368 protein-coding genes, 6 tRNA genes, 3 rRNA genes, 6 pseudogenes and 2 riboswitches are annotated in these 461,373 nt (G+C 70.2%); of the genes and pseudogenes, 261 read left to right on the top strand and 122 right to left on the bottom strand.

Annotated features, from left to right (window positions below):
• Positions 1 to 19 precede the first annotated feature (19 nt).
• The 7 genes from ACN20J_RS33570 to ACN20J_RS33600 all read left to right on the top strand — a co-directional run bounded on the left by ACN20J_RS33570 (position 20) and on the right by ACN20J_RS33600 (position 8,127).
• Positions 20 to 1,033 carry an ABC transporter permease gene (locus tag ACN20J_RS33570; protein ID WP_189843679.1) on the top strand — a complete coding sequence of 338 codons (1,014 nt, stop codon included), beginning with the start codon at positions 20 to 22 and terminating at the stop codon, positions 1,031 to 1,033.
• A gap of 61 nt (positions 1,034 to 1,094) precedes the next feature.
• A complete protein-coding gene (locus ACN20J_RS33575) occupies positions 1,095 to 2,888 on the top strand; it encodes an ABC transporter substrate-binding protein (RefSeq protein WP_189843678.1) in 1,794 nt (597 codons plus the stop codon).
• A 117-nt stretch (positions 2,889 to 3,005) separates the two neighbouring features.
• Entirely contained in the window at positions 3,006 to 4,004 is a 999-nt protein-coding gene (locus tag ACN20J_RS33580) for an ABC transporter permease (protein ID WP_189843719.1), read from the top strand.
• The gene (locus tag ACN20J_RS33585; RefSeq protein ID WP_189843677.1) at positions 4,001 to 5,098 is read left to right on the top strand and encodes an ABC transporter ATP-binding protein; all 1,098 of its coding nucleotides are present in this window, start codon (positions 4,001 to 4,003) and stop codon (positions 5,096 to 5,098) included. The genes ACN20J_RS33580 and ACN20J_RS33585 overlap by 4 nt, the downstream gene beginning before the upstream one ends.
• A 23-nt stretch (positions 5,099 to 5,121) precedes the next feature.
• A complete protein-coding gene (locus tag ACN20J_RS33590) occupies positions 5,122 to 6,429 on the top strand; it encodes an ABC transporter ATP-binding protein (RefSeq protein WP_419667452.1) in 1,308 nt (435 codons plus the stop codon).
• A gap of 66 nt (positions 6,430 to 6,495) precedes the next feature.
• Positions 6,496 to 7,158 carry a trimeric intracellular cation channel family protein gene (locus tag ACN20J_RS33595; protein ID WP_189843675.1) on the top strand — a complete coding sequence of 221 codons (663 nt, stop codon included), beginning with the start codon at positions 6,496 to 6,498 and terminating at the stop codon, positions 7,156 to 7,158.
• Between the two features lie 108 nt (positions 7,159 to 7,266).
• Complete coding sequence (locus ACN20J_RS33600; protein WP_190232230.1) at positions 7,267 to 8,127, top strand: thioesterase family protein; 861 nt, start codon at positions 7,267 to 7,269, stop codon at positions 8,125 to 8,127.
• Positions 8,128 to 8,370: 243 nt separating this feature from the next.
• Here the strand turns inward: ACN20J_RS33600 and ACN20J_RS33605 are convergent, their stop codons facing one another.
• Both ACN20J_RS33605 and ACN20J_RS33610 read right to left on the bottom strand, forming a co-directional pair.
• Positions 8,371 to 8,601 carry a hypothetical protein gene (locus ACN20J_RS33605; protein WP_361901363.1) on the bottom strand — a complete coding sequence of 77 codons (231 nt, stop codon included), beginning with the start codon at positions 8,599 to 8,601 and terminating at the stop codon, positions 8,371 to 8,373.
• 263 nt (positions 8,602 to 8,864) lie between these two features.
• Positions 8,865 to 9,482 carry a TetR family transcriptional regulator gene (locus ACN20J_RS33610; RefSeq protein WP_190232232.1) on the bottom strand — a complete coding sequence of 206 codons (618 nt, stop codon included), beginning with the start codon at positions 9,480 to 9,482 and terminating at the stop codon, positions 8,865 to 8,867.
• Positions 9,483 to 9,676: 194 nt separating this feature from the next.
• On the opposite strand from ACN20J_RS33610, the gene ACN20J_RS33615 reads away from it, so the two are divergent.
• The 3 genes from ACN20J_RS33615 (at position 9,677) to ACN20J_RS33625 (ending at position 11,580) form a co-directional block, all read left to right on the top strand.
• Complete coding sequence (locus ACN20J_RS33615; RefSeq protein WP_419667453.1) at positions 9,677 to 9,841, top strand: hypothetical protein; 165 nt, start codon at positions 9,677 to 9,679, stop codon at positions 9,839 to 9,841.
• A 74-nt stretch (positions 9,842 to 9,915) separates the two neighbouring features.
• Positions 9,916 to 10,185 (top strand): DUF4190 domain-containing protein, encoded by a 270-nt coding sequence (locus ACN20J_RS33620; RefSeq protein ID WP_189843671.1) that lies wholly within the window; start codon positions 9,916 to 9,918, stop codon positions 10,183 to 10,185.
• Positions 10,186 to 10,410: 225 nt separating this feature from the next.
• Positions 10,411 to 11,580, top strand: a complete 1,170-nt coding sequence (locus ACN20J_RS33625; RefSeq protein WP_419667454.1) for a cysteine desulfurase family protein — start codon at positions 10,411 to 10,413, stop codon at positions 11,578 to 11,580.
• Positions 11,581 to 11,712: 132 nt separating this feature from the next.
• On the opposite strand, the gene ACN20J_RS33630 is transcribed toward ACN20J_RS33625, so the two are convergent.
• Positions 11,713 to 12,426, bottom strand: a complete 714-nt coding sequence (locus ACN20J_RS33630) for an N-acetylmuramoyl-L-alanine amidase (RefSeq protein ID WP_190232234.1) — start codon at positions 12,424 to 12,426, stop codon at positions 11,713 to 11,715.
• A gap of 60 nt (positions 12,427 to 12,486) precedes the next feature.
• Between ACN20J_RS33630 and mnmA the strand changes: the two genes are divergently transcribed.
• Positions 12,487 to 13,611, top strand: a complete 1,125-nt coding sequence (gene mnmA / locus ACN20J_RS33635) for a tRNA 2-thiouridine(34) synthase MnmA (RefSeq protein ID WP_419667455.1) — start codon at positions 12,487 to 12,489, stop codon at positions 13,609 to 13,611.
• A 41-nt stretch (positions 13,612 to 13,652) separates the two neighbouring features.
• Here mnmA and ACN20J_RS33640 read toward each other — a convergent pair whose 3' ends face one another.
• Complete coding sequence (locus ACN20J_RS33640) at positions 13,653 to 14,435, bottom strand: alpha/beta fold hydrolase (protein WP_142940576.1); 783 nt, start codon at positions 14,433 to 14,435, stop codon at positions 13,653 to 13,655.
• A 65-nt stretch (positions 14,436 to 14,500) separates the two neighbouring features.
• Entirely contained in the window at positions 14,501 to 14,824 is a 324-nt protein-coding gene (locus tag ACN20J_RS33645) for a DUF427 domain-containing protein (protein ID WP_142940575.1), read from the bottom strand.
• A gap of 135 nt (positions 14,825 to 14,959) precedes the next feature.
• Between ACN20J_RS33645 and ACN20J_RS33650 the strand changes: the two genes are divergently transcribed.
• The 16 genes from ACN20J_RS33650 (at position 14,960) to ACN20J_RS33725 (ending at position 35,321) form a co-directional block, all read left to right on the top strand.
• Positions 14,960 to 15,754 carry a class I SAM-dependent DNA methyltransferase gene (locus tag ACN20J_RS33650; protein WP_419667456.1) on the top strand — a complete coding sequence of 265 codons (795 nt, stop codon included), beginning with the start codon at positions 14,960 to 14,962 and terminating at the stop codon, positions 15,752 to 15,754.
• A gap of 105 nt (positions 15,755 to 15,859) precedes the next feature.
• Positions 15,860 to 16,399, top strand: a complete 540-nt coding sequence (locus ACN20J_RS33655; RefSeq protein WP_189843665.1) for a TIGR00730 family Rossman fold protein — start codon at positions 15,860 to 15,862, stop codon at positions 16,397 to 16,399.
• A 53-nt stretch (positions 16,400 to 16,452) separates the two neighbouring features.
• Entirely contained in the window at positions 16,453 to 17,151 is a 699-nt protein-coding gene (locus ACN20J_RS33660) for an SDR family oxidoreductase (protein WP_189843664.1), read from the top strand.
• A gap of 131 nt (positions 17,152 to 17,282) precedes the next feature.
• Entirely contained in the window at positions 17,283 to 18,302 is a 1,020-nt protein-coding gene (locus ACN20J_RS33665) for a methionine synthase (protein WP_189843663.1), read from the top strand.
• A gap of 15 nt (positions 18,303 to 18,317) precedes the next feature.
• Positions 18,318 to 20,525, top strand: coding sequence for an NAD-dependent DNA ligase LigA (ligA, locus tag ACN20J_RS33670; RefSeq protein ID WP_362296272.1), 2,208 nt, complete (start codon positions 18,318 to 18,320; stop codon positions 20,523 to 20,525).
• A gap of 261 nt (positions 20,526 to 20,786) precedes the next feature.
• Complete coding sequence (locus ACN20J_RS33675; protein ID WP_361920665.1) at positions 20,787 to 23,090, top strand: putative bifunctional diguanylate cyclase/phosphodiesterase; 2,304 nt, start codon at positions 20,787 to 20,789, stop codon at positions 23,088 to 23,090.
• Positions 23,091 to 23,299: 209 nt separating this feature from the next.
• Positions 23,300 to 23,596 carry an Asp-tRNA(Asn)/Glu-tRNA(Gln) amidotransferase subunit GatC gene (gatC, locus tag ACN20J_RS33680; RefSeq protein ID WP_003966094.1) on the top strand — a complete coding sequence of 99 codons (297 nt, stop codon included), beginning with the start codon at positions 23,300 to 23,302 and terminating at the stop codon, positions 23,594 to 23,596.
• A 5-nt stretch (positions 23,597 to 23,601) separates the two neighbouring features.
• Positions 23,602 to 25,107: an Asp-tRNA(Asn)/Glu-tRNA(Gln) amidotransferase subunit GatA gene (gene gatA / locus ACN20J_RS33685; protein WP_361901356.1), complete on the top strand. Its 1,506-nt coding sequence runs from the start codon at positions 23,602 to 23,604 to the stop codon at positions 25,105 to 25,107.
• The gene (locus ACN20J_RS33690) at positions 25,104 to 25,346 is read left to right on the top strand and encodes a hypothetical protein (RefSeq protein ID WP_055614821.1); all 243 of its coding nucleotides are present in this window, start codon (positions 25,104 to 25,106) and stop codon (positions 25,344 to 25,346) included. The genes gatA and ACN20J_RS33690 overlap by 4 nt, the downstream gene beginning before the upstream one ends.
• A 16-nt stretch (positions 25,347 to 25,362) precedes the next feature.
• Entirely contained in the window at positions 25,363 to 26,874 is a 1,512-nt protein-coding gene (gene gatB / locus ACN20J_RS33695; protein ID WP_419667457.1) for an Asp-tRNA(Asn)/Glu-tRNA(Gln) amidotransferase subunit GatB, read from the top strand.
• Positions 26,875 to 27,288: 414 nt separating this feature from the next.
• Entirely contained in the window at positions 27,289 to 29,544 is a 2,256-nt protein-coding gene (locus ACN20J_RS33700) for an MMPL family transporter (protein WP_419667458.1), read from the top strand.
• On the top strand, positions 29,522 to 30,088 hold the full coding sequence (locus ACN20J_RS33705) for a GNAT family N-acetyltransferase (protein ID WP_189843657.1): 567 nt from the start codon (positions 29,522 to 29,524) through the stop codon (positions 30,086 to 30,088). The genes ACN20J_RS33700 and ACN20J_RS33705 overlap by 23 nt, the downstream gene beginning before the upstream one ends.
• 120 nt (positions 30,089 to 30,208) lie before the next feature.
• Positions 30,209 to 30,820, top strand: a complete 612-nt coding sequence (locus ACN20J_RS33710) for a hypothetical protein (protein ID WP_190232240.1) — start codon at positions 30,209 to 30,211, stop codon at positions 30,818 to 30,820.
• 176 nt (positions 30,821 to 30,996) lie between these two features.
• Positions 30,997 to 31,191, top strand: a complete 195-nt coding sequence (locus ACN20J_RS33715) for a hypothetical protein (protein WP_359719938.1) — start codon at positions 30,997 to 30,999, stop codon at positions 31,189 to 31,191.
• A 581-nt stretch (positions 31,192 to 31,772) separates the two neighbouring features.
• Positions 31,773 to 34,823: a helix-turn-helix transcriptional regulator gene (locus tag ACN20J_RS33720; RefSeq protein ID WP_419669006.1), complete on the top strand. Its 3,051-nt coding sequence runs from the start codon at positions 31,773 to 31,775 to the stop codon at positions 34,821 to 34,823.
• 132 nt (positions 34,824 to 34,955) lie between these two features.
• Complete coding sequence (locus tag ACN20J_RS33725; protein WP_419669007.1) at positions 34,956 to 35,321, top strand: DUF6191 domain-containing protein; 366 nt, start codon at positions 34,956 to 34,958, stop codon at positions 35,319 to 35,321.
• Between the two features lie 20 nt (positions 35,322 to 35,341).
• Here ACN20J_RS33725 and ACN20J_RS33730 read toward each other — a convergent pair whose 3' ends face one another.
• Both ACN20J_RS33730 and ACN20J_RS33735 read right to left on the bottom strand, forming a co-directional pair.
• Positions 35,342 to 36,484 carry a PQQ-dependent sugar dehydrogenase gene (locus ACN20J_RS33730; protein WP_419669008.1) on the bottom strand — a complete coding sequence of 381 codons (1,143 nt, stop codon included), beginning with the start codon at positions 36,482 to 36,484 and terminating at the stop codon, positions 35,342 to 35,344.
• 217 nt (positions 36,485 to 36,701) lie between these two features.
• Positions 36,702 to 37,709 (bottom strand): aldo/keto reductase, encoded by a 1,008-nt coding sequence (locus ACN20J_RS33735; RefSeq protein WP_266754494.1) that lies wholly within the window; start codon positions 37,707 to 37,709, stop codon positions 36,702 to 36,704.
• Between the two features lie 75 nt (positions 37,710 to 37,784).
• On the opposite strand from ACN20J_RS33735, the gene ACN20J_RS33740 reads away from it, so the two are divergent.
• From ACN20J_RS33740 to serA, 6 genes are all read left to right on the top strand, one after another.
• Positions 37,785 to 38,726, top strand: coding sequence for a 2-hydroxyacid dehydrogenase (locus tag ACN20J_RS33740; RefSeq protein ID WP_189843652.1), 942 nt, complete (start codon positions 37,785 to 37,787; stop codon positions 38,724 to 38,726).
• A gap of 405 nt (positions 38,727 to 39,131) precedes the next feature.
• Complete coding sequence (locus ACN20J_RS33745) at positions 39,132 to 42,110, top strand: putative bifunctional diguanylate cyclase/phosphodiesterase (protein WP_361920661.1); 2,979 nt, start codon at positions 39,132 to 39,134, stop codon at positions 42,108 to 42,110.
• A 239-nt stretch (positions 42,111 to 42,349) separates the two neighbouring features.
• A complete protein-coding gene (locus tag ACN20J_RS33750; RefSeq protein ID WP_055615063.1) occupies positions 42,350 to 44,206 on the top strand; it encodes an acetolactate synthase large subunit in 1,857 nt (618 codons plus the stop codon).
• Between the two features lie 20 nt (positions 44,207 to 44,226).
• Positions 44,227 to 44,754 (top strand): acetolactate synthase small subunit, encoded by a 528-nt coding sequence (gene ilvN, locus ACN20J_RS33755; RefSeq protein WP_055615062.1) that lies wholly within the window; start codon positions 44,227 to 44,229, stop codon positions 44,752 to 44,754.
• Between the two features lie 130 nt (positions 44,755 to 44,884).
• Positions 44,885 to 45,883 carry a ketol-acid reductoisomerase gene (gene ilvC / locus ACN20J_RS33760; RefSeq protein WP_143640586.1) on the top strand — a complete coding sequence of 333 codons (999 nt, stop codon included), beginning with the start codon at positions 44,885 to 44,887 and terminating at the stop codon, positions 45,881 to 45,883.
• 292 nt (positions 45,884 to 46,175) lie between these two features.
• Positions 46,176 to 47,765 carry a phosphoglycerate dehydrogenase gene (gene serA / locus ACN20J_RS33765; protein ID WP_189843650.1) on the top strand — a complete coding sequence of 530 codons (1,590 nt, stop codon included), beginning with the start codon at positions 46,176 to 46,178 and terminating at the stop codon, positions 47,763 to 47,765.
• Positions 47,766 to 48,017: 252 nt separating this feature from the next.
• Here serA and ACN20J_RS33770 read toward each other — a convergent pair whose 3' ends face one another.
• Entirely contained in the window at positions 48,018 to 49,487 is a 1,470-nt protein-coding gene (locus ACN20J_RS33770) for an MFS transporter (protein WP_419669009.1), read from the bottom strand.
• 255 nt (positions 49,488 to 49,742) lie between these two features.
• Here ACN20J_RS33770 and ACN20J_RS33775 point away from each other — a divergent pair, with 255 nt between their 5' ends.
• Complete coding sequence (locus tag ACN20J_RS33775; protein ID WP_189843648.1) at positions 49,743 to 50,336, top strand: TetR/AcrR family transcriptional regulator; 594 nt, start codon at positions 49,743 to 49,745, stop codon at positions 50,334 to 50,336.
• Here ACN20J_RS33775 and ACN20J_RS33780 read toward each other — a convergent pair.
• The 5 genes from ACN20J_RS33780 to ACN20J_RS33800 form a co-directional block, all read right to left on the bottom strand.
• Positions 50,281 to 51,003, bottom strand: a complete 723-nt coding sequence (locus tag ACN20J_RS33780; RefSeq protein ID WP_190232246.1) for an ATP-binding cassette domain-containing protein — start codon at positions 51,001 to 51,003, stop codon at positions 50,281 to 50,283. The two genes, ACN20J_RS33775 and ACN20J_RS33780, sit on opposite strands and share 56 nt — an antisense overlap.
• Positions 51,000 to 52,019: an ABC transporter ATP-binding protein gene (locus tag ACN20J_RS33785; RefSeq protein WP_419667459.1), complete on the bottom strand. Its 1,020-nt coding sequence runs from the start codon at positions 52,017 to 52,019 to the stop codon at positions 51,000 to 51,002. The genes ACN20J_RS33780 and ACN20J_RS33785 overlap by 4 nt, the downstream gene beginning before the upstream one ends.
• On the bottom strand, positions 52,016 to 53,809 hold the full coding sequence (locus tag ACN20J_RS33790; RefSeq protein WP_419667460.1) for an ABC transporter permease subunit: 1,794 nt from the start codon (positions 53,807 to 53,809) through the stop codon (positions 52,016 to 52,018). The genes ACN20J_RS33785 and ACN20J_RS33790 overlap by 4 nt, the downstream gene beginning before the upstream one ends.
• Positions 53,810 to 53,814: 5 nt before the next feature.
• Positions 53,815 to 55,308 (bottom strand): ABC transporter substrate-binding protein, encoded by a 1,494-nt coding sequence (locus ACN20J_RS33795; RefSeq protein WP_419667461.1) that lies wholly within the window; start codon positions 55,306 to 55,308, stop codon positions 53,815 to 53,817.
• 67 nt (positions 55,309 to 55,375) lie between these two features.
• Positions 55,376 to 56,047 carry an HAD family hydrolase gene (locus ACN20J_RS33800; RefSeq protein ID WP_419667462.1) on the bottom strand — a complete coding sequence of 224 codons (672 nt, stop codon included), beginning with the start codon at positions 56,045 to 56,047 and terminating at the stop codon, positions 55,376 to 55,378.
• A 75-nt stretch (positions 56,048 to 56,122) separates the two neighbouring features.
• Between ACN20J_RS33800 and ACN20J_RS33805 the strand changes: the two genes are divergently transcribed.
• Positions 56,123 to 57,739 carry an FAD-dependent monooxygenase gene (locus ACN20J_RS33805; RefSeq protein ID WP_419667463.1) on the top strand — a complete coding sequence of 539 codons (1,617 nt, stop codon included), beginning with the start codon at positions 56,123 to 56,125 and terminating at the stop codon, positions 57,737 to 57,739.
• A 40-nt stretch (positions 57,740 to 57,779) separates the two neighbouring features.
• Positions 57,780 to 58,523 carry a DUF1963 domain-containing protein gene (locus ACN20J_RS33810; protein WP_189843641.1) on the top strand — a complete coding sequence of 248 codons (744 nt, stop codon included), beginning with the start codon at positions 57,780 to 57,782 and terminating at the stop codon, positions 58,521 to 58,523.
• A gap of 14 nt (positions 58,524 to 58,537) precedes the next feature.
• Here ACN20J_RS33810 and ACN20J_RS33815 read toward each other — a convergent pair whose 3' ends face one another.
• The gene (locus ACN20J_RS33815; RefSeq protein ID WP_259333973.1) at positions 58,538 to 60,022 is read right to left on the bottom strand and encodes a helix-turn-helix domain-containing protein; all 1,485 of its coding nucleotides are present in this window, start codon (positions 60,020 to 60,022) and stop codon (positions 58,538 to 58,540) included.
• 171 nt (positions 60,023 to 60,193) lie between these two features.
• Here ACN20J_RS33815 and ACN20J_RS33820 point away from each other — a divergent pair, with 171 nt between their 5' ends.
• On the top strand, positions 60,194 to 61,120 hold the full coding sequence (locus ACN20J_RS33820) for a proline dehydrogenase family protein (protein ID WP_189843639.1): 927 nt from the start codon (positions 60,194 to 60,196) through the stop codon (positions 61,118 to 61,120).
• Positions 61,121 to 61,227: 107 nt separating this feature from the next.
• The gene (gene pruA / locus ACN20J_RS33825) at positions 61,228 to 62,868 is read left to right on the top strand and encodes an L-glutamate gamma-semialdehyde dehydrogenase (protein WP_361901341.1); all 1,641 of its coding nucleotides are present in this window, start codon (positions 61,228 to 61,230) and stop codon (positions 62,866 to 62,868) included.
• A gap of 215 nt (positions 62,869 to 63,083) precedes the next feature.
• Here the strand turns inward: pruA and ACN20J_RS33830 are convergent, their stop codons facing one another.
• A complete protein-coding gene (locus tag ACN20J_RS33830) occupies positions 63,084 to 64,997 on the bottom strand; it encodes a glycoside hydrolase family 97 catalytic domain-containing protein (RefSeq protein WP_419667464.1) in 1,914 nt (637 codons plus the stop codon).
• Positions 64,998 to 65,150: 153 nt separating this feature from the next.
• Entirely contained in the window at positions 65,151 to 66,098 is a 948-nt protein-coding gene (locus ACN20J_RS33835; RefSeq protein WP_419667465.1) for an NADP-dependent oxidoreductase, read from the bottom strand.
• A gap of 146 nt (positions 66,099 to 66,244) precedes the next feature.
• Here ACN20J_RS33835 and ACN20J_RS33840 point away from each other — a divergent pair, with 146 nt between their 5' ends.
• Together ACN20J_RS33840 and ACN20J_RS33845 are read left to right on the top strand one after the other, a co-directional pair.
• Positions 66,245 to 66,784, top strand: a complete 540-nt coding sequence (locus ACN20J_RS33840; protein ID WP_419667466.1) for a GNAT family N-acetyltransferase — start codon at positions 66,245 to 66,247, stop codon at positions 66,782 to 66,784.
• A gap of 282 nt (positions 66,785 to 67,066) precedes the next feature.
• Entirely contained in the window at positions 67,067 to 67,195 is a 129-nt protein-coding gene (locus ACN20J_RS33845; protein WP_257678074.1) for a hypothetical protein, read from the top strand.
• 84 nt (positions 67,196 to 67,279) lie between these two features.
• Here the strand turns inward: ACN20J_RS33845 and ACN20J_RS33850 are convergent, their stop codons facing one another.
• The gene (locus ACN20J_RS33850) at positions 67,280 to 68,863 is read right to left on the bottom strand and encodes a purple acid phosphatase family protein (protein ID WP_189843634.1); all 1,584 of its coding nucleotides are present in this window, start codon (positions 68,861 to 68,863) and stop codon (positions 67,280 to 67,282) included.
• A gap of 142 nt (positions 68,864 to 69,005) precedes the next feature.
• On the opposite strand from ACN20J_RS33850, the gene ACN20J_RS33855 reads away from it, so the two are divergent.
• Both ACN20J_RS33855 and ACN20J_RS33860 read left to right on the top strand, forming a co-directional pair.
• Positions 69,006 to 70,049 (top strand): 3-isopropylmalate dehydrogenase, encoded by a 1,044-nt coding sequence (locus ACN20J_RS33855; protein WP_189843633.1) that lies wholly within the window; start codon positions 69,006 to 69,008, stop codon positions 70,047 to 70,049.
• Positions 70,050 to 70,303: 254 nt separating this feature from the next.
• Entirely contained in the window at positions 70,304 to 71,392 is a 1,089-nt protein-coding gene (locus ACN20J_RS33860) for a branched-chain amino acid aminotransferase (RefSeq protein WP_419667467.1), read from the top strand.
• A gap of 64 nt (positions 71,393 to 71,456) precedes the next feature.
• Here the strand turns inward: ACN20J_RS33860 and ACN20J_RS33865 are convergent, their stop codons facing one another.
• Positions 71,457 to 72,905, bottom strand: coding sequence for a cytosine permease (locus tag ACN20J_RS33865; RefSeq protein WP_419667468.1), 1,449 nt, complete (start codon positions 72,903 to 72,905; stop codon positions 71,457 to 71,459).
• 152 nt (positions 72,906 to 73,057) lie between these two features.
• Between ACN20J_RS33865 and ureA the strand changes: the two genes are divergently transcribed.
• From ureA to cimA, 7 genes are all read left to right on the top strand, one after another.
• A complete protein-coding gene (ureA, locus tag ACN20J_RS33870) occupies positions 73,058 to 73,780 on the top strand; it encodes an urease subunit gamma (protein WP_190232262.1) in 723 nt (240 codons plus the stop codon).
• Positions 73,777 to 75,468, top strand: coding sequence for an urease subunit alpha (locus ACN20J_RS33875; protein ID WP_419667469.1), 1,692 nt, complete (start codon positions 73,777 to 73,779; stop codon positions 75,466 to 75,468). Before ureA ends, ACN20J_RS33875 begins: the two co-directional genes overlap by 4 nt.
• 50 nt (positions 75,469 to 75,518) lie before the next feature.
• Positions 75,519 to 76,559: an agmatine deiminase family protein gene (locus tag ACN20J_RS33880; protein WP_419667470.1), complete on the top strand. Its 1,041-nt coding sequence runs from the start codon at positions 75,519 to 75,521 to the stop codon at positions 76,557 to 76,559.
• A 32-nt stretch (positions 76,560 to 76,591) separates the two neighbouring features.
• The gene (locus ACN20J_RS33885) at positions 76,592 to 77,086 is read left to right on the top strand and encodes a hypothetical protein (RefSeq protein WP_419667471.1); all 495 of its coding nucleotides are present in this window, start codon (positions 76,592 to 76,594) and stop codon (positions 77,084 to 77,086) included.
• Positions 77,083 to 77,688 carry a TetR/AcrR family transcriptional regulator gene (locus tag ACN20J_RS33890; protein WP_189843624.1) on the top strand — a complete coding sequence of 202 codons (606 nt, stop codon included), beginning with the start codon at positions 77,083 to 77,085 and terminating at the stop codon, positions 77,686 to 77,688. Before ACN20J_RS33885 ends, ACN20J_RS33890 begins: the two co-directional genes overlap by 4 nt.
• A gap of 123 nt (positions 77,689 to 77,811) precedes the next feature.
• The gene (locus ACN20J_RS33895) at positions 77,812 to 79,080 is read left to right on the top strand and encodes a hypothetical protein (RefSeq protein WP_419667472.1); all 1,269 of its coding nucleotides are present in this window, start codon (positions 77,812 to 77,814) and stop codon (positions 79,078 to 79,080) included.
• 321 nt (positions 79,081 to 79,401) lie between these two features.
• Entirely contained in the window at positions 79,402 to 81,042 is a 1,641-nt protein-coding gene (gene cimA / locus ACN20J_RS33900; RefSeq protein WP_189843622.1) for a citramalate synthase, read from the top strand.
• A 244-nt stretch (positions 81,043 to 81,286) separates the two neighbouring features.
• Here the strand turns inward: cimA and ACN20J_RS33905 are convergent, their stop codons facing one another.
• Positions 81,287 to 83,164 (bottom strand): ricin-type beta-trefoil lectin domain protein, encoded by a 1,878-nt coding sequence (locus ACN20J_RS33905; RefSeq protein WP_419667473.1) that lies wholly within the window; start codon positions 83,162 to 83,164, stop codon positions 81,287 to 81,289.
• A 252-nt stretch (positions 83,165 to 83,416) separates the two neighbouring features.
• Here ACN20J_RS33905 and ACN20J_RS33910 point away from each other — a divergent pair, with 252 nt between their 5' ends.
• Positions 83,417 to 86,437 (top strand): glycoside hydrolase family 3 protein, encoded by a 3,021-nt coding sequence (locus ACN20J_RS33910; RefSeq protein ID WP_362301504.1) that lies wholly within the window; start codon positions 83,417 to 83,419, stop codon positions 86,435 to 86,437.
• A 100-nt stretch (positions 86,438 to 86,537) separates the two neighbouring features.
• Positions 86,538 to 87,875, top strand: coding sequence for a hypothetical protein (locus tag ACN20J_RS33915; RefSeq protein WP_362301501.1), 1,338 nt, complete (start codon positions 86,538 to 86,540; stop codon positions 87,873 to 87,875).
• A gap of 168 nt (positions 87,876 to 88,043) precedes the next feature.
• Here ACN20J_RS33915 and ACN20J_RS33920 read toward each other — a convergent pair whose 3' ends face one another.
• From ACN20J_RS33920 to ACN20J_RS33930, 3 genes are all read right to left on the bottom strand, one after another.
• The gene (locus ACN20J_RS33920; protein ID WP_189843618.1) at positions 88,044 to 88,829 is read right to left on the bottom strand and encodes a S1 family peptidase; all 786 of its coding nucleotides are present in this window, start codon (positions 88,827 to 88,829) and stop codon (positions 88,044 to 88,046) included.
• A gap of 240 nt (positions 88,830 to 89,069) precedes the next feature.
• Positions 89,070 to 89,837, bottom strand: coding sequence for a response regulator (locus tag ACN20J_RS33925; protein ID WP_419667474.1), 768 nt, complete (start codon positions 89,835 to 89,837; stop codon positions 89,070 to 89,072).
• Complete coding sequence (locus tag ACN20J_RS33930; protein ID WP_419667475.1) at positions 89,834 to 91,462, bottom strand: sensor histidine kinase; 1,629 nt, start codon at positions 91,460 to 91,462, stop codon at positions 89,834 to 89,836. Before ACN20J_RS33930 ends, ACN20J_RS33925 begins: the two co-directional genes overlap by 4 nt.
• A 155-nt stretch (positions 91,463 to 91,617) precedes the next feature.
• Between ACN20J_RS33930 and ACN20J_RS33935 the strand changes: the two genes are divergently transcribed.
• The 3 genes from ACN20J_RS33935 to ACN20J_RS33945 all read left to right on the top strand — a co-directional run bounded on the left by ACN20J_RS33935 (position 91,618) and on the right by ACN20J_RS33945 (position 94,957).
• The gene (locus ACN20J_RS33935; RefSeq protein WP_419667476.1) at positions 91,618 to 92,562 is read left to right on the top strand and encodes an ABC transporter ATP-binding protein; all 945 of its coding nucleotides are present in this window, start codon (positions 91,618 to 91,620) and stop codon (positions 92,560 to 92,562) included.
• Between the two features lie 62 nt (positions 92,563 to 92,624).
• Entirely contained in the window at positions 92,625 to 94,157 is a 1,533-nt protein-coding gene (locus ACN20J_RS33940; RefSeq protein WP_419667477.1) for an ABC transporter permease subunit, read from the top strand.
• Positions 94,154 to 94,957 carry an ABC transporter permease subunit gene (locus ACN20J_RS33945; RefSeq protein ID WP_419667478.1) on the top strand — a complete coding sequence of 268 codons (804 nt, stop codon included), beginning with the start codon at positions 94,154 to 94,156 and terminating at the stop codon, positions 94,955 to 94,957. Before ACN20J_RS33940 ends, ACN20J_RS33945 begins: the two co-directional genes overlap by 4 nt.
• Before the next feature lie 62 nt (positions 94,958 to 95,019).
• On the opposite strand, the gene ACN20J_RS33950 is transcribed toward ACN20J_RS33945, so the two are convergent.
• The 4 genes from ACN20J_RS33950 to ACN20J_RS33965 all read right to left on the bottom strand — a co-directional run bounded on the left by ACN20J_RS33950 (position 95,020) and on the right by ACN20J_RS33965 (position 98,014).
• Positions 95,020 to 95,517: an N-acetyltransferase gene (locus ACN20J_RS33950; protein WP_419667479.1), complete on the bottom strand. Its 498-nt coding sequence runs from the start codon at positions 95,515 to 95,517 to the stop codon at positions 95,020 to 95,022.
• Between the two features lie 39 nt (positions 95,518 to 95,556).
• Positions 95,557 to 96,783 (bottom strand): Cmx/CmrA family chloramphenicol efflux MFS transporter, encoded by a 1,227-nt coding sequence (locus ACN20J_RS33955; RefSeq protein ID WP_419667480.1) that lies wholly within the window; start codon positions 96,781 to 96,783, stop codon positions 95,557 to 95,559.
• 269 nt (positions 96,784 to 97,052) lie between these two features.
• Entirely contained in the window at positions 97,053 to 97,397 is a 345-nt protein-coding gene (locus ACN20J_RS33960; RefSeq protein WP_419667481.1) for a hypothetical protein, read from the bottom strand.
• A gap of 74 nt (positions 97,398 to 97,471) precedes the next feature.
• Entirely contained in the window at positions 97,472 to 98,014 is a 543-nt protein-coding gene (locus tag ACN20J_RS33965) for a hypothetical protein (protein WP_361890520.1), read from the bottom strand.
• A gap of 85 nt (positions 98,015 to 98,099) precedes the next feature.
• Here ACN20J_RS33965 and ACN20J_RS33970 point away from each other — a divergent pair, with 85 nt between their 5' ends.
• Positions 98,100 to 98,735, top strand: coding sequence for a YdeI/OmpD-associated family protein (locus tag ACN20J_RS33970; protein WP_419667482.1), 636 nt, complete (start codon positions 98,100 to 98,102; stop codon positions 98,733 to 98,735).
• Between the two features lie 119 nt (positions 98,736 to 98,854).
• Here the strand turns inward: ACN20J_RS33970 and ACN20J_RS33975 are convergent, their stop codons facing one another.
• A complete protein-coding gene (locus ACN20J_RS33975) occupies positions 98,855 to 99,466 on the bottom strand; it encodes a YceI family protein (protein WP_189843609.1) in 612 nt (203 codons plus the stop codon).
• A gap of 205 nt (positions 99,467 to 99,671) precedes the next feature.
• Here ACN20J_RS33975 and ACN20J_RS33980 point away from each other — a divergent pair, with 205 nt between their 5' ends.
• From ACN20J_RS33980 to ACN20J_RS33990, 3 genes are all read left to right on the top strand, one after another.
• Positions 99,672 to 101,990 (top strand): polysaccharide lyase 8 family protein, encoded by a 2,319-nt coding sequence (locus ACN20J_RS33980; protein ID WP_419667483.1) that lies wholly within the window; start codon positions 99,672 to 99,674, stop codon positions 101,988 to 101,990.
• A gap of 154 nt (positions 101,991 to 102,144) precedes the next feature.
• Positions 102,145 to 103,737, top strand: a complete 1,593-nt coding sequence (locus ACN20J_RS33985) for an acyl-CoA carboxylase subunit beta (protein WP_189843607.1) — start codon at positions 102,145 to 102,147, stop codon at positions 103,735 to 103,737.
• A 60-nt stretch (positions 103,738 to 103,797) separates the two neighbouring features.
• Positions 103,798 to 103,992, top strand: a complete 195-nt coding sequence (locus ACN20J_RS33990; RefSeq protein WP_189843606.1) for an acyl-CoA carboxylase subunit epsilon — start codon at positions 103,798 to 103,800, stop codon at positions 103,990 to 103,992.
• Between the two features lie 402 nt (positions 103,993 to 104,394).
• On the opposite strand, the gene ACN20J_RS33995 is transcribed toward ACN20J_RS33990, so the two are convergent.
• From ACN20J_RS33995 to ACN20J_RS34030, 8 genes are all read right to left on the bottom strand, one after another.
• Positions 104,395 to 104,976: a GTP-binding protein gene (locus tag ACN20J_RS33995; RefSeq protein WP_026248371.1), complete on the bottom strand. Its 582-nt coding sequence runs from the start codon at positions 104,974 to 104,976 to the stop codon at positions 104,395 to 104,397.
• A complete protein-coding gene (locus ACN20J_RS34000) occupies positions 104,957 to 105,538 on the bottom strand; it encodes a DUF742 domain-containing protein (protein WP_055614001.1) in 582 nt (193 codons plus the stop codon). Before ACN20J_RS34000 ends, ACN20J_RS33995 begins: the two co-directional genes overlap by 20 nt.
• 92 nt (positions 105,539 to 105,630) lie before the next feature.
• Positions 105,631 to 106,044, bottom strand: a complete 414-nt coding sequence (locus ACN20J_RS34005) for a roadblock/LC7 domain-containing protein (RefSeq protein WP_033321188.1) — start codon at positions 106,042 to 106,044, stop codon at positions 105,631 to 105,633.
• A 10-nt stretch (positions 106,045 to 106,054) separates the two neighbouring features.
• On the bottom strand, positions 106,055 to 109,294 hold the full coding sequence (locus ACN20J_RS34010) for a nitrate- and nitrite sensing domain-containing protein (protein WP_189843605.1): 3,240 nt from the start codon (positions 109,292 to 109,294) through the stop codon (positions 106,055 to 106,057).
• Positions 109,295 to 109,677: 383 nt separating this feature from the next.
• Positions 109,678 to 110,253 carry a GTP-binding protein gene (locus tag ACN20J_RS34015; protein WP_055614002.1) on the bottom strand — a complete coding sequence of 192 codons (576 nt, stop codon included), beginning with the start codon at positions 110,251 to 110,253 and terminating at the stop codon, positions 109,678 to 109,680.
• Positions 110,234 to 110,632 carry a DUF742 domain-containing protein gene (locus ACN20J_RS34020; RefSeq protein WP_055614003.1) on the bottom strand — a complete coding sequence of 133 codons (399 nt, stop codon included), beginning with the start codon at positions 110,630 to 110,632 and terminating at the stop codon, positions 110,234 to 110,236. The genes ACN20J_RS34015 and ACN20J_RS34020 overlap by 20 nt, the downstream gene beginning before the upstream one ends.
• Positions 110,633 to 110,752: 120 nt before the next feature.
• A complete protein-coding gene (locus ACN20J_RS34025; RefSeq protein WP_044471908.1) occupies positions 110,753 to 111,166 on the bottom strand; it encodes a roadblock/LC7 domain-containing protein in 414 nt (137 codons plus the stop codon).
• Between the two features lie 9 nt (positions 111,167 to 111,175).
• Positions 111,176 to 114,973: a nitrate- and nitrite sensing domain-containing protein gene (locus tag ACN20J_RS34030; protein WP_419667484.1), complete on the bottom strand. Its 3,798-nt coding sequence runs from the start codon at positions 114,971 to 114,973 to the stop codon at positions 111,176 to 111,178.
• Positions 114,974 to 115,575: 602 nt separating this feature from the next.
• Between ACN20J_RS34030 and ACN20J_RS34035 the strand changes: the two genes are divergently transcribed.
• The 10 genes from ACN20J_RS34035 (at position 115,576) to ACN20J_RS34080 (ending at position 121,971) form a co-directional block, all read left to right on the top strand.
• Positions 115,576 to 115,791, top strand: a complete 216-nt coding sequence (locus ACN20J_RS34035) for a hypothetical protein (protein WP_361890538.1) — start codon at positions 115,576 to 115,578, stop codon at positions 115,789 to 115,791.
• A 105-nt stretch (positions 115,792 to 115,896) separates the two neighbouring features.
• Positions 115,897 to 116,685 (top strand): fumarylacetoacetate hydrolase family protein, encoded by a 789-nt coding sequence (locus tag ACN20J_RS34040; protein ID WP_189843602.1) that lies wholly within the window; start codon positions 115,897 to 115,899, stop codon positions 116,683 to 116,685.
• A complete protein-coding gene (gene gltX, locus ACN20J_RS34045) occupies positions 116,678 to 118,168 on the top strand; it encodes a glutamate--tRNA ligase (protein WP_189843601.1) in 1,491 nt (496 codons plus the stop codon). Before ACN20J_RS34040 ends, gltX begins: the two co-directional genes overlap by 8 nt.
• Positions 118,169 to 118,369: 201 nt before the next feature.
• On the top strand, positions 118,370 to 120,562 hold the full coding sequence (locus tag ACN20J_RS34050; RefSeq protein WP_419667485.1) for a FlgD immunoglobulin-like domain containing protein: 2,193 nt from the start codon (positions 118,370 to 118,372) through the stop codon (positions 120,560 to 120,562).
• Positions 120,563 to 120,598: 36 nt separating this feature from the next.
• Positions 120,599 to 121,366, top strand: a complete 768-nt coding sequence (locus tag ACN20J_RS34055) for an HAD family hydrolase (RefSeq protein WP_419667486.1) — start codon at positions 120,599 to 120,601, stop codon at positions 121,364 to 121,366.
• A gap of 89 nt (positions 121,367 to 121,455) precedes the next feature.
• Positions 121,456 to 121,527: transfer RNA gene (locus ACN20J_RS34060), tRNA-Gln, on the top strand.
• A 42-nt stretch (positions 121,528 to 121,569) separates the two neighbouring features.
• Positions 121,570 to 121,642, top strand: a tRNA-Glu gene (locus tag ACN20J_RS34065).
• Between the two features lie 62 nt (positions 121,643 to 121,704).
• Positions 121,705 to 121,777 (top strand) — tRNA-Glu (locus ACN20J_RS34070).
• Positions 121,778 to 121,797: 20 nt separating this feature from the next.
• Positions 121,798 to 121,869 (top strand) — tRNA-Gln (locus tag ACN20J_RS34075).
• Between the two features lie 29 nt (positions 121,870 to 121,898).
• A tRNA-Glu gene (locus tag ACN20J_RS34080) sits at positions 121,899 to 121,971 on the top strand.
• 155 nt (positions 121,972 to 122,126) lie between these two features.
• On the opposite strand, the gene ndgR is transcribed toward ACN20J_RS34080, so the two are convergent.
• A complete protein-coding gene (ndgR, locus tag ACN20J_RS34085; RefSeq protein WP_189843598.1) occupies positions 122,127 to 122,843 on the bottom strand; it encodes an IclR family transcriptional regulator NdgR in 717 nt (238 codons plus the stop codon).
• A 189-nt stretch (positions 122,844 to 123,032) separates the two neighbouring features.
• On the opposite strand from ndgR, the gene leuC reads away from it, so the two are divergent.
• The 4 genes from leuC (at position 123,033) to ACN20J_RS34105 (ending at position 126,372) form a co-directional block, all read left to right on the top strand.
• Positions 123,033 to 124,457 carry a 3-isopropylmalate dehydratase large subunit gene (gene leuC / locus ACN20J_RS34090; protein WP_190232283.1) on the top strand — a complete coding sequence of 475 codons (1,425 nt, stop codon included), beginning with the start codon at positions 123,033 to 123,035 and terminating at the stop codon, positions 124,455 to 124,457.
• Positions 124,458 to 124,462: 5 nt separating this feature from the next.
• Positions 124,463 to 125,056, top strand: coding sequence for a 3-isopropylmalate dehydratase small subunit (leuD, locus tag ACN20J_RS34095; protein ID WP_361998956.1), 594 nt, complete (start codon positions 124,463 to 124,465; stop codon positions 125,054 to 125,056).
• Positions 125,057 to 125,358: 302 nt separating this feature from the next.
• On the top strand, positions 125,359 to 125,589 hold the full coding sequence (locus ACN20J_RS34100; protein ID WP_055614012.1) for a hypothetical protein: 231 nt from the start codon (positions 125,359 to 125,361) through the stop codon (positions 125,587 to 125,589).
• Between the two features lie 138 nt (positions 125,590 to 125,727).
• Entirely contained in the window at positions 125,728 to 126,372 is a 645-nt protein-coding gene (locus ACN20J_RS34105; RefSeq protein ID WP_055614013.1) for an HU family DNA-binding protein, read from the top strand.
• A gap of 66 nt (positions 126,373 to 126,438) precedes the next feature.
• Here the strand turns inward: ACN20J_RS34105 and ACN20J_RS34110 are convergent, their stop codons facing one another.
• Positions 126,439 to 126,651, bottom strand: coding sequence for a hypothetical protein (locus ACN20J_RS34110; RefSeq protein ID WP_190232285.1), 213 nt, complete (start codon positions 126,649 to 126,651; stop codon positions 126,439 to 126,441).
• A gap of 72 nt (positions 126,652 to 126,723) precedes the next feature.
• The gene (cofC, locus tag ACN20J_RS34115) at positions 126,724 to 127,356 is read right to left on the bottom strand and encodes a 2-phospho-L-lactate guanylyltransferase (protein WP_190232286.1); all 633 of its coding nucleotides are present in this window, start codon (positions 127,354 to 127,356) and stop codon (positions 126,724 to 126,726) included.
• Between the two features lie 145 nt (positions 127,357 to 127,501).
• Here cofC and ACN20J_RS34120 point away from each other — a divergent pair, with 145 nt between their 5' ends.
• The 3 genes from ACN20J_RS34120 (at position 127,502) to ACN20J_RS34130 (ending at position 130,635) form a co-directional block, all read left to right on the top strand.
• Positions 127,502 to 128,365 carry a lysophospholipid acyltransferase family protein gene (locus ACN20J_RS34120; protein ID WP_419667487.1) on the top strand — a complete coding sequence of 288 codons (864 nt, stop codon included), beginning with the start codon at positions 127,502 to 127,504 and terminating at the stop codon, positions 128,363 to 128,365.
• On the top strand, positions 128,362 to 129,381 hold the full coding sequence (locus ACN20J_RS34125; RefSeq protein ID WP_189843593.1) for an NAD(P)H-dependent glycerol-3-phosphate dehydrogenase: 1,020 nt from the start codon (positions 128,362 to 128,364) through the stop codon (positions 129,379 to 129,381). Before ACN20J_RS34120 ends, ACN20J_RS34125 begins: the two co-directional genes overlap by 4 nt.
• Positions 129,382 to 129,474: 93 nt before the next feature.
• Positions 129,475 to 130,635, top strand: coding sequence for a D-alanine--D-alanine ligase family protein (locus ACN20J_RS34130; RefSeq protein WP_055614015.1), 1,161 nt, complete (start codon positions 129,475 to 129,477; stop codon positions 130,633 to 130,635).
• A gap of 43 nt (positions 130,636 to 130,678) precedes the next feature.
• Here the strand turns inward: ACN20J_RS34130 and ACN20J_RS34135 are convergent, their stop codons facing one another.
• Complete coding sequence (locus ACN20J_RS34135) at positions 130,679 to 131,188, bottom strand: DUF3515 domain-containing protein (protein WP_189843591.1); 510 nt, start codon at positions 131,186 to 131,188, stop codon at positions 130,679 to 130,681.
• Positions 131,189 to 131,208: 20 nt separating this feature from the next.
• Positions 131,209 to 131,442 (bottom strand): Lrp/AsnC ligand binding domain-containing protein, encoded by a 234-nt coding sequence (locus ACN20J_RS34140; protein ID WP_055614017.1) that lies wholly within the window; start codon positions 131,440 to 131,442, stop codon positions 131,209 to 131,211.
• Positions 131,443 to 131,648: 206 nt separating this feature from the next.
• On the opposite strand from ACN20J_RS34140, the gene ACN20J_RS34145 reads away from it, so the two are divergent.
• Entirely contained in the window at positions 131,649 to 132,614 is a 966-nt protein-coding gene (locus tag ACN20J_RS34145; protein ID WP_055614018.1) for a thiamine-phosphate kinase, read from the top strand.
• The gene (gene thiD, locus ACN20J_RS34150) at positions 132,611 to 133,429 is read left to right on the top strand and encodes a bifunctional hydroxymethylpyrimidine kinase/phosphomethylpyrimidine kinase (protein ID WP_419667488.1); all 819 of its coding nucleotides are present in this window, start codon (positions 132,611 to 132,613) and stop codon (positions 133,427 to 133,429) included. The genes ACN20J_RS34145 and thiD overlap by 4 nt, the downstream gene beginning before the upstream one ends.
• A gap of 113 nt (positions 133,430 to 133,542) precedes the next feature.
• Here the strand turns inward: thiD and rpmB are convergent, their stop codons facing one another.
• Entirely contained in the window at positions 133,543 to 133,728 is a 186-nt protein-coding gene (gene rpmB / locus ACN20J_RS34155) for a 50S ribosomal protein L28 (protein ID WP_004924906.1), read from the bottom strand.
• 248 nt (positions 133,729 to 133,976) lie between these two features.
• On the opposite strand from rpmB, the gene ACN20J_RS34160 reads away from it, so the two are divergent.
• Positions 133,977 to 135,824, top strand: coding sequence for a DAK2 domain-containing protein (locus ACN20J_RS34160; protein ID WP_419667489.1), 1,848 nt, complete (start codon positions 133,977 to 133,979; stop codon positions 135,822 to 135,824).
• A 113-nt stretch (positions 135,825 to 135,937) separates the two neighbouring features.
• Here ACN20J_RS34160 and ACN20J_RS34165 read toward each other — a convergent pair whose 3' ends face one another.
• A complete protein-coding gene (locus ACN20J_RS34165) occupies positions 135,938 to 138,886 on the bottom strand; it encodes a tetratricopeptide repeat protein (RefSeq protein ID WP_419667490.1) in 2,949 nt (982 codons plus the stop codon).
• Positions 138,883 to 140,730 carry an HSP90 family protein gene (locus tag ACN20J_RS34170; RefSeq protein WP_190232290.1) on the bottom strand — a complete coding sequence of 616 codons (1,848 nt, stop codon included), beginning with the start codon at positions 140,728 to 140,730 and terminating at the stop codon, positions 138,883 to 138,885. Before ACN20J_RS34170 ends, ACN20J_RS34165 begins: the two co-directional genes overlap by 4 nt.
• A gap of 163 nt (positions 140,731 to 140,893) precedes the next feature.
• Between ACN20J_RS34170 and recG the strand changes: the two genes are divergently transcribed.
• From recG to mutM, 8 genes are all read left to right on the top strand, one after another.
• Entirely contained in the window at positions 140,894 to 143,104 is a 2,211-nt protein-coding gene (recG, locus tag ACN20J_RS34175) for an ATP-dependent DNA helicase RecG (RefSeq protein WP_190232291.1), read from the top strand.
• 58 nt (positions 143,105 to 143,162) lie between these two features.
• Positions 143,163 to 143,927 carry a 16S rRNA (guanine(966)-N(2))-methyltransferase RsmD gene (rsmD, locus tag ACN20J_RS34180; RefSeq protein WP_419667491.1) on the top strand — a complete coding sequence of 255 codons (765 nt, stop codon included), beginning with the start codon at positions 143,163 to 143,165 and terminating at the stop codon, positions 143,925 to 143,927.
• A gap of 26 nt (positions 143,928 to 143,953) precedes the next feature.
• On the top strand, positions 143,954 to 144,433 hold the full coding sequence (gene coaD / locus ACN20J_RS34185) for a pantetheine-phosphate adenylyltransferase (protein ID WP_364191107.1): 480 nt from the start codon (positions 143,954 to 143,956) through the stop codon (positions 144,431 to 144,433).
• 110 nt (positions 144,434 to 144,543) lie between these two features.
• Positions 144,544 to 145,638, top strand: coding sequence for a cell division initiation protein (locus tag ACN20J_RS34190; protein ID WP_419667492.1), 1,095 nt, complete (start codon positions 144,544 to 144,546; stop codon positions 145,636 to 145,638).
• 128 nt (positions 145,639 to 145,766) lie between these two features.
• Complete coding sequence (locus ACN20J_RS34195) at positions 145,767 to 146,420, top strand: YceD family protein (RefSeq protein WP_189843584.1); 654 nt, start codon at positions 145,767 to 145,769, stop codon at positions 146,418 to 146,420.
• Positions 146,421 to 146,422: 2 nt separating this feature from the next.
• Positions 146,423 to 146,596, top strand: coding sequence for a 50S ribosomal protein L32 (gene rpmF, locus ACN20J_RS34200; RefSeq protein WP_028802425.1), 174 nt, complete (start codon positions 146,423 to 146,425; stop codon positions 146,594 to 146,596).
• A gap of 19 nt (positions 146,597 to 146,615) precedes the next feature.
• Positions 146,616 to 147,530: a ribonuclease III gene (gene rnc / locus ACN20J_RS34205; protein WP_419667493.1), complete on the top strand. Its 915-nt coding sequence runs from the start codon at positions 146,616 to 146,618 to the stop codon at positions 147,528 to 147,530.
• Positions 147,531 to 147,680: 150 nt separating this feature from the next.
• On the top strand, positions 147,681 to 148,541 hold the full coding sequence (gene mutM, locus ACN20J_RS34210; RefSeq protein ID WP_419667494.1) for a bifunctional DNA-formamidopyrimidine glycosylase/DNA-(apurinic or apyrimidinic site) lyase: 861 nt from the start codon (positions 147,681 to 147,683) through the stop codon (positions 148,539 to 148,541).
• On the opposite strand, the gene ACN20J_RS34215 is transcribed toward mutM, so the two are convergent.
• Complete coding sequence (locus ACN20J_RS34215; protein WP_189843581.1) at positions 148,514 to 148,903, bottom strand: winged helix-turn-helix transcriptional regulator; 390 nt, start codon at positions 148,901 to 148,903, stop codon at positions 148,514 to 148,516. The two genes, mutM and ACN20J_RS34215, sit on opposite strands and share 28 nt — an antisense overlap.
• 82 nt (positions 148,904 to 148,985) lie before the next feature.
• On the bottom strand, positions 148,986 to 150,119 hold the full coding sequence (locus tag ACN20J_RS34220) for a CAP domain-containing protein (protein WP_190232293.1): 1,134 nt from the start codon (positions 150,117 to 150,119) through the stop codon (positions 148,986 to 148,988).
• Between the two features lie 131 nt (positions 150,120 to 150,250).
• On the opposite strand from ACN20J_RS34220, the gene ACN20J_RS34225 reads away from it, so the two are divergent.
• The 5 genes and pseudogenes from ACN20J_RS34225 to ACN20J_RS34245 all read left to right on the top strand — a co-directional run.
• Positions 150,251 to 150,532 carry an acylphosphatase gene (locus tag ACN20J_RS34225; RefSeq protein ID WP_190232294.1) on the top strand — a complete coding sequence of 94 codons (282 nt, stop codon included), beginning with the start codon at positions 150,251 to 150,253 and terminating at the stop codon, positions 150,530 to 150,532.
• A 394-nt stretch (positions 150,533 to 150,926) separates the two neighbouring features.
• On the top strand, positions 150,927 to 151,124 hold the full coding sequence (locus ACN20J_RS34230) for a hypothetical protein (RefSeq protein ID WP_189843578.1): 198 nt from the start codon (positions 150,927 to 150,929) through the stop codon (positions 151,122 to 151,124).
• 202 nt (positions 151,125 to 151,326) lie between these two features.
• A complete protein-coding gene (locus ACN20J_RS34235) occupies positions 151,327 to 155,040 on the top strand; it encodes an AAA family ATPase (RefSeq protein WP_419667495.1) in 3,714 nt (1,237 codons plus the stop codon).
• A 331-nt stretch (positions 155,041 to 155,371) separates the two neighbouring features.
• Positions 155,372 to 155,923: pseudogene (locus tag ACN20J_RS34240) on the top strand (MFS transporter); the annotation flags it as partial.
• A 104-nt stretch (positions 155,924 to 156,027) separates the two neighbouring features.
• Positions 156,028 to 156,894, top strand: a pseudogene (locus tag ACN20J_RS34245) (MFS transporter); the annotation flags it as partial.
• A 147-nt stretch (positions 156,895 to 157,041) separates the two neighbouring features.
• On the opposite strand, the gene ACN20J_RS34250 reads toward ACN20J_RS34245, so the two are convergent.
• Positions 157,042 to 158,016: an LLM class flavin-dependent oxidoreductase gene (locus ACN20J_RS34250; RefSeq protein WP_190232297.1), complete on the bottom strand. Its 975-nt coding sequence runs from the start codon at positions 158,014 to 158,016 to the stop codon at positions 157,042 to 157,044.
• Positions 158,017 to 158,267: 251 nt separating this feature from the next.
• Between ACN20J_RS34250 and ftsY the strand changes: the two genes are divergently transcribed.
• Positions 158,268 to 159,479 (top strand): signal recognition particle-docking protein FtsY, encoded by a 1,212-nt coding sequence (gene ftsY, locus ACN20J_RS34255; protein ID WP_189843574.1) that lies wholly within the window; start codon positions 158,268 to 158,270, stop codon positions 159,477 to 159,479.
• Positions 159,480 to 159,596: 117 nt separating this feature from the next.
• On the opposite strand, the gene ACN20J_RS34260 is transcribed toward ftsY, so the two are convergent.
• Entirely contained in the window at positions 159,597 to 160,250 is a 654-nt protein-coding gene (locus ACN20J_RS34260) for a bifunctional DNA primase/polymerase (RefSeq protein ID WP_419667496.1), read from the bottom strand.
• A gap of 438 nt (positions 160,251 to 160,688) precedes the next feature.
• On the opposite strand from ACN20J_RS34260, the gene ACN20J_RS34265 reads away from it, so the two are divergent.
• The 6 genes from ACN20J_RS34265 to ftsH all read left to right on the top strand — a co-directional run bounded on the left by ACN20J_RS34265 (position 160,689) and on the right by ftsH (position 170,540).
• Positions 160,689 to 162,164, top strand: a complete 1,476-nt coding sequence (locus ACN20J_RS34265; protein ID WP_189843572.1) for a hypothetical protein — start codon at positions 160,689 to 160,691, stop codon at positions 162,162 to 162,164.
• A 312-nt stretch (positions 162,165 to 162,476) separates the two neighbouring features.
• Positions 162,477 to 163,817 carry an ammonium transporter gene (locus ACN20J_RS34270; protein WP_055616195.1) on the top strand — a complete coding sequence of 447 codons (1,341 nt, stop codon included), beginning with the start codon at positions 162,477 to 162,479 and terminating at the stop codon, positions 163,815 to 163,817.
• Positions 163,814 to 164,152, top strand: a complete 339-nt coding sequence (locus tag ACN20J_RS34275; protein ID WP_055510557.1) for a P-II family nitrogen regulator — start codon at positions 163,814 to 163,816, stop codon at positions 164,150 to 164,152. The genes ACN20J_RS34270 and ACN20J_RS34275 overlap by 4 nt, the downstream gene beginning before the upstream one ends.
• Before the next feature lie 25 nt (positions 164,153 to 164,177).
• Positions 164,178 to 166,637 carry a [protein-PII] uridylyltransferase gene (locus ACN20J_RS34280; protein ID WP_361890596.1) on the top strand — a complete coding sequence of 820 codons (2,460 nt, stop codon included), beginning with the start codon at positions 164,178 to 164,180 and terminating at the stop codon, positions 166,635 to 166,637.
• 233 nt (positions 166,638 to 166,870) lie between these two features.
• The gene (gene ffh, locus ACN20J_RS34285; RefSeq protein ID WP_364191055.1) at positions 166,871 to 168,424 is read left to right on the top strand and encodes a signal recognition particle protein; all 1,554 of its coding nucleotides are present in this window, start codon (positions 166,871 to 166,873) and stop codon (positions 168,422 to 168,424) included.
• A 172-nt stretch (positions 168,425 to 168,596) separates the two neighbouring features.
• Complete coding sequence (gene ftsH, locus ACN20J_RS34290; protein WP_189843569.1) at positions 168,597 to 170,540, top strand: ATP-dependent zinc metalloprotease FtsH; 1,944 nt, start codon at positions 168,597 to 168,599, stop codon at positions 170,538 to 170,540.
• A gap of 322 nt (positions 170,541 to 170,862) precedes the next feature.
• On the opposite strand, the gene ACN20J_RS34295 is transcribed toward ftsH, so the two are convergent.
• Positions 170,863 to 171,732: an SAM-dependent methyltransferase gene (locus ACN20J_RS34295; protein ID WP_419667497.1), complete on the bottom strand. Its 870-nt coding sequence runs from the start codon at positions 171,730 to 171,732 to the stop codon at positions 170,863 to 170,865.
• Positions 171,733 to 171,933: 201 nt separating this feature from the next.
• Between ACN20J_RS34295 and proS the strand changes: the two genes are divergently transcribed.
• The 19 genes from proS to ACN20J_RS34390 all read left to right on the top strand — a co-directional run bounded on the left by proS (position 171,934) and on the right by ACN20J_RS34390 (position 187,632).
• Positions 171,934 to 173,349, top strand: coding sequence for a proline--tRNA ligase (proS, locus tag ACN20J_RS34300; RefSeq protein ID WP_419667498.1), 1,416 nt, complete (start codon positions 171,934 to 171,936; stop codon positions 173,347 to 173,349).
• Positions 173,350 to 173,609: 260 nt separating this feature from the next.
• Positions 173,610 to 174,206 (top strand): hypothetical protein, encoded by a 597-nt coding sequence (locus ACN20J_RS34305; RefSeq protein ID WP_107021810.1) that lies wholly within the window; start codon positions 173,610 to 173,612, stop codon positions 174,204 to 174,206.
• Between the two features lie 318 nt (positions 174,207 to 174,524).
• Positions 174,525 to 174,944, top strand: coding sequence for a 30S ribosomal protein S16 (rpsP, locus tag ACN20J_RS34310; RefSeq protein WP_055614596.1), 420 nt, complete (start codon positions 174,525 to 174,527; stop codon positions 174,942 to 174,944).
• A gap of 2 nt (positions 174,945 to 174,946) precedes the next feature.
• Positions 174,947 to 175,186: an RNA-binding protein gene (locus ACN20J_RS34315; protein WP_003973401.1), complete on the top strand. Its 240-nt coding sequence runs from the start codon at positions 174,947 to 174,949 to the stop codon at positions 175,184 to 175,186.
• Between the two features lie 105 nt (positions 175,187 to 175,291).
• Positions 175,292 to 175,882, top strand: coding sequence for a ribosome maturation factor RimM (gene rimM, locus ACN20J_RS34320; RefSeq protein WP_189843566.1), 591 nt, complete (start codon positions 175,292 to 175,294; stop codon positions 175,880 to 175,882).
• Positions 175,882 to 176,703: a tRNA (guanosine(37)-N1)-methyltransferase TrmD gene (gene trmD, locus ACN20J_RS34325; protein ID WP_189843714.1), complete on the top strand. Its 822-nt coding sequence runs from the start codon at positions 175,882 to 175,884 to the stop codon at positions 176,701 to 176,703. Before rimM ends, trmD begins: the two co-directional genes overlap by 1 nt.
• A gap of 134 nt (positions 176,704 to 176,837) precedes the next feature.
• Entirely contained in the window at positions 176,838 to 177,188 is a 351-nt protein-coding gene (gene rplS / locus ACN20J_RS34330) for a 50S ribosomal protein L19 (RefSeq protein ID WP_067026952.1), read from the top strand.
• A gap of 47 nt (positions 177,189 to 177,235) precedes the next feature.
• Complete coding sequence (gene lepB / locus ACN20J_RS34335) at positions 177,236 to 177,994, top strand: signal peptidase I (RefSeq protein ID WP_364191063.1); 759 nt, start codon at positions 177,236 to 177,238, stop codon at positions 177,992 to 177,994.
• Positions 177,987 to 179,072 carry a signal peptidase I gene (gene lepB / locus ACN20J_RS34340; RefSeq protein ID WP_189843564.1) on the top strand — a complete coding sequence of 362 codons (1,086 nt, stop codon included), beginning with the start codon at positions 177,987 to 177,989 and terminating at the stop codon, positions 179,070 to 179,072. Before lepB (ACN20J_RS34335) ends, lepB (ACN20J_RS34340) begins: the two co-directional genes overlap by 8 nt.
• The gene (gene lepB / locus ACN20J_RS34345) at positions 178,957 to 179,922 is read left to right on the top strand and encodes a signal peptidase I (RefSeq protein WP_419667499.1); all 966 of its coding nucleotides are present in this window, start codon (positions 178,957 to 178,959) and stop codon (positions 179,920 to 179,922) included. The genes lepB (ACN20J_RS34340) and lepB (ACN20J_RS34345) overlap by 116 nt, the downstream gene beginning before the upstream one ends.
• 80 nt (positions 179,923 to 180,002) lie before the next feature.
• Positions 180,003 to 180,749: a signal peptidase I gene (gene lepB / locus ACN20J_RS34350; RefSeq protein WP_361909840.1), complete on the top strand. Its 747-nt coding sequence runs from the start codon at positions 180,003 to 180,005 to the stop codon at positions 180,747 to 180,749.
• Positions 180,750 to 180,861: 112 nt separating this feature from the next.
• Complete coding sequence (locus tag ACN20J_RS34355; RefSeq protein WP_419667500.1) at positions 180,862 to 181,413, top strand: NUDIX hydrolase; 552 nt, start codon at positions 180,862 to 180,864, stop codon at positions 181,411 to 181,413.
• Positions 181,414 to 181,468: 55 nt separating this feature from the next.
• Entirely contained in the window at positions 181,469 to 181,777 is a 309-nt protein-coding gene (locus ACN20J_RS34360) for a DUF2469 domain-containing protein (protein ID WP_055510545.1), read from the top strand.
• A 141-nt stretch (positions 181,778 to 181,918) separates the two neighbouring features.
• Positions 181,919 to 182,290 (top strand): YraN family protein, encoded by a 372-nt coding sequence (locus ACN20J_RS34365; protein ID WP_189843561.1) that lies wholly within the window; start codon positions 181,919 to 181,921, stop codon positions 182,288 to 182,290.
• A complete protein-coding gene (locus tag ACN20J_RS34370; RefSeq protein ID WP_419667501.1) occupies positions 182,290 to 183,915 on the top strand; it encodes a YifB family Mg chelatase-like AAA ATPase in 1,626 nt (541 codons plus the stop codon). Before ACN20J_RS34365 ends, ACN20J_RS34370 begins: the two co-directional genes overlap by 1 nt.
• Entirely contained in the window at positions 183,912 to 185,141 is a 1,230-nt protein-coding gene (gene dprA, locus ACN20J_RS34375; protein WP_419667502.1) for a DNA-processing protein DprA, read from the top strand. The genes ACN20J_RS34370 and dprA overlap by 4 nt, the downstream gene beginning before the upstream one ends.
• A 272-nt stretch (positions 185,142 to 185,413) precedes the next feature.
• Positions 185,414 to 186,250, top strand: coding sequence for an RNA polymerase sigma factor WhiG (gene whiG, locus ACN20J_RS34380; protein ID WP_189843558.1), 837 nt, complete (start codon positions 185,414 to 185,416; stop codon positions 186,248 to 186,250).
• 166 nt (positions 186,251 to 186,416) lie between these two features.
• Positions 186,417 to 186,974, top strand: coding sequence for a TetR/AcrR family transcriptional regulator (locus tag ACN20J_RS34385; protein WP_190232323.1), 558 nt, complete (start codon positions 186,417 to 186,419; stop codon positions 186,972 to 186,974).
• A gap of 169 nt (positions 186,975 to 187,143) precedes the next feature.
• On the top strand, positions 187,144 to 187,632 hold the full coding sequence (locus tag ACN20J_RS34390) for a PPOX class F420-dependent oxidoreductase (RefSeq protein ID WP_419667503.1): 489 nt from the start codon (positions 187,144 to 187,146) through the stop codon (positions 187,630 to 187,632).
• Here the strand turns inward: ACN20J_RS34390 and ACN20J_RS34395 are convergent.
• Positions 187,629 to 188,297: a peptidoglycan DD-metalloendopeptidase family protein gene (locus tag ACN20J_RS34395; RefSeq protein ID WP_419667504.1), complete on the bottom strand. Its 669-nt coding sequence runs from the start codon at positions 188,295 to 188,297 to the stop codon at positions 187,629 to 187,631. The genes ACN20J_RS34390 and ACN20J_RS34395 overlap by 4 nt on opposite strands.
• Before the next feature lie 281 nt (positions 188,298 to 188,578).
• Between ACN20J_RS34395 and rpsB the strand changes: the two genes are divergently transcribed.
• The 5 genes from rpsB (at position 188,579) to ACN20J_RS34420 (ending at position 193,312) form a co-directional block, all read left to right on the top strand.
• Positions 188,579 to 189,538 (top strand): 30S ribosomal protein S2, encoded by a 960-nt coding sequence (rpsB, locus tag ACN20J_RS34400; protein ID WP_190232306.1) that lies wholly within the window; start codon positions 188,579 to 188,581, stop codon positions 189,536 to 189,538.
• Positions 189,539 to 189,689: 151 nt separating this feature from the next.
• Positions 189,690 to 190,526 (top strand): translation elongation factor Ts, encoded by an 837-nt coding sequence (tsf, locus tag ACN20J_RS34405; protein ID WP_189843555.1) that lies wholly within the window; start codon positions 189,690 to 189,692, stop codon positions 190,524 to 190,526.
• Between the two features lie 189 nt (positions 190,527 to 190,715).
• Positions 190,716 to 191,486, top strand: a complete 771-nt coding sequence (gene pyrH, locus ACN20J_RS34410) for a UMP kinase (RefSeq protein ID WP_189843554.1) — start codon at positions 190,716 to 190,718, stop codon at positions 191,484 to 191,486.
• A 120-nt stretch (positions 191,487 to 191,606) separates the two neighbouring features.
• Positions 191,607 to 192,164, top strand: a complete 558-nt coding sequence (gene frr / locus ACN20J_RS34415) for a ribosome recycling factor (protein WP_055614581.1) — start codon at positions 191,607 to 191,609, stop codon at positions 192,162 to 192,164.
• Positions 192,164 to 193,312 carry a phosphatidate cytidylyltransferase gene (locus ACN20J_RS34420; RefSeq protein WP_189843553.1) on the top strand — a complete coding sequence of 383 codons (1,149 nt, stop codon included), beginning with the start codon at positions 192,164 to 192,166 and terminating at the stop codon, positions 193,310 to 193,312. The genes frr and ACN20J_RS34420 overlap by 1 nt, the downstream gene beginning before the upstream one ends.
• Positions 193,313 to 193,463: 151 nt before the next feature.
• Here the strand turns inward: ACN20J_RS34420 and ACN20J_RS34425 are convergent, their stop codons facing one another.
• Together ACN20J_RS34425 and ACN20J_RS34430 are read right to left on the bottom strand one after the other, a co-directional pair.
• Entirely contained in the window at positions 193,464 to 193,706 is a 243-nt protein-coding gene (locus tag ACN20J_RS34425; protein ID WP_419667505.1) for a hypothetical protein, read from the bottom strand.
• Positions 193,703 to 193,864, bottom strand: coding sequence for a hypothetical protein (locus tag ACN20J_RS34430; protein WP_419667506.1), 162 nt, complete (start codon positions 193,862 to 193,864; stop codon positions 193,703 to 193,705). The genes ACN20J_RS34425 and ACN20J_RS34430 overlap by 4 nt, the downstream gene beginning before the upstream one ends.
• Before the next feature lie 154 nt (positions 193,865 to 194,018).
• On the opposite strand from ACN20J_RS34430, the gene ACN20J_RS34435 reads away from it, so the two are divergent.
• The 6 genes from ACN20J_RS34435 (at position 194,019) to ACN20J_RS34460 (ending at position 200,859) form a co-directional block, all read left to right on the top strand.
• Complete coding sequence (locus ACN20J_RS34435) at positions 194,019 to 194,855, top strand: hypothetical protein (protein ID WP_419667507.1); 837 nt, start codon at positions 194,019 to 194,021, stop codon at positions 194,853 to 194,855.
• Positions 194,856 to 194,906: 51 nt separating this feature from the next.
• The gene (gene rlmN, locus ACN20J_RS34440) at positions 194,907 to 196,013 is read left to right on the top strand and encodes a 23S rRNA (adenine(2503)-C(2))-methyltransferase RlmN (protein WP_055614577.1); all 1,107 of its coding nucleotides are present in this window, start codon (positions 194,907 to 194,909) and stop codon (positions 196,011 to 196,013) included.
• Between the two features lie 24 nt (positions 196,014 to 196,037).
• Positions 196,038 to 196,143: riboswitch (TPP riboswitch) on the top strand.
• A 79-nt stretch (positions 196,144 to 196,222) separates the two neighbouring features.
• Positions 196,223 to 197,308, top strand: coding sequence for a thiamine ABC transporter substrate-binding protein (locus ACN20J_RS34445; RefSeq protein WP_189843550.1), 1,086 nt, complete (start codon positions 196,223 to 196,225; stop codon positions 197,306 to 197,308).
• The gene (locus ACN20J_RS34450; protein ID WP_189843549.1) at positions 197,284 to 199,011 is read left to right on the top strand and encodes an ABC transporter permease; all 1,728 of its coding nucleotides are present in this window, start codon (positions 197,284 to 197,286) and stop codon (positions 199,009 to 199,011) included. Before ACN20J_RS34445 ends, ACN20J_RS34450 begins: the two co-directional genes overlap by 25 nt.
• Before the next feature lie 2 nt (positions 199,012 to 199,013).
• Positions 199,014 to 200,057 (top strand): ABC transporter ATP-binding protein, encoded by a 1,044-nt coding sequence (locus tag ACN20J_RS34455; RefSeq protein ID WP_419667508.1) that lies wholly within the window; start codon positions 199,014 to 199,016, stop codon positions 200,055 to 200,057.
• Between the two features lie 10 nt (positions 200,058 to 200,067).
• Positions 200,068 to 200,859, top strand: coding sequence for a maleylpyruvate isomerase family mycothiol-dependent enzyme (locus ACN20J_RS34460; RefSeq protein ID WP_419667509.1), 792 nt, complete (start codon positions 200,068 to 200,070; stop codon positions 200,857 to 200,859).
• 274 nt (positions 200,860 to 201,133) lie between these two features.
• Here the strand turns inward: ACN20J_RS34460 and ACN20J_RS34465 are convergent, their stop codons facing one another.
• From ACN20J_RS34465 to ACN20J_RS34495, 7 genes are all read right to left on the bottom strand, one after another.
• Entirely contained in the window at positions 201,134 to 201,793 is a 660-nt protein-coding gene (locus tag ACN20J_RS34465) for an LAETG motif-containing sortase-dependent surface protein (protein WP_419667510.1), read from the bottom strand.
• Positions 201,794 to 201,958: 165 nt separating this feature from the next.
• Positions 201,959 to 203,092 carry an LOG family protein gene (locus tag ACN20J_RS34470; protein WP_361997752.1) on the bottom strand — a complete coding sequence of 378 codons (1,134 nt, stop codon included), beginning with the start codon at positions 203,090 to 203,092 and terminating at the stop codon, positions 201,959 to 201,961.
• A 24-nt stretch (positions 203,093 to 203,116) separates the two neighbouring features.
• Positions 203,117 to 203,524 carry a VOC family protein gene (locus ACN20J_RS34475; protein WP_361909805.1) on the bottom strand — a complete coding sequence of 136 codons (408 nt, stop codon included), beginning with the start codon at positions 203,522 to 203,524 and terminating at the stop codon, positions 203,117 to 203,119.
• 110 nt (positions 203,525 to 203,634) lie between these two features.
• Positions 203,635 to 205,308, bottom strand: a complete 1,674-nt coding sequence (locus ACN20J_RS34480) for a hypothetical protein (protein ID WP_419667511.1) — start codon at positions 205,306 to 205,308, stop codon at positions 203,635 to 203,637.
• Positions 205,290 to 206,030 (bottom strand): ABC transporter ATP-binding protein, encoded by a 741-nt coding sequence (locus ACN20J_RS34485; RefSeq protein ID WP_189843542.1) that lies wholly within the window; start codon positions 206,028 to 206,030, stop codon positions 205,290 to 205,292. Before ACN20J_RS34485 ends, ACN20J_RS34480 begins: the two co-directional genes overlap by 19 nt.
• A gap of 217 nt (positions 206,031 to 206,247) precedes the next feature.
• Complete coding sequence (locus tag ACN20J_RS34490; protein ID WP_189843541.1) at positions 206,248 to 207,645, bottom strand: aspartate aminotransferase family protein; 1,398 nt, start codon at positions 207,643 to 207,645, stop codon at positions 206,248 to 206,250.
• Positions 207,630 to 208,151 (bottom strand): Lrp/AsnC family transcriptional regulator, encoded by a 522-nt coding sequence (locus tag ACN20J_RS34495; RefSeq protein WP_055615113.1) that lies wholly within the window; start codon positions 208,149 to 208,151, stop codon positions 207,630 to 207,632. Before ACN20J_RS34495 ends, ACN20J_RS34490 begins: the two co-directional genes overlap by 16 nt.
• A gap of 163 nt (positions 208,152 to 208,314) precedes the next feature.
• On the opposite strand from ACN20J_RS34495, the gene ACN20J_RS34500 reads away from it, so the two are divergent.
• The gene (locus tag ACN20J_RS34500) at positions 208,315 to 209,754 is read left to right on the top strand and encodes a gamma-aminobutyraldehyde dehydrogenase (RefSeq protein ID WP_361903954.1); all 1,440 of its coding nucleotides are present in this window, start codon (positions 208,315 to 208,317) and stop codon (positions 209,752 to 209,754) included.
• 131 nt (positions 209,755 to 209,885) lie between these two features.
• Here ACN20J_RS34500 and ACN20J_RS34505 read toward each other — a convergent pair whose 3' ends face one another.
• Positions 209,886 to 210,446, bottom strand: coding sequence for a hypothetical protein (locus ACN20J_RS34505; protein ID WP_419667512.1), 561 nt, complete (start codon positions 210,444 to 210,446; stop codon positions 209,886 to 209,888).
• Between the two features lie 191 nt (positions 210,447 to 210,637).
• On the opposite strand from ACN20J_RS34505, the gene ACN20J_RS34510 reads away from it, so the two are divergent.
• From ACN20J_RS34510 to ACN20J_RS34520, 3 genes are all read left to right on the top strand, one after another.
• Positions 210,638 to 211,291 carry a response regulator transcription factor gene (locus ACN20J_RS34510; protein ID WP_055615118.1) on the top strand — a complete coding sequence of 218 codons (654 nt, stop codon included), beginning with the start codon at positions 210,638 to 210,640 and terminating at the stop codon, positions 211,289 to 211,291.
• Complete coding sequence (locus ACN20J_RS34515) at positions 211,288 to 212,514, top strand: sensor histidine kinase (protein ID WP_419667513.1); 1,227 nt, start codon at positions 211,288 to 211,290, stop codon at positions 212,512 to 212,514. Before ACN20J_RS34510 ends, ACN20J_RS34515 begins: the two co-directional genes overlap by 4 nt.
• A gap of 460 nt (positions 212,515 to 212,974) precedes the next feature.
• Entirely contained in the window at positions 212,975 to 214,138 is a 1,164-nt protein-coding gene (locus tag ACN20J_RS34520) for a polyamine ABC transporter substrate-binding protein (RefSeq protein WP_361901055.1), read from the top strand.
• Positions 214,139 to 214,205: 67 nt separating this feature from the next.
• Here the strand turns inward: ACN20J_RS34520 and ACN20J_RS34525 are convergent, their stop codons facing one another.
• From ACN20J_RS34525 to ACN20J_RS34535, 3 genes are all read right to left on the bottom strand, one after another.
• A complete protein-coding gene (locus ACN20J_RS34525) occupies positions 214,206 to 215,780 on the bottom strand; it encodes a hypothetical protein (RefSeq protein ID WP_419667514.1) in 1,575 nt (524 codons plus the stop codon).
• 592 nt (positions 215,781 to 216,372) lie between these two features.
• Positions 216,373 to 216,624 (bottom strand): hypothetical protein, encoded by a 252-nt coding sequence (locus ACN20J_RS34530; RefSeq protein WP_419667515.1) that lies wholly within the window; start codon positions 216,622 to 216,624, stop codon positions 216,373 to 216,375.
• Between the two features lie 257 nt (positions 216,625 to 216,881).
• A complete protein-coding gene (locus ACN20J_RS34535) occupies positions 216,882 to 217,529 on the bottom strand; it encodes a dihydrofolate reductase family protein (RefSeq protein WP_190232423.1) in 648 nt (215 codons plus the stop codon).
• 269 nt (positions 217,530 to 217,798) lie between these two features.
• On the opposite strand from ACN20J_RS34535, the gene ACN20J_RS34540 reads away from it, so the two are divergent.
• From ACN20J_RS34540 to ACN20J_RS34550, 3 genes are read left to right on the top strand one after another with little or no spacing between them, the layout of a single operon-like run.
• Entirely contained in the window at positions 217,799 to 219,580 is a 1,782-nt protein-coding gene (locus ACN20J_RS34540; protein WP_190232424.1) for a substrate-binding domain-containing protein, read from the top strand.
• 60 nt (positions 219,581 to 219,640) lie between these two features.
• Positions 219,641 to 220,534: a hypothetical protein gene (locus ACN20J_RS34545; RefSeq protein WP_419667516.1), complete on the top strand. Its 894-nt coding sequence runs from the start codon at positions 219,641 to 219,643 to the stop codon at positions 220,532 to 220,534.
• Positions 220,531 to 221,157 carry a hypothetical protein gene (locus ACN20J_RS34550; protein WP_419667517.1) on the top strand — a complete coding sequence of 209 codons (627 nt, stop codon included), beginning with the start codon at positions 220,531 to 220,533 and terminating at the stop codon, positions 221,155 to 221,157. Before ACN20J_RS34545 ends, ACN20J_RS34550 begins: the two co-directional genes overlap by 4 nt.
• A gap of 27 nt (positions 221,158 to 221,184) precedes the next feature.
• Here ACN20J_RS34550 and ACN20J_RS34555 read toward each other — a convergent pair whose 3' ends face one another.
• Positions 221,185 to 222,342, bottom strand: a complete 1,158-nt coding sequence (locus ACN20J_RS34555) for a serine hydrolase domain-containing protein (protein WP_419667518.1) — start codon at positions 222,340 to 222,342, stop codon at positions 221,185 to 221,187.
• Positions 222,343 to 222,644: 302 nt separating this feature from the next.
• On the opposite strand from ACN20J_RS34555, the gene ACN20J_RS34560 reads away from it, so the two are divergent.
• Positions 222,645 to 223,919 (top strand): alginate lyase family protein, encoded by a 1,275-nt coding sequence (locus ACN20J_RS34560; RefSeq protein WP_419667519.1) that lies wholly within the window; start codon positions 222,645 to 222,647, stop codon positions 223,917 to 223,919.
• 53 nt (positions 223,920 to 223,972) lie between these two features.
• Complete coding sequence (locus ACN20J_RS34565) at positions 223,973 to 225,664, top strand: RNA polymerase sigma factor (protein ID WP_419667520.1); 1,692 nt, start codon at positions 223,973 to 223,975, stop codon at positions 225,662 to 225,664.
• Here ACN20J_RS34565 and ACN20J_RS34570 read toward each other — a convergent pair.
• Positions 225,603 to 226,010, bottom strand: coding sequence for a winged helix-turn-helix transcriptional regulator (locus ACN20J_RS34570; RefSeq protein WP_419667521.1), 408 nt, complete (start codon positions 226,008 to 226,010; stop codon positions 225,603 to 225,605). The two genes, ACN20J_RS34565 and ACN20J_RS34570, sit on opposite strands and share 62 nt — an antisense overlap.
• Before the next feature lie 72 nt (positions 226,011 to 226,082).
• Between ACN20J_RS34570 and ACN20J_RS34575 the strand changes: the two genes are divergently transcribed.
• Entirely contained in the window at positions 226,083 to 226,682 is a 600-nt protein-coding gene (locus tag ACN20J_RS34575) for an NADPH-dependent F420 reductase (RefSeq protein ID WP_419667522.1), read from the top strand.
• Here the strand turns inward: ACN20J_RS34575 and ACN20J_RS34580 are convergent.
• Together ACN20J_RS34580 and ACN20J_RS34585 are read right to left on the bottom strand one after the other, a co-directional pair.
• Positions 226,679 to 227,371: a glycerophosphodiester phosphodiesterase gene (locus ACN20J_RS34580; RefSeq protein WP_419667523.1), complete on the bottom strand. Its 693-nt coding sequence runs from the start codon at positions 227,369 to 227,371 to the stop codon at positions 226,679 to 226,681. The genes ACN20J_RS34575 and ACN20J_RS34580 overlap by 4 nt on opposite strands.
• Positions 227,372 to 227,388: 17 nt before the next feature.
• A pseudogene (locus ACN20J_RS34585) lies at positions 227,389 to 228,481 on the bottom strand (adenosine deaminase).
• A 99-nt stretch (positions 228,482 to 228,580) separates the two neighbouring features.
• Between ACN20J_RS34585 and ACN20J_RS34590 the strand changes: the two are divergent.
• Positions 228,581 to 229,426 carry a DUF4190 domain-containing protein gene (locus ACN20J_RS34590; RefSeq protein ID WP_419667524.1) on the top strand — a complete coding sequence of 282 codons (846 nt, stop codon included), beginning with the start codon at positions 228,581 to 228,583 and terminating at the stop codon, positions 229,424 to 229,426.
• Positions 229,427 to 229,892: 466 nt separating this feature from the next.
• Here ACN20J_RS34590 and ACN20J_RS34595 read toward each other — a convergent pair.
• Positions 229,893 to 230,452 (bottom strand): annotated as a pseudogene (locus ACN20J_RS34595) (NADAR family protein).
• 207 nt (positions 230,453 to 230,659) lie between these two features.
• On the opposite strand from ACN20J_RS34595, the gene ACN20J_RS34600 reads away from it, so the two are divergent.
• From ACN20J_RS34600 to ACN20J_RS34635, 8 genes are all read left to right on the top strand, one after another.
• Positions 230,660 to 232,180 (top strand): gamma-aminobutyraldehyde dehydrogenase, encoded by a 1,521-nt coding sequence (locus tag ACN20J_RS34600; protein ID WP_189845642.1) that lies wholly within the window; start codon positions 230,660 to 230,662, stop codon positions 232,178 to 232,180.
• A 50-nt stretch (positions 232,181 to 232,230) separates the two neighbouring features.
• The gene (locus ACN20J_RS34605; RefSeq protein ID WP_189845643.1) at positions 232,231 to 233,475 is read left to right on the top strand and encodes a polyamine ABC transporter substrate-binding protein; all 1,245 of its coding nucleotides are present in this window, start codon (positions 232,231 to 232,233) and stop codon (positions 233,473 to 233,475) included.
• 161 nt (positions 233,476 to 233,636) lie between these two features.
• Entirely contained in the window at positions 233,637 to 234,788 is a 1,152-nt protein-coding gene (locus ACN20J_RS34610; RefSeq protein WP_143640713.1) for an ABC transporter ATP-binding protein, read from the top strand.
• Positions 234,788 to 235,717 (top strand): ABC transporter permease, encoded by a 930-nt coding sequence (locus tag ACN20J_RS34615; protein ID WP_189845645.1) that lies wholly within the window; start codon positions 234,788 to 234,790, stop codon positions 235,715 to 235,717. The genes ACN20J_RS34610 and ACN20J_RS34615 overlap by 1 nt, the downstream gene beginning before the upstream one ends.
• A complete protein-coding gene (locus tag ACN20J_RS34620) occupies positions 235,718 to 236,518 on the top strand; it encodes an ABC transporter permease (protein WP_055617187.1) in 801 nt (266 codons plus the stop codon). It abuts the gene before it with no gap.
• Positions 236,519 to 236,547: 29 nt separating this feature from the next.
• Positions 236,548 to 237,990, top strand: a complete 1,443-nt coding sequence (locus ACN20J_RS34625; protein WP_419667525.1) for an NAD(P)/FAD-dependent oxidoreductase — start codon at positions 236,548 to 236,550, stop codon at positions 237,988 to 237,990.
• Positions 237,991 to 238,107: 117 nt separating this feature from the next.
• Positions 238,108 to 238,566 carry a hypothetical protein gene (locus ACN20J_RS34630; RefSeq protein WP_189845647.1) on the top strand — a complete coding sequence of 153 codons (459 nt, stop codon included), beginning with the start codon at positions 238,108 to 238,110 and terminating at the stop codon, positions 238,564 to 238,566.
• 95 nt (positions 238,567 to 238,661) lie between these two features.
• A complete protein-coding gene (locus ACN20J_RS34635; protein ID WP_419667526.1) occupies positions 238,662 to 240,461 on the top strand; it encodes a chitinase in 1,800 nt (599 codons plus the stop codon).
• Here the strand turns inward: ACN20J_RS34635 and ACN20J_RS34640 are convergent.
• Positions 240,449 to 241,066, bottom strand: coding sequence for a phosphatase PAP2 family protein (locus ACN20J_RS34640; RefSeq protein ID WP_246575699.1), 618 nt, complete (start codon positions 241,064 to 241,066; stop codon positions 240,449 to 240,451). The genes ACN20J_RS34635 and ACN20J_RS34640 overlap by 13 nt on opposite strands.
• A 547-nt stretch (positions 241,067 to 241,613) precedes the next feature.
• Positions 241,614 to 242,948, bottom strand: coding sequence for a 4-aminobutyrate--2-oxoglutarate transaminase (gene gabT, locus ACN20J_RS34645; RefSeq protein WP_419667527.1), 1,335 nt, complete (start codon positions 242,946 to 242,948; stop codon positions 241,614 to 241,616).
• A gap of 375 nt (positions 242,949 to 243,323) precedes the next feature.
• Between gabT and ACN20J_RS34650 the strand changes: the two genes are divergently transcribed.
• The 3 genes from ACN20J_RS34650 to ACN20J_RS34660 all read left to right on the top strand — a co-directional run bounded on the left by ACN20J_RS34650 (position 243,324) and on the right by ACN20J_RS34660 (position 249,352).
• Complete coding sequence (locus ACN20J_RS34650) at positions 243,324 to 245,438, top strand: ATP-binding protein (RefSeq protein ID WP_189845651.1); 2,115 nt, start codon at positions 243,324 to 243,326, stop codon at positions 245,436 to 245,438.
• A 231-nt stretch (positions 245,439 to 245,669) separates the two neighbouring features.
• Positions 245,670 to 247,388 (top strand): PucR family transcriptional regulator, encoded by a 1,719-nt coding sequence (locus ACN20J_RS34655; protein ID WP_189845652.1) that lies wholly within the window; start codon positions 245,670 to 245,672, stop codon positions 247,386 to 247,388.
• Positions 247,389 to 247,906: 518 nt separating this feature from the next.
• Positions 247,907 to 249,352 (top strand): aldehyde dehydrogenase family protein, encoded by a 1,446-nt coding sequence (locus ACN20J_RS34660; RefSeq protein WP_419667528.1) that lies wholly within the window; start codon positions 247,907 to 247,909, stop codon positions 249,350 to 249,352.
• A gap of 80 nt (positions 249,353 to 249,432) precedes the next feature.
• On the opposite strand, the gene ACN20J_RS34665 is transcribed toward ACN20J_RS34660, so the two are convergent.
• On the bottom strand, positions 249,433 to 252,357 hold the full coding sequence (locus ACN20J_RS34665; RefSeq protein WP_419667529.1) for a glycoside hydrolase family 3 C-terminal domain-containing protein: 2,925 nt from the start codon (positions 252,355 to 252,357) through the stop codon (positions 249,433 to 249,435).
• 384 nt (positions 252,358 to 252,741) lie between these two features.
• Between ACN20J_RS34665 and ACN20J_RS34670 the strand changes: the two genes are divergently transcribed.
• From ACN20J_RS34670 to ACN20J_RS34700, 7 genes are all read left to right on the top strand, one after another.
• Positions 252,742 to 254,424 (top strand): extracellular solute-binding protein, encoded by a 1,683-nt coding sequence (locus tag ACN20J_RS34670; RefSeq protein WP_055618536.1) that lies wholly within the window; start codon positions 252,742 to 252,744, stop codon positions 254,422 to 254,424.
• A gap of 4 nt (positions 254,425 to 254,428) precedes the next feature.
• Positions 254,429 to 255,523, top strand: a complete 1,095-nt coding sequence (locus ACN20J_RS34675; RefSeq protein ID WP_189845181.1) for an ABC transporter permease — start codon at positions 254,429 to 254,431, stop codon at positions 255,521 to 255,523.
• Entirely contained in the window at positions 255,520 to 256,470 is a 951-nt protein-coding gene (locus tag ACN20J_RS34680; RefSeq protein ID WP_189845182.1) for a carbohydrate ABC transporter permease, read from the top strand. The genes ACN20J_RS34675 and ACN20J_RS34680 overlap by 4 nt, the downstream gene beginning before the upstream one ends.
• A gap of 182 nt (positions 256,471 to 256,652) precedes the next feature.
• Positions 256,653 to 258,878: a 1,4-beta-glucanase gene (locus ACN20J_RS34685; protein WP_419667530.1), complete on the top strand. Its 2,226-nt coding sequence runs from the start codon at positions 256,653 to 256,655 to the stop codon at positions 258,876 to 258,878.
• Positions 258,875 to 260,887: a beta-galactosidase gene (locus ACN20J_RS34690; RefSeq protein WP_419667531.1), complete on the top strand. Its 2,013-nt coding sequence runs from the start codon at positions 258,875 to 258,877 to the stop codon at positions 260,885 to 260,887. The genes ACN20J_RS34685 and ACN20J_RS34690 overlap by 4 nt, the downstream gene beginning before the upstream one ends.
• A complete protein-coding gene (locus ACN20J_RS34695; protein WP_419667532.1) occupies positions 260,884 to 263,163 on the top strand; it encodes a glycosyl hydrolase family 95 catalytic domain-containing protein in 2,280 nt (759 codons plus the stop codon). The genes ACN20J_RS34690 and ACN20J_RS34695 overlap by 4 nt, the downstream gene beginning before the upstream one ends.
• A 50-nt stretch (positions 263,164 to 263,213) precedes the next feature.
• A complete protein-coding gene (locus ACN20J_RS34700; protein ID WP_189845186.1) occupies positions 263,214 to 263,927 on the top strand; it encodes a glycoside hydrolase family 12 protein in 714 nt (237 codons plus the stop codon).
• Between the two features lie 120 nt (positions 263,928 to 264,047).
• Here ACN20J_RS34700 and ACN20J_RS34705 read toward each other — a convergent pair whose 3' ends face one another.
• Both ACN20J_RS34705 and ACN20J_RS34710 read right to left on the bottom strand, forming a co-directional pair.
• Complete coding sequence (locus ACN20J_RS34705; protein WP_189845218.1) at positions 264,048 to 264,800, bottom strand: ABC transporter permease; 753 nt, start codon at positions 264,798 to 264,800, stop codon at positions 264,048 to 264,050.
• 16 nt (positions 264,801 to 264,816) lie between these two features.
• Complete coding sequence (locus ACN20J_RS34710; RefSeq protein ID WP_190232445.1) at positions 264,817 to 265,854, bottom strand: ABC transporter substrate-binding protein; 1,038 nt, start codon at positions 265,852 to 265,854, stop codon at positions 264,817 to 264,819.
• 175 nt (positions 265,855 to 266,029) lie between these two features.
• On the opposite strand from ACN20J_RS34710, the gene ACN20J_RS34715 reads away from it, so the two are divergent.
• Positions 266,030 to 266,800, top strand: coding sequence for an ABC transporter ATP-binding protein (locus ACN20J_RS34715; protein WP_419667533.1), 771 nt, complete (start codon positions 266,030 to 266,032; stop codon positions 266,798 to 266,800).
• Positions 266,801 to 266,808: 8 nt separating this feature from the next.
• On the top strand, positions 266,809 to 267,735 hold the full coding sequence (locus ACN20J_RS34720) for an LLM class F420-dependent oxidoreductase (protein WP_419669010.1): 927 nt from the start codon (positions 266,809 to 266,811) through the stop codon (positions 267,733 to 267,735).
• Positions 267,736 to 267,768: 33 nt separating this feature from the next.
• Here the strand turns inward: ACN20J_RS34720 and ACN20J_RS34725 are convergent, their stop codons facing one another.
• The gene (locus ACN20J_RS34725; RefSeq protein ID WP_419667534.1) at positions 267,769 to 269,865 is read right to left on the bottom strand and encodes a TIM-barrel domain-containing protein; all 2,097 of its coding nucleotides are present in this window, start codon (positions 269,863 to 269,865) and stop codon (positions 267,769 to 267,771) included.
• Between the two features lie 116 nt (positions 269,866 to 269,981).
• Complete coding sequence (locus tag ACN20J_RS34730; protein ID WP_360763496.1) at positions 269,982 to 270,989, bottom strand: LacI family DNA-binding transcriptional regulator; 1,008 nt, start codon at positions 270,987 to 270,989, stop codon at positions 269,982 to 269,984.
• 301 nt (positions 270,990 to 271,290) lie between these two features.
• Between ACN20J_RS34730 and ACN20J_RS34735 the strand changes: the two genes are divergently transcribed.
• The 13 genes from ACN20J_RS34735 (at position 271,291) to ACN20J_RS34795 (ending at position 288,270) form a co-directional block, all read left to right on the top strand.
• A complete protein-coding gene (locus ACN20J_RS34735; RefSeq protein WP_372505543.1) occupies positions 271,291 to 273,237 on the top strand; it encodes an acyl-CoA dehydrogenase family protein in 1,947 nt (648 codons plus the stop codon).
• A gap of 659 nt (positions 273,238 to 273,896) precedes the next feature.
• The gene (gene secA, locus ACN20J_RS34740; protein ID WP_419669011.1) at positions 273,897 to 276,635 is read left to right on the top strand and encodes a preprotein translocase subunit SecA; all 2,739 of its coding nucleotides are present in this window, start codon (positions 273,897 to 273,899) and stop codon (positions 276,633 to 276,635) included.
• A 146-nt stretch (positions 276,636 to 276,781) separates the two neighbouring features.
• Complete coding sequence (gene dxr / locus ACN20J_RS34745; RefSeq protein ID WP_190232449.1) at positions 276,782 to 278,059, top strand: 1-deoxy-D-xylulose-5-phosphate reductoisomerase; 1,278 nt, start codon at positions 276,782 to 276,784, stop codon at positions 278,057 to 278,059.
• Positions 278,056 to 279,360, top strand: coding sequence for a M50 family metallopeptidase (locus tag ACN20J_RS34750; RefSeq protein WP_189845193.1), 1,305 nt, complete (start codon positions 278,056 to 278,058; stop codon positions 279,358 to 279,360). The genes dxr and ACN20J_RS34750 overlap by 4 nt, the downstream gene beginning before the upstream one ends.
• Before the next feature lie 165 nt (positions 279,361 to 279,525).
• Positions 279,526 to 280,683, top strand: a complete 1,158-nt coding sequence (gene ispG / locus ACN20J_RS34755) for a flavodoxin-dependent (E)-4-hydroxy-3-methylbut-2-enyl-diphosphate synthase (RefSeq protein WP_055616509.1) — start codon at positions 279,526 to 279,528, stop codon at positions 280,681 to 280,683.
• 374 nt (positions 280,684 to 281,057) lie between these two features.
• Positions 281,058 to 281,906: a GNAT family N-acetyltransferase gene (locus ACN20J_RS34760; RefSeq protein WP_190232450.1), complete on the top strand. Its 849-nt coding sequence runs from the start codon at positions 281,058 to 281,060 to the stop codon at positions 281,904 to 281,906.
• Between the two features lie 149 nt (positions 281,907 to 282,055).
• Positions 282,056 to 282,625 (top strand): GNAT family N-acetyltransferase, encoded by a 570-nt coding sequence (locus ACN20J_RS34765; protein ID WP_189845196.1) that lies wholly within the window; start codon positions 282,056 to 282,058, stop codon positions 282,623 to 282,625.
• A 138-nt stretch (positions 282,626 to 282,763) separates the two neighbouring features.
• Positions 282,764 to 284,458: a proline--tRNA ligase gene (locus tag ACN20J_RS34770; protein ID WP_189845197.1), complete on the top strand. Its 1,695-nt coding sequence runs from the start codon at positions 282,764 to 282,766 to the stop codon at positions 284,456 to 284,458.
• A gap of 165 nt (positions 284,459 to 284,623) precedes the next feature.
• Positions 284,624 to 284,983, top strand: a complete 360-nt coding sequence (locus ACN20J_RS34775; protein WP_189845198.1) for a hypothetical protein — start codon at positions 284,624 to 284,626, stop codon at positions 284,981 to 284,983.
• Entirely contained in the window at positions 284,983 to 286,260 is a 1,278-nt protein-coding gene (locus tag ACN20J_RS34780) for an FAD:protein FMN transferase (RefSeq protein WP_419667535.1), read from the top strand. The genes ACN20J_RS34775 and ACN20J_RS34780 overlap by 1 nt, the downstream gene beginning before the upstream one ends.
• The gene (locus tag ACN20J_RS34785) at positions 286,257 to 286,838 is read left to right on the top strand and encodes a ferric reductase-like transmembrane domain-containing protein (RefSeq protein ID WP_419667536.1); all 582 of its coding nucleotides are present in this window, start codon (positions 286,257 to 286,259) and stop codon (positions 286,836 to 286,838) included. Before ACN20J_RS34780 ends, ACN20J_RS34785 begins: the two co-directional genes overlap by 4 nt.
• Complete coding sequence (locus ACN20J_RS34790) at positions 286,835 to 288,055, top strand: NADH-ubiquinone oxidoreductase-F iron-sulfur binding region domain-containing protein (RefSeq protein ID WP_419667537.1); 1,221 nt, start codon at positions 286,835 to 286,837, stop codon at positions 288,053 to 288,055. The genes ACN20J_RS34785 and ACN20J_RS34790 overlap by 4 nt, the downstream gene beginning before the upstream one ends.
• A gap of 5 nt (positions 288,056 to 288,060) precedes the next feature.
• Positions 288,061 to 288,270 carry a ferredoxin gene (locus ACN20J_RS34795; RefSeq protein ID WP_055614790.1) on the top strand — a complete coding sequence of 70 codons (210 nt, stop codon included), beginning with the start codon at positions 288,061 to 288,063 and terminating at the stop codon, positions 288,268 to 288,270.
• Positions 288,271 to 288,314: 44 nt separating this feature from the next.
• Here the strand turns inward: ACN20J_RS34795 and ACN20J_RS34800 are convergent, their stop codons facing one another.
• From ACN20J_RS34800 to ACN20J_RS34810, 3 genes are read right to left on the bottom strand one after another with little or no spacing between them, the layout of a single operon-like run.
• A complete protein-coding gene (locus tag ACN20J_RS34800) occupies positions 288,315 to 289,208 on the bottom strand; it encodes an aminoglycoside phosphotransferase family protein (protein WP_190232454.1) in 894 nt (297 codons plus the stop codon).
• A gap of 27 nt (positions 289,209 to 289,235) precedes the next feature.
• Positions 289,236 to 289,718: a ferritin-like domain-containing protein gene (locus ACN20J_RS34805; RefSeq protein WP_419669012.1), complete on the bottom strand. Its 483-nt coding sequence runs from the start codon at positions 289,716 to 289,718 to the stop codon at positions 289,236 to 289,238.
• Between the two features lie 11 nt (positions 289,719 to 289,729).
• The gene (locus ACN20J_RS34810) at positions 289,730 to 290,275 is read right to left on the bottom strand and encodes a hypothetical protein (RefSeq protein WP_189845202.1); all 546 of its coding nucleotides are present in this window, start codon (positions 290,273 to 290,275) and stop codon (positions 289,730 to 289,732) included.
• 205 nt (positions 290,276 to 290,480) lie between these two features.
• Between ACN20J_RS34810 and rimP the strand changes: the two genes are divergently transcribed.
• The 9 genes from rimP to ACN20J_RS34855 all read left to right on the top strand — a co-directional run bounded on the left by rimP (position 290,481) and on the right by ACN20J_RS34855 (position 303,189).
• Entirely contained in the window at positions 290,481 to 290,999 is a 519-nt protein-coding gene (rimP, locus tag ACN20J_RS34815) for a ribosome maturation factor RimP (RefSeq protein WP_189845203.1), read from the top strand.
• 2 nt (positions 291,000 to 291,001) lie between these two features.
• Entirely contained in the window at positions 291,002 to 291,997 is a 996-nt protein-coding gene (gene nusA / locus ACN20J_RS34820) for a transcription termination factor NusA (protein WP_189845204.1), read from the top strand.
• Positions 291,998 to 292,189: 192 nt separating this feature from the next.
• Entirely contained in the window at positions 292,190 to 292,471 is a 282-nt protein-coding gene (locus ACN20J_RS34825) for a YlxR family protein (RefSeq protein WP_107102490.1), read from the top strand.
• A gap of 162 nt (positions 292,472 to 292,633) precedes the next feature.
• On the top strand, positions 292,634 to 295,810 hold the full coding sequence (infB, locus tag ACN20J_RS34830; RefSeq protein ID WP_189845205.1) for a translation initiation factor IF-2: 3,177 nt from the start codon (positions 292,634 to 292,636) through the stop codon (positions 295,808 to 295,810).
• Between the two features lie 385 nt (positions 295,811 to 296,195).
• The gene (locus ACN20J_RS34835) at positions 296,196 to 296,492 is read left to right on the top strand and encodes a DUF503 domain-containing protein (protein ID WP_055616319.1); all 297 of its coding nucleotides are present in this window, start codon (positions 296,196 to 296,198) and stop codon (positions 296,490 to 296,492) included.
• A 67-nt stretch (positions 296,493 to 296,559) separates the two neighbouring features.
• Positions 296,560 to 297,015 carry a 30S ribosome-binding factor RbfA gene (gene rbfA, locus ACN20J_RS34840; RefSeq protein ID WP_189845206.1) on the top strand — a complete coding sequence of 152 codons (456 nt, stop codon included), beginning with the start codon at positions 296,560 to 296,562 and terminating at the stop codon, positions 297,013 to 297,015.
• The gene (truB, locus tag ACN20J_RS34845; protein ID WP_361904604.1) at positions 297,012 to 297,917 is read left to right on the top strand and encodes a tRNA pseudouridine(55) synthase TruB; all 906 of its coding nucleotides are present in this window, start codon (positions 297,012 to 297,014) and stop codon (positions 297,915 to 297,917) included. Before rbfA ends, truB begins: the two co-directional genes overlap by 4 nt.
• Positions 297,918 to 298,230: 313 nt before the next feature.
• Complete coding sequence (locus tag ACN20J_RS34850) at positions 298,231 to 302,094, top strand: trypsin-like peptidase domain-containing protein (RefSeq protein WP_419667538.1); 3,864 nt, start codon at positions 298,231 to 298,233, stop codon at positions 302,092 to 302,094.
• A gap of 138 nt (positions 302,095 to 302,232) precedes the next feature.
• On the top strand, positions 302,233 to 303,189 hold the full coding sequence (locus tag ACN20J_RS34855; RefSeq protein ID WP_189845208.1) for a bifunctional riboflavin kinase/FAD synthetase: 957 nt from the start codon (positions 302,233 to 302,235) through the stop codon (positions 303,187 to 303,189).
• Between the two features lie 48 nt (positions 303,190 to 303,237).
• On the opposite strand, the gene ACN20J_RS34860 is transcribed toward ACN20J_RS34855, so the two are convergent.
• The 8 genes and pseudogenes from ACN20J_RS34860 to ACN20J_RS34895 form a co-directional block, all read right to left on the bottom strand.
• Complete coding sequence (locus ACN20J_RS34860; protein ID WP_419667539.1) at positions 303,238 to 304,275, bottom strand: ABC transporter ATP-binding protein; 1,038 nt, start codon at positions 304,273 to 304,275, stop codon at positions 303,238 to 303,240.
• A complete protein-coding gene (locus ACN20J_RS34865; RefSeq protein WP_364196684.1) occupies positions 304,275 to 305,282 on the bottom strand; it encodes an ABC transporter ATP-binding protein in 1,008 nt (335 codons plus the stop codon). The genes ACN20J_RS34860 and ACN20J_RS34865 overlap by 1 nt, the downstream gene beginning before the upstream one ends.
• Positions 305,279 to 306,226, bottom strand: a complete 948-nt coding sequence (locus ACN20J_RS34870) for an ABC transporter permease (RefSeq protein WP_327398575.1) — start codon at positions 306,224 to 306,226, stop codon at positions 305,279 to 305,281. The genes ACN20J_RS34865 and ACN20J_RS34870 overlap by 4 nt, the downstream gene beginning before the upstream one ends.
• A 23-nt stretch (positions 306,227 to 306,249) precedes the next feature.
• The gene (locus tag ACN20J_RS34875; protein WP_190232459.1) at positions 306,250 to 307,317 is read right to left on the bottom strand and encodes an ABC transporter permease; all 1,068 of its coding nucleotides are present in this window, start codon (positions 307,315 to 307,317) and stop codon (positions 306,250 to 306,252) included.
• A 62-nt stretch (positions 307,318 to 307,379) separates the two neighbouring features.
• Positions 307,380 to 309,218, bottom strand: coding sequence for an ABC transporter substrate-binding protein (locus tag ACN20J_RS34880; protein ID WP_419667540.1), 1,839 nt, complete (start codon positions 309,216 to 309,218; stop codon positions 307,380 to 307,382).
• Positions 309,219 to 309,598: 380 nt separating this feature from the next.
• Positions 309,599 to 312,664: an AAA family ATPase gene (locus tag ACN20J_RS34885; protein ID WP_419669013.1), complete on the bottom strand. Its 3,066-nt coding sequence runs from the start codon at positions 312,662 to 312,664 to the stop codon at positions 309,599 to 309,601.
• 1,119 nt (positions 312,665 to 313,783) lie between these two features.
• Positions 313,784 to 313,912: pseudogene (locus ACN20J_RS34890) on the bottom strand (SCO5717 family growth-regulating ATPase); the annotation flags it as partial.
• 410 nt (positions 313,913 to 314,322) lie between these two features.
• Positions 314,323 to 314,619 (bottom strand): DUF397 domain-containing protein, encoded by a 297-nt coding sequence (locus tag ACN20J_RS34895; RefSeq protein ID WP_151481659.1) that lies wholly within the window; start codon positions 314,617 to 314,619, stop codon positions 314,323 to 314,325.
• Between the two features lie 299 nt (positions 314,620 to 314,918).
• Here ACN20J_RS34895 and rpsO point away from each other — a divergent pair, with 299 nt between their 5' ends.
• The 5 genes from rpsO (at position 314,919) to ACN20J_RS34920 (ending at position 320,317) form a co-directional block, all read left to right on the top strand.
• Positions 314,919 to 315,206: a 30S ribosomal protein S15 gene (rpsO, locus tag ACN20J_RS34900; protein ID WP_019075416.1), complete on the top strand. Its 288-nt coding sequence runs from the start codon at positions 314,919 to 314,921 to the stop codon at positions 315,204 to 315,206.
• A 279-nt stretch (positions 315,207 to 315,485) separates the two neighbouring features.
• Positions 315,486 to 317,702, top strand: a complete 2,217-nt coding sequence (locus tag ACN20J_RS34905; protein WP_189845213.1) for a polyribonucleotide nucleotidyltransferase — start codon at positions 315,486 to 315,488, stop codon at positions 317,700 to 317,702.
• Positions 317,699 to 319,078 carry a M16 family metallopeptidase gene (locus tag ACN20J_RS34910; RefSeq protein ID WP_055615910.1) on the top strand — a complete coding sequence of 460 codons (1,380 nt, stop codon included), beginning with the start codon at positions 317,699 to 317,701 and terminating at the stop codon, positions 319,076 to 319,078. The genes ACN20J_RS34905 and ACN20J_RS34910 overlap by 4 nt, the downstream gene beginning before the upstream one ends.
• A 28-nt stretch (positions 319,079 to 319,106) precedes the next feature.
• Positions 319,107 to 319,859, top strand: a complete 753-nt coding sequence (gene dapB / locus ACN20J_RS34915; protein ID WP_055615911.1) for a 4-hydroxy-tetrahydrodipicolinate reductase — start codon at positions 319,107 to 319,109, stop codon at positions 319,857 to 319,859.
• Between the two features lie 5 nt (positions 319,860 to 319,864).
• Positions 319,865 to 320,317, top strand: coding sequence for a hypothetical protein (locus ACN20J_RS34920; protein WP_190232461.1), 453 nt, complete (start codon positions 319,865 to 319,867; stop codon positions 320,315 to 320,317).
• A gap of 97 nt (positions 320,318 to 320,414) precedes the next feature.
• Here ACN20J_RS34920 and ACN20J_RS34925 read toward each other — a convergent pair whose 3' ends face one another.
• Entirely contained in the window at positions 320,415 to 320,975 is a 561-nt protein-coding gene (locus ACN20J_RS34925) for a hypothetical protein (RefSeq protein WP_190232462.1), read from the bottom strand.
• Between the two features lie 120 nt (positions 320,976 to 321,095).
• Positions 321,096 to 321,335, bottom strand: a complete 240-nt coding sequence (locus tag ACN20J_RS34930; RefSeq protein WP_190232463.1) for a hypothetical protein — start codon at positions 321,333 to 321,335, stop codon at positions 321,096 to 321,098.
• A gap of 175 nt (positions 321,336 to 321,510) precedes the next feature.
• Here ACN20J_RS34930 and thyX point away from each other — a divergent pair, with 175 nt between their 5' ends.
• The 8 genes from thyX (at position 321,511) to ACN20J_RS34970 (ending at position 331,819) form a co-directional block, all read left to right on the top strand.
• Positions 321,511 to 322,263: an FAD-dependent thymidylate synthase gene (gene thyX, locus ACN20J_RS34935; protein WP_419667541.1), complete on the top strand. Its 753-nt coding sequence runs from the start codon at positions 321,511 to 321,513 to the stop codon at positions 322,261 to 322,263.
• A gap of 211 nt (positions 322,264 to 322,474) precedes the next feature.
• Positions 322,475 to 323,374 carry a 4-hydroxy-tetrahydrodipicolinate synthase gene (gene dapA / locus ACN20J_RS34940; protein ID WP_055615916.1) on the top strand — a complete coding sequence of 300 codons (900 nt, stop codon included), beginning with the start codon at positions 322,475 to 322,477 and terminating at the stop codon, positions 323,372 to 323,374.
• Between the two features lie 134 nt (positions 323,375 to 323,508).
• Positions 323,509 to 325,194 carry a ribonuclease J gene (locus ACN20J_RS34945; protein WP_361904575.1) on the top strand — a complete coding sequence of 562 codons (1,686 nt, stop codon included), beginning with the start codon at positions 323,509 to 323,511 and terminating at the stop codon, positions 325,192 to 325,194.
• 517 nt (positions 325,195 to 325,711) lie between these two features.
• Positions 325,712 to 327,239: ribosomal RNA gene (locus ACN20J_RS34950) — 16S ribosomal RNA — on the top strand.
• Positions 327,240 to 327,560: 321 nt separating this feature from the next.
• Positions 327,561 to 330,683, top strand: a 23S ribosomal RNA gene (locus tag ACN20J_RS34955).
• 88 nt (positions 330,684 to 330,771) lie between these two features.
• Positions 330,772 to 330,888, top strand: a 5S ribosomal RNA gene (gene rrf, locus ACN20J_RS34960).
• The 16S, 23S and 5S rRNA genes sit together here, the layout of an rRNA operon.
• A gap of 114 nt (positions 330,889 to 331,002) precedes the next feature.
• Positions 331,003 to 331,665, top strand: coding sequence for a DegT/DnrJ/EryC1/StrS family aminotransferase (locus ACN20J_RS34965; RefSeq protein ID WP_419669014.1), 663 nt, complete (start codon positions 331,003 to 331,005; stop codon positions 331,663 to 331,665).
• A gap of 81 nt (positions 331,666 to 331,746) precedes the next feature.
• Positions 331,747 to 331,819 (top strand) — tRNA-Thr (locus ACN20J_RS34970).
• A gap of 72 nt (positions 331,820 to 331,891) precedes the next feature.
• Here the strand turns inward: ACN20J_RS34970 and ACN20J_RS34975 are convergent.
• A complete protein-coding gene (locus tag ACN20J_RS34975) occupies positions 331,892 to 334,639 on the bottom strand; it encodes a SpoIIE family protein phosphatase (RefSeq protein WP_190227586.1) in 2,748 nt (915 codons plus the stop codon).
• 321 nt (positions 334,640 to 334,960) lie between these two features.
• Between ACN20J_RS34975 and ACN20J_RS34980 the strand changes: the two genes are divergently transcribed.
• The 10 genes from ACN20J_RS34980 to ACN20J_RS35025 all read left to right on the top strand — a co-directional run bounded on the left by ACN20J_RS34980 (position 334,961) and on the right by ACN20J_RS35025 (position 350,122).
• Positions 334,961 to 340,447, top strand: coding sequence for a HAMP domain-containing protein (locus ACN20J_RS34980; protein WP_361920213.1), 5,487 nt, complete (start codon positions 334,961 to 334,963; stop codon positions 340,445 to 340,447).
• 297 nt (positions 340,448 to 340,744) lie between these two features.
• Entirely contained in the window at positions 340,745 to 341,431 is a 687-nt protein-coding gene (locus ACN20J_RS34985; RefSeq protein ID WP_189841047.1) for a response regulator, read from the top strand.
• A 213-nt stretch (positions 341,432 to 341,644) separates the two neighbouring features.
• A complete protein-coding gene (locus ACN20J_RS34990; RefSeq protein WP_189841048.1) occupies positions 341,645 to 344,410 on the top strand; it encodes a DNA translocase FtsK in 2,766 nt (921 codons plus the stop codon).
• 289 nt (positions 344,411 to 344,699) lie between these two features.
• Complete coding sequence (locus tag ACN20J_RS34995) at positions 344,700 to 345,542, top strand: helix-turn-helix domain-containing protein (protein WP_189841049.1); 843 nt, start codon at positions 344,700 to 344,702, stop codon at positions 345,540 to 345,542.
• A gap of 112 nt (positions 345,543 to 345,654) precedes the next feature.
• Positions 345,655 to 347,145, top strand: a complete 1,491-nt coding sequence (rimO, locus tag ACN20J_RS35000; RefSeq protein WP_189841050.1) for a 30S ribosomal protein S12 methylthiotransferase RimO — start codon at positions 345,655 to 345,657, stop codon at positions 347,143 to 347,145.
• Positions 347,142 to 347,906 carry a CDP-diacylglycerol--glycerol-3-phosphate 3-phosphatidyltransferase gene (gene pgsA, locus ACN20J_RS35005; protein WP_189841051.1) on the top strand — a complete coding sequence of 255 codons (765 nt, stop codon included), beginning with the start codon at positions 347,142 to 347,144 and terminating at the stop codon, positions 347,904 to 347,906. Before rimO ends, pgsA begins: the two co-directional genes overlap by 4 nt.
• Positions 347,903 to 348,448: a CinA family protein gene (locus ACN20J_RS35010; RefSeq protein ID WP_419667542.1), complete on the top strand. Its 546-nt coding sequence runs from the start codon at positions 347,903 to 347,905 to the stop codon at positions 348,446 to 348,448. Before pgsA ends, ACN20J_RS35010 begins: the two co-directional genes overlap by 4 nt.
• A 109-nt stretch (positions 348,449 to 348,557) precedes the next feature.
• Positions 348,558 to 348,932 carry a helix-turn-helix domain-containing protein gene (locus tag ACN20J_RS35015; protein ID WP_055509692.1) on the top strand — a complete coding sequence of 125 codons (375 nt, stop codon included), beginning with the start codon at positions 348,558 to 348,560 and terminating at the stop codon, positions 348,930 to 348,932.
• A gap of 332 nt (positions 348,933 to 349,264) precedes the next feature.
• Positions 349,265 to 349,735: a Dps family protein gene (locus ACN20J_RS35020; RefSeq protein ID WP_190226813.1), complete on the top strand. Its 471-nt coding sequence runs from the start codon at positions 349,265 to 349,267 to the stop codon at positions 349,733 to 349,735.
• Between the two features lie 120 nt (positions 349,736 to 349,855).
• Complete coding sequence (locus ACN20J_RS35025) at positions 349,856 to 350,122, top strand: hypothetical protein (protein ID WP_246574937.1); 267 nt, start codon at positions 349,856 to 349,858, stop codon at positions 350,120 to 350,122.
• A gap of 138 nt (positions 350,123 to 350,260) precedes the next feature.
• On the opposite strand, the gene ACN20J_RS35030 is transcribed toward ACN20J_RS35025, so the two are convergent.
• The 3 genes from ACN20J_RS35030 to ACN20J_RS35040 form a co-directional block, all read right to left on the bottom strand.
• The gene (locus ACN20J_RS35030; RefSeq protein ID WP_055618805.1) at positions 350,261 to 351,025 is read right to left on the bottom strand and encodes an SDR family NAD(P)-dependent oxidoreductase; all 765 of its coding nucleotides are present in this window, start codon (positions 351,023 to 351,025) and stop codon (positions 350,261 to 350,263) included.
• A gap of 100 nt (positions 351,026 to 351,125) precedes the next feature.
• Positions 351,126 to 351,959, bottom strand: coding sequence for an Fpg/Nei family DNA glycosylase (locus ACN20J_RS35035; protein ID WP_419667543.1), 834 nt, complete (start codon positions 351,957 to 351,959; stop codon positions 351,126 to 351,128).
• 101 nt (positions 351,960 to 352,060) lie between these two features.
• The gene (locus tag ACN20J_RS35040) at positions 352,061 to 357,040 is read right to left on the bottom strand and encodes an ATP-dependent helicase (RefSeq protein WP_419667544.1); all 4,980 of its coding nucleotides are present in this window, start codon (positions 357,038 to 357,040) and stop codon (positions 352,061 to 352,063) included.
• Between the two features lie 178 nt (positions 357,041 to 357,218).
• Here ACN20J_RS35040 and ACN20J_RS35045 point away from each other — a divergent pair, with 178 nt between their 5' ends.
• From ACN20J_RS35045 to ACN20J_RS35055, 3 genes are read left to right on the top strand one after another with little or no spacing between them, the layout of a single operon-like run.
• The gene (locus ACN20J_RS35045) at positions 357,219 to 358,211 is read left to right on the top strand and encodes an AraC family transcriptional regulator (RefSeq protein WP_364183659.1); all 993 of its coding nucleotides are present in this window, start codon (positions 357,219 to 357,221) and stop codon (positions 358,209 to 358,211) included.
• Positions 358,112 to 358,843 carry an AzlC family ABC transporter permease gene (locus ACN20J_RS35050; RefSeq protein WP_419669015.1) on the top strand — a complete coding sequence of 244 codons (732 nt, stop codon included), beginning with the start codon at positions 358,112 to 358,114 and terminating at the stop codon, positions 358,841 to 358,843. The genes ACN20J_RS35045 and ACN20J_RS35050 overlap by 100 nt, the downstream gene beginning before the upstream one ends.
• The gene (locus ACN20J_RS35055; protein WP_419667545.1) at positions 358,840 to 359,148 is read left to right on the top strand and encodes an AzlD domain-containing protein; all 309 of its coding nucleotides are present in this window, start codon (positions 358,840 to 358,842) and stop codon (positions 359,146 to 359,148) included. Before ACN20J_RS35050 ends, ACN20J_RS35055 begins: the two co-directional genes overlap by 4 nt.
• A gap of 112 nt (positions 359,149 to 359,260) precedes the next feature.
• Here ACN20J_RS35055 and ACN20J_RS35060 read toward each other — a convergent pair whose 3' ends face one another.
• Entirely contained in the window at positions 359,261 to 360,205 is a 945-nt protein-coding gene (locus tag ACN20J_RS35060) for a hypothetical protein (RefSeq protein WP_419667546.1), read from the bottom strand.
• Positions 360,206 to 360,285: 80 nt separating this feature from the next.
• On the opposite strand from ACN20J_RS35060, the gene ACN20J_RS35065 reads away from it, so the two are divergent.
• From ACN20J_RS35065 to recX, 4 genes are all read left to right on the top strand, one after another.
• Positions 360,286 to 360,480, top strand: a complete 195-nt coding sequence (locus ACN20J_RS35065) for a DUF3046 domain-containing protein (protein WP_055618504.1) — start codon at positions 360,286 to 360,288, stop codon at positions 360,478 to 360,480.
• A 60-nt stretch (positions 360,481 to 360,540) separates the two neighbouring features.
• Entirely contained in the window at positions 360,541 to 361,800 is a 1,260-nt protein-coding gene (locus ACN20J_RS35070) for an AI-2E family transporter (protein WP_190226818.1), read from the top strand.
• 297 nt (positions 361,801 to 362,097) lie between these two features.
• The gene (gene recA / locus ACN20J_RS35075) at positions 362,098 to 363,225 is read left to right on the top strand and encodes a recombinase RecA (protein WP_189841060.1); all 1,128 of its coding nucleotides are present in this window, start codon (positions 362,098 to 362,100) and stop codon (positions 363,223 to 363,225) included.
• Between the two features lie 3 nt (positions 363,226 to 363,228).
• Positions 363,229 to 364,212 (top strand): recombination regulator RecX, encoded by a 984-nt coding sequence (recX, locus tag ACN20J_RS35080; protein WP_419667547.1) that lies wholly within the window; start codon positions 363,229 to 363,231, stop codon positions 364,210 to 364,212.
• Positions 364,213 to 364,792: 580 nt separating this feature from the next.
• Here recX and ACN20J_RS35085 read toward each other — a convergent pair.
• The 8 genes and pseudogenes from ACN20J_RS35085 to ACN20J_RS35120 all read right to left on the bottom strand — a co-directional run.
• Positions 364,793 to 365,209: pseudogene (locus tag ACN20J_RS35085) on the bottom strand (rhodanese-like domain-containing protein); the annotation flags it as partial.
• Complete coding sequence (locus ACN20J_RS35090; protein WP_189841062.1) at positions 365,200 to 365,745, bottom strand: cysteine dioxygenase; 546 nt, start codon at positions 365,743 to 365,745, stop codon at positions 365,200 to 365,202. The gene ACN20J_RS35090 and the pseudogene ACN20J_RS35085, both read right to left, overlap by 10 nt.
• A 79-nt stretch (positions 365,746 to 365,824) precedes the next feature.
• Positions 365,825 to 365,911, bottom strand: a complete 87-nt coding sequence (locus ACN20J_RS35095; RefSeq protein WP_313960178.1) for a putative leader peptide — start codon at positions 365,909 to 365,911, stop codon at positions 365,825 to 365,827.
• Positions 365,912 to 365,976: 65 nt separating this feature from the next.
• On the bottom strand, positions 365,977 to 367,572 hold the full coding sequence (locus ACN20J_RS35100; RefSeq protein ID WP_189841063.1) for an FAD-dependent monooxygenase: 1,596 nt from the start codon (positions 367,570 to 367,572) through the stop codon (positions 365,977 to 365,979).
• Positions 367,573 to 367,762: 190 nt separating this feature from the next.
• A complete protein-coding gene (locus ACN20J_RS35105) occupies positions 367,763 to 368,677 on the bottom strand; it encodes an amino acid ABC transporter permease (RefSeq protein ID WP_189841064.1) in 915 nt (304 codons plus the stop codon).
• Positions 368,674 to 369,339 (bottom strand): amino acid ABC transporter permease, encoded by a 666-nt coding sequence (locus tag ACN20J_RS35110; RefSeq protein WP_189841065.1) that lies wholly within the window; start codon positions 369,337 to 369,339, stop codon positions 368,674 to 368,676. The genes ACN20J_RS35105 and ACN20J_RS35110 overlap by 4 nt, the downstream gene beginning before the upstream one ends.
• An 89-nt stretch (positions 369,340 to 369,428) precedes the next feature.
• Positions 369,429 to 370,274, bottom strand: a complete 846-nt coding sequence (locus ACN20J_RS35115; protein WP_189841066.1) for a glutamate ABC transporter substrate-binding protein — start codon at positions 370,272 to 370,274, stop codon at positions 369,429 to 369,431.
• Positions 370,275 to 370,334: 60 nt separating this feature from the next.
• Positions 370,335 to 371,111 carry an amino acid ABC transporter ATP-binding protein gene (locus ACN20J_RS35120; protein ID WP_189841067.1) on the bottom strand — a complete coding sequence of 259 codons (777 nt, stop codon included), beginning with the start codon at positions 371,109 to 371,111 and terminating at the stop codon, positions 370,335 to 370,337.
• Between the two features lie 280 nt (positions 371,112 to 371,391).
• On the opposite strand from ACN20J_RS35120, the gene ACN20J_RS35125 reads away from it, so the two are divergent.
• Positions 371,392 to 372,078: a response regulator transcription factor gene (locus ACN20J_RS35125; RefSeq protein WP_055616841.1), complete on the top strand. Its 687-nt coding sequence runs from the start codon at positions 371,392 to 371,394 to the stop codon at positions 372,076 to 372,078.
• A gap of 9 nt (positions 372,079 to 372,087) precedes the next feature.
• Complete coding sequence (locus ACN20J_RS35130; protein WP_361920229.1) at positions 372,088 to 373,491, top strand: sensor histidine kinase; 1,404 nt, start codon at positions 372,088 to 372,090, stop codon at positions 373,489 to 373,491.
• 61 nt (positions 373,492 to 373,552) lie between these two features.
• Here the strand turns inward: ACN20J_RS35130 and ACN20J_RS35135 are convergent, their stop codons facing one another.
• A complete protein-coding gene (locus tag ACN20J_RS35135) occupies positions 373,553 to 374,551 on the bottom strand; it encodes a TAXI family TRAP transporter solute-binding subunit (RefSeq protein ID WP_190226826.1) in 999 nt (332 codons plus the stop codon).
• A 133-nt stretch (positions 374,552 to 374,684) separates the two neighbouring features.
• Here ACN20J_RS35135 and miaB point away from each other — a divergent pair, with 133 nt between their 5' ends.
• The 3 genes from miaB to ACN20J_RS35150 all read left to right on the top strand — a co-directional run bounded on the left by miaB (position 374,685) and on the right by ACN20J_RS35150 (position 377,396).
• Positions 374,685 to 376,205, top strand: coding sequence for a tRNA (N6-isopentenyl adenosine(37)-C2)-methylthiotransferase MiaB (miaB, locus tag ACN20J_RS35140; protein WP_361920233.1), 1,521 nt, complete (start codon positions 374,685 to 374,687; stop codon positions 376,203 to 376,205).
• Between the two features lie 44 nt (positions 376,206 to 376,249).
• Positions 376,250 to 376,516 (top strand): hypothetical protein, encoded by a 267-nt coding sequence (locus ACN20J_RS35145; protein ID WP_055616853.1) that lies wholly within the window; start codon positions 376,250 to 376,252, stop codon positions 376,514 to 376,516.
• A gap of 127 nt (positions 376,517 to 376,643) precedes the next feature.
• Positions 376,644 to 377,396 (top strand): class III extradiol dioxygenase subunit B-like domain-containing protein, encoded by a 753-nt coding sequence (locus ACN20J_RS35150; protein ID WP_419667548.1) that lies wholly within the window; start codon positions 376,644 to 376,646, stop codon positions 377,394 to 377,396.
• 583 nt (positions 377,397 to 377,979) lie between these two features.
• Here ACN20J_RS35150 and ACN20J_RS35155 read toward each other — a convergent pair.
• A complete protein-coding gene (locus ACN20J_RS35155) occupies positions 377,980 to 378,264 on the bottom strand; it encodes an antitoxin (RefSeq protein ID WP_190226828.1) in 285 nt (94 codons plus the stop codon).
• 24 nt (positions 378,265 to 378,288) lie between these two features.
• The gene (locus tag ACN20J_RS35160) at positions 378,289 to 378,504 is read right to left on the bottom strand and encodes a gliding motility protein (RefSeq protein ID WP_307887504.1); all 216 of its coding nucleotides are present in this window, start codon (positions 378,502 to 378,504) and stop codon (positions 378,289 to 378,291) included.
• 272 nt (positions 378,505 to 378,776) lie between these two features.
• Between ACN20J_RS35160 and miaA the strand changes: the two genes are divergently transcribed.
• The 6 genes from miaA to hflX all read left to right on the top strand — a co-directional run bounded on the left by miaA (position 378,777) and on the right by hflX (position 386,968).
• Entirely contained in the window at positions 378,777 to 379,715 is a 939-nt protein-coding gene (miaA, locus tag ACN20J_RS35165) for a tRNA (adenosine(37)-N6)-dimethylallyltransferase MiaA (protein ID WP_189841074.1), read from the top strand.
• 108 nt (positions 379,716 to 379,823) lie between these two features.
• Positions 379,824 to 380,345, top strand: a complete 522-nt coding sequence (locus tag ACN20J_RS35170) for a hypothetical protein (RefSeq protein ID WP_361895593.1) — start codon at positions 379,824 to 379,826, stop codon at positions 380,343 to 380,345.
• Positions 380,346 to 380,454: 109 nt separating this feature from the next.
• Entirely contained in the window at positions 380,455 to 381,324 is an 870-nt protein-coding gene (dapF, locus tag ACN20J_RS35175; RefSeq protein ID WP_419667549.1) for a diaminopimelate epimerase, read from the top strand.
• Between the two features lie 172 nt (positions 381,325 to 381,496).
• Positions 381,497 to 383,638: a RelA/SpoT family protein gene (locus tag ACN20J_RS35180; RefSeq protein ID WP_189841076.1), complete on the top strand. Its 2,142-nt coding sequence runs from the start codon at positions 381,497 to 381,499 to the stop codon at positions 383,636 to 383,638.
• Between the two features lie 87 nt (positions 383,639 to 383,725).
• Positions 383,726 to 385,291 (top strand): M1 family metallopeptidase, encoded by a 1,566-nt coding sequence (locus ACN20J_RS35185; RefSeq protein WP_189841077.1) that lies wholly within the window; start codon positions 383,726 to 383,728, stop codon positions 385,289 to 385,291.
• 183 nt (positions 385,292 to 385,474) lie between these two features.
• Positions 385,475 to 386,968: a GTPase HflX gene (hflX, locus tag ACN20J_RS35190; protein WP_189841078.1), complete on the top strand. Its 1,494-nt coding sequence runs from the start codon at positions 385,475 to 385,477 to the stop codon at positions 386,966 to 386,968.
• Positions 386,969 to 387,119: 151 nt separating this feature from the next.
• On the opposite strand, the gene ACN20J_RS35195 is transcribed toward hflX, so the two are convergent.
• Positions 387,120 to 388,319 (bottom strand): trypsin-like serine peptidase, encoded by a 1,200-nt coding sequence (locus ACN20J_RS35195; protein WP_189841079.1) that lies wholly within the window; start codon positions 388,317 to 388,319, stop codon positions 387,120 to 387,122.
• A 255-nt stretch (positions 388,320 to 388,574) separates the two neighbouring features.
• A complete protein-coding gene (locus ACN20J_RS35200) occupies positions 388,575 to 389,804 on the bottom strand; it encodes a trypsin-like serine peptidase (RefSeq protein WP_189841080.1) in 1,230 nt (409 codons plus the stop codon).
• A 371-nt stretch (positions 389,805 to 390,175) separates the two neighbouring features.
• Here ACN20J_RS35200 and ACN20J_RS35205 point away from each other — a divergent pair, with 371 nt between their 5' ends.
• The 5 genes from ACN20J_RS35205 to ACN20J_RS35225 all read left to right on the top strand — a co-directional run bounded on the left by ACN20J_RS35205 (position 390,176) and on the right by ACN20J_RS35225 (position 398,988).
• The gene (locus ACN20J_RS35205) at positions 390,176 to 391,645 is read left to right on the top strand and encodes a diaminobutyrate--2-oxoglutarate transaminase family protein (RefSeq protein WP_259333675.1); all 1,470 of its coding nucleotides are present in this window, start codon (positions 390,176 to 390,178) and stop codon (positions 391,643 to 391,645) included.
• A 217-nt stretch (positions 391,646 to 391,862) separates the two neighbouring features.
• Positions 391,863 to 393,923: an IucA/IucC family protein gene (locus ACN20J_RS35210; protein WP_189841081.1), complete on the top strand. Its 2,061-nt coding sequence runs from the start codon at positions 391,863 to 391,865 to the stop codon at positions 393,921 to 393,923.
• 39 nt (positions 393,924 to 393,962) lie between these two features.
• Positions 393,963 to 394,838 carry a GNAT family N-acetyltransferase gene (locus ACN20J_RS35215; protein ID WP_189841082.1) on the top strand — a complete coding sequence of 292 codons (876 nt, stop codon included), beginning with the start codon at positions 393,963 to 393,965 and terminating at the stop codon, positions 394,836 to 394,838.
• 57 nt (positions 394,839 to 394,895) lie between these two features.
• Positions 394,896 to 396,854: an IucA/IucC family protein gene (locus ACN20J_RS35220; RefSeq protein WP_373310726.1), complete on the top strand. Its 1,959-nt coding sequence runs from the start codon at positions 394,896 to 394,898 to the stop codon at positions 396,852 to 396,854.
• Positions 396,855 to 396,966: 112 nt separating this feature from the next.
• A complete protein-coding gene (locus ACN20J_RS35225; RefSeq protein ID WP_419667550.1) occupies positions 396,967 to 398,988 on the top strand; it encodes an ATP-dependent DNA helicase in 2,022 nt (673 codons plus the stop codon).
• 116 nt (positions 398,989 to 399,104) lie between these two features.
• Here the strand turns inward: ACN20J_RS35225 and lexA are convergent, their stop codons facing one another.
• A complete protein-coding gene (gene lexA / locus ACN20J_RS35230) occupies positions 399,105 to 399,884 on the bottom strand; it encodes a transcriptional repressor LexA (protein WP_055617269.1) in 780 nt (259 codons plus the stop codon).
• 521 nt (positions 399,885 to 400,405) lie between these two features.
• Here lexA and nrdR point away from each other — a divergent pair.
• Both nrdR and ACN20J_RS35240 read left to right on the top strand, forming a co-directional pair.
• Positions 400,406 to 400,957 carry a transcriptional regulator NrdR gene (nrdR, locus tag ACN20J_RS35235; RefSeq protein WP_189841084.1) on the top strand — a complete coding sequence of 184 codons (552 nt, stop codon included), beginning with the start codon at positions 400,406 to 400,408 and terminating at the stop codon, positions 400,955 to 400,957.
• A 148-nt stretch (positions 400,958 to 401,105) separates the two neighbouring features.
• Complete coding sequence (locus ACN20J_RS35240; RefSeq protein WP_189841085.1) at positions 401,106 to 404,000, top strand: vitamin B12-dependent ribonucleotide reductase; 2,895 nt, start codon at positions 401,106 to 401,108, stop codon at positions 403,998 to 404,000.
• An 85-nt stretch (positions 404,001 to 404,085) separates the two neighbouring features.
• On the opposite strand, the gene ACN20J_RS35245 is transcribed toward ACN20J_RS35240, so the two are convergent.
• Entirely contained in the window at positions 404,086 to 404,619 is a 534-nt protein-coding gene (locus ACN20J_RS35245) for a TerD family protein (protein ID WP_189841086.1), read from the bottom strand.
• A 154-nt stretch (positions 404,620 to 404,773) separates the two neighbouring features.
• On the opposite strand from ACN20J_RS35245, the gene ACN20J_RS35250 reads away from it, so the two are divergent.
• The 4 genes from ACN20J_RS35250 (at position 404,774) to ACN20J_RS35265 (ending at position 409,162) form a co-directional block, all read left to right on the top strand.
• Positions 404,774 to 405,379, top strand: a complete 606-nt coding sequence (locus tag ACN20J_RS35250; RefSeq protein ID WP_055617265.1) for a YdbC family protein — start codon at positions 404,774 to 404,776, stop codon at positions 405,377 to 405,379.
• A gap of 82 nt (positions 405,380 to 405,461) precedes the next feature.
• Positions 405,462 to 406,121: a histidine phosphatase family protein gene (locus ACN20J_RS35255; protein ID WP_189841087.1), complete on the top strand. Its 660-nt coding sequence runs from the start codon at positions 405,462 to 405,464 to the stop codon at positions 406,119 to 406,121.
• Between the two features lie 12 nt (positions 406,122 to 406,133).
• A complete protein-coding gene (locus tag ACN20J_RS35260) occupies positions 406,134 to 407,045 on the top strand; it encodes an ADP-ribosylglycohydrolase family protein (RefSeq protein ID WP_189841088.1) in 912 nt (303 codons plus the stop codon).
• A gap of 335 nt (positions 407,046 to 407,380) precedes the next feature.
• The gene (locus ACN20J_RS35265) at positions 407,381 to 409,162 is read left to right on the top strand and encodes a DUF4153 domain-containing protein (protein WP_419667551.1); all 1,782 of its coding nucleotides are present in this window, start codon (positions 407,381 to 407,383) and stop codon (positions 409,160 to 409,162) included.
• 146 nt (positions 409,163 to 409,308) lie between these two features.
• Here ACN20J_RS35265 and ACN20J_RS35270 read toward each other — a convergent pair whose 3' ends face one another.
• Entirely contained in the window at positions 409,309 to 410,856 is a 1,548-nt protein-coding gene (locus ACN20J_RS35270) for an MFS transporter (protein ID WP_189841089.1), read from the bottom strand.
• Between the two features lie 203 nt (positions 410,857 to 411,059).
• Here ACN20J_RS35270 and ACN20J_RS35275 point away from each other — a divergent pair, with 203 nt between their 5' ends.
• From ACN20J_RS35275 to ACN20J_RS35285, 3 genes are all read left to right on the top strand, one after another.
• Positions 411,060 to 411,683: a TetR/AcrR family transcriptional regulator gene (locus tag ACN20J_RS35275; protein WP_189841090.1), complete on the top strand. Its 624-nt coding sequence runs from the start codon at positions 411,060 to 411,062 to the stop codon at positions 411,681 to 411,683.
• Between the two features lie 97 nt (positions 411,684 to 411,780).
• Positions 411,781 to 412,482 carry a ribonuclease HII gene (locus ACN20J_RS35280; RefSeq protein ID WP_189841091.1) on the top strand — a complete coding sequence of 234 codons (702 nt, stop codon included), beginning with the start codon at positions 411,781 to 411,783 and terminating at the stop codon, positions 412,480 to 412,482.
• Between the two features lie 68 nt (positions 412,483 to 412,550).
• Positions 412,551 to 413,180, top strand: coding sequence for a hypothetical protein (locus ACN20J_RS35285; protein WP_189841092.1), 630 nt, complete (start codon positions 412,551 to 412,553; stop codon positions 413,178 to 413,180).
• A 554-nt stretch (positions 413,181 to 413,734) separates the two neighbouring features.
• On the opposite strand, the gene ACN20J_RS35290 is transcribed toward ACN20J_RS35285, so the two are convergent.
• The 4 genes from ACN20J_RS35290 to ACN20J_RS35305 all read right to left on the bottom strand — a co-directional run bounded on the left by ACN20J_RS35290 (position 413,735) and on the right by ACN20J_RS35305 (position 417,381).
• On the bottom strand, positions 413,735 to 414,361 hold the full coding sequence (locus tag ACN20J_RS35290) for a hypothetical protein (RefSeq protein WP_055617258.1): 627 nt from the start codon (positions 414,359 to 414,361) through the stop codon (positions 413,735 to 413,737).
• Between the two features lie 224 nt (positions 414,362 to 414,585).
• Positions 414,586 to 416,748, bottom strand: coding sequence for a RecQ family ATP-dependent DNA helicase (locus ACN20J_RS35295; RefSeq protein WP_189841093.1), 2,163 nt, complete (start codon positions 416,746 to 416,748; stop codon positions 414,586 to 414,588).
• A gap of 45 nt (positions 416,749 to 416,793) precedes the next feature.
• A complete protein-coding gene (locus ACN20J_RS35300; RefSeq protein ID WP_246574968.1) occupies positions 416,794 to 417,102 on the bottom strand; it encodes a hypothetical protein in 309 nt (102 codons plus the stop codon).
• 66 nt (positions 417,103 to 417,168) lie between these two features.
• Entirely contained in the window at positions 417,169 to 417,381 is a 213-nt protein-coding gene (locus ACN20J_RS35305) for a hypothetical protein (protein WP_419667552.1), read from the bottom strand.
• Between ACN20J_RS35305 and ACN20J_RS35310 the strand changes: the two genes are divergently transcribed.
• The 7 genes from ACN20J_RS35310 (at position 417,364) to ACN20J_RS35340 (ending at position 428,085) form a co-directional block, all read left to right on the top strand.
• Positions 417,364 to 418,770 carry a DUF4192 domain-containing protein gene (locus ACN20J_RS35310; protein ID WP_372505436.1) on the top strand — a complete coding sequence of 469 codons (1,407 nt, stop codon included), beginning with the start codon at positions 417,364 to 417,366 and terminating at the stop codon, positions 418,768 to 418,770. The genes ACN20J_RS35305 and ACN20J_RS35310 overlap by 18 nt on opposite strands.
• Positions 418,771 to 419,202: 432 nt before the next feature.
• The gene (locus ACN20J_RS35315) at positions 419,203 to 421,278 is read left to right on the top strand and encodes a glycogen debranching N-terminal domain-containing protein (RefSeq protein ID WP_189841094.1); all 2,076 of its coding nucleotides are present in this window, start codon (positions 419,203 to 419,205) and stop codon (positions 421,276 to 421,278) included.
• Positions 421,279 to 421,406: 128 nt separating this feature from the next.
• A complete protein-coding gene (locus ACN20J_RS35320) occupies positions 421,407 to 422,165 on the top strand; it encodes an NUDIX hydrolase (protein ID WP_189841095.1) in 759 nt (252 codons plus the stop codon).
• Between the two features lie 214 nt (positions 422,166 to 422,379).
• Positions 422,380 to 424,143, top strand: coding sequence for an ATP-binding cassette domain-containing protein (locus ACN20J_RS35325; protein ID WP_189841096.1), 1,764 nt, complete (start codon positions 422,380 to 422,382; stop codon positions 424,141 to 424,143).
• A gap of 162 nt (positions 424,144 to 424,305) precedes the next feature.
• Positions 424,306 to 425,193: a FadR/GntR family transcriptional regulator gene (locus ACN20J_RS35330; RefSeq protein WP_189841097.1), complete on the top strand. Its 888-nt coding sequence runs from the start codon at positions 424,306 to 424,308 to the stop codon at positions 425,191 to 425,193.
• 405 nt (positions 425,194 to 425,598) lie between these two features.
• Complete coding sequence (locus ACN20J_RS35335) at positions 425,599 to 427,137, top strand: RNA polymerase sigma factor (RefSeq protein WP_189841098.1); 1,539 nt, start codon at positions 425,599 to 425,601, stop codon at positions 427,135 to 427,137.
• 132 nt (positions 427,138 to 427,269) lie between these two features.
• Positions 427,270 to 428,085 (top strand): S1 family serine peptidase, encoded by an 816-nt coding sequence (locus ACN20J_RS35340; protein ID WP_190226837.1) that lies wholly within the window; start codon positions 427,270 to 427,272, stop codon positions 428,083 to 428,085.
• A 141-nt stretch (positions 428,086 to 428,226) separates the two neighbouring features.
• Here the strand turns inward: ACN20J_RS35340 and ACN20J_RS35345 are convergent, their stop codons facing one another.
• Positions 428,227 to 428,457, bottom strand: a complete 231-nt coding sequence (locus ACN20J_RS35345; protein WP_055513118.1) for a DUF7455 domain-containing protein — start codon at positions 428,455 to 428,457, stop codon at positions 428,227 to 428,229.
• A 440-nt stretch (positions 428,458 to 428,897) separates the two neighbouring features.
• Between ACN20J_RS35345 and ACN20J_RS35350 the strand changes: the two genes are divergently transcribed.
• From ACN20J_RS35350 to ACN20J_RS35375, 6 genes are all read left to right on the top strand, one after another.
• Positions 428,898 to 431,021, top strand: a complete 2,124-nt coding sequence (locus ACN20J_RS35350) for a DNA gyrase/topoisomerase IV subunit B (protein ID WP_189841100.1) — start codon at positions 428,898 to 428,900, stop codon at positions 431,019 to 431,021.
• A gap of 234 nt (positions 431,022 to 431,255) precedes the next feature.
• Positions 431,256 to 431,780, top strand: coding sequence for a DUF1453 family protein (locus ACN20J_RS35355; protein ID WP_190226838.1), 525 nt, complete (start codon positions 431,256 to 431,258; stop codon positions 431,778 to 431,780).
• Entirely contained in the window at positions 431,777 to 432,928 is a 1,152-nt protein-coding gene (locus tag ACN20J_RS35360; RefSeq protein ID WP_190226839.1) for a sensor histidine kinase, read from the top strand. Before ACN20J_RS35355 ends, ACN20J_RS35360 begins: the two co-directional genes overlap by 4 nt.
• Positions 432,925 to 433,611, top strand: a complete 687-nt coding sequence (locus ACN20J_RS35365; RefSeq protein WP_190226840.1) for a response regulator transcription factor — start codon at positions 432,925 to 432,927, stop codon at positions 433,609 to 433,611. Before ACN20J_RS35360 ends, ACN20J_RS35365 begins: the two co-directional genes overlap by 4 nt.
• 104 nt (positions 433,612 to 433,715) lie before the next feature.
• Entirely contained in the window at positions 433,716 to 434,204 is a 489-nt protein-coding gene (locus ACN20J_RS35370) for a DUF485 domain-containing protein (protein WP_246574864.1), read from the top strand.
• Entirely contained in the window at positions 434,201 to 435,793 is a 1,593-nt protein-coding gene (locus ACN20J_RS35375; protein WP_190226842.1) for a cation acetate symporter, read from the top strand. Before ACN20J_RS35370 ends, ACN20J_RS35375 begins: the two co-directional genes overlap by 4 nt.
• A gap of 101 nt (positions 435,794 to 435,894) precedes the next feature.
• On the opposite strand, the gene ACN20J_RS35380 is transcribed toward ACN20J_RS35375, so the two are convergent.
• Complete coding sequence (locus ACN20J_RS35380; protein ID WP_190226843.1) at positions 435,895 to 436,587, bottom strand: response regulator; 693 nt, start codon at positions 436,585 to 436,587, stop codon at positions 435,895 to 435,897.
• 160 nt (positions 436,588 to 436,747) lie between these two features.
• Between ACN20J_RS35380 and ACN20J_RS35385 the strand changes: the two genes are divergently transcribed.
• Together ACN20J_RS35385 and ACN20J_RS35390 are read left to right on the top strand one after the other, a co-directional pair.
• Entirely contained in the window at positions 436,748 to 437,248 is a 501-nt protein-coding gene (locus ACN20J_RS35385) for a hypothetical protein (RefSeq protein ID WP_190226844.1), read from the top strand.
• A gap of 174 nt (positions 437,249 to 437,422) precedes the next feature.
• Positions 437,423 to 438,478: an ABC transporter substrate-binding protein gene (locus ACN20J_RS35390; RefSeq protein WP_190226845.1), complete on the top strand. Its 1,056-nt coding sequence runs from the start codon at positions 437,423 to 437,425 to the stop codon at positions 438,476 to 438,478.
• 119 nt (positions 438,479 to 438,597) lie between these two features.
• Here ACN20J_RS35390 and ACN20J_RS35395 read toward each other — a convergent pair whose 3' ends face one another.
• The 4 genes from ACN20J_RS35395 to ACN20J_RS35410 form a co-directional block, all read right to left on the bottom strand.
• On the bottom strand, positions 438,598 to 439,278 hold the full coding sequence (locus tag ACN20J_RS35395; protein ID WP_189841109.1) for a response regulator: 681 nt from the start codon (positions 439,276 to 439,278) through the stop codon (positions 438,598 to 438,600).
• Positions 439,275 to 440,957 carry a sensor histidine kinase gene (locus tag ACN20J_RS35400; protein WP_190226846.1) on the bottom strand — a complete coding sequence of 561 codons (1,683 nt, stop codon included), beginning with the start codon at positions 440,955 to 440,957 and terminating at the stop codon, positions 439,275 to 439,277. Before ACN20J_RS35400 ends, ACN20J_RS35395 begins: the two co-directional genes overlap by 4 nt.
• Before the next feature lie 72 nt (positions 440,958 to 441,029).
• A complete protein-coding gene (locus tag ACN20J_RS35405; protein WP_190226847.1) occupies positions 441,030 to 441,980 on the bottom strand; it encodes a sucrase ferredoxin in 951 nt (316 codons plus the stop codon).
• A gap of 52 nt (positions 441,981 to 442,032) precedes the next feature.
• A complete protein-coding gene (locus ACN20J_RS35410) occupies positions 442,033 to 443,292 on the bottom strand; it encodes a citrate synthase (protein WP_190226848.1) in 1,260 nt (419 codons plus the stop codon).
• A gap of 98 nt (positions 443,293 to 443,390) precedes the next feature.
• On the opposite strand from ACN20J_RS35410, the gene ACN20J_RS35415 reads away from it, so the two are divergent.
• Positions 443,391 to 444,557: a citrate synthase gene (locus tag ACN20J_RS35415; protein WP_419667553.1), complete on the top strand. Its 1,167-nt coding sequence runs from the start codon at positions 443,391 to 443,393 to the stop codon at positions 444,555 to 444,557.
• Between the two features lie 275 nt (positions 444,558 to 444,832).
• Here the strand turns inward: ACN20J_RS35415 and ACN20J_RS35420 are convergent, their stop codons facing one another.
• Complete coding sequence (locus ACN20J_RS35420) at positions 444,833 to 445,069, bottom strand: hypothetical protein (RefSeq protein ID WP_361920283.1); 237 nt, start codon at positions 445,067 to 445,069, stop codon at positions 444,833 to 444,835.
• A 150-nt stretch (positions 445,070 to 445,219) separates the two neighbouring features.
• The gene (locus ACN20J_RS35425) at positions 445,220 to 445,762 is read right to left on the bottom strand and encodes a DUF6082 family protein (RefSeq protein WP_359943513.1); all 543 of its coding nucleotides are present in this window, start codon (positions 445,760 to 445,762) and stop codon (positions 445,220 to 445,222) included.
• 322 nt (positions 445,763 to 446,084) lie between these two features.
• On the opposite strand from ACN20J_RS35425, the gene ACN20J_RS35430 reads away from it, so the two are divergent.
• Positions 446,085 to 447,320 carry a CobW family GTP-binding protein gene (locus tag ACN20J_RS35430; RefSeq protein WP_419667554.1) on the top strand — a complete coding sequence of 412 codons (1,236 nt, stop codon included), beginning with the start codon at positions 446,085 to 446,087 and terminating at the stop codon, positions 447,318 to 447,320.
• Here ACN20J_RS35430 and ACN20J_RS35435 read toward each other — a convergent pair.
• Positions 447,317 to 449,767, bottom strand: coding sequence for a DNA gyrase/topoisomerase IV subunit A (locus ACN20J_RS35435; RefSeq protein ID WP_361895457.1), 2,451 nt, complete (start codon positions 449,765 to 449,767; stop codon positions 447,317 to 447,319). The two genes, ACN20J_RS35430 and ACN20J_RS35435, sit on opposite strands and share 4 nt — an antisense overlap.
• A 379-nt stretch (positions 449,768 to 450,146) precedes the next feature.
• Between ACN20J_RS35435 and ACN20J_RS35440 the strand changes: the two genes are divergently transcribed.
• The 4 genes from ACN20J_RS35440 to ACN20J_RS35455 all read left to right on the top strand — a co-directional run bounded on the left by ACN20J_RS35440 (position 450,147) and on the right by ACN20J_RS35455 (position 455,107).
• Positions 450,147 to 451,526, top strand: a complete 1,380-nt coding sequence (locus ACN20J_RS35440) for a M16 family metallopeptidase (RefSeq protein WP_419669016.1) — start codon at positions 450,147 to 450,149, stop codon at positions 451,524 to 451,526.
• Positions 451,523 to 452,911, top strand: coding sequence for a M16 family metallopeptidase (locus ACN20J_RS35445; RefSeq protein WP_361895451.1), 1,389 nt, complete (start codon positions 451,523 to 451,525; stop codon positions 452,909 to 452,911). The genes ACN20J_RS35440 and ACN20J_RS35445 overlap by 4 nt, the downstream gene beginning before the upstream one ends.
• Before the next feature lie 249 nt (positions 452,912 to 453,160).
• A riboswitch (cyclic di-AMP (ydaO/yuaA leader) is annotated at positions 453,161 to 453,321 on the top strand.
• 12 nt (positions 453,322 to 453,333) lie between these two features.
• Positions 453,334 to 454,107, top strand: a complete 774-nt coding sequence (locus ACN20J_RS35450) for a M23 family metallopeptidase (RefSeq protein WP_361895448.1) — start codon at positions 453,334 to 453,336, stop codon at positions 454,105 to 454,107.
• 304 nt (positions 454,108 to 454,411) lie between these two features.
• Positions 454,412 to 455,107, top strand: coding sequence for a GntR family transcriptional regulator (locus ACN20J_RS35455; protein ID WP_419667555.1), 696 nt, complete (start codon positions 454,412 to 454,414; stop codon positions 455,105 to 455,107).
• 309 nt (positions 455,108 to 455,416) lie between these two features.
• On the opposite strand, the gene ACN20J_RS35460 is transcribed toward ACN20J_RS35455, so the two are convergent.
• Positions 455,417 to 455,698, bottom strand: coding sequence for an HPr family phosphocarrier protein (locus ACN20J_RS35460; protein WP_003981826.1), 282 nt, complete (start codon positions 455,696 to 455,698; stop codon positions 455,417 to 455,419).
• Between the two features lie 290 nt (positions 455,699 to 455,988).
• Between ACN20J_RS35460 and ACN20J_RS35465 the strand changes: the two genes are divergently transcribed.
• Genes ACN20J_RS35465 through ACN20J_RS35480 form a run of 4 tightly spaced genes read left to right on the top strand, consistent with a single transcriptional unit; the run spans position 455,989 to position 461,354 of the window.
• A complete protein-coding gene (locus tag ACN20J_RS35465) occupies positions 455,989 to 458,829 on the top strand; it encodes a GNAT family N-acetyltransferase (RefSeq protein ID WP_419667556.1) in 2,841 nt (946 codons plus the stop codon).
• A gap of 41 nt (positions 458,830 to 458,870) precedes the next feature.
• Positions 458,871 to 459,458, top strand: coding sequence for a DUF5998 family protein (locus tag ACN20J_RS35470; protein ID WP_143638176.1), 588 nt, complete (start codon positions 458,871 to 458,873; stop codon positions 459,456 to 459,458).
• A complete protein-coding gene (locus tag ACN20J_RS35475; RefSeq protein WP_189841123.1) occupies positions 459,458 to 460,645 on the top strand; it encodes an alkaline phosphatase family protein in 1,188 nt (395 codons plus the stop codon). The genes ACN20J_RS35470 and ACN20J_RS35475 overlap by 1 nt, the downstream gene beginning before the upstream one ends.
• A gap of 52 nt (positions 460,646 to 460,697) precedes the next feature.
• Positions 460,698 to 461,354, top strand: a complete 657-nt coding sequence (locus ACN20J_RS35480; RefSeq protein WP_189841124.1) for a thymidine kinase — start codon at positions 460,698 to 460,700, stop codon at positions 461,352 to 461,354.
• The last annotated feature ends 19 nt before the right edge of the window (positions 461,355 to 461,373 follow it).

A 461,373-nucleotide genomic window follows, 5' to 3' on the forward strand; every position in this document is an offset into this window, starting at 1 on the left:
GAGAGGGGTCCCTGCCACGATGACGGCACCATTGCACGAGCCGACGGCCGAAGCCGCCCCGAGCGCGGCCGAGGAGGCGGCGCTCGTAGCCGGCTCCGCCGAGGCGAAGGCGGTACAGGGTCGTTCCCTCGGCCGCATCGCCTGGGAGCGCCTGAAGCGGGACAAGCTCGCCCTGACGGGCGGCGTCATCGTTCTCGTGCTGATCGCGATCGCGCTGCTCGCTCCCGTGATCACGAACCTGGTCGGGCAGGACCCCGAGACCCACCACGAGGACCTGATCGATCCGCTCTTCTCGACCCCCACCGGGTCCTTCGGTGGAATCAGCGGAGACCACCTTCTCGGCGTCGAACCGGTCAGCGGCCGCGACATCTTCGCCCGGATCGTCTACGGCGCCCGCATCTCGCTGCTCGTCGGCTTCCTGTCGGCCCTGGTGGCCGTGGTGCTCGGTACCGTGCTCGGCGTTCTCGCCGGCTACTTCGGCGGCTGGGTCGACGCCCTCATCAGCCGCGTGATGGACGGCCTGCTGGCCTTCCCGCAGCTGCTCTTCATCATCGCGCTGGTCTCGGTCATGCCGAACGAGATGCTGGGTCTGACGGGTACCGGCGTGCGCCTGTTCGTCATGATCCTGGTGATCGGCTTCTTCGGCTGGCCCTATGTGGGACGCGTGGTGCGCGGTCAGACGCTGTCCCTGCGTGAGCGCGAGTACGTGGAGGCCGCGCGCAGCCTCGGGGCCGGGCGGTTCTACATCCTGTTCAAGGAGCTGCTGCCCAACCTCGTCGCGCCCATCATCGTGTACACGACGATGATGATCCCGACCAACATCCTCACCGAGGCGGCGCTCAGCTTCCTGGGCGTGGGCGTCAAGCCGCCCACCGCCTCCTGGGGACAGATGCTCTCCTCCGCGATCGACTACTACGACTCGGACCCTATGTACATGGTGATCCCGGGTGTAGCGATCTTCATCACCGTGCTCTCCTTCAACCTCTTCGGCGACGGCGTACGCGATGCGCTCGACCCGAAGGGTTCCCGCTGAACTGCCGTACCCCCAGGGCCCCGTCATCTGTCGACGGGCCGCTACATATCGGAGGATCCGAGTGAGTACCCAACGCACCACAGGGCGGCGCAAGCAGGCCGCGGCCGCCGCAGCCGTGGTCGCTGCGCTGCTGTCCACGGCGGCGTGCGGCGGCGGCGGCAGCGACGACGACGGCGGCGGCTCGAAGAACGGCGCGGCCGGCTTCAACGCAGCCAACAACAAGGTCGCGCAGGCCTCCCTCGTCAAGAAGGGCGGCGAGCTGAAGTTCGCGGGCGCCCAGGACGCCGACTCGTGGGACACCACGCGCGGCTACTACGGCTTCGCCTGGAACTTCATGCGGTACTACAGCCGCACGCTGGTGACCGGCAAGGCGGAGCCCGGTGCCAAGGGCGCCGAGGTCACCCCCGACCTCGCCACCAGCACGGCGAAGATCTCCGACGACGGCAAGACCTACACGTACACGCTGCGTGACGGGGTCACCTGGGAGGATGGCAAGCCCATCACCTCCAAGGACGTCAAGTACGGCATCGAGCGCGTCTGGGCGCAGGACGTCCTGTCCGGCGGTCCGGTCTACCTGAAGGACGTCCTCGACCCCAAGGGTGAGTACCCGGGTCCGTACAAGGACAAGTCCAAGGACAAGCTCGGTCTGAAGGCCATCGAGACGCCGGACGACAAGACCATCGTCTTCAAGCTGCCCGAGGCCAACTCGGACTTCGAGGACATCCTCGGCCTGACCTCGGCCTCCCCGGTCCGCCAGGACAAGGACACCAAGTCGAAGTACGGCCTGAAGCCCTTCTCCTCCGGCCCGTACAAGTTCGAGTCGTACACGCCGAACAAGAAGCTGGTCCTGGTCCGCAACGAGAACTGGAAGCAGTCCTCGGACCCGGTCCGCAAGGCGTACCCGGACAAGATCTCGCTGACGCTGTTCACCAACGCCAATGACATGGACCAGCGTCTGATCAACGGCGACTACGACCTGGACATCGGCCAGACCGGTCTGTCCCCGCAGGGCCGCACCACCGCCCTGAAGCAGCACAAGGCCAACCTGGACAACCCGGTCTCCGGCTACATCCGCTACGCGGTCTTCCCGCAGAGCGTCAAGCCGTTCGACAACGAGCACTGCCGCAAGGCCGTGATCTACGGCGCCGACCACGAGTCGCTGCAGACCGCTCGTGGTGGCCCGGTCGCCGGTGGCGACATCGGCACCAACATGCTGCCGCCGTCCGTCCCCGGTTCCGAGGGTCAGAAGTACGACCCGTACGAGTCGGCCACGACGAACAAGAACGGCAACGTCGCCAAGGCCAAGGAAGAGCTCAAGGCCTGCGGTCAGCCGAACGGCTTCAAGACCACCATCGCGGTCCGTAACAACAAGCCGGTCGAGGTCGCCACGGCCGAGTCCCTCCAGGCCTCGCTGAAGAAGGTCGGCATCACCGTCGACATCGACCAGTTCGACGGTGCCCAGACCACCGGCATCATCGGTAGCCCCGCCAACGTGAAGAAGAAGGGCTACGGCATCATCATCATGGGCTGGGGCCCGGACTTCCCGACCGTCCAGGGCTACGGCATGCCGCTGTGGGACAGCAAGTACATCCTCGAGAGCGGCAACAACAACTTCGCCCTGATCAAGGACAAGTCGATCGACGGTCTCTTCGACGACTACGTCAAGGAGCTCGACGAGGCGAAGAAGGTCGAGATCTCCACGGAGATCAACCACAAGGTCTCGGAGGGCGCGTACTACCTGCCCTTCGTCTTCGAGAAGTTCATCAACTGGCGCTCCAGCCGGCTCGCGAACGTCTACACGACCGACAACTACAGCGGTCAGTACGACTTCGTGAACCTCGGCCTGAAGAAGTAACACCGACCGGCGCACCCGCCATACGGCACGAAAGGCAGGTGAAGGCCGGCGCGGCGTGACCCGCGGGCCACCGGAAGACCTCCGGTGGCCCGCGGCACCGCCGCCGGGCCGAGAGCAGTGCTCGCATACCTCATCAGGCGGCTCTTCGCCGCCGCAGTGATGCTGGTGGTCATCATTCTGGTGGTCTTCGGCATCTTCTTCCTCGTCCCCCGCTGGGCGGGCGTGGACCCGGCCACGATGTTCGTGGGCAAGCAGGCCGACCCCGCGGCGATCGAGGCCGTGCGGCAGAAGCTCGGTCTGGCAGACCCGATCTTCGTCCAGGTCTGGGAGTTCTTCAAAGGCCTCTTCGTCGGGCGCACCTACGCGGCCGGCGGCGACGTCACGAACTGCGCGGCCCCCTGCTTCGGCTACTCCTTCCGCAACGAGCAGGCCATCTGGCCGGTACTCACCGACCGCTTCCCAGTGACCCTGGCTCTCGCGCTCGGTGCCGCCATCCTGTGGCTGATCTTCGGTGTCGCGGCGGGCGTGCTCTCCGCGCTCAAGCGCGGTTCCCTCTGGGACCGTGGCGCGATGATCGTCGCCCTCGGCGGCGTCTCGCTCCCCATCTACTTCACCGGCCTGCTGTCGCTCGCGATCTTCAGTTACGGACTGGGCTGGATCGACGCCCAGTACGTACCCATCGAGGAGAGCTTCACCGGCTGGTTCGGCGGCATGATCCTGCCCTGGGTCACGCTGGCCTTCCTCTACGCGGCGATGTACGCCCGAATCACCAGAGCCACCATGCTGGAGGTCCTGGGCGAGGACTACATCCGCACGGCCCGCGCCAAGGGCCTGACCGAACCCGTCGTCATCGGCAAGCACGCGATGCGGTCCACCATGACGCCGATCCTCACCATGCTCGGCATGGACCTCGGCGCCCTGATCGGCGGCGCGATCCTCACCGAGACCACGTTCAGCCTTCCCGGCCTCGGGCAGGCGGTTCTCAAGGCGATCAGCGACAAGGACCTGCCCGTCATCCTGGGCGTCACGCTGATCACCTCGCTCGCGGTGATCGTCGCGAACCTCCTGGTGGACCTGCTGTACGCCGTGATCGACCCCCGCGTGAGGCTCTCATGACCGAACTCAGCAAGAGCGGAGCCGCGGTGGGCGAGCCCGTCAAGGACTCGCCCGCTCCCTCCGCCTTCCTCGAAGTCCGCGACCTGAAGGTGCACTTCCCGACCGACGACGGCCTGGTCAAGTCCGTCGACGGGCTCAGCTTCACGCTGGAGAAGGGCAAGACCCTCGGCATCGTGGGCGAGTCGGGCTCCGGCAAGTCGGTGACCTCGCTCGGCATCATGGGCCTGCACACCGCGGGTCAGTACGGCAAGCGCAAGGCGCAGATCTCCGGCGAGATCTGGCTCGACGGCACGGAACTGCTCTCCGCCGACCCCGACTACGTGCGCAAGCTGCGTGGCCGCGAGATGGCGATGATCTTCCAGGACCCGCTGTCGGCGCTGCACCCGTACTACACGATCGGCCAGCAGATCGTGGAGGCCTACCGGATCCACCACAAGGTCGACAAGAAGGTGGCACGCAGGCGCGCCATCGAGATGCTCGACCGGGTCGGCATCCCCCAGCCGGACAAGCGGGTGGACAGCTATCCGCACGAGTTCTCCGGCGGTATGCGCCAGCGCGCGATGATCGCGATGTCGCTGGTCAACAACCCCGAGCTGCTGATCGCCGACGAGCCGACGACCGCCCTGGACGTGACCGTCCAGGCGCAGATCCTCGACCTCATCCGGGACCTGCAGCAGGAGTTCGGCTCCGCGGTCATCATCATCACCCACGACCTGGGCGTCGTCGCCGAGCTCTCCGACGACATCCTGGTGATGTACGGCGGCCGTTGCATCGAGCGGGGCCCGGCCGAGAAGGTCTTCTACGAGCCCAGGCACCCCTACACCTGGGGCCTGCTCGGCTCCATGCCGCGCCTGGACCGTGAGCAGACCGAGCGGCTGATCCCGGTCAAGGGCTCCCCGCCCTCGCTGATCAACATCCCGTCGGGCTGCGCCTTCAACCCGCGCTGCTCGTACGCGGACGTCCCCAAGGACAACGTCACCCGCACGGTCCGCCCCGAGCTGACCGAGGTCGGCAGCCAGCACTGGGCCGCCTGCCACATGACGCATGAGCAGCGGGAACGGATCTGGACCGAAGAGATTGCGCCGAAGCTGTGAGTGACAAAGCAGAGGACAAACCCGTGGCCATCCCCGCGCAGAGCGACGGCACGGCGACGCTCACCAAGGACGCCGCCCCCGGCGAGACGCTCCTGAAGGTGACCGGCCTGCAGAAGCACTTCCCGATCCGCAAGGGCCTGCTCCAGCGGCAGGTCGGCGCGGTGCGGGCGGTCGACGGCATCGACTTCGAGGTCAAGTCCGGCGAGACGCTCGGTGTCGTGGGCGAGTCGGGCTGCGGCAAGTCGACCATGGGCCGGCTGATCACTCGGCTGCTCGAACCGACGGCGGGCAAGGTCGAGTTCGAGGGCAAGGACATCACGCACCTCAGCGTCGCGGGCATGCGCCCGATGCGCCGTGACGTCCAGATGATCTTCCAGGACCCGTACTCGTCGCTGAACCCGCGCCACACGATCGGCACGATCATCAGCGCCCCCTTCAAGCTCCAGGGCGTCTCGCCCGAGGGCGGCATCAAGAAGGAGGTCCAGCGGCTGCTGTCGGTGGTCGGTCTCAACCCCGAGCACTACAACCGCTACCCGCACGAGTTCTCCGGCGGCCAGCGCCAGCGCATCGGCATCGCCCGCGCGCTCGCGCTCAACCCGAAGATGGTCGTGGCGGACGAGCCGGTCTCCGCGCTCGACGTGTCGATCCAGGCGCAGGTGGTGAACCTGCTGGACGACCTCCAGCAGGAACTGGGCCTCACGTACGTGATCATCGCGCACGACCTGTCCGTCGTACGCCATGTCTCGGACCGTATCGCCGTGATGTACCTCGGCAAGATCGTCGAGCTGGCCGACCGCGAGTCGCTGTACAAGGCGCCGATGCACCCGTACACCAAGGCGCTGATGTCGGCGGTGCCGATCCCGGACCCCCGGCGCAGGTCGGCCAAGAGCGAGCGCATCCTGCTCAAGGGCGATGTGCCCTCGCCGATCTCGCCGCCGAGCGGATGCCGCTTCCACACGCGGTGCTGGAAGGCCACGCAGATCTGCACGACCACCGAGCCGCCGCTCCTGGAGCTGAAGCCCGGTCAGCAGGTGGCCTGCCACCACCCGGAGAACTTCGAGGACCAGGCCCCGCAGGACACCGTGCTGCTGACCGCCGCGAAGGAAGCGGCGGAGCTGGTGGCCGACGAGGTGCTCGCGGAGTCCGCGGCCACGTCGGCGGCGGTCGCGGCCGAGGTGGCGGCTGTCACGGAGACGCCGGCCGTCAAGGAGTCCCCGGCGGTTTCCAAGGAGGCTCCGGCCTCTACGGAGGCACCGGCGAAGGGCGCTGCCGGCGAGGCCGCTCCCGAGGCCGACGAAGCCTCCGCGGGTGACGCTCCCGCCAAGGAGTAGTAAGTATCACCGAGCCCCTGCCTTGCAATGGAAGGCAGGGGCTCAGTGCTGGGCGAGAATGTTCGGGTGATCCAGGAACTCTTCACCCCGTCCGTCCAGCACACACTCGACCTGGTCGGCATCTTCGTCTTCGCGATCTCCGGTGCCCTGCTGGCCGTCCGCAAGAACTTCGACGTCTTCGGCATCGCCGTCCTCGCCGAGGTCACCGCGCTGGGCGGCGGGCTGTTCCGCGACCTGGTCATCGGAGCCGTGCCGCCCGCGGCCTTCACGGATCTGGGCTACTTCCTCACCCCGCTGCTCGCCGCCCTCCTGGTCTTCTTCCTCCACCCCGAGGTGGAGCGGATCCAGCTCGGGGTGAACATCTTCGACGCGGCCGGACTCGGCCTCTTCTGCGTCGCGGGCACGACGAAGGCGTACGAGTACGGACTCGGCCTCACCGCCTCGGCGACCCTCGGACTCGCGACCGCGGTCGGCGGCGGTGTACTGCGGGACGTCCTCGCCAACGAGGTCCCCTCGCTGCTGCGCTGGGACCGCGACCTCTACGCCGTGCCCGCCATCGTCGGCAGCGCGATGGTCGCCCTGTGCATCCGCTACGACGCCCTGAACACCTTCACCTCCGCGCTCGCCGTCGTCACGGCCTTCGTGCTGCGGCTGCTCGCGATGCGGTACCACTGGCGCGCGCCCCGGGCGTGGCACCGGCGCTCGACGGCGGTCGAGGTGGCGGAGTGAGGGGGGGAGTGAGGGGCCTGAACCGGCGTGAGGCGGGCCACGGGGCGTTTCACGTGATCGAAACAGAAAAAGCTACTGCTTAGTAATCAACTGTTGTACCGTTCAGGCATGTCAGAAGCAGCTTCCGTGCACGCGGTAAAGGCCAGGATCGGCGACAGCGAGTTCGACCGCGACACCGCGGTCACCCGTCGCGCACCCGGCGTCTACGACATCGACCTGTCCGCCGGCTGGACGATCATCAGCGCCGTCAACGGCGGCTACCTGCTCGCCGTCCTCGGCCGCGCGCTCGCCGACGCCCTGCCGCACGCCGACCCGTTCACGATCTCCGCGCACTACCTCACCGCGTCCCAGCCGGGCCCGGCGGTCGTCCGCACCGACGTCGTACGCACCGGCCGCACCCTCTCCACCGGCCAGGCGTCCCTGTTCCAGTACGACGACCAGGGCCGCGAGGTCGAGCGGATCCGCGTGCTCGCCTCCTACGGGGACCTCGACAGCCTGCCCGACGACGTCCGTACGACGGCCCGCCCGCCCGCGATTCCGCCCATGGACCAGTGCTTCGGACCCGAGGACGGACCCGCCCCCGTCTCCGGCAGCTCCGCCATCGCCGACCGGCTGATGCTCAAGCTCGACCCCGCCACCCTGGGCTGGGCCCTGGGATCGCCGTCCGGCAAGGGCGAGATGCGGTCCTGGTTCGGCCTCGCCGACGGCCGCGACCCGGACCCCCTCTCGCTGCTCCTCGCGGTGGACGCGCTGCCGCCGACCGCCTTCGAACTCGGCCTGTCCGGCTGGGTGCCGACCGTCGAGCTGACCGTGCACGTCCGCTGCCGTCCGGCCCCGGGCCCCCTCCGCGTCTCCATCACCACCCGTAACCTCGCCGGAGGCTTCCTGGAGGAGGACGCCGAGGTGTGGGACAGCGCGGACCGACTCGTGGCCCAGTCACGTCAGCTGGCGAGGGTGCGGCTCGGCTGATCCGTACGCGGCCGGCTGCCTCCCGGCCTCTGTCACGGACCTGTACCAGCGCGGGAGTTGGGCCGAGCGGATGTAAGTGCAGGTCAGGGCGGGTTTTTTGAGGCGGTCTTTGCGCCGGCCACAGGCGGGCCACAGCGCGGGCCCAAGCGGGGCCCAGGGACGGTTGGTTGCATGCGGCTCTCAGATTCCGCTCATCCAAACGGGAGTTGCCCTCATGAAGCCTGTCCGCATGACGCGCGTACGTCACGTCCCCGCCATCGCCCTGCTGGCGCTGTCGCCGCTCCTGCTGACGGCCTGCGGCTCCGGCGACTCCTCGTCGTCCTCGGGCAATGGCAACGGCAACGGCGGCTCGGGGCAGCAGAGTTGCCAGGCGCCGTCGGGCGCGCCGAGCGGTGCCCCGTCGGGGATGCCGAGCGGAGCGCCGTCCGGGGGGTCTTCGGGAGCGCCCTCGGGGGCACCGTCGGGTGCCGCCACGGGGAAGGCCCCGTCGGGCGCACCCTCCGGGATGCCGTCGGGGGCGGCGAGTGGCGGTCCGGGCCAGGGTGGCGGTCCCGGCGGGGGCCAGGGAGGCGGCCCGGGCGGAGGCTGCGGGACCGGCGGCCAGCAGGGGCAGGGGCAGCAGGCCCAGGGCTGACCCGCTCGCGGCCGGTGGTGAAGGGCGCGAAGGGCGCGAGGGGCGCGTACGGCACTGTCGTACGCGCCCCTCGCGCGTGCGGGCCGAGTCGTGCCGCGGGGCGTCAGCCCAGCCAGTGACGGCGGCCGATGCTGATCAGCCGCATCCGCCGGGTGGCCACCCGGGCGACCTGGTCCTGTTCCTCGGGGGCGGCCTCCAGGAACGTACTGGCGGTCATCAGCATCTGGTCGACGTACAGGCCGGCGAGCATCAGCAGGTCGTCGTCGCTCCAGCCGGCGGACTCGGGCTGCTTGGCCAGTTCGGCCTTCACCTCGTCGGCGAACCGGGCCATCTGCTCCGCGATCGCCGACCGGACCTTCTGCACGCCGCCGTTGCGCTCACGGGCGATGAACCGGATGTGCGCGGGGTGCTCGCGCACATGACGGGCGATCAGGGCGACGGCACGGTCTATGCGTTCGTCGCTGTCGCCGGAGGCCGACACCGTGCCGGCGATCATCGGGTGCAGGCTGCCCAGCGCCTCCTCGACCAGGGCGACTCCGAGATCCGCGGTCGAGTGGAAGTGCCGGTAGAAGGCGGTCGGGGCGACGCCGACGGCCCGGGTGACCTCGCGCAGACCCAGACTGCTGAGGCTCTGCTCCTCCAGCAGGCTCAACGCGGCGTCCAGGAACGCCTGTCGGGTCTTCTGCTTCTGGGCCTGCCGGATGCCGAGGGTGTGACTCATGCCATGTAGTTAACAACTGTTCTCTGTAATGGGAAAGTCGTACGGCGCGCTAGACTAAGGAGTCAGTGAACAACTGTAACCACAAGCGTTCACCGAGTTGTCGGGTCCCGGAAACATCCGGGGACATTCGCCCCCGTACGGAGCTGTGCGGAGCGGACACGGCGGCTCGCCGGACTCACCACGAGAGGCATCTCATGCTGTTCCTCGTCGCAGCGCTCCTGCTGCTGGGCCTCATGCTCGGCACCGTGGCCCACGCCCCGCTGTCCTTCACCCTCGTCGCCGCCGCCGTCATCGGCGTGTGGCTGGCCGTCTTCGCGGTCCGCGAGCGCCAAGGCCGGCGCCGCGAGACGTCGAGCTGAATCAGCTCAACCGGCCGAAGCCCTCAACCACCCACGCCCCCCTGACTGTTCGACTGCCTGTTGGGAGCAGACACATGGAACTCACCACCGCCGCCCCGCGGCGCCGGAGCACCGTCCGTGACGCCGACGGCATGGCCGTCGCGTCGTTCATCCTCGGCCTCGTCGGCCTGCTGGCCCTGAACATCTTCCTCGGCCCCATCTCCATCGCCCTCGCCTCGGCATCCCTCTACCGCGGCACCACCCGCCGAGGCCGAGCCATCCTCGGCCTCGGCCTGGGAATCGCCGACCTCCTGGTCCTACTGGCGTTCATGTCGGCGGACAGCACGTTGTCTTGGAGCTTCTGAGGCTGACGGCCCACTACTGCTGTGGGCAGGCGTTCCGCAGGGCGATGGGGGTCCCCCCGCTCGAGCGAAGCCGAGAGTGGGGGAGGGTGGGCACAGCCCTAGGCTCCGGGTGCCTGGCCAAGAGGGGCTGAGGGAGAGCCCCGGTAGGGCACCCCGGCGTGCGCCCCGCAAACAACCCCCACCCGACCAGCCCATCAGACAGCGGGCCCTAGAATCGGGCCTACCATGGCATACCTCGACCACGCCGCGACCACCCCGATGCTCCCGGAGGCGGTCGAGGCAATGACCGCGCAGTTCTCCGTCACCGGCAACGCATCCTCCCTGCACGCCGCCGGCCGCCGCGCCCGCCGGACGGTCGAGGAAGGCCGCGAAACCCTCGCGGACGCCCTGGGCGCCCGCCCGAGCGAGGTGGTCTTCACCTCCGGCGGCACCGAGGCCGACAACCTCGCCGTGAAGGGCCTGTACTGGTCCCGCCGCGACGCGGACCCGGCCCGCACCCGGGTCCTCGCGAGCCCAGTGGAGCACCACGCCGTCCTCGACGCGGTCCACTGGCTCGGCGAGCACGAGGGCGCAACGGTCGAGTACCTCCCCGTCGACCGCTACGGCCGCGTCGACCCCGAAGCCCTCCGCGAGGCCATCGCACGCAACCCCGACGACGTCGCCCTCGCGACCGTCATGTGGGCGAACAACGAGATCGGCACGGTCATGCCGGTCCGCGAACTGGCCGATGTGGCAGGGGAGTTCGACGTTCCGCTGCACGCCGACGCCGTCCAGGCCTTCGGCCAGGTCCCCGTCGACTTCGGCGCCTCGGGCCTCGCCGCGATGACCGTCTCGGGCCACAAGATCGGCGGCCCGTACGGCATCGGGGCGCTGCTGCTGGGCCGTGAGTACAGCCCCGTACCGGTCCTGCACGGCGGGGGCCAGGAGCGGCACGTACGCTCCGGGACCCTGGACGTGCCCGCCGTCGCCGCGTTCGCCGTGGCGGGGCGGACCGCCGCCGAGCAGCGCGAGTGGTTCGTCCGCGAGATCGGCGGGCTGCGCGACGACCTGGTCGACGCCGTCCTCCAGGCCGTGCCGGACGCGATCCTCGGCGGCGACCCGGCGAGCGGGGGTCGCCTGCCGGCCAACGCCCACTTCACGTTCCCGGGCTGCGAGGGGGACTCGCTGCTCCTGCTGCTCGATGCGCAGGGCATCGAGTGCTCCACGGGCTCCGCGTGCACGGCGGGCGTGGCCCAGCCGAGCCACGTACTCCTCGCCACGGGCACCGACCCCGACCTCGCACGTGGCACCCTCCGCTTCTCCCTCGGCCACACCTCGACGGAGACGGACGTCGAGGCGGTCGCGAAGGCGATCGGTCCGGCGGTGGAGAGGGCCCGGACGGCGGGGCTGAGCTGAGCTGAGCGCTCCGCTGGATGTGCGGTTCTTCTCGGGTGCGGGCCGTTCGTAGCCGCGGGCCTGCCGTGGCTGAGCGCGCAGTTCCCCGCGCCCCTGAAGGGGCGCCGAGCCAGCCCGTCTCCGCGCGACCGTCTACGCGCTGCGCGTGGACGGCTCGGGCGACGGCGAGGCCGACTGCTCGGCCGCCTTGCGGACGAGGGGTATGTAGCGGCCCCAGTCCCAGTGCGGACCCGGGTCCGTGTGGTCCGTGCCCGGGACCTCGACGTGGCCGATGATGTGCTTCCGGTCGACCGGAATGTCGTACCGGGCGCAGATGCGGGCCGTCAGACGAGCCGAGGCCTCGTACATCGCGTCCGTGAAGTCCTTCGGGCGGTCCACGAAGCCCTCGTGCTCGATGCCGACGCTCCGCTCGTTGAAATCGCGGTTGCCCGCGTGGAACGCGACGTCCAGTTCGCGGATCATCTGTGTGACGCGGCCGTCCTGGCGGACGATGTAGTGCGTGGCGGCGCCGTGCGCGGGGTTCTGGAAGACCTTCACCGCGCTCGCGTAACTGCCCTGTGTGACATGGATGATCACGCGGTCTATACCGAAGTCGTCGGGCCGGTCGGCCATACGCCAGTTCGACGAGGAGGCCGCCACCCAGCGCGCGCCCCGGAAGTCGACCTCGCCCTCCGTGCGCGGCTTCTCCACGCTCGGCAGCCGCCACCACATGCGCCTCAGATCGTCCCCTGCCAGCACGGCCGTGCCCACGGCCGCCGCGGTGGCCACGGCCCCGCCGACGAGCAGCGCACGGCGCCCGATGCGCCGGTCCGAGTCCTTCGCCGTATCCCCACCCTGATCGTGCATGTCTAGTCGAACGGATACTCGTGGGCTCCGGTTCCCACGGACCCGTACCCTGGAAGGGTTATGACTGAGACCTCGCAGCGCCCCCTTCGCGTACTGGCCGCCATGTCCGGTGGTGTGGACTCCGCCGTCGCCGCCGCCCGTGCCGCGGAAGCAGGGCATGACGTGACCGGTGTCCACCTCGCCCTCTCGGCGAACCCGCAATCGTTCCGCACGGGCGCGCGTGGCTGTTGCACCATCGAGGATTCGCGCGACGCCCGCCGCGCCGCGGACGTCATCGGCATCCCGTTCTACGTGTGGGACCTCGCCGAGCGCTTCCGCGAGGACGTGGTCGAGGACTTCGTCGCGGAGTACGAGGCCGGCCGCACCCCGAACCCCTGCCTTCGCTGCAACGAGAAGATCAAGTTCGCGGCCCTGCTCGACAAGGCCCTCGCCCTCGGCTTCGACGCGGTCTGCACGGGCCACTACGCCAAGGTGATCGTGAACGACGACGGCACGCGCGAGCTGCACCGCGCCTCGGACATGGCCAAGGACCAGTCGTACGTCCTCGGTGTGCTGGACGACCGTCAGCTCGCGCACGCGCTCTTCCCGCTCGGCGACACGCTCACCACGAAGGACGAGATCCGCGCGGAGGCCGAGCAGCGGGGCCTCGCCGTCGCCAAGAAGCCGGACTCGCACGACATCTGCTTCATCGCCGACGGCGACACCCAGGGCTTCCTCGCGAACCGCCTCGGCAAGGCGGAGGGCGACATCGTCGACGAGACCGGCACGGTTCTCGGCAGCCACGAGGGCGCGTTCGGCTTCACGATCGGCCAGCGCAAGGGCCTGCGCATCGGCACCCCGGCCCCCGACGGCAAGCCGCGGTACGTGCTCGACATCTCGCCCGTGGACAACACCGTGACGGTCGGCCCGGCGGCCGCCCTGGACGTCTTGGCCCTGACCGCCGTCAAGCCCCGCTGGTGCGGTGCCGCTCCGGCAGGCCCGGGCACGTACACGGCCCAGCTCCGCGCCCACGGCGGCGAGACCACGGTCACCGCCGAACTCGTCGACGGCGAGCTCCAGGTCCGCTTCACCGAGCCCGTCCGCGGCGTCGCCCCCGGCCAGGCGATCGTCCTCTACGACGACACGCGTGTGGTGGGCTCGGCGACGATCACGACGACCACGCGCGCGGCGACCGCACTGGCCTGAGGCACCCCGGCACCGCCCGGCACGGCTGTGCGGCTACAGGGCTACACGGCGAAGAACTCCGCCAGCGCCGGTGCCAGGACCCCGGGATCCACCACGTGGGTCTGGCCCTCCAACACGCGGTACGTCCCGTCCGGCGCCGCCTCCGCGGTGGCCCGGGCGGACTCGCGCATCCACTCGGGGCTCGCGCCGCCCGCCAGGGCCAGAACGGGCACCGGGACGGAGGCGAGGCGCTTGCGGGGCACCAGTCCGTCGCCCATCACGGCGTTGTCGTACGCGAGGGTCGGGGCGACCGCCTCCAGGGCCGGCCACACCGCGGAGTGCCGCATGCCCCTGATGACCTCGGGGGGCGCCCCGGTCAGGGCGATGAACAGCTCCACCGCGTCTCCGCGCCGGTCCTGCGCCAGCAGCTGGGTGAGGCGCTCCGTGTACTCCGCGCGCTGTTTTTCGCCCCCCTCGTAGACGGCGAACGGCGGCTCGTAGACAGCCACTTTGCGGACCGGGAGCCCGCTCGCCGCCGCCTCCACGACCAGTGCGGCGCCCGACGACATGCCGTACAGGCCCGCGCTGCCGTCGCCCGTGGCCTCGATGAGGGCCGCGATGTCCTCGACCTCCCGGGCCACCTCGAAGGGCCCTGTGTCACCGCTCTCGCCGCGGCCCCTGCGGTCGTACACGACCGCGCTGAACCGGTCCGACAGGAGCGAGGCCAGGGGCGCGTCGGAAGCGCCCGTGGCCATGGCCCCGGTCACGAAGATGACCGCCGGGCCCTCACCACTGACTTCGTACGCGATGGGAGTGCCATCGCGCGAGATCGTCTTCTTCTCCATGCCTGTGAGGACTGCCGGGCGGCCCGGAACTCATCGGTGGGACGTGGGTCCGTTCGGAGACGGGGTCAAACGGCTTCTACTTCGTAGAAGCACAGGTGGTCCTTGATCTCGGCGACCTCCGGCTTCGGGTCGGGGTAGCTCCAGACGAGGTCGGGAGCGTCCGGCAGCGACCAGTAGGACGCGTCACCCTTGAAGGGGCAGTGGGTGCGGGTCTCCGACGGGGTCAGCAGATCCAGACGTACGTCCTCCGCGGGGAGGTAGTAGCGCACGGGCAGGCCCGTCTCGCGCAGCAGCAGCGGGCGTGTGCTCTCGGCGAGCACCTGTCCGCCGTGCACTACACGGACGTGCTCGGTGCCCTGCTCGATGGTGATGCGGTGGCCTTGGGTCACGGCTTTTGGGCCTCCTCAGGTAGCGGTCTCGCCCGGTACAGCGCAGGCTGCTGTCGTGTTCTTCCCCCTCGTCCCCGGCATTTCGTCCGTCTCCTCTCTCTGACTCTCTTTGACTGCTCTCCGGCGGAGGTCCTCATGGGAGCCACGCGACTGACCCGCAACCGCACGACCCTCGCCCACCAGGTGCGATACGCCCTGCGGTATCCCGAGAGGGTCCCCGCGCACGCGCGCCGGGTCACGCGTGACGCCTGGCTGCGGCTGCGGTACGGCCACGACCACATCGCGTACTACCGGGCCGTGATGGCCTCGGACACCGCGCGCGGCGCCGAGTCGGCGGTGGGGCACAACCCGTCACGCGACCGGTGGACACAGATCGGCCGGATGCAGTTCGACTACCTGGTGGGGCACGGGCTGAAGCCGGAGCACCGGATGCTGGAGATCGGCTGCGGGAACCTGCGCGCCGGGCGGCTCTTCATCGACCACCTGGAGAGCGGCCACTACTACGGGATCGACATCTCGCCGGACATCCTCATCGCGGCCCAGGACACCCTCGTACGGGAGGGTCTACAGGACCGGCTGCCGCATCTGACACTCACCGACGACCTGACGTTCGCGTTCCTGCCGGACGCGCACTTCGACGTGGTGCACGCGCACAGCGTGTTCTCGCACTCGCCGCCGCACCTCATCGAGGAGTGCTTCGCGCACGTCGGCCGGATCCTCGCGCCCGGCGGCTTCTTCGACTTCACCTTCGACCGGACCGAGGGCAGGGAACACCAGGTCCTGCACGAGGACTTCTACTACCGCACGGAGACCCTCGTCGCACTCGCCGCGACCCACGGCCTGTCGGCCCGCTTCATGGACGACTGGGAGGCCCTGCCGCACCGCCAGTCGAGGATGCGCGTGACGGCGATGCCGGATCCGGTGCCGTGATTCGCGATGACGGGCCCTGACGTGGGATCCGGCCCGTGATCCGCGATCAGGCTCGTGACGTGGGCTCCGGCTCGTGATGTCGGTGCCGGGTCGTAGCGTGGAGCCATGAATATCTGCGTCTTCCTCTCGGCCGCCGACCTCGACGAGCGCTACACCCGCCCCGCCCGCGAGTTCGCCGAACTGCTCGGCAAGGGCGGGCACACGCTCGTGTGGGGCGGTTCGGACGTCGGGCTCATGAAGGTGGTCGCCGACGGCGTGCAGGAGGCCGGAGGGCGGCTGCTGGGCGTCTCCGTGGAGTTCCTGGCGGCCAAGGCGCGCCCTGGCGCCGACGAGATGGTCATCGCGGGCGACCTCGCCGAGCGCAAGGCCCTGCTCCTGGAGAAGGCCGACGCCGTAGTGATCATGGTCGGCGGCACGGGCACGCTCGACGAGGCGACGGAGATCCTGGAGCTGAAGAAGCACGGGCACACCGACAAGCCGGTCGTCCTGCTCAACACCGCGGGCTTCTACGACGGCCTCAAGGAGCAGTTCCGCCGCATGGAGGACGAGGGCTTCCTGCCGCTGCCCCTCACGGAGCTCGTGTTCTTCGCCGAGGAGCCCGTCGGGGCGCTGGCCTACCTGGAGGAGAGCCAGGGCACGCAGTGAGCCGTCGGCAGCGGCCACAGGGCCCGGTGGGGGAGGGACACGCGCGTGCGAGCATGGCGGGCATGCCTACTCATCTGATCACCGGGGCCGGTTCCGGCATCGGCGCGGCCGTCGCCCGCCGCCTCCACGCGCGCGGGGACGAACTCGTCCTGCACGCGCGCGACGCGGGCCGCGCGAAGGAGCTGGCCGCCGAATTCCCCGGGGCCCGGACCCTCGTCGGCGACCTCGCGGACCCCGACCGGCTCTCCTGGGCGTTCTCGCACCAGACGCTGCCCGACCGAGTGGACTCGCTCCTGCACGTGGCGGGTGTGGTCGACCTCGGGCCGGTCGGCGAGCTGACCCCCAAGACGTGGCGTCACCAGCTCGACGTGAACCTGATCGCGCCCGCCGAGCTGACCCGCCACTTCCTGCCCCAACTCCGCGTCACCCAGGGCCATGTGATCTTCGTCAACTCCGGCGCCGGCCTGAGCGCCTCCGCCGGCTGGTCCGCGTACGCAGCCTCCAAGCACGGTCTGAAGGCCCTGGCCGACTCCCTGCGCAACGAGGAGCACGCGAACGGCGTCCGCGTCACGACCGTCTATCCCGGCCGCACGGCGAGCCCCATGCAGGCCAAGGTCCACCAGCAGGAGGGCAAGGAGTACGACGCCTCGAAGTGGATCGACCCCGAGTCCGTCGCGACGAGCATCCTCATGGCCCTCGACCTGCCCCGGGACGCGGAGATCAACGACATGACGGTACGCCCCGGCCGCTGACCGGGATCCGAACCCGGGTACGGACACGGACACGGCCCCGGACCCGCACCTGAGCCTGGACCCGAGCGCAAGCCCGAGCCCGAACACGGACTGTGGCGTCCCGTCCCGCGGGCATTCCGTAGGCTGCCCGGGTGAGCGAAAACAGCGAGTTCAGGCCCGGCCCCGCGACCGGTGTCGGGTCGATGCCGGGCGGGGACGCCCGGGAGGCCGCCAAGACCGTGGCCGGGACCTTCGAGGGCCCCGAGACGGGCATGCCGTTCCTGGCGGAACTGCCGGCGCGCGGCCCCGGCGCCGACATGATCGGGCGGACCGCCGGGATGCTCGCCGAGCTGTACGCGCGCGTGGAGCCCAGCGGCTGGCGGCTCGGGGACCGGCCGGGCCGGGACACCAAGCGGGCCAGGTCCTGGCTCGGCGAAGACCTCGACGCCATGGAGGAGTTCACCCAGGGCTACCAGGGCCCGCTGAAGGTCCAGGCGGTCGGCCCCTGGACGCTCGCCGCCGCGCTGGAACTGCGCAACGGCGAGGTGGCGCTCTCCGACCCCGGCGCCTGTCGCGACCTCGCCGGATCGCTCGCCGAGGGACTGCGCGAACACCTCGCCGAGGTACGCCGTCGCGTGCCCGGCGCGGACGTCGTCCTGCAGCTCGACGAACCGTCCCTCTTCGCCGTACTGAGCGGCCGGGTGAGGTCCGCGAGCGGCTACCGCACCCACCGGGCCGTCGACCGGCAGCTCGTCGAGGCCGCGTTGAGGGACGTCGTCGCAGTGCAGGCCGGCGGCCCGGTCGTCGTGCACTCGTGCGCCCCCGACGTCCCGTTCGCGCTGCTGCGCAGAGCCGGAGCCAGCGCCGTCTCCTTCGACTTCGCTCTCCTCACCGAGCGTGACGACGACACGATCGGGGAAGCAGTGGAAGGGGGGACCAAGCTCTTCGCCGGTGTCGTCCCGGGGACGGATGCCGCATTGTCAGACCCTGCCGGTAGCGTCATGGGTGTCAGGACGCTGTGGCGCAGGCTGGGGCTGAATCCGGGGCTTCTCACGGACGCGGTCACACTCACCCCGTCGTGCGGACTCGCGGGCGCTTCCCCCGAGTACGCGCGCCGGGCACTCGCCCACTGCGCCCGGGCGGCGAGATCCCTCGCGGACAACCCAGAGTAACGGGAGGACGACACGGTGGCCGGCGACAAGGACGCACAATTGGCCTCGGCTGCGGGGCCCGTGCCCGCCGAGGCTCGGGAGAAGCACGCGCAGCTCGCTGAGCAGATCGAGGAGCACCGCTTCCGGTACTACGTGAAGGACGCGCCGGTCGTCAGCGACGCCGACTTCGACAAACTCCTGCGCGCCCTGGAGGCGTTGGAGGACGAGCATCCCGAGCTGCGCACCCCCGACTCACCGACCCAGAAGGTCGCGGGGGCGTACGAGACGGAGTTCACGGCCGTCCAGCACCGCTCACGCATGCTCTCCCTCGACAACGCCTTCGACGACGAGGAGCTGGCCGGCTGGGCGGACCGCGTCGCCAAGGAGGTCGGCACCTCCGACCACCACTTCCTGTGCGAGCTGAAGGTCGACGGCCTCGCGGTCAACCTCACGTACGAGCACGGCCGTCTCACGCGCGCGGCGACCCGCGGCGACGGCCGCACGGGCGAGGACATCACGCCCAACGTCCGTACGATCACGGAGATCCCCGACCGTCTCCACGGCGACCGCATCCCGGACCTCGTGGAGATCCGCGGCGAGGTCTACTTCCCGATGGAGAAGTTCGAGGAGCTCAACGCCCGTCTGGTGGAGGCGGGCGACAAGCCCTTCGCCAACCCGCGCAACGCGGCGGCGGGTTCACTCCGCCAGAAGGACCCCCGGATCACCGCGACCAGGCCGCTGCACATGGTCGTCCACGGCATCGGCGCCCTTGAGGGCTTCGACGGCATGAGCCGCCTCTCCCAGGCGTACGAACTGCTGCACGCGTGGGGCCTGCCGACGACCCGCTACGGCAAGGTGGTCGACGACCTGGACGGCGTACGGGAGTTCATCGCCTTCTACGGAGAGAACCGCCACTCCGTGGAGCACGAGATCGACGGCGTCGTCGTCAAGCTCGACGAGATCCCCCTCCAGGGCCGCCTCGGCTCGACCTCCCGCGCGCCCCGCTGGGCGATCGCCTGGAAGTACGCGCCGGAGGAGGTCAACACCAAGCTGGTCAACATCCGCGTGGGCGTGGGCCGCACGGGCCGCGTCACTCCGTACGCGCAGGTGGAGCCCGTCACGGTGGCCGGCTCCGAGGTCGAGTTCGCCACGCTGCACAACCAGGACGTGGTGAAGGCCAAGGGCGTCCTCATCGGCGACACCGTGGTGCTCCGCAAGGCCGGAGACGTCATCCCGGAGATCCTCGGCCCGGTCGTCGACCTGCGGGACGGCAGCGAGCGGGAGTTCGTGATGCCCGCCGAGTGCCCCGAGTGCGGCACCCCGCTGGCGCCCGCCAAGGAGGGCGACATCGACCTCCGCTGCCCGAACGGCCAGACCTGCCCGGCCCAGCTGCGCGAGCGCCTCTTCTACCTCGGCGGTCGCAAGTGCCTGGACATCGAGAACTTCGGTTACGTCGCAGCCGCCGCGCTCACCAAGCCCCTGGAGCCCGCCGAGCCGCCCCTGAGGGACGAGGGCGACCTCTTCGACCTCACCATCGAGCAGTTGCTGCCCATCAAGGCGTACGTCCTCGACCAGGACAGTGGACTGCCCAAGCGGGACCCGAAGACCGGCGAGGAGAAGATCGCCACGGTCTTCGCCAACCAGGAGGGCGCCCCGAAGAAGAACGCCCTCGCGATGCTGGAGTTCATCGCGGCCGCCAAGGAGCGTCCGCTGGCCCGGATCATCACCGGCCTGTCCATCCGGCACGTGGGGCCGGTCGCGGCCGAGGCCCTGGCCCGTGAGTTCCGCTCGATCGACCGCATCCAGCAGGCCACGGAGGAGGAGCTGGCCGCCGTGGAGGGCGTCGGGCCCACCATCGCCGCCTCCCTGAAGCAGTGGTTCACGGTGGACTGGCACCAGGAGATCCTCCGCAAGTGGAAGGCCGCGGGCGTCCGCATGGAGGAGGAGAGCTCCGGCGAGGACGAGGGACCCCGTCCGCTCGAAGGGCTCACGGTCGTCGTCACCGGCACCCTGGAACATCACACCCGCGACGGAGCGAAAGAGGCACTCCAGAGCCGGGGAGCAAAAGTGACCGGTTCGGTTTCGAAGAAGACGGCTTTTGTTGTCGTGGGTGACAATCCTGGATCGAAGTACGACAAGGCAATGCAGCTCAAAGTGCCAGTTCTGAACGAGGAGGGCTTCGCCGTCCTGCTCGAACAAGGACCGGAGGCAGCGGCCGAAGTCGCGCTTCCGATCGAGGAGTAGCGGTTGAAGACCACCCGTTCGGCGCATACCAGATGCATACGGGTGGCCGGGTCGCATTCGGGCAACCGTCGACGACCGCTGCCCGTGGAAGCCTTCTGCGGCCTACTGTTGAGGTGTGCGCCTGCCGTGCCCAGCTGCGGTTGGGGCATCCCCTGCTCTTCAGGAGCTCTGGGGAAGGGTTGTCAGACGCGGTGCCGTTGAGGGATTAGTCGGGCATCGGGCCGCGTGGCGTGGGCACCGCCGGCTGTGAGAGGGACGGGAATGGAACCGACCGAGAGCGCCGCCCCGGACTCACGGCTGCGCCCACGCTGGGCGACCGGCGTGCGGCGATGGGGGCACCCCTTGCTGGAGCGAAGCCGGGGGCTCGGAGCGGGTCTCAGGGTCGCGCGGCCGACCGGGCGTCCGGGCGGGCAGGTGCGCGCCGCCGGACAGTACAGCTCGGCGGCCGGGAACGGCCCGGGCCGCCTCACCTCCGTCCCCGGATCCCCGTCCCACATCCCGGGCCACGAGTCCGAGAAGCAGACGTCCTGGCCCGCGCTGCCCGCGGCGGTCATCACCTCGGCCGCGTTCGTCCTGGGCGCGGGCTTCTACCGGGCGTTCACCGGGAACCACGCGCTCTTTCCGTCCGGTTCCACCGGCTGGGCGCTCGCGGTCCTGGTCGGCGTCATCGTCGGCCACCTGGTCGCGCTCGGCCGTTCCCGCTGGTGGGGCGGTACGGGCTCCGGCGCGGCCCTTACCCTCGCCGTGCTGCTGCTGTACGGCTGGGTACCGGCCGGGATGGTCAGCCTCACGGTCGTCGTCCTCGTCGGCATAGCCCGTCGTCATCGCTGGCGGCAGGGCGTGCTGCACGGCGCTGTGGACATCCTCGGCATCGGCGCCGGGGCGCTGGTGCTCGCCGTGTTCGGCCGCGTGCCGTCCGTCGAGACGCCCTGGAAACCGGAGACTTGGACGGTTTACACGGCTCCTTCGGTGGTGTTGGTGGCCGGGGCGTATCTCGTGGTCTCCCGCGCGCTGCTCTGGTACCTCCACGCGCCGCGTACGGCCGGACTGCCGACCGTGGCCCGTACGGCCCTGGTCAGACAGGGGCTGGTCGCCGTCGCGCTGCTCGGCATCGCCCCGCTGATCTGCGTCGTCGCGATCGCCCTCCCCGTCCTGCTGCCGCTCTTCTCGGTCCCGCTCATCGCTCTCGACTCCACGCTCTGGATAGCGCGGGCGCGGGCCGAGGAGCAACTGCGTGACCCCCTCACCGGACTGCCCAACCGGCAGTGGCTGCTCGAACGGACCTGGCGGGCGCTGGACGACGCCGAACGAATCGGCGCACGTTCCGCACTGATGCTGATCGACCTCGATCGCTTCAGGGCTGTGAATGACACCCTCGGCCACCTCGCCGGAGACCGCCTGCTGTTGCAGATAGCGGACCGGCTGCGGGTGGCGCTGCCGCGCGGGGCGGAGGCCGCGCGGCTCGGCGGGGACGAGTTCGCCGTCTTACTGCCCATCGTCGACTCGACGACGTCCGCGGCACGGGTGGCCCGCAATCTCGTGGCCGCGCTCGGGTCACCGCTCGACCTCGACGGGCTCACGCTCGTCCTGGAGGCCAGCGCCGGGCTCGCCGTCTTCCCCGATCACGCGCTGGACGCGGAGGGGCTGCTGCGACGGGCGGACGTCGCGATGTACCAGGCGAAGCGCGACCGCACGGGCGTGGAGGTGTACGAGTCCAAGCGGGACTCCAACACCCCCGACCGGCTCGGACTGCTGGGGGACCTGCGGCGGGCGCTCGACGCGGGAGACGTCGAACTGCACTACCAGCCCAAGGTCCGTTTCGACGGACAGGTGGCAGGGCTTGAGGCGCTCGTGCGGTGGGTGCACCCCGAGCGCGGGAAGGTGCCGCCGGACGAGTTCATAGCCATCGCCGAGTCGTCCGGGCTGATGCCGCATCTCACCGAGTACGTGCTGGAGACGGCGCTCGCCCAGGTGGCGCGGTGGCGGGCCCGGGGGCTGCGGGTCCCGGTCGCCGTCAATGTGTCACCGCGGGACGTCCACACGCCCGGGTTCGCCGGAGCGGTCGCCGCGCGGCTCGCCCGGCACGGGGTCCCCGCGGGGGCGCTTCAGCTGGAGATAACGGAACACGTGCTGCTGGAGGACCCGCAGCGGGCCGCGGACACCCTGGCGGGGCTGACCGGGCACGGCGTGAAGATGTCGCTCGACGACTTCGGGACCGGGTATTCGTCGCTGGTGCATCTGCGGCGGCTGCCCGTGAGCGAGCTGAAGATCGACCGGTCCTTCGTGGCGCGGCTCGCCGTGGACACCGAGGACGCCGAGATCGTGCGGTGCACCATCGATCTCGCCCACTCGCTCGGGCTGTTGGTCGTCGCCGAGGGTGTCGAGGACGACGAGACGTGGGAGCGGCTCCGGGACCTCGGGTGCGACGCGGTCCAGGGGTGGCTCGTCGCGGCGGCGATGCCTCCGGAGGAGGCCACGGCGTGGCTGCTGGCGCGCGGGTCCCGGGGGTGGCAGCGGCCCAAGGCGGCCCTGCCCGCGGCGTTGCCTGCGGCAGCTGACGAGTAGTCGGGTGCGGGTCGGTGGTTTTTGCTTTCCCGCCCGCACCACCCGTTTCTGGCACACCTGACATGTGAACGTTTCCCGCTGGGGTCCTGACCGTCGGCGGCCGTCCGTCCCGCCTCCGCGGCGGTGCCCGGGAAACCGATGTACGGGGATCTCCGTGTGACCCATAGGATTGGGCCAAACCACACACACTCACCCCTGAGGATCGCTGCATGCCTGGCATCACGCGCGAGGAGGTCGCCCACCTCGCCCGGCTGGCGCGTCTGGAGCTGAAGGGCGAAGAGCTCGACCACTTCGCCGGCCAGCTCGACGACATCATCGGCGCGGTCGCCCGCGTCAGCGAGGTCGCCGACCAAGACGTACCGCCGACCTCCCACCCGCTGCCGCTGACGAACGTCATGCGCGCGGACGAGGTCCGTCCGTCGCTCACCCCCGCGCAGGCGCTCTCCGGCGCCCCGGCCCAGGAGCAGCAGCGTTTCAAGGTGCCGCAGATCCTGGGGGAGGACTAATCACCATGACGGACAGCAACGTCAACATCATCAAGCTCACCGCCGCGGAGATCGCGTCCAAGATCGCCGCGGGCGAGCTCACCGCCGTCGAGGTCACCGAGGCGCACCTCGCGCGCATCGAGGCCGTCGACGAGAAGGTGCACGCCTTCCTGCACGTCGACCGGGACGGGGCGCTCGCGCAGGCCCGTGCCGTCGACGAGAAGCGCGCGAAGGGCGAGAAGCTCGGCCCGCTCGCCGGCGTCCCCCTCGCGCTCAAGGACATCTTCACCACCGAGGGCATCCCGACCACCGTCGGCTCGAAGATCCTCGAAGGCTGGATCCCGCCGTACGACGCGACGCTCACCAAGCGGCTGAAGGCCGCCGACGTCGTCATTCTCGGCAAGACCAACATGGACGAGTTCGCCATGGGGTCCAGCACCGAGAACAGCGCCTACGGGCCGACCGGGAACCCGTGGGACCTCACCCGCATCCCCGGCGGCTCCGGCGGCGGTTCGTCCGCAGCCCTCGCCTCCTACCAGGCGCCCCTCGCCATCGGCACGGACACCGGCGGCTCCATCCGCCAGCCCGCCTCCGTCACCGGCACGGTCGGCGTGAAGCCGACGTACGGCGCCGTCTCGCGGTACGGCATGGTCGCGTTCTCGTCCTCCCTCGACCAGGGCGGGCCCTGCGCCCGTACGGTCCTCGACGCCGCGCTCCTCCACGAGGTCATCGCCGGGCACGACCCCCTCGACTCCACCTCCATCGACGCGCCCGTACCGGCCGTCGTCGAGGCCGCCCGCAACGGCAGCGTCGAAGGCATGCGCGTCGGTGTCGTCAAGCAGTTCCGCGGCGAGGGCTACCAGGCCGGTGTCGTGCAGCGCTTCGACGAGTCCGTCTCGCTCCTCAAGGAGCTGGGCGCCGAGATCGTCGAGCTGGACTGCCCGTCCTTCGACCTGGCCCTTTCGGCGTACTACCTCATCGCCCCGTCCGAGTGTTCGAGCAACCTCGCCCGCTTCGACGGCCTGCGTTACGGCCTGCGCGTAGGTGACGACGGCACGCACTCCGCGGAGGAGGTCACCGCCCTCACCCGTGAGGCGGGCTTCGGCGACGAGGTCAAGCGCCGCATCATGCTCGGCACGTACGCGCTCAGCTCCGGCTACTACGACGCGTACTACGGCAGCGCCCAGAAGGTCCGTACGCTCATCACGCGCGACTTCGAGAAGGCGTTCGAGCAGGTGGACGTGATCGTGTCGCCCACCACGCCGACCACCGCCTTCCCGATCGGCGAGCGCGCCGACGACCCGATGGCGATGTACCTCGCCGACCTGTGCACCATCCCGACGAACCTCGCGGGCAACGCCGCGATGTCGCTGCCCTGCGGTCTCGCGCCGGAGGACAACCTGCCCGTGGGCCTGCAGATCATCGCCCCCGCGATGCAGGACGACCGCCTCTACAAGGTCGGTGCTGCTGTCGAGGCCGCGTTCGTGGAACGCTGGGGGCACCCGCTGATCGAGGAGGCTCCGTCGTTGTGAGTGCCACGGCCAACAAGGCAAAGAACTTCAAGAAGTCGAAGAAGGGGCTGTACCTGTCGCTCGGCAGTACAGCGTTCGGCGCGATCAGCGTCGCCAAGCAGGCCAAGCTGGCCCGCAGCGACGGGGACACCCTGAGGCTCATCGACGCCGCCGTTTCCGCCGCCGCCATCGTCACCGGCCTTGCGATCATCTACCGGGAGCTCAAGCGCCTCGGTGACGACGACGTCCTGCTGGGCTGAGAGGGAAAGTTTCACCGTGACTGTCACGACTGACCTGGTGTCGTACGAGGACGCGCTGGCGTCGTACGACCCCGTCATGGGCCTCGAAGTCCATGTCGAACTCGGCACCAAGACCAAGATGTTCTGCGGCTGTTCCACCGAGCTGGGCGCCGAGCCCAACTCGCAGACCTGCCCGACCTGCCTCGGCATGCCCGGCGCGCTGCCGGCCGTCAACGCGATCGGCGTCGAGTCCGCGATCAAGATCGGTCTCGCGCTGCACTGCGAGATCGCCGAGTGGTGCCGCTTCGCCCGGAAGAACTACTTCTATCCGGACATGCCGAAGAACTTCCAGACCTCCCAGTACGACGAGCCGATCGCCTTCAACGGCTATCTGGACGTCCAGCTGGAGGACGGCGAGGTCTTCCGCGTGGAGATCGAGCGCGCCCACATGGAGGAGGACACCGGCAAGTCGCTGCACGTCGGCGGCGCGACCGGCCGAATCCACGGCGCCTCGCACTCGCTCCTCGACTACAACCGCGCCGGCATCCCCCTCATCGAGATCGTCACCAAGCCGATCGAGGGCGCCGGGGAGCGTGCTCCCGAGGTCGCCAAGGCGTACGTCGCCGAGCTGCGCGAGCTCATCAAGGCGCTCGGTGTCTCCGAAGCCCGCATGGAGCAGGGTCAGATGCGCTGCGACGTGAACCTGTCGCTGCGCCCGCACGGCCGCGAGAAGTTCGGTACCCGGAGCGAGACCAAGAACGTCAACTCGCTGCGGTCCGTCGAGCGCGCCGCCCGCTTCGAGATCCAGCGGCACGCCGCGGTGCTGAACTCCGGCGGAACGATCATCCAGGAGACCCGCCACTTCCACGAGGACACCGGGTCCACGACCTCGGGCCGCGTGAAGGAGGAGGCGGAGGACTACCGGTACTTCCCGGAGCCCGACCTGGTTCCCGTCGCCCCGTCCCGCGAGTGGGTCGAGGAGCTGCGCGCGGGCCTGCCCGAGCAGCCGCTGGCCCGGCGCAACCGGCTGCGCGAGGAGTGGAGCATCACCGCCCACGACATGCAGTCGATCCTCAACGCCGGTGCGATCGACTCCATCGTCGCCACCATCGCGGCGGGCGCCGACGCGGCCTCCGCCCGCAAGTGGTGGATGGGCGAACTGGCGCGTACGGCCAACGAGTCGGGTGTGTCCCTGGACGCGCTGGACATCACGCCCGAGCAGGTCGCCCGGGTGACCGCCCTGGTCAACGAGGGTTCCCTCAACGACAAGCTGGCCCGCCAGGTCATCGAGGGCGTCCTCAAGGGCGAGGGCACCCCGGACGAGGTCGTCGAGAAGCGCGGTCTGAAGGTCGTCTCCGACGAGGGCGCCCTGACGACGGCCGTCGAGGAGGCCATCGCAGGCAACGCAGCCATCGCGGACAAGATCCGCGGGGGCAAGGTCGCCGCGGTCGGCGCCCTGGTGGGCGCGGTCATGAAGGCCACGCGCGGGCAGGCCGACGCGGCCCGCGTCAAGGAGCTCATCCTGGAGAAGCTGGGCGTCGAGGGCTGAGCCCTCGCTCCTTCTCCGGCGAAGGGGGCGTGCATCTGAGTTTCAGGTGCACGCCCCCTTCGGCGTTCGTCGCCTCGCGGGCTGCGCCTGTGGCGGGGCGCTCACCGAGGGCACGAACTGAACGCCGTAGGGGTCCCGTGCGTACAACTCTCTGAGGCCGCTCACTCCTACCGCGTGTAGGGCGATCGGGGGGTGCATCGGGACCGATGTACCCCCCATTGGCGTGTCTGCGGGGGTCGTGCGGGGCGACAGAGTTCATTGGATTGTCGTGTGAACTGCCTCGCATTCCTGTGAGTAAGCCCACGAATGAGGCCAACGATCACTTTCGACTGTAAGAGTGATAACGAATTGGTCATGCGTTCTTTGCGGGCAGTTCCCGATAAAGATCCACAAAACACCCAGGGGAGCTCGTCCGTGGCAGCTCTAGCACGTTGGTGTGTCCAGCACCGCCTCGTCGCCGTACTTCTCTGGCTCCTCGCCTTCGGCGGGATCACCGCCGCCGCCGCCGTCACCGGAACCGCGTACTCGAACGACTACGAGGCGCCCGGCACCGAATCGGGCCGCGCCAGCCAGCTCCTCCAGGACGGCTTCCCCGGCCTCGGCGGCGACAGCGACACCGTTGTCTGGCACACCACCGCCGGCACGGTCCGTGCCGCGGACGTCGAGCAGACCATGAGCCACACCCTCGACAAGATCGCCGACCTGCCCGGGGTGGCCGACGTCGCCAGCCCGTACAAGGGCCACGGCGCGGGCCAGATCAGCGGCGACGGACATACGGCCTACGCCACCGTGACCTTCGACGACCCGGCCGAGGACATCGACCAGGGCGAGGCCACGGCCGTCGTCGACACCGCGAAGGCCGCCGGGACCGACGGACTCCAGGTGGAGATGGGCGGCCAGGCCGTCGCCCTCACCGAGTCGTCCGGCGGCCACATCGCCGAGGTCGTCGGCGTGATCGTCGCCGCCGTGGTCCTCTTCCTCGCCTTCGGCTCCCTCGCGGCCTCGCTGCTGCCCATCGCCACGGCCCTGGTCAGCGTCGGCACCGCGTACGCCGGGATCGCGCTCCTCGGACACGCGATGACCGTCGCCGACTTCGCGCCGATGCTCGGCATGCTGATCGGACTCGGCGTCGGCATCGACTACGCGCTGTTCATCGTCACCAGACACCGACGCGGCCTGAAACGCGGACTCTCCGTGGAGGAGGCCGCACGGAACGCTGTGGCCACCACCGGACGTGCGGTCGTCTTCGCGGGCGCCACCGTCTGTATCGCCCTGCTCGGCATGCTCATACTGCGGCTCGGCTTCCTCAACGGCGTCGCGATCGCCGCCTCCCTCACCGTGGTCCTCACCGTCGCGGCCTCCGTGACCCTGCTGCCCGCGCTCCTCTCCTTCATCGGCATGCGCGCCCTGAGCCGCCGTGAGCGCCGCCGCCTGGAGGAGCACGGCCCCCAGCCGGAGATCCCCACCGGGCTCGCCGCCCGCTGGTCCGCCTTCGTCGAGAAGCACCCCAAGCTTCTGGGCGGTGTCGCCGTGGCCGTCATCGCCCTGCTCGCGATCCCGACCTTCTCCCTGCACCTGGGCACCTCCGACCAGGGCAACAACCCGGAGACGGCCACCACGCGGCAGGCGTACGACCTGCTCGCCGACGGCTTCGGACCCGGACTGAACGGGCCGCTGACCCTCGTCACACACGTCGGCGGGGCCCAGGACCGGGTCGCCCTCGACAACCTCGACGCCACGCTCAGGGCGACCGAGGGCGTCCGGACGGCGACCCCGGTGACGTACAACAACGCGGGCGACACCGCCTACCTCAGCGTCGTGCCGACGTCCTCGCCGCAGTCCGAGCGGACCAGCGACCTCGTCGACCGGCTGCGTGACGACGTGCTGCCGCGGGCCGAGGCCGGGACCACGCTCGATCTGCAGGTCGGCGGCATGACCGCCGGGTACGACGACTTCGCCGACGTCATCGTCGGCAAGCTGCCCCTCTTCGTGGGCGTGGTCATCGGCCTCGGCTGCGTCCTGCTGCTGCTCGCCTTCCGCTCCATCGGCATCCCCCTGAAGGCCGCCGCGATGAACATCGCGGCCGTCACCGCCTCCTTCGGAGTCGTCGTCGCGATCTTCCAGTGGGGCTGGGGCAGCGAACTGCTGGGCCTCGGCCGCGCCGGCCCGATCGAGCCCTTCCTGCCCGTGATCATGGTCTCCGTGCTCTTCGGGCTCTCCATGGACTACCAGGTGTTCCTGGTCAGCAGGATGTACGAGGAGTGGCTGGAGACCGGCGACAACCGGCGGGCCGTCCGCGTGGGCCTCGCCGAGACCGGCCGGGTGATCAACTCCGCCGCCGTGATCATGATCTCGGTCTTCCTGGCCTTCGTCCTCAGCGGCGACCGCGTCATCGCGATGTTCGGCATAGCGCTCGCCGCGGCCGTCGCCCTCGACGCCTTCGTGCTGCGTACGCTCCTGGTGCCGGCCCTGATGCACATGCTGGGCGGCGCCAACTGGTGGCTGCCCCGCTGGCTCGACCGGCGCCTGCCGCGCATCAGCATCGAGCCGCCGGAAACCCGTACCGTCGACGCCGAGGGCCGTGCGAGGATCCCGAGGGCGCGCGAGGACGCGCTCGTGGAGGTACTCGTGAAGGAGCAGCAGCAGGATGTACGCGATATCCCTGGGTGACGACGGCGCCGAACTGCGGCCCCTGGAGCCGTGGCACGCGGAGGAGTTCCTGGCGCACCTCGACCGGGGACGCGAGTTCATCGGGCAGCACATTCCGTTCGGGACCAAGGCCGTCGACGTCGACTCCGCGAGGGAGCTCCTTCAGGCGTACGCCGACAAGCGCGCCACCGACAGCGGCAGCCTGCACGGGCTGTGGCTGGAGGGGAAGCTGATCGGCGGTGTGCTGTTCCTCCACTTCGACGCCGAGCGGGGCACCTGCGAGGTCGGCTGCTGGCTGGAGCCGGAAGGCGCGGGACGCGGACTGGTCACGCGCGCCATGCGGATCCTCATCGACTGGGCGGTCGAGGAGCGGGGCATCCACCGCGTCGAGTGGCAGGCGTCGTCCGCCAACGAACCGAGCATCAACGTGGCGCGGCGCCTCGGCATGAACCGCGACGGGGTGCTCAGGGAGAGCTTCCCGTACCGGGGCGTACGCCAGAACCTGGAAGTGTGGTCGGTGCTCGCGCCCGAGTGGCGTGCCGCACGCGCGCGTGCCTGGAAATGACGTCCCGACCGCGCTCGGGGCGGTGGATTACGGGCGCCGGGTAGGGCGAAAAGCCGCCCGGCGCGTGAGGATCTTGGGATCTTTAAGAAATTCTCAGACAGCGTCCGTACGGTGCGGAGCATGGGAACCAAGACAGAGGACGAAGCCGGAGCCAAGACCGGCACCGAGGCACAGCGCGACGAGGAGGCCGTGAAGCTCAGCAAGGGCGAGGAGACGGCCGCGATCGGGGAGGTCGAGGAGGCCGAGGCCGCCGAGACGGCCGACGACCAGGCCGACTCCGAGGTCCTCGGTGAGGACGAGGACGACGAGGCCGTGGTCGCGGCCGAGCGCGGTTCCGGCGTGGGCATGGGTGCCGCAGCCGTCGTGTCCGCCGGACTCGGCGTCGTGTCGCTGACCGGCAGCTGGGTCGGCACCATCGCGCAGGCGCGCGACGGGCTGTTCGGCCAGCTGGAGACCGCGCAGAGCGCCGGTGTGGCCGAGCAGATCAAGCAGGTCTACTCCGACTCCTGGAACGCCAACGCGCTGGTCGCCGGGATCTTCGCGCTGACCGCGCTGATCGTCGGCGTCGTGGTGCTGGCCCGGCCCGCGTTCGGCAACCCCGACCGGATTCCGGCGCAGGCCCCGTGGGTCAAGTCGGTCGCCTGGGCGGGTGTCTCGCTCGGTGTCATCGGCCTCCTGCTGGCCGTGCTCAAGTACTCGAACATCCTGCTCGACATGCCGTCCCCGAGCTGACGAAACCGCACGTCTGAGGGGCCTTAGGCCCGCCGTAGGCAATCCACGGCGGGACTAAGGCCCTTCGTGCGCTCAAGATGCGGAACTCTCCCGATGTGGCGCACCCCCCTTGGAGACGAAGGTTGAGGCATCGCAACAGAGCGAAGCCGGAAACAACACTTCACGAGGGGTACGAGATGTTCGAGTACGAGCTCCAGCAGATCCGCACCGCGGAGATGATCCGCGAGGCCGACAACTACCGACTGGTCCGCGAGGCCGTCCGCAGCCGCCGCGCCGCCAGGCGCGAGGCCGCACGATCCGGCCGCGACGAAGCCGAGGGGCGGGTGCATAGCCGGCACCACCGCGGGTCCCGGTCCGCCCGCGTCGCGTGAGCACCGGGGCGGGTGAGGGCGGCCACACGGGGGTGGGCCGCCCTCACCGGGACGGCGCCACTGTGACCGCCCTCCCGACCACGAACACCTCCTCCGGAACCACGGGCCCGTCCGCTGCCGCGGGCGGGCCCGAGGTTTTGAGAGGGGCGGACGGGGTGGCCGGGGCCGGGGCCGTGGGTGCGGCTGAGGTTGTGGGCAAGCCCGAGAGCACGGGCAGGACCGGAGGGGTGGGTGGCTCGGGGATCATGGGCACGTCCGAGGTTGTGGGGGATCCTGAGGTTGCGGGCGGGCTGGAGGCCGGGGACAGGTTCGGAGCGGTCGGTGGACCCGAGGCCGTGGGCACGTCCGAGTTCGTGGGCGGGACCGAGGCCGTGAGCAGGCTCGTAGCCGTGGGCAGGTCCGAGGTCGTGGGCGGGCCCGAGGGCGCGGGCAAGCCCGAGGGCGCGGGCAAGCCCGAGGGCATGGGCAGGTCCGCGGTCCCCGGTGGGCTCGCGGCCCGGGCCAGGTCCGAGGCCCCGCACCGGGCCGAAGCTGCGGCCAGGCCCGCGATAACCAGTGCCGTTGTGTCAGAGGGCTGTGCGATGCTCGGCGTTGTGGAGACCAGGTCCGTCAGTCCGGTGTTCGTCGGCAGGGTCGACGAGCTGGGCGTGCTGAACGACGCGCTCGCCCGTGCTGCCGCGGGCGAGCCGCAGGCGTTGCTGCTCGGTGGTGAGGCGGGGGTCGGAAAGACCCGGCTCATCGAGGAGTTCGCCACCGCGGCCTGCCGCGAGGGTGCCGTCGTGGCGCTCGGTGGATGCGTCGAGATCGGCGCCGACGGCCTGCCCTTCGCGCCCTTCTCCACCGCGCTGCGCGCCCTGCGCCGCCACCTGCCCGACGAGCTGGCCGCCGCGGCCGCGGGGCAGGAGGAGGAACTGGCCCGGCTGCTGCCCGAGTTGGGCGACACCTCACGCGGGCGGCACGACGAGGACGGCATGGCCCGCCTCTTCGAACTCACCGTCCGGCTGCTGGAGCGCGTCGCCGCCGACCGCCCGGTCGTCGTCCTCCTGGAGGACCTGCACTGGGCCGACGCCTCGACCCGCCACCTCCTCGCCTACCTCTTCCGCACGCTCCGCAGCGGCCGGCTCCTCGTCGTCGCCACCTACCGCGCCGACGACATCCACCGCCGCCACCCCCTGCGCCCACTCCTCGCCGAACTCGACCGGCTGCGCACCGTCCGCCGTATCGAACTCGGCCGTTTCAGCCGCGCCGAGGTCGGCCGCCAGATCGCCGGAATCATCGCCACCGAACCCGACCAGACCCGGGTCGACGAGATCTTCACGCGCTCCGACGGCAACGCCTTCTTCGTCGAGGAACTGGCCGTGGCCGCCAATGACGGCTGCCGCACCGGCCTCACCGACTCCCTGCGCGATCTGCTCCTCGTCCGCGTCGAGAGCCTGCCCGAAGGATCCCAGCGGGTCGCCCGGATCGTCGCCGAGGGCGGCTCCACCGTGGAGTACCGGCTGCTCGCCGCCGTGGCCCGGCTCTCCGAGGACGACCTCATCGAGGCACTACGGGCCGCCGTCGGCGCCAACATCCTGCTCGCGACGCCCGACGGTGACGGCTACCGCTTCCGCCACTCCCTCGTGCGCGAGGCCGTCGGCGACGACCTGCTGCCCGGCGAACGCTCCCGCCTCAACCGCCGCTACGCGGAAGCGCTGGAGGCCGACCCCACGCTCGTCCCGGCCGACGAGCGCGCCGCCCGCCTGGCCAGCCACTGGTACCACGCACACGACGCGGCCAAGGCCCTCCCCGCCGTCCTCGACGCGTCCGTCGCGGCCCGCCGCCGGCACGCCTACTCGGAGCAACTGCGGCTCCTGGAGCGCGCGATGGAGCTCTGGGACACGGCCCCCGACTCCGTACGCGCCGAACTGCGGCCCGTCGACTACACCGAGGTCTATCCGCCGTGCGGCTGCGACCCGGCCACCACGCCGCTGCGCTACCTCGACCTGATGGCCGAGGCCGCCGTCGCGGGCCGGTTCTGCGGCGAGCGCGAGCGTGCCCTGAAGATCACCAAGCGCGCTCTGCACCTCCTGGAGGACGAGGACGATCCGCTCCGCGCGGCCTGGTTCTGGATCCAGCGCTCCCGTCTCATCGAGGCGGTGGCCCGAGGCGACGGGTGGAAGGAACTCGCCACCGCCCAGGAGCTGGTGCGAGGGCTGCCGCCGTCCGAGGTGCACGCCGACGTCCTCGCCAATGTCGCCAACTGGTCGATGATGCACAGGCCGGGACCGGAAGCCCTCCAGGCCGCCGAGCGCGCCGTGGAGTACGCCCGGATGGTGGGCGCCCGCGACATCGAGCTGAACGCGCGCCTCACCCTGGGCGGCCTCCTCGTCGAGTCGGGCGACATCGAGGCGGGGCTCGCCGAGGTGCACGAGGTCAAGGAGCGGGCTGGAGAGATCGGCGCCGCCTATGTCGTGGGCCGCGCCCACGTGAACCTGCCCTCCCACCTGGAAGGCATCGGCCGCTCCCAGGACGCCGTCCGGATCCTTGAGGAAGGCGTCCAACTCGCCCGCAAACTCGGCCTGTTGGACACCGAAGCCTGGGTGTGGGGCAATCTCGCCGAATCCCTCTTCTCGCTCGGCCGCTGGGACGAGGCCGGTGCGGCCGGGTTCAACTCCGACCGCGTGGGCCAGAGCGCCAAGCCCCGCGGCTTCCGCACCACCCTCCACGCCCATCTCGCGCGCGCCCGGGGCGACCTCCCCGAGGCCGGCCGCCAACTGGCCGCCGCGCGGGAGCACTTCGGCACCCACGACACCGTGCCCCAGCACGCGCTGCCGCTGACCACCCTCGCGATCGGCATAGCCGCCGCCGAGGGCCGCCTCCTCGACGCCCGTGCCGAACTGGACGAGGCCCTGTGCACCGGCTTCCCGCCGGGCACCCAGCGCTACGCCTGGCCCCTGCTGCTCGCCGCCGCGACCGCGGAGGCCGACGCCCGCGGACTGCCCCTCGCCGAACAGGGCCGCCCCGACGTCCTGGAACGCCTGCGCAAGGCCGCCAAGTCCCTCGCCACGAACGTGCCCGTCTGGCAGGCCCACGAGCACTGGGTACGAGCCGAACTGCTGCGCGCCGAGGGCCGGGACACCCCGGACGAGTGGTCCGAAGCCGTCACCGCCTTCGAACCCCTTGAGCGCCCGTACGACCTCGCCCGGGTGCGGCACCGGCTCGCGGAGTCCCTGCTCGCCTCCGGAGGCGGTGAGGAGGAACGGGACCGCGCCACGGAACTGCTGCGACTTGCTCGCGCCGTGGCCGACCACCTCGCCGCGCGCCCGCTCGCCGATGCCGTCGCCCTGCTCGCCCAGCGCGCACGCCTCACCCTCGCCCGGGCTCCGGAGCGGTCCGCCCCCGCTCCCGCCGACCCGGTCGAGGCGCTCGGCCTGACCAGCCGCGAGCGCGACGTCCTCCGTCTGGTCGCCGCCGGGCGCACCAACCGCCAGATCGCCGAGGAGCTCTTCATCTCCCCGAAGACGGCCAGCGTCCATGTCTCCAACATCCTCGGCAAGCTCAGTGTCTCCGGCCGCGGCGAGGCGGCAGCGCTCGCGCACCGGATGCGGCTGTTCCCGCCGCACCAGGCCGGCGCCCGGACGGCCGGGTGAGATCCACGCGGACAGGGGTACGCAGACGGACCCACCCCGTGGGATCCATCCCATGGGATGCACCCCGTGGGATCCACGCCGTGAGGTCTACGCTGTAAGAGACCCCGGGCCGAGGGAGGCACCGTGTTCAACATGATCGACGAGCTCTTCGCACCAGGCCGCAAGCACACCGACGAGGAACGCAAGCGGCTGGAACTGACCCGCGTGGACCTGAACGACGGGGACCCCGGACGAGGCCCGATAGACCTCGCCTCCGGCAAGGTGGTCGTCCGCCTGCCGACACAGACCGGGGATGAGCCCGAGGCCCAGACCGAAACCCGGGTCGAGACCGAGGCCGAGTCGGACCCGGCCGCGACTCCGGACCACTCTCCGCCCGGAGGTCAGGCCCCAGCTCCACAGCGGGCCGCGGCTCAGGCTCAGGCCCCAGCGCCGAACCAGGCCCCCGCCCCAGCTCCGGACCCAGCCGCGGCCCCGGCCCCCGAGGAAGCCCCCGAATAGCTGTCCCTGCCGCGGGCGTCCTACGTGACCTCCAGTTCCAGAATCTTGTCGTCTCCCGACTCCGGGGTCCCCCGGCCGTCCGTCTCGCTCGTCATCAGCCACAGCTTGTTGCCGCCCGCCGAGACCACCGTGCGCAGGCGGCCGTAGTCGCCCTCCAGGAAGGCCTGGGGCTCCGCCGACTCCTCCGTGCCGTTGAGCGGGATGCGCCACAGCCGCTTGCCGCGCAGCCCCGCCATCCAGATCGAGCCCTCCGCGTAGGCGATGCCGCTGGGGGAGGCCTCGTCGGTGCTCCACTGGTCGATCGGGTTGTGGTACTTGGAGTCGTCGGACTGGCCCTCCGCCTCCGGCCAGCCGTAGTTGTCGCCCGGCTTGATGTGGTTCAGCTCGTCCCAGGTGTCCTGGCCGAACTCGGAGGCGAACAGCCGCTGCTTGGAGTCCCAGGCAAGGCCCTGGACATTGCGGTGGCCGTACGAATAGACCGGTGAGTTGAACGGGTTGCCCGGGGCCGGCTCGCCCTCCGGGGTCAGCCGGAGGATCTTGCCGCCGGTGGACTTCTTGTCCTGCGCGAGCTCGGTGACGTAGGTCTCGCCCGTGCCCACGTACAGCATCTTGTCCGGGCCGAAGGCGATCCGGCCGCCGTTGTGGTTGGTGCCCTTGGGGATGCCCCGGAACACCGTGTCGGGTGCGCCCAGCTGGTCACCGGCCGGCTTCTTCGCGTCGTACAGCATGCGCACGATGCGGTTGTCGGAGTCCGAGGTGAAGTACGCGTAGACCATGTGGTCCGACGCGTACGAAGGAGAAAGAGCCAGGCCCATCAGGCCGCCCTCGCCGGCGGGGGCCACTCCGGGCACGGAGCCCAGCTCGGTCTTCTTGCCTGTCTTCTCATCGACCCGGGTGATCGTCCCCTCGTCCCGCGAGGACACCAGGAGGCCGCCCTCGGGCAGCGGCGCCAGGCCCCAGGGGCTCTTCAGACCCTCGGTGACGGTCCGCACGACCTTCACGGAGCCCTTGGCGGGCGGGGTCTCCTCGGCCGACGGCCCGGAGGCCGGGGCCGAGGCGCCGGGCTCCGAGCTGCCCGGAGACGTGCTCCCGCCGCCGCCCGACTCCTCCCCGTCCCCCGAGGAGCACCCGGCCGTCACCAGGAGCGTGGCCGCGGCCAACATGGCCGTCACAGCTCGACGTTGCACGATCTGGATCCCTTCGACGCGGCAGGTTCTACTTTTCATACACCGCTCGCGCCTCATGGGTTCCCGATCACCGAATACCGAAGCGACGGACCCCGATACGCCGGACCCCGCGCGAACCGTGCCGTTCAGTCCCAGAGGCCTCCGGCCGGTGCCGGGCGGGGCTCACTCAGCTCCAGGATCCCGGAGGACCCTCTCAGTCCCAGGATCCCCGTGCCGAAGGCAGTCCCGCCACCTCCGCCAGATCCTCCGTCGTCAGACGCAGTCCGGCCGCCCCCGCGTTCTCCGCGGCCCAGCACTCCCGTTTGGTCCCCGGCACCGGCACCACGTGCCGCCCCCGCGCGAGCACCCACGCGAGCGCCACCTGCGCGGGAGTGACGTCCGCTCCCTGCGCCGAGTGCCGGGCCGCTATGCGCCGCAGACCGGCGACTATCGGCTGGTTCGCGGCCATCATCTCGGCGGTGAAGCGGGGGTGCCGGGCCCGTACGTCGTCGGGCTCGAAGCCCTCGCCGGGGGTGAGCGTCCCGGTCAGGAAGCCGTTGCCGAGCGGCATCGCCGCCAGGAAGCCGACGCCGCGCGCCTCGCACCACGGCAGCAGACCCTCCAGCGCCTCCGGCGACCACACCGACAGCTCGGCCTCCACCGTGCTCACCGGGAAGACCTGCTGCACCCGCTCCAGCTGGCGGATCGTTCCGTCGTGCAGCCGGGCTCCCGAACGGCGGTGGGAACGCGCACCCACCGCGCACAGCCCGAGCGCCCGCACCTTGCCGGCCGAGACGAGGTCCGCCATCGCGCCCCATGTCTCCTCGACCGGTATCTCCGGGTCCGCGCGGTGCAGTTGGTACAGGTCGATGACATCGGTCTGGAGGCGGCGCAGCGAGGCGTCGCACGCCCGCTTCACATAGCCGGGGCGGCCGTTGGCCACGATGTGCTGTTCGCCCACCAGGAGGCCGACCTTGGTCGACACGAACGCCTCGGAGCGCCGCTCCTTCAGTGCCCGCCCCACCAGCAGCTCGTTGGTGAACGGCCCGTACATGTCGGCTGTGTCCAGGAGCGTTGCGCCCCGGTCGAGGGCCGTGTGCACGGTCCGCAGCGACTCGTCGCCCCGCTGCCGCGAACCCGAGTACGCCCAGCTCATCGGCATGCACCCGAGGCCGACAGCCCCCACCTCGAGCGCCGCCGCCCCGATCGTCCTGCGCTCCACCTGGCCGTGCCCTCCATTTCCTGGCACCCCAAACTAACCTCTGCGTCCCCAGGTGCTTCGCATAGCCTCCTGACCATGACGTACGAAGTGTGGCTTCCGTTTCACCCGGACGAACTCGACGGCCTCCCCGACGGCCCCAACTACCTCTACTGGAACGGTGAGCAGGACTATCCCGCCGACCCCGCGGACTGCTCCTTCTATGTCGTGCCCTACATGAAGGGCGGCGACGTCTCGGTGCGCCCCCTGGCCGAAATGACGTCCGTCCAGGTCGTGCAGACCCTGTCCGCCGGTATCGACCACGTACAGCCGGGCCTGCAACTGCTTCCCGGGGGCGTGCAGTTGTGCAACGCACGCGGGGTGCACGACGCGAGCACCGCCGAACTCACCCTCACCCTGATCCTCTCCTCGCTGCGAGGCATCCCCGACTTCGTCCGTGGGCAGGACAGCGAGGAGTGGCGGTCCGGATTCCGTCCCGCGCTCGCGGACAAGTCCGTACTGATCGTCGGCTACGGAGCGGTCGGTTCGGCCATCGAGGACCGGCTTGTTCCCTTCGAGCTCGCGCGGGTGGCGCGCGTCGCGCGCTCCGCACGCGAGACGGCGCGCGGTCCAGTGCATCCGATCACCGCCCTGCCCGAACTACTCCCGGAGGCCGATGTGGTGGTGCTCATCACGCCCCTCACCGAGCAGACGAAAGGCCTGGCGGGGGCCGAGTTCCTGGCCCGGATGAAGGACGGCGCCCTGCTCGTGAACGTCTCCCGCGGCGGAGTCGTCGACACCAAGGCGCTCCTCGCCGAGCTGGAGAGCGGCCGGATCACGGCCGCCCTGGACGTCACCGATCCCGAACCGCTGCCCCCGGGGCACCCCTTGTGGCATGCGCCGGGCGTCCTCATCAGCCCCCACGTGGGCGGCCCGACCTCCGCGTTCTTCCCGCGCGCCAAGCGGCTCCTGGGCGACCAGTTGAACCGTTTTGTGAACCGGGAGCCGCTGCGGAACGTGGTCCTTACGACGGGCTCCTAGTCCTCCTCCACCCTCGGCCGCGCCCGAGCGGGGACCCCGCCGGGCACCCTCCGCAGTCCTTCGAATGCGGCACGTGTCCGTATTCCCGCTGGTCGTCACGGAGCGTAGAGAGACTATGTCCCTGAGTGACGAGACTGGTGTATCGTCCCGACAGGGGCTGCGCCGCGCACGTTCGGCGCCGGGGAGCGACAGACAGCAAGAGCGAGGGGGGCGACGGGCGATGCACGGCCTATGGACCAACGATCCGACGCGGCGGGGCCGCCGACGGCGACCCTGGCGCGTACCGACGCACAGACGCGGTCACAGCGGCCACCACCACCGAAGGCCCGGCGGTCGCAGGAGGCACGCACATCCGGCACGCCGGGACCAGAGGGACTCGGGGGCGGCACGGTCCGGAGAGACACAGTGAGCTCCCCGGCGGCGCTGCTCGCCCGTCGTCCGGTCTCCGGGGGCGGAGTGGGTGTCGTACCGCAACTCGTGCTGGCCCTGGTGTGCGCGGGATACGCCGTCGGTTCCGCGCTCGGCTGGGGCTCACCACGACTCGCCCTGATCATGGGCGACTTCGGGCTGAGTGCGGCGGCCGCCACCGCGGCCGTCTCCTGCTTCCTCTGCGCCCGCACCCGGCGCAGCCGCTTTCGACCCGCATGGCTGCTCTTCGCGCTCTCCTCCGCCATGGCGGCGGCGGGCAACCTCGTCTGGGGCTGGTACGAGGTCGTCCTGGAAGCCCCGGTGCCCAGCCCGAGCTACGCCGACCTGTTCTTCCTGTGCTTCGCCCCACCGGCCATCGTGGGACTGCTGGTGCTCGCCAAACGGCCGGTGAGCAAGGCCGGCTGGGTCTGTCTGGGCCTGGACGCCTGGCTGATCGGCGGCTCGCTGCTCACGCTCTCCTGGAGCCTCGCGCTCGCCCAGGCGGCGAAGGCGGAGGGTCCGAGCGTCCCGCACACCGCGCTCTCGCTCGCGTATCCGCTGCTGGACATCGCCCTGGTGAGCATGGTGCTCGCACTGCACTTCAGGCGCTCGGCCGTGAACCGCTCCGCGGTGAACACCGCGATCGGCGCCCTGGCCCTGACGGTCATGTGCGACGCCCTGTTCACCTCACCCCTGATGCACAACGACTACCGCTCCGGGCAACTGCTCGACGCGGGCTGGTTCGCCGGATCACTACTGCTCGCGTACGCCCCCTGGGTGGGGCAACGACGCGGACACACGGAAGAAGAGGGGCACACGCGCGTGGTGTACGGCTACGTGCCCGGGCCCCAACAGGGACAAGCGGCACACGTGCCCCTCCAGGAAGGAGGTCACAGTCGGTATCCGGCCAGCCGGCCCATCAGCAGTTCACTGGCGGCACTCACTCCCTACCTGGCCGCCGCCGTCTGCACACTGGGCATCCTCTACAACGTGCTCAACGGTCGCAGCGTCGACCGCGTGGTGCTCGTCACCGGCGGCACGGTCGTGCTCGCCCTCGTCGTGCGCCAGGGCATCATGCTCCTCGACAACATCACCCTCACCCAGGAACTGGCCCAGAAGGAGAACCACTTCCGCTCCCTGGTGCAGGGTTCCAGCGACGTCATCATGATCGCCGCCCCGAACGGCATCCTCCGGTACGTCAGCCCGGCCGCGGCCGGGGTCTACGGCCGGCCCGCCGAGGAACTCGTCGGCTCCGAGCTCGCCTCGCTGATCCACCCGGAGGACCTGGGCTGCGTGGTGCACGAGGTGCGCCGCTTCCTCGCCGCCAGCCCCGGCGAGGAACCCACCACCCGCATCGAGTGCCGCTTCAAGTCCGGCAGCGGGGGAGGCTCCGGCGGTGGAGGAGGCTGGCTCAACGTCGAGTCGACCGTCAACCGCCACCACGGCGGCCTCATCTTCAACAGCCGTGACGTGACCGAACGGGTCCGCCTCCAGGCACAGCTGCAGCACAACGCCGAGCACGACCCGCTCACCGACCTGCCCAACCGCGCCCTGTTCACCAAGCGCGTCGGACAGGCGCTTTCCGGCCGCCGTTCCTCCGACCGCGGCACCGCCGTCCTCTTCATCGACCTCGACGGCTTCAAGGCCGTCAACGACACCATCGGGCACCAGGCGGGCGACGAACTGCTCGTCCAGGCCGCCCGCAGACTCCAGGACGCCGTCCGCAAGAGCGACACCGCCTCCCGGCTCGGCGGCGACGAGTTCGCGGCCCTGATCGTCGGCGACGGCGGCCGCGACCGCACCGCGCGCGAGCACCAGATCTTCGAACTCGCCGACCGGCTGCGCGTGACCCTCTCGCAGCCGTACACCATCGACGGCAACGATGTCCGGGTCGCCGCCTCCATCGGTGTCGCCTTCTCCGAGCCCGGCCTCGGCGCGGGCGAGCTGCTGCGCAACGCGGACCTCGCGATGTACCGAGCGAAGGCCGCGGGCAAGGGCCGCGTCGAGCTGTACGCGCCCCAGATGCAGCAGGACGTCGTACGGAAGGCCCAGCTCGCCACCCGGCTGCGGGCCGCCCTGCACGACGGCGAGTTCGCGCTGCTGCACCAGCCCGTGGTGTCCCTCGACACCGGCCGGATCACGGCGGTCGCGGCCCAGGCGCGCTGGCGCTCGGCCCAGGGCGTGCTGTTCACCCCCGCCGAATTCCTGCGCGTCGCCGAGGACAGCGACCGCACCGCCGAGCTGGGCCGCTGGATGCTGGAGGAGGCCGTCGAGCAGGCAGCTGAGCGTGCCGCCACGGGGCTCGCCGTGCCCGTCGCCGTCCGGATGACCGCCCGCCGGCTCCTCGACCGGTCCATGCCCCTCGGCTCCGTCGAGGCCCTGCTGACCCGGCACGGCCTGCCGTCCGGCGCCCTGGTCATCGAACTGGCCGAAACCGATCCCAAGATCTCCCTCGACGAGCTGGAGCGCCGCCTCAACGCACTCAGGCGGCTGGGCGTCCGGATCGCCCTGGACGGCTTCGGCAACGGCTACGCCACGATCACCGCACTGCGCCGCCTCCCCGTCGACGTACTGAAACTGGACCGCGGTCTGGTCGAGGGCGTCGTCGAGTCCGCCCGGCTCCACAAGATCACCAGCGGGCTGCTGCGTATCGCGAACGACCTGGGCCTGCAGACCGTGGCCGCCGGTGTGGACCTGCCCGAGCAGGTCATCGCCCTGCGCTCGATGGGCTGCACCCATGGACAGGGCAACGCGTTCTCCGGACCGCTGGACGAGTACCGACTGCGCCGCGCCCTGGCGGCCGGCGCCTACCCCGTGCCCCACGGTCCCGTCGAACCGATCTTCGTGGGAGGTGGCAGCAGCGGTGTCTACGCAGGTGGGAGTACCAGTGCGTACGTGGCCGGAGTGTCCTCGGCCGCGTACGGAACCGGTACGGCCCTCCGCTCACATGATGAGACTCCCGTCCCACCCACTTGACACGCACTGCGTGCCGGGGGGAGGGTCTGTGCCATGCGCACCCGAATTCTCGTACTTGGAAAGCGCGTCGGCTGAGCTGGGAAGCACCGGATCGATGACCCGGAACTCCCAGCGACCGCACCCGGCGCGCTCCCCTCGCTTGCCTCACGGCACGAGGGGTTTTTTGTTGCACAGGTGCAGGCCGAGCAGCAACTGAACACCGCACAAACCTCGCAAAAACCCTCAGCATCGAGAAGAGAATGCCGATGACCGAGCAGGCCACCGGGGCCCACCACCCGCAGCCGCGGCCCCGTTCCGGAGGACAGCAGTCCGCCCCCGAGCAGGTGACGGGAGCGCAGTCCCTCATCCGTTCTCTCGAGGAGGTCGGGGCCGAGACGGTATTCGGCATTCCCGGCGGTGCGATCCTTCCGGCCTACGACCCGCTGATGGACTCCCGGCGGGTGCGCCACGTGCTCGTCCGCCACGAGCAGGGCGCGGGCCACGCTGCCACCGGTTACGCGCAGGCCACCGGCAAGGTCGGCGTCTGCATGGCGACCAGCGGCCCGGGCGCCACCAACCTGGTGACGCCGATCGCCGACGCGCACATGGACTCGGTGCCGCTCGTGGCGATCACCGGCCAGGTCGCGTCCAAGGCGATCGGCACGGACGCCTTCCAGGAGGCGGACATCGTCGGCATCACGATGCCGATCACCAAGCACAACTTCCTCGTCACCAAGGCCGAGGACATCCCGCGGACGATCGCGGAGGCCTTCCACATCGCCTCCACCGGCCGCCCGGGCCCCGTCCTCGTCGACATCGCCAAGGACGCACTCCAGGCGCGCACCACCTTCCAGTGGCCGCCCGCCCAGGACCTGCCCGGCTACCGCCCGGTGACCAAGCCGCACGCCAAGCAGATCCGCGAGGCCGCCCGGCTGATCACCCAGGCCAAGCGGCCCGTCCTGTACGTCGGCGGCGGCGTCCTCAAGGCCGGTGCCACCGCCGAGCTGAAGGTCCTCGCAGAACTCACCGGAGCGCCCGTCACCACCACACTGATGGCGCTCGGCGCATTCCCCGACAGTCACGAGCTGCACGTGGGAATGCCGGGCATGCACGGTGCGGTCACCGCCGTCACCGCGCTGCAGAAGGCCGACCTGATCGTCGCCCTCGGAGCCCGCTTCGACGACCGCGTCACCGGCAAGCTGGACAGCTTCGCCCCGTACGCCAAGATCGTCCACGCCGACATCGACCCGGCCGAGATCGGCAAGAACCGTGCCGCCGACGTGCCGATCGTCGGTGACGCCCGCGAGGTCCTCGCCGACCTGGTGCAGGCGGTGCAGAAGGAGCACAGCGAGGGACACCGGGGCGACTACACCGCCTGGTGGAAGGACCTCAACCGCTGGCGCGAGACGTACCCCCTGGGCTACGACCAGCCGGACAACGGCTCGCTCTCGCCCCAGCAGGTCATCGAGCGGGTCGGACAGCTCGCCCCCGAAGGCACGATCTTCGCGGCGGGCGTCGGCCAGCACCAGATGTGGGCCGCGCACTACATCCAGTACGAGAAGCCCGCGACCTGGCTGAACTCCGGTGGCGCCGGGACGATGGGCTACGCGGTTCCGGCCGCGATGGGTGCCAAGGCCGGCGCACCGGACCGTACGGTCTGGGCGATCGACGGCGACGGCTGCTTCCAGATGACCAATCAGGAGCTCACCACCTGCGCCCTGAACAACATCCCGATCAAGGTCGCCATCATCAACAACGGCGCCCTCGGGATGGTCCGCCAGTGGCAGACCCTCTTCTACAACCAGCGGTACTCCAACACCGTGCTGCACTCCGGCCCCGAGGCGGACGGAAAGCAGCCGAGCGCCGGCACCCGCGTCCCCGACTTCGTCAAGCTGTCGGAGGCCATGGGCTGTTACGCGATCCGCTGCGAGTCCCCGGACGACCTCGACAAGTGCATCGAAGAGGCGAACTCGATCAACGACCGTCCCGTCGTGATCGACTTCATCGTCCACGAGGACGCCATGGTGTGGCCGATGGTCGCCGCCGGCACCTCCAACGACGAGGTCATGTTCGCCCGGGACGTCCGCCCCGACTTCGGCGACAACGAAGACGACTGAGAGAGAGCCGAGTCAGACCCATGAGCAAGCACACCCTCTCCGTCCTCGTCGAGAACAAGCCCGGTGTCCTCGCCCGGATCACCGCCCTGTTCTCCCGGCGCGGATTCAACATCGACTCCCTCGCCGTCGGCGTCACCGAGCACCCCGACATCTCCCGCATCACGATCGTGGTGAACGTGATCGAGGAACTCCCCCTCGAACAGGTCACCAAGCAGCTCAACAAGCTCGTCAACGTGCTGAAGATCGTCGAACTGGAGCCGGGTTCCGCGGTTCAGCGCGAACTCGTTCTGGTGAAGGTGCGCGCCGACAACGAGACGCGCTCCCAGATCGTCGAGATCGTCCAGCTGTTCCGCGCCAAGACCGTGGACGTCTCCCCGGAGGCCGTCACCATCGAGGCCACCGGCGGCAGCGAGAAGCTGGAGGCCATGCTCAAGATGCTGGAGCCGTTCGGCATCAAGGAGCTCGTCCAGTCCGGCACGATCGCCATCGGCCGCGGCGCCCGGTCCATCACCGACCGTTCGCTGCGCGCCCTCGACCGGTCCGCGTAGGCCTTGTACGACGTCACGTACGGCTCGTACGTGACGTCGTACGCGCCCGTATTCCGAGACCCCGAAACGTCCCTTCCCCCTCCCGCCGTACGGTGGGACGCAACACCCAGCACACATAGGAGAGAACCCAGTGGCCGAGCTGTTCTACGACGACGACGCCGACCTGTCCATCATCCAGGGCCGCAAGGTCGCGGTCATCGGCTACGGCAGCCAGGGCCACGCCCACGCGCTGTCGCTCCGTGACTCGGGTGTCGACGTCCGGGTCGGTCTGCACGAGGGCTCCAAGTCCAAGGCGAAGGCCGAGGAGCAGGGCCTGCGCGTGGTGACCCCGTCGGAGGCCGCCGCCGAGGCCGACGTCATCATGATCCTCGTCCCGGACCCGATCCAGGCCCAGGTGTACGAGGAGTCCATCAAGGACAACCTCAACGACGGCGACGCGCTGTTCTTCGGCCACGGCCTGAACATCCGCTTCGGCTTCATCAAGCCCCCGGCCGGCATCGACGTCTGCATGGTCGCCCCGAAGGGCCCGGGCCACCTGGTCCGCCGCCAGTACGAGGAGGGCCGCGGCGTTCCGTGTATCGCGGCCGTCGAGCAGGACGCGACCGGCAACGGCTTCCCGCTGGCGCTCTCGTACGCCAAGGGCATCGGTGGCACGCGTGCGGGCGTCATCAAGACGACCTTCACCGAGGAGACCGAGACCGACCTGTTCGGTGAGCAGGCCGTTCTCTGCGGTGGTACGGCCGCGCTGGTCAAGGCCGGTTTCGAGACGCTGACCGAGGCCGGCTACCAGCCGGAGATCGCGTACTTCGAGTGCCTCCACGAGCTGAAGCTGATCGTGGACCTCATGTACGAGGGCGGCCTGGAGAAGATGCGCTGGTCGGTCTCCGAGACCGCCGAGTGGGGCGACTACATCACCGGCCCCCGCATCATCACGGACGCCACCAAGGCCGAGATGAAGAAGGTCCTGGGCGAGATCCAGGACGGCACGTTCGCCCAGCAGTGGATGGACGAGTACCACGGCGGTCTGAAGAAGTACAACGAGTACAAGCAGCAGGACGCCGAGTCTCTCCTGGAGACCACCGGCAAGGAGCTGCGCAAGCTGATGTCGTGGGTCAACGACGACGAGTGACTCCGTCGGTTCGGCCGTGGTGTCGGGGGTGCCCGGTACCACGGCCTGACCGCCTGCCTCGGGCCACGCCTCGGGGCTCCGCCCCGGACCCCGCTCCTCAAACGCCGGAGGGGCTGGATTTCCACGTGCGGGTGATCCTTCTGCGGAGGCGTAAGAACAGCACCGCGTCGCCACTAGACTGCTCCACTAAATACGCGTCGGGCCCACAGCGTCGTGCGTCTTCCACGCGGCAACCCCTCCACCGCATGCGGCCGTCGGGACGGCCGTCCGCATTGGACCTGTGAGGACTCACGTGAGCTCGAAACCTGTCGTACTCATCGCTGAAGAGCTGTCGCCCGCGACCGTCGACGCCCTGGGCCCGGACTTCGAGATCCGGCATGCGAACGGCGCGGACCGCGCCGAACTGCTGCCCGCCATCGCCGACGTCGACGCGATCCTGATCCGTTCCGCGACGAAGGTCGATGCCGAGGCCATCGCCGCCGCGAGCAAGCTGAAGGTCGTCGCACGAGCCGGCGTCGGCCTGGACAACGTCGACGTGTCCGCCGCCACCAAGGCCGGCGTGATGGTCGTCAACGCCCCCACCTCGAACATCGTGACCGCCGCCGAGCTGGCCTGTGGTCTGCTCCTGGCCTCCGCGCGTCACATCCCGCAGGCCAACACCGCGCTCAAGAACGGTGAGTGGAAGCGCTCCAAGTACACCGGCGTCGAGCTCGCGGAGAAGACCCTCGGTGTCGTGGGTCTGGGCCGCATCGGTGCCCTCGTCGCCCAGCGCATGTCGGCCTTCGGCATGAAGGTCGTCGCCTACGACCCGTACGTACAGCCCGCGCGAGCCGCGCAGATGGGCGTCAAGGTCCTGTCGCTGGACGAGCTGCTCGAAGTCTCCGACTTCATCACCGTGCACCTGCCCAAGACGCCCGAGACCGTCGGTCTCATCGGCGACGAGGCGCTGCACAAGGTCAAGCCGTCGGTGCGGATCGTCAACGCCGCGCGCGGCGGGATCGTCGACGAGGCCGCGCTGTACTCCGCGCTCAAGGAGGGCCGCGTCGCCGGCGCCGGTCTCGACGTGTACGCGAAGGAGCCCTGCACGGACTCCCCGCTCTTCGAGCTCGACGAGGTCGTCTGCACCCCGCACCTCGGTGCCTCCACGGACGAGGCGCAGGAGAAGGCCGGTATCTCCGTCGCCCGCTCGGTGCGCCTCGCGCTCGCCGGTGAGCTGGTCCCGGACGCGGTGAACGTCCAGGGCGGCGTCATCGCCGAGGACGTCAAGCCGGGTCTGCCGCTCGCCGAGAAGCTCGGCCGCATCTTCACCGCCCTCGCGGGCGAGGTCGCGGTCCGCCTCGACGTCGAGGTGTACGGCGAGATCACCCAGCACGACGTCAAGGTGCTCGAACTCTCCGCGCTCAAGGGCGTGTTCGAGGACGTCGTCGACGAGACCGTGTCGTACGTGAACGCCCCGCTGTTCGCGCAGGAGCGCGGTGTCGAGGTGCGGCTGACCACGAGCTCGGAGTCCTCGGACCACCGGAACGTGGTGACCGTGCGCGGCACCCTCGGTGACGGCCAGGAGGTCTCGGTCTCCGGCACGCTCGCCGGGCCCAAGCACCACCAGAAGATCGTCGCGGTCGGCGAGTACGACGTGGACTTGGCGCTCGCCGACCACATGGTCGTCCTCAACTACACCGACCGCCCCGGTGTCGTCGGCACCCTCGGCCGGATCCTCGGCGAGGCGGGCATCAACATCGCGGGCATGCAGGTCGCCCGTGCGGATGTGGGTGGCGAGGCGCTTGCCGTGCTTACCGTGGACGACACGGTTCCGCAGACTGTGTTGACGGAGCTGGCGGAGGAGATCGGAGCCACTCAGGCTCGGTCGGTCAACCTGGTCTGAGGCTGCCCAACCCCCTGGGGGCTGCCGCCCCCAGGCCCCCGCTTCGGCCTAACGGCCTTGTCCTCAAACGCCGGACGGGCTGAGAGGGTTCTCGGCTGCGGGTTGGTGTGGCTGGTCGCCTTAAAAGATTGCGCAGTTCCCCGCGCCCCTTAAAAGGGGCGCGGGGAACTGCGCAATCTTTTGGGGGTTCGGGGGCGGAGCCCCTGAGTCAGGGACGGGAATGGGTAGGGGCGGCGGGGGCGACCCTGGTGTTCAGACGCAGACCCTTTCCGGCTCGGCGGACTCCGTCTCCCGGACGCGGACCTGGCGCAGGCTCACCGCCGCCAGCACCGCCGCGCAAAGCAAGAGCAGCGCACCCGCGACCCCGGCCGCCTGCATCCCACTGGTGAAGGCTTCGCGGGCCGCGCTCACCAGGGCGTCGCCCGCGCGGCCCGGCAACTGCGGGGCCACGGCAAGGGCCGCGCCGAGCGTCTCGTGCGCCGCGGCGGGAGCCGCGTCCGGGATGTCATGGCGGTACACCGCGGTGCCGATGGAACCGAGGAGCGCCATCCCGAGCGCGCCACCGAACTCCGCTCCGGTCTCCAGGACCGAGGACGCGGTGCCCGCCTTCTCCACCGGTACCGTGCCCAGCGCCAGGTCCATCATCTGGGACATCACGGTGACGATCCCGGCGGCGATGACTCCGGCCCCGGCGAGGACCAGCCACAGCGAGTCCGTACCGGCTGCCGTCAGCATCCCGTAACCGCAGGCCGCGAGGACGAAGCCGCCGGAGACGACGTACGCCCGGTTGACTCCCCGCTGGACCAGCTGCGCGGCGACCGGCGCGGCGACGCCGACCAGCACGGTGGGCAGCAGGCCCCACAGCGCGGCCTCCATGGAGCTCTTGCCGAGCACCGACTGCAGGTACTGCGTGGTGAAGAGCGCCGAGCCCATCATCCCGAACGAGGACAGCAGGTTCAGCGAGACGGCGGGTGCGAAGCCTCGACCGCGGAAGAGCGAGGGCGGGATCATCGGCGACTCGATCGTGCGCTGGCGGTGGACGAAGAGTGCGGCGAAGAGCAGACCGATGGTCACCGACAGGACGTAACGGACGTTCCAGCCCTCCGAGGGGATCTCCTTGAGGCCGTAGATCACCGGCAGGACGGCGGCCATGGACAGTGGCACGCTCAGCAGGTCGAAGCGGCCCGGCGACGGGTTCTTCGACTCGGGGAGCAGGATCGGGCCGAGGATCAGCAGGAGCACCATCGCGGGCAGGTTCACCAGGAAGACCGAGCCCCACCAGAAGTGCTCCACGAGGACGCCGCTCATGACCGAGCCGAGGGCGACGCCGGCCGTCATGACCCCGGACCACAGGCCGATCGCCTTGGAGCGCTGGGCCTGGTCCGTGAAGAGCGTACGGATGATCGCCAGCGTGGACGGCATCAGCGTCGCGCCGCCGATGCCGAGCACCGCGCGGGCCGCGATCAGTGTCTCGGCACTGTCGGCGTACGCCGCGACCAGCGAGGCCGCGCCGAACGCGGCGGCGCCGACCAGGAGCAGCCTGCGGCGGCCGATGCGGTCGCCGAGCGAGCCCATCGTCATCAGCAGCCCGGCGAGCACGAACGCGTACATGTCGAAGATCCACAGCTGCTGGGTGCCGGTCGGCTCCAGGTCCGCGCTGATCTGCGGGATCGCGAAGTAGAGGACCGAGACATCCATGGAGACCAGGAGCAGCGGCAGCATCAGGACACCGAGTGCGGTCCATTCGCGGCGTCCGGCACGGGTGGGAGCGCCCGAGTCGCCCGAGCCGCCCGGGGTGCCGGAGGCGGGCGGAGTGGACGGAGGGACCGGGTCGGGCGCGCTGGGATTCGTCATGTCGAGGAATGTACGGGCGTCTTAAACGCTTGTCTAGTACGCGCGTATAAAACTGGCGTCCAATACGTTCGTCTTATACGTCGGTCTGGGACGCTTGTCTGTCGCGGAGGTACGCTGAGCCGCATGGGACACCGTGAGGATCTGCTCGAAGGCGCCAAGCGCTGCCTGCTGGAGAAGGGCTTCGTGCGCACGACGGCCCGCGACATCGTCAAGGAGTCGGGGACGAACCTGGCGTCGATCGGCTACCACTACGGGTCGAAGGACGCGCTGCTCGCGGAGGCGTACGTCTCCATCGTCGAGGGGTTGTCCGACGACTTCGACGCGGGCGGGAGCGCCACGGCGACTACGGAGCCGGGGTCCCTGGAGCGGTTCCAGGAGGTGTGGTCGAACGTCGTCGGGACCATGCAGAGGCCCGGTTCGGTGTGGCATCTCAGCATGGAGATCGTGGTCATGGGAGACAAGGTGCCCGGCGTGCGCGACCACTTGGCCAAGGCCCAGCGCGAAGGGGCGCGCGGCATCATCCCGCTGCTGATGGGCGGGCTGGAGGAGGATGTGCCGGAGCGGGACGTCGACACGCTGGGCAAGTTCTACATGACCCTGATGATGGGGCTCATCGCGCAGTGGACCTTCGATCCCGAGACCGCCGCCAGTGCGGAGGAACTCACCGAGGGGTTGCGGCGGGTGATCGCGGCGGCGGCGGTGCCGGAGTCGTCCTGACGATCCTGCCCTCGCGCATCTCCGCCACGCGGTCGCAGAAGTGGCGTACGAGTGCCATGTCGTGGCAGATGAACAGGTAGCCGAGGCCGAGGCGTTCCTGCAGCTCGGCCAGCAGGTTGAGGATGCCCGCGCGCAGGGACGGGTCCAGCGCGGAGACCGGTTCGTCGAGCACCAGGAGTTTCGGCTCGCACGCCAACGCTCGGGCTATACCCGCGCGTTGGCACTGACCGCCGGAGAGTTCGTGCGGTCGCCGGTCGCCGAGCGACCGGTCGAGGCCGACCTGCTCCAGCAACTCGGCCACGCGCTCGGGGCCGGTCGTCCGGTCCCAACTCCCCTGTACGCGCAGGGGTTCCGCGATCGCGTCGCGGATGCGGTGGCGGGGGCCGAGTGATCCGTACGGGTCCTGGAACACGGGCTGCATCGCCGGTCTGAGCGGGCGCAGCTGCTTCTCGCTCAGCGCTGTCAACTCGTGGCCGTCGAACCATACTTCGCCGCTGGTCGGGCGCCGCAGCTGTAGTACGGCCATGGCTGTGGAGGACTTGCCGCAGCCCGAGGGGCCGATCAGGCCGAGGGTTTCGCCCGCGGCGATGTCGAAGGAGACGTGGTCCACGGTGGTGCGGGGGCCGTGGTGGACGACCAGGTCGCGTACGTCCAGCAGAGGGTTCACACCGGCTCCAGGAACAACTCGGCGGAATTGGCAGGGAGTTTGCGCCAGTGGTGGCAGGCCACGGTGCGGTTGTTGTGCGTCTCCGGCTCGGGGTGGGCCGTAGCGCACCGGGTCGCGTCCGCCAGGGGGCAGCGGGGGGCGAAGGCGCAGCCTGGGGGGAGGTTGGTGGGGTTGGGTGGGGTGCCTGGGATTGAGGGGAGTCTGTGTCTGCGGGTTCGTTGTGGCTGGTCGCGCAGTCCCCCGCGCCCCTGACGGGGCGCCGATGCCAGCAGGCCCGCCGTGTACGGCGCCCGCGGGCGGGTGAACACCTCATCCACCGGGCCCTCCTCCGCCAGGCGGCCCGCGTACATGACCAGTACTCGGTCGGCGTGGTCGCGGACCATGGGGAGGTCGTGGGTGATCAGGACCAGGGTCGTGCCTGTGGCCTCGGTGCGGTGGGTCAGGAGGTCGAGGAGCCGGCGCTGGGTCTCCGGGTCCTGGGCCGTGGTCGGTTCGTCGGCGATCACGAGGGCGGGGGAGTGGAGCAACGCCATGGCGATGACGGCCCGTTGGCGCATACCGCCCGAGAACTCGTGCGGGTAGGCCCGCGTCCGGTCCGCGGGAATGCCGACCTCCTCCAGCGCGGCCACCGCCCGGGCCCGCGCCTCCTTGCGGGAGACTCCGTCCACGGACCGTACGGCGGCAGCGAGTTGGTCGGCGACCCGGTGCACGGGGGAGAGCGCCGAGAGTGCGTCCTGCGGGACCAGGGCGAGTTGGCGTCCCCAGAGTGCGGCGCGTACGGAACGAGGGGCGCCCACCAGCTCGTACGGTCCCATCTGGATGCTGCCCGTCACCGATGCCTGCCGTGGCGGCATGCCCAGCAGGGCGCGGGCCGTCAGGGACTTGCCCGCGCCCGACTCGCCCACCACGGCGAGGACTTCACCCTTGCGCACGTCGAAGGAGAGGCCCCGTACGGCTTCGACCGCGCCGAAGGAGACGTGCAGGTCCCGGACGGAAACGAGGACTTCAGGGTTCAACGGACCGGCTCCTTGCGGGGGCGGAGGACGGAGAGGGTGGGGGTGGCACGGGAGCGGGGACGGGGTGGCGCGGTCGTTCTGCTGGGGCCGGCCTCCGCGTACGCCGCCGACGACACCGCGAGGCCCGCCAGCATGGCCAGGGCGACCGCCGGGGACAGGGCCGCCCACGGGGCGCGTTCCACGTACGCCCGTGATTCGTCCAGGAGGAGGCCCCACTCCGGTGCGGGTGGCTGGGCGCCGAGGCCGAGGAAGCCGAGGGAGGCCAGGGCCAGGGCGATGCCGGGGAGGCGCAGAAGGGCGTGGCGGGTGACCGGGGCCGCCACCGAGGGCAGGACGTGACGGGTGAGGATCCACAACGGGCTTGCCCCGATGGCGCGTTGGGCCAGCAGGAACGTCGACGCGCGGACCTCCTGCACCAGTGCCGCCGCGTGCGACGCCAGGGCGGGCCAGGAGAGCAGGGCCACGGCCAGCGCGGCACCGCCCGTGCCGGGGCCCACGACGGCCGCGACCAGGATTCCGGCGATCACCGGCGGCAGCGCGTTGGCGATGTCCGAGGCGCCCGACGTCAGAGCCGGAAGGAAGCCGAGTGCGAGTGCGAGGACGAGGCCCGCCAGACAGACCGCGGTCGCCGTGCCGATCGTCGACGCCGCACCGTGCCCGAGTCGCGCCAGCACATCACGGCCGAGCCCGTCCGTGCCGAGGGGGTACGCCCAGGAGGGCGCTTGGAGGCGGGCGGTGGTGTTCACCGTGTACGGGTCGCGCAGCAGGCCCCAGCCGACGCAGGTCAGCAGCGTGATTCCGAGCGTCAGCGGGACGGCCGGGTGCGCGCGGATCGGGCGGGCCGCGGGCAGCGTCAGTCCGGCGTCGCGCAGGGCGGGGCCCAGAAGCCGGCGCCGTACGAGGGCCGCCGCCGCGCCTGTGACCAGGCCGAGGGCGAGCAGGGCGAGGACCGATCCCTGAAGCAGCGGAAGGTCCTGCGACTTGGCCGCCCCCAGCGCCGTACGACCGATGCCCGGTACCGCGAACACCGTCTCCACGGCGACCGCCCCGCCGGTCAGGCCGACGGCGACCATTCCGAACTGCGGTACCAGCGGCGGGAGTACGCGGCGCAGGGCGGCGGCCGAGATGCGTGACCTGCTGACTCCGGCGCCCCGCCACAGCTCCACCCAGCGCTCGTCGAGGACGGGTGGCAGTGCGTCCGCGACCAGGCGGCCGAGCAGTCCGCCCGCGGGAACGCCGAGTGCGACGGCTGGCAGCACCATGTACTGCGGGCCCTGCCAGCCGGAGGTCGGCAGCATGCCCAGCCAGACCCCGCACACCAGCAACGCGACCGTGGCCAGCAGGAATTCGGGCAGTGCGGCGAGCATCGCGGCGAACGCGCCGGCCGAGCCCCGGCCCCGTACGAGAACCGGAGCGACGACCGCGCAGGTCACCAGGAGCGCGACCCCGAGCGCCGCGCCCATCAGGGCGAGCGAGACCTGGAGTCCGGAGACGACCGACGGTAGGACCTCGGTGCCCGACACCCAGGACGTGCCGAGGTCGCCGTGTGGCAGGCCGGAGAGCCAACTCCCCAGCAGGGAAAGGGGACCCGCGTCCAGGCCGAGGTCGGCGCGGATCGAGGCCAGGGCCTCCGGCGTGCCCTCCTGTTCGGCCGAGCGGGCGCGCAGCACGGTGAGGGCGGGGTCGCGGCCGGAGAGCCAGGGGAGCAGTCCGACGGCGGCGAGCACCGCGGCGAGACAGCCGAGCCGGGTGAGAGCGGCCCGGCCGCCAGGAGTGAACAGGCGTGCCATGAACGTCACTTGACGTACGTGTCCGCGGTGATCAGAGCCCGCTCGCGCGGGTCGTGCTCGACGTCCACGACACCCGCCGCGTCGCCCTGGATCACGCGCTCGTGCAGCATCGGGATCGCGGCGTCGGTGGCCAGCACCGCGGCCTCCGCGTCGATGACCGCTTGGCGGCGCGCGTCACCGGTCTTCGTCCCGGCGGCCTTCTCCAGGGCGGCGTCGACCTTCTTGTCGGACAGCTGCGAGATGTTGAAGGAACCCTTCGACCCGAAGTCGCTGTAGAGGTACGCGGCCGGATCGCCCGAGTCGAGGACCGTCGCCCGGGACAGGACGAACGCGTCGAACTCGCCCGCCAGCGCGTCGGATTCGATGTTCGCGTACTCGCGGACGTCCAACTTCACCTTGAACCCGGCCTTCTGGAGCTGCTGTTGCAGCGTCTGGGCGACCTCGGGCAGCTCGGCGCGGTCGGTGAACGTGCCGATCGTGATCGTCTTGCCTTTCGGGTCAACGGACTTGGCTCGCTCCACCGGCTTCCTGAGGTCGGCGGCCCAAGGGAGGGCCGGGCCCAGCAGGCCCTTCGCGATGTCGGCGCGGCCCTCGTACACGCCCTTGACGATCGACTCGGTGTCGAGGGCCTCGCGGGCGGCGGCCCTGAGGGTGGCGTCCTTGAAAGGACCGCTCCCGGTGTTCAGGTACAGCGTGTTGGTGCGCGGCATCGGCACCTCGGTGACCAGGTCCTTGTCGAGCAGCGCGGCCTGCGACACCGGTACCGCCTCGACGACGTCGGCCTCGCCGCTGCGCAGGGTGGCCGCGCGGGCGGTGCCGTCGGGCACGAACTTCACATCGATACCGGGGGACTTGGCCGCGCTGCCCCAGTAGTCGTCGTAGCGGTCGAGGGTCGCGGACGACGTGCCGTTCACCTTCGTCAGCTCGAAGGGGCCGGTGCCCGCGCCGACCGGGCTGACCGTCTTCCCGCGGTACGCCTTCGCCGCCAGGATCGACAGCTGCGGCGAGCTCAGCCGCTGCGGGACGAGCGGGTCCTCGGTGCCGGTGGTGACGGCGACCGAGTCGCCGTCGGCCTTCACCGTCAGGTCGACGCCGTCGAGGATGCGCGGCTTGGGGGAGGCGGTCGCGGCCTTCGTGAGCGACCGGACGACGGACTCGGCGGTGAGCTTCGTACCGTCGTGGAAAGTGACGCCGTCCCGTATCTCGAAGGTCCAAGTCCGGCCGTTCTGCTGCCACTTGGTGGCGAGAGCGGGCTCGGAGTCGCCGTCCGCGTCGAGTGTCACCAGCGTCTCGGCGGTCGACCAGCGCGACAGCTTGAACGCGTCGTCGGACAGCGGCGACAGCCCGGAGCGCGGCGGATTCATCATCGCCACGCGTACGCGCTTGCCGTCGCCGCCCGCGGAGTCGTCCGAGGCGGATTCCGAGAAGCACCCGGTGAGCAGCAGGGTGGAGGCCGCGGTGACCGCGGAGAGGGGGAGAAGGCGGGCGGGCAGGCGCACGGAACACTCCGGGTAAAGGGGTGGTCAATGGAGACGTGCGCCGACCGTAGCATGATGATAATCGTTTTCAGTAATGGTCTCCGCTGCCGCGGTGCTCGCCGACGACGTGGTCGAGGGCGGCTGCGGCGTCGGCGGTGATGTGTGTGGGCCGGCAGGTCGCGTCGGTCCACGGCCGGCCGCCCGACACCCACACGCTCCGGACGTCGTCGAGCCCGTTCGCGCCGCCGATGTCGGCGTGCGGCGAGTCCCCGATCACCCAGGCCCCGCGCAGGGACGCCCCCACGGCGGCTGCCGCCGCACGGAAGATCTCCGGCGCGGGCTTCTTGCATCCGACCGCCTCGGAGACCACCCATCCGTGGACGATCTCGTCCAACCCGGTGCCCCGGATCTTCGTTTCCTGCTGCTCGACACGGCCGTTGGTGACGATCACACACGTCCATCCGGCGTCGACGGCCCGGGCGAGCGCGTCGCGGGTGGCCCCAGCCAGGACGACGCGATCGGCCGCGCCCCGGTCGAGGAAGTCCCGCACTGCGGCCCCGGACACGGCCGCCGCGTACCGCTCGGTCAGGGCCCGGGCGACGTCCTGCCTCGGCGTATAGCCGCTGGCGTCGACGGACATCAGCCACGCGAGGTCGTCGACGGGGAGCGAGTTCTCGTCGAGGAAGACCGAGGCCGCTTCCCGGAAGGCGGTGTCGCGGTCGACCAGGGTGTTGTCGAGGTCGATCATCAGGAGAGGCATGGTCAGGAGTATGGCTTGGCTCAGATCCAAGGTTTCAAAGATCCAAAGGCCCGAGATGAGCAGAAGGAGTTCGACATGTCCGTGGCGGACGCCGAGGTGGACGTACTGATCGTCGGTGGCGGGCCGGTCGGGCTCACCGCTCGGGCGTTGCTGGAGCGCTGGGGCGTGCGGGTGTCGCTGGTCGAGAAGCACGGCGAGTTGTCTCCCTTTCCACGGTCCCGGCTGGTCAACGTGCGTTCGATGGAGATCTACCGTGGGCTCGGGCTCGCCGACGAGATCACGGTCGGCGCCTTCGGACCGGAGTACGGCCGCATCCGCTTCCGGGACACCCTGCACGACCCCGACTTCGCCACGGCGGCGATGGTCGGGATCAACGCGCCGATCCCCGAAAGCCCCGTGACCGGCGCCGTCACCTCGCAGGATCGGCTGGAACCCACCCTGCTCGCCGCGGCAGACGCAGAGATGCGGTTCGGGGCCGAGCTCGTCGACCTCACCGAAGAAGCCGACAGCGTCGTCGCCGTACTCCTCGACCGCCGAAGCGGTGAGGAGACCCGCGTCCGTGCCCGCTATGTACTCGCCGCCGACGGCGCGAACTCCACCGTCAGGCAGCGGCTGGGAATCGGCACCGCCGGCCCCGGGGCTCTGGCGGCCGTCACCACCGTCGTGTTCGACGCCGACCTCGACGGCTGGTGCGCCGATCAGCCCGCCGGGGTCTACTTCACCGCGCACGGATCCTTCCTCCCGCTCTACCCCGAAGGCGGCTGGGCCTGGCTCGGCCCCACACCGGAAGACGCCGAGCGCACCGACTGGCCGGGCCTCGTCTCGCGTGCCCTCGGACCCGACGCCGGCGTACGAGCCGGTGTGTCCCGGGTGCAGCACTGGGTGATGAACGCCTTCGTCGCCGAGCGCTTCCGGCACGGCCGGATCCTGCTGGCCGGCGATGCCGCGCACGCGATCCCGATCGTCGGCGGCCTGGGCATGAACACCGGCATCGCCGATGTCCACAACCTGTGCTGGAAGCTGGCGGGCGTTCTCCAAGGGTGGGCCGGGCCAAGCCTGTTGGACACGTACGAGACGGAGCGGCACCCCGTCGCCCACCGGACTCTCCGCCAGGCTGTGGCCAACAGCAAGCTCATGTTCGAAGCGCAGAGTCTGCGCCACGAGCAGCTCCAGGCCGGTGAAGCGGCGCCGGTCCGGGTCGAACTGCCCTGGTCTGACCGGTACTTCGCCCAACTCGGGCTCGTGCTCGGCGTCGCCTACTGCTCCGACGCCGTCCTCACCGACGGCAGCACCCCGCCCGAGCCGTCCCACACGGACCCCGAGCCGTCGGATACAGGCCCCGAGCCGTCCGGCACAGGCACGGACTACGTCCCCACCGCAGAGCCCGGCCATCGCATGCCGCACCTCTGGCTCACACCCGACCGCTCCACGCTCGACTCCTTTGGCGAATGGTTCACCCTGCTCACCCCGGACCCCGCCGCCTGGGAGCAACAGACCACCGCACCAGGGGTGTTGCACATCGAGCGTCTTCCCGACGAGCACGCCGATGTCTGCGGCCTGGGCCCCCAGGGAGCGCTGCTCGTCCGACCCGACGGCCACATCGGTGCCCGCTGGCGGGACCGTGCACCGAGCGACACCACCCTCCACCAGGCGCTCACCGCAATCGGCGGGTCTCCGCGATCGAGCCGGTGACAACAAGGGTGTGTCAGACGGCTGTTGCAGACTGTCGGCCATGAACGCACTGGACGAATATCGTGTGGCGGCCCGCAAGCGGGGCGTGCCCGAGGACCTCCTCGACAGGGCGCTGCGGCTTGCCCGCCCGCGCCTGGAGCTGCGGTCGATGGAGGGCTCCGACGCTCCGGTCGTCGGACAGTACGGGGGCCATCCCCGGCTTCCCCCGGACATCGAATGGACCGGCTTCCCGGCATTCGTCGCGTCGGTCGACTGCGCCGCCGTTCCGGTCGGCGAACTGGACATTCAGCTCCCGGAGGACGGGCACTTACTGTTCTTCGCCAACAACAGCGAGCCGAGCTACGTCCCCGGGCCCACCCAGGAAGGCCGGGTGGTGTACGTCCCGGCCGGAACGCCGACGACGGAACGGGTTCCGTCCGACGAGGACGCGCCCTACACGTTCGAGCAACACCCCCTTCGAGGCCGGCTCGACCGCTTCATGCCGGACACCAACCACGAGATCGCCGACCAGGAGACGGTGCGGCTCATCCACCCCTACCTGCTGGATTACTGGGAAGAGACCACGACCGGCGAACTCACCCTCGGCGGATACGCGTCCGTGATACATCACGACCCGGCACCCTGGCCCGTCACCGACGACGAAGCGTTCGTCATGCTGGCGCGCGCGGATTTCACGTTCGTGGACACGCCCCTCAGTTGCGCCGCGTCCTGGCTGATCCGCCCCCGGGATCTGGCGGAACGGAACTTCGACGACGTGCGGCTCGATTCCCAGTCGTACATGTGACCGAGGCGCTGCGCCTAGAGCCGCTGCGCCTTGAGCCCCATGTGCAGGAGCAGGCGGTCCTCGCCGTCGTCCAGGTCGAGGCCTGTGAGTTGTTCGACGCGGGAGAGGCGGTAGTAGAGCGTCTGGCGGTGGATGCCCAGTTCGGCGGCGGTGCGGCCGGCCTGGCCCGCGCAGTCGAGGAACACCTCGGCGGTGTGGGCGAGTTCGCGGTGGGAGGGGGCCAGGAGCGGACGTACGGCGGGGTCGTGGGAGGCGGTCGGCGGCAGCGTGGTGAGGAGACGGTACGGGCCGATGGACGACCAGTGCGCGACGGGGCCCAGCCGCGGTTCGGCCAGCGCCGCGCGGGCGGCGGCCGACGCCTCCTGCCAGGCGGTGGCCAGGTCGGCGAGACCGGAGTGCGGGACGGCGATCCCGGCCACGACCGGGCCGGAGCGGGGGCCGCGCGGTTCCGGTGCGTGTCCGGCAGGCCGCCCCGCTCCCTCTGTCCGCCCCGCTGCCCCTGTTGTCCGTCCGGCTCCCGCCGCCCCGTCGCCCGCCCGCGCGGCCTCGGCCTCGCCCGGACGGTCCGGTGGCTGGGGCGTCTCGGTGTCGATGTCCTGGCCCTGTCCGCCCTTGTCCGGCGGCCGGGCCGGACCCCGGCCCTGGGTGCCACCGGTCTGCCGGTGAGCTGCGGCGGGGCCGGGCTCGGCCGGTGAGGAACGGGGGCGCCCAGATCCCCGTACCCCCTCCGCCCTCTCCAGCAGGCGGGCCGCCGCCGTGGTCGCCGGGGTGAGGACCTCCGGTGAGCGCAGGCGGACCAGGAGGGCCAGGCTCTGGGCGGTGGGGCCCCAGGGGAGGGCGCAGACGGCGGTGGCGGACGGGATGGTGCGGACCGACGGGGCGTCGTCGGGGTGGGACGAGGGCCAGGGGGCCACGCAGACCATCGTGTGGAGGCCCTCGCCGCGGGCGCCGAGCTCCGTGTGGAATTCGGCCAGAGCCATGTCGCGCTGCCAGCCGCTCTCGGCGGTGAGGACCGCGCGGAGTTCCCGGCTGAGGTCCGCGCCCGCCTGGGCCTCGTCCGCCAGGAGGGCGCCGATGCGCGGGGTGACCTCCATCGCCGCGGAGAGCTGCTGGTCGGTGGGACCCGGATCGTCGGACAGCAGCCACACGTATCCGAGGACCACACCCCGATGGCGTACGGGGAGGCAGACGCGGCCCCGGTACACGCCCGCCTCCGGGGTGGGCGGGATACGGACCGGCGCCGTCGCGCGGGCGATGCCGAAGCCCTCGAACCAGGTGCGGACCGCCGAGGTCGAGCGGCGCGTGAGGATCGAGCGGGCGCGTACGGGGTCCAGTGCGGAGGCGTCCAGCTCGCCCTCGCTGTCGTACGCGCCGAAGGCGATCAGCTCGAAGTCGCGGTTCTCCAGCGTCGCGGGGGCGCCGAGGAGCTCCGAGATCTCGTCCACCAGCTCCTGGTATTCGCCCTTGGGATCCGATGTCACCCGGGCATTCTCCATCATTTCTCCGCGCCTTCATACATCTGTCTGAGATCCGGGGCACGGATGCGTGACAGCTGTCGATGGCCGACGATCGGAGGGATCCTTAGGTTTCACGGTGGTTCTTCGTGCCGTACCGGGACGCCGTACAACGGTGGGTACGGCCTTCCGCCGGCCTTGTTGTGGAGGTGCCCCGTGCTGGGTCCTGTGATTCTCGCCGCCTCGCGCAGCGACCGGATGCGTCGTCTGATCTCGGCGGCCCCGGTGACCAAGCCGGTCGTCGACCGCTTCATCCCCGGCGAGACCGTCGACCAGGTCGTACCGATCATCCAGGACCTCACGGCCAAGGGCCTCGAGGTCACCATGGACGTGGTCGGCGAGGACATCACCACGCCGGAGCAGGCCACACTCGCCCGTGACGCGTACCTGGAGCTGATCGACCGCCTCAAGCGGCTGGAGCTCGGAGAACGCGCCGAGATGTCGGTGAAGCTGTCCCTCTTCGGGCAGGCGCTCCCCGGTGGCCACGAGCTCGCCCTCGCGAACGTCCGACCCGTCGTCGAGGCCGCCGCCGCCATCGGCACGACCGTCACGCTCGACGCCGAGGACCACACCACCCTCGACTCGATGTTCGCCATCCACGAGGAGCTGCGGAAGGACTTCCCTGAGACCGGCTGCGTCATCCAGGCCTACCTCTTCCGCACCGAGGCCGACGCCCGCCGTCTCGCCGACAGCGGCAGCCGCGTACGGCTCGTGAAGGGCGCGTACAAGGAGCCCGCCGAGGTCGCGTACCAGCAGAAGGCCGAGATCGACAAGGCGTACGTCCGCATCCTGCGCATCCTGATGGAGGGCGAGGGGTACCCGATGATCGGGTCCCACGACCCGCGCCTCATCTCCATCGCCCAGGAGCTGGCCCGGCGCGCCGGCCGCAAGCCCGACGAGTACGAGTTCCAGATGCTGTACGGGATCAGGAGCGACGAGCACCTGCGGCTCGCCGCCGAAGGCCACCGCATGCGCGTCTACACCGCGTACGGCACCGACTGGTACGGCTACTTCATGCGGCGCCTCGCCGAGAAGCCCGCCAACCTCCTCTTCTTCGCACGCTCGACCCTCACCAAGAGCTGAGAACAAGACACAAGGCACAAGGCACAAGACACAAGACGCTGAGAACCAGAACCGAGAACCAGGGCTCGAGCCCGGAGAACACCGCTCACTAAGGAGTTACGGAAGCCATGGACGCCGTCACCCAGGTCCCCACCCCCGTCAACGAGCCGGTGCACGGCTATGCCCCCGGCTCTCCCGAGCGCGCCCGGCTGGAGTCCAAGCTCAAGGAGCTCGCCGAGAACCCGGTCGACCTGCCGATGACCATCGGCGGCGAGAAGCGGATGGGCGGCGGCGACCGTTTCGACGTCGTACAGCCGCACAACCACAAGGCCCGCCTCGGCACGTACGCGAACGCCACCCAGCAGGACGCCCAGGACGCGATCGACGCGGCCCTCGCCGCCGCGCCCGCCTGGCGCGCGATGTCCTTCGACGACCGCGCCGCGATCATCCTGCGCGCCGCCGAGCTGCTGGCCGGCCCGTGGCGCGAGACGCTCGCCGCCTCGACGATGCTCGGTCAGTCGAAGACCGCCCAGCAGGCCGAGATCGACTGTCCCTGCGAGCTGGTCGACTTCTGGCGCTTCAACGTCAAGTACGCCCGCGACCTGCTCGCCGAGCAGCCCCCGGCCAACTCGCCGGGCGTCTGGAACCGCCTCGACCACCGCCCGCTCGAAGGCTTCGTCTACGCGATCACGCCCTTCAACTTCACCGCGATCGCGGGCAACCTGCCGACCGCGCCCGCGCTGATGGGCAACGTGGTCGTGTGGAAGCCGTCGCCGACGCAGACCCACGCGGCCGTTCTCCTCATGCAGCTGCTGGAGGAGGCGGGTCTCCCCAAGGGCGTCATCAACCTCGTCACCGGTGACGGCATCGCGGTCTCCGAGGTCGCCCTGGAGCACCGCGACCTCGCCGGCATCCACTTCACCGGCTCGACCAAGACCTTCCAGTACCTGTGGAAGACGGTCGGCAACAACATCGAGAAGTACCGCACCTACCCGCGCATGGTCGGCGAGACCGGCGGCAAGGACTTCGTCGTCGCGCACCCGAGCGCCGACCGCGCGGTCCTGAAGACGGCCCTGACCCGCGGCTCCTTCGAGTACCAGGGCCAGAAGTGCAGCGCCTCCTCGCGCGCGTACGTCCCGGCCTCCATCTGGAACTCCGGCTTCAAGGAGGAGTTCGCGGCCGAGATCGACGGCATCACCATGGGTGACGTCACCGACCTGTCGAACTTCATCGGCGCCGTCATCGACGAGCGCTCCTTCGCCAAGAACAAGGCGGCGATCGACCGGGCGCACGCCGACCCGACCTGCACGGTCGTCGCGGGCGGCACCTACGACGACTCCGTCGGCTACTTCGTCCGCCCGACCGTCGTCGAGTGCACGGACCCGGCGAACGAGGTCTTCACGACGGAGTACTTCGGCCCGTTCCTCGCGGTGCACGTGTACGACGACAGCACGGCCGACGGGTACGACGAGATGCTGGCCCAGATGGAGTCGGTGTCGGACTACGCGCTCACCGGCTCGGTCATCGCGGGCGACCGCGCGGCCGCCGCGTACACGATGGAGAAGCTCCGCTACGCCGCGGGCAACTTCTACATCAACGACAAGTCGACCGGTGCCGTCGTCGGCCAGCAGCCCTTCGGCGGCGGGCGCGCGTCCGGCACCAACGACAAGGCGGGCGCCCCGCAGAACCTGATGCGCTGGACCCTGACCCGCGCCATCAAGGAGACCCTGGTCCCGCCGACCGACTACCCGTACCCGCACATGGGCTGAGATCTGCCCGCACCCGCTCGGGCTGAGATCCGCCCCCACTCGGGCCGGGGACCTGCCCGCACCTGACCGGGACGCCCCCGCACACGGGCCGGCGTCCCACTGAACCGCCCCCGCCCCGGAAGCATCCCCTCCGGGCCGGGGGCGGCGTGCGTCGTGCCGACGTGCCGTGGCCCTGCCTCCGCGCGGAGGCAGGGCCACGGCAGGGACGTGCGGTGTCAGCGGTCGCAGCTCGTGCGGCCCGGGTACCAGTGGCAGGCCAGCGCGGCGAAGCCGCCGTCCGCCACGACGGGCACGTTGAGCGAGGCGCCGCCGCGGACGACGTGCGGTTCGCGGACCAGGCCCGAGGGGCCGTCGGTCACGGTCTCGACGAGCCACTTGCCCGTGCCCAGCCGCATGGGTACGTCCACGCTCCGGGCCGCTCCCACGAACGTGCCGCCGATGAACCAGCGGCCGTCGGGCGCACGGCGGGCCATGACCGAGGAGCGGCCGGGATCGCCGGTCAGCAGCCTGGTCTCCTCCCAGCCGGTGGGCAGTTGCTCCAGGTAGCGGCGGGCCTCCGGGCGGGCTTCGTACGACTCCGGGGTGCCGGCGAGGTTCTGGATGCCGGACTCGTAGAGGACGGTCAGGCCCAACTCACCCGCGTCCGAGCCGACGTTGGGGCGGAAGGGGCGGTGAAAGGCGCCCGGGGTGAAGTCCATGGAGCCGATGACGTTGCGGGTGTAGGGGAGTGAGGCCAGCTGCTCGGGCGTGTTGTTGCGCTTCTCCTCGCCGCCGACGCCCTCCAGCGTCATGACGTGCGGCCAGGTGCGCTGGATGCCCTTGGGGATCGTGGAGCCGTGGAAGTTGACCATCAGGTGGTGCTTCGCGGTGGCCGGCAGGATCTCGTCGTACCAGGCCATCCGCTCCTGGGACTCCGAGTCCATGAAATCGATCTTCACGCCCTTGACGCCCCAACGCTCCAGTGTGGAGAGCCACTTCTCCCGTTCGACGGGGTCGACGAGGAGCGAGTAGTGGAGCCAGACCTGGATCCCGACGCCGCGTTCCTTGCCGTAACGCACCAGCTCGGGCATCCAGTTGTTCGTCTGCCAGTCGGGGTCGATGACGTCCCACTCGCCGGGCTTGTAGTACCAGCCCGCGTCGACGACCTCGTACGGCCAGTCGCGCTCGGCCGCGTAGTCGACGTACTTCTTCTGCGCCTCCAGGCTCTGCCCGGCCTCCTTGCCGCCGGCGAGCCAGGTCCACAGGGCCGGGCCCGGTTTGATCCAGGAGGTGTCGCGGACACGGGACTTGGGGGCGAGGTCGTCGGTGAACGTCGACTCCGTGACCGTCGGCAGATCGCCGGTGACCACCGCGCGCCAGGGCGTGGTGAGCTTGCCGGACACCTGGACCGGCTCGTCGTTCCACGGGCTCACACCGAACGTGGGGGAGCCGGCGGCGTGCGTGAGGTGGGAGCCGGCGTAGCTGCCGGTCAGGTCCGACTCGGCGACCAGGGCGTAGCCGCCGTCCGTCTTGAAGAGGGCCTGCATCGAGTACGTGCCCGCCGGTACCGCGGACACCGACTGGTAGCGGACGAAGGGGAGTTCGTTGTCCCGGCGGTAGGCGCTGATGACGGGCTCGGCAGTGGTGGGGAAGGTGAACGCGGAGGCCTCGCGTACGACGTCGCCGTGATCGTCCGGCAGGACGTAGCGATACGCGACGCCGTCCGCGGCGACGCGGGTCAGCAGGTCGATCCGCGCGCCGTCCGCCGTACGGAAACGGAAGCGGGACTCGGTCATACGGACAACCCGCTTGTGCGCCTTGCCCGTTGGGACGATGTAGCGCTCCGAGATCGAGCGGTCGGAGCGGCCCGTGAGGGTCAAGTCTCGGGAGAAGTCGGCCTGTTCGGTGACGAGGCCGACGGGGGACGGTTCGAGGACCGTACGGCCGGCCCGTCTGACCGCCAATGTCGGGCTGCCGTCGGCCGGGTCGAGGGAGACCACGGCCGTGGGGGAGCCGTGCGGACCGCGCACCTCCCAGGACGCGGGGCGGGCGGGCGCCTCGGCACGGGCCGGAAGCGTCGCCGCGGTAGCGGCGAGGAGTGCGGAACAGAGCGTCAACACGATGGTGCGGGCCCGGGGTTGGACCGCCATGTGGAACCCCTCCTGTCGCAGTCATCCGATGACTGGTCGATAAATGTGAGAGTGGAGGGGGTATTGGGGCATGTCAAGGAATCTGGCAGCATCAGACATCGGATTGCTGATGCGTCATTCAGTAAGGATGGATCACTCCGGGCGGTGCGAGGTTCACTCCGGGAGACTCAGGACGATCTTGCCCTTGGTGTGCCCTGCCTCCCCGAGCTCATGAGCCTTCGCCGCCTCCGCGAACGGCAGGACCGCGTCCACGTGGATGCGCACCCGGCCGCCCGCCAGCAGCGAGGCGATCTTCGCCAGCCGCATGCCGGACGGTTCCACCCGCACGACCGCGAAACGCATCCCGCGCGCCTCCACGTCCTCCGCCGACAGACCCGTGTCCCCGGGGAGGGCGGACAGCAACAGGCCTCCCGGGCGCAGGGTGTTGAGGGTGCGCGGACCGTAGTCGCCGCCGATCAGGTCGAGGGCGACGTCCATGTCCCGTACGGCCGTGGCGAAGTCCGTGGCCGTGTGGTCGACCGGCTCGTCCACGCCCAGGTCGCGCAGGAACTCGTGCTTGTCGGCGCGGGCCGTGCCGACGACGTACGCGCCCTCCGCCTTGGCGATCTGCACCGCCGCGTGACCTACCCCGCCCCCTGCCGCGTGGACCAACACCCGGGTGCCAGGGCCCACTTGGGCGAGGCCGACCAGTGCCTGCCAGGCGGTGAGGGTCGCCGTGGGGGCGCCCGCCGCGTGGACGTGGTCCAGGGTCGACGGCTTGGCCGCGAACTGGTCGGCGGGGGCGGCCACGTACTCCGCGTACCCGCCGCCCAGGACCTTGCCGAAGACCTCGTCACCGGGCCGGAACCTGGTGACGCCCGCCCCGGTCGCCTCCACCACACCGGAGACGTCGTTGCCGAGGACGAACGGCGGTTCCCCGAAGAGCGGCGCCGCGCCCGAACGCACCAGCCGGTCAACGGCGTTGACACCCGCCGCGCGCACCCGCAGCAGAACCTCCCCCGGACCGGCGACGGGCCGCTCCCGTTCCTCGATCTCCAGAACCTCAGGACCGCCGAAGCGGTGCTGGGTGATCACACGCGTACGCGGAAGTGCGGTGGTCATCGGGTCTCCCTCCCGAAGCCGGATTCACGGACCGCTCGGCACTCATCGTGCTCCCGCGGCCCGTCTTCCGCAGCCCGCGGAATCAGGACGAATGCCGAGGCGATGGCCATCCGGTACAGAGGCGACGGCCATCCGATACTGGGGCGATGACCATCCGACTGCGCACCGCCCACACGGCGGACCTCACCCCCGCCGAACTCCGCGCCGTCCGCACGCTCCTGGACGACGCCTTCGAGGGGGACTTCTCCGACGAGGACTGGGACCACGGGCTCGGCGGGATGCACGCCCTCGTGCACGACGGGACCGGACTCGCCGCCCACGGCTCGGTGGTCATGCGCAGGGTCCTGCACCGGGGCCGCTCCCTGCGCACGGGGTACGTCGAGGCGGTCGCCGTCCGCGCGGACGTACGCCGGACCGGCCTCGGCGGGCAGATCATGGCCGCCCTGGAAGGGGTCGTCGACCGCGCGTACGCCCTCGGCGCGCTCTCCGCGAGCGACGCGGGCGCCGCCCTCTACGCGGCCCGTGGCTGGCAGGTCTGGCCGGGCCGGATCTCCGCCCTCGGCCCGGACGGCATCGTGCACCTCCCCGACGAGGAGGGCACCACCTTCTTCCGCCCCGCCTCCGCCGGCCCCCTCGACCCGTCCCACGGCCTGGTCTTCGACTGGCGCGACGGCGATGTCCTCTAGAGACGTCCTCCAGAGGGGCAAATGTAAAAAGCGCAGGTCAGCTCGGTGTGGCCCAATCCGCCGTCTCAGATAGTAGGAAGTCCGACTAACTGTGGAGACAGATGCGCGGTCCTCGCCTAGCTTTGTAGGAGCCGAACGTCTCGCTAGACCAAGCGAATGGCGGTCGTGAGCCGGAGCCCTGGCAGGCAACCCCTGCGGCACCGCTCCCCGCCCCACCCGGCGTCTCGTAATCCCTCATCGCACTTCCGGCGGCCGCTGCCGGAGGCAAGGAGTCGATTCATCATGGCCGAGACGACCGTCCGCCGAGTCCGTCACGTGTCCCGTTCGACCGAGTCCGACCGCAAGAACGCCGCCGCCGCGCTCCAGCGCGCCCTCGACCGCAGGGACAACGGCGGCTCGACCGGGCACTGAGCCCGGTCCGGCCTTCTCGAAAACCAGCCAGTCTTCTTCGGAACAAGCCGGGAGCCGCGCCCGCACGAGGTGCGGCGCGGGGCCTCACGCCCCGCGCCGCACCTCGAAGTAGTCGACGCGTTCGCCGCTCTGCGCCAGCGCCGACACCTTGAGCTTCGGGGCCGCTCCCGCCTGTGCCTCCACGGAGAGGAAGGAGTAGCCGGTGTACCGCACCCTCGACCACTCCACGGTGTCGGGGTTCTGGTCCCGCGACTTCGTCCAGTGGTACGTCTTCACGGACTCGCGGTCGGCGATCTTCCCCTCGTAGCTGTCCTTCACCCCGGCGGGGAAGTGGTAGAGGCTCTTGCCCGCCCCGCCCGCCGTGACGTACACGATCCCGTCCTTCGTCGGATCGGTCGACGCGCCGACGGGCACCCGCCTGCCCACCTTGCCGCCCTTGATGGCGTCGGTCCGCTCGTAGACGTGGTTGTGCCCGTTGATCACCAGGTCCACCTGGTGCTTGGTGAACAGCGGCAGCCAGGCGTCGCGCACCCCGCCGTCCGAGGCGTGGGTCGACGTCGAGTACGTGCAGTGGTGGAAGAAGACCACGATGAAGTCGACCTGCTTGCGCAGTTCACCGAGCCGCCTGTCGAGCCAGGCGGTCTGCTTGCCGTCCGAGTAGCCCTTGTTGGCGGGGATCTCGTACGACACGTCGTTCGCGTCGAGCGCCACGACCCCGACGTTGCCGTACGTGAACGAGTAGACGCCCGGGGAGTTCTTCGCGTCGAAGCCGTTGTCCGGGAGGGCCCAGCGCGCGGACTGCCCGCCGTAGCCGTTCGGGGAGTACCACGCCTCCATGTCGTGGTTGCCGGTCGTCACCATCCACGGGACGGACCTGGCCACCGGCTCGGTCTGCTTGAGGAACAGGTCCCAGGTGGTGGGGGCGTAGTAGTCCGACTTCTCGCCGTGGCCCGTGTCGTCGGCGTAGCAGATGTCCCCCGCGTGCAGATGGAAGGACGGCTCCCGGCCGAGGATCAGCCGGTCGTTGGCGAGCGCGTCCGGGGTCACGCCCTGGTCGCCGAACGCGGTGAACACGAACGTCTCGGGGCGGGCGGGCGCCGTGGTGAACGAGCCGACCGTGGAATGCCGCTCCTTGGTCGCCGGGTCGAAGCCCTCATGACCGACGCCGTAGTAGTACGTCGTGCCGGGGCGCAGGCCGTCGAGCGCCGCGTGCAGGTAGTACTGCTCCACCGCGAGCCGCTGCCCCTCCACCTCCGGGGTGTGCAGGTCGCGGACCTCGGCCTCGATCTTCCGGCTCAGCTCCCACGGCTTCAGCCCCACGCGCACGTACGGCTTCTTCACCGGGAGCGGCACCTGCCACGAGATCCGCATCTGGGTCTTCGGGTCGGCGCCGAAGGCGAGGTGGCGGCCGAAGGGGGTGACGACCGAGCCGTTCACCCGGCCTGTGCCGGTGGGCGTGGAAGTGGCGGAAAAGGGCGAGGCCGTCCGGCTCGCCGTGTCCGTGCCGGAGCCCGAACCGGAGCAGCCGGTCAGCAGCCCGCCGGCCACCGCGCCCGCGGTCACCAGGGCGCGGCGCCGCGAGTACTTCGTCCGCAGGTACTCGTACTGCTCCGCCATGCTCATCCGGCGTGCGAGCTGCGGCGGGATGCCGACGTCGGGAGTGTCCATGCTGGTGAACTTCCCAGCGTGTCCCAACAACCGCCATACGTACGGGTGAACGGGGGACGACGGATTGATGCGCGGTCATCCGGTCGTGTCCGTATCGCGGACTCCCCATGTCATCCCGTGGGACGAGGAGTAGGGTGCCGACATGTCTCGCAGCCTCAATCTCGCAGTGATCCCCGGTGACGGCATCGGTCAGGAAGTCGTGGCCCAAGGCCTGAAGGTCCTCTCGGCCGTCCTCCCGCAGGATGTGAAGCTGGAGACCAAGGAGTTCGACTTCGGCGCCAAGCGTTACCACGCGACCGGTGAGACCCTCACCGAGGCCGACCTGGACGCCCTGAAGAAGCACGACGCCATCCTGCTCGGCGCGATCGGTGACCCGAGCGTGCCGTCCGGTGTCCTGGAGCGCGGTTTCCTGCTCAAGCTCCGCTTCGCCTTCGACCACCACGTCAACCTGCGTCCGTCGAAGCTCCTTCCGGGTGTCGCCACCCCGCTCGCCGGCCAGCCGGAGATCGACTTCGTCGTGGTCCGCGAGGGCACCGAGGGCCCGTACACGGGCAACGGCGGCACGATCCGCAAGGGCACCGAGCACGAGGTCGCCACCGAGGTCTCCGTGAACACGGCCTTCGGTGTGGAGCGCGTCGTCCGTGACGCCTTCGCCCGCGCCCAGGCCCGCCCGCGCAAGAAGCTCACGCTGGTCCACAAGAACAACGTGCTGACCTTCGCGGGTCACCTGTGGACGAACGTCTTCAACAAGGTGGCCGAGGAGTTCCCCGAGGTCACCACGGACTACATCCACGTGGACGCCGCGACGATCTACCTCGTCACGGACCCCGCCCGCTTCGACGTGATCGTCACCGACAACCTCTTCGGCGACATCATCACCGACCTCGCCGCGGCCGTCTCCGGCGGCATCGGCGTCGCCGCCTCCGGCAACATCAACCCGAGCGGCGAGTTCCCGTCCATGTTCGAGCCCGTCCACGGCTCGGCCCCGGACATCGCAGGTCAGGGCAAGGCCGACCCCAGCGCCACCGTCCTGTCCGTCGCCCTCCTGCTGCGCCACCTCGGCCACGAGTCCGAGGCCGCGCGCATCGAGGACGCCGTCTCCGCCGACCTCGCGGAGCGCGTCGGCAAGCCCGCCCGCAGCACCGAGGAAATCGGCGACGCGCTCGCCGTACGAGTAGCCGGCTGACCCGCCGCGCCACTCGAAACTCTCGAAGCCGCCGGGTCTCTCAAGCACCCGGCGGCTTTTCTATGTCCCCGCCGGGTGTCACCATCATCCTCTGGGTCGCATTCACGCCCTTTTCGTCCATGGCCCCGCACGCGCGATAATCGAACGCGGAGCCGCGGAATGAGGGAATGCTCGGACGTCCTAACACCGGCCACTGGCAGGTACAGGCGTGAGCGCGGCCCGTCACACACGAAACCGGTGAAGGACAACCACTCATGACGACGCCCACGATCGAGCTCAAGCCCTCGGCCTCGCCACTCTCCGGAGCGGAGCGCGAGGCCATCCTCGCCAGCCCCGGGTTCGGCCGCCACTTCACCGACCACATGGTGACGATCAAGTGGACCGAGGGCCGCGGCTGGCACGACGGCCAGCTCACGCCGTACGGACCGCTCTCCCTCGACCCGGCGACCAACGTCCTGCACTACGCGCAGGAGATCTTCGAGGGCCTGAAGGCCTACCGGCAGCCCGACGGCTCCGTCGCCACCTTCCGCCCGGACCGCAACGCCCTGCGCTTCCAGGCCTCCGCCCGTCGCCTTGCGATGCCCGAGCTGCCGGTCGAGACGTTCATCGAGGCGTGCGACGCGCTGGTCCAGCAGGACAAGGCATGGGTGCCCGCGCACGGCGGCGAGGAGTCGCTCTACCTGCGCCCGTTCATGATCGCGAGCGAGGTCGGCCTGGGCGTGAAGCCCGCCAACGAGTACCTCTTCCTGGTCATCGCGTCCCCGGCCGGCGCGTACTTCCCGGGCGGCGTGAAGCCCGTCTCGATCTGGCTCTCCGAGGACCGTGTGCGCGCCGTCCCCGGCGGCATGGGCGACGCCAAGACCGGCGGCAACTACGCCGCGTCCCTGCTCGCCCAGGCCGAGGCCGCCTCGAAGGGCTGTGACCAGGTCTGCTACCTCGACGCCGTCGAGCACACGTGGGTCGAGGAACTGGGCGGCATGAACCTGTACTTCGTGTACGGGGACAAGATCGTCACGCCCACCCTGACGGGCTCCATCCTGGAGGGCGTCACCCGCGACTCGCTCCTCTCGGTCGCCCGTGACCTCGGCTACGAGTCCGAGGAGGCCCGCGTCTCCATCGACCAGTGGCAGCGCGACGCCGAGAACGGCACCCTGACCGAGGTCTTCGCCTGCGGCACTGCGGCCGTCATCACCCCCGTCGGCACGGTCAAGCGCTCCTCCGCCGAGTGGCAGCAGTCCGGCGGCGAGCCCGGCGAGGTCACCCTCAAGCTCCGCCAGGCCCTCCTCGACATCCAGCGGGGCGTGACGAAGGACCAGCACGGCTGGATGCACAACCTGGGCTGAGCCTCCGGCTCGGTAGTCACGTTGCATGAGGCCCGCCCCCTGTGCCGGGGGCGGGCCTTTCGCGCTACTGGGAGACCGAGGCCCGCTGGGTGTCCGTCCCGGACGGTTCGGAAGGCACCGGCGGCTGAGGTGCCCGTGTCCTTGCCGTCAGAGCCAGATACGCGATGCCTCCCACCAGCCCCGACAGCAGGAAACTGCAGTCCACCCCGCCGGTCAGCGTCAGCAGCGGGCCCTCGTACGACGGGAGGGACACCGCGAGGAGGCCGGTGGTGGCGCCCAGGGTCCACGACAGCGTGGCCGGGATGTTCCAGCCGGCCGAGTACCAGTAGATCCCGCCCCTGGAACGGCGGTTGAAGACCTGGAGGGCGTCCGGGTCGTACACCCCGCGGCAGCGTACGAAGCCGATCAGTGTGATGACCGCCCATGGTGTGCCGACCGCCGTGAGGAGCAGTACGAAGGACGTCATCGCGTCCTGGGCGCTCGACGCGTAGTGGCCGACGAAGACGCAGGCCGTGGCGACGACGGCGACGGTGTACGTGGCCCGGGTGCGGGAGGCGCGCGGGAGGATCGCGTCGAGGTCGAGGCCCATGGAGTAGAGCATCAGACCCGCGTTGCCGATGGATCCGGCGGAGGCGGCGAGCAGGAGCGGGACGAGGTACCAGCCGGGGGCGGCGGAGACCAGCGGGCCCGCGTAGTCGAGGGCCGCGCCGGCCGCGTACGCCGTGAAGGTGCCGAAGAGCTGAGGGATCAGGAGCCCGGCGGTCAGGCCCAGCCAGGTCGCGTGCAGGACCGTACGGGAGGAGTGCCGGGCGGGTGAGATGTAACGCGTGTAGTCGCCGAGCAGCGTGATGAACGCGACCGGGCCCGAGAGACCCGCGGCCACCGCCGCCAGCAGCCACGTCGGCCAGAAGCCGCCGAGCAGATAGCCGCCCGCCTCCGGCAGTGCGGAGGTCGTGAAGTGCGGCGCGTACGCGAACACCCCGAGGACCAGCAGGGCCGTCATGCCCACGGCCAGGATCCGGGACATGCGGAGCAGCACGCGATAGCCGTACACCGCGCCCGCGACGGTGGCCGCCGAGAGCAGGGCGTAGACCAGCGCGTACGAGAGGTCGGAGGCAGGCAGTCCGAACAGGCGGTGCAGTACGCCGACCATCACGTCGCCGCCGATCCACACGGTCAGGGCCGTGTAGCCGAGGGCGAGCAGGAGCCCGACGACCGAGCCGACGAGCCGGCCGCGGACGCCGAACTGGGCGCCGGACGACGTCGAGAGGTTCGTCGCCGTGCGCAGGGAGACCAGCGCGAGCGGAGCCGTGAGGGCCGTGCCCACCAGCGTGCCCACGACGACCGATGTGACGGACGACCACCAGTCCAGCCCGAAGGACGGCGGTAGCCAGCCGAAGATGATCACGCCGAGACAGAGGTTCGAGCCGAGCAGGATCGAGACCAGGTCCCGGGGGCCGCTCGTCCGCTCCTCCTCCGGGATGGTGTCGACTCCGTGTTGTTCCACCGGCATGGCAGGTCCCCTTCGATCGGCCCCTTGCGCCCCGCACTTTAGAGCGACGTTCAATGTGCCGGGTTCCGAATCGTGCGTCAATGGTTCCGTTCCATGAAGCCCATGATTAGAGTGATGCTCTAAATCGTGTGGACGCAAGGAGGTGTCGTGACGTGAGACTGACCCCCACGGAACGTGACCGGCTGCTCCTGTTCGGGGCCGCCGAGCTGGCCCGTGCCCGTCGGGCGCGCGGCCTCAGGCTCAACGTGCCGGAGGCGACCGCGCTCATCGCGGACACCGTCTGCGAGGCCGCGCGGGACGGGCGACGGCTCGCCGAGGCCATCGAGGCGGCCCGCGCGGTGCTCGGCCCTGACGACGTGCTGCCGGGTGTCGCCGACGTCGTGACCGAGGTGCATGTCGAGGCCGTCTTCGACGACGGCTCGCGACTCGCGGTCGTGGCCGACCCCATCGGCGGCGGGCTGGGGGACCGGGCCCCCGGGGCGCTGCTGCCGGGGCCCGCGCACGCCGAGCCCGATCCCGAGGCGGTCGTGCGGCTCACGGTCACCAACACCGCCACCGTTCCTGTCTCCGTCACCTCCCACTTCCACTTCTTCGAGGCCAACCCGCGGCTCGACTTCCCGCGCGCGGACGCCTACGGGATGCGGCTCGCCGTGCCCGCCGGGTCGTCGGTGCGGTTCGGGCCGGGCGAGCGCGTCGAGGTCGGGCTCGTACCCGTCGGGGGCGAGCGGATCGCGATCGGGTTCGCCGGGCTCGTGGACGGCCCGCTGGACGCGCCGGGCGCGAAGGAGGAGGCCCTGCACAGGGCCGCCGCCTGCGGATATCTGGGAGCCGAGGCTCCCGGCGACGGGTTTCAGGGGAAGGGAGCGACACGATGAATCCGTACGAGTACGCCGCCACCCACGGCCCCCGGGCCGGCGACCGCGTCCGCCTCGGCGACTCGGGGCTCACCATCCGCGTCGAGTCCGACGCCCAGAAGTACGGCGACGAGTTCCTCGCCGGGTTCGGCAAGACCGCGCGCGACGGACTGCACCTCAAGGCCGCCGCCGTCCGCGAGACCTGTGACGTCGTCATCAGCAACGTCGTGGTCATCGACGCGGCGCAGGGGATCCGGAAGGTCTCCATCGGCATCCGCGAGGGGCGGATCTGCTCCATCGGCCGGGCCGGGAACCCCGACACCCTCGACGGCGTCGACGTCGTGGTCGGCACGGGTACGTCCATCGTCTCCGGGGAAGGGCTGATCGCCACCGCCGGAGCCGTCGACACGCACGTCCACCTGCTTTCGCCGCGCGTCATGGAGGCCTCACTCGCGTCCGGCGTGACGACGATCGTCGGGCAGGAGTTCGGGCCGGTCTGGGGCGTCGGCGTCAACTCGCCCTGGGCGCTGCGGCACGCGTTCAACGCGTTCGACGCGTGGCCGGTCAACATCGGCTTCCTGGGCCGGGGTTCCTCCTCGCACGAGGCGCCGCTCGTCGAGGCCCTGGCCGAGGGCGGGGCGTCCGGCTTCAAGGTGCACGAGGACATGGGCGCCCACACCCGTGCGCTCGACACGGCCCTCCGGGTCGCCGAGGAGCACGACGTCCAAGTCGCCCTGCACAGCGACGGGTTGAACGAGTGTCTGTCCGTCGAGGACACCCTGCGCGTCCTCGAGGGCCGCACCATCCACGCCTTCCACATCGAGGGCTGCGGCGGCGGTCACGTACCGAACGTGCTGAAAATGGCGGGAGTCCCGAACGTCATCGGCTCCTCCACCAACCCCACCCTGCCCTTCGGCCGGGACGCCGTCGCCGAGCACTACGGGATGATCGTCTCCGTCCACGACCTCAAGACCGACCTGCCCGGCGACGCGGCGATGGCCCGCGACCGGATACGGGCCGGGACGATGGGCGCCGAGGACGTCCTGCACGACCTGGGCGCGATCGGCATCACCTCGTCGGACGCACAGGGGATGGGGCGTGCGGGGGAGACCGTGCGCCGGACCTTCGCCATGGCCGGGAAGATGAAGGCGGAGCTGGGGCCGATCGAGGGGGACCACTCCGGCGACTCGGGTGACGACAACGCGCGCGTCCTGCGCTACATCGCCAAGCTCACCATCAACCCCGCCATCGCGCACGGCCTCGCCCACGAGGTCGGCTCCATCGAGACCGGCAAGCTCGCCGACATCGTGCTGTGGCGCCCCGAGTTCTTCGGCGCGAAACCGCAGCTCGTGCTGAAGTCCGGCTTCCCGGCGTACGGAGTCGTCGGCGACCCGAACGCGGCGACCGACACCTGCGAACCGCTCGTCCTCGGACCGCAGTTCGGGGCGCATGGCAGCACACCCGCGGACATCTCGGTCGCCTTCGTGGCACAGGCAGCGCTCGACCAGGGCAACGACACCATGCCAACACGCCGCCGCCGCGTGGCCGTTCGCGGCACCCGCGGTATCGGTCCGGCCGACCTGCGCCTCAACTCCCGTACGGGCACGGTCGATGTGGACCAGCGCACCGGCCTGGTCACGCTCGACGGCGACCCGTTGCGCTCCGAGCCGGCCGACTCGGTCTCCCTCAACCGCCTGTACTTCCTGTGAGAAACCCGATGAGGCCCGACGAGAACCCCGAGGACCCGATGAGGACCCCGATGAACAAGGCTGCCGCCGACGGCTTCCGCATGCCCGCCGAGTGGACCCCGCACGAGCGCACCTGGATGGCGTGGCCGGGCCCCAATGTCACCTTCGACGACCCGGGCGGCCTCGCCGGGTCGCGCGCGGCGTGGGCGGCGGTGGCCCGTACGGTCCGGCGCTTCGAACCGGTGACCGTGGTGTGCGGTCCCGGGCAGTCCCCGGCGGCCCGGGAGCTCCTCGGCCCGGACATCGACACCGTCGAGCGGGAACTCGACGACGCCTGGATGCGCGACATCGGCCCCACCTTCCTCACCGACGGGAAGGGCGAACTCGCCGCCGTGGACTGGACGTTCAACGGCTGGGGCGCCCAGGACTGGGCCCGCTGGGAACACGACGCCAAGATCGGGGCGTACGTGTCGGACCTGGCCGGGGCACGGACGTACACCTCGAAGCTCGTCAACGAGGGCGGCGCGATCCACGTGGACGGCGAGGGCACGGTGCTGCTCACCGAGACCGTGCAGCTCGGCCCCGAGCGGAACCCTGGCTGGACGAGGGAGCAGGTGGAGGCGGAGATCCACGCCCAGCTCGGCACCCGCAGGGCGATCTGGCTGCCGCGCGGACTGACCGGCGACTATCCCCCGTACGGATACGGGACGCTCGGCCATGTCGACATCGTCGCCGCCTTCGCCCGGCCCGGAGTCGTCGTCGCGCACTCCCAGCCGGACCCGGCGCACCCCGACCACGAGGTGTCGAAGGAGATCATCGGGCTGCTCAGGGCGCAGACCGACGCACGGGGCCGCCGGATCGAGGTCGTCGAGGTCCCGGCCCCGACGGTCCTGGAGGCGGACGGCCACTGGGCCGACTACTCCTACATCAACCACTACCTCTGCAACGGCGGAGTCGTGCTCTGCGGCTTCGACGACCCGCGCGACGAGATCGCGGCCGGGATCTTCCGGCGGCTGTTCCCCGACCGGACGGTCACGCTGGTGGACGCCCGGGCGATCTTTGCGGGCGGCGGCGGCATCCACTGCATCACGCAACAGCAGCCGAGGGTCTGATGGCGACAGGAACGGTCAGGTAGAACGTACGGGTGAACGTACTGTTTTGTGCCGCCTGCGGGCGTCGGCTGACCGAGCCCGTCCGGCCGCTCGACGAGATGCCCGAGTACCCCGGCTGGGACGGCAAGCCCGACGCGGAGGGGCGGCGGCACGGTCCGGCGAGTGTCCAGCGCGGCACGTATGTAATCGATCCGCAGCCGTTCGGGGCGCCCTTCGAGCCGTACGAGGGAGACGAGGACGCGTACGACGGGATCGTGCCCGGCGGGATGTGGATGTCCGACGAGCGGGGCTCGCTCGTGTCCGCCGGGCCGCGCGGCACCTACGTGCTGCACCCGCTCGACGTCGTCGAGCTGGACTTCCACCCCGACATGTCCCGCCTGGGGGGCTGCTGCGGCGCGAGCCCCTTCGAGGGCGTCAACCGCGTCTGCTCCTGCGGCGCCGAGATCGCTGTCGAGGCCAGTGACTGCTCGGGCGGCTACGAGACCCGGCTCGTCCCGGACGCCGTCCGTGTGGAGGCCGTCGCGTGACGACCCGTCGCCGCAACACCGCCCCGCCCCGCGAGGACGTCCTCGCCGTGGCGATGGACATGATCGCCGAGAGCGGTCTGGAGAAGCTCACCATGGCGGCGCTCGGCCGCGAGGTCGGCATGAGCAGCGGTCACCTCCTCTACTACTTCCACTCCAAGGACGAGCTGCTGCTGCGCACCCTGGAGTGGAGCGAGGGGCGCCTCGGCGCGGAGCGCGGCCGGCTGCTCACCCGGGCGGCCCCGGCGCGCGAGCGCCTCGACGCGTACGTCGACCTGTACGTGCCCGACGGCCACCGCGACCCGCACTGGACCCTCTGGCTGGAGGTCTGGAACCGCTCGCAGAACGCCGACGAGGACGCCCGCGAGCGACAGGCCGCGATCGAGGGCGCCTGGCACCGCGACCTGGTGGCGCTGCTGGCGGAGGGGGTCTCGCGCGGGGAGTTCCGCCCGGTGGACCCGGACCGTTTCGCGTCCCGGCTGAGGGCCCTCCTCGACGGCTTCTCCATCCATGTGGCGATCGGGCTGCGGGGCACGGACCGGGGCCAGATCCTCGGCCACGTACGGGAGTTCCTGGACGAGACGCTGGCGCGCTCGGACACCTGAGCAGCCGTCCAGGTTGTACTCAATTCGGCTGATTGACCCCGTGTCAGTGGTGAGTTTGTATCCCTGTGGGCCCCTGGCATCGGGCCGGGGGAGATGCGACCAACGGGACACACGGGGGGAACCATGACCAACGCAAGGAGTCTCGCGCTCTGCGCCGCCCTGGCCGCCGCACTGACCGGCGTGGCCCTGCCGGCCACCGCGTCCGCCGCACCGCCCGTTCCGGGCACCGAGAAGGTCAGCGTGGCGCCCGACGGGGCCGACGGCGACCGCGGATCGGTCGTCGGCGGCATGAGCGCGAACGGCCGCTATGTGGCCTTCCGCTCGCAGGCCGCCAACCTCGTCGCGGGCGACACCAACGACGCGACCGACGCCTTCGTGCGCGACCTCAGGACCGGCGTCACCAGCAGGGTCAGCACCGCCGCCGACGGCAGTCAGAGCGACGGGAACGTCGAGGACGTCTCGCTGAGCGCCGACGGCCGCCATCTGGCGTTCAGTTCGACCGCGACCGACCTGGTGCCCGGAGACACCGGTGGCCGCTGGCACGTCTATGTGAAGGACCTCCGCACCGGGGCCGTCGAGCGTCTCGACGACAAGCAGGCGCCCGGCTACGACACCGGGCGCCAGCCCGCGATCAGTGCGGACGGCCGCTATGTCGCCTTCGCCGCGAGCCGTTCGGAGGGCTCCTCGGAGCACGACCAGCACGCCCGGGTCTACCGCGTCGACCGCACGACCGGCACCGCCGTCCGGGTCAGCCAGGCGCCCGATCCCGGGCGGTGGCGATCGGTCACGAACCTGTCGATCAGCGCGGACGGCACACGTGTCGGCTACCAGTTCTTCGTCCCGTTCCCGACGAGCGGGGACTGGAGCGACATCTACGTCCGTGACGTACCCAGCGGCGAGCTGTGGCAGGCGGACAAGGCACCGGACGGTGTCGTCCCGGACGCCCAGTCCGAGTACCCGAGTGTCAGCGCCGACGGCCGTTACGTCCTCTTCCGCTCGCTCGACTCCCGGCTCACCCCGGGCGACACCAACAACGGCCAGAACATGTTCGTCCGCGACCTGAAGACCGGATCGATCCGACGGGTCGACGCCGCCGACCCGGGCGGGTCCACCGTGTCCGGTGCCCTCAGCGCCGACAACCGCCACCTCGCCTTCGGCTCGGTCGACTCCGGGGACCCCGACCACACACAGCGTGTGTACGTACGAGACCTGCGCACCGGCGCCACCACCCTCGCCAGCGTCGACACCGCCGGGGGCAAGAACGACGAGTCCGCGACCGGTCCGGTGATCGACGCGCACGGCCGCAGTGTCGCCTTCGACTCCTACTCGGCCGATCTGGTGCCGGGCGACACCTGGGACAGCCAGCACACGTTCGTACGCCACCTGCGGTGATCAGTACGCGACAGCCGAGGTGATCAACCGAGTGCTCGCATCCTGAGACGGACGGTGAGCATGGAGGCGGTATGTGCCAGACTGCCTCCGTGCTCTCGTTCGCCATGATTATTGGCAGCAGGCGCGCCGGTCCGCAGTGACCGCACCGTACGACCACGTACGGGCGGCCACCGTCGTCCTGACCCGCGCGCAGACCTCTCGCACCCGCGAGAGGTTTTTCTGTTTCCTGGCCCACCTTCAGCCGGGACCGGAGCGCGAGAGACCATGGACGGTGGAGCCGGTCATTCCGGTAGACCGAATCCGATACAGGAGCCTCAAGAGATGACGGACGCAACCGACGAGAATCGCGACTCCTCCCGTCGCGGCCCCTCCCGAGTCGACGACACCTTCCACGTCTTCGACACGACGCTGCGCGACGGTGCGCAGCGAGAGGGCATCAACCTCACCGTCGCGGACAAGCTGGCCATCGCACGGCACCTGGACGACTTCGGCGTGGGCTTCATCGAGGGCGGCTGGCCGGGGGCCAACCCGCGCGACACCGAGTTCTTCGCCCGCGCCCAGCAGGAGATCGACTTCAGGCACGCCCAGCTCGTCGCCTTCGGCGCCACCCGCCGGGCCGGCGGCAAGGCGAGCGAGGACCCGCAGGTCAAGGCGCTCGTCGCGTCGGGCGCGCCCGTCGTCACGCTCGTCGCCAAGTCCCACGACCGGCATGTCGAGCTGGCGCTGCGCACCACCCTCGAAGAGAACCTGGAGATGGTCCGCGACACCGTCTCCTACCTCCGCTCCCAGGACCGGCGCGTCTTCGTCGACTGCGAGCACTTCTTCGACGGCTACCGCGCCAACCCGCAGTACGCGAAGGCCGTCGTCCGGGCCGCCTCGGAGGCCGGCGCCGACGTGGTGGTGCTGTGCGACACCAACGGCGGCATGCTGCCCGCCCAGGTCCAGGCCGTCGTCGCCACCGTCCTCGCCGACACCGGCGCACGTCTTGGCATCCACGCCCAGGACGACACCGGCTGCGCCGTCGCCAACACCCTCGCCGCCGTCGACGCGGGCGCGACCCACGTCCAGTGCACGGCGAACGGCTACGGCGAGCGCGTCGGCAACTCCAACCTGTTCCCCGTGGTCGCCGCGCTTGAGCTCAAGTACGGCATGAAGGTCCTCCCCGAGGGCGCGCTCTCCGAGATGACCCGCATCTCGCACGCGATCGCCGAGGTCGTGAACCTGACCCCGTCCACGCACCAGCCGTACGTAGGTGTCTCGGCCTTCGCCCACAAGGGCGGCCTGCACGCGTCGGCCATCAAGGTCGACCCGGCGCTGTACCAGCACATCGACCCCGAGCAGGTCGGCAACACCATGCGGATGCTGGTGTCCGACATGGCCGGCCGCGCCTCCATCGAGCTCAAGGGCAAGGAGCTCGGCGTCGACCTGGGCGGCGACCGCGAGCTGATCGGGCGGGTCGTCGAGCGGGTCAAGGCGCGCGAGCTCCAGGGCTACACCTACGAGGCCGCGGACGCCTCCTTCGAGCTCATGCTCCGGGAGGAGATCGACGGCAAGGCCCGCAAGTACTTCGAGGTCGAGTCCTGGCGCGCCATCGTCGAGGACCGCCCCGACGGCAGCCACGCCAACGAGGCCACGGTCAAGCTCTTCGCCAAGGGCGAGCGCATCGTCGCCACCGCCGAGGGCAACGGGCCGGTCAACGCCCTCGACCGTTCCCTGCGCGTGGCCCTGGAGAAGATCTACCCCCAGCTCGCCAAGCTGGAGCTCGTCGACTACAAGGTCCGCATCCTGGAGGGCAAGCACGGCACCCAGTCCACGACGCGGGTCCTCATCTCCACCTCCGACGGTACGGGGGAGTGGTCGACGGTGGGCGTCGCGGAGAACGTGATCGCGGCGTCTTGGCAGGCGCTGGAGGACGCGTACACGTACGGTCTGCTGCGCGCGGGCGTCGAACCGGCCGAGTAGCCACCTCAGGGTTTCTCGCCCCCGCCGCCCCTACCCATCCCGTCCCTGGGGGCTGCCGCCCCCAGACCCCCGCATCGGCCTGAACGGCCTCGTCCTCAAACGCCGGACGGGCTGAAGTTGTCGGCCCGGGCTGCGAAATCTTCAGCCCCTCCGGCGTTTGAGGAGCGGGGGTTCGGGGGCGGAGCCCCTGAGTAAGGGACGGGAATGGGTAGGGGCGGCGGGGGCGAAAATCACCCCCGTCCCCCTACCGCAGCTGCCACTTCTGATTGGCAGCCCCCGTGCAGCTCCAGATCTGCCCCCGCGCCCCGTTCGCCGACGAGTTGTCGCTCACGTCAAGGCACTTGTTCGCGGCCGTATTGACGACGTCACCGGTCGAGGCGTTGTACGACCACCGCTGCGCCCCCGAGCCGTTGCAGTCGTAGAGCTGGACCTTCGCCCCGTCGGCGACGGACGCGCCGGTGACGTCGAGGCACTTCCCGAGGGAACGGACCGAACCGTCCGCGGCGAGCGTCCAGTTCTGCGCGGTCGAGCCGTTGCAGTCGTAGAGCTGGACCGCCGTGCCGTTGGCCGACGAACCGCCCGCCACGTCGAGGCACTTGCCCGCGAGCCCCACGAACGACCCGGCCTGCTCGCCGCCGCCCGACTGGGTGCCGGACCAGGTGAAGGTCGCGGACGTCTTGCCGGGGAGCGAGTAAGTGGCGTGCTGGGAGCCCCAGTTTATGGTCACGGTCTTCGCCGCGCTCGAGTCGTTGTACGCGATCAGGGCCTTCGAACCGTCCGTGTTGCGCCACGCCACGTTCGGCACGGACGAGCTCGCCGTGGAGGCGATGCGCTGGGCTCCGGGACGTACGAACTTCGTCAGGTGGCCCATCGTGTAGTACTCGACGGTGTAGTCGACCTGGCCGTGCCGGGAGTCCCCGTTGTGCACGGTTATCAGACCGTCGCAGGTGCCGCAGCCGCCGTTGTGCGGGCCGCGGTTCTGGTCCACGGCGAGCGACCACTTGGTCACCGACTTCGCCCAGTTACGGGTGTAGTCGATGATGTTCATCATGTCCTCGCGCTGCTGGTTGGCGATCCAGGTGCCGCCCGAGTGCTCGGTGCCGAAGGCGTCCAGCTGCGGATACTGGTTGTGCACGGTGGTCTGCTTGGCGACGTCGCCGCCGTAGCCGTGCCAGGCGATCCCGCCGAAGTTCGGGTGCGAGCGCACCGCCGCGTCGTCGACGGTCTGGGCGGCGTACGCGTCGTACGTGTCCCAGTTCCAGTCGTGCGCCAGCACCTTCGTGGACAGGCCCGCGCCCTGGAGCTTGGGCAGCAGCTCGCTCTTGGTGAAGTACGCGAGGCCGGCGCCGTTCCAGCTCATCGAGGGGTAGCCGGAGCAACAGGTCGGCTCGTTCTGGGCGGTGACGTAGTTGACCGGGACGCCCTGGTCGCGCCACGCCTGGAGGTACTTCACGAAGTAGTTGGCGTACGCCCCGTAGTTCTCGGCCTTCAGCCAGCCGCCGTTGAGCTGTCCGTTGTCCTTCATCCAGGCGGGCGCGGTCCACGGCGAGGCCATCAGTGTGAGGGACGGATTGAGCTGTCTGGCCTGCCGGGTGAGCGGCAGCACGTCCTGGAGGTCGTGGGCGATCGAGAACTCGGAGAGGTCCGGGTCGGTCTGCCCGGCCGGCACGTCGTCGTACGTGTAGCCGAAGCGGGCCAGGTCCGAGCCGCCCATCGGGTTGCGGAGCAGGGAGAGCCCGATGCCCTCGGTGGGGGAGAACAGCTTGCGCATGGTCGCGTCACGGGTCGCCTGGGTCAGGGCGCCGCTGCCGTCCATCAGCCAGGCCGCGGTGTCCGTGAAGGACGCGCCGCCGCCGGAGAACGACTGGTAGCGGGTGTTCTCGTCCACGGAGATGTTCTCGCCGCTGCCACCGCTGCCGGCCTGGAACGCGAAGGGGGTCTGCGCCTGCAGACCCCGCACGACATTCCGGCCGCCGGAGTCGTTCGTCGTGGTGAGCCAGGCCGTGACCTGCTCACCCGCGGCCTGCGCGGGCGTGGCACCGACGGTGGTCAGCCCTGCGGTGGTGAGCAGCCCGGCGAGGAGGAGCCGGGCCACCCGGAGGGGTCTTCTGGGGGTGCTCATGGTGCGCCGCCCTTCTGGAGGTGGGGGATGTGGGCGTGCGAGGCGTGAGTAAATGACGGCTTCGAACGGGCGTCAAGGGGGTGCGCGTTCAGTTTCTGAAGGAGCAACGGCCCTGATCCGGCCGGGATTTGGGTCTGTACCGCTTCTGACGTGAAGTCTTGACGGCTAGGCGGGGCATCAGTTAACTCACGCCGTGAGGTAAGTCCTGAGAGGTCAAGTCATAACAGCTGCACCAGAGCCGAGGGAAGGTCCATGCGAAGAACCGCCCTGCTCGTCTCCGCCACCCTGCTGACCGGGCTGCTTCCGTTCGCCGTGGCGGGCCCCGCCTCCGGGGCGGACGATCCCGCCCCCGTGCCCGTCGACAACTTCGAGGGCGAGATCCCGTTCGCGAACCCGCCCGCCGAGGGCATCTTCACCTGGGGCAGCGACACCGACGACCCGCCCACGCTGGAGCTCGCCGCCCGGGACGACGCGCCGCAGGGCGAGAAGGTCCTCTCCGGTACGTACGACATCAGCGGCTACGGCGGTTTCACGCACGACTTCGCCTTCGCCGAGCCGGCCCACGACTGGTCCGCGAGCAAGGGCATCCGCTTCTGGTGGGACGGCCGGAACAACGGCAAGAAGGTCAACTTCGAGCTCAAGGACGGCGGCGCCAACGGCGAGGCCTCCGAGCTGTGGACCACGTCCTTCACCGACGACTGGACCGGCTGGAAACAGCTGGAGATCCCCTTCACCGACTTCACCTACCGCACGGACTACCAGCCCGTCGGAGGCATCGACCAGGTCCTCGGCCTCACCGAGATGTGGGGCTACGCGCTCACGCTCCCGGTCGGCGTCCAGGACCAATTTGCCATGGACGGCGTGGAGTTGTACGGCAAGGCCGACCAGTCCCTGCGCGCCAACGTCGTCACCGACGCCGCCGTGTACCCCGTCGAGGAGGGCCGCTCGGCCGCCGTGAAGATCACGGTCGCCACCACCGGCTCCGCGCCCATCGACGAGCCGGTCACCGTCGCGTACGAGACGGCGGGCGGCACCGGTGAGTCCGGCAAGGACTACACCCCGGTCAAGGGCGAGCTGACCTTCCCGGCGGGCACGGCCTCCGGCGCCTCGCGGACCGTCACCGTGGCGACCCTGCGCGACAAGGCGGGCGAGAACGCCGAGACCGTCCCGCTGAAGCTGACGGTCACCGGCGCCAAGGCGCCCGCCGAGAACCCGCAGGTCGTGATCGACGCCCACGGACTCCCGTACCTGGACGCGAAGTTGCCGGTGAAGAAGCGGGTCGCCGATCTGCTCTCCCGGATGTCCCTCGCGGAGAAGGCCGGCCAGATGACCCAGGCCGAGCGCGGCGCGCTCACCACGCCGGGTGACATCGCGGCCTACGACCTCGGCTCGCTGCTCTCCGGCGGCGGTTCCACACCGACGCCGAACACGCCCGAGGCCTGGGCGAAGATGATCGACGGCTTCCAACTCCGGGCACAGGCAACCCGGTTCCAGATCCCGCTCATCTACGGCGTGGACGCCGTGCACGGCCACAACAACCTCGTCGGCGCCACGATCATGCCGCACAACATCGGCATCGGCGCGACGCGCGATCCCCAAGTCGCCTACGAGGCGGGGAAGGTGACCGCCGCCGAGGTTCGGGCCACCGGCATCCCGTGGGACTTCGCACCCTGCCTGTGCGTGACGCGCGACGAGCGCTGGGGGCGGACCTACGAGTCGTTCGGTGAGGACCCGGCGCTCGTCGAGTCCATGGAGACCGTCATCCAGGGCCTCCAAGGGGCGCCCAGCGGCAAGGACTTGAAGAGGAACGACAAGGTCCTCGCCACCGCCAAGCACTTCGTCGCCGACGGCGGCACCGAGTACGGCTCGTCCACGACCGGCACGTACACCATCGACCAGGGCATCACCAAGGTCACCCGGAAGGAGCTGGAAGCCGTCCACCTCGCGCCCTATCAGGACGCCGTGGACCGGGGCGTCGGCACGGTCATGCCCTCGTACTCCTCGCTCGACATCCTCGGCGACTCCGAGGGCCCGGTGAAGATGCACGCGGACGCCGCGATGATCAACGGCGTGCTCAAGGACCGCATGGGCTTCGACGGCTTCGTGATCAGCGACTGGCAGGCCATCGACCAGATCCCCGGCGACTACGCGAGCGACGTCCGTACGTCCGTCAACGCGGGCCTCGACATGATCATGGTCCCGTACGCGTACAAGGACTTCCACAAGACGCTGTCGGACGAGGTGACCGCCGGCCGGATCTCCGGGAAGCGGATCGACGACGCCGTGTCCCGGATCCTCACCCAGAAGTTCAAGCTGGGCCTCTTCGAGAAGCCGTACGCCGACACGAGCGGGGCCGCGGCGATCGGCTCGGCCGAGCACCGGGCCGTGGCCCGCGAGGCGGCGGCCGAGTCCCAGGTCCTGCTGAAGAACGCGGGCGGCGTGCTGCCGCTGAAGAAGTCGCAGAAGGTCTACGTCGCCGGGTCCAACGCCGACGACATCGGCAACCAGGCCGGCGGCTGGACCATCACCTGGCAGGGTTCCTCCGGGAAGATCACGGACGGGACGACGATCCTGGAGGGCATGCGGAAGGCCGGGAGCGCGGTCACGTACTCCAAGGACGCTTCGGCGCCGACGGACGGCCATGACGTGGGTGTCGTGGTCGTCGGCGAGACGCCGTACGCCGAGGGCATCGGCGATGTCGGCAACGGCAACGACCTGGTGTTCTCCGCCGCGGACCGGGCCGCCGTCGACAAGGTGTGCGGCGCCATGAAGTGCGCGGTGCTGATCGTCTCCGGGCGGCCTCAGCTCGTCGGCGACCAGCTCGGCGACATCGACGCGCTGGTCGCGTCCTGGCTGCCGGGCACCGAGGGCGACGGCGTCGCGGACGTGCTGTACGGGAAGCGGGCCTTCACCGGTCAGCTGCCGCTCACCTGGCCGAAGTCGGAGGCCCAGCTGCCGATCAACGTCGGCGACGCCTCGTACGATCCGCAGTTCCCGTACGGATGGGGCCTGACCACGCTGACCTCGGTACCCGGCGGGGGCACCAGTGCCCTGAAGGCCCTTGCCGTCGCGGCCGCCGTGGCCGAGAAGGCCGGGTCCGAGACGGCCGGGCGCGCCATCGTCACCAAGGCGCGGCTGCTCGTCCAGCAGAAGATGGGGCAGACGATCACGGCGGCGAGCGCGAAGCCCTTCGCCGACGCCGATCACCTGCTGCTGACCGGCCGCTACGCGCAGGCGGTGGCGAAGCTGACGGCGGCGTACCGGGCCGTCTGACCCCGCTGGACCGTTTACACGCCAGGTCCGGTGGGCGGCGAATGTGCCGCCCACCGGACCTGAGGTTCGTTTTCGGTCACGCAGGAGTAGCTTCGAAGGTATGAAGGCCGCACAGACCCTCAGGCTAGGACTCTCCGTACTCCTGATCGCGTTCGCGGCCTTGGCGGTGCTGTCCGTCGGGGCCACGGGCGCCCACGCCGCGACGGACGTCTCGACGGTCGCCGACGCCCTGAAGAAGAGCCCCGTGTACGTCGACCCGTCGATGTCCGGGCAACTGTCGTCGGCCGACGCCGACGCCCTCGCCGAGAAGATCGAGAGGGCCGACAAGCCGGTCTTCGTCGCCGTACTCCCCTCGGACTTCCCGAAGCAGGACCTCTTCCGGAACCTGCGCACCGCGACCGGCATCACCGGCCTGTACGCGATCCGGCTCGGCGACGCGTTCGACGCGAGGGCCGACTCCTCGGTCCTGTCGCAGGACGCCACGAAGAACCTCGTCACCAGCGTCCGGGGCGAGGACACGAAGACCCAGCTCGACGACTTCACCGACCGGGCCCTCGCCAACGTCGGCGGTTCGGCGCCCAGCGGCTGGAGCGAGGGCGGGGGCGGCGTGGACACGGGCGCCCTGATCGGGGCCGGCGCGGTGATCGTGGCGGGCGGCGCCGGCGCGTACACCCTCGTGCGCCGCAACCGCCGCCGGAAGGAGGCGGAGCGACAGGCCGCGCTCGACAAGCTGCGCGTCGTCGTCGACGAGGACATCACCGCCTTCGGCGAGGAGCTCGACCGGCTCGACTTCCACCCCGCGGAGGCGGGCGCGGACGACGCGATGCGCGCCGACTACGAGCGCGCCCTCGACTCCTACGACAAGGCGAAGTCCTTCATGGCCGCGGCCACCCGCCCCGAGGAGGTGCGTGCGGTCACCCAGTCCCTGGAGGACGGGCGCTTCTCGCTCGCCGTGCTCGCCGCACGCCGCGAGCACCGGCCCGTCCCCGAGCGCCGGGCCCCCTGCTTCTTCGACCCGCGCCACGGCCCGTCGGTCGCCGACGTCACCTGGACGCCGTCGGGCGGGGCATCCCGCGAGGTGCCCGTCTGCGCCGCCGACGAGGTCCGTCTCGCCGAGGGCCACGACCCCGCCGTCCGCGAGGTCGACACGGACTCCGGCCGCCGCCCCTACTGGGAGGCGGGCCCGGCGTACGGCCCCTGGGCGGGCGGCTACTTCGGCGGCGGCATCCTGCCCGGCCTCCTTGTCGGCACGCTGCTCGGCTCCATGATGGCCAGCCCGTCGTACGCGGCCGACTACGGCTCCGGGTACGGGAACTTCGGCGGCGGAGGGTACGAGGGCGGGGACGTGTCCGGCGCCGACTTCGACTCCGGTGACTTCGGCGGCGGCTTCGGAGGCGGTGACTTCGGGGGCGGCGGGGACTTCGGAGGGGGTTTCTGAACTCCGGCCCAACTCCGGCTCACGGCCGAGTCGTTCATCCTTCGGTGGTGCGGAGCCCTTCGGTGTGCGGAGTCCTTCGGAGGTCCGGAGCCCTTCGCAGGTGCGGACACAGGCCCGGCGCTGAGCAGCGCCGGGCCTGTGGAGGTCGTACGGGAGATGGAGCGGGCGTCAGAGAGTCGCTGCCGCTGCCGTGATGGCCGAGGCGAAGGTCGAGACCTCGGAGTAGACGCCGGGCGCGTTGGGCCGGGCGCAGCCGATGCCCCAGCTCACGATGCCGACCTGGATCCACGCGTTGGCGCTGTCCCGGCGGAACATCGGGCCGCCGGAGTCACCCTGGCAGGTGTCGACACCGCCGGCCGCGTATCCGGCGCAGATCTCGTCACCCGCGACGAGGCCGCTGTAGCCGCTGTAGGTGCGGCAGGTGGCGTCGCTGACGAACGGCACGGTCGCCTTGAGCATGTACCGCTGCTGGGCGCCGCCCTCGGAGGCCGAGCCCCAGCCGGCGACGGTGAAGGTGCCGGTGTTGTACTGCGTGGTGGTGGCGATCTTCAGGGTGGCCTGGGTGGTGATGGGCGAGGCGAGCTTGATGAGCGCCCAGTCCTTGCCGTTGCCGTTGTAGCCGGGGGCCCGGTACACGTAGGTGGACCTGACCTGGACCCGGCCGGTGGTCGACTGGAGGTCCACGACACCGGCGGTGGCCGTGATGCTGGTGTTGGCGCCGGTGCCGCTCACACAGTGCGCGGCGGTGAGCACGATCTGCTGGGTGAGCAGGGAGCCGCCACAGCCCATCGAGAGCCGGACCATGAACGGGAACTCGCCCTGCGCGGCGCGGGTTCCGCCGACCACGGGCGCGGGGGCGGCCTGGGCGTTGGACACGGGCTGAAGGCTGACGACCGCGAGGGCGGCCGCACCGGCGACCGCGCATCTCTTGAGGGCCTTGATGAGGTTCTTCAACGTGATGCCTTCCGTGGGGGGTTGACATGCGAGCTGGTGGAACCGGATGCGGGTGCGGCAGAAATGGCAGGCACATGCCAAGGAATGCGACAAATAATCGCGTTTGCTGGCATGAGCCGGTCAATTTCTGTTGAGGGATTATGTGAACGCTGTGAGCGCCGCCACAAGGGGTGAAATTCGGCCGCCCCTATCCGGTCAGGCCGATTCCCGTGCCCCGCTCAGGCCGAGTCCGTGGTCCGGTCAGGCCGAACTCCCGGCCCCCGGTACGACCAGTCCCGTCTCGTACGCCATGACCACCGCCTGGGTCCGGTCGCGCAGCCCGAGCTTCGAGAGCACCCGGCTGACGTGCGTCTTCACCGTCTCCTCGCCCACGTGCAGACGCCCCGCGAGCTCGGGATTGGACAGCCCCTCGGCGAGCAGCCGCAGCACCTCCGACTCGCGCGGAGTGAGGACCGCGAGCGCGTCCCGGCGCGGCGCCCTGGGCTTCAGCCGGGCGAACTCCGCGATCAGCCGGCGCGTGACCCCGGGCGCCAGCAGGGCCTCCCCGGCCGCGACCACACGTACGGCGTCGAAGAGCCGCTCCGCCGTGACGTCCTTGAGGAGGAACCCGCTCGCTCCGGCGATGAGGGCGTCGTACACGTGCTCGTCGAGGTCGAAGGTGGTGAGGATCAGCACGCGGGGCGGCTGTGCGGGCCCGGCGTCGCCCATCAGCTCCGCGGTCGCCTGGATGCCGTCCGACACCGGCATCCGTACGTCCATCAGCACCACGTCGGGCCGCTGCTCGCGGCAGACGCGGACCGCCTCCGCGCCGTCCCGCGCGGTGCCCACGACGGTGAAGTCCGGCTGGGTGGCGAGGAGTCCGGCGTATCCGGCGCGCACGACCTCGTGGTCGTCGGCCACGACGATTCGGACGGGGTGGGGTTGGGTCGGTACGTCGGCCGCCGTCGCGGCGTTCGTCTCGGCGACCGCTTCGGGTGCGTCTCCGGGAGTGGCTTCGGGGGGCGTCATGCGAGGGCCTCCGCCCGTACGGGGAGGCGTGCCTCGACCAGGAAGCCGCCGCCGGGTGCGGGGCCGGTGCGCAGGGTGCCGCCCACGGTGGCCGCGCGTTCGTGCATGCCGAGGAGGCCGTGTCCCACGCGGTCACGGGCGGCGGCGGGGTCTGTCGGGTGCGCGGGGTGCCCGGGGCCGTTGTCGCGTACGCGGAGCTCCAAGTCGTCCGTCCCGTACCGGAGTTCTACGTCGACGGCGGCACCCGGCGCGTGTCGGCGGGCGTTCGTCAGGGCCTCCTGGACGATGCGGTAGGCGGTGACCTCGATGCCCGGGTCGAGCGGGGTGACCGTGCCGCTGACGATCAGCCGGGTACGGGTGCCCGCGGCGTCCCGGGAGTCGTCGACCAGCTCCATCAGCTGGCGCAGGCCCGGCTGGGGGCGTCGGGTGACCCCCACGTCCGCGTCCTCGCGCAGGACTCCGAGCAGCCGCCGCATCTCCATCAGCGCGGCCCGTGCGGTGTCCCCGATGGCGAGCAGCCGGGTGGCGCCGTCGGCGGGCAGCCCCTGGGTGGTCAGCCGGGCGGTCTCGGCCTGTACGGCGATCATCGAGATGTGGTGGGCGACGACATCGTGCAACTCCCTTGCGATACGGGCCCGTTCACCCCGTGCCGCGTGTTCGAGCAGGGTGTCGGCGAAGGCCCGTTCCGTGGCGCTGTGCGCCTGCGCGGCCGTCCGTACGTGCCGGGTGATGCCCGTGGCTGCCGCGGCGGAGGCGAGCGTGGCGACCAGGACGGCCACGACGCGGACGGTGGAGTCGGCGGGGTCGCCTGCGGCGGCGAGCGCGAGACCGACGTACGGCAGCACGAGCACGCCGCTGAGCAGGGGCGTTCCCGCCCGGCCCAGCGCATGGACGGTGACCAGCTGGGCCGCCGCCCCCGCGAGGGTGAGGGCGCGGAAGGGTTCCAGGGCCAGGACACAGGCGGTCGTGAGCGCGATAGCCGCGGTGCCGCGGATCGGCGCCCCGCGCTCCGGCACGAGGACGAACCCCACGGGCAGCGTGGTGCACAGCGCGAGCAGAAGGGCGAGTGCGAGATTCCCGCGCAGCCCGGCAGCGCGGACCAGGATCTCGACGGAGGCGAGCACCGCGAGACCGACGGAGAGCACGACGGGGGAGAGGGGCCCGGAACCGACCGCGCCTACGGCACCGGCGGAGAACAGGGTCGAGGAGCGGGGGCGCGAGGCGGGGGAGAGGCGGCGCATCGCTCGGCCGAGAGCGGGTACGCCACGGCCGGGGGCGGGTGTGCCGTGGCCGATGGCCGGTACGCCGTGATCGAGGGCGTCTGTGCCGCAGCGGTCGAGGGTGTCTGCGCCGCCGCGGTCGCGTGAGCGCGTGTCTGCGCGGGAGGCGGCGGCCCGGCGCAGCCCAGACGGCCAAGGTCGATGCAGCCCCGACGGCCAAGGTCGCCGCAGCCCCGACTGCCGGGGTGGGCGCAACCCCACCGGCCATGGCTGAGGCAACCCCAACGACCAAGCCGGACAAGGGTGTTCCGCGGGCCCGGGGACCGCCCGCCCCGCCGTCACCTTGTCCGCGTCGCCCGCGTCGCCCGCGTCGCCCGCGTCGCGCGCCTCGCCCACCTCGTCCACGTCCGCCATTCTGCCGCCGCCCGCGCCGGACCGCGTCCCCCAGGTCAGCAGTGCTGTGTCCCTCGCGCGGGGGATGCCGTCCCCCGGGCCAGGGGCGGCGAAGACTGCTCCCGGGCGGGACGACTCCGCACGCCACGGTCCCTAGCCTCGCTGGCATGGACGCAACCATCGAAGTCCGGGACCTTCGCAAGAGGTTCGGGCAGACCGTCGCCGTGGACGGGCTCTCCTTCACGGTCGAACCGGGCCAGGTCACCGGCTTCGTCGGCCCCAACGGGGCAGGCAAGTCGACGACCATGCGGACCGTACTCGGCCTGGACGCCCCCGACGCGGGCCACGCCCTCATCGGCGGGCGCCCCTACCACGCCCTGCGCACCCCGCTGTTGGAGGTCGGCGCGCTCCTCGACGCCGCCGCGCTGCACCCGGCCCGCCGTGGCCGCGACCATCTGCGCTGGCTGGCCCACTCGCACGGCCTGCCCATGCGCCGGGTCGACGCGGTCCTCGAACAGGTCGGCATGGAACAGCCGGCCCGCCGCAGGGCGGGCGGCTACTCGCTCGGCATGCGCCAGCGCCTCGGCATCGCCGCCGCGCTCCTCGGCGACCCGCCCGTGCTCCTCTTCGACGAACCGGTCAACGGCCTCGACCCCGAGGGCATCCAGTGGATCCGCGGCCTGCTGCGCCGACTGGCCGCCGAGGGCCGGGCGATCCTCGTCTCCAGCCATCTCATGAGCGAACTCGAGGACACCGCCGACCACTTGGTCGTCATCGGCCGAGGCCGCCTGATCGCCGACACGGCCGTCGCCGACCTGCTGGCCGCCGCGTCCGGCGACCGAGTGGCCCTGCGTACGAGTGCGCGTACGGAGGCGATGGAACTGCTCGCCCACAAGGGCGGCACGGTCGCGGTGACCGGCCGCGACACCCTCACCGTCACCGGTCTGCCGCCGGAACGGATCGTGGCGCTCCTCACCGAGGCCGGGATCGCGTTCGCGGAGGTGGGCTCGCACCGGGCCACCCTGGAAGAGGCGTACATGGAACTGACCCGGGACTCCACGGAGTTCGTCTCCACGGAGTTCGTCTCGGTGGACGGCGAGGGCGCGCGATGACGTCCTCCTCGACACCGCCCTCACCCGCGCCCTCACCCACTCCCTCGACACCTCCGGCGCCCGTGCCGAGGACCCCGTACAGGTCCCAACTCCAGCCGGGGCGGGACGGATTCGTCCGGCTGCTGCGCGCGGAGTGGAGCAAGTTCTGGACCGTACGGAGCTGGCTGCTGGTTCTCGTGCTGGCCGCCGCCGCGACGGTCGTGATCTCGCAGCTCGGCGCGAGCGGCTCCGTCACCGACTCCAACGGCCAGGTCCGTATCGTCTCCGCTCCCGACGGCACCCGTGTGGACGACACCTTCCGCTTCGTCCACCGGCCGCTCGCCGGGGACGGCAGTGTCACGGTCCGGGTGTCCGGCCTCGAGGGACGCGAGGGCAGGTCCCCGGAGCCGTGGGCGAAGGCAGGCGTCATGGTCAAGTCGAGTACGAAGCAAGGCAGTTCGTATGTGGCCCTGATGGTGACCCCGGACCACGGCGTCCGTATGCAGTGGGACTTCACCCACGACGAGCAGGGCTCGTCCTCCGGTGCGCGCTGGCTCAGGCTGACCCGCTCGGGCCCGGAGCTGACGGGCTACGAGTCGCCGGACGGCCGTGAGTGGACGAAGATCGCGACCGTCCGACCGGCGGACCTGCCGAAGTCGGCCCGGGCGGGACTCTTCGTCGCCACCCCGCCGCACACCACCCTGCGCCGCTCCTTCGGCGGCACCTCCGCGACCGCGGGCGTCGCGACCGCGACGGCGGACTTCGACCACGTGGAACTGCGCGGCAGCGCCGCCGACCCGTCCTGGACCAGCACCGACGTGGGCGCCCCCGACCCGGACGACCCGGACCTCCCGGCGTCGGGCCCGGCCCGGCCGATCCCCGGCAGTACGAAGGTCACCGGCGCCGGTGCCTTCACGGTCACCGGGCAGGGCGACATCGCCCCGGACCAGACCGGCGCCGACACCGTCCAGATGAGCTTCCAGGGCGTCTGGGTGGGTGTCCTGTTCATGGTGGCGCTCGGCGCGCTCTTCATCACCGCCGAGTACAAGCGCGGCATGATCCGTACGACGTTCACGGCGAGTCCGCGCCGGGAAAAGGTGCTGGCGGCGAAGGTCCTGGTGATCGGGGGAGTGACGTTCGCCGCGGGGCTCGTGGCGGTGGCCGTGGCGTTCCCGCTCGCCCAGGACACGCTGCGCTCCAACGGCTTCAAGCCGCCCGCGTTCCCGGATCTGTCGATGCTGGAGGGGGCGGCCCCGCGGGCGGTCGTCGGCAGCGCGCTCCTGCTGTCCCTGGTCGCGGTCCTCGCCCTGGCCGTGGGCACGCTGCTCCGCAGCAGCGCGGGCGCGATCACCGCGGTGGTGGTCCTGGTGATCCTGCCGCAGATCCTGGCGTTCGCCCTCCCGCTGCCGGCCGCCGAGTGGCTGCTGCGGCTGACCCCGGCGGCGGCCTTCGCGATCCAGCAGGGCGTCACCCGCTATCCGCAGGTGGACAGCAACTGCCTGCCGGAGAGCGGCTGTTATCCGTTGGCACCCTGGAACGGCCTTGCGGTGCTGGGTGCTTACGTGGTGGTGGCGCTGGCCCTCGCGGTCTGGCGCCTGCGCAGGAGGGACGCGTGAGCCGCCGGAGGGCGCTCCGCCCGCTGCACGCCGAGTGGACGAAACTCCGTACGCTGCACAGCAGTTGGTGGCTGCTGGCGGCGACCGCGGTCCTCACGCTCGCGGTCGGCGCGGCCTCGGTGTCCGCCGTCGGCACCGGAGCGTGCCCGTCGGCTGCCGACTGCCACGAGGACACGGTGAAACTGAGTCTGACGGGCGTCTGGCTGGGCCAGGCGACGGCCCTCGTCCTCGGCGCGCTGTCGATGGGAGCGGAGTACGGCACGGGCACGATCCGCACGACACTGACGGCGATGCCGCACCGGATGTCGCTGCTGGCGTCGAAGGCGGCGGTCCTGGCCGCCATGACGGCGGCGGCGGGAACGGCGGCGGTCCTGGGTTCCCTCTACGCGGGCCGGCTGATCCTCCCCGGCAACGGCTTCACTCCGGAGGCGGGCTACCCGCTCCCGTCCCTGGCCGACGGCCCCACGCTCCGAGCCGCCTTCGGTTCGGTCCTCTGCCTGACCCTGACAGCCCTGCTCGGCCTCGGCCTCGCGGCCCTGCTGAGGGACAGCACGGGTGCCATCACGACGGGCCTCGGCCTGCTGTACGCGGTCCCGCTCCTGGCCGACATCCTGGGCGACCCGAGCTGGCAGAACCGTCTCGAACGCTGGGCCCCGATGCCGGCGGGCCTCGCCATCCAGGCCACCCGAGACCTCGCCCGCCTCCCCATCGGCCCATGGCCGGGCCTCGGGGTGCTGGCGGCGTACGCACTCGGGTTGCTGCTGGTGGCGGGGGCGGCCTTCAGGGCGCGGGACGCGTAAAGCCTTGGTGGCAAAGCCAGTTGAACGGCTCAGCGTCAAAGCCAGTTGAACGGCTCAGCGGTTCAGTCGGCCAGATCCGGCAGCGCCAGCCATTCCTTCCACGACAGGTCCCGCCCGATGAACCGCGGACGCTCGAAGGGCCATGCCTCACCGATCCAGCGCGGCACGAGCTCGTCGAGATCCCGCTCCAGAGCGGTCCCCACCTGCTCGTCGACGACCCACCAGGAGATCTCGGCATCGGCGCCGGCCTTCTCCGGCGGATCGATGTAGACGCACCCGTACTCGACGCTCTCCGCCTCGTCGAACAACACGTAGTTGAACGACTCGTGAGCGGCGATCTCGGCCTCGTGCCGCTCCAGGTCGGCCAGGTTCGCCTCGTACGTGATCGTGGCGGCGGGCCATCCCCAGGCCTCCCCGAAGATGGACCACAGCCGCTCCCGGGACCCCATCACCGTCGGGTAGTCGATCGCGGCGTCGCTCCCGGTGATCGGCCGCAGATGGAGCCCGCCGGGCACGTCGACGTGCGGCGGATGGACGAAGTCAGCGGGCAGCCAGGTCATGCCCGGAGGCTAACCGGCTGCCCGCCGACCCGCACCGGGTTATTCCGTGTGCTGTCCGAGGGGGCGTCCGTTGCCGTCGGAGTGGAGGCCATCCGCGTGGGCGTCGGAGCTCACGCGGACCGCGAAGACCCCTGTTCGCCGAGCGGCCCCTCCCACCGCCAGGGCGAGCCCCACCAGCACGACACTCACCCACACCGGCGAGCGGTACCCAAGCCCCGCCGCGATCGCGAGCCCGCCCAGCCACGGCCCGAGCGCCCCGCCCACGTTGAACGCGGCCGTGGCGAAACCGCCGGCCAGGGTCGGCGCGCCGGCCGCCTCGTACAGCACCCGGGAGATCAGCGTGGACCCGACGCCGAACGACAACACGCCCTGTACGAAGGCGAGTACGACCGCCGCCACCGGGTTCCCGGCGGTCAGACCGAGGAGGCCCCACCCGACGAGCAGGGCCACTCCGCCCCCGACGAGGACCCGGCCGGGCCGGGCATCGGCGATCCGCCCGGCGACGGCGACCCCGACGAACGACCCGAACCCGAAGAGCGCGAGCACGAGGGGCACCCAGGTCTCTCCGAGCCGGGCGACGGAGGTGACGATCGGTGCGAGATAGGTGAAGGTGCAGAAGGTGGCCCCGTTCACCAACGCCCCGAGAAGCAGGGCCACTTGGAGCCGGGGCGCGCGAAGTGCCCGCACCTCGTCGCGCACACTCGCGTGTGCCGCCTCGGACACCCCGCCCGGCACGGACCGTACGATCGCGAAGAGGGCGGGCACGGACAGGACGACCACGGCCCAGAAGGCGGCCCGCCACCCCCACAGCTGCCCGAGGACGGCACCTCCCGGCACCCCCGCCACACAGGCGACGGTGACCCCGCCGAGCAGCACGGACGTGGCCCGCCCCTTGGCATCGGCGTCGACCATCGCCACGGCCGTCACCACGGCGACCGCGAGGAACCCGGCGTTGGCGAGCGCGCCCACGACCCGGGTGACCAGCAGCACGGCGAAGCTGTCGGTGACCGCACCGACGACATGAACCACCAGGAAGACGCCCAGAAACCCCAGCAACGCCGCACGCCGGGACCAGCGTCGCGCGAGGACGGCCATGAGCGGCGCCCCCACGACCATCCCGGCGGCGAACGCCGAGGTCAGCGACCCGGCCGCCGGTACCGACACCCCCATCTCCCGCGCGATGTCCGGCACCAGCCCGGACAACATGAACTCGGAGGTCCCCTGTGCGAAGACAGCGAGCCCCAACAGATACAGACCGAACGGCATGACAGAACTCCGCACACCCGAAAACGAACATGACAGGCTGCACGGCGTTCCGGTGACGGGCACGGTGACGGTGACGGTGACGGTGAATGCGACTGTGGCGACAGGGACAGCGACAGCGGCAACAGCAACGGCAGGAGCGGGTACGCGCTTGACCGCGACGCTTCAGCCGGACATCCCGAGCAGCCACCGGAAAGCCGGTGGCCGGAGTCTTGACGCCTCGGGGCTGGACATGGGGGCGAGGCTAGCGACGCCCGACCGTCCCGGTCCACTCAATTGCCGGAGAACCTCTCCGCGAGGTCGCGATGCCAGTCCGCGGCCTGCTTCGCCTGAGCGCCGCTGATGGTCGATCCGGGCATGAGACCCAGGCGTTCGACCATCTCCGCGAGCCGCAGATGCTCTCGCCCCGCGTACTCACGGCAGGCGAGACACGTGACGCGATCCGGACGAGGAGAGGTCATCGCGTACGGCACCCGCAGCCCGCACCCCGTGTCGACAACACTCGGCAGGTCACCGACCAGCCCGAACGTGGCCGCCAGCACATTGCGGACAGCGGCGTCACCCCGGGCGACCTTCGCCTCGACATGGATGTGCGGATCATGACCGTGCTCGCCCACGTCTCCTCCTCAGGAACCCGACTCACGAACCGGCCTCACGAACCGGCCTCACGAACCCGCCTCACGTCTCCTCCTCACGACCCCGCCGAAGCCGGCTCGTCGAAGATCCACCGTCCCGAATGCCCCGGCGGAAGGGCCAGATCGTCGCGCACCGCGGAGTAGTACCGCTCCCGGGCCGCCCGTTGGCGGGCCAACAGGGCCGACCAGGCTTCGGGGTCGTGGACCCGGGTGTCCAGGAAGCGTTCCATCTCGATGACCAGGACGACCCACTCGCGCGCCCGCTCCACCACGTCCGGCGAGCCGAGCATCAGGAGCGCCTCGCCGACCGGATCGCGGGCTTCGAGGGCCGACGCCAGCTGGGGCGCCGCCTCCTCGGGGGAGAGGGGGTGCGGATGCGGGTCGTTGCCGAGGTGGGCGGAGACCCGGTAGGTCAGGGTCACGCTCTTCTTCAGGACGCGGGCGTAGTCGGAGTACACGGTGAGGCGTCGTTCCTCCCAGCGTGCCGTCCGCTCGCGCCGGAACCGGACCTGGTCCCCGCGCACGATCGCCAGGTACGAGCCGAGGGCGCCGACGACCACGCCTATCAGGGCGGGGAGTTGCTGTATGAACGCGGACACCGGCGCACAGTAACGCCAGAGTCCCGTACGGCCAACCGGCCCTTGTAGGACAAGAACTGTCCTAGTCCCGTCCTACGGTCTCCCCATGGACGGGACCTCCAGCAGCTCCGGCACCTCCCAGGCTTCCGGCACGCCCGCGGGCCCCAACACCCTCGCCGGCGTGGAGATCAGGGCCTTCAAGGACGTGGCGGACCTCGAAGCCTGGATGTCCGCCAACCCCGGGCTCCGCGGCGGCATCTGGCTGAAGATCGCCAAGAAGGGTTCCGGCCTGCCGTCGGTCACCATCACCGAGGCCCTGGACGTGGCCCTCTGCCACGGCTGGATCGACGGTCAGCGGCGGGGCCTCGACGACTCGTACTACCTGCAGAAGTACACCCCGCGCAGGCCCGGCAGCCTCTGGTCGATGGTCAATGTGCGCAAGGTCGAGGCCCTCACCGCGGCCGGCCGGATGCGGCCCCCGGGGCTCGCGGAGGTCGCGGCGGCGAAGGCGGACGGCCGCTGGGAGGCGGCGTACGAGTCGCAGCGGAACACCACGGTCCCGGACGACCTGGTCGCCGCCCTGGACCGCAGCCCGCGCGCGAAGGCCTTCTTCGAGGGGCTCGGCAGGACGGACCAGTACCTCGTCGTCCTGGGCCTGCTGAAGGCGAGGACGCCGGAGGTCAGGGCGGCCCGGCTGGAGAAGGCGGTCGCGGGGCTGGAGTCGGGGCGCCGGGCGCGGTGAGGCCCCGATACGCCTGAGCGCCCGCCTCCCACTCCCAGGGAATCCAGGGGAGCCGGACGACGGGCGCGCTCAGAGGGCAACCGGAGGTCAGTCAGTTGCGGGAAAGTACCTGAACCCGATCAGGCGGCGTTCTTGATCGCCGAGATGTCGAAGTTGAGCTTGATCTTGTCGGAGACGAGCACGCCACCGGTCTCCAGCGCCGCGTTCCAGGTGAGGCCCCACTCGGAGCGCAGGATCTCGGCCTTGCCCTCGAAACCGACGCGCTCGTTGCCGAACGGGTCCTTCGCGGCGCCGTTGAACTCCAGGTCGATGGAGAGCTGCCGGGTGGTGCCGAGGATCGTCAGGTCACCGGTGATGCGGTAGTCGTCGCCACCGAGGGCCTCGGCCTTGGTGGAGCGGAACGTCATCGTCGGGAACTCGTCCGTCTTGAAGAAGTCCGCGCTCTTCAGGTGACCGTCACGGTCGGCGGAACCGGTGTCGATGCTCTCCATCTTGACGTCGAAGGAAGCCGTCGACTGCGACGGGTCGGCACCGTCGAGGTGCAGGCTGCCGGAGAAGTCCTGGAAGCCGCCCTTGACGTTCGTCACCATGGCGTGACGGGCGACGAAGCCGAGCGTCGTGTGGGACGGGTCGATCGTGTACTCGCCGGTGAGCGCGGCAAGGTCGGGGTTCACGGCGGCGGGCGCCGCGGTGGTGCTGTCGGTCTTGTCCTTGCTGCCGAAGAGACCCATGACTAACTCCTTGAGGGGACGAGCCCGGCCCTGCGCCGAAGCTGTTTAACGTTCAACGACATCGACCATAGACCTATTCCTTACGGGTTTCAACTGAATGCATGGCGTGTCGCGCCGATTACACCCGGTTGCCATTGGTCTACTCCTAAGATCACCCGTTGCCCCTCTGGTGGGCACACGGACACCTCGGGCACCATCGCCAGGCATGACCCCCACCCGCCGTACGTTCCTCCTGGCAGCGGCGCTCACGGCGAGCCCGGTGCTCATGCCCACCACGTCCGCACACGCGGCCCCCGACGACGAGTACGACAGCCTGCGCCTCCGCTGGCTGGAGATCGCCCTCGGCGCCGGCTACGACCCGACCGCCGAGCCGTACGCCGCCCGTCTCGCCGAGACCGGCGAGCTGGCCCGCGGCTTCCGGCAGACCATGGCCCCGACCGCGACCTCCCTCTGGCCCGGTTACCCCTATGACCCGCCGACAGGCATCACCCAGAGCTACAGCCGCCTCTGGACGATGACGCAGGCGTACGTCCAGGAGGGCACCGGCTCCACCGGCGACACGGGCCTGCGCACGGACATCCTCCGCGGCCTCGACCACCTCTCCGCCACCGTCTACAACCCCTCCACCACCCGCTACGGCAACTGGTGGGAGTGGCAGATCGGCAGCCCACGCCTCCTCATGGACATCGTGGCCGCCCTCCACGGCGAACTCACCGCCGCGCGGATCGCCGCCGCCTGCGCGGCCGTCGACCACTTCGTCCCCGACTCGATGCTCCGCGACTACTCGGGCACCTCGACCGGCGCCAACCGCGTCGACCTGTGCCGCTCGGTCGCCCTGCGCGGCATCCTCGGCCGCGCCCCCGAGAAGATCGCACTCGCCCGGGACGCACTCTCACCGGTCTTCCCGTACGTCACGAAGGGGGACGGGCTGTACGCCGACGGGTCGTTCGTCCAGCACACCTGGGTCGCCTACTCGGGAACGTACGGACAGGTCCTGCTCGACGGACTCGGCCGCCTCTTCGCGCTGCTGGCCGGTTCGACGTGGGAGGTGACTGATGCCGACCGGCAGATCATTCTCGACAGCGTGGAAGGCGCCTACGCGCCCCTGATCCACGACGGACTGATGATGGACAGCGTCAACGGGCGTGCCATCAGCCGCGGTTACCTCAAGAGCGACGACCGCCACATCATGCGCAGCGACCACTTCCACGGGCAGGGCCTGATCGCCGCGATCGCGCTCCTCGCCCAGGGTGCGAGCGCGGCGGAGCGCGAGCGCTGGCACGCGAGCGTCAAGGGCTGGATCGAACGGGACACCGTCACACCCCTCCTGACGGCACCCCAGTTCGGCGTCGGCGACCTCGCCCGGCTGCACGCGGTCGCCGACTCGGCGGTCGAGGCCGCGCCCGAACCGGTCGGCCACCGCCTCTTCGCCGCCATGGACCGGGCCGTCCACCGCCGCCCCGGCTTCACCGCGAACATCGCCATGGCGAGCGACCGGATCGCGTACTACGAGTGCGGCAACGGCGAGAACCCGCGCGGCTGGCACACGGGCGCCGGAATGCTCTATTGGTGGGCTGGTGGTCCCAGTGACCAGTACACGGACTGGTACTGGCCGACCGTCGACTGGTACCGGCTCCCCGGCACGACCGTGTCCACCAAGCGGCTCGCGGACAGGGCGGGCGGCGAGTGGGGCGAGCCCAAGCCCGCCGTGCGCTGGGTCGGAGGTGTGACGGACGGGGAGTTCGCGGCCGTCGGACAGCATCTGAAGGGGCTCGGGTCGACCCTGGAGGCCCGCAAGTCCTGGTTCTGCCTCGCGGACACGATCGTCTGCCTGGGCGCGGGCATCACGGCCACCGACGGCGTCCCGGTCGAGACGGTCGTCGACAACCGCAACCTGGGGGAGGGCGGCACCCAGACCTTCGTACGGGGTCCCGGGTGGGCGCACCTCGAAGGCCACGGCGGCTGGGTGGTCCTGGACCGGTCCGCCCTGCACACCCTCCGCGAGGACCGCACCGGCGCCTGGTCCGACATCAACACCACCAGCACCACCGAGGCCCGGACCCGCCGCTGGCAGACCCTGTGGCTCGACCACGGCACGGACCCGGTGGACGCCACGTACGCGTACGCCGTCCTGCCCGGAGCCTCGCGCCGCACGGTCGCCGCCCGCGCGGCCGACCCCCACCGGCTGTCGGTCCTCGCCAACGACTCCGGTCGCCAGGCCGTGTCCGTGCCCTCCCTGGGCCTGACCGCCGCCAACTTCTGGCAGGCGGGCAGTGCGGGCCCGCTCACCGCCTCGGCCCCCGCGAGCGTGCTGGTCCGCCGCCGCGCCCGCACCGCTACCCTCTCCGTCAGCGAACCCCCGCGCACCGGAGAGGCCCTGGACATCGTCTGGGACCGTCCCGTACGCCGGGTCGTGCGCGCCGATCCCGGCGTCGAGGTACTCGCCACCGGACGCCGTCTGCGCGTCCGTGTCACTCCGGGGACGGCATGCGCCACGCATGAATGTGAGGTGACTCTCAGCTGACGGCTTTGTGCGACCCCTACAAGCCACACGCCCCCTGAGCAGTCGGATCGCCTGCATGCGGTCATGGTTCTGTTCAGGGCTACCAGTAAAACGGGCCGGAGACTGTACGGAGTCGACGGCCCGCTTTCCTTGGTGGGCTTCGTAAGGTCGCTACATGACCGTTTTGGACGAGACCGGATCCTCGGCAGGCGAACCCACCGACGCCCGCGGGCGCGTGGCCGAACTGCACGCGATCCGTGCGGAGGCTCTTCGCGGACCCAGTGACAAGGCGACCGCGGCGCAGCACGCCAAGGGCAAGCTGACCTCCCGGGAGCGGATCGAGCTTCTGCTGGACGCCGGCTCGTTCAACGAGGTCGAGCAGCTGCGCCGCCACCGGGCGACCGGCTTCGGCCTGGAGGCCAAGAAGCCGTACACGGACGGTGTGATCACCGGCTGGGGCACGGTCGAGGGCCGCACGGTCTTCGTGTACGCGCACGACTTCCGGATCTTCGGCGGCGCGCTGGGCGAGGCCCACGCCACGAAGATCCACAAGATCATGGACATGGCCATCGCGGCCGGTGCCCCGCTGGTCTCGCTCAACGACGGTGCGGGTGCCCGCATCCAGGAGGGCGTGTCCGCGCTCGCCGGCTACGGCGGCATCTTCCAGCGCAACACCCGCGCCTCGGGCGTCATCCCGCAGATCTCCGTGATGCTCGGCCCGTGCGCGGGCGGCGCGGCCTACAGCCCGGCCCTGACGGACTTCGTGTTCATGGTCCGCGAGACCTCGCAGATGTTCATCACGGGCCCCGACGTCGTCAAGGCGGTCACCGGCGAGGAGATCACCCAGAACGGCCTGGGCGGCGCCGACGTGCACGCCGAGACCTCGGGCGTCGCGCACTTCGCGTACGACGACGAGGAGAGCTGCATCCACGAGGTGCGCTACCTCCTGTCGATGCTCCCGCAGAACAACCGCGAGAACCCGCCTCACGCCGACTCCGAGGACCCCGCCGAGCGGCGTTCGGACGTGCTCCTCGACCTGGTCCCGGCGGACGGCAACCGTCCGTACGACATGACCAAGGTCATCGAGGAGCTCGTCGACGACGGCGACTACCTGGAGATCCACGAGCGCTGGGCCCGCAACATCATCTGCGCGCTGGCCCGGCTCGACGGCCAGGTGGTGGGCATCGTCGCCAACCAGCCGCAGAGCCTGGCCGGGGTGCTGGACATCGAGGCGTCGGAGAAAGCTGCGCGTTTCGTCCAGATGTGCGACGCTTTTAACATCCCGATCGTGACGCTTCTGGACGTACCGGGGTTCCTCCCCGGTGTCGACCAGGAGCACGGCGGCATCATCCGCCACGGCGCGAAGCTCCTCTACGCCTACTGCAACGCGACCGTGCCGCGGATCTCACTGATCCTCAGGAAGGCCTACGGCGGCGCGTACATCGTCATGGACAGCCAGTCCATCGGTGCCGACCTCACCTACGCGTGGCCCACCAACGAGATCGCCGTGATGGGCGCCGAGGGCGCCGCCAACGTCATCTTCCGCCGGCAGATCGCCGACGCCGAGGACCCCGAGGCGATGCGAGTCCGCATGGTCAAGGAGTACAAGGCCGAGCTGATGCACCCCTACTACGCGGCCGAACGCGGTCTGGTCGACGACGTCATCGACCCCGCCGAGACCCGCGAGGTACTCATCCGCTCCCTCGCGATGCTTCGCACGAAGCACGCCGACCTGCCCTCCCGCAAGCACGGAAACCCGCCGCAGTAGTAACTCGGCGGACCCACCGCGGCAACCCCGCGGACCCCTCTCTCACGGAGACTCACCCACATGGACATCCCTGATATTCGCGTCGAGAAGGGCCACGCCGAGCCCGAGGAAGTCGCCGCCATCACGGCCATCCTCCTGGCCCGCGCCGCCTCCGCCCCGGCCGCGGCCCCGACCCACCGAGGCCGCGCGAAGGCCGGCTGGCGCCGGCTGGAGCGAGAGCCGGGCTTCCGCGCTCCGCACAGCTGGCACGGCTAGGCTGCGCCGCTGCACCGCCCAGGCGTATGAGAAGGGCCCCCTCCCGGCGGAGGGGGCCCTTTCTCGTGCGCCTGGAGGCTGGGGCCCGTAGGCCTGGACGCCTGGGCGAGGGCCGTTCGTAGGGTGCGGGGTGCCTGGGGTTGCTCGCGCAGTTCCCCGCGCCCCTTAGAAGCTCCTGGGTGCCCCGTGTCTTTTAGGGGCGCGGGGAACTGCGCGACCAGCACAACACCCACCCGCAGCCGAAAACCGACGAGCACATACTCATCCGCAGCCGAAACCGACCAGCACCCACCCATCCGCAGCCGGAAGCGCAGACGGCTCTGGCAACACAAAAGTGGGCCCCTCCCAAATGGAAGGGGCCCACTTTTCGATTCGGCTGAGCGCCGCAGGCCTACCGCAGGCCTACCGCAGGCGGGCCATCAGGGCATGCTCCACCAGCGTGATGAGCGCCGACTTGGCGTCCGCGCGGTGGCGGGCGTCCGTGGTGATGATCGGGGTGTCGGGCCCGATCTGGAGCGCCTCCCGGACCTCGTCCGGGTTGTACGGCTGGTTGCCGTCGAAGCCGTTCAGGGCGATCACGAACGGCAGCCCGCTGTTCTCGAAGTAGTCGACCGCGGGGAAGCAGTCGGCGAGACGGCGGGTGTCGACCAGGACGATCGCACCGATCGCGCCGCGTACCAGGTCGTCCCACATGAACCAGAAACGGTCCTGGCCGGGCGTACCGAACAGGTACAGGATCAGGTCCTGGTCCAGGGTGATACGGCCGAAGTCCATGGCCACCGTGGTGGTGGTCTTGTCTCCCGTGTGGGTGAGGTCGTCGATGCCCGCCGAAGCGGACGTCATCACGGCCTCGGTACGCAGCGGGTTGATCTCCGAGACGGCCCCGACGAACGTGGTCTTGCCCACGCCGAAGCCGCCCGCCACCACGATCTTCGCGGACGTGGTGGAGCGGGAAGGCCCTCCGCTAGAGCTTGCGAAGTCCACTGAGCACCCTTTCGAGCAAAGTCACGTCTGGCTGACCGCCGGCGTTCTCGTCGCCGCCGGGCTGATGGATGGCGACCAGGCCCGCCTCCGCCAAGTCGGCGACGAGGATCCTGGCCACGCCGAGAGGGATCGTCAGGAGGGCCGAGATTTCGGCCACCGACTTGATCTCCCGGCAGAGGTTGCAGATCCGCTGATGCTCGGGCAGCTGGCCCTGCATCTGGTGCGGCTGCGCGGTGGTGTGCACCAGTGCCTCGATGGCGAGCTGATACCGAGGCCTGGTGCGGCCGCCCGTCATGGCGTAGGGGCGGACCAGCGGGTTGCTGGCGCCCCCCGCGGGCGACGGTTCGGGGGAGCGTCGCTGCGGCTGCACGGGCTGGATGCGCGGCGCCGGCGGCTGGTCGTACGGGGAGGGCCCGGGACCCTGGGGTGCGTAGGGCTGCTGGCGCCGCGGAGACGGTGCGGAGGGGAAGTTGTACCGGTTCGGCGAGTCGTTGCCGCCCTGGCCCTGGCCGGGGCCATAGGACCAGTTGCCCGAAGACGAACCGCCTGGGGGTGTTGCCACTTTCTCCTCCTCCGACTGTGCCGGGCCCATCAATGTGGAGCCGCGTCCCGAAACCTTACGGCCACGGGACGCCAAAACGCATCGCTTGTCTGCTAGTTGAGAAGGCTCCCCTGGAGCTCCGCACGCAGATCAGGCGTCAGAACCGTACCGGCACGGTCCACCAGAAGGGCCATCTCGTACCCGACGAGACCGATGTCCGCTTCCGGATGTGCGAGTACTGCGAGCGACGATCCATCGGAAATGGACATGATGAAGAGGAATCCCCGCTCCATCTCCACAACCGTCTGATTCACGCTCCCGCCCTCGAAGATGCGGGACGCGCCCGCGGTCAGCGAGGTGAGACCCGACGCGACGGCCGCCAGCTGGTCGGCACGGTCACGCGGGAACCCTTCGGACATCGCCAGAAGGAGTCCGTCGGCGGAGACCACCACCGTGTGCGACACCCCGGGGGTGTTGTCCACGAAGTTGGTGATCAACCAGTTCAGGTTCTGTGCCGCCTGGCTCATCGGGCTCACACTAACGCTCCTGGTTGTAGGTGCTGTCAGGACCGAAGCCCTGGCCGTTCGTTTCGCTTCCTGCGTTACGCCCCCTCTGGACACCGCGGCGCAGGTTGCTCAGCCTGCCCCGGACGTCCTCGGGTGCGCGGGAGACCTGGGGGCCGCCCTGGGGGGTCGATTCCGCGGTGCCCTCGACCAGATTGGCCTTGGGTACACGCCTCGGCAGGCCGGAGGAGGTGACCCCGCCCGCCTTGGGCTTCTTCAGCTGCTCGGCGCGCTGCCACATCTGGTCGTTGTTCGACCGCCAGTCGCCCTTGCCGCCGCTGGAGTTGCCGTCGTTGCCGCCGCCGAACGGAGCCGGCGATTCCTGGCCCACGGACTGCTGGCCGCCCGCGCTCGCGGTGGATCCGCGGCGGGGAAGCCCGGCGTCGGTGGATCCGCGGCGCGGAAGCCCGGCGTCGGTCAGCGCGTGGGCGGCGGGAGAGGCCGTTCCCGGACGCTCGAAGCCTACGCGGTCCTGCTCGGCCACCTCAGCGGCCTGCGCGGGTTCCGCTTCGGGAGCGTACTCGGAACGGTAGCCGTTCTGGTACGAGTCCTGCTGCGGCCAGTCGTCCTGGTAGGACTGCTCTTCGAAGGCCGAGAAGCTGTCCCGCGCGGGAGCGTGGGCCGGCTGGGGCTCGTCCTGGACCGGTTCCGCATAGGGGGTTTCCGGGTACCCGCCGCCTGCCGGGAAGTACGTCTCGTCGTACGACGCCTGCTGCGGCTCCTCGTACGGCGTCTGCTGGTCGTACGCGGGCGCGTCGCTGTACGCGGCGGCTCCGTTGTCGTACGCGGCAGCCCCGTTGTCGAAGGCCTGCTGACCGTTGTCGTAGGCCTGCTGCGGGTCGAACTCGCCGTTGAACGACGGGGAAGCGCCCTCCAGCTCGCCGTGCGTCTGGGCCTCCAGGGCCGCCCTGCGCTCCTCACGCATCAGCGAACGGCCCACGGGGTCCAGCTCGCGTATGTCGTCCGGGACCTCGGTGTAGCGGCTGTCGTCGAAGCCCAGCTCCGCGGCCGTACGCATCGGCTGGCCGCCGCTCTGGAACTCCTCGCCGCCGAACGGCTGCTGCTCCGGGATGATCTGCGAGACGGTGAACTCGTCGCGCTGCGGTGCCGTCTCGCCGCCACCACCGTGCGTGATGATGTCGGGGAGCATGACGAGCGAGGTCGTACCGGCCTGCTCGCCCGAGGGGCGCAGCTGGACGCGGATGCCGTGCCGGTCGGACAGCCGGCCGACCACGAACAGACCCATGCGCTGCGAGATCGCGGCGTCGACGGTCGGCGGGTTGGCCAGCTTGTGGTTGATGTCCGCGAAGTCCTCGGCGGTGAGGCCGATGCCCTTGTCGTGGATCTCGACCATGATGCGGCCGTCCGGGAGACGGGTCGCGGTGACGCGGACCTTGGTCTGCGGCGAGGAGAACGTGGTGGCGTTCTCCAGGAGCTCGGCGAGCAGGTGCACGAGGTCGGTGACCGCGCGGCCGTGGATCTCGGCCTCCGGTACGCCCGACAGCTCGATGCGCTCGTACTGCTCCACCTCGGAGGAGGCGGCGCGCAGCACGTCGACCAGCGGGACCGGCTGGTCCCAGCGGCGGCCCGGCTCCTCGCCTGCGAGGACCAGGAGGTTCTCGCCGTTGCGGCGCATACGGGTCGCGAGGTGGTCCAGGCGGAAGAGGTTCTCCAGCTGGTCCGGGTCGGCCTCGTTGTTCTCCAGCTCGGTGATCAGGGTCAGCTGGCCCTCGATCAGCGACTGGTTGCGGCGCGACAGGTTGGTGAAGATCGCGTTGATGTTTCCACGGAGCAGGGCCTGCTCGGCGGCCAGTCGTACGGCCTCACGGTGGACCTGGTCGAAGGCGCGGGCGACTTCGCCGATCTCGTCCGTGGTGGTGATCGGGATCGGGGTGACCCGGGTGTCGACACGGCCCGGGTCGGTGCGCGAGAGCTGGTCGACCAGCATCGGCAGCCGCTGCTCGGCGACACCGAAGGCCGCGTTGCGCAGCTGGCGCATCGAGCGGCTCATCTGGCGGGCCATGAGGCCGGCGATGATGAAGGCGGCGAGCAGGGCCACGATGACGATGGCGCCGTTGACGAAGGCGTCGCGCTGGGCGTCGGTGGCGATGTCGCCCGCGTCGCCCACCGCTCGGTTGATGAGCTCCTGCTCGACCTCGCTGTAGCCGTCGAACTTGAGGGTGGAGGCCGCCATCCAGGTCTCGGGCGTGATGCCCTGCTGGGCCAGCTCGGCGGGCTTGGCACCGGTGGCGATGGCCTGGATCATGCCGGTCATCGAGGGCGGAGCATTGTAGGTGCCGCCGGCCGCCTCGGTCTTGCTCTTGGCCTCGGCGCCGAGCTTCTTGCCCTCCGCCTCCTTCTCGGCCATGACCTGCTTGAGACGCGCGGCGTCCTGCGCCGTACCGCCGGAGACGTACTCCTGGACGGCCACGTTCTCGAGGTAGGCGTACGACGTGAAGGCCGTGACCTGCTGCCTGAAGATCTTCTCGTTGCTGCTGGGCTTGACCAGGAGGTGCATGCCGATCGAGCGCTGCAGCGAGGCGGCGCCCTTGGACAGGGCGACGGCGTACACGGTGCGGCCGTAGCTCGTGATGTTGCCCGTGCCGAGGCCCAGCTCGTTCGAGAACTCCATGAGGAGGTGCTCGACGGTGACGTAGCCCTCTTCGGTCTTCGTCGGGTCCATCGCGGTGGTGAAGGCGGCCTTGCGGACCTGGGTCAGCGTGGGCTCGGCCTGCTCCACCAGGTTCAGCCGGCGCTCCAGGCCCTGGCCGGCCGGCATCCCGACGACTTCCTTGTGGAACGCGTCCTGCTTCTGGTCCGTGAAGGCACGGGCCTGCTTGACCGTCGCGTTGTCGCGGTCGCCCTCCAGCAGCGGCTGGGCGGAGACGTCACGCTCGTTGAGGAGCGCCTCGGCGTACTGCCCGGCCGCGTCGACGATCTTGGCGACCTTCTCCGCGTCCTGGGCCTCCTGCCAGGTGTCGATGGAGCTCTTCACCTGGAAGCCGCCCATGACGAGCCCGACGATCACGGGTATGAGGAGAATGGCGTTCAGCCTGGTGGGCACGCGCCAGTTGCGCGGGGACAGGCGACCGCCGCTCTTCGCGGGTGGGGCCGCCGGCTCCGAGCCGGACACATGTGCGGGTGCCGCTCCGCGCGGCGGCGGGGTGAAGTTGCCCCGTGCCGACGGCTCGGGACCGTTCTTGCTACGCCTCACTCGACCAACAACCTCTCGGCGTGTGCACCTTCGTCGTGCCGCGTGTGTCTTCCGGCCCTTACTACTGGGCAGTTCTGGCATTCCAGCACGTCAGGGTGTGCTCGTCCAAACACTCGGAACCAAGGATTCCGAGTGATGTAAGCCCTAGATAAAACGGTCATAAAGAGCGAGCCCCGCCAAAAGGCGGGGCCTTTGTGAGCACAGCGGCATCAGACGACCGCGACGCGTGTCGGTACCACTCGATATCTCTGTCGAAACGTTATGAACACCAAGGCCGACCGTGTCAAACGACACAGCCGGCTCCAGTGCGTCTACGACAACTGCCGTACGGCGTTGCCAACTTGTGTGCCAGGCCCGCCAGGACATAGCCCGCTGCACGCTCCCTAGCGGAGGCGAGCCATCAGGGCGTGCTCGACCAGGGTGATCAACGCGCTCTTGGCGTCCGCGCGGTGGCGGGCGTCCGTCGTGATGATCGGGGCGTCCGGGCCGATCTGCAGGGCCTCGCGGACCTCGTCGGGCGTGTACGGCTGGTGTCCGTCGAAGCCGTTCAGGGCTATGACGAACGGCAGGCCGCTGTTCTCGAAGTAGTCGACCGCGGGGAAGCAGTCGGCGAGACGACGGGTGTCCACGAGCACGACGGCGCCGATCGCGCCGCGTACCAGGTCGTCCCACATGAACCAGAAACGGTCCTGTCCGGGCGTACCGAACAGGTACAGGATCAGGTCCTGGTCCAGGGTGATACGGCCGAAGTCCATGGCGACGGTGGTCGTCGTCTTGTCCCCGGTGTGGGTGAGGTCGTCGATACCCGCCGAGGCGGACGTCATGACGGCCTCGGTGCGCAGCGGGTTGATCTCGGAGACGGCACCCACGAACGTGGTCTTGCCGACGCCGAAACCACCCGCCACCACGATCTTCGCGGAGGTGGTCGCCCGACCTCCGTCAGAGCTTGCGAAGTCCACTGAGCACCCTTTCGAGCAGTGTCACGTCCGGGGCGCCGCCATTGCTCTCGTCGCCACCCGGCTGGTGGATCGCGACGAGTCCGGCCTCCGCGAGGTCCGCGACGAGAATCCGTGCCACGCCCAGGGGCATGGACAGCAGTGCCGACACCTCGGCCACCGACTTCACCTCACGGCAGAGGTGGCAGATCCGCTGGTGCTCCGGGAGCAGCCCCATCAGCTGCGCCGGGTCGGCCGTGGTGCTGATCAGTGCCTCTATGGCGAGCTGGTAGCGCGGCCGGGTCCGGCCGCCGGTCATCGCGTACGGACGTACCAGCGGCTGGTCGCCCTCATCCTCGTACGGCTGTGCGTACGGATCATGAGAGGCGGTGGGCGGGGTCATTGATCCTCCGGGCGGGACAGCAGGTCGGTCAGTCGTGCCGTCTGACGGGGCCGGTGGGGGGAGGGCGGCCGACGGATTGTGCGGACGTTCGGTGAAATTCGGACGTACCTAAAAACCTGGCTAGTGGAGCAGGCTGCCCTGGAGCTCGGCCCGCAGATCCGGCGTGAGCACCGCACCCGCACGGTCGACGAGCAGAGCCATCTCGTATCCGACAAGGCCGATGTCGCAGTCCGGGTGGGAGAGGACCGCGAGGGACGATCCGTCCGAGACCGACATCAGGAAGAGGAAGCCGCGTTCCATCTCGACGACCGTCTGGGCGACGGTGCCACCCTCGAAGATCCGGGAGGCACCGGCCGTGAGTGAAGTGAGTCCGGAGGCGACGGCCGCGAGCTGGTCGGCGCGGTCGCGCGGAAAGCCCTCGGACATCGCCAGAAGGAGTCCGTCGGCGGAAACGACGACGGTGTGGGACACCCCGGGGGTGTTGTCAACGAAGTTGGTGATCAACCAGTTGAGGTTCTGTGCCGCCTGGCTCATCTGGCTCAACTAACGCTCCTGCTGGTGAGTGGGGCTGGGGAAGCTGCCGGTCTGGCCGGTACCGGCCTGCCGACCTTGCTGGATGCCCCTACGAAGATTGGTCAGCCGGCCGCGTACGTCATCGGGCGCACGCGAGACCTGCGGACCGGTTTGGTGCTGTTGCTGCTGAGCCGTCCCCGCGACGAGGTTCGCGCGGGGGACCCGGCGCGGCAGACCCGAGACGGTCACGCCACCCGCGGAGGGCTGGCGTACCCGCTCGGCCTGCCGGCCGAGTTCGTCATTGGGGGTGGTCCGCCAGGAGGCGGACCCTGATGCGGCGGACCCGGATGCTGCCGGCGCCGGACGCTGAGGTGCCGCGGGAGCAGCCTGTACGGGCTGCTGCGGTGCCTGCTCTCCGTTGCCGGCCTGGGCCGCCTGGGCCTGGTTGAACCAGTTGGTCTCCAGGGTGTCGTACAGCGGCGTACGCCCGTCACCGGGACCCGTCGCCGGCGGCAGCGCCTCGGGCTCCGGGGGGAGCGCGGGACGCCGACGCGACTGCGGACGCTGGGGGCGGGAGCCGTTGGTGCCGTTCGTGCCATTGGCACCGGGACGCTCGAACTGTCCGGTACCGCCGCCCTGCCGCTCGCCGTGGTTCGGCGCCGGGAACTGACCGGTGTGGTTCTGAACGTCCTGCCCGGGCGTCGCGTACTGACCGGTGGAACCACCGTCGTAGCCGGGCATCGAGAACTGGCCGGTGGAGGCGGGGTCCTGGCGGTTGTACTGGCCGCCCGCGGACGGGTTCTGGCCCGCGCCGGAAGGATTCGGCGCAGTGTTCGGCGTACCGAAGACGTCCGGGCGGACGAACTGTCCGTTGCTCTGCGGCGCACCCGCGCCGGAGCGCGGGGCGTCGTAGTCCGGCCGCGGGTACTCGCCCGTGGAACCGGCACCCTGACGGTCGTCGATCCGCGGCAGCTGCGAGGTGGCGTCCGGCTCCTCGTGGCCGCGCGGGGCGTCCATCGAGGAACGCGGCACCGGCGGCTGCGCGTTGTCGTCGCTCCAGCTGGGCACCCGCGGCTGCGGGTTGCCGCCGGGCAGCTCGGCACGCGGACCACCGCGCGGCGGCAGCTGCGGCTGCTGGGGCGCACGACGGCCCTGGTCGCCACCGGTCGGACGCTGCGGGGGCACGGAGCTGCGGTTGTTGCCGCCCATCGTGTCCTGGCGTCCACCGCCGAACGCGTCCTGGCGACCGCCACCGAAGGCGTCCTGCCGGCCGGAGTCGTTGTTGCCGAAGTCGTTGAAGGCCTGCGGGGCACCGGCACCGGCCGGGGCCGGCCTGCCCTGCGGGGGCTGCTGGGGACCGCGTGATCCGCCGGGCCCGCCCTGTCCGCCCGGGCGACCGCCCGCGTCCGGCCTGGGCAGCGCGGCACGCGCACCGGTGGTGCCGGCACCGACCTGGCCGCGCTGCGGAGGCGCGTTGAGCCGTCCGCCGTTGCCGCCGCCGGGAGCACCCGCGCCGAGGGCGGGACCGCCTGCGGCGCCGCCCCGACGGGCCGCCGCGACACCGGCCGCGGCCTGCGCGGCGGCGGGGCCGCCGCCGTTGGGCATGCCCTGCATGCCCTGGCCCTGCTTGTTGCCCGGAACCTTCTTGCCGCCCTGGGCGACATCGACGGGCAGCATGACCAGCGCGGTCGTACCACCGGAGTCGGACGGACGCAGCTGGATCCGGATGCCGTGGCGCTGGGACAGCCGGCCGACCACGAACAGACCCATGCGGCGCGAGACCGAGACGTCCACGGTGGGCGGCGAGGCGAGCCGCTCGTTGATCGCCGCGAGGTCCTCGGGCGAGAGGCCGATACCGGTGTCGTGGATCTCGATCAGCACGCGGCCGTCGGGCAGCGCGTGACCGGTGACCTTGACCTTGGTCTGCGGGGAGGAGAACGACGTGGCGTTCTCCAGCAGCTCGGCGAGCAGGTGCACGAGGTCGTTGACCACGCGGCCGGCGACCTCGGTGGTGGGCACGGCCGACAGCTCGATGCGCTCGTACTGCTCCACCTCGGAGGCGGCGGCACGGAGCACGTCGACCAGCGGGACCGGACGGGTCCAGCGGCGGCCGGGCTCTTCACCGGCGAGGACCAGGAGGTTCTCACCGTTACGGCGCATGCGGGTCGCGAGGTGGTCGAGCTTGAACAGCGAGGACAGCTGGTCCGGGTCGGCCTCGCGGGACTCCAGTTCGGAGATGAGCGAGAGCTGACGCTGGATGAGGCCCTGGGAACGGCGCGAGAGGTTGGTGAACATCGCGTTGACGTTGCCTCGCAGGAGGGCCTGCTCGGCGGCGAGTCGTACGGCCTCGCGGTGCACGTCGTCGAAGGCCGCGGCCACCTGGCCGATCTCGTCCTTGGAGTGCACACCGACCGACTCGACGGACGTGTCGACGTCCTGCGGGTCGGACTCGGAGAGCTGCTTGACGAGCTCGGGCAGCCGGTCCTGGGCGACCTTCGTCGCGGTGTCCTGGAGGCGGCGCAGCGAGCGGATCATGGAGCGGGCCACCACGAAGGCGCCGACCAGCGAGACACCGAGCACCAGCAGGATCAGCGCACCGGAGATGATCGCTTCCTGCTCGGCCTCGTTGCGCAGCTCGCGGGCCTTCTGCTCCATCTCGTTGAGCAGCGTCAGCTCGATGTTCGACATCTGCTGGTACCTGGCGGAGTCGGCGTCGACCCAGTCCAGGTACGAGCGCTTGTCGCGCAGCTGGAGACCGTTCTCCCGCTTGAGCACGCGCTCCGCGTAGTCGTCGGCTTCCTTGATGGTCGGGCTCGGCTCGTCGAGCGCCTTGGTGAGCTTGGCGGCGTTGCCCTCGTAGATGCTGGCGAAGCTGGTGAGTTCGGCCTTCTGGTTCTCGAAGGCCGAGAGGCCGTACTGCCGGTCGTTCTCGGAGAGGTCGCCGTACGTGGCGTCGGTGGCCGGCAGGGCCGCGGCGATGACCGCGCGCTGGATGGACGCGTACTCCTTGGCGGTGGAGAAGGCCGCCAGGGCGCGCGTGCGCTGGATCATCTCCGGGTTGCTGGTCGCCTGGGCCATGTCCTGGGAGAGGCCGAGCAGCTGCTCGATCAGCCGGTGGTAGGCCTCGACCGACTGGGAGGAGTTGTTCCCGTCCTGGAAGGCGTTGTTGCGGATGCCGCTCAGGGTGTTCAGCTGGGTGGCGATGGCCACCACGTTGTCCCGGACGCCGTCGAGGTTCTCGCCGTTGCCCGCGTCGTCGAGCTCGTGGGTGCCGTCCATGAAGGCGGCGCGCGCACGGTCCGTCTTGTCGCGGACGCCCTTGACGGTGAAGTCGGACGCCTTGGTGCCGTTGGCGAGCGGACCGGCCGACTTGTCGCGCTCCTCCTGGAGTGCGACGGCGAGCTGGGTCGCCTGCTTGGTCATGTCGGTCAGCAGCTTCATGTTCTCGAGCTGCTGGATCTCGTCCATCGTGTCGCTGATGCGCAGGGCGCCCAGCGAGGTGGCCGCGACCACGGGCAGCGCGAGCAGCGACACCAGGCGCGTGGAGATGCGCCAGTTGCGCAGAGCTATTCGCGAGCCGGGGCCACTGGGGTTGCTCGCCTTGGGCGGCGCGGTCGGCGGTGCGCCGGGGCCACCGGTCACCGCGGTCGGACCGCCCTTGCCCTGGGCGCCCTTGGGCGCACCTGGGCGCGAGGAGCGGTCACCGCCGTCGCCGGCCCCTGCCGGTCCTTGGTTCTGGGCGTGCTGGGGCGAGGAACCGGTGCCGGTCCCGCCGTGCGGCTCCGGCTCCGCCGAAGCGCTGCCATCCCTCTTGAAACGTCCCTGCACTAGCGTCGCAACCTCTGGACCAGGCGCCTCTCCGCGTGAACGGCGAGACGGTGTCGGCGTCTTGGGAGCGCCCTGAACGCGCCCCCAGGTGTGGTCGTGAGTGACCGGCGCAGGCCCCCCTCCCCGCCGCCACTCGGCGCTGCGTTCGCGCCCCTTGCGCGCCGGTTCGATCCCGCGGCGGTTCCGTGGAATTCCAGCACAGTGCCGGATCTCCAACAAGGCCCATGGGTCATGCTGTGACCATCGTGACACCTAGTGAAGGCGGTGTTACGGCACGTGGAAAGCGATTCCGTTTATATCGGACACAGGTGCACGAGTCATTCGCCTCCGAGCGGTGCCCCAGTCGCCATGATCAGGAGTGGAATAGGGTCTTCGGTGGGGCAATGTCCGTTTCGGCGACGGAAGTTGAGAGTCCGGATTGACCGGATTGCCTACCTGTGAGTGAGGAAACTCACACGACGATCACGTCGTCTTCACGCGTTCCGCAGGGAGGCGCATGTTTAGCCTGACGCTTTACAGGGATGGCAAATCCGACAACCCGCGCCCGAGCGGCGGTTATTGAAGCCGCCCGGCGCCCGTACCGACAGGGTCCGAAACCGCAGATGAAGACGACGATGATGTTCCTCAACATAGCCAACCCGCGACGCACGACGCTGGCGCACCTCGAGGACGCCGAAGAGCTGCGTACGCCGGAGCAGCAGGAGCACTCCGTCGAGCTCCCCGCCCAGACCGCCAACCCCCGCCGCACGATCCTGATGGACGCCCCGGTCGCAGCCCTGACGGTGGACGCCCCGGTCGCGGCCCTGGCGGCGGAGTAGCCCTCCCACACCCGCCACAGAGCAGTTCCGCGAGGTCGCGCCCCTCTCCCGCGTTAGCCTGGAGCCTCAGACTCCAGCCAGCTCAGTGAGGGGCGCAGGCATCTCGTGCGCATCGCCAGGTTCTCCATCGACGGCAACGTCGCGTTCGGCGCGGTCGAGGGCGAGAGCCCTCCTGGGTCGACCGACGGGCTCGTGCTCGACATCATCAAGGGCCATCCGTTCACGGACTTCGAGCTCTCCGGCACGAAGGTCCCGCTGAACAAGGTCCGGCTCCTGCCGCCCATGCTCCCCAACAAGGTCGTGGCCTTCGGCCGCAACTACGCGGAGCACGCCAGGGAAATGGGCAACGAGGTGCCCGACGCCCCGTTCGCCTTCTTCAAGCCCTCCACCTCGGTGATCGGCCCCGGCGACGAGATCGCGTACCCCTCCTTCTCGAACGAGGTGCACCACGAGGCCGAGCTGGCCGTGGTCATCGGCCGGATGTGCCGGGAGGTCCCGCGCGAGCGCGTCAAGGACGTCATCCTCGGCTACACCTGCGCCAACGACGTCACCGCACGCGACGTCCAGAAGCGCGAGAAGCAGTGGGCCCGGGCCAAGGGCTTCGACTCCTCCTGCCCGCTCGGCCCCTGGGTGGAGACGGACCTCGACCCGTCCGACCTGACCATCATGTGCACGGTCAACGGCCAACAGCGCCAGCTCGGCCGTACCAGCGAGATGATCCACTCCGTCGAGGACCTGATCGTCAACATCACCGAGGCCATGACGCTGCTCCCCGGCGACGTGATCCTCACGGGCACCCCCGCGGGGGTCGGCCCCCTCACCGTCGGCGACGAGGTCGCCGTCACCATCGAAGGCATCGGCACTCTCACCAACAAGGTTGTCAAGCGTGGCTAGCGCACCCGGCTCCCCCGTACGCGTCCGTTTCTGCCCTTCGCCCACCGGTAACCCCCACGTGGGCCTGGTCCGCACCGCCCTGTTCAACTGGGCGTTCGCCCGGCACAACGAGGGCACCCTGGTCTTCCGCATCGAGGACACCGACGCGGCCCGCGACTCCGAGGAGTCGTACGGGCAGCTGCTCGACTCGATGCGCTGGCTGGGCTTCGACTGGGACGAGGGCCCCGAGGTCGGCGGCCCGCACGAGCCGTACCGCCAGTCGCAGCGGATGGACATCTACCGCGATGTGGCCGCCAAGCTCCTGGAAGCCGGCCGCGCCTACCACTGCTACTGCTCCACGGAGGAGCTGGACGCCCGCCGCGAGGCAGCCCGCGCCGCCGGCAAGCCGTCCGGCTACGACGGCCACTGCCGCGACCTGACCGCCGAGCAGAAGGCCGCGTACGAGGCCGAGGGCCGCACCCCCATCGTCCGCTTCCGCATGCCGGACGAGACGATCACCTTCACGGACGTGGTCCGCGGCGAGCTGACCTTCACCCCGGAGAACGTGCCGGACTACGGGATCGTACGAGCCAACGGAGCCCCGCTCTACACGCTCGTGAACCCGGTCGACGACGCCCTGATGGAGATCACCCACGTCCTGCGCGGCGAGGACCTGCTCTCCTCCACCCCGCGCCAGATCGCCCTCTACAAGGCGCTGACCGAGCTGGGCATCGCGAAGCAGATCCCCGCCTTCGGCCACCTGCCGTACGTGATGGGCGAGGGCAACAAGAAGCTCTCCAAGCGCGACCCGCAGGCGTCGCTCAACCTCTACCGGGAGCGCGGCTTCCTCCCCGAGGGCCTGCTCAACTACCTCTCCCTGCTCGGCTGGTCGCTCTCCGCCGACCAGGACATCTTCACGATGGACGAGATGGTCGCGGCCTTCGACGTGACGGACGTGAACCCGAACCCGGCCCGCTTCGACCTCAAGAAGGCCGAGGCGATCAACGCCGACCACATCCGCCTCCTGGATGTGAAGGACTTCGCCGAGCGCTGCGCCCCCTGGCTGAAGGCCCCCTTCGCGCCCTGGGCGCCGGAGGACTTCGACCAGTCCGCGTGGGACGCGATCGCCCCGCACGCCCAGACCCGCCTCAAGGTCCTCTCCGAGATCACGGACAACGTCGACTTCCTGTTCCTGGCGGAGCCGGCCTTCGACGAGGCGTCCTGGACGAAGGCCATGAAGGAGGGCAGCGACGCGCTGCTCCGCACGGCCCGCGAGAAGCTGGACGCCGCCGACTGGTCCTCGCCCGAGTCCCTGAAGGAGGCCGTCCTGGCCGCAGGCGAGGCCCACGGCCTCAAGCTCGGCAAGGCCCAGGCCCCGGTCCGCGTCGCCGTCACCGGCCGCACGATCGGCCTGCCGCTCTTCGAGTCCCTGGAGATCCTGGGCAAGGAGAAGACGCTGGCCCGTATCGACGCGGCGCTGGCGAAGCTGACCGCCCAGGCGTGACGAGCGAGAGGGGCGGCGTCCGGTTCGGACGCCGCCCCTCTGGCGTACACGGAGTCGACACCCGGAGTTCACCCCTGCGGTCAACTCCCGCTCTCCCGACGGACATTGGATGTTTCGGGCGCACATGATGCGCGTGTTCACCATGTTTCAGGGGAGGGGAACGTGACCCGTTCACGAGGACGTTCACGAAGACTTGTGGGAATGGCCCTTGGCGGGGCGATGGCGCTGTCGGGGGCCGTACTGACCGTGCCGGCCGAAGCCGCGCCGAACGCCGACACCCCGGTCGCCACCACGCAGTTGAACAAGATCAACCCGGTCGACGTCCGGTACGGCTGGGTGGGGGCCTCCGGATTCCAGTACGCGCTGGGCAACGCGGGCAACCTCCAGTGGGCCGATTTCCCCGGCGTCACGCCGCCGGCGCACGCGGGCCCCGAGGACCTGGCCACCGGCACCGACGTCCAGACCACCGGGAACACCGGCACCGTCACCCAGAAGCACCGCTCCACCGGCACGACCGCCACCGTCACGATCCCGGCGGACCACCGCTTCCGGGCCGCGTCCGGCTGGAGCGTGCTCACCCAGGACGCCGCGGACGCCCTGCACGTCCTGCGGGCCGGCCCCGACGGCACGACCACCGACCTCCCGGTCACCGGCCTGCCGCCCGGCGCCCAGCCCACCAACACCTATGTGACCGGCGGCTCGGTCCGCCGCCTCGCCGTCGTCTACGCCGTGGACGGCATCTCCTCGGTGGGCTTCGTCGACCTCGCGGACGGCACCTTCCGTACGTACGTCACGGGCATCGGCACCGGCCGGTCGATCACCTTCAACGACAGCTGGCTCGTGGCGAACGGCAAGGCGATCCGGGTGGACTCGGCACCCGGCAGCGAACCCGCCACGGTCACCTTCCCGGCCAAGCCCCTCGCGGTCGTCGGCGACCAACTCCTCAGCGGCGACCCGGACTTCGTCTCCTCGCCCGACGACGAGGTGCTCACCGCCACATCGCTCGTCACCGGCGCCAGGCGCGTGGTCCTCGCCGACGCGGACGGCGCCTTCCGCGCCACCCCGGACGGCGGCCTGCTCGCCACGGCCGGCCCCTCGGGCAGCGACTTCCACGTGCACCGCGTCCTGCCCACCGCCGACGGGAACGTCTCGGCCCAGCAGGTCTTCACCGTGCCGCCGACCAGGGCCACGGTCGACGGCCTGATGGTCGCGGGCGGCGAACTCCTGATGTTCGGCAACGCCACCGTCAACGCCGGCTGGGACGCCGCGTACGCAGTGCCGCTGGACCCCACGGGCAGGCCCACCGGAACCCAGGTCCGCCGCAGCCCGTACGTCGGCTCCTCGCCGTGCCTCGGCGGCGACGCCGCCTGCCCCCAGCTGGAGGCCCTCGGCGACGGCCGCTTCGCCTACCTCTACACCGGCACGGACGGCAAGGAGTCCGTGCACGTCGCCGGACTCGGCACCGACACCTACAGCGCCGAACCCACCGGCTCCTCCGCCGGCCGCATCGGCACGGGCACCGGCCGCTACGTCCTCTACAACGGAGGAACCCCCGCCACCCAGAAGATCGCCGACTTCCCCCGCGGAGCCGACGGCGAGACCGCGCTGGACCGCCCCCGCGGCGCCGCCGCGATCTGGGGCCAGCGCCTGTGGACCCCCGGCACCACCCAGGGCAGCGTCGTCGCGTACGACCTCAAGGCCGAGCGGAACGTCGCCACCGTGAACACCGGCGCCCCCTGCACCCCCAGCGAGATCCAGGCCGTCAACGCCTGGCTCTACTGGTCCTGCGGCAGCGCCGGACCCGCCGGTGTCTACGACCGGGCCGCGGGCCGGAACATCACGGTCCCGGCAGGCCCGTCCCGGCTCGCCGACGGCTACCTCGTACGGGAGAACCGCACCACCCACGAGCTGCTGCTCACGGACTTCCACACCGGGACGGCGACCACCCGGGCCGCGGCCGTACTGCCCACCGCTGACCAGAACACCGGCGGCAACACCGGCCGCTGGGCCGTCGACCGCTTCGGCGGCAACGTCGCGTACCTCACCGCCCAGGGCCAGGTGGCGCTCGTCACCGCGGGCGTCCCCACCTCGCCGCTCGCGCAGATGGAGGCCCAGACCGACGCCGCCGCGGGCCCCACGACCCAGGACCCCTGGCAGCCCGTCTGGCAGTTGAGCAAGCCCTCGACCTGGACCCTGACCCTGACCAACGCGAGCGGCAACGTCGTGCGCAACCTCACCGGTGATTCCAAAGCTGCCGCCGTCCGCGCCTCCTGGGACGGCCGCTGGGGCGACGGCAACCGGGCCGCGGGAACGTACACCTGGCGCCTGACCGCCAAGCCCCGCGACGGCCAGGGCCCCGACCTGGCACTGACCGGCACGACCACGGTCAACTAGGAGACGCGCCCACCGGCACCGAGTTACGGTCGGACCATGACGATCAGAGCCGTGGTCTGGGACGTGGACGACACGATCTTCGACTACACCACGGCCGACCGGGCCGGCATGCGCGGACATCTCACCGCCGAAGGCCTGCTCGACGGGTACGCATCCGTCGAGCAGGCCCTCGACCACTGGCGCGACCTCACCGACCAGCAGTGGGCGAGGTACGCGGCGGGGGAGGTGGACTGGGAGCAGGGCCGCCGGGACCGGGTGCGGGCCTTTCTGGACAAGCCCCTCACCGACCCGGAGGCGGAGGACTGGTTCCTCCGGTATCTCGGGCACTACGAGTCGGCCTGGGCGCTCTTCCCGGACGTCCTGCCCGTCCTCGACACCCTGGCCGGCAGCCACCGTCACTCCGTGCTGTCCAACTCCAGCATCCGGGTCCAGGACCACAAGCTGCGCGTTCTCGGCGTACGGGACCGGTTCGAGTCCGTGCTGTGCGCGGCCGAACTGGGTGTCTCGAAGCCCGCGGCGGAGGCGTTCCACGCGGCCTGCGAGGCGCTGGAGCTGCCGCCGCACGAGGTCGCGTACGTCGGGGACCACCCGGAGATCGACGGACAGGGCGCGGCCGACGCCGGAATGTTCTCGGTCTGGATCGACCGCGGGGGAGTGAGAGCCGTCACGGCCCTGGACCCCGACGCCGCACCGGGCGGGGCGCCGGATCGGCTCACCGGCCTGCGCCGGATCGCCTCGCTGGCCGAACTCCCTGCGATCCTCGGGCCCGATACCCGTTTTGGAGCGCCGTCCACCTTCAGGTAATGTTCTTCTTGCGCCGCCGGAGAGCGGGCCGAAAGGCCGGACCGGAGGCGCACGCTAAAGCAGGATCCCTGCGGGGGTTTGTGCTTCAGTGGCCTATGGTGTAATTGGCAGCACGACGGTTTCTGGTTCCGTTAGTCTAGGTTCGAGTCCTGGTAGGCCAGCTCGCAGAGCTCATCTGCAACCGCGGAGGTCAACTCCGCAAAGCCCCCGTTGTGTAGCGGCCTAGCACGCTGCCCTCTCACGGCAGTAGCGCCGGTTCGAATCCGGTCGGGGGTACAGATCCTTCCCAGGGAGACAGTCCGGGTCGCACCCGCTGATTCTCATGCAGGATCGCTAGGGCCCCCGTTGTGTAGCGGCCTAGCACGCCGCCCTCTCAAGGCGGTAGCGCCGGTTCGAATCCGGTCGGGGGTACGAACTGGTATGAACCACATTGGTCTATGGTGTAATTGGCAACACTACGGTTTCTGGTACCGTCATTCTAGGTTCGAGTCCTGGTAGACCAGCTCGGATCTGCGGAAACGCAAGATCCTGGGCCCCCGTTGTGTAGCGGCCTAGCACGCCGCCCTCTCAAGGCGGTAGCGCCGGTTCGAATCCGGTCGGGGGTACGTCATCGAAGAAGCCCTCCCCAACATGGGGAGGGCTTCTTCGCGTTGGGCTTCTTCGTGTTGAGCGCCGGGTCGACGTCAACTCCTGTCGGTCGCTGCGGCGTTGAAGCGACCGTCGGGAGGAAGTCGGATCGGGCGTCAGCCCGCGACGCACGTCAGCCGGTGCGGCGCAGGGCCTCCGAGAGGCGGGTGGCCGCGTCGATGATCGCCTGGGCGTGCATCCGGCCGGGGTGACGCGTGAGGCGCTCGATCGGCCCGGAGACCGAGACGGCGGCGACCACGCGGTTCGACGGCCCGCGCACCGGTGCCGAGACGGACGCGACGCCCGGCTCGCGCTCGCCGATCGACTGGGCCCAGCCCCGGCGCCGTACCCCCGACAGGGCCGTCGCCGTGAAGCGGGCGCCCTGGAGGCCGCGGTGCAGACGCTCCGGCTCCTCCCAGGCCATCAGGATCTGGGCCGAGGAGCCGGCTTTCATGGTGAGAGTCGAGCCGACCGGGACCGTGTCCCTGAGGCCCGACAGGCGCTCCGCCGCGGCGACGCAGATGCGCATGTCGCCCTGGCGGCGGTAGAGCTGCGCGCTCTCGCCCGTGATGTCGCGGAGGTGGGTGAGCACCGGGCCCGCCGTAGCGAGGAGGCGGTCCTCGCCCGCGGCCGCGGCCAGCTCGGCGAGGCGGGGGCCGAGAATGAAGCGGCCCTGCATGTCGCGCGCCACCATCCGGTGGTGTTCAAGTGCCACGGCGAGGCGATGTGCCGTGGGTCGTGCCAGCCCGGTTGCCGCGACCAGCCCTGCGAGGGTGGCCGGACCGGACTCCAGGGCGCTCAGGACAAGGGCTGCCTTGTCCAGAACGCCGACGCCGCTACTGTTGTCCATGAAACGATACTCGCGTCTCACTCTGTGAAACGCAAGTTCAATTTTCCGTGGAACGCGCCACCCTGGTAGGTACAGCGGCCCGCGGACCAACGGGCCCGGCGGAGGGCGCCCGGTACGAGGGGTACGGGCGCGCCGCATCGGAAATCTCTAGTTGGGCCGGCGCCACACAGGCCGGCCGGAGGGAAAGCGATGGGTAGGACACTCGCGGAGAAGGTCTGGGACGACCACGTCGTCCGGCGCGCGGAGGGCGAGCCCGACCTTCTCTTCATCGATCTGCACCTGCTGCACGAGGTGACCAGCCCCCAGGCCTTCGACGGTCTCCGTCAGGCGGGGCGCCCGGTGCGCCGTCTCGACCTCACCATCGCGACCGAGGATCACAACACCCCGACCCTCGACATCGACAAGCCCATCGCGGACCCGGTCTCCCGCGTCCAGCTGGAGACGCTGCGCAAGAACGCCGCCGAGTTCGGTGTGCGCCTGCACTCGCTGGGCGACGTCGAGCAGGGTGTCGTGCACGTCGTGGGCCCGCAGCTGGGTCTGACCCAGCCCGGCACCACGGTCGTCTGCGGTGACTCCCACACCTCCACGCACGGCGCCTTCGGCGCGCTCGCGTTCGGCATCGGCACCTCCCAGGTCGAGCACGTGCTGGCCACCCAGACGCTGCCGCTGGCCCGCCCCAAGACCATGGCCATCACGGTCGACGGCGAACTGCCCGAGGACGTCACGGCCAAGGACCTGATCCTGGCGATCATCACCAAGATCGGTACGGGCGGCGGCCAGGGCTACATCCTGGAGTACCGCGGCTCCGCCATCGAGAAACTCTCGATGGAGGCCCGCATGACCATCTGCAACATGTCGATCGAGGCCGGCGCCCGCGCGGGCATGATCGCCCCGGACGAGACCACCTTCGCGTACATCAAGGGCCGCGCCCACGCGCCCGAGGGCGAGGACTGGGACGCCGCCGTCGAGTACTGGAAGACCCTGAAGACGGACGAGGACGCGGAATTCGACGCCGAGGTCGTCATTGACGGTGCCTCCCTCGCGCCGTTCGTCACCTGGGGCACCAACCCCGGCCAGGGAGCGCCGCTTTCGGCGTCCGTCCCCGACCCGGCTTCGTACGAAGACGCTTCGGAGCGCCACGCCGCCGAAAAGGCCCTGGAATACATGGGGTTGGAGGCCGGTCAGCCGCTGCGGGACATCAAGGTGGACACCGTCTTCGTAGGTTCGTGCACCAACGGCCGTATCGAGGACCTGCGCGCGGCGGCCTCGATCGTCGAGGGCCGCAAAGTCGCCGACGGCGTACGGATGCTGGTGGTCCCCGGCTCCGCGCGCGTCGGTCTGCAGGCCGTCTCCGAGGGCCTGGACCTGGTCTTCAAGGAGGCCGGCGCCGAATGGCGGCACGCGGGCTGCTCGATGTGTCTGGGCATGAACCCGGACCAGCTGGCCCCCGGTGAGCGCTCCGCGTCCACCTCCAACCGCAACTTCGAGGGCAGGCAGGGCAAGGGCGGCCGTACGCACCTGGTCTCGCCGCAGGTCGCCGCCGCCACCGCCGTGCTGGGCCATCTGGCCTCTCCCGCCGACCTGTCCGACGCCCCTGTGCCCGCTGGAGTCTGAGAGTCATGGAAGCATTCACCACGCACACCGGCCGGGCCGTCCCGCTGCGCCGCAGCAACGTGGACACCGACCAGATCATCCCTGCTCACTGGCTCAAGAAGGTGACCAGGGACGGTTTTGAGGACGGGCTCTTCGAGGCCTGGCGCAAGGACCCCTCCTTCGTCCTCAACCAGCCCGAGCGCACCGGCGCCACGGTCCTGGTCGCCGGACCCGACTTCGGTACGGGCTCCTCGCGCGAGCACGCCGTCTGGGCGCTGCAGAACTACGGCTTCAAGGCCGTCATCTCGTCCCGTTTCGCGGACATCTTCCGCGGCAACTCGCTCAAGAACGGCCTGCTCACAGTGGTTCTGGAGCAGAAGATCGTGGACGCGCTGCAGGAGCTCACCGAGAAGGACCCCGAGGCCCCGGTCACGGTCGACCTGGAGGCCCGTGAGGTGCGTGCCGAGGGCATCACGGCCGCCTTCGAGCTCGACGAGAACGCCCGCTGGCGGCTGCTGAACGGGCTGGACGACATCTCCATCACCCTGCAGAACGAGGCGGACATCTCCGCGTACGAGTCCAAGCGGCCCTCGCACAAGCCGCGGACCGTGCAGGTGTGATCGCCTTCGGGGCTCCGAACCCCTTCGGAACCGATCGGAGTCGCACCCCACAAGGCTGATTCCAGCCAGCGCAACAGGCCTCTGTACCCCCAATCGTGGACGGTTGGGGGTACATCTGTGTCTGCCTCCGGAAGGGGTGTTCAGGACTTTGCGATTGGCCTCAACTGCCCTTGTTTCAAGGGGCTTTGATGGGGTAGCCGACTCTCGGCAGAGCCTTGTGGGGAGGTGCGCAGGAGGCCCTCGGGAGGCGGTAGTTACCCCCTGCGCAGGCGACAACTCGCCCCAGATGGCACAATCTGTGCATGGAACACGACGGCCAACTCGAGCTCTATGCGGCAGTCGCGTCCCAACTCAAGGAAGCGCACACAAGGGTGCGCGCACTGCAAGTCCCGGAGGGCGTACGGATGGCGCTGACCCGGAAGCTGCTGGTCATTACGGCCGTGGCCAAGCACGATCTCGCCGATGCGACAAGGCGGCTGGAGCGGTTCACGACGGACCTCGACGAGGGCCGAATCCCCGAAGAGGAACGCTGAAGAACTTCGCAACAGCCCCAGTTCGTTGCGGCACAAGGGTGATTAGCCCGTTTCGTGTTTGATTTGCGGTATATATCTGCCTAACGTGCGAAAAAGCTTGAACACTTTCGTTCTGGCAATGTCTCCGAAGGGGAAGACGTGAACAAGGCGCAGCTCGTAGAAGCGATTGCCGACAAGGTCGGCGGGCGTCAGCAGGCCGCGGAAGCGGTCGACGCCGTACTGGACGCCATCGTGCGTGCAGTTGTCAGCGGGGACCGGGTGTCGGTCACCGGCTTCGGTTCCTTCGAGAAGGTGGACCGTCCGGCCCGTTACGCCCGCAACCCGCAGACCGGGGAGCGCGTTCGGGTCAAGAAGACCTCGGTGCCGCGCTTCCGTGCGGGCCAGGGCTTCAAGGACCTGGTGAGCGGCTCGAAGAAGCTGCCGCGCGGTGGCGAGGTCGCGGTCAAGAAGGCCCCGAAGGGCAGCCTGTCCGGCGGTGCTTCCGCGACGGTCAAGAAGGCCGCCGCCAAGAAGGCCACCGCGAAGAAGGCCGCGGCGAAGAAGACCACCGCCAAGAGGACCGTCGCGAAGAAGACGACGGCCAAGAAGACCACGGCGACGGCCAAGAAGACGACCGCCAAGAAGACCTCGGCGGCCGCCAAGAAGACCACGGCCAAGAAGACCACCGCGAAGAAGGCGGCGGCCAAGAAGGCCCCGGCGAAGAAGGCCGCGGCGAAGAAGGCGCCGGCCAAGAAGTCGGCGGCCCGCAAGACCACCGCCAAGAAGGCCACCGCCCGCAGGTAGACAGGGGCGCTGGGATACTCACGCGCCGGGCCGGGCTCCCTCTGGGGAGCCCGGCCCGCGGCGTGTTCAGAACGTTTGCAGTGTGATGAGTGTGATGCGCCGGGACTTGTCCTCGCCGTCCCCGCCCTCGACCTCGATCCGCACGCGTTGACCCGGGCGGAGCAGTCGGAGGCCGCCTCTGTCGAACGCCGGGGCGTCGAAGGGGACGGGGGTGCCGTCGTCCAGCAGTACCTGGCCTGTGCGGGTTTCTGGGTCGTATGTGTACGCGGTCGCCTGCATGGGGGAAGGGTATGCGGTTTGTTCGGGGGAGGAGCCGCGGGCGGCAACAGCCCCGCGCTCCTGAAAGGCCGGTTACGCCGCTTTGAGGCGTTCCACCGCCGCCGCCGTGCGCGGGCCCACGCCCAGTGCCAATGCCGCTCGGAGATCCGCGCCCGTGTCCACGTCCTGGCGTACGGAGGGCACGTCGGGCAGGAGGAGTTCCGCGGCGCCCGAGGCGCGGTGGCGGGAGCGGGAATCGGGGCCGAATGCGGGGAGCAATTCGCGGTTCGGGGACGCGGCCAGGAGAGTGGTGCCGATTCCGGCGGCGTCCGGGAGGAAAGCGCGGGGGAATTCGGCTGCCGCGTCGAGGACCCGGGCCAATTCAAGAGTGCGCAGGGCGGGCAGATCGGCGTTCAGGGCCGCCAGCGGACTTCGCGGGCTTCTGGTGCGTACGACCGAGGCGGCGTGCGCCAGGGCGGCGTTGAGGCCGCCCCCGGGCTCGTCCGGGACGATGCGGGCGCCCAGGGCCGCCAGCTCGCGTCCGGCCAGCACATCACCCGTGACTACGGCCACATCCCCGACCGCCGGGCAGGCCAGCGCCGCGGCCACCGTGTCCTGCGCGAACGCCAGGGCGAGCCCCGGGCGCAGACCGTCGGCCGCGGTGTCCGAGAGCCTGCTCTTCGCCCGCGACAGGGCTTTCAGGGGTATGACCAAGGTCCACTGCACGTGCGCTCCGTCCCTCCCTCGTCGCGCCCATTCTGACCCGGGCACCCTGGCGGGCCGGTGGCCGGGGCGTACGGTGTTCTCGACAGACAGGCGGCCTGGAGCGACACTTGTGCGGCCCCCCAGGCCACAGGAGGAAGGTGTACGCGTGTCCCGCCGCAGAATCGGCTTCTGGTACCGCTTCGCAGCGGTTCTCTGCAAACCGCCGCTGATGGTTCTGATCAAGCGGGACTGGCGCGGAATGGAGAACATTCCTGCCGAGGGCGGATTTATCACCGCGGTGAACCACAATTCCCACGTGGATCCGTTCGCGTACGGGCACTTTCAGTACAACACGGGTCGGGTTCCGCGATTCCTCGCCAAGAGCAGTCTTTTCAAGAAGGGCTTCGTCGGGGCGGCCATGCGCGGGACCGGGCAGATCCCGGTGTACCGCGAGAGCACCGACGCGCTCAGCGCGTATCGCGCCGCGATCGACGCCGTGGAGCGCGGGGAGTGCGTCGCGTTCTATCCCGAGGCCACCCTGACCCGCGACCCCGACCTGTGGCCGATGACCGGCAAGACGGGTGCCGCGCGGGTCGCGCTGCAGACCAGGTGCCCGGTGATTCCGGTGGCCCAGTGGGGCGCCAACCACCTGCTGGCCCCGTACGCCAAGAAGCCCGACCTCTGGCCGCGCAAGACGCATCAGGTGCTCGCGGGCCCGCCCGTGGACCTCTCGCGCTTCTACGACAAGGAGATGACCCCCGACCTCCTGAAGGAGGCGACCGAGGTCATCATGGCCGCGATCACCGCGCAGCTGGAGCTGATCCGCGGCGAGAAGGCGCCCGCGACGCCGTACGACCCGCGCCAGGTGCGGATCGAGCAGCGGCGCAGGACGCGGGGCAAGGAAGAGGCGCGGGTGCAGGAAGAGCAGGAAACCGCTGCGCAGGAGAAGACGGCGCAGGGAAACACCGCGCCGGAGAACGCCGTGCGGGAAATGACCGAGGTTGAGCACGAAAAGGGGCACGGCAAGTGACGACATCCGGCAAGCCCGTCAAGGCGGCCGTCTTCGGGACCGGATCGTGGGGCACGGCCTTCGGCATGGTGCTCGCCGACGCCGGGTGCGACGTGACGCTGTGGGGACGGCGGGCCGAGCTCGCCGAAGCGGTCAACTCCACCCACACGAACCCCGACTACCTGCCGGGCATCGAACTGCCGGAGAACCTGCGGGCCACCACGGACGCCGCCGAGGCCGCCCACGACGCCGACTTCACGGTGCTCGCCGTGCCCTCCCAGACGCTGCGCGGAAACCTCGCGGACTGGGCGCCGCTGCTCGCCCCCGGCACGGTCCTCGTCTCCCTGATGAAGGGCGTCGAACTCGGCTCCGCCATGCGGATGAGCGAGGTCGTCGAGGACGTCTCGAAGGTCGGCGCCGACCGGATCGCCGTGGTCACCGGGCCCAACCTCGCCCGTGAGATCGCCGCCCGCATGCCGGCCGCCGCCGTGGTCGCGTGCAGCGACGAGGCGGTGGCCCAGCGACTCCAGGCCGCCTGCCACACGCCGTACTTCCGCCCCTACACCAACACCGACGTGGTCGGCTGCGAACTGGGCGGCGCCGTCAAGAACGTCATCGGTCTCGCCGTCGGCATCGCGGACGGCATGGGGCTCGGCGACAACGCCAAGGGGTCCCTGATCACACGGGGGTTGGCGGAGACGACCCGGCTCGGACTCGCCATGGGCGCCGACCCGCTGACGTTCTCCGGGCTCGCGGGCCTGGGCGACCTCGTGGCGACCTGCTCCTCGCCGCTCTCGCGCAACCACACCTTCGGCACCAACCTCGGCAAGGGCATGACCCTCCAGGAGACCATCGCGGTCACCAAGCAGACCGCCGAGGGCGTCAAGTCCTGTGAATCCGTACTGGACTTGGCGCGCCGGCACGGCGTCGACATGCCCATCACGGAGACCGTCGTCGACATCGTCCACGACGGCAAGCCCCCGGTCGTCGCCCTCAAGGAAATGATGTCGCGCAGCGCCAAGCCCGAACGACGCTGAGCTACCCCCGTCCACTCGGCGCGCCCCTTCGGCTCATTCGCGGGCCGAGGCGCGCTGACTCAGGGCCTTACCAACGGGTACTCTCAACGCGATATGAGCACTGAGAACCTTCCCCAGAGCCCTGAGCAGCAGCCGCCTCGCAAGCCGCGCGTGGCCGTCGTCTTCGGCGGGCGCAGCTCCGAACACGGGATCTCCATGGTCACCGCCGGAGCCGTACTGCGGGCCATCGACCGGACCAAGTACGACGTCCTGCCGATCGGAATCACCCGGGAAGGCCGCTGGGTGCTCACCGCGGACGAACCGGAGCGCATGGCGATCACCGAGCGTCGTACGCCCGACGTCGAGGAACTCGCCGAGTCGAGCGAGGGCGGCGTGATCCTGCCCGTCGACCCCGCCAACCGCGAAGTCGTCTACAGCGAGCCCGGATCGGTCCCCAAGGCGCTCGGCGAGGTCGATGTCGTCTTCCCGATGCTGCACGGCCCGTACGGCGAGGACGGCACCCTCCAGGGCCTCCTGGAGCTCTCCGGTGTCCCGTACGTCGGCTCGGGCGTGCTCGCCTCGGCCGTCGGCCAGGACAAGGAGTACATGAAGCGGGTCTTCATCTCCTTCGGGCTGCCGGTCGGCCCGTACGTGGTGATCCGCCCCCGCGAGTGGGAGCTCGACGAGTCGACGGCCCGCAAGAAGATCATCGACTTCGCGGGGGAGCACGGCTGGCCGCTCTTCGTGAAGCCCGCGCGCGCGGGGTCCTCGATCGGCATCACCAAGGTCGACGACCTGTCCGGCCTCGACGAGGCGATCGCGGCGGCCCGGCAGCACGACCCGAAGTTCCTCGTGGAGGCGCTGCTGCGCGGCCGCGAGATCGAGTGCGGGGTCCTGGAGTTCGAGGACGGCCCGCGTGCCTCCGTACCGGCCGAGATCCCGCCGGTGCAGTCGCACGACTACTACGACTTCGAGGCGAAGTACATCGACTCGACGCCCGGTCTCGTGCCCGCCCCGCTGACCCCCGAACAGACCGCCGAGGTCAGGCGCCTGGCCGTCGAGGCCTTCGACGCCGCCTCCTGCGAGGGCCTGGTCCGCGCGGACTTCTTCCTCACCGAGGACGGCACCTTCGTCATCAACGAGATCAACACCATGCCCGGCTTCACGCCCATCTCCATGTACCCGCAGATGTGGGAGGCGACGGGAGTGCCGTACCCGGAACTGGTCGACCGCCTGATCCAGGCGGCACTGCGCAGGTCCACGGGCCTGCGCTGAGGTTATTGGTTTCTACGGGCGCGGGGCTCCGACCGGGGCCGTCTCAGTCGGCGATCCCCTTGGGGATCGCCTTCTTGATGGCCCCCGCCACGTCGACGAGCACAGAGGCGGTGTCCCGCCCCTCAGGCACGGTCACCTCGACATACGCCAGACGCTGGGCGGAGGTGAAGCGGGTCGACCCGTCGTCCCGCTTCTCCATCAGCCAGCCCACCCCGTTCACCCCGCCGCCGACCGCGTCGGGGTCACCGCCCTCGGCGACCTTGGGGTCGACCATCTTGGGCGGCCGCTGTACACCACAGCGCAGTATGATCGCCGGGCTTCCCCAGCCCGCGGTCAGCGCGGACCGGGGCTCGGGATCCTCCCGGTCGAGTCCGTCCACCTTCGCCGGCAGCGACTTGTCCAGGTTCTGACACAGCTCGGTGGCCTTCGTGCCCGGACTGGGAACCGCGGTCCGGGTGTTGTCGTCTGCTGAGGAGCAGCCTGTGGCCGCGATCAGCAGAACGAGGGCGGGCAGCCCGGGATAAGAGAAGCGCCGGTGACGGAAGAAGTCCACCGGCCAAGGGTAGACGGGGGCTACAGGTGCACGACCGGGCAGGTCAGCGTACGCGTGATGCCGTCCACTTGCTGGACCTTCGCGACCACCATGCGGCCGAGATCGTCCACTGTGTCGGCCTGGGCCCGCACGATCACGTCGTACGGTCCTGTCACATCCTCGGCCTGGATCACCCCTTGTATCTTGCTGATCATTTCGGCGACGGTCGACGCTTTGCCGACCTCCGTCTGGATCAGGATGTACGCCTGTACCACGGAACCTCCAGGGCGGCCACGAGGATCATGTGGGGAAAAGGAACGCCACGGTATCGCGTCGCCGCGCGCCGCGGGGAGACCCGCGGGGGCAGGGGCCCCCGCGAAGGGGTGCACGGACCGCACAGGTTGACGGTCGAAACGACCGTACCCAGGTCGGAGGCGGCCCGCGACCGGGCGGACGCAGCAACAAAAGGAGACGTACAACGATGAAGGGCACCGTGGGCGAGTTGGGGGAGTTCGGGCTCATCAAGGAGCTCACCTCACGGCTCACCACCACTCCGGCGGTACGCGTCGGGCCGGGCGACGACGCCGCCGTGGTGGCCGCCCCCGACCGCAGGGTCGTGGCGAGCACCGACATCCTCCTGGAGGGTCGGCACTTCCGTCGCGACTGGTCCACGGCGTACGACGTCGGTCGCAAGGCGGCCGCGCAGAACCTCGCGGACATCGCCGCGATGGGCGCCGTGCCGACCGCGCTGCTGCTCGGCCTGGTCGTCCCGGCCGAACTTCCGGCCACCTGGCCGTCCGAGCTGATGGACGGCATCCGCGACGAGTGCCAGGTCGCCGGCGCGGCCGTGGTCGGCGGCGATGTCGTACGCGGCGACACGATCACCGTGGCGATCACCGCGCTCGGCGATCTGCGCAACCACGAGCCGGTCACGCGCGCGGGCGCCCAGCCCGGTGACGTGGTGGCCGTGACGGGCTGGCTGGGCTGGTCCGCGGCCGGGCACGCCGTGCTCTCCCGCGGCTTCCGCTCGCCGCGCGCCTTCGTCGAGGCCCACCGGCGTCCCGAACCGCCGTACCACGCGGGCCCCGCCGCCGCCGGGCTCGGCGCGACCTCGATGACGGACGTCAGCGACGGGCTGATCGCCGACCTCGGGCACATCGCCGAGGCCAGCAAGGTGCGCATCGACGTCCGCTCCGGCGCCGTCGACATCCCCACTCAGATGAACGACATCGGTCAGGCCGTCGGCGTCGACCCGCTCCAGTGGGTGCTCACCGGGGGCGAGGACCACGCGATCGTGGCGACCTTCCCGCCGGACGTGAAACTGCCCGCCCGCTGGAAGGTGATCGGCGAGGTCCTCAACCCGTCGGCGCTGCCACAGGTCACCGTCGATGGGGCGCCCTGGACCAGCAAGGGCGGCTGGGACCACTTCGCGGACATCGAGTCATGAGTGCCTCGTCCCGTGCGAGCGCCCCGCCCAGGGTCCTGACGGTCGCGGGTTCCGACTCCGGTGGCGGCGCCGGGATCCAGGCCGACCTGAAGACGATGCTCGCGCTCGGCGTGCACGGCATGAGCGTGCTCACCGCCGTCACCGCGCAGAACTCCCTCGGCGTACAAGGCGCTTGGGAACTGCCGGTGGAGGCGGTGCGCGCGCAGTACCGCAGTGTGGTCGACGACATCGGCGTCGACGCGGTGAAGACAGGCATGCTCTCCTCGGCCGAACTCGTCGAGACCGTCGCCGAGTTGATCGGCGGCACGGCCGTGCCCTCCGTCGTCGACCCGGTCGGTGTCTCCAAGCACGGCGACTCGCTGCTCGCCGCGTCCGCGCTGGATTCCGTACGCACGAAGCTGCTGCCCGTCGCGACGGTGGCGACGCCGAACCTCGACGAGGTGGCCCAGCTGACGGGTGTGGAGGTCGAGTCGGAGGACGGGATGCGGCGAGCGGCGGCGGCCGTGCTGGCGTACGGGCCGACGTGGGTGCTGATCAAGGGCGGCCACCTCAGCGGCGACGCCGTCGATTTCCTCACGGACGGCTCGGAGGAGCACTGGCTGAGGGCGCCCCGGTTCGACAACCGGCACACACATGGCACGGGGTGCACCCTCGCGAGCGCCATCGCTTCGGGGCTGGCGAAGGGGCAGTCGGTGCCGGAGGCGGTCACGGCGGCGAAGGAGTACGTCACCGGGGCGATCGCGGCCGGCTTCGCGCTGGGCGCCGGGATCGGGCCGGTGGATCATGGGTGGCGGCTCGGGACGGGCGGGGCGTAAACGCTTGCGCAATCGTTTACGTCGTTGATTGCGGACACAGCAAAAAGCCGGTCCACCGTGAAGTGGACCGGCTTTGAGCAGCGAACCAGCAGTGGCCGCGCGCTAGCAGATCGTCAGCGCGAGACCTTGCCGGCCTTGATGCACGAGGTGCAAGCGTTCACGCGCTTCGGCGTCCCGCCCACTACGGTACGAACGCGCTGGATGTTCGGGTTCCAGCGACGGGGCGTACGGCGGTGAGAGTGCGAGATGTTGTTGCCGAAGCCCGGCCCCTTGCCGCAGACGTCGCAGTTGGCAGCCACGGGTCACTCCAAAGACTTCAGATGCTCTTACGGATGATCCCGGCATGCCGGGATCAAGATCTAGGATCTGAGTGGCGGTGCCAGGAGGAAGGCCCGATCGGATCGGGCAACCGGAGCAGCATACAACGACTGCGTCCGTACAACGAAACTACCATGGCTGGCCCGGGGACCTGGCCCGGCCCTCTTCCGGTGGGGACCTGACCGGGGTCTACGCTGCGTCGGACGTTCGGCTGCTCAAGGAGGCGCAGGTGCCGCAGGTGCCGCAGAGACTGGACGCGTCCGCGGTGCGTGCATGGTGCGGCTTCGCGCTGCGGGCGCTCGGCCGCGCGCGCGAGGAGATCGACGCGATCAACGTGTATCCCGTGGCGGACGGGGACACCGGCACCAATCTGTACCTGACGGTGGAGTCGGCGACCGCGGCGGTCGAGGCCGTCTTCGCGGGTCACGCCGCTCTTGCGGGCGGCAAGGAAGCTCCAGGTGGGCCGGAAGCCTTGGATGGCCGGGAAGCCCTGGACGGGCACGAAGCCGTCACTGGGCAGGCGGTCTCTCCAGGCCGGGCGCCCGAGGGGCCCGCCCTCGCCGACGCGGTCCACGCGATGGCGCACGGCGCGCTCATAGGGGCCCGGGGGAACTCCGGGACGATCCTCGCGCAGCTCCTGAGGGGCATGGCCCAGGTGCTCGCCGCCGACAGTGACGCGACACACACCGACGGGCAGGGCCTGCGGCTCGCCCTCCGGCGTGCGGCCGACTCGGCTCGGCAGGCCGTCGTGCACCCGGTCGAGGGCACGGTCCTCACGGTCGCCTCGGCCGCCGCCGACGCGGCCTCCGGCGCCGAGGGCGACTGCGGGGCGGTCGCGCGTGCGGCGTACGAGGGCGCGCGTGCGGCGCTCGCGGCGACTCCCGGGCAGCTGGCGGTCCTGGAGCGGGCAGGGGTGGTCGACGCGGGCGGACGCGGGCTCGTGGCCGTACTGGGCGCGCTGGTGGAGACGTTCACGGGCGAGGCGCCCGCCGCGGCGGCGGTGCCGGTTCTCGCGGGGCACGCGCGCGTGGGGGCGGATTCGGGTGCGACGGGGCTCCACGCGCGCGTGGACGCCGCCGTGACGGAACCTCTCGGAGAGCTCGGAGAGGTGGGGGAGTGCGCGGACGGAACCCCCGCTCCTGAAGAGGGCGGGCCCGCCTTCGAGGTGATCTACCTCCTGGAGGCGGAGGACGCGGCGGTGGCGCGGCTGAGGGACCGGCTCGACGCGCTCGGCGACTCGCTCGTCGTGGTCGGCGGGGACGGTCTGTGGAACGTCCATGTGCACGTCGACGACGCCGGCGCGGCCGTGGAGGCGGGCGTCGAGGCCGGGCGGCCGTACCGGATCCGGATCACGCACTTCGGGCTCGACGACGCGCACACGACGGGCGCCGGGAGCCGGCCGGTCCGGGAGCGGGTCGAGCGCGCGGTCGTCGCCGTCGTCCCCGGAGAGGGCCTCGCGGGGCTCTACGCCGAGGCAGGGGCCACCACCGTGCTCGCGCGCCCCGGGGAGCCGCCCGCCAGCGGTGAGCTCGTCGAGGCCGTACGGCGGGCCCACGCGCGCGAGGTGGTGCTGTTGCCGAACGACGCCGAGCTGCGCCACACCGCCGCCGCGGCGGCCGAGCAGGCCCGCGCCGAGGGCGTGCGGGTCGCGCTGATCCCCACCCGGTCCGCGGTGCAGGGCATCGCGGCACTGGCCGTGCACGAGCCCGGGCGGCGCTTCGACGAGGACGTCGTCGCGATGACCTCGGCCGCCGGTGCGACCCGGTACGCCGAGGTCGAGGTCGCGGAACGCCAGTCCTGGACGATGGCCGGCATCTGCCAGGCCGGCGACATCCTCGGCCTCATCGAGGGCGACGTCGCCGTGATCGGCTCCGACGTCACGGCCACCGCCGAGGCGGTCCTGAACCGCATGCTCGCGGCGGGCGGCGAGATGGTCACCCTGGTCCTCGGCGACGAGGCCCCCGACACGATCGCGGCCCACCTCGAATCCCGCGTCCGTGAGTCCTACCTGGCCGTGGACACGGTCGTGTACAGGGGCGGCCGGCAGGGGGCCCTGCTGCTGATCGGCGTGGAGTAGGCGGCCTTCCGCACCCCGAAAGGGGCGCGGGCCTCTGGCGTGTGCCGCTCCGCAGCGTGGGCGCGACCAGCCACAGGGGGCCCGCAGACAAGGACCGGCCCCCAAGCGGAGCCCTACGCCGTCGACTCCGTCGCCCGCAACAACCGCTCCGCCTCGGCCCGCCGGGCCACCACCGTCTCGTCCGAGCCGTCCCCCTCGGCATACGCGGCGAGGACCTCACGCGCGCGTGCCGCCGCCCAGCCGGGGTGTTCGAGGTCCGCCTCCAGCCACCCGGCGGCGAGTTGGGCGCCGGTACGGCTGTGCAGGGCGTCCTCGCCGAGGGAGAGGAAGCCCGCGACGGCCAGCGTGACGTGGGCCAGGGCCTCTTCGAACAGGGCGTAGATCGCCTCGTCGTCGGCGTCGTCGGGCGCGGAGCGGGCGACCAGGTCGCCGAACTGCCGGTGCGTCTGGGCGAGTTCGGCGACGAGCTGCTCGCGCGCCTCGTCGTCCTCGCGCGCCTCGTCCTCGCACACGCGGACCGCTTCGCCCATCAACTCACGTGCAGTGTCGAGCCCCGAGCCCTCCTCGCGGACCGCGAGCCACGCCCGCGCCCGCAGGGAGCGGATCAGCCCGTGGACGTTGCCGAGGGACCGCCAGAGGTCACCGGCGCGCGCGTAGGCCTGCTCCGCCTCGGGGAGCAGCTCCGCGTGGCCGAGGGCCTCCGCGGCGAGATGGGCGAGCATCGCGTGGTCGTGCTGCTCGGGCCAGTGCCGGGCGATCTCGGCCGCCTGGAGCCAGTGTTCGGCGGCCTCGCGGTGTTCGCCGAGTTCGGTGAGACAGTCGCCGAGCCACCAGTGGGTCTGCACGATCGCCCCGTCGCCGTGCGTCTGCGCGCTCAGCTCGGGCAGCGCCGACTCCAGGACCTCCGCGGCCTCGGCCCAGCGCCCCTGCCGCAGCAGGAAGCCACCGAGCTGATGTCTGGCCCAGGCGCCGAGCGTGGGCCCCTCGCCGCCCTCGTCGGCCCAGTGCGACGCCTCCAGGGCGTGGTCGGCGGCGGGCCCGAACTGCCCGGTGGCGCCGAGTATCTCGGCCAGCTGGAGGTGCAGTTGGGCGTGACCGGTCGGCTCCAGGAAATCCGCGCCGTGCTCCAGCGCTGCCCGGGCCGCGCGCTCGGCCGCCTCGGCGTCGCCCAGGTGACGTGCGATCCCGGTGAGCCGGGCCTCGTACTCCACCGCGAACCACGGCAGCCCGGCCGCCACGAACGCCTCCGAGCCCCGCGTGAGCAGCTCCGCCGCCCTCTCCGCGTCCCCGGCGTGCGCCGCGAGCTCGCCGAGCATGGCCTGCGCCTCGGCGGCCCGGGAGGCGACCAGGACGTTGTTTCCGGCCTCCGGCTCGGCTAGGGCAAGCAGCTCCCGTGCGGCCGTCTCCGCGGCGGCCAGGGCCTCGGTACCGTCTCCCGCCCCGTTCGTCTCCGCCGCCTCGTGCACCCGCTGCAGCAGGATGCGCGCCCGTCCCACCAGCACCGAGGCGGCCTGCTGGACACCGGTCCCGCCCTCCGCGTAGAGGGCGAGCACCCGCTCGTACGGCTCCGAGACCGCGGCCAGCGCCTCGCGGGTCCGGCCGGAGAGGGCCAGTACGTACGCTCCACGCGCGCGTGCCGCCAGGGCCTCGCCCGGGTCGCCCGCGGTCTCGTACAGCTCGGCGGCGCGGGCGAACAGTTCCACGCCCTCGGGGCCGAGGCCCATCGCCTCGTGGTCGGCCAGCTCCGCGCGGTCGCGGGGAGTCAGGTCCTCGTCGTCGGCCGCCTCCGCGACCGCGGCCCAGGCCGCGACGGAATCCGGGTGCAGGGCGGCCGACAGCCGGCGTGCCTCGGCGAGCAGCGCGGCCAGGTCCGGCCCGGCGTCGGCGGTGGCATCCGTGGACGGGGCGGGCGCGGGCCGCACGGGAGCGGCCACGGTCGGTGTCGCGCGTATGCCCAGGGGCAGCCGCTCCACCAGCGGCGACTGGTCCATGCGCTCCCGGACGCGTCCGCTCACGTACGCCGTGCCGTTGCGCTCGTCGAAGCGGCCCGCCAGCGAAAGGGCCTCCACGCGCGCGTGGGCGGCGAGTTCGGCCGCGGTCCAGGTGCGGCCGGCCGGTCCGGGCACGGTCTGCGCGCCGAGCCCGAGCGAGGTCAGCCGGTCCGTCAGCAGGGCGACCACGGCCAGGAAGTCCATCCGGCTGCGCGGTTCCCCGGCGTCCGTGAAGTAGGCGGGACGTTCCGCCAGCAGCTCCAGGGCCCGTGCCTCGTTGCCGGTGAGCGCGCAGAACTCCACATGGTCCGCGTACGCGCCGCGCATGCTCTCCATGGGGCGTACGAGCCGGAAACCGCGCAGATGGTGGGCCCGCGCCTCGTCCAGACGGCCCAGCCGCAGCAGGGGCAGCAGCGAGGACGCGAGGACCGCGTGCGGCTCGTGGGCGCAGGTGTACTCGCCCTCCAGGACGGGCCGCCACAGCTCCAGGGCCTCGGCCTCGGAGCCCTGCTCGGCCCGCCACCAGCCCTGGTCGTGCAGTTCGCAGGCGTGGCAGTCGGCCATGCTGTCCCGGTCCGCGGCCAGCCACGCGGTGTACGCCCGCTCGGCCCGCGCCAGGTCCCCGATGGACCGCGCCACCGTGAACTCGGTGCTGCGGACCGCCCGTTCGGAGTGACCGGCGAGGCGGTAGCGGTGCTCCATCTCGCCGAGCCACTTCTCGATGGAGGCGAGCGGCACGTGCGGCTGGCCGACCATTCCGGAGGACACCCACTTGAAGACCCAGTGCAGGGAGTGGGTCTCGTACTCGTCGAAGTCCTCGGGTCGTTCGTCCCACATGCGCAGCAGGCGCGCGAAGGGGACGAACATCCGGTCCTTCTCGGAGCTGTAGTTGTAGACCTTCAGCTGGTGGCCGAGCGCCTCGATCACGGCGAGCGGGATGTTCAGCTTCTCGGCCTTGGCGAGCAGGAGTTCCGCGCGCGCGTTGCGGGCCGGGCCCTCCGGCTGCTCGTAGTTCTCCTGCATCGCCCGGCGCAGCGCGTCGAAGTCCATGTTTTCACCGGTCCGGCTCATCGGGGGCCCTCCTCCGGGGTGTCGCTGTGGGTGGCCCACTCCAGGAGGCCGATGAACGCCCGGTTCAGAAGAGCCGAGTCCGCCGGTCGCAGCGGGCGCTGCGCCATCAGCAGGGCCTGGCCGTAGAGGGACTCCGTCGCCGTCCCGATCAGCTCCCGGTCGTCGAGCGAACTGATCTTCCGGATCAGCGGGTTGAGGTGGTTGAGCACCAGCCGCGCGCGCGGGGCGCTGCCCCGCAGCGAGCCGAGAATGCCGGCCCACAGGTCGTCGGCCTGCTCCTCGGCCTCCGCGCGCGCCTGTTCGTGGCGGGCCGCCCGGTCGTCCAGGTGCAGCGCGGGCACGGAGAGGGGATGGAAGGCCCGCAGGACCACATCGCACCCCAGGGGGTCGAGTTTGGCCCGCGCGGCCCCCAGAAAGGCGGACAGGGCCAGCTCCACCGCCGGGTCGACCGAGTCCAGATGCGCGGTCACCGTGTCGGCGTCCAGCTCCGCCACGACCGTCCCGGGCCGCACCGAGGGCAGCGCCTCGACCAGCTCGCTGTCGTACGTGTAGCCGCCGTTGACCACGCCCACGCCCTGCGCGGACGCGATCGGCGCGACCTGGCGGTACTCCTCCACGGACCGCGTGAAGTGCACCACCGGGTGCCGCTGGGCGAACTCCTCCAGGGACAGCTGCCCGTCGGTCGTCTCGAAGGGCAGCCACGGCAGCATCGTGCGCAGCATCTCGCTGTCGTGCCGCGCCAGGGACTTCACGCCCAGGTGGTGCACCGACAGGAAGGCCGCGAGCCGCTCGGGGTCACCGGCCGCGAGCCCCGTCAGCCAGGCCCTGATCCGCTCGCCCAGCGCCTCCCGTACGCCCGCCAGCGCCTCGTCCTCGTACAGCGCCTCCCGGGACGCGGTCGGCCGCAGGCTGTCCGTGTCGAGGACGCAGCGCACGAAGAACGCCCAGTCGGGCAGCAGCTGTTCGGCCCGCTCGGTGAGCAGCATGCCCTTCAGGTGCACGCGATGACCGGCGCGCTGGGCGGGACTGACCGCGGACGGCAGCACGTACGCCACCCCGCGTATCCCCGCGAGCGGCACATCCAGGTCGATCGAGTCCAGCGGCGTGAACCCGAACAGGTCGTGGCAGTGCCGCCCCAGGGCCACCCTTCGGGAGACGGGGCTCGGATACGCGCGGTCCCAGGGCGCCGGAAGGTCCGTGACCGCCTCGTCGCCCACCCGTACGTCGTACGGAAGCAGCGATCCGAAGTCCCGGGCCAGCGAGCGGACCCGCTCCTCGGACAGCCAGTCGGCGGCGCCCGGACGCGCCACCAGGTACACGGTCGTACCCGGCTCGGGGCGGGCCTCGTGAGGCAGCGTACGGACCGTGTACGAGCCGTCGTCGGCCGCCGTCCACTCCACGGGCGGTGCGTCCGGCGTACGGGCGCTGCGGCTGACCACCCGGATGCGCTCGGCGACCACGAAGCAGGCGAGCAGGCCGATGCCGAACTGGCCTAGGAAGTCGGAGCGCGCCGACTCCAGGCCCTCCGCCCGCTTGGAGCTGCGGCCGATGGTCGCCAGGAGGCTGTGCACGTCCGTCTCGGTGAGCCCGATCCCGGAGTCCTCCACACGAAGGGCACCGCCCGGGCCGCCCTCGACGAACAGCCGCACCAGGGCAGGCGCGTCGGGCTGCTCGGCACGCCGGGCGGTGATCGCGTCCACGGCGTTCTGCAGCAGCTCGCGCAGATAGACCTTGGGGCTGGAGTAGAGGTGGTGGGAGAGAAGGTCCACGAGGCCGCGCAGGTCGACCTGGAACGTATGGGGTGACTGGGAGCCTTGAGCTGACTGTGAGATCTGGGAGTCCATCGTCGCTGCGCCGGTGGGGGGACGTGCGACGGCGCGGGGTCGGGCGGTCCCAAGAGGAGGTGACCGCGAACAGGGCCGGAGCCGGACATCCTAGGCCCCGAACCAGCCGTCTGACCAGCGGATTTCCAGGACGTATACGGCATTGTCAGTGCGGTGGTGTGCAATGGATCTCGTGCCCGCGCTCGAAGAACCACTGAAGAAGGTGCTCGGACCCGCCACCGCGAAGGTGATGGCCGAGCACCTCGGCCTGCACACCGTCGGCGACCTCCTGCACCACTATCCCCGCAGGTACGAGGAGCGCGGCCAGCTCACCCACCTCGCAGACCTGCCCCTGGACGAGCATGCGACGGTGGTCGCCCAGGTCGCCGACGCCCGCCTGCTCACCTTCTCCTCGCCCAAGGCCCCCCGGGGCAAGGGCCAGCGCCTCGAAGTGACCATCACGGACGGCAGCGGCCAGCTCAAGCTGGTCTTCTTCGGCAACGGCGTGCACAAGCCCCACAAGGAGCTCCTGCCCGGCACCCGCGCGCTGTTCGCGGGCAAGGTATCCGTCTTCAACCGCCGCCTCCAACTGGCCCACCCGGCATACGAGCTGCTGCGCGGCGAGGACGTGTCCGAGACGGTGGACACCTGGGCGGGCGCCCTCATCCCGCTCTATCCCGCCACCGCCAAGCTGGAGTCCTGGAAGATCGCCAAGGCGGTCCAGACGGTGCTGCCGAGCGCCCAGGAGGCCACCGATCCGCTGCCGGAGTCCCTGCGGGCCGGCCGCGGTCTGGTCCCCCTCCCCGAGGCCCTGCTGAAGATCCACCGCCCGCACACCAAGGCGGACATCGAGGACGCCCGCTCCCGCCTGAAGTGGGACGAGGCCTTCGTCCTCCAGGTGGCCCTGGCCCGCCGCCGTCACGCGGACGCCCAACTGCCCGCCGTGGCAAGGAAGCCCAAGAAGGACGGCCTGCTGACCGCCTTCGACGCCAAGCTGCCCTTCACCCTCACCGAGGGCCAGCAGAAGGTCTCCAAGGAGATCTTCGACGACCTGGCCACCGAGCATCCGATGCACCGGCTGCTGCAGGGCGAGGTGGGCAGCGGCAAGACGATGGTGGCCCTGCGCGCCATGCTCGCCGTCGTCGACGCGGGCGGTCAGGCGGCGATGCTCGCGCCCACCGAGGTGCTCGCCCAGCAGCACCACCGGTCGATCACCGAGATGATGGGGGAGCTGGCCGAGGGCGGCATGCTCGGTGGCGTCGAGCACTCCACCAAGGTGGTGCTGCTCACCGGATCCATGGGGGCGGCGGCGCGGCGGGAGGCACTGCTCCACCTGGTCACCGGCGAGGCCGGGATCGTCATCGGCACGCATGCGCTGATCGAGGACAAGGTGCAGTTCCACGACCTGGGCCTGGTCGTGGTGGACGAGCAGCACCGGTTCGGCGTCGAGCAGCGAGACGCCCTGCGCGGCAAGGGCAAACAGCCCCCGCACCTCCTCGTGATGACGGCCACCCCGATCCCGCGCACGGTCGCGATGACCGTCTTCGGCGACCTGGAGACGTCCGTCCTGGACCAGCTCCCCGCCGGCCGCTCACCCATCGCCAGCCATGTCGTCCCGGCCGCCGACAAACCCCACTTCCTCTCGCGCGCGTGGGAGCGCGTGCGAGAGGAAGTGTCCAACGGCCATCAGGCGTACGTGGTCTGCCCGCGGATCGGTGACGAGGACGACGACCCGAAGAAGTCCAAGAAGAAGCCGTCCCCGGAGGACGAGGCCGAGAAGCGCCCGCCCCTCGCGGTCCTCGATGTCGCCGACCAGCTGGCCAAGGGCCCGCTCCAGGGCCTCAAGGTCGAGGTCCTGCACGGCCGTATGCCCCCGGACGACAAGGACGCCGTGATGCGCCGCTTCGCCGCGGGGGAGACGGACGTGCTGGTCGCCACGACGGTCATCGAGGTCGGGGTGAACGTCCCGAACGCCACCGCGATGGTGATCATGGACGCCGACCGTTTCGGCGTCTCCCAGCTCCACCAGCTGCGCGGCCGCGTCGGCCGTGGCTCCGCCCCGGGCCTCTGCCTCCTGGTCACCGAGATGGCCGAGGCCAGCCCCGCCCGCCAGCGGCTGACCGCGGTCGCCTCCACCCTCGACGGCTTCGAGCTCTCCCGCATCGACCTCGAACAGCGCCGAGAGGGCGATGTCCTCGGCCAGGCCCAGTCCGGCGCCCGCACCTCACTGCGGATGCTCGCCGTCATCGACGACGAGGAGATCATCGCCGAGGCCCGCGAGGAGGCCTCCGCGGTCGTCGCGTCCGACCCGGACCTGGAACACCTCCCCGGCCTGCGCACAGCCCTCCAGGCCTTGCTGGACGAGGAAAGGGAGCAGTACTTGGAGAAGGGCTGAGGACACGGGCGCGCCCCGTCGGCTGCGTCCCGATGTCTGAGCCCCTGGCTGCGCTTCCATGGCCGGGCTCCCATGGCCGCGCCCCAAAGGGGCGCGGGGAACTGCGCACTCCAGCCCTACCCACCCGCACCTACCCAGAACACGAACACCCCCACCCCGCAGCCCAGAAAACGCACCCCCCACCCCCGCCTGCAAGACTGGGGTCCGTGACCGTCCCCTCCCGCAAGGACCCCAGATGACCCGCGTGATCGCCGGCACGGCCGGCGGACGACGCCTGGCAGTCCCACCGGGCACCGGCACGAGGCCCACCTCGGACCGGGCCCGCGAGGGCCTGTTCTCCACCTGGCAGTCCCTGCTCGGCGGCCCCCTGGAAGGCGACCGCGTCCTCGACCTGTACGCGGGCTCCGGCGCCGTCGGTCTGGAGGCGCTGAGCCGCGGCGCCGGCCACACCCTCCTCGTGGAGGCAGACGCCCGCGCGGCCCGCACCATCCGGGAGAACGTGAAGGCGCTGGGTCTCCCGGGCGCCGAGGTCAGGCCGGGCAAAGCGGAACAGATCATCCGCACGGCGGCGCCGGCAGCCCCGTACGACCTCGTCTTTCTCGATCCTCCGTACGCCGTCACGGACGACGATCTTCGGGAGATCCTGCTCACACTCCGCTCCGGGGGCTGGCTCGCGGGCGAAGCGCTCGTCACCGTTGAACGCAGTACTAGAGGCGGCGAATTCCGGTGGCCCGACGGCTTCGAGGCATTGAGGTCCCGTCGCTACGGCGAGGGAACGTTTTGGTACGGTCGCGCCGCCTCTACGTGCGAAGACGCACGATGACCGGACCGGAGAGCGAGGGATCTCAAGTGCGCCGCGCCGTCTGTCCCGGGTCGTTCGACCCGATTACCAACGGACATCTCGACATCATCGCCCGAGCCTCCAAGCTGTACGACGTCGTGCACGTCGCGGTGATGATCAACCAGTCCAAGAGGGGCCTGTTCGAGATCGAGGAGCGGATCGACCTGATCCGCCAGGTCACCGCGGAGTTCGGCAACGTCGAGGTGGAGTCCTTCCACGGCCTCCTCGTCGACTTCTGCAAGGAGCGCGACATCCCGGCCATCGTCAAGGGCCTGCGCGCGGTCAGCGACTTCGACTACGAGCTGCAGATGGCCCAGATGAACAACGGCCTCTCCGGCGTCGAGACCCTCTTCGTCCCGACCAACCCCACCTACAGCTTCCTGTCCTCCTCGCTGGTCAAGGAGGTCGCGACCTGGGGCGGCGACGTCGCCCACCTGGTGCCGCCGATCGTCCTGGAAGCCCTCAGGGAGCGTCTGAAGAAGGACTGACGGCGCTCCGGAAACCTGACAGTGCGTCACCCGGTGTCGGGAGGGGCGGGTGTGGTCGTACAGTCGATGCGTCCGTCTCCATCACAGCTGTAGAGAGTGGCGAGCACACGGTGGACGTGCAGAAGAAGCTCGATGAGATCGTCTCGGCGGTCGGCAGCGCCCGTTCCATGCCCATGTCGGCCTCGTGCGTGGTCAACCGCGCCGAGCTCCTCTCCCTGCTCGAAGAGGTGCGCCAGGCGCTGCCCGGCTCCCTCGCCCAGGCCCAGGAGCTGATCGGCGGCCGGGAGCAGATGGTCGAGCAGGCCCGCCTGGAGGCCGAGCGGATCATCGAGTCCGCGCACGCCGAGCGCGGCAGCCTGATCTCCGACACCGAGGTCGCCCGCCGCTCGCAGAACGAGGCGGACCGCATCCTCTCCGAGGCCCGCAAGGAAGCCGAGGACGTCCGCGCCGAGGCCGACGAGTACGTCGACTCCAAGCTCGCCAACTTCGAGGTCGTCCTCACCAAGACCCTCGGCTCCGTCGGCCGAGGCCGCGAGAAGCTCCTGGGCACGGGCCCCGGCACCGACGAGCAGGGCTACGAGGACGAGGACGCTCCCGAGCGCAGCCACGACCCGGAGACCCTGCGCCGCAACGCCGACGAGTACGTCGACGTCAAGCTCGGCGCCTTCGAGGCCGTGCTCGCCAAGACCCTGGACGCCGTCGGCCGCGGCCGTCAGAAGCTGCACGGCCGGATCGCCAGCGACGACCTCGGCGACCTGGGCGGCTTCGCCGAGGACGGCAACGCGCAGCACACCACCGACGCCGAGTACCTGGACGGCCTCTCGGACCTCTCCGAGCGCCCCGCCCAGCCGGCCGCCGTCCAGCCCCAGGCCCCGGCGGTCCCGGCCCAGCAGCAGTACGCCCAGCAGGACGCGTACGCCTACCAGCAGCAGACCGCCGATCCGTACGGCTACCAGCAGCAGTACGCGCAGCAGGACGGATACGGCTACCAGCAGCAGACCGCCGATCCGTACGCCGCCTATCCGCAGCAGCAGGGCTACGACCAGCAGGCCGCGTACGACCCGAACATGCAGCAGGCGTACGGCCAGTCCCCGCAGGCTCCCCAGCCGCAGCAGGCACAGGCCAACGCCCTCGACGAGACCAGCCTCTTCGACACCACCATGATCAGCGCGGAGCAGCTCAGGGCGTACGAACAGGGGCGCTGAGGCCGGATTGGGCCGAGAGCGAAAGGTCCAGTACCCTGGTTCTTCGGTCGCGTGTACGTCCGCGATCAACGCTGCCCGGGAAGCACCGAAGGGCGGCGCCCCACAGAGTTTCAAGATCGAAAGCAGGAATGGCCCTGAACGCCCGCCTCGACCACCGCAACCCTCTCGTGTTCGACACACACGAGCTGGGGCGGCGTCCTGGCGCGCTGCAGCGCCTGACCCGTGAGATCGACGCTCCCAAGGATTTCGGTATCCAGGGAGTCATCGGAGTGCCGGAAGGCGCCCCGGTGAAGCTCGGACTCCGCCTTGAGTCGGTCATGGAAGGTGTGCTTGTCACAGGCACCGCCCGTGCACAGGCCAAGGGGGAGTGCGTAAGGTGTCTGGAGCCGGTCGAGCAGCAGCTCGAAGCGGATTTCCAGGAGATGTTCTCGTACCCTGACGCCGACGACCGGGGCCGTGTGAAAGCGGAGCCGGCCGACGACGCCGAGGACGACGAGGACACGCTCTTCATCGAGGACGGCTTGTTCGACCTCGAACCCGTGCTGCGTGATGCGGTGGTGCTCGCACTGCCGATGCAGCCGGTGTGCCAGGACGACTGCCCCGGCCTGTGCTCCCAGTGCGGAGCCCGGCTCGCGGACGACCCGGACCACCACCACGACGCCGTCGACATCCGTTGGGCGGCACTGCAGGGACTCGCCGGTTCACTCGAAGACGGCGAGAAGGACGAAATGGGTGGCGAAGCGCCTCGATCGGCGCGCGCCAACGAGAAGCAGGAGAAGTAGCCGTGGCTGTTCCGAAGCGGAAGATGTCGCGCAGCAACACGCGCCACCGCCGGTCGCAGTGGAAGGCTGCGGTCCCCACCCTGGTTGCGTGCGAGCGCTGCCACGAGCCCAAGCAGCAGCACATCGCCTGCCCTGCTTGCGGCACCTACAACAAGCGCCAGGTCCTCGAGGTCTGAGCGGCTGGTGAGAGGCTTCATGTCTGACGCCAAGGCGGACGTAAACGCCAAGAAAAAGGCGGACAACACAGCCTCGTCCCACACGCTTCTGGAAGGGCGGCTCGGGTACAAGCTCGAGTCCGCCCTTCTGGTGCGTGCACTGACCCACCGTTCGTACGCGTACGAGAACGGCGGTCTGCCCACGAACGAGCGCCTGGAGTTCCTCGGGGACTCCGTGCTCGGCCTCGTGGTCACGGACACGCTGTACCGAACCCACCCCGACCTGCCTGAAGGCCAACTGGCCAAGCTGCGGGCCGCGGTGGTCAACTCGCGTGCGCTTGCGGAGGTGGGCCGCGGGCTCGAACTCGGCTCCTTCATCCGGCTCGGCCGGGGCGAAGAGGGCACGGGCGGCCGGGACAAGGCATCCATCCTCGCCGACACCCTTGAAGCGGTGATCGGCGCTGTCTATCTCGACCAGGGTCTCGATGCGGCGGGCGAACTCGTCCACCGTCTCTTCGACCCGCTGATCGAGAAATCCTCGAATCTGGGAGCGGGCCTGGACTGGAAGACCAGTCTCCAGGAGCTCACGGCGACCGAGGGGCTCGGCGTGCCCGAGTACCTGGTCTCCGAGACCGGCCCGGACCACGAGAAGACCTTCACTGCTGCTGCCCGCGTCGGAGGCGTCTCGTACGGCACCGGCACCGGCCGCAGCAAGAAGGAGGCGGAGCAGCAGGCCGCGGAGTCCGCGTGGCGTGCGATCCGCTCCGCCGCGGACGAACGCGCGAAGGTGGCGAAGGCCACGGCGGAGGCCGAGGCGTCCGCAGCGGCCAAGGCTTCCGTGGAGGCCGAGGCTGTCGCGGCAGCCGAAGCCTCCGCAGCGGCTGAGAAGGCCGCCGCAGCCGAGGAGGCCGTCGAGGCCTCCTCGACGGCGGCATCCGACACCGCTTCCGCCTGACCGATCCGCAGTTCAGTGCTGTGACCGATCGCCCGTCCCCCGTTCGAGGGGGCGGGCGATCGTGCTCGGGGGCGCCGACGGTACGCTGCGGGCGCGCGGCCCCGGTCCGGGGCGCCCGAGTCATCGGCCCACGCATCCGGAGGAGACGCCGTGCCCGAACTGCCCGAGGTCGAGGTCGTACGACGGGGCCTCGAACGCTGGGTCAGCGGACGCATCGTCGCCGACGTCCAGGTGCTGCACCCGCGTGCGGTGCGCCGGCACATCGCGGGCGGTGAGGACTTCGGGGCCCGGCTCAAGGGGCACCGGATCGGGCTGCCCCAGCGTCGCGGCAAGTACCTCTGGCTGCCGCTCGCCGACTCCCCGAGCGCCGTTCTCGCACACCTCGGGATGAGCGGGCAGCTCCTCGTCCAGCCGCAGGACGCCGCCGACGAGAAGCATCTGCGCATCCGCGTCCGGTTCGAGGACGCCCTCCACACCGAGCTCCGTTTCGTCGACCAACGGACCTTCGGCGGGCTGTCGTTGCACGAGACCACCCCCGACGGGCTGCCCGACGTCATCGCGCACATCGCCCGCGACCCGCTGGACCCGCTGTTCGACGACGACGCGTTCCACGAGGCGCTGCGGCGTCGGCGTACGACCGTCAAACGCGCCCTGCTGGACCAGTCGTTGATCAGCGGCGTCGGCAACATCTATGCGGACGAGGCGCTTTGGCGTGCGCGGCTGCACTACGAGCGCCCCACCACCGGGTTCACGCGCCCGCGCACGGCCGAACTCCTGTGCCACGTACGGGATGTGATGAACGCGGCCCTCGCCGTCGGCGGCACCAGCTTCGACAGCCTCTACGTCAACGTGAACGGGGAGTCGGGTTACTTCGACCGCTCGCTCGACGCGTACGGCAGGGAGGGCGAGCCGTGCCGGCGCTGCGGCACCCTGATGCGGCGCAGGCCCTGGATGAACCGGTCCAGCTACTTCTGCCCCCGCTGTCAGCGTCCGCCGCGCGCCGTGTCGTAGCGCTCGCGCGCTCCCAGTACGTCGTCCATGTGTCCCTGCACGAAGTGGATGAGGGACAGCAGCCGCTCGGCGACCTCGCGGCCCAGCGGCGTCAGTTCGTAGTCCACCCGCGGCGGGTTCGTCGGCTGGGCCTCGCGGTGCACCAGGCCGTCGCGCTCCAGCGCGTGCAGGGTCTGGGACAGCATCTTCTCGCTGACGCCGTCCACGCGCCGGCGCAGTTCGTTGAAACGGAACGAGCCCTCGTACAGCGCCCCCAGCGTGAGCGCGCCCCAGCGCCCCGTGACGTGCTCCAGCGTGCCCCGGGACGGGCACGCCTTGGAGAACACGTCGAACTCGAAGTCCGGTCGCTCCGTCAGGTCCATCCGCCCAGAATACTCGGCGCAGCGCAAACCGAAGAGGGGGCGCTAACTTTTCGCTAGCGCCCCCTCTTTCGGTTCTGCGCGGCTAGTAGCCGAAGTCCTGCGTCCACCAGGGGCCGCCCGACGCGAAGTGCGCGCCGACGCCCAGGGTCTTGAAGTCGCAGTTCAGGATGTTCGCGCGGTGGCCGGGGCTGTTCATCCAGGCCTCCATCACCGCGGCGGCGTCGGCCTGGCCGCGGGCGATGTTCTCCCCGCCGAGGTTCGTGATGCCGAGCTTCTCCGCGCGGTCCCAGGGGGAGGCCCCGCTCGGGTCCGTGTGGTCGAAGAAGCCCCGCGCGGCCATGTCCTCGCTGAAGGACTCGGCCAGCGCCGCCAGCGTGCTGGACGCGGTCACCGGGCTGCAGCCGGCCTTCGCCCGCTCCTCGTTGACCAGCGACAACACCTCGGCCTCGGCCTTGGACGCGGTGGACACCGCCTTCGACGGAGCCGTCTCGGGTGCCTTCTTCTCCGGCGCCTTCGTGGTCGGCTCGGTCTTCGGCTTCTCCTTGACGGGAGCCTTCGTCGACGGCTTCGCGGAGGGGGTCTTCTTCTCGGTCTTCTCCGGGGCCTTCGTCGGCGAGACCGTCGGAGACGCGGAACGCTCCAGGTCACGGCTGGTGCCGGAGTCCTCGCGGTCGTCCGTGGTGCCGTCCGTGCCGCCCTGCGTCTGCACGTCGCTCGGCGAGTCCTGGGCGCGGACCTTGTCCGCGTTGCCGCCGCCTATCGAGAGGCTGTCGCTGCCCGGGATCAGCCCGGAGGCGACCGCGACGGCACCCATCGCGACAGCGGCCGAGACACCGAGCAGACCGGTGCGTACGGGCGTCACGGTCTTCTTGCGGCGGCGGTGGCCGCGACCGGCACCGCCGTCCGGCGCATAGCCGGTCGTGGCGTGGGTGGCGGGATCCGCGGCGAAGAGGTAGGTGTCGCTCTTCGAGTAGAAGTCGCCGGTCTCGTGTATGCCGCCAGGCGAGTCGTACATGCCCGCGGTCGCGTAGGGGCTGCCGTTCAGGTAGTCCCCGGCGGTCAGGTTGTCACCCGCGGTCGCGTAGTCGCCCTCACCCGCGTAATCACCCGAGTCTGCCGCCGCGTAACCGCCCGCGTATGTATCGTACGTTTGTGTGACCCCGGTGGCGCGGCCTGTGGCGGCGCGGCCGGCGGCGGAGCGTCGGTGGCGTCCCATCTCCTGGCCTTCCTCATCCTTGCGGTCAACGTTCCTCACCCGAACGAGTGAGGCTCATTGGGTCGGGACGGTACCCCATGGCGCAAGGGGAGGAAGTGCTCCGAGGGCATTTGGCCGGTTAGCGTGCAGCCATGAGCGAGCATGTAAGGCTGGTCGCGTGGGTACGCGGACGGGTCCAGGGTGTGGGTTTCCGCTGGTACACACGGGCTAAGGCGCTGGAGATCGGCAGCCTGAGTGGTTTTGCTCTCAATTTGGGCGACGGACGGGTCCAGGTGGTCTCCGAAGGCCCTCGGGCCGAATGCCAGCGACTCCTCGACTGGCTCCAGGGGGACGACACGCCCGGACGCGTCGACGGAGTCACTGAGATCTGGGACACGCCCCGCGGCGGCTACGACGGCTTCGCCATCCGGTGAGATCCACTCCGCTCCACCGGTTGCAACACCCCTGGCGGCGGGCGCGGGGCGTGCGCCGGGCACCTGCCACAGGCAGAAAGCGCCTGGTGGTTGCCAAGAATCGCTTGTCGTGGCAGGCTCCGCGAGTAAGGATGATCTCTACGCCCCCAGGGCCCCGAAACAGTGGCCGCGCCGCCCGTTCTGAAGCCGCGCGCCCCGGGTTGGCCCCCAATACGGGGCGTGATCGTGTTGACCGTCAAACTTTTTGGTGAGACGCTGAAAGTCCCCGCGCACCTTAGCTGTTTGGCATGTAAGAGCGGCAGTAAAAACTCGTCAGTGCCAAGCATCGCGGGTGCGATTCCCTCACGACCCACACCGCTTCCGGTCGGTCACTCAGTGTGGAGGACCATCCATCATGGCAAAGGCGCTTCTCGGTTACGTCGGCGGTTCCGACCCGCGACTCATTGCCGAGATGCGACGGCTCCAGCAGCGCGTCCAGGACCTGGAATCCGAGCTCGTACGGATCCAGGCCGAGAACGACGCGCTCGCGGCTGCCGCTTCTCACGACTTCGACAGCATCGACGTACCCCAGGCGGAGCCTGCGCTCACCTGATCACTGAATCGCATCGTCGCCACCAGTGAACAGGCTGCCCGTGTCAGCCGCTGACAGAGTTGCAAGGGACGCTTCGGCGTCCCTTCTTTCTTGCCCCCGCGCACTCTTTCACTGTCTTTAACGTTTGGTGTGCCCTGCACGTTCAAGGGTGAAACCGCGCGTTCATGGAGTGAGACCCACCCGGAAGGTAGAGTCCGGCTGCGTGCACCTCAAGGCCCTGACCCTGCGCGGGTTCAAATCGTTCGCCTCGGCGACCACGCTGCGGTTCGAGCCGGGCATCACCTGTGTCGTGGGCCCCAACGGCTCGGGCAAGTCCAATGTCGTGGACGCCCTCAGCTGGGTCATGGGCGAGCAGGGAGCCAAGTCACTGCGCGGCGGCAAGATGGAGGACGTCATCTTCGCCGGCACCACCGGGCGGCCCCCGCTCGGCCGCGCCGAGGTGTCCCTGACCATCGACAACTCCGACGGGGCCCTGCCCATCGAGTACGCCGAGGTCACCATCACGCGGATCATGTTCCGCAACGGCGGCAGCGAGTACCAGATCAACGGCGACACCTGCCGGTTGCTGGACATCCAGGAGCTGTTGTCCGACTCCGGCATCGGCCGCGAGATGCACGTCATCGTCGGACAGGGCCAGCTCGACTCCGTCCTGCACGCCGATCCGATGGGCCGCCGCGCCTTCATCGAGGAGGCCGCGGGCGTCCTCAAGCACCGCAAGCGCAAGGAGAAGGCGCTGCGGAAGCTGGACGCGATGCAGGCCAACCTCGCGCGCGTGCAGGACCTCACGGACGAACTCCGGCGCCAGTTGAAGCCGCTGGGCCGGCAGGCCGCCGTCGCCCGCCGGGCCGCCGTGATCCAGGCCGACCTCCGCGACGCCCGCCTCCGGCTGCTCGCCGACGATCTCGTACGGCTCCGGGGCGCGCTCCAGGCCGAGGTCGCCGACGAGGCCGCGCTCAAGGAACGCAAGGAGTCGGCGGAGGCCGAGCTGAAGAAGGCGCTCCAGCGCGAGGCGATGCTGGAGGACGAGGTGCGGCGGCTTACCCCGCGCCTGCAGCGAGCACAGCAGACCTGGTACGAGCTGTCACAGCTGGCCGAGCGGGTGCGCGGCACGGTCTCCCTGGCGGACGCGCGGGTCAAGAGCGCGACCGCCCAGCCGCCGGAGGAGCGGCGCGGGCGCGACCCCGAGGACATGGAGCGCGAGGCCGCCCGGATCCGTGAGCAGGAGGCCGAGCTCGAAGCGGCTCTGGAAGCGGCCGAGCGGGCCCTGGAGGACACCGTCTCCCACCGGGCCGACCTCGAGCGCGAACTGGCGGTGGAGGAGCGGCGCCTGAAGGACGTGGCCCGCGCCATCGCGGACCGCCGTGAGGGCCTGGCCCGGCTGAACGGGCAGGTCAACGCGGCCCGTTCGCGCGCCGCCTCCGCCCAGGCGGAGATCGACCGGCTCGCCTCCGCCCGCGACGAGGCCCAGGAGCGGGCCGTCGCCGCCCAGGAGGAGTACGAGCAGCTCAAGGCCGAGGTCGACGGGCTGGACGCGGGCGACGAGGAACTCTCCGAGCAGCACGAGACGGCCAAGCGCGCCCTCGCCGACGCCGAGTCCGCCCTGACCGAGGCCCGCGAGGCGGCCACCGCGGCCGAACGCAAGCGCGCCGCCACGCAGGCCCGCCACGAGGCCCTGTCCCTGGGGCTGCGCCGGAAGGACGGTACGGGGGCACTGCTCGTGGCGAAGGACCGGCTGACGGGGCTGCTGGGTCCGGCGGCGGAACTGCTCTCCGTCACACCGGGCCACGAGGTCCCGGTCGCGGCCGCCTTCGGCGCGGCGGCGGACGCCATCGCGGTGACCAGCCCGTCCGCCGCGGCGGACGCCATCCGCCTGCTGCGCAAGCAGGACGGGGGACGGGCGGCGCTGTTGCTTGCGGGGGCGCCGGACGGTGCCGCGGCCGGGGGAGCGTTCGGCAGCACCGGCGACGTAACCGGCGGGCCGTCCGGGGCGTTCGGGCCGTCTGGGCAGTCCGGTGCGGACGGGCAGCGCGGCGCGGACCGTCAGTCCGGCACGGGCGGGCAGTCCGGCGCGGGCGTCGGTAGGACGTCCTCCGGAGGAGATGCCGAGCGCGGTGGTCCAACGTTCGCCGCCGATCTCGTGCGTGGGCCCTCCGATCTCATGCCTGCCGTACGGCGGCTGTTGCGGGGGATCGTCGTGGTCGGGACGCTGGAGGACGCGGAGGATCTCGTCTACTCCCGGCCCGAGCTGACCGCGGTGACCGCCGAGGGGGATCTGCTCGGGGCGCACTTCGCCCAGGGCGGTTCCGCCGGGGCGCCGAGCCTGCTCGAAGTGCAGGCCTCCGTCGACGAGGCGGCGGCCGAGCTGGAAGAACTGGGCGTGCTGTGCGAGGAGTTGACCGAGCAGCAGCACCGGGCCGCTGAGCTGCGCCGGGAACGGACCGCTCTCGTCGAGGAGTTGGGCGAGCGGCGGCGGGCCGGTGAGCGGGAGAAGTCCCAGGTCGCCCAGCAGCTCGGTCGGTTGGCCGGGCAGGCGCGGGGCGCCGCCGGAGAGGCCGAGCGGAGCACCGCGGCGGCCGCCCGCGCACAGGAAGCCCTCGAACGGGCCGTCCAGGAGGCGGAGGAGCTGGCCGAACGGCTCGCCGTCGCCGAGGAGATGCCGTTCGAGGAGGAGCCCGACACCTCCGTACGGGACCGGCTCGCGGCCGACGGGGCCAACGCCCGGCAGACCGAGATGGAGGCCCGGCTCCAGACGCGTACGCACGAGGAGCGGGTCAAGGGGCTTGCCGGGCGGGCCGATTCGCTGGACCGGGCCGCGCGGGCCGAACGCGAGGCACGCGCGCGTGCCGAGCAGCGCAAGGCACGGCTGCGGCACGAGGCCGCCGTCGCCGGGGCCGTCGCCTCCGGTGCGCGGCAGCTGCTCGCGCACGTCGAGGTCTCGCTCGCCCGGGCGGACGAGGAGCGTACGGCCGCGGAGCGCGCCAAGGCGCGGCGGGAGCAGGACCTCGTCGTCGCCCGCAACGAGGGCCGCGACCTCAAGGCCGAGCTCGACAAGCTCACGGACTCGGTGCACCGCGGCGAGGTCCTCGGGGCCGAGAAGCGGATGCGGATCGAGCAGCTGGAGGCCAAGGCGCTGGAGGAGCTGGGGGTCGAACCGGCCGGGCTGATCGCGGACTTCGGGCCCGACCAGCTCGTACCGCCCTCGCTGCCCGCCGAGGGCGAGGAGCTGCCGGACGATCCGGAGCATCCGCGCAACCAGCCCCGGCGCTTCCACCGTGCCGAGCAGGAGAAGCGGCTCAAGTCCGCCGAACGGGCCTACCAGCAGCTGGGCAAGGTCAATCCGCTTGCCCTGGAGGAGTTCTCCGCGCTGGAGGAGCGCCACAAGTTCCTCAGCGAGCAGCTGGAGGACCTGAAGAAGACGCGTGCCGATCTTCTTCAGGTGGTGAAGGAGGTCGACGAGCGGGTCGAGCAGGTCTTCACCCAGGCGTTCTGGGACACGGCGCGGGAGTTCGAAGGGGTCTTCAGCCGGTTGTTCCCGGGTGGGGACGGGCGGCTGATCCTGACCGATCCCGACAACATGCTCACCACGGGTGTCGATGTGGAGGCACGGCCGCCGGGGAAGAAGGTCAAGCGGCTGTCGCTGCTGTCCGGTGGCGAGCGGTCGCTGACCGCCGTGGCCATGCTCGTGTCGATCTTCAAGGCGCGGCCCAGTCCGTTCTATGTGATGGACGAGGTCGAGGCGGCGCTGGACGACACGAACCTTCAGCGGCTGATCCGGATCATGCAGGAGCTGCAGGAGGCTTCGCAGTTGATCGTGATCACGCATCAGAAGCGGACGATGGAAGTCGCCGACGCGTTGTACGGCGTGTCCATGCAGGGGGACGGCGTGTCGAAGGTCATCAGCCAGAGGCTGCGCTGACCTTCGGACGGGCCCTCGCGCCGGTGCGGGTTCGTTGTGGTTTGTCGCGCCCACGCGGCGGAGCCGCACATGTCACGGCCCCGCGTCCCTGGCCAGGAGCCTTTAAGAGGCCGTTTCTCTTTCTTTAAGAGTTGAACACAACTACGCCATATGCTGCCTCGAAACTCACAGGTACCCGCCTATTGACTTCGGAACTTGAAGGCATAGGGTCGACGGCGTTGCTTTTACCTTCAGGTGGTGGGCGGCGTAAACGTGTGCGCCACTGGAAACACCGTCCTGGAGGGCTCGCCCCCACCCCCGGCAGTGAGGCCGGTGGCCCGAGGAGTTACACGTGACCAGCTCAGCGCAGCCGCTCAAGTCAGGAGCCCGTGAGGCTCATCCCGAACATCTCGGGCACGTCATCTTCATCGCGGCGGCGGCCGCGATGGGCGGTTTCCTCTTCGGTTACGACAGTGCCGTGATCAACGGCGCCGTCGAGGCCATCCGGGACCGCTACGACATCGGTTCTGCGGCCCTGGCCCAGGTCATCGCCATCGCGCTGATCGGCTGTGCGATCGGCGCCGCCACCGCGGGCCGGATCGCCGACCGCATCGGCCGTATCCGCTGCATGCAGATCTCGGCCGTGCTGTTCATCGTCAGCGCCGTCGGGTCGGCGCTGCCCTTCGCCCTGTACGACCTGGCCTTCTGGCGGGTCATCGGCGGCTTCGCCATCGGTATGGCCTCGGTCATCGGCCCGGCCTACATCGCCGAGGTCGCCCCCGCCGCGTACCGCGGACGGCTCGGCTCCTTCCAGCAGGCCGCGATCGTCATCGGCATCGCCATCTCGCAGCTGGTCAACTGGGGCATCCTGAACGCCGCCGGCGGCGACCAGCGCGGCAAGCTCGTAAAAAAAAAAAAAAAAAAAAAAAAAAAAAAAAAAAAAAAAAAAAAAAAAAAAAAAAAAAAAAAAAAAAAAAAAAAAAAAAAAAAAAAAAAAAAAAAAAAAAAATGGGGCTCGAAGCCTGGCAGGTCATGCTCGGTGTCATGGTCATCCCGGCCGTCCTCTACGGCCTGCTCTCCTTCGCGATCCCCGAGTCGCCGCGCTTCCTGATCTCGGCCGGCAAGGACGCGCGCGCCCGCGAGGTGCTGCGCGAGGTCGAGGGCGACCACGTCGACCTGGACGCCCGCGTCGCCGAGATCGAGCACGCCATGAAGAGCGAGCACAAGTCGGTCTTCAAGGACCTGCTGGGCGGGACCTTCTTCTTCAAGCCGATCGTCTGGATCGGCATCGGCCTCTCGGTCTTCCAGCAGTTCGTCGGCATCAACGTCGCGTTCTACTACTCCTCGACCCTGTGGCAGTCGGTCGGCGTCGACCCGTCCGAGTCGTTCTTCTACTCGTTCACGACGTCGATCATCAACATCGTCGGCACCGTGATCGCCATGATCTTCGTCGACCGGATCGGCCGTAAGCCGCTCGCGCTCATCGGTTCCGTGGGCATGGTCATCGGGCTCGGCCTGGAGGCCTGGGCCTTCTCCTTCGACCTCGTCGACGGCAAGCTGCCGGCCACCCAGGGCTGGGTCGCCCTGATCGCCGCCCATGTGTTCGTGCTCTTCTTCGCCCTCTCCTGGGGTGTCGTCGTCTGGGTCTTCCTCGGTGAGATGTTCCCGAACAAGATCCGCGCCGCCGCCCTCGGTGTCGCCGCCTCCGCACAGTGGATCGCCAACTGGGCCATCACCGCGAGCTTCCCGTCGCTGGCCGACTGGAACCTCTCCATGACCTACGTGATCTACACGGTCTTCGCCGCGCTCTCCATCCCGTTCGTGCTCAAGTTCGTGACGGAGACGAAGGGCAAGACCCTGGAGGAGATGGGCTAGCCCCGTCCGTCCGGCGAGGCCTCCGCGAATCGCGGGTCCTCGCCGGCTCCCCGAACTCGGGGAGAAGGGCCAAGTCCCCGCTGCCCCTCTCCCCGTACCCGTAAGGCGTACTGCCCCGGCTCGGTCCCCGAGGATCCCTCCCAGGATCTAGAGGCCCTTGAGCCGGGGCAGTACGTTCTCGCAGAACAGATGCATGCTGCGCCAGCCCTCGTCGATCGGCATCCCGCCGGACAGCGGATGCAGTACGTAGCTGTCGAGGCCCTGCGCCAGACACTCGTCCGGAGTAACGATCCGGTAGACACCCTCGGCGCGCAGCTCGTCGACCGTCGTGGCCGCCGACCGCACCGCCGAGCGGATGTCGGACGACTGCCAGGAGGCGTACGTCCTCGCCTCGTGCAGGAAGTGCTCGCCGTGCTCGGCCCACACACGGTCCGGGTCCTCGGCCAGGTGCAGGAGAGGGGTGACCGCCGAGGGCATCATGGTCCAGCCCTCCTTGCCGTACTCGACCAGCCGCTCCTTGTAGTAGGCCTCCAGCTCCGGCAGATGCGCGCTCGGGAAGAACGGCAGTCCGAGCCGGGCCGCCCGGCGGGCCGCCGCCTCGGAGGAGCCGCCGACCAGCAGCAGGGGGTGCGGATCCGAGAAGGGGCGCGGCGTGACCCGTACCGTACGGCCCCGGTACTCGAACTCCTCGCCGGTCCACGCCTTCAGCAGCGTCTCCAGGAGCTCGTCCTGGAGACGGCCGCGCCGCTTCCACTCCACGTCGAAGATCGCGTACTCCTCGGGGCGGTAGCCGATCCCCGCGACCGTGATCAGCCGGCCGCCGCTCAGCAGGTCGAGCACGGCGATGTCCTCGGCCAGCCGCAGAGGGTCGTGCAGCGGGCCGATGATCGCCGAGACGGTGACCGCGATGCGCCGGGTCGCGCCGAAGACCGCGCCCGCGAAGGTGAACGGCGAGGGCAGCCAGTTGTTGTCGACACCGTGGTGCTCCTCGGTCTGCACGGTGGTCATCCCGCGGTCGTCGGCATAGGCCGCCATCTCCAGCGCGGCCTTGTAGCGGGCGCTGAGCGAGGCGGGAGTCGCGCCGGGCTCAACGAGGTTGAAACGTACGACCGTTGCGGGCATGGGAAAGTCCCCCTTCGCCGAGCCGGGTGGGGTGCCGGTGATGTCGGTGCAGGGGGACGGTAGCTGACGGATCGTCAGACGGCCAGAGTGGTGGGCCGGTTGTCCGGCTCCGGATCGGGCGGGCTCCGCACCACGGAGGGGCGGATGGTCATCGAATACCAGTTCGAACCTTTGCCTTGGGCGGCTTATGTCCTTCGGAGGAAAGTACAAGCAGTAGCCGTCAGGGGCCCATGGCCGATACTGGACGCGTTATGGAAATCGTCATCCTTGCTGTAGTCATCGCCGTGGTCGTGATCGGCGCGCTCGGCGGGCTCGTCATCGGCAGCCGCAGGCGCAAGCAGCTGCCCCCGTCGCCCCCCGCCGCCCCCGACATCACCGCTCCGCCGGCCGAGCCGCATATCGGCGACGAGGCCGAGACGCCGCGCGACGAACCGCGCCGCACCATAGAGGAGGTGGATCTTCCGGACGCCTCGGCGTCCGCGCCGGTCGCCGTCGACGAGCCGGCGCCGGTGGCCGAAGCGCCCCCGGTCGAGGTCCCGGAGCCGACCGCGGGCCGCCTGGTCCGCCTGCGCGCCCGCCTCTCCCGCTCACAGAACGCGCTCGGCAAGGGGCTGCTCACGCTCCTCTCGCGCGAGCACCTCGACGAGGACACCTGGGAGGAGATCGAGGACACGCTGCTCACCGCCGATGTCGGTGTGCAGCCTACCCAGGAGCTGGTCGAGCGGCTGCGCGAGCGGGTGCGGGTGCTCGGCACGCGCACTCCCGACGAGCTGCGGACCCTGCTGCGCGAGGAACTGCTCACCCTCCTCGTGCCCGACTTCGACCGCACCGTGAACACCGAGTCCGGTCTCGACACCCCGGGCATCGTGATGGTCGTCGGGGTCAACGGCACCGGCAAGACCACCACCACCGGCAAGCTCGCGCGCGTGCTCGTCGCCGACGGCAAGCACGTCGTGCTCGGCGCGGCCGACACCTTCCGCGCCGCCGCCGCCGACCAGCTGCAGACCTGGGGCGAGCGCGTCGGCGCCCGCACCGTGCGCGGCCCCGAGGGCGGCGACCCCGCGTCCATCGCCTTCGATGCCGTCAAGGAGGGCATCCAGGAGGGCGCGGACGTCGTACTCATCGACACCGCGGGCCGGCTGCACACCAAGACCGGTCTCATGGACGAGCTCGGCAAGGTCAAGCGCGTCGTCGAGAAGCACGCCCCGCTGGACGAGGTGCTGCTCGTCCTGGACGCCACCACCGGCCAGAACGGCCTGGTCCAGGCCCGGGTCTTCGCCGAGGTCGTCGACATCACCGGCATCGTCCTGACCAAGCTCGACGGCACGGCCAAGGGCGGCATCGTCATCGCCGTCCAGCGCGAACTGGGCGTCCCCGTCAAGCTCGTCGGCCTCGGCGAGGGCGCGGACGACCTGGCCCCGTTCGAGCCGGAGGCGTTCGTGGATGCCCTTATCGGAGAGTGACGTCCCGTACGAGAGGTACGTACGCGAGGAAGGGCCCCACCGCATGGTGCAGATGCGATGGGGCCCTTCCGTTTCGGTAGGTCTGGTTCGGTAGGTCTATGTCGGCAGGTCGGCAGGCTATGCGCGCGAGCGATGCGCCACGTACGCCAGCGTCCCCAGCAACAGTCGTGCCGCGGGCGGCTTCGTGGCCGAGTCGAGGGCGGGGGAGCGGAGCCAGTGGACCGGGCCGAGGCCGGCGCGGTCGGAGGGCGGGGCCGTGATGTACGTGCCGGGGCCCAGGCCGTGCAGGTCGAGCGCGGCGTCGTCCCAGCCCATGCGGTAGAGCAGCTCGGGCAGTTCGGCCGCGGCGCCGGGGGCGACGAAGAAGTGGGCGCGGCCGTCCGGGGTGGCGGCCACGGGGCCCACCGGGAGCCCCATGCGTTCGAGCCGGACCAGGGCGCGGCGGCCGGCCGGCTCGGCGACCTCGATGATGTCGAAGGCGCGGCCCACGGGAAGCATCACCGCGGCGCCGGGGAACTCGCCCCAGGCCTGCGTCACTTCGTCGAGCGTGGCACCCGCCGGGACGACGGGGGCGAAGTCCAGAGGATGCGCGCCCGGTGCCCGGCAGTCGGCCCGGCCGCACGAGCAGGTCCCCGCGGCGGTCCGGGCGCCGGGCGCCACGTCCCAGCCCCACAGTCCGGTGAACTCGGCCACGGCCGTGCACTCCGAGGAGCGGCCGCGGCGACGAGAGCCGGACCGGATTTCGCGGATGCCGCCGATCGTGAAGCCCATGCCCCCTCCAACGGGTCCAGCGCGCAGGTGGTTACGTGACGGAACGGAACCGTAACTCTGCGTTCCCAACGCTGTGCGGTTCATGCGGCGCCCGGTGGTGTCACGGGTGGTGCGTCCGGCTTCGCGCGCCCCGATGTGCAACGCTCCGCCCACTCCCGGCCGTCATGTGTCAAGTGAATCGCGTACAGGCCGCCGGGAGTTCATTCGAAGGGGTGGCGAATGGTGGCGTTTCCGGGATCGCCATGGCTGGACGGGTGATCGTAGGATTACCGTGAGTGCACGGGTCCTGGGGACGCATGCACTCGTGGGTATGCCGGAGGCAACTCGGCTTCTCGTTCGATGGGTGAGAACCACCGGACGGACGACCATATGTACCGGCATTCTGGTAGGGCTTGGCGCACACAGCGCACAAGTGGGTTCAGGGATGGGGGCGTTCCAGTGGGCGGCAACGGCGGAGGCGGGACGACTGCTGACAAGCGCCCCAATGAGCTGTTGGGCTCGTGGTTCGTGCGCAGCGGTTGGTCCAAGGGCGAGCTGGCGCGTCAAGTGAACCGCAGAGCACGCCAGTTGGGAGCCAACCACATCTCGACGGACACCTCGCGCGTCCGCCGCTGGCTGGACGGCGAGAATCCCCGCGAGCCCATCCCGCGCATCCTCTCCGAGCTGTTCTCCGAGCGTTTCGGCTGTGTCGTCGCCGTCGAGGACCTGGGCCTGCGCGCCGCGCACCAGTCACCGTCCGTGTCCGGCGTCGACCTGCCCTGGACGGGTCCGCAGACCGTCGCCCTGATCGGTGAGTTCTCGCGCAGCGACCTGATGCTGGCGCGGCGCGGATTCCTCGGCACGTCACTGGCGCTCTCCGCGGGCCCCTCGCTGATCGAGCCCATGCAGCGCTGGCTGGTGCCCAGCCCCGTCACCCCCCGTGAGCAGCCCGAGTCCCCCGCCGCCCTGCGCCGCCCCGGCCGGCTCTCCCAGCCCGAGCTGGACCTCCTCGAATCCACCACGGTCATGTTCCGCCAGTGGGACGCCCAGTGCGGCGGCGGCCTGCGTCGCAAGGCCGTCGTCGGCCAGCTGCACGAGGTGACCGACCTCCTCCAGGAGCCACAGCCCGAGGCCACCACCCGGCGCCTGTTCAAGGTCGCCGCCGAGCTGGCCGAGCTGGCGGGCTGGATGAGCTACGACGTCGGGCTCCAGCCGACCGCCCAGAAGTACTTCGTCCTCGCCCTGCACGCCGCCAAGGAGGCCGCCGACAAACCGCTCGGCTCGTACGTCCTCTCCAGCATGAGCCGCCAGATGATCCACCTCGGCCGGCCCGACGACGCTCTGGAACTGATCCACCTCGCGCAGTACGGAAGCCGCGACTGCGCGAGCCCACGGACCCAGTCCATGCTGTATGCGATGGAGGCCCGGGCCTACGCCAACATGGGGCAGCCCGGAAAGTGCAAGCGAGCCGTCCGGATGGCCGAGGACACGTTCGGTGACGCGCTCGAGTTCGACGAGCCCGATCCCGACTGGATCCGCTTCTTCTCCGAGGCCGAGCTGCACGGCGAGAACTCCCACTCCTTCCGCGACCTGGCCTATGTCGCGGGCCGCAGCCCCACGTACGCCTCGCTGGCCGAGCCCGTCATGCAGAAGGCCGTCGACCTCTTCGAGAAGGACGCCGAGCACCAGCGTTCGTACGCACTCAACCTCGTCGGGATGGGCACGGTGCACCTCCTGAGGCAGGAGCCCGAGCAGAGCACGGTCCTGGTGCGCGCGGCCCTGAAGGTCGCCAAGAAGGTGCGCTCCGAGAGGGTCAACACTCGTATCCGAAAAACCGTCGACACGGCTGTACGCGATTTCGGCGATCTCGCCGCCGTGGTGGACCTGACCGAGCAACTCGCCATCGATCTGCCCGAGACCGCCGAGGCGGTCTGACCCCAGTACCCCGGCCGCGGCCGCCGTCCTTAACAGCCCGACTCGGCTCCCCCATGCCAGGTCATCGGACGGCCGACCGCGGCCGGTTCCATACCTTCGATGAAGGTTGCGCCACGATAACGATCGCGCGGACCGACATCAGCCAGTTCATCGACGCGTAACACACAGGACCTCTTCGTCACGGCGGCGAAACATCGAGGGGTGCCGGTCGAAACCGCGCTGCGCCAATCTCTGGCGCATAACCGGCCCACCCCTCATAACCGCTCATGGCTTCGCCCGCACGGGGCCGTACCAAACGACGAGGAGACGCCGATGGCACCAGCCATCACGCTTGCCGCAGACGCTCCCACGCTGTCTGCCGCCAACACCGGGTTCATGCTCATCTGTTCCGCCCTGGTGCTGATCATGACTCCCGGACTCGCCTTCTTCTACGGAGGCATGGTCCGGGTCAAGAGCACCCTGAACATGTTGATGATGAGCTTCATCAGCATGGGGATCGTCACCATCCTGTGGGTGCTCTACGGCTTCTCCCTCGCCTTCGGCACCGACTCGGGCAGCATCATCGGCTGGTCATCGGACTACGTGGGCCTGAGTGGGATCGGCATCACGCAGCTCTGGGACGGTTACACCATCCCGATCTACGTCTTCGCCGTTTTCCAGCTGATGTTCGCGATCATCACGCCCGCCCTGATCAGCGGCGCGGTCGCGGACCGTGTGAAGTTCACGGGCTGGGCGCTCTTCGTCGCCCTGTGGGCCACGGTCGTCTACTTCCCGGTCGCGCACTGGGTCTGGGGCGCGGGCGGCTGGGCCTTCGAGCTCGGCGTCATCGACTTCGCCGGTGGTACGGCGGTCCACATCAACGCGGGTGCCGCGGCGCTCGGCGTGATCCTCGTGATCGGCAAGCGCGTCGGCTTCAAGAGGGACCCGATGCGCCCGCACAGCCTGCCGCTGGTCATGCTCGGCGCCGGTCTGCTGTGGTTCGGCTGGTTCGGATTCAACGCCGGCTCCTGGCTCGGCAACGACGACGGCGTCGGCGCGCTGATGTTCATCAACACGCAGATCGCCACCGCCGCGGCCATGCTGGCCTGGCTCGCCTACGAGAAGATCCGCCACGGCGCGTTCACCACGCTGGGTGCCGCCTCCGGCGCGGTCGCCGGTCTGGTCGCCATCACCCCGTCGGGTGGTGCCGTGTCCCCGCTCGGCGCGATCGCCGTCGGTGTCGTCGCCGGTCTGCTCTGTGCCATGGCCGTCGGCCTCAAGTACAAGTTCGGCTACGACGACTCGCTCGACGTCGTCGGTGTCCACCTCGTCGGCGGTGTCGTCGGCTCCCTGCTGATCGGCTTCCTCGCCACCGGCGGCGGCCAGTCCGACGTCGCGGGCCTCTTCTACGGCGGCGGCCTCGACCAGTTCTGGAAGCAGTGCGCCGGTGTCTTCGCGGTCCTCGCCTACTCCCTCGTGGCCTCCGCGGTGCTCGCCTTCCTGATCGACAAGACGATCGGGATGCGCGTCTCCGAGGACGACGAGATCGCGGGCATCGACCAGGCCGAGCACGCCGAGACCGCATACGACTTCAGCGGTGGCGGCGGCGGTGCGGCCTTCAGCTCCGCACCCTCCCCGGCCCAGGGCACTCCCGCCAAGAAGGTGGACGCATGAAGCTCATCACCGCCGTCGTGAAGCCCCACCGGCTCGACGAGATCAAGGAGGCCCTCCAGGCCTTCGGAGTTCACGGTCTGACGGTCACCGAGGCGAGCGGCTACGGTCGTCAGCGGGGTCACACCGAGGTCTACCGCGGTGCCGAGTACACCGTCGACCTCGTCCCCAAGATCCGCATCGAGGTGCTGGTCGAGGACGACGACGCCGAGCAGCTGCTCGACGTCATCGTCAAGGCGGCCCGTACCGGCAAGATCGGCGACGGCAAGGTCTGGTCCGTCCCGGTCGAGACGGCGGTCCGGGTCCGGACCGGCGAGCGCGGACCCGACGCGCTGTAGGCAGAACAAGAACAGGAGCCACTGGGTGACGAGTACGGACGTGCGTACGGAAGCAGAGGACTCGGGACCCAGCGGCTATGCGGCGGCCCGGCTGCGCCTCCTCCAGGAGGGGGCGCGGTCCGGGCCGCCGCGCCGTGCGGCCCTCGCCGAACTGACCGACGACTGGCTGTCCGGTCTGTTCGACGCGGGCGCCGACAAGCTGCGCGGCATCTCGCTCGTCGCCGTCGGCGGCTACGGCCGCGGAGAGCTCTCCCCGCGCAGCGACCTCGACCTGCTGCTCCTGCACGACGGCAGCGCCGACCCCGGCGCGGTGGCCTCCCTGGCCGACCGCATCTGGTACCCGATCTGGGACCTCGGCCTCGACCTCGACCACTCCGTCCGTACGCCCGCCGAGGCACGCAAGACCGCGGGCGAGGACCTGAAGGTCCAGCTCGGACTGCTGGACGCCCGGCACCTCGCCGGCGACCTCGGCCTCACCGCCGGGCTGCGCACGGCCGTCCTCGCCGACTGGCGCAACCAGGCGCCGAAACGTCTCCCCGAACTCCAGGAACTCTGCGCCGAGCGCGCCGAACGCCAGGGCGAGCTGCAGTTCCTCCTCGAACCCGACCTCAAGGAGGCCCGCGGCGGCCTGCGCGACGCCACCGCGCTGCGCGCCGTCGCCGCCTCCTGGCTCGCCGACGCCCCGCGCGAGGGCCTCGCCGACGCCCGCAGGCGGCTCCTCGACGTCCGTGACGCCCTGCACCTCGCCACCGGCCGCGCCACCGACCGCCTCTCCCTCCAGGAGCAGGACCAGGTCGCCGCCGAACTCGGCCTGCTCGACGCCGACACACTCCTGCGCCAGGTGTACGAGGCCGCCCGCGTCGTCTCGTACGCCAGTGATGTCACCTGGCGCGAGGTGGGGCGCGTGCTGCGGTCGCGTGCCGTCCGGCCGCGGCTGCGCGCCATGCTGGGCGGCGGCAAGCCGACCGCCGAGCGTTCACCGCTGGCCGAGGGCGTCGTCGAGCAGGACGGCGAGGTCGTCCTCGCCCGTGCCGCCCGCCCCGACCGCGACCCCGTGCTGCCGCTGCGCGCCGCCGCCGCTGCCGCCCAGGCGGGCCTGCCCCTCTCCCTGCACGCCGTGCGCCGCATGGCCGCCGGGGTCCGCCCGCTGCCCACGCCCTGGCCCGCCGAGGCCCGCGAGCAGCTCGTCACGCTGCTCGGCTCGGGCCCCTCGACCATCGAGGTCTGGGAGGCCCTGGAGGCGGAGGGCCTGATCACCCGGCTGCTGCCCGACTGGGAGCGCGTCCGCTGCCGCCCGCAGCGCAACGCCGTCCACATCTGGACCGTCGACCGCCACCTGATCGAGACGGCCGTCCGCGCCGCGGAGTTCACCCGCCGCGTCCACCGCCCCGACCTGCTGCTGGTCTCCGCCCTGCTGCACGACATCGGCAAGGGCTGGCCCGGTGACCACTCCGTGGCCGGCGAGATCATCGCGAAGGACGTGGCCGCCCGGATCGGCTTCGACCGCACGGACGTGGCCGTGCTCGCCACCCTCGTACGCCATCACCTGCTGCTCGTCGAGACGGCGACCCGGCGCGACCTGGAGGACCCGGCGACCGTGCGCTCGGTCGCCGAGGCGGTCGGCTCGCAGGGCACGCTGGAACTGCTGCACGCGCTGACCGAGGCGGACGCGCTGGCCACCGGGCCCGCCGCCTGGTCCTCGTGGCGCGCCTCCCTCGTCACCGACCTGGTCAAGCGGGTCTCCGCCGTGCTCGCCGGGGACACCCCCGAGGAGCCCGAGGCCGCCGCGCCCACCGCCGAGCAGGAGCGGCTCGCCATCGAGGCGTTCCGCACCGGCGGACCCGTGCTCTCGCTGCGCGCCCAGACCGAGCCGCCGACCGAGCCGCCCACCGAGGAGCCGTCCGGTGACCCGGAGCCCCTCGGTGTGGAACTGCTCATCGCGGTGCCGGACCAGGAAGGCGTCCTGCCGGCCGTCGCGGGCGTGCTCGCCATGCACCGGCTCACCGTGCGGACGGCGGAGCTGCGGGCGCTGGACCTGCCCGACGGCGTCTCCGGCTCCGTGCTGCTCCTCGACTGGCGGGTCGCCGCCGAGTACGGCTCACTGCCGCAGGCCGCCCGCCTGCGCGCCGATCTCGTACGGGCCCTCGACGGGTCCCTCGACATCACCGGACGCCTCGCCGAGCGGGACGCCGCGTATCCGCGCCGGCGGGGGATCGTGGCACCGCCCGCCCGGGTGTCCGTGGCCGCCGCGGCCTCCCGGCTCGCCACGGTCATCGAGGTGCGTGCGCATGACGCGCCTGGGCTGCTGCACCGGATCGGGCGGGCGCTGGAGGACGCGCAGGTGCGGGTCCGTAGCGCGCACGTCTCGACGCTGGGGGCGAACGCGGTGGACGCGTTCTATGTGACGGGGCCCGAGGGGGCGCCCCTGCCGGGGGAGCAGGCGGCTTCGGTTGCCCGGGCGTTGGAGGACACCTTGCGGGAGTGAGCGTTCCGCCGGGAGGTGGTTCGACGGCTGTGGGCCGGCCGCGGTCGGCCCACAGCCGGTCGGCCGCGGCCGGTCGCGCCCACGCGGCGGAGCCGCACGATGTCACGCCTTGCGCCCCTTAAAGGGCCCTGTGTCCGGAACCTGTGACGGGGTGGAGACCCTTCCTGGCGCGGACAGATACCCTGGAGGGCGGACCTGCCCCCCTGCCCCCTACTTGAGGATTCGCGACCGCCGTGTTCGACACTCTCTCCGATCGCCTCGCAGCGACATTCAAGAACCTTCGCGGCAAGGGGCGCCTGTCCGAGGCGGACATCGACGCCACCGCGCGCGAGATCCGTATCGCCCTGCTGGAAGCGGATGTCGCGCTGCCGGTCGTGCGGGCCTTCATCAAGCAGGTCAAGGAGAGGGCCCTCGGGGCCGAGGTGTCGCAGGCACTGAACCCCGCCCAGCAGGTCATCAAGATCGTCAACGAGGAGCTCGTCGGCATCCTCGGCGGCGAGACCCGTCGGCTGCGCTTCGCCAAGCAGCCGCCGACCGTGATCATGCTCGCGGGTCTGCAGGGTGCCGGTAAGACCACGCTCGCCGGAAAGCTCGGCAAGTGGCTCCAGGGCCAGGGGCACGCCCCGCTGCTGGTCGCCTGCGACCTCCAGCGCCCGAACGCGGTGACCCAGCTGAGCGTCGTCGCCGAGCGTGCCGGGGTCGGCGTCTACGCCCCTCAGCCGGGCAACGGCGTCGGTGACCCGGTCCAGGTCGCCAAGGACTCCATCGAGTACGCGAAGCAGAAGCAGCACGACGTCGTCATCGTCGACACCGCCGGCCGCCTCGGTATCGACCAGGAGCTGATGCAGCAGGCCGCGGACATCCGCGACGCGGTCTCGCCGGACGAGATCCTCTTCGTCGTCGACGCGATGGTCGGTCAGGACGCGGTCAACACCGCCGAGGCCTTCCGTGACGGCGTCGGCTTCGACGGCGTGGTCCTCTCGAAGCTCGACGGCGACGCCCGTGGTGGTGCCGCGCTCTCCATCGCGCACGTCACCGGCCGCCAGGTCATGTTCGCGTCGAACGGCGAGAAGCTGGACGACTTCGACGCGTTCCACCCGGACCGCATGGCGTCCCGCATCCTCGGCATGGGCGACATGCTCACGCTGATCGAGAAGGCCGAGCAGACCTTCTCGCAGCAAGAGGCCGAGCAGATGGCCGAGAAGCTGGCCTCCAAGAAGGGCCAGGACTTCACGCTCGACGACTTCCTGGCCCAGATGGAGCAGGTCAGGAAGATGGGCTCCATCTCCAAGCTGCTCGGCATGCTCCCCGGCATGGGCCAGATCAAGGACCAGATCAACAACCTCGACGAGCGTGACGTCGACCGTACGGCCGCCATCATCAAGTCGATGACCCCGGGCGAGCGCCAGGAGCCGACGATCATCAACGGCTCGCGCCGTGCCCGTATCGCCAAGGGTTCCGGTGTCGAGGTCAGCGCGGTCAAGGGCCTGGTCGAGCGGTTCTTCGAGGCCCGCAAGATGATGTCCCGCATGGCCCAGGGCGGCGGCATGCCGGGGATGCCCGGGATGCCGGGCACGGGTGGCGGCGCCGGCCGCTCGAAGAAGCAGCCCAAGAAGGCCAAGGGCAAGCAGCGCTCCGGCAACCCGATGAAGCGCAAGCAGCAGGAGGAAGAGGCAGCCGCGCGCCGCGACGCCGCGGGCCAGGCCGGTGGCGCCTTCGGCCTCCCGGGCGGCCAGCAGCCGCAGGACTTCGAGCTCCCGGACGAGTTCAAGAAGTTCATGGGCTGACGACTTTTCGGTACGAGGCTGGGGGCGCCCTTCTTTGGAAGGGCGCCCCCAGCCTCGTTGTGTGCCGGGTGCAGGGTGCCGGGCGTATCAGGCCTCCGGCCCTGGGCTTCTGTGGTCGCTGCCGGCCCTCTGCGCGCATGCTGGGGCGGCTTTCGTGTCGTAACGTCCGGATATGAGCAGCAATCCCGTGCCGCCGCGCAAGGCCCCCGACCGGCCGTGGCGCTCCGAGGGCACTCCGGAGGAGGAGCCGCCGAAGCCGTCGCCCGGTGGTGGGAGGCGGATGCGCGGCGGCTGGTGGGGCCTGGCCCTCACCGCCCTGGTCGTCTTCCTCGCCGCCTACCTCGGGCTGTCCGTCTTCAACGAGGGCGACGAACCGACGATCTCGTACACGGAATTCAGCAAGCAGGTCGACGACGACAACGTCACCAAGATCTACTCCAAGGGTGACGCCATCCAGGGCCAGCTCAAGAAGGCGCAGGACAACCCCGGGGGCGACGGGAAGTACACCAAGTTCAAGACCCAGCGCCCGGTCTTCGCCGACGACAAGCTCTGGGAACAGCTGGACAGGCACGACGTCACCGTGACGGCCGAGCCGGTGGTCCAGCAGCGCAGCCTCCTGTCGAACCTGCTGATCTCGCTGGCACCGATGCTGCTCCTGGTCGTCCTGTGGATCTTCATCGCCCGGCGGATGAGGACGGGCCTCGGCGGCGCGGGCGGCATGCTCGGCCGCAAGACGCCGCCCAAGCCGGTCGAACTGCAGCCCGGCGCCGAGCGCACGACGTTCGCGGACGTGGCGGGTATCGACGAGGTCGAGGGCGAGCTCAACGACGTGGTCGACTTCCTGAAGAACCCGGACGCCTACCGCAGGATGGGCGCGAAGATGCCGCGCGGGGTGCTGCTCGCCGGTGCGCCCGGCACGGGCAAGACGCTGCTCGCGCGGGCGGTCGCGGGGGAGGCGGGCGTGCCGTTCTTCTCGGCCTCCGCCTCCGAGTTCATCGAGATGATCGTGGGTGTCGGCGCCTCGCGGGTGCGGGAGCTGTTCGCCGAGGCCCGCAAGGTGGCTCCGTCGATCATCTTCATCGACGAGATCGACACCATCGGGCGGGCGCGGGGCGCCGGTTCCGGCATGGGCGGCCATGACGAGCGCGAGCAGACGCTGAACCAGATCCTCACCGAGATGGACGGCTTCTCCGGCTCCGAGGGCGTGATCGTCATCGCGGCGACCAACCGGGCCGACGTCCTGGACCCCGCGCTGACCCGGCCCGGCCGCTTCGACCGGGTCGTCAACGTCTCGCCTCCCGACCGGGCCGGCCGCGAGGCGATCCTGGAGATCCACACCCGGGAGATCCCGCTCGCGCCGGACGTCGACCTCGGCCAGATCGCCCGTACGACGCCGGGCATGACCGGTGCGGAACTGGCCAACCTCGCGAACGAGGGGGCGCTGCTGGCCGTGAAGCGCAAGCAGTCCCAGGTCACCCGGAGCGACCTCTCCGAGGCGCTGGAGAAGGTGCAGCTGGGTGCGGAACGGCCGCTCGTGATGCCCGAGGAGGAGCGGCGGCGCACCGCCTACCACGAGAGCGGGCACGCCCTCCTCGGCATGCTGCATCCGGGCGCCGATCCGGTCCGCAAGGTCACCATCGTGCCGCGCGGGCGGGCGCTGGGTGTCACGCTCTCCACCCCTGACGCCGATCGGTACGCGTACACGGAGGAGTATCTGCGGGGGCGGATCATCGGGGCGCTGGGTGGCATGGCGGCGGAGCATGTCGTCTTCGACGTGGTCACCACCGGTGCCGAGAACGATCTGGAGCAGGTCACCAACATCGCCCGGGGCATGGTCGCGCGCTGGGGCATGAGCGAACGCGTCGGCCGCCTTTCCGCGCTTCCGGGCGACGCCCAGCAGGCGTACGGGCTCTCCGCCGCGCCGGAGACCCTCGACACGATCGAGCACGAGATGCGGCGGATCGTGGACGAGTGCTACGAGGAGGCGTGCGGCATGCTCCGCGCCCACCGGTCCCAGCTCGATGCCCTCGCGGCGGCGCTCCTGGAGAACGAGACGCTGGAGGAGACGGACGCGTACCGCATCGCGGGCATCACCCGCCTGTCGAAGGATGCCTGAGTCCGACTTTCCTCGCCCCCGCCGCCCCTACCCATTCCCGTCCCTTTTCAGAGGCTCCGCCCCCGAACCCCCGCTCCTCAAACGCCGGAGGGGCTGGAGGAGCGGCTGCTTGGTGTTGGGTGCGGGGTGCCTGTGGCGGGGTGCGCGGTTCCCCGCGCCCCTTTCGGGGCGCCCTTGTCGCTCGGTCCTTTCAGCCCGGGTCGGCATTATCAGCCCGTCCGGCGTTTGAGGACGAGCGCGTTCAGCGCGATTCGGGGGTCTGGGGGCGGAGCCCCCAGGGGACGGGAATGGGTAGGGGCGGCGGGGGCGAAGGGAGTTCGGGTCAGGGCGTGCTCGCGATCAGGTAGCGGAAGATGTTCGGCATCCACACCGTGCCGTCACACCGCTGGTGTGGATGCAGCGCCTCGCGGAGCTCCTTGTCGACCTGAGCCTGATCCGTGGCCGCGACGGCAGCGTCGAACAGCCCCGTGGAGAGCAACCCCCGCACCGCGGCGTCCACATCGGCATACCCGAAGGGACAGGAAACCCGCCCGGACCCGTCGGGCCGAAGCCCCGCACGCTGAGCGACCTCCTCCAGATCGTCCCGAAGGGCAGGCCGCCAACTACCCGCCCCCCGAAGCGGATCCGCCAGCTTGGTGGCGACCCGCAGCACAGAGGCGGTGGCACACCGCTCCGGCGGCCCCCACCCCGCGATCACCACAGGAACCCCCCGCCCCACAAGCGGGCGCGCCCCCGCCAGCGACTCGACCAGCCCTTCGGAGTCCCCGCCCACACACCCGATCGGCTCGAAGGCCGTCACCAGGTTGTACGCGGACGGCTCCGGGTCACCCGAGCCGGACGCGAGGTCTGCAGGCTCCCCGTCGACGAGCCGGGTCCCGGCACGCGCACGCGTGCCCCACGCCTGAGGCAGTAACCGCTCCCGCGCGAGAGCCAGCCGCTCGGGCGCGCCGGCATCGACACCGGTGACCCCGGCGCCTCGGGAGGCCGCTATGAGCAGCGCGAGACCGGATCCGCAGCCGAGCCCCAACAACCGGGTGGCAGAGCCCACTTCGAGCCGCTGGTACACGGCCTCGTAGAGCGGGACGAGCATCCGCTCCTGAATCTCGGCCCAGTCACGCGCGCGTGCCCACGGATCCACCCGGGGCACAGTCCCCGCGTGAGGTTGGTGATGCCGCACGAGCGTAGGTGTCATCGAAAGCGCCCCAATCCGCCGAGAGTTGCTTCTTGTGCCCCGTTTCTCCGCCCCCGTGCAGTGCGCGCGCACTCCGCCCCCGTATGCCAGGTAACTCCGCGCTCGTCGTGGCGTCCAGGGGTTACGGAGCCCGGTTTGCGTGCCACCGGCGCGCGCCGTAAAAATTCACATACCGGCAACATGTGCCCGTACCATCGCGCCATGGCAAAGCCACCCGTTCTCACACCCAGGGCCGACGATTTCCCGCGCTGGTACCAGGATCTGATCAACAAGGCCGAGCTGGCCGACAACGGTCCGGTGCGCGGCACGATGGTCATCCGGCCGTACGGCTACGGGCTGTGGGAGCGGATGCAGCAGGAGATGGACGCCCGGATCAAGGAGGCGGGTGCCCAGAACGCGTACTTCCCGCTCTTCATCCCGCAGTCGTACCTGACCAAGGAGGCCGAGCACGTCGAGGGCTTCGCGCCCGAGCTCGCCGTCGTCACGCACGCCGGCGGCAAGGAGCTGGAGGAGCCGGTCGTCGTCCGCCCCACCTCCGAGACGATCGTCAACGACTACTTCTCCAAGTGGATCCAGAGCTACCGCGACCTCCCACTGCTGATCAACCAGTGGGCGAACGTGGTCCGTTGGGAGATGCGCCCGCGCGTGTTCCTCCGTACGACGGAATTCCTGTGGCAGGAGGGACACACGGCCCACGCCACGTACGAGGACGCCCGGGACTACGCCGCGCACATCCACGAGAAGGTGTACGCCGACTTCATGGTGAACGTCCTGGGCATCGACGTGGTGCTGGGGCGGAAGACGCCGAGTGAGCGGTTCGCCGGGGCCGTCAACACCCTCACGCTGGAAGCGATGATGGGTGACGGCAAGGCCCTGCAGATGGGCACCAGCCATGAGTTGGGCCAGAACTTCGCCAAAGCCTTCAACACCCGGTACCTGTCCAAGGAAGGCCGGCAGGAGCTCGTCTGGCAGACCTCCTGGGGGTCCTCGACCCGCATGGTGGGTGGCCTGATCATGTCGCACGGCGATGACAGTGGGTTGCGGGTGCCGCCGCGCCTCGCCCCCGTACAGGCCGTGGTCCTCGCCATCAAGGGCGACGATGCGGTTCTGGCCAAGGTCCACGAGATCGGCGACCGGCTGAAGGCGGCGGGCGTACGGGTCCGGGTCGACGACCGCACGGACGTCCCGTTCGGCCGCCGAGCCGTCGACTGGGAACTCAAGGGCGTGCCCGTACGTATCGAGGTCGGCCCCCGTGACCTGGAGAACGGCACCGCGATGCTGGCCCGCCGCATCCCCGGCGGAAAGGAGCCGGTGGCGATCGACTCCCTCGTACAGTTGCTGCCCGCCGTACTCGAAGAGGACCAGGCCCTGTTGCTGACGCAGTCGCGCGAGCGGCGGGAGTCCCGGACGTCCGAGGTGTCGACGATCGGGGAGGCCGTCGAGGCCGCCGTCGCCGGCGGCTGGGCGCGCATCCCCTGGGCCAACCTCGGGGAAGAGGGCGAGGCCGAGCTCGCGGCGCACGCGGTGACCGTACGCTGTCTGGTCGCGGAAGACGGGTCGGTGCCCGGGAGCGACGACGCACCCGGTAACGTCGCCGTCGTGGCCCGCGCCTACTGAGCCCCGGCATTCCGCCGCGAGAAGGACCGAAACGCCTCTTGCGCATCTGATGACCGCAGGTGCCCCGGCGCGCGGACACCGTCTACAGGCCGCGGCGTACGAGTCACTACGTACCGGCTAGGTGTGAACTGCGAGGCTTCTCCGCAGATCAGCGCACCCGCCCTCGTCAGGACGCATCAGCGGCAACTGACGGGTACGTGCAAATTATTTGGGATGCCCCGGAATAGGAACACAGAGGCACCCCGGCTCGTTGTCATTACGTGAGCACGACACCACCTGTTCTCGCCGCAGAGCTGGCAGGGGCGTGGGCCGACATTCAGCGGCACCACCCCGAGCTGCCAGATCTTGCCGCGCCAGAGTCCCTGATCGGAGAGTCGTCGTCCGCCTGCGGGCACGAGCTCTCCTTCGAACGACTGCTTCACGAAGCAGTCCACGGCATCGCCGCCGCCCGAGGTGTCCGAGACACCTCCCGCGCCGGCCGGTACCACAACCGCAGATTCCTCGCGATCGCCGAGGAGCTGGGCCTGGACCACCCCGAGGAGCCGCATCCCAGCAGTGGCTTCTCGCTGGTCACGCTCAACCCCGAGGCGAAGCGGCGCTACCGCCCGACGATCGAGCGGCTGCAGCGCGCCCTCAAGGCGCACACGGTCGCGACCGCCGCGGACACGGCCCGCAGCTTCCGGGGCCCGGCCGCCCGGCACGGCTCCTCCGGAGGAGGCGTGCGCGTGAAGGCCGTGTGCGACTGCGGGCGCAACGTCCGCGTCGTCCCGTCGGTCCTCGCCCAGGCGCCGATCGTGTGCGGAGGGTGCGGGAAGCCGTTCCGTATCCCGGAGGTGGTCGGCGCCGCAGCGGGGTGAGCGGACAGTCGTCGTAGCGGCGGGCCGTCGTGCCGCCGGGGTGTGCGGGAGAGCGCAGTGGCATCTCGTGGGTGCCGGATTGCGCAGCGGCCCACCTCGACGGCGACACCCGCGGGGCCCGATCGTGCCGCGGGCCGGTCATGCGCTGCCCGGGTCGAGGCCCCGGTCAGGGTGTGGCAGAATGGCCAGCTGTACTCGACAGCCGCACAGGACCCCTCTCTCCTCCGGCTGACGCGTCCATCGGGCACTCGGGTACCGCAACCCCACGCGGCAATTTCGTCGTGCCCAACCACGTCAAGACCAGGAGACACCACTCCAGTGGCAGTCAAGATCAAGCTGAAGCGTCTGGGCAAGATCCGTTCGCCTCACTACCGCATTGTCGTCGCCGACTCCCGTACCCGCCGTGACGGCAGGGCCATCGAGGAGATCGGTCTGTACCACCCGGTGCAGAACCCCTCGCGCATCGAGGTCGACTCCGAGCGTGCGCAGTACTGGCTGGGTGTCGGCGCGCAGCCGACCGAGCCCGTGCTCGCCATTCTCAAGCTGACCGGCGACTGGCAGAAGCACAAGGGCCTGCCCGCCCCGGCGCCGCTGCTCGTGGCCGAGCCGAAGGCCGCGCGCCCGCTGTTCGACGCCCTGGGCGGCGACGACACGGGCAAGGGTGAGGCCATCACCCAGAAGAAGAAGGCTGAGAAGAAGGACGAGGCTTCCGCCGAGTCCGCGTCGACCGAGGCCTGAGCATGCTCGAGGAGGCTCTCGAGCACCTCGTGAAGGGCATCGTCGACAACCCGGACGATGTGCAGGTCGCCTCGCGCAACCTGCGTCGCGGACGCGTTCTCGAGGTCCGGGTGCACCCCGACGACCTCGGTAAGGTGATCGGCCGCAACGGCCGCACCGCACGCGCCCTGCGCACCGTCGTGGGCGCCATCGGCGGCCGCGGCGTCCGTGTCGACCTCGTCGACGTGGACCACGTCCGCTGATGTAGAACGCAGCACCGGCTCGGGCCGGGGAGGGCCATTGGGCCGTCCCCGGCCCGTAGTCGTCTACGCGGCAATGCCGTAGCCACACGACAGGAGATCAGGCAAGTGCAGCTGGTAGTCGCGCGGGTGGGCCGCGCCCATGGCATCAAGGGCGAGGTCACCGTCGAGGTACGTACCGACGAGCCGGAGCTGCGGCTCGGGCCCGGTGCCGTCCTGGCCACGGACCCCGCCTCGGCCGGTCCGCTGACCATCGAGACGGGGCGGGTGCACAGCGGCCGTCTCCTGCTGCGCTTCGAGGGCGTACGCGACCGCAACGGCGCCGAGGCGCTGCGCAACACCCTGCTGATCGCCGAGGTCGACCCGGACGACAAGCCCGAGGACCCGGACGAGTACTACGACCACCAGCTCATGGACCTGGACGTCGTCCTTGAGGACGGCACCGAGGTCGGACGGATCACCGAGATCTCGCACCTGCCCTCGCAGGACCTCTTCGTGGTCGAGCGGGCCGACGGGACCGAGGTGCTGATCCCGTTCGTCGAGGAGATCGTCGTCGAGATCGACCTGGAGAAGCAGCGGGCGGTCATCGACCCGCCGCCCGGCCTGATCGACGACCGGGCCGAGATCGCCTCCTCCAGGGATGCCGATGACGCCTCCTCCGGAGATGCCGAAAACACCTCCGCGGGAGACGAGGCGTGATGCGGCTCGACGTCCTCACGATCTTCCCCGAGTACCTGGAACCCCTGAACGTCTCGCTCGTCGGCAAGGCACGCGCGCGTGGACAGCTGAATGTGCACGTGCATGATCTTCGGCAGTGGACGTACGACCGGCACAACACGGTCGACGACACCCCGTACGGCGGCGGCCCCGGCATGGTCATGAAGACCGACCCCTGGGGCGACGCGCTGGACTCCGTCCTCGCGGACGGCTACGAGACGGGCTCCCACGGGCCCGTCCTGGTCGTCCCCACACCCAGCGGACGTCCGTTCAATCAGGAGCTGGCCGTCGAGCTCTCCGAGCGCCCCTGGCTGGTCTTCACACCCGCCCGCTACGAGGGCATCGACCGCCGTGTCATCGACGAGTACGCGACCCGTATGCCCGTCTACGAGGTGTCCATCGGCGACTACGTGCTGGCCGGCGGCGAGGCGGCCGTCCTGGTCGTCACGGAGGCCGTGGCCCGGCTGCTGCCCGGTGTCCTCGGAAACGCCGAGTCGCACCGGGACGACTCCTTCGCGCCCGGAGCCATGGCCAACCTCCTGGAGGGGCCCGTCTACACGAAGCCGCCCCAGTGGCGCGACCGTGGGATCCCGGACGTGCTGCTCAGCGGCCACCACGGGAAGATCGCCCGCTGGCGGCGGGACGAGGCACTGAAGCGCACGACGGCCAACAGGCCGGACCTCATCGAGCGTTGCGACCCCGCGGCCTTCGACAAGAAGGACCGCGAGATGCTCTCCATCCTCGGCTGGCAGCCCGGCCCCGACGGCCGATTTTGGCGCAGGCCAGAGGCCGTGGAAGAATAGGCGGCTGCTGTACGTCGTCCGGCGTGCGCCCCTGCCACAGGGGGACACGACGCCCGCCCCGACCCGCACGGCCTCCCTTTTGAACACCGACTTCCGTTGATGACCTGTGGCATCGGCGAAGAAAGCAGACGATCATGTCTCACCTGCTCGACTCAGTCGACTCCGCGTCGCTGCGCAGCGACGTCCCGGCCTTCCGCCCGGGTGACACCGTCAACGTCCACGTCCGCGTCATCGAGGGCAACCGCTCCCGTGTGCAGCAGTTCAAGGGCGTAGTCATCCGTCGCCAGGGCGCCGGTGTCCGCGAGACCTTCACGGTCCGCAAGGTCTCGTTCTCCGTCGGCGTCGAGCGCACCTTCCCGGTGCACACCCCGATCGTCGAGAAGATCGAGCTCGTCACCCGCGGTGACGTGCGTCGCGCGAAGCTCTACTACCTCCGTGACCTGCGCGGCAAGGCCGCGAAGATCAAGGAGAAGCGCGACAACTGAGAGCTCGCGCCAGGCTCCGTATGAGGGCCGGATAGCATCTGGCCCCGATGGACGCCGAAGCACAGCACACGGAGCGCGACCGCTCCTCCCACCCCGCCGGATCCGAGGAGATCTCGGACACAGAGGGGACGGAGGAACGGTCGCGTTTCGCGTTGGTGGACCGGGCCGCGGACCGGGTGCCCGGTGGCCGGATCACCCTGACCGTGCTGTTCTGTCTGTTTTTTCTGCTGCTGCTCAGCCGCTTCGTGATCCAGCCGTTCGAGATTCCCAGTGGCTCGATGGAGCCCGGATTGAGGATCGGGGACCGCGTTCTCGTAAATAAGTTGGCGTACCGTTTCGGTGCTGAGCCGAGGCGCGGTGACGTCGTCGTGTTCGACGGCACCGGTTACTTCGGCGACGCCGACTACATCAAGCGTGTCGTCGGCGTGGGGGGAGACCATGTGGTCTGCTGCGACAGGCAGGGGAGGATCGAGGTGAACGGCCGGTCGGTCGACGAGTCGACGTTTCTGTTCCCGGGCGACAAGCCGTCAGAGGTGTCCTTCGACGTCGCGGTGCCCGACGGCACTCTGTTCGTCCTCGGTGACCACCGCGGTGACTCCAGCGACTCCCGCGACCACCTGGGCTCCCCGGGCGGCGGCATGATCCCCGTCGACGACGTGATCGGCAGAGCCGACTGGATCGCCTGGCCCCTCGGCCACTGGACCGGCCTGGAGCACGCCGACGACTACGCGCGCGTGCCCGCCGCCGCGGGACGTGGCGCCCCGGCGTCGAGCGGGCCGAGCGCCGCGGACGGTGTTCATGGGTAACCGCGGCAAGCCCCGCAGCGCCCACAGCGCCGCCGAGGACCTCCTGCCCACCGGTACCCGGCGTACCGGCGGCCCCGTCATGCCCGGCCGGGCCGAGCGGCGCAAGCTCGCCCGCAGGGTCAAGCGGCGCAGACAGCGCTCGGCGATCAAGGAGATACCCCTTCTGATAGGGGTCGCTCTGCTCATCGCGCTCGTCCTGAAGACGTTCCTCGTCCAGGCCTTCGTGATCCCGTCGGGCTCCATGGAGCAGACGATCCGGATCGGCGACCGCGTCCTGGTCGACAAGCTCACGCCGTGGTTCGGCTCCAAGCCCGAGCGCGGCGACGTCGTCGTGTTCAAGGACCCCGGCGGCTGGCTGGAGGACGAACAGCCGGTGGCGAAGGCGGACGACCCCATCGTCGTCAAGCAGGTCAAGGAGGTGCTGACCTTCATCGGCCTGCTGCCCTCCGACAACGAACGGGACCTGATCAAGCGGGTCGTCGCGGTCGGCGGCGACACCGTCAAGTGCTGCGACACCCAGGGCCGGGTGACCGTCAACGGCATGCCGCTCAACGAGCCCTACATCAACCCCGGCGACAAACCCTCCTCGCTCAACTTCGAGGTCAAGGTGCCCGAGGGGCGCCTGTGGGTGATGGGCGACCACCGCTCCAACTCCGCCGACTCCCGCTACCACCGCACCGAGAAGTACAACGGCACCATCTCCGAGGACGTCGTGGGCCGCGCCATGGTCATCGCCTGGCCCATCGGGCACTGGACCCAGCTCAACGAGCCGGAAACGTACGCCTCCGTGCCCGACGCGCCCGGTGGGGCGGGCGTTGTGCTCGGCGCGTCGCATAGGGTGGCCACCGCGGATCGATACGGATTGATCCCGCTCCCGACCCCTGCGGAACTCCCGCTCGTTATGGGAGTGGTGGGCCTGCGTCGCATCCGTCGCAGGCGGCGACACGGAGTGAGGAGTGGATGTGGGGGATTTGGCGGTCGGCGCACGGTCCGGACACGAGGGCCCCGAGGAGCGACCGGAACGACCCGGAGAGTCGGTCCCCCCGGCCGTAGAGGACGACGTGACCGCCGGAAGTGACAACGCCGGTGACTCCGGCGGCGACGGCGGCAGAGACGCGCGGGACGGCGACGGAGCCGCCCCGCAGCCGAAGAAACCGCGGTCCTTCTGGAAAGAACTCCCGCTGCTCATCGGCATCGCGCTCGTTCTCGCGCTGCTGATCAAGACCTTCCTGGTGCAGGCCTTCTCGATCCCCTCGGACTCGATGCAGAACACCCTTCAGCAGGGTGACCGCGTCCTGGTCGACAAGCTCACCCCGTGGTTCGGTTCGGAGCCCGAGCGCGGCGAGGTCGTCGTCTTCCACGACCCCGACAAGTGGCTGGCGGGCGAGCCGACCCCGAACCCGAACGCGATCCAGAAGGGCCTCAGTTGGATCGGCCTGATGCCGTCCGCCGAGGAGAAGGACCTGATCAAGCGCGTCATCGGCGTCGCCGGCGACACGGTCGAGTGCAAGGGCACCGGCCCGCTGAAGGTCAACGGCAAGGCGCTGAACGAGACTTCCTACGTGTACCCGGGCAACACCCCGTGCACCGTGGACGACCTCGGCGGGCAGTTCAAGGTGAAGGTGCCCGAAGGCAAAATCTGGGTCATGGGTGACCACCGGCAGAACTCGCTGGACTCCCGTTACCACCAGCAGGACAAGTACAAGGGCTTCGTGCCCGTGGACAGCGTCGTGGGCCGCGCCATCGTCGTCGCCTGGCCGCCCACCCGCTGGTCGACGCTGCCGGTGCCGGACACCTTCGACCAGAACCTCAGCGCCGCCGCTCCGGGCGCGCTCGGGCTCGCGGGCGCGGTGCCGCTGGTGCTGTGGCGCAGGCGCCGTCTCACCGTCGGGAACACCAGGGTTTCTGGGCCGGGTACCGCCGGGTAGGGTGCCGTCCCAGATCGCCGATCTTCCGCGGCCCGCACCTGGGCCGAGGGGTCGATTCTCCGAGTTGGGGGAGCACTGGGATGAGCGGGACAAGTCGTACGGACGAGGGCCATGGGCGGCTCGGCAGCAAGCTGTCGGGATTCGCCATGGCCCTCGGCTGTGTGCTCTTCCTCGGCGGTTTCGCCTGGGGCGCGATCGTCTACCAGCCCTACACCGTGCCGACGGACTCGATGTCCCCGACCATCACGGCCGGCGACCGGGTGCTCGCCGAGCGGATCGACGGCTCCGACGTCGAGCGTGGTGACGTCGTCGTCTTCAAGCAGGCCAGCTGGGGCAACATGCCCATGGTCAAGCGCGTCGTCGCCGTGGGCGGGGACACCGTCGCCTGCTGCACGCAGAACAAGCTGACCGTCAACGGCAAGAAGATCGACGAACCGTATCTCCCCAAGGGCAGCGCGGCCGAGGCGACCACGATCCCGGCCATCAAGGTCCCCGAAGGCAGGCTCTTCCTGCTCGGCGACGAGCGCAGCGGCTCCCTCGACTCCACCGCCCACCTCACGGAGGCCGGCAGCGGCACGGTGCCGCGCAGCTCGGTGGACGCCCGCGTCGACGCCGTGGCCTGGCCCATGAACGGCATGCTGGCCCGGCCCACCAACTTCGAGACCCTCGGCGCCATCTCAGAGCCGGGGCCCCTGCGCCTGGTCCTCACAGCGATCGTGGTCGGCGCGGTACTCGTCCTTGGCGGCGGGGCGTACGGCCCGATCGCCAAGCGGGCGGAGCGTCGGCGCCGCCGCACGGGGACGAGGGAGCAGGCCCTTGCAGGCTGAGGCGCCGCAGGGAGCGGGCGAGCGGTCGGCCACGGAGTCCGGAAGCGGAGGCGAACAGCCGGTTCCCGGGCCCGGAAGCACGTGTGAGCCGTCGGCTGCCGAGTCCGTGAGCATGGGCGAGCCGTCGACCGTCGAGTCCGTAAGCGCGGGCGAGCGGCCGGTCCCGGGGCCCGACGAACTCGGGGAGCTGCGAAAGGTCGCCCGGGTGGTGCTGCTCGACCCGCAGGACCGCATCCTGCTGCTCCACGGCCACGAACCCGAGGATCCGTCGGACAACTGGTGGTTCACACCGGGCGGCGGCGTGGAGGGCGACGAGACGCGGGAAGAGGCCGCCCGGAGGGAACTCGTGGAGGAGACCGGCATCACCGAGGTCGAGCTGGGCCCGGTGCTGTGGCGGCGGACCTGTTCGTTCCCGTTCGCGGGGCGCCGCTGGGACCAGGAGGAGTGGTACTACCTGGCCCGGACGACACAGACGGCGACCGAGGCCACGGGACTGACCGAGCTGGAACGGCGCAGTGTCGCCGGAGCGCGCTGGTGGACGTGCCAGGAACTTAACCAGGCACATGAGACGGTGTATCCGACCAGACTCGCCGAGCTGCTGCGCAGGCTGCTCGACGAAGGGCCCCCGGCCGGTCCCGAGACCCTCGACACGGAAATCGTCTAGGGGCTCGCGGGGCTGGCGCACAATAGGGGGACGCACGGCTGAAGGGGAACATGCCATGAGCGCCGAGGACCTCGAGAAGTACGAGACCGAGATGGAGCTGAAGCTCTACCGGGAGTACCGCGATGTCGTCGGTCTGTTCAAATACGTGATCGAGACCGAACGGCGCTTCTACCTCACCAACGACTACGAGATGCAGGTGCACTCGGTTCAGGGTGAGGTGTTTTTCGAGGTGTCCATGGCGGATGCCTGGGTGTGGGACATGTACCGGCCCGCTCGGTTCGTGAAGCAGGTGCGCGTCCTCACATTCAAGGACGTGAACATCGAGGAGCTCAACAAGAGCGATCTCGAACTGCCGAGCAGCTGAGCGATCACGGTCGACGGCCGGTCGGAGGTGGGTACGGCCACTCGTGTGGGTGACTGAGTTGTCCACAACCGAGTGGTCGTCCACCAAGATCCAATAGCTGGCCGCGGCGGGCTCAGTGTGGGTGCCGGAGGTGGTGCCCACATGAAGACGTCCAAGGCACGCAACGCACTGGGGAAGTACGGCGAGGATCTGGCCGCACGGCGGCTGACCGAGTCGGGAATGACGGTCCTGCGGCGCAACTGGCGCTCGGGCAGGGCCGGCGAGATCGACATCGTGGCCCGGGACGGCGACGCGCTGGTCGTCTGCGAGGTCAAGACCCGCCGCACGGGATCCTTCGAGCACCCGATGGCCGCCGTCACCCCGGTCAAGGCGCAGCGGCTGCGCGGCCTCGCCGAGCGCTGGCTGCAGGAACACGGAGGAGCGCCACCCGGCGGTGTCCGCATCGACGTCGTCGGCGTCCTGCTGCCCGACCGCGGCGCCCCCGTCGTGGAGCACGTGCGGGGGGTGGCCTGATGGGATTCGCGCGTACGTGCTCGGTGGCCCTCGTCGGTGTGGAGGGCGTCGTCGTCGAGGTCCAGGCGGACCTGGAGCCCGGGGTCGCGGCGTTCACGCTGGTCGGCCTGCCCGACAAGAGCCTGACGGAGAGCAAGGACCGGGTGCGGGCGGCCGTGGTCAACTCCGGCGGCGAGTGGCCGCAGAAGAAGCTCACGGTGGGCCTCAGCCCGGCCTCGGTGCCCAAGAGCGGCAGCGGATTCGACCTGGCCATCGCTTGCGCGGCACTCGGGGCCTCCGAGCGCATCGACCCACGGGTGCTCTCCGACATCGTGATGATCGGCGAGCTCGGCCTGGACGGGCGGGTCCGGCCCGTCCGGGGTGTGCTGCCGGCCGTGCTGGCCGCGGCGGACGCGGGATACGAGCAGGTGGTGGTGCCGGAATGCGCCGCCGCCGAGGCCTCGCTGGTGCCCGGGGTGTCCGTGCTAGGCGTCCGCAGTCTCCGGCAGCTGATCGCCGTCCTCACGGACGAACCGGTGCCCGACGAGGAGCCCGACGAGCAGGGCCGCCCGGATCCGCTGCTCGCGGGCCTGCGCATGCCGGGGACGGGCGCGGCCACGGGCATGCACAGCATGGGCGCCATGCAGCACGACCACGGACACGACCTCGCCGACGTCGTGGGCCAGCACTCGGCACGGACGGCGGTGGAGGTCGCCGCGGCCGGCGGGCACCACCTGTTCCTCGAAGGTCCACCGGGGGCGGGCAAGACGATGCTCGCCGAGCGACTTCCGGCCATCCTGCCGAGGCTCACCCGTGGCGAGTCCCTGGAGGTCACAGCCGTCCACTCGGTCGCGGGCCTGCTGCCACCGGGCAAACCGCTGGTCGACGTCGCGCCCTACTGCGCACCGCACCATTCGGCGACCATGCAGGCGCTCGTCGGAGGCGGCCAGGGAATCGCACGGCCGGGCGCGGTGTCGCTCTCCCACCGGGGAGTGCTCTTCCTCGACGAGACCCCCGAGTTCAGCAGCCACGCCCTCGACGCCCTGCGCCAGCCCCTGGAATCGGGGCACGTGGTGATCGCGCGCAGCGCCGGAGTCGTGCGCTTCCCTGCCCGGTTCCTCATGGTGCTCGCGGCGAATCCATGTCCTTGTGGCCGCTTCTCGCAGCGCGACAGTTTGTGCGAGTGCCCGTCCTCCGCGATCCGCCGCTACCAGGCGAGGCTCTCCGGACCGCTGCTCGACCGGGTCGACCTGAGGGTCGAGGTGGACCGCGTCACCCGGTCCGAGCTCACGGAGAGGGGCGCGCGGGGCGAATCCACCGAGACGGTCGCCGACCGGGTACGGGCAGCCAGGGAGCGGGCCGCGGCCCGGCTTACGGACACTCCCTGGCGGACCAACAGCGAAGTGCCGGGGCGGGAGCTGCGCAGCCGTTGGTACGCCTCCCCGGGAGCCATGGACGACGCCGAGCGCAGTCTGGAGCGCGGCGTGCTCACCGCGCGCGGACTCGACCGTGTCCTGCGCGTCGCCTGGACCGTCGCGGACCTGGTGGGACACGACCGGCCCGACGTGACGGACGTGGCTCTCGCCCTGCAACTGCGCACCGGGGTCCCCCGGGGGGTGCCCATGGCGATCGGGGCGCTGCCGTGAGCGGGGACAGCAGGGGCAGGAGCGGCGGAGGGGATGGCAGGGACAGCAGAGATCGCAGGGACAGTGGGGATGGCAGGGACGGCGGGGACGACTCGCGGCTCCACCGGGCCTTCCTCGCGCGTGTCGTCGAACCGGGGGACGAGGTCTGCGGGCGGTGGCTGCGCGAGCTCGGGACTGCGGAGGTGGTCCGGCGGCTCATCGGAGACGGGCAGCAGTTGCCGGGTGTCACGGACAAGCGATGGGCGGGGCTGAGGGCCCGGGCCGAGTGGGCCGACCCGGAGCGGGACCTCGCCGTGGCACGGGACGCCGGGACACGGTTCGTCTGCCCGGGGGACGCCGAATGGCCCGCCCAGCTGGACGACCTCGGGGACGCGCGGCCCACCGGTCTGTGGGTGCGAGGGCGGCCCAGCCTGCGGATATGGGCGCTGCGCTCGGTCGCGGTCGTGGGCGCACGGGCCTGCACCGAGTACGGCGCTCACATGGCGTCAGTACTCGGTGCGGGGCTCGCCGAGCGGGGGTGGGTCGTGGTGTCCGGGGGTGCCTACGGGGTGGACGGCGCGACACACCGTGGTGCGCTCGGCGCGGGCGGGGCCACCGTCGCAGTCCTCGCCTGCGGGGTCGACCGGCCCTATCCGCGTGGGCACACACAACTGATCACGCGGATTGCCGAACAGGGACTCGTCGTGGGCGAGTTGCCACCCGGCGACCATCCGACACCGAGCAGATTCATCCTCCGCAACAGGGTCATCGCTGCGTTGACCCGCGGCACGGTGGTCGTGGAGGCGGCGTACCGGAGCGGCGCCCTGGTCACCGCGCGGGCCGCTCAGCGGTTGGGCCGGTACGCGATAGGGGTACCGGGCCCGGCCACCAGCGCGCTCTCGGCAGGGGTGCACGAACTGCTGCGCGGGGACGCGGCGCTGGTCACGGACGCCGCGGAAGTGGCGGAGCTGGTCGGCGACATGGGCGAGCTGGCGCCGGACCGGCGTGGGCCGGTGCTGCCGCGCGACCTCCTGGACCCCGCCGCCGCCCGAGTGCTGGCCGCCCTGCCGGCCCACGGGACCGCATCGCCCCAGGACACCGCCAGGGGCGCCGGCACGACGGCGGACGACGCGGTCGCGAGACTGTACGAACTCCGCTCACTTGGGTTCGTCGAACGACACGGCGACGGCTGGAAGTTGACACGCCAGGCCACTATCTCCGTCGACACGGACCGGGGGCGATGCTGACCGAGAGTGTTCGGCCGTCCGGGCGACACCCCGAAACCCTTGGCAGTTCCCGTAGTTGGCGCTCCACGGCGATTACGCACGGCGACGATCGTGCCCCTGAGGGGCGCCCAGCGGAACGTATCTGCGCACGGTGGATCCCTCGCCCTTCGCACACTGCGACGCTCCAGTCACGCTACGCTCACGAGGATTCCGACTCAGACAGGCAACTCGACATCAGACCGACAGCTCACTCAGGCACCCCCAGTTCACGGCAGAACGGCACAAGGCGACGAATGCCCCAGCACACCTCCGGGTCTGACCGGGCGGCTGTTCCCCCCGCTGCCCGCGGCGGCGTGCGGCCGCCCGCCCCCTCGACGCTCGACGAGCTGTGGAGGTCGTACAAGACCACGGGCGACGAGCGACTGCGCGAGCAGCTGATCCTGCACTACTCGCCGCTGGTGAAGTACGTCGCGGGCCGGGTGAGCGTGGGCCTGCCGCCCAATGTGGAGCAGGCGGACTTCGTCTCGTCGGGAGTGTTCGGGCTGATCGACGCCATCGAGAAGTTCGACATCGAGCGGGAGATCAAGTTCGAGACGTACGCGATCACGCGGATCCGGGGCGCGATGATCGACGAGCTGAGGGCGCTGGACTGGATCCCGCGGTCCGTGCGGCAGAAGGCACGCAACGTCGAGCGGGCCTACGCGACGCTGGAGGCCCGGCTGCGGCGTACGCCGTCGGAGTGCGAGGTGGCCGGCGAGATGGGCATCGCGGTCGACGAACTGCATGCGGTGTTCAGCCAGTTGTCGCTGGCGAACGTGGTGGCCCTGGAGGAGCTGCTGCATGTCGGCGGTGAGGGCGGCGACCGGCTGAGCCTGATGGACACCCTTGAGGACACCGCGGCCGACAACCCCGTGGAGGTCGCCGAGGACCGGGAACTGCGGCGCTTCCTGGCACGTGCCATCAACACGCTGCCCGAGCGGGAGAAGACCGTCGTCACGCTCTACTACTACGAGGGGCTCACGCTCGCCGAGATCGGCAACGTCCTCGGTGTGACGGAGAGCCGGGTCAGCCAGATCCACACCAAGTCCGTCCTCCAGCTGCGCGCCAAGCTGGCGAGCTTCGGCCGCTGACCTCGTTTCCTCGGACGCTGCAGACGGATGCCGTCGGCCGTAACGCCTCTGAAGTGGGACTTCTTTCGGCCGGGGAGCCAAGGATCAAGCCCTGACGGGCGAGAGTCTCCCCTCTTGGGCGGGGCATCCGTAAAGTGGGAGCGTGCCAAGGATTCGAGCGGCCTCCGTGGCCGAGCACCGGTCGATGCAGCGAGCCGCCCTGCTGGACGCGGCACGGTCACTGCTGTCCGAGGGCGGGACGGAGGCGCTGACGTTCCCGGCACTCGCCGAGCGGACGGGTCTCGCGCGGTCCTCCGTGTACGAGTACTTCCGGTCGCGGGCGGCCGTCGTCGAAGAGCTCTGCGAGGTCGACTTCCCGGTATGGGCGGCCGAGGTCGAGGCGGCGATGGCGCTGGCCGGGACGCCCGAGGGCAAGGTCGAGGCATACGTCCGCCAGCAGCTGGGTCTCGTCGGCGACCGGCGTCACCGGGCCGTCGTGGCGATCTCCGCGAGCGAGCTCGACGCAGGTGCGCGTGAGAAGATCCGCGCGGCTCACGGGGGACTCGTCGCGATGATCGTCGAGGCGCTCCGGGACATCGGGCACGAGCAGCCCCGGATGGCCGCGATGCTCCTCCAGGGGATCGTGGACGCGGCCGTGCGCCGGATCGAGATCGGTGCGGCCGAGGATCCCGTTGTGATCACCGACGCCGCGGTGGCGATGGCCCTGCGGGGCGTTCAGGGCTGAGTCCCTCCGGCGTCTACCGGCTGGAGTCGCGTCAGTGTCCGCCGGTCCGCGTGTCTCTCAGGTGTGTCGGTCGGTGTCGATTCGGTGGGATGCCGTTCGTATGGGACTGGAGGAGCCCTTCTCTCTGGGAGGGCGGCGCCCCTTTCGAGACCTACGCCCGGAGGTTGTCATGTCGTTCACCGACGAAGAGATCGCCTACATGCGGTCGCAGCCGCTCGCCCGCGTCGCGACGCTGTCTCCCGACGGCCGGCAGCCCGATGTGGTCCCGCTCGCCTTCGAGTACGACGGCACGCACTTCTGGGTCGGCGGCAGCGGCCCGTCGGTCGCCGGGACCCGCAAGTTCCGCAACATCCGGGCCGGCCACCACGAGGTGGCCCTCGTCATCGACGACCTGGTGTCCCTCGATCCGTTCATCGCGCGAGGCGTCCGGGTCTACGGCACCGCCGAAGAGCCTGTCGAGCGTGTGGGGATGGTCGGCCCGGGGCTCTATACGCGCATCACGCCGACCGTCTCCTGGAGCTGGAACATGGCGGGCCGTCCGGTGGGCGCGGAGTGGTACCCGTCGCGGCGGTCGGTCCATGAGGTGCCGCCGAGTGGTCAGCCGAACCCGAACCCGAACCCGAACCCGAACCCGGACCTGAGCCAGGGCCAGGGCTAGGGCACGGCTCGCACCTCGGGCTCGGGCACTCCGATGACCGGCAGCAGCCGGGACGGTCCCCGGCCGAGCAGCCACGGCGGGAGCAGGGACAGGGGATCCAGGTAGGCGTCGGCCCGGCGCAGTCCCCAGTGCAGGCAGGACGCCGGGCAGTGGGAGCCCGTCGGTTCCAGTACGCCGATCACCTCGCCCGCCGCCACCTCCGTGCCCTTCTTCGCCGTCGCCCGCACCGGCTCGTAGGTCGTGCGCAGGGGTGGGTCGCCCGTGCCGTTCAGTTCCACCGAGACGACTCCGCGGCCCGCGACCCGGCCCGCGAAGGAGATGCGGCCGGGGGCCACGGCACGGACCGGGGCGCCGGGGGCGGCGGTGAGGTCGACCCCGCGATGGCCCCGGCCGTAGGTGGTGGCCGGGGGTTCCCAGCCGCGTATCACCGACGGACGCAGGCCCACCGGCCAGGCGCGGCCGACCGCGGGCACCGGTGTGTCGGCGGGCGGAGACGGAGGCGAACTGCCGCCGGAACCGCCGCCAAGGCCGCCAAGGCCTCCGCCAGGGCCACCGCCCGGATCCCCGTCGAGAGCGGTCGCCGCGGGGAGCGCGGCGACCACCGCGGCCACCATCAGAGCCAGCAGCAGCGCCGGCCACGTACGCATCGATCGGTCTTCTCGCATGCGAGAACGGTCCCGTGCGCGACGGAAAAAAGTGGATCATGGCCAGGATCTGTGGAGTACCGGCCGGTTGTGGACAGCGGCGTCACCCGGCACCTCGCGGGTCCCGTACACTTCTTGTGGCGATCCGGGTCACCGGGTCGACTTCGCACGCCCCGACACCAGGCCCTCAAACAGCCGGTGTCAGCGCCTCTCGGTCCCTAGCGGCAAGGCGCATCGCGGGCGTCAGGCGCGAGTGCCGTCCGGCACGCGCGGCACAACCGAGAAACTCAAGGAGAACGGCCATGGCCGTCGTCACGATGCGGGAGCTGCTGGAAAGCGGCGTCCACTTCGGTCACCAGACCCGTCGTTGGAACCCGAAGATGAAGCGATTCATCTTCACGGAGCGCAACGGCATCTACATCATCGACCTGCTCCAGTCGCTGTCGTACATCGACCGCGCCTACGAGTTCGTCAAGGAGACCGTCGCCCACGGCGGCACGGTCATGTTCGTCGGTACGAAGAAGCAGGCGCAGGAGGCCATCGCCGAGCAGGCGACCCGCGTCGGCATGCCCTACGTCAACCAGCGCTGGCTGGGCGGCATGCTCACCAACTTCTCCACCGTCTACAAGCGTCTGCAGCGCCTCAAGGAGCTTGAGCAGATCGACTTCGAGGACGTCGCCGCGTCCGGTCTCACCAAGAAGGAGCTTCTCGTGCTCTCGCGCGAGAAGGCCAAGCTGGAGAAGACCCTCGGTGGTATCCGCGAGATGTCCAAGGTTCCCAGCGCCGTCTGGATCGTGGACACCAAGAAGGAGCACATCGCGGTCGGCGAGGCCCGGAAGCTCAACATCCCGGTCGTCGCGATCCTCGACACGAACTGCGACCCCGACGAGGTCGACTACAAGATCCCGGGCAACGACGACGCGATCCGTTCCGTCACCCTGCTCACCCGCGTGATCGCCGACGCGGTCGCCGAGGGCCTCATCTCCCGTTCCGGTGCCGGCAAGGCCGCCGAGGGTGACAAGGCCGCGGGCGAGCCGCTCGCCGCCTGGGAGCGCGACCTGCTCGAGGGTGGCGAGAAGAAGGCCGACGAGACCACCGCCGAGGCTCCCGCCGAGGCGCCTGCTGCTGAGGCCCCTGCCGCCGAGGAGGCCCCCGCGGCCGCCGAGGCCGAGGCGCCGGCCGCTGCCGAGGCTCCCGTCGCCGAGGTCCCCGCCGCTGCCGAGGCCGAGGCTGAGAAGCCGGCCGAGGCCGAGCAGGCCTGACGAACCAGCGTCACGGTTGAGTGACGGCGGGCGGTGCCGAAGGCGCCGCCCGCCGTTCACCCCCAGCCCGTAGATCTTCGGTGGACGCCCGCCCGATCAGCGGCGGACGCCGACTTCGAGACTTCGAACTCCGAGAAGAGATTCACAGATCATGGCGAACTACACCGCCGCTGACGTCAAGAAGCTCCGTGAGCTCACCGGCGCCGGCATGATGGACTGCAAGAAGGCGCTCGACGAGGCCGACGGCAACGTCGACAAGGCCGTCGAGGCGCTGCGCATCAAGGGCCAGAAGGGCGTCGCCAAGCGCGAGGGCCGCTCCGCCGAGAACGGCGCCGTGGTCTCCATCATCGCCGACGACAACACCTCCGGCGTCCTGGTCGAGCTGAAGTGCGAGACGGACTTCGTCGCCAAGGGCGAGAAGTTCCAGGCCGTCGCCAACACGATCGCCGAGCACGTCACCAAGACCTCCCCGGCCGACCTCGAGGCGCTGCTCGCGTCCGAGATCGAGGCCGGCAAGACGGTCCAGGCGTACGTCGACGAGGCCAACGCCAACCTGGGCGAGAAGATCGTCCTGGACCGCTTCGCGCAGTTCTCCGGCGCCTACGTCGGCTCGTACATGCACCGCACCATGCCCGACCTGCCCCCGCAGATCGGTGTTCTGGTCGAGCTGGACAAGCCGGACGCCGACCTCGCCAAGGGCATCGCGCAGCACATCGCCGCCTTCGCGCCGAAGTACCTCTCCCGTGAGGACGTTCCGGCCGACGTCGTCGAGTCCGAGCGTCGCGTCGCCGAGGAGACCACCCGCGCCGAGGGCAAGCCCGAGGCCGCCCTCCCGAAGATCGTCGAGGGTCGGGTCAACGGCTTCTTCAAGGAAGCCACCCTTCTCGGTCAGCCGTACGCGCTCGACCAGAAGAAGTCCGTCCAGAAGATCCTTGACGAGGCCGGTGTCACCCTGAAGCGTTTCGTACGCATCAAGGTCGGCATCTGAGTCCGTACCGCGATCGACGCGCGACCCCGATAGGGTCGACAGCAGTCATCCGCGTACGCCGTCACGCGCGTGCGTGACGGTCGACAGCAGATCTGACGAGGAGGCCATTGCCGCGCATGGGTTGCCACCAACACCCCACCGGCAATGGCCTTCTTTGTATGTGCGACACGTAGAAGAGGCGAGATCTCCATGACCACCACCAAGGTCGACAAGGACGAAAAGAGCGACACCGGCAAGGGCGCCGGCCGCTTCCTGCTGAAGCTTTCCGGCGAGGCTTTCGCCGGTGGCGGGGCACTCGGCGTCGACCCCGACGTGGTGCACAAAATGGCCCGGGAGATCGCCGCGGTGGTCCGCGGCGGTGCCCAGATCGCCGTCGTCATCGGCGGCGGCAACTTCTTCCGCGGCGCCGAGCTCCAGCAGCGCGGCATGGACCGGGCCCGCTCCGACTACATGGGCATGCTCGGCACCGTCATGAACTGCCTGGCCCTCCAGGACTTCCTGGAGAAGGAGGGCATCGACTCGCGCGTGCAGACCGCCATCACCATGGGGCAGGTCGCCGAGCCGTACATCCCGCTGCGGGCCGTGCGGCACCTGGAGAAGGGCCGTGTGGTCATCTTCGGCGCGGGCATGGGCATGCCGTACTTCTCCACCGACACCACCGCCGCCCAGCGCGCCCTGGAGATCGACGCCGAGGCCCTGCTGATGGGCAAGAACGGTGTGGACGGGGTCTACGACTCCGACCCGAAGACCAACCCCGAAGCGGTCAAGTTCGACTCGCTCAGCTACGGCGAGGTCATCACCCGCGACCTCAAGGTCGCCGACATGACCGCGATCACCCTGTGCCGCGACAACAAGCTCCCGATCCTCGTCTTCGAGCTTCTTGCCGAGGGCAATATCGCGCGGGCGGTCAAGGGTGAGAAGATCGGCACGCTTGTGGGTGACCAGGGCAGTCGGGCCTGACCGGGGGATGGACAATGTCCTGCCGGTCGGGAACCGTGCAGGAATAAGACGCGACGCAGCCGGCCGCCTACCCGCCAAGGAACCGCAGCCGGGCCTACTCAAGACACGCAGGAGCAAGTGGTGATCGAAGAGACCCTCCTCGAGGCCGAGGAGAAGATGGAGAAGGCCGTCGTGGTCGCCAAGGAGGACTTCGCCGCGATCCGCACCGGCCGTGCGCACCCGGCGATGTTCAACAAGATCGTGGCGGACTACTACGGCGCGCTGACGCCGATCAACCAACTGGCCTCGTTCTCGGTGCCCGAGCCGCGCATGGCCGTGGTGACCCCGTTCGACAAGAGCGCGCTGCGCAACATCGAGCAGGCGATCCGTGACTCCGACCTCGGCGTCAACCCGAGCAACGACGGCAATATCATCCGGGTGGTGTTCCCCGAGCTGACGGAGGAGCGCCGCAAGGACTACATCAAGGTCGCCCGCACCAAGGCCGAGGACTCCAAGATCTCGATCCGCTCCGTGCGCCGCAAGGCCAAGGACGGCATCGACAAGATGATCAAGGACGGCGAGGTCGGCGAGGACGAGGGCCGCCGTGCGGAGAAGGAGCTCGACGACACCACCGCGAAGTACGTCGCCCAGGTGGACGAGCTGCTCAAGCACAAGGAAGCAGAGCTGCTCGAGGTCTGATGAACGACTCTTCCTGGGGGGCGCCGCCAGAAGCCGGGTACTGGGGGCCGTCCGACCAGGGGCCTGTCCAGGGGGCTGCCCCGGCGGGTCCCGCCTACGATGCGCACAACGCGCAGCAGACTCGCCCCATGCCCATCGTGCCCGACGTACCCGCGCATGGCGGAGACCAGGATGACGACCGGGGGGCTGCTCGGACGGGCGGCCCCCTGTTCCGCGACGAGACGCCTCGGACGCCGCCGCACCAGGATCCGTCCTCGCAGGTGCCGTCCCACCAGTCGCAGAATCCGCAGGAGCCCATGTCCAGCGCCGCACAGCCCGCACCCGCGCCGCAGAAGAAGAGCGCGGGCCGCGACCTGGGCGCTGCCATAGGGGTCGGGGTCGGGCTCGGTGCGGTCATCGTCGCGTCGCTGTTCGTCGTCAAGGCCGCCTTCGTCGGAGTGATAACGGTCGCCGTCGTGGTCGGCCTGTGGGAGCTCACGTCACGGCTCGCGGAGCAGAAGGGCATCAGGGCGCCGCTCGTGCCGCTGGCGGTCGGCGGTGCCGCGATGGTGATCGCCGGATACGTCCGGGGCGCCGAGGGTGCCTGGGTGGCGATGGCGCTCACCGCGCTCGCGGTCCTGGTCTGGCGGATGACGGAACCGCCCGAGGGCTACCTCAAGGACGTCACCGCGGGAGTCTTCGCCGCCTTCTACATCCCGTTCCTCGCCACGTTCGTGGCGATGATGCTCACCGCGGACGACGGTGCGCGGCGGGTGCTGACGTTCCTGCTGCTGGCCGTGGTCAGCGACACGGGCGCGTACGCCGTCGGCTGGCGCTTCGGCAAGCACAAGCTCGCCCCGCGCATCAGCCCCGGCAAGACCCGCGAGGGCCTGCTGGGTGCGCTCGCCTTCGCCATGGTGGCGGGTGCGCTGTGCATGCAGTTCCTCATCGACGACGGCACCTGGTGGCAGGGCCTGATCATCGGCCTCGCGGTCGCGGCCAGCGCCACGCTCGGCGACCTCGGCGAGTCGATGATCAAGCGTGACCTGGGCATCAAGGACATGGGCACATTGCTGCCGGGGCACGGCGGCATCATGGACCGCCTGGACTCGCTCCTGCCTACGGCTCCTGTGGTGTGGCTGTTGCTCGTGTTGTTCGTCGGTAGCTGATACCGAGGCTCAGGGCCTGCGGTCTGCGGTTTTGCGGTACGAGGGGCTCGTCGTCCAACTGGACGGCGAGCCCCTCCCGTATGTCTGCCGGATGTCCGGGCCACTCCAACGCTCGAACGGCAGAGGCGCGGTCTGTGCGTCTGTGCCGCCGTCAGTCCGTGCCGTAGTCGTGCGGTCGGCCCTCCTGCCAGTCCACCCACTGCGGATCGTCCAGGAGCTCCCACGCGTCCGGCAGGCCCGCGCGGCGCAGGAACTCGATCAGGTCGGCGTCGCTGTGCGCGAGGCCGGCGCCCCGGGCGCGGATCGACACCCGGCGGCCGCCGGTGCCCGCCGCGCGATGCACGACGATGGGCGCGGTGCTCTCGCCTTCGGGTGGCGACTGTTCGCGGTTCACAGTGCACCGCGGGCGGTGTCTGTATCGGTGTCGGGCGTGGGCGTGGGCGTGGCGGAGGTGGAGGCAGCGGCGCTGGTGTCGTCGGTGCGGCGCAGTCGCCGGACCAGCCGATCGCGGTCGCTGCGCCGAGGATCCGGATGAGACACGTATTCGTACACAAGTTCGAGTGTAGGTCCAGGTGTGGCCTATAGGACAGTGCTCCGCGTCCTGCGGCACCGGACTTGGGTCGTCGGTGGCCAAAGTCCACGTGCCCGCCCGAGGTCGTGGCCTGCGGGATCGGTAGGTTTGTCGCACCGCTTAAGGAGATGTGTGATGCCGGACCGCCGTAGAGCTCTGTATGTGACCGATCTCGCCTATCAGGCGCGGGGGCGGCGTTACTGCGACGAGGACATCTTCCTGACCTCCCGACTGCGCGACGACTTCGACGTCGCCCTGTGCCACCCGCTGGACGCCGCCGCGCTGATGGACGCCTTCGATGTCGTCGTGGTCCGCAACAGCGGGCCCGTGCTGCACTACCAGAAGGAGTACGACGCCTTCCGGGAGCAGGCCGTGGCCCGTGACATCCGGGTCTACAACCCGCTGACCGGCCGAGGCGACATGGCCGGCAAGCAGTACCTGCTGGACCTGACCGCAACCGGATACCCGGTCATCCCCACCGTCGACCGGCCCGAGGACCTGCATCTGCTGCCCGAGACCGGCCAGTACGCGGTCAAGCCGAAGGTGGGCGCGGACTCCATAGGCCTGTCCTTCGTGCCCCGGGAGGAGCTCGGCGGCCTCGCGTACGGCGACATCCTGGTCCAGCCGCGCATCGACTTCCGCTACGAAGTGTCCTTCTACTACGTCGACGACACCTTCCAGTACGCCCTCCACGCCCCCGATCCCGAGCGGCGCTGGGTCCTCGATCCCTACGAGCCCACCGACGCCGACCTGGCCTTCGCCCGGCGCTTCATCGACTGGAACACCCTCGACCACGGCATCCAGCGCGTGGACGCCTGCCGCACGCAGGAAGGCGCGCTGCTCCTCGTCGAGCTGGAGGACCTCAACCCGTACCTCTCCCTGGAACTGGTCTCCGACGGGACCCGTGACTCCTTCGTGGCGAGCATGACGGCATCGGTCCACCGGCTCCTGGATGCCCAGCCCCGCGGCTGAGACGGCCGGGGGCACAAGTCACACGAATCGATCTGCGACACTGGTACAGCCATGCCTAAGCCCGGAGAACTCACTTTCGTTGCCCCCCGCGGAGCCAAGAAGCCGCCGCGGCACCTTGCCGATCTCACGCCTGCCGAGCGTAAAGAGGCGGTTGCCGCGGTCGGTGAGAAGCCGTTTCGTGCCAAGCAGCTGTCGCAGCACTACTTCGCGCGGTACGCGCACGACCCGGAGCAGTGGACCGACATCCCCGCCGGATCGCGCGCCAAGCTGCAGGAAGCGCTGCTTCCTGAGCTGATGACGGTCGTGCGGCATCTCTCCACGGATGAGAACACCACCCGCAAGACCCTCTGGCGGCTCTTCGACGGCACGCTCGTCGAGTCCGTGCTGATGCGCTACCCGGACCGGGTCACCATGTGCATCAGCTCGCAGGCGGGCTGCGGGATGAACTGCCCGTTCTGTGCGACCGGGCAGGCCGGTCTCGACCGGAACCTGTCCAGCGCCGAGATCGTGCACCAGATCGTGGACGGGATGCGGGCGCTGCGGGACGGCGAGATTCCCGGTGGGCCGGCTCGGCTCAGCAACATCGTCTTCATGGGCATGGGCGAGCCGCTGGCCAACTACAAGCGGGTCGTCCAGTCCATCCGGGCCCTCACCGACCCCGAGCCGGACGGGCTCGGGCTGTCGCAGCGGGGGATCACCGTCTCCACGGTCGGCCTCGTCCCCGCCATCAACCGGTTCGCCGACGAGGGCTTCAAGTGCCGCCTCGCCATCTCCCTGCACGCACCGGACGACGAGCTGCGTGACACGCTCGTGCCCGTGAACACGCGGTGGAAGGTTCGGGAAGTGCTGGACGCCGGCTGGGAGTACGCGGCGAAGTCGGGGCGCCGGCTCTCCATCGAGTACGCGCTCATCCGGGACATCAACGACCAGGCGTGGCGTGGTGACCGGCTCGGGCGGCTGCTCAAGGGCAAGCCCGTGCACGTGAACCTGATTCCGCTGAACCCGACACCCGGCTCGAAGTGGACCGCCTCGCGGCCCGAGGACGAGAAGGCGTTCGTCGAGGCGATCGCCGCCCATGGTGTGCCCGTCACCGTCCGGGACACCCGTGGCCAGGAGATCGACGGGGCCTGCGGGCAGCTCGCGGCGACCGAGCGGTAGTCTGGCGGACGTACGTACATCTTCATATTCCGACAGGGGAGCGCCACAGCGCTGAGAGTGCGGGACAGCCCGCAGACCCTCTGAACCTTGCCCAGGTCATTCTGGGTAGGAAGTTCGGTCACTACTCAAGCTGTTGCGCCCTGCCCGGGAACCGATCGAGGTCCCGGGCAGGGCCGCGTCTCTTCCTGGTCAGCCCCAGGAGGAATCCAGTGAGCACCACCAGGAAGTTCACGGCCGTGGTCGCGGTCACCGGGCTCGGCCTCGCCGCGCTCGCCGCGTGCGGTTCGTCCGACTCCGGCGACGAGGGCTCCGGGTCCAAGACCGTCACCCTCGTCAGCCATGACTCCTTCGCCTACACCAAGGCCGTACTGAAGGACTTCGAGAAGGAGTCCGGCTACAAGGTCAAGGTCCTCAAGGACGGCGACGCAGGTACGGCCGTCAACAAGGCCATCCTCACCAAGGACAACCCGCAGGGAGACGTCTTCTTCGGTGTCGACAACACGCTGCTGTCGCGGGCGCTCGACAACGGGCTGTTCCAGTCCTACGAGGCCAAGGGATCGAGCCTGATCCTGCCGCAGTACCGGGTCGACCAGGACAAGCACCGCGTCACGCCCATCGACTCCGGTGACATCTGCGTCAACTACGACAAGGCGTACTTCAGCAAGCACAAGCTGGCCCCGCCGACGTCCTTCGACGACCTGATCAAGCCCGAGTACAAGAACCTGCTGGTCACCGAGAACGCCTCGACGTCCTCGCCCGGCCTCGGATTCCTGCTCGGGACGGCCGCGAAGTACGGCGACGCCGGCTGGCAGGACTACTGGAAGAAGCTCAAGGCCAACGGCGTGAAGGTCGTCGACGGCTGGGAGCAGGCCTACAACGTGGAGTTCTCCGGGTCCGCCGGCGGCAAGAAGGCCAAGGGCGACCGGCCGCTCGTCGTCTCGTACGCCTCGTCGCCGCCCGCCGAGGTCATCTACGCCGACCCGAAGCCGAAGACCGCGCCGACCGGGGTCGCGGACGGCACCTGCTTCCGCCAGGTCGAGTACGCGGGCCTGCTGAGCAATGCGAAGAACAGCAAGGGCGGCAAGGCGCTCATCGACTTTCTGATCTCCAAGCCGTTCCAGGACGACATGCCGCTCAACATGTTCGTCTACCCGGTCCGTGAGGCCGCCCAGGTGCCGCCGGAGTTCACGAAGTTCGGCCCGGCCGTCGAGAACCCCGAGACCCTCGACCCCGCCAAGATCGCCGACAACCGTGACGAGTGGGTCAAGTCATGGACCTCGCTCGTACTGAAGTAGAGCCCCGCGCCGGGGCGGAGCCGCCCGCGCGCCGGAGTCCGAGCTCCCGTCCACGCCCCCGCACGCGCCCGCGTACGGGGAGCGTGGCGCGGCTCGCTCTCATGGCCGTGCCCGTCGCGTTCTTCGGGCTCTTCTTCGCCTACCCGGTCGCGGCGATCACGGCCCGCGGGCTGAAGATCGACGGGGTCTGGCGGTTCGGGCGGATCGGCGACGTGCTCGCGCAGTCCGACATCCGGCACGTTCTGTGGTTCACGACCTGGCAGGCGCTCGCCTCGACCGCGCTCACGCTGCTGATCGCGCTCCCCGGCGCGTATGTGTTCGCGCGCTTCGATTTCAGGGGCAAGCAGGTCCTGCGGGCAGTCGTCACCGTGCCGTTCGTACTGCCGACCGTGGTCGTCGGCACGGCCTTCCTGGCGCTCCTCGGCCGCGGCGGGCTCCTGGACGAGCTGTGGGGCGTACGGCTCGACACGACCGTGTGGGCGATCCTGCTCGCGCACGTCTTCTTCAACTACGCGGTCGTCGTCCGCACGGTCGGCGGCCTCTGGTCGCAGCTCGATCCGCGGCAGGAGGAGGCCGCGCGGGTGCTCGGCGCCTCACGGTTCGCAGCCTGGCGCAGGGTGACGCTTCCGGCGCTCGGCCCGGCGGTCGCCGCCGCCGCGCTCATGGTTTTCCTCTTCACCTTCACCTCGTTCGGTGTGGTGCAGATCCTCGGCGGCCCCACCTTCTCGACGCTCGAAGTCGAGATCTACCGGCAGACCTCGGAGATCTTCGACCTCTCGACGGCCGCCGTCCTCACCCTCGTCCAGTTCGTGGCGGTCGGCGCGATCCTCGCCGTCCACGCGTGGACGGTACGGCGGCGGGAGACGGCTCTTCGCCTGGTCGACGCCTCCGTGACGGCACGACGGCCGCGAGGCGCCGGGCAGTGGGCGCTGCTCGCCGGAGTCCTCGCCACCATCGCCGTCCTGCTGGTGCTGCCGCTGGCCGTGCTGGTCGAGCGGTCCCTCGACGCCCCCGGATTCGGTTACTACAAGGCGCTGACCAGCGACGAGGGCGGTATCTTCCTGGTCCCGCCGATCGAGGCCATCGGCAACTCGCTGCAGTACGCCCTTGCCGCCACCGCCATCGCCCTGCTGATCGGCGGACTCGCGGCTGCCGCCCTCACCCGCCGGGACGCCGGCCGTCTCGTTCGCGGCTTCGACGCCCTGCTGATGCTGCCGCTCGGTGTCTCCGCCGTGACCGTAGGGTTCGGCTTCCTCATCGCGCTCGACAAGCCTCCGCTGGACCTCCGGAGCACCTGGATCCTCGTACCGCTGGCGCAGGCGCTGGTGGGCGTCCCCTTCGTCGTACGGACCATGCTGCCCGTGCTGCGGGCGGTGGACGGACGTCTGCGCGAGGCGGCGGCGGTGCTCGGGGCCTCGCCGTGGCGGGTGTGGCGCGAGGTCGATCTGCCGATGGTGCGGCGGGCGCTGCTGATCGCGGCCGGGTTCGCCTTCGCCGTGTCGCTGGGCGAGTTCGGCGCGACCGTCTTCATCGCGCGGCCCGACAACCCGACGCTGCCGGTCGCCGTGGCGCGGCTGCTCGGGCGGGCCGGGGAGCTCAACTACGGGCAGGCCATGGCACTTTCGACGATCTTGATGGTGGTGTGCGCGGTGGCGCTGCTCGTTCTCGAACGCCTTCGCACCGACCGGACCGGGGAGTTCTGACCATGCGCGACGCAAAGCTCGAACTCGTCGGCGCGACCGTACGGTTCGGTGGGCGGGCCGTGCTCGACTCCGTCGGGCTCGAGGTCGCCGAGCACGAGATCGTGAGCGTGCTCGGGCCCAGCGGCAGCGGCAAGTCGACCCTGCTGCGGGCCGTCGCGGGGCTCCAACCACTGGACGAGGGACGGGTGTTCCTGGACGGCCGCGACCTCCACGGCGTGCCCGCGCACAAGCGGGGCGTCGGCCTGATGTTCCAGGACCACCAGCTGTTCCCGCAGCGCGACGTGGGCGGCAACGTGGCCTTCGGGCTGCGGATGCACGGCGAGTCGAAGGTCCAACAGGCAGCACGTGTAGGGGAGTTGTTGGATCTCGTGGGGCTGCCCGGCGCCCGTGGGCGGGCCGTCGCCTCCCTCTCCGGTGGTGAGCAGCAGCGCGTCGCACTCGCCCGGGCCCTCGCGCCCCGCCCCCGGCTGCTCATGCTCGACGAACCCCTCGGTCAGCTGGACCGCTCGCTGCGTGAGCGGCTGGTGGTCGAACTCCGCGAACTGTTCGGCGAGTTGGGCACGACCGTGCTCGCGGTCACCCACGACCAGGGGGAGGCGTTCGCGCTCGCCGACCGGGTCGTCGTGATGCGGGACGGCCGGATCGCCCAGTCCGGTACGCCACTTGAGGTCTGGCAGCGCCCGGCCGACGCGTTCGTGGCCCGCTTCCTCGGCTTCGAGAACGTGACCGCGGCGACCGTCAGCGGGGAGGCCGCGAACACGCCCTGGGGCAAGCTGCCGGTGCCCTCGGACGCCCGGCAGGGCGAGGTCGACCTGCTCGTCAGGCCCGCGGGCGTACGCCTCGCACCGGCGGCCGAGGGGCTGCGCTGCACGGTGGCCGCGCGGACGTTCCGGGGCACGCATGTCGCCGTACGCCTGCAGCCCGAGGGCGCGCCGTGGCTGGAGGCGGCGTGTGCGCTGCGGGACGCGCCGGATACGGGGGACGAGGTCGGGGTGGCGTTCGACGCGGCGGAAATTGTCGTACTCGGGGGACCCCGCCGGCCCTAGGGTGCGGCTCATGACGCTACTCGGGCATGACCGCTACTGCGGCGAAATCGTCGGGCAGACCGCGCTGTTGAGGTCGCACCTCGCCGGAGCCGATCTCGGTGCGACCGTACCGACCTGTCCCGACTGGACGCTGCGGCAGCTTGCCGTGCATGTGGGTGAGGCGCATCGCTGGGCCGAGCACATCGTGCGGACGCGGGCGACGAAGAACGTGCCGGTCGAGGACGTGGCCGACGTCGGAGGGCCCGAGAGCGACGAACCCGCCGCCCTGGACGCCTGGCTTGCGGAGGGCGCCGAGCAGGCCGCCGAGACCTTTCGCGCCGCCGGGGCCGACACCGCCGCCTGGTCCTGGGCCTGGGAGCACACGGCCGGGTTCTGGGCGCGGCGCATGACCCACGAGACGGTGGTTCATCGGGCCGACGCGGCGATCGCCGCGGGCGTGACGTACGAGGTGGCGCCCGAGTTCGCCGCCGACGCGATCGACGAGTGGCTGCAGATTGTGCGGTTCGCGCAGGAGAAGTATCCGAGCGATGCCGCGCGGGAGCTGCGTGGGGTGGGGCGCAGTATCCATCTCCATGCCACCGACGCCGAGCCCGGGCTGGAGGCCGAGTGGCTCATCGAGTTCGAGGACGAGGGGATCGGCTGGCGGCGGGGGCATGAGAAGGCGACCGTTGCGTTGCGGGGGCCGCTTACCGAGGTGATGCTCGCCTTTTATCGGCGGATGGCGCCGGATGGTGGGGAGTTGGAGGTGCTGGGGGAGCGGGAGTTGCTGGACTTCTGGTTGGAGCGGGCGACGTTCGGCTAGCCGCCGGTTGGTTGATGAGTCTGCGGGTCGGTCTGGGTGCCCGCGCAGTTCCTCGCGCCCCTGAAAAGCGTTGGTCGAGGCTCGTTTGCCAGGTGCGGGTCGGTCGTGGGTGCCCGCGCAGTTCCCCGCGCCCCTAAAAGATTGCGCAGTTCCCCGCGCCCCTGGACGCGCGGGGCTGCGCCCGCGCTTCCAGGCGCGCGGAGAACGGGCGTGGCCCGCCCCCTCGTTACGGGGGCGGGCCACGTCTGGTGGAGCTGGGTCAATCGGGTGGTGCTCAGTGGGTGTTCGTCGCGCCGCGGCGGCGGAGGGCGAACATGACGCCGGCGCCGGCCGCCACGAGCGCGGCCGCTATTCCGGCGATGGCACCGGTGTTGGAGCTGGAGCCGGTCTCGGCGAGGTTCGAGTCGCCGCCCGCGGGGGACGGGATGCTGCCGCCGGCCGGGGTGCTCTCCGACTCCGAGGGCTCCGAAGGCTCCGAGGGCGCCGGGGACTCGGGCTTCGCGGTGACCGGCGAGGAGGGCTCGTCGGACGGGGACGGGGTGGCCGAAGGCGTCGACGGCTCCTCGGACTTGCAGGCCTCGGACGGCGTGACGAGGTTCGGCTTGATGTCCTCGTCGACCTGCTTGCCGGCCTTGACGTGGATCCGGTACTCCGCGTTCGGCTTCCAGTCCTCCGAGAAGTCGATGGTCACGCCCTCACGGGAGCCCTTGACCTCCTGGGTGCCGACGAGCTTCTCGTCCGCGCCGTTGGACTCCAGGAAGACCGTGACCGTGGCCGAGACGCCGGTCGGGTCCTTGTCGGTGACGCTGATGACGCCCTTGGCGCCGTCGCACTTGGCGACGGCCGAGAACTCACTGATGTTGCAGGCGAGCGCGTTGCCGGCGAGGCCGAGCGTGAGCGCGGCCGAGGCGGAGGCAACTCCGAGAATGCGCACGGAACGTGCGGTACGGCGAGATATGGACACGATTGCCCTTCACGGGATGCACAAACGAGGGGGGTGGGGGATTGGCTGCGAAGAAACAGCAATCCCAGACGCCTCACAGGTTTATTGGCCCACGTCTCGGGTTGTCAATCCGTCTGTCCGTCTTGACCCCCGGCTTTAGCTTTCATTTACATGCGCCAACCGGATGAGCGCCTCCGGTGCCTCCTCGATCCGGTCGACCAGCGCGATCCGGGACTCCATCGAGCGGTCACGGGCGAGGGCCTGGAGCAGCGGCCAGGTGGGCAGTCGCTCGGTCCAGTGTGCGCGGTTCACCAGCACCATCGGGGTGGGTTCGCCGCGGGACTCGTAGTAGTTGGGGGTCGCGTTGTCGAAGATCTCCTGGACCGTGCCGGCGGCGCCGGGCAGGAACACCACACCCGCGTTCGAACGGGCCAGCAGGCCGTCCTCGCGCGTGGCGTTGGCGAAGTACTTGGCGATGTGCGAGGCAAAGGCGTTCGGCGGCTCGTGCCCGTAGAACCAAGTGGGGATGCCGACAGAGGTGTTGCCCTTCGGCCAGCGCGTACGCACCTCGAAGGCGGCGCGCGCCCAGTCGGTCACCGACGGAACGAACGACGGTGACTTCGCGAGGAGTTCGCACGCCTCGTGCAGCATGGTGTCGTCGTACGGGGCCGCGTACGCGCCGAGGTTCGCCGCCTCCATCGCGCCGGGGCCGCCCCCGGTCGCCACCGTGAACCCGGCGCGCGCGAGCTCACGGCCCAGCCGGGCGGCGCCGTCGTACGCGTCCGTGCCGCGCCCGAGCGCGTGGCCGCCCATCACGCCCACCACCCGCGTGCCGCGCAGGAGTTCGTCGAGGGCGTCGGAGATCGCGTCGTCGTGGACGGAGCGCAGCATCGACGCGTAGATGTCGCCGTCGGCCTTCGTCTGCTGGAACCAGGCGTACGCGAGGGCGTCCGGCGTCTCCTCGTACCCCTTGTCGAGCGAGGCGAACAGCTCGTCGGGACGGTAGAGATGACCGCGGTACGGGTCGAAGGGCAGGCCGGGGAGCGGCGGGAAGACCAGGGCGCCGTCGGCACGGACCTTCGCCGCGGCGCTCTCCCGCATCGGGCAGCCGAGGAAGACGGCTCCGGTGGCGTCGCTCGCCAGCAACTCCCTTGTACGGTCCGTCAGATCGACGCACTGGACACGGAAGCCGGCGAGGGTGCCGCGGGACGAGACGACTGCGTCGAACTCCTCCAGCGTCTCGATCTCACGGTCGTTGTGGTGGGCCGCATGGGCGGGGCTCGTCTGCACCCGCCCATGCTAAGCACGGCCGGTTCAGCCCTGAATCGCCGCCGGGTCCATCCACATGATCTCCCAGGTGTGGCCGTCCGGGTCGTCGAAGGCGCGGCCGTACATCTGGCCGTAGTCCTGGGTCTCGCCGCTCGCCGAACCGCCCGACGCGATCGCCTTGTCGACGAGCTCGTCCACCTTCTCGCGGCTCTCGGCGCTCAGACAGATCAGCACCTCGCTGGTCTTCGTCGAGTCCGCGATCTCCTTCTTCGTGAAGTCGGCGTAGCGCTGCTTGTTCAGCAGCATCGCGACGATCGTGTCGCTGATCACGACGGACGCGCAGTTCTCGTCCGAGAACTGCGGGTTGATCGTGTAGCCGAGCTCCGTGAAGAACTTCTTGGAGGCGTCGACGTCGTTCACAGCCAGGTTCACGAAGATCATCTGCTGGTACATATCCGGTCTCTCCCGTCGCGTGATGTGCTGTTCGGAGGGGTAGACCGGGGGGCCGTCGAAAAGTCATCGGCGTCCCGCGAACTTTTTCGGGAGAGTTCTCCGGGCAGCCGTCAGCGGGTCAGGGGCAGTGCGGCCAGCTCCGCGACCGCCCAGGTCAGCGGGCCGAAGACGGCGAGCAGGGCGCCCGTGCGGAGGGCGGCGGCGCTGCGCAGCGCCGTGGCGGGCGCTCCGTGCCGCAGCAGGGCGGCCGTGGTGTCGGCGCGTGCGCTCCTCGCCTCCACCGCGGCGGTCAGGAGCGTCGCGACGGCGCATCCCACGACGAGCAGCGCGCCCAGCGTGGTGAGCGGCCCCACGTCGGGGCGCGCACGGCCGTAGAGCACGGCCATGGCGTACACCCCTGACGCCACCGCGCACACCACACCGAGCGGGCGCCCGATGCGGGCCGCCTCCTCCATGAGTACGCGTCCGGCGAGCAGCCGCAGGGCGCCCGGCCGGACCGCCTGGAGCAGCCTGCCGCAGAGGTGCGTGATGGCGGGCCCGGCCAGCGCGAGACCGAACGCGGTGAGCGCCCAGCCGACCAGCACACCGAGGGGCCCGACGTGGAAGCCGCCCGGCAGCTCGGGTCCCGCGAGGGCCGGGGACGTACGGCCTGCGTACGTCTCCACGGCGAGCCCGGCCGCGAGGACCGCGGCGCCCCAGGGGAGACCGGAAGGGGTGGGGAGGGGGGCCGGGGGGTGGTGGGGGTCCAGCGGGTCCAGGGGGTGGCGGGTGGTGTGGCCGGGGCGGTCGGAGAGCCCGGGGCCGGCGGGGCTCTCGGGATGCTGTGCGGCGGCGCGGTGGTCAGGTGCGTCGTGACCGTTGTGCGCGGGTGAGTCGGCGGTGGCGTGGGTTGCGTGGGTGGCGGAGGGCTGCTCGCCGCCGGGGCGGCCCTCGACCCTCGCGCGGGCGCGCGCGCCGGAGCGGCGGGGCACGTCGAGCGCCGCGGCGCTGGTGGACGCCTCGGGGCTGCCGTGCCCGGCGCGCGCGGTGCGGCCGGTGGTGTCCTGCCCGGCGCCACCCTGGCCCTCGGAGCTGCCCCGGCCCCCGGAACCGTCCTGGCCCCCGGCCCCGTGCGAGCCCTCCGAGCGCGGGCCCGCCTTCGCCTCCGTACGTGTCTCCGTGCGCGTCCCGAACCGCCCGTACGCGCCGAAGCCGACGCGCTCGACGGAGCGGCCGTATCCGCCGAAGCCGCTCAGCCGGCCAGGCCGTCCGCCCGTCGTGAGGCTGGGCCTCGGGCCGCGCGGCCGGAGCACCGCCGCGCTGGCCGCCGAGGCGATGATCGGTACGAGGGCCAGCAGGGTGAGCGCGGCCGGGAGGGGCAGCGGCTCGTCCGCGGCGAGGAGGTCGGCGGCGTCGCCGTCGAAGGGGAGGCCGGTCAGGTCGCCGCGGAGGTGGAGGAAGAAGAGCAGGGCGACCATCGAGCCGAGCGTGCAGGACACGGCGGTGGAGATCGCCGCGAGGGCCGTCAGGCGGGCGGGGCCGAGGCCGAGCGCCGACAGCCCCTGCCGGGGGCGGGTCGCCGGGTCGGTCCGGGCGACCGCCACCGCGAACTGCACGGTCGCGGCGAGCGGCGCGACGCACCAGGCCAGCCGCAGCACGGCCGTACCGGATGCGTCCGGGTGCCCCATCGCGTACCCCAGGGTGCACAGGAGCAGGAATCCCGTGCCCGCCGACGCCGCCGCGACCAGGAGTCTGCGGAGCTGGACGGCGGGGCGGGCCCCGCGCGCTAGACGGAGAGCGAGCACGCGGCCCGGCCTTCCACGCTGTCGGACACCGGCGGCAGATGCACGGTGTTCACGCGCCGCCCGTCGAGCAGCGACACCGTGCGGTCGGCGAGGGCCGCGGTGTCCGCGTCGTGCGTGGCCAGTACGACGGTGATCCCGTGCGAACGGGCCGCCGTCGTGAGCGTACGCAGCACATGGGCCCGGTCGGCGCGGTGCAGCGGGGCGGTGGGCTCGTCGGCGAAGAGCACGGTCGGTGCGGGGGCCAGGGCGCGGGCGATGGCCACGCGCTGTCGCTCGGCGTGGAGCAGCGCGTGCGGGCGTTTGCGGGCGCAGCCGCCGATGTCGAGGCGGTCCAGCCACTCCAGGGCGGCGGTCTTGGCGCGGCGACGCGAGACACCGCGGAGCATCAGGGGCAGGGCCGCGTTCTCCCAGGCGTTCAGCTCAGGGACCAGGACCGGCGTCGGGTCGATCCAGGCGAACCGGTCGCGGCGCAGCCGCTCGCGGGTCCCCGGACCCATGGTGTGCACGGGCGTGCTGTTGAACCAGACCTCGCCCTGCTGCGCCCGCAACTGCCCGGACAGGCACTGCAGCAGGGTCGTCTTGCCGCTGCCACGCGGGCCGCCGACGGCGAGGATCTCTCCCTCGCGAACCCCGAGCGAGACGCCGGTGAGCGCGGGCGAGCCGTTGTGCTTGACGTGCAGGGCGCGTGCCCACAGCACGTCGTTGTCCGGCGGAGCCACCATGGCGTACACCTCGGTTCAGATCAGAAATGCCGTGCGGAGTCCCCCTTCCGGGGGAACGAAGGCAGGGCCGATCGGTCACTGGGCACGCTAGGTAGTCGGGGCCGGGAGGCCGGACAGCACGCGGCCCCGGAGCGCCCATTCTCACTCGAACGGGCGGCACCGGGGCCGGTGTTGATCACAGATTCAGCTCATCGGAGCCACTGGGGGTTCGGCGGGATCAGAGCTTCGCCCACGCCTCCGTCAGCACCTGGCGGACGATCCCCTCGATCTCGTCGAAGGTCGACTGGTCGGAGATCAGCGGCGGCGAGAGCTGGATGACCGGGTCACCGCGGTCGTCGGCGCGGCAGTAGAGGCCGTACTCGAAGAGCTTCTTGGAGACGAAGCCGTAGAGCACGCGCTCCGACTCCTCGTCCGTGAAGGTCTCCTTGGTGGCCTTGTCCTTCACCAGCTCGATGCCGTAGAAGAAGCCGTTGCCGCGGACGTCGCCGACGATCGGCAGGTCGTGCAGCTTCTGGAGGGTGGAGAGGAACGCCCCCTCGTTGTCCAGCACGTGCTGCGTGAGGTTCTCGCGCTCGAACAGGTCGAGGTTGGCGAGGCCCACGGCCGCCGACACCGGGTGGCCGCCGAAGGTGTAGCCGTGCAGGAAGGTGTTGTCGCCCTTGTAGAACGGCTCGGCGAGGCGGTCCGAGATGATGCACGCGCCGATCGGGGAGTAGCCCGAGGTCATGCCCTTGGCGCAGGTGATCATGTCCGGTACGTAGTCGAACTTGTCGCAGGCGAACATCGTGCCCAGGCGGCCGAAGGCGCAGATGACCTCGTCGGAGACGAGCAGCACGTCGTACTGGTCGCAGATCTCGCGGACCCGCTGGAAGTAGCCGGGCGGCGGCGGGAAGCAGCCGCCGGCGTTCTGCACGGGCTCCAGGAAGACGGCGGCGACCGTCTCCGGGCCCTCGAAGAGGATCTGCTCCTCGATCTGGTCGGCGGCCCAGCGGCCGAAGGCCTCGGGGGAGACGCCGGAGCCCTGGTCGAGGAAGGCGGGGGCACGGTAGATGTTCGTGTTCGGGACCTTGTGGGCGCCCGGGACCAGCGGCTCGAACGGGGCCTTCAGGGCCGGCAGGCCCGTGATGGACAGGGCGCCCTGCGGGGTGCCGTGGTAGGCGACCGCGCGCGAGATGACCTTGTACTTGGTCGGCTTGCCCTGCAGCTTGAAGTACTGCTTGGCGAGCTTCCAGGCGGTCTCGACGGCCTCGCCGCCACCCGTGGTGAAGAAGACCTTGTTCAGGTCGCCCGGCGCGTAGTTCGCGAGGCGCTCCGCGAGCTCGACGGCCTTGGGGTGGGCGTACGACCAGATCGGGAAGAAGGCGAGCTCCTGCGCCTGCTTCATCGCCGTCTCGGCCAGCTCCCGGCGGCCGTGGCCCGCCTGGACCACGAACAGCCCCGCGAGACCGTCGAGGTAGCGCTTGCCCTTGTCGTCGTAGATGTAGGTGCCCTCGCCACGGACGATCGTGGGGACGGGAGCGTTCTCGTACGAGGACATGCGGGTGAAGTGCATCCACAGGTGGTCGTACGCGGTTCGGCTGAGGTCCTTGGTGGTCACGGCTATCGGGTTCCCCACATGTAGGTCTGCTTCTTGAGCTTGAGGTAGACGAAGCTTTCGGTGGAGCGCACGCCGGGCAGGGCCCGTATGCGTTTGTTGATGACGTCCAGCAGGTGGTCGTCGTCCTCGCAGACGATCTCGGCGAGGATGTCGAACGAACCCGCGGTCATCACCACGTACTCGACTTCCGACATGGCGGTCAGCGCGTCCGCCACGGGCTCCAGGTCGCCGTCCACGTTGACGCCCACCATCGCCTGTCTGCGGAAACCCACGGTGAGCGGGTCCGTGACGGCGACGATCTGCATCACGCCCTGGTCGAGCAGCTTCTGTACGCGCTGGCGCACGGCCGCCTCGGAGAGACCGACGGCCTTGCCGATCGCGGCGTAGGGCCTCCGGCCGTCTTCCTGGAGTTGCTCGATGATGGCGAGGGAGACGCTGTCCAGCGGGGGAGTGGTGTTCCCCGACCGGGTGTCTCGGGAGCCCTTTGGCTCTGCGCTGCGACTGGACACGTGCTCACTGTGCATGAGGCATCAGCAGTTCCGCAAGAGTTGATTGATGAAATTCGTTGTCTGCGCGGCCTACATGTGCGGATTTCGCAGTTCTGAGGCGATCGGGGGTGTTGAAAACGTGGGTCGCGGGACTAGGGTGGATGTCTCAGTGATTGGACATCTGACTGGAGGGCCGGCAGTGAGCACCGAGCTGCGTCGTCTGCGCAATTACATCGACGGAGAATTCCGCGATGCCGCCGATGGACGGACCACCGACGTGGTCAACCCCGCGACGGGCGAGGCCTACGCCACCGCGCCGCTGTCCGGACAGGCCGACGTCGACGCCGCGATGGCCGCAGCCGCCGCGGCCTTCCCGGCCTGGCGCGACCAGACCCCGGCCGAGCGCCAGAAGGCCCTGCTCAAGATCGCGGACGCCTTCGAGGAGCGCGCCGAGGAGCTGATCGCGGCCGAGGTGGAGAACACCGGCAAGCCCATCGGCCTGACCCGGTCCGAGGAAATCCCGCCCATGGTCGACCAGATCCGCTTCTTCGCGGGCGCGGCGCGCATGCTGGAGGGCCGCGCGGCCGGTGAGTACATGGAGGGCCTGACCTCGATCGTCCGCCGCGAGCCGGTCGGCGTATGCGCGCAGGTCGCGCCGTGGAACTACCCGATGATGATGGCCGTGTGGAAGTTCGCTCCCGCGCTCGCGGCCGGCAACACGGTCGTCCTCAAGCCGTCGGACACCACTCCCGCCTCCACGGTCCTGATCGCCGAGATCATCGGCTCGATTGTCCCCAAGGGCGTCTTCAACGTCATCTGCGGCGACCGGGACAGCGGCCGTGCGATGGTCGAGCACCCGGTGCCCGCCATGGCGTCGATCACCGGTTCCGTGCGCGCGGGCATCTCGGTCGCCGAGTCCGCCGCCAAGGACGTCAAGCGGGTCCACCTGGAGCTGGGCGGCAAGGCGCCGGTCGTCGTCTTCGAGGACACCGACATGGCCAAGGCCGTCGAGGACATCTCGGTCGCGGGCTTCTTCAACGCGGGCCAGGACTGTACGGCCGCCACCCGCGTCCTCGTCCAGGAGTCCATCCACGACGAGTTCGTGGCCGCGCTCGCCAAGGCCGCCGCCGACACGAAGACCGGCATGCCGGACGACGAGGACGTGCTGTACGGGCCGCTCAACAACCCGAACCAGCTCAAGCAGGTCACCGGCTTCATCGAGCGGCTGCCCGCCCACGCCAAGGTCGAGGCGGGCGGCCACCGCGTCGGCGACAAGGGCTACTTCTACGCCCCGACCGTGGTCTCGGGGCTGAAGCAGGACGACGAGATCATCCAGAACGAGGTCTTCGGCCCGGTCATCACCGTCCAGTCCTTCTCGGACGAGGCGCAGGCCGTCGAGTGGGCGAACGGCGTCGAGTACGCCCTCGCCTCCTCCGTCTGGACCAAGGACCACTCGCGTGCGATGCGCCTGGCCAAGGTCCTCGACTTCGGCTGCGTCTGGATCAACACGCACATCCCGCTGGTCGCGGAGATGCCCCACGGCGGCTTCAAGAAGTCCGGCTACGGCAAGGACCTTTCGGCGTACGGGTTCGACGACTACACGCGGATCAAGCATGTGATGACGTCCATCGAGGGCTGATGGGCTGACGAGTTGACGGTCCGCGACTGACGTAGTGAACGGCACGGCCCCGGGCGGGAGTTGATCCGCTCGGGGCCGTGCCGTGTCGGTCGCCTGGGTGGCTGGTCGCCTGGGTGCTTGGCGCGTACGAGTCAGACGGTCCCCGTGAGTACGAGTCCGGCGACGCTCAGCTCCGCGTCGGAACCCTTTCCGCTCTTGTCGCCCTTCTCGTTCTTCTGCACCTCGCGACCGCCGCAGTCCGGGGGCCAGGGCCGGTCGCCCTTGCCGGGCGGCTCGTCGGGCGGGGCCGGGAAGTCGACGCCGATGTCCTCCAGGATGTGATCGCAGGCCTTCACGGCCTTCCGGAACTCCTTCGAGACCGGGTCGGGGCGGCTCGTCCGTTCGCCCGCGTCGATCCGTACGCGTACGCCGTCGCCGTCGTCCGCCGTGTAGATGACGATGTCGGGGAAGTCCTCCAGGCCGTTGTCGCGCACGCACTCGGTGAACTCGCGGGAGGCCTTGTCCTGGCGCGTCCAGTCGGTCGAACCGTCCGGGTCGTCGTCCTTCGGGGGTTCCGACGACGATCCGCCGCTCGACGGTGCGGACGGGTCGGCCGCTACGGCCTGGCCCGCGTACACCCCGCCGAGTGTGACGGCGGTGATCAGGGCGCAGGCCGCGGCCAGCCGGCGGTGCCCTTTCGTCGTGCTTCGCATGTGGATCCTCCTGGGTGCGTCTCTGGAGTTCGCTGAAGTTCGTTGGAGTTCTCTGGAGTGGGTCTCCTCGAATCACCTCAGCGCGTGGGCGGTTACGGCGCGGGAACGGGTGCTCTTACCGCCCTGTTACCGCGCGGCGGGCACGCTTGCCGCAGGGTTCGCAGCAGCCGGAGACGCAGCCGGAGATGCCGATGCGCGTATTGGTGGTCGACGACCACGAGGAGCTCGCCGAGACCGTCGCGGCGGGACTGCGCAGAGAGGGTATGGCCGTCGACATCGCGCTGGACGGCCATGCGGCGCTGGAGCGGGCCACGGTCAACGGCTACGACGTCGTCGTACTCGACCGTGATCTGCCCGGGCTGCACGGAGACCGGGTCTGCCGGGCCCTGGCCGAGGGGGGCAGCCGGGCGCGGGTGCTGATGCTGACCGCGTCCGGCACGGTCGCCGACCGGGTGGCGGGGCTCGGGATGGGCGCCGACGACTACCTGCCGAAGCCCTTCGCGTTCACCGAACTGGTCGCGCGGATACGGGCGTTGGGGCGCCGGGCCCAACCTGCGCTGCCGCCGGTCCTGGTCCACGGCGATCTGCGGCTCGACCCGGCGCGGCGGGTGGCGTCCCGCGACGGCCGCCAACTCCCGCTCAGTCCCAAGGAGTTCGCGGTCCTGGAGCTGCTGATGGGGGCGGGCGGGGCCGTCGTCTCCGCCGAGGAGTTGCTGGAGCGGGCCTGGGACGAGGCCGCCGATCCGTTCACCCAGACCGTGAAGGTGACGGTCAGTCGGCTGCGGCGCAAGCTCGGGGAACCGCCGTTGATCGAGACGGTGGCGCAGGCCGGGTACCGGGTATGAGCGTGCGTGGAGCGAAGGGCATGCGCGGGCTGCGGGGCGTCCGGGGGCCGCAGAGCATCCGGTGGCGGCTGACGTTGGTCTACAGCGGGCTGTTCGTGGTGGCGGGGGCGGTGCTGCTGGCCCTCACGTACGCCCTCATGTCCGAGCGCGGCGAGCAGGTGTCGGTGACCAGGCCCGACGTGCCTCCGGCGGGAGCGGGGGCGCCCGCGGTCCAGGGGTACGTACGAGAGCAGCTGGTCGCCCAGCGCAGCGACCAGCTCCATCAGCTCTTCGTCGAGTCGGGGGTCGCGCTCGGTGTCATGGCGCTTGCCTCGCTCGTGCTCGGGTGGCTGGTGGCCGGGCGGGTGCTCGCGCCTCTGCGGAGCATGACCGGGGCGGTGCGGCGGATCTCCGCGGACGCCCTGCACCGACGGCTCGCGGTGGCCGGGCCGGACGACGAACTCAAGGACCTCGCCGACACGTTCGACGATCTGCTCGCCCGGCTCGAAGGCGCCTTCGAGGCGCAGCGACGGTTCGTGGCCAACGCGTCTCACGAGTTGCGTACGCCGCTCACCCTTCAGCAGGCCGTCATCGATGTCGCCCTCGCCGATCCCGGGGCCGATGCCGGGACCCTGCGGGCCGCCTGTCTTCGGGTGCGGGCCGCCGGGCAGGAGCAGGAGCGGTTGATCGAGGCGTTGTTGACGTTGGCGTGCAGTCAACGGGGGGTGCCGGAGCGGGAGTTCGTCGATCTGTCCGTGGTGGCGGGCGGGTTGTTGCCCGACGGTGGGCCCCGGGTGTCCGCCGAGCTCTCGCCCGCGGCGCTTGTCGGGGATCCGCAGTTGATCGGGCGGCTGGTGAGCAACCTCGTCGAGAACGCCGTGCGCCACAACGTGCCGTCGGGGGAGGGGGGTTGGGTCTCCGTCTGGACCGGGGTCATCGATGGGCGGGCCTCCTTGCGGGTCGTGAACAGTGGGCCTGTGGTGCCGGGGGATCAGGTGGGTGTGCTGTTCGAGCCGTTTCGGAGGGTGGGGGTCGAGCGGGTTCGGTCTCGCGCTCGGTCGCGGGAGGGGTCCGGGCTGGGGTTGTCGATCGTGGCGGCGATCGCGGCGGCCCACGGGGGTGTGGTGGAGGCGCGGGCCCGGGGGGAGGGCGGGCTGTGGGTGGAGGTGGTGTTTCCGCCCCCGCCGCCCCTTCCCGTCCCAACCCTGGGGGCTGCCGCCCCCAGCCCCCCGCTGCCGGCCTGAACGGCCTTGTCCTCAAGCGCCGGACGGGCTGGGTGGATGGGGGCTGGTGTGGGTGGGTGGGTTGACCGGAGTGGGGTGGGGGATCGGCCTGGACGGTCTCGTCCTCAAGCGCCGGACGGGCTGAGTGGGGTGCAGGGAGGGATCGGTCTGGACGGCCTCGTCCTCAGGCGCCGGACGGGCTGGGTGGGTGGGGGCTTGCGGGGTGGGATGCGTGCGGGTGCGTTGTGGCTGGGCTGCGCAGTTCCCCGCGCCCCTGAAAACCTAGGGGCGCGGGGAACTGCGCAGTCTTTTGGGGGTTCGGGGGCGAAGCCCCTGAGTAAGGGACGGGAATGGGTAGGGGCGGCGGGGGCGACACTGTGTCGTGCCCAAGACGGACCGCTCGACGCAGCGTCCATTGCCCGCCCGGCAGGGCAAACGGCATGCTGCCAACGTGCCAGCGAACCCGAACCAGAGACCCCGAATCTCCCGGCGCAGCCTGCTGCGCACCCTCGGCACGGGCGCAGCCACCGCACTGGCCGCCGGCTGCGGCGTACCGGCGGCGTACGTCGCGCCCTCGGACCGGTCGAGAAGCGACCTGTCGGCCACGGACAAGCGCCTGACCTGGGCGAACTGGCCGCTCTACATCGACACGGACGACGAGGACGAGTCGAGGCGCCCCACCCTGGACGCCTTCGAGAAGCGCACCGGGATCCAGGTCACGTACACCGAGGAGATCAACGACAACGACGAGTTCTTCGGGAAGGTCAGCCCGTCCCTGATGAACCATCAGGAGACCGGCCGGGACCTGATGGTGATCAGCGACTGGATGTGCGCGCGGTTCGTACGCCTGGGCTGGGTCCAGGAGATGGACAGATCCAGGCAGCCGAATGTCACCAAGTACCTGGACCCGCAACTGCGTTCACCGGCCTTCGACCCGGGCCGGAGGCACACCGTGCCGTGGCAGTCGGGGATCACGGGCATCGCGTACAACCGCCGAAAGGTCGGCCGCGAGATCAGGCACGTCTCCGACCTGTGGGCGGACGACCTCAAGGGCCGCGTCACGCTCCTCTCCGGTCTCGACGAGGCGTTCGCGCTGCTCATGCAGGGCAACGGCGTGGACATCACCAAGTGGACCGCGGACGACTTCCACACGATGTGCGAGCAGGTCGAGAAACTCGTTCGCACGGACCACATCCGCCGCTTCACCGGCAACGACTACATCAAGGACCTGTCGAGCGGCGACGTACTGGCCTGCCAGGCGTACAGCGGTGACGTGATCCAGCTTCAGGCCGACGACCCCGACATCGAGTTCGTCGTCCCGGAGGAGGGCGCCGAGCTCTGGTCCGAGTCCCTGATGATCCCGAACCTCGCCCGCCACAAGGCGAACGCGGAGACACTCGTCGACTACTACTACGAGCCGTCCGTCGCCGCCGAACTCGCCGCGTGGGTCAACTACGTCTGTCCCGTCCCGGCCGCCCAGGACATCCTCGCCTCCGCCAAGGACGAGGAGACCGCCGCCCTCGCCGAGGACCCGCTCATCTTCCCCGACACCGCCATGCGCAAGCGGCTCGCCATCGCACGCGACATCACGTCGAAGGAACGTACGGACTTCGCGAAGCGGTGGAACGCGATCGCGGGGTTGTAGTCGCACGTGCGATCGGCTGTGCCGAGGATTTTCAGTTGGCACAGAAGAGGGATGGTTGACACCAAGATCACTCAGTGCCCTCGGCTCTCTGTGATCGCCTGGAGGGCGTCGTCTCTCGGTGTCCGCCCGACGGCGAGGTGGCGGCGCTGTTCAGGCAGCGGTCGAGGAGTGCGTGCATGCGGGGGACGGGGAGAGACGGGTTGGCCGCGGCGCCCTCTGCGGTGCGCGAGTCAGCGAGGAGGGCCTCCAGGGCTTCCGGCGTCAGGCTCGGGTTGGTCGCGGCCGCCCGGCGTACCGACTCGTCGGGGTCTTCCACCGGGGGTTCGGGCAGGGTGGGGTCGGCTGCGGCCAGGGCCCGTACGTCGGGATCCGGGTGGCCGATGAGGTGGGCCCGGCCGGTGCGGGGGAACGCGGGCAGGGTCAGCAGGTGCGGGCGGTGGGCCGGGCGGGTGACGAAGACGTCCAGGAGGAGGCGGGGCGGAGCCAGGGGGTGGTGGCAGGCCAGCAGGATCCGTACCTCCTCGTCCGGGTCCTGTGCGAGTGTCGCGGCGAGGTCCGCGGGCAGGCCGGGGAAGCGCGCCGCGACCCGGCGGAGCACCGGTTCCTCGGACGCCGCGCAGGCGGCGAACCAGTCGGGCGACGGCTCGCCGGTCGGCTCGGTGATCGGGCAGGTGCAGTCCGGGCCGTGCCCGACGACCCTGTCGATCGCCCAGTACTCGGGCCAGGTGCGCGGGAAGGGGTGGAGGCTTGCGCGCATCCGCACGTCCTGGTCCGGGTCCTCCCCCAGCTCCGCCACCAGGTCCGGTCCCAGGTCGGGCCGGGCTGCGACCAACTCGCGGATTTCCGCCTCGGGGTGGCGGGCGAGCCGGGCGACGGCGTCGGCCGGGATGTGGGGATTCCAGGTCAGGGAGTGCACCGTGCCTTCCGCGAAGCACTGCTCGACGAGCGCGGGGGACAGGGCACACCTGCCGAACACGAAAGGCCTGCCGCGGGAGCCGTAGGACGCCAGCCTGGCCTCCACCCGTTCCGGATCCAGCACCCAGCTGTGCTCCTGCGCCGCCTTCCGTACCGCGGGGTCGGGGTCGTCGAGCAGGGCCTCCCGCTGCGCGGCGGTGAGCGACTGCCACTCCCAGGTGGCGCGTTCACGGAGCTGGGGGTGCTCGTGCCCGGCCATGGAGCGGAGGAAGGACAGAGGGATCTGCTGGGAGGAAATGAGCTCCCCGACGATCTCGTTCGCGGTGAGGGTGCCGTCTTCGCCCCCGTCTCGGGCGGTCAGGAGGGTGACGAGGATGTCGTCCGGCAGTGGTCGGACCCATCGCGGGCGGAGATGGGCAGGGGTGCCGCCGGCGAGCCACCCGCGGACGATCCCCGACGGGTCCGTCGCCAAGGGGGCGAGTCGTGCGGGGTCGATGTGCCGGTTCCGCGCGAGCGCGCGGCGGATGACTCTGTCCGGGTGGTTCAGGGCCGCGTCGATGACGGCGTCGGGCAGGTCACGACCCGCGCACATCAGCAGACCGGCCTCACCGGCCGCTGAGTCCACCAGGCGTATCAGAACGTCGGAGGGCGCTGCCGGATTGAAGGCGATGCCGCGCAGCCACGGCACGTGCAGGGAGTCGGACACCGCGTCATCCTGCCAGCTCACCTCCTGAACAGGGGCGCCCGGCGGCTACCTCGTCGGCGCCTACCGGCGTCCCCGTCCGCGGGGCTTTGGACCACGTGGCACGGCGTTGCTCATCATGCGCACGTCGGCCATACGCGACACACCGCCAGGCTCCGCATCCACCCCCGCCGTGGAACGCACGGTGGGCTGAGCCTGAGGGCATGGGCATGGGCATGGGCATGGGCTGAGCTCCGGGCCAAGGGCAGGTGAACGTGAGCCGTTCGCCAGAGTTGATCGATGCCGCGAAGTGCCGTCCCGGCGTGGCTCGGCTTCGAGGATGCTGTCGCCGGCCGACCTCACCGTCCGCTGTCCAAGGCGACGGGAGCAACGGCGAAGGCGCCTCTCCGTGTCGCCCAGTTAAGGGGTCGGCGGGAGACTTGAACGTCCAGGCGCTGCCGCTCATGCAGTCCGGGTCCAGGGCTGCATGAGTGAGGGATCCGCAGGTCAGGTCAACGTCGACATCCATGCTGATGGCGACGGCGACGGCGACGAAGCGCCTGAACGGGTATCGGGTGGGCCCGCACGCTGTGGCGGCGCTGTCGACACCTGCCGGGGCACGAAGGTGCCTGCCTCCTCAGCGCCCGCCGAGCTGCTTGAGCACCTGGGCGGCGACCTTCTTGCCGCCGTCGGTCAGTTCGCGGGTCGTGGCGAGACCGGCGACTCCGGCGCCGATGATGATCACGTCGAGGCCCTCGGTACCGTCGCCGCCCCCGCTGCCGCCGCTGTCCTTCTCCTTCGTGCAGGCGGTGAGGACTGCGGTCGTGACTCCCGCGGCGGCAGCGGTGAGAATGCCGCGTCGGCTCGGCGGGCGGAATCGGTGTTCCATGGTGCCTCGGCTCTCTGCGCGTGATCACTGTGTGTGACTCACGATTGCCGGCCCCGCAGTCCAACCGGAATCCGCCGACCGGGGGTTGGCCCCCCGCCGGTCAGGGGTCGACCGGGTCGGAGCCTCACGACGCTTGTCGGCACCGCTGCACGTCAGGATCGTTCAGCGGTGCCAACCAAGAAGCCTGGTTGTTCACTGAAGCGGATTACCGGAGCGGTTTACCGGAGCGGTTCACCGGAGTGGTTCGTCCAGGCCGGTCAGAGGCCCGCACGCGTGAACGTCACATGCGTCACGCCGCTCGGCGAGGAAGTGGCCTCGACCTCGTAGTCCTTCTCGGGGCCCTCCAGGCCGTCCCAGAGGCGTACGCCTCGGCCCAGCAGGATCGGGGTCACCACGACGTGCAGGCGGTCGATGAGTCCGGCGGCGAAGAAGTCGCGGACCACGGTGGGGCCACCGCCGATGCGTACGTCCTGGCCGTCCGCGGCCTCGCGGGCCTTCTCCAGCGCTTCGGCGGGTGAAGCGTCGAGGAAGTGGAACGTCGTGCCGCCCTCCATCTCGATCGACGGGCGCGGGTGATGCGTGAGGATGAAGGTCGGTGTGTGGAACGGCGGGTTGGGACCCCACCACCCCTTCCAGTCCGGGTCCTCGTGCCATCCGGGGTAGCCGAACTTCCCGGCGCCCATGATCTCGGCGCCGATCCCGGGGTCGAACTGCCGGGCGAAGGCGTCGTCGAGGCCGCTGGTTCCGCCGGGCCGGCCGGTCATCTCGTGCCAGAACCGGGTGGTGAACATCCACTGGTGCAGCCTTTCGCCGGCGTGGCCGAACGGCGCGTCACGGCTCAGGCCCTCGCCGGTACCGAAGCCGTCGAGTGAGATGGAGAAGTTGTGGACGCGGGCGAGTGACATGGTCGGCGACACCTTTCCCTTGTTCCGGCGATCGATGGTGGTCGCCATGGTGGCGGACGACCGACGCCAAACCCTTCCAGGTCGCATAGATCATCTCAATCCATGTCGAACCTGGCTCACCGCAGCACGGCCGCGCCGGGCCCGCGAACGCCCCAACTTCCTTTGTGGAAAAGGCCATTGACATCGCCGCGCGCTGTGTAGACCGTGTGATGACACGCGTCTCATTGTGTGTGAGTCCGCCTCGGGTGAGGCATGGACACGGGGGTGTCATGGGGAACGCACGCAGGCTGCCCATGCTGGTGGCGGTCGTGGTGGGGCTGGTGCTGCTCGCGGCCGTCGGCGTGGTGGTGAGCGCGTCCGTCGGCGGTTCGGACGACGACTGCGACGTACGGCTGGAGGTGAACTCCTCGACGGAGAAGGGCGATCTGCTCTCCGACCTGGCCGAGGACTACAACGACTCCGGGCGTGAGCTCGCGGGCGGGAAGTGCGCCCGAGTGGCGGTGTCGGAGACGAGTTCCGGCGTCGCCAAGGACGCACTCGCCCAGGGATGGGACGAGCGGCGCGACGGCGCGCCCGAACCACAGGTGTGGACGCCGTCCTCCTCGCTGTGGCTGACACTGCTCCAGCGTGACGCGACCGCCGCCGACCGCAAGCTGCTCACCGACGAGAAGCCGCGCTCGCTCGCCACCAGCCCGCTGGCGATCGCCATGCCCCGGCCCATGGCGGAGGCGCTCGGCTGGCCGGAGAAGAAGATCGGCTGGCGGGACGTGCTGACCCTGACGCAGAAGGGCTGGGCCTCGGTCGGTCGGCCCGAGTGGGGCCGCTTCAGCCTGGGCAAGGACAACCCGCACACCTCCACCTCGGGCCTGGGCGCGACCGTGGCCACCTTCTACGCCGCCACCGGCCGCTCCAGCGACCTGACCGTGGACGACGTCGAGGACGCGAAGACCCGGCGGTTCGTGGCGGGGGTCGAGTCGGGCGTCCTGCACTACGCCTCCGACGCGACCGCGTACATGGCCAACCTCGCCGAGGCGGACGCCGACGGGCAGGCCCTGTCGTACGCCAGCGCCGTCGCCGTACAGGAACAGCTGATCCACCTCTACAACCAGGGCAGCCCCACGGGCGAGACCGAGAAGATCGGCAAGGGGAAGAAGCCGCAGGTGCCCCTGGTGGCCGTCCACCCGGCCGACGGCACTCTCATGTTCGACCACCCCTTCGCGGTGCTGCCCTCGGCGTCCAAGGACCAGCGGGCCGCGGCCGCCGACTTCCGTGCCTTCCTGCTGGAGGACGCTCAGCAGCGCCGCTTCCAGCAGACCGGATTCCGCGACCACGAGGGCAACGCCGGCAGTGAACTCGCCCGCTCGGTCAGCCTGTCCGAGCAGAGCGAGGGGAACCTGTCACTGATCGACCCGCCCGCGGACGACGTGCTGGCGGCGGTCCTGGACAGCTGGGACGAGCTGCGCAAGAAGGCCCGGGTGCTGCTCGTCATGGACGTCTCCGGGTCGATGACCCAGACCGCGGGCGGCGGACAGAGCCGGATGGAGGCGGCCAAGAAGGCCGCCGCCGACACGCTCGACCTCTACCACCCCGACGACGAGGTCGGCCTGTGGGCGTTCTCCACCGAGACCGACGACCACCCCGAGCCGTACCGGGAGATCGTGCCGCCGCGCCCCGTCCGTGACAACGAGAAGCGGCTCACCGAGGCCATCAACGGGCTCAACGCCGAAGGCGGCACCGCCCTCTACACCACCGTGCGCGCCGCCCAGAAGGAGATGCTGGCCGCCCTGGACCCCGACCGCATCAACGCCGTCGTCGTCCTGACCGACGGCCGGAACGAGTACCCGCCCGACAACGACCTCGACGCACTTCTGCGCGACCTCGACGCCAGTCAACTGGAGCGCTCCGTACGCGTCTTCACCGTCGCCTTCAGCGGCCAGGCCGACTTCGGCACGCTCACGAAGATCGCCGGCGCCACCAAGGCCACCTCCTACGACGCCCGCGACCCGGCGGTCATCGACAAGGTGATGGTCTCCGTCATCAGCAACTTCTGACCCGGCACAGCACTCGAAGACGGGCTCGACCCCATGGGCGGCACCGACAGACCAGACCCCATGGGCAGTACAGACAGAGAGGACACGATGGGCAGCCGTCTCCTTCCCGCCGCCGCGGTCGCGCTGTTCGCCGTCGCGGGCAGCGTCACGGCTCTCCTCGCCGGTGCCCCGGCCGCCGCCGCGCTGCCCGTCGGCGCGGGCGTCGGCGGCATCGTGTGGGGGACGCACGCCCTCACCGGCCGTCTCACCCGCCCGTCACCGTCGGCATCCGCGAGGCCCACGACCGGCCGGGCGGACGCCCGGGACGCGGACCGGCCGACGGGCACGCTGTCCGACCCGCTCTCCGGCCACCTGCCCGAACCGCCCGCCGACGCCGCCCGATGGCTGACCCGCGCGTCGGCGGCCGCCGACCGGCTGCAGCACCAGTGCCGGCAGAGCCCCAACGCCTCGCTCTGGCCGACGCTGGCAACGGCGGCGACCTCCGTACGGGCCGCGGCCGACCGGCTGACGGCGGCGGCCGAGGCGGTCCGCGTCATCGACACAAGTGGCGGAAGTGGCACAGGCGGTACAAGCGGCACACCCGCCGACCACCAGGCCCTGCGGCGCGACCAGAAGCGCCTGGAGGGAGAGGCCCGGGCCCTCCCCGACGGCCCGCTGCGGCGGGCCAAACAGGACGCCGCCCGTGCCACGGGCGAACGCGCCGCCACCCTGAAGCGCCTCGCCGAACTGCGCCAGCTCCTGATCACCACCATGGAGGCCACCACCCTGCGCCTGGAAGCCGCGGCGGAGCGTGGCGCCATGCTGCTGTCCCTCCAGGCCGCGACGGACGCCTCCGCCGCCCCTCCGGACCTCACCGCCCTCGACCACGAGCTCGACGCCGTACAGACCGGACTCGACACACTCGACGAGATCACCCGCTCCCTGCACGGCACGGCCGAGGAGCGGCCGGAGTGAGACGGCCGCGCCTGCGCGGACGAGGCCGCCTCGCCTTCATGATGACGTGGTCCCTGGTCGTCGTACCGATCCTGGTCGTCCTGGGGTCCCGCAGCCACGGAACGTCATGGGTGGTCGTCGTCGTCCTCCTTGCGATCGTCTCGGGCGCCATGGGCCTGGCGATCGGCCACTCCTGGGTCCGCACGTACATGGCGGACCCCGCACCGCGGGAGCTCCTGACCGCGGCGCCCGGGCTCACGGCAGCCGCTCTGCTCCTCGCGGCACCGGGGCTGGCTCCCTGGGCCCTCCACGATCTGGCCGGTGAGCCGACGCGGGTCCGCGTCATCGAGGTCGAGCCGGTCAGCGACAGCCAGGGCGAGGACAGCGGACTCACCCACTACCGCATCGCGGACGCGGCGACCGAGCGTGACCTCGGCCGCATGCGGTTCGGTCCGCGGACACGCGTACCCGCCGGCGCCGTCATCTCCGTCTCCGTGATCCCGGACGGCTGGTCGCCGCCCATCGCCACCGAACGCCTGAAGGACGCCGATTCCCTCGCCACCACATTCACCGTCCTCGCCACCGTCCATGTCCTTACCTGCGCCGCCACGGCAGCTGCCTGGCCCCGCGAGACCCAGAGCTGAGCGCCCGGGGCCGCCCGGGCCGGATCCTCAGCTCCCCGTTCCGAACGCCGCCCCCACGATCCGTTCCGCCACCGGGTTCATCTCCTCGCTCTTCGCGTCGGTCGCGTTCACGGAGAACACGAGGGTGCGTGACAGATTCCGAGTGGCGGCGATCACCGTGTTGTAGCCGGGCCGGGCACCGGACTTGGCCCAGATGACGGTGTCGTCGTCGAGCTCGAACTGCTGGAGGCCCGCGCTCATCGTCGCGTTCGGTACGTCCGGGAGCGTGAACATCTCCTGCTCCAGCAGGGGTTGGGGCACCAGCCGGCCGCGGAACAGCGCGAAGAGCAGGCGCTCCAGGTCCTCCGTCGTGGAGATCATGTCGCCCGCGGCCCACCGGTCCGACATGTTCCACTCGGTGGCGTCCACCAGCCTGCCGTCCGCGAGGATCTGGTAGCCGCGGTTGTGCGGGCCGTGGATGCGCGGGTCGGGCCCGCCGGGGAAGGACGTGTGACGCATCCCGGCCGGGCGCAGGACCCGTACGGCCGCCTGGTGTTCGTACGTGTCGCCCGTGACCTTCTCGATGAGCAGGCCGAGCACGGTGTAGTCGATGTTGGCGTACTGCTGCCGCTTGCCCGGGCAGAAGGCGGGGCCGGCGGCGACGGACGAGGCCACGACCGCCTCAGGGGTCAGCGTCTCGAACCGCCGCTCGTACCCCTCACCGTTCACGTCACCCAGCGTCGCTCCCGGCTTCAGCCCGCTGGTGAAGGTCAGCAACTGCCGTACGGTGATGGGCTTGAACGCCTTCGAGAGGAGGCCGGGGAGGTAGGTCTGGACGGGTCGGTCCAGGTCGATCCTGCCTTCGGCGGCGAGCTGCAGCACGACGGCCGCGGTGACCACCTTGGTGGTCGAACCGGCCCTGAAGCGCCCGTGTTCCAGAGCCTTGCGGCCACTCGGCAGGTCGTGCACCCCGGCGCTGCCCCGCCAGATGCCGGCCTTGCCCCCGACGCGTACGAGCGCGGCCGTCGTGTCCTTGTCCGGAATTCCCTTCAGCGCTTCGCGTAAGGCCTTGTCGGTCTTGGGGCTCACGGTCTCCTGTACGACCGCCGTGGGGGAGGGGGCGGCGAGCGCGGTCCCTGCCAGGGGCCCCGCGGTGAGGCCCAGGACGACGAGGGCGGCACAGGCGGTACGGAGACGGACATGCATCGGCTGACTCCCAGGGGTGGTCGGTGACCTTCATCCTCCGGTCGTACGCCGTCGCCGCGGATCCTCTCCGAGGAGGGGGCCGACCCTGGCCGTGACCCTCATCAACTGCCGTGCAGGGCAAGGGTGTTGTCAGGGATTGCCCTTAGGGCGGATCACGCCGGTACGGGAAAAACTGTTATCCCGGAAGCCTCTCCTCCGTCTCCTGTGCACACGCAGCACATGCACGACACGCAGCACATGCACCACACGCAGCGCGTGCAATACACAGCGCACACGCCCCTCCATCCGCACAGGAGTCATTCGTGGCAGAGCACAACAAGCACCGCATCAGCCGCCGCAGCGCCCTCCAGATCGCCGGTGGTGTCGCCGCCGCGGGAGCCGTCGGCGGTGTCGCGGTCTCGTTGGGCGGTCGTGACTCGGCCGACGCGGCGCAGACCGGGGCCTCCCCGTCGCCCGGCGCGTCCGCCGGGAAGCCGGACTTCGCGCATCCCGGGATGCTGCACAACGCGGGCGACCTCAACCGGGCCAGGGTGCGTGTCGCCGGCCGCCGGGAGCCCTGGACGGCCGGCTGGCAGCGGCTGACCGCCAACCGGCACTCCGCGAGCACCTGGACCCCCAGGCCGCAGGCCACGGTCGTCCGCGGCGGCACCGGCCAGAACTACGTGTCCCTCTACAACGACATCCACGCCGCCTACCAGAACGCCCTGCGCTGGAAGATCGCGGGCACGAAGGAGAACGCCGACGCGGCCGTCGCGATCCTCAACGCCTGGTCGGCCACGCTCACCGCTGTCAACGGCAACGCCGACCGGTTCCTGGCCGCCGGGCTCTACGGCTACCAGTTCGCCAACGCCGCCGAGCTGGTGCGCGACCACGACGGCTTCGACCTGGCCCGCTTCCAGAAGATGATGCTCAAGGTCTTCCACCCCATGAACGAGGACTTCCTCACCCACCACAACGGCGCCGTGATCACCAACTACTGGGCCAACTGGGACCTGTGCAACGTGGCCTCGGTCATGGCCATCGGCATCCTCTGCGACGACAGGGCCCTGTTCGACCGCGCGGTGGAGTACTTCAAGAAGGGCGCGGGCAACGGCTCGATCGGGAACGCCATCCCCTTCGTCCACGAGTCCGGCGACCTCGCCCAGTGGCAGGAGTCCGGCCGCGACCAGGGGCACACCGCGATGGGCGTGGGCCAGATGGGCGCGATCTGCGAGATGGCCTGGAACCAGGGCGTCGACCTCTACGGCTACGACGACAGCCGGTTCATGAAGGGCGCCGAGTACGTCGCCAAGTACAACCTCGGCGGCGACGTGCCCTTCACCAAGTACAGCTGGCGCAGCGGCACCGGGAGGGGAAAGTACAACGAGCAGGCTGTGATCTCCGGCATAGCGCGTGGGGAGACTCGTCCCGTTTGGGAGATCCTGCACTACCACTACGCGCGCCGCCGCCGGCTCTCCGTTCCGAACATCACGGCCATGGCTGAGAAGGTGCGTGCGGAAGGCGGAGGCGGCGACTACGGGCCGAACAGCGGCGGCTTCGACCAGCTCGGCTTCGGGACGCTGCTCTACGCCAAGTGACACCTCTCCGGAAAGCGACGTACGTGAAAGGGACGTACGGGAATGAGGCGTACGTGAATGGGACGTACGCGAAAGGGGCGTACGTGAACGGGCGGCAGTGGCGTACGACGATCGCGGCGGCGCAGGCCGGTGACCGGCGCGCGCTCGACGAACTCGTCGAGGGCTGGCTGCCGCTGGTCTACAACATCGTCGGCCGCGCGCTGAACGGCCACGCGGACGTCGACGACGTCGTGCAGGAGACGATGCTGCGGGCCGTCGGCAACCTCGGCACACTGCGTGATCCGGACAGCTTCCGCTCCTGGCTGGTCGCCATCGCCATGCGGCAGATACGCGACCGGGCCCGGCGCCGGACCTCCGAGTCACTGGCCGACGACGCGGCCCAGGAGGCCACCGACTTCGCCGAACTCACCGTGCTGCGGCTCCAGCTGGAGGGCCAGCGGCGCGAGGTCGCGGAGGCGGTGCGCTGGCTCGACGACGAGGACCGGCAGCTGCTGTCGCTGTGGTGGCTGGAGGTCGCGGGCGAACTCACCCGGCGTGAACTGGCGGCGGCCGTCGGCATCAGCCGCCAGCACGCCGCCGTACGCGTCCAGCGGATGAAGGCCCGCCTGGAGGCCGCACGCGGCATCGTGCGGGCTCTCGACTCGTCCTGCCCCGAACTGCGCGAGCTGACCGCCCGCTGGGACCGGCGCCCCGACTCGGTGTGGCGCAAGCGGCTGGCCCGGCACATCAGGGGCTGCCGTCACTGCGCCGCGCCCGGCGAGGCGGTCGTACCGGCCGAACGGCTGCTCGTCGGGCTCGCACTCGTCCCGATCCCGGTCGGCTTCACGCTCTCGCTCGCCCTCGGCGGCAAGACGGCGGTCGCCGCGACGACCGCCGCCACGGGGGTCGGCTGGTCCGCCAAGGTCGTCGCCGCGCTCACCAAGCCCGCCGTCGCGATGACGGCCGGGGCGACCATCGTCGCGGGCGGCGCGTACGTCGTCACCCAGCCGGACGCGGCCCCGCCGAAGGCCGCCGCGCCGCCCACCGCGGCGAGCACCTCGCGCCCGAAGGCACCGAGCCCCACCGCGAAGCCCAGCCCGTCACCGTCCCCCAGCAGAACCAGCAAGGACCTGTACGGCACGGTCGTCGACGCCCTCGACACGGCCCCCGACCCGAACGCGCGCCCCGCGGACCTGCCGCGCCGCCCCGAGTCCGGGCTCACCAGCACCGGCGGACCCAAGGCCGTGATGCAGCACCGCGGGGACAGCGTGACGCTCAGCGGCCGGGGCTATGTGCTGGTGCGCTGGCAGATCTCCCCGAAGTCGAGGTCCGGCGCCCTCGTCATGCCGGCCTGGACCGGCCTCAAGGGGAAGCTGTTCCACGTGGCCTCGGGCGGCGGACGCCGGATGGACGACACCTTCGAGGAGAACGCCGACGGCTACACCTCCGGCATGGGCGGCCCGCGCGTCGGCTACACCGTCCTGCCGACCGGCACCCAACAGATGTGGCAGAACGAGTACTTCTACGTCGACGGCACCGTCACCCTCACCCAGAACGAGCGGGGCGCCGACTACGGACTCATCGTCTTCCCCTCGAACCGGGACGTCGTGACCAAGGACGTCACGACCGGCCCAGCCCAGGGCGCCATCCGCTACGGCCTCGTCCGCGACACCGGAAAGGACACGGCACCGATTCCCCAGTACGTCACGCGCTCGACCCCGGCCGATGCGGCGACGGTCCGTCAGAAGTCGCGGGTGACAAGCTAGTTGCCCGGTCCTGGGCCGCCATCACCTCGTCCCCGTGGTCGAAGGCCCACGCCCCGAACTTCTCGATCGGGTCGAGCAACGTCCGCCCCAGCGCGGTGAGTTCGTACTCCACCCGGGGCGGCGACCCGGCGTACGCGCGCCGCACGACCAGGCCGTTGAACTCCAGCCGCCGCAGCGTCTCCGTCAGGACCTTCTGGCTGATCCCGCCGATGTGTTCACGCAGTTCGCCCGGGCGCCGGGGCCCGTGCCGCAGCGCCCAGAGGACCACGGCGTTCCAGGTGTTGGAGAGCAGGTCGAAGGCGAGCCGGGCGCGGCAGTCGGCGAGGAAGAACGGTTCGGTGCTCACATACCGAATGGTGCCCGAGCGGCTTCCTACTGTCGTGGAGATCGACCCACGGACCGAAGGAGGCAGGGGCGTATGCGGATAGGGATTCTCGGCACGGGCGGTATGGCGGACGCGTTGGGCACGCAGTGGCGGCGGGCCGGACACGAGGTGCTCGCGGGCAGCCGATCGGGCGGGTTGCGGGAGGCGGCCGAGTTCGGCACGGACGCGGTGCTGCTGGCGCTGCCGTACGCGGCGGTGGTCGACGTGGTCGCCGGTCTTCAGGACGTACTCCGAGGGCGGGTGCTGATCGACTGCACCAATCCTGTGGGTCCGGGCTTCGCCCTGCTCACGGCGGGCGGGCCCGCGGCGGCCGAGCGGATCGCCTCCGCCGTCCCGGCCGCGCCCGTCGTCAAGGCATTCAACCTCTGTCACGTGGACGTCTGGCGGCTGATCCCGCCGGTCTTCGACGGCCGCCCGCTGGCGGTCCCGCTGTGCGGCGACGACGAGGCCGCGCTGACCGTCGTACGCCGCCTCGTACGCGACCTGGGCTGCGAGCCGTTGACCGCGGGCGGCCTGGACCGGGCCGGGCTGCTGGAGGCGACGGCGGCGCTGCTGATCGGGCTGTGGGTGGGGGAGGGGGCGGACGCCCAGGCGATCGCCCCGCCACTGGAGTTCGCGGGCCCCGCTCTCTAGCCCTTCGGGCCCTTGCGCAGGGCGCACAGTGTGTCGATGCGGTTCGTGGTGATCGAGTCGACGCCCGCGTCGAGGAGGCGCCGCATGGAGCGGCGGGTGTCGGGCGTCCACACCGACACCAGATACCCGTCGCGGTGCGTACGGGCGATCACGTCCCGATTGGCAAGCCCGAAGCGGTAGTTGAGCCACCGGGGCCGCACCGCGTCGAGCAACGCGGGCCGCGGGGGCGCGAGGGTCGTCCAGGTGAGGGCGATCTCCGCGGCGGGGTCGGCCGCGCGGACGGCGAGCATGACGTCGGCGCCCGCGCAGTAGTACACGCGCTCCTCGGCGCCGAGGTCACGGATGACACCGACGATCCGGCGGACGGCACGCGCGTCCGCCGGACCCGGCAGATCGACCATGAACCGGCCGTCGTCCGTCGACTTGAGGGCCTCCGCCAGCGTGGGAACACCGCCGGAGGTCAGGCCCCGCACCTCGTCCGAGGAGAGCGACACCAACGGCCGGTCCTGCTCCCACAACCGCTTCAGCGTGCTGTCGTGCAGCAGCACGGGCACGCCGTCGCGGGTGAGCCGGACGTCGATCTCCACCGCGTCCGCGCCCCGTTGGAGCGCGGAACGCAGGGAGTCGATCGTGTTCTCGCGGACGCGGTAGGGGTCGCCGCGATGGGCCACGGCTGTCACGGTACGCATGGGCCCATTGTGCTGGCTCAGGGAGCCAGCCAGGCAGAGGTGTACGTGTCGATGTCCTCGGCGAGCTTCGCCTTGCCGGCGTCGTCGAGGAAGGAGACCTCGACGGCGTTCTTGGCGAGTGCGGCGAGACCCCGCTCGTCCAGTTCGAGGAGGCGGGCCGCGACCGCGTACTCGTTGTTGAGGTCGGTGCCGAACATCGGCGGGTCGTCGGAGTTGATCGTGACGACGACTCCGGCCCGGACGAACTCCTTTATGGGGTGCTCGTCGAGGGTGCGGACCGCGCGGGTGGCGATGTTGGAGGTGGGGCAGACCTCCAGCGCGATCCGGTGCTCGGCGAGGTGCGCGAGGAGCTTCGGGTCCCGGGCGGAGCTGGTGCCGTGCCCGATGCGCTCGGCGCGCAGATCGGTCAGCGCGTCCCAGATCGTCTCCGGTCCCGTCGTCTCGCCCGCGTGCGGTACGGAGTGCAGGCCGGCCGCGATCGCACGGTCGAAGTACGGCTTGAACTGCGGCCGGGGCACGCCGATCTCGGGCCCGCCGAGCCCGAAGGAGACCAGGCCCTCCGGGCGGAGCTTGTCGGTGGTGGCGAGCCGGACCGTCTCCTCGGCGGATTCGAGTCCCGCCTCGCCCGGGATGTCGAAGCACCAGCGCAGTACGGTCCCGAAGTCGGCCTCGGCGGCTGTGCGCGCGTCCTCGATCGCCTCCATGAAGGCGCCCTCGTCGATACCGCGACGGGTCGACGAGAACGGCGTGATCGTCAGCTCCGCGTAGCGGATCTGCTGGCGGGCCATGTCCCGGGCGACCTCGTACGTCAGCAGCCGTACGTCCTCGGGGGTGCGGATCAGGTCGACGACGGACAGGTACACGTCGATGAAGTGGGCGAAGTCCGTGAACGTGAAGTAGTCGGCCAGGGCCTCGGGGTCCGACGGCACCTTCGAGTCCGGGTGGCGGGCCGCCAGCTCGGAGACGATACGGGGGGAGGCCGAGCCGACGTGGTGGACGTGGAGTTCGGCCTTGGGCAGTCCGGCGATGAAGGCGTGCAGGTCGTGGCGGTCGGTCAAGGGTCTCTCCCCGGGACGGCGTCCGGCCGTGTGTCCGGCGGACGCGGGTGATCGGCTGATCGGTGGTTCAGGGATCATCGTAGGACGCGGTCCGTGCGGGGGAGGCCCGGGCCGTAGCATGACGCTACGTACGACAGAGGGGACTCCGCGCATGTCCGACGACGCGCAGACGCCGGGTGCGGCGGCCGGCGACGAATCGGGGGCCCGCCCCGAGGACGCGGCCCCCGCGGCGAAGGTCCCACTGAGCAAGCCACCCGCCGAGCCGACCCCCTGGGCTCCACCGGTGGACGCGGCCCCCGGAGACGGGGTCGGCCCGACACCGCCTTCGGTGCACGACCAGCAGACGGTGACGTCGCTGCCGGGCGGGATGCCGCAGGTTCCGGGTGCGGGTACTGGCGCGGGCACTCCGGTGCCGCCCGGCTCGACCCCCTCAGGCGCTCAGCCCTGGGCCAACCCGTTCGCGCCGCCGAACCCCTTCGGGCCTCCCACCGGGGCGCCCCACCCGTACGCGCCCCCGGCCGGGCCCCACCTCCACCCCACTCCCGGTTCCTCGGTCCCCCCGCCTCCCATCGCGCCCGAGGGCCCTGGGCAGATGCCGTACGGGTATGGCGGCTACCCGGGCTATCCCGCTTACGGTGGCCCCGGCGGGGGTCCTGGCTACGGCTGGCCGGGGATGCCCATGGCGCCCAGCAACGGGCTGGGCACGGCCGGGCTCGTGCTCGGCATCATCGCGGCGGTCGGCTTCTGCCTGTGGCCTGTCGCCCTCGCCTGCGGGATCCTCGCGGTGATCTTCGGCGCGATCGGCCGCGGGAAGGCTCGCCGGGGCGAGGCCACGAATCCCGGCCAGGCCCTGGCCGGGATCATCTGCGGCGCCGTCGGCATAGCCCTGGCCATCGCATTCGTCGTGGTCTTCCTGATCGTCCCCGACGACTCCGACAACGACGACTCGGGCCCCGCCGACGACGGCTTCAACACGTCCCTGCTCGTCAACGACTGACCTGCGGTCCGGCGGGGGGCCTGGGGTGGGTGGGGCTCGATGCCGACATCGGGTGCGGGCCGACCATGGCTGAAGTGCGCGGTTCCTCGCGCCCCTGGGGTGGGTGGGGCTGGATGTCGTGTGTTGGGTGCGGGCCGACCTTGGTTGAAGTGCGCAGTTCCCCGCGCCCCTGGGGTGGGTCGGGCTGGACCTCGTGTGTCGGGTGCGGGTGGCCCTTGGTTGAAGTGCGCAGTTCCCCGCGCCCCTAAAAGCGCAGGGCACCCTACGCCTTCAGGGGCGCGAGGAACTGCGCGAGCAACCCCGAGACACCCGCACCCTCCAAACGACCCGACGCCCCCAGAGACCTAGGGGCGCGGGGAACTGCGCGAGCAACCCCGAGACACCCGCACCCTCCAAACGACCCGACGCCCCCAGAGACCAAGGGGCGCGAGGAACCGCGCAGCCAGCCCAAGGCGGCCCGCACCTTTCACGCAGCCGCCAACCTCCCCCGCGCCTCCATCAACGCGAACCCCAACAGATTCGCCCCCCCCGCCACCGCCCAGGATCAAACGCACGGTCGTCGTCAGCCGACAACCCGATCCCCCACACCCGATCAAGAGGGCTGGCCTCAACAAGCACCCGCTCCCCGGTACCCACCAGAAACGACCGAAGTTCGCCGTCCGAGGCGAACTTCCCCACGCTTCCGTCCACGACGATCCCGAACCGCTCCCGCTCCCAAACGGCCTCGTCGAACCCCCGCACCAGCCGCCCCGCCTTCTTGGCGAGCGCGGGATTCGGCGCGTCGAGGGCGAGCCGCTCGGCCCGCTCGTCACCGAAGAGCCGCGCTTTCCGCGCCATCATCCAGTGCTCGGCCGTCCGGTACTCCACTCCGTCCACCGTGAACGGCGACGGCCACCACTGACTGAGACAGCCCGCCCCCACCTGCCCGTCGGCCCGCGCCCGGTGCCCCCAGAAGTGGAGGTACTCGACCTTTGCCCCCGACCGGACCGCGCTGACCAGCGCGTCCCGCGAATCGATCTTCCCCATGCACGCGAGTCTGGCAGGAACCACTGACACTCCGTCCCTCCTTTTCCAAGCGAACTCGACACCTGGTCGACAGATTCCGTCGCGTAACCAAAAGGCAACAACGGAATCACTTGTTGGAGGGCCGTTGCTCTGTCAGGATCGGCACTCAAATCGAGCTGGAGCTACGCCGACCCCCGGTGCACGGGGAGGACGGCGGAGGAGAGCGACATGCACAATCCGGGCCATCGCTTCCAGGCACAGGACCGCTTCGAGGCAGGCGCGCAGTACATCGCGGGCCGGCTGACGAAGGGCACGTCCGGCCGCACCCACGCGGTCGTCGATCCGGCCACCGGCGACGACGTATACACGTACGAGCTGGCCAGCACCGTGGACGTGGACGCGGCCGTCGCCGCCGCCCGCGAGGCGTTCCCGGGCTGGGCGGCCACCACCCCGGGCGAGCGCTCGGACGCCATGCACCGCTTCGCCGCCGTGCTGGCCGACCGCGCGGAGGAGTTCGCGCAGGCGGAGTCGCTCCAGTGCGGCAAGCCGATCAAGCTGACCCGGGAGTTCGACGTCCCGGGCACGATCGACAACACAGCTTTCTTCGCGGGTGCCGCCCGGCATCTGCAGGGCCAGTCCGCCGGTGAGTACTCCGGCGACCACACCTCGTACGTACGCCGTGAACCCATCGGCGTCGTCGGCTCCATCGCGCCCTGGAACTACCCCCTCCAGATGGCCGCCTGGAAGGTCCTCCCGGCGATCGCCGCGGGCAACACCATCGTCCTGAAGCCCGCCGAGCTCACCCCGCTCACCTCGCTGCTGTTCGCGGAGGCGGCCACCCAGGCGGGCATCCCGGACGGTGTCGTCAACATCATCACCGGGGCCGGCAAGGACGCCGGTGAGCATCTCGTCGGGCATCCCGACGTCGCGATGACGTCGTTCACCGGGTCCACGGCCGTCGGCAAGCGCGTCGCCGAGATCGCCACGGCCACCGTCACGCGGCTTCACCTGGAGCTCGGTGGCAAGGCGCCCTTCGTGGTCTTCGACGACGCGGATCTGGAGGCCGCCGTGCACGGCGCGGTGGCGGGCTCCCTCATCAACACGGGCCAGGACTGCACGGCCGCCACGCGCGCGTACGTGCAAAGGCCCCTCTACGAAGAGTTCGTCTCCAGGACCGCGGACCTGATGGCGACCGTCCGGCTCGGCGACCCGTTCGCGCCGGACACCGACCTCGGGCCGCTCATCTCGTTCGCCCAGCGCGACCGCGTCGCCGGATTCGTCGACCGGGCGCGCTCCTACGCGCGCGTGGTCACCGGCGGCGAGATCCCGCAGGACCTCAAGCACGGCGCGTACTACCGGCCCACCCTGGTCGCGGACGCCGCGCAGGACAGCGAGATCGTGCAGTCCGAGCTCTTCGGTCCCGTGCTCGTCGTCCTGCCCTTCGACAGCGACGACGAAGGCATCCGGCTGGCCAACGACACCCCGTACGGCCTCGCCGCCTCCGCCTGGACCCGTGACGTGTACCGCGCGAACCGGGCCACGCGCGAGATCAAGGCGGGCTGTGTGTGGGTCAACGACCACATCCCGATCATCAGCGAGATGCCGCACGGCGGCTACAAGGCGTCCGGTTTCGGCAAGGACATGTCCTCGTACTCGTTCGAGGAGTACACCCAGATCAAGCACGTCATGTTCGACAACACCGCGGTGGCCAGGAAGGACTGGCACCGCACGATCTTCGGGGACCGATAGTCACCACCGGCCGAGACCAGGCCGCACCCTCCCGAAAGGGCACCACGAGCATGGAGCAGTACGAGCCCGACAGCCTGTCCTCGGCCCAACTGGCCGCCATGCGGCGCAGCCTCAGGAACGGCAGGGCCTCCCTCAGCCGCCGTTCGCTGATGCGTGCGTCCGCCGGCGGCGCGCTCGCCCTCGGCGGGCTCGGGACGCTGAGCGCCTGCGGGATCCCCGCGGCGAAGAACACCGCGGGCGTCTCGTCCGAGGACCACTCGGCCAAGGAGAAGCAGATCAACTTCTCCAACTGGACCGAGTACATGGACGTCGACGACAGCGAGAAGCACCACCCCACGCTCGACGAGTTCACCAAACGCACCGGCATCAAGGTCAAGTACACCGAGGACATCAACGACAACGTCGAGTTCTTCGGGAAGCTCAAGCCGCAGCTCGCGGCGGGCCAGGACACCGGCCGCGACCTGATCTGCGTCACCGACTGGCTGGCCGCCCGGCTCATCCGCTTCGGCTGGGTGCAGAAACTGAACGCCTCCAACCTGCCGCACGCGTACGCCAACCTCTCCCAGCAGTTCCGTACGCCGGACTGGGACCCGGGACGGGCGTACTCCTACCCCTGGACCGGTATCTCCACGGTCATCGCCTACAACAAGAAGGCGCTGGACGGCGTGGAGGTCAAGTCCCTCTCGGACATGCTCGACAACCCCAAGCTCAAGGGGCGCATAGGCCTGCTGTCGGAGATGCGCGACAGCATCGGCATGACCCTGCTCGACATGGGCAAGGACCCGGCGAAGTTCACCGACGACGACTTCGACGCGGCGATCGCCCGCCTCCAGAAGGCCGTCGACCAGGGCCAGATCCGCCGCTTCACCGGCAACGACTACACCTCCGACCTCACCAAGGGCGACCTCGCGGCCTGTGTCGCCTGGGCAGGTGACGTCGTCCAGCTCAAGGCGGACAGCCCGGACGTCGACTTCGTCATCCCGGAGAGCGGCTATCTGACGTCCACGGACAACCTGCTGGTCCCCAACAAGGCGCGGCACAAGACCAACGCCGAGCGGCTCATCGACTACTACTACGAGCCCGGTCCGGCCGCGCAGCTCGCCGCGTACATCAACTACGTCTGTCCCGTCGACGGCGTGAAGGCCGAACTGGCGAAGATCGACGAGTCGGCGGCGGACAACCCGCTGATCATTCCCGACGCCGCCATGGCGGCCAAGTCCCACTCCTTCCGCTCCCTGAGCACGAAGGAAGAGACGGCCTACGAAGAGAAGTTCGCGAAGCTGACAGGGGCGTAACGCCTCCGGCGGGTGCGGATCCGGTGGTCCAGGCAAGCCCGGGCGGGTGCCCGGCGCCCTGGGCGGCAGACACCGGCTCCGCCGCGGACCTGCCCGTGCGGCACGGCTTCCGTGTCCCGCCCCCGGACCACAGACGACCCCGAACACCCAGGGACCACACCATGACGAACGACACCGGCGGCGATGTCCGCCTCTCCGGAATCAGCAAGACCTACGGCTCCTTCACCGCCGTCCACCCGCTCGACCTGACCGTCCCCCAGGGCTCGTTCTTCGCGCTCCTGGGCGCCTCGGGCTGCGGCAAGACCACCACCCTTCGCATGATCGCCGGGCTGGAGGAACCTTCCTCCGGATCGGTCCGGCTCGGCGACCAGGACGTGACGAACCTGCCGCCGTACAAGCGGCCGGTGAACACCGTCTTCCAGTCGTACGCGCTCTTCCCGCACCTCGACATCTTCGAGAACGTCGCCTTCGGTCTGCGCAGACGCGGCATCAAGTCGGTGAAGAAGCAGGTCGAGGACATGCTGGAGCTGGTCCAGCTCGGTGAGCAGGCCCGCAAGAAGCCGCACCAGCTCTCCGGCGGCCAGCAGCAGCGCGTCGCCGTGGCCCGCGCGCTGATCAACACCCCCAAGGTGCTCCTCCTCGACGAGCCCCTCGGCGCCCTCGACCTCAAGCTGCGCCGCCAGATGCAGCTGGAGCTCAAGCGCATCCAGACCGAGGTCGGCATCACCTTCGTGCACGTCACGCACGACCAGGAGGAGGCCATGACCATGGCCGACACGGTCGCCGTGATGAACGCGGGCCGCGTCGAGCAGCTCGGCTCGCCCGCCGACCTCTACGAGAACCCGAACACCACGTTCGTCGCCAACTTCCTCGGCACCTCGAACCTCATCGAGGCCGAGGTCGATTCCAAGAGCGGCGACGAGATCGTTCTCAAGGCGGGCGGCGGCAAGCTCCTGCTGCCCGCTGCGCGGTGTTCCGCGCCGACGACGACCGGCGGCAAGGTCCTCGTCGGCGTACGCCCCGAGAAGATCTCGCTCACGCACGCCGACGACGCGGGCGAGATACCGGCGGGCCGCAACCGCATCACCGGCACGATCGCCGACTCCAGCTTCATCGGCGTCTCGACGCAGTACGTGATCGACAGCCCGGTCTGTCCCGAGTTCGAGGTCTACGCCCAGAACATAGACCGCGACTCCCGGCTGGTGCCCGGCACCGAGGTCGTCCTGCACTGGAACCCGGCCCACACCTTCGGCCTGGACGCCGCTCAGGACATCGACGCCGGCATCGAGACCGTCGAGGAAGAGGCGGCCTGATGACGACCGTCACCGACGCGCCACCCCTGGCGCCCACGCCCGCGCCCGAGGAGCGCCCACCTCGTAAGAGAGGCCGCCTCACCCCGTACTGGCTGCTGCTTCCCGGCATCCTCTGGCTGCTCGTCTTCTTCGCGCTGCCGATGGTCTACCAGGCCTCCACGTCCGTGCAGACGGGCTCCCTGGAGGAGGGCTACAAGGTCACCTGGCACTTCGCGACCTACTGGGACGCGGTGGCCGACTACTGGCCCCAGTTCCTGCGCTCCATCGCGTACGCCGGCACCGCCACCATCCTGTGTCTGCTGCTCGGCTACCCGCTCGCGTATCTGATCGCGTTCCGCGCGGGCCGCTGGCGCAACCTGATCCTGATCCTGGTGATCGCGCCGTTCTTCACCAGCTTCCTGATCCGTACGCTCGCCTGGAAGACGATCCTCGCGGACGGCGGCCCGGTCGTCGGCGCCCTCAACACGCTGCACGTCCTGGACGTCACCAGCTGGCTCGGCATCACGGCCGGGGACCGTGTGCTGGCCACGCCGCTCGCGGTGGTCTGCGGTCTCACGTACAACTTCCTGCCGTTCATGATCCTGCCGCTCTACACCTCACTGGAGCGGATCGACGGGCGGCTGCACGAGGCGGCGGGCGATCTGTACGCGAAGCCCTTCACGACCTTCCGCAAGGTGACGTTCCCGCTGTCGATGCCCGGTGTCGTCTCCGGGACGCTGCTCACGTTCATCCCGGCGAGCGGCGACTACGTGAACGCCGATCTGCTCGGCTCCACCGACACCCGCATGGTCGGAAACGTCATCCAGACGCAGTTCCTGCGGATTCTCGACTATCCGACGGCAGCGGCTCTCTCGTTCATTCTCATGGCCGGGATCCTCGCCATCGTCACCCTCTACATTCGCAAGTCCGGGACGGAGGATCTGGTTTAAATGGCCCTCGTACGCTGGCTTAAGCGCCGTCTCGTCGTCATCGCGGGTCTGCTGACCCTCGGTTATCTGCTGCTGCCGAACATCGTCGTCACGGTGTTCTCCTTCAACAATCCGAAGGGGCGCTTCAACTACGAATGGCAGCAGTTCTCCACGGACGCCTGGACCGATCCCTGCGGGGTCGCGGACCTGTGCGGCTCGCTCTCGCTGAGCCTGCAGATCGCGGCCTGGGCGACCCTCGGCGCGACCGTCCTCGGCACGATGATCGCCTTCGCGCTCGTCCGCTACCGCTTCCGGGCGCGCGGTGCCGTGAACTCGCTGATCTTCCTGCCGATGGCGATGCCCGAGGTCGTGATGGCCGCCTCGCTGCTCACGCTCTTCCTCAACCTGGGCGCGCAGCTGGGCTTCTGGACGATCCTGATCGCCCACATCATGTTCTGTCTGAGCTTCGTGGTCACCGCCGTCAAGGCCCGTGTCATGTCGATGGACCCGCGGCTGGAGCAGGCCGCCCAGGACCTGTACGCCGGTCCCGTGCAGACCTTCGTCCGGGTCACCCTGCCGATCGCCGCCCCCGGAATCGCCGCCGGAGCGCTGCTCGCCTTCGCGCTCTCCTTCGACGACTTCATCATCACCAATTTCAACGCGGGCTCGACCGTCACGTTCCCCATGTTCGTCTGGGGCTCGGCCCAGCGCGGAACACCCGTTCAGATCAATGTCATCGGTACGGCCATGTTCATCGTCGCCGTACTGTTCGTGCTGGCCGGAATGGTCATCGGCAACCGCCGAAACCGCCAAAAGGCATAACCGCAGCAATTCTGTTGGGAGTTGAAATCATGGCCCCGAGCGCCATGAGTCGTAGAAAAAATCAGAGCGACAAGAACTGGGCGAAGTCGCTTTCGGACGCCCAGCCGGTCTCGTACTGGCTGGACGACCCCGGCAAGCCCCGCCCCGAGCCCGCGCTCACCACCGCCGAGACCTGCGACCTGCTCGTCGTCGGCGGCGGCTACAGCGGACTGTGGACCGCGCTCCTCGCCAAGGAGCGCGACCCCGGGCGCGAGGTCGTCCTGGTAGAGGGCCGCGAGGCGGGCTGGGCCGCCTCGGGCCGCAACGGCGGTTTCTGCGCCGCCTCCCTCACGCACGGTCTGTCCAACGGCCTGACCCGCTGGCCCGACGAGATCCACAAGCTGGAGGAGCTGGGCGCCCGCAACCTCGACGGCATCGAGGCGACCGTCGCCCGCTACTCCCTCGACTGCGACTTCGAGCGCACCGGCGAGATCGACGTCGCCACCGAGCCGTACCAGGCGGCCGAACTCCGGGACTGGCACGAGGAGTTGGAGCGCCGAGGCCTGGCGAACGGCGTCGAGTACCTGGACACCGAGGCCGTACGGGAACAAGTCGACTCACCGACCTTCCTCGCGGGCCTGCACGACCGCCGCGGCGTCGCCATGCTGCACCCCGCCAAACTCGCCTGGGGCCTCAAGCGCGCCTGCGTCGAGCTGGGTGTCCGGGTGTACGAGAACACGCCCGCGCTCACCCTCAGGCCGTACGGCGCCGGGATGGCCGTACGCACTCCGTACGGCAGTGTCCGTGCCCGCCGGGTCGCCCTCGGCACCAACATCTTCCCGAACCTGGTCAAGCGCGTGCGCTCGTACACCGTCCCGGTCTACGACTACGCGCTGATGACCGAGCCGCTCACCGCCGACCAGCTCGCCTCCATCGGCTGGAAGAACCGGCAGGGCCTCGGGGACTCGGCGAACCAGTTCCACTACTTCCGGCTGTCCGCCGACAACCGGATCCTGTGGGGCGGCTACGACGCGGTCTACCCGTACGGCGGCCGGGTGCGCGCCGAGTACGACGACCGGCCGGAGACGTACGCGAAGCTCGCCGGGCACTTCTTCACCTGCTTCCCGCAGCTGGAGGGCGTCCGCTTCAGCCACGCCTGGGGCGGCGCCATCGACACCTGCTCCCGCTTCTCCGCCTTCTTCGGCACGGCGCACCAGGGCCGCGTGGCCTACGCGGCGGGCTATACGGGCCTCGGCGTCGGCGCCACCCGCTTCGGCGCGGACGTGATGCTCGACCTGCTGTCGGGGGAGCGCACGGAACGTACGTCGCTGGAGATGGTCCGCAAGAAGCCGCTGCCCTTCCCGCCCGAACCGTTCGCGTGGACCGGGATCGCGCTCACCAAGTGGTCCCTGGCGCGGGCGGACGCGCACGGCGGTCGGCGCAACCTCTGGCTGAAGACGATGGACCGGCTGGGGCTCGGCTTCGACAGCTGAGACCGTGTGACCCGCTTCACTCTCAACAAGTTGTCAGAACCCGCGTAATGCCCGGCCCGAACCTCCCTCTCTCCTGTGACGCGACCAGCGTCGACACGAGAAAAGGGAGGTTCCGCCATGACAGGGGCCAAGACGGCGGTCGAGTGGCTGGCATCCGTCGCTCCGGATCCAGAGGCCTGCCGCTGGGAGTGGGAGCGCAACCCGCTGGGGGTCGCGCTGCTGCCGGCGGGCAGGGCCTGGGACGTACTCATCCTGCCGGGCGAACTCGGCTATCCGACTCTCGACGTGCTGACCCGGGTGCTCGACCAACCCGGCCCGGTGCTCGTCGACTTCGGCGACGCCCGGATGGGGTTCTTCGTGCCCCCGGGCACGGCGGCCCGGTGGCTCGGCACGGGGGTGCGCACGGCGGGGCACGGTACGTGGATCGTGGTGCCGTATCCGGGGAGGTCGACCGGCGGGGTCCGCTGGCTGGTCCCGCCGGACGGCTCGGGCACGCTCACCGACCCGACACTGCTGGAACTGGCGATGCACGAGGCGGCGGCGGCTCTGGCGACCGATGAACGTGACAGCCGATGACCGTGGATAGCTGCCGGAGACCTTGACAAGCCTAATTGGTCTGGACCAAATTGGGCGCGCTCCACCCTCCAATTCCCCCACGCCAGGAGGTACTTGTGGATCGCGTCAGATCTGTCCTAGCCCTCTGTGCGGCCACCGTCCTGGCCGTGCCCGGCATCACCGCACTCTCGTCGGCCGCCCGTGCGGCCGACGCGGACCTCGCCAGGAACGGCGGGTTCGAGGCGGGCCTCGACGGCTGGACCTGTACGGCGGGCAGCGTGGTCAACTCACCCGTGCGGAGCGGCGGTTCGGCACTGAAGGCGACCCCGGCCGGCAGTGACAACGCGCGCTGCGCGCAGACCGTGACCGTCAAACCCGACTCCCAGTACACCCTCGCCGGATACGTCCGGGGCGACTACGCCTACCTCGGCGCGAGCGGCACGGGCACCACCGACGTCTCCACCTGGACCCAGTCCGCGCCGGACTGGCAACGGCTCACCACCACCTTCCGCACCGGCGCGTCCACCACCAAGGTCACGATCTACACCCACGGCTGGTACGGCACCGGGGCGTATCACGCCGACGACATCTCCCTCGTCGGCCCGGGCGTCGACGCCGGACAACCGCCGGCCGCACCCGCCACCCCCACGGTCGGCACAGTCACCTCCACCAGCGTCGCCCTGTCCTGGCCGTCCGTCCCCGGCGCGACGGGCTACGCGATCCACCGCAACGGTACGAAGATCCAGTCCGCGAGCGGCACTTCGGCCACCGTCTCCGGACTGTCCCCCTCCACCGCCTACTCCTTCCAGATCACCGCCGTGAACGCGGCGGGCGAGTCCGCGAAGTCCCCGGCGGTCACGGCGACCACGACATCCGGTCCTGGCGGCGGCGACCCCGCGGACCTCCCCGCCCACGCCCTGGTCGGCTACCTCCACGCGAGCTTCGCCAACGGCTCCGGCTACACCCGCATGGCCGACGTCCCCGACAGCTGGGACGTCATAGACCTGGCCTTCGGCGAACCCACCTCGACCACCTCGGGCGACATCCGCTTCAGCCTCTGCCCGGCCACCGAGTGCCCGAACGTCGAGAGCGAAGCCGAGTTCAAGGCGGCGATCAAGGCGAAGCAGGCGGCGGGCAAGAAGGTCCTGATATCCATCGGCGGCCAGAACGGCCAGGTGCAACTGACGACCACGGCGGCCCGCGACACGTTCGTCTCCTCGGTCTCGAAGATCATCGACACCTACGGGCTCGACGGCCTGGACATCGACTTCGAGGGCCACTCGCTCTCCCTGAACGCCGACGACACCGACTTCAAGAACCCGAAGACACCGGTGATCGTGAACCTCATCTCGGCCGTGAAGACCCTGAAGGCCAAGTACGGGAACGACTTCGTCCTGACGATGGCGCCGGAGACGTTCTTCGTCCAACTCGGCTACCAGTACTACGGAACCGGCAAGTGGGGCGGCCAGGACCCGCGCGCCGGCGCCTACCTCCCCGTCATCCACGCCCTGCGCGACGACCTGACGCTCCTCCACGTCCAGGACTACAACTCGGGCCCGATCATGGGCCTCGACAACCAGTACCACTCCATGGGCGGCGCCGACTTCCACATCGCCATGACCGACATGCTCCTCACGGGCTTCCCGGTCGCGGGCGACACCAACAACGTCTTCCCGCCCCTGCGCCCCGACCAGATCGCCATCGGCATGCCGGCGACACCGAACGCGGGCAACGGCCACGTCCCGTCGTCGGAGACCAACAAGGCCGTCGACTGCCTCACGAAGAAGACCAACTGCGGCTCGTACGCGACCCACGGCACCTGGCCCGCCCTACGCGGCCTGATGACGTGGTCGATCAACTGGGACCGGTTCGGGGGGTGGGAGTTCTCGAAGAACTTCGACGGCTACTTCGGCTGACGAGCCGTGTCGCTGCTGCTGCTGGGGCTCGTGACCATCGCGAGCCCCAGCAGCAGCATGGCGCTCAGACACCAGCTCCCCGCCACGTCCAGCGGCCAGTGGTAGCCCCGGCGGACCAGGCCGAAGCCGACCGCCGTCACCAGGACCAGGCAGCCGATGACCAGTTCGCGGCGCCGGTAGCGGCTGTTGAGCCAGGGGACCAGGAGGAGGACGGCCGCTCCGTAGGCGACGGCGGCCGTGGCCGTGTGGCCCGAGGGGTAGTAGCCGTCACCGGCCATGCCGGGCGGGCCGGTGCGGCCGACGGTTTCCTTCAGAGGTACGACCAATGCCGGTACGGCGGCCATGGCGACCAGGGCACCGAGCGGCGGAACCCACCAGCGGGGCAGGTCCGCGCGCCGAGCCCGCCAGGACACGTAGACCACGACCGCGAGCAGCACCGGAACGGCCACCGCGAGGTTGCCGAGATCCGCGAGGAACTCGGCGGCTCCGGCCGGGAGACGGCTGTGCCTGATCTCCCCGGCGAGCCGCTCGTCCGCCCGCCGCACGGGGCCGTCGACGGCGGCTTGCCAGGTCAGGAGGGCGAAGAGGACCGCAAGTATCCCCATAACCCAGACCGGCCGCCCCACGGCACGACGCTCACGGTCTTGAGGGGCAGATGCCGGCTGTGAAGGGTGCCGATCCGGAACGCTGGTCATGCCCCACACCTTGCCAGCCATGATCGCCCGGGACGACGGAGGCGCCCCTCAACACCAACCCCGTAGACGCCCACCCCCGCCAACGGTGGAGCCCAGACGCGCCGAAAGGCTTGCACCAGGGGGGGTAGGTGCAAGCCCTTCGGTGGAACCGATCAGATCGGGTTGTCGCTCGCCCCGGGGGGTTTGGGGCGGGCGACTGTCCGATCGGTGAGGAGACCCGAAGCACAAGGCTCCGGTTGTGTGCGCGAGGCACGCCCAGGGCGAAGCTGGGGAGGCCCCGTCCCGGTACCGTCCACAGTCCCCTGTGGCCGGGGTGTATCTCTCATCTGGGTAGAACCTACGTCAGGGCCGAGGCCTCCGACAGGTGGATTCGCGTCCCGCCATGCACCTCGCACACGTTCTTCACACGCCCCGCTCCTCACCGCCGCGACACCGGAACCGATGAGACAGACTCCGCTCAGATGCGGGCAAAAGCCTGCTCGATGATGTCGAGACCCTCGTTCAGCAGGTCCTCGCCGATGACCAGCGGCGGCAGGAAGCGCAGCACGTTCCCGTAGGTGCCACAGGTCAGGACCAGTAGGCCCTCCTGGTGGCACGCCTTCGCGAGCGCGGCGGTCGCCTCAGCGTTCGGCTCCTTGGTCGTACGGTCCTTGACCAGCTCGATGGCGATCATCGCGCCGCGGCCCCGGACGTCGCCGATGATGTCGAACTTCTCGGCCATCGCGCCCAGGCGGGCCTTCATGACGGCCTCGATGTTCTTCGCCTTCGCGTTGAGGTCGAGCTCCTTCATCGTCTCGATCGAGCCGAGCGCACCCGCGCAGGCCACCGGGTTGCCGCCGTAGGTGCCGCCCAGGCCACCCGCGTGCGCGGCGTCCATGATCTCGGCGCGGCCCGTGACGGCGGCGAGCGGCAGACCGCCCGCGATGCCCTTGGCGGTGGTGATCAGGTCCGGGACGACACCCTCGTCCTCGCACGCGAACCACTGGCCCGTACGGCAGAAGCCTGACTGGATCTCGTCCGCGACGAAGACGATCCCGTTGTCGGTCGCGAACTTGCTGAGGGCCGGAAGGAAGCCCTTGGTGGGCTCGATGAAGCCGCCCTCGCCGAGCAGCGGCTCGATGATGATCGCGGCCACGTTGTCCGCACCGACCTGCTTGCTGATCTGGTCGATGGCCTGCGCGGCGGCCTCGGGGCCGGCGTTCTCCGCACCGGTCGGCCAGCGGTAGCCGTACGCCACCGGCACCCGGTAGACCTCGGGCGCGAACGGGCCGAAGCCGTGCTTGTACGGCATGTTCTTCGAGGTCAGCGCCATCGTCAGGTTCGTACGCCCGTGGTAGCCGTGGTCGAAGACGACGACGGCCTGGCGCTTGGTGTACGCCCGCGCGATCTTGACGGCGTTCTCGACGGCCTCGGCGCCGGAGTTGAAGAGGGCGCTCTTCTTGGCGTGGTCGCCCGGCGTCAGCTCGGCCAGCGCCTCGGCGACGGCCACGTAACCCTCGTACGGCGTGACCATGAAACAGGTGTGGGTGAAGTCCTGGAGCTGGGCGGAGGCCCGGCGTACGACGGCCTCGGCGGACGCGCCGACGGAGGTCACGGCGATGCCGGAGCCGAAGTCGATCAGCCGGTTCCCGTCGACGTCCTCGATGATCCCGCCGCTCGCGCGCGCGGTGAAGACGGGCAGCACGGACCCCACTCCGGCCGCGACCGCGGCGAGACGGCGGGCCTGCAGTTCCTGCGACTTCGGACCGGGAATGGCGGTGACGACGCGGCGCTCCTGCGGAAGTGTGCTCATGAGGGGCTCCCTGGGGGTCTTGCGAACGGCTTGGGGAAGGTCTTCGAGAAGGGTCTTCGGGAAGGACTCTGGAAAGGTCTTCGGGAAAGGGTCTTCGAGAAGGGTGCGGCGGACGGCCCGCGAACGGGTTCTTCGGACGCTCCGCTTCCTTCTTCGCAGGCTAGAGCCGGGAATGGGGGGTGGGCATGCTCCATCTGGGCGGTGTCGGGAGATTCGGTTGTCCGCCGTGGACATAGCGCGGGCGGGGAGCGGCGAGGGGCCGGGGTGTCCGTATCGCCGCGTACCCGGCCCGGTAAGCGGTGAACTCCCCTTGTGAGGGCGTTAGATTGACTCGCAAACCACGTATGGAGCGGCTGGTCAGGGGTGGCAGAGGCGATGGACAGCGACGGGACGCAGGACGCACGGGGCACGCACGCCGATCGTGTGCCGCGGCCGGCGGGACCGCCCCAGGTGCCGCCGCGGCCCGCGCAGGCGCCCGGGATGCCGCCGGCGCCGGACGGGTCCACCTTTCTCACCTGGCTGCGGACCCCGCGGCCCGAGGCCGCGCCGGGCGTGTGGCGGTTCGGGCACTTGCCGCGGCCGGATGAGGAGCCCGAGCGGATTCCGGCCCGGCAGCTGATCGGCGGGGCGCTCATCGCGTTCCTGGTGGGGTGGCTGATCTGGTCGCTGCTGTGGAACGGCTACCTCGGCGGATGGTGGCTGCTGCCGCTCTACGCGATGATCCCCGACTCATGGGCCGAGCCCCACAGCTTCGGTTCCGTCGTGGTCGTCTACGCCTACTACGTGGCCATCGCCATGGGCATCATGATCGGAGTCGGGCGCCTCGGCCGCTGGAGCGAGGTGTGGCACCGCTACGGGCTGCCCGCCTGGCGCCGGGCCGCGCCCGTGAGCGAGCGACCCCCCGCGCCCGAGGAGGACCCCGCCCAGTGGAACCAGCTACGCGCCGCCGGAGCCACCGACGCCGCCGAACGGCTCGGCGCCGAGGCCCGGGCCGGACGGATGCGCGATGTCGACCAGGCCAGGATCGCCCGGGCCTGGCAGGGCGTGCGGAGCGGGCGGCACAGCCTCGCCACCTTCAGCGGGGCCGTTCTGCAGGACGGGGCCGCGGCCTGTCTGCACCCCTCCGGGGAGAGGGATCTGCCCGGACGGCTCGCGAAGCACGATCTCGTGACCGGGCAGGTACGGCTCGGCACGACCGCCGACGACCCGCGGAACCCGTACTCCTATCGCGGGACCGGCCTCGCGCTCGGGCCGGATCTGCTGGGCACCTCGCTGCTCGCCGTCGGGCCCGCCGGATCCGGCAAGACCGGCGGGGTCGTCTGGCCGCTCGCCGAGTCGCTGTGCCTGCACGCGCTCGCGGGGCGGGCCGCCGTGGTCGTCGTCGGGGCCGCGGGGGCGGGGCTCGGGCCGGTGGACGCGTACGACGTCGTGGTGCGGGTGGGCAATCCCGAGTCGGTGTACGACCTCGATCTGTACGGCGGGACCACCGACCCCGACGAGGCGGCGGCCGTGCTCGCCGAGGCGCTCGTCGGGGACCTCGCCGATCCGCATCCCGGAGCCGACAGCAGGCGGTCCACCACCGTGCTGGCCCAGCTGCTCGGGCCGTTCCGGGGCGTGCACGGCCGTTTCCCTTCCGTGCCCGAGCTGAGGCAGCTGCTCGACGGCGCGCCCGGACCGCTCGGCGCACTGCGCAAGGCGCTCACGGAGGGCGGGAAGGAGTCCCTGCTGAGGGAACTCGACGCACGGGAGCGGCAGTTGGGGCATCCGGGGGATGTGGGGAGTGTCCTCGCCGATCGGGTGGCCCTGCTCGACCGCCCCGCGTTCGCCGGGTTCTTCGACACGTCCGGGCAGTCACGCCCCTTCTCCCTGCGCGCCCTCGACCACCCCGTGCGGGTGCGGATCGACCTGCCCGAGCGCGGGCACGCCGACGCCTCCCGGATGCTCGCGCGGCTCGTGCTCGCCCAGTTCGCGGCGAGCGTCGCCGTACGGGAGGACCGGTCGCTGTTCGCCTGTCTCGTGCTCGACGACGCCACGGGGGTCATCACGCCCGAGGCCGTACGGGGCATTCAGCGGCTGCGGTCCGCCAACGCCGGGGTCGTGATGACGCTGCGCACGCTCGACGACGTACCCCGGCCGCTGCGGTCGCCGCTGCTCGGCGCGATCGGGTGCCGGATGGCGCTGTCCGGGCTCACGCCGTGGGACGGTCAGGACTTCGCCGAGGTGTGGGGCAAGGAGTGGACCGAGGCGCGGGACGTCACCGACCGGCAGATCATCGCCGAGACGCCGGCCGGCAAGGCCGTACACATGCTGCGGCGGGTGATCACCGGCAATGCGCCCACCGCCCGGGCCGTGACCGTGCGGCAGGTCGAGCGTGAGCGGTGGTCCGCGTCCGAGCTGGCGCACGGGGTGCCGCCGGGGCACGCGGTGCTCTCGCTCACCAGCGTGCGCGGGGAGCACGCGCCGCCGCTGCTGGTGGATCTGCGGAGCTGAGGCGGCTGCGGGAAGCGGGTGCAGGACGGGTGCGGGAGCCGGGGGGCTCCTGAGGTGAGGGGTTTTTGACGGGTGCGCCGAGCGGGACGCCCGGACATATGGTCACGGGCCGACCGTACGGTGAGGCAGAATCGACATAGGTCGTTCATACGCTGCGGCCAAAGGATCGCAAAGATCACATAGCCCGCGACCGTCGAAGAACCTGTGAAGATCCGAAGACCTGAAGGCCTCATGCCCCCCACGCTCGCCTCGCTCGTCCATCACTCGGCGCTCAAGCTCACCGTGCGCGCGGGCGGGGAACGTCTGGACACCCCCGTTCGCTGGGTGCACGCCAGCGAGCTCACCGACCCCGTGCCGTACATGGAGGGCGGGGAACTGCTCCTCATCACCGCGCTCAAGCTGGACGCTGAGGACGCCGAGGCCATGCGGCGGTATGTGAAGCGGCTGGTGGGGGCGGGGGTGGCCGGGCTCGGCTTCGCCGTCGGGGTGCACTACGAAGAGACGCCCAAGGCGCTCGTCGACGCGGCGGAGGGCGAGGGGCTGCCCCTGCTGGAGGTTCCGCGGCGCACACCGTTCCTCGCCATCAGCAAGGCCGTGTCCGCCGCCATCGCCGCCGATCAGTACCGGGCGGTGACGGCGGGCTTCGCGGCGCAGCGGGAGCTGACCAAGCAGGCGCTGAGCGACGGGCCCGAAGGGCTCCTGACCGCACTCGCCTCGCAGGTGGACGGGTGGGCCGCCCTGTACGACGCGTCCGGCGCCGTCGTCGCCACCGCGCCCGAGTGGGCTGGGCGGCGGGCCGCCCGGATCACCGGTGACGTGGAGCGGCTGCGGGAGCGGGCCGCGCCCGCGAGTTCCGTCGTAGGCGGCGGCGGTGGTGCGGGCGACGGTGAAGGTGGTGACGGCGGGGACGGAAGCGGCGAGGACCGGGTCGAACTGCACTCGCTCGGGACGGGGCGTCGGGCCCGGGCCGCGCTCGCCGTGGGGACCGCCGCCGCGCTGGGTACGGCCGAGCGGTACGCCGTGCACTCCGCCATCGCCCTGCTGACGCTGACCACGGAGCGCTCCCGGTCGTTGTACGCCGCCGAGCAGCGGATCGGGGCCGCCGTGCTGCGGATGCTGCTGGCCGGGCAGCCGGATCATGCGCGGGGGGTCGCCGGGGATTTGTACGGGGGACTCTTGGACGCGCCCTACCGGATGATCCTGGCCGAGGCCGCGTCGGCTTCCGCCGGGCGGGCGCGGGCTCGGGCCGGGGACACGGACACGGACCCGGATGGTGGCGGGGCCGCGGTCAGCGCCGAGGCCGCCGCCGTCCTTGCCGAGGCCGGCGGCGATCTCGTGGGCGGGCTCGGTGAGGTCGTGGAGTCCGCCGCCGCCCGGTCCGGCGAGGCCGTGCTCGTGGTGCCCGACGGGGAGCGGCTCGTGGTGCTCGCCGCGGATCGGGGTGCGGTCGTCGCCGCCTGCGCCCAGTACGCCGAGGCCGTCGGGGGCGCTCGGTCCGGCAGCGAGCAGACGGGCGACGAGGACGAGCTGGTCGTCGGCATCTCGGCTCCCGCCGGGCCCATCGCCGCGGGGGCTGCCTACAAGCAGGCCGAGCAGGCGCTGTCCGTCGCCCGGCGGCGGGGGCGGGTGCTCGTCGAGCACGAGGATCTGGCCGCGGGGTCCGTGGTGCCGTTGCTCGCGGATGACGCGGTGCGGGCCTTCGCGGACGGGTTGCTCAGGCCCCTGTACGAGCATGACGCCACCGGGCGGGGGGATCTTGTCGCCTCGTTGCGGGCGTGGTTGTCGCGGCACGGGCAGTGGGATGCGGCTGCGGCGGATCTTGGGGTGCATCGGCATACGTTGCGGTACCGCATGCGGCGGGTCGAGGAGATCCTCGGGCGGTCTCTGGACGATCCGGATGTGCGGATGGAGCTGTGGCTGGCGCTGAAGACGACGGCGTCGGCGGAGTAGGGGGCTTTTTTCGCCCCCGCCGCCCCTACCCATTCCCGTCACTTACTCGGGGGCTGCGCCCCCGAACCCCCAAAAGATTGCGCAGTTCCCCGCGCCCCTAGGTTTTCAGGGGCGCGGGGAACTGCGCAGTCCAGCCACAACGCACCCGCACGCATCCACCCCGCCAGCCGCCTCCCACCCAGCCCGTCCGGCGTTTGAGGGCGAGGCCGTTCAGGCCGATCTCCCCACCCACCCACGGTCAACCCACCCACCTCCGTCAGCCCCCGCCCACCCACTCAGCCCGTCCGGCGTTTGAGGACGAGCGCGTTCAGCGCGATTCGGGGGTCTGGGGGCGGAGCCCTCAGGGATGGGACGGGTAGGGGCGGCGGGGGCGAGAACAAATCCGGGACTAGGCCAAAGCGGCGCACCCCGGCACGGGAGTGCTACGACTCGGACAGGCGCCGTCGAGGGATCGCGGGCCTACCGTGGTCGGGAAAGACCAAGAAATCCCCCGAACGCGGAAGGGCCCGGACTCGCACATGACCTCCACCCACGCCTTCTGGCTCGCCGGCCGCCAGGCCACAGGCGAGTCCACCTTCGACGTCACCTCCCCGTGGGACGGCCACCCCGTAGGCAAGGTCTCCGTACCGACCGACGCCCAGGTCGAGGAGGCCGTGGCCGCCGCGTACGCCGTACGGGACGAGTTCGCCGCCACCCCCGCCCACGTACGCGCCGCCGCCCTCGACCACGTCAGCCGCCGCCTGGCGGAGCGGACCGAGGAGATCGCCCGGCTCATCTCCGCCGAGAACGGCAAGCCGGTCAAGTGGGCCCGCGGCGAGGTCGGCCGGGCCGTGTCCGTGTTCCGGTTCGCGGCCGAGGAGGCCCGCCGGTTCAACGGCGGCGAGGCCCAGCGGCTCGACACCGACGCCGGCGGCCAGGGGCGCCTCGCCCTCACCCGCCGCTTCCCGAAGGGCGTCGTCCTCGGCATCGCGCCGTTCAACTTCCCGCTGAACCTCTGCGCCCACAAGATCGCCCCCGCCATCGCCGCGGGCGCCCCGATCATCCTCAAGCCCGCTCCCGCGACCCCCCTCTCCGGGCTGCTCATCGGCGAGCTGCTGGCCGAGACGGACCTGCCGGCCGGGTCCTGGTCCGTGCTGCCCGTCGCCAACGACAAGATGCCCGCCCTCGTACAGGACGAGCGGCTGCCCGTCATCTCGTTCACGGGGTCCGACAAGGTCGGCTACGCGATCATGGACTCCGTACCGCGCAAGCACCTCACCCTCGAACTGGGCGGCAACGGCGCGGCCGTCGTCCTCGCCGACTGGGCGAGCGACAAGGACCTCGACTGGGCGGCCTCGCGGATCGCCACCTTCTCCAACTACCAGGGCGGACAGTCCTGCATCTCCGTACAGCGGGTGATCGCGGACGCGTCCGTGTACGACCGGCTGCTGCCCCGCGTGGTGGCCGCCGTCGAGGCGCAGGTCACCGGCGATCCGGCGGACGACGCCACCGACGTCGGGCCGCTGGTGAGCGAGGACGCCGCCAAGCGCGTCGAGACGTGGGTCGACGAGGCCGTGAACGCCGGCGCCAAGCTGCTCGCGGGCGGCAAGCGCGACGGTGCCTCGTACGAGCCGACCGTGCTGGCCGATGTGCCGGCCGACGTGACCCTCTCCTGCGAGGAGGTCTTCGGGCCCGTCCTCACCGTGCAGAAGGTGGAGGGGGAGGCGGCCGCCTTCGCCGCCGTCAACGAGTCCAAGTACGGGCTGCAGGCAGGCGTGTTCACCCACGACCTGCAGACCGCCTTCCGCGCCCACCGCGCGCTGGAAGTGGGCGGGGTAGTGGTCGGTGACGTGCCGTCCTACCGCGCCGACCAGATGCCCTACGGCGGCGTGAAGCAGTCCGGGGTCGGGCGTGAAGGCGTGAAGTTCGCGATGGACGACTACACGTACGAGCGCGTGCTCGTCCTCACGGGACTCGCTCTCTGAGATCGGGCGCCGAGGCGTCGGGCGACGGCCGGAGTCCGCTGTGCGGGGACTCCGGCCGTCGCCGTACCTCCTCCGGACCCTCAGCCGGAGAAGCCGACGTGCGCCAGCCGCACCGGGCCGCGCAGCCCGATGTGCAGGTCGTGGACCTCGGTGGCGCTGAACGGGACGGCGACGGTGGTGTAGTCGTACGGTCCCCGCGTGGCCGGGACATCCAGCCGGGCGGTCACCGGGCCGCCGTCCAGGGCCAGTTCGAGTGAGCCCTCGCCCGACACTTCGAAGGTGACGGCGACGGTCCCGGTCGCCGGGCCGAAGTCGCAGCCGCGGTAGACCAGTTCGGCGGTGTTCCCCAGGCTCTCCTGGCTTCCCTGGCTCCCGTGATTCCCCTGCGCGGGTGTCACCGCGTCGCCCGACACCTTCGTACGGTCGACGATCTCCGCACCCCGCTGCTCGTCGAAGTCGGCCGCGTTCAGGCCGAGTTCGAGGACCGGACGCGGGGTGATGGGCGTGCCGTCCAGTTCGATCGTCGCGCGCAGACGGACGTCCTCGCTGGACGCGCACACGAGGAGTTCGTACCGGCCCGGCTCGACGCGCCGGATGCCGTGGACCACGTCCCAGAACTCGAAGGCGGAGAGCGGGAGTTCGAAGGCCAGCTCGGTGGAGGCGCCGGGGAGTACGTGGATTCGGCGGTGGGCCAGCAGTTCACGGCGGGGGCGGGAGACCGACGGGGTCACGGCGCGGGAATAGAGCTGGGCCACCTCGTCGGCCGGTGTGCTGCCCGTGTTGGTGACCGTGAAGGTGACGTGCACGGAGTTCTCGCCCACGTGGGCCACGAGGTTCCCGTACTCGAAGGACGCGTACGACAGGCCGTGGCCGAAGGGGAAGAGCGGGGTGCCCTCGAAGTACAGGTAGGTCTGGCGGCTGCCGATCACGTCGTAGTCGAGGAGGTCGGGGAGGTCCGCGTCCGAGGCGTACCAGGTCTGGGGGAGTCGGCCGGCCGGTGAGACGTCGCCCGCCAGGACGCGGGCCAGGGCCGTGCCGGCCGCCTGGCCGCCGTGGGCCGTCCAGAGGACGGCGGGGAGGTCCGCGGGGTCGGTCGCGTACGGGTAGGAGGACGTGATCACCAGGGCCGTGCGGGGGTTCGCGGCGCGGGCCGCCTCCAGGAGGCGCTGCTGGTGGGCGGGGAGGGCGAGGGTCGTACGGTCCTCCGTCTCGCGGCCGTTGATGTGCGGGTCGTTGCCCGCGACCACGAGGACCACGTCGGCCGCGGCGGCCGTGCGGGCCACCGTGTCCTCGCCGCGTTCCGTGATCTCCAGTTCGAGGATTTCCGGGTTCTGATCGGCAACCTTTACGCCGTCGGCGGTCACAGAGACGTAGCGACCCGTACCGATGTGCTTCAGGAGGTGACCGCCCGCATGGGAACCATGGGATTCGTGGGACTTCTGAGATTCATCGGATCCATGGGATTCGTGAGGCTCCAGGCGGAAGGTCTCCTGGACGACCCAGCCGCCGGGCTGGTCGGCGGAGGCGCGTACGAAGCCGTCCTCGGCGACCGAGAGATAGCGGCCGTCGGGGGCGCGCAGGGTGAGGACGCCCCCGCCCCAGTCGATCAGCGCGAGCTCGGTGCCCGTGGTGTCGGTGGTGAGCGGGGGCAGGTCCGTGCGGCCCGCGAGGAGGGCCGGGTCCAGCGCACCCTCGGCGCCGCGGACCTCGTCGGTCGCGTCGTCCGCCGGCGGCACGCTCAGATACGTACCGGCGGAGGTCTTGATGCGTACGCGGTCCACGCCCTCGGCGAAGTCCACGCGGTCGGCGCCGAAGCGTTCGTAGAGGCCTTCGAGCGGGGTGGAGCGGTGGATGAGGGTGCCGCTGTACCAGTCGAGCTTGCACTCGTCGGCGAGGAGGCCCACCACCGCGATGCGGGTGTCCTGCCCGGTGAGGGGGAGCAGGCCGTCGTTCTTGAGGAGGACGATCGCCTGTTCCGCGGCTTCCCGCGCGAGGGACCGGTGCGCGGGAGTGTCGAAGTCCTTCGTGTCCGCGTACGGGTCCAGGCGCGGGTCGAACTCGCCGAGGCGGAAGCGGATCGCGAGCTGGCGGCGGACCGCCGCGTCGATGTCGGACTCGGTCAACAGGCCCTGGTCCAGGGCTCCTTGGAGGCGTTCGACGATCTGCGTGCTGTCCGTGCCGTGGTCCGTGAAACTGTCGACGCCGGCGATCAGAGAGGCGGCCGTGGCCTCCTCGTGCGTGTCGAAGTAGTGCTCGGAGTCGACCAGGTTCGAGGGCGCGCCCGCGTCCGAGCAGACCAGGAGGTCCTGGTCCGTCCAGGTGCGCAACTGCTCGCGCAGATACGGCGAGACGTGGTTGGGGCGGCCGTTGACCAGGTTGTACGCGGGCATCACGCCGGCCACCGTGCCCGCCTCGACCGTCTCGCGGAAGGCGCGCAGGTCGTACTCGTGCAGCACACGCGGGCGGACGGAACTCGACGCGGTCGCCCGGTCCGTCTCGTTGTTGTGCGCGAGCCAGTGCTTGAGGACCGGGGCCGTCCGCCAGTACGCGGGGTGGTCGCCGCGCAGGCCCCGGGTGTAGGCGGTGGCGATGGCCGAGGTCAGCTTCGGGTCCTCGGAGTAGCCCTCCTCGTTGCGGCCCCACAGGGGGTGGCGCAGGAGGTTGACCGTGGGCGCCCAGACGTTGAGGCCGACGCGGTCGTCGCGCGAGCGCATCGCGCGGGTCTCGGTGGAGACCGCCTCGCCGACCCGGCGTACGAGCTCGTCGTTCCAGGTCGCGCCGAGGCCGACCGCCTGTGGGAACACCGTCGCCGGGCCCATCCAGGCCACCCCGTGCAGCGCCTCCTGGCCGGTGCGGAACGCGGCGACGCCGAGCCGCTCCACCGCGGGCCCGAACTGGTGCAGCATCGCGACCCGTTCCTCCAGGGTGAGCCGCGACAGAAGATCGTCGATGCGCTTCGCGAACGGCAGCTGCGAGTCGCGGAAAGGCGGCGTTTGAGCGGTCACGCGAGGATCCCTCTGTGGAAGGTGCGGGCGAACGGTGAAGGACTTTCGAAGCGCTTCGATGCTCATTCGACTCCGGGGTGGGTGTCAAGACACCCCGATGCAACAACTCCGAATCCTCACCGCCATCCCAAGGGCCGGAAGCGACCGGTTCAGACCTTTATACCTCCGAGGAATGTTGGAATCGGCTCTTGTGCACCCCCAGGTGTTCACTTAACCTCGCAGCAACATCGAAGCGCTTCGACTCTCGTCGATAGTCGAAGATGTCGCCCCCGGAGGGTGCGCATACCTCCGAGGTCCGTTTCAGCTCAGCCAGTTCCACTCAGACACCGCAGCCGACGGCCCCACCGCCGGGTGTCCTGCTGTGCGCCATGAAGGGTTGACGCAATGACGCCGAACTCCGCCACTTCCGCTCCCAGTCGGAGAAGTTTCCTCGGCTCGACGGCGGTCGCTGCCGCCGCCGTGGCCGGCGGGATGCCGCTGCTGGCCGCCTGCGGCGGGTCCGGCGGCGGCTCCAAGGACGGCACGACCTCGGGCAAGGACGCGCAGAAGATCCTTCCCGCCTTCGTGGCGCAGAACGTGGTGACGCCGGACATCGCGTCGAAGAACGGCTCCGCCCTCGGTTTCACCAGCAAGCTGGTCCTGGGTGACCTGAAGACCTCGGTGCCGCAGAAGCTCGGCAAGGGCAGCACCATCAAGATCATGTCGCCGTTCTGGGGCACGCCGCCGAAGGGCAGCAATCCCTACTACTCGACGATGAACACGACGATCGGCGCCAACGTCGTCTGGCAGAACCAGGACGGCAACACGTACGACGAGAAGCTGGGCGCGGTTCTCGCCTCCAGTGACATGCCGGACGTCGTGGTGATCCCCAGCTGGAACATGGGTGGCAAGATACCCAGCGCCATCATCAGCAAGATGGCGGACCTCGGCCCGTACCTGTCGGGCGACAAGGTCAAGGAGTACCCGAACCTCGCGGCCATCCCGACCGACGCCTGGCAGTACTCCATCTTCGGCGGCAAGCTGCGCGGCCTGCCCCAGCCCGCCCCCACCGTCGTGGGCATCGTGCCCTTCTACCGCAAGGACGTCTTCGACAAGGAGGGGTACGAACTCCCCACCACCGCCGACGAGTTCCTGGCCCTCGCCAAGGAGATCACCAACGCCAAGGCGAAGGTGTGGGCCTGCGACGACATGAAGTGGAGCGCCTTCAACTTCTTCGGCGTGCTGTCCGGAAGCGAGAAGTCGCTCGGCTGGAACCTCGTTGACGGCAAGCTGATCTACCGGGTCGAGACCGACGAGTACCTCGAATCGCTCGAGTGGACGCGCAAGCTGTACGCGGCGGGCGTCGTCCACCCCGACGCCAGGGCGGCGAACCAGGGCAACGCGGGGCAGCGTTTCACCGACGGCCAGGTCATGATGTACAACCAGAACATCACGGACTGGTGGGGCAAGATGGCCGAACAGGCCACCCAGAACAAGGACTTCCGCATCGCCGGCATGGACATCTTCGGCCATGACGGGGGCGACCCCCAGCTGTGGGCCGCATCGCCCGCGGGCATCTTCGCCTTCATCAACAAGAAGGCGTCCAAGGCCGTGATCCACGACGTGCTGGCCGCCGCGAACGTCACCGCGGCCCCGTACGGCACCAAGGAGTACATGCTCACCAACTACGGGGTGGAGGGCACGCACTACACCGTCAAGGACGGCGTTCCCACCAAGAACGACAAGGGCAACCAGGAGGTCCTGAACGCCTTCGTCATGCTGGCGAGCCCCGCCCCGACCATCGCGCACCCCGACTTCGCGGAGATCGCGAAGGAGCAGGTGGAGTGGCAGCAGCGGATGGGCGCCTTCACCAAGAAGTCCTCCTTCTACGGGCTCCAGGTCACCGAACCGGCCCGCTACACCAGCCTCTCCAACGACTTCGAGGACCTGGAGGACAGCGTCGTCCGCGGCCGCAAGAAGGTCAGCGACATGCAGCAGGCGGTGTCGGAGTGGAAGAGCCAGGGCGGCGACAAGCTGCGCGACTGGTACAAGAAGCTGCTGGACGACAGCGGATCCGCGCAGGGGTGACGAGGTGGCACACAGCACCACTCCGGGCGCCGCCGCGCGCACCGCGCCGTCGACGGCGGACGACGCCGTCGAACCCCCCGCCGGAGGGGGCGGATCCACCAGGGCCGCCAAGCCCGCGAAGCCCTCCGGGGTCTCCAGAGCCGAGAAGAAGGCCCTGAAGAAGGCCGCGAACGGCGGCACCCTCAGGACCCGCCTCAAGCGGGACCGCACGCTGATCCTGATGACCCTGCCGGCCGTCCTGCTGGTCCTGGTCTTCAACTACATACCGATCCTGGGCAACGTCGTCGCCTTCCAGGAGTACGACCCGTACATCAGCGACAACGGCTTCGTCGCCATCTTCCACAGCCCCTGGGTCGGCTTCGACCAGTTCTCGCGGATCTTCGAGGACTCGAAGTTCTGGGAGGCCGTCCAGAACACCTTCGTCCTGTTCTCACTCCAACTGCTGCTCTTCTTCCCGATCCCGATCGTGCTGGCGCTGCTCATCAACAGCGTCATCAGGCCACGGGTGCGGGCGGTGTCGCAGGCGATCCTCTACCTGCCGCACTTCTTCTCCTGGGTGCTGGTCATCACCGTCTTCCAACAGATCTTCGGTGGCGCCGGCATCATCGCGCAGACCCTGCGCCAGCACGGCTACGAGGGTTTCGACCTCATGACCGACCCGGGGATCTTCAAGTTCCTGGTGACGGCGGAGGGCGTCTGGAAGGACGCCGGCTGGGGAATCATCGTCTTCCTCGCGGCGCTGGCCTCCGTCAGTCCCGACCTGTACGAGGCCTCGGCCATGGACGGGGCCGGCCGGTGGCGCCGGATGTGGCACGTCACGCTGCCCGCGCTGCGGCCGGTGATAGCCCTTCTCCTGGTGCTGCGTGTCGGTGACGCGCTCACGGTCGGCTTCGAACAGATCCTGCTGCAGCGAGACGCGGTGGGGCCGGGCGCGGCAGAAGTCCTGGACACCTTCGTGTGGTGGAACGGCGTCCGCAACCAGGACTTCAGTTACGCGGCGGCGGCGGGCCTGATCAAGGGTGTGGTCAGTCTCGGCCTCGTCCTCGCCGCGAACAAGGTCGCTCATCTCATGGGCGAGCAGGGGGTGTACAAGAAGTGAGCGCTGTGACCGAGGAACGGCCGAAGGCCCCCGGCCCGAAGGCTTCCGGACGCTGGGCCGCACCGCCGAGGCCCGTCTGGGAGGAGGAGCCCAACAAGGCAGGGGTCGCGAGCAAGGGCATCGTCCTGTCCATCGCATGCCTCGCCGTCCTGTTCCCGCTGTGGATCGTTGTCGTCACCAGTCTGTCCTCGAAACAGGACATCAGTGAGGCCGGCGGCCTGGTGGTGATCCCCAAGGGCATCACCTTCATCGCCTACCAGGAACTGCTGAGCGGCGGCCAGGTCACCCGCGCCACCCTCGTCAGCCTGGGCGTCACGCTCGTCGGCACGGTGTTCTCGATGACGGTGTCCATCCTCTCCGCGTACGGGCTCTCCCGCATCGGTTCCGTCGGGCACCGCTGGTTCCTGATGATCCTGCTCGCGACGATGTTCTTCGGCGCCGGCCTCATCCCCACGTATCTGCTCGTGCAGTCCCTGGGGCTGACGGACACGTACCTGGCGCTGATCCTGCCGAGCGCGATCAGTGTCTTCAACATCCTGGTCCTGCGGGCGTTCTTCATGAGCATCTCGCCGGAACTCACCGACAGCGCGCGGATCGACGGGGCGGGGGACTGGCGGATCCTCTGGCAGATCGTGCTCCCGCTCTCCCGTGCCGTCATCGCGGTGATCACGCTGTTCTACGCCGTCGGCTACTGGAGCGCCTGGTTCAACGCGTCGATCTACCTGAGCGACCAGGAAATGATGCCACTGCAGAACGTCATGATCCAGCTCGTCCAGAAGCAAGAGCCTCCGGTCGGTATGAGCCAGGCCATCAAGACGGGCCAGCTCTCCGCGCTCGCCGTCCAGATGGCGGTCATGGTGCTGGCCCTGCTGCCCGTCGCGTTCCTCTCGCCCTTCGTCCAGAAGCACTTCAAGAAGGGCATGCTGACCGGTGCGGTCAAGGGGTGACTGGCGTCCCCCTTCTGGCTTGGCTTGGCTTGGCTTGGATTGGCTTTGTTTGGCTTGGAATTGCTGGGCTGTTTGTCGGCTGCGGGTTGGTTGTCGCCTGGTCGCGCAGTTCCCCGCGCCCCTTGAGCGAGCCCGTCCACTCCTCATTTCGAAGTTTCCCCTTTCTTAGAACGAGGTATGTCATGCGCACGCCCCGCTTGAGCAGACGCGCCGTCCTTGCCGGGAGCGCTGCCACCGTGGCCGCCACCGCTGTGTCCGGGGTCGTCAGCCCTGTGGCGGTGGCCGCCCCTGCGGCGGACGGGTCCGCCTATCGGTGGCGCAACGTGGTTGTCGGCGGGACCGGGTTCGTCACCGGGGTGTTGTTCCATCCCTCCGTACGCGGTCTCGCCTACGCCCGTACGGACATCGGCGGTGCCTACCGCTGGGACGACCGTGCCGGCCGTTGGACCCCGCTCACCGATCACCTCGGGTGGGACGACTGGAACCTGCTCGGTGTGGAGGCGATCGCCGTCGACCCCGCGCATCCCGGGCGGGTCTACCTCGCCCTCGGTACGTACGCGCAGTCGTGGGCCGGGAACGGTGCCGTGCTGCGGTCCGAGGACCGGGGTGCGACCTGGAGCCGGGCCGATCTCGATGTGAAGCTCGGGGCCAACGAGGACGGGCGGGGTGCGGGGGAGCGGCTGCTGGTCGATCCGCGGGACAGTGACACGCTGTGGCTGGGGACACGGCACGACGGGTTGCTGAAGTCCACCGACCGCGGGGCCACTTGGGCGGCGGCGAGCGGCTTTCCGACGAAGCCGAGCGCTTCCGGGCAGGGCGTCGTGTTCCTCGTCGCCGTCGGGCGGGCCGTCTACGCCGGGTGGGGTGACGGTGACGGCACCTCGGGCACGGCGAACCTGTACCGCACGGCCGACGGGACGGCGTGGGAAGCCGTTCCCGGGCAGCCGTCCGGTACCGCTGCCAAGGTGCCGATCCGTGCCGCGTACGACACGCACACCCGCGAGCTGTACGTGACCTACGCCAACGCGCCGGGACCCAACGGCCAGTCCGACGGCAGCGTGCACAAGCTGCGCACCGCGACCGGCAAGTGGGCCGACGTGACACCGGTGAAGCCCGGCGGCACCACTGGCGACGGGTCCGCCGACACCTTCGGGTACGGCGGAGTCGCCGTGGACGCCCGCCGCCCGGGCACCCTCGCCGTCTCCACCAACAACCGCTGGGCCGACGTCGACACCGTCTACCGCACCACGAACGGCGGCCGTACCTGGACGTCCCTCAAGGACGCTGCTGTGTTCGACGTGTCCGAGACTCCTTACCTCAAGTGGGGCGACGACAAGCCGAAGTTCGGCTGGTGGATCCAGGCGCTGGCCGTGGACCCGTACGACTCGAAGCACATCGTGTACGGGACCGGGGCGACGCTCTACGGGACCCGTGACCTGAAGCGCTGGGCGCCGCAGATCCGGGGTCTGGAGGAGGCGTCCGTGCGCCAGCTGATCTCGCCCCCGGTCGGGGAGGCGCACCTTCTGAGCGGGCTCGGGGACATCGGCGTCATGTACCACGAGCGGCTCACGGCGTCGCCGGCGCGCGGCATGGCGACGAACCCAGTGTCCGGGTCGGCGACGGGACTCGCGCAGGCCGCGGCCAGGCCGTCGTACGTGGTCCGGGCGGGCTGGGGCGACAACGGCAACGGCGCCTACTCGAACGACGGAGGCCAGACCTGGGCGCCCTTCGAGGCCCAGCCCGACATCGCCAAGGACGCACCGGGGCCGATCGCCACCAACGCCGACGGCAGCGCGCTGCTGTGGTCCTTCGTGCACTGGGACGGCACGAAGTACGCAGCCCACCGGTCCACCGACAACGGCACGACCTGGTCAGAGATCTCCTCCTTCCCGAAGGGCGCCACGCCGGTCGCCGACCCGGCCGACCCGGCGCTCTTCTACGCATACGACACCGACACAGGAACGCTACTTGCCAGCACTGACAGTGGCCGTTCCTTCACTGCCCGTGCGGATGGACTGCCCTCCGGGGACGCCCAGTTCAAGCTCGTCGCCGCGCCCGGGCGGAGCGGTGACCTGTGGCTCTCCGTCAAGTGGAACGGGCTCTACCGGTCCACCGACGGCGGCGTGAGCTTCTCGAAGGTGGCCAGCTGCTGGGCCTCGTACACGCTCGGTTTCGGCAGGGCCGCCGACGGCGCCGACTACCCCGCGATCTACCAGGTCGGCTCGACGGACACCATCACCGCCGTCTACCGCTCCGACGACGAGGCGAAGACCTGGACGCGGATCAACGACGACGCCCACCAGTGGGGCTGGACCGGCGAGGTCATAGTCGGTGACCCGCGCGTGTACGGCCGGGTGTATCTGGCGACCAACGGGCGCGGCATCCAGTACGGGGAGCCCGTCCGATGAGCAACCCGAACCCGAACCCGGCCTCGCCCCCGATCCCAGGCCCTCCCGGCCTCGCCGACGCCACCCGCGGCCGCATCCTCTTCGGCGGCGACTACAACCCCGAGCAGTGGCCCGAGGAGACCTGGCACGAGGACGTACGCCTGATGAAGGCGGCCGGCGTCAACTCCGTCACGCTCGGCGTCTTCTCGTGGGCGAAGCTCGAACCGCGGCCGGGGGAGCGGGAGTTCGGCTGGCTGGACCGGCTGATGGACCTGATGCACGAGAACGGCATCGGGGTCGTCCTCGCCACGCCCACCACCTCGCCACCGCCCTGGATGGGCCGCCTCCACCCGGACACCCTGCCCCGTGACGAGGACGGCCGCACCGAGTGGTGGGGCGGTCGCCAGCACTTCTCGCACTCCAGCGCCACCTACCGCCGCTATGCCGCCGCGATCACCGAGGACCTGGCCGCCCGCTACGGCAGCCACCCCGCGCTCACGATGTGGCACATCAACAACGAGTACTGCACCTACGACTGGGGCGACGAGGCAGCCGCCACCTTCCGTCGCTGGCTCCGGGACAGGTACGGCACGCTCGACGCCCTCAACTCCGCCTGGGGAACGGCCTTCTGGAGCCAGGGCTACGGCGACTGGGAGGAGGTCCTGCCGCCGCGGCACGCGCACTACATGAAGAACCCCACCCAAGTGCTGGACTTCAAGCGCTACACCTCCGACATGCTCCTGGAGTGTTACGTCGCCGAGCGGGACATCGTCCGCCGGCACACCCCGCACATCCCGGTGACCACCAACTTCATGCCGATGTGGGTCGGCCAGGACGCCTGGAAGTGGGCGGCGGAGGAGGACGTCGTCTCCGTCGACATCTATCCCGACCCGCGCGACCCCTTCGGCGCCCAGAACGGCGCGCTCATCCAGGACATGACCCGCTCCCAGGCCCGCGGCCCGTGGATGCTGATGGAGCAGGCCGCGGGGCCCGTGAACTGGCGGGGCGTCAACCACCCCAAGCCACGCGGCCTCAACCGCCTGTGGTCGCTCCAGGCCGTCGCCCGGGGCGCCGACGCCGTCTGCTACTTCCAGTGGCGGCAGTCCCGTCAGGGCGCGGAGAAGTTCCACTCCGGGATGGTCAGTCATGCGGGGGAGCAGGGCCGCACCTACCAGGAGGTCAAGCAGCTCGGCGCCGAACTCGCCCGTATAGGCGATGAGGTGACGGGCAGTCACTCGTCGTCGGATGTCGCGATCCTCCACGAGTGGAACGCCTGGTGGGCCGGCGCGCAGGAGGGCCGGCTCTCCTCCGAGGTCGACCATCCGCAGGTCGTGCGCGCCTGGCACCGCGCCCTGTGGGAGGCCCACATCACCACCGACTTCGCGCACCCGGAGCACGACCTGTCCGCCTACCGGCTGGTCGTCGTGCCCCAGCTCTACCTGCTCACCGACGCGGCGATCGACAACCTCGTCGCGTACGTACGAGGCGGCGGCACCCTCGTCAGCGGCTTCCTCACCGGTGTCGCCGACGAGGACGACCGCGTACGGCCCGGCGGCATGGACGAGCGGCTGCGCGAGCTCTTCGGCATCCGCACCCTGCACGAGTGGTGGCCGCTCGACGCGGACGAGACCGCCGAATGCGACGGATTCCGGGGCACGTTGTGGTCCGAGGAGATCGAGGCCGGGGCGGACGCGGTCGCGGAGGCCCGCTACAAGGGCGGCGAACTCGACGGCCTCCCGGCGGTGTTGCGCAAGGAGCGTGCCTGGTACGTCTCCACGCTGCCCGAACCCGCCGCGCTGCGCGATCTGTTGGCAGGCGTGGCCTCCGGCGCGGGCGTACGGCCGGTGCTCGACGGGCTGCCCCCGCAGGTCGAGGCCATCCGCCGGGGAGACCTGCTCTTCGTGCTCAACCACGGGCGCGAGACGGTCACCGTCCAGGTGCCGGGGTCGCATCGGGACCTGCTCACCGGTCAACAGGTCACGGGATCAGTGGAGTTGGCGCGCCTCGGAGCGGCGGTGCTCTCGCCGTGAGCGCCGAATCATCGCCTTCACCCTCACTCGCGCCCTCGTCACCCGCACCCTCGTCACCGTCACCCGCATCTTCGTCCTCGCCGCACGGCACCTGGGAGCCTCGCCCGGCCGCCCGCTGGGAGGACGCCTTCCTCAGTGGCAACGGCCGTCACGGTGCCATGGTGTTCGGCGATCCGAACGACGACCGTGTGATCGTCACGCATCACACCCTGGTCCGCCCCAACGGCGGCGAGCAGGCCGGCCCCCCGGAGCTGGCCGCCCAACTGCCGCAGCTCCAGGACCGGTTACTCGCCGGGGACCTGACCGCGGCCGAGGAGTTCACCGACGGGCGTCCGCTGCAGTGGGTGCAGCCCTTCCATCCCGCTTTCCAGGTGCGGCTACGTCGGCCCGCCGACGGGGAGCGCGGTTACCGCCGCTCGGTCGACTTCACCACGGGCGTCGCCGAGGCGGCCTGCACGGGCTGGAGCAGCCGCGTCTTCGTTTCGCGCGCGGACGACGTGATCGTCCAGTACGTGACCTCGCCCGGCCTCGCCGCGGACATCGGGCTGGACCACCGGCTCCCCGGTGCCCCCGAGGGGCTCGGGGTCAGCGACGGGGTGATCCTCACCCCCGAGGGCGCCGTGCTCACCCTGAGCGCCCGCTATCCCGGCAGCGACCGCGCGTACACCGGAGTGACGCTGGCCGTGGTCACCGGCGGCCGTACGACGCTGACCCCGCCCGGCATCCGTGTGGTCGGGGCCGAGTCGGTCCTGCTGCTGACCCGGGTGCGGCGGCACACCGGGGAACTGGACACCGTGGCGGAGGTGCAGGCTCTGCGCGAGCTGCTGCCGGACGGCGGGGTCGGCGAGGAGTCGTACGGCAGCCTCCTTGAGCGTCACCTGGACCTCCACCGCACCGCGTACCACCGCGTCTCCCTCACCCTCGACGCGGACGACGCCGAACGCGCCCTGTCCGGCTCGGAGTTGCTGAAGCGGCCCAAGAGCCCCGCACTGCTCGAACGGCTCTTCGCGGCCGGCCGCTACCACCTGTTGTCCGCCGCCGGGATGCTGCCGCCGAGGCTCACGGGGTTGTGGACCGGCGACTGGGACACGGCATGGTCTGGGGCGTTCACCACGGACGCCAACCTCAATCTGCAGACCGCGTCGGCCGTCGCGGGCGCGCTGCCCGAGGTCGTCGAGGCCCACGCGGCCCTGATCCACGGTCAGTTGCCGGACTGGCGGGACAACGCCCGGGCCGTCTTCGGCACGCGTGGCATCGTCGCCCCACCGCACACCGACGGCGAGTCCGGGCACACGTACCACTTCAGCCGCGAATACCCGCTGCACCTGTGGACGGCGGGCGCCGACTGGCTGCTCAAACCGCTCGTCGACCACGACGAGACACGCGGGGAGCATGACACCCGGCTGGCGGCAGCGCTCGCCGAACTCGCCCTGTTCTACGAGGACTTCCTCAGCCGGACCGACGATCACGGCCGGCTCGTCATCGTCCCCTCCTACTCGCCCGAGAACCGCCCGGCGAACGCGAGCTGGGGCGCGATCAACGCCGCCATGGACCTCTCGGCGGCCCGGCACGCCCTGCTCACGGCCGCCGCGTACCACCCGGGACCGGACGCCGACCGCTGGCGTGCGCTCGCCGAGCGGCTGCCCCCGCATCGCGTCAACGACGACGGAGCGCTCGCCGAGTGGGCGTGGCCCGGCCTCGACGACACGTACGACCACCGGCACCTCAGCCATCTGTACGGCGTGTGGCCGCTCGACGAGATCAACCCGTACGACACCCCGGATCTGGCCGCCGCCGCGCACCGGGCCCTCGAACTGAGGGGTGCCGAGAACGACTCCGCGCACGGGCATCTGCACCACGCGCTCGTCGCGGCCCGCCTGCGCGACGGCGAGCGGGTCGCGCACGCGCTCGGCCAGGTGCTGGAGGGCGACTTCTTCCACGCCTCCCTCATGAGCGCGCACTACCCCCGCCGTCACGTCTACAACGCGGACGCCGCCCACACCCTCCCCGCCGTGATCGTCGAGTCGCTGATCCAGTCGACCCCCGACCGGCTGGTCCTCCTGCCCGCCCTGCCCGCCGCGTTCCCGGAGGGCGAACTCCGGGGCGTACGAACGAGGTTCGGCGCCGAGGTCGACATCGGCTGGAGCCCGGCGGGAGTCCGTGCGGTGGTACGGCCCACCCGCACCCACCGCGTCGACCTCAGGACTTCCTCCGGAGCGCGACCGCTCCACCTGCGCGCCGGAGAAGACCGCGTCCTCACCCTGGGGCCGCGGTAGATCCACCGCAGATCGATCCCCCACACCCCCCCACCCATGGAAGGGACACCATGGCAACACGCACGCTGACCCGGATCACCAAAGCACTCCTGGCCCCGGCGCTCGCGCTCGGCGCCACCATCGGCCTCGCCTCCGCCCCCGCCTCGGCGGCCGTCTGGAACTCCTGCGACCAGTGGGGCAACACCAGTCTCAACGGCTACACGCTCTACAACAACATCTGGGGCTCCGGCGCCGGCAGCCAGTGCATCTGGGCCAACTCCGGTACCAACTGGGGTGTCTGGGCCAACCACCCCAACACCGGCGGCATCAAGTCGTACCCGAACTCCAAGAAGGTGGTCAACAAGACGATCACCTCGCTCGGTTCGCTCAGCAGCAGCTACAACGTCACCGTGCCGTCCTCGGGCGCGTACAACACCTCGTACGACATCTGGGACACGGACTACGACTACGAGATCATGCTCTGGGTCAACTACAACGGAGCTGTCGGCCCGTTGGGCACCTCGCAGGGCAACGTGACCCTGGGCGGCCACACCTGGACCGTCTACAAGGGCAACAACGGCGCCAACGAGGTCTTCTCATTCCTGCGCACCTCGGACTCGAACTCCGGGACCGTCAACGTCCTGCCGATCCTCAAGTGGATCAAGGACACCAAGGGCTGGATGGGCAACGAGACCATCGGAGACGTGCAGTTCGGCTTCGAGATCACCTCGTCGTCCGGCGGCCTGGACTTCGCCACCAACAACCTGACCGTCTCCAGCAGTTGAGCCCCGCCGTCATCGGTATTGCCACCGTCACCGGCAGGTGACCGTACGCCCGGGTCGGCGCCGTCCCCCACGCGGGGCCGGCCCGGGCTGCGCCCATCCGTACGCCTACCGCTTGTACGCCTACCGCTGCGATGTCGTCTCCCGCACCCAGGGCAGCAGCATCCGTTCCGCGAGCACCAGCGCGTAGAACAGCGCCACGCTCATCACCCCGAGCAGGGCGATCGCGGCGAAAGCCAGCGCGGTGTCGGAGTTCGCCCCGGACTGCACGACGACGAAGCCGAGCCCCTCGTCGCCGGCGCTGAACTCGCCGATGACCGCGCCGACGGCCGACAGCGGCATGGCGACCTTCAGTCCGACGAAGATCTGCGGCAGCGCGCTCGGGAAGCGGAACCGGAGGAACGTCTGGGTGCGCGACGCGCGCAACGACCGCGCCAGCTCGACGAGTTCGACCGGCGTCGACGTGAGCCCGCCCGCCACCGACAGCACGACGGGGAAGAAGCAGACGAGCAGCGCCATGACGACCTTCGGCTGCTGCCCGAACCCCATCCACACCACCAGCAGCGGGGCCAGCGCCACCTTGGGCACCGCGTTGAACGCCACCAGGAGCGGCGAGAACATCAGCTCCACGATCCGCGACGCCGCGATCGCCACCCCGATCACCAGCCCCGCCGCCACGGCCAGCGCGAAGCCCAGCACGATGACGACGAGCGTGGTGACCGCCTCGCCCAGCAGATAGCCGGGCACGCGGAGGAAGGCGTCCAGCACGTCCGCGGGTGACGGCAGGACGATCTCCGGTACGTCGAACACGACCACGGCGAGTGCCCAGGTGCCGATGGCCGCGGCCAGCCCGAGCACGGGCCAGCCGAACTCCATCACCCGCCTGAGCACCTCAGGACTTCGGCACCAGGTCGAAGGAGACCAACTGCTCGGGCGTCACACCGGACTTGACCGCCCCGGCGTCCACCAGCGCCTTGATCGCCCCGGCCACCCGCTCCCGGTCCATCGTGCCGATCGGCGCCCCGTCCTTCTTGGGCTGTACGGCCTCGCCGAGCAGCTCGATCTCCGCGGCGGCGGCCTTCTCGTTGACGGTCGGGTGCTTCTTCGCCAGCACCGAGGCCGCTTCCTCCGGGTGGTCGATCGCGTAGCGCATGCCCTTGAGCAGCGCCGATGTGAAGCGTCTGACCAGGTCCGGGTCCGACTCGGCGATCTTCGTGGTGGTCGTGACGGCCGAGCCGTAGCTCTCGGTGAGGAACTTGCCGAACGGCAGGACCACGACGTCCTTGCCCTTGACGGCGTTCTCGATGTTCGGGCGGCCCACCCGGTACTGGCCGACCGCGTCGACCTTGCCCGCCGCGAGGTTGACCCCGAGCTGCTGGGGTTCGAGGTTGACGAAGTCGACCTTGTCGGCGTCGAATCCGGCGAGCTTCGCGTACGCCGGGAAGAGGGCCCCGATGACCGACCCGGCCGGGTCCGCGATCTTCTTTCCCTCCAGGTCGGAGGGCTTGCTGATGCCGCTGTCGGCCAGCGCCATCACGGCCGCGTCCGTGGTCTGGTGGACGGCCGCGACCGCCGTCACGCCGGATACCTTGCCGCTGCCGACCTGCATGATCGTGCTGCTGAGGTCGACGGGCGCGAACTGTGCCCGCCCGCCGGCCAGCGCGGCCAGGCTGATGGCGCTGCCCTGCCCCGGCTGGATGGTGACCGAGACGCCCGCGTCGCTGAAGTAGCCCTTGTCCTGGGCGACATAGGCGTACGCCTCGCGCCCGAAGGTGCCGAAACCGGTGATGTAGGTGACCTTGTCGGGCGCGGAACCGCCGGAGGACCCGGCCTTGCCCTTGTTGTCGTCGTCGGAGCCGCAGGCCGTGGAGAGTGCCGCCGTCAGCAGGACAGCCAGGAGCGCGGCGGGTAACCGCGTATTCCGTCTCATGGCTCTCAAGTGGAGCTGTTGAGGCGGAAGTTGTCGATACCGCAGACCTGGTTGTCATGTAACAAACATCGACTGAGGTGGCTGATCACGGATTGCGCCGCCCTATCCTCGGCCGTACCGCTACCGCTACCGATATTGCTACCGCTCAGGGTGGACCGGTGATGGAGGGCAGTCCGTGATCCGAGTGCGCGGCGTGTCGAAGAGCTTCAACGGCCGCAGGGGAACCGTGGAAGCCCTGCGCGGCATCGAACTGGACGTCGGGGACGGTGAGTTCGTGGCGGTCCTGGGCCGCTCCGGCTGCGGCAAGTCCACCCTGCTGAGGGTGATCGCCGGACTGCTCCCGGCCTCCTCGGGCGAGGTGCGGATCGCCGACGAGCCCGTGCGGGAACCGCGCCGGGACGTCGCCATCCTCTTCCAGCGCCCGGCCCTGCTCCCCTGGCGGTCGGTGCTCGACAACGTCCTGCTGCCCCTCCAGGTCCACGGCCGCCCGCGCCCCGAACACCGGGAAGCCGCACGGAAGTTGCTGTGCACCGTCGGCCTGGACGTCCCCTTCCACAAGCGCCTGCCGCACGAGCTGTCCGGCGGCATGCAGCAACGCGTGGCGCTGTGCCGCTCACTGATCCAGCGTCCGCGCGTGATGCTGATGGACGAGCCCTTCTCGGCCCTGGACGCCCTGACCCGCGAGGAGTTGTGCGAGGTGCTGCAGCGTGTGCACATGGAGTACGCCGCCACGGTCGTCCTCGTCACCCACTCCATCGAGGAGGCGGTCCTGCTCACCGACCGGGTCGTGGTGCTCAGCCCCCGCCCCGGCCAGGTCCGTACGGTCCTCGACGTCCCGGTACCCCGCCCCCGCTCCCTGGGCCACGACGCACACGCCACCGAACTCGCCCGCTGCCGAGCCGAGTTGCACGACCTGTTGCTGGCCAGCCACATGACGGGAGTGTGAGCGGGGAGATGGAGCTGCGCCTGTTCACCGAGCCGTACCACGGGGCCACGTACGACGAACTGGCACGTGCCGCCCGGCACGCGGAGGAGTGCGGCTTCGAGGGCTTCTTCGTCGCCGACCACTACCACCCGATGCACTACACCGACGCGCTGCCGGGCCCGACCGACGCCTGGACCACCCTCGCCGGTCTGGCCCGCGAGACCTCGCGGATCCGCCTCGGCACCCTCATGACCTCGGCCACCTTCCGGCACCCCGGCCCGCTCGCGGTCACCGTCGCGCAGGTCGACGCGATGAGCGGCGGCAGGGTCGAACTCGGCCTGGGCGCCGGTTGGTTCGCCCTCGACCACAGCGCGTACGGCATCCCGTTCCCGCCACCCGCCGAACGCTTCGAGCGGATGGAGGAACAGCTCCAGATCGTCACGGGACTGTGGGCCACCCCGCCCGGCGAACGCTTCTCGTACCAGGGCCGCCACTACCGCCTGACCGACTCGCCCGCCCTGCCGAAGCCGGTCCAGCGGCCGGGAGTGCCGATCATCGTGGGCGGCCGAGGTCCCCGCCGCACACCGGGGCTGGCCGCCCGGTACGCCGACGAGTTCAACCTGCCCTTCACTTCGCCCGGGCAGAGCGCCGATCTCTTCGCGGGCGCGCGGGCAGCCAGGGAGGCGGTCGGCGGACCTCCCCTGATCCTCTCGGTGTGCCTCGGCATCGCCTCCGGCCGCACCGAAGCCGAGATCGACACCCGCCTCGCTCTGCTGCACGAGCCGTCCCGCCTCCCCCCGGAGGAACCGCTGCACGGCCCTCCGGGGAAGATCGTCGACGTACTCGGCCAGTACGCCGACCTCGGGGCCTCCCGCGTGTACGTACGCCTGCGCGACCTCTCCGACCTCGACCACCTGGACCTGCTGGCGGCCGAGGTCGCGCCTCTGCTCTCTTGAGATCGCTTGCAACTCCCTTGAGAGGTAGGGCTGTTACTCGGCGACCGGGAGATCCGCCCCGTCCCGCAGGAAGAGCGGTATCCGGTCCAGTGGGGCGTCCACCGTGACGTTCGTACCGCCCTCGTACGAGGTTCCCGTCCAGGCGTCCGTCCACCGCGCCCCGGCCGGGAGATAGGCCGTCCGCACGCTCGCCCCCGCCGTCAGGACGGGCGCGACCAGCAGATCCGGGCCGAAGAGATACGAGTCGGCCACCGACCAGGTCGCCTGGTCGTCCGGGAACTCCAGGAACAGCGGCCGCATCACCGGCAGCCCCTCCTCGTGCGCGGCCCGCATCACGTCGAGCACGTACGGCTTCAGGCGCTCACGCAGCCGGAGGTACTTCTCCATGATCGTGGCGGCCTCCTCGCCGTACGACCAGACCTCGTTCGGGCCGCCGGTCATGTCCGGGCCGAGCGGCATGCCCGGGTCCCGGAAGCCGTGCAGCCGCATCAGCGGGGAGAGCGCGCCGAACTGGAACCAGCGGATCATCACCTCGCGGTACGCCGGGTCGTCCGGGTCGCCGCCGTGGAAGCCGCCGATGTCGGTGTTCCACCAGGGGATGCCGGACAGCGAGGTGTTGAGGCCCGCGGCTATCTGGCGTCGCAGGGTGGCGAAGTCCGTGCCGATGTCGCCGGACCACAGGGCGGCGCCGTAGCGCTGACTGCCCGCCCACGCCGAGCGGTTGAGGGTGACGATCTCGGTCTCGCCGGCCGCGACCATGCCCTCGTAGAAGGTGCGGGCGTTCTCGCTCGGGTACATGTTGCCGACTTCGAGGCCCGGGCCCGCCCAGTAGCGCAGGTTCTCCTGGAAGCCCGGCTTCAGCTCCGGCTCGCAGGCGTCGAGCCAGAAGGCCGTGATCCCGTACGGGTCAAGGTAGTTCTCCTTGATCCGTGACCACAGGAAGTCGCGCGCCTCGGGGTTCGTCGCGTCGTAGAAGGCGACCTGGACCGTGGAGGCGACCTCCTTGTCCGGCCAGTCGGCATGCGCCATCGGGCCGTACTGCGTGCCGATGAAGTGGCCCCGCTGCTCCATGAGTTGGTGGTTCTCGGAGAGCGGGGAGACGGACGGCCAGACGGACACGACCAGCTTGATGCCGAGCTCCTGAAGCTCCCGCTGCATCGCCGCCGGGTCCGGCCACTCCGCCGGGTCGAACTTCCAGTCGCCCAGGTGCGTCCAGTGGAAGAAGTCGCAGACGATCGCGTCGATGGGCAGGCCCCGGCGCTTGTACTCCCTTGCCACGCCGAGGAGTTCGTCCTGGGTGCGGTAGCGCAGCTTGCACTGCCAGAAGCCCGCCGCCCACTCGGGCAGCATCGGTGTACGGCCGGTCGCCGCGCTGTAGCGGCGCTGCGCGTCGGCCGGCTGCCCTGCGGTGATCCAGTAGTCGATCTGCCGGGCCGAGTCCGCCACCCAGCGCGTGCCGTTGCCCGCGAGCTCGACGCGGCCGATCGCCGGGCTGTTCCACAGCAGGGTGTAGCCGCGGCTGGAGGTGAGCACCGGGATGGTCACCTCGGCGTTGCGCTGGACCAGGTCGAGGACGGCGCCCTTCTGGTCGAACAGCCCGTGCTGGTGCTGGCCCAGGCCGTACAGCTTCTCGCCCTCGTACGCGGCGAAGCGCTGCTCCAGCCGGTGGTGACCGTTGCCGACGGGGGTGTAGAGGCGCGGTCCCGGCCACCAGAAGTGGGCGCGCTCCTCGGTGAGGAGTTCCGCGGAGTCGTCGGTGCGGAGGAAGCGGACGAGGCCCTCGGCGTCGACCTCGACGGTCAGCGCGCCGACGGTCAACTGCCCGTGCCCGTCCTCGATCTTGACGGAGGCCTCGGTCGCGGGCGCCTCGTCGAGCAGCGCCCCCGGCAGCCCCTCCAGGACCGGCCCGCCGAGCCTGGCCCGGACCCGGACCGCGTCGGGGCCCCACGGCTCGATGCGTACGGTCTCCTGTCGGCCGCTCCACTCCAGGGCGCCGTCGCGTTCGCGGAACGTGCCGACGGTGGGGGAGGACTGGGTGAGGCTGGCGGACCCCTGGCCGGGCTGTCCTGGGTTGTCGGACGGACCCTGCTGTCCGGGCTGTCCGGGCTGGTTTTCGGCAGGCTGATTCACGTGGGGTGCTCCTGAAGGAAGGAGTGGCGACAGGACCCGGTGACGCGGCTCCGGCGGACCGGGACAGGTTGGGACGCCCCGACGCCCAGGAGGCGCGGGGTGGTTGGGCGGGTGGTTCAGGAAGCGGCCGGGCCCGTGCTGGCCCGTACCGTCAACTCGGGTGCGAGAAGCACGACTTCGTCCTTGCCGTGCCCTTCGAGCTTGGCGATCAGATGCTCCACGGCGTGCCGGCCCATCTCCTGTGCGGGGATGGCGACCGAGGTCAGCCGCACCGAGGCCTGGGTGGCGACCTGGTCCGGGCAGATCGCGATCACCGACACGTCCTCGGGGATGGCCCGGCCCTGCTGGCGCAGCAGCGCGAGCAGCGGCTCGACCGCGGACTCGTTCTGCACGACGAAGCCGGTGGTGCCCGGGCGCTCGTCGAAGATCCGGGACAGGGTCAGCGACATCGCGTCGTAGCCGCCCTCGCACGGGCGGTGCAGCACGCGCAGGCCCAACTCCCGTGACCGTGACCGGAGTCCGTCGAGCGTGCGCTCGGCGAAGCCCGTGTGCCGTTCGTAGACCGCGGGCGCCTCGCCGATGACAGCGATGTCACGGTGACCGAGCATCGCGAGATGCTCGGCGCACAGCGCGCCCGTCGCACCGAAGTCGAGATCGACGCAGGTCAGGCCGCTGGTGTCGGCGGGCAGACCGATGAGGACGGACGGCTGGTCCGTGCCGCGCAGCAGCGGCAGCCGCTCGTCGTCGAGCTCGACGTCCATCAGGATCATCGCGTCGGCGAGCCCGCTGCCGGTGACCCGGCGCACGGCGTCGGGACCCTCCTCGCCGGTCAGCAGCAGCACGTCGTACCCGTGGGTGCGGGCCGAGGTCGCCACGGCGATGGCGATCTCCATCATCACGGGTACGTACATGTCCGTACGGAGCGGGATCATCAGCGCGATGATGTTGGACCGGCTGCTTGCCAGTGCCCGGGCTCCCGCGTTGGGGTGGTACCCGAGCTGCTGGATGCTCTGCTCGACCCGCTCGCGGGTACCCGCGGAGATGGACCGCTTGCCGCTGAGGACATAGCTCACCGTGCTCGCCGAGACTCCGGCGTGCTGGGCGACCTCGGCGAGGGTGACCATCCAGCTCTCCAAGCATTGTGTGAAGCGCTTCGACAGTGCGCGTTGCGGATAAGGCGGGGAGTGAGGGTGGCTCGACAGTAGCTCGACGGCGGGTGGGTGTCCATAGGTTGTCGAAGCGCTTCGACTCCGTTGGATTTCCGGTTCACCCCTGCCGCTCCGAGTGGGCAGGTTCGCTCTTGTGCGCGCCGGGTTGGGCCGAACGGCGCGCGAGGGCTGGTGGGGGTGGGCGGAATCGGGTACATACGATCGAGTAGAACCGGTCGGTAACCGTACCGGAACCAAGATCCCTATTCGCGGCGAGGTGAGCCTCTTGTCCGCAACACCCCACCAGCCCGCTGTCACCGAACGTGAAGCCCGGCAGGTCGCCGAGGCGGCGCGGGAGCAGGACTGGCGCAAGCCCAGCTTCGCGAAGGAGCTGTTCCTCGGCCGCTTCCGGCTGGACCTGATCCATCCGCACCCGATGCCGCCCGACGAGGACGTGCAGCGCGGCGAGGAGTTCCTCACCAAACTGCGCGACTTCTGCGAGACGAAGGTCGACTCGGCCCTCATCGAGCGGGAGGCGCGGATCCCGGACGAGACGATCAACGGGCTCAAGGAGCTCGGCGCCCTCGGCATGAAGATCGACACCAAGTACGGCGGTCTCGGTCTGACGCAGGTGTACTACAACAAGGCGCTCGCCCTGGTCGGCTCGGCGAACCCGGCGCTCGGCGCGCTGCTCTCCGCGCACCAGTCCATCGGCGTACCGCAGCCCCTGAAGCTCTTCGGCACGCAGGAGCAGCGGGACATCTTCCTACCGCGCTGCGCCCGTACCGACATCTCCGCCTTCCTGCTCACCGAGCCGGACGTGGGCTCCGACCCGGCGCGCCTCGCCACCACCGCGGTGCCGGACGGCGACGACTACGTCCTCGACGGGGTGAAGCTCTGGACCACCAACGGCGTCGTCGCGGACCTGCTGGTCGTGATGGCGCGCGTACCGAAGTCCGAGGGCCACAAGGGCGGCATCACGGCGTTCGTCGTGGAGACCGCCTCGGAGGGCGTCACCGTCGAGAACCGCAACGCCTTCATGGGGCTGCGCGGCCTGGAGAACGGTGTCACCCGCCTCCACCAGGTCCGGGTGCCCGCCGCGAACCGGATCGGTCCGGAGGGCGCGGGCCTCAAGATCGCCCTGACCACGCTCAACACCGGTCGGCTGTCGCTGCCCGCCATGTGCGTCGGCGCGGGCAAGTGGTGTCTGAAGATCGCCCGCGAGTGGTCGTCCGTGCGCGAGCAGTGGGGCAAGCCGGTGGCCTTCCACGAGGCCGTGGGCGCGAAGATCTCCTTCATCGCGGCGACGACCTTCGCCCTGGAGGCCGTCCTCGACCTGTCGTCCCAGATGGCCGACGAGAACCGCAACGACATCCGCATCGAGGCCGCCCTCGCCAAGCTCTACGGCTCCGAGATGGCCTGGCTGATGGCCGACGAGCTGGTCCAGATCCGCGGCGGACGCGGCTTCGAGACCGCCGACTCGCTGGCCGCCCGCGGCGAACGGGCCGTCCCCGCCGAACAGGTGCTGCGCGACCTGCGCATCAACCGCATCTTCGAGGGCTCGACCGAGATCATGCATCTGCTGATCGCCCGCGAGGCGGTCGACGCCCACCTGTCCGTGGCCGGCGACCTGATCGACCCGGACAAGTCCCTCTCGGACAAGGCGAAGGCGGGCGCCAACGCCGGAGTCTTCTACGCCAAGTGGCTCCCGAAGCTGGTCGCGGGCGCAGGCCAACTCCCGCGCTCGTACGGGGACTTCCACCCGGCGGGCCATGTCGACCTCTCCGGCCACCTGCGGTACGTGGAGCGGTCGGCCCGCAAGCTCGCCCGGTCCACCTTCTACGCCATGTCCCGCTGGCAGGGCCGGATGGAGACCAAGCAGGGCTTCCTCGGCCGGATCGTCGACATCGGCGCCGAACTCTTCGCGATGAGCGCCGCCTGCGTCCGCGCCGAACTCCTGCGCACCACCGGGGACCACGGCCGCGAGGCGTACCAGCTCGCCGACGCCTTCTGCAGCCAGTCCCGGGTCCGCGTCGAGGAGCTCTTCGGCCGGCTGTGGTCCAACACCGACGACCTCGACCGCAAGGTCGTCAAGGGCGTCCTCGGCGGCGCCTACACCTGGCTGGAGGAGGGAGTCGTCGACCCGTCCGGCGAAGGCCCCTGGATCGCCGACGCGACACCCGGACCGTCCGAAAGGGAGAACGTCCACCGCCCCATCCGTTGACCTTTTCCCCAGGAATGCACTGCCGTCCCCGTCGTCATTCTGCCGCTTGCCGCACAGAAGGTGTGCGTCAACAATGAGCAGAATGGCGAACGGGGACAAAATATGCGCCACGGTATGGGGAAGAATACAGCCAGGGATTTTCCGTCCGGCTGACACGGGCACGCGCGCAGGCGCGAGAGCAGCTGAACGACACAGAACTCGTACGGGCGTTACGGACGGTGCGCAATGAGGTTCTGCCACTGGCGGACAAGCTTCGCCAGAGCGCGCCGGAGACCTTCGAGGCACATCGGGACGCGCTCGCGGTCCCGCTGAACGACTGCGCGCCGGCCCTGATCGACGCGGGGCGGCCGGGCGAACGGCCCGTGATCCAGCAGCTTTTCCGCGGCGCGGTGGGATACGCAAGATCCCGTACTGCGCGAGGTGATCAAAGCGAACCAACAAGGCGTCCACATTCCGCAGCGCGCCAATCGCCGCATACAGATGCTGGTGGACGTGATCTAAGTGAGTCCGGTGCGGTTCGGCAGGGCCCCGAAGGGGCGCGGGGAACTGCGCGACCAGCCACGACGGACCAGTAGATGAAGCAACGTATTCCAGCGGAGCGCTTAGTGGGGGTAATTCCAGTGCCGGCTCTCGGTCTCGACAACATCACCGGCCGGATCATGCGGGCCGGCGAGGGACGAATCCTGCGCAGACTCCAGCGCATCGCGGAACAGGTGGGCTCCCTGGAGGAGGACTTCGAGCAGCTCACCGACGAGGAACTCCAGGCGCTCACACCGGAGTTCCAGGAGAGGTACGAGGCCGGTGAGAGCCTCGACGACCTGCTGCCGGAGGCCTTCGCCGCCATGCGCGAGGCCGCCCGCCGCACACTCGGGATGCGCCACTTCGACGTACAGATCATGGGCGGCGCGGCCCTCCACCTCGGCAACATCGCCGAGATGCAGACCGGCGAGGGCAAGACCCTCGTCGCCACCCTGCCCGTCTACCTGAACGCCCTGACCGGCAAGGGAGTCCACCTCGTCACGGTCAACGACTACCTCGCCCAGCGCGACGCCGACTGGATGGGCCGCGCCTACCGCTTCCTGGGCCTGACCGTGGGCGTCATCAAGTCCCAGTCGACCCCGGCCGAGCGGCGCACGCAGTACGCCTGCGACATCACCTACGGCACCAACACCGAGTTCGGCTTCGACTACCTGCGCGACAACATGGCCTGGTCGAAGGACGAACTCGTGCAGCGCGGCCACCACTTCGCGATCGTCGACGAGGCCGACTCGATCCTCATCGACGAGGCCCGCACCCCGCTGATCATCTCCGGCCCCGCCGACCAGCCCACGCACTGGTACGAGGCGTTCTCCAGGATGGTCACGCGGATGCGGGGCGTCGCCGTCCAGGACGAGAACTTCACCTCACCGCTGGACAAGGAGCGCCTCGCCGAACTGCGGGCCACCCACGACTACGAGTACGACCCGAAGAAGCGCACGGTCGCGATCCTGGACAGCGGAGTGGAGTTCCTCCAGGACCAGCTCGGCATCGAGAGCCTCTACGAGTCCGACCACACGCCCCTCATCGGCCACCTGAACAACGCGCTCAAGGCCAAGGAGCACTTCAAGAAGGACAAGGACTACGTCGTCGTGAACGGCGAGGTCCTCATCGTCGACGAGCACACCGGCCGCATCCTCGCCGGCCGCCGCTACAACGAGGGCCTGCACCAGGCCATCGAGGCCAAGGAGGCGGTGACGGTCAAGGACGAGAACCAGACCCTCGCCACCATCACCCTCCAGAACTTCTTCCGGCTCTACGAGAAGCTCGGCGGGATGACCGGCACCGCCATGACGGAGGCCGCCGAGTTCCACCAGATCTACAAGCTCCACGTGGTGCCGATCCCCACCAACCAGCCGAACGCCCGCGCGGACGACCCCGACCAGATCTACCGGACCGTGGAGGCCAAGTACACCGCGATCCTCGACGACATCGCCGAGAAGCACGAGAAGGGCCAGCCGATCCTCGTCGGCACCACCTCCGTCGAGAAGTCCGAGACCCTCGCCGCCCGGCTGAAGCAGCGGGGCATACGCCACGAGGTCCTCAACGCGAAGAACCACGAGCGCGAGGCCCAGATCGTGGCGCAGGCCGGCCGCAGGGGCGCGGTCACCGTGGCCACCAACATGGCCGGCCGCGGCACCGACATCATGCTCGGCGGCAACCCCGAGGCGATGGCCCTCGCCGAGCTCGACCGGCGCGGCCTCACCCCCGAGGAGAACCCCGACGAACACCGGGCGGCCCTCGACCGGATCAAGGAGTCGGTCGCGGCAGAGCACGACGAGGTCAAGGACCTGGGCGGGCTCTACGTCCTCGGCACCGAGCGCCACGAGTCCCGCCGCATCGACAACCAGCTGCGCGGCCGCTCCGGCCGCCAGGGCGACCCCGGCGCCTCCCGCTTCTACCTCTCCCTCGGGGACGACCTCATGCGGCTGTTCCGCGCCCAGGTCGTCGAGCGCGTCATGTCGATGGCGAACGTCCCCGACGACGTCCCCATCGAGAACAAGATGGTCACCCGCGCCATCGCCTCCGCCCAGTCCCAGCTTGAGCAGCAGCACTTCGAGTCCCGCAAGGACGTCCTGAAGTTCGACGAGGTCCTCAACCGGCAGCGCACCCTCATCTACGCCGAACGCCGCCGCGTCCTCGACGGGGAGAACCTGCGCGAACAGATCCTCCACTTCATGGACGACACCATCCGTGCCTACATCACCGAGGAGACCGCCGAGGGCTTCCCCGAGGAGTGGAACCTGGAACGGCTCTGGGGCGCCTTCAAACAGCTCTACCCGGTCCGGATCACCATCGAGGACCTGGAGGACGCGGCCGGCCAGCGCGCCGAGCTCACCGCCGACGAACTCATCCAGGCCGTCACCGACGACGTCCACGCCCGCTACGAGGAGCGCGAGACGGAGCTCGGCGCGGACGCGCTGCGCGATCTGGAGCGGCTCGTCGTGCTCTCGGTCCTCGACCGCAAATGGCGCGAGCACCTGTACGAGATGGACTACCTCCGCGACGGCATCGGGCTGCGGTGGACGCTCGGACGCGAGCCGATCGTCGAGTACGAGCGCGAGGGGTACGACATGTTCGCCGCGATGACCGAGGCGATCAAGGAGGAGTCGGTCGGGTACGTGTTCAACCTGGACGCGTCCGGGAGGGCCACCGGTGGCCAGGAAGGGCTGGAGTCCGGTCCTCGTACGGATGGGCTGCATTTCAGCGCGCCGACGCTGGACACGGCGGAGGGGGTTGTCGAAGGCGACTTCGAACCGGCGGACGCGGTGCCGGTGCCTCCGGCGGAGGGCGTGGCCGATGCGAAGCCCCAGCAGAGGCGTGCGGCCAGGTCCAGGAGCCGTCGGAAGCGCAAGAGGTAGGTCACTGCGGTTCGGCGGGCGGCTGCGGGTCGTGTTGGGCCGGTCGCGCAGTTCCCCGCGCCCCTAAAGGGGCACGGAGTGCCCCTTACGAGGCATGGTGGGACGCCCCTGTCCTGTTGTGGAGGCGTTGCGGCAACAATGGGGGGATGAGCGACAGTCCAGCCCCCCTCGCCGATCCGCATCTCGTCTTCGATCCTGTGGACGGAGTCCGGGATGTGGTGATCCTCGGATCCACCGGGTCGATCGGGACCCAGGCCATCGATCTTGTGCTGCGCAATCCCGACAGGTTCCGGGTCACCGGGCTCTCCGCCGCGGGCGGGCGGGTCGGACTGCTCGCCGAGCAGGCGCACCGGCTCCGCGTCCGGACGGTCGCCGTCGCGCGCGAGGACGTCGTACCGGCGCTGCGCGAGGCCCTGTCCGCGCAGTACGGAGCGGGGGAGACCCTCCCCGAGATCCTCGTGGGGGCGGACGCCGCGACCCACCTCGCCGCCTCCGACTGCCACACCGTCCTGAACGGCATCACCGGCTCGATCGGCCTCGCCCCGACCCTCGCCGCCCTGGAGGCGGGCCGCACCCTCGCGCTCGCCAACAAGGAGTCGCTCATCGTCGGCGGCCCGCTGGTCAAGGCGCTGGCCAAGCCGGGCCAGATCATCCCGGTCGACTCCGAGCACGCCGCCCTCTTCCAGGCGCTCGCCTCCGGCACCAGGGCCGACGTACGCAAGCTCGTCGTCACCGCGTCCGGCGGCCCCTTCAGAGGACGTACGAAGGCCGAGCTGGCCGACGTCACCCCCGAGGACGCCCTCGCGCACCCCACCTGGGCCATGGGCCCCGTCATCACGATCAACTCCGCGACCCTGGTCAACAAGGGACTGGAAGTCATCGAGGCGCACCTCCTCTACGACATTCCCTTCGAGCGGATTGAGGTGGTCGTGCATCCGCAGTCGTATGTCCACTCGATGGTGGAGTTCACGGACGGATCGACGATGGCCCAGGCGACGCCCCCCGACATGCGCGGGCCGATCGCCATCGGCCTCGGCTGGCCCGAGCGGGTCCCCGACGCCGCGCCCGCCTTCGACTGGACGAAGGCGTCGAGCTGGGAGTTCTACCCGCTCGACACCGACGCGTTTCCGTCGGTGGGGCTCGCCCGGCATGTCGGGCAGCTCGCGGGCACGGCCCCGGCGGTGTTCAATGCGGCCAACGAGGAGTGCGTGGACGCGTTCCTGAACGGCTCCCTGCCGTTCAACGGGATCATGGAGACCGTGACCAAGGTCGTCGCCGAGCACGGCACGCCCCGTACGGGAACCTCGCTCACCGTCCCGGACGTCCTCGATGCGGAGACCTGGGCGCGCGCCCGGGCCCGTGAACTGACAGCCCAGACCACAGCGACAGCGACAGCCACGACAACGGCGGAGGCTCGTGCATGACGACCCTGATGATGATCCTCGGCATAGTCGTCTTCGCGATCGGCCTGCTCGTCTCGATCGCCTGGCACGAGCTGGGGCATCTCTCCACGGCCAAGCTGTTCGGCATCCGTGTGCCGCAGTACATGGTCGGCTTCGGCCCGACCATCTGGTCGCGCAAGAAGGGCGACACGGAGTACGGGGTCAAGGCGATTCCGCTCGGCGGCTACATCCGCATGATCGGGATGTTCCCGCCCGGCCCCGACGGCCGTATCGAGGCCCGCTCCACCTCGCCGTGGCGCGGCATGATCGAGGACGCCAGGGCCCAGTCCTTCGAGGAGCTCCAGCCGGGCGACGAGAAACGCCTCTTCTACACGCGCAAGCCGTGGAAGCGCGTCATCGTGATGTTCGCCGGCCCCTTCATGAACCTGATCCTGGCCGTCGCGATCTTCCTCGGCGTGATGATGACCTTCGGCATCCAGACCCAGACGACCACGGTCGGCAAGGTCTCGGACTGTGTCATCGAGCAGAGCGAGAACCGGTCGGAGTGCCAGAAGAGCGACACCGCCGCGCCCGCCAAGGCCGCCGGGCTCCAGGGCGGTGACAAGATCCTCGCGTTCAACGGCGAGAAGATCACCGACTGGTCCACCCTCCAGGCCGACATCCGCGCCAACCCCGGCAAGGACGTCACCCTCACCGTCGAGCGCGACGGCAAGCAGCTCGACCTGACCGCCCACCTGATCCGCAACCAGGTCAGCAAGACCGACGGCGACGGCGGCTACGTCGAGGGCAAGTACGTGTACGCCGGCTTCCTCGGCTTCACGCCCGCCTCCGGCATCGTCCAGCAGTCGTTCGGGCAGTCCGTGGACCGCATGGGCGACATGATGCAGAACGGCGTCGAGTCGCTCGTCGCCCTGCCGTCCAAGGTCCCCGCCCTGTGGGACGCGGCCTTCGGTGACGGCCCGCGCGAGGCGGACTCCCCGATGGGCGTGGTCGGCGCGGCCCGCGTCGGCGGCGAGGTCTTCACGCTGGACATCCCGCCGGAGAACCAGATCGCGATGATGCTGTTCCTCGTCGCGGGCTTCAACCTCTCCCTGTTCCTGTTCAACATGCTCCCGCTGCTGCCGCTCGACGGCGGGCACATCGCGGGCGCCCTGTGGGAGGCCCTGCGCCGCAACCTGGCGAAGGTGCTGCGGCGGCCGGACCCCGGTCCGTTCGACGTGGCGAAGCTCATGCCCGTCGCGTACGTGGTGGCCGGGATCTTCATCTGCTTCACGATCCTGGTACTGATCGCGGACGTGGTTAACCCGGTGAGAATCTCCTAGTCATACGGAGTTTGTGGCGGCCGGACATGATTTGTGTCCGGCCGCCCTCCATTGGGTGGTCCTGCGCAGCGGATGTGCTCCCGTCTGCGGGGGTGCCGTAATCTCGATGGCTGGAGCCCGTCAGCTTTCGGGACCGACCGTCCTTACCTTGGGGTTGCACAGCAGATGACTGCGATTTCACTCGGCATGCCGTCCGTTCCGACCAAGCTCGCCGAGCGCCGGAAGAGCCGGCAGATCCAGGTCGGAACCGTGGCGGTGGGCGGAGACGCACCCGTCTCGGTGCAGTCCATGACGACGACACGTACGTCCGACATCGGCGCCACCCTCCAGCAGATCGCCGAACTGACCGCGTCCGGCTGCCAGATCGTGCGCGTCGCGTGCCCCACACAGGACGACGCGGACGCGCTCGCGACCATCGCGCGCAAGTCGCAGCTGCCGGTCATCGCCGACATCCATTTCCAGCCGAAGTACGTGTTCGCCGCGATCAAGGCCGGCTGTGCCGCGGTCCGTGTGAACCCCGGCAACATCAAGCAGTTCGACGACCAGGTCAAGGAGATCGCGCGGGCCGCCAAGGACACCGGCACGCCGATCCGGATCGGGGTCAACGCCGGTTCGCTCGACAAGCGGCTGCTCCAGAAGTACGGCAAGGCGACGCCCGAGGCGCTCGTCGAGTCGGCGCTCTGGGAGGCCTCGCTCTTCGAGGAGCACGACTTCCGGGACATCAAGATCTCGGTCAAGCACAACGACCCGGTCGTCATGGTCAACGCCTACCGGCAGCTGGCCGCCGCCTGCGACTACCCGCTGCACCTGGGTGTCACCGAGGCCGGCCCCGCCTTCCAGGGCACGATCAAGTCCGCGGTCGCCTTCGGCGCGCTGCTCGCCGAGGGAATCGGCGACACGATCCGCGTCTCCCTCTCGGCCCCGCCGGTCGAGGAGATCAAGGTCGGCATGCAGATCCTGGAGTCGCTGAACCTCAAGCAGCGCCGCCTTGAGATCGTCTCCTGCCCGTCCTGCGGGCGCGCCCAGGTCGACGTCTACAAGCTGGCCGAGGAGGTCACCGCCGGCCTCGAGGGCATGGAGGTTCCCCTCCGCGTCGCCGTCATGGGCTGCGTCGTCAACGGCCCCGGCGAGGCCCGCGAGGCCGACCTCGGCGTCGCTTCCGGCAACGGCAAGGGCCAGATCTTCGTCAAGGGCGAGGTCATCAAGACCGTCCCCGAGTCGAAGATCGTCGAGACGTTGATCGAGGAGGCGCTGAAGATCGCCGAGCAGATGGAGGCGGACGGAATCCCCTCCGGCGAGCCTTCGGTGTCTGTGGCGGGCTGAGGCGTTTTTCGCCCCCGCCGCCCCTACCCATTCCCGTCCCTTCCTCGGGGGCTCCGCCCCCGAACCCCCGCTCCTCAAACGCCGGAGGGGCTGAAAGATTGCCTGGACTGGGCTGAAGACTCCGCGGGCTGCGCTCAAGACTTCGGGGCTGGGCTGGACTTCTATAGCCCAGTCCAGGCACATCTCAGCCCGTCCGGCGTTTGAGGACGAGCGCGGTAGCGCGATGCGGGGGTCTGGGGGCGGCAGCCCCCAGGGTTGGGACGGGAAGGGGCGGCGGGGGCGAGGAAACCCGGCCAGGACCCATCGGGCGGCGCGGCATAAATTCGCCAGGTACAGTGCGGAGATCAGCAGACCTGATGGTGAAGGCCCCGCACGTGTTGACGCAGACGACCACCAGGGTCCTCGAACCGAGCGACCTGGACGCCGCGCTCGCCGTCCTCGACCGCGAGCCGGTGGCGAACGCCTTCGTGGCCTCCCGCGTACAGGTCGCCGGCCTCGACCCCTGGCGCCTCGGCGGCGAGATGTGGGGCTGGTACGAGGACGGCATGCTGACGTCCCTCTGCTACGCGGGCGCCAACCTGGTCCCGATCTGCGCCACCCCCAGAGCCGTACGCGCCTTCGCGGACCGCGCCCGCAGGGCAGGCCGCCGCTGCTCCTCCATCGTCGGCCCCTCCGACGCCACCTCCCAGCTCTGGCGTCTCCTGGAACCGAGCTGGGGCCCGGCCCGTGAGGTCCGCCCGCACCAGCCCCTGATGGTCACCGACCGGCTCCCCACCGACATGGCCCCGGATCCGTACGTCCGTCGCATCCGCAAGGACGAGATGGAGACGATCATGCCGGCGTGCGTGGCCATGTTCACCGAGGAGGTCGGCGTCTCCCCGCTTGCGGGAGACGGCGGACTCCTCTACCAGGCCAGGGTCGCCGAACTCGTCGGCTCCGGCCGCTCGTTCGCCCGCCTCGACCACAACGGCCGGGTCGTCTTCAAGGCGGAGATCGGCGCGGCCACGACCGAGGCCTGCCAGATCCAGGGCGTCTGGGTGGCCCCCGAATACCGGGGCCAGGGCCTCGCGGCCCCCGGCATGGCAGCGGTCCTCCGCTACGCCCTCGCGGACGTCGCCCCGATCGTCAGCCTCTACGTCAACGACTACAACACAGCCGCCCGGGCCACCTACCGCAGAGTGGGCTTCCAAGAGGTCGGCGCGTTCATGAGCATCCTGTTCTGAGGGCGGGCCGAGCCACTGCCGAGGGGCGTGGGGCCGTGACATGTGCGGCTCCGCCGCGTGGGCGCAACCAGCCACATCCGCCCCGCACCAACAAGACAACCCCGCCGTCCCCGACGCACTGAAACGAATCGCCCGGGTAGTCTCCGGACATGCTGCGCTTCCCCGGTCAGGGCCCCGTCACGCCCGACGACATCGTCATCGGTCTCCTGGACCTGGCCGCCAGGATCGACGAGGCGCTGGCCGTCCAGGCCCTGGCGTTCGGACTCGGCTCGGACGAGATCGCCGTACGACGACAGATCGTGCTGCGGCACCTCGCCTACCCCGGCGCCCGCGCGCTCGGCGCGACCACCGCGGACGGACGCCTCGTCGGCTTCGTCTACGGCATGCCCAACGACAGGACGCACTGGTGGTCCACCGTCGTCGAGCCCTATCTGCGCAGCCAGGGATCCGACGGGTGGCTGGACGACTCCTTCGTGATCACCGAGCTGCACGTCCACCCGGGATTCCAGAACCAGGGCGTCGGCCGCGCCCTGATCACCACCATCACGGACAGCGCCGCCCAGCCCCGCTCGATCCTCTCCGCCATCGACACGGAGAGCCCGGCCCGCGGCCTGTACCGCTCGCTCGGATACGAGGATCTCGCCAGGCAGGTCCTCTTCCCCAGCGCCCCGAAGCCGTACGCGGTGATGGGCGCCCCGCTGCCCCTCCGCCGCCGCTGACCCGTCCTCCCCGCGCCGCCGACCGACCCCTCCGGCACCGCCGACGGATCCCTCCGGCGCCGTAAACGGATTTCCGGCGACGGCGGCCCCCCGGCTAACCTCCTAGCCATCACCCTTACGCAGCAGGAGTCGAGAACCATGGCCCAGGTCCAGCGCATGTCCCGTTTGATGGTCAAGACACTGCGTGACGACCCGGCGGACGCCGAGGTACTCAGCCACAAGCTGCTGGTACGCGCCGGATACGTACGCCGTACCGCCGCCGGCCTCTGGTCCTGGCTGCCGCTGGGCAAGAAGGTCCTGAACAACGTGGAGCGGGTCGTCCGCGAGGAGATGGACGCCATCGGCGCCCAGGAGGTCGCGCTGCCCGCCCTGCTGCCGAAGGAGCCCTACGAGGCGACCGGCCGCTGGGAGGAGTACGGCCCCGAGCTGTTCCGCCTGAACGACCGCAAGGGCGGCGACTACCTCCTCGGCCCGACCCACGAGGAGATCTTCACCCTCCTGGTCAAGGACCAGTGCTCGTCCTACAAGGACCTGCCGGTGATCCTCTACCAGATCCAGAACAAGTACCGCGACGAGGCCCGCCCGCGCGCTGGCATCCTGCGCGGCCGTGAGTTCCTGATGAAGGACTCGTACTCCTTCGACACCGAGGACGAGGGTCTGGCCAAGTCGTACGCCCTGCACCGCGAGGCGTACCAGAAGATCTTCACGCGTCTCGGCCTGGACTACCGCATCTGCGCGGCCACCGCCGGCGCCATGGGCGGCTCCAAGTCCGAGGAGTTCCTCGCCCCGGCCGCGGCCGGCGAGGACACCTTCGCCGACTGCCCCAACTGCGACTACGCGGCCAACACCGAGGCGATCACGTACGCGCTGAAGCCGGTGGACGGGTCGGCCGTGCCCGCTCTCGAGGAGATCCCGACCCCCGAGACCCCGACCATCGAGACGCTCGCCGCGTACCTGGAGGTCCCCGCCTCCGCCACCCTGAAGAACCTGCTGGTCAAGGTGGACGGCGAGATCGTGGCCATCGGCGTACCCGGCGACCGCGAGGTCGACATGGACAAGGTCGAGGCGCACTTCACCCCCTCCGCCGTCGAGCTCGTCACGGCCGAGGACTTCACGGGCCGCGACGACCTCGTACGCGGATACGTCGGTCCGCAGGGCCTGGAGAAGGTCCGCTACCTCGCCGACCCGCGCGTCGCCCCCGGCACCGCCTGGATCACCGGGGCCAACAAGGACGGCGTGCACGCGAAGAACGTCGTCGCGGGCCGTGACTTCGAGGTCGACGAGTACGTGGACGCGGTCGTCGTGCAGGACGGCGACCCCTGCCCCGCCTGTGGCACCGGCCTCACGCTGGACCGCGCCATCGAGATCGGCCACATCTTCCAGCTCGGCCGCAAGTACGCCGACGCCCTCCAGCTCGACGTGCTCGGCCAGCAGGGCAAGCCGGTCCGCGTCACCATGGGCTCGTACGGCATCGGTGTCTCCCGTGCGGTCGCGGCGCTCGCCGAGCAGCACGCGGACGAGCAGGGCCTGGTCTGGCCCGCCGAGATCGCGCCGGCCGACGTCCACGTCGTCGCCGCGGGCAAGGCACTGCAGACCGAACTGGCCCTCGACGTCTCGGAGAAGCTGAGCGCGGCGGGCGTCCGGGTGCTCGTGGACGACCGGGCGGGAGTCTCGCCGGGCGTGAAGTTCACCGACGCGGAGCTCATCGGCGTACCGAAGATCCTGGTGGCCGGCCGCCGCTCCGCCGAGGGCGTCCTGGAACTGAAGGACCGCCGGACCGGCGAGCGCGAGGAGCTGACGGTGGACGAGGCGATCGCCCGCCTGAGCAACTGACCTCGCCCGAGCAACCGACCTGGCCGAGCGACTGACCTCGCGCGGCCATCGGTTAAGAAGCCTCTCAGAGACTTCTTGCCCGGCGTATGGGCGCCGCACAGTTTTCTCTCAGGCCGCTCCCCGACCGTAGGACGTGACACAGCGTCATTCGGGAGGGGAGCAGTCATGTCTGGCAGCGAACGGGGGGCCGCCGCGGCGGTCCGCAGAGGCGCACGGCGTACGGCTGCCGCGGCAGCGGCGGTGACACTGGCGGCCGCGGCGGGCGTCTTCGCCCTCATCGGCACGATGGAGTCGACCGCGACGACGACGGCGGCCGGGACCACGGACTCGTCGCCATCGTCGTCGCCATCGACGACGTCGCAGTCGGAAGACTCTTCCTCCTCCTCTTCTTCCTCCTCCTCGTCGTCGGATTCCTCGGCCTCGGACAGTACGAGCGACTCGTCCTCGTCGCTGCAGGGCTCGTCCGACGACCTGACCTCCGCCGACGACAGCGGTACCGCCGACTCCACCTCGGGGGCGTCGTGATGACCGCCGCCGACACGTCCGTGCGTCCTACGGCCGCCGCGAACTGGCGTGCCCTCGGTACGAGCGTCCGGCTCGTCACGACGGACCCGGCGCTGCTGGACTCCTGCAACCTGCTGCTCGCCCGGCAGCTGGCCGAGGTCGACGCGGCGTGCAGCCGGTTCCGCGAGGACTCCGAGCTGGTCGCGCTCGACAGTGCCGGAGGGCGGCCGGTCAGGGTCAGCCCGCTGCTCGCGGAGGCGCTGGCGGTCGCGCTGCGGGCCGCCGCGGCGACGGACGGAGCCGTCGACCCGACGGTCGGTTCGGCGATGAACGCCATCGGCTACGACCGCGACTTCCGGCTCGTCCAGGAGGACGGGCGACCGGTGAAGCTTACCGTGCGCCCCGTCCCGGGCTGGCGCCTGATCCGCCTCGACCGCGCGACCGGTACGGTCACGGTCCCGGCCGGGGTCCGCCTCGACCTGGGCGCCACGGCCAAGGCCTGGGCGGCGGACAAGGCCGCGGTGACGCTCGCGCGGGCGGCGGGCTGCGGGGTTCTGGTGAGCCTCGGCGGTGACACGGCGGTCGCGGGCGAACCTCCGGCGGGGGGTTGGCGGATCCGGGTCCAGGACGTCACGGGGCCGGTCGACGAGACGCCTCCGCAGGGCCCGTACGCGACGGTCGGCCTGCGCGGCGGCGGGCTCGCCACCTCCGGCACGACCGCCCGCGCCTGGCGCTCGGGCCCGCACACCCTCCACCACATCCTCGACCCGAACACCGGCCTTCCGGCCGATTCGCCCTGGCGGACGGTCTCGGTCGCCGCCACGACCTGCGCCGACGCGAACGCGGCCAGCACGGCTGCCCTGGTGAAGGGCACGGGTGCGGAACGGTGGCTGTCGGGCCTGGGCCTCCCGGCCCGACTGGTGGCGAGGGACGGCACGGTGGTGACGACACCGGGCTGGCCAAGAAACGATTTCTCGCCCCCGCCGCCCCTACCCATTCCCATCCCTGACTCAGGGGCTCCGCCCCCGAACCCCCGCTCCTCAAACGCCGGAGAGGCTGGATTTTCGTGGCCCGGGCCGACACCTTCAGCCCGTCCGGCGTTTGAGGACGAGGCCGTTCAGGCCGATCTCCCACCCACCCCGGTCAACCCACCCACCCCGCAAGCCCCCGCCCACCCAGCCCGTCCGGCGTCTGAGGACAAAGGGGGGTCTGGGGGCGCAGCCCCCAGGGTTGGGACGGGAAGGGGCGGCGGGGGCGAGGAATCCCCGGCAGCGAGCAGCACGGAGACGACGCCATGACCGACGCCTCCATCCTCTGGTACGCCAACCGAGCCACCGGAGCCGTCTGCCTGGTGCTGTTCACCGTCGTGGTGCTCCTGGGCGTGGCGGTACGCCTGAGGACCCGCCTCCCAGGCCTCCCCCGCTTCGGCACGGTCTCCCTCCACCGCACGCTCTCCCTCTCCGCGACGGCCTTCCTGGCCATCCACATAGCCACGGCGGTCATAGACGGCTACGTCGACATCAGCCCCCTCGACGTCCTGATCCCGTTCGCCTCCGACTACCAGCCCCTCTGGCTGGGCCTCGGCACGGTCGCCCTGGACCTGATGCTCGCGGTCCTGGTCACCAGCCTCTTCCGCGAGAGGCTCGGCCACCGCACCTGGCGAGCGGTCCACTGGCTGGCCTACGCGTCCTGGCCGGTGGCCCTGATCCACGGCATAGGAATCGGCACGGACACGGGCACCGACTGGATGCTCTGGCTGACCGTCACCTGCGTGGCAGCGGTCCTCACCGCCTTCACGATCCGCGTAACCCAGGCCGCACGGGCCGGCCGCCGAACCCCCGCCACCCTCCTCACCGCCGAAGGGACGCGACCATGACCAGCAGCACGTTCACGGACGTCCTCATGCCCCCACGCCTCCTGGCCCCCGGCGCCGCCCCCGCCGACCGCGCCACCCACGAAACCCGCTACGGCCCCCTCACCCACACCGACCCGGCCGCCCTCCTGCGCACCCTCGCGGAGTCCGGCCTCACCGGCCGGGGCGGCGCCGCCTTCCCCACGTACCGCAAGTTCGTGTCGGTCATCGACGCGGCCCGCCGCACCGGCCGCGCCCCGGTCGTCGTCGCGAACGGCGCCGAGGGCGAACCGGCGAGCGCCAAGGACAAGACCCTGCTGAGCCTCTCACCCCATCTGGTCCTGGACGGGCTGCAGTTGGCGGCCCGGGCGACCGGAGCGGGGGAGGCGTACCTGGCCGTGGAGGACGGAGCCACCCGCCTCGAAGCGGCCCTGGCCGAACGCGACAACCCCTTCCCCGTACGCGTCGTACGCGTACCCAAACGCTTCCTGTCGGGCGAGTCCTCGGCCCTCGCCCAGCACCTCTCCGGCCACCCCGCCCTGCCCCGCCACCAGGACCCTCCGGTGCGCGAACAGGGCGTACGCAGGGCGCCCACCCTCGTCCAGAACGTAGAGACACTCGCGCACCTCGCGCTGATCGCCCGCTACGGAGCGGACTGGTTCCGCTCGGCCGGTACCCCGTCGGAGCCGGGCAGCGCCCTGTGCACGGTCCACGTGCCGGGCCGCGAGCCGCAGGTCGTGGAGGCCCCCTTCGGCATGCCCCTGCACCGGCTGCTCCCGCTGGAGGGCACCGGCGCGATCCTGCTCGGTGGCTACCACGGCACCTGGATCCCGACCGCCGAGGCGGCCCAACTCGGCCTGTCCGCAGCCACCTTGGGCGCGGGCGTCCTCGCCGCCCTCCCCACCGACCGCTGCGGCCTCGCCGAAACCGCCCGCGTCCTGCGCTATCTGGCCCTGGAATCGGCCGGCCAGTGCGGGCCCTGCCTCAACGGCCTGCCGCGTATCGCCGCCGCCTTCCGCACCTTGGCCGCCCCCGGCCCCCAGGGCACCGCCCGCGACGACGTCGCCCGCTGGGCCGGACTCGTCGAGGGCCGTGGCGCCTGCCACCACCCCGACGGCACGGTCCGCCTGGTCCGCAGCGCCCTGACTACCTTCGCCGCCGAACTCGACGCCCACGCCCGGGGTTTGTGCACCGCGACCGACCGCACGCCCCTGCTGCCCGTCCCCGAGCACCGGAGCTGACAGACATGGACCAGCTGCCCCAGCACCTCGACATCGACTGGACGTCCTGCCGAGCCCACGGCCTCTGCGCCGAACTCCTCCCCGAACACGTCACCCTCGACGAATGGGGCTACCCCCTCGTCGACGCGCGCCCCGTCCCCGCCCGCACGTTGAAACGCGCCCGCAGAGCAGCGGCGGACTGCCCAGTCCTAGCCCTCAAACTCGCGGCGGCGTGAAGGCACCAGGCCACCCACGCCACCCAGGCCGAACCGCCATCCCCCTACAACCAGCTCGCGAACTCCAGCAACAGCTCCGCGTCCTGGGACCGGCCCACCCGCCGAGCCCGTACGCCCGACTCCACGGCCCGGAACAGGGTCCAGCCCCGCACCCGCTCCTGGTCCAGATCCAGGGACTCCGCGAGGCGCTTCACCCGGCGGCGGGTGATGGCGGAGCCGGAGGGGGAGGCGATCAGGTCCTCGACCCGGTCACGGACCAGCCGGGCCAGGTCGAAGGCGCACTCGCCGACGACGGGGTCGGGCCCCACGGCCAGCCAGGGGCTGCGCTCGCCGGCCAGCACCTTGCTCTGCCGGAAGGTGCCGTGCAGGAGGCGTGCCTCGGGCGGGGCGGCCAGCAGTTCGTCGCGTACAGCGAGGGCCGCGTCGACCAGCGGCGCCGCCTCAGCGTCGGCGCCCGCGCGCATCGCCTCGGCCTGCCGTCCGGTCCGCTCGGCGACCGTCTCGAAGACCGGGCCGGCCGGTGGCTCGACCCACAGGCGGCGCAGCGCCCCGGCGGCCTCCAGCATCGACTTGGCCTCGGCCAGCGAACGCACCGACACATCGGGATGCAGCCGCTCAAGGAGCAGTACGCCCTCGGCACCGGCCGGCTCCAGGAGCCGCACCGCACCCAGGCCGTCCCAGTGCGCGAGCGCTGCCCGTTCGCTCTCCGGGCGGGCCCGGCCGGGCGCGAGTTTAAGGACGGCGGGGGTGTCGTCCGGCAGCCGCACCAGGACCACCAGGCTGCTGCGCCCGCCGGGCACCTGGACGCGCTCCACGGTCAACTCGCGTAGCGCGACGGCCTGCTGAGCCGCCTCGGGCAGCTTCTCCAGCCAGTCGTCACCGCTCGGTGCCGCCTCGCCGAGCGCCTTGACGAGACGCCGCGGCGGTTCGAAAGCCATGCGCGAGTCGTTTCCTTCCTGTACGCGTTACGACGGCGGTGCCGCCGACGCGGTGGACTGGGCCGACCGCTCCGCGAGACCAGGGAAGGGTACGCTCTCGCCCCGCCAGCGCACCGCCCGCACCGCCGCGTCCCGCAGCGCCTCGGCGGCCGACCGGCGCCGGTCGCCCTCCGCGGCACGGACCAGGTCGGAGTACACCCCGGCCACCCGGTCCTCCAGCTCGGCGGCGAGCCGCACGGCCGACTCCGCGTCCGTCACCGGGAACGGCAGCGCGTACGCGGCCGCCGCCGGCTTGGGCTTACCGCGCAGGTCGCGCACCGTACGCGCCAGCTCGTCCCGCCGGGCCCGGTGCGCGTCGTACGCCGCCCGCGCCTCGCTGCGCCGGTCCTCGCCGATCTTCCCGCCCACGACCCCGTAGCCGTACACCGCGGCGTGCTCGGCCGCGAGCGCGGCCTGCACGGCCGTCAGCTGCGCCGGGGCCTTGGCCTTCGAATCGGCCTTTCCGGCCATTCCGGAACCGCTCACTTCTCGCCCTCCGTCAGCAGATACGCGTGCACCGCACCGGCCGCCGCCACCGAGGCCAGCAGCCGCGCCAGCTCTCCCGGCACGTCCAGGAGCGCCTTCGTTCGCCGGTCCGCCAGCGTCCGCTCGGCCGCGGCGAGTTCGGCGAGGGCGTCCTTCTCCACGGCCGGCACCTCGGCGGACGGGCCGGGGGAGGGCGTCTCGGACGGATCGGCGGAAGCACTCGCCGACGCGCTCTCGGAGGCCTTCTTGCCTCCGCCGAACGCCTCCGCGTGCCGTACGACCTCCGCCCGCAGCGGTGACAGCCGCTCGGCCAGCGTGGGATGCACGGCGAGCACGGCCCCGTACCGCTCCGCGAGCCGCTCGCTGTCGAGGGCCGCACGCGCGCGTGCCCGCTCGGCGGCGGACGTGCTCCCGCCGGTGGTCCCGGAGGAGTCGGAGGAGGAACAGCCCGTCAGCAGCGCGGCGCCGACACCGGCGGCCCCGGCGAGCAGGCTCCTTCGGCGCGGCCCCGAGGGGATGCGCGACGGCAGGGTGAACGGCACGGCAGACGTCCTCGGAGGGCTCGTACGAACGGAAGGGCGGCAGGCCCGTGATCACGGTACCCGGGTAGTGCCCCCGCACCCACCAGCGGCGCCGTCCCGCCGTCGGGCGGGCCACGGTGGACGGCAACACCCCTTGGGACCGGATACCCTTTGACCTGACACGCGACCTACCCACAACAGCACACGCGGCCGAGGAGTCACCCGGATGAGCACCACCCAGAGCGAGAGGCTTCGAGAGCTCCTGGAACCGCTCGTCAGCTCGCAGGGACTCGATCTCGAGGAGATCGAGGTGGACTCGGTAGGACGCAAGCGTGTGCTGCGCGTCGTGGTCGACTCCGACGAAGGGGCCGATCTGGACGCGATCGCCGATGTGAGCCGCGCGCTCTCGGCGAAGCTCGACGAGACCGACGCGATGGGCCAGGGCGAGTACACCCTCGAAGTGGGAACCCCCGGTGCCGAGCGCGAGCTCAGGGAACACCGTCACTACGTACGCGCCACGGACCGCCTGGTGAGATTCCAGCTGACGAGCGGCGACGAACTGGTCGCCCGGATCCTGACGGTGGACGAGGACGGGATCGACCTGGAGGTGCCCGGCGTCAAGGGACGCAAGGCCACCGCCCGCAGGATCGCCTTCGAGGACATCGACAAGGCGCGCGTCCAGGTCGAGTTCAACCGCAGGACCAACGAGAACGACACAGACATGAAGGAAGAGGAGGAGGCGTAGCCGTGGACATCGACATGAGTGCCCTGCGGGGCTTGGTGCGGGAGAAGGAGATCTCCTTCGACCTGCTGGTCGAGGCGATCGAGTCGGCCCTCCTCATCGCCTACCACCGCACCGAGGGAAGCCGCCGCCACGCGCGCGTCAAGCTCGACCGGGAGACCGGCCATGTGACCGTGTGGGCGAAGGAGGACCCCGAGGACCTGGAGGAGGGGCAGGAGGCGCGCGAGTTCGACGACACCCCGTCCGACTTCGGCCGGATCGCCGCCACCACCGCCAAGCAGGTCATCCTGCAGCGCCTGCGGGACGCGGAGGACGACGCGACGCTCGGCGAGTACGCGGGCCGTGACGGCGACATCGTCACCGGTGTCGTCCAGCAGGGCCGCGACCCGAAGAACGTGCTCGTCGACATCGGCAAGCTGGAGGCCATCCTGCCGGTGCAGGAGCAGGTCCCCGGTGAGACCTACACGCACGGCCTGCGCCTGCGCTCGTACGTCGTGCGGGTGGCGAAGGGCGTACGCGGTCCCTCCGTGACCCTCTCCCGCACGCACCCGAACCTGGTGAAGAAGCTCTTCGCCCTCGAGGTGCCGGAGATCGCCGACGGTTCCGTCGAGATCGCCGCGATCGCCCGCGAGGCCGGCCACCGCACGAAGATCGCCGTCCGGTCCACCCGGTCCGGTCTGAACGCCAAGGGTGCCTGCATCGGCCCCATGGGCGGCCGCGTGCGCAACGTGATGGCCGAGCTGAACGGCGAGAAGATCGACATCGTCGACTGGTCGGACGACCCGGCGGAGATGGTGGCGAACGCGCTCTCCCCGGCCCGGGTCTCCAAGGTCGAGGTCGTCGACCTCGCGGCCCGCTCCGCGCGCGTGACGGTCCCCGACTACCAGCTGTCCCTGGCGATCGGCAAGGAAGGGCAGAACGCCCGGCTCGCCGCCCGCCTGACCGGCTGGCGCATCGACATCCGTCCGGACACCGAGCAGCCCGCCGAGAAGCAGGACTGAGCCGGGACCCGGACGGATCCGAGGCGGATCCGAAGTGGGTCCGGCGCGGGATCGGGCCGAAACAGGCCCAGGTCCGGGGCGTCAACGGCAAGATCGGGAATAGATCACGCCGTGTGACGCTTGGATTACGACAACAGCCGTTCGATTCTTGCCCCAAAGGGGTGAGGTCGGTGCGGGGAGGTAGACTTAAGAGTGTCTGGCCGGACGCATGCCCGCGCATGCCCTGAGCGCACCTGTGTGGGGTGCCGGGAGCGAGCGGCCAAGATCGATCTGCTGCGCACCGTGGCGGCCGAGGGCGAATGCGTCCCCGATCCTCGCGGTACGCTGCCCGGCCGGGGTGCGTATGTACACCCCGCCCTCGTCTGTCTCGACCTGGCGGTCCGCCGCCGGGCGTTCACGAGGGCGCTGCGTGCCCCGGGTCCGCTCGACACAAAGGCGTTGCGCCTGTACGTCGAGCAGATAGACAGTTGCTGAGCAGGCAACACCGTAAAACGTGTCGCACGGAACCCCGTGCGGCCCTGGTACCCCGCGAGTTGGAAGTAGGTCGAGATTGCGATGAGCACTCGATGAGCACGCGATGAGTACGCCCATGAAGTAGCGACGGTCCGGACGCAACCCGGACCTAAAAGGAGCGAAGTGGCTAAGGTCCGGGTATACGAACTCGCCAAGGAGTTCGGGGTGGAGAGCAAGGTCGTCATGGCCAAGCTCCAAGAACTCGGTGAATTTGTCCGTTCGGCGTCCTCGACGATCGAGGCGCCCGTAGTACGCAAGCTGACCGACGCCCTGCAGCAGGGCAACGGCGGCGGCAAGCCCGCCCCGCGCAAGGCCGCGCCCGCCAGGCCCGGCGCGCCTTCTCCGGCGCAGGGCGCCCGTCCGGGTCCGGCAGCGCCGCGCCCGCCGGCCCCGAAGCCGGCCGCCGCGGAGACGCCCGCGTCCCCGGTGACTCCGGCCGCAGGCCCGCGTCCGGGCCCCAAGCCCCCGGCGCCGAAGCCCGCTCCGGCGTCCCCGGCTCCGGCCGCGCCCGAGTTCACGGCACCCCCGGCGGCTCCCGCCGCTCCGGCGGCCTCCCCGGCCCCGGCCGCGGGTCCCCGTCCGAGCGGTGCGCGTCCCGGCGCCCCGAAGCCCGGTGTCCGTCCGGCCGGCCCCGCACAGGGCGGTCAGGGTGGTCCCGGTCAGGGCCGCGGCGAGCGCGGTGACCGTGGCGACCGTCAGGGCGCCCCGCGTCCCGGCGGCCAGGGCACGCGTCCCGGTGGTCGTCCCGCCGGTCCCCGTCCGGGCAACAACCCGTTCACCTCCGGTGGCTCCACCGGTATGGCGCGCCCGCAGGCGCCCCGTCCGGGCGGCGCACGTCCTGGCCCCGGCGGACCTGGCGGCCCCGGTGCCGGTGCCCCGGGCGGCTCGCGTCCCCAGGGCGCGGGCCAGGACCGTGGTCCCCGTCCGCAGGGTGGTCCCGGCGGCGCTCCGCGTCCCGGCGGCGGCCCCGGCGGCAACCGTCCGAGCCCGGGCGGCATGCCTCGCCCGCAGGGTGGTCCCGGTGGCGCTCCGCGTCCCGGCGGCGGCCCCGGCGGCAACCGTCCGAACCCCGGCATGATGCCGCAGCGTCCCGCTGCCGGTACTCCGCGTCCCGGCGGCGGTGGCCCCGGTGGCCGCGGTCCCGGCGGTGGCGGTCGTCCCGGCGGTGGCGGTGGCGGCGGTCGTCCCGGTGGCGGCGGCTTCGCAGGTCGTCCCGGCGGTCCCGGTGGCGGCGGTGGCGGTTTCGCAGGTCGTCCCGGTGGTCCCGGTGGCGGTGGCGGCGGTTTCGCCGGCCGTCCGGGTGGTCCCGGCGGTGGCGGCGGCGGTCGTCCCGGCTTCGGTGGCCGTCCCGGTGGTCCGGGTGGCCGTGGTGGCACGCAGGGCGCCTTCGGCCGTCCCGGCGGTCCCGCGCGTCGTGGTCGCAAGTCGAAGCGGCAGAGGCGCCAGGAGTACGAGGCCATGCAGGCCCCGTCGGTCGGCGGTGTGATGCTGCCTCGTGGCAACGGACAGTCCGTCCGTCTGTCGCGCGGTGCGTCCCTCACCGACTTCGCCGAGAAGATCAACGCCAACCCGGCGTCGCTCGTCGGCGTGATGATGAACCTCGGCGAGATGGTCACTGCCACGCAGTCCGTCTCCGACGAGACGCTGAAGCTTCTCGCGGACGAGATGAACTTCGTCCTCGAGATCGTCAGCCCCGAGGAGGAGGACCGCGAGCTGCTCGAGTCCTTCGACATCGAGTTCGGCGAGGACGAGGGTGGCGAGGAGTTCCTCGTCGCGCGTCCGCCGGTCGTGACCGTCATGGGTCACGTCGACCACGGTAAGACCCGCCTTCTCGACACCATCCGCAAGACGAACGTCGTCGCGGGCGAGGCCGGTGGCATCACCCAGCACATCGGTGCCTACCAGGTCGCGACCGAGGTCAACGGCGAAGAGCGTCGCATCACCTTCATCGACACCCCGGGTCACGAGGCGTTCACCGCCATGCGTGCCCGTGGTGCCAAGTCGACCGACATCGCGATCCTCGTGGTGGCGGCCAACGACGGTGTGATGCCCCAGACGATCGAGGCGCTGAACCACGCCAAGGCGGCCGAGGTGCCGATCGTGGTCGCGGTCAACAAGATCGACGTCGAGGGTGCCGACCCGACCAAGGTGCGCGGTCAGCTCACCGAGTTCGGTCTGGTGGCCGAGGAGTACGGCGGCGACACGATGTTCGTCGACATCTCCGCCAAGCAGGGCCTCAACATCGAGAGCCTGCTGGAGGCCGTGGTCCTCACCGCGGACGCCTCGCTCGACCTGCGGGCCAACCCGGAGCAGGACGCGCAGGGTATTGCGATCGAGTCCCACCTCGACCGTGGCCGCGGTGCCGTCTCGACGGTCCTGGTCCAGCGCGGCACGCTGCGCATCGGCGACACGATGGTGGTCGGCGACGCGTACGGCCGTGTCCGGGCGATGCTCGACGACAACGGCAACAACGTCGAGGAAGCGGGTCCGTCGACCCCCGTCCTGGTCCTGGGTCTCACCAACGTCCCGGGTGCCGGCGACAACTTCCTGGTCGTCGACGAGGACCGCACGGCGCGTCAGATCGCCGAGAAGCGCGCGGCGCGTGAGCGCAACGCCAACTTCGCCCGGCGTGGAGTCCGGTTCTCCCTGGAGAACCTGGACGAGGCGCTCAAGGCCGGTCTGGTGCAGGAACTCAACCTCATCATCAAGGGCGACGCGTCCGGTTCGGTGGAGGCTCTCGAGTCCTCGCTGCTCCAGCTCGACGTCGGCGAAGAGGTCGACATCCGCGTCCTGCACCGCGGCGTGGGTGCGGTCACCGAGTCGGACATCGACCTGGCGACCGGCTCCGACGCGATCGTCATCGGCTTCAACGTCCGCGCTGCGGGCCGCGCGGCGCAGATGGCGGAGCGCGAGGGCGTCGACGTCCGCTACTACTCGGTGATCTACCAGGCCATCGAGGAGATCGAGGCAGCCCTCAAGGGCATGCTCAAGCCGGAGTACGAAGAGGTCGAGCTCGGCACGGCGGAGATCCGCGAGGTCTTCCGCTCGTCCAAGCTGGGCAACATCGCCGGTGTGCTGGTCCGCTCCGGCGAGGTCAAGCGCAACACCAAGGCGCGGTTGCTGCGCGATGGCAAGGTCATCGCGGAGAGCCTCACCATCTCCGGTCTGCGGCGCTTCAAGGACGACGTCACCGAGATCCGCGAAGGCTTCGAGGGCGGTATCAACCTCGGAAACTTCAACGACATCAAGATCGACGACGTCATCGCGACGTACGAGATGCGCGAGAAGCCGCGGTCGTAGTCCGCGGCGGGTTGGAACCGTGTGGGGTTGGCCGACGAGGACACGTCCTCGTCGACCGGCCCCCGCGGGGTTTTCCGCCCCCGCCGCCCCTACCCGTCCCTTTCGGGGGCTCCGCCCCCGAACCCCCGCTCCTCAAACGCCGGAGGGGCTGGATTTTGTCGGCCCGGGCCGACATTTTCAGCCCGTCCGGCGTTTGAGGACGAGGCCGTTCAGGCCGATAGCGGGGGTCTGGGGGCGGCAGCCCCCAGGGGACGGGAACGGGTAGGGGCGGCGGGGGCGAAACTCCGTCGAGTGGGGACGGTGGTTCGTTGTACCGTTCTGGTGTTCCGGCGAAGAGCTTGGCCGGGCCATCTACCCCGTACCGGCGGGACATCCGGATACACATATGTACGTGGGGACTCTGTCCTTCGATCTGCTCCTCGGCGACGTACGGTCACTGAAGGAGAAACGCTCCGTCGTCCGCCCCATCGTGGCCGAACTCCAGCGGAAGTACGCGGTGAGCGCGGCCGAGGTAGACCACCTGGACCTCCACCGGAGGGCCGGCATCGGCCTCGCGGTGGTGTCGGCGGACGCCGGGCACCTGACCGACGTACTGGACCACTGCGAGCGTCTGGTCGCCGGCCGTCCCGAGGTGGAGCTGCTGTCGGTGAGACGGCGGTTCCACGGCGAAGACGACGACTGAGCGTATGCAGCGTGCGGCGACGAGGATCGGCCGTACACAGAACAGTAAGAAAGAGGGAGACGGACCAGTGGCCGACAACGCGCGGGCGAAGAAGCTGGCGGACCTCATCCGAGAGGTGGTGGCCCAGAAGCTGCAGCGCGGGATCAAGGACCCGCGGCTCGGTTCGCATGTGACCATCACGGACACCCGGGTCACCGGGGACCTCCGGGAGGCGACCGTCTTCTACACGGTGTACGGGGACGACGAGGAGCGTGCGGAGGCCGCCGCGGGCCTGGAGAGCGCCAAGGGCGTGCTCCGCTCGGCCGTGGGTGCGGCGGCCGGTGTGAAGTTCACGCCGACCCTCACCTTCGTGGCGGACGCCCTGCCGGACACCGCCAAGACCATCGAGGACCTGCTCGACAAGGCACGGGCCTCGGACGCGAAGGTGCGCGAGGTCTCGGCCGGCGCCACCTTCGCCGGTGAAGCGGACCCGTACAAGAAGCCGGGCGAGGACGACGAGACGGACGGCGACGCCGCGGAATGACGCAGAAGCAGAAGACGCCCGACGGCCTTGTCATCGTGGACAAGCCGTCGGGCTTCACTTCGCACGACGTGGTCGCCAAGATGCGCGGGATCGCGAAGACCCGCCGCGTCGGACACGCGGGCACCCTCGACCCCATGGCGACGGGCGTGCTCGTCCTCGGTGTCGAGAAGGCGACCAAGCTCCTCGGACACCTCGCGCTGACCGAGAAGGAGTACCTCGGCACGATCCGGCTCGGGCAGAACACCCTGACCGACGACGCCGAGGGTGACATCACCTCGTCCACGGACGCCTCCAAGGTGGTCCGGGACGCGGTCGACGCCGGTATCGCCAAGCTCAGCGGCGACATCATGCAGGTGCCGTCCAAGGTCAGCGCCATCAAGATCAACGGCGTGCGCTCGTACAAGCGGGCACGCGACGGCGAGGACTTCGAGATCCCGGCCCGTCCGGTACGGATCTCCTCGTTCGCCGTGTACGACATCCGGGACGCGGTCGCCGAGGACGGTACGCCCGTCCTCGACCTGGTCGTCTCGGTCGTCTGCTCGTCCGGCACGTACATCCGCGCGCTCGCCCGCGACCTGGGCGCGGACCTGGGCGTAGGCGGCCATCTCACCGCGCTCCGCCGCACCCGCGTCGGCCCGTACAAGCTCGACTCCGCCCGCACCCTCGACCAGCTCCAGGAGGAGCTGACCGTGATGCCGATGGCGGAGGCCGCCGAGGCCGCGTTCCCCCGCTGGAACGTGGACGCCAAGCGCGGGCAGCTGCTGACGAACGGTGTGCGGCTGGAGATGCCCGAGGAGTACGCCGGGGCCGGGGCCGTCGGAGTGTTCGATCCCGAGGGGCGGTTCCTGGCACTGGTGGAGGAGCAGAAGGGCAAGGCGAAGAGCCTGGCGGTGTTCGGCTGACCTGTGTGGGTCGCCGGCCGCCGGTCGCTGGTCGGTCGGCCCGCTCGGTCGGGTCGGCCGGGTTCGTCGTGGAGCGGCGTTCACGGGGATTCCTGTGTGCGCCGCTCCACTGTCCCCCCTCGGTTCCCCCACCCAAGGGTGTATCCATCCGACCTCGTGTATTCACCCGTCCGGGCAGGCGCTCGGAGTGAACCGGGGGAGCGGAAGGGGGCTCGTTCGGCTCGCGATCTGTCGCACCCGATCACCTCGCGCCTACCGTCGGAGACGAGGCGTCGGTGGCACGGTGCGACGCGCGCGGCGGGGAGGTTCGAGCATGGCGGGACGGGGCCCGCGGACCGGGGGCCGTCATCAGTTGCCGGACGCTGCCCGGCACGCACCCGAGGCGGCGCAGGCACCCGAGTCGTCGTACGCGGCTGAGGCCGCGTACGACGCCGACGCAGCGCACTCGGTCGAAGCGGCGGACGTGGTCGAGGCCGCGGACCGGGCCCTGGTACGGATCAGTGATCTGGCCGGACGGCCGCGCGGCACCGGGTTCGTCGCCGACCACCGGGGCACGGTGATCACCAGCCACGAGGCGGTCGACGGCCTCGCCCGCCTCGTCCTGCACGCCCCGGGTGACCGCACCTGCCTGGTTCCGGCGGACTCCGTCACCCTCCTGCCGTCCCTGAACCTCGCCCTGATCCACATGGACGGTCCCGGCACGGACGGCCTCGGCCTCGCCCCCCTCCCGATCACCGTCCGGGACTCCGTGGAGAGCGGTACGTACGTCCGTATCGCCGCGGGCGGCTGGCGCGAGGCCCGGGTGCTGGGTGCCACGTCCGCCGTGACGTACACGGCGACCGACCGTTTCCATCTCCTTGACGACGCCCTGGAGTTGGCGATCGGCACGGCGGGAAGCGATGCGCTGCGGCTCGGGGGCGGGGCGGCCGGGGGACCGGTGGTCGACGCGGCCACCGGCGCGGTCGTCGCCGTTCTGGGAACGGCACTTCACTCCGGGCGACGGGTGGGAGGCTTCGCCGTGCCGTTGTCCGCGGGGCGGACGGCCTCCGGCTCCGGCGCCGCCCCCGGCTCTGGTTCTGGCTCCGGCGATGCGCTCGCCGAGTTGCTGGCCCGCAACGCGGCGACAGTCCCCGCGTACGGGGACGACCTCAACCTGGCGGGCGTGCTGGAGCTGGCCGCCACCGTCGAGGCGCCGCCGGGCTCCGGTGGGGTCGATCCCGTCGAACGAGTCGATGCGGTACGGGAGTTGAGGGCCTTCGGCGAGAGCCCGTACGCCGTTCTGGGGCTCGTCGGGGCTCCGGGCAGCGGCCGTACGACGGAACTGGCGGCCCTCTCCGCCCGGCGCGACCAGGGCGCTGAACCGGCTCCGACGCTGTGGCTGCGGGGAGCCGACCTGCTGGACGCCGACTCGTCGGTGGCCGACGCGGCGAGGAGGGCGCTGGAGCGGGCGGGGCGGATTGTGGCGGCCTCGGCTTCGGACCCGGCTCCCGCATCGACTTCGACCTCGGCCCCCAGTCGTGCGGTGGAGGCCGGAGGAGTCGGCGCCTGGACGCCCTCGCCGGAGCCGGGCCCCTCCGACAGCGGACTCGGTGACATCGGTCCCGAGCGGCTGGCCCGTCTCGCCCGGGACGCCGGACGTCCCCTCCTGCTCCTCCTCGACAGCCCCGAGGAGATGCCGCCCGCTCTCGCGCACCGGCTGTCCGAGTGGACCGGGGGCACCGCCGAGTGGCTGCGGGCGCACGGGGCACGTCTCGTCGTGGCCTGCCGGGCCGAGTACTGGGAGCGGGCGGGGGCGGAGTTCCCGCGCGAGCTGCTGTACGGGTCCGAGCGGGGCGGCGACGAGGCCCCCGGCGGGCTGCCCGCCTGTGTACGCCTCGGGGATCTGGACGAGGGCGAGGCACGGCGGGCCAGGGCGCGGTACGGGGTGCCGGAGGGAGCCTTGGACGGCCCCGACGCTCGCCATCCGCTGATGCTGCGGCTGCTGTCGGAGGTACGGGCCGCGATGTCGCTGCCCGGCGCCTCGGACGAGCAGGACGAGCCGGTCGGGCCGGTCGAGCGGGACGAGTCGGTCGAGCCTGTCGGGCGGGACGAGGTCTTCGCCGCGTATCTCGATCTGATGTGTCTGCGGGTGGCCGTACGGCTCGCGGCGGCGAACGGGCTGCGCGGCACGGCCGTACGGCGGCTCGCGGCCAGGGTCTCCGGGCAGGTGCACGCGGCAGCGCGGCGCTGTCTGGGGCCTGGGCAGGGGGAGTTGGACCGGGCGGCGTTCGAGTCCGTGTTCCCGTGGGGGCCGGTGCCCGACCGACGGCTCGGCGGCTGTACCGGGTGGGCCTCCGCGGTCCTCACGGAGGGCCTCCTCGTGCCCGCCGGAGACGGCTACCGCTTCGCCCATGAGGAGCTGGCCGACTGGATCCAGGGCATGCACCTCGACCTCGACACGGCACTCCGGGCGCTGGTGCACCACCGGGGCGCCGAGCATCGGGATGAGCCGGGGGCCGAGGGCGGGCCCGAGTCCCCGTACGGGCCCGAGCCTCCTCCCGTACCCCGTCACCGCATCGGCCCCGTCCTCCACGCCCTGCTCCTCCTGCCGCGTCAACAAGGGGACGCCGATCTCACCCTCCGGCTGCGTGAACTGCTTCGCGCGGTGGACGAACTGGAGGCGACGGACGCCGGGTCCTGGTGGGCCACCCGCCTCCTCAGTGGCGTACTGCTCCGGGTGCCCGACGCGACCCCGTACGTCGGAGTGCTGCGGCACCTCGCCGAGCGGGTGGTGACGTGGCGGGCCGAAGGGCGGGCCGTGCCGGAGGAGTTCGGGCCCGTCTTCTGGACCCGGCTGCGGCTGCCGGAGGCGCACCGCTTCGATCTGCTGAGGCGGCTCGTCGTCGCGGACGAGGCACCGCCGGCCACCGAACTCCGTTACCTGGACGCTGTGTCCGGGCTGCTCGCCGCCGACCCGGCCGCCGCTCAGCCCCACCTGACCCACTGGTTCGACGACGAGCGTCCGCTGCCCGCGACCCCCGACGCCACCGTCGCGACCGCCGCCCAGGCCCTGCTCCACACCCATCGGCGCCGCGCCCTGGACGACCTCACGGAGGCCCTGGCCGAGAGTGCACACCCGCGCGCCGACGAGCTCCTGGCCGTTCTCGCGGAGGAGGAACCGTCCGCGGTGTGCCGGGCGGTCGACCGCTGGACGCACGATGAGCGGCCGGCCCGCCGGACGGCGGCGATGACCCACGGACTGCGGGCCGCGCCGCACGTGCGCACCGAGGCCGACCGCGAGCTGCTGCGCTACGCCGCGCTCTTCCTGCTCGCCCGCCCCGGCGACTGCACCCTGCACGGGGCCGCGCTTGCGCTCCTCGTCCGCGATCCGCACACCCGGGCCCGCCATCTGCCGGGGGCCCTCGCGCGCTTCAGGGCGGGCGACCCGCGCCTGCCCGCGAGCGCGCTGGTGGCGGCGCTGGCGACGCATCCGGAACCGGTCCTCGCCGCGTTCGGCGACCGGCTGCGCGAGCCGGACACCGGCGAGGCGCTGCGCACGCTCGCCGAGGTCACCACACCCGCGCTGGCCCGCCGCGTCGCCGTGCTCGTACGGGATGTCGTGGAGCGGCGTCCGGAAGCGGTCGCGCATGTGGCGGCGTACGTCGACCGGCGGCTCGAGCACGGTCCCGCGGCCCGTTCCGTGCTGTATCCCCTGGTCACCGGGCTGCTCGACGGGGGCAGGCCGCAGTTGCGGGCCGCGCTCGCCGAGGTGTTCGCGGCACCCGGCACGCCCGCGGCCCACCCCCTGCGCCGCGAGTTCCTGGACCTGCTGCTGACACGCGAGCACGACCCGGTGGTCCTGGACGCGCTCGTACGGGCCGCCGCGGAGGGTGCGGCCCTCAACGAGTCTCTCAGCGCGTCTCTCAGCGTGTCCCTCAGCGCGGTCCGCGGTGTGTCCCGCAGCGGTGAGGAGCACATCCGCGCGCTGGTCCACAGCGCCGGCCTCCTGCTCGTCCGCACCCCGGACGGTGCCACCGTCTTCGACCGGGCCCTGCTCGACCAGAGCCGCCGGATTCCCTGCTTCGCCGCCCTGGTCGCCGGCTGGCTCACCGACGCTCCCGAGGACTGGTCCACCCTGGTCGGACCCAGCACACGGCGCATGATCGAGAACCTGACGGGGGCCGGCGTTCCGGTGTGACCGCGCGCCCTCCGCGGCCGTCACGTGCCCCCTGTCACAGCGCCCCATGCCGATGCGGGCCGAGCGGACCCGGCATGGCACTCTTAGAGCTGCGTAATGAGGCAGACACGGACACGGGTTCGACGAGGAGCGGTCACAGTGCAGCGCTGGCGTGGCTTGGAGGACATCCCCCAGGACTGGGGGCGCAGCGTCGTCACCATCGGCTCGTACGACGGGGTCCACCGCGGGCATCAGCTGATCATCACGCATGCCGTGGAACGGGCGCGTGAGCTGGGCGTCCCGTCAGTGGTCGTCACCTTCGACCCGCACCCGAGCGAGGTCGTGCGCCCCGGCAGCCACCCGCCGCTGCTCGCTCCGCACCACCGCCGCGCCGAGCTGATGGCCGAGCTGGGCGTCGACGCGCTGCTCATCCTGCCCTTCACCACCGAGTTCTCGAAGCTGTCGCCCGCCGACTTCGTGGTGAAGGTCCTGGTCGACAAGCTGCACGCCAAGGCCGTCGTCGAGGGCCCCAACTTCCGCTTCGGCCACAAGGCCGCGGGCAACGTCGCCTTCCTCGCCGAGCAGGGCAAGACGTACGACTTCGAGGTAGAGGTGGTGGATCTCTACGTGACCGGTGAAGCCGGGGGCGGCGAGCCCTTCTCCTCCACGATGACCCGGCGACTCGTCGCCGAGGGCGATGTCGAAGGGGCGCGCGAGATCCTCGGCCGCCCGCACCGCGTCGAGGGCATCGTCGTGCGCGGTGCCCAGCGCGGGCGCGAGCTCGGCTTCCCCACCGCCAACGTCGAGACACTCCCGCACACCGCGATCCCCGCCGACGGCGTCTACGCCGGGTGGCTGCACGCGCAGGGCGAGGCGATGCCCGCGGCGATCTCCGTCGGTACGAATCCGCAGTTCGACGGGACCGAGCGGACGGTGGAGGCTTACGCCATCGATCGGGTGGGGCTCGATCTGTACGGTTTGCACGTGGCCGTGGATTTTCTTGCCTTCGTGCGGGGGCAGGCGAAGTTCGAGTCCATCGAGGCGCTGCTTGAAGCGATTTCTGACGACGTCAAGAGGTCGCGGGAGTTGATCGAGGCGTATGACGGTGGGCGGTAGATTTCGGGTGCGGGTTGGCTGCCGCTGGGTGCGCAGTTCCCCGCGCCCCTAGTAGTGCGCCCCTGCTGGATCACTGGCCTCGGCCCAGTGACATGCCACCTGTGCCCCGCCTCCGCCGTCCAGTACCGGTAGGTCCTCCCTCCGGCACGCGTCCGCGACGCCCGCTCGTTCCGCCTCGCCGGTTGCCAGGATCTGGCAGCGGGCGTGGAAGCGGCAGCCGGTGGGGATGCGGGAGGGGTCGGGGGGTTCGCCGGTGAGGACGATCGGGGCGCCGGGGGCCTCGGGCAGGACCGACAACAGGGCCTGGGTGTAGGGGTGTTGAGGGGCCGTCAGGACGTCTTCCACGGCTCCCGTCTCGACGATCCGGCCCAGGTACATCACCGCGACCCGGTCCGCGATGTTCCACGCGAGGCCCAGGTCGTGGGTCACCACCAGGGCGGACAGGCCGAGTTCGGCGCGCAGTCGCAGGAGCAGGGCCAGGATCTCGCCGCGTACGGATGCGTCGAGGGAAGCCACCGGCTCGTCGGCGACGATGAGTTCGGGCTCCAGGACGAGGGCGCCCGCGATGACCACACGCTGGCGCTGGCCGCCCGAGAGTTCGTGCGGGTAACGCAGGAAGAAGCGCTCCGGGGGGCGAAGTCCCGCCCGGGAGAGGGCCATTGACACCGCCTCGCGCTCGTCGCCCGCGTATCGGTGGATGCGCAGGCCCTCGGCCACCGCGTCGTACACCGTGTGCCGGGGGTTGAGCGAGCCGCTCGGGTCCTGGAGGACCAGTTGGACGCGCTTGCGGTACGCCTTGAGGGCGCGCGAGGAGTAGTCGAGGGGGTGGCCCGCGAAGGTGACACGGCCGGAAGTCGGCGGGACGAGACCGAGGAGCGAGCGCGCCAGGGTCGTCTTGCCGCAGCCCGACTCGCCGACCAGGGCGACGATCTCACCGGCCCGGATGTCGAGGTCCACGCCGTCGACGGCCCGGGCCGGGGCGGTGTCGCCCCGCCGGGCGGGGAACGTGACATGCAGGCTCTCGGCGCTCAGCAGGGGAGCGGAGGGGGCCGGGGGCACCGAGGGGACCGTCGCGGTCGTCGTCATCAGGTGGTCCTCGCTTCTTCCGCCACGGCCACGGGCCCCACGTGCACGCAGGCCGCCCGGCGGTCCGGTGCCGCCGCCCGCAGCGCCTGGTCCTCCGCGGCACACGAGTCCAACGCCACCGCGCACCGCGGATGGAACGTGCACCCGCTCGGGAGGGCCGAGGGATCCGGTGGATCGCCCGGTAGCCCGCGTGGCGCGAACCGCGATCCGGCGTCCCCGATCCGCGGGAAGGCCGCCGACAGGGCCTGCCCGTACGGGTGTTGGGCATCCTCGTACACCTGCCGGGCCGGACCCTCCTCCACTACCCGCCCGGCGTACATCACCGCGAGCCGGTCGCAGGTGTCGGACAGCACCGCCAGGTCGTGGCTGATCATCATGAGCCCCAACTCCTGCTCGGAGACCAGCTGTTGGATCAGCCGCAGGATCTGCGCCTGGATCATCACGTCGAGTGCGGTGGTCGGTTCGTCGGCGATGACCAGCCGGGGATCGCAGGCGAGGGCCATGGCGATCATCACGCGCTGGCGCTGGCCGCCGGACAGTTCGTGCGGATACGCGGACGCCCGCGCCGCCGGAAGTCCCACCTGCTCCAGGAGTTCGCCGGTCTTCTTCCGCGCGCCCGCCGGGGTCGCCTTCCTGTGCAGCAGGATCGGCTCGGCGATCTGGTCGCCGACGCGGTGCACGGCGTTGAGGGAGTGCATGGCGCCCTGGAACACGATGGAGGCACCGGCCCAGCGGACGGCCCGTACCCGCCCCCACTTCATGGTCAGTACGTCCTCGCCGTCCAGGAGGATCTCCCCGGTCACCCGGGTCCCGGCCGGCAGCAGCCGCAGCAGCGCGAGAGCCAGAGTGGACTTGCCGCAGCCCGACTCGCCCGCGATGCCGAGCTTCTGGCCCGCGTTCACGGTGAGGTTGACCCCGCGCACGGCGGCCACACCTCCGGCGTACGTCACCTTCAAGTCCCGTACGTCCAGCAGGGGTTGTGCGGGCGGAGTGCTCGGAGTCTTCAACGGGTCACCCCCAGCTTGGGGTTGAGGACGGACTCGACCGCGCGCCCGCACAGCGTGAAGGCGAGGGCCACGACGGCAATCGCGATGCCCGGCGGCACGAGGTACCACCACTTCCCGGCGCTGACCGCGCCCGCCTCGCGCGCGTCCTGGAGCAGGCCGCCCCAGGAGACGACCGTCGGGTCGCCGAGGCCGAGGAAGGCCAGCGTCGCCTCGGCGAGGATCGCGGAGGAGATGATCAGGGTCGTCTGCGCCAGGACGAGGGGCATGACGTTGGGCAGGACGTGCCGGGACATGACGTGCCAGTGGCCGCCGCCGAGCGCCCTGGCCCGCTCGATGTACGGCCGGGACTCCACGCCGAGGGTCTGCGCGCGCACCAGCCGTGCCGTCGTCGGCCAGGTCGTGACACCGATCGCCAGGATGATCGTGCCGAGCGAGCGGGACATCACGGTCGCGAGCGCGATCGCCAGGACCAGCGTCGGCATGACCAGGAACCAGTCCGTGATCCGCATCATCACCGTCGCGTACCAGCCGCGGAAGTGCCCGGCGGTGATGCCGATGAGCGCGCCGATCGCGACCGAGAGGACGGCCGCCAGCAGCCCGACAAGGAGGGAGACCCGCGCCCCCCACACCAAGAGACCGAGCAGACTGCGCCCGAACTGGTCGGTGCCCAAAGGGAATTCGGCGCTCGGGCTCTCCATGGGCCGCCCCGGCGCGTTCGTCACGCTCTGCACGTCCGAGCCGACGGTCAGCGGCGCGGTGAGCGCGATCAGCGCGAAGAGGGCGAGGGCAGCCAGACCGAAGACACCGGCGCGGTGGGTGCGGTACCGCTGCCAGAAGCGGGCGGCGGAGCGGCGGCGGCGCTGCCAGGCGAGGGCGCGGGGACCGGCCTTCGGTGGCGAGGGGGCTTCGGAGGGAGCCACCGGGGGAGGCGCCTCGGTGGTCATCGGCTCGTCCGGGTCCGTCGTCGTCATCGGCCCACCCTGGGGTCGAGCAGCGGATAGATCAGGTCGGCGAGCGTGTTCATCACGATCACCGCGGCGGCGAAGACGAAGAACAGCCCCTGCACCAGCGGCAGATCGGGCACGCTCAGCGCCTGGTAGAAGAGCCCGCCGAGGCCAGGCCAGGAGAAGACCGTCTCGACCAGGATCACGCCCGCGACGGTCCGGCCGAGGTTGATGAAGATCAGCGTCATCGTCGGCAGCAGCGCGTTCGGAACGGCATGGCGGCGGCGTACGAGATCGTCCCGCAGGCCCTTGGCCCGCGCGGTCGTCAGATAGTCGCTGCCCATCTCGTCGAGCAGCGCCGAGCGCGTGACCAGCAGCGTCTGCCCGTACTCGACCGCGACCAGCGTCACGACGGGCAGGACCAGGTGATGGGCGACATCGAGGACGTACGCGAAGCCCTGTTCGTCGCCGGACTCCATGCCGCCCGTCGGGAAGAGACCGGGGATCGGCCCGATGCCCACCGCGAAGACGATGATCAGCAGCAGCCCCAGCCAGAACGACGGGATGGAGTAGAGGGTCAGCGCGAGACCGGTGTTGAGCCGGTCGCCGAGCCGGCCGTTGCGCCAGGCCGCCCGTGTGCCGAGGAAGATGCCGAGTGCCGTGTAGAGCACGAACGACGTGCCGGTGAGCAGCAGCGTGTTCGGCAGGGCCTCGGTGATCTTGTCGATGACGGGCGCCCGAAACTGGTACGACGTACCGAGATCGCCGGTCAGCGCCTTGCCGCAGTAGTCCGTGAACTGCTCCCACATGGGCAGATCGAGCCCGAACTCCCGCCGGTAGGCGGCCAGTTGCTCGGCTGAGACCTGACGCCCGCCGGTCATGAACTTCACCGGGTCGCCGGGGATCAGCCGGAAGAGGAAGAAACTCGTGACGAGGACGGCGAGCAGCGAGACGGCCGCGCCGCCCAGCTTGCCCGCCACGTACCGCGGATATCCGGCGGTGGTGCGCGCCCGCGGCCCGCGGACCGACGTTCCGGCGGGGGCCGGACCGTCGGTCTTCCCGACCAGCGGGGGTGTCGCTTCAGCGGTCATGAACGGTTCTCAACTCTCGGCCACTCCCGACTGACTGGCTGGCTGTGCCCGGTACCGGGCCGCTACTCGCGGTCCTCGGCGGTGGCGCGGTGGCGCATCGCGAAGAACACCCCGAGACCCGCCAGGACGACGACACCCGCGACGATGCCGATGATGACGCCTGTCTGGCTCGAGTCGTCGGAGGACTCGCTGGCGGCGGCCGGAGTCGCCGACCACCAGCTCCAGTAGCCGTCCTGGCCGTAGATGTTGCCCGCGGCCTCCGGCATCTTCGTGATCGACGCGATCTGGTCGGTGCGGTAGGCCTCGACCGCGTTCGGGTACGCCATGACGTTCATGTACCCGGTGTCGTACAGCCGCGACTCCATCCGCTTGACGATCTCCGCCCGTTTGGCGGGGTCGTACTCGGCGAGCTGCTGGGCGTACAGCTCGTCGAACTTCTTGTCGCAGATGAAGTTGTCGGTCGCGCCGATGTCCTTGGGCGTCGCCGGGAGCGCGGAGCAGGTGTGGATGGAGAGGACGAAGTCGGGATCGGGGTTGACCGACCAGCCGTCGAAGGCGAGGTCGTACTCGCCCGCCAGCCAGGGATCGCTCACGTTGTCCCGGCAGTCGAGCTCGACCCCGATACCGAGCTTGCCCCACCACTCCTGCAGGTACTTCCCGACCGCCTTGTCCTGCGGGTCCGTCGCGTGGCAGAGGACGCGGTAGGTGACCGGCTTGCCGTTCTTGCCGACGAGCTTGCCGTCACCGTTCTTCAGATAGCCCGCCTCCTTGAGGAGCTGGGCCGCCTTCTTCGGGTCGTACGTGATCTTCTGGCCGTCGGACGGCTGCCAGTAGTACGTGGAGAAACGCGGCGGGATGTAGCCCTCGCCCTCCTCCGCGTGGCCCTGGAAGACCTTGTCGACGACGGTCTCGCGGTCGACGGCCATGAACAGGGCCTGACGGACCCTCTGGTCGAGCAGTGACGCGTGGCCGTCGCCGAACTTCTCGCCGTCCTTCGACCGCGCCCCCGGGTTGGTGGCGAGCGCGTAGAAGCGACGCCCCGGCGCGTCGTTGACCGTGACGTCCGCCTGGCCCTTCAGTGCCGCCGCCTGCGCGGGGGTGAGCCCGGAGACGAACGACACCTCGCCCTTCTGCAGGGCCGCGACCGCCGCGTCACCGTCCTTGTAGTACTTGAACACCAGCTCGTCGAACTTCGGGGCCCCGCGCCAGAAGGACTTGTTGGGCTTCAGCCGTACGTAGCTGTCGGCCTTGTAGCCCGTGAGGATGAAGGGGCCGTTGCCGACGACGGGGAAGGACTTGTCGTTGTTGAACTTCGAGAAGTCGTCGACCTTCTCCCAGACGTGCTTCGGCACGATCGGCACGTCCAGCGCGGCCATGGTGGCCTGCGGCTTCTTCAGCTCGATGACGAGCTTCGTGGGGCTCGGGGCGGTGACCTTCTTGAAGTTCGCGACGAAGCTGCCGTTCGCGGTGGCCGCGCCCTCGTCGGTCATCATCGTGTTGAACGTCCACGCCGCGTCCTCGGCGGTGGCCTGCTTGCCGTCGGACCACTTGGAGTTGTCGCGGATCGTGTAGGTCCAGGTGAGCTTGTCCGCGGACGGCTCCCATTTGGTGGCCAGTCCCGGGACCGCGTGGTTGTCCTTCGGGTCGTAGTTGGTCAGGTACTCGTACGTGAGCCGGTGCATGCTCGTACTGACCAGCCGCGCCGCGAGGAACGGGCTCAGCGAGTCGACGCTCTGCGCCACCGCGACCGTGAGGACCTTCTTGCCGTCCGCCTCGGCCTGCTGGGGCGCCGGGTTGAGCGGGGTCACGAGACCGACCGTGAGAGTGAGGGCCGCGGTGCCGGCGGCCGCGAGGAGGCGGAGGACAGTGCCTCTCGCGCCGTACTGGTCGTGTGTGTCCATGGGTCGCTGACCTCGCGTCATCACTCGCACGGAGATGGGCTGTTGCACTGCTCGAACCGGTGACCGCGGCCGGGCAGATGTGAGTGTCTATCAGCGCCGGTCGGCACGCGTCAACGGCCCGGGAACCCCGTGTGGCCTGCGGAAATAACGAGTTGACGCTGATTTCACGGCCATTGGTCCATACCGGTGAAGGGGCCCTGGTCGGAGCGTGGCGGCAGGAAACGTGGCTGGTGTGATGGCGTTTTGGGCCCCGGTGGGCGGGGTGCGTCCGGGAGGTCTCCGGGGGTACGCGAAGGGCCCGCGCCGTGGGTTACGGGGCGGGCCCTTCGGGGTGGAACGGGAGCGGCGAGTTCGGCCGTATGGGTTACGGGGGACGCCGGTTACTGGTGGGGCGGCGGAGGCGGCGGGGTCTGACCTTGGGGGGCCTGGGGAGCCTGAGGGTCCTGGGCTCCCTGGTCCGCCTGCTGCGGGGGTTGGTAGGGCTGCCCCGGCTGGAACTGCTGGCCCGGGGCCGGTGCCGGTGCCGGCGCGGGGGCGTTCGGGTTGAAGGGCTGGCCGGGGGCGACCGGGGCCGGGGGCTGCTGGAAGGGGGCGCCCGGCTGGGGCTGACCCGGCTGACCAGGGTGACCGTGCTGCTGGCCCGGCTGGGCGGGGGCGGGCTGGGGCTGCCAGCCCTGGGGGGCGGCGCTGGGGTGACCCTGCTGGCCGGGCGGCTGAGCATGCTGACCGGGCTGGGCGTGCTGCTGCTGAGGCGGCTGCGGGTAGCCGCCGGGCTGCGGCGGGGCGCCGTGCCCGTGCTGGGGCTGAGCCCCGGGGTGCTGCGGGTACGGCTGGCCCGGGTGCTGCTGGGGCTGCTGATGCTGCTGCGGATAGGGCTGACCCGGCTGCGCGGGCGGCTGGCCCTGCTGGGGGATCTGGCCCGGATACGGCTGGCCCGGCGCGGGCTGCCCCGGCATCGGCTGGCCGGGCAGGGGCTGGCCCGGCATCGGAGGGGCGGCGACCGGCGGCGGGTTGCCGTCCGACGTCCACAGGCCCTGCGACTGCTGGTGCCGCGCGATGTCCTCGGCGACCAGCGCCGAGAGGTTGAAGTACGCCTCGCGCACCTTCGGCCGCATCATGTCGAGGTTGACCTCGGCACCGGCTGCCAGATGCTCGTCGAACGGCACGACGATGACGCCCCGGCAGCGCGTCTCGAAGTGGCTGACGATGTCGTCCACCTTGATCATCTTGCCGGTCTCGCGCACTCCGGAGATGACGGTCAGGGACCGCGACACCAGATCCGCGTACCCGTGCGCCGACAGCCAGTCCAGCGTCGTACTGGCGCTGCTGGCACCGTCCACGGACGGCGTCGAGATGATGATGAGCTGGTCGGCGAGGTCGAGTACGCCTCGCATGGCGCTGTAGAGCAGACCCGTACCCGAGTCGGTGAGGATGATCGGGTACTGCTTGCCGAGCACGTCGATCGCGCGCCGGTAGTCCTCGTCGTTGAACGTCGTGGAGACGGCCGGGTCGACGTCGTTGGCGATGATCTCCAGCCCGGAGGGCGCCTGGGACGTGAACCGCCGGATGTCCATGTACGAGTTGAGGTACGGGATCGCCTGGACGAGGTCACGGATCGTGGCCCCGGTCTCCCGGCGCACACGGCGGCCGAGCGTACCGGCGTCCGGGTTGGCGTCGATGGCGAGGATCTTGTCCTGCCGCTCCGTGGCGAGCGTGGCGCCGAGCGCGGTGGTCGTGGTCGTCTTGCCCACACCACCCTTGAGGCTGATGACGGCGATCCGGTAGCACGACAGCACCGGCGTACGGATCAGTTCGAGCTTCCGCTGCCGCTCGGCCTCCTCCTTCTTCCCACCGATCTTGAACCGGGAGGAACCGGCAGCGGGTCGGCCGCTCTTCGCCTTCTGCTTCTTGTTGTTGAGCAGCCGGTCCGACGACAGCTCCACGGCCGCGGTGTAGCCGAGCGGCGCCCCCGGGTTGGTCGGCTGCCGCTGATCATGCTGAACGGGCTGCGGCCAGGCGGTTCCGGTACGGGGGTCGACGGGGGGCTGCTGGGCTTGGGGCTGGGCTGGAGCTTGAGCTTGGTGAGCCTGCGGCTGGTGTGGCTGGGGCTGTGGCTGATGGGCCTGCGGCTGGGGTACGCCGGGCTGGCCCGCGCCGGTGTTCGGCTGATTCGGTACGGGCTGCTGGTGGTGGGGCTGTCCCTGCTGGGGGAGCGGCTGGGCGGCGGGCTGGTGAGGGGTGGCTGCCTGCTGCGGGGCCGGGGCCTGCGGGGCAGGCGCCTGGGGCGCGGGCGCCTGGGCCTGGGCGGCCGGCGGCTGCGGGAATCCGTAACCTCCCGGCTGGGCGGGCGGGTTGGGCGTCCCGGGCGTCGGGAATCCGTAGCCCGATCCGGCTTCGGCTCCGGCCGGCTGGTGGGGCACGTGCGGCGCCGCGGGGTTCGCGGCGGGCGTGGCACCGGGCTGCGGGAACCCGTAACCGGGCTGCGGGGCGGGCGCGTTGGGCGCGCTCGGGGCAGGCGTCCCCTGCGGGGGGAACCCGTAACCGGCGGGCGGCTGCGCAGGTGCGCTGGGCCCGGTCTGAGCCGGAGCGCCCTGCTGCGGGAACCCGTAACCAGGCTGCGGGCCGGGCGCGTTGGGGTTGCTCGGGGCGGGGGTCCCTTGCTGCGGGAACCCGTAACCGGGAGCCTGCGCCGGGGCGTTCGGCGCCGCCGGAGCGGGCTGGGCCGGAGCAGGCTGCTGGGGCGGCGTGGGAAGGCCCGGCTGCTGGAGGCCGTAACCGTCCTGAGGTGCCTGCGGTGCCGGGGGAGTGGGCTGGGCGGCAGCGGGGCCGGACTGCGGGAAGCCGTAGCCGCCTTGAGGTACCGGGGCCGGATTCTGCTGAGCAGGCGCAGGCGCAGGCGTCGGTGCGGGCGCAGGAGTTGGTGCGGGAGCCTGAGCCGGAGGTGCGGTCGTAGGTCCGGGCTGCGGGAAGCCGGGAGAGGCCTGCGCCGCAGGAGCCGTACCAGGGACGCTGTCCTGGGGCTCCGGAGTCGTACGGGGAGCGCTGTCCTGCGGACCGGGAGCCGTACCCGGAGCGCTGAACTGAGGGAATCCGTAACCACCCGGCTGCACGGGAGTCGGCGCGGGTGCGTCAACGGCAGGCGGCGTGGGCGACGCGGTTGCGGCGGGAGCGTCGGCTGCGGCAGGCGCGACGGGTGTGGCGGGCCAGGCCTGCGGCGAAGGCTGGGGAGCCTGCGGCTGGAAGGGCTGCTGGCCCTGCGGCGGTACGGACGGCTGAGCCGGAGTCTCCGCAGACGACGGCCCGCCCTCACTCTCCGCGGAAGCGGGCCACTGCGCGGCCGAAGCGGGCGCGGCTGGCTGGTACGAGGGCGGCAACGGCGGAAGCCCGCCCTGCGGCACCGGCGGCGGAGCCCACGCGGGAGGCGTGTCCTGAACTGCGTCGGCCACGTCCGCGGCGGGCTCGGGCACTACATCCTGAGGCTCGGCATCCTGGGGTCCGGCGTCTTGCGGCTCGGCGTCCTGAGGCTCGGCCTGGCTCGCGGGCGCGGCATCCTCCGGCTCAGAGTCAGATTCCGAGTCAGAGCCCGCCTCCGTCTCCGGCGCCGCATCGCTCGGCTCCGCGTCCTGGGGCTCGACGTCCGCCACGGGCACGGCATCGCTGACGTCAACGGAGTCCTCGGCGTCGACGTCAACCTGATGCAACTCGACGACCCCTGCGGAATCGTCCGCGACGACATCCTCGTCTTCGTCGACCGCGTCGGCCGAGTCGATCGACTCAGCCGCTTCAACCTCGTCCGACGCGTCGGCCTGATCGGAAACCGCGGCCACGCCCTCGGAGGCCGCCACCTCGGCTCCCTCGTCAACGCCATCCACGCCATCTACGTCGTCAACGTCATCCACGCCGTCGTCGTCATCGGACTCACGCCCGAACGCCACCTCGACGACCTCCGCGTCGGAGCTGTCGTCCGAATTCTGGGCGTCATCGACGGCAACCTCGTCCGAAGCCGCGGCTTCGGCTTCGGCGTCGGCCCGTTCCGAGACCTCCCTCTTCACAGCGACGGCGGAGATCCGCATGGTGGCGCCACTCTCGATGTCCCCACTGTCTTCCTCGACCTCACCAGAGGGCTCATCGACCGGAGGCACCACCGGCGGAGCCTGGAGGTTCGGGAGATTCGGCAGACCGGCAGGACCCGCAGAAGGCGGGACGGGAGCCGGAGCCTGAGGCTCGAACCCACTCCCCACAGGCAACCGCGGAACGGCAGCCGCACCACTGTCAGGAGTAGAGGGGGGAACAGGAGCAGAAGGAGGCGGCACAGCAGCGGGCGGAGTAAAAGGCGCCCCGGGCGCGAAGGAAGGCACGGAAGCCGGCGAAACCGAGGGCGTCGCGGGCACCCCCGCAGCCGCCGCCCCGTCCGCCCCGTTCGCCGGGCTGGCCGGACCGGCCCCGTCGGTCGCATCGGACCCGTCCGAGACCTTCGCCTCGCCCGACTCCTCTTCCTCCTCGACCGAAGCCGACGAAGCCGACGAAGTCGGCGAGGCCCCCTCCGAACTCCCCGACGCGTTCTGCGTGTACCAGGCGGGAGGGGCGTAGTCGATGGTGAACTCGCCCGTCGTCTCGACGGCGGACTCCGCGTCGGACTGGTCATCGCCGGGTGTGGCCCAGCCCCCGCGGATCCCGTCCCGATCGCTGTTCACAATTCCTCCTGGTGTGGTCGAGCACCCTCATACCGAGCTGGGGCGACCGTTCCGATCGTCCGAGGCTGTTCATCGCGCCCCGGATCCCCCTGTGCGACGCGGCGGTCCCGTCCCCGGGTTCTGCTGCCGCGCCCACCCCAGCCTAATCACCACAACCACCCCCACGGCAGGCCCGTCCACCCCTCCGGTCCCAGCCACTGCGTCACACTCTGCCCAGAAGTGACGTATGAACGGCCTTGTACGGACGGCAAAATGGACAAAAGTGCGCGTAAGAAGCGCGCCCCCGGCTCTCCGTGTGGCCCCCGGCCCAAGGAAACGGCACCCCGAACACAACAAAGGGGACCGGTGGCATACAAGCCACCGGCCCCTCGCGTGCTCGAAGGCGGTTGGTCCGCTACTCCGTCACTCGGCTACTCCGCCGAAACCCCACCATTGTGCGGCGCCGGCTCCAGATCGAATTCGCCGTCGCGCGCCCCCAGCACGAAGGCCCGCCACTCCGCCTCCGTGTACCGCAGGACCGTGTCCGGGTCGAGGGACGACCGCATGGCCACCGCGCCCCCGGGCAGGTACGCGATCTCGACGCGCTCCTCGTGCTCCTCCGTGCCCGGCGCGCTCTGCCACTCGACACCGGAGATGTCGAGGGCGTAGAGCTCGTCCTTCTCCCGCTCCTTGCGCGCCTTGACGTCCTTGTCCTCTGCCTCGGCCATGACGAAGCGACCCCTTCCCGGCGTACGCATCCGACGTACGGCCCCGACCCGACGAACGAACTGTCGCGTCACCCTACTGGGACCGCCCCTGGCCTCCCCGGACTCCGGGAACCCCGGTCGGTGGGACCCCTACCTCCTGGTACGCTGTGTGACGGCCGTATGTGTACGCACCCCCGGACCGCCCCTCAGGGGCCCTGGAGGACGCGCCCAGCGGATCCCCGCCTCCCGAGTTACGGAAGCTCCCCTGAGATGTGGACCAGGGGCACTCGGTGGCTACTCAAAGACTACGAGGAGTACGCGTGTCGCTCGACGCCGCTACGAAGAAGCAGCTCATCACCGAGTTCGGTCAGAAGGAGGGCGACACCGGCTCCCCCGAGGTCCAGGTCGCGATGCTCTCGCGCCGTATCTCGGACCTGACCGAGCACCTCAAGACCCACAAGCACGACCACCACTCCCGTCGTGGTCTGCTCATCCTGGTCGGTCAGCGCCGTCGCCTCCTGCAGTACCTGGCGAAGAAGGACATCCAGCGCTTCCGTGCGCTGGTCGACCGCCTGGGCATCCGCCGCGGTGCGGCGGGCGCCAAGTAAGACGCCGTGAAGGGAGCGGTTCCCACTCTTAGGGGGCCGCTCCCTTTGCTGTACGTGCGGAGTGTCACTGCACCTTTGTAGTGTGGTAGCACGACGCAGTTTCACGAGGAGAAGTGCACCTCGCCGCCGCCGGTCCTCGGTAGTGGCTCCCGGGCGATGCGAACCCCGGGTGCTTCGATCGAAGACCGGCCCGCACCAGAAGGCGCGCTTCTCCGCTCACGTCCCCCCGCCACACGGGCGGATCGGGACAAAAGACGAAAAGTATCGGAGAAAACGCTAGTGGAGAACGAGACCCACTACGCCGAGGCCGTTATCGACAACGGATCCTTCGGCACCCGCACCATCCGCTTCGAGACGGGCCGCCTGGCCAAGCAGGCCGCCGGCTCCGCCGTGGCGTACCTGGACGACGACACCATGGTGCTGTCGGCCACCACAGCCTCCAAGAAGCCCAAGGAAAACCTCGACTTCTTCCCCCTCACGGTGGACGTCGAGGAGCGGATGTACGCCGCCGGCAAGATCCCCGGCAGCTTCTTCCGCCGCGAGGGCCGTCCCTCCGAGGACGCCATCCTCACCTGTCGCCTGATCGACCGCCCGCTGCGCCCGTCCTTCAAGAAGGGCCTGCGCAACGAGATCCAGGTCGTCGCCACGATCATGGCGCTCAACCCCGATCACCTGTACGACGTCGTGGCGATCAACGCCGCCTCCGCGTCCACGCAGCTGGCCGGTCTGCCCTTCTCCGGCCCGATCGGCGGCGTCCGCGTCGCGCTGATCAACGGCCAGTGGGTCGCGTTCCCGACGCACACCGAGCTCGAGGACGCCGTCTTCGACATGGTCGTCGCCGGTCGCGTCCTGGAGGACGGCGACGTCGCGATCATGATGGTCGAGGCCGAGGCCACCGAGAAGACCATCGCGCTGGTCGCGGGCGGCGCCGAGGCGCCGACCGAGGAGATCGTCGCCTCCGGTCTGGACGCCGCGAAGCCCTTCATCAAGGTGCTCTGCAAGGCCCAGGCCGACCTCGCCGCCAAGGCCGCCAAGCCCACCGGCGAGTTCCCGGTCTTCCTCGACTACCAGGACGACGTCCTGGAGGCCCTGACCGCCGCGGTCAAGAGCGAGCTCTCCCAGGCGCTCACCATCGCCGGCAAGCAGGAGCGCGAGGGCGAGCTGGACCGCATCAAGGAGATCGCCGCCGAGAAGCTGCTCCCGCAGTTCGAGGGCCGCGAGAAGGAGATCTCCGCCGCGTACCGCTCGCTGACCAAGTCCCTGGTCCGTGAGCGCGTCATCAAGGACAAGGTCCGCATCGACGGCCGCGGCGTCACGGACATCCGTACGCTCGCCGCCGAGGTCGAGGCCATCCCGCGCGTGCACGGCTCGGCGCTGTTCGAGCGTGGCGAGACCCAGATCCTGGGCGTCACCACCCTCAACATGCTCCGGATGGAGCAGCAGCTGGACACCCTTTCCCCGGTGACCCGCAAGCGCTACATGCACAACTACAACTTCCCGCCCTACTCCGTGGGCGAGACCGGCCGCGTCGGTTCCCCGAAGCGCCGCGAGATCGGCCACGGCGCGCTCGCCGAGCGCGCGATCGTCCCGGTCCTGCCCTCGCGCGAGGACTTCCCGTACGCGATCCGTCAGGTGTCCGAGGCCCTCGGCTCCAACGGCTCGACGTCCATGGGCTCGGTCTGCGCCTCCACCATGTCGCTGCTGAACGCCGGTGTGCCGCTGAAGGCCCCCGTCGCGGGTATCGCCATGGGCCTGATCTCCCAGGAGATCAACGGCGAGACGCACTACGTCGCCCTCACCGACATCCTCGGTGCGGAGGACGCCTTCGGCGACATGGACTTCAAGGTCGCCGGCACCAAGGAGTTCGTGACCGCCCTCCAGCTCGACACCAAGCTGGACGGCATCCCGGCCTCCGTCCTGGCCGCGGCCCTCAAGCAGGCCCGTGACGCCCGCCTCCACATCCTCGACGTGATGATGGAAGCGATCGACACGCCGGACGAGATGTCCCCGAACGCCCCGCGGATCATCACGGTCAAGATCCCCGTGGACAAGATCGGTGAGGTCATCGGCCCGAAGGGCAAGATGATCAACCAGATCCAGGAGGACACCGGCGCCGACATCACGATCGAGGACGACGGCACCATCTACATCGGTGCCGCCCAGGGCTCGCAGGCCGAGGCCGCCCGCGCCACGATCAACGGCATCGCGAACCCGACCATGCCGGAGGTCGGCGAGCGCTACCTGGGCACCGTCGTGAAGACGACGACCTTCGGTGCGTTCGTGTCGCTGCTCCCGGGCAAGGACGGTCTGCTGCACATCTCGCAGATCCGCAAGCTCGCCGGCGGCAAGCGCGTGGAGAACGTCGAGGACGTCGTCGGCGTGGGCTCCAAGGTCCAGGTCGAGATCGCCGAGATCGACTCCCGCGGCAAGCTCTCCCTGATCCCCGTGATCGAGGGCGAAGGCGACGATGAGAAGAAGGACGACACCGACAAGTGACGTCGAGTAGCTCCACGGCGACGGCCCGCACCTCCTCGGAGGCGCGGGCCGTCGCCCGTACCCAAACCCTGATCAAGGGCGAGAACGGCATCGGTACGGTCCGCAAGACCACCCTCCCGGGCGGCCTGCGCATCGTCACCGAGACCCTGCCCTCCGTGCGCTCCGCCACCTTCGGCATCTGGGCGCACGTCGGCTCGCGCGACGAGACGCCGGCTCTGAACGGCGCCACGCACTACCTGGAACACCTCCTCTTCAAGGGCACGCAGAAGCGCAGTGCCCTGGACATCTCCTCCGCCATCGACGCGGTCGGCGGCGAGATGAACGCGTTCACGGCGAAGGAGTACACGTGCTACTACGCACGCGTGCTCGACACCGACCTCCCGCTCGCCATCGACGTCGTCTGCGACATGCTCACGGGCTCGCTGATCCTCGAAGAGGACGTGAACGTCGAGCGGGGCGCGATCCTCGAAGAGATCGCCATGACGGAGGACGACCCGGGCGACTGCGTGCACGACCTGTTCGCGCACACCATGCTCGGCGACACCCCCCTCGGCCGCCCGGTCCTCGGCACGGTCGACACCGTCAACGCCCTCACCGCGGACCGCATCCGCCGCTTCTACAAGAAGCACTACGACCCGACCCACCTCGTGGTCGCCGCCGCCGGAAACGTCGACCACAACAAGGTCGTACGCCAGGTCCGCGCCGCCTTCGAGAAGTCGGGCGCCCTCAAGCAGCCCGACGCGACGCCGATCGCCCCGCGCGACGGCTCCCGCTCCATCCGTACGGCGGGCCGCGTCGAGCTCCTCGGCCGCAAGACCGAGCAGGCCCACATCGTCCTCGGCATGCCGGGCCTGGCCCGCACGGACGAGCGCCGCTGGGCCCTGGGTGTCCTGAACACCGCGCTGGGCGGCGGCATGTCCTCCCGGCTCTTCCAGGAGGTCCGCGAGAAGCGCGGCCTCGCCTACAGCGTGTACTCGTACACCTCGGGCTTCGCCGACTGCGGCCTCTTCGGCGTGTACGCGGGCTGCCGCCCGAGCCAGGTGCACGACGTGCTGAAGATCTGCCGCGACGAACTCGACCAGGTCGCCGAGCACGGCCTGTCGGACGACGAGATCGGCCGCGCCATCGGCCAGCTCCGCGGCTCCACGGTCCTCGGCCTGGAGGACACGGGCGCGCTGATGAACCGTATCGGCAAGAGCGAGCTGTGCTGGGGCGAGCAGATGTCCGTCGACGACATGCTGACCCGGATCGCCTCGGTCACCCCGGACGACGTACGGGAGGTGGCCCGCGAGATCCTGGGACAGCGGCCCTCGCTGTCGGTCATCGGCCCGCTGAAGGACAAACAGGCTTCCCGTCTGCACGAAGCGGTCGCGTAACCCCCGAATCCGGTAAGGAAGCAAGAAGATGAGCAAGCTGCGCGTGGCGGTCCTCGGTGCCAAGGGCCGCATCGGTTCCGAGGCGGTACGAGCCGTCGAGGCGGCCGAGGACCTGGAGCTGGTGGCCGCCCTCGGCCGCGACGACAAGCTGGAGACGCTGGTGGACGCCGGCGCCCAGGTCGTCGTCGAACTGACCACGCCCGCCTCCGTCATGGGAAACCTCGACTTCTGCGTCCGCCACGGCATCCACGCCGTGGTCGGGACGACGGGCTGGACCGACGAGCGCCTCGCGCAGCTGAACACCTCGCTCGCCGCCTCACCGGAGACGGGCGTGCTCATCGCCCCGAACTTCTCCATCGGCGCCGTCCTCACGATGAAGTTCGCGGAGGTGGCCGCGCCGTACTTCGAGTCCGTCGAGGTCATCGAGCTGCACCACCCGAACAAGGTGGACGCCCCGAGCGGTACCGCCCACCGCACCGCCCAGCTCATCGCCGCCGCCCGTCAGCGGGCGGGCAGCGCCGCGCAGCCCGACGCCACGGTCACGGCCCTGGACGGCGCCCGCGGCGCGGACGTCGACGGCGTCCCGGTGCACTCGGTCCGCCTGCGCGGTCTGCTGGCCCACCAGGAGGTGCTGCTCGGCGCCGAGGGCGAGACCCTCACCGTCCGCCACGACTCCCTCCACCACAGCAGCTTCATGCCGGGCATCCTGCTCGGCGTACGCCGCGTCGTGGACACCCCGGGCCTCACCTTCGGCCTGGAACACTTCCTGGATCTGAAGTAACCGCCATGGGCGCGAAGATCACATACGCCGTCACGGCCGCCGTCCTGGTCGTCTACTTCGTCCTGGTCGGCAGCCGCGGGGTGATGCTCATACAGAGCGGCACCCTGCTCACCGTCACCTTCGGCGTCGCCGTCCTCATCCTGCCGGTGATCGGCATCTGGTTCCTCTGGAAGAACACCCAGTTCGTCCAGAGGGCCAACCGGCTCGCCGCCGAGCTCGACGCCGAAGGCGGCCTGCCCGTCGACGAGTTGAAGCGCACCCCGGCCGGCCGGATCGACCGCGACTCGGCCGACGAGGTCTTCGCCCGGCGCAAGGCCGAGACCGAGGACGCCCCCGACGACTGGCGCAGCTGGTTCCGGCTGGCCATCGCCTACCACGACGCCCGCGACACTCCCCGGGCCCGCAAGGCGATGCAGCACGCGATCGCCCTGCACGACGGGAAACCCGTACGGGCCTGAGGCGCCACCCCAGACATACACAGACACGGCGAAGGGGCCGGTCCGCGGGTGCGGACCGGCCCCTTCAGTGTGCCGACTGTGTTGTCTGCGCCGACGGTCAGGCGTGCCCGCGGTACTCGTCCGCCCATACTTCGACGCCGTCCGCGGCCCGGTCGAACGCGTCGGGGCGCCCGAGGAAGTCCGCGTTGTGCGTGGTCAGCAGCTGGGTCGGCTCGGCACCGGAGCGGTCGGCGCTGATGAGGACGAGCGCCTGTCCCTGCACGGTGCGCGGCAGCCCGAGCCAGCGCACCGGCTGCTGGACCGTCCGCACCGTCTGGACCTTCGCCCAGGGAGCCGTGCTCGTGACCAGGAAACGGACCCGCCGCAGCCCGTACGCGCTCACCCACGCGCCCATACGAAGCAGCCGCAGGGCACACACGATGACGAGCGCCGCGAGCCCCAGGAACACCACGCCACCGGACCGGTTGCCGGCCGCCACGACGATGACCGCCGCGAACAGCACGTACGACGCGAGCAGCAGCAGAAGCGCCGCCGCGGCGACGCGCCACGGGCCGGGCCGGTAGGGGCGTCGCCACTGGTCGCGATCGTCGAACGGCAGCGCGAGATCCTCGCCCGCCTCGTCGAAAGCGCGATCGGCGGTCAGAAAGGGCAGGGGCACGACTGATCCTCACTCAATCCACGCATGGACTATGCCCGGTGAGGCTACCTAGCGGGGTCCCCGGTCACCACCCTCGGGGGTCCATGGGGGTGCTCCCAGGCCATCCGGGCGGGAGGAGGGTCAACGGCCCTGCGACGCGTCCGACTGTTGCGTATGCGCAGGTGAGCTGTCGGCCGACAGGGCGGGCGTCCCTATGAGCAGGGAGCCCACGAGGCCCGCGACCACGGTGAGGCCTATGAGCCATCGGCCCGCGAGCTCACTGGCGGAGGCCCGCTGACGCGGTGGGGGAGTGACATTGCTGCGGAACCTGTCGGCTTCGGCGATGAAGGCGAACGGAACGGGCTCGCGCCGACGAAACATGGGGTGCGCTTCTCCTCTGGAGACTCGAACGAATCACTGTCGCTAATACAGACGGGCGAGAGCCTCATTTGGTGCCCAGTTTCACCGAATCTGTTGCGGCAAGGCACTGTCCGTCCCCCAATGGGACCCCCGTAGAGTGGGCGCCGCACTGCAGATGTGATGGGAAGGACCCTCTGTGACCTCCGCCGACGACCCCAAGCCCACCTCTCACAGCGATGTCACTCTGCGTGGTGACGTCACTGTTGAGCTAGTGAAGTCCAGCGCCTCGGATTCGGACGTCCTGTTCGCTGCTCGTGTCTCTACTGCTGGAGAGCAGTCCCTCGATGAACTGCAAAAGGATCCTGAGCGGTCCAAAGGGCTGATCAACTTCCTGATGCGTGACCGCCATGGCAGTCCCTTTGAGCACAACTCGATGACCTTCTTCGTCACCGCACCAATCTTCGTGTTCCGCGAGTTCATGCGGCACAGGGTTGGTTGGTCGTATAACGAGGAGTCAGGTCGCTACCGAGAGCTTCAGCCTGTCTTCTACGTCCCCGACGAGTCGCGCAAGCTGATCCAAGAGGGCCGCCCTGGGAAGTACGTCTTTACCGAGGGGACTCCGTCACAGCACGCGACGGTTGGCCGCGTCTTGGACGAGTCCTACCAGCAGGCGTATGCCGCCTACCAAAAGCTCCTCGCCGAAGGCGTGGCCCGCGAGGTCGCCCGTGCGGTCCTCCCGGTCGGTCTCTTCTCGTCGATGTACGCGACGTGCAACGCCCGCTCGCTGATGCACTTCCTCGGCCTGCGCACCCAGCACGAGCTGGCGAAGGTCCCGTCCTTCCCGCAGCGGGAGATCGAGATGGTCGGCGAGAAGATGGAGGCCGAGTGGGCCCGGCTCATGCCCCTCACGTACGCCGCCTTCAATGCCAACGGGCGCGTGGCGCCGTAACGCACCTCTGTCACCCGGTCGGGCACATGTGTACGGGTCAACCATGCGAAGTGTCCGTATTGCGGCATTTCGAGAAGTTCATCTAGCCTGATCAAACGGACCCGGCACTGCTTGAACCCCCGAGCAGGCAGTGCCGGGCTCCTCCTTTGTCATGACTTGTCGCCGCCCCCGAGGGCAGACCGCACGTTGAGCAGCGAGTAGCGTGTTACCCATGGCTCCGACCTCCACTCCGCAGACCCCCTTCGGGCGGGTCCTCACCGCAATGGTCACGCCCTTCGCGGCGGACGGCGCACTCGACCTCGACGGCGCTCAGCGGCTCGCCACCCACCTGGTGGACGCAGGCAACGACGGCCTGATCGTCAACGGCACCACCGGCGAGTCCCCGACCACCAGCAACGCGGAGAAAGCGGATCTCGTACGAGCCGTACTGGAGGCGGTCGGCGACCGCGCCCACGTCGTCGCGGGCGTCGGCACGAACGACACGCGCCACAGCGTCGAGCTCGCCCGGTCGGCCGAGAAGGTCGGCGCACACGGTCTCCTGACCGTCACGCCGTACTACAACAAGCCCCCGCAGGAGGGCCTGTACCAGCACTTCAAGGTCATCGCCGACGCGACCGAACTGCCGGTGATGCTCTACGACATCCCCGGCCGCAGCGGTGTCCCGATCAACACGGAAACGCTGGTGCGTCTGGCCGAGCACCCGCGTATCGTCGCCAACAAGGACGCCAAGGGCGACCTGGGCCGTGCCAGCTGGGCCATCGCCAGCTCCGGCCTCGCCTGGTACTCCGGCGACGACATGCTGAACCTCCCGCTCCTCTCCGTGGGCGCGGTCGGCTTCGTCTCCGTCGTCGGTCACGTCGTCACCCCCGAGCTGCGGGCCATGATCGACGCGTACGTCAGCGGCGACGTCCAGAAGGCCACCGAGATCCACCAGAAGCTGCTTCCGGTCTTCACCGGCATGTTCCGCACCCAGGGTGTGATGACGACCAAGGCCGCGCTCGCCCTCCAGGGCCTGCCCGCCGGGCCGCTGCGTCTGCCCATGGTCGGCCTGTCGCCCGAGGAGACCGCCCAGCTCAAGATCGATCTTGCCGCCGGCGGGGTACAGCTCTAACCACAGACTTCACAACTGAATACGCACGACCCGCAGGCCGGAGGGCCTGCACCACCAGACAACTGCTACTGCACGAACGTCACGCGCGCCACGTGCCCTGCCAGGTACGTGGCGCGTGTGGTGAGGAGAGTCTTTTGAGTCATCCGCATCCTGAACTCGCCGCTCCGCCGGCCCTCCCGAAGGGCGGCCTGCGGGTCACCCCGCTCGGCGGCCTCGGTGAAATCGGCCGAAACATGACGGTCTTCGAGTACGGAGGCCGCCTTCTGATCGTCGACTGCGGCGTGCTCTTCCCGGAGGAGGAGCAGCCCGGAATCGACCTGATCCTGCCGGACTTCAGTTCCATCAGGGACCGCCTCGACGACATCGAGGGCATCGTCCTCACCCATGGTCACGAGGACCACATCGGCGGCGTCCCCTTCCTTCTGCGCGAGAAGCCGGACATCCCGCTCATCGGCTCCAAGCTGACCCTCGCCCTCATCGAGGCGAAGCTCCAGGAGCACCGCATCCGTCCGTACACGCTCGAAGTCGCGGAGGGCCACCGAGAGCGCATCGGTCCCTTCGACTGCGAGTTCGTCGCGGTCAACCACTCCATCCCGGACGCCCTCGCGGTCGCCATCCGCACCCCCGCGGGCATGGTCGTCCACACCGGCGACTTCAAGATGGACCAGCTTCCGCTGGACGGTCGTCTGACAGATCTACACGCGTTCGCGCGTCTGAGCGAGGAGGGCATCGACCTCCTCCTCTCGGACTCCACGAACGCCGAGGTCCCGGGATTCGTCCCGCCCGAGCGCGAGATCTCGAACGTGCTGCGCCAGGTCTTCGCCGGCGCCAGCAAGCGGATCATCGTGGCCAGCTTCGCCAGCCACGTCCACCGCATCCAGCAGATCCTGGACGCGGCCCACGAGTACGGCCGCCGGGTCGCCTTCGTCGGCCGCTCGATGGTCCGCAACATGGGCATCGCGCGGGACCTGGGCTATCTGAAGGTCCCGCCGGGCCTGGTCGTAGACGTCAAGACGCTCGACGACCTCCCGGAGCGCGAGATCGTCCTCGTCTGTACGGGCTCACAGGGCGAGCCGATGGCCGCGCTGTCCCGCATGGCGAACCGCGACCACCAGATCCGCATCGTCCAGGGCGACACGGTGATCCTGGCCTCGTCGCTCATCCCGGGCAACGAGAACGCGGTCTACCGCGTCATCAACGGCCTGACCCGCTGGGGCGCCAACGTCGTCCACAAGGGCAACGCCAAGGTGCACGTCTCGGGCCACGCGTCCGCGGGCGAGCTCCTGTACTTCTACAACATCTGCAAGCCGCGCAACCTGATGCCGGTCCACGGCGAATGGCGCCACCTGCGCGCCAACGCCGAGCTGGGCGCCCTCACCGGCGTCCCGCACGACCGGATCGTCATCGCCGAGGACGGCGTCGTCGTCGACCTCGTCGAAGGCAAGGCCAAGATCTCCGGCAAGGTCCAGGCGGGATACGTGTACGTCGACGGCCTCTCGGTCGGCGATGTCGGCGAGCCCGCGCTCAAGGACCGCAAGATCCTCGGCGACGAGGGCATCATCTCGGTCTTCGTGGTGATGGACTCCAGCACGGGCAAGATCACCGGCGGTCCCCACATCCAGGCTCGCGGCTCGGGTATCGACGACTCCGCCTTCGCCGACGTCCTCCCGAGGATCAACGAGGTCCTGGAGAGGTCGGCCCAGGACGGCGTCGTCGAACCCCACCAGATGCAGCAGCTCATCCGCCGCACGCTGGGCAAATGGGTCTCCGACAACTACCGCCGCCGGCCGATGATCCTGCCGGTCGTGGTCGAGGTTTGAGCACCTCGTACGTGTGAACCCGGAGCGGGGCCCCTCGATTTGCATCGGGGCGCCCCGCTCCAGTACGTTTACGGCTCCGCCTGAACGGGAACCCGGCGCAACTGTGCGTCCGGACCACCCCGACCGGGGCGGGAATTCCGAATCAGAACTTCTGATAAAGTCGGAGTCGCCGGAAAGGGAAACGCGAAAGCGAAAACCTGGAAAGCACCGAGGAAATCGGATCGGAAAACGGTCTGATAGAGTCGGAAACGCAAGACCGAAGGGAAGCCCGGAGGAAAGCCCGAGAGGGTGAGTACAAAGGAAGCGTCCGTTCCTTGAGAACTCAACAGCGTGCCAAAAATCAACGCCAGATATGTTGATACCCCGTCTCCGGCCATCATGGCTGGGACGAGGTTCCTTTGAAAAAGTCCTGCCGGGCATTGTTCCGGCAGGCGCACAGCGAGGACGCTGTGAACGACCGGGCTTATTCCGCCCGGTTGTTCCGCTCTCGTGGTGTCATCCCGATTACGGGAATACATTCACGGAGAGTTTGATCCTGGCTCAGGACGAACGCTGGCGGCGTGCTTAACACATGCAAGTCGAACGATGAAGCCCTTCGGGGTGGATTAGTGGCGAACGGGTGAGTAACACGTGGGCAATCTGCCCTTCACTCTGGGACAAGCCCTGGAAACGGGGTCTAATACCGGATAATACTCGCCGAGGCATCTCGGTGGGTTGAAAGCTCCGGCGGTGAAGGATGAGCCCGCGGCCTATCAGCTTGTTGGTGAGGTAGAAGCTCACCAAGGCGACGACGGGTAGCCGGCCTGAGAGGGCGACCGGCCACACTGGGACTGAGACACGGCCCAGACTCCTACGGGAGGCAGCAGTGGGGAATATTGCACAATGGGCGAAAGCCTGATGCAGCGACGCCGCGTGAGGGATGACGGCCTTCGGGTTGTAAACCTCTTTCAGCAGGGAAGAAGCGAAAGTGACGGTACCTGCAGAAGAAGCGCCGGCTAACTACGTGCCAGCAGCCGCGGTAATACGTAGGGCGCAAGCGTTGTCCGGAATTATTGGGCGTAAAGAGCTCGTAGGCGGTCTGTCACGTCGGATGTGAAAGCCCGGGGCTTAACCCCGGGTCTGCATTCGATACGGGCAGACTAGAGTGTGGTAGGGGAGATCGGAATTCCTGGTGTAGCGGTGAAATGCGCAGATATCAGGAGGAACACCGGTGGCGAAGGCGGATCTCTGGGCCATTACTGACGCTGAGGAGCGAAAGCGTGGGGAGCGAACAGGATTAGATACCCTGGTAGTCCACGCCGTAAACGGTGGGAACTAGGTGTTGGCGACATTCCACGTCGTCGGTGCCGCAGCTAACGCATTAAGTTCCCCGCCTGGGGAGTACGGCCGCAAGGCTAAAACTCAAAGGAATTGACGGGGGCCCGCACAAGCAGCGGAGCATGTGGCTTAATTCGACGCAACGCGAAGAACCTTACCAAGGCTTGACATCGCCCGGAAAGCATCAGAGATGGTGCCCCCCTTGTGGTCGGGTGACAGGTGGTGCATGGCTGTCGTCAGCTCGTGTCGTGAGATGTTGGGTTAAGTCCCGCAACGAGCGCAACCCTTGTTCTGTGTTGCCAGCATGCCCTTCGGGGTGATGGGGACTCACAGGAGACTGCCGGGGTCAACTCGGAGGAAGGTGGGGACGACGTCAAGTCATCATGCCCCTTATGTCTTGGGCTGCACACGTGCTACAATGGCAGGTACAATGAGCTGCGATGTCGCAAGGCGGAGCGAATCTCAAAAAGCCTGTCTCAGTTCGGATTGGGGTCTGCAACTCGACCCCATGAAGTCGGAGTTGCTAGTAATCGCAGATCAGCATTGCTGCGGTGAATACGTTCCCGGGCCTTGTACACACCGCCCGTCACGTCACGAAAGTCGGTAACACCCGAAGCCGGTGGCCCAACCCCCTTGTGGGGAGGGAGCTGTCGAAGGTGGGACTGGCGATTGGGACGAAGTCGTAACAAGGTAGCCGTACCGGAAGGTGCGGCTGGATCACCTCCTTTCTAAGGAGCACTTCTTGGCTGACAGGCTCTGCCTGGCAGTCCAGAGGCCAGTACATCGGCGAATGTCTGATGCTGGTTGCTCATGGGTGGAACGTTGATTATTCGGCACTCTCAGTCATCTTGGGCTGCAAGTACTGTCCCTTTGGGGCGTGGAAAGCTGATCATGAGTGGCGAGGGTGTCGGGCACGCTGTTGGGTGTCTGAGGGTACGGACCTTGTGTCTGGATCTTCAGTGCCGGCCCCAGTGCACTCGGACTACTGGTTCGGGGTGATGGGTGGTTGGTCGTTGTTTGAGAACTGCACAGTGGACGCGAGCATCTGTGGCCAAGTTTTTAAGGGCGCACGGTGGATGCCTTGGTACCAGGAACCGATGAAGGACGTGGGAGGCCACGATAGTCCCCGGGGAGCCGTCAACCAGGCTTTGATCCGGGGGTTTCCGAATGGGGAAACCCGGCAGTCGTCATGGGCTGTCACCCACATCTGAACACATAGGGTGTGTGGAGGGAACGCGGGGAAGTGAAACATCTCAGTACCCGCAGGAAGAGAAAACAACCGTGATTCCGGGAGTAGTGGCGAGCGAAACCGGATGAGGCCAAACCGTATACGTGTGAGACCCGGCAGGGGTTGCGTGTACGGGGTTGTGGGATCTCTCTTTCACAGTCTGCCGGCTGTGAGACGAGTCAGAAACCGTTGGTGTAGGCGAAGGACATGCGAAAGGTCCGGCGTAGAGGGTAAGACCCCCGTAGTCGAAACATCAACGGCTCGTTTGAGAGACACCCAAGTAGCACGGGGCCCGAGAAATCCCGTGTGAATCTGGCGGGACCACCCGCTAAGCCTAAATATTCCCTGGTGACCGATAGCGGATAGTACCGTGAGGGAATGGTGAAAAGTACCGCGGGAGCGGAGTGAAATAGTACCTGAAACCGTGTGCCTACAAGCCGTGGGAGCGTCGCTGTATGTGCTTGCACATACAGTCGTGACTGCGTGCCTTTTGAAGAATGAGCCTGCGAGTTTGCGGTGTGTTGCGAGGTTAACCCGTGTGGGGAAGCCGTAGCGAAAGCGAGTCCGAATAGGGCGATATAGTAGCGCGCTCAAGACCCGAAGCGGAGTGATCTAGCCATGGGCAGGTTGAAGCGGCTGTAAGAGGTCGTGGAGGACCGAACCCACCAGGGTTGAAAACCTGGGGGATGACCTGTGGTTAGGGGTGAAAGGCCAATCAAACTCCGTGATAGCTGGTTCTCCCCGAAATGCATTTAGGTGCAGCGTCGTGTGTTTCTTGCCGGAGGTAGAGCACTGGATAGGCGATGGGCCCTACCGGGTTACTGACCTTAGCCAAACTCCGAATGCCGGTAAGTGAGAGCACGGCAGTGAGACTGTGGGGGATAAGCTCCATGGTCGAGAGGGAAACAGCCCAGAGCATCGACTAAGGCCCCTAAGCGTACGCTAAGTGGGAAAGGATGTGGAGTCGCAGAGACAACCAGGAGGTTGGCTTAGAAGCAGCCACCCTTGAAAGAGTGCGTAATAGCTCACTGGTCTAGTGATTCCGCGCCGACAATGTAGCGGGGCTCAAGCGTACCGCCGAAGTCGTGTCATTCGTACACATATCCCCAACGGGAGTACGGATGGGTAGGGGAGCGTCGTGTGCCGGGTGAAGCCGCAGCGGAAGCTAGTGGTGGACGGTTCACGAGTGAGAATGCAGGCATGAGTAGCGATACACACGTGAGAAACGTGTGCGCCGATTGACTAAGGGTTCCTGGGTCAAGCTGATCTGCCCAGGGTAAGTCGGGACCTAAGGCGAGGCCGACAGGCGTAGTCGATGGATAACCGGTTGATATTCCGGTACCCGCTGTGAAGCGTCAAACATCGAACCCTCTGATGCTAAGACCGTGAAGCCGTTCCGGACCCTTCGGGGAAAGGAAAGTGGTGGAGCCGTCGACCCAAGGTGGTAGTAGGTGAGTGATGGGGTGACGCAGGAAGGTAGTCCAGCCCGGGCGGTGGTTGTCCCGGGGTAAGGGTGTAGGCCGTGTGATAGGTAAATCCGTCGCACATTGAGGCTGAGACCTGATGCCGAGCCGATTGTGGTGAAGTGGATGATCCTATGCTGTCGAGAAAAGCCTCTAGCGAGTTTCATGGCGGCCCGTACCCTAAACCGACTCAGGTGGTCAGGTAGAGAATACCGAGGCGTTCGGGTGAACTATGGTTAAGGAACTCGGCAAAATGCCCCCGTAACTTCGGGAGAAGGGGGCCATCACTGGTGATGAGATTTACTCTCTGAGCTGGGGGTGGCCGCAGAGACCAGCGAGAAGCGACTGTTTACTAAAAACACAGGTCCGTGCGAAGCCGTAAGGCGATGTATACGGACTGACGCCTGCCCGGTGCTGGAACGTTAAGGGGACCGGTTAGTGCACTTTCGGGTGTGCGAAGCTGAGAACTTAAGCGCCAGTAAACGGCGGTGGTAACTATAACCATCCTAAGGTAGCGAAATTCCTTGTCGGGTAAGTTCCGACCTGCACGAATGGCGTAACGACTTCTCGACTGTCTCAACCATAGGCCCGGTGAAATTGCACTACGAGTAAAGATGCTCGTTTCGCGCAGCAGGACGGAAAGACCCCGGGACCTTTACTACAGTTTGATATTGGTGTTCGGTTCGGCTTGTGTAGGATAGCTGGGAGACTTTGAAGCGGGCACGCCAGTGTCTGTGGAGTCGTCGTTGAAATACCAGTCTGGTCGTGCTGGATGTCTAACCTGGGTCCGTGATCCGGATCAGGGACAGTGTCTGATGGGTAGTTTAACTGGGGCGGTTGCCTCCTAAAGAGTAACGGAGGCGCCCAAAGGTTCCCTCAGCCTGGTTGGCAATCAGGTGTTGAGTGTAAGTGCACAAGGGAGCTTGACTGTGAGACCGACGGGTCGAGCAGGGACGAAAGTCGGGACTAGTGATCCGGCGGTGGCTTGTGGAAGCGCCGTCGCTCAACGGATAAAAGGTACCCCGGGGATAACAGGCTGATCTTCCCCAAGAGTCCATATCGACGGGATGGTTTGGCACCTCGATGTCGGCTCGTCGCATCCTGGGGCTGGAGTCGGTCCCAAGGGTTGGGCTGTTCGCCCATTAAAGCGGTACGCGAGCTGGGTTTAGAACGTCGTGAGACAGTTCGGTCCCTATCCGCTGTGCGCGTAGGAATATTGAGAAGGGCTGTCCCTAGTACGAGAGGACCGGGACGGACGAACCTCTGGTGTGCCAGTTGTCCTGCCAAGGGCATGGCTGGTTGGCTACGTTCGGGAGGGATAACCGCTGAAAGCATCTAAGCGGGAAGCCTGCTTCGAGATGAGTATTCCCACCAACTAGATTGGTTAAGGCTCCCAGTAGACGACTGGGTTGATAGGCCGGATGTGGAAGCCTCGTAAGGGGTGAAGCTGACTGGTACTAATAGGCCGAGGGCTTGTCCTCAGTTGCTCGCGTCCACTGTGTTGGTTCTGAAACCACGAACAACCGTTGTAGCCATGGTCACGGCTCCGGTTTGTCTGTTTCATAGTGTTTCGGTGGTCATAGCGTGAGGGAAACGCCCGGTTACATTCCGAACCCGGAAGCTAAGCCTCACAGCGCCGATGGTACTGCAGGGGGGACCCTGTGGGAGAGTAGGACACCGCCGAACTATTATTAATAGAGCTGGTCCCTGAACTTCGGTTCAGGGACCAGCTCTTTTTTGTTGTGCGTCACTTGAAGTTCACGTTGTGCGACCAAGATCCGGCACATGGGTACTGCTGCAATGCTCCGGGCCGCGGGCGTGGGAATCGGTGACGAGGTCATCGTGCCGGCGTTCGGCAACGTCGAGGTCGCCGAGGCCGTGATCCAGGCCGGTGCGATGGCGGTCTTCGCCGACATAGACCCGGCCACGTACTGCCTGGACGCCACCGAGGTGAACGCGGCCGTCGGTCCGCGGACGGTCGCTGTCGTCGCCGTGCACCGCTTCGGCCGGCCCGCTGACATCGCGCGGCTCCGGGACGTCGGGCAGCGGCACGGGCTGCTCGTGCTGGAGCAGGGCGAGTCCGTGGCGCCGTACAGCGAGATCGAGGAGCGCAGGGCGCATGCGGCGTTCCTCGACGGGCGGTTGAGGGGCGTGCGGACGCCGGTGCGCGGCATCGGACACACGTACCAGCAGTACGTCGTGCGGGTGCCGGGGAACGGGCGGCCGGACCGGGACGCGTTCGCGCGGGCCGTGCGGGCCAAGGGAGTCGAGTGCCGGGTGCCGGTGAAGACGCCCGTGCACCGGATGCCCGTGTTCAGGAGGGACGTCTGTCTGCCGGAGACCGAGCGGGCCGCCGACGAGACGCTGGCTCTGCCTGTTGACGCGTCGTTGTCGAAGCGGGAGATGCAGCGGATGGTGTCCGCGTGCAATGCGCTCGGTGGGCTCCTGCAGCCCGCTTTCTAGCGGTCGAACAGGGTTGGGAGCACGCCGCCGTTCGGGGTATGATCTATTTCGTTGCCGCGAGGGACACCTCGAAAGCAACAGGCCCCCCTAGCTCAGTCGGCAGAGCGTCTCCATGGTAAGGAGAAGGTCAACGGTTCGATTCCGTTGGGGGGCTCAGACAAAAAGGCCTCCGCCCTTGTGGGCGGGGGCCTTTCGTGTGTCCGGGACCGGTTCCTCCGAGCCGGGTTCAGTCGTTCTGGAGGCCGGGAACGCGCATCGCGAGAATGGCCATGTCGTCCGACGGGGCGTCCGACGCGAAGCGTTCCACCGCGCGCATGATGCGGGCGGCCACAGCCCCGGCCGTGAGGCCTGTGCAGGTGGTGAGGACGTCGGTGAGGCCGTCGTCGCCCAACATGCGGGTGCCCTCGCGGCGTTCGGTGACGCCGTCCGTCACGCACAGCAGGACGTCGCCCGGGTCGAGCGTGATCGTCTGCTCGTACAGCTCCAGGTCCTCCATCACGCCCAGGAGCGGCTGGGGTTCGGCGGCCGGTTCGACCGTGCCGTCCTGGCGGAGGCGCAGCGGAAGCGGGTGGCCGGCGCAGACGACCTTGAGGAGCGCCGAGCCGTCCTCCTGGGGCCACAACTCCCCGTACAGGAGTGTCAGGAAGCGGCTGCGGGCGCCCTCGTCGAGGATCGCGGAGTTCAGGCGCTCAAGGACCGCCGGGCCGCCGAAGCCCTCGCGGGCGAGCAGGCGCAGCGCGTGCCGGGCGAGGCCGGTGACCGCGGCCGCCTCCGGGCCCGTACCGCAGACGTCTCCGATGGCGAAGCCGTAGGCGCCGTCGCGGATGGGGAAGAGGTCGTAGAAGTCGCCGCCGACTTCGTTGCCCTCGCCTGCCGCGCGGTAGATGACCTCGACCTCCACGCCGTCGATCTGGGGGAGCTCCGGAGGCAGGAGGCTGCGCTGGAGGGACTGGCTGATGGCCGTGCGCTCCGAGTACAGGCGGGCGTTGTCGAGGGCCAGGGCGGCCCTGCGGCTCAAGTCCTCGGCGAGTTCCAGGATTTCCTGGCGGAAGTGTTCGTCGGACGGCTTGCCGAGCGTCAGCATGCCGATGACGCGGTTGCGGGCCACCAGGGGGAGTACGACCGTCTCGCCGCCGACCGCGGCGGCCGTCTGCAGTGTCGTACCGATGCCGGAGCTCACCGTGGCGGGCTCGCCGAGGCCGAGGCTGCGCATGGAGGTGCGCAGGGCCGCCTGGTGGGCCGCCTCCGCCGGAGCGGCCCAGACGCGGGCGCCCGGGGTCGGGACGGGGTCCGGAGGGGCGATCTTCGACAGGAGGGCCTTGAGGCCGTCGATGCGGTCCTCGTCCTCGTGCAGGACGTACGAAAGATACGGATCCGATGCCTGGTCGGCGATCGTGTAGACGGCACACCAGGTGGCCAGGGTCGGGACCGTCATCTGGGCCATCAGGGCCAGTGTCTGGTCGCGGTCCAGCGTGCCCGCGAGGAGGTCCGAGGCCTCGACGAGGAAGGACAGGGAGCCGCGGCGCAGGCGCTCCAGCTCGCCCAGGCGCGCCGACTCCACGGCGAGCGCGATGCGGTCGGCGGCGAACTGGAGGCGCAGGGCCTCCTCGTTCGAGTAGCGGCCCTGGGCCTCGGCCGCGACGCCGAGTGAACCGGTCAGGCGGCCCTCGACCTTGAGGGGGACCGTGACGACCGAGCGCATGCCCGTGCCGCTGAGGAGCGGTACGGCGCCCGGAACGACCGTCAGGTCCTCGTGCACGGCGGGCATACGGGCCGAGCCGTAGCGGCCGGGGCCGGCTTCCACGGGGACGCGGGCGAAGCGCTGGCGGGCGGAGGGGAGTCCGGTGGAGGCGCGGACCTCCAACTCCGTTTCGTCGTCGGTCGCCAGGAGGAGGAAGGCGGAGTCGCCGTCGAGCATGTCGCGGGCGCGCTCCACCGTGCGCTGGAGGAGGCCGTCCAGGTCGTCGGGGGCCGGTGAGCCGATGAAGACCTCGAAGGGGTCCGACGCCTGGCCCTCCGAACTGGTGGTCGTGTCCGAGGCGTTGACGCGCAACGGGGTCTGCAGGACTGCGCGTTCGTGGTCGCGTACGAGAAGGCAGACCGTCGAGGGCTCGCCGCCGGTGTCCCGGACGCGCAGATGCGAGGCGTAGACCGGTGTCACACGGCCGTTGGCGGCGCGGAGGCCGTAGCTGCCCTCCCAGCGGGAGAGTTGGAGCGCCTCGACGATGCCGGTGCTGGTGCCGGGCGTGTGCGGCCAGGCCGCGAGGTCGGTGAGGGGCTTGCCGATGACCTGTTCGGCCGCGTATCCGAAGAGTTCTTCCGCGTCCTCGTTCCAGGCGTTGATGGCGCCGGTGCGGTCGATCTGGACGACCGCCACGCGGACGCGGCCGTCGGCGAGGGGGAGGAGGTTGGCCGGGAGGGCGGGGCCGGCCGTGCGGGTGCCCACCGAGCGTTCCGGCAGTTCCAGCTGGAACCAGACCTGCTTGTGCGTGGGCGTGTACTCGACGCCCCAGCGGCCGGCCAGGGCTGCGCAGAGCTGCAGGCCGCGGCCTCCCTCGCGGTCGGGGCTGCCCATGTTGATGGCGGTCGCCTGGAGTGGAATCTCACGTTCCGGGTAGCGGTCCCCCACCTCGATCCGTACGCCCTCGTCGCTGCGCAGGCACAGGACGTCGGCGGACGTGCCCGCGTGCACCACGGCATTGGTGACAAGCTCGCTGGTGAGGACCACGGCGTCGTCGACGATGTCGGCGAAGCCCCAACCCTGGAGGGTGTCACGGACGAAGGACCGAGCGGTCGCGACGGACCGCCCGACAGGATCGAAGCTGGCGGCCGCGCGCGCGGTGATCACAGAACTCCTTGTCCGGTTGTCGGAGGGCAGCGCTGCGTGGCCGACCCGCTCCTGCCGTGGCAGGGGCTGGTTCCCCGTCGGCCGGGGATCCTGGGGCGGTCCCCCAGGATGCAGTTCGGTGGTCATGGTGCGGTGCCCCTCCGATGCCTGCCCGCTCGTGCTCGTGCCACCGCCCAGGCCGGAAGGACCGGCGTGGCTGGACAGCCGCATGCAAGGTTACTTACCTTCGCCGTCCATGCGGATGCCGGTCGCCACTGTTTCCACTCCGGAGCGTGTGTGCGGACCATGTGCGAAGCTGCCGAACTGTTATGGCCTGGTTCAGCCATGGTGAAACACTGGGCAAGCTCCTGGGGAAGGTCCGGGCAGGCCGAGTGCCTTCCAGTACGCCGAGCAGTAGTACCCGAGTACGCCGAGCAGTAAATGGTCGACCCTTGCGGGAGGGACACAGTGGAGTCTGGCGCAGCGACGCGGGGCACTAAAACGCGCGCGAAAGGCGGACAGTCCCTGAGTAACCAGCGCAAATCACGCAATGGCACCACCGACGTGGACACGGCTGCCCTGAACAGGCTGCTGGCGGCCCTGGTGTCGATGCGGGACGGCAACTTCCGTAAGCGGCTCACGGTCTCGGGCGATGGCGTGATGTCCGAGATCGCAGCGGTTTTCAATGAAGTGGCCGACCGGAATCTGCATCTGACGGGCGAGCTGGCGCGCGTGCGGCGCATGGTGGGCCGCGAGGGCAAGTTGACGGAGCGGCTGGAGTCGGGCGCCTGCGAGGGTTCCTGGGCCACCGCGATCGACAACTCCAACGCGCTGGTCGACGACCTCGTACGGCCCGTCTCCGAGGTCGGACGGGTGCTGTCCGCCGTGGCGGAGGGCGATCTGTCGCCGCGTATGGAGCTGCGGGCGCAGGCCGCGGACGGGAACGGGCATCCGCTGCGCGGGGAGTTCCTGAAGGTCGGGCGCACGGTCAACAACCTGGTCGACCAGCTGTCGACGTTCACCGACGAGGTCACGCGCGTGGCCAGCGAGGTGGGCACCGAGGGCAAGCTGGGCGGGCAGGCGCGGGTGCGTGGTATGTCCGGTTCGTGGAAGGACCTCACGGATTCGGTCAACACCATGGCGTACCGGCTGACGGCTCAGGTGCGGGACATCGCGCTCGTGACCACGGCGGTCGCCAAGGGTGACTTGTCCCGGAAGGTCACGGTTCACGTGGCCGGCGAGATGCTGGAGCTGAAGAACACCGTCAACACGATGGTGGATCAGCTGTCCTCTTTCTCCTCCGAGGTGACGCGAGTCGCGCGCGAGGTGGGCACCGAGGGCGAGCTCGGCGGCCAGGCACAGGTGCCTGGTGTGGCGGGTGTGTGGAAGGACCTCACCGATTCGGTGAATCTTATGGCCGGCAATCTGACCGCGCAGGTGCGCGGGATTGCCCAGGTGACGACGGCGGTCGCCAACGGTGATCTGTCGCAGAAGGTCACCGTGTCGGCGCGCGGCGAGGTCGCGCAGCTCGCCGAGACGATCAACCAGATGACCGAGACGCTGCGTACGTTCGCGGACGAGGTCACCCGTGTGGCCAACGAGGTCGGCGGCGAGGGGCGGCTCGGCGGGCAGGCGAACGTGCCGGGCGCGGCGGGAACGTGGAAGGACCTCACCGATTCGGTGAACACGGTCTTCCGGAACCTCACCACTCAGGTGCGGGACATCGCCGCGGTGACGACGGCCGTGGCCAACGGTGACCTGTCGCAGAAGGTCAGCGTCGAGGTCGCCGGCGAGATGCTGGAACTGAAGAACACCGTCAACACGATGGTCGACCAGCTGTCGAGCTTCGGTGCCGAGGTGACCCGTGTGGCGCGGGAGGTCGGTGTCGAGGGTGAGCTGGGCGGTCAGGCGGCGGTGCCGGGCGCGGCCGGTACGTGGAAGGACCTCACCGACTCCGTCAACACGGCGTTCCGGAATCTCACCGGACAGGTGAGGAACATCGCGCAGGTGACGACGGCGGTGGCCAACGGTGACCTGTCGCAGAAGGTCACCGTGGACGTCTCCGGCGAGATGCTCGCGCTGAAGAACACCGTGAACACGATGGTGGACCAGCTGTCGTCCTTCGCCGACCAGGTGACGCGGATGGCGCGTGACGTGGGCACGGAGGGCCGGCTGGGCGGCCAGGCGCGCGTGGACGGGGTGTCCGGCACGTGGAAGGACCTCACCGACTCCGTCAACTTCATGGCGGGCAACCTGACCTCCCAGGTGCGGCAGATCGCGCAGGTGACGACGGCGGTCGCCCGGGGTGACCTGTCGCAGAAGATCGAGGTCGACGCGCGCGGCGAGATCCTGGAGCTCAAGAACACCATCAACACGATGGTCGACCAGCTCAGCGCCTTCGCCGAGCAGGTGACCAGGGTGGCCCGTGAGGTGGGTACGGACGGCCGGCTGGGCGGTCAGGCGCAGGTGCCCGGCGTCGCCGGTGTCTGGCGCGACCTGACCGACTCCGTGAACGGCATGGCCGGCAACCTCACCGCGCAGGTGCGCAACATCGCGCAGGTCGCGACGGCGGTGGCCCGCGGTGACCTGTCGCAGAAGATCGACGTGGACGCGCGCGGCGAGATCCTGGAGCTGAAGAACACCCTCAACACGATGGTGGACCAGCTCTCGAACTTCGCCGAGCAGGTCACGCGCGTGGCCCGCGAGGTGGGTACGGAGGGCATCCTCGGCGGACAGGCCGAGGTGCAGGGTGTCTCCGGCACCTGGAAGGACCTCACGCAGTCCGTGAACTTCATGGCGAACAACCTGACGATCCAGGTGCGCAACATCGCCGAGGTCACGACCGCGGTCGCCAAGGGCGACCTGTCGAAGAAGATCACCGTCGACGCGAAGGGCGAGATCCTCGAACTCGTCAGCACCGTCAACACGATGGTCGACCAGCTGTCGTCGTTCGCCGAGCAGGTGACCCGGGTGGCCCGCGAGGTGGGTACCGAAGGCATCCTGGGCGGTCAGGCGTACGCGTCGGGCGTCACGGGTATCTGGAAGGACCTCACCGACAATGTCAACCTGATGGCCAACAACCTGACCGTGCAGGTGCGGAACATTTCCCAGGTCGCGTCGGCAGTCGCCAACGGCGACCTCACCCGGACGGTGACGATCGAGGCCCGCGGCGAGGTCGCGCAGCTCGCCGACACCTTCAACACCATGGTGAAGACGCTGAGTTCGTTCGCCGACCAGGTCACCAAGGTGGCCCGCGAGGTGGGCACGGACGGCATCCTCGGCGGACAGGCGCGCGTACCGGGCGTGTCCGGTACGTGGAAGGACCTCACCGAGTCCGTGAACGGCATGGCGTCCAACCTGACCGGCCAGGTGCGCAACATCGCGATGGTCACCACGGCCATCGCCAAGGGCGACCTGACCAAGAAGATCGACATCGATGCGCGCGGCGAGATCCTGGAGCTGAAGACCACCATCAACACGATGGTCGACCAGCTGTCGTCGTTCGCCGAGGAGGTCACCCGAGTCGCCCGCGAGGTGGGCACGGAGGGCCAGTTGGGCGGCCAGGCGCGCGTCCGCGACGTCGACGGCACCTGGCGAGACCTCACCGAGTCGGTGAACGAGATGGCCGGGAACCTCACCCGGCAGGTGCGTGCCATCGCGCGCGTGGCCACCGCGGTGACCCGTGGCGACCTGAACCTGAAGATCGACGTGGACGCCTCGGGCGAGATCCAGGAACTTCAGGACTACATCAACAAGATGATCGCCAACCTCCGCGACACCACCATCGCCAACAAGGAGCAGGACTGGCTGAAGGGCAACCTCGCCCGGATCTCCGGTCTGATGCAGGGCAGGCGCGACCTCGCCGACGTGGCCTCGCTGATCATGAGCGAGCTGACTCCGGTGGTCTCGGCGCAGCACGGCGCGTTCTTCCTGGCGATGCCGCTGGACGACGGCAAGGACGTGGGCGCCGCGCACGACGACTCGTACGAACTGCGCATGCTCGGGTCGTACGGGTACTCCATGGGCTCCATGCCGACGTCGTTCCGGCCGGGGGAGACGCTGATCGGGACGGCCGCCAAGGAGAAGCGGACGATTCTCGTGGAGAACGTGCCGCCGGGGTATCTGAAGATCGCGTCCGGGCTCGGTGAGGCGCCTCCCGCGCATGTCATCGTGCTGCCGGTGCTCTTCGAAGGCACCGTGCTCGGTGTGATCGAGCTGGCGTCGTTCCACTCGTTCACGCACATCCAGAAGGACTTCCTCAGCCAGATCGCCGAGATGATCGCGACGAGCGTCAACACGATCGCGGTCAACACGAAGACCGAGGTACTGCTCAAGCAGTCGCAGGAGTTGACCGAGCAGCTGCGGGAGCGGTCGGCCGAGCTGGAGAACCGGCAGAAGGCCCTCCAGGCGTCCAACGCCGAGCTGGAGGAGAAGGCCGAGCTGCTGGCCCAGCAGAACCGCGACATCGAGGTCAAGAACACCGAGATCGAGGAGGCGCGGCAGGTCCTGGAGGAGCGCGCCGAGCAACTCGCGGTCTCCATGCGCTACAAGAGCGAGTTCCTCGCCAACATGTCCCACGAGCTGCGTACGCCGCTCAACTCGCTGCTGATCCTGGCCAAGCTGCTCGCCGACAACGCGGACTCCAACCTCACCCCGAAGCAGGTCGAGTTCGCCGAGACGATCCACGGCGCGGGTTCCGACCTGCTCCAGCTGATCAACGACATCCTCGACCTGTCGAAGGTCGAGGCGGGCAAGATGGACGTGTCGCCGACACGTATCGCGCTGGTCCAACTCGTCGACTACGTAGAGGCCACTTTCCGTCCGTTGACCGCGGAGAAGGGCCTCGATTTCTCCGTACGGGTGTCGCCGGAACTGCCGGCCACGCTGCACACGGACGAACAGCGGCTCCTCCAGGTGCTGCGCAACCTACTCTCCAACGCGGTGAAGTTCACCGACTCCGGAGCGGTCGAACTGGTCATCAGGCCCGCGGGCGCGGAGGTGCCGGTCGCCATCCGGGAACAGCTCCTGGAGGCGGGTTCGCTGCGGGACGCGGACGCCGATCTGATCGCGTTCTCCGTGGCGGACACGGGAATCGGGATCGCGGCCAGCAAGATGCGGGTGATCTTCGAGGCGTTCAAGCAGGCGGACGGCACGACGAGCCGCAAGTACGGCGGTACGGGACTGGGGTTGTCCATCTCCCGGGAGATCGCGCGACTGCTGGGCGGCGAGATCCACGCTCAGAGCGAACCGGGACGCGGCTCGACGTTCACGCTGTATTTGCCGCTGCACCCGAGCGAACTGCCCCCCCAGGGTTATCCGCAACTCGGTACGCCCATGGAGAACGGGGCGCTTCCGGCAGGTTCCGAGGACGAGAACGGGGGCCATGTGGAGACCCCGGCAGAGGTCAAGTCGTACCAGGAGACACAGAACGGGGCCGCCGCACTCTTCAGGCGGCGTCGCAGGGCGATGCCCTCGGCCCAGCAGCGGCCCGCCCTTCCGGGGCCGCAGACGCAGGCCCGGGATTCCTGGACCGTCGGCGGCGAGGAGACGTCCGTGCACTCGCGCGGTGTCATCCGCTTCGAGGGCGAGAAGGTGCTGATCGTCGACGACGACATCCGCAACGTGTTCGCGCTCACCAGCGTCCTGGAGCAGCACGGACTGTCGGTGCTGTACGCCGAGAACGGCCGCGAGGGCATCGAAGTGCTGGAACAGCACGACGATGTGACGGTCGTCCTGATGGACATCATGATGCCCGAGATGGACGGATACGCGACCACGACGGCGATCCGTCGGATGCCCCAGTTCGCCGGGCTGCCGATCATCGCGCTCACCGCCAAGGCGATGAAGGGCGACCGGGAGAAGGCGATCGAGTCCGGCGCTTCCGACTACGTGACGAAGCCGGTCGATCCCGATCATCTGCTCGAGGTGATGCAGCAGTGGATGAGCGGACAGTGACAGGCCGGCAGGAGTGATCGGCCGGCCGGGAACGGGCGTGTGGCCAGGGGTGCTCGGGCGGTTGCCCGGGCCCACCGGGCTGTTGACTGAGTGTGCCCGAGGCGGTGTAGAAACCCGGGATTCGGGGAACCTTCTGGTCTCCCGCTACGTTTCTGCTACGTGCACAGTGACATCGCGGTGACAGGGTGTGGCGACAGGCGGGGTGCGGCTACCATGACCGGCACAAGGACGGGCGACGTAAGGGAGTCGTCCCCTGGGGCGGCGCCCGGTGCACTGCCGGGGCGAGGAGGGCGGGCCATGGTGCAGAAGGCCAAGATCCTCCTGGTCGATGACCGGCCGGAGAATCTGCTGGCGCTGGAGGCGATTCTCTCCGCGCTCGATCAGACACTGGTTCGGGCATCTTCCGGGGAGGAAGCGCTCAAAGCACTGCTCACGGACGACTTCGCGGTCATTCTGCTGGACGTCCAGATGCCGGGCATGGACGGTTTCGAAACCGCCGCGCACATCAAGAGGCGAGAACGGACCCGGGACATCCCGATCATCTTCCTCACGGCGATCAACCACGGCCCGCACCACACCTTCCGGGGATACGCGGCGGGTGCGGTGGACTACATCTCGAAGCCGTTCGACCCGTGGGTGCTGCGCGCGAAGGTCTCGGTCTTCGTAGAGCTCTACATGAAGAACTGCCAACTCCGGGAGCAGGCCGCGCTGCTGCGGCTCCAGCTCGAAGGCGGAGGCGGCAAGGCGGCGGTCGGCGACACCAAGGAGCCTGCCGGGCTGCTCGCCGAACTCTCCGCGCGGCTCGCGGCTGTCGAGGAGCAGGCCGAGGCCCTCTCCAAACAGCTCGACGACGACTCGGCGGACGCGGCCGCGGTGGCCACCGCCGCCCATCTCGAACGCAAACTCACGGGGTTGCGGCGGGCGCTGGACGCCTTGGAACCGGGGACGGGGAGTGGGGCGGCCTCGCTGCCCTCGCCGAACTGAGTCGTGCCGGTTCGCCAAGGCCGGTGTCTGGCTTGCGGGTTGGTGGGCGCTGATCGCGCCCACGCGGCGGAGCCGCACATGCTGCGGCCCGCGCCCCTTACCGGGCTTCGTCGGTTGAGGCGGCGTCAGTTCGGCGCCCTCTGTGGGCGACACGAACGGGTGAAGCAGTAGGCACACGTGTCCGCAGTGGTCTCCACCGGTAACCTCACACACATGGCCCCACGTCAGTCCGCAGCCAAGAAGGCGCCCGCGAAGAAGGCGGCCGCACCGAGGAAGGCTGCGGCGAAGAAGGCCCCCGCGAAGAAAGCTCCGGCGAAAAAGGCGCCCGCGAAGAAGGCCGCGGCCAAGAAAGCCGCGCCTCCGAAGCCGGCGCCCAATCCGACCGGGGGCGTGTACAGGCTGGTGCGCGCCCTGTGGCTGGGGGTCGCGCACGCCGTCGGCGCCGTGTTCCGCGGCATAGGGCGGGGAGCGAAGGGGCTCGACCCGGCGCATCGAAAGGACGGTCTCGCGCTGCTGCTGCTCGGGCTGGCACTGATCGTCGCGGCCGGGACCTGGTCCAACCTCCGTGGTCCGGTGGGCGATCTCGTCGAGATGCTGGTGACCGGTGCCTTCGGCCGCCTCGACCTGCTCGTGCCGATACTGCTCGGGGTCATCGCCGCGCGTCTCATCCGGCACCCCGAGAAGCCCGAGGCCAACGGCCGCATCGTGATCGGTCTGTCCGCGCTCGTCATCGGTGTGCTCGGCCAGGTCCACATCGCCTGCGGGGCGCCCGCGCGCAGCGACGGCATGCAGGCGATAAGGGATGCGGGCGGACTCATCGGCTGGGGTGCGGCGACACCGCTGACGTACACGATGGGCGAGGTCCTCGCCGTACCGCTCCTGGTGCTGGTCACGGTCTTCGGGCTGCTGGTGGTCACCGCGACGCCGGTCAACGCCATCCCGCAGCGGCTGCGCATGCTGGGCGCCCGGCTCGGCCTCGTACACCCTCGTGAGACGGACGACGGTTTCGGCGAGGACGACGAGCGCTACGACGACCAGTGGCGCGAAGCGCTGCCCGCGAGCCCTCGGCGGCGCCGGGCGGCGCCCGAGGAGTACGACCCGGACAGTGCCGAGCAGGAGGCGCTCTCCGAGCGCCGGAGCCGCCGTCGGCGGCCCGCCGTGCAGCAGCCCGCGCTGGACAGGCCCATGGACGCCGTGGACGTGGCTGCTGCCGCCGCGGCGGCGCTCGACGGTGCCGTGATGCACGGGATGCCTCCCAGCGCGCTGGTGGCCGATCTGACGCAGGGCGTCGGTGCGGACCGCGGGGACCGGCAGGACACCGGGGGACAGGACACGGGCCGGCGCGGGGAGCCGACGCCGGTGCCCGCCGCGCGTGCCAAGGGGACCAAGGGCGCCAGGCCCAAGCAGGAGATGCTCAAGGCCGAGGTCGCCGACCTGACCAAGCCGGCCCCCGAGACCACGCGGGACCTGCCTCCGCGCGCCGAGCAACTGCAGCTCTCCGGAGACATCACCTACTCCCTGCCGTCGCTCGACCTCCTGGAGCGCGGCGGCCCGGGCAAGACGCGCAGCGCCGCCAACGACGCCGTGGTCGCCTCGCTGACGAACGTCTTCATGGAGTTCAAGGTCGACGCCGCCGTCACCGGCTTCACCCGTGGCCCGACCGTCACGCGGTACGAGGTCGAGCTCGGCCCCGCCGTGAAGGTCGAGCGGATCACGGCCCTCGCCAAGAACATCGCGTACGCCGTCGCCAGCCCGGACGTGCGGATCATCAGTCCGATCCCCGGCAAGTCCGCGGTCGGCATCGAGATCCCCAACACCGACCGCGAGATGGTCAACCTGGGCGATGTGCTGCGCCTCGCGGACGCGGCCGAGGACGACCATCCGATGCTGGTCGCGCTCGGCAAGGACGTCGAGGGTGGCTATGTCATGGCCAACCTCGCGAAGATGCCGCACGTGCTGGTGGCCGGAGCGACCGGTTCCGGTAAATCCTCGTGCATCAACTGCCTGATCACGTCCGTCATGGTGCGCGCGACCCCCGAGGACGTGCGCATGGTCCTCGTCGACCCCAAGCGCGTCGAGCTGACCGCGTACGAGGGCATCCCGCACCTGATCACGCCGATCATCACCAACCCGAAGCGGGCCGCCGAGGCTCTGCAGTGGGTCGTACGGGAGATGGATCTGCGGTACGACGATCTGGCGGCATTTGGGTACCGGCACATCGACGACTTCAACCAGGCCATCCGTGACGGCAAGCTCAAGACGCCGGAGGGCAGTGAGCGGGAGCTCAAGACCTATCCGTATCTGCTGGTGATCGTCGATGAGCTCGCCGACCTGATGATGGTCGCGCCGCGGGACGTCGAGGACTCGATCGTGCGCATCACGCAGCTCGCGCGCGCGGCCGGCATCCACCTGGTGCTCGCCACGCAGCGGCCCTCCGTGGACGTCGTCACCGGTCTGATCAAGGCGAACGTGCCCTCGCGGCTCGCCTTCGCCACGTCGTCGCTCGCCGACTCCCGGGTCATCCTCGACCAGCCCGGCGCCGAGAAGCTGATCGGCAAGGGCGACGGGCTCTTCCTGCCGATGGGGGCGAACAAGCCGACCCGTATGCAGGGCGCCTTCGTGACCGAGGAGGAGGTCGCCGTCGTCGTCCAGCACTGCAAGGACCAGATGGCGCCGGTCTTCCGGGACGACGTCACCGTGGGCACCAAGCAGAAGAAGGAGATCGACGAGGACATCGGCGACGACCTCGACCTGCTGTGCCAGGCCGCCGAACTGGTCGTCTCCACGCAGTTCGGGTCGACCTCGATGCTCCAGCGCAAGCTGCGCGTCGGGTTCGCCAAGGCCGGCCGGCTGATGGACCTCATGGAGTCCCGCAACATCGTCGGGCCGAGCGAGGGTTCCAAGGCACGTGATGTTCTTGTGAAACCTGACGAGCTGGACGGAGTGCTCGCGGTGATCCGTGGGGAGGCTCATCCGTAGAGAAACGGGGAAGTCCGTTTCCTCTTGCGGCGGGGCCACGGCCACGTGGGTGAGCACGTCAGGGCCACGTGGGTGATTCGAACGTGACTCACCTGTAAGGGAACCGTGAGCAACCGTTTCCCTTCGTCGCACGTCAAGTTGAGGGAAGCGAAAGGCGCGTGCCCCACCATCAGGATGACCGGCCGTTCTGATGGCGTACAAAGTCCCACCGCCCGGTTGCCCCACCCTTTCGCAACCCCCCTAGACTGAACCTCCAGCACAGGTGGCTACACGCTCGAAAGGCGCCCCCGTGTCCATCGGCAACTCCCCTGACGACAACTCCCCTCAGGACGAGCCTCCCATCGAAAAGGGTGATCGCCCTTCGATCGGCCGTGCTCTGCAGCAGGCGCGCATCGCGGCGGGGCTGACAGTCGACGACGTCAGTAACGCCACCCGGGTCCGCATCGCCATCGTGCACGCGATCGAACAGGACGACTTCACGCCCTGCGGCGGCGACGTGTACGCGCGCGGTCACCTCAAGACGCTGGCGCGCGCCGTCCACCTCGATCCGGCGCCGCTGCTCGCCCAGTACGACGACGATCACGGCGGGCGGCCCGCGCCGACCCCCGCGGCTCCGATGTTCGAGGCCGAGCGGATCCGTCCGGAGCGCCGGGGTCCCAACTGGACCGCCGCCATGGTCGCCGCGATCGTCGCGGTGATCGGCTTCGTCGGGTTCACGATGGTCAAGGACGACTCGGACGGCTCGAAGACGCAGGTCGCCGAGGGATCCACGCCCTCCGCCAGCAAGCCCGTCAAGACCAAGCCGACCCCGACCAAGCCCGCCGACCCCAAGCCCGACCCGTCGGACAGCGCCATCGCGGCCGCGCCTCAGGACAAGGTGACCGTCCAGGTGACCGCCCCCGACGGGCGCAGCTGGATCTCCGCCAAGGACCACAACGGCCGGCTGCTCTTCGACGGCTTCCTGAAGCAGGGCGACTCCAAGACCTTCCAGGACAAGGAGAAGATCGACCTCGTCCTCGGTGACGCGGGAGCGCTCCAGCTCTACGTCAACGGCAAGAAGATCGAGGACGAGTTCCAGCCCGGTGGGGTCGAGCGCCTCACCTACACGAAGGGCGACCCCGAGGTCGGATGACCGACCCCGAGGTCGGACAAGTGACCTCATGGGGCATGCAGGTACGGGGTTGGCCAAGATCGGCCAACCCCGTCGACGTGGGCTGTCAGTGGGACGAAGTAGTCTTGAGCCCATGCCTGAACGCCGTACCGTCGCACTCGTCACTCTTGGCTGCGCCCGTAACGAGGTGGACTCGGAGGAGCTCGCAGGCCGCTTGGAGGCGGACGGCTGGCACCTCGTGGAGGACGCCGAGAACGCGGACGTCGCGGTCGTCAACACCTGTGGATTCGTCGAGGCCGCCAAGAAGGACTCCGTCGACGCCCTCCTGGAGGCCAACGACCTCAAGGGCCATGGGAGAACACAGGCCGTCGTGGCCGTCGGCTGCATGGCCGAGCGGTACGGCAAGGAGCTCGCCGAAGCCCTGCCCGAGGCCGACGGAGTGCTCGGCTTCGACGACTACGCCGACATCTCCGACCGCCTCCAGACCATCCTGAACGGCGGAATCCACGCCGCCCACACCCCGCGCGACCGGCGCAAGCTGCTGCCGATCAGCCCCGCCGAACGGCAGAGCGCGGGCGCGGAGGTCGCCCTTCCGGGGCACGCTCCCGTCGACCTTCCGGAAGGACTCGCTCCGGAGTCCGGCCCCCGCGCACCCCTGCGCCGCCGGCTCGACGGCTCACCGGTCGCCTCGGTGAAGCTGGCCTCCGGCTGCGACCGGCGCTGCTCCTTCTGCGCCATCCCGTCCTTCCGCGGCTCCTTCATCTCGCGGCGGCCGTCCGACGTCCTGGGCGAGACGCGCTGGCTGGCCGAGCAGGGCGTCAAGGAGGTCATGCTGGTCTCCGAGAACAACACCTCGTACGGCAAGGACCTCGGCGACATCCGCCTCCTGGAGACGCTGCTGCCCGAGCTCGCCGATGTCGAGGGGATCGAGCGGGTGCGGGTCAGCTACCTCCAGCCCGCCGAGATGCGGCCCGGGCTCATCGACGTACTGACCTCGACGCCGAACATCGCGCCCTACTTCGACCTGTCCTTCCAGCACTCCGCCCCCGGGGTGCTCCGCGCGATGCGGCGCTTCGGGAGCACCGACCAGTTCCTGCAGCTGCTCGACACGATCCGCTCCAAGGCCCCGCAGGCCGGTGTGCGGTCCAACTTCATCGTGGGCTTCCCCGGCGAGACCGCGGACGACCTGGCGGAGCTGGAGCGCTTCCTGACCGGCGCGCGCCTGGACGCCATCGGCGTCTTCGGGTACTCCGACGAGGACGGCACCGAAGCGGCGACGTACGAGAACAAGCTGGACGAGGACGTCGTCGCCGAGCGTCTCGCGCGCGTGTCCCGGCTCGCCGAGGAGCTGGTCTCCCAGCGGGCCGAGGAGCGTGTCGGGGAGACCCTGCAGGTGCTGGTCGAGTCCCTGGGCTCCGCCGGTTCCGACGGCGAGGAGGAGCTCGCGTACGGCCGTGCCGCCCATCAGGCGCCCGAGACCGACGGCCAGGTGCTGTTCACAAGCGGCGAAGGTCTCACCGTCGGCCGTATGGTCGAGGCGAAGGTGGTCGGTACGGAAGGTGTCGACCTGGTGGCCGAGCCGCTCCCGGGCTCGTTCGGATGTACAGAGGAGGCGGCCAGATGACCGGAGTCCCGGCATCAGCGGCGGGCGGCCCCGGTGCGCCCGGTACGCGCGGTGCTGCCGGCGCCTCCAGCGCCTCCGGCAAGGGAAACTCCGGAACCTCCGGTACGGGTGCCACCGGCGCCCAGGGCTCGAAGACACCGCGCGGCGCGAAGCTGAGCGCCGCGGCCGTCAACCAGGCCAGCCTGTGGAACGTCGCCAACCTCCTCACCATGCTCCGGCTCGTGCTCGTGCCGGGCTTCGTGGCGCTGATGCTGGCCGACGGCGGATACGACCCCGTGTGGCGGGCGTGGGCCTGGGCGGCCTTCGCCGTAGCCATGATCACGGACGTCTTCGACGGCCATCTGGCCCGTACGTACAACCTCGTCACCGACTTCGGGAAGATCGCCGACCCGATCGCCGACAAGGCGATCATGGGAGCGGCGCTCATCTGTCTCTCCTCGCTCGGCGATCTGCCGTGGTGGGTGACGGGCGTGATCCTCGGGCGTGAGCTCGGGATCACCCTCCTGCGCTTCGTGGTGATCCGCTACGGCGTGATCCCCGCCAGCCGCGGCGGCAAGATAAAGACGCTGACGCAGGGAGTGGCCGTCGGGATGTACGTCCTGGCGCTGACGGGGCCCCTGGCGACCCTGAGGTTCTGGGTGATGGCTGCGGCGGTCGCCCTGACCGTCGTCACCGGACTCGACTATGTGAGACAGGCCATTGTGCTGCGGCGCCAGGGACTGGCCGATCGGAAAGCCGCCGCCGAGGAGGCGGAAGCGTGACCTCCACGGCCGCCGAAGTGCTGCGACTACTCAAGGTAAGGGGCGAGACGCTCGCTGTCGCCGAGTCGCTCACCGGCGGTCTGGTGGCGGCGGACCTCGCGGCGGTGCCCGGAGCCTCCAAGGCGTTCCGCGGCTCGGTGACCGCGTACGCCACCGATCTCAAGCGCGATGTACTCGGCGTCGACGCCACTCTGCTGGATCAGCGTGGAGCGGTGGATCCGCAGGTCGCGGCCCAGATGGCGGCCGGCGCCCGCAAGGTGCTCGGCGCGGACTGGGGCATCGCGACGACCGGTGTCGCCGGTCCCGAACCTCAGGACGGACAGCCCGTCGGCACGGTTTTCGTTGCCGTGGAAGGGCCGCACGGCACTTCCGGCGAAGGCGTTCTTGGCGGGAAAGTGGTGGCGTTGCGGTTGAACGGCTCCCGGACGGAAATCCGTATGGAGAGTGTACGGAGCGTGCTCGCACTGCTTCTGGAGCAGCTTGTGGGCGAACTCACTGAGAATGAGCGGGCACAGGATACGGAACAGAACGGGGGGTTTTGATGTTTGCAGCCCTGAGTGAACACGACATCGCTCCCCGCACGGCCGCGGCGCAAGGCGGTACGGTGGGGCGTGAAGGATGCGGCTACGCGGTCCGAGGAGGGAGCCACCGATGATTCTGCTCCGTCGCCTGCTTGGTGACGTGCTGCGTCGGCAGCGCCAGCGCCAGGGCCGTACTCTGCGCGAAGTCTCCTCGTCCGCCCGAGTTTCACTCGGCTATCTTTCCGAGGTGGAGCGGGGGCAGAAAGAGGCTTCCTCTGAGCTGCTCTCCGCGATCTGCGACGCGCTGGACGTACGGATGTCCGAGCTCATGCGGGAAGTGAGCGACGAGCTCGCACTCGCCGAGCTGGCCCGGTCGGCAGCGGCTACCGAGCCTGTGCCCACACCGGTGCGCCCGAGGCTCAATTCCGTATCGGTGACCGGTGTGCCGCCGGAACGGGTGACCATCAAGGCGCCTGCGGAGGCGGTCGACGTCGTCGCCGCCTGACGCTCATGGGCTCGCGCCCGCGAGCTGAGATGCGAAGAACTGTGTGAGAGCCCCGGCCGGGGCCTTCTCCGGGGAGACCCGGAGGGGGGGGCGGTCGGGGCTTTCGCGTGGGCGGGGGCCGAAGCCGGGGGCGCGGCGTGAGGGTGTGGCTTGACGGCGCGGCCTGGTGATGTGGCTGGGTGGTGTGGCTCGGGGCGGACTCGGTGGTGCGGTTCGGTGGTGTGGCCCAGCGGTGTGGTGGGTGTTGTCAGCGTTTGCCGGTAGTGGTCGGGGCGGCCATGGTGGAGGAGCGGGGGCGGAAGCCGGGGGTCGTTGCTGACCGGAGGATGTCCATGTACGTCGTGAAGAGCCCGTTGACCGATGCCGACCTGAAGACCGTGTCCGAGGCGCTGCAGGGTGCGCTGGTCGATCTGGTGGATCTGTCGCTCGTGGCGAAGCAGATTCACTGGAACGTGGTCGGACCGCGCTTCCGGTCCGTCCATCTCCAGCTCGACGAGGTTGTGGACACCGCCCGGCTGCACTCCGACACCGTGGCCGAGCGTGCCTCCACGCTCGGGGTATCGCCGGACGGACGTGCCGCGACCGTCGCGACCAGCAGCGGTATCGGGGTCACGCCGGACGGATGGGTGAGGGACACCGACGCGGTGGGGGCGCTCGTGGACGCGCTCGCGGCCGTCATCGAGCGGATGCGGGAGCGGGTCGGGGCCACGGGGGAGGCGGATCCGGTGAGCCAGGACATCTTCATCGGGATCACCGCGGATCTTGAGAAGCATCACTGGATGTTCCAGGCGGAGAACGGGTGAGGTGGCGGGCGCTCGTGGTGTGCGCCGGGCGCCCCGTTCGTGTCGATGCGCCCTGTCGGTGGGTGAACTCGGCGGTCTAGCGTCGGGCGTCTGGCTGGAGGTGGTGCCATGGCGGGGCGGATGGGGCGAATAGGCAGGTGGGGGCTGGCTCTCGGCGTTGGAGGGCTGTGGTGGTGGGCCGTGATGCGGTTGGCCTTCGCGCCGGACGCCGGCGTGCTGGAGGGCGCGGTCGCGGCCGGCGGGTGGGGTCTGAGCCTGCTTCCGGTGCACTGTGTGCCGAAGGGGCGTGCCGCGGGGGCGGCCGGGTCGGATCAGTGGGCGCGGCGCGTTTCGGAGGTTTGGCGGAGGTGGCGGGGGCCGCTTGTGGGGCGTGGAGGGTCTTCCTGAGGCCGGGCGCTTTCCGAAGGGCTTCGGCTTCGGAAGGCTTGCTCCGGGGAGGGCTTCGGGAGGGCTTGGTGGAGGCTTCCGGGAAGGGGCCTGGGGGCGCATGTCGGTGGGTGGGGGCGTGTGTGCGTCGGTGCCTCGCTACCAGGGCATTGCCACGCCCCCGTTGGGGCGGAGGATCTGGCCCGTTGTGAACGACGACGCGTCGGAGGCGAGGTGCAGGACCGCGTGGGCGATGTCCTCCGGCTCGCCGACCCGGCCCAGGGGTGACATCCGGGCCATGAACCCCTCGGTCCGCGCCTGGGCCTCGCCGTCGTGCCGGTCGGTCATGGGCGTACGGATCCATCCTGGTGCCACCGCGTTGACGCGGATGCCGTGCGGGCCCATTTCCGTCGCCAGGGTCTTCGTCAGCTGGACGACGGCTGCCTTCGCCGCTCCGTAGCAGAGCAGGCCCGGCCCGCCCGTGTCGACGGCTCCGGACGCCATCGTGACGATGCTTCCGCGCGTGCCCGACGCGATCATCGCGAGGGCCGCCTCCTGGCAGGCGTACAGAACACCCTTGAAGTTGACGCCGAGTACGCGGTCGAGGTCCTCGTCGCGGGTCTCCAGGACCGGGCTGCTGTGCATGATCCCGGCGACCGCGGCCATGACGTCCAGGCGCTCACAGGTCGCGACCGCTTCCTTGAGCTGGGCGCGGTCGGTGACGTCGAGGGGGTGAGAGTGTGCGGTTCCGCCCGTGTCCTTGATGAGGGCCGCCGTCTCGTCCAGGCCCTCGGTGTCACGGTCGGCGCAGTGGACGGTGGCACCCGCCTCCGCGAGCAGCACGGCGCTGGCGCGGCCGATACCGCTTGCCGCGCCGGTGACGAATGCGGTGCGTCCGGTGAGGTCGTACGCCGTGACGGGCATGAGGGGACCGTACGAGGGTTTCTGACGGGTCGTCAATTGGTCGGGCGTTGCTGGTTGTGCCGACGGGCTGTGCGCGGCGGGCTGTGCGCGGTGAGGTTCGTCAGGGTGCGGGGCTGGTCAGGGGTGTGGACGGTTGGGGGTGTGGGGCCGGGCCTTGCTGGCAGGTCGGGCACCAGTACGTGGGGCGTTCCCGGGAGCCGTCGCCCTGGTTCGCGGTGCGGATCGAGGTGCGGCAGCGCAGACAGGGGCGGGGTGCGCGGCCGTACACGTACAGGTTCTGGTCGCGGCGGCCCGTGGTGCTGCGGACCGGGCGGTCGCGGTTGGCTTCGAGGATCTTCTTGGCGAGGGCGGGCAGACGGGCGGCGTGTTCGGCGGGGAGGTCGCCGATGGGGAGCCAGGGGGTCGCGCGGAGCAGGAAGCAGAGCTCGCTCTTGTAGATGTTGCCGATGCCGGCGAGGTTGCGCTGGTCGAGGAGGGCCTCACCGAGGGGGCGGGCCGGGTCGCGCAGGAGGTTCGACAGGGCCTTGTCGGGGTCCCAGTCCGGGCCCAGGAGGTCGGGGCCGAGGTGTCCGACGGCTCGTTCCTCGTCGGTGGTGCGGAGCAGATCCAGTACGGGGAGCCGGTAGCCCACGGCCGTCCGGTCGGCGGTGCCGAGGATCACCCGGATCTGGTGGCCCGGGCCGCCGCTCCAGCGCTCGCCCGGGGCGTACACCTTCCAGGAGCCGTCCATCCGAAGATGCGAGTGCAGGGTCAGGCCGCCCTCGATACGGGTGAGCAGGTGCTTCCCGCGCGGGGTGACGTCCAGGACCGTGCGTCCGGTGAGGTCGGCCGTGGCGTACTTGGGCACCCGGAGGTCGGAGCGGGTGAGCACGTGGCCCGCGAGCGCGGTGTGCAGGCGCCGGGCGGTCTGCCAGACCGTGTCTCCTTCGGGCATGGGGTCCAGGGTGGCATGGGGCGGGCGGGGTGTCTTGTGTGGCGGGGAAGGCCGGGGAGGGGACCGGGAGGGGACGACGGGCCGGCGTTGGGCGGGTGGGCTTAAGCGCGGAGGCGCAGCCCTCGTGGGGTCGCGTGGAAACCGGCTCCTTCCAGGAGGGTGCCGAAGGCGGATGTCAGCGCGGAGGCACCGTTGACCCGCTCCACCGTGACCGTGCCGAGGGATCCCGCGCGGGCGGCTGCGGCGAGTGCCTCGGCGGCTGTTCGCAGGCGTGGGTCGTGGAGCGGAGAGTCATCGGGAGGCGAACTGTCGGAGGGCGAGCCGTCGAGGGTGGACGGCCAGGCGAGGAGTGTCTTGCCGCCGCGCTCCATGTAGAGGGTCAGCTCGCCGTCCACCAGCACGACCAGGGAGCCTGCCTTGCGGCCCGGTTTGTGACCGGCGCCGGTGGGGGGCTCGGGCCAGGGGAGGGCCGCGCCGTAGGCGTTCGCGGGGTCGGCGGCGGCCAGCACGATGGCGCGGTTGCCGTTGCCCGCGCGGGTACGGGAGGCGGGGCCTCCTGGGAAGGCCTGCGGGGCCGTACGGGGGGTGTCGGCGAAGGGGGGTGGATATCGATGATCGGTGCTGGGCGTCAGGGCGCCGGGGGAGGGCGTTCCGGAACCGTCGCGCAGGGAGTACGGGTCGTGGTCCGACCGGAAGTCGTCAGGGGCGGCGAAGCCTGTGCTGTCGTCGAAGAGGTCTGGGTGTTCGCTGGGACCGTCGGCATGGCCCGGCGTGCGTGCGCTCTGGTGACCGCCGGGCAGGGGCATGCCCGGGAACCCGGGCTCGGGCAGGGCCTCGCCCCGTTCGCGGGCGTTGGCCGCAGCACGCAGCCGGTCCACCGCGCCGTCCATCGCGAACTGGGCGGCGCCGAGCCCCTCCACCACATAGCCGCGGCGGGCCTGGCCGCTCTCCTCGAAGGCGGACAGGATGCGGTAGACGGCGGAGAAGCCGCCCTCCACGCCCTCAGCGGCGACCGCGCCCCGGGTGACCACGCCGTGCCGGTCGAGCAGGGTGCGGGCCAGGGCATGGGCGCGGACCGTGGCGTCGGGTTCGAGGCCGGGGAGCAGTGACCAGCGGCCCGCGACGGTCGGCGGGCCCGTCCGGGACTGGGGACGTGCGGCGGCCGTCAGGCTTCCGTACCGACCGCGGGGCACGGTGCGTTTCGCGCGGTGGGCGGTGGAACCGGCGGTGCGGCCCGAGCCGAGGAGAGAGCGCATCGGGCCGAGCGTGTCGTTCGTCAGACGGCCCGACCAGGCCAGGTCCCAGATGGCGTCGGCGAGTTGGGGATCGGTGGCATCTGGGTGCGTGGTGGCGCGGATCTGGTCGGTGATCTGGCGGAAGAAGAGGCCGTAGCCCCCGGAGAGGGCGTCCAGGACCGACTGGTGGAGCGCGGTCAGCTCCAGGGGATGCGGGGGCGGCAGAAGGAGGGGAGCTGTGTCCGCCAGGTAGACGGACACCCAGCCGTCCTTGCCGGGCAGTGCGCCCGCTCCGGCCCAGACGACCTCTCCGGCGGCGGTCAGCTCGTCGAGCATCGCGGGGGCGTAGTGCGCGACGCGGGACGGCAGGACGAGCTTCTCCAGCGCCGACGCGGGTACCGATGCGCCCTGCAACTGCTCGATGGCGCGCACGAGTCCGTCGATGCCGCGCAGGCCGTGCCCGCTGCCCAGGTGCTGCCACTGCGGCAGGAACTGCGCCAGCGCGGCGGGCGGCACCGGCTCCAGCTCGTGGCGCAGCGCGGCCAGCGAACGGCGCCGCAGCCGGCGCAGCACCGTCGCGTCGCACCACTCCTGGCCGATCCCCGCAGGGTGGAACTCCCCCTGTACGACACGGCCGGCCGCGGCGAGCCTCTGCAGCGCCCCTTCGGTGACGGCCGGACCCAGCCCGAAGCGGGCCGCCGCCGCGGTCGACGTGAACGGGCCGTGCGTGCGGGCGTACCGGGCGAGGAGGTCGCCGAGCGGGTCCTTGACCGGTTCGGTGAAGGCCTCCGGGACGCCGACCGGCAGCGCGGTGCCGAGCGCGTCACGCAGCCGGCCCGCGTCCTCGATCGCCGCCCAGTGGTCGGCCCCGCCGATCCGGACCCGGATGGCGCGGCGGGCCGAAGCCAGGTCCTGGGCCCACTCCGGTTCGGCGCCGCGCTCGGCCAGTTCGGCGTCGGTGAGCGGGCCGAGCATCCGAAGGAGGTCCGCGACGCTTTCGGCGTCCTTGGTGCGGCGGTCCTCCGTGAGCCACTGGAGCTCGCTCTCCAGTTCCGTCAGGACGTCGGCGTCCAGGAGTTCGCGCAGCTCCGCCTGGCCGAGGAGCTCGGCGAGCAGACGCGAGTCCAGCGACAGGGCCGCGGCGCGCCGCTCGGCGAGCGGGGAGTCTCCCTCGTACAGGAACTGGGCGACATAGCCGAACAGCAGTGACCGGGCGAAGGGGGACGGTTCCGGTGTCGTGACCTCGACGAGCCGCACCTTGCGGGACTCCAGGTCACCCATCAGTTCCGTGAGGCCCGGTACGTCGAAGACGTCCTGGAGGCATTCGCGGACCGCTTCCAGAACGATGGGGAAGGAGCCGTACTCGCTGGCCACCTGGAGCAGTTGGGCGGCGCGCTGGCGCTGCTGCCACAGGGGGGTGCGCTTGCCGGGGCTGCGGCGCGGCAGGAGCAGGGCGCGGGCGGCGCACTCACGGAAGCGGGACGCGAACAGGGCGGAGCCGCCGACCTGGTCGGTGACGATCTGATTGACCTCCCCCTTGTCGAACGCGACGTCCGCCGCGCCGATGGGGGCCTGCTCCGAGTCGTACTCCGTACCCAGCTTGGTGGGTTCCTGGTCGAGCAGGTCCAGGCCCATCAGGTCGGCGTCCGGGAGGCGCAGGACGATGCCGTCGTCGGCGTGCATGACCTGGGCGTCCATGCCGTACCGCTCGGAGAGGCGGGCGCCCAGTGCGAGGGCCCACGGGGCGTGCACCTGGGCGCCGAAGGGTGAGTGCACGACGACCCGCCAGTCGCCCAGCTCGTCACGGAAACGCTCGACGACGATGGTGCGGTCGTCCGGGATGTGGCCGCAGGCCTCGCGCTGTTCGGCCAGGTAGGACAGGACGTTGTCGGCGGCCCAGGCGTCCAGGCCCGCCGCGAGGAGGCGGAGGCGGGCGTCGTCCTTGGGCAGCGATCCGACCTCGCGGAGGAAGGCGCCCACCGCGCGGCCCAGTTCGAGCGGACGTCCGAGCTGGTCGCCCTTCCAGAACGGCAGCCTGCCCGGCACACCGGGGGCGGGGGACACCAGGACGCGGTCGCGCGTGATGTCCTCGATGCGCCAGGAGCTGGTTCCGAGCGTGAAGACGTCTCCCACGCGGGACTCGTAGACCATCTCCTCGTCGAGCTCGCCGACCCGGCCGCCGCCCTTCTTGGGGTCGGCGCCGGCGAGGAAGACCCCGAAGAGGCCGCGGTCGGGGATGGTGCCGCCGGAGGTGACGGCGAGGCGCTGGGCGCCGGGGCGGCCAGTGACCGTACCGGTGACGCGGTCCCACACCACACGAGGCCGCAGCTCGGCGAAGGCGTCGGAGGGATAGCGGCCCGCGAGCATGTCGAGCACCGCCGTGAACGCCGACTCCGGAAGCGACGCGAAGGGGGCCGCGCGGCGGACCGTGGTGAGCAGGTCGTCGACCTGCCACGTGTCGAGCGCGGTCATGGCGACGATCTGCTGGGCCAGTACGTCCAGGGGGTTGGCGGGGATGCGGAGGGACTCGATGGAGCCGGTGCGCATCCGCTCGGTGACCACGGCCGCCTGGACGAGGTCGCCCCGGTACTTGGGGAAGACCACTCCTGTGGAGACCGCCCCGACCTGGTGGCCCGCACGGCCCACGCGCTGGAGGCCGGACGCCACGGACGGCGGTGACTCGACCTGGACGACGAGGTCCACCGCGCCCATGTCGATGCCCAGCTCCAGGCTGGACGTGGCGACCACCGCGGGCAGCCGGCCCGCCTTCAGGTCCTCCTCGACGAGGGCGCGCTGCTCCTTGGAGACCGAGCCGTGGTGGGCGCGGGCGATGACCGGCGGGGCGCCCTGGGCCGCGCCCGAGCCGCCCATCAGCTCGGCCGGTGAGTGGTGCTCCTCCAGGGACTCGCCCGTCGCCCTCTCGTACGCGATCTCGTTGAGCCGGTTGCAGAGGCGCTCCGCCAGACGGCGGGAGTTGGCGAAGACGATCGTCGAGCGGTGGGACTGGACCAGGTCGGCGATCCTCTCCTCGACGTGCGGCCAGATCGAGGGGCGCTCGGCTGCCGTGTCGGAGTCCGCGACGGGGGAGCCGCCGAGCTCGCCCAGGTCCTCGACGGGCACGACTACGGAGAGGTCGAATTCCTTGCCGGACGGGGGCTGGACGATCTCGACCTTGCGGTGGGGGGACAAGTAGCGGGCGACCTCGTCCACCGGGCGGACGGTGGCGGAGAGGCCGATGCGGCGGGCCGGCTTCGGAAGCAGCTCGTCCAGGCGCTCCAGAGTGAGGGCGAGGTGGGCGCCGCGTTTCGTACCCGCGACCGCGTGCACCTCGTCCAGGATCACCGTCTCGATGCCCGTCAGCGCGTCGCGCGTGGCCGACGTGAGCATCAGGAACAGCGACTCCGGGGTCGTGATCAGGATGTCCGGCGGGCGGGTGGACAGCGCGCGGCGCTCGGCCGGCGGGGTGTCGCCGGAGCGGATGCCGACCTTCACCTCGGGCTCGGGCAGGCCCAGGCGCACCGCCTCCTGCCGGATGCCGGTCAGCGGGCTGCGCAGGTTGCGCTCCACGTCGACCGCGAGGGCCTTGAGCGGTGATACGTACAGGACCCTGCAGCGCTTCCTCGGGTCGGCCGGGGGTGGGGTCGAGGCCAGCTGGTCGAGGGCCGCGAGGAACGCGGCCAGGGTCTTGCCCGAGCCAGTGGGGGCCACGACCAGCACGTCCGAGCCCTCGCCGATGGCTTGCCATGCTCCGGCCTGGGCCGCGGTGGGCGCGTCGAAGGCACCCGTGAACCATGCACGGGTTGCTTGCGAGAAGCCGCTCAGGGCTCGGTGTGCGGAGCTGACCATGCGTCCATCCTGCACCCGGGCACTGACAACGGCGCTGACCTGCGGAGGGATCGGTCGGGAGGGATCGGCTGCGGGCCGTCGTCCGTGCGCCTGCCGCCTTGGAGGGATCGGGGCCGGCAGCTGCGGGTCGTGGGGTGTGCCCGTCTCGTGTTTGCCCCGATGGCGGAGAATGGGGGGTATGGCTGGAGCTGGGAAGGAGCGGGCTCGGCACTGGCAGTTTGCGGAGTTGCCCGGTGTCGATCTGCTGCGGGCTCGGTATGTGCAGAAGACCTTTGTCCGGCATACGCACGAGAACTTCGTCATCGCCGCCATCGCCGACGGTGTCGAGGTCTTCCATCACGGTGGGGCGGACCAGTACGCGGGAGCCGGCTCTCTGGCACTGGTCAATCCCGATACACCGCACACCGGGCGGGCAGGGGTTCCTGAGGGCTGGCGGTACGGGGCCGTCTATCCGTCGCCGGAGCTGGTGGCGGAGATCGCTGCTGAGACCACCGCCCTTCGTGGTACTCCGGGGTTCGTGAGCCCGGTCATCGATGATCCGTATGCCGTGATGCTGGTTCATCAGGTGCTGCGGGCCGCCGAGGAGGGCAACGCGCTGGCTGCCGACACGTTGTTGCGCGTCGCCGTGACCCGGTTGCTGCGGGTGAACGGCGGGCCGCTGCCGGAGCGGGTCCCGCGGACCGCGGGAGCCGGGGTCGCGGCACGCGCGCGTGCCGTTCTCGAGGAGCGGATCGTGGAGCCGCCCACTCTGGAGCGGCTCGCCGGTGATCTCGGGACCAGTCCCTTCGCGCTGTTGCGCGCTTTTCGGGACGCCTATGGGATGCCCCCGCACGCGTGGCTGACCGATGTCCGGGTACGGCGTGCGCGTCGGTTGCTGGACTCGGGGGTCGCGCCCGCGGAGGCGGCCGTCGCGGTGGGGTTCACGGACCAGCCGCACCTCAATCGGCACTTCACGCGGATCGTGGGAGTGCCGCCGGGCGCGTATCAGCGCGAGCGCAAGAACGTACAAGAATCTCGGCGGGAGATTCTCGTACCGTCCGGGGCGTGGCAGAACATGCAGCTCTCGCAGACATACGCAGTGAAGACGGCGGAAAACCCGACGCCGCCGTCGTACGAGACGCCCTCGGAGTCGGGGTGGCCGTCGGACTGTCCGGTTTCGCCTTCGGGGTGACCTCGGCGGGCAGCGGGCTCACGCTGCTGCAGACCTGCGCACTGAGCCTTCTGGTGTTCACCGGCGCCTCCCAGTTCGCCCTGGTGGGGGCGCTGGCCGGAGGAGGCAACCCCTTCACGGCCGCGGCGGGCGCGTTCTTCCTGGGGGTGCGCAACGCCTTCTACGGGCTGCGGCTGTCGCAGTTGTTGGCCCTCCCGCGCGCGGTGCGGCCGTTCGCCGCCCAGTGGGTCATCGACGAGACGACCGCCGTGGCCCTCGCCCAGCCCACGCGGCGCAGCGTGCGGATCGGCTTCACCGTCACCGGGCTCACCCTCTACGTGCTGTGGAACCTCACCACGCTGCTTGGCGCGCTGGGCGCCGACGCCATCGGAGACACCGACGCCTGGGGCCTGGACGCGGCCGGACCCGCCGTCTTTCTGGCGCTGCTCGCGCCCATGCTCAAGACCACCACGGAGCGGGTTGTCGCGGGGATCGCGGTCGTCCTGGGGCTCGGGCTGCTGCCCGTCCTGCCTGCCGGTGTTCCCGTCCTGGTGGCCGCGCTCGCCGCCCCGGCCGTCCTGTGGGCGGAAGGGCGTCGTCGGGCGCGTACCGGACCGGCCGAAGACGACGACACAGTGGAGGAGGGGCGTTGAACATCTGGATCGCGATCGGCCTCACCGCCGTTGGTTGTTACGCCGTCAAGCTCATCGGGCTGCTGATCCCTGCGGGCCTGCTGGAGCGACCGCTCGTCCAGCGGCTCGCCGCTATGCTGCCCGTCGCCCTCCTGGCCGCCCTCACGGCCCAGCAGACCTTCGCCGACGGACGCGTCCTGGTGCTGGACGCGAAGGCGGCGGGGCTTGCCGCGGCTGCGGTGGCACTGCTGCTGCGGGCGCCGTTCCTGCTGGTCGTCGCTGCGGCGGTGCTCGTCACGGCGGGGGTGCGGGCGATGGCCGGCTGAGGAGGGGGCGGAGTGAGGGGACATTGGGCTGAGGTGACGTTGGGCTGAGGAGGGGGCACGCGCGCGTGTGCCCCCTGAACCAGGTCCCGTCGGCCCGGGCATCCCGGGAGCGTCAGCCGACGGGCAGTCCGTAGGCCCGCAGGGTGCGCAGGGCCTCGATCGTCACGATCGGGCGGGCCTCCAGGGCCGTACCCGGTGCCCACTTTCGCCGGCGGACCGGCCAGCCGCCGTCCTCCTGCTGTCGGCTCAGCAGGTACTCCAGGGAGCCCGTCATCTCGGCGTCGGTGAACCACGCGCGCGCGAGCGAGCCCGGGGTCTTCGCGTAGTCGTACGCGAAGTGGTGCTCTCCGGACGCGTAACCGGGGGCTACGGGGAACGCGTCAGGACGCGCCGGGTCCAGCGCCGCGAGCCGGTGCTCGCGGACCAGACGGCCGAGCCGGTCGGCGGCGGCCTCCGCGCGCGGGCGGTCGGGCGCCGAGTCCAGGAAGGTCACGGCGGCCTCGATCTCGTACGGATGCGACTTGTCCAGGGACTCCACCGCCTGCCAGCAGAAGTCGGTGGCCCTGAAGAGCCAGGCGTGCCAGACCTCGTTGCGGTGCAGCAGGCCGACTACGGGGCCGGTGGCGAGGAGTTCGCTGGGCGGGTTGTCGACGATCGGCAGGGAGGGCGCCGCCGGATATCCGCGCTGGCTGGGATGGATCGTCGGCAGCGCGCCGTCCTGCGTCGACACGGAGGTCAGATAGCGGCACATGCGCTCCACCCGCTGCCCGCCGCAGCGCCCGATCGAGTCCAGGACGCGCAGTGCGTGCCCGGTGTGCAGGGGCTGGCTGACCGGGCCGCGCAGATCGGGTTCCAGCGCGTGGCCGTACCCGTCGTCCTCGTTGCGGTAGGCGGACAGCGCGGTCTCGACCGCGTCGGCACCGCCGCCCAGGAAGTGGTACGCGAAACGACGCTGCTCCAGCACGCGCGCGGTGAGCCAGAGGAAGTGCTCGGCGCGGGCGAGGGGGGTGTGCGCCGGGGGCGTCGGGGGGAGTGGGGAAGCTCCTGTTTCGGCCATGAGTCAGACCGTAGGACGGAAAGCGTTCTCGGCAAGCGGTCCCGGCTCGGGCCCACTCTCAGGGGCGGGATACTGGAGTCATGCGGTTGACGGTCTTCTGGCAGCGGATGGCGGATCACTTCGGAGCGGGGTACGCCGACACCTTCGCGCGCGATCATGTGATGTCGGAGCTCGGCGGACGCACGGTGCGGCAGGCGCTGGACGCGGGCTGGGAGGCGAAGGACGTGTGGCGCGCGGTGTGTACGGCGGTGAACGTTCCCTACGAAAACCGCTGACGGGCCACGAAGATCCGGGGGCGGGGGTCGATTGTCGGAGGTGTGGGCGAGACTTGGTCCGTGGCATCGACAGATGAGACCGCGCACGTCGGTCAGCAGGCTTCCCCGCTCGGCACGACACCTCCCAGGCCCCCGGCCGGGGGTGCGGCCGAGACGGGTGCCCGCATGCCGCGCTGGCTGCCACGGGCCATGGTGCTCGCCCTCACTCTCATCGCCTGTTTCCAGCTGGGCAGTTGGGCTTTCCACGAGCTGACCGGGCTGCTGATCAACATCCTGATCGCGTTCTTCCTGGCGCTCGCCATAGAGCCCGCGGTGAGTTGGATGGCCTCGTTCGGCATGCGCAGGGGCCTGGCCACCGGGATCGTCTTCCTCTTCGTGATGATCGCCAGCGCGGGCTTCGTCACGCTGCTCGGCTCGATGCTCGCGGGACAGATCATCGACATGGTCGAGGACTTCCCGAAGTACGTCGACTCGGTGATCAGCTGGATCAACACGACCTTCCACACGGAGCTCAGCCGCGTCGACATCCAGGAGGGCCTGCTGCGCTCCGACTGGCTGCGGAAGTACGTGCAGAACAGCGCGAGCGGTGTCCTGGACGTGTCCACACAGGTGCTGGGCGGGCTCTTCCAGCTCCTGACGATCACACTGTTCGCCTTCTACTTCGCCGCCGACGGCCCGCGGCTGCGGCGCGCCCTGTGTTCCGTACTGCCGCCCGCCCGGCAGGCCGAGGTGCTGCGCGCGTGGGAGATCGCCGTCAACAAGACCGGCGGTTATCTGTACTCGCGCGGGCTGATGGCCCTGATCTCCGGCATCGCGCACTACATCCTGCTGGAGTCCCTCGGCGTGAACTACGCGCCCGTGCTCGCCGTCTGGGTGGGTCTGGTCTCGCAGTTCATCCCCACCATCGGTACGTACCTCGCGGGCGCCCTGCCGATGCTGATCGCCTTCACGGTCGACCCCTGGTACGCGCTGTGGGTGCTGATCTTCGTCGTGGTCTACCAGCAGTTCGAGAACTACGTGCTGCAGCCCAAGCTGACCGCGAAGACCGTGGACATCCACCCGGCGGTCGCCTTCGGGTCGGTCATCGCGGGCACCGCCCTGCTCGGCGCGGTCGGCGCGCTGATCGCCATCCCGGCGGTCGCCACGCTGCAAGCCTTCCTGGGGGCCTACGTGAAGCGGTACGACGTCACGGACGACCCCCGGGTCCACGGCCGCCGCGTGCGGGGCACGAGCACCCTCCTCGCACGCATACGACGCGCGCTGAAGGGGCCACGGGAAGCGCGGACGGCGGAGGACGAAGAACCTCGCGACGCTTCGTAGCGCGAACCCGCGACGCCTCGTAGCGCATCCGGCGCGGCGCCCGTACGCCCGTGGAAACAGCCGGAAGCATGGCTCGCGACACGCTCTCGCTGAAGCGCGTGGTGCGCTTGACACCAAAATCGAACATCCATTCTGATGGAGGCTCCGGCGAAGCCCGAGACGGGACGTCGACGGGGATTTTGGTGGAGAAGCGCCCGAGTTATCCACAGGCCGGACGGGCGTCGGGGCGCATTGTCAGTGGCAGGCGTTAGCGTCTTTGACGTGAAGCGATCGACACAAGCAAATCGGGTGGAACCAATGGCAGCAGGCACTGACCGCGAGAAGGCGCTCGATACCGCACTCGCACAGATTGAACGGCAATTCGGGAAGGGTGCGGTGATGCGCCTCGGCGAGCGGCCGAACGAGCCCATCGAGGTCATCCCCACCGGGTCGACCGCACTCGATGTCGCCCTCGGCGTCGGCGGTCTGCCGCGCGGCCGAGTCGTCGAGGTGTACGGCCCGGAGTCCTCCGGCAAGACGACCCTGACCCTGCACGCGGTGGCGAACGCGCAGAAGGCCGGCGGCCAGGTCGCCTTCGTGGACGCGGAGCACGCCCTCGACCCCGAATACGCGAAGAAGCTCGGCGTCGACATCGACAACCTGATCCTGTCGCAGCCGGACAACGGCGAGCAGGCTCTGGAGATCGTGGACATGCTGGTCCGCTCCGGCGCCCTCGACCTCATCGTCATCGACTCCGTCGCCGCGCTCGTCCCGCGCGCGGAGATCGAGGGCGAGATGGGCGACTCGCACGTGGGTCTCCAGGCCCGGCTGATGAGTCAGGCGCTCCGCAAGATCACCGGCGCGCTGAGCCAGTCCGGGACCACCGCGATCTTCATCAACCAGCTGCGCGAGAAGATCGGCGTGATGTTCGGCTCCCCGGAGACCACGACCGGTGGCCGGGCGCTCAAGTTCTACGCCTCGGTGCGGCTCGACATCCGCCGTATCGAGACGCTGAAGGACGGCACGGACGCGGTCGGCAACCGCACCCGCGTCAAGGTCGTCAAGAACAAGGTCGCCCCGCCCTTCAAGCAGGCCGAGTTCGACATCCTCTACGGGCAGGGCATCAGCCGCGAGGGCGGCCTGATCGACATGGGCGTGGAGAACGGCTTCGTCCGCAAGGCCGGCGCCTGGTACACGTACGAGGGCGACCAGCTCGGACAGGGCAAGGAGAACGCGCGCAACTTCCTCAAGGACAACCCCGACCTCGCCAACGAGATCGAGAAGAAGATCCTGGAGAAGCTGGGCGTCGGTGTGAAGCCGGAGAAGCCCACCGCCGAGCCGGGCGCGGACGCGGCGGTGTCGGCAGCGTCGGACGAGGCCGCGAAGACGGTTCCCGCTCCCGCAGCCAAGGCCGCCAAGCCCAAGGCCGCGGCGGCCAAGAGCTAGTCCGTGACACGGCGAACCGACTGGGCCGAGTACGTCCACCCCGCCGCCTCCGAAGGGAAGAGGCGCGGGGGTGACAGCGACACGGCCGGAGACAGCGACAGGGCGTACGACGCTGACGGGCCGTACGGTCTCGGGGCCTGGGACGCCGAGGCTGGGTACGGCGATCCGGAGGGGGACGGACGGCCGGACGACGGTCCGCGCCGCGATGACGGTCCGTACCGCGGCGACGGTCCGCGGGACGGTGACACCACGCCGAGCGGCGGCTCGCGTCGCGGCTCCGGCCGGCGTGGTGACGATGGCCGGTCGTACGGGGGCGACGCGCCGCAGGGTACGGGGGAGCGGGGCGCCGGAGCCCCGCGCGGTGGCGGCCGTGGTGGACGTGGCCGCGGTCGGCGGCGTGGTTTCGGCGAATCGCCCGCCGACGGCGACCCACAGGACGGAGGCCCCTCTGCCTCGTCGAGGGCCGAGAAGGGGGAGCCCCCAGGGGACCCGGCTGAGCGGGCGCGGGGCATCTGTTTGCGCCTGCTCACCGGGACCCCGCGCACGCGGAAACAGCTCGCGGACGCGCTGCGCAAGCGCGAGATCCCGGACGACGTGGCGGACGAGGTGCTCTCCCGCTTCGAAGAGGTCGGGCTGATCAACGACAGTGCCTTCGCGGACGCGTGGGTGGAGTCCCGGCACCACGGCCGGGGCCTGGCCCGGCGGGCGCTCGCCCGGGAACTGCGGACCAAGGGCGTGGACTCCGCACTGATCGACGAGGCCGTCGGACAGCTCGACTCCGAGCAGGAGGAGACGACCGCGCGCGAGCTCGTCGCCCGCAGGCTGCGCTCCACGCGCGGCCTCGACCGCGACAAGCGGATACGACGCCTCGCGAGCATGCTCGCCCGCAAGGGCTACTCCGAAGGCATGGCCCTCAGAGTGGTCCGGCAGGCGCTGGAGGAAGAGGGCGAGGACACGGAGTTCCTCGACGACGGCGAGGGGTTCTGAGACGGGCCCTTGAGGAGGCGTGGGGCTGCCTCCGAGCCGACTGGTTCGGAGGCTGAAGCTGCCTCCGGGCCGACCGGTTCCGGGCCCCGGGCACGGTGGACGCGCGGGGGCGCCCATCGCATCCGGGGCCGGGATGGGCTGGCGCGGGGCGCGGGGCGCGGGGCAGGCCAGGGAAGGGCGGAGGGGGCTGGGTGGGGTGCGGGGTTCCGGCGCCGATGCCGACCCGCCGACGCCGGCGTCCGCGCCGGAGAACCCCGCCGCCCCCCGACGATCGGCAACTCCCCGCTGGGAAGCCTCCGTTGGCATGAGCGAGGTTGGTACGCATTGGTGGGGGCCCCTTACACGAAGGGGCCCCCACCGCTACATATGCCCAACTGGGCGCCGGAGTAAGCCGACAAGGGAGGCTTTGTGACTGGCGACTGAGGAAGAGGCCCGCCCGGTGCCCGGATCAGGAAGCCCGACCGGGAGCCTGACTGGAGGCATGAGCGGAGACCTGACTGGAGGCATGACCAAAAACCTGAGAAGCCACCGGTGGCTCGGCCACCGGCAGCCCAGCCTCCAGCGGCTCAGCCACCGCCAGCGCTGTCACCGGCAGGCCGCCCGCCCGCCAAGCCTGGAAGCCGCCCACCAGGTCTGTCGCTCGGTGCAGCCCCAACTGGCGCAGGGACGCGGCAGCCAGGCTCGACGCGTAGCCCTCGTTGCAGACGATCACGACGCGCAGGTCGTGGCTCGTGGCTTCGAGAGCGCGATGGCTGCCCTGGGGATCGAGCCGCCACTCCAGTTCGTTGCGCTCGACGACGAGGGCGCCGGGGATCAGACCGTCGCGCTCGCGCAGTGCCGCGTACCGGATGTCGACCAACAGGGCCTCGCCCGCCCGCGCGGCCTCGTGGGCGGCGTCGGCCTCGACCCGGTCGAGGCCCTCACGGACCCGCTCCAGCAACTTGTCGATTCCGACCGGGATTTCGGCACGTACGGAACCTTCGGCGGTCACTGCCAGTCCGCCGGGCGCTCGACCTGTTCAAGGCGCAGGACCTGGCCGCTGCGGCTGTAGCGGCGGATCTGCGGCAGCGGCGGGTAGTACGCGTGGACGGAGATCGCGTGCTCCTCCGTGGACTCGTTGAGCACCTCGTGCACGTGGTGCTGGCCGAAGGAACGGCCCTTGCCGGCCGGCAGCCGCCGTTCCCGGTCGATGCCCTCGGTCAGTTCGAGGGTCTTCCAGCCGTCGGTGGGCAGCCGGGCGGTGAGCGAGTGCTCCTTGAGCTCGCCCGACGCCGTGAGGAAGGCGCCGACCGACTCGGCGTGGTCGTGCCAGCCGGTGCCCGTCCCGGGCGGCCAGCCGATGAGCCAGGCCTCGCTGCCGCCGGGCCCTTCGAGGCGTACCCACGTACGGCCCTCGGGATCGAGCGGGAGAGAGGCGATCAGCTCGGCGTCGGCGGCCGTGCGCCGGACGAAGTCGAGCAGCTCGGCCTGCGTGGGGCCGGGAGCCGGAGCGGCGGCAGAGGCAGAGGGCGTCAGGGAAGCGGAGACAGACACGGGTACCGTCCTGGTGAGCGTTCGCGTGGAGCGCGCGGGAACGACGTCGGCGACGCGCGCGGGTGGAGAGGATGCGAATTCAGCAGGACGGGCGACACACGCAGCCCGCATAGCGGACGAGGTCCATATGGACCCTCCGCCACAGGCGCACACAGGTGTCGGTCACGATCCGGAGTACACCATGACGGTCCGGACCGGTCAACTCAGTGTCACCGACTGGACAGAGCGCGCTCAGGACGTCCCCGCCGCGGCCTCCGCCGTGGCCCGGGGGCCGCCCAGGGCCGCCTCCGCCGCCTCGTACAGATCCGCCGGGCGCACCCCGCTGAGCGCCGTGACCAGGTGTCCGTCCGGGCGGATCAGCAGCACCGTGTGAGCCGCCGCACCCGGATAGCTCTCGGCGACCAGCAGTTCGGCGTGGTGCGGCAGCGCGGTCACGGCCGCCGCGAGGCGCGGCATGATCCCGGCCGTCACCCAGTGCTTGCGCTCCCACACCCCGGTCCCCGGCGCGATCAGCAGGACCAGCAGCGCCCCGTGGCCCAGCCGGTCCCGCAGCCGTACGAAGGAACCGTCCTCCGCCGTCACCCGTACATCGGCGACCTGGTCGCCCACCGCCGTGCCGACCTCGGCCGACGACTCGGCGCGTGGAGGCGCGAGAGGCGAATCGGCGTACGCCCCCGGCGCGCCCAGCGGGCCGCGCCCCAGATGACCGTCGGTGAGCAACGAGTCATGGCCGCGGGCCGACCCGGGCACCGCGGAACGCAGTCCTCCGGCACGCAGTATCGGCAGCGCCTGGTCCGCGGCGCGCAGGCGCGCGGCGACGACCGCGCGACGCTCCACCTGGTAGCTGTCGAGCAACGCTTCATGCGGGCCGTGGTGCCAGGCGAGGGACAGCTTCCACGCGAGGTTGTCGGCGTCCCGCAGACCGTCGTCGAGGCCCTGCGTACCGAGCGCGCCGAGCAGATGCGCGGCGTCCCCGGCCAGGAAGACACGTCCGGCCCGCCACCGGCGCGCCAGCCGGTGATGCACCGTGTGGACTCCGGTGTCCAGCAGCTCGTACGGGGGTGTGGTGCCCCCGCTCCAGCCCGCGAGGGTCTCGCGGACGCGCGCCACCAGCAGATCCGGTGTGACCAGGTCCTTGCCCGGCGGCAGCAGCCAGTCCAGGCGCCACACGTCGCCGGCGAGCGGACGCGCGGTCACCTCCCCGGCAGAGGGGCCCGACGTCCGCCACGGCGGCATCCGGTGCAACAACGCCTCACCGGGCCACGGAAGTTCCGTACGCAGCGCGGCGACGGCGTGTCGCTCGACGGCGGTGCGACCGGGGAAGCGGATGTCCTGGAGCTTGCGCACCGTCGAGCGCGGTCCGTCGCAGCCGATCAGATAGCTGCCGCGCCACCAGGTGCCCTTGGGCTCGCGGGTGTGCGCCGTGACGCCCGAGGTCTCCTGCTCGATCGAGTCGAGGCGGCTGTCCACGGCGACCTTGACCAGCCGCTCGGTCGCGATCGAGGCCCTGAGCGCGGCGGTCAGTACGTGCTGGGGGACGTGCAGCGGCGCGGGCTCGTCGTCCCCGAACGTGATCTGCCGCATCACCTGCTTGCGCCGCATCGACCGCCATCCGGCCCAACGGAAACCGGCCTCGGCGAGCGGGAACCCCGTCAGCCGCTCGATCAGCGCGGTGGTGTCCTCACGCAGTACGACGGTCCGCGCGAGCCTCTGTTCGTCCTTGCCGGGACCCTCGTCCAGAACGATGGACGGGACCTCCTGGCGGGCCAGCGCCAGGGCGAGCGTGAGTCCGACGGGCCCAGCTCCGACGATGATCACCGGGTCCACGACGCGGCGCCCCCTGCCCGGAGAGGTGTGCCGAGAGTCTTACCGGGAGTGGCAGGTGGAGCGGGGTGCACGATCACAGAACGTATGCAACCCATTGCCGGTGCTTGCGTCAAGTGACGGAGGCAGTGGCGATCATGCCACTGCCTCCGGTTGCTCACATCTCGTCAGTTCTTCGGTGTGTGCGGGCCGTTCACGGACCCTTCTCGACCTCGTGGGTGACGTCCACGTGGTCGCCGGGTGCGCTGAGCTCGTCGACCGCGTCCACGCCGAGGACCGCACCGGTGGACTTCTTGCCGCGGCGCAGCCTGCCCTCCAGCCAGCCGGCGAAGGTGGTGAGGGCGAAGTTGATCACGATGTAGATCACCGCGACGATCGTGAAGCTGGCGATCACGTTCGCGCCGTAGTAGGCGCTCATCGGGCTGACGGCAGCCATCAGGTCGGGGAAGGTGAGGACCGCACCGCCGATCGCCGTGTCCTTCACGATCACCACGAGCTGACTGACGATCGCCGGCAGCATCGCCGTGACCGCCTGCGGCAGCAGGATGAACCGCATGACCTGGTTCTTGCGCAGCCCGACAGCCAACGCGGCCTCGGACTGTCCCCTGGGCAGCGACAGGATGCCCGCCCGGACGATCTCCGCGAGGACCGAGGAGTTGTAGAGCACCAGGCCGGTGACGACCGCATACAGCGGACGGTCGTCCGCGTTGACGTTCGTGTACTCGGAGAACAGTGCGAGGCCGAAGATCATGAGGACCAGCACCGGGATGGCGCGGAAGAACTCCACCACGAAGCCGGCCGGGACACGCACCCAGGCGTGTTCGGACAGTCGGGCGATGCCCAGGACCGCACCGAGTGGCAACGCGATGACCATGGCGAGCGCGGCGGCCTTGAGCGTGTTCTTGAGCCCCGGCCAGAGGTACGTGCTCCAGGCTTCGGTTCCGGTGAAGAAGGGCTTCCAGAGCACCCACTCCAGCTGGCCCTTCTCCTCCAGCATGTCGTACATCCACCACAGCACCGCGGCGAGGGCGGCGATGAACACCACGGAGAAAATGACGTTCCGCCGCTTGGCCCGCGGGCCCTGGGCGTCATAGAGGACCGAGCTCATCGCTTCACCGCCACCTTCTTGCTCACCCAGCCGAGGATCAGCCCGGTCGGCAGCGTCAGACACACGAATCCGAACGCGAAGACCGCGGAGATCAGGACGAGCTGTGCCTCGTTCTCGATCATCTCCTTCATCAGAGTCGCCGCCTCGGCGACACCGATCGCGGCGGCCACCGTGGTGTTCTTCGTCAACGCGATCAGGACGTTCGCCAGGGGACCGACGACCGAACGGAACGCCTGCGGCAGCACGACCAGCGTCAGCACCTGCGTGAAGTTCAGGCCGATGGCACGCGCCGCCTCCGCCTGGCCGACCGGCACCGTGTTGATGCCGGACCGCAGCGCCTCACACACGAACGCCGATGTGTACATGATCAGGCCGAGTACCGCGAGCCGGAAGTTGGTCGTGGCGATCTGGTCCGAGCCGAGGGTGACCTCGAACGTCTGGTTGAGGCCGAGTGACGTGAACAGGATGATCACGGTGAGCGGGATGTTCCGCACGATGTTGACGTAGGCGGTACCGAAACCGCGCATGAGAGGCACCGGACCGACCCGCATGGCGGCCAGCATGGTTCCCCAGATCAAGGAGCCGACGGCGGAGAGGACGGTGAGTTGCACCGTCGTCCAGAAGGCTTCCCACAGGTCGTAACCTTCAAGAAAGTCGAACACGATCTCCCGCGCTTCCGCGTGTGGGGAGGGGCCTTCCTGACAGGTGCGCCGCCCCGGAGGACGGCGCACCTGTCAGGTCAGGTCCCGCTTCACTTGACGATGTTGCCGATCTTCGGGGCGGGCTCGTTCTTGTAGTTCGCCGGGCCGAAGTTGGCCGTCACGGCCTTCTCCCACGCACCGTCGGCGACCATCTTCTCGAGAGCCGTGTCGATCTTGGCCTTGAGGTCGCTGCCCGTCTTGACGCCGATGCCGTAGTTCTCGTTGGTCATCTTGAAGCCGCCGAGCTTGAACTTGCCCTTGAAGTTCGCCTGCGAGGCGTAACCGGCGAGGATCGAGTCGTCCGTGGTCAGCGCGTCGATGGCGCCGCTCTGCAGACCGGACAGGCAGGCCGAGTACGTCGGGTACTCCTGCAGCTGGGCCTTGGGGGCGAGCTTGTCCTTGACGTTCTGCGCCGAGGTGGAGCCCGTCACCGAACACAGCTTCTTGCTGTTGAGGTCCTTCGGCGTCTTGATCGAGTCGTCGTCGGCGCGGATCAGGACGTCCTGGTGGGCCAGGAGGTACGGACCGGCGAAGTCGACCTTCGCGTCGCGCTCGTCGTTGATCGAGTAGGAGGCGGCGATGAAGTCGACGTCACCACGCTGGAGCATGGTCTCGCGGTCGGCGCTCTTCGCTTCCTTCCACTGGATCTGGTTCGCGCTGTAGCCGAGCTGCTTGGCGACGTACGTCGCGACGTCGACATCGAAGCCCTCGTAACCCTGCGGCGTTTTCTGGCCGATACCGGGCTGGTCGAACTTGATACCGATGGTGATCTTCTTGCTGCCGCCGGAGCCGGTGTCGGCGCTGTCGCTGTCCTTGTCGTCCGAGCCGCAAGCGGTGGCAGTGAGGGCGAGTGCGAGGACGGCGGCCGAGGCGGCGGTGACCTTGCGGAGCTTCATGGTGAACATCCTTTGAGTGGTGAAGATGTGCGATCCGTCGGTGGCGGGTGACGTGGGTCGTCAGTGGTGCAGGATCTTCGACAGGAAGTCCTTCGCCCGGTCGCTGCGGGGGTTGCTGAAGAACTGGTCCGGCACAGCCTCTTCGACGATGCGTCCGTCCGCCATGAAGACGACGCGGTTGGCGGCCGAACGGGCGAAACCCATCTCGTGTGTGACTACAACCATCGTCATCCCGTCACGCGCAAGCTGCTGCATGACTTCGAGGACCTCGTTGATCATCTCCGGGTCGAGAGCCGATGTCGGCTCGTCGAAGAGCATGACCTTGGGGTCCATCGCCAGGGCCCGCGCGATCGCGACACGCTGCTGCTGGCCGCCGGAGAGCTGGGCGGGGTACTTGTCCGCCTGCGTGGCGACACCCACCCGGTCGAGCAGCCCGCGGGCCTTCTCCTCCGCGGCCTTCTTGTCCGCCTTGCGGACCTTGACCTGTCCCAGCATCACGTTCTCGAGCACCGTCTTGTGCGCGAAGAGGTTGAAGGACTGGAAGACCATGCCGACATCGGCCCGAAGCCGGGCCAGTTCCTTGCCCTCCTCGGGCAGCGGCTTGCCGTCGATCGAGATGTCTCCCGAATCGATCATCTCCAGGCGGTTGATGGCGCGGCACAGGGTGGACTTTCCGGACCCGGAGGGCCCGATGACCACGACGACCTCACCACGCGCGATCGTCAGGTCGATGTCCTGGAGCACGTGCAACGCACCGAAGTGCTTGTTGACGTTCTTCAGTACGACCAGATCGTCGGCCGCGGGTACGGCGTCCTTGGTCACCGATACTTCGGTCATCGGCCTCTTGCTCCGTCCTCCTCGGTTGCGGAGGACAGTAGTGATGCCGCACGACCAGCGTCATTACATCTGAGGGGAAATTGAGCATAACGATCTGGTAGCAACCGGACACTCTTCGTGAAGGCAGCGGCGGACACGTACCGGCTGCGTAACGGAAGTCGGCCGCGCCCCGAACATGCTTGACGCCGTCAGCGTCATCGGACTGACTTCCAGAGGGCACGCGCGCGTGCCCACGTCTATCCACCGAAAACGTACGACCGATGAACCGAAGGGGGCCGGGGTGAGACTGCTCCTCGTCGAGGACGACAACCACGTGGCCGCCGCTCTGTCCGCGGTCCTCGCACGTCACGGCTTCGACGTCACCCACGCCCGCAGCGGCGAAGAAGCCCTCCAGGCGCTCGTTCCCGAAGGCGCCGGCTTCGGAGTGGTGCTCCTCGACCTCGGCCTGCCCGACCAGGACGGCTACGAGGTCTGCGGCAAGATCCGCAAGCGCACCAGCATCCCCGTGATCATGGTCACCGCGCGCGCCGACGTGCGCTCCCGGATCCACGGCCTCAACCTCGGCGCCGACGACTACGTGGTGAAGCCGTACGACACCGGGGAACTCCTCGCCCGTATCCACGCCGTCAGCCGGCGCAACGTCGCCGACGAGACCGCTGCTCCCGGCGAGACCGCGCTGAACCTGGGTCCCGTACGGATCGAACTGCCCACCCGTCAGGTCAGCGTGGACGGTTCGGTTGTCCAACTGACCCGCAAGGAGTTCGACCTTCTCGCGCTCCTCGCCCAGCGTCCCGGTGTGGTGTTCCGGCGGGAACAGATCATCAGCGAGGTCTGGCGCACCAGTTGGGAGGGGACCGGCCGCACCCTGGAGGTGCACGTAGCGTCCCTGCGTTCCAAGCTGCGCATGCCGGCCCTGATCGAGACCGTGCGCGGCGTCGGGTACCGGCTCGTCGCGCCCGCCGCGTAGCGGGGCCAGGTGCGCGCACGTCTCCTACCGCTGCTCATCGTCCTGATGGCGGCCGTACTGCTCGCCCTCGGCGTCCCCCTCGCCGTCAGCCTGGCGGCCGCCCAGCAGCAGAAGGTGGTCGTCGACCGGATCGACGACACGGCCCGCTTCGCGTCCCTCGCACAGTTCGTCACCGACCCGCCCAAGGGGTCCCGGGTCGAGTCCTCGGACGAGCGCCTCAACACGCTCGGCAGGGAAGTCATCAAGTACAACGGGCTGTACGGCATCAAGGTCGGCGTGTTCTACCGCGACACGATCATGGCCAAGGCGCCCGTGGACTGGTACATCCCCGAGAAGGGCGAGGCCCGCGACGCCTTCGACGAGGCATTCCAGAGCCGCCGCAGCCACGACCCCGCACAGGTCTGGCCGTGGCAACGGGACCGTCTCGTCGTGGCGTCCCCCGTCATCCGGGACGGTGACGTCATCGCTGTCGTGGTCACCGACTCGCCCACCGGGCAGATGCGCTCGAAGATCCTGCGCGGCTGGCTGGTCATCGGCGCCGGCGAAATCGCCGCGATGCTCCTCGCGCTCAGTGCCGCGCTGCGCCTGACCGGCTGGGTACTGCGGCCCGTACGCGTCCTCGACGCCACCACCCACGACATCGCGACCGGCCGCCTGAAGTCCCGTGTCGCGGTCGCCGGCGGGCCGCCGGAACTCAGGCGCCTGGCCCGGTCGTTCAACGAGATGGCCGACAACGTGGAGGACGTGCTGGAACAGCAGCGCGCCTTCGTCGCCGACGCCTCGCACCAACTGCGCAACCCGCTGTCCGCCCTGCTGCTGCGCATCGAACTGCTCGCCCTGGAACTCCCCGAGGGCAACGAGGAGATCGCCTCCGTCCGCACCGAGGGCAAGCGTCTCGCGCAGGTCCTGGACGACCTCCTGGACCTCGCCCTGGCCGAGCACGCCGAGGCGGACCTGCGGCTCACCGACATCGGTGAGCTGACCGCCGAGCGCGTGGCGTCCTGGTCACCGGTCGCCGACGACAAAGGCGTACGACTGGTCGGGACCTGCCCCGCCACGACCGCGTGGGTCGATCCCGTCGCGCTCTCCAGCGCCCTGGACGCGGTGATCGACAACGCGCTGAAGTTCACCCCCGAAGGAGAGTCCGTCGAGGTCGAGGTGGCCTCCAACGGCCAGGTCTCGACCATCGTCGTCACCGACCTCGGTCCCGGACTCAGCGACGAGGAACTCAGCCGCGTCGGCGACCGCTTCTGGCGCAGCCCCGGGCACCAGAACATCAAGGGCTCGGGCCTCGGCCTGTCCATCTCCCGGGCCCTGCTCGCGGCGGGCGGCGGCTCCATCGCGTACGCGCACCACGAGCCGCACGGCCTGAAGGTGACGGTGAGCGTGCCGCGGACGGTGCCGGGAGCCTGAACGGCTGTGCGAGCGGTGCCGGGCCGTGCCTGTGCCGCCCGGCCTGCCGCCGCACGAACCGCTACGGCTTGACCGAGCGGTAGTAGCGGCTCGCACCCTCGTCCAGGTCGAGCGGATCGGTGTAGATGGCGGTCCGCAGGTCCACGCGCTGGGCCGCGTGCACCTCTTCGCCGATGCGGTCGCGACTGTTGATCACCGTGCGGGTCATCCCCTCGGTCAGCTCCGTGTCCGTCCCCGCCCGGGTCACGAGCAGGTTCGCCACCGCCACCGTCTCCACGGACTCCCCGGACTGGGCACGGGGATAGGCGTCCGCCGGCATGACGGCGGACCGGTAGTACTCGGCTTCCTGGCCTTGCTCGTGCAGCTTCTCCACGAGGCCGGCCTTGATGGGGACCAGCTTGATGTCGAACCTGTTCGAGAGGTCGGTCACGGCACCCGTCGGGAGCCCGCCCGACCAGAAGAAGGCGTCGATCTTCTTCTCCTCGAGCAGCTCCGGCATGTCTCCTATGCCGACGGACACCGGCTGGATGTCCTTGTCCAGATCGAGGCCGGCCGCTCTCAGCACATGCTCGGCGACGAGCCGCACCCCGGAACCGGCCTGACCCACCGCGACCTTCTTGCCCTTCAGCTGCCCGATGGTGTCCACGGAGGACGTCTCAGGGACGACCACGTGCACGTAGTCGTCGTACAGCCGGGCGCAGCCGCGCAGCAGATCCGCGCCCCGGCCGCCCTCCCGCTCGTACTTCGCCACCGCGTCGGCGGCCGCGATGGTGAAGTCGGCCTGCCCGGTGGCCACCCGCTGTACGTTCTCCTGCGAGCCGACGCTCTCCTGCAGCTCCACGTCCAGGCGCGGCATGTCCTTCGCGAGCGCCTCCTGGAGTAGCGTGCCGTACAGCTGGTACACGCCGGTCGGCGATCCCGTACTGAAGGTCACAGTCCCGCCCGGTGAGCTCTTGCCCAGGGGCAGCAGCCACCACAGGAGCAGCCCGAAGGCCACGAAGGCGGCGGCCGAACCCTGCAGGGCCCGGCGCCTGCCGATACGGGAAAATGCCTGGAACATGGGCGCGATCCTGCCAGCACAACGCCCACGATGACCAGGGCCGGGCTTCCCGGGGCGAGTGCCGCGGCCCGTACGTCACCGCACGAAGGGCGCCAGGGCCGGACGTACTCCGGGCACCGCCTACCCTTGTCGCATGAGCAGCAGCGACCGGAGCCCCGTAGTGGACCTGACGAGAACGTATGAAGTACGCACTTACGGATGTCAGATGAACGTCCACGACTCGGAACGGCTCTCCGGACTGCTCGAGGACGCCGGATACGTACGCGCGCCCGACGGCTCCGACGGTGACGCCGACGTCGTCGTCTTCAACACCTGCGCGGTGCGGGAGAACGCCGACAACCGTCTCTACGGGAACCTCGGCAGGCTCGCGCCGATGAAGACGAAGCGGCCCGGCATGCAGATCGCCGTCGGCGGCTGCCTCGCCCAGAAGGACCGCGACACCATCGTGAAGAAGGCGCCCTGGGTGGACGTCGTCTTCGGTACGCACAACATCGGCAAGCTGCCCGTCCTCCTGGAGCGCGCCCGCGTACAGGAAGAGGCGCAGGTCGAGATCGCCGAGTCGCTCGAAGCGTTCCCCTCGACGCTGCCGACCCGCCGCGAGAGCGCGTACGCCGCCTGGGTCTCCATCTCCGTCGGCTGCAACAACACGTGCACCTTCTGCATCGTCCCGGCGCTGCGCGGCAAGGAGAAGGACCGCAGGACCGGCGACATCCTCGCCGAGATCGAGGCCCTGGTGGGCGAAGGCGTCTCCGAGATCACGCTGCTCGGGCAGAACGTAAACGCTTACGGCTCCGACATCGGCGACCGCGAGGCCTTCAGCAAGCTGCTGCGGGCCTGCGGGAAGATCGAGGGCCTGGAGCGCGTCCGCTTCACCTCGCCGCACCCGCGCGACTTCACGGACGACGTCATCGCCGCGATGGCCGAGACACCGAACGTCATGCCGCAGCTGCACATGCCGATGCAGTCCGGTTCGGACACCGTCCTGAAGGCGATGCGCCGCTCCTACCGGCAGGAGCGCTACCTCGGGATCATCGACAAGGTCCGCGCCGCGATCCCGCACGCCGCGATCACCACCGACATCATCGTGGGCTTCCCCGGCGAGACCGAGGAGGACTTCGACCAGACCCTGCACGCGGTCCGCGAGGCCCGCTTCGCGCAAGCGTTTACGTTCCAGTACTCCAAGCGCCCCGGCACCCCGGCGGCGACCATGGAGGGGCAGATCCCCAAGGAGGTCGTGCAGGCGCGCTACGAGCGTCTCGTCGCCCTCCAGGAGGAGATCTCCTGGGACGAGAACAAGAAGCAGGTCGGCCGCACCCTGGAGCTGATGGTCGCCGAGGGCGAGGGCCGCAAGGACGGGGCCACCCACCGCCTCTCCGGCCGCGCCGCCGACAACCGGCTGGTGCACTTCACCAAGCCCGACACCGAGGTCCGCCCCGGCGACGTCGTCACCGTCGAGATCACGTACGCCGCTCCGCACCACCTGCTCGCCGAGGGCGCCGTCCTCGACGTGCGCCGCACGCGCGCGGGGGACGCCTGGGACAAGCGCAACGCCGCCGAGGCCGTGAAGCCGGCGGGCGTCATGCTGGGGCTGCCGAAGATCGGGGCGCCGGAGCCGCTGCCGGTCGCCACGGGCAGCGGGTGCGGCTGCGACTGACGCGGCCGGGACTGACCGCGTCACGGGCCGGGAAGGGGTCCCTCATGCCGTACAGCGTGGAGTTCACCGAGCGCGCCGCACGCGTCCGGGACAGCCTTCCCGCCGAGCGCCGGGAGGTGCTGGACCGCGGGCTGGCCATACTGGTCGCCGACCCGCGCCACAAGCTCTCGCACGCCGTCGGCGGCGACGAGTCGACCCGCGAGATAGCCCTCTCCCGGAACCTGTTCGTCGAGTACGTGATCAGCGACGGCAAGCTCGTGGTGCTGCTCCTTACGGTCATCGACCTCACGGATGTGTTGATCGAGGAGTGACGTCCGGCGGGCGGGGTGTTGGGCGAGGCGTGGTGTTGGGCGGGCGTGGCGACGGGCTTCGCCGAGGAGTGAGATCCGGCCGCCGGGGAGTGCCGTCCGGGCGTCGCGCGGGGCTACGCTGCCGATCATGCTTGTCGCCGCCGCCGTCTGTCCCTGCCCGCCCCTCCTCGTGCCCGACGTCGCCGCGGGCGCCGCACCCGAACTGGACGCCGCGCGTGCCGCCTGCACGGACGCGCTGGGGGTACTGGCCGCCGCGCGGCCCGACCGGCTGGTGGTCGTGGGCCCCGCCGAGCAGAGCGGGCGTGGGCCGCATCCGGAGGGCGCTCGGGGCACGTTCCACGGCTTCGGTGTGGACCTCGATGTCCGGCTGGGCCGGAACGGGGCCCGGGTTCCGGAAAGCCCGGCGGCCGGATCCGGACCCGTCGAGGGCGCCGATCGTCCCCTGCCGCCGTCGCTCGCGGTCGCGGCCTGGCTGCTCGGTCGTACGGACTGGTCGGACGCCCCCGTCGAAGGTCTCGGCGTGGGGGAACCTCTCGCGGTCGAGCGGTGTATCCAAAGCGGAAGGGAAATCGCCACACGGGCCGAGCGGGTGGCGCTGCTGGTGATGGGCGACGCCAGCGCGTGCCGCACGCTCAAGGCGCCCGGGTATCTGGACGACCGGGCGGCGGGTTTCGACGCGGCGGTGGCGCGGGCGCTCGGGGCGGCCGACGTGGCCGCCCTTCAGGCGCTGGACGCGGAGCTGGCGTACGAGCTCAAGGCCTCCGGCCGAGCCCCCTGGCAGGTGCTCGCCGGTGCGGCCGAGGGCGCGGGGCTCGCGGGCGCGCTCCTGTACGAGGACGCGCCGTACGGGGTGGGGTACGTGGTGGCGGCCTGGTCGTAGGGGTTGGGGCGGGCGTGGGGCCGGGTGCCGCGCGTAGTGCCTGGGCTGGCCGGTCTGAGCGCCTGGGACGGTCGTGCGTGGCGCTTGGGACGGTCGAGGGGCCTGGGTCTGGCGTAGGAGAAGGGCTGGCCGGTCTGAGTGCCCGTGACAGGTGCGCTCGGCGCCCGGCACGGTCGTAGGGGCCGGGGCCGGCCCGGCTTGAGTGCCTGGGCGGTCGTGCGTAGCGCTTGGCGCGGTCGTAGTGCCCGCGTCGGCCGGTCTTGAGTACCCGGGACGGTCGGTGCGAATGCCTGGGGCGGTCGGTCGTCGCGCCCCGGTCGGTCATAGTTCCCGCGCTTGCTCGAGCCTCCGCGCCGGTCGTGGTGCCCGCGCGCGCCGGGCGCACGGCACCGAGCGGGACAAGCCCCCGCCGGGGATTCGGGCAGCGGCGAAGCCGACAGGTGCAGGGCGTCAGGCGGACGCGTCAGGCGATGTGTCAAGCGTGGGCCGTAGGGCGCGGGGCGTAGGCCGTCAGTGGGCCGCCAACACGGCGGACGGCCCGGACTTCAACGTGCTCCGAGGCCGTCCGCCGATGTGGTGTCGCTCAGGATGCCGAGGGCGGTGATGCCGGGGGAGACGGGGGCGTCGCGCCGCCGTCCGTGCCGTCACCCTCCTTGTGCGCGAGTCGGTCCAGGGCGCCCTTGGCCTTGCCCGTGCCCGTCTGGATCTTGTCGCTGTACTTGCCCTTGGTCTTCTCATCGGCCGGCTTCGCGGCCTTGTCGAGACCCTGCTCGATCTTGTCGATCTTTCCCCCGTGCTGCTGCGCGAGGTCGGAGACCTTTTCCCTGGCAGGCGCGAGCCGGGCCTTCACGTTGTCCAGGAGACCCATGGTTCACCTTCCCTCGCGGGACAGCTACTTGCGGGCGCCCTCGCCGGCCTCGCTGTCGGCGGCCTCCTCGGCGGACTGCTGCTTCGGGATCTCGACGCTCTCCGCTGCGGAGTCGTCGGACTCCGCAGACGCAGACTCCGACTCCGTCGTCGCTGAGGACGAGGTCTCGGTCTCGGCCTTCGCCGCCCCCTTCGCCGCGTCCTCAGAGTCCTGCGCATCCGCCCCGGACTCGGCCGTCACAGCGCCCGCTTCAGCCTCAGCGGTCGACGCCTCCTCCGAACCCTTCGACTTAGGCCCATCTTTACGAAGAAGCCGTGCAAAAACGCCCATATCATCTCCATGCTCTACTCATGTGGGCGAAATTCCGCGTTGCCCGGTGCGTCCCATTGCGTCGCCCGGGTCACCGGCCCTCACGACCGGCGGCTGGAACCTCGCAACAGGCAACGACCCCGGCCGCGCGCCGTCACGTCGCTCGTTCGAGAAGAGGCCCCGAGGTTTGCGAGACTGTTGCGGTGAGTAGTCCTGCCCCCGCCCCGCGGGTCATCGCCGTCGTCGGTCCCACCGCGGCGGGAAAGTCCGATCTCGGCGTCCATCTGGCCCAGCGCCTGGGCGGCGAGGTCGTCAACGCCGACTCGATGCAGCTCTACCGGGGGATGGACGTCGGCACCGCCAAGCTGACGCCCGAGGAACGAGGTGGCATCCCGCACCACCTGCTGGACATCTGGGACGTGACGGTCACGGCGAGCGTCGCCGAGTACCAGCGTCTCGCGCGCGACCGCATCGACGCACTCCTCACCGAGGGCCGCTGGCCGATCCTCGTCGGCGGCTCCGGGCTGTACGTCCGGGGGGCCGTCGACAACCTGGAGTTCCCCGGCACCGATCCGGAGGTACGGGCCCGCCTGGAGGAGGAGCTCACCCTGCGTGGCTCCGGTGCCCTGCACGCCCGGCTGGCCGTCTCCGACCCCGAGGCCGCCCACGCGATCCTGCCCAGCAACGGCCGCCGGATCGTCCGGGCCCTGGAGGTCATCGAGATCACCGGCAAGCCCTTCACCGCCAACCTCCCCGGCCACGACTCCGTCTACGACACCGTGCAGATCGGCGTCGACGTGGCGCGCCCCGAGCTCGACGACCGCATCGCCCTGCGGGTGGACCGCATGTGGGAGGCCGGCCTCGTCGAGGAAGTGCGCGCACTGGAGGCGCAAGGGTTGCGCGAGGGGCGTACGGCGTCGCGTGCCCTCGGCTACCAGCAGGTGCTCGCGGCGCTCTCGGGGGAGTGCACGGAGGACGAGGCACGTGCCGAGACCGTACGTGCCACCAAGCGCTTCGCGCGCCGTCAGGATTCCTGGTTCAGACGCGATCCACGGGTGCATTGGCTGAGTGGGGCTGCGGCGGATCTCACAGAACTTCCGCAGCTCGCGCTGGCGTTGGTCGAACGACCGGTCACAGCCTGATCACGTCCTGGCATCGGGACGCTCCGGCCGTCATCCCGGTCTCCGCGGCCGTGCCATCATCGAGCTTCGATCGACCAAGTGGAGTCCGAGTTGGGAGGGCGCGTGGCGATGGAGGCCGGCCCTCGCGACACCGCACAAGGCGCGGAGCAAAGCACCGCCACCGGCGGGGCGCACGACACCGCACAGGAGCAGCAGGACCCCGATGAGGACCGACTGAGCCCGGACGGGCCCGACGAGATCACCGGCGGGGTCACCGCCGACGGTCCCGAGCCCGACGAGATGTTCCCCGGGCCGGAGGTCGAGGTCGAGCTCCGCCCGCAGCGCCGCATGCGCATCTGGCAGCTCGCACCCATCGTGAGCCTCGCCGCGCTCGGCTCCCTGATGTTCGCCTTCCCGCTCGCCTTCGACTTCGGCGACAGCGGGGCCATGATCGCCATGCTCGGCCTGCTGATCTGCTCCTGTGCCGCCGGCTGGGGCATGATGGCCGCCCGCCGCGTGGGCTACACGTGGCCCGGCCTCCCGCAGCGCGGCTCCGGCCGCCGCCCGGACTGGCGGGTCGCCATCGCGTACGCCGTGGTCGTCGCCGCTGTCGTGGTGCTCGCCGTGTGGCGCGTGGCCCGGCTGCGCTGAGCCTTCCGGGCGGCATGCCTCCGCGTTCGTGGTTCTGCCCGAGGTCCGGTGTGGTCCGGCTGCCGGACCGCTCGGCCGGGTTGTCGTACCGAAGCCTTACGATCGAGGAATGAGCACGCGGATCGCCTTCCTCAAGGGGCACGGGACCGAGAACGACTTCGTGATCATCCCCGACCCCGAGAACGTCATCGACCTGCCCCCGGCCGCCGTCGCCGCCCTGTGCGACCGCCGCGCGGGCATCGGCGGCGACGGCCTGCTGCACGTCGTACGGTCCGCGGCGCACCCCGAGGCCCGGGCGATGGCGGCCGAAGCGGAATGGTTCATGGACTACCGCAACGGCGACGGCTCGGTCGCGGAGATGTGCGGCAACGGAGTGCGTGTGTTCGCCCACTATCTCCAGCGCGCCGGACATGTGGCCGAAGGTGACATCGCCGTCGCCACGCGCGGAGGCGTCAAGACGGTGCACATCGCCAAGGAGGGCGACATCACCGTCGGCATGGGCAAGGCGCTCCTCCCCGAAGGGGACGTCACCGTGAGCGTCGGCGATCGCCACTGGCCCGCGCGCAACGTCAACATGGGCAACCCCCACGCCGTCGCCTTCGTGGAGGACCTCGACCACGCCGGAGATCTGTACACCGCGCCGCCGTTCAGCCCCGCCTCCGCGTACCCGGACGGCGTGAACGTCGAGTTCGTCGTCGACCGTGGTCTTCGTCACGTCGCTCTGCGTGTCCACGAGCGAGGCTCCGGCGAGACCCGCTCGTGCGGCACGGGCGCGTGCGCCGTGGCCGTGGCGACGGCACGCAGGGACGGCGCCGACCCCGCGGTGACCGGCACACCGGCGACGTACACGGTCGATGTGCCCGGCGGGCGCCTGGTGATCACCGAGCGGCCCGACGGCGAGATCGAGATGACCGGGCCCGCGGTGATCGTCGCAGAGGGTGAGATCGACGCCGGATGGCTCGAAACCGCGACCCCCTGAACCTTCGCTCGAATGGGTGATCCGTTTCACGCTCGGCGAGAGGCGGTCGGCCGGGCGTGGTGGGCTCGGTAGCATCAAGCACCGGCCCGGACGGGGGAACGACGCCATCCCCAGAGCCGCGCAGTACGCCATGGGGCACCCCGTCCGCCGGTCCACGCAGCCGGAGGTGCCCATGAGTGCGGAGGCCACGAACCCCGCGACGCCCGGCCCCATGACGCCCGGGGCACAGCGCAGGAGAAGCCGCCCCCGGATCGACCTGCGGCGCCTCGGCCGGGCCGCTCTCCTGGGCCCCGCGGTCCGCGGTCGGCTGCCCGACGCGATCGGTCACGTGGTCGAGGCCCATCGCGCCCACCACCCCGACGCCGACCTGGACCCGCTGCGCCGCGCGTACGTCCTCGCCGAGTCCTCGCACCGCGGCCAGATGCGCAAGAGCGGCGAGCCGTACATCACGCACCCGCTCGCCGTGACGCTGATCCTCGCCGAACTCGGCGCGGAGACCACGACTTTGACGGCGTCTCTGCTCCACGACACCGTCGAGGACACGGAAGTGACCCTCGATCAGGTGCGTGAGGAGTTCGGCGAGGAGGTCCGCTATCTCGTCGACGGCGTGACGAAGCTGGAGAAGGTCGACTACGGGGCGGCCGCCGAGCCCGAGACGTTCCGCAAGATGCTCGTCGCCACCGGCAGCGACGTACGCGTGATGTCGATCAAGCTCGCCGACCGGCTGCACAACATGCGCACCCTCGGCGTGATGCGCCCCGAGAAACAGGCGCGCATCGCCAAGGTGACGAGGGATGTACTGATCCCGCTCGCCGAACGCCTGGGCGTGCAGGCGCTGAAGACCGAGCTGGAGGATCTCGTCTTCGCGATCCTGCACCCCGAGGAGTACGCCCACACCCGCCAACTCATCGTCAACAACGCCTCGCGCGCCGACGATCCCCTCGAGGAGATCGCCGAAGAGGTGCGCGTGGTCCTGCGCGAGGCCGGTCTGCAGGCCGAAGTCCTCATCCGGCCACGGCACTTCGTCTCCGTGCACCGCGTCTCGCGCAAGCGCGGCGAGATGCGCGGCTCCGACTTCGGACGCCTCCTGGTGCTCGTGAATGAGGACGCCGACTGCTACGGGGTCCTGGGCGAGCTGCACACCTGTCTCACGCCCGTGGTCTCGGAGTTCAAGGACTTCATCGCCGTCCCCAAGTTCAACCTGTACCAGTCGCTGCACACCGCGGTCGCCCGCACCGACGGCCAGGTCGCCGAAGTCCTCATCCGTACGCACCAGATGCACAAGGTCGCCGAGGCAGGAGTCATCGCGCTCGGCAATCCCTACGCTCCTCCTTCGGAGGAGCAGACGGACGGCGACGGCACACGGGTCGGCGACGCGGTGGACGGCGAGCGCGCCGACCCGACCCGTCCCGGCTGGCTCTCCCGCCTTCTCGACTGGCAGGAGGCGGCCCCGGACCCCGACACGTTCTGGTCCACGCTCCGCGAGGACCTCGCCCAGGACCGGGAGATCACCGTCTACCGGCCCGACGGCGGCACGCTCGGGCTGCCCGCGGGCGCCAGTTGCGTCGACGCCGCGTACGCCCAGTACGGCGAGGACGCGCACGCCTGCATCGGCGCGCGCGTCAACGGCCGCCTGGTGAGGCTCAGTACGGTCCTGAGCGACGGCGACACCGTCCAACTGCTCATGGGCCAGGACGCGGCCTCCGAGCCCTCCAGGGAGTGGCTGGAGCACGCGCACACGCCCGTGGCGCGGATCGCCATCACCCGCTGGCTGGCCGCGCACCCCTCGCCCGCCACGCCGCCCGAGGCTCCCGCCACGACCCGCCGCCCGTCCGCGGACGCGCCCGCCGCGCGCCCGGCCGCCGCGGACGTCGTCGTCGACCAGCCCGGCGCGACCGTACGCCTCGCGGGCTGTTGTACGCCCGTACCGCCCGACGACATCACCGGCTTCGCCGTACGCGGCGGAGTGGTGACCGTGCACCGCGTCGAGTGCGCGGGCGCGACCCGTATGAAGGACCTCGGGCGCACGGAGGTCGCAGTGCGCTGGGGCGACACCTCGGAGTGCCGCGTCACGCTCTTCGTCGAGTCCTTCGGCCGCCCCCACCTGCTCGCCGACCTCACCGAGGCCATCGCCCTGGAGGGCGTCGACATCGTCTCGGCGACCGTCGAACCGCCCAGCCAGCAGCGCGTACGCCACACCTACACGCTCCAACTCCCGGACGCCGCCCACCTTCCCGTGCTGATGCGGGCGATGCGCAACGTCCCGGGTGTCTTCGACGTGGGCCGCGCACAGCACCAGACGACAACTCCGTAGAGCAGCGATTCGACGGAAAGCGCCCGTTCGGGTGGGCTCGGCGCGAGTCGTCGCCGTAGGACGGGCGGTCGCTGATAGCCGTGGTCCATGCTGCGCACCCCCAGGACCACCCCCCGTACCGGGCCCCCACGCCAGAAGGCCCCGCGACGGCTCCGCACGGCGTTCCTCGCCTCCGCGGCCTCCGTCTGCCTCATCGCCGCCAGTGCCCCCGCTCCGGCCCCGCTCGGCATCGGCGACCGGCTCTTCCCGCACCTGGGCAACCCCGGGTACGACGTCACGGCGTACGACCTCTCCTTCACCTATCCCGGCAGCAACAGCAAGCCGCTGCCGGCCGTCACCACGATCGTGGCCAGGCCGACAGACTGGCTGGAGCAGGTCAATCTTGACTACTCGCTCGGAACAGTGCGATCCGTCGAGGTCAACGGCGAGCCGGCGGAGTTCCGGAGCGCCGGGGAGGACCTGGTGGTCACGCCCGCGGAGCCACTGCCGCCCGGCATCCGGATGCGGATCACCGTGCACCACGACAGCAACCCCGTGTCGACCAAGGACCAGGACAGCGGCTGGGTGCGGACCGAGGACGGCCTCGCGATGGCCAACCAGGCCGACGCCGGCCACCGGGTCTTCCCGAGCAACGACCACCCCTCGGACAAGGCCCTGTTCACCTTCCGGGTCACCGCGCCCAACGGCTATACGGCCGTCGCCAACGGGCTTCCCCTGGACGTGAACCGGCGCGCCGCCGCGACCACCTGGACGTACCGGACCGAGCACCCCATGGCCACCGAACTGGCCCAGGTCTCCATCGGCCGCTCCTCCGTGCTGCACCGGAGCGGGCCGGACGGTCTGCCCGTTCGTGACGTGGTGCCCACCAAGGACCGCGAGCTGCTGGAACCGTGGCTCAAGAAGACACCCGACCAGATCGCCTGGATGCAGGGGAAGGTCGGCGACTACCCCTTCGAGACGTACGGGCTGCTGATCGCCGAGGCGCGCACCGGGTTCGAACTGGAGACACAGACGCTCTCCCTCTTCGAGAAGGAGCTCTTCACACGGCCCGAGTACCCGAAGTGGTACGTCGAGGCGATCATGGTGCACGAACTGGCGCACCAGTGGTTCGGCGACAGCGTCTCGCCGCGCACCTGGTCCGACCTGTGGCTCAACGAAGGCCACGCCACCTGGTACGAGGCCCTCTACGCCGAGGAGAAGGCCGGCAAGACCATGGAGGCACGGATGCGTGCCGCCTACCGGGCCTCCGACACCTGGCGCGCCACGGGAGGCCCGCCCGCCGCGCCCAAGGGGGCGGCGCCCGGCGAGAAGCTCAGCATCTTCCGCCCGAACGTCTACGACGGCAGTGCCCTGGTCCTGTACGCGCTGCGCGAGGAGATCGGCCGCCGCTCCTTCGAGCAGTTGGAGCGGACCTGGGTGAGCACCCACCACGACGGGGTCGCGGACACCGCGGACTTCACGGAGCTCGCCTCGGGCATCGCGGACCGCGACCTGAGCGGATTCTTCGAGGCATGGCTCTACGGGGAGAAGACCCCGCCCATGCCGGGCCACCCCGACTGGCGCAGCGAGAAGCCCGGGGAGAAGCCCGCAGCGAAACCTGCAGCGAAGCCCGCGGAGAAGCCCGCAGCCAAGCCCGCCAAGCCCACGCGATAGGCCCGAAAATCCGGTGACGAGACGGGCCGTGCCGTGCGAACATCTTCACGTCGACGCCACTTCGGGTCGGCGGCACGGCCCTCCGGAATCCGGCCGGGAATCTCCCGGCGGCCCCGGACGTTGTCGTGGATGTCGGACGGAAGTCCGTCGTCCCACAGGTATCCCCATCGACGTAAGGACCCAATGACCTCCTCTTCTTCCCCTTCCCAGGACACGCAGAGCTTCGCGCAGAACCACCCCGACGGTCTTCGGGCCGATGCCCTGATGGAAGAGGACGTCGCCTGGAGCCACGAGATCGACGGAGAACGGGACGGCGACCAGTTCGACCGCTCCGAGCGTGCGGCCCTGCGCCGCGTCGCGGGCCTCTCCACCGAGCTCGAGGACGTCACCGAGGTCGAGTACCGACAGCTCCGTCTGGAGCGCGTGGTGCTCGTCGGTGTGTGGACCTCCGGGACCGCGACCGATTCGGAGAACTCCCTCGCGGAGCTCGCCGCCCTCGCCGAGACGGCGGGCGCGCTCGTGCTCGACGGCGTCATCCAGCGCCGCGACAAGCCCGACGCGGCCACCTACATCGGCTCCGGCAAGGCCAACGAGCTGCGGGACATCGTGCTGGAGACCGGCGCGGACACCGTCATCTGTGACGGTGAGCTCTCGCCGGGCCAGCTGATCCACCTCGAAGACGTCGTCAAGGTCAAGGTCATCGACCGTACGGCCCTGATCCTCGACATCTTCGCTCAGCACGCCAAGTCCCGAGAGGGCAAGGCGCAGGTCGCGCTCGCGCAGATGCAGTACATGCTGCCGAGGCTGCGAGGCTGGGGTCAGTCGCTGTCCCGTCAGATGGGCGGCGGCAAGGGCGGCGGCCTCGCCACCCGTGGTCCCGGTGAGACCAAGATCGAGACCGACCGGCGTCGTATCCGCGAGAAGATGGCGAAGATGCGCCGGGAGATCGCGGACATGAAGGTCGGCCGCGAGATCAAGCGCCAGGAGCGCCGTCGCAACAAGGTGCCCTCCGTCGCCATCGCCGGGTACACCAACGCCGGCAAGTCCTCGCTGCTCAACCGCCTCACGGGCGCGGGCGTGCTGGTGCAGAACGAACTGTTCGCCACCCTCGACCCGACCGTGCGCCGTGCCGAGACGCCCGGCGGGCGGATCTACACACTCGCGGACACCGTCGGCTTCGTCCGGCACCTGCCGCACCACCTCGTCGAGGCGTTCCGCTCCACGATGGAGGAGGTCGGGGACTCCGACCTGATCCTGCACGTGGTGGACGGTTCGCACCCGGCGCCGGAGGAGCAGCTGGCCGCCGTGCGCGAGGTCGTCCGCGACGTGGGCGCGAACAAGGTGCCCGAGATCGTGGTGATCAACAAGGCGGACGCGGCCGACCCGCTGGTGCTCCAGCGGCTCATGCGGAACGAGAAGCGGTCCATCGCCGTCTCGGCCCGCACGGGCCAGGGCATCGCCGAGCTGCTCGCGCTCATCGACGTCGAACTGCCGCACCCCTCGGTCGAGATCGAGGTGCTCGTGCCGTACACGCTCGGCCGGCTGGTCGCGCGCGCCCACTCCGAGGGCGAGGTGATCTCCGAGGAGCACACCCCGGAGGGCACCCTGCTCAAGCTGCGGGTGCACGAGGAACTGGCGGCGGAGCTGCAGGCGTATGTTCCGGTGCCGGCTGTCTGACGTCCGAAGTTTGATGTCTGACCCGTCTGCTCCGATCTGTCTGCTCTGATCGAAAGAACGGCGAAGGCCCGCCCCCTCCGGCAGGGGGCGGGCCTTCGCCGTATTCGTGGTGCGGACGCCGTGGGCGTGACGCCGGCGTGCGTACGGGCGCCTACTTGGCGCCGTACTCCTTGCTCATGTTGTCGAAGAGCGTCTTGGCGCCCTGGCCCAGCTGCGGTCCCGCGAGCCAGGTGTTGTCGGTCGGGCCGATCGAGGTGTTCGAGACGAGCACGGTCTTGCCGTCGACGACCCGGAACCAGCCGCCGCCCGACGAACCGCCGGTCATGGTGCAGCCGATGCGGTACATCGTCGGCAGACTCGGGCTGAGCGAGAGCCTGCCCGGCCGGTCGACGCACTTGTGCATGATCAGACCGTTGTACGGCGGCGCCGCCGGGTAGCCCCAGGCGCCCATCGTGCCCGCGTCCGCCGCGGCGGGGGTGGAGAAGTCGACGTCCAGCGCCGTACCGACGGTCTCCTCAAGGGACTTGGAGCCCGACTCCGGCTTCACGTGCAGCACCGCGTAGTCGTACGCGGCACCGTCGCCGCCCGACTCCGAGCCGCCCTGGATCCACTCGTTCGAGGTGGACGCCCAGTCCGCCCAGTACTGCCCGTACGGGGAGATCTCCTGCTGCGTCGCGTTGGCCAGCTCGGCCTCGGACTTGCCGAGGTCGTTGTAGGCGGGCACGAAGGCGATGTTGCGGTACCAGCCGCCGCCACCACCCGCGTGGACACAGTGACCGGCGGTCCACACGAGGTTGGACTTCCCGGGGTTGCGCGGGTCCTTGACGACCGTGCCCGAGCAGACCATCGAGCCCTCGGGGGAGTCGAAGAAAACCTTCCCGACCGGGGCGGCATTGTCGTGGTACGGGGTCTCTTCCCGCGTCGCGGTGACCGGGGCCGGTGCCGGGTCGCTCACGCCCTGGTCGGCCGAGGCGTCCTTCGCGGAGATCGTCTTGTCCGGGTCCTTGGCGGACTTCATCCGCTCGGGCTTCCAGAGGCCCTCGATCACCGGGTTGACGAAGTCCTCGGCCTCAGTGAGCCACTTGTCCTTGTCCCAGTTCTTCCATTCGCCGTCCTTCCAGTCGTCGACATCGATGCCGTGCTCCTTGAGCCTGTCGGCGATGTCGGCCGGAATTTCGATCTTGTCGCCGCCGGAGGCCCCGGAGCCGGTGGCGGCCGGCTTGTCGGCGGCGTTGTCGTCGCCCGACTCGCAGGCGGTGGCGGTGAGCGTCAGAGCCGCTGCCAGCCCGGCGGCGGCGAGGACGCGGCGTCGCCCGCGCATCCCCGAAAAGGACGGACGTGTGGAACGCATGATGTTGTTTACCCCCGATTGAACGTGCAGCTTTCGTCTGCGGGTCAGGCGCGAAGAGCGCGATCAAGGCTCTCCGCGGAGCCCGTGTCACCGCGACACCCCACTATGCCCGGGGAGTCGAGGACGAACGGCGGCCGGGCGGTGAAGGTTCTCGTGAGGCCCACCCCCACCCTGCCGCCGTCCGTCCCTGCGGCGCTACTTGCTGTACTGCTACGGCTCCGCCACTGCTGCGGCTGCGCCGCTATGGTCGCTGCGCTACTGCTGCGCCGCGAACTTCTTGCTTACCGAGTCGTAGATTCCCTTGGCCTCGGTGCCCAGGTGCGGCCCCGCGAGCCAGCCCGCGGTCACCGGGCCGATCGAGGTGTTGGACACCAGCGCGGGCTTGCCGTCCGAACCCGCCGCGACCCAGCCGCCGCCCGACGAACCGCCGGTCATGGTGCAGCCGATGCGGTACATCGTCGGCTGGGACTCGGCGATCGAGAGCCGGCCCGGCTTGTCCGCGCACTGGAACATGGTCTCCCCGTCGAACGGCTTCGCCGCCGGGTAGCCGGTCGCGGTGATGTCCCCGACCTCCGAGACGGCCGGAGCGTTGAAGTCCACCGGGAGCGCCGAACCGACGGTCTCCTCAAGGGACTTGCCCCCGCTGCCCTTCTCCGGCGTCACATGAATGACCGCGAAGTCGTACGAGGCGCCGTCGCCGCCCGTCGCGCCGCCCTGCTCGATCCACTGGTCCGAGGTCTGGGCCCAGTCACCCCACCAGAGACCGTACGGAGCGACCTCCTCCTTGGTGGCCGTCGCGAGCTCCGTCGCCGACATGGCGTCGTTGTTGTACGAGGGCACGAAGGCGATGTTGCGGTACCAGCCGCCCTTCTTGCCCGCGTGCACACAGTGGCCCGCGGTCCACACGAGGTTGGACTTGCCGGGGTTGGCCGGGTCCTCGACGACGGTCGCCGAGCAGACCATCGTGCCCTCGGGGGAGTCGAAGAACACCTTGCCCGCCTCGGGCGCGTTCTCGTGGTACGCCGCCGGGACGCCCTTCGCCTGCACGGGCGCCGGCTCCGGGTCGGTCACGCCCTGGTCGCCCGAGAGGTCGTTCTCGTCGACGCCCTTGCCCTGGTCCGGGTCCTCGGCCTCACGCATGCGGTCCGGGTCCCACAGGTCCTTGATGATCGGGTTGATGTAGTCCCCGGCCTCGCGCAGCCAGTCGTCCTTGTCCCAGTTCTTCCAGGCGCCGCCCTTCCACTGGTCGATGTCGATCCCGTGCTCTTTGAGCCTGTCCTTGATGTTGTCCGGGATCTTGATCTTGCCGTCGCCCGCCGCGGACGCCGACGCCTGCGCGCCCGCGTTGGTGTCCTCCTCCGAACCGCAGGCGGTGGCGGTCAGCGCCAGCGCGGTGGCCAGTCCGACCGCGGCCAGCATGGGGGAGGTTCTGCGGCGCGAGCTCCCCCCTCGACGGGCGGCGAAGAGCGGGCGTATGGGTCGCATGGTGTGACTCCCCCTGGAGGTGAACGAACAACTCTGTGCTGCCACATGGGACTTCGTACGGATCCGGTGACCCGGATGTGTCCGACGTGAACCGTGGGTGCTGATCAGCGGGAATTCGCTGAACGGCACCACAGACTATGCCGTTGCTGTGGGGGACTTCCGACGGAACCGCAACGGTTCCGTCACGGCAAGGATCTTCGCCCCACCGTTGCCCCTCGCGGTCCTCGTCGTTGGTACGTACGGGGGACGTTCCGGCTGCGTTCATTCCCCGTCGCCTCCCACCGGGCGGCCGAGCAACTCGCCTCTTCTGGACAGCGGGAGGACCGACAGACGTGGCTGTGACCGAGTCTGCGCCCGAGATGGCGCCCGCGATGCCCGAGGCCGCGGGGGTGTGCGCGACGCAGGAGAACGGCGGGGCGCGCGCGGCGCACGAGGGGATCCTGCGGCGCCAGGCGGCGCGCGAATCCGCGGCGCGCACCTATGCACGCGCTCTTCCGATCGTCCCCGTCCGCGCGCGAGGTCTGACGATCGAGGGCGCCGACGGGAACCGCTACCTCGACTGCCTCTCGGGCGCCGGGACGCTGGCCCTCGGCCACAACCACCCCGTCGTACTGGAAGCCATCAGGAAGGTCCTCGACTCCGGGGCGCCGTTGCAGGTCCTCGACCTGGCCACACCCGTCAAGGACGCCTTCACCACCGAGCTGTTCCGCACGCTGCCGCCCGGTCTCGCCGACCACGCGCGTGTGCAGTTCTGCGGGCCCGCCGGCACGGACGCCGTGGAAGCAGCCCTGAAGCTGGTGCGAGCCGCGACCGGGCGCAGCGGGATTCTCGCCTTCGCCGGCGCCTACCACGGGATGACCGCGGGGGCGCTCGCCGCATCCGGGGGCGCGTCCGACGTACGTGTCGCGCGCCTGCCCTATCCGCAGGACTACCGCTGTCCGTTCGGGGTCGGCGGCGAGCCGGGGGCCGAACTCGCCGCGCGCTGGACCGAGTCCATCCTCGACGACACCAAGTCCGGGGTGCCGAGCCCCGCCGGGATGATCCTGGAACCGGTGCAGGGCGAGGGCGGAGTGATTCCGGCCCGCGACGACTGGATGCGGCGGATGCGGGAGATCACCTCGGCGCGCTCCATCCCGCTGATCGCCGACGAGGTCCAGACGGGAGTCGGACGGACCGGCGCCTTCTGGGCCGTGGAGCACAGTGGCATCACACCCGACGTGATGGTCCTCTCCAAGGCCATCGGCGGCAGCCTGCCGCTGGCGGTCGTCGTCTACCGCGAGGACCTCGACGTGTGGGAACCGGGCGCCCACGCGGGCACGTTCCGCGGCAACCAGCTCGCCATGGCAGCCGGCGCCGCGACCCTCGCGTACGTCCGTGAGAACGGCCTCGCCGAACGGGCCGCGGCTCTGGGGGCGCGCATGATCGCTCAACTCCAGAGCCTTGCCGACGACTTCGGCTGCGTCGGCGACGTGCGCGGCCGGGGGCTGATGATCGGCGTCGAAATCGTGGACCCCGAGAAGCCGCCCTCGTCCCCCGGCGGACCGTCGCCCGCGGCCCCCGAACTGGCTGCCGCCGTCCAGCGGGAGTGCCTGCGCCGCGGGCTGATCGTGGAACTCGGCGGACGGAACTCCAGCGTGGTGCGCCTGCTTCCACCGCTCACGATCAGCGACGAACAGGCGAGCGCGGTGCTCAACCGGCTGGCGGACGCGGTGGCGGAGGTCGCCAAGGCGCACACCGGCCCGACGGCCGAGAGCACCCGGCGGGCAGCGACCGGGCCCGCCCCAAAGGTCGGGCACGCCCAAGGCACCGAGCACAACCAACGGGCCGAGCGATCCGGATAGCGGTCGGCCAGGTGGACGGCTCGGCAGTGGGGTCCTGGAGATGCCGGCTTCCGGTGACACCCGCAAGTCACCACCAGAACTGCCTCCTCCACCCCCGCACCCCCGAAACCGGACGACACCCGCACCCGCATCAACCACGAACAGCACGGGTCCAACGCACGCCGGAACAGCCCCGGTTCGTCGCCGCACGAACCTGAACCACCCCCGAGGAAGCCTCTTGAACGCCATCCCCGCACCCGACGGCCACCCCTACACCCACGAGCGAGGAGGGCGCGGCACACAGGCCCCGCTCGGGTCGGGGGCCGAATCGGTCCCCAGGCAGAAGACCGGGTCCCAGGAGTCCGAACGGCTGCGCGGCGCCACCACCGACCTGCTGGAGCACCCCGACCCCCACACCGCGGCCCAGGCCGCCGCCATCGAGAACCTGCTGCGCTGCTGGGTACGCGAGCACGACCTCGCCGCCCCCGACGACGGCACCCTCCGCATCCCGCTCCCCGCGAGCGGCACAGCCCTCGTCGTTCCCGTTCACTACTGGTCCTCCACGGGGTGGCACCGCCTCGGCCCTCCCTACCTCTCCGACGCCCCCGACCAGGCGCCTCCCACGGACGCGGTCACCCTCGCGGCCCTCCTGGGACGCGAGACCCCGACGGCCGGCGCGCCCACCCAGCCGACCGCTCTCACCGCCCCGGACGCTCCCGCCGAGCCAATCGCCTCCGCTGCGGCGGACGCTCCAGCTGAGCCCCAGGCCTTCGCCACGGCGGACGCTCCCGCCCAGGATCAGGCCCAGTCCCAGGCCCACGCCTCGGCCGACGGCGGTGACCTGGTCGGCCGAGTCGCCGACTCCGTACGGCGGACCGTCCTCTTCATCACGGACCGCAGGGAGAATCCCGCCGACGGCCCCGACCTCTTCCTCTCGGCCGAGCAGGCGCTGCTGCTCGGCCACCCGCTGCACCCCACCCCGAAGAGCCGCGAGGGACTCTCCGGGGCCGAAACCCGGCTCTACTCACCCGAGTTGCGCGGCTCCTTCCCCCTGCACTGGATGGCCGTCGCCCCCTCCGCGCTCGCCACCGACTCGGCCTGGACCGAGCGAGGCCGCCTCGTGCCCGCAGAGCAGCTCACCTCCCGCCTCGCCGGCGCCGGGCTGCGGTTGCCCGACGGATACGCCGCGCTGCCGATGCACCCCTGGCAGGTCCGCGAGATCCGCCACCGCCCGGACACGGCGAAGCTTCTGGACGCCGGGCTGCTCCTGGACCTCGGTCCCCATGGCTCCCCGTGGTACCCCACCTCCTCCGTACGCACCGTCTACCGCTCCGACGCCCCCGCGATGCTGAAGCTCTCGCTGGGCCTGCGCATCACCAACTCCCGCCGGGAGAACCTCCGCAAGGAACTCCACCGCGGTGTCGAGGTCCACCGACTGCTGCGCGGCGGCCTCGCCGAGCAGTGGCAGGCCACGCACCCGGGCTTCGACATCGTCCGCGACCCGGCCTGGCTCGCGGTGAACGACCCGGACGGCAACCCCGTGCCCGGCCTCGACGTGATGATCCGCCACAATCCGTTCACGCCGACGGACGACGTCTCCTGCGTCGCCGGACTCGTCTCACCCAGGCCCCAGGCCCAGCCCACCGGACAGCAGCACCCCGAGCAGAGCAGGACCACGACTCGGGCCAGGCTCACCGAGATCGTCACCCGGCTCGCCGGACGTACGGGCCGGCCACGCGGTGCCGTCGCCGCCGAGTGGTTCCTGCGCTACCTGGAGCAGGTCGTCCGCCCCGTCCTCTGGCTGGACAGCGAGGCGGGCATCGCGCTGGAGGCCCACCAGCAGAACACCCTGCTCCTGCTGGACCAGGAAGGGTGGCCCGCGGGCGGCCGCTACCGCGACAACCAGGGCTACTACTTCCGCGAGTCCCGGCGCGCGGAACTGGACAAGCGCCTTCCCGGCATCGGTGAACAGAGCGACACGTTCGTCTCCGACGAGGTCACCGACGAGCGCTTCGCCTACTACCTCGGCATCAACAACGTGCTCGGCCTCATCGGGGCCTTCGGCTCCCAGCGTCTCGCCGACGAACGGCTGCTGCTCGCCGCCTTCCGCCGATTTCTCACCGACGTCGCCTCGGGGCCCGCCCGGCCGCGTACCTCCCTGCCCGCCCAGCTGCTCGACTCACCCGTTCTGCGCTGCAAGGCCAACCTGCTGACCCGGCTGCACGGACTCGACGAACTCGTCGGTCCGGTCGACACCCAGTCCGTCTACGTCACCATCGCCAACCCCCTTCATTCCTGAGGAACATGACCCACCCCGTCTCCTGAGAGGAGCGTCGCCGTGCCTCCCACCGATGCGAGCACCGACGCCGGTACCGCCCCCTACACCACCGCCGGCAGCGACACGGGTCCCGGTGCGGACACCGAGGACACCCTCGATCTGCGCCTGCCCGACGAACTCCTCGCGTTCTTCGCCGAGCAGGCCGAGAAGGCCGGAGGAGCGCAGGGCGAGGCGGCCGGGGGAGCGACGGCCGAAGCGGCCCGGGGAGCCGCGGAATGGGCAGAGTGGAACGGCGGGGGCCGGAGCACGGCGCAGGCCTCGGCGCCGGGCACAGCGTGGCCCGCCCCGGTCGCCCCGGCCGGTGACGACCTGCTCGACCGTGTCGGTGCCTGGGGGCCGACCGCCACCGCCGCGGGCGTCTTCCACCTCGTCCCCGTAGACCTCGACCGAGACCTCCCGCTCATCAGCCGCTGGATGAACGACCCTGCGGTGGCCGCCTTCTGGGAGCTCTCCGGACCCGGGACGGCGACCGAGGACCATCTGCGCGCCCAGCTCGGCGGCGACGGACGCAGCGTCCCCTGTCTCGGCGTGCTGGACGGCACGCCGATGAGCTACTGGGAGATCTACCGGGCGGACCTCGACCCCCTGGCCCGTCATTACCCCGCCCGCCTTCACGACACCGGTATCCACCTCCTCATCGGCGGTGTCGCCAATCGCGGGCGTGGACTCGGCACGACTCTGCTCAGAGCCGTCTCCGATCTCGTCCTCGACCGTCGTTCCTCGTGCGCACGCGTCATCGCTGAACCCGACCTTCGCAACATCCCCTCCGTGTCCGCCTTTCTCAGTGCCGGCTTCCGGTTCTCCGCCGAGGTCGATCTGCCCGACAAGAAGGCAGCCCTCATGGTCAGGGATCGGGCCCTGCGCGATCTGTTGTAGCGCCGTCACTTTTAGTACACCGCTCGCTCCGATCAGGTTCCCAGTCGAGGAGTCCCCGTGCCGAACCAGTCCGCCGCCCCGACTCCCGGAGAGCCGTCGTGGCTCTACGACCCGCCCGAGCTGAGCCCGGAGCGATGGGAAAGAGCGGGGCGCCGCCTGCTCGCCAAGATGATCGGGGAGTTCGCGCACGAGGAGATCCTGGTACCCGAGGCGGACGGGAACAGCCCCGGTGCGGCCGTGGCAGCCACCTGTCCTCCCGAGGCCACGGGACCGGCCGGAGCTCCGGACCCCAGAGGAGACGATTCGCCGCCCGGCACAGGCGCCGACGACGAGCGTTCGTACACCCTCCGCCTCGACGCCGGCGGCATCGTCGGCTTCCGCGCCCGCCGCGGCGCGTACGACAGCTGGCAGGTCGATCCGTCCTCCCTCACCCTGACCGAGGCAACCGGAGCGACAGGCGAGGCCGTAGGACCGGGACCCTCGCGCCTCTACACCGACCCCCTCGACTTCCTCACCCGCGCCCGCGCCACGCTCGGCCTCGACGGCGCCACCCTCGGGCACGTCATCCGGGAACTGACCACCACACTCGCCGCGGACGCGCGCCTCGACCACACGGCACTGCCCGCCGCCCGGCTCGCCGATCTCGGATACGCCGAGCTGGAGGGCCATCAGACGGGCCACCCCTGGATCGTCCTCAACAAAGGCCGCCTCGGCTTCTCCGCCACGGACGCCGCCCACTGGGCACCCGAGGGCCGCAGAGGGACGGCCCTGCCGTGGATCGCGGTGCACACCTCACTGGCCACATACCGAGGCGTCGCGGGCCTGGAGACCGCGGACGAGCTCTACGCGCGCGAGCTCGACCCCGCCACCAGGGAGTCCTACGACGTCGCACTACGCGCGCGTGGGCTCACGCCGGAGTCGTACCTCTACCTGCCCGTGCACCCCTGGCAGTGGAACGACGTCGTGCTGCCGCTCTTCGCGCCCTCCGTCGCCGCCGGCGCCATCGTTCCGCTGCCCCCGGACGCCGATTTACGCCTGCCCCAGCAGTCGGTCCGCACCTTCCTCAACACCTCACGCCCGGACCGGCACACCGTCAAACTGCCGCTGTCCGTCCTCAACACCCTGGTGTGGCGCGGCCTCCCGACGGAACGCACTCTCGCGGCACCCGCTGTCACCGCCTGGATGCACGGCCTGCGCGACGCGGACCCTTTCCTGCGTGACACCTGCGGGGTGATCCTCCTCGGCGAGGTCGCGTCCGTCACGGTCGGACACCCCGTGTACGACACGCTTCCGGAAGTCCCGTACCAGTACAAGGAGTTGCTCGGCGCGATCTGGCGCGAGCCGCTCTGCCGCCATCTGGCGCCCGGTGAACGCGCCCGCACCCTGGCCGCCCTCCTGCACACCGACCCCGACGGCCGGGCCTTCACGGCGGAGCTCGTCGAGCGCTCGGGGCTGGCCCCGCGGATCTGGCTGCGCCGGCTCTTCGCCGCGCTGCTGCCGCCCCTGCTGCACTTCCTCTACCGCTACGGCACTGTGTTCAGCCCACATGGCGAGAACGCGATCGTTGTCTTCGACGACCACGACGTACCCGTCCGGCTCGCGGTGAAGGACTTCGTGGACGACGTGAACGTCAGCGCCGAGCGGCTACCCGAGCACGCGTCCATGCCGGACGACGTACGGGCCGTGCTGCTCACGGAACCGGCCGCCTTCCTCACGCAATTCATCCACTCCGGGCTCTTCGTCGGTGTCTTCCGCTATCTGGCGCCGCTCTGCGAGGCGCAACTGGGCGTTCCGGAGGCCGAGTTCTGGTCGCTCGTCCGGGCGGAGATCCTCCGTCACCACAGGCTCTTCCCGGAGCTCAAGGAGCGCTACGAAACGTTCGACCTGCTCACTCCGCGTATCGAGCGGCTGTGCCTCAACCGCAACCGACTGCATCTGGACGGCTACCGCGACCGCCCCCAGCGCCCGCACGCCGCCGTGCACGGCACCGTTCCGAACCCGCTGCACCAGCCATGATCACCGACGACGTGACCGACCTCGTCACCGATCGTGCAGCCGTCTTGATCGCGTCCCTCGCCTCGGCCTTGATCGCCCGGTTGTCAGTGCGGCCCCGTAGGGTGGTCGGGCTATGACAGAGCCCTCACTCCCCGAACTCCTGCATGCCGCCGTCACAGCCGTCGGCGGTACGGAGCGCCCTGGCCAGGTGACCATGGCCGAAGCCGTCGAGCAGGCCATCGACGACGGCTCCCATCTGCTGGTCCAGGCCGGCACGGGTACTGGAAAATCGCTCGGCTACCTCGTGCCCGCGCTCGCGCACGGGGAGCGGGTCGTCGTGGCGACGGCCACCTTGGCGCTCCAGCGCCAGCTCGTGGAGCGGGACCTGCCGCGCACTGTGGACGCGCTGCATCCGTTGCTGCGCCGCCGCCCCGAGTTCGCGATGCTCAAGGGCCGGTCGAACTACATGTGCCTGCACCGCCTCCACGAAGGCGTCCCGCAGGACGAGGAGGAGGGCCTCTTCGACCAGTTCGAGGCGGCCGCTCCCACCAGCAAGCTGGGCCAGGACCTGCTGCGGATGCGGGACTGGGCGGACGAGACCGAGACGGGCGACCGCGACGATCTCACCCCCGGTGTCTCGGACCGTGCCTGGTCACAGATCTCGGTGTCCTCCAGGGAGTGCCTGGGCGCCTCGAAGTGTGCCTACGGAGCGGAGTGCTTCGCCGAGATGGCCCGCGAGCGCGCCAAGCTCGCGGAGGTCGTCGTCACCAACCACGCCCTCCTCGCGATCGACGCCATCGAGGGCGCCCCGGTCCTCCCGCAGCACGAGGTGCTGATCGTGGACGAGGCGCACGAGCTGGTCTCCCGCGTCACCGGCGTCGCGACCGGCGAGCTCACCCCGGGCCAGGTCAACCGCGCCGTGCGCCGCGTCGCGAAGCTCGTCAACGAGAAGGCGGCCGACCAGCTCCAGACAGCCGCCGAGGGCTTCGAGCGCCTGATGGAGCTCGCTCTGCCCGGCCGCCTGGAGGAGGTCCCCGAGGATCTCGGATACGCGCTGATGGCGTTGCGGGACGCCGCGCGTACGGTCATCTCGGCGATCGGCGCGACCCGCGACAAGTCCGTCAGCGACGAGGACGCGGTCCGCAAACAGGCCCTCGCCTCCGTGGAGTCGGTCCACGACGTGGCGGAGCGGATCACGAACGGCTCCGAGTGGGACGTCGTCTGGTACGAGCGGCACGACCGCTTCGGTGCCTCCCTGCGGGTCGCTCCGATGTCCGTGTCGGGCCTGCTGCGCGAGAAGCTCTTCACGGACCGCTCCGTCGTCCTGGCCTCGGCCACGCTCAAGCTCGGCGGCGACTTCAACGGCGTGGGTGCCTCACTGGGCCTGGCCCCGGAAGGCGTCGAGGGCGAGGACATCCCGCCCTGGAAGGGCATCGACGTCGGTTCGCCCTTCGACTACGGCAAGCAGGGCATCCTGTACGTCGCGAAGCACCTCGCGCGGCCCGCGCGCGACAGCGACCGCGGGGACATGCTCGACGAGCTCACCGAGCTGATCCAGGCCGCCGGTGGCCGCACGCTCGGCCTGTTCTCCTCGATGCGGGCGGCCCAGCTCGCCGCGGAGGAACTGCGTTCCCGCATCCCGGAGTTCCCCATCCTGCTCCAGGGCGAGGAGACGCTCGGCGAGCTGATCAAGAACTTCGCGGCGGACCCGAAGACCTGCCTCTTCGGCACGCTCTCGCTCTGGCAGGGCGTGGACGTCCCGGGCGCCAGCTGCCAGCTGGTCGTCATGGACAAGATCCCCTTCCCCCGCCCCGACGACCCGCTGATGAGCGCCCGCCAGAAGGCGGTCGAGGACGCCGGGGGCAACGGCTTCATGGCCGTCGCGGCCACCCACGCGGCCCTGCTGATGGCCCAGGGCGCCGGCCGCCTCGTACGGGCGACGGGGGACCGCGGTGTGGTCGCCGTGCTGGACCAGCGGCTCGCCACGGCCCGCTACGGCAGCTATCTCAAGGCGTCACTGCCCGAGTTCTGGTTCACGACGGACCGTAACCAGGTCCGCAGGTCGCTGGCCGCCATCGACGAGGTGGCGAAGAAGGCGGAACTGGAGCGAGAAGCGGAACAGACGGTCGAAGAGGCGATGGCGGAAGAGGCGTAGACGTCAGTGGCCCGCCCCCGGCTGAGGCCGGGGGCGGGCCACTGACATGCGCACATGGGGACAGCACAGGGCCCCGGAACCGGCGCAGGGGTCCCGGGGCCCGGTCAGGGGCGGAGTCAGATCCGCCGCAGAACCGCCACGACCTTGCCGAGGATGGTGGCCTCGTCGCCGGGGATCGGCTGGTACGCGGAGTTGTGCGGGAGCAGCCACACGTGGCCGTCCTCGCGCTTGAAGCGCTTGACCGTCGCCTCGCCGTCCAGCATGGCCGCCACGATGTCGCCGTTCTCCGCGACCGGCTGGCGGCGGACCGTCACCCAGTCGCCGTCACAGATCGCGGCCTCGATCATCGAGTCTCCGACGACCTTCAGGACGAAGAGCTCGCCGTCACCCACCAGCTGCCGGGGCAGCGGGAACACGTCCTCGACCGACTCCTCGGCGAGGATCGGGCCACCGGCGGCGATCCGGCCGACCAGCGGGACGTACGACGCGGCCGGCTTGCCCGCCGTGTCGGTGGGCTGCGCGGTGGACTGGTCGGATCCCCGGACCTCGTAGGCCCGCGGTCGGTGCGGGTCGCGGCGCAGGAAGCCCTTGCGCTCCAGTGCCATCAACTGGTGTGCGACCGAGGAGGTGCTGGAGAGGCCGACGGCCTGTCCGATCTCCCGCATCGACGGCGGGTATCCGCGCCGCTGCACGGAGTCCCTGATGACCTCGATCACCCGGCGCTGCCGGTCGGTGAGTCCGGAGCTGTCCGCCCGGATACCTGGAGGTCGGCCCGGCAGGGAGCGTGTGGGCTTGGGCCCCTCCTGGTTCACTTCATTCATGGCATGCACCGGCTCAAATCGGCCCTGGGAGCGGTCCTGGGCAGTGATGGTGGCACTGTCTGCGGTGGTGGTCACGTCGGCCCCTCTCGTTCGTCTCCCTGCTGGACAACGGTAGTTGCTTTCGAAAGGTTGCGCCAAACACACGTTCGAGTGAAAAAGTGTGGATGGCCTGACGCGATCACGTGTCTGGGTGTATGGCTAACGCTGCACCGGGCGGACAAAAGCGCTCATTGCTGTACTCTTCACCGCCGGGGCGATGGCCTTGTGGGCCGGAGCGGGGCGAGGGTCAGTCTGCCACCAGGTGTCCCGTCGGCCGGGAACCGGCCCCCTGCCCCTGTGGCGCCCACCGTATCCCCGTACGCCTCTCACGGGTATGGCCGTGCGGCACATGCCAATACGGTGCGACACGCGCGCCGGGTGTGAATTTACGAGCCAATCCCCACATCTAGTGGTTGGATTGCAGCAGCAGCCCAGAAGTTGTGGTCCCCCGGTCTTCCGGACCCATGGTCATCGCCTATGCTGGGGGCTGCTTCGAGGGGCTCAAGGGCCCTGACGAGGCTATTGAGTCGTGCTTGTGTGAGGAGGGTTGGAGTTCGATGCACTGCCCCTTCTGCAGGCACCCCGACAGCCGCGTCGTCGACAGCCGTACGACGGACGACGGTACGTCGATCCGCAGGCGCCGCCAGTGTCCCGACTGCTCCCGTCGTTTCACGACCGTGGAGACGTGCTCGCTCATGGTGGTCAAGCGGTCCGGAGTCACCGAGCCCTTCAGTCGTACCAAGGTCATCAACGGCGTGCGCAAGGCGTGCCAGGGAAGGCCTGTCACGGAGGACGCACTCGCTCAGCTCGGCCAGCGGGTCGAGGAGGCGGTGCGGGCCACCGGAAGCGCCGAACTGACCACCCACGACGTGGGACTGGCCATACTCGGCCCCTTGCAGGAGCTCGACCTCGTCGCCTATCTGCGCTTCGCGTCCGTGTATCGGGCGTTCGACTCGCTGGAGGACTTCGAGGCCGCCATCACTGAACTCAGGGAAGAGACGCAGCACCCCGCCGCGGCCGACGAAGACGCGGGCGAGGGATGCCAGGGAATCGACCGCGGGTCCGGAGGGACTGTCGAAGTCCCCGTGCCCGCCAGCGCCGCCGACTGACGAGAAGGGCCGGCCCGGCCCGGACGGCGGCGACCACAGACCTGTTGCGAGCGGACGCGTACGCGTGGCTCGTGGCATTCAGACACACACCGTGCCACGGGAAGAACGAGGCACTTCTGGGCGTTTTAGCCCGATACAGGGAGGCGGCATGACAGAGACGGCGAGCGGTCCGGCGCGGAGTTCCCGAGCCAAGGGGACGAAGGCGAACAAGGGACTGCGCATCGAGCGGATCCACACGACTCCGGGTGTGCACCCGTACGACGAGGTCGAGTGGGCGAGCCGTGACGTCGTCATGACCAACTGGCGCGACGGCTCGGTCAATTTCGAGCAGCGTGGCGTCGAGTTCCCCGCCGAGTGGGCGGTGAACGCGGTCAACATCGTCACCAGTAAGTACTTCCGCGGCGCTGTGGGCACCCCGCAGCGCGAGGTGAGCCTCAAGCAGCTCATCGACCGCATCGTGAAGACGTACCGGAAGGCCGGCGAGGACAACAAGTACTTCGCCTCGCCCGCCGACGCCGAGATCTTCGAGCACGAGCTGGCCTACGCCCTCCTGCACCAGATCTTCAGCTTCAACAGCCCGGTGTGGTTCAACGTCGGTACGCCCCAGCCCCAGCAGGTCTCCGCCTGCTTCATCCTGGCCGTCGACGACTCCATGGAGTCGATTCTCGACTGGTACAAGGAAGAGGGCATGATCTTCAAGGGCGGCTCGGGCGCCGGCCTGAACCTCTCCCGTATCCGTTCCTCCAAGGAACTGCTCTCCTCGGGCGGCAACGCCTCGGGTCCCGTCTCCTTCATGCGCGGTGCCGACGCCTCCGCAGGAACGATCAAGTCGGGCGGCGCCACCCGCCGCGCGGCCAAGATGGTCATCCTCGACGTCGACCACCCCGACATCGAGGGCTTCATCGAGACCAAGGTGAAGGAAGAGGAGAAGATCCGCGCCCTGCGCGACGCGGGCTTCGACATGGACCTGGGCGGCGACGACATCACGTCCGTCCAGTACCAGAACGCCAACAACTCGGTCCGCGTGAACGACGAGTTCATGAAGGCCGTGGAGAACGGCGACAAGTTCGGCCTGCGCGCCCGCATGACCGGCGAGGTCATCGAGGAGGTCGACGCCAAGGAGCTCTTCCGCAAGATGGCCGAGGCGGCCTGGGCCTGTGCCGACCCCGGCATCCAGTACGACGACACCATCAACGCCTGGCACACCTGCCCGGAGTCCGGCCGGATCAACGGCTCGAACCCGTGCAGCGAGTACATGCACCTGGACAACACGTCCTGCAACCTCGCCTCGCTGAACCTGATGAAGTTCCTGAAGGACGACGGCCTCGGCCACCAGTCCTTCGAGGTCGAGCGCTTCTCGCAGGTCGTCGAGCTGGTCATCACCGCGATGGACATCTCCATCTGCTTCGCGGACTTCCCGACGCAGAAGATCGGCGAGAACACCCGCGCCTTCCGCCAGTTGGGCATCGGCTACGCCAACCTCGGCGCCCTCCTGATGGCGACCGGTCACGCGTACGACTCCGACGGCGGCCGCTCCCTCGCCGGCGCCATCACCTCGCTGATGACCGGCACCTCGTACAAGCGCTCCGCCGAACTCGCCGCGGTCGTCGGCCCGTACGACGGCTACGCCCGCAACGCGCAGCCGCACCAGCGCGTCATGAAGCAGCACTCCGACGCCAACGCCGTGGCCGTCCGCGTGGACGACCTGGACTCGCCGGTCTGGGCCGCCGCCACGGAGGCCTGGCAGGACGTCCTGCGCCTCGGTGAGAAGAACGGATTCCGCAACGCGCAGGCCTCGGTCATCGCCCCGACCGGCACCATCGGTCTCGCGATGTCCTGCGACACCACCGGTCTTGAGCCCGACCTCGCGCTGGTCAAGTTCAAGAAGCTGGTCGGCGGCGGCTCGATGCAGATCGTCAACGGCACCGTCCCGCAGGCCCTGCGCCGCCTGGGCTACCAGGAGGAGCAGATCGAGGCGATCGTCGCCCACATCGCCGATCACGGCAATGTCGTCGACGCCCCGGGCCTCAAGCACGAGCACTACGAGGTCTTCGACTGCGCCATGGGCGAGCGCTCCATCTCCGCGATGGGCCACGTCCGCATGATGGCCGCGATCCAGCCGTGGATCTCCGGCGCGCTCTCCAAGACGGTCAACCTGCCGGAGACGGCGACCGTCGAGGACGTCGAAGAGGTCTACTTCGAGGCGTGGAAGATGGGCGTCAAGGCGCTCGCGATCTACCGCGACAACTGCAAGGTCGGCCAGCCCCTCTCCGCGAAGACCAAGGAGAAGGAGAAGGTCGAGGTCACGGCCAAGGCCGAGGAGACCATCCGTGCCGCGGTCGAGAAGGTCGTCGAGTACCGCCCGGTCCGCAAGCGTCTCCCCAAGGGCCGTCCCGGCATCACCACCTCCTTCACGGTGGGCGGCGCCGAGGGCTACATGACCGCCAACTCCTACCCGGACGACGGTCTCGGCGAGGTCTTCCTGAAGATGTCCAAGCAGGGCTCCACCCTCGCGGGCATGATGGACGCCTTCTCGATCGCCGTCTCCGTAGGCCTGCAGTACGGCGTGCCCCTGGAGACGTACGTCTCGAAGTTCACCAACATGCGCTTCGAGCCGGCCGGTATGACGGACGACCCGGACGTGCGGATGGCGCAGTCGATCGTCGACTACATCTTCCGCCGCCTGGCGCTCGACTTCCTGCCCTTCGAGACGCGATCCGCGCTCGGCATCCACTCCGCCGACGAGCGTCAGCGCCACCTGGAGACGGGCTCGTACGAGCCGACCGACGAAGAGCTGGACGTCGAGGGTCTCGCCCAGTCCGCGCCCCGCGCGCAGGAACTGAAGGCCGTCGCCACACCGAAGGCAGCGGTCGAGGCGGCCAAGCCCGCCCCGCAGCAGGCCCACACCAGCGCCGAACTGGTGGAGATGCAGCTGGGCATCCAGGCGGACGCCCCGCTGTGCTTCTCCTGCGGCACGAAGATGCAGCGGGCCGGCTCCTGCTACATCTGCGAGGGCTGCGGCTCGACCAGCGGCTGCAGCTGATCCGCACCCGCAGTTGATCCACACACCGTGAGGGGCGGTACGGCCACCGGCCGTACCGCCCCTTCGGCGTGCGTGGGTGCGGCGGTCAGGACTCCTGGGGGCTGCCCATGATCCTGGCGAAGGTCGCCGGGTCGGCGTCGAAGCCGCGGATGTCCGACTGGAAGGTCCACTCTCCGGAGTCGTCGCGTACGAAGTCCGCGACCGTGGTGGCCGTCGAGCCCAGGACGCTGCCGAAATCGCCCTCGGCCAGGACGTTGTAGCCCTCGCGGATCCGCAGGCCCGGGTTGTGCACGCCGACGAAGGTGGACCGTCCGGAGCGCTGCTGGATGGCGACGCCGACGACCACGCGCGCGTACCGCTTGTCGAGGCGCGTGAGCTCCAGGGTCATCACCTCGTCCCAGCCGAAGCCCTTGCCGTCCTTGCTGTCCCGGTTGAGATAGATCGTGCCGTCCGGCGAGCGGCTGTCGAAGTGCACTACGTAGTCAGGGTTTTTGTGCGTGTCGGTCGCGAGGTAGGTGGCGGCGACGATGTCGAGATCGGTGGCCGGTTCGCCTGCGGGACTGGGATCCCATTTCACCGAGATCTCGACCTTGTTGATGCCCTTGTTGAGGCCGTTCACCGGTTCTCCCCTCGTGGTCACCCTGTGTCGGGCGCCTCAACTGCCTGGCAGGTGAGGCGTGTTGCCCATCGTGCCACGCACATGGGGGCGCACGGGCGGCCACAGTCCGCCCGAGCGTGACCGACGCCACGTTCCTGGGCCGTACGATGGCGCGGTGCTGGTCAAGTGGATTCGCTGCACCGTGGTGGACCGCCGCGGTTTTGAACGGGGGCAGCGGAAATGGGCGGGACTTCTGGGGGAGCCGGGTTTCCGGGGGCAGGGCGGGGGCTGGAGCCGGGGAAGGCCCGGAGTGGCCCACATCTTCGCCTTCTGGGAGAGCCGTGCCTTCTACGACTCCTTCATGGCGCGCTCCCATGACCGGCTGGCCGCTGCCCAGTCGGGCACCTTCAAGGACGCGCAGAGCAAACTCTTCGATCACCGTTTCGACGTGAAGACCGGCTTCGAACCGCGTTTCACGGAGACCGATCTGGTCCGGGTGGCGCACTGTCGCGTCCACGAGGAGCGCGCCGAGCATTTCGCGCTGATGCAGGAGAAGGTGTGGAACCCGGCGATGGCCGGCTCGCCCGGCATGGTGAGGGGCCTGTTCGGCGAGGCGCCGGGCCACGAGTTCCTGGTCCTGTCCATGTGGCAGTCGGCCGCCGAGCACGGCAAGTACCGGGCCGAGCGGGTGGAGCGGCTCGCCCTGCGGGCCCAGCTGGAGGCGGACGTCGCGGCGCTCACGGGCGACATCGTCCAGTTGGAACCGTCCTGGACGGTCTGAGACGCGCGCGATTTATGTGACCTGTGCCGTATAGAGCCCGTACGAGTGCTCGATCGGGCGCAACTCGATCTAGGGTTCCGGTATGGCACGTCCACGGCGCATCGTCCTTGTCCGGCACGGCGAGTCGGTGGGCAATGCCGATGACTCGGTGTACGAGCGTGAACCCGACCACGCCCTGGCGCTCACCGAGAAGGGGTGGCGGCAGGCTGAGGAGACGGGCAAACGGATCCGAGAGGTCCTCGGCGACGAGCGCGTAAGCGTTTACGTCTCCCCGTACCGCCGCACGCACGAGACCTTCCGGGCCTTCCACCTCGACCCCGGGAAGGTTCGCGTACGCGAGGAGCCGCGGCTGCGCGAACAGGACTGGGGGAACTGGCAGGACCGGGACGACGTACGGCTGCAGAAGGCGTACCGCGACGCGTACGGGCACTTCTTCTACCGTTTCGCGCAGGGCGAGTCCGGCGCCGATGTGTACGACCGGGTCGGCGGCTTCCTGGAGAGCCTCTTCCGGAGCTTCGAGGCCCCCGATCATCCGCCCAACGTGCTCCTCGTGACCCACGGCCTCGCCATGCGGCTGTTCTGTATGCGCTGGTTCCACTGGACGGTCGCGGAATTCGAGTCGCTGGCGAACCCGGGGAACGCGGAGGTGCGCATGCTCGTTCTCGGGGAGGACGGCAAGTACACGCTTGACCGTCCATTCGAACGCTGGCGTGATCCGGAACCGTACGGAGTCACCGGATAGAGTGGCAGAGCGATGACCGTTGACTCCTCTCCCGACGGGCGCCTGGACCGCGCCCTGGCCAGCCTTCGCGGACTCGCGGTCGGGGACGCGCTGGGCTCGCAGTTCTTCGTGCCCGCGAACTATCCGCTGCTCAAGCGCCGCGGGCTGCCGCCCGGCCCCTGGCAGTGGACCGACGACACGGAAATGGCCTCCTCCGTAGTGGCCACTCTGGCCGTCCACCGCCGTATCGACCAGGATGCGCTGGCCCGCTCCTTCGCCGAGCACCACGACTTCGACCGCGGCTACGGCCCGGCGGTCAACCGGCTGCTGCGGCTGGTCCGGGAGGGCGGCGACTGGCGCGAGCTGGCCTCGGCCCTCTTCAAGGGACAGGGCTCGTGGGGGAACGGCGCGGCGATGCGGATCGCCCCCCTGGGTGCCTGGTACGCGGACGATCCTGAGCAGGCCACGCACCAGGCCGAGATCTCCGCCTACCCCACGCACCAGCACCGCGAAGCCGTTGTCGGCGCCATGGCCGTCGCCGCGGCAGCCGCTCTGGCCGCCGCGCCGGGCGGCCCGCCGACCCCCGGGGCGCTGCTCGACGGCGTCATCGCCCTGGTGCCGCGCAGCGCCGTGGAAGCCGGTCTGCGGCGTGCCCGGGACATGCTCGACTACGGAGATACGACGACCGTCGCCGCGGTCCTCGGCTGCGGGCGGCGTACGACCGCGCACGACACCGTGCCGTTCGCCCTGTGGTCGGCGGCGCGGGCCCTCGGCGACTACGAAGAGGGCTTCTGGGCGACCGCCCAGGTCGGCGGCGACATGGACACGACCTGTGCCATCGTCGGAGGCGTCGTGGCCGCGGGGAAGGCCGGGTCGCCGCCTGCGGAGTGGGTGGAGCGGACCGAGGCGCTTCCGGAGTGGCTGTCGGCGACGGCTGCGGGCTGAGGCTGCGGGGCAGGGCTGCGACGTAGGGCTCCGGGGCAGGTTTTCGTTCGGCTGTCGGTGAGGCGCTGTGCCTGCCCGTTTCCTCCCGCCCCAAGCGTCTGTCACTGTCACAGCCCTGCCACAGAGGGCCGGTGACCGGCCGTGCCGCGTGTCCCACGGTTAACCTTTCCGCCACGCCGCCCGTTGATGATCACGGGCGTGCGCCGACGAGACACCGGTCCCTGGGCTTCCGCGGCAGCCACGAGCTGCGCTGCCCGGACCGGTCGGGAGGGGGTCCCGTGTCCGACACGCCGTCCGAGGCCGAGCCGAGAGGGTCGGCCTCGAACGATTCAGGGGTGAAGCCCGGCACCGACGCCGGGGAGCCCGAGATACCCGAGGCACCGAAGGCGCCTGAGGGCCCCGCGGACGAGGCGCCCGCGGCCCGTACAGGTGGCGCGCTCTCGAAGGGTGACTCCGCGCGGGGTGACTCCGGGGGGTCCGGTTCGGGCAGGGCTCGTGCAGGCGGGACGGGTTCTGGTGGGACGGGTTCAGGTGGGACCGATTTCGAGAAACGCAAAGCCGAGACGCGGGACGTAGACACCCGGGACCCCGACGAGGACGAAGAGTGGGACGGCCCCGGCACCGGCCCAGTCGTCGAATCCTGGTTCGCCGACGTCCAGGCGAAGCCCCCGGCCCCCATCCGCGACGCCACGCTCTGGGCCGCCCTCGCCACCGGCGTACTCAGCATGCTCCTGCTCGGCGACGGCCTGGCCCTCAACCTCCTGCTGGTGGCGATACCGGCCGCGCTCGGCGCGTACTACGCGGCTCAGGCGGCGGGCCGGCGACCGCACCGCTGGACGCTGGTGTGGGGTGTCGGAGGGCTTGCCCTGCTGAGCGTGCCGGCGCTCCGTGACGCCGACTGGCCGTCGTTCCTCGCCGTGCTGGCCGCCGTGGCGGCGGGCTCGCTCGCTCTGCACGGCGGTCGCACCTGGACAGGGGTGCTGTTCGGCCCGATCGGTCTCTACACCTCGCTGGTCACGGGTCCCCTCTGGGGCTGGAGCGGCCTGCGGGAGCGGTCCGGCGGTGCCCGGGGCAACGTGGGCCCGGTGGTCCGCGCGCTCGCCGTTGCCGCGGTCCTGCTGGTGGTCTTCGGCGCGCTCTTCGCCGGGGCGGACGCCGCCTTCGCGGACCTCCTCGGCGGTCTCGTGCCGGACGCGTCGGTCTCCGGAGGACCCTGGCACGTCCTCCTGTTCGTGATCGGTGTGGTCGGGGCGCTCGTGGTGGCGCACACGGCCGCCGCACCCGTTCAGTGGGACCGCGTCGAGGTCCCGGCGGGCCGCCCGCGGGGACGTGTCGAGTGGGCGCTGCCCCTGATCGTGCTTGCCGCCCTCTTCGCGGTCTTCAACGCGGTCCAGCTCGCCGTCCTGTTCGGCGGATACGACGCCGTACTGGACAAGACCGGCCAGACGTACGCCGAGTACGCGCGCCAGGGTTTCTGGCAGCTGCTGCTGGTTACGCTCCTCACCCTCCTCGTCATCGTCTTCGCCCTCCGCTGGGCCCCTCGTGACAGCTCCGGCGACTGGACGCTGGTGCGTGCCGTCCTCGGCGCCCTGTGCGTCCTCGCGCTCGTCGTCGTGGCGTCGGCGGTGCGGCGTATGGACATGTACGTGGAGGCGTACGGGCTGACGCGACTGCGGATCTCCGTGGTGACCGTGGAGCTCTGGCTCGGCCTGGTCATCGTGCTCATCATGGCGGCCGGCGTCTGGGGCGCCCGCTGGCTGCCGCGCGCGGTCCTGGCGAGCGCCGCCGCGGGAGTGCTCGCCTTCGGGCTGGTGTCGCCGGACGCGCTGATCGCGGAGCGCAACGTCCAGCGGTACGAGGCGAAGGGCTCGTTCGACCTCGACTACGCGCGCGGGCTGTCCGCCGATGCCGCACCGGCTCTCGACAAACTTGACGAGCCGCTGCGTTCCTGTGCCCTGCGGTCCATTGCGCAGGACCTGGAGGGGGCGGACAAGTCCTGGTACGCCACCAGCCTGGGCGAGGCGCGCGCCCGGGACATCCTCGACGGACGGCCGCTGTCACCCGACGCCGACTGGAACGTGTGCAACCGCCTGAGCACCGAGCTGGCATACCGCTGAGGCGGGGCGCGCACGGACCGCGTACGCGCCTGCGAGGAATCCTCGTCGAGGGACGCGTACGAACGAACGACAGGGCCGGACCGCCGTACTCAGTACGGCGGTCCGGCCCTGTTCCTGTTGTTCCTGTTCTGCGTCGTTCCTGTCGTTCAGCCCGCGGCGGGTCCGGCCGTGCCCGCCAGGGCGTCCAGGTCGCTCTTGCGGACCCGGATCACCAACGCGGCGACGGCCAGGGCGAGCACCGCCATCGCGACGGCCGGGATGAAGGCCGTGGAGATCCCCTGGGACAGCACCTCGTGGCTCCAGGGAGCGGGCAACTGCTGGGTCTTGGCGAACTCCGCCTTCTGTTCGGCCGAGGCGGTGGCCATGAAGTCCGCGACCTGCTTCTCCGCCTCGTTACGACTGGCCGTGCCGAAGACGGTGGTCAGGATGGAGAGGCCGAGCGAACCACCCACCTGCTGCGTGGCGTTGAGCAGGCCGGAGGCAGCGCCCGCCTCGTGCACGGCGACCCCGGAGACCGCGGTCAGGGTCAGTGTCACGAAGTTCAGACCCATGCCGAAGGCGAACAGCAGCATCGGACCGAGGATCCCGCCGACGTACGTACTCCCGGGGTCCATGAAGGTCAGCCAGCCGAGCCCGAGTGCGACGAGGGCCGAGCCGACCATCATGAACGGCTTCGGGCCGAGCACCGGCAGGAACTTCTGCGACAGACCCGCACCGATGGCGATAGCGACCGTCACGGGGAGGAAGGCCAGGCCCGCCTCGATCGGCGTGTAACTCAGCACGTTCTGCACGAAGAGGACGATGAAGAAGAACATGCCGAACATCGCCGCGGCCAGGCTCAGCATGATCACGTACGTGCCGGAGCGGTTGCGGTCGGCGAACATCCGCAGTGGTGTGATCGGTTCCTTCGCCCGGGACTCGACCAGCGCGAACGCGGTCAGCAGGACCACCGCCGCGCCGAAGGAGCCGATGGTGAGGCTGTCCCGCCAGCCCTCCTCCGCGGCCCGGATGAAGCCGTAGACGAGCGACGCCATGCCGGCCGTCGAGGTCAGCGCGCCCGCTATGTCGAAGCGCCCCGGATGCCGTTCGGACTCGCTGATGTAGAGCGGTGCGAGCACGGCGATCAGCACACCGATGGGTACGTTGACGAAGAGCACCCAGCGCCAGTCGAGCCACTCGGTGAGCATGCCGCCGGCCAGCAGGCCGATCGCGCCGCCGCCTGCCGAGACCGCGGCGAAGACTCCGAACGCCCTGTTGCGCTCGGGCCCTTCGGGAAACGTCGTGGTGATCAGTGCCAGCGAGGTCGGTGACGCGATCGCGCCACCGACGCCCTGGAGGGCGCGTGCGGCCAGCAACTGCCAGGGTTCCTGGGCGAATCCGCCGAGCAGCGAGGCGAGCGTGAAGAGCAGGATGCCGGTCATGAAGACCCGGCGACGGCCGAGAATGTCACCGGCCCGGCCGCCGAGCAGCAGCAGACCGCCGAAGGTGAGCGTGTACGCGCTGACGACCCAGGTGAGGTCGGTGGTGGAGAACTCCAGCGCGTTTTGAATGTGCGGGAGGGCTATGTTCACAATCGTCGCGTCGAGTACCACCATGAGTTGGCAGGCCGCGATGACGGTGAGTGCGATGCCGGGATGCCCCTCCCGGCGGGCCGCTCCTGGCTTTGGTTCTTTGGTCAACGGAGAGGTTGTCACTATCAAGTCCCCCACGAGTGCGTTAGTGAACGCTCGCGTTCACTGCCGCGTCAAACGGTAGTGAGTCCCCGACAGTGAACGCAAGCGTTCACTGAAGTCGCTACCGCTTTGCGTCACTTGACCGCTTGCGGACCCCGGTCCGCACGGCACGTCTGCACGCGCGTGCGTGCGTGCCGTTTATCCGCTCAGACGGAGACACGCTCATGGTTACTTCGAGTTGGACGGCCGCCTCCGCTCAGGCGGCCTCCCCGCGCCGCCGTGGTGCCGTACTCGAACGTGCGATCCTCGAAGCCGCGCTGGATCAGCTCAGTACGGTCGGTTGGAACGGACTCACGATGGAAGGCGTCGCCGCCGGCGCCCAGACCGGCAAGGCCGCGGTCTACCGCCGCTGGCCGTCGAAGGAGGATCTGGTCGCGGACGCACTCCGGGCGGGGCTGCCGTCACTTGAGGACGTGCCCGACATGGGGAGCGTGCGAGACGACCTCCTGGAGCTGTGCCGTCGGGCTCGCGAGGCGATGTTCTCGCGTCCCGGGTTCGCCATGCGCTCGGTGATTCACGAATGTGACGCGGCGCAGGCTCAGCGCTTCCAGGAGGTGATCTTCGGAGGCGTCGTGGAGCCGACCATCCGGCTGCTCGGTGAGGTCGTCGACCGTGGAATCCAGCGGGGAGAGGTGCGGTCCGACGCGGCGAACTCGTATGTCTTCGACGCCATTCCGGCGATGATGATGTACCGGTCCAAGGTGTGCGCGAGCGAATGGAGCGAGCGGGACATCGAGGAGATGATCGACCAGCTGATGGTTCCGCTGCTGCGTCCGACGAGTGTGTGAGCGGTCTCTGCGGCGGTGGGGCCTGCCGGAGCGTCGAGGTTGCCTGGGGAAACCTGGGTGTCGCGTGGGGTTCCGAGCGGCGTAGGCTGAGGGAGCCATGCCGTACGAACCCCCAACCCACACTGTCGAGCGCTCCCTGCGCGCCACGACCGGAGCGAAGGTCATCGCCGGTGTCGACGAGGTGGGCCGCGGTGCCTGGGCCGGCCCGGTCACCGTCTGCGCTGCGGTCACCGGCCTGCGCCGCCCGCCCGAAGGCCTCACCGACTCCAAGCTCCTGACCGTCAAGAGGCGCACAGCGCTCGCCGAGATACTGGCGAAGTGGGTGACGTCGTACGCCCTCGGGCACGCCTCTCCGGAGGAGATCGACGACATGGGGATGACGGCCGCGCTGCGACTGGCCGCCTGCCGTGCCCTGGAAGCCCTGCCGGTGCGTCCCGACGCGGTCATCCTCGACGGGAAGCACGACTATCTCGGGGATCCCTGGCGGGTCCGTACGGTGATCAAGGGCGACCAGTCCTGTGTCGCCGTCGCGGCGGCCTCGGTGATCGCCAAGGTGCAGCGCGACAAAATGATGGCCGAACTGGGTATCGACCATGCAGACTTCGGTTTTGCGGCCAACGCCGGGTATCCGTCACCGGTGCACAAGGCCGCGCTGGAGATGCGGGGCCCCACCCCGTACCACCGGATGACGTGGGCGTATCTTGATGCGCTGCCCCAGTGGCGGCACCTCAAGAAGGTCCGCAGTTGGGCGGATGGAAGCGTTCCGGAGATCGAAGGGCAGCTCGGCTTCGATTTCTGACGTTTCCGCTCGCACTGATGTGCCACCCGCCGACGCGACTCGCACCGGCGTTTGATAAAAATCAGCTCATGCCTCTCATTCCCGAGGAGCCTCAGATTCACGAGAGTGCCCAGGGTCCCCGCGCCACTACGGCCGCCGGCCGTACCGCGCCGACCCCCCGTCCCGTACCCGGACCCCGTCCCGTGGCTCCGCCGCGTCCCGGCCGTCCGGGTCCTGTCCGGCCTGCGCCGCCGGTGCAACGCGCGCCGCACGACACGGCCGTGGCCAAGCCGGGGCCATCCGCCCCGGCGGCCCCCACCGCCCCCTCGACTCCGCAGATCCAGCTGATCCCGGCCTCGGCCGAGGGCGCGCTGGACGCGGCCGAGGAAGCGGTCGACCTGCTCCTTGACTCGGGTCGCGTCCCCGGTGAGGTTCTGGTGATCACCACCGGCGAACCGCACCCGTGGGCCGCGCACGAGCTCTCGTTCGGCGAGGCCGCCTACTGGGCCCAGCACGACGCGGGAGACGACGTCTTCTACGCCGACGCGTCCGCCCTCGGTCGTGCCGCGTCCCGGCCCGTGGTCGTCGTCGCCGTCAACGGCGGACCCGACGCCACTGCCGCCACCGCCCTGCCGCTGGCCCTCGGCCGAGCCGGCACCCTGCTGATCGTCTGCGGGAATCCGCAGCAGATCAACTCGGTGCTGGGCGCGGGGGTCTGAGGACCCCCGTTCTTCTGGGGGTACTTGGGGGGTGGAGTGCCACTGCGGCCCAGGCTGCGGTGGCATGAGCACGGTGGACGGTCCGACGTGTGCCGGTACGGGGGGACGTGCCGGCGTCACTGTCGTGGTCCGCGAGGTCGTGGTGGCCGGTCTGCGCTGTCGCCGCATGTGTCTGAGGCTGTGCGGGGTCGAGTGTGCGTGCGTGTGTGCGTGCCTCGGTGTCGTCGTGTGGGTGAGCTCGTATACGGGCGTGTGTCCTCCTGGTAGGCGCTGAGCCCTGGGACGTGCTGCGCCCTTGCCCACGCTGAGGTTTGTACCCGCGTGGCCTTGTGCGGGTACGGGGTGCTTCGGTGTGCCCTTCCCTCGCAGCCCTCGCAGCCCTCGCAGCCCTCGCAGCCCTCGCAGCTTTCGGCCGACCGGTGTCACGCCCGTCTCGCCTCGGCGAGGTCGGTGGTCCTCTGTGACTGCGCGGCGGCCGGTGGGAGCGCTGCCGAGGGGCGGTCGGCCGGACGAACAGCCGACCGATGCGGCGTGTGGCTGTCGCGGGCTCCGCCTCAGCGGGCCGCCGCGCGGCGCAGCACCTCCGAAGCCGAGCCACCGGTGCGTGGCTGAATGGTCTCGACCGCGGCGAGGGCGTCCAGGGACTCCGGCTTCGAGTCCGCGCTCGGCCGACGTCCGCCACGTCCTTCGCCGAGCACCTGCCAGCCCTCACGCGTCAGCGTGATGTACGCCCCACAACGCAGCCCGTGCAGCGTGCAGGCGTCTCGCAACCCCCACATCCACGCCCCGTCCTCCTCCGTCCATCGCCCGTCGCCCTCACGGCAGTAGAGCAGGACGGCCGTACGCACCGGTGTGCGGCGCCGCAGGTCGTGCGGGATGACCCGGCGCAGCTGCGCGAGCAGCGCGTTGCGGAACATCCAGCCGTCCGCCGGTGCCGGCCGCCGGACGAAGGACGCGCTGGCCCTGAGCCGTTCGTCCGGATCGAGGACGGCGACGATCGCGGTGTCCGGCCGGGGCAGATGCCGGGAGTGCAGCCCGCTGACGACTTCCCGGGGATTGCGCAGCAGCGGAATCCCCGCGGCGGCCCATTCGGCGGGTTCGAGCATCCGGGCGAGTGAGTTGGCGGAAGTGGCGGACGTCGACATCGATGCCGCCGAGGACGGAGCGAATCCGAAGGTCACGGTCCTCCCTTCGGCTACGCGCCCATACAACGGGCGGGGGGTCGGACTTGGGGGAGCGCACCGCGACACAGCCCGAACGGGCGGCCCTGAATGGACCGCGCGGGGCGCGAGGCCAATTCTTCCTGGCGAACTTGGTTGCGGCAACGAGCAATTGGGGCCACCGACCGTTATCCGGTGATCCGCCTCATATATCCCTGCCCGTAACCTGCTCCGTCACGCCTGGATCACCCTTGCACGGCAAGGACCAGCGGCAACACCCCCTGTGCACCGGCCCGCCGGAGCAGACGCGCGGCCACCGCCAGCGTCCAGCCGGTCTCGGTCGAGTCGTCCACGAGCAGGACGGGTCCCTGGGCCTGGGCCAGCGTGGCGGCCAGACCGGGCGGCACCACGAGCGCCCCGTCGAGGGCCTTCAACCGCTGTGCGCTGTTGCTCCTGGAGACCTGCGCCGCCTCGTGTCCGGGGGCGTACTCGATGGAACCCAGCAGGGGCAGGCGTCCGACCTCCGCGATCCGCGCGCCCAGCGACTGGACCAGGCGCGGTCGGCCGTGCGAGGCCATGGTGACGACACCGACGGGGCGCGGCTGCGCGTCGGGGCTCCCCGAGGCCCATCCGCCGGGACCCTTCGCCCAGTCGGCCAGGACGCCGACCACGGCCTTCGCCACATCGTCCGGAACGGGCTCGTCAGGGGCCTGGGGCGAGAGCATCGGCCGCAGCCGGTTGCCCCAGCCGATGTCCGAGAGCCGTCCCAACGCCCGCCCGGACCCGGCCTGTTCACCGGCCGGAATGCGCCCCTTCAGATCGACACCGACCGCAGGCAGGCCCGTCGGCCACATCTTCCGGGGCTCGACCTCGACACCCGCCCGGCCCAGCTCACCACGCGCGGAGTCCAGGGACGACGAGGACACGGCGTCGGCGAACCGGGGCCCCGCGCACCTGTCGCAGCGACCGCACGGCGCGGCTCCCTCGTCGTCCAGCTGGCGTCGCAGGAACTCCATTCGGCAGCCGGTCGTCGTCACGTAGTCACGCATCGCCTGCTGCTCGGCCGCACGCTGCTTGGCGACCCAGGCATAGCGCTCGGTGTCGTACGTCCACGGGTCGCCCGTGGAGATCCAGCCGCCCTTGACGCGGTGCACCGCGCCGTCCACGTCGAGGACCTTGAGCATCGTCTCCAGCCGTGACCTGCGGAGCTCCACCAAGGGTTCGAGCGCGGGCAGCGACAGCGGCCGACCGGCCTGGGCGAGGACGTCCAGGGTGCGCCGGACCTGCTCCTCCGGAGGAAAGGCGATCGACGCGAAGTACTGCCAGATCGCCTGGTCCTCCTTGCCGGGCAGGAGCAGCACCTCGGCATGCTCCACCCCGCGCCCCGCACGGCCGACCTGCTGGTAGTACGCGATGGGGGAGGACGGCGACCCCAGGTGCACCACGAACCCGAGGTCGGGCTTGTCGAAGCCCATGCCCAGCGCCGACGTGGCCACGAGGGCCTTGACGCGGTTGGCGAGCAGATCCTCCTCGGCCTGCTGACGATCCGCGTTCTCCGTCTTCCCGGTGTACGAGGCAACTGTGTGCCCGCACTGCCGCAGGAACGCGGTGACCTCCTCGGCCGCGGCCACCGTGAGCGTGTAGATGATCCCGGAGCCCGGCAGCTCGCCCAGGTGCTCGGCCAGCCAGGCCATCCGGTGCGCGGCGTCGGGCAGCTGCAGCACACCGAGGCTCAGGCTCTCCCGGTCCAGCGGGCCGCGCAGGACGAGAGCATCCGTGCTGCCGCCTGTGCCCAGCTGCTCGGCGACGTCGGCCGTCACGCGCGCGTTGGCCGTGGCGGTGGTGGCGAGGACCGGGACGCCCGGCGGGAGATCCGCGAGCATTGTGCGGAGTCGGCGGTAGTCCGGCCGGAAGTCGTGGCCCCAGTCGGAGATGCAGTGTGCCTCGTCGACCACGAGGAGGCCGGTCGCGGCGGCGAGCTTGGGCAGCACCTGGTCGCGGAAGTCCGGATTGTTGAGCCGCTCGGGGCTGACCAGGAGGACGTCCACCTCGCTCGCGGCCACCTCGTCCTGGATCGTGTCCCATTCCTCAGTGTTGGACGAGTTGATGGTCCGTGCCCGGATGCCGGCGCGTGCGGCCGCCTCGACCTGGTTGCGCATGAGGGCGAGGAGCGGGGAGACGATGACGGTGGGGCCCGCGCCCTGCTCCCTCAGCAGCGCCGTCGCCACGAAGTACACGGCGGACTTGCCCCAGCCGGTGCGCTGCACGACCAGGGCTCTGCGCTTGTCGGCGACCAGTGCCTCGATGGCGCGCCACTGGTCCTCGCGCAGCCGGGCGTCACCCGCCGGGGCGCCGACGAGGCGGGCGAGGACGGTGTCGGCCGCGGTGCGCAGCTCTGCGTTGCTCATGGCCCCATGCAACCCGATGGGTCGGACATCACGCGAATGAGGCGGTCAGCCTGTGGACAGTTCTGACGTGATCATGGCCGTGGTTATCCACAGGTCAAAGCGGAATCCCGGGATCCGCGGGATGGTCACGGCATGACGAATCACAGCGAAGCGGCCGGGAATCTCGGTGACGGCGACATGGGTGGGTGCGGCGAGCGCGGCGAGCGCGAGGGGATTGGAGGGCTCGACGAATTTGGAGGCTCCGGCGGGCTTGGAAGGACCGATGGGCTTGGAAGGTCCGACGGGCTCGGAGGGCTCGGCAGGCTTGGAGAGCTCGGCGGGCTTGGAAGGAGTGGGGGCGCGGGTGGTGAGCATGGCCAAGTCGGTGGAGGTGATCGCGAAACGGATGGCGGGCAGGGCGAGGCTTGTGGCGGACGTGGTTCAGGGAGCGGAGGACGCGGCTCGGGACCAGGCGCGGGTGGACGGGGTGCGGGCCATGGAGGCGCGAGCCGCGTCGGCCCCGCACACGGCGCGTCCGGCGTCCCCCTCGCCGAGCATCAGGTCACGCTCCGCACTCCCGCCGAACTGGCAGACGCGCTGCCGTACCTGCTCGGATACCGGCCCGAGGACAGCATCGTGCTCGCCGCCCTGCACGACAGGGACGGGCGGGGCAGGTTCGGCGGACGGGCCCGGCTCGGCATCCCGGGCAACGCGGACGACTGGGCGTCCGTCGCCCGACAGCTGACCGAAGGACTTGTGAAGGGCAGCGAACGCAGGGGCGCGCTGCCCGAGAGCATCGTCGCCTTCCTCTGCCAGGACCCCAAGGACGGAGAGTCGGCCCGGGAGGTCATGGAACGACTGCGCCCACTCGCGCAGTTGCTGCGCACGGCCTGCGGTGCTCTGGACGTGCCCGTGATCGAGGCCCTGTGCATCTCGGACGGCCGCTTCTGGTCGTACTGCTGCCCCAGTGCGCAGTGCTGCCCGTCCGACGGGACGCCCATGGGGCTGCCCGGCACGTCCGTGCTGGCCGCCGCGGCCACCTACGCCGGCCTTCAGATTCGGGGGTCCCTGCGGGAGTTCAGGGCGAGGCTCATTCCGTGGGAGACCGCGGCCGCGCTGGAGCAGGAGTCCGCGCTCAACGCGGTGAGCATGGCGCTGATTCCGCGAATCCTGGAGGACGAGAGCCGCACAGTCGTGGCGACCGAGACCTTGGACCTGGCTCATCGGGTCATGCGCCGATTCGCCGATGCCACGTCTACGGCCGGTGCACCGGGAGCCTCCGGTGTATCTGTTGTATCTGGTGCGACAGGTGTGTCGGGAGCCCTGGCGGCGGATCTCCGGGACGACGAACTCCTGCCCCACGACGAGGCAGCCACCTTGATCCTCGGCCTCCAGGACCGCACGACGCGCGACCGGGCGGCGGAGTGGATGGAGGGCGACGAGGCAGGCCCCGCCCTCCGCCTGTGGCGGGCCCTGGCCCGCCGCTGTGTCGGCCCGTACGGCGAACACGCCGCGGCGCCGCTCACACTCGCCGGATGGGTCGCTTGGTCCTCCGGTGACGAACTGGAGGCCCGCGAAGCCCTGGCTATGGCCCTTGGAGCGGATCCGGGATACCTGTTCGCCCGCCTTCTCCACCAGGCGTGCAACGAGGGCCTGGACCCGGAATCGATTCGCCGCTGCCTCCGCAAGGAGCGCGTGGACCGTGCCGGAGCGGAGATGCTCCCGGCCTCGGCGGCTTCGGTGTCCTCGCCGTCTTCGGAGGCCTCGGAGTCCGTGGTCGACGCCGGTGGAGCGTCCGGGCCCGCCTCGACACCGTCGACCCGAGTGGCTTCTCGTCGCCGACGCAAGCCGCGGTCCACGGGGAGCGCTGAGAGCCGTCCGGGTTCCCGGCCCTCAGGAACAGCGGGCACGCGTCGTCCTCGGTCCACGGCCGACGGCTCCCCGGCGTCGGAAGTACCCACCAGGCCTGGTGACGGTACGGGCGGCGGCACCCGGTCCCGCCGAGGGGCTGGTCGGCATGGAACGAAGCAAGGCGAGACATGAGGGCGGGGGAGCGGTGCCGGGCGAGTCGGCCGGCAGGGTTCGGATGGTCGGCCTGGCTGCTTCGGGTGATGGCTCGGGGGCTGGCTGGGCTTGGGTTGGTGTGGGGGTCTGCCGGACTTGGCAGGGCGTGGCGTGGGGTGGGGTGCGTGCTCCGGCCCCGGGAGCGGGTGTGCCCGGGAAGGGCGGGACTTCTGAATTCCCACGCCCACCCCGCTCCGGGGAGCAACCACCACCGCACCCCGAAGCCCCCGGCTCACCGCCAATCGGTCGGCTTCCGTGAACCGGGGCGTGACCCGGGACAGGCCCGTTCCGTTCACCTGAGTGGCGCAGCCCGCGGCCGGGCCGTGCCATCGCATCGAACCCGCCCTTCCGGAGCCCCCTACACGCCGCTGAGTGCGCACTCAGCGCACGGAGCACAGAAGAAGCCGCCCCATGCCACTGCCCACCCAGTCCTCCACTCAGCACGACAACCACCCTCTGCTCCGCAGGCCCGCGCAGGTCCCCATAACCCCCGGCGGTGCCGCAACTCCGAAGGCACCCCTGTCCCTGCCGGGCGCGACGGCGAATCTGCCTCCCGCGCACAACGCGCTGATCTGCGTCGCGCTGCCCGGGCTCGCGATCTCCACCGAGCACGGCCAGCTGACCGGGCAGGGGCTGGAAGGCTTCTACCGCGCGGGCCGGCGCATGCTCTCCCGATGCCGGCTGCGCGTCGCGGGGCGGGAGCCCCTCGCGATCCAGGCCCGGATGATCGCGGCCGACCAGGCCCGTTTCGTGGCGACGCTGAGCCTGTCCGCCGACGGCGGCCCCGACCCGGATGTCATCGTCGAACGGACGCGATACGCGGACGGCACGGAGCGGATCGCCCTGCGCAGCGCGGCCCACCGTCACCTGCGCCTGCCCGTCGAGGTGTCGCTCGGCACGGACCTGGCGGAACTGGGCGCGGTCGCCTCCGGGCGGGCCGGTCCCGACCTGCCCGCCAGCGTTCACGACTCGGGCATGCGATGGTCGTGCGCCACCGGGCACTCCGTCGTCACGGCCAACCCGCCTCCCTCGGACGCGCTGGCCTCAGCGGGGCTGCTCCGGTGGGAGTTCGAACTGTCGCCCGGTGACACCCGAAGCGTGGAGCTGAGGGTACGGCCGACGGGTGCGGGTCCCATCCGGGCCGTCGCGCGCGCTGCCACGAGCCCGCTTGCCCAGGCACGGGCCGTGAGCGACGACCCGAGGGTCGAGGCGCTCCTGCGCACGAGCATCGAGGACCTCCAGGCACTCCTGCTGCGTGACCCGGTGCATCCGTCCGACAACCACCTCGCGGCCGGCGCGCCTTGGCGTTGCGGCATGGCACCGGCCGAGGCGCTGGCGGCGGCGCGTATGGCCCTGCCGCTGGGCACCCGGCTCGCCGCGGGCACCCTGCGCACCCTCGCACGCACCCAACTGGTGGGCGCGGGGCCGCGATCCGGACTGCTCCCCGGGCCGCGACGGCACGCCGGTACGCATCTGCCACCGAGCTGCACGGGCGAAGAGGCGACCCTCCTGTTCCCCGTCGTTCTCGCGGAAGCCAGGCGCTGGGGGCTCCCCGAGCAGGAGACCGAGGAACTGCTCCCTGTGGCCGAGCGCTGCCTGCAGTGGCTGCGGACCGCGGTCGGCGCCGGTACGTATCTGCCCGACCCGCACCCCGGCGGACCGTGGCGCTGCGAGACCCAGGCGCACGCCCACCGGGCCGCGCTGCTGGGTGCTGATCTCCTCGACGCGTACGGCAGGGGAGGCGGGCCCGAGTTGCGGGGGTGGGCTCGCGGAATGAGGGCCGCGTTCCAGGAGGACTTCTGGATCGAGGACAGGGGAGGCGGCAGACCGGCCGCGGCCCGCCTGCCGGACGGGCGGATCGTGCCGCACCTCGGCGCGGCCGGCGTGCACCTCCTCGACACCGGGCTGCTCGGCGTGGGTGCCCAGGCCCAGGGGTTGCTCGACAAGGTGCAGACGGAACAGCTGGCGCGGCTGTTCGGCGGGCCCGCAATGGACTCGGGCTGGGGACTGCGCAGCCTCGGAGCGAAGGAGGCGTCGTACAACCCGTTCGGGCATCGAAGCGGGGCCGTGCGGGTCCACGAGACGGCAGTCGCCGTCGCGGGACTGGCCGCCTCGGGCTACGAAAAGGAGGCGACCTCACTGCTGCGGGGCGTGCTGTCGGCGGCCGAGACCTTCGGGCACCGGCTGCCGGAGATGTACGCGGGGGAGCAGCGCACGGAAGGCGGTGCCCCGCTGCCGCATCCGGCGGCCTGTCGGCCTGCGGCCACGGCTGCGGCCTCCGGGGTTCTTCTGCTCGCCACACTCGCCGGAATCCGTCCGGACGCCCCTGCCGGAACGGTGACCCTCCGGCCGTTCCGTGGCGCGCCCCTGGGCGAGATCGGGCTGACCGGTCTGCGCGTCGCGGGCGCCCCCTTCTCCGTCCGCGTCAGCAGGCTCGGCCTCGCCATGGTCGAGGAGGCCGCCGATGGGCTCCAGCTGGGGGTGTGAGAGGACGGAGCTGGCGAGGGGCGGGTCGGCGGCGTCCCCCGGCGCCCCTACCGGAGGGCAGTGGATCAGCCACTGAAGCGACCGACGAAGGGACTGTTTATCGTCAGGCAGACGACTATGATCTCGGCATGCCCTACGACCCGTCAGCCTTCCCGCCGTTTGCCGTCACCGTTGACCTGGTCGTGCTGACCGTGCGTCGCCATGCCCTGTGCGCGCTGGCGGTACGGAGGGGCGAGCCGCCCTTTCAGGGGCGGTGGGCGCTGCCCGGCGGCTTCGTACGGCCGGACGAGGATCTGGCGCAGGCGGCTGCTCGGGAACTGAGCGAGGAGACCGGGCTCTGCGCCCATGACCCGGCCGCCCCCGCGCAGGCCAACGGCGCGCACCTGGAGCAGCTCGCGACCTACGGAGACCCGAAGCGCGACCCGCGGATGAGGGTCGTCAGCGTCGCCCATCTCGCCCTCGCCCCGGATCTGCCCGCGCCCAGGGCCGGCGGAGACGCCAACAGCGCGCGCTGGGCCCCCGTCGAGGAACTGCTTCAGCGGGGCGGCTACGGCCGCGACGGCGAACAGGCCGCACCGCTGGCCTTCGACCACGCGCAGATCGTGTCGGACGGTGTGGAGCGCGCCCGCTCGAAGATCGAGTACTCGTCGCTGGCGACTGCCTTCTGCCCGACGGAGTTCACGGTCGGTGAACTGCGCCGGGTGTACGAGGCGGTGTGGGGCGTGGCGCTCGACCCTCGCAACTTCCACCGCAAGGTGACCGGCACGCCGGGATTCCTCGTCCCCACGGGTGGCACGACGACCCGCCAGGGTGGCCGCCCGGCCCAGTTGTTCCGCGCGGGCGGCGCCACGCTGCTCAACCCGCCGATGCTCCGCCCCGAGGTCTGACACCGCTCCTGGAGCGCTGCCGAGACGGAACGGTGCCAAGACGGGTGCGGCCCGGATTCGTGCCGAGACCGGGCATGGCCCCGAGATCGGTGCCCAGACCTGAAGCCACCCCGGGATTCGCCGTCAGGCCAAGTGGTCGGACTGGCATGGGACATGCCGTCCAGCGCGCTCAAGATGCCCGAAAAACAGTACATATCGCGCTATCTTGCTTCGGGTGATCCAGGCCATCGGACTGACCAGCAACGCCCGCAAGGAGCTTCCCCCCGCCGTCGACGACGTCTCCTTCGAGGTGCCCACGGGCCGCGTCACAGCGCTCCTCGGAGCCCCGGGTTCGGGCAAGACGACGGCGCTCAGGCTCATGCTCGAACTCCAACAGGGCCGCGGAATCACCTACTTCAGAGGCCGCCCACTGCATCGCATCGCCCATCCCTCGCGCGAGGTCGGCGTGCTCCTCGGGGAGGTTCCCGGCCACCCGGCACGCACGGTCCGCGGCCAACTCCGCATGCTGTGCGCCGCGACGGGCGTGCCGGCCAGGCGTGCCGACGACGTCCTCGAAGTGGTGGGTCTGGTCAGCCTGCGCGACCAACGTCTGAGCACGCTCTCGCGCGGCATGGACCGCCGCCTCGGTCTGGCCTGCGCACTGCTGTCCGACCCGCACACGCTCGTGCTCGACGCCGCCGCCGACGGGCTCTCCGCCCGCGAGGGCCGCTGGCTGCACGGGATTCTGCGCGCCCACGCCGCCGGGGGCGGCACTGTGCTGTTCGCCACGGGCGACCCGAAGGAGGCCGCGCGGACCGCCGACCGTGTCGTCACGCTGGAGGAGGGCAGGCTCGTCGCCGACCAGGACGTCACCGACTTCGCCCGCACCCGGCTCCGGCCCCGCGTCGCCGTCCTCAGCCCGCACGCGGCCCGGCTCGGCGCCCTGCTCACGAAGGAGGCCCGCACCGCTCGACGCTCCGTGGAGGTCGTGCGGGAGGACGGCAACCGCCTCTCCGTGTACGGCAGCACGTGCGCCGACATCGGCGAAACCGCCTACCGCCACAGCATCCTCGTACACCAACTCGCGGACGAGATCGGCGACATGGGGCCCGTACCCGCGCGGCACCCGGCGGGTGTCTCCCAGGAGGCCGAGCAGCCCGCGCGCCCCGCGACGGCGGAAGGCACGAACGAGTTGTCTCCCCTCCCGCCGCCCATCACCGCCAGGCCGGGCTCCAGCCCCTTGCGGCCACTGCGCTACGAACTGCGGCGAGCGTCAGGGGTCGCCACCGGCTACCTCACCGCGGTCGCCGTGCTCGTCGCCTCCACCCTGATCTCCCTGCTCCTGGCCAGAGCGGGGCACACCCCGCAGCCGCGTCTGCTCGCCGCTTGGCCACGGGATTTTCCTCTGCCGCCCGCGGCGCTCGGCGCGGGGCTGCTCGGTGCCATCGCCTTCGGCGACGAGTTCCGTCATCCCGCCCTGGCCGCCGATCGCGGAACCGTCCCCCGCCGCCTGGGACTGCTCGCCGCCAAACTCCTCGTCGCCTCCGCCACCGCGCTGCTGCTGGCCCTCCTCGCGGTGGGCGTGGACGCCGAACTGCTCTACCTCGTCTACGGACGGGAGCTCACCGGAGTTCCCGAGGACTGGCTCTCGCTGAGCGTGAGTTGGATCGGTCTCGTGGTGGGCTGCGCCTGGGCGGGCGTCCTGGCGGCCGGGATCTTTCGGTCGACGACCGCCGGACTCGCGGCGGTACTGGCCGTACCGGTCCTCGTCGTACCGCTCGTACAGAAGATCCTGGAGGGACCGTCCGTGCGGACCGCCGCCGGGTTCTCGACCCGGCTGCGCGAGCTCGTGCTGGTGCAGTGGCCCTTCGGAGGAGAGCACTATGTGGCTGCTGTGGCGCGAGTGATCGCCCAACCCGTCGGCGGCGCCCTGATGTTGTCGATCAGTGCTCTGCTCTGCGCATACCTGCTCACCACCCTACGGAGCAGGGTCCGATGACGGCGGCCCGTGCACGTGTGTTCCCTTCGTGTGCGCAACTCCGCGCAGAACGCCCATTTCTTTCCGATAAGGCGTCAATTGCGACGGGGTGAGCGATCACCCTTTCGTGTGCTTTTCACCAAAGACCTCAAGGGAGTTGGAGACGGAGCCGACAAAGGATCCGTGAGTACCCTTGCGCACACCATGATGACCGCCGCCCGTTCCGCAGACTCCGGCCTCGCCGGCCCGGGCGAACTCGACCGCTACCCCTACGGGGAGGTCCCCGGTGCAGACCGCGTCAGCGCCTCCGTGTGGGACAGCACGGACCCGGATCTGGGCCGCATGGGCCGACGTGCCGCCGGCAGCCGCGGCCGCGGCCTGCATGGCCAACTGGTCCAGCAGCTGGGGCAGATGATCGTCTCCGGCGACCTGGGCGCGGACCGCCCGCTGGTGCCCGAGGAGATCGGCCAGCGATTCGAGGTCTCCCGTACCGTCGTCCGTGAGTCGCTCCGCGTTCTTGAGGCGAAGGGCCTGGTCAGCGCCCGCCCCAATGTCGGCACGCGCGTACGTCCGGTCAGTGACTGGAACCTCCTCGACCCGGACATCATCGAGTGGCGGGCCTTCGGGCCGCAGCGCGACGACCAGCGCCGCGAGCTGAGCGAACTGCGCTGGACGATCGAACCGCTCGCCGCCCGCCTCGCCGCCGGACACGGCCGGGAGGAGGTGCAGCAGCGGCTCTCCGACATGGTCGAGATCATGGGCCACTCCATGGCGCAGGGTGACGCCCTCACCTTCTCGCGCGCCGACGCGGAGTTCCACTCCCTGCTCATCCAGGTCTCCGGCAACCGCATGCTGGAGCACCTCTCCGGGATCGTGTCCGCCGCGCTCCAGGTGTCCGGCAACCCGGTCACGGGCTGCGACCGGCCGACCGAGGCGTCCCTCGGGCACCACGCCCGCATCGTCGACGCCCTCGCCGCGGGCGACGGATCGGGCGCCGAGACGGCCATGCGCCAACTGCTCACCGTCCACCCCGAGGTGGAGCGCGTCGTGCCCGCGCCGCGCGAGCACTGACCGCGCACCGAGGGCGGCGCGGTCGGTGGTGGGTGCCCGTGTGGCATCGCTTGGCCGGCGAACCATCTGCCGCCGGACCCCCTGGATGCTTCTGGAATCCGGCGGGGTCCGGCGGTGTGATGGGGTACTGAGGTCATCGACTGACCACCTCTGACCGCATCTGGGAGCTTTTGAGCACTTACGGGGTGTGACTCGGGCCACGCAGATTGGGCGTAACGCTCCACGGGGCAGCGCGATGACCTAAGAGGTGACAGCCGAGTAGGGAATACAGACGCCGTTCAAGGCGCTGTGACTCTTCCCGGCCCTCGCCCGCGCCGTCGGCCCATCCCCAAGTCGGCGGTCGTCGGCTCCTGTCCGTACCGGACGGGGCCGGAAGCCGTTTTCCAACGTTCCGAGAGGTTGTTCGTGTCGGCCAGCACATCCCGTACGCTCCCGCCGGAGATCGCCGAGTCCGTCTCTGTCATGGCGCTCATTGAGCGGGGAAAGGCTGAGGGGCAGATCGCCGGCGATGACGTGCGTCGGGCCTTCGAAGCTGACCAGATTCCGGCCACTCAGTGGAAGAACGTACTGCGCAGCCTCAACCAGATCCTCGAGGAAGAGGGTGTGACGCTGATGGTCAGTGCCGCGGAGCCGAAGCGCACCCGAAAGAGCGTCGCAGCGAAGAGTCCGGCCAAGCGCACCGCCACCAAGACCGTCGCGGCGAAGACGGCGACGGCCAAGAAGGCCACCGCCACCGCCGCCCCGGCGATGCCTGCCGCAGACGCTCCCGCCGAGGACGCAGCCGAGAAGAAGGCCGCTGCCAAGAAGGCGACGGCCAAGAAGGCCGTAGCGAAGAAGACCGTCGCGAAGAAGGCGACGGCGAAGAAGACCACCGCCAAGAAGGACGACGCCGAGGTCGTCGACGACGAGGCGGCCGAGGAGACCCCGGGCGCGGCCAAGACCGGCGACGAGCCCGCCGAGGACGGCGCCCAGGGCTTCGTCCTGTCCGACGAGGACGAGGACGACGCGCCCGCGCAGCAGGTCGCCGCGGCCGGTGCCACGGCCGACCCCGTCAAGGACTACCTCAAGCAGATCGGCAAGGTCCCGCTGCTCAACGCCGAGCAGGAGGTCGAGCTCGCCAAGCGCATCGAGGCCGGTCTGTTCGCCGAGGACAAGCTGGCCAACGCCGACAAGCTCGCGCCGAAGCTCAAGCGCGAGCTGGAGATCATCGCCGAGGACGGCCGCCGCGCCAAGAACCACCTCCTGGAGGCCAACCTCCGTCTGGTGGTCTCCCTGGCCAAGCGTTACACCGGCCGCGGCATGCTCTTCCTGGACCTCATCCAGGAGGGCAACCTCGGTCTGATCCGCGCGGTGGAAAAGTTTGACTACACCAAGGGCTACAAGTTCTCGACGTATGCCACGTGGTGGATCCGTCAGGCGATCACCCGCGCCATGGCCGACCAGGCCCGCACCATCCGTATCCCGGTGCACATGGTCGAGGTCATCAACAAGCTCGCGCGCGTGCAGCGCCAGATGCTCCAGGACCTGGGCCGCGAGCCCACCCCGGAGGAGCTGGCCAAGGAACTCGACATGACCCCGGAGAAGGTCATCGAGGTCCAGAAGTACGGCCGTGAGCCGATCTCCCTCCACACCCCCCTGGGTGAGGACGGCGACAGCGAGTTCGGTGACCTCATCGAGGACTCCGAGGCGGTCGTCCCGGCCGACGCGGTCAGCTTCACGCTCCTCCAGGAGCAGCTGCACTCGGTCCTGGACACCCTGTCCGAGCGTGAGGCGGGCGTCGTCTCGATGCGCTTCGGTCTCACCGACGGTCAGCCGAAGACCCTCGACGAGATCGGCAAGGTGTACGGCGTGACGCGCGAGCGCATCCGCCAGATCGAGTCCAAGACGATGTCGAAGCTGCGTCACCCGTCGCGTTCGCAGGTGCTGCGCGACTACCTCGACTAAGCCTCGGCCGTACGTCATCGAGGGCCCGGTTTCCTGCTCAGGGAGCCGGGCCCTCGGTCTGTGCGGAGTGCGGAGTGCCGCCATCTGGATCACGCTGGGTGTCTCATGACAACCCCAGAGTGAGGAGCGCGCATGCCTCGTCCCTTTGCCCGAGCGCTGGCCGTTGCGGCCACGGCGGCCGTCATACCGTTGGCCTGTCCGGCCCCCGCGACGGCCGATGTCATCATCGGCGGCTACCCGGTCGAGATCTCCGAGAGCCCCTGGACGGTCGCCGTGTCCAGCCGTGACCGGTTCGGGGGTACGCGTGCCGGACAGTTCTGCGGGGGTGTGGTGATAGGCCGCTCGACGGTGCTGACCGCGGCCCACTGCCTGAGCAAGGAGGTGCTGGGCGCACCCCCACGGCAGGTGCGCGATCTGAAGGTGATCGCGGGCCGCGGGGATCTGCTGTCGGCCGAGGGCAGGGAGATCGCTGTGAGCGACACCTGGATCAACCCGCGCTACGACAGCTACACGAACGCCGGAGACTTCGCCGTACTCACTCTCGCGGAGCCCCTCGCCGCGAGCGCGGTCATCCCCATGGCAGGCGCCGGTGACGCCGCGTACAAGCCCGGCCCGGGGGCCGTGGTCTACGGCTGGGGCGACACCTCGGGGAGCGGCGACTACGCGACCGCTCTGCGGGCCGCGCGCGTGCGGGTGCTGCCCGACGCGCTCTGCGAGGAGGCCTATCCGGGGAGCGTGGACGGAACGTACGTGGCCGCTTCCATGCTGTGTGCGGGGGAGGAGGAGGGGGGCCGGGACGCCTGCCAGGGAGACAGCGGCGGGCCGCTGGTCGCTCAGGGGCGGCTGATCGGCCTCGTGTCGTGGGGCAGCGGCTGTGGGCGGGCCGGCAGCCCCGGTGTCTACACGCGGGTCTCGGAGGTCGTCAGGACGCTCGGAGCGGGCCGCTGAAGGCCCTTCTGCGGCCCTGAGAGGCGTCGTGGGCAGTCTCACGGCCTTCAGGGAGCACGAGCACGGGCGGCCGCCCCTGGACAGGGGCGGCCGCCCGGTCACCGGCCTGTGCCGGAGATGGCTCGTCGTCTGCGCGAAGTGTCAGTGCTCTTCGTCGTTGGCGCTTGCCGGGGCGGCAGTCAACCGCTCCGTCTCGTCCTGTATCTCAGCGGCGATCTTCTTGAGTTCCGGCTCGAACTTGCGCCCATGGTGGGCACAGAAGAGCAGCTCACCACCGCTGAGGAGGACGACGCGCAGATATGCCTGGGCGCCGCAACGGTCGCAGCGGTCAGCGGCCGTCAGCGGGCTCGCGGGGGTCAGAACAGTAGTCACGTCGCCTCTTCTCTAGCTCGACGAGCTGTCGTACCAGGGTCAACATCCAACCAGGCCGAAAACGTTCCCGCTCGTGGCTCTTCCTCGAAAAAAATCTTTCCGAGTCGGCTGTCTGCTGCCGGTTGGCGGCGAATGAGCCGTATTGCGTGTCTTCGTGTCTTACGGGTTCGCGCTCTGTCAGGTTCAGTCCTCCCGGCTGGCTTGCCGGTTGTTCTTGAGGACGTGCCCGGAGCCTAAATGGTTCATGCCTGGAAGGGAACGTGATATGTACTTCACTCCAACGAGGGATCGAACAAGCATGCGACGCTGGACTAGTCTGAGTTTCGGACGAGGGTGGCGTTACAACGGCTCTACCAGGCCTCGGTACCCTCGGAGCGGCGACCGAAGCCGGGCCCTTACCCAAAAGGGCCACATCTGAAATTCAGCGAGGAGCGAACCGCGTGACCGCCGAGACGTCCGTGCCGTCCACAGCGCTGCTGACCGGAGCAGACCGGGACGGTTCCAACTACACCGCGCGGCACCTGCTCGTCCTCGAGGGGCTCGAGGCCGTGCGGAAGCGCCCAGGCATGTACATCGGGTCGACCGACAGCCGCGGCCTGATGCACTGCCTGTGGGAGATCATCGACAACTCCGTGGACGAGGCCCTCGGAGGCTACTGCGACCACATCGACGTGACCCTTCACGACGACGGCTCGGTCGAGGTGCGCGACAACGGCCGGGGCATCCCGGTCGACGTCGAGCCCAAGACCGGCATGTCCGGCGTCGAGGTCGTGATGACCAAGCTGCACGCCGGAGGCAAGTTCGGCGGCGGCTCGTACGCGGCCTCCGGCGGCCTGCACGGCGTGGGCGCCTCCGTGGTGAACGCGCTCTCGGCCCGCCTGGACGTCCAGGTGGACCGCGGAGGCCACACCCACGAGGTGAGCTTCCGCCGCGGCACCCCTGGAGCGTTCAAGGGAGACGGGGCCGACGCCGCCTTCGACGCGTCGACCGGGCTGCGCAAGCTCAAGAGGATTCCCAAGACCCGCACCGGCACGCGCGTGCGCTACTGGGCCGACCGGCAGATCTTCCTCAAGGACGCGAAGCTCTCCCTGGACCACCTGCACCAGCGCGCCCGGCAGACCGCCTTCCTGGTGCCCGGCCTGACCATCGTCGTCCGCGACGAGTTCGGGCTCGGCGAGGGCGGCAGCAAGGGTGAGGAGTCCTTCCGCTTCGACGGCGGCATCAGCGAGTTCTGCGAGTACCTGGCCAGCGACAAGCCCGTCTGCGACGTCCTCCGCTTCTCCGGGCAGGGCACCTTCAAGGAGACGGTCCCGGTCCTGGACGACCACGGGCAGATGACGCCCACCGAGGTCACCCGGGAACTGGGCGTCGACGTCGCGATGCGCTGGGGAACGGGCTACGACACGACCCTGAAGTCGTTCGTGAACATCATCGCCACGCCCAAGGGCGGTACCCACGTAGCGGGCTTCGAGCAAGCCGTCGCGAAGACGATGAACGAGGTGCTGCGCACCAAGAAGCTGCTGCGCGTCGCCGAGGACGACATCGTCAAGGACGACGCCCTGGAAGGCCTCACGGCTGTCGTCACGGTCCGCCTCGCCGAACCGCAGTTCGAGGGCCAGACCAAGGAGGTCCTCGGCACCTCGGCGGCCCGCCGGATCGTGACGAACGTGGTCTCCAAGGAGCTCAAGGACTTCCTGACCTCAACGAAGCGGGATGCCGCCGCGCAGGCCCGGGTCGTCATGGAGAAGGCCGTCTCCGCCGCCCGTACGCGCATCGCGGCCCGTCAGCACAAGGACGCGCAGCGCAGGAAGACGGCCCTGGAGTCCTCCTCGCTGCCGGCCAAGCTCGCCGACTGCCGCAGCGACGACGTGGACCGCAGCGAGCTGTTCATCGTCGAGGGAGACTCCGCGCTCGGCACCGCCAAGCTCGCCCGGAACTCCGAGTTCCAGGCGCTGCTGCCGATCCGCGGAAAGATCCTCAACGTCCAGAAGGCGTCCGTCACGGACATGCTGAAGAACGCCGAGTGCGGCGCGATCATCCAGGTCATAGGAGCCGGGTCGGGCCGGACCTTCGACATCGACGCCGCGCGCTACGGGAAGATCATTCTCCTCGTCGACGCCGATGTCGACGGCGCGCACATCCGCATCCTGCTGCTGACGCTCTTCCAGCGCTACATGCGGCCGATGGTCGAGGCCGGGCGAGTGTTCGCGGCGGTGCCGCCGCTGCACCGCATCGAACTCAGCCAGCCCAAGAAGGGCCAGGACAAGTACATCTACACGTACTCGGACCGCGAGCTGCGAGAGACCGTGCTGGAACTCCAGCGCAAGAACGTGCGCTACAAGGACTCGATCCAGCGCTACAAGGGCCTCGGCGAGATGGACGCCGACCAGCTGGCCGAGACGACCATGGACCCGCGCTTCCGTACGCTGCGCCGGATCAACATCTCCGACCTGGAGGCCTCCGAGCAGGTGTTCGACCTGCTGATGGGCAACGACGTCGCCCCGCGCAAGGAGTTCATCTCCAGCTCCGCGGCGACGCTGGACCGCTCGCGCATCGACGCGTAGACGGTCGAGTGAGCCCGTCGGGACCGTGAGAGGTCTCGACGGGCGTCGGGCCGAGGGACGGGCCGGCAGACGTCTGTGTGGGCTTCTCCACCCGCGGGTGGAGAAGGGGCGTCTGAGGGATCCACCCGTGATCCACCCTGGCTCCGATCTGCCGACCTGCCCGTTTCCGTAGCGTCGAAGGCGTCGACAGCGCTCGCTGCCGGCACCCGCCCTTCCCCGCACACGGAGGCCGCGATGTCCGGGCTTGTCGATGTCTTGGCGATCCTCGCCGTTGTCGTCCTGGTGATCGCCCGCCAGTTCCGCACCCGTCGGATAGCGACGGACAGGAGCTGGTGGGTCGTGCCCGCGGTCCTGGTCTTCCTGGCCCTGCGCGAACCGGGCCTGCTCGACGCCGACCACCGGACGCTGTCGGTCCTCCTGCTCGGCGCCGAACTCCTCGTGGGCCTGGCCACCGGCATCGGCTGGGCCTGGACCACCCGGATCTGGAGGACACCGGACGGCACGGTGTGGAGCAGGAGCAGCAAGGCCAGCGGCCTCGTCTGGACCGTCGGGATAGCCCTGCGGGCGGGTTTGTTCGGCCTCGGCGCCGCCCTCGGCCTGCACCAGGACAGCTCCGCCCTGCTCCTCGCACTCGCGGTGACGCTGCTGGTGCGCTCCGGGATCATGGTCCGCAGGGCGCAGACACTGCCCCCGGCGAGCGGGCAGAGCGCGGCGTACGGTGACGGCATGCCCCAGCCCTCGCGGAAGGAGCGTGTATGACGGAGAACGTCTGGATGCTCTGGCCCTCCCGCGAGGCGCTCTCCCGAATGGGAGTGCACAGGGCACGGCGTGCTCTCGCCGGGGCCGGGCGCACCTTCGCCGTAGGCATCCTCCTGGCGACGACCTTCATCGACAGCGACCTGCACGGCTGGGGTGTCGCAGGGGCTGTGCTGGGAGTCCTTGTCGGTGGACTCGGGTTCTGGGGCTTCTGGAGAGTCACGCTCGAGCATCGCCTGCTTCCCTCCTTGGGGTTGTTCGTGCTGCTGTTCGCCATCGCGGCGGTGGCAGAGGGCGCGGGGCTGAGGATTCCTGCCCTCGTCGTGTGGTGCGCCTGCGCCGTCAGCGCCATGGAACGACTGCCACTCGCGGCGGCCCTGCCCGCGAGCGCCGTGGCTCTGGGGACGTACGCGGCAGTGAACAACGACGCCTGGCTGACCACCCTGGCCACGACCGCGGGGCTTGCTCTGGCCGGATACGTGCTGCGGCTGGACGCGGAGGCCCGGGGCAGCGCCCAGCGGCTTCTCGCCCAGGAGCGGGCCGCACGAGCCGCCGAGGCGGAGTCGGCGGCGCTCGCGGAGCGGGCCCGGATCGCACGGGAGATCCATGACGTGCTGGCGCACAGCCTCTCGGCGCAACTCGTGCACCTGGAGGCGGCACGGCTGATGATCGAGAGGGGAGCGGAGAGGGACCAGATCCTCGAGCGTGTCGTGGCGGCACGGGGAATGGCCCGCGAAGGCCTCGCCGAGACCCGGCAGGCGCTCTCCGCGCTGCGCGGAGAGATGTCCCCGCTGGAGGAGTTCCTGAGCGAACTGGTCGCCGACACCGCCGGAGCCGATGTCACCGTCACGGGTGAACGGCGGCTGTTGCCGGCCGAGGCGTCGCAGGCGGTGCGCAGGGTCGCCCAGGAAGCACTGACGAACGTCCGGAAGCACGCGCCGGGGGCCAAGATCCTCATACGCCTGGACTACGGCGAGCACGAAGTGATGTTGAACGTAAGGGATTCGGGAGCGCCGCCGAGTGAATTCACACACTCGGGCGCCGGATACGGTCTGCTCGGAATGCGGGAGCGGGCCGAGCTGCTGGGCGGCTCGCTGGAGGCCGGGCCGTACGAGGAGGGGTTCATGGTGACGCTGAAGGTGCCCGCATGACGGAGGAGGACGGCGGGGCACCGGCCCGTGTCGTCGTGGCGGACGATCAGACCGTGGTGCGTGAGGGCATCGTGATGCTGCTCGGGCTGCTGTCGGGGATCGAGGTCGTCGGGGCCGCCGCCGACGGGCACGAGGCCGTGCGGCTGGTGGCCGAGCTCGACCCGGACGTCGTGCTGATGGACCTGCGCATGCCCCGCTGCGACGGGGTGGAGGCGACAAGGCGCATCCGGACCGAACACCCCAGGACACAGGTCGTCGTGCTCACCACGTACGCCGACGACGGCTCGCTGTTCCCCGCGCTGAGAGCCGGGGCCCGCGGCTATCTCACCAAGGACGCGGGCGGCGACGAGATCGTACGGGCCGTGCGGAGCGTGCTGTCGGGGGACGCCGGGCTGTCCCCGAGCATTCAACGGCGTCTGCTGGAGCGGCTGTCCGAGCCGGAGCCTGCCGTTCCCGCGGAGGGCACCGAGGCGCCGGACGGGCTCACCGCGCGGGAGACGGAGGTGCTCGTGCTGATCGCCGACGGTCTGACCAACCAGGAGATCGCCCGCAAGCTCCATGTCTCGACGGCCACCGTGAAGACCCACATCAACAACCTGTTCGCCAAGACGGGGCTCAAGGACCGTGCGCAGGCGGTCCGTTACGCCTTCGGGAAGGGACTTGTGCGGCCACCAGGGGGGTGAGTCACCTGATGGGGTGAAGAGCGCGGAGGAAAGAGTCTGGGATCTTCCCGATCTGTCCATCCTTGGGCACGCGGCCGAAACGGGCAGCGGACAAGGAGAGTTCGGTGGAGAAGTACGACGGTCCCGACTCCGGAAAGGTCCGGTTCGACGACCCCTGGTACGACGCGCTCGCCTCAGGCTGGGGCGAGTTGGACAGTACGGGTGCGCCCGCTCCTGCCGTGCCGCCCGCGCGCGGGGAGCGGGAGGACCGGACCGCCCGTACGGCCGACGTCTATCTGGAGGTGCAGCGCAGCGCGGCCTTCCAGGAGGTGCGCAGCCGGTACCGGAGGTTCGTGGTCCCGGCCGTCGCCGTCTTCTTCACCTGGTACGTGGGCTATGTGGTGACGGCGACGACGGCTCCGGATTTCATGGCTCAGCCCGTCGTCGGCGCGGTGAACGTGGCGATGGTCGCGGGGCTGGGGCAGTTCCTCACGACGTTCCTGTTCACCTGGGCGTACGCACGGCACGCCCGGCTGCGCAGAGACCGGGCCGCGCTCGATCTGCGCTGGGACACACAGGAGCTGACGCGAAGCGTCGCGGGTGGTGACCGGTGACCGGGAACCATCAGACGCTGGCGCTGCTGCTGTTCAGCGTGTTCGTCGCGGTCACCCTGGGGATCACGACCTGGGTGAGCCGCCACCGGCATGGTTCGGCGGAGGAGTTCTACGCGGGCGGACGGTTGTTCTCGCCCATGGAGAATGGTTTTGCCATCGCGGGCGACTACATGTCCGCCGCGTCCTTCCTCGGTATCTCGGGGCTGATCGCGCTCTTCGGCTATGACGGGCTGCTGTACTCGGTCGGCTTTCTCGTCGCCTGGCTCGTCGTGCTGTTCCTCGTCGCCGAACTGGTGCGCAACTGCGGGCGGTTCACACTCGCGGACGTCGTCGCGGCCCGGATGAGCGAGCGACCCGTGCGGATCGCGGCGGGAACCTCCTCGGTGACCGTGTCCGTTCTGTACCTGGTGGCGCAGATGGTGGGCGCCGGCAGCCTCGTCGCCCTGCTGCTGGGCGGTACGAGCGAGGCGGCGCAGGCCTGGACGGTCATCGGCGTCGGGGCCCTGATGGTCATCTATGTGTCGATGGGAGGGATGCGGGCGACCACGTGGATCCAGATCGTCAAGGCGGTCCTGCTGATGGGCGGGGCGATCGCGCTGACCGTGCTCGTCCTGGTGCGGTTCCACGGCGACTTCGACCAGTTGCTGCGTACGGCGGCGGATCGGAGTGGGCACGGGAAGTCGTTCCTCGCGCCGGGGCTGAGGTACGGCGGGGACTGGACCGCGCGCCTGGACTTCATCAGCCTGGGACTCGCGCTCGTGTTGGGCACGGCCGGCCTGCCGCACATCCTGTCGCGTTTCTACACCGTGCCGACCGCGCGAGCCGCGCGGCGCTCGGTCGTCTGGGCGATCGGTCTGATCGGCGGCTTCTACCTGATGACGATCGTGCTGGGGTTCGGGGCGGCGGCGATCGTCGGCCCTGATGCCGTACGCGGGTCGAACGCGGCCGGGAACACAGCGGTTCCGCTGCTGGCGCTCGATCTGGGCGGCGGCGCCGGTTCCACCGGAGGAACGGTTCTGTTCGCGATCGTCGCCGCGATCGCCTTCGCCACGATCCTCGCGGTGGTCGCCGGAATCACGCTCGCCTCCTCGGCGTCCGTGGCCCACGACCTGTACGCGTCGCTGCGACGTCGGCGTGCGAAGCCGCGCAGCGAGGTGGCCGTGGCGCGGACCGCCGCGGTCGGTATCGGCGTCGTCGCCATCGCGCTGGGCCTGCTCGCGCGCGACCTCAACGTGGCCTTCCTGGTCGGGCTTGCCTTCGCCGTCGCCGCGTCGGCGAATCTGCCGGTGCTGTTGTACTCGCTGTTCTGGCGGAACTTCACGACGCGCGGCGCGGTGTGGTCCGTGTACGGGGGCCTGGTGCCGGCCCTGGTGCTCGTCGTGCTGTCCCCGGTGGTGACGGGAAGCCCCGCGTCGCTGTTCCCGGGAGTCGACCTCCAGTACTTCCCGCTGGAGAACCCGGGCCTGGTGTCGATCCCGCTCGGCTTCCTGGCGGGCTGGCTCGGCACGGTCACCTCGTCGGAGCCGCCGGACGAGGCCAAGCACGCCGAAACCGAGGTGCGGGCGCTCACGGGGGCGGGAGCGGTCTGAACGGCAGGTGAGCGACGGTCCCGGTGGCCAGGTGTCCAGGTGGGGCACCCTCCCCGCGAGGCCCTGTGAGGCCCCGCGGCGGTCCTGCAGGGCTCACAGGCTCAAGGCGCGACCCACGCATAGCGGTGTTCCGGACGCCCCGTGTCCCCGTACTTGAGTGAGAGCCGGAGACGGCCCGCCTGTTCCAGGTGGCGGAGGTAGCGCTGCGCGGTGGAGCGGCTGAGGCCCGTCTCGGCGGCGACCTCGTGGGCCGAGAGGGGGTGGTCGGCCTGGTGGAGGACGGTGCAGATCAGGTCCGTGGTCGGCTCCGAGTGACCGGTGGGCGGACCCGGCGAGGACGGGGCGGGCGTCGTACGCAGGGCGCCGAACATACGGTCGACCTGTTCCTGCCCTGCCACGCCCTGGTCGCTGACTCTGTCGACGGTGCGACGCAGCGCGGCGTACGACTCGAGCCGAGTTCGCAGCGCTGCGAACGTGAACGGCTTGACCAGGTAGTGCAGGGCACCCAGACGCATCGCGGCCCGTACGGTCTCCACGTCGCCGGCCGCGGTGATCATGATGACGTCCGCGCCCATGCCCAGTTCCCGCATCTGCTGGACGAGTTCGAGGCCCGTCCGGTCGGGCAGATAGTGGTCGAGCAGGATCAGGTCGACGGGCTTCCGGCCCGCCGCGTCCAGGGCCTGGCCGGCGCTGTGCGCACGGGCGGCCACCCGGAAGCCGGGAACCTTCCCCACGAACTTTGCGTTGATTTCGGCGACACGGAAGTCGTCGTCCACGACCAGGACGTCAATCATCGGGCCTCTCCCCCCGAGCCGGGCGAGCGGTGAGCCCGTGCTGTCGGCTCCAGTGTTGTGGAGTGAGCAGAAAGAGCACAACACCCTTCTGTAATCAGAAGAACGCCTTGCGCACACAAGACTGATGCCGTGGTGCGGGCCACGGCTACGGTCGCGGGGCATGAGCGCAGACACCGGCCCCGCCATCGCGTTGCGAGGCGTGCGCAAGGTCTTCACAGCCCCGCCGAGGGAACTGCACACGGTCGTCATCGGTCTTGATCCGACCGTGGGAGGCTGCGGGTTCACGGCTGTTGTGGCCCTCGCAGGTCGAGGCAGGCCGACCACACCGACCCTCGTCAACGGTCTCGAAGAACTTATGGAGTGCGAAGCCGTGGTGCCGGACGAACCGCTCGACCTGCGGAAGGGCCCGTGCGATTCGGTCGTCTCCGGCGCCCGCGCCCCCAAGGAATCCATCGCCCGCGCGGACACGGACATGGGCGTCGCGTTGACGGCGGGTCCTGCCACCGTGAAAACAGAGGGCACCAGGACGGCCCGTACGGTCTCCCGTCCACGGGCCGCCCGCGGAAGCGGAAGCCTGGCCGTTGTCGCCGTCCCCCGCCCGCTGCCCCTGGCAGCCGAACCCGCTTCCCAGGGCACGCACAGGCCCAAATGCCCCTCCTAGGTCCCCGTTTTGTTGAGCGTCTCCCCAGGAGGCGCATTTCGCAGACAGCCCTCTCCAGGACACCGGTTCTGCTTCGGCACCGGTCTTTTGGCGGAGTGGCCGGTGCCCCCGTCACCGGCCACTCCGAGGCCCCCGTTCTCCCGCACCGCCTTCTTCACAAGGACGTGAACGAACATGCCCAAGACCCTCAGACATGGGTCGCTGGCAGCCGCCGGCCTGCTTGTCCTCTCCTCGCTCACCGCCTGTGCCAATGACGTGGCCGGATCGGCCGCCGCCGCCGACGAGGCGGGCGGCAAGGGAGAGAAGGTCAAGATTATGGTCGGCGGCCTGGACAAGGTCATCTACCTGCCCGCGATGCTCACGCAGCGGCTCGGCTACTTCGAGGACGAGGGCCTCGACGTGGAACTGCTGGGCGAGCACGCCGGTGTGGAGGCCGAGACCGCGCTCGTCGCCGGGAAGGTGCAAGGAGCCGTCGGCTTCTACGACCACACCCTTGATCTGCAGGTCAAGGGCGAGGACGTCCAGTCGGTGGTGCAGTTCTCGCACGCGCCCGGTGAGGTCCAGATCGTCTCCGACAAGGCGGCGACCGAGATCAGTTCGCCGGAGGACTTCAAGGGCAAGAGGCTCGGCGTCACCGGCCTCGGCTCCTCGACGGACTTCCTCACCAAGTACCTCGCCGTCAAGAACGGTGTGCCCGTCAGCGAGTTCAAGACCGTCCCGGTCGGCGCGGGACAGAGCTTCATCTCCGCGCTCAAGAAGGGGTCCATCGACGGCGGCATGACGACCGACCCGACCGTCGCCACGATCCTGGCGGAGAACAGCGGCAAGGTGCTCCTCGACATGCGCACCCCGGAGGGTTCCGACGAGGCGCTCGGCGGCGCGTACCCGTCGTCCAGCCTCTACATGCAGACGGATTGGGTCAACGACAACAAGAAGACGGTCCAGAAGCTGGCCAACGCCTTCGTGAAGACCCTCCGGTGGATGGCCCAGCACAGCGCCACCGAGATCGCCGACGAGATGCCGGACGACTACTCGAAGGGCAACGGGACGCTCTACGCCAGCGCGATCCAGAGCACCATGCCGATGTTCACGCAGGACGGTGTGATGCCCGAGGACGGTCCCAAGACCGTCGAGAAGGTCCTCAAGGCGTTCAACCCCGACATCAAGAACGCCGACGTGGACCTCAGCAAGACGTACACCACGGAGTTCGTGGACAAGGTCGAGGACTGACCCCTCGACCACACCCGCGGTCTCCCCGACCGCGGACCGAGCTCCTGTGCGCGGCTGAACTCCCCTGACAGCCGTACACAGGCGGGTACGGTCGCTTCCTCCGTACCGCGGCCGTGTCCTCAGGCGCGGGTCGCCCAGACGTAACGGTGCTCCGGGCGGCCCGCGTCACCGTATTTCAGGGTCAGGGTGGCCCGTCCCGTGCGCTCCAGGAGCTTCAGATAGCGCTGGGCGGTCTGGCGGCTGAGTCCGGTCCGGTCGGCGATCTCCTGGGCCGACAGAGGGCCTTCCGCGGTCACCAGTGCCCGGCGCACGGCCTCCGCGGTGGTCGGGGAGTGCCCTTTGGGCAGACCGGGCTCCGAGCCGGCTGACAGGGCGCCGAAGATCCGGTCGACCTCGGCCTGTTCGGCCTCGCCGCCGCCGTCGAGGGTGCGGCGCAGGTCCGCGTACGCCTCCAGCTTGGCGCGCAGGCCGGCGAAGGCGAACGGTTTCACCAGGTACTGGAGCGCGCCCTGGCGCATCGCCGCCTGGACCGTGGAGACGTCACGGGCCGCGGTCACCATGATCACGTCGGCCTGATGGCCGCGTCTGCGCATCTCCTGGACGACCGCGAGGCCCGTCTCGTCCGGCAGGTAGTGGTCGAGGAGCACCAGGTCCACCCCGGGCAGCGCCTCCAGCTGCCGCAGCGCCTCCGCCGCGGAGTGCGCCTCGCCCGCGACATGGAAGCCCGCGACCTTCTCCACGTAGGCGACATTGACCCGGGCGACCCGGATGTCGTCGTCCACGACCAGTACCTCGATCATCGCGACTCCTCGTTGACGGTCGTGGCGGCACTCTTCAGTACGAGGCCGGGCGCGGGCTCCGGCGCGAGTCCCGGCTCCGCCAGTGCCTCCGGCAGCACGATGGTGAACTCGGCGCCTCCGCCGTCCGCCTCCGAGACCCGGGCGCTGCCACCCTGCCGCTCGGCGAGCCTGCGCACCAGGGAGAGGCCGATCCCGCGCTTCCGGTGGGCAGGGGGCTTCTTCGTGGACCACCCGTCCGTGAAGATCAACTCACGCTGTTCGGCAGGAATTCCAGGACCCGTGTCCCGCACCCTCAGGACGGCCGTACGCCCTTCCGCGCGCAATTCGACCTCCACGCGCGCGTGGAGGGTCCCCGCGGCGGCGTCGAGCGCGTTGTCGACGAGGTTCCCGACGATCGTGACCAGACCCCTCGGGTCGATCAACCGGTCCGGGAACAGCGTGCTGTCCGAGATCCACAGGGCCACTCCGCGCTCCGCCGCGACGGTGGCCTTGCCCACCAGGAGGGCGGCGAGCAACGGGTCATGGATCTTCTCCGTGACCTGTTCCGCGGTCGCCCTGTGGTCACCGACCACCTCGCCGACGAACTCCACGGCGTCGTCGTACATCTCCAGTTCCAGCAGCCCGAGCAGCGTGTGCATGCGGTTGGCGTGTTCGTGGTCCTGGGCGCGCAGGGCGTCGATCAGGCCGCGGGTGGAGTCGAGTTCGCGGCCCAGCTGCTCCAGCTCGGTGCGGTCGCGCAGGGTGGCCACGGCACCGCCGTCGTCGGTGGGCATGCGGTTGGCGACCAGGACACGCTGACCGCGGACGGTGAGCAGATCGGTTCCGGTGACGGTCCCGGCCAGCACATCGGTCGTACGGCCCTCTCCGAGCGCGGTGTCGAGAGGCTGTCCGACGGCCTCGTCGCCGATCCCCAGCAGACGCCGGGCCTCGTCGTTGAGGAGCCGGATCCTGCCCTCGCGGTCCAGTGCGACGACGCCCTCCCTGATGCCGTGCAGCATCGCCTCGCGCTCCGCCAGGAGCCCGGCGATGTCCGAGAAGGCCAGGTCACGGGTCTGCCGTTGCACCCGCCGTGAGATCAGATAGGCGGCCAGCGCGCCGACGGCCAGGGCTCCTCCGGCGTACGCGAAGAGCCCGGGGATCGCGTGGATGAGGCGGGCGCGCACGCTGTCGTACTCGATGCCGACCGAGACCGCGCCGACGATGCGGCCGTTGGTGTCGCGCAACGGCACCTTGCCGCGCGCCGAGCGGCCCAGGGTGCCGCTGTCGATCTCCATGACCTCCCGGCCGGACAGGGCGGACCTCGGATCGGTCGAGACGTGCCCGCCGATCTCGGCGGGGTTCGTGTGCGACCAGCGGGTGCCGTCGACGTTCATCACGACGACGTACTCGGCCCCGCTGGCCTTGCGGATCCGCTCCGCCTCGGCCTGCACGGGCCCGTCGGCCGAGGCCGGTGTGGACTTCAGCTCCTCGGCGAGCCTCGGCTGCGCCGCCGTGGTCTGCGCGATCGCGAGAGCGCGGCGCATCGCCTGGTCGTCCAGCTGTTCGCTCAGCGGGGCGAGGAACAGCCCGGTCGCGAGGACGGCGACTCCGGCGGCGATCGCCACCTGCATCAGCAGCACCTGCGAGAACATCCGCTTCGGCATGCCCAGGCGGAGTCGTCGAGGGGGAGTGGGGCTCATGCCTACGACGGTACGGGGAGGGGCGCGCGGTGCCGTAGGGGGTGTGGCGTGGATCTCGTTTGGGAGAGGCGGTCAGCGGCCCACGGGGTGCGCGGCAGCCGTACGAGAAAGCTCGCGCACCGCCATCACGTCCATCCGGGCCGGAGAGCCGAGAGCCGAGCCACAGCTCTCGGGGCGGGGCGGCAGGGCCGCCCCCTGGGCGACCGTGACGAGCCAGTGGCGGCCGTCCGCGTGGGCGACGGTCACCTCCCAGCGGGGCGCCGAACCCTCCGTACGGACGACGCTCAGCGCGCCCGCGGCGTCCTCGTGGGCCGCCGTGCGCACGGCCAGTTCGGCGGCCTGCCCGGGGCGCTCCCAGGCAGAGCTCCCACGGCACCCTTCGGTGACGACACGGCCTTCTCGTACGCCCTGGAGGATCTCCTTGACGGCGTGGGCCTCGGCTCGCCCGTACGCGTATCCGAACGGCAGTACGAGGAGGGTGGGGGAGAAGCGGTGGCCCCCCAGGTGCGTGACCTCCCATATGCCGTCCACTCCGGAGGCGGCGAGTTCGGCGGCCAGGGGGCGGCCCAGAAGGGCGCAGCAGCGGTCGCGCTTGCCGTTCGTGCACACGAGCGCGAGTGGGTCGCCGGTGTGCGGGGCGCCGTCGAGAGCCGTGTCGAAGGTGCCGGGCAGGCCCTCGCCGAGCTCGGTGAAGTCAAGTTCGAGCAATCGCTCGGGGTCGGACGTGGTGGCCTTGTGCAGCCACACGTTTCCCGGGGTGGTGTGGGCCGCGTACACCTGGCGCTCGGCGACCGTGTGGCAGTCGGCATGGCGGCCCGGGCGCCGGATCAGCGCGACGCGTACGCCGGTGCCCTCGGCGGCCCGCTCCAGCGCTCGGCCGAGTGCGGGGTCCAAGTGGCTCGACGTCAGCGCTTTGGCGCCCCAGGGGCCGGGCTGTTCGACGAGCAGCCACGTCCTCGCGGTGGCGGCGGTCCCCGCGAGGGGCTCCTCCAGGTCCCGTGAGACCTTCGCGCACGTACTCACAGAGGTGAGCCTAACCTGACTTGGCGGGAGGCGACTTCCGGGGCGGGTGGTGTCACTGCTCCGGAAGTGGCTGAGGGGGCCGTGCGCCTACGTAGTGTCCGCTAGGGCGCATGCGCAGCGGGGCCTCGCCGTACTCCTCCAGCACATGGGCGATCCAGCCGGCCGTGCGGGCCACGGCGAAGATCGTCTCGCCCGCCGAGGCGTGCATGCCGGACGAGGCCGTGAGGACGGCGAGGGCCAGGTCGACGTTGGCGTGCAGGGGTACGTGGCGGGCCGTGGTGTCCACGACATCGCGGGCCGCGGCCAGGGCGGGGGCGGCGCGGGGGACCTCCTCCAGGAGGCCGAACAGCACCCGCGCGCGTGGGTCCTCGCCGGGGTAGAGGCGGTGACCCAGCCCGGGGACGCGGCGCCCCGCCCGCAGCTCGTCCGCGACCACCGGGGCCGCCGTACCCCGGTCCAGGACGTCGAGCAGCATCCGGTGCGCCAGGCCACTGGCCGCTCCGTGCAACGGGCCTTCGAGGACGCCGAGGCCGGCCGAGACGGCGGCGTACGCGTGGGCGCGGGCCGAGGCGGCGACCCGGACCGCCAGCGTCGAGGCTGCCAGGTCGTGGTCGACGAGCAGCGCGAGTGCGGTGTCCAGGGCGCGCAGGGACGCCTCGTCGGCTTCGCGGCCGCTGAGGCGGGCCCACAGGCGGTGCGCGAGCGAGCTGCCGTCCCGGTGGTCGGGACTCTTGGGGGGCAGGGCGTCGACGAGCGTCGGGATCAGAGTGCGGGCCGTGCCGAGCACGGCCTGTTCGGAGAGGTCGAAGCGCAGCGGGTCGGCGGTCGCCGCGGCGATGGCCGCGACGCGAAGCCGGTCGGTCGGGCCCGTGTGCTCGGGAAGCGCGTCGACGGCACGGCGGGCGACGGCGACGGATGCCTCCGGCGCTGTGAACGTGGCGCGCGGGCGCAGGACGCCCGTCCACAGCCACTCGGCGACCTCTTCGTAGGAGTGGCGCGCGGCCAGTTCGGTCGCGTCGACCCCTCGGAAGTAGTACCGGTCCTTGTCGATCAAGGTGATCCGGGTGCGTACGGAGAGCGTGCCGGCGGCGGGTGAACCCTCCGCCGGTTCACGCCTGTTGCGACGCGCGAGCGCCTCCACCTCCTTGGCGTCGAAGGTGCTGCCTCGGCCGCCTGTGCTGCGTCGGCTGCTGAGCTGGCCGCGGCTCACATAGGCGTAGACCGTCTCGGGTTTCACTCCGAGCAGTTCGGCGGCTTGCTTGGTGCTGATGCGCCGCGCTTCGTGCGCGAGGACCGGTTCTTGATCCGTCATGAGTATCACCGTATCTGTGCAGCTTAAATGTTGATTTAATCAATATTGACAGGCATTGAGTCAAGCATGGACAGTCGAATCAAGTCCAGGGAGGAAACATGCCGATCAACCGGGCAGCGACCGCTTCTGTCGACGTACCGCGAGGACTCGCGGGCGTCGTTGTCACCGACACCGTGCTGGGTGACGTCAGAGGGGTCGAAGGGTTCTACCACTACCGCCAGTACTCGGCCGTCGACCTCGCACGGACCCGCGGCTTCGAGGACGTGTGGCATCTGCTGGTACACGGTGAACTGCCGGACGCGGCACAGCGTTCCGCCTTTGCCGCGCGGACCGCGGAACTGCGGCGGCTGCCGGTGGAGGTGCGGGCCGTCCTGCCCGCGATCGCCGCGGCAAGTGGGAGGTCAGGGGCGCTCGCCGGGATGCGCACCGCGTTGTCGCTGCTCGGTGCGGCGCGGGGGTTCCGGCCGGTGTACGACATTGACGCCGAGCAGCGTCGAGCGGACGCGCTCGCCGCGTCGGCGGCCGTGCCGACGTTGCTGACGGCGCTTCACCGGCTCGGGCGGGGCCTCGAACCGATCGAGCCGCGTGACGATCTGCCCTACGCCGCCAACTACCTCTACATGCTGACGGGTTCGGAACCGGACGCGGACCGGGCGAGGGCGATCGAGCAGTACTTGATCTCGACCATTGACCATGGATTCAATGCATCAACATTCACGGCGCGGGTGATCACGTCGACGGGGGCGGATGTGGCGGCCTGCCTAGTCGGGGCGGTGGGGGCGCTCTCCGGTCCGCTGCACGGCGGCGCCCCGAGCCGGGCCCTGGACACCCTCGATGCGATCGGGACTCCCGACCGCATCGACTCCTGGATCCGCGAACGCGTCCTCGCCGGCGATCGCATCATGGGCTTCGGTCACCCCGTGTACCGCACCGAGGATCCCCGCTCGCGCATGCTCCGCGGCATCGCCGAGCAGTTCGGCGGCCCGATGGTCGACTTCGCGGTCGAGGTCGAACGCCAGGTGGAAGCGATCCTCGCGGAGCTCAAGCCCGGCCGGGAACTCCACACGAACGTGGAGTTCTACGCGGGCGTCGTCATGGAACTCTGCGGCCTGCCCCGCGAGATGTTCACGCCGACCTTCGCCGCGGCCCGCGTCGTCGGCTGGAGCGCCAACATCCTCGAACAGGCGGAGGACCCGAAGATCATCCGACCGGCGGCGCGGTATGTGGGGCCGGGGGCGCCGGTTGCGGTGCCCGCGGTGGCCTGAGGGTCACACATTCGACGTAGGGCACGGCATGCGACGCGTACGCGCGAGGTCCGGCACCGTTCGGATGCCGGACCTCGGGAAGTCTGGATCGAGCGGTCGGCGAGGTATGCGCCGACCATCTCGGTAGGCCCCTGTCGTGACGGAGTGGTGCGCGGGGCGTGGTGGGTGTGGGGCGGGCTGGAACGCGGCACCGTGTCCCGGAGGAACCTCAACGGGGTGACCGGATGGACCTCAACAGTTGACCGGATCGTCCCTACGACAGCCCTGTGGTCGCGTTACGCGTCGGGGATGTCTGCTTTGGCGCGGACCAGCGTCTCTCTGCTGACGATGACGATGCGTTCATAGTCCGCGCGTGCTGCGTCAGGGGGGAGTTCTTGGTCGAGCGTCGCGGTGGCCTCTGTTCCGATGACTGCGAAGTTCCCGTCGCTGAGTTCAAAAATGTCCGGACATGAGTCGCCGGACAGACTGCCTCGTTCGCGTGGGGACGCACCGATGCGGCGCACGATCTTCAAAGGGATCCCTGTCCTCTGGAGTAATAGATGATTCGGGGCGGGATCGTACAACGAGGATTGAGTCGATCTTGGCGGAGGGGTCCGATTGGCATGTGCGAGTTGACGAGCGGCCAAGTCGGCATGCCTGCGTTGAGGTCGCGTCAACTCTCACTATTCCAGCGGTGGTTCGCCCACCACCCACCACTCCTCGGTATCCGCCTCGTCCAAATCACGGATCAGGACGTCCACCATTCGGCCGACCCTGGCCTCCTCGGAGTTGTCCTCGAGGCTGGCGCGATGGGGTCGGTGGGCTTCCCAGTAGTCACGAAAGATGGGGTTGAGGCAGATCATGCGCAGGTGGCCGTGCAGTTCCTCCCAGTTGACGACACCGACGCGGTAGGCAAGCAGGGCGTTGGTGTACAGCGCGTTGGCGAAGAGGTACTGGCGTCGCTGAGTGGGTGAGTCCACCTGGACGTTGCTGTAGACGGCGGCAAGATCGGGATCCTCCATCGCCCGGCTCAGCAGATAGAACTGCAGACGCTGCTGCTCGGTCAGCATGGCCTGCCTGTCACTTCGTTCGACTTCCGCGACCCGCAGCCGCAGTTCCTCGTACCGGCGTTCTTGGGCGGCCAGCGCTGCGAGTGCCCCCGCTGCAAAGGCGAGCCCCGCTGTGACCGCGGAGCTCAGCTTTTGCTTCCCAGATTGTGTGACCATGTCAACCCCCGAATCAGGCGACCGTCCGCCGGTCGTCGGTGTGGGTCGCCAGGGGGCGGACCGGCGAGCGGTGGGCGGCGCGCTTGCCGTCTCCCAGGGTGCCGAGCGGCTCTGATCGGCAGGGAGGCGGAGAGGAGGCGCACGGAGGGAAGCGCGGGTCGCGCAACTCGGCGCCATGCCAGACGTGTGCCCCGCGAGCGCCGCTAACAATCGTTCACTCCGATGGCATTCCCCCGGCTCGTATCCTGGTTCGGCATTCGTTTCCCGTCGTGAGAGCCGGTTCGTGAGCCGGTGCACGCATTGGTGTGAGAGAGGTCGCGCGTTGAGTCAGGCGAGCCCCCAGCAGATCCCGGTCATCGTCCTCGCCGGCTTCCTGGGCTCCGGCAAGACCACCCTGCTCAACCACCTCCTGCACCGCAGCGGAGGCAGTCGTATCGGGGCGATCGTCAATGACTTCGGTGCCATCGAGATCGATGCGATGGCCGTGGCCGGGGCGCTCGGCGACTCCACCGTCTCCCTGGGCAACGGGTGTCTGTGCTGCGCCGTGGACGCCAGTGAGCTCGATGTCTTCCTGGACCGGCTCACTCAGCCCTCCGCTCGAATCGACGTCATCGTCATCGAGGCGAGCGGGCTGGCCGAGCCCCAGGAGCTGGTCAAGATGCTCCTGGCCAGCGAGAACCCGCGCATCGTCTACGGCGGGCTCGTGGAGGTCGTCGACGCCGCGGAGTTCGACGCCACCCGCCAGAAGCATCCCGAGATCGACCGGCACCTCGCCATCGCCGATCTGGTCGTCGTCAACAAGGCGGACCGCGCTCCGGATCCCGACCGTGTGATCGGCCTCGTCCGGTCCCTCACCGACCGCGCCGCCGCCGTGGTGTCCGCCTCGTACGGGCGGATCGACCCCGAGTTCCTCTTCGACCGCAGGCCCACGGAGGAGCGCATCGGGCAGCTCTCCTTCGATGACCTGCATCGGTACGAGGAACACGAGGAGGGCGAGGACGAGCAGGACGGAACTCCCCAGCCCCATGGCCCCCACGAACCCCATGGCACCCACGACAATCTCGGCCCCCACGACCATCACGGCTCCCGCGACCATCACGGCCATCTGCACTCCGCCTACGAGTCCCTCGCCTTCACCTCCGAAGTGCCCCTCAGCCCCCGGCGGTTGATGGACTTCCTCGACAGCAGGCCCGAGGGGCTCTACCGCATCAAGGGTTACGTCGACTTCGGCCCCGCCGACCCCCGCAACCGGTACGCCGTGCACGCCGTCGGCCGTTTCCTGCGCTTCTACCCGGAGCCCTGGGCCCCGGGCGAGCGCCTCAGCCAGCTCGTTCTCATCGGCTCGGGCATCGACCGCCTCGCCCTCGGCAAGGAGCTGGAGGCGTGCAAAGAGGACGCCCCACACGCCGACGAGCACAGCATGTGGGGCGTCCTCCGCTACGTACAGGAGCGGGAGAGTGAGCAGGAGGCGGAGGCGGAGGCCGAGTCAGAGGCGGCGCAGGGCCCGGACGGTCGGGCCCAGGGCGGCGCCGACCTGCCGGGTGCCTACGGCGTCTAGACCGGGCCTGCCACCACCGAAACCGTCTTCGCCAGGGAGACGCCCGAGCCGTCCCGTCGCGGGTCCATCTCGGGCAGCTCCGCGGGCGTGCCGTCCTTCTGTGCGGCCCGGGCCGGTGCGGGACCTGCCCAGGCGAGGCTCAGGCAGTCCTCGCCCTTCAGGAACCGCTGGCAGCGCACGCCACCCGTGGCGCGGCCCTTGCGCGGGTACTGGTCGAAGGGTGTCAGCTTGGCCGTCGTCTGGACCGAGTCGTCCAGGGTGCCGCGCGAGCCCGCCACCGTGAACACCACCGCGTCCACGGCCGGGTCCACCGCCGTGAACGAGATCACCTTGGTGTTGTCCGTGAGCTTGATGCCCGTCATACCGCCCGCGGGCCGGCCCTGGGGACGGACCTGGGAGGCCTGGTAGCGCAGCAACTGGGCGTCGTCGGTGATGAAGACCAGGTCCTCCTCGCCGGTGCGCAGCTCGGCCGCGCCGACGATCCGGTCACCGTCCTTGAGGGTGATGACCTCCAGCTCCTCCTTGTTGGAGGGATAGTCGGGCACCACGCGCTTGACGACACCCTGCTGCGTGCCGAGGGCGAGCCCCGGCGACGACTCGTCGAGCGTCGTCAGACAGACGATGTCCTCGTCGCCCTCCAGGGTCAGGAACTCCGAGACCGGCGCGCCTCCCGAGAGGTTGGGCGCCGCCGTCGTGTCGGGCAGCTGCGGGAGATCGATGACGTTGATCCGCAGCAGCCGGCCGGCGGACGTGACCGCGCCGATCTCGCCCTGTGCCGTCGCCGGGACGGCGGAGAGGATCAGGTCGTGCTTGGCGCGCTTGCCGTCGCTCTCCCCGAAGGGGTCACCGTTGGCCGTACGCGCGAGGAGCTTCGTCGACGACAGGAGCACACGGCACGGGTCGTCGGCCACCTGGAGCGGCACGGTCGTGGCGGCGGAACCGGCGGACTCCAGCAGGACCGTGCGCCGCTCGGTGCCGAACTTCTTGGCCACCGCGGCCAGTTCGGAGGACACGAGCTTGCGCAGCTCGGAGTCCGACTCCAGGATGCCGGTCAGCTCGTCGATCTCGCCGTTGAGCCGGTCGCGCTCGGTCTCCAGCTCGATGCGGTCGAACTTGGTGAGCCGGCGCAGCGGCGTGTCCAGGATGTACTGCGTCTGGACGTCGCTCAGCGAGAAGTGCTCGATCAGGCGCTGCTTGGCCTGCGCGGAGTTCTCACTGGAGCGGATGAGGCGGATGACCTCGTCGATGTCGATCAGGGCCACCAGCAGGCCCTCGACCAGGTGCAGCCGGTCGCGCTTCTTGGTGCGGCGGAACTCGCTGCGGCGGCGCACGACCTCGAAGCGGTGGTCGAGGTACACCTCCAGGAGTTCCTTGAGGCCCAGCGTGAGCGGCTGGCCGTCCACCAGCGCCACGTTGTTGATGCCGAAGGACTCCTCCATCGGCGTCAGTTTGTAGAGCTGCTCCAGGACGGCCTCCGGCACGAAGCCGTTCTTGACCTCGATGACCAGGCGCAGGCCGTGGTTGCGGTCGGTGAGGTCCTTGACGTCCGCGATGCCCTGCAGCTTCTTCGAGCCGACCAGGTCCTTGATCTTGGCGATCACCTTCTCCGGGCCGACGGTGAACGGCAGCTCGGTGACGACGATGCCCTTGCGGCGCGCCGTCACGTTCTCCACGGCCACCGTCGCGCGGATCTTGAAGGTGCCGCGGCCCGTCTCGTACGCGTCCCTGATGCCGGTGAGGCCCACGATGCGGCCGCCCGTGGGCAGGTCGGGGCCCGGGACGTGCTTCATGAGCGTCTCGAGATCGGCGCCGGGGTGGCGGATCAGGTGACGGGCGGCCGCGATGACCTCGCCGAGGTTGTGCGGCGCCATGTTCGTCGCCATGCCGACCGCGATGCCCGACGAGCCGTTGACCAGGAGGTTCGGGTAGGCGGCCGGGAGGACCGACGGCTCCTGCTCCTGGCCGTCGTAGTTCGGTGAGAAGTCGACCGTGTTCTCGTCGATCGACTCCGTCATCAGGGACGTCGCGTCGGCCATCCGCGCCTCGGTGTACCGCATGGCGGCCGGCGGGTCGTCGTTGCCCAGCGAACCGAAGTTGCCGTGGCCGTCGACCAGGGGCAGACGCATGGAGAAGGGCTGGGCCAGGCGGACCAGGGCGTCGTAGATCGACGCGTCGCCGTGGGGGTGGAGCTTACCCATGACCTCGCCGACGACGCGGGCGCACTTCACATAGCCGCGGTCGGGACGGAGGCCCATCTCGTTCATCTGGTAGACGATGCGGCGATGCACCGGCTTGAGGCCGTCGCGGGCGTCCGGCAGGGCTCGGGAGTAGATGACCGAGTACGCGTACTCGAGGAAGGAGCCCTGCATCTCGTCGACGACGTCGATGTCGAGGATGCGCTCCTCGAAGTCGTCTGGCGGCGGGGTCTTCGTGCTGCGGCGGGCCATCGCTGCTGCGACTCCTTCACAGTCTCTGCCGGGGCATGAACGGGTTCTGACGGGCTCCATTGTGGACCGGCCCACTGACAACGTGGACCACGACCCGTCCGTACGGGCCTCCCGAGCCGTGTCTCCGGCTGCCCCAACAGGCGTGGCGGGCCGCCTTCTCGGCCTTTTCCACAGGCCTCGGAAGCGGCGAATCCGCGTGCCCGCACAGGGCTTCGGAGGCCGTGCGGCCGCACGAGCGTACGGGCTCCCGGCGCTGCCCGCGTTCTCGCTCTCGGCGTACGCGCCGCGGGAACTTCGCCAGCTGTCCGCGCGCTTGCATACAGTGGCATGACTAGCAGGAATTCAGCAGTTTTCCGCGATCGAAGGGACGTACATGCCCATGGGTCACACGGCCACAGCTGAGGCCGGTTCCGGCGGCCTGACAGCGACCGAGCACCGCCTGGCCAACGGCCTGCGTGTGGTGCTCTCCGAGGACCACCTGACCCCGGTCGCGGCGGTGTGCCTCTGGTACGACGTCGGTTCGCGCCACGAGGTCGAGGGCCGCACCGGACTTGCCCACCTCTTCGAGCACCTGATGTTCCAGGGCTCGGGCCAGGTGAAGGGCAACGGCCACTTCGAACTGGTGCAGGGCGCGGGCGGTTCGCTCAACGGCACGACCAGTTTCGAGCGCACCAACTACTTCGAGACCATGCCCACCCACCAGCTGGAGCTCGCCCTCTGGCTGGAGGCCGACCGCATGGGCTCGCTGCTCGCCGCGCTCGACGACGAGTCCATGGAGAACCAGCGGGACGTCGTCAAGAACGAGCGCCGGCAGCGTTACGACAACGTCCCCTATGGCACCGCTTTCGAGAAGCTGACCGCCCTCGCCTATCCGGAGGGCCACCCTTACCACCACACCCCGATCGGGTCGATGGCCGACCTGGACGCGGCCACCCTGGAGGACGCCCGCGCGTTCTTCCGCACCTACTACGCGCCCAACAACGCCGTTCTGTCGATCGTCGGAGACATCGACCCGGAGCAGACGCTCGCCTGGGTCGAGAAGTATTTCGGCTCGATCGCGGGCCACGACGGCAAGCCCGCCCCGCGCGACGGTTCGCTGCCCGAGACCATCGGTGAGCAGCTGCGCGAGGTCGTCGAGGAGGAGGTCCCGGCCCGCGCGCTGATGGCCGCCTACCGGCTTCCGGAGGACGGCACGCGCGCGTGCGACGCGGCGGACCTGGCCCTGACCGTGCTCGGCGGCGGCGAGTCGTCCCGGCTCTACAACCGGCTCGTACGCCGCGACCGCACCGCCGTCGCGGCCGGGTTCGGCCTGCTGCGCCTCGCGGGAGCGCCCTCCCTGGGGTGGCTCGACGTGAAGACGTCCGGCGACGTCGAGGTGCCGGTGATCGAGACCGCCGTCGACGAGGAGCTCGCCCGGTTCGCCGAGGAGGGCCCCACCGCCGAGGAAATGGAGCGCGCCCAGGCCCAGTTGGAGCGCGAGTGGCTGGACCGCCTCGGCACGGTCGCGGGCCGCGCCGACGAACTGTGCCGGTACGCGGTGCTGTTCGGCGACCCGCAGCTCGCCCTCACCGCCGTCCAGCGCGTCCTCGACGTCACCGCCGAGGAGGTCCAGGAGGTCGCCAAGGCCCGCCTGCGCCCCGACAACCGCGCGGTGCTGGTCTACGAGCCGACCGTCGCCGAAGAGGCCGAAGAGACCGTCGCCGAAGAGGCCGAAGAGACCGACGCCGCTGACGACACCGACGAGGAGGCGGCCAAGTGACCGAGCTCGCCACGATGGAATTCCACCCGCAGCCCCAGGCCGGCGAGGCCAGGCCCTGGGCCTTCCCGGCCCCCGAGCGCGGCGCGCTCGACAACGGCCTGACGCTGCTGCGCTGCCACCGCCCCGGCCAGCAGGTCGTCGCCGTCGAGATCCTCCTGGCGGCCCCGCTGGAGGCCGAGCCGCAGGGCCTGGACGGCATCGCCACGATCATGGCGCGTGCCTTCACCGAGGGAACCGACAAGCACTCCGCCGAGGAGTTCGCCGCCGAGCTGGAGCGCTGCGGCGCCACCCTCGACGCGCACGCCGACCACCCCGGCGTACGGATCAGCCTCGAAGTCCCCGTCTCCCGGCTCCCCAAGGCGCTCGGTCTGCTCGCCGACGCCCTCAGGGCACCCGCGTTCGAGGACAGCGAGATCGAGCGGCTGGTGCGCAACCGGCTCGACGAGATCCCGCACGAGACCGCCAACCCGGCCCGCCGCGCCGCCAAGGAGCTCTCCCGGCAGCTCTTCCCGGCGACCTCGCGCATGTCGCGCCCGCGCCAGGGCACCGAGGAGACGGTCACCGCGATCGACTCGGCGGCCGTGCGCGCCTTCTACGAGAAGCACGTACGCCCCGCCACCGCGACCGCCGTCGTGGTCGGCGACCTCACCGGCGTCGACCTCGACGCGCTGCTCGCGGACACGCTCGGCGCCTGGACGGGATCGCAGGCCGAGGCCCGCCCCGTTCCGCCGATCACCGCCGACGACACCGGCCGCGTGATCATCGTCGACCGTCCCGGAGCCGTCCAGACGCAGCTGCTCATCGGCCGTATCGGAGCCGACCGGCACGACCGCGTGTGGCCCGCCCAGGTGCTCGGCACGTACTGCCTCGGCGGCACCCTCACCTCACGCCTGGACCGCGTCCTGCGCGAGGAAAAGGGATACACCTACGGTGTGCGGGCGTTCGGCCAGGTGCTGCGCTCCGCGCCGGACGGGACGGGCGCCGCGATGCTCGCCATCAGCGGTTCCGTGGACACCCCGAACACCGGCCCGGCGCTCGACGACCTCTGGAAGGTGCTGCGCACCCTCGCGGCCGAGGGCCTCACCGACGCCGAGCGCGACGTCGCCGTGCAGAACCTGGTGGGCGTGGCGCCCCTGAAGTACGAGACGGCGGGCGCCGTCGCGGGCACGCTCGCCGACCAGGTCGAGCAGCACCTGCCGGACGACTTCCAGGCGACGCTGTACCAGCAGCTCGCCGCGACCGGCACCGTGGAGGCCACCGCGGCCGCCGTGAGCGCCTTCCCGGTGGACCGTCTGGTGACCGTCCTCGTCGGTGACGCCGCGCAGATCGAGGAGCCGGTCAGGGCCCTCGGAATCGGCGAAGTCAGCGTCGTGACAGCGGAGTAGAGCGCGCAGTAGAAGGCGCAGTGGAACCGGGCCGTTCCGCTGAGAACCCAGGTGACGGAAGAGTCGCCTGGGTTCTCCTTTTGCCCGGACTTCATCACCCGAACCACTGGTTGTCCGTATTGATAGGGAGGTTGCGTGTCTGCCCTGTGGCATGCGCCTCAAAACCCTTGATCCGTTTGTTGATTGAAAGACGCCCCGCTTAGCGTCGGTCCGGCTGTTCGTCAGGCAGTGCGCCGCGCCCGCGGCACCGGACAGTCATCGCCGAGTCCCCGTACGGCGCGAGCCAGGGGAGCCGGGGACCCATATGAAGTCCCTGGGGTGAATCGGACGCCCTTCCCGAAGGGGGTCCGTAGGAGACCTTCCTGCTCCGAACCCGTCAGCTAACCCGGTAGGCGAGAAGGAAGGAAAGGACCAGCCACTTCATGGCGTTCACTCGCGCCACCGGGAAGCACCGTCGTCCCAGCCGTATGAAGCGCACGACCAACCGGACCGTCGGCGTCGCCGCACTCGCCACCACCGGTGTGGTCGGCACCCTGGCTGCTCCCGCACTCGCCGCCGAGAGCCCCGCCGAGCAGACCCTGACCCAGGCGATCACCATCGGCGACACGGTCGCCGACCAGATCGACGCGCAGGCCGCCGCCCAGCAGCAGGCCGCCGACGAGACCGCCGCCCGCGAGAAGGCCGAGGCCGCCGCCAAGGAGCGTGCCAAGGAAGCCGCGGAGAAGGCCAAGAAGGAGCGCGAGGTCAAGGCCCGCGCTGCCCGCGCAGCTGAGCGTGAGCGCCTGCTGAAGTCGTACACCGCGCCCATCTCCGGCTCGTATGTCTCCACCGGCTACAAGGCCGGCGGCGCCGTCTGGTCCTCTGGCAGCCACACCGGCATCGACTTCCACGCAGCCAGCGGCACCGCCGTCCACGCGGTGGGCGCCGGCACCGTCGTCGAGGCCGGCTGGGGCGGCTCGTACGGCAACGAGGTCGTCATCAAGATGAACGACGGCACCTACACCCAGTACGGGCACATGTCCTCCCTCGGTGTCTCGGTCGGCCAGACGGTCACCCCGGGCCAGCAGATAGGCCTCTCCGGGGCGACCGGCAACGTCACCGGGGCGCACCTGCACTTCGAGGCGCGGACGAGCGCGGAGTACGGCTCGGACATCGACCCGCTCGCGTACCTCCGCCAGCACGGCGTGAACGTCTGACGGCGGGCGCAAGCCCTCCCACGCGGCAGCCCTCCCACGCGACGGCTCTCCCGCGCGGCAGCTCTCCCGAAGGCCCCGGCTCACCGAGCCGGGGCCTTCGCGCGGTTCTGATCACTTCCTGATGGCTTCTCGGCCACTTCCCGGCCGACTTTGCACCGGACGACTGCCTGTTCAGAAGCCGGGTGTGTCCAAAAAATAGCCACGGATTCCGGTCCGCCATCGGAATTTCCCGTTCTCTGCAATAGAGTCACCGAACAAGCGTCAATCGACCGCGTTTCGCGGGGGTTAAGGCGGAGGTCCGGTCATGCGTATTCCCGCGCACTCGGTATGCACGGCGATCCGTGACGACATCGTCGCGGGTGTCTACGAGCGCGGCAGCCGGCTCACCGAAGAACTGCTCGCGCGCCGGTACGGCGTCTCGCGGGTCCCCGTGCGGGAGGCCCTGCGCACCCTGGAGGCGGAGGGATTCGTCGTCACGCGCAGGCACGCGGGCGCGTGCGTCGCGGAACCCACCGAGCAGGAGGCCGCCGATCTCCTGGAGATGCGCATGCTGCTGGAGCCGCTTGGGGCCGCGCGCGCCGCCCAGCGTCGCACCGAGGCGCACCTCAAGGTGCTGCGCGGCCTGGTCAGGCTGGGCCAGGAGCGGGCCAGGAGGGGCAACAGCGAGGATCTGCGCTCGCTCGGCGGCTGGTTCCACGAGACGCTCGCACAGGCCTCGGGGAGCCCCGTGCTGACGTCCACGCTCGCCCAGTTGCGGCACAAGATCGCCTGGATGTATTCGGTCGAGGCGCCCGCCCACCCCGCCGAGTCCTGGGCCGAGCACGGCGCCATCGTGGACGCCGTCGCGCGCGGCGACAACGACCGGGCCAGGGCGATCACGGCGCTGCACACCGAGCGGGCGATGGCCGCGCACCGGCTGCGCTTTCCCGGCGGCTCCGATCGCGCGGAGCGTGTGAGGACTTCGCAACATCCCGTAAACACGGCGGGCCTGCGGCATTAACAGTGGCGCCGTATACAAAGAGAGTTATTTGCAGGGGTCTATTTCTGCTGCCCCTTTTTTCACGTGCCGGGAATTTCCGCGCACGTGATTTCCGCATGCGCGGAACCAGGATGAGTGGAACGCGGTGCGCGGGCATCCCAAAAAGCCCGGACGATGCCCGAGAGTGCGGCGAAAAGCCGCGAGACGGTGTGACGCACGGGAAAAACAGTGCGTGAGGCCACAAAGCAGCGCGCGGCCTGCAGGCGGAAACGGCGGAGCCGCGTCACCCGATACGGGTCGACGCGGCTCCGCCGTACGTGGTCCGAGAGATCAGACGGTCTCGGGGAGCTCCTCAAGGCCCTCGGCGACCAGCTTCGCCAGGCGGTCGAGCGCGGCGTCCGCGCCCTCGGCGTCGGAGGCCAGGACGATCTCCTCGCCGCCCTGGGCGCCGAGGCCGAGAACCGCGAGCATCGAGGCGGCGTTGACGGGGTTGCCGTCGGCCTTGGCGATCGTCACGGGGACGCCGGAGGCCGTGGCGGCCCGGACGAAGATGGAGGCGGGACGGGCGTGAAGGCCCTCGGCCCAGCCGACGTTGACGCGGCGCTCAGCCATGTGATGCTGCCCTTCAGGTGTCTCACGGTTGTCTAGACCATTGTTCCATATCGTGAAGCGTGCCCCGAGCGGCCGCGGAAACCGGGCCCGAGGCGGCTTCGGTCCCCCAAGACTGCCTCGCGCCCCTGCCGGACGCGAGCCCGCCGTAGCCGGGACGTGAACCCGTGGGGCGTGACCCCCTGGAACACGAACCCGGGGACAGGTACCGACGCGCACCGACACGTTCCCGGGACATGAACCCCCGCGACCAGGACCGGCCGTTGTCGGACCCGAGCCGTACTCTGGGCCCCATGCAGACCTCGCCGGACCGGCACGAGTACCCCGCTCACTGGGAGGCCGATGTCGTGCTGCGCGACGGCGGCACCGCGCGCATCCGGCCGATCACGGCCGACGACGCCGACCGCCTGGTCAGCTTCTACGAGCAGGTGTCCGACGAGTCGAAGTACTACCGCTTCTTCGCGCCGTATCCGCGCCTGTCCGCCAAGGACGTCCACCGCTTCACGCACCACGACTTTGTGGACCGGGTGGGACTCGCGGCCACGGTCGGCGGCGAGTTCATCGCCACCGTACGCTACGACCGCATCAACGCCGACGGCCTCCCCGCGTCGTCCCCCGCGGACGAGGCCGAGGTCGCCTTCCTCGTGCAGGACGCCCACCAGGGCCGCGGCGTGGCGTCCGCCCTGCTGGAGCACATCGCGGCCGTCGCCCGTGAGCGCGACATCCGCCGCTTCGCCGCCGAGGTGCTGCCCGCCAACAACAAGATGATCAAGGTCTTCACGGACGCCGGGTACCAGCAGAAGCGCCACTTCGAGGACGGCGTCGTACGTCTGGAGTTCGACCTGGAGCCCACCGACCGCTCGCTGGCCGTGCAGCGCGCGCGGGAGCAGCGGGCGGAGGGGCGCTCCGTGGCCCGGCTCCTCGCGCCGGGCTCGGTCGCCGTCATCGGCGCGGGCCGCACACCCGGGGGGGTGGGCCGCAGCGTCCTGGACAACCTCCGCGAAGCGGGCTTCACCGGTCGCCTCTACGCCGTGAACGGGGCACTTCAGGAGAAGGAGCTCGGCGGAGTGCCGGCGTACGGCTCCGTCCGCGACATCCCCGAGCCCGTCGACCTCGCAGTCGTCGCCGTCCGGGCCGAGCGCGTCCCCGAAGTCGTCGCCGAGTGCGGTGAACACGGGGTGCAGGGGCTCGTCGTGGTCTCCGCCGGGTACGCCGAGAGCGGCCCCGAAGGCAGGGAGCGCCAGCGCGAGCTGGTGCGCCAGGCGCGTACGTACGGGATGCGGATCATCGGACCGAACGCCTTCGGAGTCATCAACACCTCCCCGGACGTGCGGCTCAACGCCTCGCTCGCGCCGGAGATGCCGCGCGCCGGGCGGATCGGTCTGTTCGCCCAGTCCGGCGCCATCGGCATCGCGCTGCTGTCCCGGCTGCACCGGCGCGGCGGCGGGGTCACGGGCGTGACCGGTGTGTCGACGTTCATCTCCTCGGGCAACCGCGCGGACGTGTCCGGCAACGACGTCCTTCAGTACTGGTACGACGACCCCGACACCGATGTCGCCCTCATGTACCTCGAATCCATCGGGAACCCGAGGAAGTTCACCCGCCTCGCGCGGCGCACCGCGGCGGCGAAGCCACTGGTCGTCGTCCAGGGCGCACGGCACGGCGGGGCCGCGCCCCAGGGGCACGCCGTCCGGGCCACCCGGCTGCCGCACGCGACGGTGTCGGCGCTGCTCCGCCAGGCCGGCGTCATCCGGGTGGACACGATCACCGAACTGGTCGACGCGGGCCTGCTCCTCGCGCGCCAGCCCCTGCCGATGGGGCCGCGGGTCGCGATCCTCGGGAACTCCGAGTCCCTCGGGCTGCTGACGTACGACGCGTGCCTCGCCGAGGGCCTGCGCCCGCTGCCCCCGGTGGACCTGACCACGGCCGCCTCGGCCGAGGACTTCCGCGCCGCGCTGACGCACGCGCTGGCCGACGACGGCTGCGACGCCGTCGCGGTCACCGCGATCCCTGCGGTGGGGGAGACCTCCACGGCCGACGCCGCCCTGGCGGAGGCACTCCGCTCGGCCTCCGCCGCCGCTCCGGACAAGCCGGTCCTCGTGGTCCACGTCGAGCTGGGCGGCCTCGCGGAGGCGCTGTCCGCGGCTGCCAGCACCGCGCCCCAGGCGGCTCCTCCCGCGCTTCCCTTCGCGGGCAGCAACCACCCCATCCGCCCGGCGGACCGCCCGCCGACGGTGACGGAAGTCCCGGAGGCCGAGGCCGATTCCCGCCTCATCCCCGCCTACCCCGCCGCCGAGCGGGCCGTCCGCGCCCTCGCCGAGGCCGTGAGGTACGGCCAGTGGCGGCGCGAGGCCGCCGACCCGGGGCGCGTCCCCGAGTACGAGGACATCGACGAGAAGGGCGCGGCCGAACAGATCGACGCACTGCTCGGCGACGGCGGCATGGGCGGCCTCACCCTCGGCCCCGACGACACCTGCGCCCTGCTCGGGCGCTACGGCATCGACGTACGCCGCGCCCTCCCCGCGCCCACGCCCGACGAGGCCGCCGCCGCGGCGGAGCGCGTCGGCTACCCCGTGGCGCTCAAGACCACCGCCCCCCACCTGCGCCACCGCGCCGACCTCGGCGGCGTACGGCTGGATCTGGCGGACGAGGAGCAACTGCGCAGGGCGTACGCCGAGTTGACCAGCCTCTTCGGGACGCCCGAGGAGCTGCGCCCGGTGGTACAGGCGATGGCACCGCGCGGCGTCGACACGGTCGTACGGGCCGTCATAGACCCGGCGGCCGGAGCGGTGCTCTCCTTCGGGCTCGCCGGGGCCCCGTCGGAGCTGCTCGGAGACACCGCGCACCGGCTGATTCCGGTCACCGACCGGGACGCTTCCTCGCTGGTGCGGTCGATCCGGACCGCGCCACTCCTCTTCGGCTGGCGGGGCTCCGCGCCGGCGGACGTCGTGGCCCTGGAGGAACTGCTGCTGCGCCTGTCACGCCTTGTCGACGACCACCCCGAGGTCGTCTCCGTGTCCCTGGAGCCCGTCGTCGTGGCCCCGAACGGGCTGAGTGCGCTCGGCGCCTCCGTACGGCTCGCACCGCCGCCCGCCCGCGACGACCTCGGTCCGCGCACGCTTCCTGTGTACTGAGCGGTGCCTCGCAGTCAGTGCGCCCCCGTAGGATGGACGTCATGGCCAAGACCAGTACGACGACCCAGGGGCTGCGAGCGGCGATCGAGCGCAGCGGCTACTACCCGGCCCTCGTGGCCGAGGCTGTGGAGGCCGCTGTGGGCGGCGAGCCCATCCGGTCGTATCTGGTCCATCAGGAGACGACGTTCGACGCCAACGAGGTGCGTCGGCACGTGACGGTGCTCGTCCTCACGGGAAACCGTTTCATCGTGAGCCACACCGACGAACAGGCGGCGGACAGCACGTCCCCGACGCCGTACGCGACGACGTCGACCGAGTCCGTGAAGCTCGGCCGGATCTCGTCGGTGGTTCTCAGCCGCGTCGTCGCCAATCCGGAGAAGTACGTTCCGGGGACGCTGCCGCGCGAGGTCGTCCTCACCATCGGCTGGGGCGCGGTCGCCCGAATCGACCTGGAGCCGGCCGCCTGCGGCGACCCCAACTGTGAGGCGGACCACGGGTACACGGGCAGTTCGACGGCCGACGACCTGAGCCTGCGCGTCAGCGAGGCCGGGGACGGCCCGGACGCCGTGCGGCAGACCCTCGCCTTCGCGCAGTCGCTCTCCGAGGCGACCGCGGACGTCACCCGCTGATGTCGCAGCACGTCTGGGACCACCCGGAACCGCTCTCCCTCGACTCCGCTCCCGTACCCGAGTACGGGGCCGGTTCGCTCGCCGACCTGCTGCCCACACTGGCCGCGGGCATGGACGTCCCGGACGTCACCGCCTCGCTCACGGAACTGAGCCCGGCCGACCGGAACTGTGTCTTCCTGATCGACGGCCTCGGCTGGGAGCAGCTGAAGACGCATCCGGACGAGGCCCCCTTCATGACCTCGCTCCTCGGCAGCTCACGCGGCGGCACCGGCCGCCCGATCACCGCGGGCTACCCCGCGACCACCGCGACCTCCCTGGCCTCGGTCGGTACGGGCCTGCCGCCGGGCGCGCACGGCCTGCCCGGCTACACCGCGCGCAACCCGGAGACCGGCGAGCTGATGAACCAGCTCCGCTGGCAGCCATGGACGAAGCCGGGCAAGTGGCAGCCGTACCCCACCCTGTTCCAGCTGGCCGACGCGGCGGGTGTGCACACCGCCCAGGTGTCGTCACCGCACTTCCAGAACACCCCGCTGACCAAGGTCGCCCTCAGCGGCGGCACGTTCCACGGGCGGCTGACCGGCGAGGACCGCATGGACCTCGCGGCCGAGCAACTGGCCGCCGGTGACCGCTCGCTGGTCTACACGTACTACGCGGAGGTGGACGGCAAGGGCCACCGCTTCGGCGTCGACTCGGATCCCTGGCGCGGTCAACTCATGTACGTGGACCGGCTGGTCCAGCGCCTGGCCGAGCAACTGCCCCCGCGCACCGCCCTGTACGTGACGGCGGACCACGGGATGATCGACATCCCCTTCGACGAGCAGCACCGCATCGACTTCGACGAGGACTGGGAGCTGCGCGCCGGAGTTGCCCTCCTCGGCGGCGAGGGCCGCGCCCGGCACGTCTACGCGGTCCCGGGCGCCGAGTCGGACGTCCTGACCTGCTGGCGCGAGGTGCTCGGCGAGCAGTTCTGGGTAGCCTCGCGGGACGAGGCGATCGCGGCGGGCTGGTTCGGCCCGCACATCGACGAGCGGGTGTACGAGCGCATCGGCGACGTGGTCGCGGCCGCCCGTGACGACGTACTGATCATCGCGTCCGAGCGCGAGCCGAAGGAGTCGGCGATGGTCGGCAACCACGGCTCGATGACACCGGTCGAGCAGCACATCCCGCTCCTGGAAGTACGTTCCTGACCCTCCCCGCCCGCCCAGCGAACCCCTCATGCCGAAAGGTGCTCAACTCCCCATGCCCGAGCTGGTGTTCTTCTCCGGAACCATGGACTGCGGGAAGTCGACACTGGCTCTCCAGATCGAGCACAACCGCTCCGCCCGCGGTCTGCAGGGCATGATCTTCACCCGCGACGACCGCGCGGGCGAGGGCAAGCTGTCCTCCCGCCTCGGCCTGGTCACGGACGCGGTGGAGGTCGAGGACGACCAGGACGTGTACGCGTACGTCGTCGACCACCTCTCGAAGGGCGGTCGCGCGGACTACGTCATCGCGGACGAGGCGCAGTTCCTGGCCCCCGAGCAGATCGACCAACTCGCGCGCGTGGTCGACGACCTGGACATCGACGTCTTCGCCTTCGGCATCACGACGGACTTCCGCTCCAAGCTCTTCCCCGGCTCCCAGCGCCTCGTCGAACTCGCCGACCGGGTCGAGGTCCTCCAGGTCGAGGCCCTCTGCTGGTGCGGCGCCCGCGCCACCCACAACGCGCGCACCATAGGCGGCCACATGGTCGTCGAGGGCGCCCAGGTCGTCGTCGGCGACGTCGACCAGTCGGAGGACATCGGCTACGAGGTCCTGTGCCGCAGGCACCACAGCCGCCGGACGACCGCGGCCAGCGCCCGTGCGGGCGTGCTCTCCCCGGACGTGCTGCCGGTGGACGCGGTGTCCCGGACCTGAGGGCCTGCCCGCGGGGGGC

Source organism: Streptomyces sp. 2-1, assembly GCF_048564895.1.
Taxonomy (GTDB): domain Bacteria; phylum Actinomycetota; class Actinomycetes; order Streptomycetales; family Streptomycetaceae; genus Streptomyces; species Streptomyces phaeochromogenes.

What these genes read in the sequence shown, in the direction of transcription:
- gabT (WP_419667527.1), bottom strand. Translation starts at nt 242,948, where the DNA reads ATGAGCACACTTCCGCAGGAGCGCCGCGTCGTCACCGCCATTCCCGGT.
- lepB (WP_189843564.1), top strand. Translation starts at nt 177,987, where the DNA reads ATGGGTAACCGCGGCAAGCCCCGCAGCGCCCACAGCGCCGCCGAGGAC.
- dapB (WP_055615911.1), top strand. Translation starts at nt 319,107, where the DNA reads ATGAGCAAGCTGCGCGTGGCGGTCCTCGGTGCCAAGGGCCGCATCGGT.
- ACN20J_RS33770 (WP_419669009.1), bottom strand. Translation starts at nt 49,487, where the DNA reads ATGCTGCCGCTGCTCCTGGTCTCCATGGATGTCTCGGTCCTCTACTTC.
- ACN20J_RS35285 (WP_189841092.1), top strand. Translation starts at nt 412,551, where the DNA reads ATGCCTCTCATTCCCGAGGAGCCTCAGATTCACGAGAGTGCCCAGGGT.
- ACN20J_RS33740 (WP_189843652.1), top strand. Translation starts at nt 37,785, where the DNA reads ATGACGTACGAAGTGTGGCTTCCGTTTCACCCGGACGAACTCGACGGC.
- ACN20J_RS35170 (WP_361895593.1), top strand. Translation starts at nt 379,824, where the DNA reads ATGGAGGCCGGCCCTCGCGACACCGCACAAGGCGCGGAGCAAAGCACC.
- secA (WP_419669011.1), top strand. Translation starts at nt 273,897, where the DNA reads ATGCGGGCCGGCGAGGGACGAATCCTGCGCAGACTCCAGCGCATCGCG.
- ACN20J_RS33715 (WP_359719938.1), top strand. Translation starts at nt 30,997, where the DNA reads ATGTTCGAGTACGAGCTCCAGCAGATCCGCACCGCGGAGATGATCCGC.
- ACN20J_RS33955 (WP_419667480.1), bottom strand. Translation starts at nt 96,783, where the DNA reads ATGCCGTTCGGTCTGTATCTGTTGGGGCTCGCTGTCTTCGCACAGGGG.
- ACN20J_RS35030 (WP_055618805.1), bottom strand. Translation starts at nt 351,025, where the DNA reads ATGCCCGTCACGGCGTACGACCTCACCGGACGCACCGCATTCGTCACC.
- ACN20J_RS35440 (WP_419669016.1), top strand. Translation starts at nt 450,147, where the DNA reads ATGGGTCACACGGCCACAGCTGAGGCCGGTTCCGGCGGCCTGACAGCG.
- ACN20J_RS33830 (WP_419667464.1), bottom strand. Translation starts at nt 64,997, where the DNA reads ATGGCGGTCCAACCCCGGGCCCGCACCATCGTGTTGACGCTCTGTTCC.
- ACN20J_RS34545 (WP_419667516.1), top strand. Translation starts at nt 219,641, where the DNA reads ATGGGCAGTACAGACAGAGAGGACACGATGGGCAGCCGTCTCCTTCCC.
- ACN20J_RS33725 (WP_419669007.1), top strand. Translation starts at nt 34,956, where the DNA reads ATGATCGACGAGCTCTTCGCACCAGGCCGCAAGCACACCGACGAGGAA.
- recA (WP_189841060.1), top strand. Translation starts at nt 362,098, where the DNA reads ATGGCAGCAGGCACTGACCGCGAGAAGGCGCTCGATACCGCACTCGCA.
- ACN20J_RS34485 (WP_189843542.1), bottom strand. Translation starts at nt 206,030, where the DNA reads ATGGTGGCTCCGCCGGACAACGACGTGCTGTGGGCACGCGCCCTGCAC.
- trmD (WP_189843714.1), top strand. Translation starts at nt 175,882, where the DNA reads ATGCGGCTCGACGTCCTCACGATCTTCCCCGAGTACCTGGAACCCCTG.
- ACN20J_RS33905 (WP_419667473.1), bottom strand. Translation starts at nt 83,164, where the DNA reads ATGAGCACCCCCAGAAGACCCCTCCGGGTGGCCCGGCTCCTCCTCGCC.
- ACN20J_RS34640 (WP_246575699.1), bottom strand. Translation starts at nt 241,066, where the DNA reads ATGGGGATACTTGCGGTCCTCTTCGCCCTCCTGACCTGGCAAGCCGCC.
- ACN20J_RS34540 (WP_190232424.1), top strand. Translation starts at nt 217,799, where the DNA reads ATGGGGAACGCACGCAGGCTGCCCATGCTGGTGGCGGTCGTGGTGGGG.
- ACN20J_RS34990 (WP_189841048.1), top strand. Translation starts at nt 341,645, where the DNA reads ATGGCCCCACGTCAGTCCGCAGCCAAGAAGGCGCCCGCGAAGAAGGCG.
- ACN20J_RS33720 (WP_419669006.1), top strand. Translation starts at nt 31,773, where the DNA reads ATGCTCGGCGTTGTGGAGACCAGGTCCGTCAGTCCGGTGTTCGTCGGC.
- ACN20J_RS34035 (WP_361890538.1), top strand. Translation starts at nt 115,576, where the DNA reads ATGAAGACGACGATGATGTTCCTCAACATAGCCAACCCGCGACGCACG.
- ACN20J_RS33675 (WP_361920665.1), top strand. Translation starts at nt 20,787, where the DNA reads ATGGAACCGACCGAGAGCGCCGCCCCGGACTCACGGCTGCGCCCACGC.
- ACN20J_RS34370 (WP_419667501.1), top strand. Translation starts at nt 182,290, where the DNA reads ATGGGATTCGCGCGTACGTGCTCGGTGGCCCTCGTCGGTGTGGAGGGC.
- ACN20J_RS34700 (WP_189845186.1), top strand. Translation starts at nt 263,214, where the DNA reads ATGGCAACACGCACGCTGACCCGGATCACCAAAGCACTCCTGGCCCCG.
- ACN20J_RS35280 (WP_189841091.1), top strand. Translation starts at nt 411,781, where the DNA reads ATGCCGTACGAACCCCCAACCCACACTGTCGAGCGCTCCCTGCGCGCC.
- ACN20J_RS33615 (WP_419667453.1), top strand. Translation starts at nt 9,677, where the DNA reads ATGCTGTTCCTCGTCGCAGCGCTCCTGCTGCTGGGCCTCATGCTCGGC.
- ACN20J_RS34435 (WP_419667507.1), top strand. Translation starts at nt 194,019, where the DNA reads ATGCCGGACCGCCGTAGAGCTCTGTATGTGACCGATCTCGCCTATCAG.
- ACN20J_RS34130 (WP_055614015.1), top strand. Translation starts at nt 129,475, where the DNA reads ATGAGCACTGAGAACCTTCCCCAGAGCCCTGAGCAGCAGCCGCCTCGC.
- ACN20J_RS34605 (WP_189845643.1), top strand. Translation starts at nt 232,231, where the DNA reads ATGGAGCAGTACGAGCCCGACAGCCTGTCCTCGGCCCAACTGGCCGCC.
- ACN20J_RS34355 (WP_419667500.1), top strand. Translation starts at nt 180,862, where the DNA reads ATGGGCGAGCCGTCGACCGTCGAGTCCGTAAGCGCGGGCGAGCGGCCG.
- ACN20J_RS35360 (WP_190226839.1), top strand. Translation starts at nt 431,777, where the DNA reads ATGACGGAGAACGTCTGGATGCTCTGGCCCTCCCGCGAGGCGCTCTCC.
- ACN20J_RS34720 (WP_419669010.1), top strand. Translation starts at nt 266,809, where the DNA reads ATGGAGCTGCGCCTGTTCACCGAGCCGTACCACGGGGCCACGTACGAC.
- ACN20J_RS33730 (WP_419669008.1), bottom strand. Translation starts at nt 36,484, where the DNA reads ATGTTGGCCGCGGCCACGCTCCTGGTGACGGCCGGGTGCTCCTCGGGG.
- lepB (WP_364191063.1), top strand. Translation starts at nt 177,236, where the DNA reads ATGGACGCCGAAGCACAGCACACGGAGCGCGACCGCTCCTCCCACCCC.
- ACN20J_RS35225 (WP_419667550.1), top strand. Translation starts at nt 396,967, where the DNA reads ATGACAGAGCCCTCACTCCCCGAACTCCTGCATGCCGCCGTCACAGCC.
- ACN20J_RS34660 (WP_419667528.1), top strand. Translation starts at nt 247,907, where the DNA reads ATGACCTCCACCCACGCCTTCTGGCTCGCCGGCCGCCAGGCCACAGGC.
- ACN20J_RS35255 (WP_189841087.1), top strand. Translation starts at nt 405,462, where the DNA reads ATGGCACGTCCACGGCGCATCGTCCTTGTCCGGCACGGCGAGTCGGTG.
- ACN20J_RS33805 (WP_419667463.1), top strand. Translation starts at nt 56,123, where the DNA reads ATGTCCGTGGCGGACGCCGAGGTGGACGTACTGATCGTCGGTGGCGGG.
- ACN20J_RS35060 (WP_419667546.1), bottom strand. Translation starts at nt 360,205, where the DNA reads ATGGCCGAAACAGGAGCTTCCCCACTCCCCCCGACGCCCCCGGCGCAC.
- ACN20J_RS33835 (WP_419667465.1), bottom strand. Translation starts at nt 66,098, where the DNA reads ATGACCACCGCACTTCCGCGTACGCGTGTGATCACCCAGCACCGCTTC.
- ACN20J_RS34965 (WP_419669014.1), top strand. Translation starts at nt 331,003, where the DNA reads ATGCTCCGGGCCGCGGGCGTGGGAATCGGTGACGAGGTCATCGTGCCG.
- ACN20J_RS34395 (WP_419667504.1), bottom strand. Translation starts at nt 188,297, where the DNA reads ATGCGAGAAGACCGATCGATGCGTACGTGGCCGGCGCTGCTGCTGGCT.
- ACN20J_RS35145 (WP_055616853.1), top strand. Translation starts at nt 376,250, where the DNA reads ATGCCGTACAGCGTGGAGTTCACCGAGCGCGCCGCACGCGTCCGGGAC.
- ACN20J_RS34215 (WP_189843581.1), bottom strand. Translation starts at nt 148,903, where the DNA reads ATGGACCTGACGGAGCGACCGGACTTCGAGTTCGACGTGTTCTCCAAG.
- ACN20J_RS34670 (WP_055618536.1), top strand. Translation starts at nt 252,742, where the DNA reads ATGACGCCGAACTCCGCCACTTCCGCTCCCAGTCGGAGAAGTTTCCTC.
- ACN20J_RS35195 (WP_189841079.1), bottom strand. Translation starts at nt 388,319, where the DNA reads ATGCGTTCCACACGTCCGTCCTTTTCGGGGATGCGCGGGCGACGCCGC.
- ACN20J_RS34110 (WP_190232285.1), bottom strand. Translation starts at nt 126,651, where the DNA reads ATGCAGGCGACCGCGTACACATACGACCCAGAAACCCGCACAGGCCAG.
- ACN20J_RS33880 (WP_419667470.1), top strand. Translation starts at nt 75,519, where the DNA reads ATGAACAAGGCTGCCGCCGACGGCTTCCGCATGCCCGCCGAGTGGACC.
- ACN20J_RS34985 (WP_189841047.1), top strand. Translation starts at nt 340,745, where the DNA reads ATGGTGCAGAAGGCCAAGATCCTCCTGGTCGATGACCGGCCGGAGAAT.
- ACN20J_RS33750 (WP_055615063.1), top strand. Translation starts at nt 42,350, where the DNA reads ATGCCGATGACCGAGCAGGCCACCGGGGCCCACCACCCGCAGCCGCGG.
- ACN20J_RS34575 (WP_419667522.1), top strand. Translation starts at nt 226,083, where the DNA reads ATGCGGATAGGGATTCTCGGCACGGGCGGTATGGCGGACGCGTTGGGC.
- ACN20J_RS33850 (WP_189843634.1), bottom strand. Translation starts at nt 68,863, where the DNA reads ATGGACACTCCCGACGTCGGCATCCCGCCGCAGCTCGCACGCCGGATG.
- ACN20J_RS34250 (WP_190232297.1), bottom strand. Translation starts at nt 158,016, where the DNA reads ATGCCCGCAACGGTCGTACGTTTCAACCTCGTTGAGCCCGGCGCGACT.
- ACN20J_RS33895 (WP_419667472.1), top strand. Translation starts at nt 77,812, where the DNA reads ATGACCAACGCAAGGAGTCTCGCGCTCTGCGCCGCCCTGGCCGCCGCA.
- ACN20J_RS34005 (WP_033321188.1), bottom strand. Translation starts at nt 106,044, where the DNA reads ATGAGCCAGGCGGCACAGAACCTGAACTGGTTGATCACCAACTTCGTG.
- ACN20J_RS33790 (WP_419667460.1), bottom strand. Translation starts at nt 53,809, where the DNA reads ATGGCACGCCTGTTCACTCCTGGCGGCCGGGCCGCTCTCACCCGGCTC.
- ACN20J_RS35260 (WP_189841088.1), top strand. Translation starts at nt 406,134, where the DNA reads ATGACCGTTGACTCCTCTCCCGACGGGCGCCTGGACCGCGCCCTGGCC.
- ACN20J_RS34535 (WP_190232423.1), bottom strand. Translation starts at nt 217,529, where the DNA reads ATGTCACTCGCCCGCGTCCACAACTTCTCCATCTCACTCGACGGCTTC.
- ACN20J_RS34530 (WP_419667515.1), bottom strand. Translation starts at nt 216,624, where the DNA reads ATGGAACACCGATTCCGCCCGCCGAGCCGACGCGGCATTCTCACCGCT.
- ACN20J_RS34055 (WP_419667486.1), top strand. Translation starts at nt 120,599, where the DNA reads ATGACGATCAGAGCCGTGGTCTGGGACGTGGACGACACGATCTTCGAC.
- ACN20J_RS34225 (WP_190232294.1), top strand. Translation starts at nt 150,251, where the DNA reads ATGAGCGAGCATGTAAGGCTGGTCGCGTGGGTACGCGGACGGGTCCAG.
- ACN20J_RS34710 (WP_190232445.1), bottom strand. Translation starts at nt 265,854, where the DNA reads ATGAGACGGAATACGCGGTTACCCGCCGCGCTCCTGGCTGTCCTGCTG.
- rimO (WP_189841050.1), top strand. Translation starts at nt 345,655, where the DNA reads ATGCCTGAACGCCGTACCGTCGCACTCGTCACTCTTGGCTGCGCCCGT.
- ACN20J_RS35400 (WP_190226846.1), bottom strand. Translation starts at nt 440,957, where the DNA reads ATGAGCCCCACTCCCCCTCGACGACTCCGCCTGGGCATGCCGAAGCGG.
- dxr (WP_190232449.1), top strand. Translation starts at nt 276,782, where the DNA reads ATGAGCGACAGTCCAGCCCCCCTCGCCGATCCGCATCTCGTCTTCGAT.
- ACN20J_RS35470 (WP_143638176.1), top strand. Translation starts at nt 458,871, where the DNA reads ATGGCCAAGACCAGTACGACGACCCAGGGGCTGCGAGCGGCGATCGAG.
- truB (WP_361904604.1), top strand. Translation starts at nt 297,012, where the DNA reads ATGACGCAGAAGCAGAAGACGCCCGACGGCCTTGTCATCGTGGACAAG.
- ACN20J_RS35300 (WP_246574968.1), bottom strand. Translation starts at nt 417,102, where the DNA reads ATGCTCACCACCCGCGCCCCCACTCCTTCCAAGCCCGCCGAGCTCTCC.
- ACN20J_RS33910 (WP_362301504.1), top strand. Translation starts at nt 83,417, where the DNA reads ATGCGAAGAACCGCCCTGCTCGTCTCCGCCACCCTGCTGACCGGGCTG.
- rlmN (WP_055614577.1), top strand. Translation starts at nt 194,907, where the DNA reads ATGCCTAAGCCCGGAGAACTCACTTTCGTTGCCCCCCGCGGAGCCAAG.
- hflX (WP_189841078.1), top strand. Translation starts at nt 385,475, where the DNA reads ATGACCTCCTCTTCTTCCCCTTCCCAGGACACGCAGAGCTTCGCGCAG.
- ACN20J_RS34365 (WP_189843561.1), top strand. Translation starts at nt 181,919, where the DNA reads ATGAAGACGTCCAAGGCACGCAACGCACTGGGGAAGTACGGCGAGGAT.
- rplS (WP_067026952.1), top strand. Translation starts at nt 176,838, where the DNA reads ATGTCTCACCTGCTCGACTCAGTCGACTCCGCGTCGCTGCGCAGCGAC.
- ACN20J_RS33710 (WP_190232240.1), top strand. Translation starts at nt 30,209, where the DNA reads ATGGGAACCAAGACAGAGGACGAAGCCGGAGCCAAGACCGGCACCGAG.
- ACN20J_RS34230 (WP_189843578.1), top strand. Translation starts at nt 150,927, where the DNA reads ATGGCAAAGGCGCTTCTCGGTTACGTCGGCGGTTCCGACCCGCGACTC.
- ACN20J_RS34020 (WP_055614003.1), bottom strand. Translation starts at nt 110,632, where the DNA reads ATGACCCCGCCCACCGCCTCTCATGATCCGTACGCACAGCCGTACGAG.
- ACN20J_RS33975 (WP_189843609.1), bottom strand. Translation starts at nt 99,466, where the DNA reads ATGGGTCTCTTCGGCAGCAAGGACAAGACCGACAGCACCACCGCGGCG.
- ACN20J_RS34420 (WP_189843553.1), top strand. Translation starts at nt 192,164, where the DNA reads ATGAACGACTCTTCCTGGGGGGCGCCGCCAGAAGCCGGGTACTGGGGG.
- ACN20J_RS34475 (WP_361909805.1), bottom strand. Translation starts at nt 203,524, where the DNA reads ATGTACCAGCAGATGATCTTCGTGAACCTGGCTGTGAACGACGTCGAC.
- nrdR (WP_189841084.1), top strand. Translation starts at nt 400,406, where the DNA reads ATGCACTGCCCCTTCTGCAGGCACCCCGACAGCCGCGTCGTCGACAGC.
- miaB (WP_361920233.1), top strand. Translation starts at nt 374,685, where the DNA reads ATGAGCAGCAGCGACCGGAGCCCCGTAGTGGACCTGACGAGAACGTAT.
- ACN20J_RS34145 (WP_055614018.1), top strand. Translation starts at nt 131,649, where the DNA reads ATGAAGGGCACCGTGGGCGAGTTGGGGGAGTTCGGGCTCATCAAGGAG.
- ACN20J_RS34170 (WP_190232290.1), bottom strand. Translation starts at nt 140,730, where the DNA reads ATGGACTCCCAGATCTCACAGTCAGCTCAAGGCTCCCAGTCACCCCAT.
- ACN20J_RS35410 (WP_190226848.1), bottom strand. Translation starts at nt 443,292, where the DNA reads ATGACGGATCAAGAACCGGTCCTCGCGCACGAAGCGCGGCGCATCAGC.
- ACN20J_RS35460 (WP_003981826.1), bottom strand. Translation starts at nt 455,698, where the DNA reads ATGGCTGAGCGCCGCGTCAACGTCGGCTGGGCCGAGGGCCTTCACGCC.
- ACN20J_RS35415 (WP_419667553.1), top strand. Translation starts at nt 443,391, where the DNA reads ATGCCGATCAACCGGGCAGCGACCGCTTCTGTCGACGTACCGCGAGGA.
- ACN20J_RS35320 (WP_189841095.1), top strand. Translation starts at nt 421,407, where the DNA reads ATGCCCTACGACCCGTCAGCCTTCCCGCCGTTTGCCGTCACCGTTGAC.
- ACN20J_RS33925 (WP_419667474.1), bottom strand. Translation starts at nt 89,837, where the DNA reads ATGACGCCCCCCGAAGCCACTCCCGGAGACGCACCCGAAGCGGTCGCC.
- leuC (WP_190232283.1), top strand. Translation starts at nt 123,033, where the DNA reads ATGGGTAGGACACTCGCGGAGAAGGTCTGGGACGACCACGTCGTCCGG.
- rpsB (WP_190232306.1), top strand. Translation starts at nt 188,579, where the DNA reads ATGGCCGTCGTCACGATGCGGGAGCTGCTGGAAAGCGGCGTCCACTTC.
- proS (WP_419667498.1), top strand. Translation starts at nt 171,934, where the DNA reads ATGGCAAAGCCACCCGTTCTCACACCCAGGGCCGACGATTTCCCGCGC.
- ACN20J_RS34690 (WP_419667531.1), top strand. Translation starts at nt 258,875, where the DNA reads ATGAGCAACCCGAACCCGAACCCGGCCTCGCCCCCGATCCCAGGCCCT.
- ACN20J_RS35355 (WP_190226838.1), top strand. Translation starts at nt 431,256, where the DNA reads ATGTCCGGGCTTGTCGATGTCTTGGCGATCCTCGCCGTTGTCGTCCTG.
- pgsA (WP_189841051.1), top strand. Translation starts at nt 347,142, where the DNA reads ATGACCGGAGTCCCGGCATCAGCGGCGGGCGGCCCCGGTGCGCCCGGT.
- ACN20J_RS34875 (WP_190232459.1), bottom strand. Translation starts at nt 307,317, where the DNA reads ATGACCGCTGAAGCGACACCCCCGCTGGTCGGGAAGACCGACGGTCCG.
- ACN20J_RS35040 (WP_419667544.1), bottom strand. Translation starts at nt 357,040, where the DNA reads ATGGTCAGCTCCGCACACCGAGCCCTGAGCGGCTTCTCGCAAGCAACC.
- ACN20J_RS35185 (WP_189841077.1), top strand. Translation starts at nt 383,726, where the DNA reads ATGCTGCGCACCCCCAGGACCACCCCCCGTACCGGGCCCCCACGCCAG.
- ACN20J_RS35365 (WP_190226840.1), top strand. Translation starts at nt 432,925, where the DNA reads ATGACGGAGGAGGACGGCGGGGCACCGGCCCGTGTCGTCGTGGCGGAC.
- ACN20J_RS35275 (WP_189841090.1), top strand. Translation starts at nt 411,060, where the DNA reads ATGGTTACTTCGAGTTGGACGGCCGCCTCCGCTCAGGCGGCCTCCCCG.
- ACN20J_RS35015 (WP_055509692.1), top strand. Translation starts at nt 348,558, where the DNA reads ATGATTCTGCTCCGTCGCCTGCTTGGTGACGTGCTGCGTCGGCAGCGC.
- thiD (WP_419667488.1), top strand. Translation starts at nt 132,611, where the DNA reads ATGAGTGCCTCGTCCCGTGCGAGCGCCCCGCCCAGGGTCCTGACGGTC.
- ACN20J_RS34655 (WP_189845652.1), top strand. Translation starts at nt 245,670, where the DNA reads ATGCCCCCCACGCTCGCCTCGCTCGTCCATCACTCGGCGCTCAAGCTC.
- ACN20J_RS33810 (WP_189843641.1), top strand. Translation starts at nt 57,780, where the DNA reads ATGAACGCACTGGACGAATATCGTGTGGCGGCCCGCAAGCGGGGCGTG.
- ACN20J_RS33775 (WP_189843648.1), top strand. Translation starts at nt 49,743, where the DNA reads ATGGGACACCGTGAGGATCTGCTCGAAGGCGCCAAGCGCTGCCTGCTG.
- ACN20J_RS35115 (WP_189841066.1), bottom strand. Translation starts at nt 370,274, where the DNA reads ATGAAGCTCCGCAAGGTCACCGCCGCCTCGGCCGCCGTCCTCGCACTC.
- ACN20J_RS34625 (WP_419667525.1), top strand. Translation starts at nt 236,548, where the DNA reads ATGGCCCCGAGCGCCATGAGTCGTAGAAAAAATCAGAGCGACAAGAAC.
- ACN20J_RS35135 (WP_190226826.1), bottom strand. Translation starts at nt 374,551, where the DNA reads ATGTTCCAGGCATTTTCCCGTATCGGCAGGCGCCGGGCCCTGCAGGGT.
- ACN20J_RS34515 (WP_419667513.1), top strand. Translation starts at nt 211,288, where the DNA reads ATGAGCGTGCGTGGAGCGAAGGGCATGCGCGGGCTGCGGGGCGTCCGG.
- ACN20J_RS33840 (WP_419667466.1), top strand. Translation starts at nt 66,245, where the DNA reads ATGACCATCCGACTGCGCACCGCCCACACGGCGGACCTCACCCCCGCC.
- ACN20J_RS33860 (WP_419667467.1), top strand. Translation starts at nt 70,304, where the DNA reads ATGACGACGCCCACGATCGAGCTCAAGCCCTCGGCCTCGCCACTCTCC.
- ACN20J_RS34765 (WP_189845196.1), top strand. Translation starts at nt 282,056, where the DNA reads ATGCTGCGCTTCCCCGGTCAGGGCCCCGTCACGCCCGACGACATCGTC.
- ACN20J_RS33625 (WP_419667454.1), top strand. Translation starts at nt 10,411, where the DNA reads ATGGCATACCTCGACCACGCCGCGACCACCCCGATGCTCCCGGAGGCG.
- ACN20J_RS33915 (WP_362301501.1), top strand. Translation starts at nt 86,538, where the DNA reads ATGAAGGCCGCACAGACCCTCAGGCTAGGACTCTCCGTACTCCTGATC.
- ACN20J_RS34505 (WP_419667512.1), bottom strand. Translation starts at nt 210,446, where the DNA reads ATGCGAAGCACGACGAAAGGGCACCGCCGGCTGGCCGCGGCCTGCGCC.
- mnmA (WP_419667455.1), top strand. Translation starts at nt 12,487, where the DNA reads ATGACTGAGACCTCGCAGCGCCCCCTTCGCGTACTGGCCGCCATGTCC.
- ACN20J_RS33600 (WP_190232230.1), top strand. Translation starts at nt 7,267, where the DNA reads ATGTCAGAAGCAGCTTCCGTGCACGCGGTAAAGGCCAGGATCGGCGAC.
- dapF (WP_419667549.1), top strand. Translation starts at nt 380,455, where the DNA reads ATGAGCACGCGGATCGCCTTCCTCAAGGGGCACGGGACCGAGAACGAC.
- ACN20J_RS34775 (WP_189845198.1), top strand. Translation starts at nt 284,624, where the DNA reads ATGTCTGGCAGCGAACGGGGGGCCGCCGCGGCGGTCCGCAGAGGCGCA.
- ACN20J_RS35155 (WP_190226828.1), bottom strand. Translation starts at nt 378,264, where the DNA reads ATGGGTCTCCTGGACAACGTGAAGGCCCGGCTCGCGCCTGCCAGGGAA.
- ACN20J_RS33990 (WP_189843606.1), top strand. Translation starts at nt 103,798, where the DNA reads ATGGACATCCCTGATATTCGCGTCGAGAAGGGCCACGCCGAGCCCGAG.
- ACN20J_RS35295 (WP_189841093.1), bottom strand. Translation starts at nt 416,748, where the DNA reads ATGAGCAACGCAGAGCTGCGCACCGCGGCCGACACCGTCCTCGCCCGC.
- pruA (WP_361901341.1), top strand. Translation starts at nt 61,228, where the DNA reads ATGGACGCCGTCACCCAGGTCCCCACCCCCGTCAACGAGCCGGTGCAC.
- whiG (WP_189843558.1), top strand. Translation starts at nt 185,414, where the DNA reads ATGCCCCAGCACACCTCCGGGTCTGACCGGGCGGCTGTTCCCCCCGCT.
- ACN20J_RS34295 (WP_419667497.1), bottom strand. Translation starts at nt 171,732, where the DNA reads ATGACACCTACGCTCGTGCGGCATCACCAACCTCACGCGGGGACTGTG.
- ACN20J_RS33640 (WP_142940576.1), bottom strand. Translation starts at nt 14,435, where the DNA reads ATGGAGAAGAAGACGATCTCGCGCGATGGCACTCCCATCGCGTACGAA.
- ACN20J_RS34770 (WP_189845197.1), top strand. Translation starts at nt 282,764, where the DNA reads ATGGCCCAGGTCCAGCGCATGTCCCGTTTGATGGTCAAGACACTGCGT.
- ACN20J_RS33980 (WP_419667483.1), top strand. Translation starts at nt 99,672, where the DNA reads ATGACCCCCACCCGCCGTACGTTCCTCCTGGCAGCGGCGCTCACGGCG.
- tsf (WP_189843555.1), top strand. Translation starts at nt 189,690, where the DNA reads ATGGCGAACTACACCGCCGCTGACGTCAAGAAGCTCCGTGAGCTCACC.
- ACN20J_RS34025 (WP_044471908.1), bottom strand. Translation starts at nt 111,166, where the DNA reads ATGAGCCAGGCGGCACAGAACCTCAACTGGTTGATCACCAACTTCGTT.
- ACN20J_RS34650 (WP_189845651.1), top strand. Translation starts at nt 243,324, where the DNA reads ATGGACAGCGACGGGACGCAGGACGCACGGGGCACGCACGCCGATCGT.
- ACN20J_RS35435 (WP_361895457.1), bottom strand. Translation starts at nt 449,767, where the DNA reads ATGGCCCGCCGCAGCACGAAGACCCCGCCGCCAGACGACTTCGAGGAG.
- ACN20J_RS34895 (WP_151481659.1), bottom strand. Translation starts at nt 314,619, where the DNA reads ATGGCCGAGGCAGAGGACAAGGACGTCAAGGCGCGCAAGGAGCGGGAG.
- ACN20J_RS34870 (WP_327398575.1), bottom strand. Translation starts at nt 306,226, where the DNA reads ATGACCACCGAGGCGCCTCCCCCGGTGGCTCCCTCCGAAGCCCCCTCG.
- ACN20J_RS34050 (WP_419667485.1), top strand. Translation starts at nt 118,370, where the DNA reads ATGGCCCTTGGCGGGGCGATGGCGCTGTCGGGGGCCGTACTGACCGTG.
- ACN20J_RS34835 (WP_055616319.1), top strand. Translation starts at nt 296,196, where the DNA reads ATGTACGTGGGGACTCTGTCCTTCGATCTGCTCCTCGGCGACGTACGG.
- ACN20J_RS35105 (WP_189841064.1), bottom strand. Translation starts at nt 368,677, where the DNA reads ATGAGCTCGGTCCTCTATGACGCCCAGGGCCCGCGGGCCAAGCGGCGG.
- ACN20J_RS35045 (WP_364183659.1), top strand. Translation starts at nt 357,219, where the DNA reads ATGGCTGGAGCTGGGAAGGAGCGGGCTCGGCACTGGCAGTTTGCGGAG.
- ACN20J_RS34580 (WP_419667523.1), bottom strand. Translation starts at nt 227,371, where the DNA reads ATGCGTACCGTGACAGCCGTGGCCCATCGCGGCGACCCCTACCGCGTC.
- ACN20J_RS33705 (WP_189843657.1), top strand. Translation starts at nt 29,522, where the DNA reads ATGTACGCGATATCCCTGGGTGACGACGGCGCCGAACTGCGGCCCCTG.
- ACN20J_RS34790 (WP_419667537.1), top strand. Translation starts at nt 286,835, where the DNA reads ATGACCAGCAGCACGTTCACGGACGTCCTCATGCCCCCACGCCTCCTG.
- ACN20J_RS33845 (WP_257678074.1), top strand. Translation starts at nt 67,067, where the DNA reads ATGGCCGAGACGACCGTCCGCCGAGTCCGTCACGTGTCCCGTTCGACC.
- ACN20J_RS34260 (WP_419667496.1), bottom strand. Translation starts at nt 160,250, where the DNA reads ATGGGCTTCACGATCGGCGGCATCCGCGAAATCCGGTCCGGCTCTCGT.
- ACN20J_RS34750 (WP_189845193.1), top strand. Translation starts at nt 278,056, where the DNA reads ATGACGACCCTGATGATGATCCTCGGCATAGTCGTCTTCGCGATCGGC.
- gatC (WP_003966094.1), top strand. Translation starts at nt 23,300, where the DNA reads ATGCCTGGCATCACGCGCGAGGAGGTCGCCCACCTCGCCCGGCTGGCG.
- pyrH (WP_189843554.1), top strand. Translation starts at nt 190,716, where the DNA reads ATGACCACCACCAAGGTCGACAAGGACGAAAAGAGCGACACCGGCAAG.
- ACN20J_RS34100 (WP_055614012.1), top strand. Translation starts at nt 125,359, where the DNA reads ATGGAACACGACGGCCAACTCGAGCTCTATGCGGCAGTCGCGTCCCAA.
- ACN20J_RS35340 (WP_190226837.1), top strand. Translation starts at nt 427,270, where the DNA reads ATGCCTCGTCCCTTTGCCCGAGCGCTGGCCGTTGCGGCCACGGCGGCC.
- ACN20J_RS34880 (WP_419667540.1), bottom strand. Translation starts at nt 309,218, where the DNA reads ATGGACACACACGACCAGTACGGCGCGAGAGGCACTGTCCTCCGCCTC.
- ACN20J_RS35315 (WP_189841094.1), top strand. Translation starts at nt 419,203, where the DNA reads ATGCCACTGCCCACCCAGTCCTCCACTCAGCACGACAACCACCCTCTG.
- ACN20J_RS35465 (WP_419667556.1), top strand. Translation starts at nt 455,989, where the DNA reads ATGCAGACCTCGCCGGACCGGCACGAGTACCCCGCTCACTGGGAGGCC.
- rnc (WP_419667493.1), top strand. Translation starts at nt 146,616, where the DNA reads ATGTCTGACGCCAAGGCGGACGTAAACGCCAAGAAAAAGGCGGACAAC.
- ACN20J_RS34860 (WP_419667539.1), bottom strand. Translation starts at nt 304,275, where the DNA reads ATGACGACGACCGCGACGGTCCCCTCGGTGCCCCCGGCCCCCTCCGCT.
- ACN20J_RS33875 (WP_419667469.1), top strand. Translation starts at nt 73,777, where the DNA reads ATGAATCCGTACGAGTACGCCGCCACCCACGGCCCCCGGGCCGGCGAC.
- ACN20J_RS34455 (WP_419667508.1), top strand. Translation starts at nt 199,014, where the DNA reads ATGCGCGACGCAAAGCTCGAACTCGTCGGCGCGACCGTACGGTTCGGT.
- ACN20J_RS33950 (WP_419667479.1), bottom strand. Translation starts at nt 95,517, where the DNA reads ATGACCTGGCTGCCCGCTGACTTCGTCCATCCGCCGCACGTCGACGTG.
- ACN20J_RS34165 (WP_419667490.1), bottom strand. Translation starts at nt 138,886, where the DNA reads ATGAGCCGGACCGGTGAAAACATGGACTTCGACGCGCTGCGCCGGGCG.
- ACN20J_RS33935 (WP_419667476.1), top strand. Translation starts at nt 91,618, where the DNA reads ATGGACGCAACCATCGAAGTCCGGGACCTTCGCAAGAGGTTCGGGCAG.
- ACN20J_RS34620 (WP_055617187.1), top strand. Translation starts at nt 235,718, where the DNA reads ATGGCCCTCGTACGCTGGCTTAAGCGCCGTCTCGTCGTCATCGCGGGT.
- ACN20J_RS34730 (WP_360763496.1), bottom strand. Translation starts at nt 270,989, where the DNA reads ATGGTCACCCTCGCCGAGGTCGCCCAGCACGCCGGAGTCTCGGCGAGC.
- ftsH (WP_189843569.1), top strand. Translation starts at nt 168,597, where the DNA reads ATGAGCAGCAATCCCGTGCCGCCGCGCAAGGCCCCCGACCGGCCGTGG.
- ACN20J_RS34800 (WP_190232454.1), bottom strand. Translation starts at nt 289,208, where the DNA reads ATGGCTTTCGAACCGCCGCGGCGTCTCGTCAAGGCGCTCGGCGAGGCG.
- recG (WP_190232291.1), top strand. Translation starts at nt 140,894, where the DNA reads ATGGATCTCGTGCCCGCGCTCGAAGAACCACTGAAGAAGGTGCTCGGA.
- gatA (WP_361901356.1), top strand. Translation starts at nt 23,602, where the DNA reads ATGACGGACAGCAACGTCAACATCATCAAGCTCACCGCCGCGGAGATC.
- ACN20J_RS34920 (WP_190232461.1), top strand. Translation starts at nt 319,865, where the DNA reads ATGGGCGCGAAGATCACATACGCCGTCACGGCCGCCGTCCTGGTCGTC.
- ACN20J_RS34930 (WP_190232463.1), bottom strand. Translation starts at nt 321,335, where the DNA reads ATGTTTCGTCGGCGCGAGCCCGTTCCGTTCGCCTTCATCGCCGAAGCC.
- ispG (WP_055616509.1), top strand. Translation starts at nt 279,526, where the DNA reads ATGACTGCGATTTCACTCGGCATGCCGTCCGTTCCGACCAAGCTCGCC.
- ACN20J_RS34795 (WP_055614790.1), top strand. Translation starts at nt 288,061, where the DNA reads ATGGACCAGCTGCCCCAGCACCTCGACATCGACTGGACGTCCTGCCGA.
- ACN20J_RS34615 (WP_189845645.1), top strand. Translation starts at nt 234,788, where the DNA reads ATGACGACCGTCACCGACGCGCCACCCCTGGCGCCCACGCCCGCGCCC.
- ACN20J_RS33650 (WP_419667456.1), top strand. Translation starts at nt 14,960, where the DNA reads ATGGGAGCCACGCGACTGACCCGCAACCGCACGACCCTCGCCCACCAG.
- ACN20J_RS34785 (WP_419667536.1), top strand. Translation starts at nt 286,257, where the DNA reads ATGACCGACGCCTCCATCCTCTGGTACGCCAACCGAGCCACCGGAGCC.
- ACN20J_RS33970 (WP_419667482.1), top strand. Translation starts at nt 98,100, where the DNA reads ATGGACGGGACCTCCAGCAGCTCCGGCACCTCCCAGGCTTCCGGCACG.
- ACN20J_RS33660 (WP_189843664.1), top strand. Translation starts at nt 16,453, where the DNA reads ATGGCGGGCATGCCTACTCATCTGATCACCGGGGCCGGTTCCGGCATC.
- ACN20J_RS34390 (WP_419667503.1), top strand. Translation starts at nt 187,144, where the DNA reads ATGTCGTTCACCGACGAAGAGATCGCCTACATGCGGTCGCAGCCGCTC.
- ACN20J_RS35120 (WP_189841067.1), bottom strand. Translation starts at nt 371,111, where the DNA reads ATGACCGAAGTATCGGTGACCAAGGACGCCGTACCCGCGGCCGACGAT.
- ACN20J_RS33855 (WP_189843633.1), top strand. Translation starts at nt 69,006, where the DNA reads ATGTCTCGCAGCCTCAATCTCGCAGTGATCCCCGGTGACGGCATCGGT.
- ndgR (WP_189843598.1), bottom strand. Translation starts at nt 122,843, where the DNA reads ATGGACAACAGTAGCGGCGTCGGCGTTCTGGACAAGGCAGCCCTTGTC.
- ACN20J_RS35020 (WP_190226813.1), top strand. Translation starts at nt 349,265, where the DNA reads ATGTACGTCGTGAAGAGCCCGTTGACCGATGCCGACCTGAAGACCGTG.
- ACN20J_RS33585 (WP_189843677.1), top strand. Translation starts at nt 4,001, where the DNA reads ATGACCGAACTCAGCAAGAGCGGAGCCGCGGTGGGCGAGCCCGTCAAG.
- ACN20J_RS35065 (WP_055618504.1), top strand. Translation starts at nt 360,286, where the DNA reads ATGCGGTTGACGGTCTTCTGGCAGCGGATGGCGGATCACTTCGGAGCG.
- rsmD (WP_419667491.1), top strand. Translation starts at nt 143,163, where the DNA reads ATGGCCGGGCTCCCATGGCCGCGCCCCAAAGGGGCGCGGGGAACTGCG.
- ACN20J_RS34805 (WP_419669012.1), bottom strand. Translation starts at nt 289,718, where the DNA reads ATGGCCGGAAAGGCCGATTCGAAGGCCAAGGCCCCGGCGCAGCTGACG.
- ACN20J_RS35385 (WP_190226844.1), top strand. Translation starts at nt 436,748, where the DNA reads ATGAGCGCAGACACCGGCCCCGCCATCGCGTTGCGAGGCGTGCGCAAG.
- ACN20J_RS34270 (WP_055616195.1), top strand. Translation starts at nt 162,477, where the DNA reads ATGGCACCAGCCATCACGCTTGCCGCAGACGCTCCCACGCTGTCTGCC.
- ACN20J_RS33620 (WP_189843671.1), top strand. Translation starts at nt 9,916, where the DNA reads ATGGAACTCACCACCGCCGCCCCGCGGCGCCGGAGCACCGTCCGTGAC.
- ACN20J_RS35450 (WP_361895448.1), top strand. Translation starts at nt 453,334, where the DNA reads ATGGCGTTCACTCGCGCCACCGGGAAGCACCGTCGTCCCAGCCGTATG.
- rimP (WP_189845203.1), top strand. Translation starts at nt 290,481, where the DNA reads ATGAGCACCACCCAGAGCGAGAGGCTTCGAGAGCTCCTGGAACCGCTC.
- ACN20J_RS33610 (WP_190232232.1), bottom strand. Translation starts at nt 9,482, where the DNA reads ATGAGTCACACCCTCGGCATCCGGCAGGCCCAGAAGCAGAAGACCCGA.
- ACN20J_RS34630 (WP_189845647.1), top strand. Translation starts at nt 238,108, where the DNA reads ATGACAGGGGCCAAGACGGCGGTCGAGTGGCTGGCATCCGTCGCTCCG.
- ACN20J_RS35025 (WP_246574937.1), top strand. Translation starts at nt 349,856, where the DNA reads ATGGGGCGAATAGGCAGGTGGGGGCTGGCTCTCGGCGTTGGAGGGCTG.
- ACN20J_RS35390 (WP_190226845.1), top strand. Translation starts at nt 437,423, where the DNA reads ATGCCCAAGACCCTCAGACATGGGTCGCTGGCAGCCGCCGGCCTGCTT.
- ACN20J_RS35205 (WP_259333675.1), top strand. Translation starts at nt 390,176, where the DNA reads ATGCCCGAGGCCGCGGGGGTGTGCGCGACGCAGGAGAACGGCGGGGCG.
- ACN20J_RS34275 (WP_055510557.1), top strand. Translation starts at nt 163,814, where the DNA reads ATGAAGCTCATCACCGCCGTCGTGAAGCCCCACCGGCTCGACGAGATC.
- ACN20J_RS34495 (WP_055615113.1), bottom strand. Translation starts at nt 208,151, where the DNA reads ATGCACAGTGAGCACGTGTCCAGTCGCAGCGCAGAGCCAAAGGGCTCC.
- ACN20J_RS35240 (WP_189841085.1), top strand. Translation starts at nt 401,106, where the DNA reads ATGACAGAGACGGCGAGCGGTCCGGCGCGGAGTTCCCGAGCCAAGGGG.
- ACN20J_RS34600 (WP_189845642.1), top strand. Translation starts at nt 230,660, where the DNA reads ATGCACAATCCGGGCCATCGCTTCCAGGCACAGGACCGCTTCGAGGCA.
- ACN20J_RS34510 (WP_055615118.1), top strand. Translation starts at nt 210,638, where the DNA reads ATGCGCGTATTGGTGGTCGACGACCACGAGGAGCTCGCCGAGACCGTC.
- ACN20J_RS35380 (WP_190226843.1), bottom strand. Translation starts at nt 436,587, where the DNA reads ATGATTGACGTCCTGGTCGTGGACGACGACTTCCGTGTCGCCGAAATC.
- ACN20J_RS34780 (WP_419667535.1), top strand. Translation starts at nt 284,983, where the DNA reads ATGACCGCCGCCGACACGTCCGTGCGTCCTACGGCCGCCGCGAACTGG.
- ACN20J_RS34975 (WP_190227586.1), bottom strand. Translation starts at nt 334,639, where the DNA reads ATGACCACCGAACTGCATCCTGGGGGACCGCCCCAGGATCCCCGGCCG.
- ACN20J_RS35150 (WP_419667548.1), top strand. Translation starts at nt 376,644, where the DNA reads ATGCTTGTCGCCGCCGCCGTCTGTCCCTGCCCGCCCCTCCTCGTGCCC.
- ACN20J_RS34705 (WP_189845218.1), bottom strand. Translation starts at nt 264,800, where the DNA reads ATGGAGTTCGGCTGGCCCGTGCTCGGGCTGGCCGCGGCCATCGGCACC.
- cimA (WP_189843622.1), top strand. Translation starts at nt 79,402, where the DNA reads ATGACGGACGCAACCGACGAGAATCGCGACTCCTCCCGTCGCGGCCCC.
- ACN20J_RS34685 (WP_419667530.1), top strand. Translation starts at nt 256,653, where the DNA reads ATGCGCACGCCCCGCTTGAGCAGACGCGCCGTCCTTGCCGGGAGCGCT.
- ACN20J_RS33570 (WP_189843679.1), top strand. Translation starts at nt 20, where the DNA reads ATGACGGCACCATTGCACGAGCCGACGGCCGAAGCCGCCCCGAGCGCG.
- ACN20J_RS35475 (WP_189841123.1), top strand. Translation starts at nt 459,458, where the DNA reads ATGTCGCAGCACGTCTGGGACCACCCGGAACCGCTCTCCCTCGACTCC.
- ACN20J_RS33655 (WP_189843665.1), top strand. Translation starts at nt 15,860, where the DNA reads ATGAATATCTGCGTCTTCCTCTCGGCCGCCGACCTCGACGAGCGCTAC.
- ACN20J_RS34555 (WP_419667518.1), bottom strand. Translation starts at nt 222,342, where the DNA reads ATGCATGTCCGTCTCCGTACCGCCTGTGCCGCCCTCGTCGTCCTGGGC.
- ACN20J_RS34450 (WP_189843549.1), top strand. Translation starts at nt 197,284, where the DNA reads ATGGACCTCGCTCGTACTGAAGTAGAGCCCCGCGCCGGGGCGGAGCCG.
- ACN20J_RS34590 (WP_419667524.1), top strand. Translation starts at nt 228,581, where the DNA reads ATGTCCGACGACGCGCAGACGCCGGGTGCGGCGGCCGGCGACGAATCG.
- ACN20J_RS34360 (WP_055510545.1), top strand. Translation starts at nt 181,469, where the DNA reads ATGAGCGCCGAGGACCTCGAGAAGTACGAGACCGAGATGGAGCTGAAG.
- ACN20J_RS33865 (WP_419667468.1), bottom strand. Translation starts at nt 72,905, where the DNA reads ATGCCGGTGGAACAACACGGAGTCGACACCATCCCGGAGGAGGAGCGG.
- ACN20J_RS35480 (WP_189841124.1), top strand. Translation starts at nt 460,698, where the DNA reads ATGCCCGAGCTGGTGTTCTTCTCCGGAACCATGGACTGCGGGAAGTCG.
- ACN20J_RS33630 (WP_190232234.1), bottom strand. Translation starts at nt 12,426, where the DNA reads ATGCACGATCAGGGTGGGGATACGGCGAAGGACTCGGACCGGCGCATC.
- ACN20J_RS34315 (WP_003973401.1), top strand. Translation starts at nt 174,947, where the DNA reads ATGCTCGAGGAGGCTCTCGAGCACCTCGTGAAGGGCATCGTCGACAAC.
- ACN20J_RS35425 (WP_359943513.1), bottom strand. Translation starts at nt 445,762, where the DNA reads ATGGTCACACAATCTGGGAAGCAAAAGCTGAGCTCCGCGGTCACAGCG.
- ACN20J_RS35180 (WP_189841076.1), top strand. Translation starts at nt 381,497, where the DNA reads ATGAGTGCGGAGGCCACGAACCCCGCGACGCCCGGCCCCATGACGCCC.
- lepB (WP_361909840.1), top strand. Translation starts at nt 180,003, where the DNA reads ATGAGCGGGACAAGTCGTACGGACGAGGGCCATGGGCGGCTCGGCAGC.
- ACN20J_RS33815 (WP_259333973.1), bottom strand. Translation starts at nt 60,022, where the DNA reads ATGATGGAGAATGCCCGGGTGACATCGGATCCCAAGGGCGAATACCAG.
- ACN20J_RS35455 (WP_419667555.1), top strand. Translation starts at nt 454,412, where the DNA reads ATGCGTATTCCCGCGCACTCGGTATGCACGGCGATCCGTGACGACATC.
- ACN20J_RS33800 (WP_419667462.1), bottom strand. Translation starts at nt 56,047, where the DNA reads ATGCCTCTCCTGATGATCGACCTCGACAACACCCTGGTCGACCGCGAC.
- ACN20J_RS35035 (WP_419667543.1), bottom strand. Translation starts at nt 351,959, where the DNA reads ATGCCCGAAGGAGACACGGTCTGGCAGACCGCCCGGCGCCTGCACACC.
- ACN20J_RS34460 (WP_419667509.1), top strand. Translation starts at nt 200,068, where the DNA reads ATGACGCTACTCGGGCATGACCGCTACTGCGGCGAAATCGTCGGGCAG.
- ACN20J_RS34220 (WP_190232293.1), bottom strand. Translation starts at nt 150,119, where the DNA reads ATGGGACGCCACCGACGCTCCGCCGCCGGCCGCGCCGCCACAGGCCGC.
- ACN20J_RS35200 (WP_189841080.1), bottom strand. Translation starts at nt 389,804, where the DNA reads ATGCGACCCATACGCCCGCTCTTCGCCGCCCGTCGAGGGGGGAGCTCG.
- ftsY (WP_189843574.1), top strand. Translation starts at nt 158,268, where the DNA reads ATGGAAATCGTCATCCTTGCTGTAGTCATCGCCGTGGTCGTGATCGGC.
- ACN20J_RS35395 (WP_189841109.1), bottom strand. Translation starts at nt 439,278, where the DNA reads ATGATCGAGGTACTGGTCGTGGACGACGACATCCGGGTCGCCCGGGTC.
- dapA (WP_055615916.1), top strand. Translation starts at nt 322,475, where the DNA reads ATGGCTCCGACCTCCACTCCGCAGACCCCCTTCGGGCGGGTCCTCACC.
- ACN20J_RS34195 (WP_189843584.1), top strand. Translation starts at nt 145,767, where the DNA reads ATGGCCCTGAACGCCCGCCTCGACCACCGCAACCCTCTCGTGTTCGAC.
- ilvN (WP_055615062.1), top strand. Translation starts at nt 44,227, where the DNA reads ATGAGCAAGCACACCCTCTCCGTCCTCGTCGAGAACAAGCCCGGTGTC.
- ACN20J_RS33985 (WP_189843607.1), top strand. Translation starts at nt 102,145, where the DNA reads ATGACCGTTTTGGACGAGACCGGATCCTCGGCAGGCGAACCCACCGAC.
- leuD (WP_361998956.1), top strand. Translation starts at nt 124,463, where the DNA reads ATGGAAGCATTCACCACGCACACCGGCCGGGCCGTCCCGCTGCGCCGC.
- ACN20J_RS34850 (WP_419667538.1), top strand. Translation starts at nt 298,231, where the DNA reads ATGGCGGGACGGGGCCCGCGGACCGGGGGCCGTCATCAGTTGCCGGAC.
- ACN20J_RS34610 (WP_143640713.1), top strand. Translation starts at nt 233,637, where the DNA reads ATGACGAACGACACCGGCGGCGATGTCCGCCTCTCCGGAATCAGCAAG.